A 461373-nucleotide genomic window follows, 5' to 3' on the forward strand; every position below is an offset into this window, starting at 1 on the left:
ATCCAAATTACGCGCGATAAATGCGTCTAAGTCATTCTTTTTGAATGAATTAACTGTTTCATTCGTACCTAAAATATTGACACCCAAGGAATGATTTGGGAATAATAATTCATCAAAATCGTCTTGAATGGCGTCTTCGGGTGCCTCGTAATACATGGACATTTCCTCCAAAATTACACTGCGCTCTTTCTCTATTTCCTTGGATGGGAAGGTCGAGTTAAACGTGATATCCGTGATTAATTCCAATGCCCGTTCAAAATAAGGACTTAGTACGGAAGCATGGAAGCAGATTTTTTCTTTTGTCGTATAGGCATTCAATTCACCGCCGATAACCTCCAAGCGATTGATGATCTGCATATTGTTTTTCTTTTGGGTGCCTTTAAAGGCTAAATGCTCCCAAAAATGCGCTAATCCTTGTTCATTGTCCAACTCGTCCCGACTACCTATGTCCAACATAATACCCAAATGTGATATTTCGGTATGCTGGACTTGTCGGTGAACAATCGTTATCCCATTGTTCAAAGTTGTTAACTGAATTGAATTCATAAATAATCGTTGCGCAAAAGATTTCAAAATTAACTAATTTTATGTCGAATCACGCATAAATTTTTCATGTCATCTGCCAACAAAGTACTTATTATTCAAACCGCATTTCTGGGAGATGCCATTCTAATTAGTTCTTTGTTGGAGAAAATTCGACTCGAATCTCCCGAAACATCCATTCATTTATTGGTCCGCAAGGGGAATGAATCCATTTTTCAAGCCTATCCGCACGCTAATCTTGCGCAGGTTTGGGCTTACGATAAAAAACAGAAATGGGCCTCTTGGCGATCATTACAAAAGGATTTGAGGGCAGAAAAGTTTGATCAGGTTTTTGTGGCCCAACGATTCTTTGGGATGGGTTTATTGAGCTTGTCTATTGGTGCGAAAAAGGTGATTGGATTTGATAAGAATCCCTTGTCCTGGTTCTTTACGGAACGAGTAACGCATGATTGGGGAAATGGAAAACATGAGACAGAACGCAATACAGCATTATTAAGCTCTTGGTTGGGATCTAAAGTTTATAAGCCCTTTTTGTCTCTCGCAGGTGACAATGTGGTGCCTGTTGAGAATTATATCTGCATTTCACCCGGATCCGTTTGGGAAACGAAACGGACACCTGTTCGAGTTTGGATTGATTTTATTAAGCTTTTGCCCGCATCGCAGCCTGTGGTTTTAATGGGTGCCCCGAATGAAGTTCATTTAGCTGAGGAAATCGAAAAGGCATGTCCGCAAAATACGATTGTCAATGAGGCTGGGAAACATGGATTAGTCGATGCGATTCGCATTTATCAACATAGTATGATGTCCTATGTGAATGACTCTGGGCCCATGCACATTTGTTCGGCGGTAGATACGCCTACGGTTGCTGTATTTTGTTCGACAATACCTGCCTTTGGTTTTGGTCCTTTGGCTTCTTGGAATCGGATTGTTGAGGTGAAAAATCTAGCATGCAGGCCATGTGGGGATCATGGTAAAATATCCTGTCCATTGGGACATTATGCCTGTGGAAATCAAATCACGGGAAATCAATTATTCAAATTTTACGAGGAGCTTTTAGCCGCGCGAAGCAAGTAAATACAGCACAGCCATACGAACAGCTACGCCATTTTCAACTTGATCGAGAATGATCGAATGGGGTGAATCTGCCGCATCTGAACTTAATTCAACACCCCGGTTGATGGGGCCCGGGTGCATCAAGACGATTTCTTTGGGTAATTCTTCCAACATCTGGCGCGTGATTCCAAAGAATTGGGAGTATTCTCGTAAGCTTGGGAAGTATTTGATTTGTTGGCGTTCCAACTGAATTCTCAATACATTCGCAGCATCACACCATTGTAAGGTACTTTTTACATCATGCGATACTTCAACGCCTAAAGATTGTATGTGTTTAGGAATCAGGGTGCTAGGTCCACAAAGGCGAACATTTGCACCTTGTTTTTTCAAGGCATAGATATTCGAAAGTGCCACGCGTGAATGGAGGATGTCCCCGATAATCGCGATGTTTTTTCCTGATAAATCCCCTAATTTTTCCTGCAAGGAATAGGTATCTAATAAAGCTTGAGTTGGGTGTTCGTGCGTTCCATCACCAGCGTTCACGATATTCGCTTTGATGTGCTTCGCTAAATAATGCGGAGCTCCTGGACTAGCATGTCGCATGACAATCATGTCCACTTTCATCGCGAGGATATTATTTACCGTATCTAAAAGTGTTTCTCCTTTTTTAACGGAACTACCTGAGGCAGAAAAGTTGATGGTATCGGCAGATAATCGCTTTTCGGCTAATTCAAATGATAAACGGGTACGGGTAGAGTTTTCAAAAAATACATTGGCAATCGTGACATCACGCAAGGAAGGAACCTTTTTAATCGGGCGGTTGAGAACTTCTTTGAATTCTTTAGCCGTTTTAACGATTAGGTGAATAGATTCTTCATCTAAATCTTTGATTCCTAATAAGTGTGGCGATTTCAACATATTGTTATTGGGTGATTAACCAAATTTTATCTGCTTCGTGACCTTGTTCTTTCCATTCAACGAGTACTTTTTCGGTAGGCAGTGTATTGACACTTTTACCTACGTAGTCTGCGTTAATCGGAAGATCTCGGTTATATATACGGTCAATTAAGACACATAATTCTACTTTTGCGGGTCTACCAAAGGAGTTCATCGCGTCTAAGGCAGCACGGACCATGCGGCCTGTTGCCAACACATCATCCACGAGGATAACGCGTTTGTTCTCAATTAAAAAGGAAATATCCGTTGAATTGGGTGCGATGGTATCTCGGCGACGATAATCGTCTCGGAAGAAGGTGGCATCTAAACGGCCTACTGGAAAAGAGGTGTTTAATTGTTTGCCTAATTCTGCGGCAATGCGTTCTGCGAAATAGATTCCGCGGGGCTGCAAGCCTAAAATAACTGTTTCCGTACCTTGAATTTGATTTTCAATGAGCTCTTGGCATAACCTTGAGATGGTTATTTCCAATAATGGGCTTGATAAAATCAGCTTGCGAGTCATTGTTACAAAGGTATAAAAATTACTTAAATATTGTTTCGTTTGGATCAAATAGGGGTAAGATTTGGTCTTTATCTGATACAACGGGGTTTTCTACGCCCCATGAAATGTTTAAGGTAGGATCGTTCCAGCGGATACCAGATTCTGCTTCTTTGTTCCAGAAATCGGTGCATTTGTACACAAAAATGGCATCAGTTAAGGCAACAAAGCCATGTGCAAAACCCACGGGAACGTATAGCATATTGCCTATTTCTGCGTCTAGGATGTAGGTGCCATGTTGGCCGAAGGTAGGCGAACTCTTACGCAAATCGACAACAACATCCATCACTTTACCTGTCATGCAGCGAACTAATTTTCCTTGGCCGTGCGGTTCTTTTTGGAAGTGAAGTCCACGAATAACCCCTGCTGTTGAAAAGGAATAATTGTCTTGCACGAAATTTTCTGTAATCCCATTCGCCGCAAAACGCGTTTGGTTATATGATTCGTAGAAATGACCGCGGTCATCATGAAATTTAGTGGGGATATATTCAATAATTCCGGATAGATCGTGCTGGATAAATTGCATAGAATTTAAATTCCTTTGTTTGATATTGCCTAGGAAAGGCCTTAATTTGTGCCAAAATTATCGATATTTAGGCATTAATACAAAGCCTTTTCCCAAAAGCCCATGAATTCAACCGAATTAGTTAAGCAGATAGAAAATAAGCGCTCATTTTTATGTGTGGGCTTAGATACGGATCCTAAATTAATCCCTTCTATGTTTAAAAAAGAAGTGGACCCCGTTTTTGCTTTTAACAAAGCGGTGATTGACGCAACAGCGGATTTTGCAGTGGCTTACAAGCCGAATATTGCTTTTTACGAAGCTTTTGGTCCAAAAGGCTGGGAGAGTTTGCAAAAGACGATGGACTATATTCCCAAGGACATATTTACCATTGCGGATGCGAAAAGAGGGGATATAGGGAATACGGCTTTCATGTATGCGCAGACGTTCTTTGATCCTTCTTGTGCGGGATTTAATTTTGACTCGGTTACGGTAGCTCCCTATATGGGGCATGATTCTGTGGAACCTTTTCTGCGTTTTGAAGATAAATGGGTTATACTACTGGCGCTTACCTCGAATTCAGGTAGCCATGACTTTCAAATGACAAAATCGGAAGATTACATTCCCATGTACGAGCGCGTCATGCGTTTAGCGCAAACCTGGGGTTCTCCGGAAGAAATGATGTTTGTGATCGGTGCGACACGCACTGACTTCTTGCAGAAAGCAAGAGAAATTGCGCCAGATAACTTCTTTTTGGTTCCGGGTGTGGGAGCCCAAGGAGGAAGTTTAGAAGACGTTTCCAAGTACGCCATGAACTCTAGGGTAGGCTTATTGGTCAATTCTTCCCGCGGAATTATTTATGCGGGTGATAATCCTGCTGTGGATGCGAAACGCGAAGCAAAGAAGGTTCAAGAAGAAATGGCTATGTATTTAGACGAGTATTATATCAAATAAGATGGAATTAGGCATAGGTACACCGGCATTACTTTTTTCAACGGTTTCTTTGTTGATGATTGCTTTTACGAATCGATTCATGTCGATGGCCTCGTTGATTCGTGGACTGCACGAGAAGTTCCAACAGAATCCCGATGATTCGATTTTGAAACAAATTGAAAACTTGCGATTGCGTATGAAACTGATTCAGAACATGCAGATCATTGCAATCTTGAGTCTAATTCTGAGTGTTATTTGCATGTTTTTTATCTTTTTTGAGATGCAGATGGTTGCACGCTGGTTTTTTGGCATCGCCTTATTGGGAATGAGCGTAGCATTGATGCTGAGTGCTTGGGAGATTACGATTTCGACCAAAGCGCTGGAGGTAGAGCTCTCCGACATGGAGGATATCTTGGCCAAAAAACATTAATTATTCGAATAGTATAAATTTTCCCGCTAATATTTCAAAAATTGAAATATAGTAGTATTTTTGTGTACAATATTGATTTAAAAGGGCTTACAATAAGCTTGATTATACAAATACTACTTAGGCGGATTGAATAAAGGCTCGGAATTTTTCTGAGTCTTTATTGTTTCCGCCTTTTTGTATTAAGCCTTTAAAATCAAACAAGATAAGGGAGGAAGGTTGATCGAAATCGAGAATGCTTTGCCTTGCCAGCCATATTCTTCGGTCATCACGGCACCTTTGGTAGGGTAGTCGGAACCGCCAAATTCACCCTTATCCGAATTAAATAATACCTTCCAAACGCCTGGCAACGGAACGCCGATGCGGTAATCTTCGCGTGGGGCCGGAGTTAAGTTGAGAATGACGATTAATTGTTCTTTATTGCTTTCCCCTTTACGTAAGAAGCTAATCACGGAATTGCCTTGATCATTGGATTCTAACCATTCGAAGGTTTCGTGTGAAAACTGTTTCTTGTAGAGTGCAGGTTCTTCTTTATAGAGCTGATTTAACGCCTTTATCGTTTCTTGAATCCCTTTGTGCGGTGCATATGCTGTTAAATGCCAATCGAGGCTCACGCTATGATTCCATTCTTCCCGTTGGCCAAATTCACCCCCTTGAAAGAGTAATTTAGTCCCTGGGTGGGTAAATTGTTCGGCAAATAATAAGCGCAGATTAGCAAATTGCTGCCATTCGTCACCGGGCATTTTATTTAATAAGGATTGCTTGCCATATACGACTTCATCGTGCGATAAAGGCAAACAGAAGTTCTCCGTGAAAGCGTAGATTAGCGAAAACGTAAGTTCATTCAGGTGATGCTGGCGATGGATCGGGTCTTTTTGGAAGAAACGAAGCGTATCATTCATCCAACCCATCATCCATTTTTGGCCAAAGCCTAAGCCGCCCATGAAGACGGGTTTCGTTACCCCATTGAATGAGGTAGATTCTTCTGCAATAATTTGAATATCAGGAAATTCACCATACATGTGTACGTTGAGATCTTGTAAGAAAGATATCGTGTCGAGGTTATGATTTCCGCCAAATTCGTTTGGAATCCATTCGCCGTCGTTACGTGAATAATCTAAGTAAAGCATGGAAGCCACGGCATCTACGCGTAATCCGTCGATGTGGTAGCGCTCCAACCAGAAAGCGGCGTTTGATAGTAAGAAGCTGCGTACTTCCGTTCTACCGTAATCGAAAATGTATGATTTCCAGTCGGGGTGATACCCTTTCCTTGGATCTGGATGTTCGTAAATAGGTGTACCGTCAAAATCTTTCAGACCGTGCGCATCACCGGGAAAGTGGGAGGGAACCCAGTCTAAGATAACGCCAATACCTTCTTGGTGAAAACGTTCTACGAGGCGCATAAAGCCTTGTGGATCACCAAAGCGGGAGGAAGGGGCGAAATAACCCGTGATTTGATATCCCCAAGACGGTGCATAGGGATGTTCCATGACCGGCATGAATTCCACATGGGTGAAATTCATTTCTTTGACATAGGAAACAAGTTTATCTGCGAAATCGTCGTAGGTCAAGTATTGATCATCGAGTGTTTTTTGCCAAGAACCTAAGTGGACCTCATAGACCGACATGGGAGCGTCCAGGGCATTATTGGCTTTACGGTTTTCCATCCAAGGCGCATCGTTCCATTCTTTGTAGGTAGACCAAACGATACTTGCCGTTTTAGGAGGTATCTCGCAAAAAAGACCCATGGGATCTAATTTTTCCAAATATTCGCCTGATTTGGCTTGGATGCCGTATTTGTAGGTTTCACCGTTGCGAATGCCGGGAATGAACCCTTCCCAGATTCCTGAGGCATCCCAGCGTTTCATTAACGGGTGTGAGAATTTATCCCAAAAATTAAAATTTCCGATGACGTGAACAGCTTCGGCATTGGGAGCCCAAACAGCAAAGAACGTTCCGATTTCACCTTCGTGTTCGATTTCGAAGGCGCCTAATTTTTCATAAAGGCGTGTGTGTTTGCCATTTAAGAAAAGCGCTATGTCAAAATCGGACAGCTTGGAATAGGGTTTTACATTTGCCATAAGGGGTTCAGTTTCAATGATAAGGCTAAAATAGCGAAAATAAATTAGAAAAAAATAAGCTTTTTTTGAACTAGGGGTTTGGAATTAAAAGGGAAAATCCTACCTTTGTGCCACCAAAATAAATAATGGTCCGTTCGTCTAGGGGTTAGGACACGTCCCTTTCACGGATGAAACACGGGTTCGATTCCCGTACGGACTACTTCGGTAGGCAAAAAACCACTCAGGCGAGTGGTTTTTTTGTTTTTAGGCCCTTCCATTTTATCAGTTAACTGATAATTTTATTTCATTAATTCTTTCCTTTCGGCCTTTTATTCGCTTCTGTGGTGTTTTTTTTGTTTGGGTTTTAGTTATTCGATTTTGGAATAGCTTGGTTTGATTTTTGTTTTTAGGTTTAGGCCATCGAATTAGATGTAAATGTCTGATTTCGAATAACCTAACCCTAATGAATCATGAAGTGGATAAGCAATTATGCCTGCTTTGTCTTATGTAGCTTGACATTAGCTGCCTGCTATCAAACAGAAAAAACGAAAGAAATTGAAAATATTTACCGTGATATATCGCTCTCCGATAAGACCCAATTCAAGAAAGGTATTGGGTTGATAAATACCAATCATGTAAAAAACTTAGAAGCTGAAATGCTGGATGAAGTATTTTGCTATTCGCCTAGACTGGGTGGTGGAGCCTATTTTTTCATTCCAACCGCACGTATGCAGAATTTTGGCTATGTGGATCTACAGCCTTCCGATGTCGTCGGAGGGGGAGGAGGAGGTTCTCCTGCCGACTTGTTAATGGCACAATTATCCGGACCCGTTCCCATGGTGACGATTAAAGATGTGCATAATCCCTGTTTAAGAGCTACCTTGGAGATGGTTTTACACAACACGGATATTTTGAATGAGATGTCTCAGATGTTGCATAATTTTGGATTTAGTACGAAAATTAAACTCATTTTTGAGGAATCAAGTGAGCTTTCATCAAAACGATTAGGTGAGTTTAGGAATAATCATAATAATAATTCGTATAGAATTTTATTGGATGTTACTAATTTACCACATTATTCAAAGGAAGTTATTGTCTCTTCGATCTACCATGAAGTACTTCATGCACAATTAGAATTTTTATTTAAGGAAACAGAATCCCAAGATCATGAACGGATGGCGACAGAATATTTGGAGAGAGCGGTTAATTCACTGCTAAAGCAATTCTCTAATATGAATAAAGATACTGCAAAAGCCTTAGTTTTTTCGGGTTTAAAAAACACCAAAATCTATCAAAATTTAAACCAGGAAACTAAAAATCAGATGTATGAAATTGAGTCAAATTTTAAAAATAGAAATTATGGAACCTACTGTGATTAAACGAATATTAATTGGGATAATTATTTACTTAATGACATTTGCTAGCTTGTATGGTCAAACGACCAGTGAAAGTAACAAAATGTCTCAGAGGACTTTTGCCCAGAAAAATAAATTAGATCCATTCTATTATTTTGGTAATAAAATAAAAAAAAGCAAAACTCATTGTTACGAGATTTTGGAAAATGATTTGGTAGCTGATGTTCCTGTACCTGCCGATGTATTGTGTCGAAACAATTACGGTATTTTTGCTTTTAAAATTAATAGTAGAGGTAAAATTGAAAAACTAGCATATGAAGGTGATCTTGACAGCAGTATTGTTCGGAAAATCAAATTGAATATTCGTAAAACAGAAGGTAATTACACAAGGCCTTCAAAATCAAATCAAGAATCATTTCATTGGTTTGTTTTGCCTTTTATATCTAATGGCTATCATTTAGGTTCTTTTTCTTGTGCAAATTCAATAAAGTTGGAAATTGAATTCAATTTAGAATCTAAGCGAGCAAGATCATACCTAAACATCATTGAATTTTTACCTGACTTTCCTTCATTAACAGTTTTGCACAATATGGATCATTTAAATGAAATGATTAAAACAGGTTTGCTGAAGGGTGAGCGACTATAATTTAATGTCTAATTATTCCAACAATTTTTAATTAGAAATAAAATAAGAATCGTTATAAATGGGATTTTTTTAGCGAGTTATTGATATTATGATTTATGAATTTGTATTCTAAATAATGAAACAATGGAGCCAAGGGAATTCTTTAAAATTATAATCTTCTTATTCTCGTTTTTGCCGAATTTGAACGGTCAAAAGCTGGAATATAATAGTGAAAAAGGCTTGCAAGCTTTTAAGTTTAATGATCAGAATCGAACGGCTCCTTTTAGTTATGTAGGCAAGCGCAATTCCGAATATGAAACGCATGGATTCGAAACGCTCGAATACGATTTGGCTGAAAACGTACCTATTCCTGACGATATTTTATGTCGAAGAAATATTGGAATATTTGTTTTTAAAGTAAACAATAAGAGCGAAATAGAAGAATTAATCTACAATGGCGATTTAGATACCTTGGTGGAGCAAAAAATCAAACAAAATATCCGGGAAACCACTCATATGTACAATTTACCAAGTAGTCAAACATCTGATCAATTTCATTGGTTTGTTTTCCCTTTTTCCTCTGACGGAGGAATGTTAGATTACACTAGTTGTTCCAATGCCGAAAAACTCAAAATTGAGCTTCATTATGATTTTAAATTATATTTTTTAACTCAAAATTTACGTAAAATATTACCGGAGTTTAAATCCCTGACCATCTTACAAGTCATGGGACATTTTTCCGAAATGTCTAAAAAAGGCATGTTGAAGTACGATAAAATGTGATGAAATGCTTTTTATTTTCGATTGACTTAAACTTGAACGTATTTTTTTTAAGTAATGTGTTTATGTGAAAAGGTATCGATTGGAATGATGTTTTATGAATTTTTAATCTAAATAATGAAACAATGGAGCCAAGGGAATTCTTTAAAATTATCATTTTCTTATTCTCGTTTTTGCCGAATTTGAACGGTCAAAAGCTGGAATATAATAGTGTAAAAGGCTTGCAAACTTTTAAGTTTAATGATCAGAATCGAACGGCTCCTTTTAGTTATGTAGGCAAGCGCAATTCCGAATATGAAACGCATGGATTCGAAACGCTCGAGTATGATTTGGCTGAAAACGTACCGATTCCTGACGATATTTTATGTAGAAAAAATATGGCAATATTCGTTTTTAAAGTTAACCACAAGAGCGAAATAGAAGAATTAATCTATAATGGCGATTTGGATACCTTAGTGGAGCAAAAGATCAAACAAAATATCCGAGAAACCACTCATATGTACAATTTACCAAGTAGTCAAACTTCTGAGCAATTTCATTGGTTTATCTTTCCCTTTTTTTCAGATGGGGGAATGTTGGATTATCAATCATGTCCTAATGCTGAAAAACTCAAAATTGAGTCTCATCATGAATTCGAATTGTATTTATTAACTCAAAATTTACGTAAAATATTACCGGAGTTTAAATCCCTGACCATCCTACAAGTGATGGGGCATTTTTCCGAAATGTCTAAAAAAGGCATGTTGAAGTACGATAAAATGTGATAATATGGATGATATTTTCCTTCGATTTAAACCGGTATCAATTTCTGATTCGTAAGTAACAGGATTAGGTGGATAGGTTTTGAAAGAAATTAAGTTTTGATCAAGTAATCAATCTGATTTTAAAACGGAAATTATGGAACCTGCTGCGATTAAACGAATATTAATTGGGACAATTATTTACTTAATGGCATTTGATAGCTTGTATGGCCAAACGACAAGTGTAAGTAACAAAATGTTTCAGAGAACTTTTGCCCAGAAAAATATATTAGATCCATTTTATTACTTGGGTGACAAGATTAAAAAAAGAAATACTCATTGTTACGTTATACTTGAAAACGACTTGGTCAAAAATGTTCCAATACCAGAAGGTGTTTATTGTAAAAACAATTTTGGGTTATTTGCCTATTGAGTTAACTCAAAAGGAATAATTGACCATATCGAGTATTTTGGTGATTTAGATATAATGATTGTTCAATAGATAAAATATAATATTGCCCTAACGCATGGATTGTATACGTTGCCTTCGCCCAAATCTAAAAATGTATTTCATTGGTTTCTGTTGCCTTTTTTTTCTAATGGAAAGCAATGGGATTTTTATGAATGTCAAGATGAAGAAAAGTTGAAATCTGAATTTCAGGCTAAATTTAAGCAACATAAAATCTACTTAAATTTATTAAAGATGTTGCCCCAGTTTTCAGGTATAACAATTTTGCATGATATGGATCACCTGCCAGAATTAATTACTGAGGGAAGGGTGAAGTATTAATTGAAAAATTTATCTAATAGCTAAAAATGGATCCTATTGTTATTTAACTAATATCACTTGTTAAATTGTTTGGCCTCCTGCCTTTGTGTGTTTTATTTGGACAATCTATCAGTGAAAGTATCAAATTGTTACAGAGGAGGGATATAAAGGATCTATTTTATTTATTGGTAGCAAAAATTTACAAGGGTAGTCAAACTATTATGAAACTTTGGAGCGTGTGTATTAGTACTTATTTTGCTAAGTTGATTATCCACCGAGAGTAACAAAAAAAGGAAAGGCCTCATCGGCCTTTCCTTTTTAACAAATACATCATTTGTTATTATGCTTTCGCAGCCGAAGCTCCTTTTGCAATGCTGTAAACAACTAAACCAAAACCGATCTTGTTGATTGCATCCGCAATGTTGTAAGCTAAGTCAATGTTACCTGACATACCGCTTAACAAGTTGCCTGGCAACATCATGTAACCGATTGGATAGATTGCCCAACCTACTAATGTGAACCAACGCATTACTTTGTATCCTGATTTTACGTGTTCGTTATCAGAAGCAGCAGCTAATTTAGATGCCTCACCTGCGTAGATTTCGTAAATGATCACAGCCCAACCTAATGTTGAGATGATTCCCCACATCACGTTTTGCTCAGGTACAACCGCCTCACCAATGTAACCTGCAACTAACATCACGACCGATCCAAAGATCAAACGAGAAAGCATGCCTGTTTTTGCACCTGCTGGCTTTAAGATTAAGAAATACTCAATACACATCAATGGAACCGTTAATGTCCAGTCGATGTAACGAAATTGAGTTGGAGACTCATGCGTATCTAACCAAACGCCACGCATGTAGAAATAATGTACTGCAGCAATAAAAGTGATTAATGCGGAAATCAACAAAGATGTTTTCCACTTGTCATTTACTGTACCTCTCTCAACAATGAAGAAGATGGATGCAGCTAGCATTGACATATACCCTGTGAAAAAGGTAAATCCAATGTAATCTCCGGCAGCTAACGTACCGTTTAATAAAATGTTTAATGTTTCCATAATAGAAAATGTTTAAAGTGATAAAGAAAATAGGTAATTGAAATGTGTGTTTTGTGGTAATAAATGTAAAACTCTGAAAATCAGGCAATTGTTTTGATTTGAATTAAAAAAATTTAAAAAAAAATTAAAATTATACAAAAAAGCCTATTCGGGCTTTTTGATGGTGATTTGGTGCATTAAAATAAAATGAGGCATTGTCAGGATTGATAAAAATATAAACGCATGGGCTAGCCATTTTTCTTCGCTTACAAATCCAACGTATATAGTACCCATAACCAATGCAAGGCACGTAAACGGAATGAGTCTTTTATAGAGTGTCGTAAGATTTATTTCAAGTGAAGTGGACAAAACCTTCAAGCTGTAAACTGCGTGGCAACCCGCAAAATAGCATATGAATGCAGGTAAAATAGGTAAATACGTGCCTATTAATAAGGTAATGGCCGTATGAATAAAATAGGTTTTATGATCTTTTTGATATCCTACTAGTATACAAAGGATGTAAAAACTCACAGGCAATGCATCGAATGAAATAACAACACCTAAATCGAAATTTTGTAGGATTCTTGAAACTTCCTGCGCGTGTTGTGACAAAATAAACCCTAAAATACCCGTGCCTAAGATCATAGAACGAACTAATGATAAATAATATTGAATACGGGATAAATGCAGATTTTGCTTACCACTCGTTTCCAAATCGCCAAAATGAAAGACAGAAATCGCTATGAATATTAGAAAGGAGAGAAGTGGAGAAACGTACCAAAGGCTCCCATAGAGCAGCATCACCAACAAATACTTTCCTAAAAATGAAAAGATCCCGAATGTTTTATTTGCCTGGGAGGCTAGTTTTTGTGCTAAAAGATGATCTGCTGCTCCATGTGGAATGCCCAATGTTGCCAATAATAATAAACAAAATCCCCACTCTACCTGCACTGGCATTGTTTTCCAAAGACTTATCACAAGCAAATAACCTAAGCTTAAGAATATCCCTGAATAACGAAATGCCATTTTCATCGCTTCATTGTGAATAAGTGTTTCAAAAATAAAGGTATTTGCATTTGGCTAAACAGCTTTAATTCCTCCCATATAGACGTTTTTTCGTCCAAAAATCGGAGGATGTTTACATATTTCATTTTGCTGAATAGTCGGTCCATTACCTTCGGGATAACCTGATTTTCTTCTTGAATCATGTTCAAAAGAATTGAATCATAAAACGTGTAGCGCGCTTTTGGGATTCCCTTTTGTTGGTTTACCCTATCTTTTGCATCTTGATGCATGCGGGTAAATGCATATCCCGTAGAAGGTTTTACTCGTCCAGCTGCGGTTCCAATAGGGAATATTGGGTCATTTTTTGGCTGATTGGGCATTTGAACCATGGGTATGGTACCTCGCTCTTCCCCAACAATTTGGAAGGTTTTGCCTTCGTAATTTTCTTGTATGTACTTTTTCCAAAGCATTTCGAATGCCTGTTCATCATACCCCTCAGTACTAAATACCGTTGTTTCAATAAGGGCCTTGCGAGGTGAAAAAGGTAGTATGTAATGAAAAACAGTAAATGCTGGATTAGATTGTTTTATGCTAAAGTCCATGAGGGTTACTGCCTGACTATCTAATACATCTGAGTCGAATTCAACAAATTTTCCCCAGAAATGTTGATATACACGTGGTTTCACTGATTTTGTTATCGCAGGAATTCGGGAATCGGCGACCTTTTGGGTAACGAACAGCTCTCCATTGGTAAGTTCTATTTGTGTTTGCGTATCGTCAGTGTTTAAATCTTTTACCCAACCCGTCACCCAAGTGATTTGGGAGTGATCGGGGATGTAGGTGCCAAAAAAATACTCGAAAAACCTTTCAGAAGGGATGTAGTGATATTGATGTGATCCGATTTCCTCAGTTCTAGAAACGCTTAATGAACTGCGATATCGTATTTTAGACCATGATTTTTCAATCAGAAAGGGGAAGGATGTTTGATCTTCCGTAGACCAAAAGCACCAACTTTTTTTTGAACGATCACCGGAATCAATGAGTAAAACCTTTTTATCAATATTTTCAGCTTTTTGGAGGTATTCATATAGAAGCTGAAGTCCCGAAGCGCCGGCACCAACAATAGCAAGATCATATACTGTTACCGCCTTCAATAGAAATATTTTTATAAATTATTGTAACTAAACAATGTGTTTGATGGATTGTTTTGATTTTCAGTCAGTTAATTCGAAAAGGATGCTTGACTAGCAGGACACGCCCTTTTTATTTTCATTCAATACTCGGTAACTTTACTTGCACATTAGTCTTTTTAATTTTTGTTGAAAAAATTTCTATTCGCTTTCTTGCTACTATTGTTTTGTTTTTCCCTAAGGGCCCAACAAATCAGTCGGTTACGATATGAAGACGATTTTTCTTATTTGAAATCGGATACTACTTCAAAATCTTGGGATGAAAAATTGAAATATTTACCCATACTAGGACAATCAACCCTATCAATTGGGGGAGAAATGAGGGAACATTATCAAAATTATACACATGTCAATTTTGGACAGATACCCGCTTCCTATTTAACTGAGAATCCACATCAATGGCTACATAGGTTATTAATTCACGGTGATTTACAAGTGCATCCCAAATTGCGTTTATTCGCGCAAATCAATAATACTGTCCGATTTTGGAACCCGAATCCAATCACGTCCCAAGTGGATCAGAATACCTTCAGTTTTCATCAATGGTTTGCTGATTTGAAGTTGAAAGATCAGTTGGTGTTACGTGTAGGCCGACAAGAATTGCTGTTTGGTCAAGAACGTTTTATTGCCTCTCGGGAGGGGCCTAATAATCGGCAAAGTTTTGTGGGGGCTCACATGATCCACAAACAAAAGAACATGCGAACGGATTTGTTTTATACACATCCGGTTAAATTAAATTTGGGGGCTTTTGACGATGTGAAAACAACCGAGAAGTTGGCAGGTCTACATGTTAAATACGATCGAATCCTGGAACAACTTAACCTAGATGCTTATTATTACTATTTCGAGTCAAAAGCGCGCGAATATTATTCTTCTGTGGGTGCTGAAAACAGGCACACCTTTGGCCTACATGCTTATTCCAATCCGCAGCGTTTTAATTATGATTTCGAGTTTTCAAAACAGTTGGGTCGTTTTAAATCCTTGGATATCCAAGCCTTCATGGCCGTATGGGATTTGAATGTTGCGGTTAAACCCCATCGATACATTGGTTTTAGTGGAAATTATGTTCCCGGAGATCGATCTACGAAGGATGGACAATTGAATACATTTAATACTTTGTTCGCGCGTCCTCCTTTTGGACAGACGGTCGCACTGAATATTTCCAATACCTTAAATCTAAGTCCTTATATCCGTTATCAAAAGGGCACTCAATGGCTCGTGACTGCGCGTGCCTCTTTCGTGCAACGCACAAGTACGAATGATGGTTTGTATACGCCCAATATGACGCAATTACGCCCCTTTGACCCACAGAAAATGACATCGAATGCATTGAAGGTATGCGATATCTATGCCCTCGATGTCAACTATGTTCCCACGAAACATTACTTTTTCCAGGCTGAGATTGGTTATTGCCAAGCGGGTAGTTATTTGAAAAATACCGGTGCTGGAGAAAATGTAATCTATTTCGCCATTCGCAATGCGATTAAATTTTAGTTTTTTCGCGAATACTCCACAACAATAGGTAGCAAATCGCTCCGTTCAGAATCAGTTTGGCAAATCCAAATCCGCCAAATAAGGCCTGCGATTGAGTTTCTAGTATAAATGTGATGATGGGGGAGGCTACGCAAACAAATGGCACATATTTGTCTTTGATGGCTGTTTTGGTGAATAAACCAAAGGCGAAGAGGCCCAACAAGGGGCCATAGGTATAGCCCGCTAAATTGAATACAGCTCCAATCAATTCCTGGTTGTTAAACACGTGAAACAAACCAATCACGATGAAAAATAGGACGGAAAACCCAATGTGAACGCGGTGTTTGATTTTTTCTCTTTTGGCCTCCTGAAACTTTTCAATCCGCAAGAAATCGATGCAAAATGAAGTCGTCAAGGCTGTTAGCGCTGAATCGGAACTTGCATAAGATGCTGCGATAATCCCCAATAAGAAGGTCACTGCTGCTAAGGTTCCAAAGTTGCCTCCTAAGGCTAATAATGGATATAATTCATCCGTTTTGGCAGGTATCACAATTTGATTGGCTTGTGCATAAATATATAAAAGTGCACCTAAAGCTAAGAAGAGCAAGTTGATGAACAATAACACCCAGTAAAACCAGAACATGTTTTTCTGTGCCTCACCGATGGATTTACAGGTTAAATTCTTCTGCATTAAGTCTTGATCTAATCCCGTCATCACGATGGCGATAAACACGCCAGCCAAGAAGTCTTTGCCAAAGAAATGTGGATTCTTCCAATCCCATTCAAACATGTGGGAATAAGGGCTCTTTTGGATGGTTTCAATCATTTCCCCGATACCCATGTGCATTTGTTGGCCTACCAAAACAATCGTAATGAACAAGGCAACCAATAAGAATAAGGTCTGCAAGGTATCTGTCCAAATAATCGTTTTCACGCCTCCGCGGTGTGTGTACAACCAGATAAGCGCAATCGATATGAATACCGTTAAGACAAAAGGAACGCCGATGGGTTCGAAAATGGCGATTTGAAGTACATTAACGGCTAAATACAAGCGTGCTGCGGATCCAATCGTTCGAGATAATAAGAAAAATGCCGATCCTGTTTTATAGGCCCAGAAACCGAAACGTTTCTCTAGGTAGCCATAAATGGATATCAGGTTCAGTCGGTAGTAAAGTGGCATCAAGACCAAGGCAATCGTTAAATAACCCAAGGAATGGCCTAAAATGACCTGATAATAAGTGAAATAGGTTTTACCTACCGCACCTGGAACCGAAATAAAGGTTAAACCTGAAATGGAAGTTCCAATCATTCCAAACGCTACTAGCCACCAAGGCGATTGTCGATTGGCTGTGAAAAAGTCGTTGGTATCCGCTCCCCGCGAAGTGATGTAAGAGATGACAAGTAGAAGTCCAAAATAGATGGCTAGAATTCCACCGGCTAATTGTACAGACATAGAGGTTTAACGGATTTTTAGTAGATTTGTAAGAGGTGAATTAATTCTTTCAAAAATATGGATTTCTCCCAAGATATTGATTTGATAAACGGTTTTTCTTTTGCGGAACAAGCTCAAGAACAAACGGATGTTGAGGTCTTGTTGGAAGAATCTACCTCGTTTGGTCACCAATTAGTAGTCTACAATGACGAGGTTAATTCCTTTGAATATGTGATTATTACCTTGATCGAAGTGTGTGAACACACCGCCGAGCAAGCAGAACAATGTACCTTAATGATTCATTTTAGAGGTAAATGCGGTGTTAAGTCGGGCCTTTATGAGGATTTATTAAGCATGCGCAATGAAATTTGCCGACGAGGCATTTCGGCTGAAATTGAATCTGTTGATATTTAACCTATGATGCATACGTACCCTTCTCGGATTATCGAACAGGCGGTGGAAGAAATTTCCAAATTGCCGGGTATTGGGAAGAAATCTGCTTTACGTTTGGCTTTGCATTTATTGAAGCGTCCGGAAACACAATCCTTGCAATTGGCACATGCCCTTGTTCAATTGCGAACAGAAACGAAGTTTTGCCCCAAGTGTCACATGATTTCCGATGGAGATTTATGTGGAATTTGTGCAAGCACGAAGCGGGATGAAAAGATTTTATGTGTGGTAGAGGATTTGCGGGATGTGATGGCAATTGAGAATACGGGTCAATATACCGGTTTATACCATGTTTTAGGAGGAATCATTTCGCCATTAGCAGGTGTGTCTCCCAGCGATTTGCACATCGATTCCTTGATTCAACGCATTGCATCAGGTGAATTTGATGAAGTAATTTTAGGCTTGAGTCCCACCATGGAAGGTGATACAACAGCCTTTTATTTGACAAAGAAATTGGCGGAATATTCGATAAAAATATCCACCATTGCACGAGGTATCCCGATTGGGGGTGATTTGGAATATACAGATGAGATTACGTTAGGTAGGAGTATCGTAGGTCGGGTGATTTACGAATAGTTAAAATATTCAATATGAAACGCAATACATTTTTACAATTGATGGGAGCCGGTGTGCTTTTGTCTAGTTTTCGTTCTGCACAAGGTCTGGAAAATGTGCCTTTTACACTTCCTGCTTTGCCTTATGCATTTGATGCTTTAGAGCCCCATATTGATAAATTGACCATGGAAATTCACCATGATCGCCATCACAAGGCTTATGTGGATAATTTAAACAAAGCTTTACCCGGAAATACTAAATCGATTGAGGAGCTTTTAGCTGCGGTATCATCTCAGCCCGTGGCTGTTCGTAATAATGGCGGTGGACACTGGAACCACAGTTTTTTCTGGCAATTATTGGCTCCAGCTACGGGAAAACAACCGAGTGCTGCATTATTGGCCCAAATTCAAAAGGATTTTGGCTCATTGGAAAATTTAAAGGCTGAATTCGGAAAGGCGGCAACGTCTCGCTTTGGTTCGGGATGGGCATGGTTGCTAGTTAAGGATGGTAAATTAGTTATTTCATCTACGCCAAATCAAGATAATCCCTTAATGGATGTAGCTGAAGTGAAAGGAAAGCCTATTTTGGCCTTGGACGTGTGGGAGCATGCCTATTACTTAAAGTATCAAAATAAACGTGCCGATTACATCAATGCGTTTTGGAATGTCGTGAACTGGGATTTTGTTTCCCAACAATTTATAAAATAGAGATTATGTTACTAGAGGAAATTCCATCATTGGATTTAGCTGATTTTCAGTCGGGCGACCCTGTTCGTAAACAAAAGTTTGTTCAAGAATTAGGTGCAGCATTCAATACGATTGGCTTTGTGGCGATTAAGGGCCATGGATTATCAGATGAATTTACCAAAGACTTGTATATGGGTGTAGAAACGTTTTTTCAATCTCCTGACGCGTTGAAGCAAGCCTACGAAATACCTGGAATTGCCGGCCAACGCGGTTATGTGGGAAAAGGAAAAGAGACTGCCAAAGGCTTTAAAGTCCCCGATTTAAAAGAGTTCTACCATGTCGGTCAGCCGCATCAGGCGGATGGAGATTCCGTTTGGGATGAATATCCTGCCAATGTTTTTCCTGCGGAATATCCGGAATTTGGGATGAATTCGGTGAAAGCATTTCAAACATTAGAGGCTGCAGGGAAGGCCTTGTTGGCTGCCATTGCGCTTTATTTAGAACTGCCTGAGGATTATTTTGAATCCCGCGTGAAAAATGGAAATTCTATTTTACGCGCCATTCATTATTTCCCAATAGCGGATCCTGATAGCTTGCCGGAGGGTGCAGTTCGTGCGGCTGCACATGGAGATATCAATTTGATTACTTTGTTGATGGGTGCATCAGCTGAAGGTTTAGAGGTATTGCGTATGGATGGGAAATGGATTCCAATTACCGCTTTACCTGACCAAGTAGTTGTGAATGTGGGTGATATGTTGGATCGTTTAACGAATCATAAATTAAAGTCGACCATTCACCGCGTGGTTAATCCACCGCGTGAGAAGATGGGAACCTCGCGTTATTCTATTCCCTTTTTCATGCATCCTCGCTCGGAGATGGATTTGACATGTTTGCCATCATGTGTTACAACGGAATATCCGAAATTATATACGGATATGTCGGCAGGAGCATTTTTGAATGAGCGATTAATCGAACTCGGATTAAAGAAAAAATAAATTGAAACAGCCGAAGCATCTGAATTTTTTATGGGATGTATTTGTCTTGGCTGCAACGTCTTTTGGAGGGCCACAGGTGCACTGGGCCCTTTTTTTAAAGCGTTTAGTTCACCAAAAGGCGTACTTGTCAGAAGAGGAGCTATTTGAAATTCAAGCACTTTGTTCCGTCTTACCAGGCCCCACGTCCACGCAAATGATCACGGCGATTGGATTGAAGCGTGGCGGGGCGAGTTTAGCCTATTTGACCCTTATCGTATGGATTACGCCAGCCGTATTCATCATGACGGCAGCGGCCTATGGGATGACTTATTTAACCAATCGAGCGGTATTACAATATGTTCTTCCTGTGGGTATTGGCTTGATTTTGCAAGCTGGCTGGACCATGGCGCAAAAGGTCATTCGAAGTCCCATGTACGTTTTGATCTTTTTGCTCACGCTTGGATTGGGCATTGCATTCTCGAGCCCTTACATTTTTCCTTTGGTGTTGGTTTTGGGCGGGAGTATCTCGTCGCTGAATTTTAAGGAATTTCCGCGTCAAAATAAGCATAGGATGATTATCCCTTGGGCTAATTTCAATTTGTATTGGGGTTTTTTATTAGGCCTAGCCATCCTTGGTCATTTGACGGATTATTATCCCATTCGGATGTTTGAAAATTTCTATCGAAATGGAAGTATCGTTTTTGGCGGCGGACAAGTATTAGCCCCTGTGCTTTATACCGAGTTTGTTGAATTTAAAGGTTTGATTCGTTCGGACGACTTTTTGACCGGTATGGCGCTTTCGCAATCGCTTCCTGGTCCAGTTTTTGCACTGACATCCTATTTAGGCGTTTTGTTGATGCGTGATTATGGCTTTTTAGGGGAGTTGACTGGTAGTGCAATCGGAGCGCTGGGTGTATTTTTACCTGGAACGTTCTTAATCTTTTTTGTGTATCGGATTTGGGGCCAACTGAAGCAATATCGCTTTATTCGAGCTTCTTTGGCGGGTATTCAGGCTTCATCTGTTGGTCTGACGATTGTCGCTGTCTATACGTTTATGTCGCCTTTAATCGTCAACGGCGATGGGGTTTCCATCGCCGTTGTATTGGGTTCTTTTCTATTGGCACAGTCAGGGAAATTCCCTGCTATTGCTTTATTCTCAGCGGCTTTGGTAGCCGGCTATTTTTTAGCGTAAAATATTCAATAAATATTGCCCATATCCGCTTTTGACTAAAGGCTTGGCTATGGTTTCTAATTGTTCTGCACTGATGTATCCCATGCGGTAAGCAACTTCCTCGATACAGCCGATTTTCATGCCTTGACGCTCCTCGATTACCTGAACGAATTGTCCAGCTTGCATCAAGGAGGCAAATGTGCCCGTATCTAACCACGCTGTACCGCGATTTAAGATACCGACGGATAATTTTCCGCGTTTTAAGTATTCTTTATTGACATCTGTAATCTCATATTCTCCACGTGGGGAAGGTGCGATGTTTTTGGCAATTTCAACTACATCATTATCGTAGAAATAGAGACCTGGAACCGCGTAGTTTGATTTAGGATTCGTTGGTTTTTCCTCGATGGAAATAACTTTATTCGACGCATCGAATTCTACAACACCATAACGTTCCGGATCATTGACTGAATAGGCGTATACCACACCACCATCTGGATCATTATTCGCTTGTAATAATTTACTTAGACCCGAACCATGGAAAATGTTGTCTCCTAATACTAAAGCTACCTTTTCCTTGCCAATGAATTTCTCGCCAATCACGAAAGCTTGCGCTAGGCCATTCGGCTCCGGCTGCACGGCATATTCGAATTTACATCCGATGCTAGAACCATCACCTAACAATTTTTCGAAATGTGGCAGGTCGTGTGGTGTCGAAATGATTAAGATTTCACGTATCCCGGAAAGCATCAAGATGGATAGGGGATAGTAAATCATGGGCTTATCATACACAGGCATTAATTGCTTGCTAACCGCCAAAGTCAATGGGTGTAAACGGGTGCCAGATCCTCCGGCTAAAATGATTCCTTTCATCTTATCTTCCTTGATACATGTTTGTGTAATACTTTTGGTAATCGCCTGATGTGACGTCATTGAGCCACTTTTCATTCGATAAATACCATTCGACCGTCTTCTCAAGACCTTCCGCGAACTGAAGGCTTGGTTTCCAGCCCAATTCGTTCATGATTTTATTGGCATCAATCGCATAGCGTAAATCGTGGCCTGCGCGATCAGTAACATACGTGATTAACTGTACGGATGATCCTGCTGCTCGACCTAATTTTTCATCCATAATCTTGCACAATAAGTGTACAAGGTCGATGTTTTTCCATTCATTGAATCCACCAATATTATAGGTATCACCAATTTTTCCATCGTGGAAAACGGTATCTATCGCTCTTGCATGGTCGATTACGAACAACCAATCCCGTACATTTTCTCCTTTCCCGTATACTGGGAGGGGTTTGTTGTTGATGATGTTGTGAATCATCAATGGGATTAATTTTTCTGGGAAGTGATTAGGGCCATAATTGTTTGAGCAATTCGTGATGACCGTAGGCAAGCCATAGGTTTCATGAAAAGCACGAACAAAGTGATCAGAAGACGCTTTAGAAGCCGAATAGGGCGATCTAGGGTCGTATGGTGTTGTCTCTAGAAAGAACTCTTCAGGGTTGTGTAATTCGCCATACACTTCATCAGTTGAAATGTGGTAGAATTTTTTACCCTCAAAATTTCCAGCCCAATGTTTTTTAGCCGCTTGTAGCAAATTAACAGTTCCGATGACATTTGTTTTAACAAAAGCCAATGGATCTGTAATCGAGCGATCTACATGTGATTCAGCCGCTAAATGTAAGACTCCATCGAATTTGTGTTCCGCAAATAATGCATCGATGTGGTCGGCATCCGTTATATCGGCTTTGATGAAATGATAGTTGGGTTTATCAGCAACATCTTCATTGTTTGCCAAATTGCCCGCGTAGGTTAATGCATCAAGGTTATAAATCTGGTAATCGGGGTATTTGTTGACGAATAAGCGTACAACATGTGAACCAATAAATCCAGCACCGCCGGTGATAACGAGTTTTTTCATATACTTATAAAATTGCTTCTTGCCACGCCCAAGCATCCTTTAACGATTCTTCTAGACTTCTAGTGGCTTTCCAATCCAATACTTTATTTGATTTTTCCGTCGATGCATAGACGGAAGTAATATCGCCTGCACGTCTTTCGCGGATTTCATAATTCACTTTTTTTCCGGTTGCATTTTCAAAGGCCTGAATTACTTGTAGAACAGAACTTCCTTCTCCAGAACCGATATTAAAATAATCGTAAAATGGAGCCTCATTTTGCTTAATTAGGTATGCCAAAGCTTTTACATGCGCTTCTGCCAAATCACAAACATGGATATAGTCTCGAATCGCCGTTCCATCTGGGGTAGGGTAGTCGGTCCCCCAAATTTGCAGTGGTCCTCGTAAACCTGCTACGGATTGTGTTAAATAGGGAATTAAATTCGCCGGCGGTCCTAAGGGTAATTCGCCTATTTTAGCGCTTTTATGTGCCCCGATGGGGTTGAAATAGCGTAAGGATATCGATTTTAATTGTTGGCTTGCGCGTGTACTTTCCTCGATGATTTCCTCACACATTTGTTTGGTATTACCATAGGGAGATAATGCTTTCAAAACCGGTGAATTTTCTGTCACGGGCAAGGTTTCTGGTTGGCCATAAACCGTACATGAAGAAGAGAAAACGAGGTTTTTGACGCCATAAGCTTGCATTTTCTCAAGTAGTAGGATGGTTGCCCCCACATTGTTACGGTAATATTTCAAGGGGTTTTCAACCGATTCGCCTACAGCTTTAGCAGCTGCAAAATGAATCACGCCCTCGATTTTATACTGGGTAAATACTTGGTCAAGAATCGCTGAGTCATTCATGTCGCCACGAACAATTTCAACGGGTGATTTCGTGATATCGGCTAATTGACCAATTACAGATTCGCTTGAATTCGAGAAATTGTCAACAATAATCGGGGTATAGCCATGCGCTAATAGAGCAACATAGGTATGTGATCCGATAAATCCAGCGCCTCCCGTTATTAAAATATTCATATTTAGCCTGTTCACTTGAATGCAATCACAAATTTAGTCCCATTTTTCAGCTAAAAAAAGTGAATATGGGAATAATGTTGGCTGCGTTTGGCACACGCAATAAATTGCCTATTTTTGCACATCAAAACGCAGTTATGGAAGAACCAGCAATTAAAGCAATGATTCAATTATTAGACGATTCCGATCAGGAAGTTGTTGAGATGGTTGAAGCAAAAATGCGTTCCTTAGGTCCTCAAATCATCCCGATTTTAGAAAATGAATGGGAGAATTTGAGTCTTAATCCGTTGGTTCAGAGTAAGTTGGAGAACATGATTCATGATTTCCAACTCGATTCCACGAAACAACGCTTGCTCGAATGGAAGGAGCGTGGAAGCATGGATTTATTAGAAGGGATGTGGATCGTTGCTACATACCGTTTTCCAGAGTACTCGTTGGCGCAATTGAAAGCCGACATGGATCAATTGTATTTTGAGGTTTGGCCACAGATTCGCGAGAATTTACATCCGATGGACCAATTGAAGATTATTAACGGTGTGTTGTTTGATCAATTGAAATTCGGTGCAAATACGAAGAATTTCCATGCGGCCAATAATTCCTTTCTAAACGTCGTCTTAGAGACAAAAAAGGGTAATCCGATTAGCTTGTGTGTAATTTATATGTGGATTGCGCAAAAATTAGGTCTTCCAGTTTATGGCGTTAATTTGCCAAATTTATTTGTGTTGACTTATAAGAAGGATGAGGTGCAATGTTACATCAATGTCTTTAATAAAGGGTTAATATTCAATAAGGTTGATATTGATAATTATTTAGCTCAATTGAATTTAACGCCCAATGAGGTGTATTATCAACCTTGTACGAATTTGGAAATTATTCGTCGGGTCTTGCGTAATCTCATCATGGCTTATGAAAAAGCGGGCGATGATTCGCATAAAGATGAACTAACGGATATGATCGAATCCTTGGATTAGTGATTCACGAGGGTGATGACAAATTCATCAAATTGTTCAAAGGCTATTGGGAAAGGCTCTTCGCTATTTACCTGTCCATAGAATTGTTCATCGATAAAATTCAATGCTATTTCTTGTTGGAAGGATAAACCCGGTTTTTTCCAGGCCTTGTAAATGGATTCTTTGGCCGACCACGCTAGGGTTAATTTGAGCGAATCCGCCTGCCAATTTGCTAATTCGGTTGGATTGAGAAAGCGAGGAGCGATTTTATTAACATTTCGGTCTTTCTTTTCAATGTCAATTCCTGTCATGGGTTTTTTGCTTATGCATGCAACTGCAAAAGGGTAGGAGTGGCTAATTGAAATGTGCCAAAGTGGGTGATTTAAATAAGGCCTTTGGCGATAATCTTGTTGGAGCTCCAACGATTCTAAACCCAAAGATTTCATTAATTCCCACAAACAATAGCGTGCGGCGACAGATTCCAGGTATTTGTTTGCCTGTATTTGCTTTTGTATGGGTGGCATTGACCAAGAATCCGGGAAAATTTGAAAGAATTCAGCCGTTTCATCAATTCTCCAAAGCTTGATATGAACATCAAGGTTAGGATTTGAAAGCTGTGATGAAATTTCGGGCATAAGGGTTGAATTCCTGGTAAAATTACCAATTTTGTAATTATAATTATTGTCAATGTTGAAAATAGAGCGGATAGATACATTTGGTGGGCATCGGGGGGCAGTATATGCGCTTTCGAAAGGCCCAACTTCGCATTCGTTTTTCTCAGCAGGTTCAGATGGCTGGGTAGTTCAGTGGAATTTACAGAAACCGGATCTAGGTCAAGTTGTTGCGCAAATTACGGGTTCGATTTATGCGATGGTTTTCGATGAAAACACAGGGATTTTATGGGTTGGGCAAAATTTCGAAGGCGTTCATGGCATATTAGTTGCTGATCAGACGCGTGTTTTTTCCATTCAATTACCTCAGTTGGCGATATATTCCATGGCTATCATGGATGGTCATGTCTGGGTTGGCCATCAAGATGGCTTAATAACGGTGATCGACCAACATGCACAAGCAGTTAAAAAGCGCATCAAATCTGGTGAGGCCAATATTCGATGTTTTTGCCAGCTTCCAAACGAAGAAATGGCGATCGGGTCGAGTGATGGATATATTCGAATTTTTAAAGCTGACTTTTCACTTCAAAAAGCATGGTTGGCACATTCAAACAGTGTATTTTCAATTGTCTATCAATCGGAAAGTATGATTAGTGTCGGTCGAGATGCACACATCCGAAAATGGAATTTGGATGGGGAATCATTAGCGGAAGGGGTGCCAGCACACATTTATTCGATTAACACGGTTGTTGTCAGTCCTGATGGTCAATATTTGGCCACGGGAAGTATGGATAAGACGATAAAAATTTGGGATCTGGCAAGTTTGAAATTGTTAAAGGTATTGGATTTTGCGCGTTATGGTGGGCACAAGAATTCGATTAATCGATTGATTTGGAGTACTTATCAGGACTTATTGGTTTCAGGTTCGGACGATAAAAATATTTCAGTTTGGAAAATCGATTAACAATTTTTTATAATTTTAACCTAAATGCTTTTTCATATGCAAATTCCAGAGGTATCCTTTTCGAAAAGTTTTAGAGGTTTTGATGTTCAAGAGGTGAGCGATTATGTACAATCGGTTGCGCTTTTTGAGGAAGAGATGCATCGCCAACAAGCCGTGTTGGTGGAAAAGGTACAAACCTTGGAGCAAGAGGTGAATCGTTTGCGGGAAGTCGAGACTTCGTTGTTTCGCGCCATGAAGTTAGCTGAAGAGGCTCAAAAGAATTGGCAAGAAAAAGTTGAGAAAGAGGCTGCTAAGGTATTGGAAAGTGCTAAGAAACAGGCAGAAACGGTATTGGCCGCTGCTGAAAAGGAAGCTCAAAAAGCAAAATTATTTGTTGAAAATGAGCGTAAGCAATTAATCGGCCAAGTTGAGCAAGAGGTAAAAGAACAGACGAGGGAATTGAAGCGTTTGGAGCGTATTCAAGCGGAAATTGCAGGTCAATTGGCGAATTTCGCTCGTCAAACCTTAACAAGTGTCGAAGCCTGGTCAAAACTAGAAGTAGTTAAGGAAGTTAAGGCCGAGCCAGTAAAACCGGTAGCTAAAAAAGTTGCGCCTGCTAAAAAGGTCGTTGCTAAGGCTAAATCTGAAAAGGCTGTTAAAAAACAACCTGCGAAAAAAGGCAAATATTTAGATGTAGCGACCATTGAGGATGATGGATTACCAACTTTAAATAAGGTGTTAGAGGCGTATGCAAAGACGACGGGTCCGCGTGGAAAGGTAGGAGAAATCAATTAGCATATGCAGGAATATCAGGTTGGATTGGAAGAGGTGCGATTTTTCGCTAATCATGGATTGTTTCCCGAAGAGCGAATTTTAGGAAATTGGTTTTTGTTGACTGTGCGCGTTTCGAAACAGGTTCATGGAATACAATTTGAACAGATAGAGGAGACTTTTGATTACGGCAAAATCTATACGATTTGTCAAGAGGTCATGGCTGAGCCAGTAGATTTATTAGAAACGGTGGCACAGCGAATCGCTAATAAGCTAAAGCAATCTTTTTGCGATATCATGTCCTATGAGATCCATGTATGGAAAGAACAACCCCCTTTAGGGATGTTAGGAGGTAAGTCCTGTGTGAGCTTAAAGGAAAAAATAAGCATTTAGAATCTCAAAAAAAGCGTGTAAATTCGAAGTAAATTAATAAACTATGCGTCATCAGGTTACGATCAAAGATATTGCTAAGCAGTTGAATGTATCTGTTGCAACTGTTTCGCGTGCTTTACGTGATTTACCGGATATTCATCCAGATACCAAAAAGGCCGTGTTGGATCTGGCGGCTGAGTTGGATTACCAGCCCAATGTCTTGGCTGCAAGTTTGGTAAAAAGTAAGACAAAAACGATTGGGTTGATCGTGCCTGATTTGGGCTATTACTTTTTTTCCACTGTCGTAAAGGCAATTGAATTAGAGGCCATTAAAGCAGGTTACAGTATTTTGATTACCCAAACGCAAGAATCTTTTGAGCGAGAATTAATCAATATTCAAAATTTATCTCGAAGTCAAGTTGAAGGGATCATCATCTCCCTATCTCGTGAAACGGTCAATTTAGATCATATTACCCGTTTGCAACGTCGTGGCATTCCTTTGGTTTTCTTTGATCGGGATAGCGACGAAATACATGCCTCTAAGGTCATGGTGGATAATGAGCAATCTGCCTATGAGGCGGTCAAGCATCTATTGGAAAATGGTTGTAAACGCATTGCGTTTTTGGCCGGTCCTAAGAGTGTTTCTGTTAGTAATCAACGTAGATTGGGCTATTTAAGAGCATTGCAAGAAGCTTGTATTCAGGAAGACGATTCGTTGATTATCCATTCGGATTATTTTCAAGATACGGCGACCTCACAAACGCACCAATTAATGGAAAGCGCAAATCCACCAGACGGAATTCTGGTTGTTTCTGATCGCTTAGCTTTAGGTGTATTGGTAGCTTTGCGTGAATTGAAGATTTCAGTGCCAGATCAGGTTAAAATGGTTAGTTTTAATAATGAACCGATCTGTTCGGTTGTTTCGCCTACGATTTCTTCGGTGGCGCAGCCCTTGGAAGAAATAGGTAAGTTGGCCATGAAGCTCATTTTGGATCAAATTGAAGGGCGCGCAGACGGTGCTGAGCCCGTTATCGAAGTCTTGAAAACGAATTTGGTCGTTCGCGAATCTTCTGTCAATCCTATTTAATAATTTTCAACACTTTTTCTTGTTGCTGATAAACAACCCGGAAGATATATCCTCCTGGTTGTAGTACACTCAATAATTCAGCATTGACTTGGCCAGCCTGGTTGAATTCTTTTATTAATTGACCCTGTAAATTGAATATAGTCAATTGGTCAAATGGTATTTCACGAGATTCTTGTGTACCAAGCGGCGAATTCACAGTTACATTGAATTTCTCAACCAAGCATTTTTGTGGATCACTTACTTGATAAGCGCTTGAAGTTGTTGGATTCACAGTAATGGTACTGCTGGTTTGATTCGTTGACCAATTGTACTGTCCTAACCATGAAGCTACTAAATCGGCGGTTTTGCCGTAATCGATCGTCAGATTGGTGTTTGGTTTGAGATTCAGATTTTTAAAAATGGTGAATTTATCTAATACGTCGCCATTCGTATCGAGGAATTTAGCATCGAATCGATTGTTTTCGATTTCAACATAAAAGGATCCATTGACACTTGCATTGGAGTAATACATGGCCTTATGCGGGAAGTCGCTCAACGGTTTTTTCGTTCCGCCACCTACACCATTAACGACATAAATGGTTCCATTTTGATTTGTGTTATCAAAAAGGTATGGGCATGAATTTTCCTCTCCATTGTACTTGCCTGATGAACTAGCTGGGTTGTGTAACTTCGGGTCGAAGGTATCTGAGGTGCCTGTGTGTCCTAATAATGGCTTGCTTCGTTCATATACATGACTATGTCCTGTAAGCACTAAATCGACCTTGTATTTGTCGAAAATGGGCACTAATAAATTGCGCAGGTTCACTAGAGGAATGTTGTATCGATTGTTGTAGGTGGCATCCGGATTTTTGGCGTCTGAATCATAACTACCTTTCGTATAGGGAGGGTAGTGGAAAAATACAATCGTCCAATCCTGTTTGTTTGCTTCTAAATCCTTTTTAAGCCAAGTTGATTGTTCACTTGGACCATCGAATAGTCTTTGGTTGTCTTTTCCCCAGGCATAGGAATCGAGGCAAATAAAGTGCACGTTTCCATAATCAAAGGAATAATAAGCCTCTGAGTTCGATGGAATCCCATTCATTTCACCTTTCGTTGGTAACGTGAAGTTTTGAAAATAGGGGATCATGGGGTCGTCCTGTTTTTGGGAGGTATTATCATAATCATGATTACCAACAGAAGGAAACATGCCGCTTTGTTTTAGGATGGGGCCATTTTGGTAAACTTGAAAAAAGTTTGTTTGGAAATCGATGTCTGAGGCACCCATATATACGTTATCGCCAACGGTAATATAGAGGTTGGTGTATTTGTTACCAATATACTTTTTAAAGCCTTCGTAGGAATCTAATTGTTGTTGGCCAGGAAACATATCTCCTGTACTCCAAAAACTAATTTTTGATTTGGATCCTTTGGTTGGAGCTGTTTGGAAAAAATAGGTGGAGTCTCCGAGGGTTTGAGTAGGAGTGACGATCTTGTAGTAATAACGGGTATTGCTAGTCAGTGAGTCAATGGAGATCTCATGCTCTTTCGTGGAAATGGTTTGCTTGATGGTCCGATTAAGTGAGCTTGGGGATTTGCCAATCAAGATATTCGGTTTGCTATCCACGTCTGTGCGAAAACGAAGCTGCGTTGAATTTGTTGATAGCAGCTGCAAATAGGGGCCTCGCGTGATATTTTGTGCTTTTAGGTCTTGCAATAGCAAGCACAGCATGCAGGTTAAAATGCCTAGAAAGATAAGGTTAAATGTATTTTTCAAAGTCTCCTAATTTGTTCGTTTTTCAAAGGTAAATATAGCGTTCGATAAATGATTTATTTTCTCCAGATTTACTGAATTTTTTCTTGGAAAAATAGGGAGAATTAAGGATATTTGTAACTATTGAAAAACCGCTTTGTTTTTTCGAAAAGAGAAATTTTAGCGGGCGGTTTGTTCAACGAATCAAATCATTATTTATGTCATTACACACGAATATTATCCCAATCAACATCGAAGATGAAATGAGAGGGGCGTACATTGATTATTCAATGTCGGTCATTGTATCTCGTGCCTTGCCAGATGTGCGTGACGGTTTAAAGCCGGTGCATCGTAGGGTACTTTACGGGATGGAGGAGTTAGGAGTTAGTTACAATAAATCGTACAAAAAATCGGCACGTATCGTCGGGGAGGTACTTGGTAAGTATCACCCACATGGTGACTCATCTGTTTATGATACGATGGTTCGTATGGCCCAAGATTGGTCTTTGCGTTATCCATTGGTTGATGGACAAGGTAACTTTGGTTCGGTCGATGGTGATTCGCCGGCAGCCATGCGTTATACGGAGGCACGTTTGAAGCGTATTGCGGATGAGATGCTTTCGGATTTGAACAAGGAGACGGTTGATTTTCAGCCCAACTTTGATGATTCCTTGGATGAGCCGACGGTATTGCCTGCGAAGATTCCCAATCTATTATTGAATGGTACTTCGGGTATTGCGGTAGGTATGGCGACCAATATGGCGCCACATAACTTGACAGAAGTAGTAGATGGTATTGCGGCATACATTGATAATCGAGATATCACGATTACAGAATTGATGCAATACATCAAGGCACCGGATTTCCCTACGGGAGGAACTATTTACGGTGTTCAGGGTATTAAAAATGCATTTGAGACGGGTAGAGGACGTATTGTTGTGCGTGGAAATGCAACATTTGATACGAATAAGAATGGAAAAGAGCAGATTATCGTGTCGGAGATTCCGTACATGGTTAATAAAGCATCCTTAATCAAGCAATGTGCTGATTTGGTGAACGATAAGCGTATCGAAGGTATTTCAGAGATTCGTGATGAGTCGGATCGTCAAGGTATGCGTATTGTGTTCGATTTGAAGCGTGATGCGGTTGCGAATGTCGTATTGAACAACTTGTATAAGCATTCGGCTTTACAATCTTCATTCAGTGTGAACAATGTGGCTTTGGTAAAAGGTCGCCCGATGATGTTGAATCTAAAAGATTTGATACATCATTTTGTTGAGCACCGTAACGAGGTAATTGTTCGTCGGACGAAATTTGATTTACGTGAAGCACGTAAGCGTGCGCACATATTGGAAGGCTTTATTATTGCATTGGATAATCTAGATGCGGTAATTAAGTTGATCCGTGAATCAAAAGACCCGAATGCAGCACAGGAGGGATTAATGAGTAAATTCAATTTATCTGAGATTCAAGCGAAGGCCATTTTGGAGATGCGTTTACAGCGTCTTACCGGCATGGAGCGTGAGAAGATCATGAATGAATTTGCGGAAATCATGAAATTGATTGATGATTTGGAAGACATTTTGGCGAAGCCAGAGCGTCAATTGCAGATCATTAAGGATGAATTGACGGAAATGAAGCAGCGTTATGGCGATGAGCGTCGTACGCAGATCAACATGACGGATGAAGAATTCTCGGTAGAGGATATGATTGCGGATGATGAAATGTTGATTACGGTTTCTGCGCAAGGATATATCAAGCGTACGCCGATTACAGAATATCGTGCACAGAGTAGAGGAGGAGTAGGTTCACGTGCGGTGGCAACGAAAGATGATGATTACACCGAGCATTTGTTCTCAGCGACGATGCACAACTGGTTGTTATTCTTTACGGAGCGCGGTAAGTGTTTCTGGTTACGTGTTTATGCGGTGCCAGAGGGATCGAAAAACTCGAAAGGCCGACCAATTCAAAACATGATGAATATTGAAAACGGCGATACGATTCGCGCCGTGATTAATGTGAAGTCGATTACAGATCCAGATTACATTGATAATAATTTCATTGTGATGTGTACAGAAGATGGAACGATTAAGAAGACGTCGTTAGAGGCTTATTCTCGTCCACGTCAAAACGGTATCAATGCGATTACCATTCGCGAAGGAGACCGTTTATTAGACGTCGCATTAACAAATGGTAATAATCAAATCGTTATTGCTACCAATACGGGCCGTTCGGTACGTTTTGAAGAGACACGTGTTCGTCCAATGGGCCGTACCGCTGCGGGGGTAAAAGGTATTTGGATTGATGAAAGTGTCGCGGATGAGCGTGTGATTGGTATGGTTTGTGTGTCGGATCCGGAGGTTCAACAATTATTGGTTGTGTCGGAGAAAGGCTTTGGTAAGCGTTCTGAAGTAGAAGATTATCGTTTGACAAACCGGGGTGGAAAAGGGGTTAAGGCCTTGAATATCACGGATAAGACAGGTAATTTGGTTGCGATTAAGGAAGTAAATGACAACAATGACTTGATGATCATTACGAAGGCGGGTATTTTGATCCGTACGAGTGTGGCAGAGTTACGTGTCATGGGCCGAAATACGCAAGGGGTGAAGTTGATTCGTTTGAAAAACGAGTCGGATGAAATTTCATCGGTAACCAAAATTGAGAAAGAACCTGAACCGGAAGAGGTTGAATTAGCAGAAGGAGTAGAAATCGTAGAAGGAGCTGTTCAAGAAACGGCAGCACCGGAAACAGGGGAGGAGAATTCAGCAGTAGAAGGAGTAGAGGAATCAACTGAAGAGTAATTTCATGGGCCCGTATGCGAATACGGGCTTTTTTTTAATTTAACTAAACGTATGAAAAAAGTAGTTTTAACCCTGATTACTGTGGCAATGGCTGCAGGCTCATCGTTCGCACAGGTGGACAAAGCTTTGGTCGAAGCACAAAAGAAGAGTATTTTGGAAACTGTTAAAAAGACAGATGAATCCGTAAAGAAAGCACCTACAAAGCCACGTTTATGGTTAGAGCGTGCGGTTGCTTATTTTGATTTGGCTTCATTTCCAGATTCAACGCTGGCGAATACCGATTTAGATGCATCATTTAAAGCCTTGGATTACCTGGCTGAAGCAGTGAAATTGGATACCAAAGAAGGTAAGAAAGGATCTATTGCGAAAGATGCAGAAAAGTTGTTGGATGGCCGTGAGAAGGCTTATGGTGCTTTAATGAACATGGGTGTGATTAAATACCAAGGGAAAGATTATACATCTTCTTTCCGTTATATGTCAAAAGCATCTGAAATAGCTTCGAAAGATACTGTTTCAGCGATGTATACAGGTGTGGTAGCTCAATTATGCCAAAAAGATGCGGAAGCACGTACGGCATACGAGAAATACATGAACATTGGCGGTAAGGATGTCGCGATTATTTATGGTTTGTCACAAATTTATAAAGTTGCTAAGGAAGAGGACAAAGCACTTGCTTTAATTGATAAAGGCATTGAAATTTATCCAACAAGCAAGGATTTGAAGAATGAGAAATTCAATATGTTAATTGCTTTCAATCGGATTGATCAGGCGATTTCTCAGTTGAAGGAAACTGTTTCAAAGGATCCAAAAGACGTGATGAACTTGTTTAATTTGGGTTTATTGTATGAAAATAAGACAAACACGTTAAAAGAAGAGGCAAATAAAATTGCAGATGCATCTAACAAAGTTGCTGATGCGCGTCGTAAAATTGCTTCTCACAAGGATAAGGCAGAGGTTTATATTGATGAATTGAAGCGTACGAAAGCAAAGTTAAAAACGGTTAAACCGAATCAAAAGCCTGTTATTCAGTCGCAAATCAATAAGTTAGAAGCTTCGATTGCGAAAGATAATGAAGAATTAAAGGCCTTGGAAGGGGAGAAGCTTGAGGCAGAAAAGGCAGTAGGGGATGAAGCCGCAAACAAAGCTAAAATTGCTGAATTGAATGTTAAAATTGATGCTTTGAAGCAGGAGACACCATCATTCTATGAGCGTGCATTAGCGGCTGACCCATTATATTATGATGCATTGTATCAAATGGGAGCATTTTATTTCAACGAAGGTGCAGAAATCAAGCGTGTTGTAAATGCCATGGATATGGAAACATATAAGAAAGAAGGTAAGGCTGTTGAGGAGAAATTAGCAGCGAAGTACCAACAAGCGGTTCCATTCTTTGAGCGTGCTTTGAAAGTTAAAAAAGACGAAGATTTGAAAGAAATCTTGAAACAAGTTTATCGTGAGTTGAAGATCGATAAGCAAGTGGATTAATGGTCATTAGACGTTAGACATTAGACGTTAGACCGATCAGAGCCTCAGGAATTTCCTGGGGCTTTTTTATTAGAGTGAGTTAAGAACTAAGAGTTAAGAATGAAGAGTTAAGAATGAAGAGTTAAGAATGAAGAGTTAAGAATGAAGAGTTAAGAATGAAGAGTTAAGAATGAAGAGTTAAGAATGAAGAGTTAAGAATGAAGAGTTAAGAATGTGTCAATTAGCTGCTTTTTGAGTAAATCTATACTCTATTTAACATAATATAAATTATACAACAAATTCAAGGTATTTCGAAATTAACGCTTTATGAGCTATTTGATGGTATTTTAAAACCATTGAAAATTAGACGTGAGGTATTGCGTCTCTACAATCCAACGTCCAAAGTCCAAAGTCCAACGTCTACAGTCTAACGTCCAATGTCCAATGTCTAATGTCCAATGTCTATCGTCAAACTTCCAATGTCTATTTATTAATTGGCAAATTTACCTTGAACGTCGTCCAACTGTTAATGGCTGAACTGACTGAAATTTGTCCATTGTGTAAATGAATGATTCGCTCAACCAAGGATAAACCAATGCCGTAACCTTTAGAATTTGCCGTATTTTCACCCCGAAAAAATGGTTGGAAAATGAATGGTAAATCAGCCTCAGGAATGCCTTTTCCTTCGTTTTTAATCTCTATTTCAATTTGATTTGAAACGATTGATAGACTGACTTGTGCCTGATTATTTGGGCTGAATTTGCAGGCATTTTCGATTAGGTTTTTGATGGCTGTCAACATCAATTTTTCGTCACCCTTCAACATCAGTAGCTCCTCGTCATCGGGCATGAATTGGGTATCAAAAAGTACTTTATAGGTTGAATTTAGCTTTTGAGCCAAGCTTCTTGCTTCCCAGATCACCTCATCAATTCGTATGATTTGAAATCCAGCTTGGTAGTCGGTGACGCTGATTTTATTGAGCTCCAATAAGGATTCCGTAATCGCAGCTAAATCCTGGGTGTCTTCTAATACAGATGCGATGGTTTGTTTGTAATCTGCTGTATTTCGCTCATTCAATAAACTTACTTCCAATTGAGAGGAAATTTTGGTCAATGGATTCTTTAATTCATGCGAAACATTGGCAATAAAGGTCTTTTGGAATCGAAAAGCACTTTCAATTCGTTCTAGTAGTCGGTTGATCGTGGCGACCATCTTCCCTATCTCATCCTCGGAGTCGGCGGATTCCAACCTTTGTTCTAGGCGTTTGGGAGAAAGTAAATCTACCTGTTTAATCACCTCAGAAATGGGATTAACGGCCCTTCCGGCGAAAAACCAGCCCGATATGACTACGATGAAGACAAATAAGAGAAATAAGGCAATCAGGATATTTTTTAGGTCTTTGGCATTCTCGGCTGAATATTGGTCAACTGCACCCGCAAAAACGACGATTCGACCTTCTGGCGTGACAAAAACGGTACCTAATACCTCTAAATCTTCTACACCAAAACGTACTTCCTTGCGTTTTAAGACTTCTTTTACCTTGTTGACATCTACGTGGAAGTTGATGCTGTCATTCGAGCGATAAATCCGCTCATAACACGTATCATAAGCCATGATGTTTTCACGGTACAGGATATCCCGATTCGCGCGGTCGATGATGCGTAATAATTTAGAATCTACCTGTTTCACGTTTACGAGCAATTCTGCTGCGGTGTTGGCTTTTTGACGTAGCCGACTGTAAAATTTATCTTTGTAGTTCTCTTGGGTAAACAAATAAATAATCAAATACGATACGAAAAGAATCGCAGACACCAGATAGGTAAATTGATATGTCAACCGAGAACGGATTTGCATCTTATTCCTGTCTTAAAATATAGCCCATACCAAATTGTGTATGTATGAGCTTACTTGGAAAGCCTTTATCGACTTTTTTACGCAGGTAATTCACATATACTTCGATCAAATTTGAGCTTCCTTCGTCCTCTACCTCCCAGATGTTTTCGGCGATTTCGGCTTTCGAAATAACCTTTTCTTGATTGCGTAGAAAGTATTCCATCAGTTGGAATTCTTTGGCCGTTAGATTGATTTTTTGACCGGAACGTGTGACTATTTTACTTGTTAAATCTAGTTCTAAATCGGCAAATTTAAGTACTTGTGCCTCTATCAAGGTTTGATTTGAACGTTTAATCAATGCTTTGACACGGGCCAAAAACTCTTTGAAATCAAAAGGTTTGGCTAAATAATCATCTGCACCTGCTTCAAATCCAACTAATTTATCATCGGTTGTGCTGAGTGCTGTCAACATTAAAATTGGGGTTTGAATCCCTTCGGCACGAAGCGATTTACACAATTCTAAGCCGTTCATTCCGGGAATAATGATGTCGGAAATGATCAATTGATAGGCAGTTCGTGTGGCTAATTGTTTCCCCATCAAACCATCATAGGCTACGTCAACGGTATAAAGATTCTCTTCCAAGCCTTGTTTAAGGGATTGGACCGTTTTGGGTTCGTCTTCAATTAGCAGGATTTTAATCATTTATTTAAGTAGACTTACGAGGTCCGCTGGCGAATAATTGATGGATTTTAATACTTTATTGTCCGATTTTCTATAGACCTTCCATAGGCCGTTTTCTTCCTTAATTTCAGCTTCAGTACCGTCTTTATCTTGGTAGAATTTTACGGTATATTCCGCTTCTTCCAGGCTTTGGCAGGCTTTTGACATGTTCGAACGTTGTACTTCATTGAATAGGTCAACAAAGCGCTCACCCATACCAAATTCCAATACAGCGCCGGATAATACATATTGTAAATCGCAAAGGGCATCTGCGATTTCAACTAAATCATTCGCTGCAATGGCTTCTCTCAACTCGTCTAATTCTTCGGCTAATAAGCTTACGCGCAATGCACAACGCTCAGGACTCGGAATCATTGGGTTGGGTAATATAGGTGCTCCAAACGTATTGTGGAACTCGGCAACTTGATTTAATGAATCTAATTTTTGCATAAAAACAGGTATTATGCTTAAAATTAAGCATTTAATTAGGGATTTCTATTAGGCAAATGGCTTAATGCTTAGAGAATATTTGCATCAATTTGTAAACAATTTTGCCATTTGTACACATTATCCACACTTATCCACACAAAAATGTGGATAAGTATATTTCGATTGTAACAAAATGTTCACAACTGTGGATAAGTCGTGGAAAAGTGGATAAGTGGAAAATTATCGATTACATCGGCCGACTCTCTGAAAAAGTACCATCGGTATAGAAAATCAAAACACGCTCGATACTTTTTTCTAATCGTTGCGGAATGACTGGTGTGACCGGCTCATCTTGCCGTGCAGAAACGGGTGTTTCCTTAGGTCGTCTGAGATTCGATTGTACGATCGTTGGTTCAGGTAAAATATTTTTAGGCGATTCTGAGGGCGTTGGTAAAACGGCATCAAAAAGTGAAGGAGAAGTAGATGCGACTGGAATTGCCTCTTTCGGTGAACTTGTTGTGAGCGAAGCGCCTAAGCTTCTGTCTTCAAACAATAAGTCCTCAGCACTGATCTCTGGAAAAACCCGCAGTATCTTCTGTACAACATCTAAACTCGGCTTATTACGCCCAGATAATATGTGAGAAATACTACTGCGGGGGATTCCTAGTTTATCCGCAAATTGAGAGGCGCTTAATTGCTTGCGCTTAATTAACAATTCTATCTTCTCACTTAAATTCATAATTGTGTTTTGTAAACAAATGACATTACAAAAGTAAATCAAAAATTAACAAAAACAAATTCAAGATTGGACACAATTGTAATTTACAAAAGTGAAATACAATCGTTGTGTAAAGCGATGAGTTTACTTTTGTACAATGCGCCTACTCCCTTTTTGAAGTCCTTTTTTGACATACCAAATTGTTGGTAAATGTCCTCAGCTGGACTCTTATCGTGTAACATTAATACACCATTGTTCTCTTTGATTGCAGCAAGAATACGCTCTGCTTGACTATCGATGCGAACCATTCCAACAGCTTCTAAACGTAAATCCAATTTACCATCCGGGCGAATGTTAGCAATGTATACAGATGTGGATTCGCCAAATGTTAGATTTGTAAACACTTGATTTTTGAACAGCATTCCTATTTTACAATTGTTTACCAGGCATTTGATCCCAAGATCTGTATGTTCAAAAGGTATTGCGTCAACTTTGTCTCCAATTGTAAACTCGGATCCATCTGTTAGTGGAAGAAATTTCTCAACACGCGCTGATGCGACGATACGATCCGTTTGACCATCTAAATAAATATAGACGAGGTAAGAGCGACCCACCGACATTTTTTGAAACTGTTGGCTGAATGGTACGAATAAATCTTTTGCTAGACCCCATTCCATAAATACCCCTAAGGGTGTTACGGCTTTTACCTCTAAGTAAGCAAACTGATCAATGGTTGCCTTTGGTTTAAGCGTTGTAGCAATAATGCGGTCTTCCGAGTCCCGGTAGATGAAAACATCGATGAATTGATCGATTTCATACGTTTCGGGAACATATTGTAAGGGAAGTAAGATTTCATCTTCGTAGCCATCCAGGTATAAACCGAAAGGAACTTCCTTAATAATGCGTAGGTGATTGTATTCACCAATTTTTAATTCATTTTCCATAAAAAAAACCCGGTTGTTTGAACCGGGTTATAAAGGTAAGGATAGATTTTGGTTTAGACTACCACATTGTTTTCGCGCAAGGCTTGATTCAATGAAGTTTTCAAATCTGTACTCTCTTTTCTTTTTCCTATAATGAGGGCACATGGAACTCCATAAGTGCCTGCTGGGAAGTTCTTTTGAATCGATCCTGGAATCACGACTGAGTTCTCAGGGACATATCCAATGTATTCAACAGGCTCAGGACCTGATACATCAATAATCTTAGAAGAACCTGTGATGGTAACACCAGCACCTAAAACGGCTTTTTTGCCTATGTGTGCGCCTTCTACTACGATACAACGTGATCCAATAAAAGCGCCATCTTCAATGATTACGGGAGCAGCTTGAGGGGGTTCTAACACACCACCGATTCCTACGCCACCACTTAAGTGTACATGTTTCCCGATTTGAGCACAGCTTCCTACCGTTGCCCAGGTGTCTACCATTGTTCCTTCATCGACATACGCGCCAATGTTCACATAGGATGGCATTAAGATCGTCCCTTTCGCTAAAAATGCACCATAACGTGCAACAGCAGGAGGAACAACGCGTACACCTAATTCCTTATAATTTGTCTTTAAACGCATTTTATCGTGGTATTCGAAAATACCAACCTCACTTACTTCCATTTGACGAATCGGGAAATACATCACAATTGCCTTTTTTACCCATTCGTTAACCTGCCAACTACCATCGGCTAATGGTTCAGCAGTTCTTAATTCCCCTGCATCCACTTTCGCAACTACTTCTTCGATCGCAGCAACGACTACTGGCGTATTTCTCGTTTCTGGAGCGTCCCACGCCGATAAAATGATCTGTTCTACTGAATTCATATGTTAAGTATCCAAAATTTGAAGACGCAAATTACCAATAAATAGGATTTTATTGAAGTCGAAGCGGAAATAAAAAACGGAAAATATCCGCTTTCGTGCAAATTTGGCAACAAAATAGTGTGTGAATTTAACTTAAACTTTAATTAGTTAAGTTGATGATTATCAGTTAGTTGATAATCGTAACAAAATTATATATCGTGGAAATTGTTGCTTGAAATTAGCAAAATAGACAAATGACATTCTGTCACTCCCCTGCCCCACTGGATCCGTGTGGCATTCGCTTATACAAATATGCAAAAATAACTTGAATAAAAAACGTATCCGAGTTAAAATTTGTCAAAAATACTATAATTGCCCAATCGGCTAAATAAAAATATTGCGTTTACAATTGTTGAATTGTGTATTTAAAACGATTAAATAGCGGTTTTATTACGATATTCTTGGAATTGTTCAATGAAAAAGCTATTTTTGATTTTTAATAAGGAAATCAAATTAATTCATTCAATGAAAAAAATTAAAGTTGCCATTAATGGTTTTGGTCGCATCGGTCGACTTACTTTCCGTCGTTTATTGGAAAAAGAAAATGTAGAAATTGTTGCTATCAATGATTTAACTGACAACGCTACTTTAGTGCATTTATTAAAGTACGATTCAGTTCATGGACGTTTTAACGGAACTGTTACTTCTGATGCTGATAGCATTACTGTAAATGGTCACGTAATTAAAGCTTTCGCTGAGCGTGATCCTAAGCAATTACCTTGGGGTGCTTTAGGAATTGATGTGGTATTAGAATCAACAGGTCGTTTTATCGATCAAGATGGTGCTGGCCAACACTTAACTGCTGGTGCTCGTAAAGTTATCATCTCTGCTCCTGCTAAAGGTGATATTCCTACAGTTGTATTAGGTGTTAATGATGATACATTGACTGATGATATGACAATTATCTCAAATGCTTCTTGTACAACAAACTGTTTAGCTCCAATGGCTAAAGTTTTAGATGATGCATTTGGTATTGAAAAAGGCTTCATGACAACTGTTCACGCTTACACAGCTGACCAGAACTTGCAAGATGCGCCTCACTCCGACTTACGTCGTTCTCGTGCTGCTGCTTACTCAATCATCCCTACTTCTACAGGTGCTGCGAAAGCTGTTGGTTTAGTATTGCCACACTTGAAAGGTAAATTGGACGGAAACGCAATGCGTGTTCCTACTCCAGACGGATCTGTAACAGATTTCACTGTTGTATTGAAGAAAGATGCTACTGTTGCTGAAATCAATGCTGCTTTAAAAGCTGCTGCTGATGGCCCAATGAAAGGTATCTTGGAATTTACGACGGACGAAATCGTTTCAATCGACATCATCGGAAACCAACACTCTTGTATCTTGGATTCTAAGTTGACAACTGCTATGGGTAACCTAGTGAAAGTTGTGGGTTGGTATGACAACGAATTTGGTTATTCTTCTCGCGCTGCTGATTTGATCGCACGTGTTGGATAATTTCAATGACATATGGATTAACAAAAAGAGGCTTAGGCCTCTTTTTTGTTTTGTATCCGTGCATAGTTTATTGAGTATCCTTTATCAAACCAAATTTTCTCGAAACGTGTCTTGATACCAAAATGGTCCTCGTTCCATTCGGATTCATAGAGATTTTTTGTTTCAGCCAAAATAGGCAATCCATATGCTCGAAACTGTTCCATCGAATAATCGAAAAATGGTTCAGAATCTGTTTTCAAATGGATGATGCCTTCAGGTTTTAGTAATCTCAAGTATTTCTCCAGGTAGAAAGGAAAAGTCAACCGTTTTTTCTCATCCCGATCTTTCATTCTCGGATCCGGAAAGGTAATCCAGATCTCATCGATTTCATTGGGAAGAAAAAAATCTTCGATAAACTGAATCTGAATGCGTAAGAATCCTACATTCTTTAGCCCCAAGCGTTCAGCCTCCCGACCGCCAGCGGCCAAGCGATCTCCTTTCACATCCACACCTATGAAATTCATGTTGGGGAATAATTTTCCCAATCCATTCGTGTATTCTCCCCGACCGCAACCTAATTCGACTACGAGCTTATTTGAATTTTTAAAATAAGCTTGGTTCCATTTTCCTTGACAAGCGGAAAAGAATGGCTTAGGAAATTGAATGACGCTTTCTAATCGTTCCGCCCATTCATATTTATATGTCTTCTGTCTACTCAAAACGATTCTTCTATTTCAGCTACTAAATATGTGCTGCCTGTAATTAAAATAAAATCGGATTCACTTTTGCGTGCGAATTCAATGGCCTGATTCACATTTTCCGCTAAGGTTCCTGATATTCCATGCCGACTAGCCATTTCCTGTAGTTCCTTCGCTTTTAATGCGCGTGGATTTTTAGCCTCCGTGAATAAGTAATATGCATCTTTCGGAAATAATGACAATACCCGATTGATGTCTTTGTCGGCTACCATGCCCAATATGATTGTCAAACGCTTAGGTTTGTATTGCTTCACCTGTTCCAAAATCTGAGCTATCCCAGCTTCATTATGTCCCGTATCAGCTACAATCCATGGATTTTCTTGATATACTTCCCAGCGACCTCGTAAGGAGGTATTTTTTCGGCATGCGGCAATGCCCGACTGTATTTTAGTTAATTCGAAGGGAATAATTCCTAAATCGTTCAACTGTTCACACCAAGCAATCACACCTCGGACATTATTCGCTTGATAAATTCCGCCATAAGGACTTTGAACGTGAAATTTACCCCAGGTATTTGTTTCTACCTCCAGTTGAATGCCATCTCTTGAAATTTCTGTATTAAGTAACTTGACTTCATCTGAAGCAAATCGAATGGGTGCCATTTCTTGATTGGCTTTCTCCTGAAATATGGCGGTGGTTTCCAACTGCTTTTCACTGATGCAAACGGGTGTACCGGCTTTGATAATTCCTGCTTTTTCAGCAGCAATTAGTGCGAGACTATCGCCTAATATATCTTGGTGATCAAATCCGATGTTCGTGATCAAGCATCCTAGCGGATGAATGATGTTGGTGGAATCCAATCGACCACCTAATCCTGTCTCAATGATGGCAAAATCAACTTGTTGCTCCTTGAAATATTGGAATGCCATAATAACCGTCCATTCAAAAAAACTAGGACGAATGGAAGTCAATAAAGGCTGATTTTGATCAAAAAAGTCGACAATCCATTGTTTGTCAACTTCCTGTCCATTGATTTTTATTCGTTCTGTAAATGATTTTAGATGCGGTGAGGTATATAGTCCTACTTTATAGCCATGGTCCTGCAAGATGGATGCTATAAAATGTGAACTACTCCCTTTCCCATTAGTACCCGCAATATGTAAGGACTTGAATGATTCCTGCGGATTGCCTAATTGAGCAGAAAGGCTCTCTATGTTACCTAAACCAGGTTTATATGCTTTTTTACCTTCCCGATGAAACACGGGCAATTGGGCATACAAGAAGTTGATGACTTCTTCGAAACGCGTCATAATTAGTTAGTAGGCACAATTTTAATCGTTTTGAATCCACTTGCTCCCCGACTGATACCATCACTCTTTGGATAAAAACGTGCATTCTTGATTAATTTTTTATAGCGTTCAGCTAAGGATAATTTAACGTTTGTGCGATCAATACGAATTTCGGTCACATTGCCTTTTTCGTTGATTCGAATAAAGAAGGTGATTTCACCTGTTTCCGAACCATTATCGATGCCGTTCAATGATTTGGTATCAAATGTCCAATCCTGTGCAATTTTCCCCTCTCCATTTCCTGATCCTGAACCGTTTCCATTTCCACCGCCACCAACTCCGGTACCTGTTCCTTTTCCTGTTCCTACTCCTGAGCCAGTTCCCGTACCGTTTCCGCCTGTGGTTGCGCGTGGCGAACGTTTACCCATCGTAAGATTCAAATCTACAACAGGTTCAGCTTCTTTTTCCTCCTTTGCTACGACGGGAGGAGTTTGTTTAACTGTAACAGGACTCGCCACCGTGCTTGTCATTGGAGGAACTGTATTTGCTTGTTCAGCTTCTGTTGTCTGTGTAATTTCTTGTTGGGACTGAGACTCCGGTGCGGGTGGCTCCTGTTCGAACGTGATCTCACCTGCTGAACCATCTTCCATTGTTGGAATTTTAGGCGTCGGTGATTCATTCCAAATTTGAACTTGCCAAATCAATAAAAACAACACCGTATTAATCAGCAAGGTGATTACGAATGCTTTACGTTGATTCTTTTTCTCAAAGTCTTTTTGTGAATAGCTAATGCTCATATCTTATCTTTTGTAAACCCAAATATCTAATTTCTTTTCTGTCTTCAAGCGTGTTGCCGCAGCATAACCCGCATCAAAATCCGCAACTTCACCTACACTGACGCGGTAATGCCCCTCACCTGCTTGCTTCTCAATAATTTGTACATTTTCAAAGCCTTTGGCCACAAGTTCCGCCTGGCAAGTCGCCGCTTTTGCTTCGGTTTTAAAACTTCCTGCCACTAAAAATATCCCTCCCGAAACAGGCGCTGTAATTTCTTCCTGAACTGTCGCAATAGCTTCCTTTTTAGGAACTTCAATTACAGCTATTTTAGCAGGAGCTGCTGGCTTGGTTTTCTTAATCCGAATGGTCAACGGACTAAATGAACTATTCACATAGCGTGAATTAGGCTCTGTCAAGTAATATGCCGCAATTCCACCGAAGAAAAATGCCATTAATACATACGTGTAAAATTGATTTTGACGCGTACGCTTGACTGGCGGTTGGACAGTTGGTAAATCCACTGCCGACTTCTCTACCGGGCTTTCCTGAAGTACCGGTTTCTTTTTTGCTTGACCAATTCCCACAGGCATTAAGCCATATTGATTCAAATCAAAATTGATTAGTTGATTTGGTTCAAACTGCAATCGGCCGGATTTGCTCACTTGGAATACGCCAATATTTCCAAATTGGAATTGTTTATCCGCTTTAATCTGTGCTGATAATGTTTGGCCAAATCGATGTACGGCAGCAAATGCTTGTTTTTGGCTAATCCCATTTTCTTTTGCCCAGCTCGTAGCTAATAATCCATCGTCTGATTGAAGACGTTCATTAAATGCAACCCATTTAGACTTGGGATGAATTACTTGTTCGTCATCCAATTTGAAGTCTTGTGTATTCAACACAAAACCCCCAAAATGAGGAATGATTACACAATCGTGTGTGTAAAGTAAATGCTCAATAAATGCGATCATCGGATTCATTGTTGTCATTATTAAAACGAATAGGCAACGCCTACGGTATAATTAAGTCCTTGACTCGTGTAATTCAAATAGCGTTGGTAGTTTTTGCCTAACAAGTTATTTGCGCTTACTGAAATATTGAATTTCTTCGTAATCAAGTAATTCACTTTCAAGTTTAAATCGATAATATCATCCAAGGGTTCAGCTTTTGGCGTTAAGGACTTTTCAAAGCTGTATAATCCTGAAATATAGAATAAGTCGGGCGATACTATGATTTTATCCTTGAAAGTAATTGAATTTGTAAAGGATAAACTCATCATAGGGCGATGAATCGGTTTATTGATCGTACTCAAATCTGCCTGATCATAAACGATATCTTGGTAGGTATTAAAATCATACTTCAGAATAGACAGGACCTTATCAAAAGTCTGGTAGTTTACTTGCCCTGACATATTAAACACCTTCGCAGATTTTTCCACTTTGGTATTCGCATAAATCATTTCAAAATGCGATGGGTCTGAAGTTGAATTCAAGAACATCGCTAAATTGTTGTATTCTGAATAGCCAAATTTCAATTCAAAATCGAGATTACGCTCATTTGAGCCCTTAATACCCCCATAGATGTTCGACGTTTGCGTCGTATTCTGCAAGCTTGGAGCCAAACGAGGGTCTAACCAGTTGTTTTCGCTTGTATACTGATTGTAGCTATTGAAATAGGTTTCACCACCTAAACCTGCAAATACATGCAAGAAGTCGGTTGGTTTAAAATCAACTTTCAACAAAGGGAACAAACGCGTCTTATTCATTGAAATGTTCGCATCTTTCTCATTCACGATATTTAATCCCCCTGTAACGGCTAAACGATTATTCTTGTATAGGAATGTTGGTTTAACACGGTATAACTCCCTGCGGTTATTTACGAAAGCAAACGTGTTTTCCGACATGTTCATCTCCCCTGTTAAATAGGCCGAGAAATTATCTGTTACGCGCAAAATACCTTGAAGTTTACTGTCCCAAATCCACTCTTTGCTGGTATAATTGTTTGTCAAATAAGTCAAACCCGATGTGGCGATGTAATCCCACTTGACGTCCTTTTTTGAATTTGAAATACTACCTGAGTAATTGAATTTATTGTAGGCGATTTCTAAATCCTTGATAAAGGGAACAGATGCAAAGGCTGCTTCTGGTCGGCCATAATAATTGTTTTCTGTACGCTTAAAGCTAATTTGACCATCCAAGAAATAATTACCGGTAAAGGTTTTGCTATACACTTTAGCTTCATTCTCGTTACGGCTAGAATTTCCCATGCTCACGGGACCTCTACGGTTTGCATCGTGATTGATGTAGACACCTTGGAATTGGTTTTCTTTTGGCGTGAAGCCAAAGTGACCATTTAATAAAGTATGTCCATAATTTCCGGCACCAATTTTTACTAGGTTTTTGAATTTAGGTCCGAAAGAAGAAACCAACTCATCCCCTTCTCTTGGTCCAATAACGGAAGTTGTCAATAGCGTATTGTTTGTCGCATCCCATTTGCGATCAAAAAATTCGTACTTCATTTTACGACCTTTCTGCGTATTTTCAATCTCAGTTAAAGGTTCGAAATTACGTGAAATCTGCGGTTGAAGAACAATTTTACGCTCCTTCTCCAAAATGATATCATCATTTTGAATATTACCTTCTTTCTTGTCTTGAGCAAATAAACCAGTGGATACCCCCAGCATGAGCACACTACAAATGATCAATGGATTCGTTTTCATTTGAAATTTCATATTCAATTATTTTAGGGGTAAGCTTTTTAATGTGTTTTTCGCTAATTCAATTACCTCATTATCGGTCGAATTGTCGATGACTGATTTCAAAATGGCTTTCGCCTGTGGCAAGTTTTTCATGGAAACGAAGTTGTTTGCCAATAAAATATAAGCCTTACCCATCACGGCATCAGATGCCTCAACAAATTCGTTTTTGAACTTATTGCTGATCATGTCATTTGATTCTTTGAATTTTCCTGCTTGCGTTAATTGAACGGCTAATTGGTATTGCGCTTCCGCACCGATGTCTCCCTTAGGATCCAAAACGATCGTTTTGTTTAACCATTCCGTACGCAAGTTTACAGATGCACTGTCTGAATACGCTTCCGCTAAACCTCTACTCATTTTTGCCTTTTCTTCCGTACTATATAAATTTAAAGGTTCCACTTCCGTAAATACCTTCGCAACAGAATCTAATTGTTTGCTCGCATAATATGCCTTAAAAATATTATTGAACGCATTTAACTGATTTTCAACTTCAGGATTTTTATTAGCATGCAAACGATATAAAGCAACAGCTTCTGGTGTATTGCCCGCGTTGTTTGCTAATTCTGCCGCTCGTAAAATAGCCTTGTTCACTTGAGGGTGCGCATTTTGCTCAATCACTTTTTTATAGGCTTGAAATGCTTCTGTTGAATCATTTAACTGATCTGCCGCATCTGCAATTAAGAAGTAAGCTTCAACTACATTTTCATCTGTTGGGTATTTCGCTACAAATTCCTTCAAGGCAGGAATGGCCTTGTCAAATTTCTTTCCATCATAAATACCTTTCGCTGCACTGTATTTCAAGTCCATCGATTCAGCATCCTCAACTGCATTTGTCGCGGTCTGGTAGTTTTCCAATACTTGGCCAAATTCTTCTGGTCGGCCTACTTTAATCAAGTTTTCTTGTAAACCAATCAAGGCATCTTTGGCGATTTTGTCACCTGAGAATTCATTGATGATGCGTTTGTAATCTGCTAAAGCCTGCTCAAATTGTTCGGTATTTGTGTAAGCTTGTGCACGTTTTAAAATCGCTGATGATAAAAACTCACTTTTCGTTTTTGCCTCAATGATATCTGTAAATCCAGCAATCGCTTCTTTGTAATTGTGTCCGTTAAACAAGATTAAATTCTCTTGATATAAAGCATCCTCCGCATATTTAGAATCCGGGAAGTTACTACGAACGAGTTTGAATGCTTGACGTGCTTCTGCATCACGATTCAAATAACTTAAGGTCATTCCTTTTTGATACAAAGCATAATCCTTTTCCGATTTCGCTAACTCTGCCGCTTGACTGTAATACGTTAATGCATCTTGGTATTTGCGTGAAATCAAGTAGGTATCCGCTAAGCGAATCAAAATCGTCGGATTGTTTTTCGCATTCGGTGTTGCTTTTAAACGATCCACATAGGCTCTAAATAAATTATTCGCCTTGCTGAATTCCTTCGTGTTGAAATAAGCAAATGCCAAACCTATGCGTACTTGTTGGATGAAATCCTCCGTTTGTCCTTTTCCGCCTAATAATGGGCTATAAAGTTCGATGGCATCTTCAAATTTCTTCAATTGGCTGAGTGCCTCTGCTTTCCCTAAGGTAGCTAATGACGTATATCTTGGCGATTGTGCCGTTTCAATGGATTTGTTAAATAAATCAATCGCTGTCTCGAAACGCTCGTCGTTATACGAACGAACTCCAAGATTGTAACTTAAGGTTTGATATGCTTCATTTAAACGTGCAGATCGATTACTGATGCCTTTTAAATAGTTCAAGGCAACTTCTAGGTTATTGGAATTCAAAAAGGCATCTGCAACTAATTCGGTTGCCTCTTCTGCAAATTTACTTTTCGGGAATTGCGCATTGAACGCTTGAATTTCTTGAATCGTTTCAGATGCATGTCCTAAGTCTAATTGAACTTTTGCATGATTAAACGAGGCTTCTTCCTGGATAGCAGCGCTGAAAGGCAATTTCTTAGCTACCTCAAAGGCTTCTAACGTTGCTGCTAAATTTCCTGCATTTAATTGAGCTAAGGCTAAAGTAAATGCTGCATATTGACTCAAACTATCTTTGGTGGCTAATAATCCTTTTAATTGATTCGCCGACTCGTTGAATTTCTTCGTCCGGTACAAAGAATATCCCAAACGATATTGAGCTAATGGATTGATTTTGCCATTGCTTGCACGAATTAAGACCTCGTAGCTTTTAGCTGCTTTTTCGAATTTGTCTAATTTGAATTGTACATCGGCTACTAATTGAGATAATTCATCCACACGGTAACCTGAGTTCTTTTTAGCTAAAATAGGTTCAGCATAATTCAATAAATCCGCGAATTTAGATTGATTGAAATAACATAAAGCGACCCAATTGGCAATTTCTCTACGGTATTTGCTGCTTCCTTCTGCTTTTATGAAGTCAGGCACAGCATCCGCATAACGCTTGTCATTGAATTGAATAATGGCCGCATAATACGCAGCTGAAAATGCGTATTCCTCGTCTTGTTCCGTTTTGATGTCATTAAACACGGTCAACGCATCAACATAATTTTTCAATTCGTAATAGGCAACGCCCAGACGGTATTTAGCTTCTAAATTGGTATCTGAAGAACGAGATAGGTATTTGATTGCTTTCGCATAATCCCCATTATCATAAAAGAAGGTACCGATGCCACGTAGCAACTTAACTGCCTGTGGGTGTTCCGGATTATTAGCTACAAAACGCTCAGCAAGAATTTCAGCTTCTGGCTGGCTCATGTACAAGGAACACATCGTCATGTAGTATTCGGCAAGTACCTTTTGGCCCGATTGCTCATTGCTCATCGGTTCAACACTCCCTAGGTATGCATTGAATTCCTCGCGTGCAGCGACATAATTCTTCGCATCGAAATATTCTTTTGCTTGCCGAAAGTGCAAGGTTTGGTCTTTATAAATAAAGGTTTGCTGTGCTTGCGCACAAAAACTTATGCCAGAAATGAATAGAGCCAGGATCCAGCTTGTTGATTTGTTATTTAGTCGCATTATAATTTGATTACAGCATGCACAATTAATCAAAAATACGATTTTTCTTTCAAAATATTGTTGGGCTTTTCGAAAATATTTTCAAGGTTTTAAGGCAATAAATGTCCAATTCATAAAAGATATGGCGTATTTTTTTAATTTTAAATTTTCAATTTCATCTAATAAACGATAAACCTATGTATTTAAAGAGATTAGGTCTGTTAGGCCTATTATTCCTTGGATTTAATTTGAGCGCGGCGCCGATTAAACACCTGATCCAAATGCCGAATCCCCACTCCCATTATTTTGATGTTACTTCGACATTGGACGTCAGTAAAGAACATGGGAAATTTATCGATTTGAAAATGGCGGCTTGGAATCCAGGCTCTTATTTGATTCGTGAATTTGCCAGAAATGTGGAGCAAGTTTCAGCGCAAAGTGGAAATGCCAATTTAGCTATTTCAAAAGTTTCAAAAAATACCTGGCGCGTTGCCTTACAACCGGGCATCAAAACGGTTCAAGTGCATTACCAAGTGTATGCAAACGAATTATCGGTGCGTACTTCTTTCCTTGACGATGTGCATGGGTATATTAATCCGGCAAGTGTTCTGATGTATGTAGCCAAATGGGCTAAGCAACCGCAGGAATTGAGCATTGTGCCTCATAAGGACTTCAAAAGAGTTTCTACCGCGTTGAAAAATGTGGGAGGATTCAACTACATCGCGAAGGATTTGGATGAGTTGATCGATTCGCCAATTGAAATTGGGAACCAACAAGTATGGAATTTCAAAGTCAATAAAATCCCACATCAAATCGCATTCTTTGGGCAAGCGAAAGTTGATTCCGTGAAATTCATAGCGGATGTGAAGAAAATGGCGGAAACAGCCCAAGGGGTTGTTGGCCAACATCCATGTGACCATTATGTATTTATTATTCATAACATCCAACGCGGGACAGGTGGTTTGGAGCATTTGTATTCAACGACTTGTTCGGTTTCAAGAACTTCTTATGAAACGCCTGGAGGCTACCAAGGAGTGTTGAATTTATTAGCGCATGAATATTTCCACTTATGGAATGTGAAACGCATTCGTCCGATTGCTTTAGGGCCATTCGATTATGAGCAAGAAAACTATACCCATAACCTTTGGTTTTCAGAAGGAATTACCAGCTATTATGCGGATGTAATCAACCTAAGAACTAAAATGGTTGCTCCTGAGGCTTATTTGGTTGACTTAGCGAAAGAAATTGCAGGTGTGGAAAATACGCCAGGTGCCCACATTGAATCTGCCGCGGCATCGAGTTGGGATGCTTGGATTAAATACTATCGCCCCAACGAGAATTCACGTAATTCAACGGTTTCTTATTATGACAAAGGAGCTTTATTAGGAGGTCTCTTAAACATGTGGATTATCCAAAATACAAATGGCGCAAAATGTTTGGACGATGTATTTCAATTACTCTATCAAAACTATTATTTGAAGCAAGGACGTGGATTTACCGATGCGGAATTAGAAAATGCATTTAGTTCGGTTGCTGGAACTTCTGCTACGGGATTCTTTAAAGACTACGTATATGGTGTTAAAACGCCTGATTATGCGGGTATCTTTAATGTTTTTGGCTACACATGGTCAGATTCGAATGTCGGAAAATCCGTTCCTTTCGCCGGCTTTTCTGTTGCATCAAACCGAATTACATCCATTTATAAAGGTGGACCTGCTTATGACGCGGGCCTAAATGTAGGCGACGAAATTGTACAGGTAAATCAGGCTGAATTTGCTGGATTGGATAAATGGATGGCCGATAAAAAAATAGGTGATGTAGCTAGCTTCCGCGTGAAACGTGACGGCCTAGCGCGTACGTTTGAATTAACGATTGCGCAAACACCTATGAAGGCATTTGTTATTCAATCGGTGGAAAGTCCAAATGCAACGCAGTTGGCTTTACGCAAGAAGTGGTTGAGTCTTTAATTGATTTGTTTCCCCATTTCAGCGTACATCTGCTGAAAAGTTGTTATCACAAATGTTTGAAAAGAGGAGCTGGTTGCCAGCTCCTCTATTTCTTTTTGGCCTCCTACATCCAAAACCGAGAATTTATAACTTTGCTCGAGTTGGGGCGTCTCAAATTTCAGAATGTATTTTGAATTCCATTCAAAAAGCGAGATGCGCATATTGGGATGCGGGATTTCTTTGATGAAATGCATTAATCGTGGATGATTTTAACGCTTTGAATCTGATCTCCTTCGCGTACTTGATCAATAACATCTAATCCTTCTACCACTTTTCCGAAACAAGTATGCTTGCGATCTAAGTGTGCGGTATTGTTTCTCGAGTGGCAAATAAAGAATTGAGAACCACCTGTATTCGGTCCACGGTGTGCCATCGATAAAACACCACGGTCATGGAACTGATTATTACCTGTTAATTCACATGGGATTGAATAACCTGGGCCACCTGCACCTGTTCCATCAGGACAACCACCTTGAATAACGAAATCTGCAATCACACGGTGGAACGAAAGTCCATCGTAAAATCCTTTTTCTGCCAAATCAATGAAGTTTTTCACGTGAATCGGAGTGTCTTCTGTATAAAATTCGATTTTCATTAACCCTTTGTCGGTCAACATTTCTGCGTATGCCATCTTTTTTTAATTAAATTTGAGCCACAAAGATAAATATTAAAATGAAAACGAGGTACTTCATCCTGCTATTGTCCATTCTTTTTACTGCTTGCCAATCGGATGGTGATAAACGAGAAGCAACTGATTTTTTCCTCCGCGGCAATACTAAATTCAAGGAAAAGGAATATCATGAAAGCATTAAATGGTATACCGAGGCTGTGCAAAAGCAAGCGCAATTCCCGGATGCTTACTATAACCGAGGTTTGGTTTATCAATCCCTGGAAAAAAATGAGGAAGCCTTAGCCGATTTCAGCAAAGCCGTTGAACAGGATGCCTCCTTCGCTCCCGCCCTTTTTAAGAAAACGGAAATCTTACAATCCATGGAACGAATCGATGAGGCTTTAGCTTCCGCGGAGGTTTTGGTTAAGAATTTTCCGGATTCATCGGCCAACTGGTCTTTGCAGGGCAATATTCAAATGCAAAAAAGCTTATGGAATGAGTCCTTGGCTTCTTACGATCGTGCCTTGGCTCTGGATAAGAACTCGGTGGAGACGATGATCAACCAAGGGGTTGTGTATCAGGAATTAGACCAATTGGATTTAGCGGAAAAAATGTTTCAAAAAGCTTTAGCCTCTGGAAAATTTAAAGACTTGATTTACAATAACTTAGGTTACTTGGAGATTCGTCGGATGCATTGGGATTTGGCGAGTAAATACGTGAAACAGGCATTGGAAATTGATCCAAAGAATCCCTTGTATGTGAAGAATTGGGAACGTATTCAGCAAAAATCAATGCTTGAATAATGCCATATAGGATTGTAATGCCTCCGTATTTTGTGTCGAATCTGTGAAGATCTCCAACACTTTTCCTGTGGTGCTCGGCGCAAAGAAATCGCTTAAAACGGAATCTAACTCGTTGAAATCATGTGCATTAAGATAGCTGAGGCCAGCATCTTTTGCACTATTCTCCGCGGTGTTACGTTGTTTAGTAACCATGAATTCGCCTAATTCAGCCAGGTCTTTCGCGCCATCCAGTATTTGAAATATCGCCCCTCCCGCATTATTCATCACGATGATGCGCATATTAGGTCCTACATAATTGTTCCAAAGTGCATTTCGATCATAGTGGAAGGACACATCTCCTAAAAGGGCCACCGTTAATTTGTTGGTTGATTGGCTTGCTCCCACGGCGGTACTTAAACTTCCATCGATTCCACTGGTTCCTCGGTTCGAAAATACTTCCGTTCCATGCAATTTCGCCGCAGTCCAATTGATGTAGCGAATGGCTAATGAATTGCCCACATGTATTTCGGCATCCTGCTTCGAAATTTGTTGGATGATGGCATTGTAAATGTGTAACTCGTTCCAGTTTTTCTTTTCGAAAAAAGCTTGTTGAATCGTCGGATTCCAGGTATTTAAGCTTGCATTAACTTGTAAATCCTTGGTTACTAGTTCCTCAAGAACAGACAAGGTATCTGTTTGAATGACATCTGTTAATGACTGAAATGGATCAGGTCTTTCAATGGGATTCGGGTGTACGAGGTAGGATTTTGCGGGTTTGAACTGGCGCATCATTTGTTTGATGCGTTTCGAAACAAAGGATTTCCCGAAATGTATGTGGAAATCAGCCTGTAAATTAGGCCAAAGGCTCTCATTCGCTAAAAGTAAATCATGGTTTATCTCGCAAGCCGAAGGTAAATTTGCGCTTGCATCGCCGATAATCGGTATGCCTTTTAAGGCTAACTGTTCAAAAAGTTTATTTTCTGCTTCATCGTAAGGGCGCTGTCCTACGGTAATCAAGCATTTTTGATGGGAGATTCCATCAAGTAAACCTTTCTCCCAAGTAAATACAGCATTCACGGGTTGTGAAGCTACAGGACTCGTTCGAAGGGGAAGCTCCTCTCCTTTTGCCGGATAAAAGGGTTCGGCAATTGGGATGTTCATGTGAACGGGACCTTGTGGAAAATTCAAGGCTTGTTGGACCAATTGATGTGGCTGAAAAGCCTCAAATGATTCAAAATGCTTAACATGCTTGCCGTACAAGTGGTTTTGGTAAATGGTTTGTCCATCCCATTGTCCAATCCATTCGGCAGGCCTGTCGGCCGTCAGCACGATCAAGGGTACCTCCTGAAAAAAGGCTTCGACCACCGCAGGGGCAAAATTCAATCCTGCTGAACCAGAGGTACAGCAAAGGATGACAGGTTTCTTTGATTTCAGCGCTAAACCTAAGCCAAAAAATCCTGCGGAACGCTCATCGGCAATTGAATAACAACGAAAACCACCGTGGCGTACGAGCGCCAACATAATCGGTGCATTTCTCGATCCGGGGCATATAACAGCCTCATTTACACCTTGTTGGTGTAAATCATCGATTAAATCCACAAGTCCTGCTGGGTAGGCCATAGCAAAAAAAAGCCTCATAAGAGGCTTTTAAAAATTATCCAAGATATGTTTTTAATGCTTTGCTACGTGAAGTATGACGGAGTCTGCGAATTGCTTTCTCTTTGATTTGTCTTACACGTTCACGTGTCAAATTAAATTTCTCCCCGATTTCCTCGAGTGTCATGGCATGCTCACCGTTTAATCCGAAATAAAGCGTCACGACGTCCGCTTCACGTTGGGTTAAGGTAGATAAAGCACGTTGAACCTCTCTACGCAATGAATCGTTGATCAAACCTGAATCTGGTTTGTCTTCCGAGTCATTTTCAAGGACGTCCAACAAAGAGTTTTCTTCTCCTTGTACGAATGGTGCATCCATGGATACGTGGCGACCTGAGATTTTCAAGGTATCAACAACCTCACCTGTAGAAATTTCCAATACTTCGGCTAATTCTTCAGGAGATGGCTCACGCTCAAATTTTTGTTCTAATTCCGAGAAAGTCTTTGATATTTTGTTCAAAGAACCTACACGGTTTAAGGGTAAACGAACGATACGGGATTGTTCTGCTAATGCTTGAAGGATCGATTGACGAATCCACCATACCGCATACGAGATAAATTTAAATCCACGTGTTTCATCGAAACGTTGTGCCGCCTTAATCAAACCTAAGTTTCCTTCGTTGATTAAATCGCCTAAGCTCAAACCTTGATTTTGGTATTGTTTCGCTACGGAAACAACAAAACGCAAGTTGGCCTTTGTCAAACGCTCCAAAGATAATTGATCCCCATCACGGATTTTTTGCGCGAGGATAACCTCTTCATCCGGAGTTAATAAATCGACTTTACCGATTTCCTGCAGGTATTTATCAAGTGATTGACTTTCCCTGTTGGTAATTTGTTTGCTAATTTTTAGCTGTCTCATAGGATCTTACAACAGATTGAATGGGCAAAAGGTTTCGCTTTTGCCCATTAATTGAAAATATTACTCCGCTTGTGCGGGAGCTTCTGGTTTTGGTAAAAGAACTTTGGCAGATAAACGGAATTTGCCCGTTTTCTTATCTACCTCTACTAATTTTACTTTTACTTTATCACCTTCTTTGAAAACGCCATCCATCGTATCGATGCGATCCCACGAGATTTCAGAGATGTGCAATAATCCGTCTTTTCCTGGTAGGAATTCAACGAATGCGCCAAAAGCTTGGATATTCTTCACTTTTCCTTCGTAAACTTCGCCTACTTCTGGAACTGTTACGATGTTTTTCACCATGCGAACCGCGTGAGCCATTGCTTCGCCATTCGATGAGAAGATACTTACGTATCCACCGTCTTCTTTTTCTTCAATCGTTACGGTAGCACCGGATTGTTTTTGGATATCTTGAACGACTTTACCACCTGGTCCGATTACCGCACCGATTTGGTCTTTCATGATTTTGATAACCGTTGCGCGAGGTGTTTGAGGCTTGAATTCAGCACGAACAGCCGGCATCGCTTTCTTCATCTCGTTCAAGATGTGTAAACGACCTTCTTTTGCTTGTGTTAAAGCTTCTGCCAAAACTTCGTAAGACAAACCTTGAACTTTGATGTCCATTTGGCAAGCTGTGATACCGTTTTCGGTACCTGTAACTTTGAAGTCCATATCACCTAAGTGATCTTCATCACCTAAGATATCAGATAATACGGCGTATTTACCTGTTTTTGAATCGGAGATCAATCCCATCGCGATACCTGAAACAGGCGCTTTGATTTGAACACCCGCATCCATTAATGCTAATGTACCCGCACAAACAGTTGCCATCGAAGATGAACCGTTTGATTCCAAGATATCAGAAACAACACGTAAGGTATAAGGGAATTGCTCCATTGGAGGCAATACTTTACGAATCGCACGCATGGCTAAGTTACCATGACCAACTTCACGACGTCCTACACCACGGTTAGGCTTAACCTCCCCTGTTGAGAAACCTGGGAAGTTGTAGTGCAACATGAATTTATTGTAACCTTGTGTCATCGGTTGATCGATGATTTGCTCATCCATCTTCGTTCCCAAGGTAACAGTTGTCAACGATTGTGTTTCTCCACGTGTAAATACGGATGAACCGTGTGGTGTAGGTAAATAATCTACCTCACAAGTGATTTGACGAATTTCGTTCAATTTACGACCATCTAAACGGTAACGCTCTTGCAATACCAATTGACGAGCCGCTTCTTTTTCGATATCGTGCAAATAAACTTTCGCTAAGGAAAGATTCACCAAGTGACCTTCTGGCAAGGTTGCGATGTATTCGTCAACGATTGCTTTGAAAGCAGCTTTACGCTCGTCTTTCTTTGGATTAGCTTGTTTAGCTACTGTTAGATACTTTTCGTAGTAGTTTTTCCACAATTCAGCACGCAACTCTTCGTTGTGTGATTCGTGTGAATATGTACGTTTTTCTGTTTTGCCACAAGCAATCGTTAATTCGTTCAATGCTTGGCATTGTAATTTGATTGCATCGTGTGCGATACGCAAAGCTTCTAACATTTCTGTTTCAGAAACTTCATCGCCTTCGCCTTCTACCATCAAAATGTCGTTTGCGTTAGCGGCAACGATCAATTCTAGGGAAGCGCCAACTAATTCGCTTACGCTTGGGTTAACTTTATATTCTCCGTTGATTTTCGCAACGCGAACTTCTGAAATAGGACCATTGAAAGGGATATCAGATACTGCTAAAGCAGCAGCAGCAGCTAATCCTACAAATGCATCAGGTAAAACCTCAGCATCTGCTGAGATTAAATTGATCAACACTTGTACATCTGCATGGTAATCATCTGGGAAAGTTGGACGCAATGCACGGTCAACTAAACGCGAGATAAGGATTTCGTAATCGGAAAGGCGTGCCTCTCTTTTTAAGAAAGATCCAGGAATACGTCCATTAGACGCAAATTTTTCTTGGTAATCAACTGATAAAGGAAGGAAATCTACACCTTCTTTGGCCTCTTTGTTTGCTACAACGGTAGCGAGCAGCATCATATTTCCAGACTTAATAACAACAGATCCATCCGCTTGCTTGGCTAATTTGCCAGTTTCAATTTGGACTTCCTTGCCGTCAGGCATCGAAATATGCTTTGTAATGATGTTAAATGACATACGTTTCGGAATAAATTTTCACGCAACCTTGCGTGAGTAGAATGTTTGTTTGATGAATTCAAACGGGGTAAAAAGAAATAAAACAGGGCTCCTAAATGAAAGGAACCCTGCTTGTATTTATTTACGAATACCTAATTCGGCAATGATCGCACGGTAACGTGAGATTTCAGTACGAGTTAAATAATCAAGTAAACGACGACGCTTACCTACTAATTTCAAAAGTCCTAAGCGTGTGCTGTGGTCTTTCTTGTTTTTCTTAAGGTGCTCAGTCAAATGATTGATTCTGAAAGTGAATAACGCAATTTGCGACTCAGCAGAACCAGTATCGATTTTTGACTTTGCTTTCCCTTTTGATTCGAAAATCGATTCTTTTACTTCGGGTGACAAATACATCTTTTACCAGTTTAAGATTAAAAAATTAATTCGCAAAAGTACATAGAATTGTCGGAACGCGCAAATGCTTAGCTTGAATATTTCTGCCGACGCATTTTCCACGTCTTTAGGCGCTCCCAAAGTACGCGGTAGAAGTCGGATTCAAATAAACGGGAATCGTTCAAGGCTATTTTTAGGAAATACATTCCGATGAGTGTTAAAAGCCCATTGGAGATCCAAGCGCCAATTTCCACGAGCACCTTCCCTTCTTTGGCCATTTTATCGCCTTGTTGGGTAAGTATGTACATTAAGATGAAGAATGAGACCGCTACAACAACCGGCACACCAAACCCACCCTTTTTAATGATGGCTCCTAAAGGGGCTCCAATTAGGAACATGACTAAGATGGCTAGTGAAGTAGTGAATTTCTTGTGCCATTCCAAACGTGTTGTTTTTAATTTGTCTTGGCGGGTTTCTAAAGACGTTAAATTCGTTTGGGCGAACGTTTGCATGTTTTGAACCTGTTGGATTGCAATGTCCATGGGATCTCGTGCAGTTTTCTCGGCTAAACCTTTCTTTAGGCGCCCAGCAACCCATTTGGTGTTTTTTACTACGTTGATCGATTGGTTAATTGGCTTATGGAAATACATGAAATTAGGGCCAATCGAACGGATAAAGCCTGTTTTCATGATGCGCATGGTACGGCGCAGTGAATCTTCATCCGCTTGTAACTGGATATTATTGCGCATGATTTCGTAATGGGCGAATTGGCTTTCTTCTGTCTTATGTAGATCAAAAGCGTCTAAGGACATGACGATTTTACTCTTTTTGAAATGGTGTAATGCCAAATCAGACGCATCTAAATTGCTTCCACGGTCGGCATCTTCCACATAATCCTTGCCATTAAACAACTCAAAAACGAGGTATTTCTTGTTATACATCGTGTACATCAAGCCAGAGTCGGCCAAAGTCACATGTCGGTTCCCATCATTATGTGTATGATCGTAGATGATGAGCGATTTCAATGTTTTATTGTCGGGATACTTTTTTGCTACCTTGATGGCGTAGCCAGGTAAGTCGGAGTAAAAGATCCCTTCCTTGATATTCAAGGTTGTTTTGGTGGTTTTGATATCATATAAGAGTCCCCAGCCTTTCAGGTTGGCCCAAGGCATCGCGACATTATTAAACCAAAACATGAAGCCAGATAATAATACGGCAACGATCATGATGGGCCTAAATACCCGAAAAATAGAGATTCCGGCGCTTTTTAGGGCAGTTAATTCGAAGTTCTCTCCTAATTTCCCAAAAGTCATTAAAGACGAAAGTAAAACCGAAAGTGGTAATGCCAGGGGAAGCGTGATGAGCGAGAAATAAAAGAATAGTTCGAGGTAGACGAAAATACCAAGGTCTTTGCCGAACAGGTCGGCAAAGTAGAACAAGACTAAACGTAATAAAAAGATGAATACTACGATGAGTGTTGTTAGGACAAAGGGTCCCCAAAAGGCATTTAGGACTAATTTATCTATTTTACGCATACTAACTCCCTACGATCTCTTTGAGTTTATCAGTTAAATAATCCCAAAGTTCTTGGGCGTCGTCGGCCGACTTAAACGTAGATGCTGAATCTGTAATGACCAAATACGTGGTATTACTCAGTTCACTGACATCTAACTTGAATTCCATACAAGCGCTTTGTGCGGCTTGATCGGGCTTTGTGAAGTCTAATTTGAAGCTTTTGTTCGCTTTATTGTGAACAATTGTTGCCGGATGATTTTCATTATCCCAGAAAAAATTAAAACCGAGATTCGTTTGAACCGTAACCTTGTCGGCAAACCATTGTTGAAGTCCAGAGGCCGTACTTAAATACGGATAAAGTACTTTGGGCGAGGCTTTTAGCTCATATTCAAATTCATAGCTTGAAGCTGGCATCATGCGATGGGGTTTTGATGGGAGGGCAAAATTGTCCCTATAAACAAAGGTAAACGAATTCAGATGAATCGCAAATCCAATACAAATTTAATAAGTATTCATAAAATATTTGTGACTCTTACTCCTTTCGATTACCTTTGCACCATATTTCGGCGGGGTAGCTCAGATGGTTAGAGCGTTGGATTCATAACCCAAAGGTCGGCAGTTCGATTCTGCTCCCCGCTACTAAAATGACCTTACAATTTGTGAGGTCTTTTTTTTTGGACGTTAGACATTGGACGCTAGACGTTGGATTCATATCCGTCAGCTGACGGACGGCTTTCGATTCTGCTCCCCGCTACTAAAATGACCTTACAATTTGTGAGGTCATTTTTTTGGGACTTTAGACATTGGACTTTAGACTGTAGACGTTGGACATGTGACGTTGGATTCATATCCGTCAGCCGACGGACGGCTTTCGATTCTGCTCCCCGCTACTAAAATGACCTTACAATTTGTGAGGTCTTTTTTTTGGACTTTAGACATTGGACTTTAGACTGTAGACGTTGGACATGTGACGTTGGATTCATATCCGTCAGCCGACGGACGGCTTTCGATTCTGCTCCCCGCTACAAAAAAGACTTCGAGATTTGCGAAGTCTTTTTTTTGTCCTCAGACTAAAGTCTGAGGTTATAAAAGTATTTGGCTATCCCTCAGACTAAAGTCTGAGGTTATAAAAGTATTTGGCTATCCCCCAGACTAAAGTCTGAGGTTATAAAAGTATTTGGCTATCCCCCAGACTAAAGTCTGAGGTTATAAAAGTATTTGGCTATCCCCCAGACTAAAGTCAATGGTTATACCAGGTATGGCTTTTGTTAACCCCAGACTTCAGTCTGGGGATTTCGAGGCGTAGCCTCAACTACAAATCCTGATAGGAAAGAACCTCTACCCCAAATTTTCGCAAGAAATCCACACCTTCATCAGAAGCTAATCCTTTGTAAGCAGCGTAGCTATTTAAATAGATTACCCGTTTGATTTTCATACTGTAGATAATACGCGCGCAGGATATACAAGGCGAAAGCGTTACATAAATGGTAGAACCTTCGATGGAAGCACCATTTTTGGATGCATATAAAATGGCGTTTTGTTCCGCATGCAAAGCCAAAGAACAAGATCCTTTGGAATCTTTCGGGCAGCCTCCCTCCTCGTGGAAATCTTCATCGCAATTATGCGTTCCTTGCGGCGGTCCATTGTAACCAATGGAAATGATGCGGGTATCTTTGGTCAACACAGCTCCTACCTGCGCACGCGTACAATGCGAGCGAAGCGCTAAACTCTGTGCTAAATCCATGTAGATGGAATCGAAGGAGGGTTTCATATCTTTATTAGTTAAGAGTTAAGAGTGAAGAGTTAAGAGTTTTTTCTGTATTAATTCTTAACTCTTAATTCTTAACTCTTAATTCTTAACTCTTAATTCTTAACTCTTAATTCTTAACTCTTAGTTCTTAACTCTTAGTTCTTAACTCTTAATGATGCACCCCTCCCTCACCATGCACGTGTCCGTGCGCGATTTCGTCGGCGGTAGCTTCTCTGATTTTAATGACTTTTCCAGTAAAAATTAATTCTTTTTCTGCCAAAGGGTGGTTGAAATCCATCATGACATGATCATCGCCGATGGAAACGACCATACCTTGCATACGATTTCCTTGGTCATCCGTCATTGGGATGTAATTGCCTACTTTCAAAATATCATCAGCTTTTTGGCCGTCTACTTCGAAAATTGATTTTGGTAAAGATATGATCGCATTGGGATCAATGTTCCCGTATGCATCTTCTGCTGCGATGTTGAAATTAAAGGTATCTCCTGCTTTTAGGCCAACTAAATTAGCTTCGAAGCTTTCTGGAAGGCCGCTTAAGCCGTGAATAAATACCATCGGTTCGTTTTCATCTACGATTTCAACGACATCCGGTTGGCCATTCTCATCTGGAAATGCTAATTCATACGAGATGAAAACAACGGAATTGGGTGCGATTTGCATGAAAGGGTGTTTTGATTTGAGGGATAAAGGTACGGAAAAGAGTTTAGAATTTTAGGTAAGAGTTAAGAGTGAAGAATGAAGTGGTTAGAAGTTGGCGAGATGAACTAACCTTTGAAATATATAAAACAACTCTTCACTCTTAGTTCTTAACTCTTAACTTCTATTTATCTTTGCGTCAGCCGACTAGCGACTAGCGACTAGTGACTATCACTTATGCAAAAAACAATTCAAGAAGTACTTAAAGACATCAAAGCGAAAAAATACGCGCCTATCTATGTTATACATGGAGATGAGTCGTTTTTTATCGACCAACTGGCCGATGCGTTTGAAGATCAAGTACTGACAGAATCCGAAAAGAGTTTCAATCAATTCGTGTTATTTGGTAAAGATCAAACGATGGGTTCCGTGATTTCCTATGCGCGGCGTTACCCGATGATGGCCGATAAACAGGTCATTATCGTTAAAGAAGCTAGTTTTTTAGAGGCTTTGGCGAAAGGAAAAGAAGCCAAAGGCAACGAGGACATGAAGGCCTGGGAGGATTATTGCGCGCGGCCGACGGATTCTACGCTTTTGGTATTTACGATTAAGAGTTTAGTGAACGAAAAGACCAAAATCCTTACACTCCTCGAAAAGAATGGTGTTGTCGTTTGCTCCAAAAAGGTAAAGGACGGCCAAGTGGGTTCGTGGTTGAAGGATTATTTGGCCCAACATAAGCTCGGGATTCAGGCGGCTTCTTTGGAGTTGATGGTTTCGTATGTGGGCACCGACTTGCAGCGCATGGCGCATGAAGCTGATAAATTGATTGTCAATTGTCCTGTTGGCGCTGAAATTGGTCCAGAAGAGGTAGAGAAGTATGTGGGAATCAGTCGGGAATACAATGTATTTGAATATCAAGCGGCTTTGATGCAGCGTAATGTGGCCAAAGCACAAAAAATAGCCTTTTATTTGGCTGATAATACCAAGCAAAACCCCTTGCCTATTCTATTGGCGACTTTGTTTGGGACTTTTTCTAAAGTATTGATGGTGCATGATTTGGGTTCTTTATCGGATAATGAATTAGCCAAAGAGATCGGTGTTAATCCTTATTTTGTCCGAGATTATGTCACGGCTAAGCGTAATTATCCGATTGCGAAGGTTGTGCGGATGCTGGAGGCGATTAAAAATGCCGACTTAAAATTCAAGGGCATCATCGGTTCGGCGGAATCTGACCGTGATATATTGATGGATTTGAGCTTTGAGCTCTTGCACCTTTAGTTGATTGCCGAATAATCGCTGGCTTTGATGTAACCCACTTGTCCATTCACGATGCAGGTCACCCAAATATCTTGGGTATTCCAGTAATTCACCCGATTTCCTTTCTTGAGTATCTGCATGACCGGCGCTGCAGAGGATGCATGTGCGCGTAAGTAGGCTTTATCTTTGGTAATTATTCCAAATCGTAATAAGCCAGGTAGGTTCGTGAATAAGCCCAGGAAAAGTAAGTATGCACTGAGAAAGACCAATTGTGTCCGAGGAATGCGGCTATTGCGTAGGTATTTGCGGAATAAAATGATGATTGCGTATAGTCCAAGTAGTAACAGGACACCTAAGAGATAAGGGAAAATGGAGAAATAAATCCATTCGATTTGATCGATGAGGGAAACGGAATATCCGTCGAGTTGTTGCTTCTCTCCTATTTCGGCTAAGCGATTCGCGATGGCCGGTGTATTTTGTTTAGCGTGAATGCTGGAAAGGCGATATAATTCGGAAACCCAGTCATTTTTTACTTTGGCGATGTAGGCCAATTTGAACTGAATACTTTCGAATTCGCTCGAATTTGGATTCAAGTTCTTCAGGTAAATGCGTTCGGCTTCGAGCAGTCGGTTGGATTTAAATAAAGAATCTGCCAAATGAATTTCCTTTCTATCTATTTGGCTATGAACAATTTGTGTAAAGCCCAGATAAAAAAAACAAAAAAATATAACTTTATTTAGAAGCCTTGCTTGCATAATTCGAAAAACACTACTACTTTTGCATCGCAATAAGGCAATAAAATGCTTTAAAAGCAAATGAAAGTCGGTCAGTGATCGAACTTCCCTTCGACTCCCGAGTGGGTCAATTGATATACAAGCTTCGGCTTGATGATTCCGTAGCTCAGTTGGTAGAGCAATACACTTTTAATGTATGGGTCCTGGGTTCGAATCCCAGCGGGATCACTTAAAAATTAAAAAAGCCTGCATTTATTGCAGGCTTTTTTGTTTTCAATCGCTTGGGGAAAAACTCCATGAAATTTTTAGGGTATCTTCCATTGATACGAATCATTTTTATAGTCAAAGAAAGCTCTTCGATGGCCTGCGTGGTTTAGCCACAACCAATCGATGGATTCAACCTTGATTGAAACGATGCCAAAATTCTTTTGGCCCACTTCACTTTCCAAAAGGGTAAAATTCTCTTGCTCAATATCTTCCGATAATCCGCTGGTGGATGATTCCGTAAAGCTAGAGGGACTAAATGCTGTTAGGTAACATTTTCTGCTGGATAACGTGGTTTTTTGCCATGCTTCGGAAGTAATTTCATTATTCACATGAAGGATGGCTTTTCCTTTCACGCGTAATTGAATGCGTGCGGATGCATCATAAAATAAGGCACTGATCGAATTATTTTGTTCTAATTCCGCCCATTTTCTACTTCGAATGTCTGTATGAAAGCGTAGTTCTTTTGTTGAGGGAATCGCTTTACGTAGCACAACCGTACGAATACTGACATCTCCCTGATTGATGGTCGCGACACATGGCGTATGAAAGGAGTCTCTACTTTTGGTAGCTCCTATGAATAGTCGGTCCCACGCATCTTGTTCAAGTTCTTCTAAAGTTGAATCGATGTAATTGAAGTTAATCTGTTCCGCTATTTTTGTCATCTAAGTTTAACAAATAGATACGCTAAATGTTATTTTAATATTAATATAGAATAATATTGAACGATTTTTTTCAAGCATTTAAATTGAAGTATTTTATCCGTTCGTTCGATATGTCGTATAATTGAATTGAGGTTCTAGCCTATCCCTATTTGAGTTAGCTAACTCACAAACTTATATTGTTTGAATATTATCAGTTTTCCCGAACGCAGTATTGCTTTATTCCATTAATATTGGCTTTCCTCGATTTTTGACTCGGTTTGAAGATTTCTGAGCCAAAATTTATGCTGAATTTAATTGCCTTAAAGTATATTTTAATTTACCTTGCTATGAAATGTTCGGAGGCTTATCGAATACTAATTTGGGATGGCTGGTATCCTGTCTCACAAAAAGGTTCATATGTATAGTTACGGCATTTATCAAAACCAGGATTCATCATTTTTCCGAATCACGGGAGTCAAGAATTAAGTAAAGGTTTAGCCAAAGTATTATTTAAGCAAGCAGGTATAAAATAAGCAAAACATGAAAATCGTAGCAAAAAAGATAGATGTCTGTGTCGAAAAAACAAGTACTGGGTATGCTGCATTTGTGGAATCTATGCATGTGTACACAACTGCTCAACAGATACCTGAACTGTATATGAATTTGCTTGAGGCGTTGAATTTAGCCTTAGAAGACGAGGGAAAACAAGTTACGATGGATCAAATCAAGCTAAATTTAGATTTTAAGCAGTTTTTTCAATTTTACAAAGTCATAAATGCCAATTTTCTGGCCAAACGAATTGGGATGAATCCATCACTTTTATCTCAATACGTCCGCGGGAAAAAGCATCCTTCTGCTAAACAATCCGAGAAAATTATCCGTGGGGTCCAAAGTATAGGTAAGGAATTAGCGGATATTTCATTGTTATCCTAGGTTGTTAAAATGAATTTTATCATGTTATCGTTTATCCGTTAAACCCCTATTTTTGATGTCCCAATATTCCAGGTCCTTAGGTATCGAAAAGCTCGTTGCAGTATTCAATAGTACAACAGCAACGTATAAGTTTTATTGGTTGATTTCAATAGTTGAATTGGTTGAAAAAGGACAAATGGAAATCCCTTTGACGCATTTATATGCTCGGATGATTAGTAATTCTTGGTTTACAATCAATTATTTTCATGTTTCTTTTGGAAAGGCGGATCAATTACAAGAATTAGTCAAACAGATTCTTCAGCTAGAGCCGCATTTATCGATGCATTCATCTAAAGAGGAAATTACTCAGGCTTTAGAATCCTCTCCGAATAAAAGCACACATTCCTTGTTGAAGCATTTAGGTAGGAATGTACCACATTGGTTTTTGTCGAGTTGGTTCCCCAAACAAACGCAAAAGGAAATTATTGTAAGATCCCAAAGCTTTGAACAGGACTGTTTATATGCACTGTGTCAAGTTAGAATTTCCATAAATCCCATATGGCTTGACTTTCTAAAGCAGAACGCCAAATTGATTAAAGACTTTTGTTACTGGAATTTATCACTTTACCTGCAAGCCAGAAACCCCAATGTTCCCGATATTCCCAATAAATTAATCAAGGATGCCGCTCGGAATGGGTTAAGCCAGCAGACCAATCTTTATTGGAAATTGGTTTTTCAGGAGTTAGGTTCCATTGATTGCATTTATACAGGAAAGCGATTAAGCTTCGAGAACAGGAACTATTCTATCGATCACTTTGTCCCCTATTCATTTGTTTCGCATGATTTGATTTGGAATCTGTATCCAATCGATAAGTCGGAGAATTCAAGAAAATCCAATTACCTACCAAACATTAAAACGCATTTTGATGCGTTTTACCAACTTCAAAATCAAGCGTTTGAAATTGTCAAAGTACAAAGTCCACAAAATCGATTTTTGGAAGATTATTTGCCTATTTCGCCAAGTCTTAATTCTTTACCAAAGGATGCATTACTGAATACGTTACAGCCATTAATTACGATTGCGAATAATAATGGGTTTCAATTCTATCAAGCTGTTTAATTCACCCGAAAGCCATTCACCGACGAATAGCTCGCCGATTTACTATCCATCGTTTTCACCATCCAATAATAGATTTTACCCGATTGGACGGGCACCGAAATGCTATTTGTCGTAGATTTTACTTTAGGCACATCATTCAAGGCTACTTTCGCAAAATCTTCGCCGATGTAAATCTCATAGCTCAGGGATTCTTGAGGCGTGTCGGCGTCGGTGGCTTTCCAACTAAGCTTTATTTGTCCATTTAAGGCATCAACAGATTCTCCGGAGAGCGGTGATAGCAACTGGGCGGGATTAGGCGCGGATGAGCTCTCCCCTGTTCCTGCAAAGAAAAATTTCCAGCTGGGCGATGTAGCCGTTAAAGTCGTTTTGCTCGATTTTGAAACAACCGCCCACGCATAGGTCTCCCCTGCCGTCAAACTGATTAAGGCTGGACTTGTCGCTGCCACCTTCGTCTCTGTCACATTGGTCTTTAGATTCGTAATCTTGATCTCATAACTGCTAGCGCTAGGAACCGTCGTCCAGGTAAACTGGACCTGATTCGTATTCACCGCCTCCAAACAGGTCGTATTATTCAAGGGTTTATTCAGTTCCACCGCATCAGGTGCCTTTTCTGGGGGCGCAGGTGTTACTGGGGTTGGCGCTTCTGACGGCGCCGACCCACAGGATATTAAACATAAACTTAGAACGAGGATAAGGCTATATCGTATCATTTTTTGACAATTTTGGCTTGTTGATTTACTGTGTTTCCTGTGACTTGTACCAGGTAAATTCCCGCAGATTGACCACTCAGGTCTAATTTGACCACTCGATTCGCATCAGGTTGGTGATACATCGAAATGACTTTCGAACCATTCAGATGAAATAAAGCGATCTGAACTTCGCGATCTTGACCACTGACATAGATGTTTAGGTCATTTTCGCAGGGATTAGGGAAGCAACGGATTTGCTCCGACTTGAATATTTCCTTGTAGAAATTTCCTTGACAGGCTTGATCGGTCCAGACTTTGATCAGGTTGGGACCTTTTGCCAACTCCCCTGACCAATTTGATTCATTAACCTCGTAGATCTTCTGGTTTAATTGAATGTAATATTGCTTCGCACCCGATAATTCGAGTTCCACCCGATTGCTTTCCGCACGAACGATCGATTGAACAATCAAACTTGCCGGTTCCGTGATTTGAAAATCGAAACGTTGTAAGTAGGTTTTCTGTCCCTCAATGCTAATGCTCAGTTGGTAATTTCCAATCACTAGTTTTTCCAACAATTGACTCGCACCCGCACTTGATTTCAGCGTTTGTGCAAAATTTGATGGACCCTTCACATCCAATACATAATTGTATTTCTTGTCGGTGAAATCGATTTTCATGGCTCCATTGCTCATGCCGGGACACGTTGTCGCTAACATTTGGAGCGCATAATTATTTACGGGCACACTAAACACCTCACAGCCATTGATATCCACCACAGCGCCTATCGGCGTGGCCGGGCATAAATCATTCGCATCTGCGACCCCATCCCCATCGGAATCATTGAATAATTTGATCAATTGAACCTTTGGGAATTCCTTAAATAAGACTTCATTCGTCGCTTTAGGGTCATTGCCCATCCATTGATTCAATAAAGATCCATAGACTTGTCGGAAATCGTAGTTGGCCGTCAACTCATCACTCGTTCGATAATCCAACGGAATTTTCGGATTAGCCCCTATCACGCCGCCTTTGACCGAATTTCCAAAAACGAACATCGGTGCTACGGTCCCGTGATCGGTTCCGGTACTCCCGTTCGAATGAACTGTCCGCCCAAATTCAGAGAGCGTAACCCCTACAACGCGATCTCCTAAATTTTGAGCGTCCAAGTTTTTCATGAAGGTCACGATGGCATCATTCACTTGTTTCAACAAATAAGTATGCTGGCCTTTGGTCGCATCTTGTGTATCCACCTGCTTGCTATGTGTATCAAATCCAGTCAGTTGGACCATGTAAACCCGCGTCTGCAATCCCCCTGAAATCAGCTTTTGAACAATTTTAAATTGATTACCCAAGTCATTTTCCGCAAAGGCGAAAGGTGTCGTACCGGACCGAAAAGCGGACTGGACGACAGATCCATACACCTGCGATTGTTTCCCGATTAACTGCAAATAGGCTAAACGAGAACCCTGAATCGTGCTTGGATAGGTATTCACGAAGGGATTGATCAAATTATAAAACTGATCCGGATTCGAATAGATTAAGCTGGTAAACGAATTTTGCCCTTGAAAAAGTAAACTCGATTCGCCGCCTAACTCAATGGAAAGTGGATGAGGGAAGTTCGGATTTGGGTAAGTATTTGGATACGATGGATGTTGGCTTTCCAAATAACGCGCCATCCAGCCCGAACTCTCATATTGGTCAGTATCCGTGCCCGACATCCAAATATCCGTCGACCGAAAGTGTGAAAAATTGGGTTTGGTATATCCCACGGATTGCACGACGGCAAGCCTCTTTTCGCTCAACAAGGTATTCATGCCCGCCATGGCAGGATGGAATCCTAGACTGGTTCCCGCGACCGGGAGGTATTTGTTTTCAGGGAGAATGACGCTGGGCCGAATAGTCTTTAATTGACCATATTGTTCCATGGGCATCAAGGTATTCAAGCCATCATTTCCGCCGTTGAGGCGGACGATAACCAAGATTTTACCTGCTTCGGCGGTACTGCTTAGCAGGTTTGAAAGCTCCAATTGTCCCAAACCGGGTAAAAAAGAGGGCATGGCAGCTAGATGTGCCATGTTGTGTAAAAAATTCCGTCTGTTCATTCCCTTCATTAAAATAATTGTGATTCTCCTAATTGATAAATTAAGCTCAAGCCCTTCGCCATGCGATTCTGAATCAGTGAGCTATTTTCAGCGGATGGATTTGCCACATAGGCATTCCAAAGTTCCGACCAATAGCTCAAGTTCGAATTCCCCTGCATAATTTGGCTCAGGATGAGTTGGCGATTATCCGAGCTGATGCTCATGCCAATATGCCTGTCGACAAGTTGGTCGACCAAGCCTTCCAAATCCGCCGGATTATTGAATTGGCGTAAATAGCTTGCCAAATTCGCGCGTACTTGCGCATAGGTTTTCGTGGTACCGTTGTAGTAAACGCCTTGTCCCCAATTGAAAAGTGCATCCGTAAACTGTGCCCGTTTGATGATCGTTTCTGAATTAATCCAAAATAGATCGTAGGCGGGAGCTTGGTAATACGCAGGCCAACCGGATACACTCGGTGGATCGCCGATGTTCATACCTAAACTGATCATGGCATTCTGAATTCCATTGAGTCGTTTGAATTCGTAATAGATTCCATCGCTGCCCTTGGGAAAGAGTCGGTATAGGTTGTCGAGTAATGGCAAATCAAATTCCTTGAGGAGGCCTACGACAAAATCCATGGGCGATTTGACCATGGTTTTTTGATGGATCTTATCGAAGAAGTGCTCACTGCTCAGTAGCGTCCGTAATACCGGTAGGATTTCAAATTTGGCATCTTTGAATATTTTTGCCAAAGGTGTAATGATGAGGTCTTCTGTGGTTGGATCGATGCTTGGATTTACGAAAAAACTGTATACTCGCCGACAAATGTATTTTGACATTTCATCCGTGGCGCAGATCATATCGATGGCTTCCCTAAGTTCCCCTTCGGCCCGATCAGGGTTTGAGGAACCGGTGATTTTTTTATTGCCGTAAAATTCTGAAAACTGTTTATCCCCTGTGTCGTGTATGCCAAAGTTGTTTTTGACAATGGCGCGTCCTTCGGTTGTTTTGGTCTTTTCCCAATCAAATTGCCAGCCCGTGAGAAGTCTGGCCATTTCGGCCACATCTTTTTCCGTGTATTTGGAATTTGGCCCCTTGCCTACCGTGAATAATTCTTGTAATTCCCGAGCGTAGTTTTCATCCGGCGCGTATTTGTTATTTTGATTTCCATTCAAGTAAATGAGCATGGAAGGATCAATGGTTACTTGGTAAATCAATTCCTTGAAATTGCCAAGCGATAGTTTAAAAAGGGTATCGACATAATAAAAGGCATTTTTTGAGATACCCGCATTCTGAATGGAGCTGACCAACAAATTGTTGTAGAAAAGCACCATGCGCCAATGAATGGAGGTTGACTGCTGATTAAATTGCTTGAGCATCCATGCTTTCAAGGAAACCCATCGCGCCCCACCCTGATTGACTTCGGTGGCATTTACCCAAACGGCTCCACGTGGGACGTCCCCTTTTACCTCGTCGGGATTATCGATGATATCCAGATAGTAGTCGTTGATGGGTAAATCAAAGGCCTTCTCAGGACTTAACAGCATATCAACGCAAGCCGTGAGGTTCAGGTTTTGAATTTTCGTGTAACTGGAGTGGCTATAGCCAATCAACGTTCGATTCAGGAGATGTTTCCGTTCGGCAATACCGAAATCCCCAGCATAAGGCGTTAGGCCTTTCGTGGAATTGATCGATCGATCCTTTTTGATTCCAATGGCTTCGAATTGAATATGCTCTTTTTGGAAAAGGGCCACCAAGTCCGGTTGTTTGGTTTTGTTCGTAGGAACCTGTTTGTTCATTTTATCAAATAATTTTGTTTCTTGCCGCCATGAAGCGACGCGATTTTGTTCAACATCTCTGCCCCTCGATGGCTATTTTCGCCCTAGCGAATGCCTGTGTACAAGCGAATGAACCTGTGACGGATTTGTCCGCCACTGAAATTCAGGAATTCGAACGGGTGTCCACGAAATACAACGAGGAAGGGTATTTTCAAGAAGGCAACTTGGTTTTTGTGAACCTGTCAAATCCTGATTTTTCAAAGCTAGGAAACAATCTAGCTTACGTCAATATCCTGGACGCGGGGGTGCTGCTCGTACGTACCGATGAAAAAACACTAAAAGCCTTTAGTAATTGCTGTCCACATCAAGGAATAAGGGGTGCTTGGGTCTTTGTGAATGGACGTTTTAAGTGTGAAAACCATGGGAATTCGTACAACATTACGGAGGTAAATACGGTTTCTTGCAGCTCAAACAGTATTTCGGGCGGATTGCTTCGGTTTAACGTTGTTGCCTACAAACAATTTCTGAAAATCACGAAAGTTTAGTTAGCGGTTCGTTGTGAATCCGGGTGGTCCAAATGAGTACATGCTTGTCCAAATGAGTTCAAGTAAGGGATTTCGAATAAGTTTGATGCCGAAAAGCGTTTTGGTAGTTCGGGGATTTGGTTAAATCATCAATTAAATACTAAATTGATTTCAAGTTCTAAATCTATTTTATGCCTGCATCTATACCTATCTCGGTTCATGAGAAAAAGTGGTTTTTGAAATTAATTCATGAAGTATATGGTATTCACTTGGTAGATGCTTATGCTTGCCAACAGTTTAGTGAGGCGCTTTTGAACCAATCTCGCATCTCAATTTCATACAATACCTTACGTAGACTTTTTGGTATCATTAAAGGCTCCAATCAGGCCTCTCGATTTACCTTAGATTCCATCAGCAAAAGTTTAGGCTATCCGGATTTTGCGAATTTCCAGTTGGCCGTTAACCAATTTGAAGTTGATTTTTTAAACGATGTGTTAATCTTAAACCGATTACAAATTCAACATGATGATGAGCTGATTCTACGCATCATTGGTGATTTTCAGTTGGCGACCTGGGAAGAGGTCTATCAGTTAAAATCCATTGTGGATTTATGCATTGACGTTCAAAACTTTGATTTATTGAAATCCATTTTTGAGACGAGCTTTGATCTTCACAAAGAGGAAATTGGCTGGAAATTGTATGTCGCTTTTCAATCCATCTTTGTTCAAAGTAAACAAGGGAATCAAGCCGTCATTGATTTTGTGGCTCAATTAATGCCGACCAATGAAATGGCACAGCGCATTTTATTGCAGTTATTTGTGGATGAGGATGCCTTAACAGGCTATTATGGCCGTTGGCTTCAGGCCGTTTCTGTAGACCAAGTGGAAGATATGGAGCTATTCAAGCTATTAATGCAAGTTCAACTGGCCGTTTTACAACAGCAAATTCCGCTGGCCAACGAATTATTGGATCATTGCAATGCGCTTTTGGCAGCGAAACGAATTTCTTATCATCCGATATTGAAAGGGCGATTAGCTGCATGGAATTTGATGCTGAAGGATGATCGCAAAATCTGTAATCAATTGTTTGAGGGCATGCTTACCGTCAAGGATCAATTGTTTTTTATTGTGTTTTTTTACCGCTTACAAGAGCTTTTTGGTCGGGACATCACGTTGATTGATTTGATGGAAAATTATCAGTTTGACGAATTGCGTACCACATTTACTTTCCCGGAAAAGCAGAATTTGAACGTGTTTTATTTGTTGAAGGCGCGGTATTGGCTTTTGAAAAATGATAAGACCCAAATGGCGCAGTCGTTGGCTAAATTTAATCCCGTGTATAAATATTCCTGTTTATATGCTTGGGTGGATGAACAATGGAAGTATTTATCGGCTAAGCTTTAAAGCATGTTAGGGATAATCTCGGTCTTTTTAAGCTCATGCTTCTTTGGCTTTAGCAATGCCTATTGGAAAAAGGTTGTGGCCGACCGTCCCTTTTTACCGATCATTTTCGTTCGTGGTATATATACCAGTACATTCTTTCTTATTTGTTGTATACTGGATTTCTATTTTGGTGTTTTCACACCGTGGTTGGGCATCCCGCCAAGCATGCAATTATCAAATGTAGTTATCAGTGTTTTGCTATGCTTTTTTAGCGGGTTGGGCTTGTATTTCTTTGTCAAATCGGTCAAAGAATCTCCTGTTTCCTTGGTTGTTCCATTGTCTTCCCTCAATATTTTTGGTTTAATTACTGCCGTATTTATACTAGGTGAAACTTGGAAGAACACCTTTTATTGGGCTTTAATAGCTGTTTTGATGGGGGGGTATTTCATTTATAAACACGAGTTTCGATTTACCTCTTCCCGACAGTTTTTTCAGTCACTGCTTGGTGGCTTGTTGGCGTCTTTCTTTTGGGGAGTATCCTATACCCTATTTAAATACCCAATTTCTTGGTTGGGTGTCCTGCGATTTAGTTTTTTGTTAGAGTTTTGTGTTACTACCACGGTAGGCGTTTTGTTGTGGATACAAGGAATTCGATTGGATGATGTCCCTCAAAGACCGATACGCCTTTTGGCTTTTTGTTTGATCATGGGGTCGATCTTGTTGCATGTGGCCTACCAATTTGCAAGCATTACGCAGATTGTGTTTGCAGGTAAATTTCAGTTGATTATTTCTTTGTTAGTCGGACAATTTTTATACCGAGAAAAGTTAAGTTTAAATCATTGGGTAGGGATCAGCCTATTAATTACTTCTATTTATCTGATCTATTAAACGGAACGATACCTCTTACCTCTTCACTCTTACCTCTTACCTCTTACCTCTTACCTCTTCACTCATTGAATGTATCTTTTTGATAAAAAGTGTCCACAATTCAGAAATTCATTTTTTCCCTTCAAACATTCTCTTATTTTTGTAACTCATTTTAACCTAAAAACTTATTAACGATGAAAATGAACAAATTGCTCGGCTTCGTGCTAGGTCTTTGTGCGGTCGTATCGATTGCGCTGGTATCTTTTAAATTTGCAGACAAACCTTTTGGAGGGTTAGCCCTTTATACCGTTCGTACGGACATGAGCAAAGATGCGCGTGCAACGTTAAAGGCTGTGTCAGATGCAGGTTATGTGAATATCGAATCTGCTGGATATAACAACGGAAAGTTTTACAACCTCGCTCCTGCTGATTTCAAGGCTTTATTGGATGATATGCATTTGAAACCGATTTCGGCGCACCAGGGATCGGCTACCTTGGACAATATCGACCAACAAATTGCAGATTTAAAAGCAGCAGGATTTAAGTACTTTGTGATTCCAGTTCCGCCAATGGGCTTGTTTTACTTTGATTCGGTTAACAAGAAAATGGCCATGAAAGGTGGAGCAAAGAATTTGGCTGATATCTTGAACAAATTGGGTGAGAAGTGTAACGAGGCTGGTTTGGAGTTATTGTACCACAACCATGATTTCGAATTTGTGAAAGATGCGGATGGAATTGTGACGATTGATTATTTATTGGAAAACTGCAATCCTAAATTTGTCAACTTCCAAATGGATATTTATTGGGTAACGAAAGCCGGTGCTGATCCGGTTGATTATTTCAAGCGCTATCCAGGCCGTTTCAAATTATGGCATGTGAAAGATATGGATGATCAAGGTCGTTTCGCGCCAGTAGGCAAAGGACATATCGATTTCAAACGTGTATTAGCTAATGCTAAATTAGCAGGTATGAAATACTATTACGTAGAGCAAGATGCTTGTGTGAACGAAACGCCTTTGGAGGCGATTGTTATTTCACACAAAGGCTTGGGTGAGATTGGGTTTAAATAGGAACAGATCATCATTTATAAGAAAATCCCCACGATAATTTGTGGGGATTTTTTGTTAAGAAAAAGGGGGCGAATTAAAACCCAAATCCGAATCCCCTATTTTCTACTTACACAGTTTATGCGATAGTGTCTCTTTTTCCGAAACCCACATGACTAAGACCACAATTCCATTTGTGAATTTTGGGGCTTTCACGATCTTTTGCTTGCCAATTTTCGTAGATATAGTAATTTAAAAATAACTACATTTTTGTCCTTTCAATTGAAGTAATATTACAATCACAGTCCGTAGATACAATTATGTTAAATTCGTCATCAATATTGTCGTGGGCTAAATTATATAGAGTTACACCAAATTTCCATTTTCCATTTCCTAAATAATCATCATAATCAAGCCCACCTGTTACATCCCATTTTGTATGTCTATTTTTGATTTTATTTCTTAAATTTTCAGTATTACAATTTCTAGCCCCTACGCAATCATTTTCATCTTTTATAATATTACTCTGATCTTCTTGTGAATTTAGAATTGAAGCAGAATCCCTTTGTCTTTTGGAAATAATCGTTGAAGAATCAATCCTGGAACTAGATTCATATTGTTTTTCAAATGAGCAACCTTGGAATATAATTCCTATTACTAAAAATAATAGAAAGTTTAATTTCATATATACATAATACCTTCCCTTTTTAAGAGCAAGTTTTTTTATTTAAGTTTCTAATTACTTCTAATTTGAGGTAAATATTTGATTTTCATGTAAAATGCATTTTGTAAAATTCTATTAATAGCTTTTGGCCCCCCATTCTGGAATTTTATCCAATAGATTAAACGTTCCATTTTGGAAAAACCTTCCATTATCATCTATACCTGTCTTAATAACATTAAGCATAGTGTTCGATTTCATATTCTTTACCTCAAAAGTATAAACAGATATTTTTTGATTCTTTATATCATAAATAATCGTTTCTGCAGAAACTCCAATTGAATGGGAACAAATGTAATATTTTGAGTTATAAAAAAAAGCAAAACTTAGATCTTCAAATGACCATTTAATAGAATTATTATTATACAATTTTGAAATTTTATTATCATTAATTCCAACAAGCCAAGGATCATTTGTTCCCTGAATAGTTAAAAAACAGTCTATATATTTCGACAAATTATGGAATTTTTTAAACTCCACTGTGTTCGTTATTTTCGTAGGACTTTGCTTAATACTTGAAGCGTTTAAATTAAAAAAAATACAAAATACAAAACACAAAACTGATATTTTAGAGATTTTGCGGACATTTTTATAAGATGAATAAGTTTTCATTTTTTTAAAATTTGTTATAATAAATAATAGTTTTAAAAGCTTTAGCCAGTCCAAAAATTTCATTTTTAGAAACTTGATTATCATATTTCTTGATAAAATGTATTGAACGTAAAATTTTAGCTCGGAAGAATCATCTAAAGTGGTTTAATATCTTGTGCTATAACAATTTCTTATGATTTAGAATAGATTAGCGATGTTACATAATTACTTTTTTGAGTAGAATTTTTGTTGCTTAAATAATCTACCCAAAAAGTTCCCCCTAAAATGATTAAGCTTGATATAAAAATGTATGCTTCTGTCATGTTTGTTTCCATTAAGAATTTTAAATGCGATCTGTAATTACTTTTTGAAAAAGTAGAACTCATCTCCTTTTACCAAACAGCCCGCTTCCTCTTGTCCATATTTAAAGCAATCCTTGATTTCCCAAGTGCCAGAATATCGACTTACGAATGAACAATTTGAATTGATTTCAAGACTAATTAATAATTGATTATTCTCTAGTTTGCTCCAAGTGCCATTTGTGTGACAACTAATACTATTGCCATTTAATTGATTATAGTGAACTGCACCATCGGATTGTAATTCAATGGAGTTGTTAAAGGAGTCGTGATAAAGTCCATTTGTACTTGTATTATTGAAGGAAATCTTTTTTAAACCAAGATTACTCATCATAAAATATAAACTAGATCCTATAATAAATAGTCCTCCAAAGATTATTAGGAGTTGAATAAATTTCTTTTTATAATCAACTGGCTTTCCATAATTTTCGGTTGGGTGTTGGCATTTAGGGCAAAAAACATAAGTTGTATCAATCATTGATTTACATTGTTTACACTCAATGTCAATCTTTTCTAAATCAAATACTCTTTTTAACATTCCAATCATGATTTATCCATTTAACTTTTTCATTTGAATTTAGAATCGTAGGATTATTTTAAAATTATCTCAAGTTTGAAACTTGGACATTTGTAATCCCACATTCACAATCAGTAGAAACCCTTGCAGAGTAAGAACCAGGTTTATTTCGGTCTATAAAGCTGATGCCAAAATTACCGTTTCCGAGATATTCTTCGCCAAGGATTGTTTTACCCGTATTTTCAAAGTTTAATCTTACTTTATCAATACACACGTCTGTTCCTAAGCCTGTGCAAGGAGGTTCTTGTTCATTTGATTTCGTATCAGATATCTTGTGCAAGTTAATGTTGAATATTTCTGAATAGTTTGTTTTCAAATAACTGTATATTCCAAAAATAAAAAATAGACTTACGAAAAGTATAGGAAGAAAATTATTACTTTTTGACTGAGGGCTATTTTTATTTAGACTGATATTGTTTAAGCCGCTAGTTAAACTTTCACTTGTTTGACCAGATATATTTGATTGGCTATTATCGGCCAACAAAATAGAATGTTCAAAATCTGCAGGATTGATGGCTTCTAAAGTATTATTGGAATTTCTAGGCTTTTCTGATTGAATCAATAAATAATTCAAAACATCTGCTAAGCACCAACCTCGATTACATTCATTTGCAATGAGCCAATTGTTGGTAATTTTAATTCCCTTGTTGTGAGTTTCCCTTGCAAGAATTATTATATGTTTGGGGATTGATTTGGGTGAATTATTTGGAATCGAAAATTGAAGATCCTCATTATTTAGCCATTTTATAAACAAATTTCCTTTTTCAGAAACAATATCCTGATTAGAAAGACTTGATTTTAAAAAAGTATAAAAATCTTCTCCATTCATAATTGAAATTAATTTAAGGTTGAGATTGCAATATTTGTAATTCCGCAATTACAATCCGTTGAAACCTTAGCAGAGTAAGAACCAGGTTTATTTCGGTCTATAAAGCTGATGCCAAAATTACCGTTTCCGAGATATTCTTCGCCAAGGATTGTTTTACCCGTATTTTCAAAGTTTAATCTTACTTTATCAATACACACGTCTGTTCCTAAGCCTGAGCAGGGAGTTAGTTGTTCATTGGATGCACTTTTCTCATCCCAATTTTTATACATTTCATAATAAAATGGGACTGAAGAATAAAATATAAATCCCCATAATAAAATTGCCATCATCGAAATGATAGGTTTATTGTATTCATTTGTTTTCATCATTTTTTTTTATTTTTTCGAATTCATTTTCCCAAGCATCATTCTTTTTTTCTAACTCATTTAGAATGCTTGAGATATTGCCATTTAGCTCATTCATTCGTTTTTGTTCATCGAGATAATTTTCAATACCACTTTGGATTCTAGCAGAAGTTCTTACATGCCAAACGCGAACGAATGTGTCCCAGAATCCCATTAATTATTGTTCTTTTGATAAGCTGTTAATGTTTCTTCAATCTTGACAATAAACTGTGCAATTTGATTAACATAAGGTCCCGATTTATCGAATTCAAAGTCACGATTCATTCCGCTGATCATAATTCGAACAGCAGATTTTAAAGTGGGTTCTGGAGCTTGTTGCGTTGATGCCCAATAAAAAACTGCACCACCTAAGATTATAAATATCAAAGCAGGTCCGATGGAAACAGCTATGTTTCCAATACCAGCTAATAATAGGAATCCACCTAAAATATATAAACCCGTCGGTTTTTTAGCATTTTTTTGTGCTGTCAACTCCACATTATATTTATCAATCAAATCAACAATACCGATGCCATTTATCGATCTAAGTGCGAAAGTTTCTGATGATGATAAGGTCTTGATGTAAAGCTTTTCATCTGTTAGCTTGATGCTGATTTCAGGACTTTCAAAATTACTTACTACGTTTTCCATATTTGATTTTGTTTAAATTGATATTATACACAACAGGTACAAATCTCAGGAGTTGTTCCGAATATGTCTTGAATTATTAAAACCATTGCTTCTTTCGAATGGCAAGGGCCAATCCAAGCACCGTTTCTTCCTTTTAAAGCATTTTTGATTTTCCCAGTACCATATTTACAATGTCCACAGGTATGATGATGAATCATGAGCGTATGTGTAAGTTTATTCGGGATATTATAGTAAACATAGTATCCTCGCTTTTTAGATAATATCTCATCACTAGGTATAGTTAAATCCAATTGCGAGTCAAACCTGATTATATCTTTACGTGTCATTATTTATGATCAATTTTCAAACCTATTATTTTGCTCGATGAATAAATGACCCTATTAGGTAATTCGCGCAATACACATAAATTATTTGCCTTTTGATAAGTTTACAAATTGAAGTCATTCGTAAATGAATTAATTTAAAGTTTCAACGATTCTCCTTCTTATATGCGCCATTTGGTTCTATTACTATTTCTTTTTTCTATAAGTTTTCAAGCCTTCAGTCAGATTCAATTTAAATTACCCAATGATATTCTTCATTACCGTATAGATGTCAATGATGGAACAATTTGGAAGGAAAGGATTTCTCAAAATTGGGTTGAAGTAGGTAAAATTGTATGCGATGGAATTGTAACTAGTGATTTGCCACCAAATGCTGTTATCAATTCTTTTTTAATCGATCGAAATTATATTTTAACGATACCTGGTACTGGTCAAGTTTATCAGCTCAACCAAATCAAAAATCAATTTAAGCGTTTAGATAAAACCTTTTATCGTGGCTTTAATTTTGGTGCGATTCAATTCGCTCGAAATGATACCTTGTATAGTTTAGGAGGAAATGGTTTTTGGCATGCCAATAATATTGAAACCTATTTTTCTTTCAAGTCTAAAGAATGGGAATTGAAAAATATTCCCAGTGAATTGGGGCCTAGGTTTATAAAAAGTGATTTTGGTGGATTTGATGCCAAACGTGATGTGCTGAGCATTATTGAATTTCCCGCCTTATATCACGAAGGCGATATTTCACGTCCCTATCGATATTTCGAAAAATCTTTTAAGTCTAATCAATGGGATTATAAAGGGGATATTAATATTGATTTATTAGTGAAGCTGGGATTAACCAATTTTGAATCTATCTTTCTTAATGGTAAATATATTTTTACGAAAGGACCTTTTGTCGTTATCGCTGATCCTGTACAAAATGAAATTTATCAATTGAATTATGTTCTTTCCAATCTGAATTTTTATTATGAGTTGAGCGAAAGGAATAATTGGTTATATATTTATGTGCCTGACAAGAATGAAAATAACGTTTTCCCGGCAATCAAAATCGATTCCATCTCCATCGATAAACTCAAATCCCTCAGCACTCGAAAAGGGCCATTTTACATCAAACCCTACCCTACTGATCTTATTGGCTATGGCGTCGCGGCTATGCTAATCCTGACGGCTGGAGGAATTTATGCCTATCGAAGAAGTAAGCTTCGGAAAGCCCCTGAAAGTAGCTTTGAACCCTTGGATGGTTTACCGGCCGGTGCCTCCGAATTCCTTCATGCCTGTTTGAAACATCCACAAGGACATGCCTTCAGTTCACAGCATTTTACCGATATGATGGGCTATGGGGCATACGCGTATGAAACCCAAAGGCAAGTCCGCGCGAAGTTGATCAAAGGGATCAACAGCTATTTTTGGGCGCATTATCGCATGGATGATGTCATTATCCGACAAACAGCGAATGATGATAAACGATTCTCTGTTTACCTCATCGCCGAGTCGCATTATGATACGCTTAAGAAATTACTGAACGTTTAAGTTTAACCGGGATGATATACCCGCTCGGCCGCCTTCAGCACCTCAGCCTTATCCAAGGTCATGACTTTGGTTTTCTGTGCCTGGTACATCGCCCGCTGATCCGCGAAATGCTTCGATTCTGGATGTGAACTTGCCCCAAAGGTATTAACCGTCTCAATCAAGGGTAAGCCGCCATCTTTCGGGAATTTCACAAAACCGATGTAAGCGTCCCCGCTGTTCATCTTGCGCTTCGATTCTCCGAAGGGCTCTGACATCACCGCGGCCAATACATCCGGCATTCCCGCTTGTGGCCAATCCTCCGTTCCGCGTTGTAAGCGTTGGAATTCCCCTAGCTTCACATCCAATCGGCCGTAATGCTTCAGTAAGAAATCATGCACATATTGGCATAATTGCACAGCTTCTGCCTCAGTCAACGGATCTTTGGAACCGTTTGTTCGTAGTTTAGATGCCTGGTAATAGGCGATGTTGTAATACAGTGCGCCCACGCTCTCGATATCCGTCACGTGATTCCATTGCTTGATGCCTTGAATGATTGTCGCTAAAGCAGGATAATCCGACTCTTTTAAGCTGAAAAGTAAACTTGCATCCAAACCATAGGGATACAAGATCTTCACGGGTAATTGGCGGTCAAACTTAATCCGCTTCAAATCCTCCCAAGATATCTTGTCATAGCCATCAATGAGGTCTTTGGCCCGTTGGCTCCGATTGTTATGATAGGTCTCATAGCCATCGTATTTATCAAATTTCGCCGGATTTAAGTTTTCTGCCGTTGTTGTCGCTAAGAAGGGTGAATGATTTGTATTGAACAAGTATCCACTTGCTGGATTCGTATACTGTGGCAAGGCATCCAAAGGCTTAAAGGTATCCCATAGCGTCGCTCGGGTATTGCCTGGTAGGGTCGAGGACCAATTGTATTTTTGATCCGCATTGCGATAAGGCATCTTGCCATTGGAGATGTAAAAGATGTTATCCTGCTTATCCGCATACATGATGTTGAACATCGGCAAATGATTCTGTGCCAAAGCCGCCTTGAACTCCTGGAAATTCGTCGAGCGATTCATCGCATACCATTGTTGGAGTGCCCCCGCATCCATCAACGCCGGCAATCGAAGGGAGAAATACTCCCCTTTCGGCGTTTTGACCGTAGGGCCATAGATGGAATTATAAGCCATTTTGCTGACTGTAAATGGAATTCCCTTGATGTTCAACTTGATTTTGCGCTTCTCCAATTTCAACCAAGATCCATCCACCTCATATTGTCCCGGATGGGCCTTGTCGGTATGCAGCTGATACACATCAATCTTATCCTGAAAATTCACCGTATGTGCCCAAGCCAAATTTGGCGTAACGCCATGAAAGATTAAAGGTCCACCCGGGAACAAACCGCCGAGTATGTTCCAACCTTCCTCGCTCTGTACATGGGCTTCGTAGAATGCTGTCGCTCCTTCGATTGGTTGGTGGGCATTAATCACCAACATCGGTTCTCCCGTTGCGGATTTAGTACTCTTAATCGCAAAGGCATTACTGCCTTCTCCGGTAAAGCCCGTTACATGCGGGATGGTACCATCGAGGATTTTAGGTAAGGTTTTGTCCACGCCACAGAAGATAGCCACCGAGAACATGGTCGTCGCGATGTAATCTTCTAATTGGATTGGAAAGACGTGTTTATTTAACACCTCTTGCGGATGCGCTTTGGCATAAGCTTCTAGGCCCATGAGATACCCTTGGACCAACTGGATAAAAGCCGGATCCATCGCTTTGATTTGTTGGTCTACCACCTTCCGCGTATTCAATAGGCCAAACACATAATCCACGGGTGCGCCTTTCTTCCCTAAATAGGTTCCTAATTTCCCTTTACCGGTTAGAATCAGTGTTTGAATCGTTTTGAAATCATCCTCGGAATGTGCCCAGGCTAAGCCATAAGCTACTTCAGGATCTGTAGGAGCGAAAATATGGGGAACGCCGTAGGTATCGCGGGCGATGTTGATTTGATCTTTATGAATGGTCGGAAGCTGAGCTTTTACAAAAAAAGTAAGGAACAACCCGCAAGCGAGAATCATGTGTTTCATAGGTTTTTTATTATTTTTTTCGGGTATCAATCAAGTATTGAATCTTCCAGTCATCTCCTATTTTGACCAATTGGAATGAATTCACGCCACCGTGGGAAAACTTGCCTTGGTAGTAAAACTGATAAGGAGTCCAAACGCTCGCCAAGGTTCCATCTTGATGAACTCCTTTGAATTTAATGCGTTCGTCCAGGGCGCCTTTGGGATATTTAGTCAGGCTTTTTAGAAATGCTTCAAAATCCTCCGACTTGACTTGTGTTTGGTTTTCTTTGGTTACAATGGTTTGAAAAATAACCTTGGGAGCGAAACAGGATCTGAATAAAGCCGTATCGCCCGTTTGCATGGCAATGAACATATTTCTAATGACTTGTTGGACCGCCTGTTTTTCGTGAGTTTGTTGGGCTATGGCCGTACTACCAAAGAATAACAAGGTAATGAATAGTACTTTATGCATGGATGCGATTCGATTTATCCAAAAATTAAGGAATTATCAGGCATTTCCCAATTTTGAAAATGGATTCAGCATGCCTATATTTAAAATTCATTCAAACACGAAACCTCTATGAGAGTTATATCAACCCTTTGCCTAACTGTTTTGGTAGGCTTTTCATCCATTGCACAAAAAGATAGTTTGTTCATTAAACGCATGTCGGACGAGATCATGACCAACGGAAAAGCCTATGACTTGTTATATGAATTAACAAAAAAGATTGGAGGACGTTTGGCGGGATCGCCTCAGGGCCAACAAGCTGCTGAATGGGGTAAAAGAAATATGGAGGCTCTTGGTCCGGATCGGGTATTTTTTCAATCTCATAAAATGATGAATTGGAAGCGTGGAGGTACTGATTTTGCTTCCATTGTGGGTGTGAATGGCGAATCGCGCATTCAACCTTTGGCAGTTTTGGCATTAGGAAATTCGATGGGTTCGAATGGTATGATTGAGGCGGAGGTGTTGGCGGTTGCCAACTTTGATGAATTGGAAAAACGGAAGGATGAAGTAAAGGGAAAGATTGTCTATTTCCACAGTGTATTTGACCCAACGAAGATTCAGACTTTTCGCGCTTATGGCGAAAGTGGTGTTTATCGTCGCTCTGGGGCATCTCGTGCCGCCAAATACGGTGCTGTGGGAATTATGATTCACTCGTTGAGTACGGCGCCAGATAATGCACCGCATACGGGTTCCATGGTTTATGACCCTGCATACCCGAAGATTCCAGCTGTGGCAGTAGGACCAGATGATGCCAAAATGCTGTATGCGTTAGCGAAAAAAGGAAAGGTTCAAATGCAGATGCAAACTTATGGCTATTTCTTGCCGGAATTTGAAGATCGTAATGTCGTGGCTGAAATCAAGGGATCTGAATTTCCGAATGAGTACATTACCTTGGGTGGACATTTAGATAGTTGGGATGTCAACGAAGGCGCTCATGACGACGGAGCGGGAGTCGTACATACGATGGAAGTATTACGCGTCATGAAGGCGTTGAACTATAAGCCCAAGCGTACGATTCGATTCGTGTTATTTGCTAATGAAGAGAATGGTGTACGCGGAGGCAATGAATATGCGAATCAAGCAAAATTGAATAATGAAAATCACATCATGGCGCTGGAGAGTGATGAGGGCGGATTTACCCCGCGTTCGATAGGTATGACGGCATCGAAGGAAGCATTTAAGAAATTTCAAGCATGGTCTTCACTATTAAAACCTTATGGATGTGAGGTGACCTTTGGTGGAAGTGGTACGGATATTGGCCCTTTGGCGCGCATAAATCCAGCGACTGTTATTGCAGGTTTAGTACCGGATAGCCAGCGTTATTTTGATTTACACCATGCGAAGACGGATGTATTTGAAAACGTGAATAAGCGGGAATTGCTTTTGGGAGCCGTTAATATCGCCGCGATTATCTATTTAGTTGACCAATATGGCGTTAATCCTTAATCCGATGCGTTTACTCGTTATAGGTTTATTCGTTTTTTTATGTGGCTTTACGAAGCCTTTACCGCGTGTCTTGGTGTATACCAAAAATGGCCCCGGTTATGTCCATGATAATATTCCTGCCGCCGTGGCTTGTTTCCAGGGTTTAGGCAAGTCGCATCAGATTCAGGTTGATGTTTCGGATGATCCTGCGGTGTTTGCGGAGGCGAATTTGGTAAAATACGCAGCGCTAATCTTTACGAGTACAAATAATGATGTGTTTGCTACGGATGCACAACGTTTGGCATTCCGTCGCTACATCGAAGGCGGAGGCGGGTTTGTGGGGGTGCATTCCGTAACAGGAACCGAGCGTCATTGGCCATGGTTTAAAATGATGGTTGGGGAAACCTTCTCCTGGCATGCCAAATTTCAACCCTTTCGGGTATTAAACATTGCATCATCTCATCCATCTATGAAGAATGTACCATTGAAATGGGAAAAGGAAGATGAATGTTATTTTGGGAAGGAGTTATATCCGGGCATTCAGGTGTTGATGATGCATGATTTGAGCAGTTTGGATGGAAAACAACAGGACTTGGTCAACCAACATAGCGGTTCGTTTAAGGGCTATTTTCCAGCGGTTTGGACGCAAAATTTTCAAGGGGGCCATGTCTGGGTGACAACGCTCGGGCATGATAAATCGAATTACCAGGATCCAGTATATCAAAACCACGTGTGGCAGGGCTTGAAATATATCCTCGATTCGAGTAATGGAATTGATTATTCCAAGGCGCATTCGATCAGGTTCGATGAGGGGATTCGGGTTCAATAAATTGATAAATATTTCGATTATCAGTATTAGCTAATCATTTATTGTTAGTACCAATTATCTTGATTCAAGATTAATATTTGTTTGCATTTTGCAAACTTTATTGTAGTTTTGATATGAAGATACTGTTGAGCAGAACGATTACGTATTATTCAAATGTCTATCCTGAAGCATCAAATGCACTTTCAGTTTGGTTCGATGAATTTGAGTTAACTGATTTCACTAATTTTAATGAGTTGAAACTAGTTTATCGGTCAGCGAGTATAATAGGTAATCATCGTGTTGTGTTCAATATTAAAGGGAATGCATATCGTTTAATCGTTTCATTAAATTTTAAACAAGGCGTTTGTTACATCATTTGGTTTGGGACTCACAAATTGTATGATTTAATTAATGCAGAATTAATTCCATTTGACACAAGAATAATAAATTAAGCATACTATGAAATGGAAAGTATTAAAAACATCAGAAGACTATCAAAAAGCTGCTTTACGCATGATGAAGATTTTTCATACGGAGGAAGAGGGACCTTTGCTCGATGAGCTCGAGTTGTTGATTGTATTGATTAAGGATTATGATGATCGTAATCATCCATTGACTAAGCCTGATCCGATACAAACGATCATCGTTAAAATGGAAGAAATGGGAATCAAAGCCAAGGATCTAGTTCCTTTGATAGGTTCTAAAGGGCATGTATCAGCCGTTCTTTCAGGTAAGCGTGAGATAACGTTAAAGATGGCTCAAAAATTAAGAGATTTTTTTCAATTACCTGCCGAGGTATTTTTGTAGTTCCCTATCCCCTTTTCCAATCCTGATTTAATTTGTTCCACTAAAATTTCTGGTTCCAATACTCTGATTTCCTGCGCGAAACGAATAAAGAAATTTTCCACTTCTTGGTCGATTTCCAATTTCAGTTGGATTCGTACGCTCGACTCATTTTCTGAGATAATTTCTTGGCTTGCGTGAATTGGGTATTTCTCGATGTAGTTCAACATCCAATTATCCTTATCTATTTGACAATGAATGCTTTGCGCTTGTAGACTTTTGCTCCGAAATAAGCCTAGGCAATTTTTAAAATAGTCGGCCGGCTTGAATTCCGGATGTATCCGCACGCGCGGTTGTTCTTGCACGGGTGTGATTTGAACAATTCGGTCGAGTGCGAACAATTGGAGTTTATTGATATCCGGTTTAAGTTGCGTCTCACCAGGTTCCATGGGTTGGAATAGCACATACCAACCCGTATACCAGCCGTTGTTATATTCTTTGAGTAAGACGGGCAAGCCCAGGGCTTGCTTTTGTTTGGAATGGGAAGCTAATCCTCGGTGTGTAAATGCGATGACCTTTTTGGCATAGATGTTTTCCAAAATGATTGACATGAAGTTGGCCCCTGATCGTTCTCCGTCCTTTACGAGTTCTATCGCCGACCAGGTAAGCATGTCATGGTGGCGAGCCATGCTGTTTTCCATGGCAATGGCTCGAAGTTTATTGACAAGCCCCTCGCCTGCTCCACCGCTAAATAAGTGTTTATTCTGTTCGATTGTGGAGGCGATTTGGCTTAATTCTTTATCGGATATACTCGGAAATACCGAAATATCATCTCGGATGAGGTAAAATCGATTTTGGGCACGCGAAAATTTTATTAGTTCGCCTTCGGTGTCGTGTAAAGCGGGATAACGGATTTGTAACAGTTCTTTGAGGTCCTTGAGATCTCTGCTGAATGACCTTTCCGCATAGTTTATGACATCAAAATGCTCGTTCAAATAAGCGGAAACGCTAATATGATTCACCTGAAAGGATTTTTGCAGGAGGAGGCCATTGATTTCGCGGAGGCGTTCGGAAGGATGCATCTTTTTTTGACCAATATCGTAAATTCTTTGTAAGTCGCCAAATTTTGGCGGACAATGAATCTAATTTTGGTTCAAGAAAAACAAACAGATATGAATATGAACAGCATCAAAACCCTTGCCTACAGCCTATTGATTATTTTCCTTTTCAGTTATGTGAGTGAAGGAATTTTATTGGCCTTTGAATTGAAAAAAACACGTCGGAACAATTGGATTAAAATAGCCTTGATTGGTTTGTTGTTCGTCAGTACGCTTGTGCTACTATGGGCTCCTTACCATGTGTTTGGTCAAACGCCTGCTGACGGTTTATTTACCTTGGCATTTACGTTCTACGCGGCAGTGATGGTGATTGGGGGTGGTTTGCGGGCGTTAGCACGGTAGTCCCTAAGCTGAGGCCTAGGGTTATAACCCCAGGTTTTAACCTGGGGATTTAGACGCGAAGTATCCGCGTCTTTACAGTAACTTACCTCTTACCTCTTACCTCTTACCTCTTACCTCTTACCTCTTACCTCTTCACTCTTAGTTCTTACCTCTTCACTCTTCACTCTTCACTCTTCACTCTTACCTCTTCACTCTTAGTTCTTACCTCCAACGTCTAATGTCTACAATATTGCTTTCAGCGCAAAATACAACACCGAAGGACACATCAAACACCCCAATCCCGTGTAAAATGTAGCAGTCATGGCACCATAAGGCACTAATTTAGGGTCAGTTGCGGCTAATCCCGCCGCCGTTCCACTCGTGGTTCCCATCAAACCCCCAAAAATCATGGCAGATTTGGGATTATTCAAACCAATGTAAGGCGCGATGAACGGTGTACCGATGGTCACTAAGATGGATTTAACGACTCCAGCTGCAATGCTAATGGCGATTATTTCCGAACTCGCACCCACAGCTGTTCCAGTTACAGGGCCCACAACAAAGGTACAAGCACCTGCTCCGATCGTAGCCAAACTTGCTGCATCGTGAATTCCCATCGCATATGCGATACCTACGCCTGCAACAAATGAGAAGATAACGCCCAGAAACAAGGATAATATACCTACCGAACCTGTCTTCTTAATGACGGCAAAGCTCGCGCCCATCGCCGTGGAAACAATCGCGAAGTCGCGAAACATCGGTCCGCCCATGACTTTGAAACCGCTTAAGCCCGGAATATCAGCAATACCGTTTTTCCCATCCGTTATAACACCTCCTATGTAGGCAATGACCAATCCCAAAAAGATGGCAATGGCGGAACCGGGTAGTTTTTTATTGGTCACGCGCAGCGATATCCATTCTGAGAAATACACGAGGATTCCAGTAACCAAAAACGCCATGATCAACCCATTCTTATCCAATAATTCGATAATGTATTCCATGTTAGTCGTTTGTTGATTTGGATAAAATGGGCATGAATAGTAAACAGATTGCAACGGGTAGAATACCCGCTAATAATGCCAATATGCCATTATTGAAAGCTACACGCACGTTTTGAATGGATGACATCGCGACAATCACTGGTATGTACATTTTGCTCCAAAACATGACCCCCTCACCCATTTCGACATGAAAAAGGTCGCGTTTTTCCAATTCGTTTTGTGAAATAATTAATAATAGCATGGCAAATCCCACACCTCCCACATTGTTATTGATTCCGAGGTAATGTCCAAGACTTTCTCCGATGATTTGGCCAATGATGTAACAGCCGGCCAACAAGGCTACTCCGCGTAATAACATATTATTGAATTAAATTAACAACATCTTTTTTGGTGACTTTCCCCATCGCATTACGGGGTAATTCAGGTAATACCGTATATTTTCGTGGTGTTTTGTATGCCGGCATTTGCTCGCGCATCCATGCATTTAAGGCTTTTTGATCCACTTCAGCTTTGATTACAATGGCTGCCGCAACGAGTTCACCCCATTCGTCATTAGGTAAACCTACCACTGAACAATCTGCGATTCCAGGGTATTGGCGTAATACTTCTTCGATTTCCAAAGCGGAAATTTTGTAACCTCCAGATTTAATGATATCAACCGAATTACGTCCCAGAATACGATAGCCGCCTATTTCGTCAATCGCCGCAATATCACCTGTCTTAAACCATCCATCTTCCGTGAATGATTCTGCCGTTGATTCGGGTTTATTCCAATATTCCTTAAAGACCGTTTTACCCTTGATTTGTATTTCACCTTCTTCGGATAATCGTGCTGATACACCCGGCAATGGATAGCCTACGTGTCCTGCAACCCGCGGACCATCGTAGGGATTACTCAAAGCCATCCCAATTTCGGTCATGCCATAACGCTCCAGAAGTAAATGGGTAGATATGGTCTTCCAGCGTTCCATGACTGAAACGGGCAATGCGGCAGATCCCGAAATCATCAAGCGGAGTTTTGCCAAAGCATTCGTAAGCTCTTGCTGTTGATCTTTCGCTAGTCCCTCCCAATAGGTAATCAACTTGAAATAGATTGTTGGCACTGCCATGAAGACGTTAATCTTTTGATTTTCGATTAGGCCAAAAATTTCTTTTTCGCTGAAATTAGGCATAAATGTACAGCTTGCTCCTGCCCACAATGCGCAGGAAACGACATTAACAACTCCGTGAACATGATGTAAGGGTAACACACAAACCGTAGCGTCGTTTGATGTCCACTTCCAGGCTTCGATGAGGGAAGAAATTTGTGCATTCAAATTGGCATGCGTACTAACAACGCCTTTGGGCAAATTTGTTGTGCCGCTTGTATACAAAATCATGGCTCCGCGTGCATCGTTCACTTCGGGTAGCTTTTTCGAATGCTTCGCTGTTTCGTTTTTGCCCAAAACGATGAACCGACAATTCAACTCGTTTGCCAAATCCGAAAGCATCCCTTCAAATTCTGGCGAGACAACAATAACAGATGCACCAGAATTCTCAATTGTATAGCGCAAAGATGGCAATGGATAACTTAAACAGAGTGGAACCACAATGCCGCCCGCTTGCCAAATACCCCACTGAACACGTACATAATCGAATCCTGGATTGACCATAAAGGCTACTCGCCCTTCAGCTAAATCGGCCGATTCATCCAAGAGTAGTTGAGCAAAATTGGCCGAAGCTTGATGTAATTTCGCGAATGAATATGCTTGTCCTTCCGAAATAATGGCTGTTTTATCCGCGTATGGAAGGGATTTTTGAAAAATTTGAATCATGGAAATAAGTCGCTAGTCACTAGTCGCTAGTCTTTGTTTAAATTAGTATTAATGCCACTTCTTAACTATTTAGTCGCTAGTCACTAGTCGCTAGTCTTAGTTTAAATTGTTTTTATTCTAACCTTATCACTCCTCACTCTTAACTCTTAACTCCTCTCTCTTAAATCCTCACTCTTAACTCCTCACTCTTAACTCTTAACTCTTAACTCTTAACTCTTAACTCCTCACTCTTAACTCTTCACTCTTAACTCTTCACTCTTCACTCTTCACTCTTCACTCTTCACTCTTCACTCTTCACTCTTAATTCTTAACTCTTAACTCTTAACTCTTCACTCTTAACTCTTAACTCTTCACTCTTAACTCTTCACTCTTAACTCTCTATAGTCTATCTCCTGCCATTTTTCCACCCGTGGCAACCAAACCTCCTGAACGAAGCGATTATGAATAGGATGATTCGAGTATACATCATAAGCAGCCTGATCTTCAAAATCCATACCTAAGCCATGCGTATAAGGATTGGTCGCATTGAATTCCTCCAATACCTGTAGATTCATAACGCCTGGAATTTGAGCTAGTTTTCTAGATTCTGCGATGAAATATGCCTGCTCTTCATGAGAAGTTTCCGACTTGAATTTTAAAAATACACTGTGATGTAACATATCTTTTTTGTTTATCCCCAGACTAAAGTCTGGGGTTTTGAAATATTTATAACCCCAGGCCTCAGCCCTGGGAATAAAAGCGAAGTCTCGCGCCTCTAAAGACTAGCGACTAGCGACTAGCGACTAGCGACTAGTGACTAGCGACTGATAAGATTAGCCATCAACCTCCACGCTCCCGGTACCCCCGCGGGCAATTCTCGGAAGAAAACTAATCCCGTATAGATGAATTGGCCTTTACCATAGCGACATACCGCAATGTTCCCTTTTTGTTCCGCTTCACCGGGATCCGTAAATGCTAGTGGAAATTGATAGTGCGGATCCGATGACTCTCCTAAATAGATGCTGCGCTCTTGAATCCAGTCATCAAAATCACGTTCTGTTATTTCATTCGGAGAATGAAATAAGGCATGATCTAGTAAGAATTTTGGTGCAGCTTCTTCTTTGGTAATCCGATTACGCGAAATCGTTAACGGATAAGGCCCCACAGCTACTTTTATGGGTCCCACAAAACTTGCCGTATTGTATTGAACCACATAATTGCCGCCTTGCTCAACGTATTTCATCAATTCCGAATGCGCTTGTCCTAAATAGTCCAAGGTATTGTGCGCACGAACGCCCGATAGTACCACATCATATTGTGCCAAATGACTCGCTTTCAAATCAGCCTCCTGTAAGAAATCTACCTGATAACCCATTTGTTCCAAACTCTCAGGTACCTTATCCCCCGCTCCTTTTATGTATCCAATGCGTTTACCCGTTTTCTTGAAGTCAATATGTAGCAGATTGACTGAAACAGGTGAAAAATAACGTTGAACAGGAATATGACTGTAATTGATGCTTTCCATTTGCAAGGAATCTACCCAGTTTCCTTGGGTAGTTTCATAAGCCAAACGCAAATGCCAAGGCTCTTTTCCTTCAAAATTTTGGTCTTTTTCACGCACGTTGAATACCATTGTTTTCGATGCTCCCGCATCTATCCCGTTGGGAATTTCGAGCGTTGCCAACGTTTGATCAGCCTGATTCAAGAGTTTAACGATTCCAGCACCAATTTTCCCCATCGCTTTAATGCTCACGTCTACGGATTTGGTAGCTCCGGAGCCCTTGGGCAATAAAATATTCGGATGATTGATCTGGAAGGTGCTTCGAGGGGTAACAGTAATCGGTTGGAAATATTCCCCCTTCACCGGATCAACGACAAGTTCTTGCACGGGTCTGCTTACCTGAATTTGTTCACCTTCTATCGTAAATTGCGCATGTACCAAAATAGCTGGATCGGGTGCCGCTTGACCGATTTTTGTCTGATCTTTCACGACGAAATGGCCGGTTTCTTTGGTATTTGCCAACCAATATGGCTGGGTAATCGTTTGACGAACAATCTGATTTGAGGTCCAATTCATGCGTTCGTAGGGAATGACTTGATTTTTGAATATGGTGTCTTTCTCGCCAACAGAAATACGCAGTGAACCTACGTGAATCGGACTGCGTACGATGAATTCTGTTTTAATGTTCAATGGATCGCCTTGAGCTACGGTTCCTCGATTCGTATTACCTGCAAAATGAATCCCAGCAGCTTGCGTAATCCATGCATCAATTTGCTTGATTTTCTTCGATTGCAAATAGGTGTCGTCTAATTTGTTGATTGCCCGACGAACCTGAATCATGTCTGGGATACTTAAATAGGGCTTTTCAGCTTGGTAATTTCGGATGACCAAAGAAATCATGCGTTCTATTTCGGCACCTGCTCGACTGTTTTGCCAATGATTTGACACCCCTTCATCAATGGATTTTTTCGGAGCGATTCCTGCCAAAGTCTGGAAATATTCCGTCGATTTACCATGATCCACTGCAAAGCCAAAACCCTGTGATTTATGTTGGCTCCTACTCAATGCCGCTAATTCAGCTGTACTCTGCCCGATGCTTGGCAAGAAATTCCCAATGTGTACTTTGAATTGATCTTCCGAAACGGTTGATGTCCCAGCAAAGCGAAAGGTATTCCACAATAAACGCGTCGCTTTCCAGGGTTTGATATCCCCTTTTAGCTGCTCAGGGAAGCGCTTGGGATCTGCCGCAGCTTGATATGCCTCAATCGCTAAGGCAGCGGAAGCTGAATGATGGCCATGTCCAGCGCGTGCATCCGGTGGAAAACGGGTAAATATGATATCAGGACGTAATTTCCGAATGACATAAACCAAATTTGATAGGACCAATTCTTTGTTCCAAAAGCTTAAAGCCTCGTCGGTCGACTTTGAAAATCCAAAATCGAACGCCTGAGAAAAGTATTGATTTGCACCATCAATTCTACGTGCAGCCAATAATTCCTGGGTACGAATAAGTCCTAGGGGAATTCCTTGTTCATCGCCGATGAGGTTTTGTCCCCCATCCCCCCGTGTGAAGGCAAAGTAATTGGTTTCCCAATGTTGTTCTTGGGCGAACCAGGCCAACATATGCGTGCTTTCATCATCCGGATGTGCTGCGACATGCAATACAGTTCCTGTAGATTCAATGCGTTTTAGGTTCTCCAGTAACTGAAGCCCATTTTGCGCAAATGCAAAGCATGGGGTTAATAAACAAGCGATAATTAGTTTTTTCATGCGTTTAATCCGTTTCTTGACCAGGGTTGGCGGTATGTTCTTGCTAATAAGGCAGTTGCCTCGGGATCATTTAAAACTGTTTTTGTATTGGGATCATACGAAAGCGGTCGGCCTAATTTCATTGAAACATTGGCTAAAATACAAGATGCTGTCGAAATATGTCCTTCCTGAATGTCGGCAACTGGTTTCGTTCCTTTATCGATCGCCGCTAAGAAATCCAACATATGCAAACGGGTTGCCGGAGCAGCATTCAATTCGATGCGATCTTCCGTTAAATCTTCTGGGTATTTTTCTCTTTCAAACAGACAGGAACCATGGATTTTTTGGCCTTTCGGGTCAACAGGCGTAAAATCATATTGCATGGTACTTAAGCGTAAGGTACCTTTTTCGCCATAAATCGTCAATCCCCATGGATATTCAGGATCTGGTGGAGTTCCCCATGTACGATGTTGCCATACACAATTCAAGCCATCATATTCAAATACGGCCGTTTGGGTATCAGCGATATTCGATTTCCCTTCCTTTTGTACGTAGATGCCTCCTTCTGAAGAAATGCGTTTAGGCCAACCTAAACCAAGTAACCAACGAGCTGTATCGAACATATGCACACACATATCGCCCATGATGCCATTTCCGTATTCATTAAATGTTCTCCACCAACGCGTATGGGGTAATCCGTCATAAGGACGCAAAGGTGCAGGACCTGTCCAGGTTTCATAATCAAAGAATTCAGGGACGGCTTGAACGGGTGGATTTCCATTGTTGCGCATGTGGTAATAACAATACATTTCCACGTGAGCGATTTTACCTAATAAACCCGAATCAACGATTTTGTTTTTGGCATCAATGATGTGTGGCGTTGATTTTCGTTGGGTACCCACCTGCACCGTTTTTCCATATTTTCGAGCGGCCGCAACCATCGCTTCTCCTTCTAATACATCGACAGAAATGGGTTTTTGTACATAAACATGAGCTCCTGCTTTCACCGCATCGATCATTTGCAAAGGATGCCAATGATCTGGACTACCAATTAGAACGATATCCAAAGCGTTTTCTGCCAAAAGTTTTTGGTAATCCCCATACAATCGAGGTGTTTTTCGGGATATTTGTCGGGCAGCAACCAACTTACCCGCTTCTATCAGCATGTTCCGATCCGGATCACAAAGGGCTACCACGTCGACGGGTGCCACTTGCATGAGTCGGAATAAATCACTTTTTCCATACCATCCCGCACCGATTAATCCGACGCGTAAGGGTTTCGCTGGATTAACTAAGTCAAGTCCATAGGCCCCAAATGATGATAATGCCAAACTTGCTGACGCTCCTTTCAAGAAATGCCGGCGGTTGATGTTGAATGTTTTCATAGATGTTAGGTTTTATTATTAACCCTATGCTTTAGCCTAGGGAATCCCCAGGTTAAAACCTGGGGTTAAATGTTTTATTAACTAAGAAATAGACTTTAGCCAAAGGAATCCCCTGATTAATCGTTTTATATTTTAACCTCAAGCTTTTGCCTGATGGAAAAACGCGAATTATCACGTTTCTATAATCTAATGTCCAACGTCTTTTTTATCTCACCTCTTCACTCTTCACTCTTCACTCTTCACTCTTAACTCTTAACTCTTAACTCTTCACTCTCACCTCTTACCTCTCACCTCTTCACTCTTAACTCTTCACTCTTCACTCTTCACTCTTCACTCTTAACTCTTAACTCTTCACTCTTTATTCAAAAGTATGCTCAACACTCCTTCCTTCGGAATCTCAAGTTCCCATTGTTTACCCAGTAATGAAATAGCGGTTTTAATGGGTTCCTGCGTTTCGTTTTGTAAAAGCACAGCGATTTGTTTGTCGGGACGAAGAACAGCAACGCCTATCATTCCTTTGGGTAGATTAGTTAAAGCAATCCGAATCGATCCCGTCGGAATAAACTTGGAGGCTTGTGCTACAATGTAATAGGCTTGGTTACGTATAAGTGCACCAGCCGCTTGAATCGTAATGGCTCCTTTGCATTCCGTGCAACCTCCCGGCGTATGTGGCCCCCATTGTGGGTCATTCGCCAAATTCCATTCTAATGCTGTTTTGGCATCGTTTACCAAAGATCCGATGATGACGTTTTTGATGTGCCAATTGAAATCACCAGCAAACTCACCCTTTGCTCCCGTCCATTGTTCTGTGAAATATACTTCTTTGTCGGGATGTGCCTTTCGAACAACGCCCAATGCCGAAATATCTCCATTGTACAAATGGAATGCAGACCCCGCCACATATTTTCGTGTTATGGGGTCATTTAAGATTTCAATCGGATATTCCGGTTTGTCACAATTATGATCATAAGCCAGGATTTTAGTTGTTAATCCTGCCTTCTTGAATGCCGGTCCCAAGTGATTTTTAATGAAGTCATTTTGTTGGGAGGCCAACATCAATAAACTCGGATTATTACCTGGATGCAAAGGCTCATTTTGAGGTGTCAAATAATCAAAAGGCAAACCCAATTTTTCCATGGATTTCAAGTATTTAACCAAATATTGCGCGTATACACCATAATATTGAGGTAAAAGCGAACCGCCTTTGGTGGCTTGGTTGTCCTTCATCCATGCGGGTGGAGACCATGGAGTCGCCATAAATTTGATGCTTGGGTTAATTTTTTTAATCTCCTGCATCATGGGAATCAAATCTTTTTCGGATGCTTTGAGGGAAAAATGCTCAAGCTTTTCGTCCTTTTGACCTGCTGGGATATCGTCGTAGGAGAATGTGTTCGCATCTAAATCACTGGCGCCAACGGCAATACGTAAAACGGATATACCAATGCTATTTTTCGAAGTACCAAACAGTTCTGTTAATAAGGATTTCTGTTGGTCTGGAGCCAATGCCAATATGAGTTGGGAACTGCCACCTGTCAGTGTGTAACCAAAGCCATCAATTGTTTGAAATTGTATTTTGGGGTTAATTTGAATCCCCGAATTTCCACTTGAAACGGCTGGTAATGCTTGTTCCTGCAACATTTGTTGGCTCGCAGCTCGGGACATCCAAATCTGTCCGAAACCTGAGGAATAACTAAGAACGATGGCAAGAGTGACGAGCCAAGTAAATCGTTTCATGGAATAGGTTTAAATTATTTTCAATGTATTCAAAAAAACACAAAATGTCACTTAGGGCATTCGAAATTAAGGTTGTAATAATGTCGCTAGTCACTAGTCTCTGTTGCGAAGTCCTAAGGTTTTCTTACTTTTTCACTCTTAAATCTTCATTCTTCACTCTTAACTCTTCATTCTTCATTCTTCACTCTTCACTCTTAACTCTTAACTCTTCCCTCTTCCCTCTTCCCTCTTCCCTCATTTTCATTTACTTTTTCAGCGAAGCTAAATATTCCACCACATCCCGAATCTCTCGTTTACTCATCATTGAACCCATCGGTGGCATACTCGATGGATAATTTTCACGTGATTTGATCCGTGCCGTCGCGATGCGTAAGGGTTCTGCCTCACTCGTCTTCAATTGAATTTCATTTTCTGTTTCCTGAATAACGGTCCCCGTCACTTCCTGTCCATCGGTTAACACCAAAGAAATCATGCCGTAACCAGGTGCAATTCGAGCGCTTGGCTCAATTAAGGCTTGTAAGATTTGCTCACGTGTCAAGCGACTGCCAATGCCCTTTAAAGATGGACCTACAACACCTCCATCTCCTCCTACATTGTGGCAACGAATACACTCAACGGATTGATTTCGAGTAAAAATGAGATTGCCATTTTGAATATTACCCCCATACAAGGCATCCTTGTATTCATCCGTTAACGTCCCTTTGGTTTTCAAGGCATCTAATTTGGCTACCAACATATCCGATTTAGTTGCTTCCACAGCCTCCATTAAATCCAATTTAATGCCGGCTGGTAATTTGTTATCAACCATGCGTGCAATTAAATCAGTCAATACATCTTGCGTATTTTCTACAGGCATTTTGGCAATACTTTGTAATAATTGTTGTTGCTCAGGTACGCTACCTTTCTCAAAAATAGGATTAATGATGCCCGGAAGTTGATTTTTTGATAGGACAATTTTGTCTAAAGATCCTAATGCCAAAGCACGTACATTTCGGTCATTATCTTCAATTCCTTTGGTAAGTAACAAAGGTAGATTTTGATCTTTCAATGCGATAAGCGAACTTAATTGACTCGCACGAACCTTTTGACTCGGATGATTTAGGAACAACTGAGTCTGCTCTGATTTAACATCTTGAATACCTAACTCCGAAATCAGCGTACCCGTTGCAATCAAAACTTCTGGATTTTTGCTCTTCAAAAAAATGGGAATTATACCGGCAACTTTGGCCACAACGTCTGATGATTTACGATCCAATGGCCCACGGTAGCGACCATCAACCCGATCCAATACGGATGGATTTCCCCAAGTTCCCAACGTAGCAATGCCTTCAGCACGCAAGGCGTCTGGAATATCTTGACGTTGAATATAAGCTACTAATAAATCGATTTCTTTCGCCGTGCCTACACGTAAACAAGCATTGATTGCCCGACGAATCAAAGCCTCATTTGTCCATTTGGAAACAGCTAAAGTTTGCGCTAAGGCAGGCAAGGCTTCGGGAATGGATTCATCATCGTGGATGGCTCTGGCAGCTTCCGTGACAATATATTCATCCGAGTCTTGCAAGAATTGCGCAACAGCTGGATTTTTCAATCGACGTAACACCAAAACGGCAGCTATACGCAAGGATCGATTGGAAGACGAAGCTAATGCGGCAATCGGCTCAACTTTTCCAATCCGACTTAAAGCCAAAACAGCTGCATGACGTAAATACACGTCTTGATCCTGATTTTGTTTGATTAAATCCAATAAAGGATTGACTGCTTGCTCCGCTCCCATTCTACCCAGTGCCTGCGCAGCAAAGAATTGTACACGCGGGGAAGTTGAAGTTAAGCGAGGAATAATCGCACCTGCTGCACTTGAATATTTATTATCCCCCAATACCTTAATCGCCTGTGCCTGTATTTCAAGATCTGCATCTTGAATCAAAGGCGTTAAGCTCTCATGCAAAGCGGGTTTAGTTCTTGCCAGTTGGCCAATTCCCCAAATTCCATGCACACGTGCTAATTGATTATCTTTTTGATTAATCGCTTGATTCAAAATAGTTGATTCTCCTCGGGCCACTAATTCAAACTGCGCCTTTTGTCTTACACGCATATCACCGTAATACAACAATTCACTCAGTTGGTTTACAGATGCTTTCGAATAATCCATTTGAATTAATTCCTTCGTTTTTTGACGTTCAACGGCTAAATCATTTGTTTCGGCTGTTACATCCAATTTCCAAACGCGTCCAAAGTTTTTAGCATCCCATCCATTTACCCAATCTGCCGCATAAAGTGCCCCTTCTGGACCAAATCGAATACCCGTAGGTAAAATTCCACTCACCACATCTACTTCCGAATTAAAATCGAAGGATGCTCCTTTTGGTTTTAAATCAAATGCCCAAATGTGCGAATTGTTCGCATTACCCACGAATTCAACCAAGAAAAACTTGTTTTGCCATTTCTTACCTAATGCCGTTCCTGGATTAAATACCATGCCGGTAGGGCCATTGTGGTAATTACGGATCGGTGGAATGATGTAGGCTGCTTGACCTTCCCAACGAGGTAAATACAACTTTTCATCCATCCAAACTTTGTATAAATTGTTCTTCGGATCTGTGTATTTTCCATATTGCCAGTTGGAGCGCCAACCAATATCCGCTCCCTCAACGATATGAACTAATCGCTCACTTTCTCCCTGATGATCTCCATCATTATCTGAGCTAATGATGTTTCCATAGTGATCAAAGGCAAATTCATGCGTATTACGAATTCCATAGGCAACAATTTCGAAATCGGTACCATCCGGATTGGAGCGAACTAATACGCCCGAATTGGGATTGGGTAAGTTCCGACCATCGACCGTGGTGATGTTGGCTCCAATGTCCCCAATTTGCCAATAGATTTTACCATCAGGTCCTTCAATAACACTGGACATACCATGTCCCCCAAAACCGATGTGCACGGCAAAACCGGTAGCAATCGATTTGGCATTTGTCCACAAACCTTTCTTGTTGGTATTATCTAAACGCCATAAATCAGGCCCTATCGCAACAAATGCATCTTTTTTACGAACCAATAAACCTCCCGCAACGTCCGTAACTTCTTGATTAAATTGATTTAAGATGCGTGTTCCTTGATCGGCATATCCATCGCCATTTTTATCTTCCAACTTCCATATTTCCTCTTTTTCGATTGTTAAATCATGCCAATCGTGAACGCCATCCCCATTTAAGTCGGGAAGCCACGCATTCTTTTCCGAGTTTTCAGGTGCGAACGTTTTATGTAAGAATGCTTTACGGTCTTCGACGGTTTTGAAACCAATGGATTCGGTCATCCAGTCCCGATGACCCCGAATATCAAATTCTGAAACTTTTCCTCGATTCGTGCTATTCAAATAAACAGCGCCCTGATCATCAATATCAATGGCAACAGGATCTGGAGCTAAACTGTCAGATGCCCAGCGCGTGATGGCCATGCCTGGGGTAATTTTAATCGGCAATTTCTCTTTCGCTGCTTGTGCACGTTCCGCGATTTGATCTTGATCCTCAAAAATGACTTGATACGTGGTTTTTTCTTGGGAGCTTGTACAGCCTATCGCCAATAATTGCAGTAAGCCTGCAGCTAGTAAAATCTTTTGTTTCATAGGTTTATAACTTAATTCTCTTCGTCCATCATGCTGCGACGCTGTTTCGCGGCTTGCTTGGTGGTATTAAATCGATAGTTAAAAGTAATATTTATTTGTCTTAATCTGCCCTGCATTTCCCGGTTTGTGAAAAAGGTCGTGCCATTTGTCTCCATACGCATAATACGCGAGTTGAAAACATCCAATACATTTAAACTCAACGTTCCCTTGCCCTGCATCACATCTTTTGTTGCGGATAGGTCCATCCAGGCAATTTGTCCACGCTTACCTTGTGCCGTTTTTTGAGCTGCCTCATAATTTGCCCGTACTTGTGCATCGATTCCCGCACCTAGTTTGATCCGAGATGTATGTCGAACAAACCACGAATAGGTATCGACTAAATAGTTTGCATTAATGTTACTCGCATCGATTACGGCCCGAAATCCATTAAAGCTCAAATCTGCCTTGTAATTTTTTGACACATTAAATGAGCTCGTTAATTCAATCCCCATGGATTGTTGGTCCGCAAAGTTTTGAGGCAAACTTTTCGAGAAGCCTTGTGAATCCACCGTTCTAATTTGATCGATTTTGCCGGTCGTATAACGATAGTAAACAGAGGAACTTAAACTTCCCGCATCGAAATATTTCAAATGACCCAAATCAAATGAATTCGTAAACTCAGGGTTCAAATTGGGATTACCGGAGAAAAAGTTACGATTGTCCGAGAAGGTGACAAAGGGACTTAATTCATTGTAAGTAGGTCTTCGGACCCGACGAGAATACCCTAATTGGAAGGAACTATTCGGATTGACAGCATACGTAAAGTGGGCGCTCGGGAATAGATTCGCATAATTACGCGGGTTCTTTTCTTGAGTCTGTTTTAATTTTGTCTGTATATCGGTTAATTCCCCACGAAGCCCGAATTGATATGAAAATTTGTTCTTTTTATTTCCCAAGATCAAATAGGCCGCGGATATATTTTCATTATACACGAATATATTTTGCAAACCCGGTATTACCGCAAAGCCTCCATCCGCTTGTTGCTGCGTAACGGTGTAATCGTTTGTCATGTCCCGAAAACTTGTCCGTAAGCCGGTTTCTATTTTACCATCTTTACCCAATGGATTTGTATAATCTGCTTGCAGAATCCATTGACGCTCATATTCATCATTTAGCGCCTTTTGAACCAAGGTGTTTTCTGGAAATGCCGTTCCATCTGCATATTGACTTTTCTGGGTGTACAATTGATCCGACTGCTCCCAATAATCCAAATACCGCAAGTCGGCGGAAAACTCCTTCCCTTTTTTTGCAAAGGATTTCTTAAATGTCAACGCATATTCAGCATTGGGTTCTGTCTCCTTTTCATCTTGTTGACGATAGGTATTAGAATAGATACTGCTAAGCGATTTACGATAGTCTACGTAATTAAAATCAGTAATGCGTCGAACATGGGTACTTCGAAATATATAAGACCCTGTTAAAATGGTTTTATCATTAAAAAAGTAATCGGCTCCTCCGCGGATGTTATTAACCAACCCGGTTACATTGTTTTGGCTGGTTTGTTGGAGGTAATTGGTTTGTTCTCCTGTATAAACCTCCTGGTATAAATTCCCTCTTCCGGGTGTTCTGCGGTAGAATAGCCCATAATTCAAAAAGAAATTCAATTTGTTCTTGCGGTAATTGATGATGGCAGTCCCACCAAAATTTTCCGGATATCCCAGGGTCGTTTCGATGGCTCCATTGAAGCCCTGGTTTTGATTTTTCTTCAAAACGATGTTGATAATCCCAGCCATCCCTTCTGCCTCGTAACGCGCGGAGGGGTTTGTAATGATTTCCACTTTATCAATGAGATTACCTTGTAAGGACTGTAAGCCAGATGATCCGTTGATGCCCACAAGCGTGGATGGTTTTCCGTCAATCAAAATGCGGACATTTTCACTTCCGCGTAAACTTATACCTCCTTCGCCACTCACTTGCACAGATGGTAAATTCCCTAATATTTCCGAGGCCGTGGCTCCTTTATTGGCCGCATCAGTCCCCACATTAAATACTCGTTTATCTAAAGCGAGCTCCATACTCGCTTTTTGCCCTTTGACGGTTACCTCCGCTAAGGTTTGTGTACTGGCTTTCACTTGTATTTGCCCCAATGCCGTGGATTTACTGATTTGGACTTGTTTAAGCGTTTGAGCTTCAAATCCGACACTTTCGATAATGATATCGTAAATACCTTGCGCTACTTCGATACTGAATTCTCCTTTGTCATTCGCAATAGCCCCTGTAATCAATTTTACGGGATTGGCTGTTTGAATACGAATGCTTGAAAAGGGTATTGGGCTTGTCGAGTTGGCTTCAATAACTTGACCACTTAGTTTACCTTTTGATGGGCTTTGACTTTGGCCAACCAATGAAATTGCCAAGCATAGAATGAGGTATAGATGTTTCAAAAGAATAGGTTTAAATAGACTTGCAAGTTAAAAAGACGTAAGTGAAGTTTTTATACCGATTTGTTGGTTTATGTTGGAGAATTTCCGCCTTTTGTCGAATTTGTTCCTTGAAACTCAAAAGCTGTTACCAATTTTGAAAAAAAATAGACCCATGAAAAACAAAAACCTAATTAGTTTAACCGTTGCGCTTGCCTTTGTACTATTAGCCTTGACGGGTATTTTACTCTTTGTGAAGCAAAAGGCTCACTTCATCGAAATGACACATACCATTTTTGGTTTGTTGTTTATCGGATTCGCGATATTTCATATTCTCAACAATTGGGATTCCATTAAAGCCTATTCAAAGGATCGCAAAAGCGGATCGATTAAAAAGGAATTGGTTGTCGCTTCATTGATTACCGGAATCATTTTAGTTTTATCTGTGACAGAAGTATTAGAACCTGTTGCTGAGTTTGGTCGTATTTTTGCAAGTGGTGCTAAGCGTCCCCAAACGGTGAATTTTGCAGAAAAGAAAACATTGGATTCAACCAAGGGTCACGCTGTTGTCTTGTTGCTTCAAAAAGGAAAAGAAGTTTCCATGGCAGGTGTAACTGTTGAAGTGGCTGATACGACCGGAAAGGTTTTGGAAACGCTATTAGCTGCTGACAAAGAAATGAAGGGGCCTCCCGCAAATCTATTGTTACAAACCAAAATTGCTAGCGCTGCACCTTTCGATTTAATCATAACATTTACGCATGAGGGTAAGTCGAACAAGGTTAGCCGTCGAGTTCAATCGATGAATGCCGGTGTGTTAGGTTTAGAAAAAGAAGATGGCTTAATCGAAAGAGCTTATTTAGAAATTCAATAGGTTTCCCCTATTTGTAAGTAAAGGCACGCTTCGGCGTGCTTTTTTTGTTTAGTTCAACCATAGTTTCAGGTAATTTTCTATTTTTGTTTATACCTCGTCGACGATGAAAAAACTTCTTCTACTTCTCCTTGTATCTACAAGTCTTTTTGCAACGCCCGAAATAGCACGATGGAAAGCCCAAGCCAAACGCGTGACTATTTACCGAGATTCCTTTGGGGTTCCTCATATTTATGGTAAGTCCGATGCTGATGCCGTTTTCGGTATGTTGTATGCGCAGTGTGAAGATGATTTTTCCCGTGTGGAGCGAAATTATATCGAGAAATTAGGCCGACTAGCCGAGGTAGAAGGAGAAAAACAAATTGCCAATGATTTATATCTCCGATTAATCATTGATCCGGAAGAGGCTAAAGCCGATTTTCATAAGAGTCCGACTTGGTTGAAGAAATTGTTAATTGCCTATGCAGATGGGATTAATTATTATTTACATAATCACCCGGAGGTAAAGCCTGCATTACTTACGCATTTTGAACCTTGGTATCCCTTGCTATGGACGGATGGCTCGATAGGCGCGATTTCCACGGGAGATGTAACGGAGAAAGAAGTGGCGGAGTTTTATGGACTCAATTCCTCCATCGCCTCAAATCGAGACCTTGTACAAGATGAGGATTTAACGGGTTCAAATGGCTTTGCCGTGGGAAAATCCTTGTCTAAATCGGGAAATGCATTGCTTTATATTAATCCACATGTGACTTTTTATTTCCGACCTGAGATTCATGTGAATAGTGAAACGGGTATGAATGTCTATGGAGCTGTCACCTGGGGACAGTTTTTTGTCTATCAAGGTTTTAATGAATACGGTGGTTGGATGCATACTTCTAGTCAGGTAGATGTTGCCGACATGTATCAAGAAAAAGTAGAAATGCGTGGAGCTATCCCCTATTATTTATTGGATGGTCAATGGCGTCCCATGCGCGTAAAAAAAATAAATCTACGTGTTAAAGGAGAATTAATGCCACGCGAAATCACCACCTACTTTACGCATCGAGGTGCGGTCATGGCACAGCGAAATGGACAATGGATTTCTGTTCGTTCATATAATCGATCGTTGAAAAGTTTGGAACAGAGTTGGCTTAGAACTAAAACGACCGGTTTGGAATCCTATAAACGCATCATGGCGATGCGGGCTAATACCTCGAATAATACGGTATATGCCGACAATAAAGGGAATATTGCCTATTGGCACGGAAATTTTGTTCCCATAAGAGATCCACGTAAAGATTGGGGCTTGGTGCAAGATGGGACGAAGTCGGCGAATGATTGGAAAGGTTTACACCCCGTTGAGCAAATTGTTCATATTATTAATCCTAAAACGGCATGGATTCAAAATTGCAATTCGACACCCTTTACTGTTTCCGGTTCTGCAAGTCCCATACGTGCGAATTATCCAGCCTACATGGCACCTGATGGAGAGAACTTTCGTGACAAGAATGCGGTGCGTTTATTTAGAAACGCTAAATCTATGGAGTTAGGTGATTTGATGCGATTGGGATACGACCGCCACCTAGCGGCTTTTGATGTGTTGATTCCGAGCTTACGTAAAGCTTATGCGAAAAACCCGCTGCCAGAATTGAAAGAATTGGTCGATAGCTTAGGGGCTTGGGATCGAAATGCACAAGAAAATTCCATTGCCCAGCATGTGGCGATTCGATGGGCAAATCAGTTATTGCCAACGATACCTAAAATCAGGGCATTCGGGGGCGAAACAGATCCTGTGATTAATTTTACCCAATTTGCTTTAAATGCAACTTCAGTGCAATTATTAACGGCTTTGGCGCAAGTGAAAACCAACATGGAAGCGCAATTTGGCACATGGAAAATTACTTGGGGAGCCGTTAATCGATTCCAACGAATTTCCAATCGGATTGAATTTGATGATGCAAAACCAAGCATTCCTGTGGCCTTTACTTCTTCCGCTTGGGGCCAAATGCCCTCCTATACAAGTAAACCCTACAAGGGTTCTAACAAGTGGTATGGAGTCAATGGCAATAGTTTTGTTGCAGCAGTTGAATTTGGTCCTAAGATTAAGGCTTATAGTTTATTAGCAGGTGGTCAAAGTGGCGATGTAAGTTCTCCTCATTTTTTTGATCAGGCGGAGATGTACAAGCAAGGGAATTTTAAAAATGTTCTCTTTTACAAAAATGACGTAAAAAAAGCCGCGATTCACGTGTATCATCCTTAGTCAAACTCCATGGAATTGTGTAAATTAGATCGTTATTTATTCAGATGCTAAAATCCTTATTTCCTCTTCCCGTTCATTTTGAAGCTATTTTTCACGAAGCTGCCATTGGTATCATTGTGACGAATGCTTCGTTTGATATCATCCTGTCAAATGAATACGCACACCGTTTATTTGGTTATACGGAAGTTGAATTATTGGGTCAAAACATTTCCATTTTAATTCCAAATCACCTCAAGGGAAAACACGAAGGTCATTTAGGTAAAATTAATCATAGCCCTGTTTCCCGGCCGATGGGTTTAGGACTTGATTTAAAAGCTAAACGCAAAGACGAATCCCTCTTTCCCATTGAAATTTCGTTGAGTCATTTTAAGTCGGAGGATCAAATGTATTACATCGCCTTTGTCAGTGATGTGACACTTAAACGCAAAGTGGAAATGGAATTGATTTTGCGTAATCAGGAGATTAACCAATTGAATGAATCGTTGGAAGCCGAAGTGGAGGCGCGTACACATGCCTTGCAACACACTTTGGAGCAATTGGAATTGCAAACCAAAGAACTTGAACAATCCCTTCAAAAGGAAATTGAACTAGGCGATTTAAAGACACGATTTGTTTCCATGGCTTCACATGAATTTAGAACACCGTTAACCTCAATCCTATCTTCCGCTTCGTTGATTGAAAAATACAGCGAATCGGCGGATCAGCCTAAAAGGAGCCAACATATTCAACGGATTAAATCATCTGTTGCGCATTTAACTGAAATTCTGGAAGAGTTTTTATCGGTAGGTAAATTAGAAGCTGGTAAGGTAGAAGTTCGTCCCGATAGCTTTGATGTGAAAGAATTTTTAGCTGATTTGGTGACAGAGCTGGATGGGATGCGTAGGCCAGGCCAACAAATTTCAACTGTCATCGATGGAAGTTTGTCGGATTTTGTTTCAGATACTTCGATGTTGCGTAAAGTATTGTTGAACGGCTTATCCAATGCATTAAAATTCTCGCAAAAAGAGGTGTTTTTGAAGGCTGGGATGCATGATGAAGAACTGTTTATTGAAATTATCGATCAAGGTATCGGGATCAGCGATGCAGATCAAAAGCATCTATTTGAACGGTTTTTCCGCGGAGGCAATGCAAGTGTCATTCCGGGAACAGGTTTAGGGCTTCACCTGATGGACCGCTACATGCGCCTTTTAGGTGGAGAATTGAAGCTCAGAAGCGAATTAGGATTAGGAACTACATTGACAATCACATTACCCCGATTAAGCTATGCCAACTAAAATACTCATCATTGAAGATAATGTCGATATTCGGGAGAATACGGCTGAACTATTGGAATTGTCGGGCTACCAAGTTGAAACGGCCTCCGATGGAATCGAGGGTGTTCGTTTGGCCAAAAGTATTAGGCCAGATGTGGTCATCTGCGATATTATGATGCCCAATTTGGATGGTTTTGGGGTATTGCAAGTATTCTCGAATCAACCCGAACTAGCTCGAATTCCATTCATTTTCTTGACGGCTAAAACGGATCGTGCGGATATGCGAAAAGGAATGGAAATGGGCGCTGATGATTATCTGACCAAACCTTTCCAGGAAGTAGAATTATTGAAAGCCATTGAATCACGTTTGAAAAAACAAAGGCCAGCCACTTTACCAGATTCACTAACGAATCAAACGGATTTGGCTTTAGTCGAGGAGGCGCTTACGTTCTTGGATTTTGAACACTCGGAGGCGGATAAAAAACAACAGAATTTAGCGAAAAAGGCTATTATTTATGCGGAGGGCGATTCCCCTAATCGATTATATTATCTAGTAAAAGGAAAGGTAAAAACCTATCATACGAATCGAGAAGGCAAATATTTCATCACCTCTTTTGTTAAACCGGGTGAGTTTTTTGGCTTCGTTGATATCCTTGAAAATCAGTTTTATCGGGAATCTGCGGAGGCTTTGGAAGAGGTACAAATTTTGAGTATTCCCGTACGTGACTTCAAACAAAAATTGAGTGAGAATATTCACATCGAAATTCATTTCCGGAAGGCATTAACGGGATATTTATTGAAAAATGAATCCATTCTATTCTCCATGGCCTATCAATCTCTACGGAAGCGTGTTGCGCAAGCGTTGGTTGAATTGGTGAAAACATATGGACCTGAGGAATCCGGTCCTGTTTCAATGCGTTTATCGCGAGAAGATTTAGCCTCTCGAGTGGGTACCGCAACCGAATCCGTCATTCGGACCTTAAGTGATTTTAAGAAAGAAGGTTTGATTGAGGTGAAAGGGGCCGAAATGACTATTTTAAAACCCGAAGCTTTAGCTAATCTGAAATTCTAAGAAAAAGGATGGCAGATAATCGGACTTAAGGGCGAATGCTGTAAATAAGACGATTGTGTCATTGCAATTCCCCAGGCGCCTCGGAACAACAGTAAACAAGCAATTCCCCAACCCAAATATTGAAAAACCGAGCTAAATCGAGTTATCTTATTGATTCCCCAAAGGCTTAATTTCAATGCAGGTAAGGTCGCAATTCCGAATGCGATCATACTGAGTGCTCCCAACCAAGCATTGGATTGAAGTAGAGCAATACTTAATCCGCCTAATACAAGTCCACAAGGCAATAATCCATTACTCATTCCTAAGAAAAAGTACCCAAAAGCGCCTAGTTTTTTGCCAACTTGAATAAGGAATTGCCCAACAGAACGATGTAGAAATTTAAATAGGTTGTCGCTTAATTTCTTACTTAATAACAAAAGCAATACGATACCGGCAAAGAGGTAATAGATTTGCCACCAGGTAGGAAAAAGCCAAATGGAGCCCATTTTAGCCACAAAAAAACCTAATATTCCGTACATACTTAACCTTCCCAACGTATAGATGAACATACGACCTGATTGCTTACTTCTTTGCTCGATTTGTTGCATGATGGGGCCACACATGATGGCGCAATGCCAGCTGCCCGCTAATCCGATAAAAAAAGCATAATACCAGGAGTTCATTACTTTTTAGAAATGACGATTCGGTCTTCTTGTAAATAACTTTTGCCGTCAATCGACCATCGGATGGTTCTTTTCCAAGGACCTTCTATTAAAAAATCCGTTGGGGAAGTCCAGTTTAGACCATCTTGAATTTTCCAATGGATTGTTTTGTCTCGTGATTCGTCTGAGGGACGGAAAAATTGTACACTGGCTGAATCGCATCCTGTGGGTAATTGAATTAATAGATATTGATCATTTGCGATGGTTTTAACCTGGATCTGTTGAGAAGTAGGTATCGATTGATTTTGTTGGTTAATTTTCGCTTGGTAGGCCTGTCCATCCGCATAATAGTTCTCCCCTACTAATTCGATTTTTTCATGGGACATATTGATGTAAAAATAGGCCATGAAAGCACCAAATAAGACAAAGGTTACGATAATTCCGTGACCCCAATGAAACCCTTTTTTTTGTTGAATATTACTCATCTGGTTGTATAAAGCTAGTTTTTAATGTTTCTTCTTGTCCTTGATTATTTTGAATATGTATCGGGATTTTTTCTCCCTGTGGCCATGCGCCAATCTTGGCTTTGATGAAAAATTCAGTTTTGACCTGTTTCCCTTTTTCAATTTTACCTATCCCCTTACCTATCCAAATAAGCTCAAGCGGTTTGTCGACATGCACCTGAAAGGATTGGTCCTCCATCGACTTGTTTAGAATCTCTAAATTATAAATATTGGACACCGTATGCAATTTCTCATCCACTTGGAAAGTCATGCCTGGGGTGCGTAATAAGGTTGATTCCCAATTACTTCTCGTCACCAACATAAAGGTCAAAATTCCTACAATTAATACCAATAGACTCGTATAAGCACCAATTCTCAACGTGAATTTCAATTTTGTACCGCTGTTTACCCCATTCAATGAATCATAACGAATAAGCCCTTTGGGTTTATCAACCTTCTCCATGACGGCATCACAAGCATCAATGCAGGAAGTACAGCCTATACATTCGAGTTGGTTACTTCCATTTCGAATATCGATACCGGTTGGGCAAACCCGTACACACCAGTGGCAATCAATGCAATCCCCTTTCGTTTCAGTTTTAACGGCTTTTCCTCGGGGTTCGCCTCGGACATGGTCGTATTGAACAAGAATGGAATTATTGTCCAATAAAACGCCTTGAAGACGGCCATATGGACAAACAACCATGCAAACCATTTCACGAAAACGTGCGAAAACAAAGTAGAATACGGCTGTAAAAATGAGCATCGCCGCTAATCCTTTAATATGATCAACGGGATTTCCCATGACGATTTGAAGCCATTCTTGTTTTCCGATGATGTACATCAAAAATGTATTCGATATCGCAAATGTTAATAAAAGGAAAAGCGTGTGTTTACTTCCTTTTTTTAATATTTTTTCGTTTGTCCAGGGCGATTCATTTAATCTGCGCTGGGCCTTATCATCTCCCTCGATCCAATATTCAATTTTACGGAAAAGCATTTCCATGAAGATGGTTTGAGGGCAAGCCCAACCACACCAGATACGACCAAATAAAACCGTAAAAAGGCTAATGAAAATCAAAAATGAGACTAAACCTAGGGCTACTAAATGAAAGTCTTGCGGGAAAAAGGGTACTCCCCAAAAAATGAATTTACGTTCAAGAACATTAAAAAGGAATATGGGCTGTCCTTTGTATTCAATCCAAGGGATTCCGAATAATAGTGTTAAAAGCAAATAAGAGAAATAAGTTCTAAGCTTATATAATTGGCCTATGACACGACCGGGATAAATCCAAAGTCGTTTTCCATCTTTTGTTTGGTTATAAAGATGATTTCTAAAATCATCGTTATCAATATTGAAATTTGACATAAAAAAGAAGGTCCGATTCCTCGGACCCTTTTGTTAACTAAAATGTGGAGGTTCTTCTCGGCAGGTACTCTTATGTAAGATTTTGTAAAGGGGGCAAAATCTAATGAAACCTGTTAATGCAATGATGCCTGAAACTAAGTAGACACCTAAGGCGAAATCACCTGGAATAATTTTTGAATATGCCAAAATTGATAAGACTACTGCAATTGCAATTCGGACAATACGATCCATTTTACCGACATTCTTTCTCATACGTTTATTTTTAAAGGTTTATTTAATTTCTTCCCCTTGAGGTTCTTTAGCCCCTGGAGGATTTGATCCTTGTAAGGTTAAGATAAAGGAAGCGACCTTTTGAACTTGCAAGGGATTCAGCGTTTTCTCCCAAGCAATCATCCCTTTTTCAGGAATGCCATGTTTGATGGTCTTGAACAAATCCTTGATACCACCACCATGAATCCAAAATTTATCAGTCAAGTTGGGCCCTACACCACCCTGTCCCTTATCTCCATGACAAGCTACGCAATTTGTTGAATAAATTTGAGAACCTTCGGTTAAATCTTTGGCCGCGGTAGATACGGTTACATTATCTTCATTGACGGAATTGGCAAATTGTTTCATGTAAGCCTCACGCGCTTTTTCTGCTGCAGCAACTTCGGTCTTGTATTCCCCCTCTTGAATATTACCATCCTGATAAACATGGTAATAGGCGCCGTAAATTAAGCCAAAGATGATGGTCGAATAAAACAAATACATAAACCAAGGTGGCGTCGGATTATCTAATTCCGCGATACCATCATAAGTATGCTCCATGAGTAATTCACCTTCTTGCTCCAACGGTCTCAAGCCCTTGAATTTTTCCCACCAAGACAATTCTGCCTCAACTGGCATTTTGGTGTTCTTGGTAAGTTTTTTCAAAGCTGAATTAAGTTGTAACGTGACAACCAAAATGATGATTCCTGTCAAGAAGATCAAGCTAATCAGCCATATTTCCATAAATGTTAAAGCCATAATATTCGATTTTAAAGTCTATTGTTCGATTTCTTTATTTTTCAAATGGCAGATTTTTCATGCGATCGACATGTTTCCGGTCCATCCAAAACATGTAAATTCCTACGGCTGTGAAAAATGCCATAAAGGTTATTAGCGAAAATATCATGTAGGAGTCTGCTCCTGGGATATTGGATATAAATTGCTTGAACATAGATTTATTTTTTAGCGATGTCAGTTCCTAAGCGTTGTAAGTACGCAATCAAAGCGATAATTTCTTTGTCGGCACCTACCTTGATTTTTTCTTCTGCCAAACGAGCTTGAATTTCTTTTGATTGCTTGGTTAAATCTGCCACGGCATTTTTAATTTGTGCATCATCATAAGGAACGCCCAATTTCTTCATTGCATTCAATTTATCCTGCGTTTGGGACGTATTTAAGCTTTGCTCATACAATACGCCATACGCTGGCATAATGGATCCGGGTGACATCGATTGTGGTTCACGCATGTGGTGATAATGCCACGAGTCTGGATATTTACCTCCTTCACGATGCAAATCCGGCCCCGTACGTTTCGATCCCCATAAGAATGGATGATCATATACGAATTCACCTGATTTAGAGAACTCACCATACCGTTCGGTTTCTGATCGGAATGGACGAACTAATTGCGAGTGACATCCGACACAACCCTCGCGGATGTAAATATCACGTCCTTCTAACTCCAAGGATGTGTAGGGTTGTACTGCCTCGATCGTTGGCACATTGGATTTTACCATAAATGTTGGGATTAATTCAACCAATGAACCCACTAAAATCATAATCAACGAAGCAACCAATAATTGAATGGGCTTGCGTTCAATCCAGCGATGCCAGTGAGCGCCTGCCTCAGGTTGCTCATCTACCGCTAAAGGTGCCGCTTCTGTTACCTCATTAGCTAATAGTGTTCCCTGTGCCATGGTTTTGAATAAGTTGACCGCCATGATGATGGCCCCAACTAAATACAAGGTTCCACCTACGGCACGCATCATGTGCATCGGTAATACTTGTAACGTGGTATCTAAGAAATTGCCATATTGTAATGTACCTTCAGCTGTAAATTGTTTCCACATCATCCCTTGGGTAAAACCCGAGATATACATCGGAATGGCATACAAGGCAATACCTATCGTTCCAATCCAGAAGTGTGTTTTGATTAATTTCTCTGAGTATAATGTTGTTTGGAAAATACGAGGAACCAACCAATATAACATGGCAAAGGTTAAGAAACCGTTCCAACCTAATGCGCCCACGTGCACGTGTGCTACGATCCAGTCGGTAAAGTGTGCTATCGCATTGATGTTTTTCAAACTCAACATGGGTCCTTCAAAAGTCGCCATGCCATAACTAGTAATACCTACGACCATGAATTTCAATATGGTATTTTCACGTACTTGATCCCAGGCTCCACGCAAGGTCAATAGACCGTTAATCATTCCACCCCATGAGGGTGCGATTAACATGATCGAAAATACTACACCGAGCGACTGAGCCCAATCCGGTAAACTAGAATACAACAAGTGGTGAGGTCCCGCCCAAATGTAGATAAAGATTAATGCCCAAAAGTGTAGAATCGATAAGCGATATGAATAAACTGGACGATTCGCCATTTTTGGTAAGAAGTAATACATCAATCCTAAAAAAGGTGTAGTCAAGAAAAAGGCAACCGCATTATGGCCATACCACCATTGAATTAAAGCATCCTGTACGCCTGCATACACATAGTACGATTTAAATGCCGAAATAGGTAATTGCATTGAGTTTGTCAAGTGCAATACGGCAACCGTGATAAAGGTTGCGATATAGAACCAAATGGCCACATATAAATGACGCTCTCTTCGTTTAAAGATGGTTCCAAACATATTCACACCAAACGTTACCCAAATCAAGGTAATCGCGATGTCTATCGGCCATTCTAATTCTGCATATTCATGGGACGTTGTAATCCCTAATGGCAATGTGATGGCTGCGGAGACAATGATTAATTGCCAACCCCAGAAATGAAGATTGGATAAGAAATCACTAAACATACGTGCTTTCAATAAACGCTGCAACGAGTAGTAAACTCCAGCAAATATGGCATTCCCTACAAAGGCGAAAATTACCGCATTCGTATGTAAAGGACGAATACGACCAAATGAGCCATATTGTGTGATGTTTGCCGCGGGTTCAAATAGTTGGGTGGCAATAATGACGCCCACCAACATACCTACAATCCCCCAGATGATCGTAGCAATGGCAAAGTTTCGAACCGTCTTATTATCATAAGAAAACTGTTCTAACGTGGTAGATTTTGTGCTCATAAGCGTTTATTTGTTGTTTTTGTACTCTTTTTCTTCTAATAAAATCCGCATACTTGGTGTGATTAAATCATCTTGTTGGCCTGTTTTGATGGACCATATAAATGCAATCAAAAATCCAACGGCCATCAGTAAACTCAATCCAATCATGAAATACATAATTTCCATAGATACCTTATTTAGCTTGTCAAAATTCCTAGAATTGGCCGAGTTAAATTATGACCTTAGTCATCTTTTCGTGTCGCTAAATATGATTTTAAACTTCCGCCTTTCATATTCATGCCTACATTGGCTATTAAGAGCATGCTTAATGAGTTGACGGGCATTAGGATGGCCGCGATCAAAGGTGAAAGCGTCCCTTGGACAGCATAACTCAACCCAAAAAGATTGTATACCAATGAGAGGGCAAAACTTAATTTGATGAGCTGAAGGCCAAATTTTGCGAATTTTAGAAATGCAGGTAAATGAACGAGTTGCTTCCCTTGTAAGATGGCATCACTCGATGGCGTAAAATGTAGATGATCTTCCGAAATGGCGATACCCACATGTGCTTGCTTAAGTGCCCCTGCATCATTCAATCCATCTCCCACCATGGCGACTTTCTTGCCCGATGCTTGTAATTGTTGAATGAAATTCATTTTATCCAATGGACTACATTCAAATTGATAATGTGATTCTTCGGGAAACCAATCCAACAAAGTCCCTGCGTGACTTTTCTTATCCCCAGAAAGTAGATAAACCTCATAATTTGACTGCAATGCGTGAATCATGTACTCGATTCCTGCTCTGTTTTGCCAAGGAAACTCAATATAGCCGACGGGCTCCTCCCCGATTCGAATGAATAATTGACTTTCTGAACGAATAAAATCTTGTTGTTTTTCGAGTGTATGACCCGTGAACCGTGCATGACCTACTCGAAAAGTAATATCTTCTAGTATCGCCTCGATTCCTTTTCCCGTAATTTCATGAATCGAACTCAATTGTTCCAGGACCTCAAGCTTTTGAGTGCGGTAATACTGTGTCAACTGCCTTGATAAAGGGTGCGTCGACTGATTAACCATCGTATAGATGACTCGTTCCTCCCAAGGGCTTAATTCACGAACGAATCGGAATTTGGGTAGTTCATCTTGATGCAGGGTCAATGTGCCTGTTTTGTCAAAAACGATGGCGTCAACTTGTGACATGCGTTCAAAAGCTTGGATATCCTTGATGAAGAAATTGAATTTAGCCATCCAACGGATTCCATGCCCTAAAGCAAATGGGTATGAAATGGCTAATGCACATGGACAAGCGATAACTAATACACTGACGACAGCATTTTGCCATTTGTTGGGATCATGTTGGAACCAATAAATCCCCACAACGGCCGCTAGACTTAACAAAACGACGGTGAAATAGGCCCCGACTGTATTCGCAAAATTCTCCCAATTTTCCGTTTTGTGGTTAGGGTCTTTAAAGGCTTGTTGTTCCCATAATTGGGTTAAATGGCTTTGATTTAATGCTTTCTTTATTTCAATTTCAATAAGTTCACCGTTGTGTCGGCCGCCTGCATACATCGAATTACCAGGTTCTAACGTGATGTATTCACTTTCTCCCGTAACAAAGCTGTAATCCATTTGACTCTTACCTTTTAGTAAGATCGCATCCGCTGGGATGATTTCTTGATTACGGATAATCAAGCGATCCCCTACTTCTATTTCTTCCAATGGGCATGTTTGCTCCTTTCCAAGAATTAGTTTACTGATGACTAAAGGAAAATAGGCTTTGTAATTTCGTTCAAACGATAAAAAATCAAAGGATTTTTGCTGGAACCATTTACCGATTAACAGAAAAAACAGTAAACCCGAGACGGAATCAATATATCCCGCGCCAGTATGCGAGAATACCTCGTAAACACTACGTAAATACCCAACCAATATGCCGAGTAAAATAGGTAATTCAATAGTTAGCTTTCTTAATTTGATGTGCGACCAGACATTGGAGAAATAATCCGAACCTGAATAAAATACAGCAATACTCCCTAGTGCAATATTGATGTAACCAAACAAGCTTTTTAAACTCCCAGCTTCGATTCCCAAATATTCAGGAAAACTAAATAACATCGCATTCCCTGCACAAAATCCCGCGATGCCCAACTTTAAAAACAAATGATTTTGTTGGCTAGTTCGCTTCTTTTGTTGGGCCTTCTCTTCTCCAGAATCAATCAAGGGTTCATAGCCCAAACGAGCCAATAGGCTAGCTAAATGGCCTAAATCGATTTGGTCTTCTGTGAACCAAACGGTTAATTCCTTCTTACCGAAATTCAAATTTGATTTCACTACGGCAGGCTCGATGCGCGCTAAATTTTCCAATAAATAAAGGCAAGACCGACAATGGATGGCAGGTAAATGAAAATGTACTTTGGAAACTCCTTTTGACGAAAAACTGATTAGTTGGTCTCGGAAGTGTGGATGATTTAAAAAGTCGAAATTTTGGGCAGATGGCGATTTTCCTGGATTAATGTCACATGTATAATAATCACCTAAAGCATTATCAGAAAGTAGTTTGTACACTTGTTCGCAACCATGACAACAAAATGATTTCTCATCATATCTAATTATCTCCTCCTCACAAGTTTCTCCACAATGGAAGCACTTTGTCTCAGTATTAATTATCGGTTCTCTTACGTCAATCATCTTCATGCGGTATTAAGAACAAAGTTGCTTAATACTGATTTGTGAAGATGTGACAAATCGCACGTTATAAACTGATGATTATCATAATTCTTGCCAGGTATTGCTGTTACTTTTGAGCTGTCAAAATGACGAGGCATGGAACAAATGTTGGAAACAGGAAAAAAGGTATTGGCGAGTGGTATCGAGATTAACTATCTCGCTGATGAATTTTTGTTCCGACAAGGCCAGAAAGCTGAATTCGTTTTTTACTTACAATGTGGTTCTATTTTACTTGAATGGCCGAATGAAAATAAGCGCTTGCTTATAAATAACAAGCCTATTTTCATTGGTATTGATGAAGCATTACAGGGTGGAAAATATGCATGTACGGCAATGACAACCGAGAAATCAGAATTTCTTGTCTTTGACAGAGCTTATTTTAGTCAATTGATTACAGAATTTGATCATGCAAAAGATTATATCGAATCGATGATGTTGGAGTTTACAAGCCAACTCGATTTGCAGACGATCAAAGTATAGATATAAAGTGGTAAGTTAAATGGGTATAAGCACCTGCTGGATTTTGTCTGGCAGGGCTTTTTATGTTAAGGGACTATCTTTTTCCTTTTTAAGCGTATTGTAGACTAATTTATCCATAAAACTGTTCAACCATTTGTTTAAAAACACGGTCAATTTGCCTTGAAAAGTTAAGACTAATGTTTTCTTTTTGGCTTCGTATGCTTTGCGGATTACGGAGGCTACTTCTTCTGCAGTCATCATTTTTTCTTCTTCTCGCATGCTTTCGCCTGAAATACTTCCATCGGAAGTCAAAGATGCATTTCGAATATTTGAAGCTGTAAATCCAGGACATGCCGTTAGTACATGCACACCTGTTCCAATTAATTCAGTACGCAATGCCTCAAGGAAGCCATTCATGGCAAATTTTGAAGCGGAATATCCCGTTCTTACGGGTAAGCCTCGGTAACCTGCAATCGATGAAATACCAATGATTCCTCCTTTACTCTCTTTTAAATAAGGCAATGATGCATGCGTGGCATATACCATTCCCCAAAAATTAATGTCCATGACTTGTTTGAGTACTTTTAAATCCACCGTTTCAAACATTGAACGCATGGATATGCCTGCATTATTAATCAAGATATCAATTTTACCATAACGCTGAATAACCTCTTGAACCATGGCACGGGTTTGTTCCTCCGAACTACTATCACAAACGATGGCGTGTTGTTGGATGTTCGCCGCTTGTAAATCAGCTGCTGCTTCGATTAAATTTGCTTGATTTCGGCCTGTAATGACAACTATGGCTCCTTGATTGCCAAATTCAAATGCTAAAGCTTTTCCTATTCCTGAGCTAGCGCCTGTGATGATTACAACTTGATTCTTCATGTGAATTAATTTCATCGCGAAGTTAAGGTTTTATCTTGAATTGGTTGGCTTGCCCACATAAAGCCGTATTTTTGTGCACATTTTTAGCAGCATGAGTAAGAAAAAAGAAAAGAAAGCCCCAGTGGTGTTGGAACAAATTGCCATTTTGGATTTTGCCGCCGAGGCAAAATGTATCGCCAAAGTGAATGATGAGGTGATTTTTGTACAAGGTGCAGTGGCTCCAGGCGATATTGCCGACTTGCGAATATTGAAGTCGAAGAAAAGTTTCAAGCAAGCGCAGGCGATCAATATTCAGCCGCTTTCAAAACACCGAACTGAGGTGGCTTGTAGCCATTTTGGTATTTGTGGCGGATGTAAGTGGCAACATGTTTCTTATGAAGCACAAACGGCATTTAAGGCCCAACAAGTTAAAGATAATTTGACACGTATCGCGAAGGTGAAATTGCCGGAATTCCAACCGATTCTCGGCTCTGAAGAGACTTACTATTACCGCAATAAATTGGAATTTACGTTTTCTTGTGCACGCTGGTTGACGGAAGATGAAATAGGAAAAGAAGATTTAGGATCGATGAATGCCCTCGGATTTCATGTTCCAGGTCGTTTTGATAAGATATTACCTGTGGATCATTGTTATTTGCAGCCGGATCCTTCGAATGCCATTCGTAATGGCGTACGCGATTTCGCGGATGCAAATGGCATATCTTATTACGAATTGAAAAACCAACAAGAGGGAGCTTTACGAAATTTGATCATTCGAAATACGGTTACCAACGAATGGATGGTAACAGTCCAGTTTGCTTATGCAACGGAAGAAGAGATTGAGTTGGTCATGGAGTATTTGAAAACATCATTTCCGATGATCACATCCTTGAATTATGTTGTGAATCAAAAAGGAAACGATACATTTCACGATTTAGAAGTCGTATGCTACGACGGTAAGCCGTTTATGGTTGAAACCATGGAGGATTTGAAATTCCAAATTGGCCCGAAATCATTCTTTCAAACAAATGCCAAACAAGCATTAAAGCTTTACCAGTTAGTTAGAGAATACGCTGATTTACAGGGTAATGAAATCGTTTATGATTTATATACGGGTACAGGAACAATCGGTTTGTTTTTGGCCAAACATGCAACGAAAGTAGTGGGTTTGGAATATGTTGAAATGGCTGTTGAAGATGCGCGTATCAATGCGGAATTAAACGGAATCAAGAATGCAACTTTCTTTGCCGGTGACATGAAGAAGGTATTGACCGAAGAATTTATTGCCATTCATGGGGCCCCTGATGTCATTATTACGGATCCTCCGCGTGCGGGTATGGATTTAGATGTGGTAAATCAAATTTTAGCCGTACGACCTAAGAAAATCGTTTATGTAAGTTGCAATCCTGCAACACAAGCACGTGATTTGGCATTATTGGATGTTGCCTATGATGTGGATGTCGTGCATCCTGTCGACATGTTCCCTCAAACACATCATGTGGAGAATATTGTTAGATTGAGAGTTAAGAACTAAGAGTTTAGAACTAAGAGTTAAGAACTAAGAACTAAGTGTAAGAATTAATAAATAATTGAAGCCAATTCTTCACTCTTCACTCTTAACTCTTAACTCTTCACCTAAAACGGACTATTCAACGGATCAAAATCCTGCTCCGGTGGTAAATTCATTTTACTCCCTTTAAACACGGCATCTCCTCCACCCTGTTCAAAATTGGATGTTTGGTCTCCTAGATTACTTAAATTAAAGCTTTCGCCACCTTCAGCGCCGCCAAAGGGTTGGAAATCTAAGTCACAATATTTCGTGAATTTACCGATGAACTTCAACCATACACTGTCCAATGAACCTGAACGGTTTTTTGCCATGATGATCTCTCCCATTCCGGCTAATGAATTACCATTCTCATCAGCTGTAATCTGATAGTATTCCGGACGGTAAATGAACATAACCTGATCGGCATCTTGCTCAATGGCTCCAGATTCACGAAGGTCAGATAATTGAGGTTTCTTATTTCCACCACGAGTTTCTGTGGAACGGTTCAACTGCGAAAGCGCAATGACTGGAACATCAAGTTCTTTGGCTAATTGCTTTAATGCACGGGAAATTTGCGCAATTTCTTGCTCACGGTTTCCAGAAGCACCTTTGCCGCCGTTATCTCCCGTCATTAACTGTAAGTAGTCAATGACAATTAATTTAATGTCTTTTTGAGCCTTTAAACGACGACATTTCGCTCGTAATTCAAGAATGGATAAGGCTGGGGTATCATCGACGAAGATGGGTGCTTCGTACAAACGTTTGATTTTGGTGTGTAATTGTTGCCATTCATGGGGCTCCAATTTTCCTTTACGGATCTTTTCAGCCTCAATTTCAGCTTCGGCAGAAATAATACGATTGACCAATTGCACGGCACTCATCTCAAGTGAGAATAATGCGACTGCATGGCCCCATTCAACAGCAGCGTTCCGACAAGCCGAAACGACGAAGGCCGTTTTACCCATACCTGGGCGGGCAGCAATAATGATTAATTCTTGTTTTTGCCAGCCTGATGTTAAGCGATCCAAATCCGTAAAGCCAGACGGGATACCCGTCATGCCACTTTTTTGTTGTTGCTTCTCCTCTAATTCCGCAACGGCTTTTAAGAGGATGTCAGACATACTCTCATAATTCTTACGAATATTGGATTCTGCGATCGTAAATAATTCTTGCTCCATGCGATCCAAAATTTGGAACACATCGGTAGTATCCTCATACGATAAACGTTGGATTTCAGATGACACATGAATTAGCTGGCGCTTGATGTATTGCTCAATAATAATACGCGCGTGAAATTCCACGTTCGACGTTGAACTAACCCGAGAAGTTAATTGAGCTAAATAAGCAGTTCCTCCTGCTTTTTCTAAATCTCCTGTAGATTTTAACTGGTTATTGACCGTTAATAAATCAACCGGTTGAGATTGCTGGAATAGTGCCTGAATCGCACCAAAAATTTTGGTATGCGCCTCTTTATAAAAACTATCCGGTTTTAGTAATTCAATCACATTCGCCAAAGGCTCTTTTTCGAGCATTAAAGCACCTAATAATGCTTCCTCTAAATCAACAGCCTGAGGAGGTAATTTGCCTAAACCTAAATCACTCAGCCGCTGTGGCATATTTGACCGATTTGAGCTATTAATACCTTGTTTGCCCTTGTTAAAAGTTTGCGATGTGTTATTCGAATCCATAAGTACAATTTTACAATTTTTTATCAAAAATATCACCTTGTTGGTGAGATAAAATTTCAATATTTTTCTATTTTAGTACTTTCATTCAACTTATAAAACTTGCCTACTTGTTAGAGAAAATTATTTCCTTGTCGGACATCTCCCTGATCGAATTTTTAGGGGTTTCAAATTCCAATTTTCAGCTCTTAACCGAAGCATTTCCACAGACCAAAATCATTGCTCGTGGGGATCAATTAATCATTCGTGGTTCCGATGATCAGATGGCTTTAGTGGAAGCTATTGTCAATCAATGCATTCAGCATTTGAACAAGCACAATACCTTTACGGCTGTTCACATGAAAGCTTACATTGAGGCGATGTTGAACCCGACAGGCGAGGAAATGGAGACGCCTTGGGTGGAAGATAAGGATGTTTTACTTTTTGGGAATAAAGGCATTGTGATTAAAGCCAAAACGCCTAATCAACGCAAGCTTGTTGATGCCGCTTCAACCAACGACATTGTCTTTGCCATTGGACCCGCTGGAACAGGTAAAACTTATACGGCTGTTGCATTAGCTGTTAAGGCATTAAAAAATAAAGAAGTAAAGAAAATCATCATCACAAGACCGGCAGTTGAGGCTGGAGAAAATTTAGGTTTTTTACCGGGAGATTTAAAGGAAAAAATTGACCCTTACTTACGTCCAATATACGATGCGTTGGATGATATGATTCCTGCGGAGAAATTGAAGTTTTACTTGGAAAATCGGACGATTGAAATTGCGCCATTGGCATATATGCGTGGTCGGACCCTGAATAAAGCCTTTATATTACTTGATGAAGCCCAAAATACGACTTCCATGCAGATGAAGATGTTTTTGACGCGTATGGGTATCCAATCCAAAACGATTATTACTGGGGATAAATCCCAAGTAGATTTACCCAAGAATCAAACCTCGGGTTTAGGTGAAGCGGAACGTATTTTAGGAGGCATTAACGGAATCGCATTTGTGGAGTTGGATGGTTCAGATGTCGTTCGTCACCGTTTGGTTCGTAAAATTATTGAAGCTTATGGAAAGCAAGACAAATAAGATCATTCAGGCTGATTCGGATGCACTTATAGCCGCTGTATTCGAAATACGAACAGAAGTATTTGTTCATGAACAAAAATGCTTGCCTTCAGAAGAGTTTGATGAATTGGATGCGCAGGCAATTCATTTTCTTTTGCTGGAAAATGATCATCCTGTTTCCACGGGTCGTATTCGAAAAACGGATAAAGGGATTAAAATTGAACGTATTGCTACGTTGAAGGAATCTCGTGGTAAAGGTTATGCGAGTCAAATGATTCGTCATTTAATGCAAGAAGCTCAGCAACACTTTCCTGAGCAGACATATTTCTATTTGCATGCTCAGGTGGAAGTGATGCCTTTGTATCGTTCCTTAGGTTTTGAGCCATATGGTAGAACTTTTATCGAAGCAGATATCGTTCATCAAGCCATGGAACTTCAATTAAACTAAAATCAAATGGCTATTAAAGCAATTGAGGCGGTATATCCTCCTGGTCCCGCACATTTTGTTGGGGATGGTTTCCGAGTACACAATTTTATCCCGAGTCGGCATGGTTTAGATATGCAGCGCATGACCCCATTCATCATGATGGATTATGGTTCCAAATTTCATTTCCCCCCTTCTAATACACTAAAAGGTGTAGGCGTACATCCGCATAGAGGATTTGAGACAGTAACAATTGCCTATAAAGGTCGTGTAGCGCATCATGATAGTGCTGGAGGTGGTGGCGTCATTGGTGAAGGCGATGTACAATGGATGACTGCGGCATCCGGTGTTTTGCACAAGGAATACCATGAAGAAACGTTTAGTAAAACAGGAGGCGATTTTCAGATGATTCAATTGTGGGTGAATTTACCCGCCAAAGATAAAATGTCAATGCCTAAGTATCAGGCGATTGAAAATGCGACTATTCCTAAAGTACCAGTTGACGGAGGTTTTGTGGAAGTAATCGCGGGTAATTTCCAAGGGAATCAAGGGAAAGCGAGCACATTCACTCCTGTTCATATGTTTAATGCGCATTTGACCGAAGGAGGAAAATGTGAATTCAGTTTTCCTGCCAACTACACCACGTGTTTAGTTGTTGTGGAAGGTGAGATTCGAATAAACGAATCGGAAGAGGCAGTTCCGTTAGATCATTTTGTCCTATTTGAAAACGAAGGAGAAACTTTTCACATCGAAGCGACTGAGAATTCTAAAGTGTTAATCTTAAGCGGAGAACCTATTCGTGAGCCGATAGCGTCCCATGGGCCTTTTGTGATGAATACCCGACAGGAAATCATGCAAGCCTTTCAAGATTTTGAGGATGGTAAATTTGGGGAACTCAATTGAGAAGTAAGAGTGAAGAGGTAAGAACTAAGAATTAAGAGTGAAGAGTTAAGAACTAAGAGCATAAAATACTTTTAGGGTTTTCAGTTCATTAACTAATGAAATAAAAAGAGGTAAAAGATTGGCTGTCAACAACCAAACCCTTACCTCTTCACTCTTAATTCTTAGTTCTTCACTATTAGAATGGCAAATCATCACCACTCTCCGCCGCTAATGGAGGAAAGTTATTCGCAGGTGCTGCACTTGCAGGAGCTGCGGATGGGGCTGATGGAGCCCAACCAGCATTGTCTTGCGCGGGAGCAGGTGCTGAAGCGCCAGAACGATCTAAACGATAGGCGCGAATTTCAGTATACCAGCGCTCATTGTATTCTCTTGATTCCACATTAAATTGCACTTTGACGATTTCACCTTCTTGAATAGGTGCTAAATCTTGGGTTTTATCGCCCCAAACCGACATGCAAACTTTTTTAGGATATTGATCTTGTGTCTCTAAAACAAACTCTTGTTTAATCCAGTTTGTTCCGTTTTTGCCTGTTCCTGTAACCTCAGACATTTTCTTAATAAGTTTTCCGCTTAGTTCTAAAGCCATTACTTGATAATTTTGATATGATTGAATTGTTGGCAAGTAAGTAAATATTTGGTAATTTTGCTAACCGTTTTTGGCGATGTGGTGAAATTGGTAGACACGCTACCTTGAGGTGGTAGTGCCGCTTTAGGTATGGGAGTTCGAATCTCCCCATCGTCACTTAATTTTTTGTTTAATCTGTAAATCATGTTGAAGATGAAGCCTTACAGTGTGTTACTTTACTATAACTATACTCCTATTCCTAATCCTGAGGAGTATCGTATCAAACACCACCTTTTTTGTATTGAGAACAATTTGCTCGGTCGTATTATCGTAGCCGCAGAAGGTTTAAATGGTACTGTTTCGGGTCTCAAAGCAGATTGCGATGCCTACATGCAGTGGTTAGAAAACGATCCGATTTTTGAGGGTACGGATTTTGACTTTAAAATCGAATCAAGTGATGTGCATACGTTCAACAAGCTTCATGTTCGTGTGAAAGCTGAAATTGTACACTCCGACCTTCCTGTCAATCCACGTGTTAAAACAGGAAAACATCTAAAACCAAAAGAATTCAAAGAGATGTTGAAAAACGATCCCGATGTGGTTTTGGTGGATATGCGTTCCAACTACGAACATGAATTAGGTCGTTTTAAAGGAGCCTATACCTTCGATATGGAGAACCTTCGCGATTTACCTAACCATGTTCAGGAGATTGAACATTTGAAAGGTAAGAAAGTAATTACCTATTGTACGGGTGGAATCAAGTGCGAAAAAGCATCGGCTTATTTGCTGGATCAAGGTTTTGAAAATGTCTACCAGTTACATGGAGGAATTATTAAATATGGCTTAGAAGAAGGTGGAGAAGATTTTGATGGCTCATGTTATGTATTCGATAACCGAGTGGCCACGCCAGTGAATTCAGTTAATCCGGAGGTTATTTCCAAATGTCATGTTTGTCAAGAACGTTCGGATCACATGGTTAACTGCGCCAATCCGGAATGTAATGAGCATTTAGCGATTTGTCCAAGTTGCTTAAAGGAAACGGAAGGTGCTTGTTCCAAGGAATGTAAAGAGCATCCGCGCAAGCGTCCTTACAATGAAAAAGGCTATTATTCCAAAAATTCAGTTGGTTATTCGCCTGAGTTAGGATTCAAATCCTTTGGTAGAAATGAGAAAATTGAAAAGAAAAAAATGGCTCAAAATTGAGCCATTTTTTATTTGTCAACCTCTTCCACACGGAATCGTGTGATGTCCTTAATTAATTCTAATGGCATAGGTAAATGATAAGGAAACTTAACGGCTCCCTTTGAACCTTCAAAGGCATTTAAACGCTCCTGAAATACCACCAAGGGTTTTGGCGTTGGGTAAAAGCCCAAATGATTATTCCACGCTGCAAAATGCACTAGGTTCTTTTTATACTTGAATGTAGGCATCCCGTAAGCCATCGTTTCTTCGGTACCTTCCGGCACTACCGAACGAATTGCATCTCGAACTTCACGCAAGATTTTCTGAGTAGCCTCAGGGAACGTATTGATGTAATCTTCCATATATTTAGGCTAATTGACGATGTCTAACAAATAGAAATAAAGGAAAAGCAAAGGCAAATCCAATTAAGACAGTTGCTAATAAATATAAGTAAAGGTATTTCATTTTGATGCGTATTCCTTCGACCAACATAAAAAATGTCCCCGCGATAGCACCCGTCCAAAAATCAAAAGTTAAACTTTTGGCGTAAGGATTCGACGTCCAAGTACTTTGAATAAAATTCAATACATCAAAATGTCCATTGTTTTCCTGCATGCCAATGAAAACATAGGAAACTGTGATTCCTCCTCCAACAAGGGATAGGATTAAATAAAAGTAATGTGCGTTTTTCATATAAGTTGTTTGATGTTGATTTGACGACCTCGTAATTCGACAGTATCTTCTACCCTTTTTCCCATTAATAAGGCTCCTAGAGGCGATTCCGGTGAAATGACATAAATGGTTTCTGTAGCGATCTGCATCTGCCCCATTCCAATGGCCATGTAATAGGTTTCGAAATTAGTTACGATTAATGAACCCTGCGTGATGAAATTGGTGGATTTTCCAGGATTAATGTTATTTATCTTAATCAATTGTTGTTGATAAATGTCAACACTCGCACTCAACTTATCCATCTCCCGTTGCATCATTTCTCGGCCTGTTTCGTATTTGTCTCCGGCGCTGCTCTTGGTATCTGAATCGCGCGATTCTTTGGCAAGACTTAAATCGTGTTTTGCTTGTTGAATTTGGCTTTCTAATAGCGCAATGATCTTTTGATGTATTTCTTCTTTGCTCCCGTGCATACGATGGATATGAATTCGAAAATTATCAATAATTTCGCGGATGACCTATTTCTCACCTACCGACTTAATTATAAATCCCGACGGGAGTTCCTATCATTTGGCTATTCGCCCTGATCAAGTTACAGACCAAATTATCTTGGTAGGGGATCCGGAGCGAGTACCCAAAGTATCTCAATATTTTGATCGTATTGATGTCAAAATACACAAGAGGGAGTTTGTTAGTCATTTTGGGGAACTAAATGGAAAACGAATCGGTGTGATTTCCAGCGGGATTGGTGCCGATAATGTGGAGATCGTATTGAATGAATTGGACGCATTAGTCAACATTGATTTTGATACTCGTTTGACGAAAAATTTACACAAATCGCTAAATCTGATTCGTTTAGGTACTTCTGGAAGTATTCAAGAATCTATTCCGGTAGATACATTCTTAATTTCGGAAGCGGCCATTGGATTTGACAATTTAGCTCAGTTTTATGGGTTTTTAGGTTCCAATATGTTGGATGAAGCGGCATTAGATCTTTGGGCTAAAACGATTCAATATCCCATTCCGGTCTATGGAGCAAAAGCAAGTGCTAAACTTATCAATCAATTCGAGTCCATTCCTTTACGTGGTTATACGCTCACAGCTCCTGGATTTTATGCTCCACAAGGTAGAACCGTTCGGATGAAATCGTTATTGCCCAATTTTTTAATGGATGTTTCCGCGTATGCTTTTGAGGGGAACTTGATAACCAATATTGAAATGGAAACAGCTGCATATTATGCTTTTGCTACTTCGCTAGGACATGAAATGATTTCCTTAAACGCGATATTAGCTAACCGAATCACGCATGAGTTTTCCACAAATCCCGAAGGTCAAATGCAGAAGCTTATTGAGCTGGCATTAGATTCAATTGCATAACATAATCGTCCATCACGTAGCCATTTCCTATATCTAAGACCATTTCCTTGGCTCGAAAGAAACCTAGTTTTTCATAAAATTGAACCGCGGAATTGTATTTATTGACATTCAATTCAATTTGCTCCACCCCTGCTTTCAAGGCATGTTGTTTTACGAATTCTATGATTAGGCGCCCGGTTCCCTTTGATTTCTGTTCCGGATCTAAATATATTTTATGCAATTTCATCCGTTTAGGTTCGGTTATTTCGAATGAAAAATAGCCAAGGGTCTGCTGATCTCGAATAGCCAAATAAAATTCTATGGAGGATTTAATTTGTTTCTGTAAGGTGTCTGCCGAGTACATCATATCCAGCATATACAAGGTCTGTTCTTCAGTCAAAATATGACTATAGGTTGGTCGCCAAGCTTTTTCAGCGATTTGTTGGATCACAGGAATGTCAGAAATGTCGGCTTTTAGGAATTGCATAGGCTAAATTTATGCGTTCAAATTTGTAAATTGCTTACAAATATACAATCTATGAAGCCACTTATTTTAATTGCCAACGATGATTCTATTTCTTCCAAAGGAATTCGGGTTTTAACTGAAATCATGTCGGAGATGGGTGATGTAGTCGTAATCGCACCAGATACACATCAGTCGGGCATGGGTCACGCCATCACCATGGGTGTGCCATTACGCGTTACAGAAACACATGATTTTGGTCCAAAGGTCAAGTCATATAAGTGTTCGGGTACGCCAGCTGATTGCGTGAAAATAGGGAAACATTTGATATTGAAAGACCGAAACATCGATTTAGTCGTTTCTGGGATCAATCACGGTTCTAACGCTTCTATTTCGGTTTTGTATTCTGGAACCATGTCCGCAGCCATCGAAGCAGCGATGGAAGGTATTCCAGCCATTGGATTTTCTTTGTGTGACTTTAAGTCGGACGCTGATTTTAGTCATTGCCATGATTTTATCATTAAAATTAGTCAACAAGTATTGGCGCATGGACTACCGAAAGGCTTAACACTGAACGTGAATTTTCCTGCTAAATCTGAGACCGCTCCCAAAGGAATTAAAGTGGTTAAACAAGCTGATGCGGTATATCGTGAGCGTTTTGCCGAGCGTAAAGATCCGTATGGCCAATCTTATTATTGGATGGATGGCGATATTGAGCATTTTGATAAAGGGAATAATACCGACTTGGATGCTTTGGAAGAAAATTACGTAAGTATTGTGCCTGTCAAATATGATTTAACGGATTATGACGAACTAAAGGAGATGCAATCTTGGGACCTTTAGCGCATAGGTTAATAAAGTCGTAATCGATAATATATCTTTAATTTCCCCGTTGAGCGCCATTTGTATGGCTTCTTGAACGGGGATTTTTTTTATTTGTAATTTCTCCGTGTCTTCTGGCGCTGATTCTGTAAACTCCAATCCTTCTGCTAGGTACATGATGGCTTTCTCATCCGTAACGGAGTTGGAAAGATAATTTTCCCCCAATTTCGTCCATTGAGAAGCAAGAATGCCCGTTTCTTCTTTTAATTCCCGCTTTGCTGCATCCAAAGTAGATTCATCTTGACAGCCTCCTTCGGGTAATTCCCAAGAATAAGTATCGATGGTATAGCGATATTGGCCAACGAGGTAGGTATTACCTTCGTTGTCAATGGGTAGAATGGCTATGGCTTGATTTTTAAAATGCACTTTTCCATATATGCCTGGTTCGCCATTCGGTTTGATGACATCATGATGCTCTAATCGAATCCAAGCGTTTTCGTAGGCCTTTGTGATTTGAGTTGTTTTCCAAGGGTTTGCTTCCTGTTCCATCCAACAAAAATACTATCTTTGTTAAGATTTTACGCGCATGAAACAGAGGCTTATTATTTTTTCGTTTGTATTGAGTTTGTTGATCATGGCAGCGAAGTTTTATGCCTACTATCTAAGTGGATCTACGGCCATATTAACTGATGCACTTGAATCCATTATTAATGTTGTCGCTGCGGCCTTTGCTTATTATTCCGTTTATTTGGCATCATTGCCACGTGATTTGAATCACCCGTATGGGCATGGTAAAATTGAATTTTTCGCTTCTGGTTTAGAAGGTGTACTTATTTTATTAGCTGCCGCTTATATTTTCTTACATGCGACTCAGCATCTTTTTGCTACCCCAACTTTAGAGCGCTTGGATTTAGGTATGTATATTTCCTTGGGCTCGGCATTTTTAAATGGCCTAATGGGTTTTTATTTAGTTCGATTAGGAAAAATGACACATTCGCCTGCCCTTGTTGCTGACGGTAAACATTTGACCTTAGACGCATATAATGGACTATTAATCGTGTTTGCGTTAGGCTTAACTTTTTTTACGAAATGGATTTGGGTTGACGCAGTAGCCTCGATTGTTTTTGCCTTATTGATGTGCTGGCAAGGGATTCGACTTGTACGTGAATCTGTGGCAGCCTTGATGGATGAAACGAATCCTGCTGTTTTTAATAAAGTAATCGACTGGATAACGCAACATCAAAAACCAACTTGGATCGATTTACATAATCTTCGAATTCAGCAGTATGGTGGAGATTTACACATTGATTGTCACTTGACTTTACCACGTTACTGGGATTTGGGTCGTGTTCACGATGAAATCGATGACTTTGAAGTAACCATGGGTAAGGTGTTACCTACTGAAATTGAAATATTTGTACATGTAGATCCATGCTTAGACGCCTGTTGCTCGCATTGTGAGATCACAGATTGTCCCATACGTGCTCACCAATTCTCAAATAAAATTGAATGGACGGCCAAAAACATGGCCATGAATCAAAAACACTTCAATGAAATTAAGCTGGTTTAAGGCTACCCATTCCACCATCTACCCCGATTATCTGTCCGGTAATCCACGTGTTTTCAGGAGCTAATAAAAAAGCTGTTAAGTTCGCAACATCACTTGATTCGCCTATGCGTCCTAAGGGATGGCGTTTTCCACCTGCTTCTATTTTTTCAGGACTATTTAACAATCCTGATGCCAATGGCGTATTAGTCAGTGATGGAGCAATAGCATTCACACGAATTTGTTGACTGGCTAATTCTGCAGCCAATGAACGTGTTAACCCTTCAATAGCACCTTTTGAACTAGCAATGGATGCATGAAAACCCATGCCGGTTTGAACAGCAACGGTGCTATACAACACGATAGATCCTCCCCCATTTTGCTTTAGGTTCGGTAAATACGCTTGAATCGTTTTGATCGCTCCCATAACATTGAGTTGGAAGTCGGCCTTAAAATCCTCTTGACTTAACCGGTGGAAAGGTTTTAAAACGATACTTCCTGGACTGTAAACTATGCCAGAAATGGGACCTTCAATGCTAGGTAAAGCCTCTTCGGAATTGGCATCCCAAACATGATTTTCACAGGCTGCATTAACTGTACGTGCGATATTAATCACATGATGACCTGCGGCCAATAAATTATCTGCTGTTGCAGCACCAATACCATGGCTTGCGCCTATAATTATGTAAGTTCCCAAAATAGCTTAGTTATGTAATGAATCTAAAAATTCACGCTTAGTTGAATTTTCTTGGAATTTTCCGCCATAAAATGATGTAATCGTTGATGTTGCATCGTCTTTCACGCCACGTGATGATACACAAAGGTGTTTTGCATCGATGAATACGGCAACATGTTCCGTTTTCAAAACTTTCTGAAGGTGCTTGGCAATTTGCATGGTTAAACGCTCTTGCACTTGTGGACGCTTCGCAAAATATTGTACAATACGGTTCAGTTTCGATAAGCCGATGACCTGACCTGAAGAAATGTAGGCAATGTGTGTTCTACCTACGATGGGAACAAAATGGTGCTCACAATTCGAGTAAAAACTAATGTTTTTCTCAATAAGCATTTCATTGTATTCGTATTTGTTTTCAAACAAAGCTACTTTAGGCTCGTTGGCAGGATTTAAGCCACTGAAGATTTCCTCAATATACATCTTAGCAACACGCTTGGGTGTGCCGCGCAATGAATCATCTGTTAGGTCTAAACCTAGCGTTAACATGATCTCCCGAAAATGAGATTCAATTTTGGTAATTTTTTCTGCATCAGAAAGAACAAAAGCATCCTCCCTCATCGGTGTCTCGATTGAGGTGGCTACGTGATTGTCTCCAATTTCTTCGTCGGTTAACAAGAAACGGTCAGTATCAATTAGCAGGGAATTCAACGAAATTTCTTTCTGTTTCATATAATTTAATTTTAATATCTAATTCAGTGTTTATATGTGGTCTCAACTTATTATAAATCACTAAAGCTATATTTTCGGCGGTAGGATTTAATTGAGCGAACTCGGGTACATCTAAATTTAAATTTCGATGATCAAATTTCTTACAAACTTCACGTTGTACTAAATCGGATAAAACCTTTGTATCGATGACATAACCAGTTTCGGGATTAATTGTTCCCGTAACTTGAATAATTAATTCATAATTATGTCCATGGTAATTCGGATTGTTACATAATCCGAAAATTTCTTTGTTTTTTTCATCGCTCCACGCTGCGTTGTGCAAACGGTGGGCTGCGTTAAAATGCTCTTTACGAAAGATGCTTACTTTGGGTGAGTCGCTCATTTTTTTATAATTCTTATAAATTTACAAGAGTAATTTCATTAAATTTCATTTTTAACAGCTATTTAACCTAGATAACGATAAATGAAACGGAGAAATTTTATAACCAAATCTCTTGTTTATACCTCAGGTGCCGCTCTTTTGCCGCATTTATCCAAAGCACAATATACAGAACAAACAAAAGTACGTTTAGGTTTCATCGGAGTTGGTCTTCGTGGCCAAAATCATTTGGAAATGGCTTTGTATCGAGAAGATGTGGAGGTAGTTGCCATCTGCGATATTGATCCTCATGCGATACAAATTGCGCAAAAAATGATTGCCGATAAAGGCCGTAAACCTGCAGTGGCTTATCAAAACGGAGAACATGATTTTGAAAACCTTGCGAAACGTGCTGATATCGATGGTGTTGTAATCGCTACACCTTGGGAATGGCATGTGCCCATGGCTCTCGAAGTGATGAAGCAAGGGAAATATGCGGGCGTAGAAGTTTCAGCGACTGTTACGTTGAAAGAATCTTGGGATTTGGTTAACACGTACGAGAAAACAGGATCCCATTGCATGATTTTGGAAAATGTATGTTTTCGTCGGGACGTGATGGCAACCCTCAATATGGTCCGACAAGGCATGTTTGGTACGCTTTCGCATGTTCAATGTGGATACCAGCATGATTTACGTGAGGTCAAATTTAACGATGGAAAACAAGCCTATGGTGGCGGAGTTGAATTTGGAGCTAAAGGGTTTTCTGAGGCTAAATGGCGTACGCAACATTCCATTGACCGCAATGGTGATTTATATCCCACGCATGGATTAGGACCCGTAGCCGAAATGTTGAATATTAACCGAGGTAATCAATTTGCCTATTTGACGTCCATGGCATCTCCGGCGATGGGTCTTAATCAATACATCGAAGAAAAAGGTGGTAAAGAACACCCGAATGCGAAAGTTAATTTCAAATGTGGTGATGTTGTGCAGACGATGATTAAGTGCCATAATGGCGAAACCATTTTGATTACGCACGATACTAATTTGCCTCGGCCCTATTCGTTGGGATTCCGTGTTCAAGGTACTAAGGGTATTTGGATGGAAGATAACAAGTCAATCTATTTGGAAGGTGTCTCGCCGAAAGCGCATCGTTGGGAAGATTACAAACCTTATCAAGAGAAATATGATCATCCCCTGTGGAAAGCGCATGCTACAGATGCAGAAAATGCGGGACATGGAGGAATTGATTATTTTGTATTACGTGCATTCATTGAGTCGGTAAAGGCTAAAGTTGCTCCCCCAATCGATGTATATGATGCCGCAGCGTGGTCAGCCATTTCACCGCTTTCGGAAGAATCGATTGCAAAAGGCTCCGCTCCAATTCAAATCCCAGATTTCACGCGTGGAAAATGGAAAACCAATAAACCTATTTTTGCTTTAAACGATCAATACTAAACTTATGACTAACACAAAACAATCAAACGGCCCTTTAATCATGATCGGAATACTCTTTTTTGTATTCGGATTTGTTACCTGGGTTAATTCGGTTCTCATTGCTTTTTTTAAGGATGCATTCCAATTGAATAACTTTCAATCTTTATTGGTTACCTCGGCATTTTTTATATCCTACTTTGTTATGGCCATCCCATCTTCATGGGTCTTAGCCAAAACAGGATTTAAAAATGGAATGTCATTTGGTCTTTTAGCCATGGCGGTGGGTACCTTGTTATTTATTCCTGCTGCAAAAGCTGCGAATTATCCCTTATTCTTATTGGGTTTATTCGTGATTGGAACCGGTTTGGCCTTATTGCAAACGGCTTCTAATCCCTATGTCACGATATTAGGGCCCTCTGAATCAGCAGCCCAACGGATTTCAGTGATGGGGATTTGTAATAAAGTTGCCGGTATTTTGAGTCAAGTGATTTTTGGTGGATTGCTATTATCATCTGCTGCCGGAACTACAAAATTAGAAACGGTGATTATGCCATATGGTATCATGACGGTTATTTTGGTCGCGTTAGCAGCTTGGGTGCGTTTATCTAGTCTGCCTGAAGTGGAAGCTGAAGAAACCGCTGAAGAAGCGTTAGCATCTAAATCGAGCGTTTGGGCCTATCCGAATTTAGTTTTGGGGCTAATCGCATTCTTTTTATATGTAGGTGTCGAGGTTATGGCAGGTGATACGATTATTAACTACGGCGTTTCCAAAGGATTCAGTATGGATATCGCCAAATCGTTTACGAGTTACACGCTCTATGGCATGTTGGCTGGTTATGTTGTGGGTATCTTATTTATTCCTAAATACTTAAGCCAACAAAAAGCATTAAACTATTCAGCACTATTGGGTATTTTATTTTCGATCGGAGCTGTAGCTTTAGATGGTTATTTATCTGTTCTGTGCATCGCATTATTAGGGCTTGCCAATGCATTAATGTGGCCGGCATTATGGCCTTTAGCCTTACAAGGTTTAGGTAAATTCACCAAAATTGGATCAGCCTTGATTATTATGATGATTTCAGGAGGCGCTTTGATTCCTTTGGTTTATGGTTCTATTGCTGATCAATTAGGAGATACGCAATTAGCTTATGTAATCATGATTCCATGTTATTTATTTATCCTTTTTTATGCAACAATTGGGCATAAAAAGAGTTCATGGTAATAGAAAGATAAGTTTTAAGTCAGCCCCATCTTTCCATTGGTAGATGGGGCTTTTCTTTGTATTTTTGTTTTATGACTCGACTCATTGATTCTCCTAATACTCATTTGATTGCTGATGGCAATCAGTATGCCCCATCACTTTGGTCTTATCAACGGCGCGAAACGATTCCTGTGCAAATCGGTGATTTGTATATGGGCTCTGATTTCCCGATTCGGATTCAATCCATGACGACGGTGGATACGATGGATACACAGGGGTCGATTGAACAATGCATTCGCATGATTGATGCTGGTTGCGAGTTGGTTCGTATTACGGCACCATCCGTCAAAGAAGCTCAAAATTTAGAGAATATTCGTAATGGTTTGCGTGCCCGAGGGTATCATACACCCTTGGTTGCAGATATTCATTTTACACCCAATGCGGCTGAATTAGCTGCTCGAATTGTTGAAAAAGTTCGTATCAATCCAGGTAATTATGCAGATAAGAAGCGGTTTGAAACGATTGATTATACAGATGTTTCCTATCAAGCAGAATTAGATCGTATCCGTGACAAATTTTTACCATTAGTCAAGATTTGTAAGGAATATGGTACTGCCATGCGAATTGGGACCAATCATGGCTCACTATCAGATCGTATTTTGAGTCGCTATGGTGACACGCCCTTAGGGATGGTTGAATCAGCGTTGGAGTTTTTACGCATTTGTGAAGATGAGCAATATTCCAACATCGTTCTTTCGATGAAATCTTCCAATACGCAAGTGATGGTGGAAGCTTATCGCTTGTTGAGTAAGAAATTAGCTGATGGTGGTTTTAAAGCCTATCCGATGCATTTAGGGGTAACGGAAGCGGGTGAAGGTGAAGATGGTCGAATTAAATCGGCTGTTGGGATTGGAACTTTATTGGAAGATGGATTAGGTGACACCATTCGTGTTTCCTTGACAGAAGATCCTGAGTTTGAAATACCTGTTGCGCAAGAACTCGTGCATCGTTATGAATTTAGGAGTGCACAAAGTACGCCTATAGAACCTGTTACGATTGAGAAGCCATTTGTCTCCCCCATTAACCCGTTCGCGCATGAGCGTCGGCAAACGCATGAGGTAGCTAATTTTGGAGGTCATCAAGTTCCGCGTGTCATTGCTGATTTTTCTCAAATGCCACGGATTCAAATGGATGATTTAAAGGCTATTGGTCATTTTTATCTTCCTGAGCCTGATAAATGGGCCATGAACGATTTAGGTGCAGATTATATTTTTACGGGAAAACATGCCATCGATTTCATGTTACCCAATGGCTTGAAGCAAATTGTAAATGCTGCTTTTTGGGATGGTAACGCCCATGTGTTTCCATTTTTTACGTGGGAGGAATGGTGTGATGCAGGGAATAAACATGCTGAATTAAATTTTGTATTGGTAGAAGCAGAAGATTTAACATCTATTTCTTTATCAAATCTTTCAAATGTCATTTTAGTGATCCAATCAAGCAATGTGCACCAAATGGCAGCATTACGTCGGGGTTTCTTTGCGTTAAATCAACAAAATATTCAAATACCCGTTGTCCTTAAAATGGCTTACCCCAATGTCGATGACAATCAATTGCAGCTATTTGCACCTACAGACGCGGGAGGATTATTGATTGATGGCTTTGGGGATGGAATTATGTTGTCTATGCCTTACATGCAAGATAAAAATGCTTTGTTGAATGCAACTGCTTTTGGAATCTTACAAGCGAGTCGGGTACGTATTTCTAAAACAGAATATATTTCCTGCCCTTCTTGTGGGCGTACTTTATTCGATTTGCAAGAAACGACTGCGAAGATTCGCCAAGTAACGGATCATTTAAAAGGGATTAAAATCGGTATAATGGGCTGCATCGTGAATGGTCCCGGGGAAATGGCAGATGCTGATTATGGTTACGTGGGAATAGGAAAAGATAAGATTGCCCTTTATAAAGGCCAAGAGGTGGTAAAAAAGTCGGTTCCAGCTGATTCTGCTGTGGATGAGTTGATTACTTTGATTAAAGAAAATGGTGACTGGCGTGAACCGTCAATAAACGAATAAAATTATGAGCAGATTAAAAGAGCAATTTCGAGTAGGTGAAGTTTTCACGTATTTTATTCGTGTATTCCAAAAACCAAAACCAGGCGCTGCAACGAATTTCAACATTCGTACAATGCACACGATTAACAAAATCTCAATTGTGATGTTTTTGTTTTGTGTATTGGTGATGCTTTACCGCGCTTTTCTTCGCTAATTACTTCAATCCGAATTTACACCAATTCGTCTGTGCGAATTTCAATGCAGCCTTGTCTTTTGACTTTGATTTGACGAAATCACACAGGTATTGATATTCTTTAGGGCCTGGAGCGCTTGGTAGTACATCAATTAGGCCTTCGATAACCTTAATCGCAGCCATTGCCTTTTTCTGCTTGAATAAGAGCGTGCTTTCTGCCATCCAAGTTCTTCGAATGATGGAACCTTTATCAATTTCGCATTTCGCCATTTGATCCTTCAAACGTTTCAGATCTGCACTTGTTAATTTATTGACCTGTGAGCTGGTCATCACAATTTGAAATACATTCTCATAGATCATTTTAACTAGGCCTGGATCTGCAATACGATTATATTGGGCTAAATGACTTACAAAATATTCGAATAAGGCATTGTTATTGTTCATCATGACCATTTGAATGATGTTCAAGGCACTTTGGCTTGTGTATTGATTGGTGGGCATAACCTTCACCAATTCATTCACCATTTTGATATTTGTAGCTGTATCAGCCGTTAATCGAGCGAATTGTGCGTAGTTAAGTAAGAATGCGAATCCACGATCGCCTGATTTATATTTTGTAGCAAAATTGCTCGATTGTTCCGCTGGATTAGCTGCTTTTTGAGCAATGCTATTGACATTCAATATGGTGTTCTCCCGTTCACCAAATGCCTTAGCTTGCACCAATTTCATCGTCTTAGGTTCGAAAAAAAGGAAAGTTGGCGTAGCATTAATAATCACTTTTAATTGCTGCAGGATTCGTTGGCTTTCGGGTTTGCGTATATCCAACTGATAATTAACAAAATGGGTATTATACAATGTACCTACTTGTGGCTGTGCGAATGTCCCTTTAAAGGAATTACAAACATGACAATCTGGCGCGTAAACTTCTACAAACAATAATTTGTTTTGTTGCTTGGCACTTGTAATTGCTGAATTTAAATTACTGTTTTTCAGGAAGTTAATTCTTTTTTGTGCGAATCCGCTTGAAGCAAGAAAGGATAAGATTACAATGAATTTGATTGAACGCATGTGCTTGGATTATTGGCCTTGAGAAGCCGCGGTAATTTCTTTCTTTAAATTTTGTGAGAGTTTCTTGCAAACTTGTTCTACTTCTAAGGCAAATTCGGAATCTCCTGTTGCCTGCAAGGCTGCATCTCCTACCGTCCCCATGATTTCAATGAAGAATCGCTTCATATCAAGCACTTCCATGTCTTTCGTCCACAAGGGTAAGGTCAAGGTTCCTTTGTGATAAGGATCCCATGTCGCTACTAATATGGCTTTCGTTTCCTCAATACCCTCGTTGGGGTTATCAGTTGCTGACCAAGAGATCTGTTCAGGAATGTTATTGTCGTCTAATTGTATTTTGAAATTAATTTCAGAATGTTTCATTTGCTCAGTTTGTTTTTCGATTCATCCATGTGTTTCCAAACGAATTAAATCGTATTTTCGTACAAAAGTAAGAAAACTAAATGGTTCGAGCAGAAATAATTACCATTGGCGATGAGATTCTCTACGGTCAAATCCTGGATACGAATACCCAATGGATTAGCTTAGAACTCGATAAAATTGGCATTAAAACAATCCGTAAATCATCAGTGGGCGACCAACGAGATGAGATTGTTCAAATTCTTGAAGAAGCTCAAAAACGCGCTGATATTGTTTTTATTACAGGTGGATTAGGGCCAACCAAAGATGATTTGACCAAAAAGATATTGGCAGATTTTTTCAATTGTCCCCTCGCCTATCATGCTGAAGCCTTGGCAGATGTTACGGATTTCTTCGCAAAAAGAGGCCGTGAACTTAGTGATATCAACCGTGATCAGGCTTTATTACCCACAAAATGTACAATTATTCCTAATAAACAGGGAACAGCTCCTGCCATGTGGTTTAATGAACAGAATACAATTTGGATTTCCATGCCTGGGGTACCTTTTGAAATGAAGGCAATTATGGGAACAGAGGTATTACCTCGAATAGTTACCCATTTTAAACTTCCTGTTATTGTACATCAAATCAGGAAAGTTGTTGGTATAGGTGAATCTTATTTATCGGATTTGATTCAAGATTGGGAATTACAATTACCTGCTCATTTGAAACTAGCCTATTTGCCTTCATTAGGCATCGTTAAGCTTCGGTTGACAGGTTTTGGGCAAGATAAAGTTCAATTACAACAGGACATTGATGCTGAGTTCGAAAAGGTTATGCCCTTAATAAAAGGCTTTGTATTTGGGCGTGAAAAAGACGAATTAGCTGCTGTTGTTGGTCAATTACTTGTAACCAATCAAGCCACATTAGCTGTTGCCGAGAGTTGTACGGGTGGTTATTTGGCGCATCAATTCACGCAACATTCTGGTAGTTCGGCATATTTCCAAGGAGGAATTATCAGTTATGCGAATGATGTCAAAGAACATCAATTAGGTGTTTCGAAAGCAATTTTAGAAACGGACGGAGCCGTGAGTGAGGCATGTGTGAAGGCTATGGCAGAAGGTGCAAGAAAACAGCTGGATACAACTTATGCACTAGCTACTTCAGGGATTGCGGGACCTGATGGTGGAACAGAAGAAAAGCCAGTAGGTACCATATGGATCGCATTAGCCCATCCGAATGGCGTAATTACGCGCAAATTGACACAAGGGGGCACACGTATTCAAAACATTCATTTGAGTTCATTAACAGCAATTAATTTGCTGCGAAGATATTTATTAAACGATTTGGCGGAATAATATGGCGATCACAGAAATCATTATGCCCAAAATGGGGGAAAGTATCATGGAAGCTACTGTGTTAAACTGGTTAAAACAGCCAGGTGACTACGTAGAAGCGGATGAATTTATCCTAGAGGTAGCGACCGATAAGATTGATACCGAAGTCCCTTCGCCCGTTGCAGGTTATCTAAAACAAATTTTAATACCGGTAGGTCAGGTGGCTACCATTGGCAAGGCAATTTGCGTCATTGATGCAAATGATGACGTACCTGTTGAGAAAAAATCTTTTGACGCTTCAGATGTTTTTCACCCTGAGCCTGATTTAGCAGCTTTAACTGAACTAAGTTTAGGCCAAAACTTGGATGTGAGTACTGATAAGTCTAATCCATGGGTTTCGCCGTTGATTAAGCAAATTTGCCAACAAGAGAAAGTATCCCAACGAGAATTAAGCGAAATTCGTGGCTCTGGCATGGATGGTCGGGTGACGAAAAAGGATGTATTGAATTTTATTGCCGTTCGTAATTCGAAGCGCATGGTCGCATCGGGTACCTTGAGTCAAGGTCCTGGTTTGCGTTTGCCGGGCGATGAAGTGATTGAAATGGATCGTATGCGGAAGATGATTTCTGAGCGAATGTCGGATTCCAAGCGTATTTCTCCCCATGTTACGTCATTTTTAGAGGCTGATATTACCTCTTTGGTTCAATGGCGTGAGCTTAATAAAGCTAAATTTTTAGAAAAATATAAGGAGCCGATCACGTATACGCCTCTCCTATTTATGGCTACCGCGCAAGCGATTAAGGATTTTCCGGGCATAAATATTTCAGTAGAGGGTAATTACATTGTTCAACACAAGCAAATCAATATTGGAATGGCGGTTGCTTTACCGAATGGAAATTTGATTGTGCCTGTAATTCACAATGTGGATACATTATCGCTTGTTGAATTGACCCAAAAGGTCAATGATTTGTCAAATCGCGCTCGGAAGAATAAATTGACTCCGGCTGATTTAGAAGGCGGAACCTACACGATTTCTAATATCGGAGGTTTTGGTAATTTGATGGGAACGCCCATTATTGTTCAACCTCAGGTCGCTATCATGGCATTTGGAGTGATTGAAAAGAAGCCTGCAGTAATCACCGGACCTAATGGTGAGGACCAGATAGCCATACGCCAAAAGATGTTTATTTCACATTCCTATGATCACCGTGTGGTAGATGGATCTTTAGGTGGAGGATTTATCAAACGTGTTTCAGATTACTTGGAACGTTTCCAGATTGAATTAGATCTGTAATAAAAAGGCTATCATTTCGATAGCCTTTTTATTTGATTGCTAAAACTTAGCATTTGGATCTTTTACATTGGGTCGGATAATTCGTAACCAAGTCAATAATTTAATCATGGGATAAGTTGGATCAAACTCAAACCATTTTGTCGCAAAATTTACACGATTAGGTAGTTTATGGTGGTTGTTTTGGAACAATTCACCCATCATGACAACATCAAATACCAACGAATTTCTTGAGTGATCGTGGTTATCATAATTTTGGTACCCGTATTTGTGGCCTGACCAATTGACAATCGCACCGTGTACAGGTCCCATTAAGAAATGAACAGGAAGCAAAAAGAAAAATGCCCAATGCATATCGAAATATACAAAAGCAACAATGTATAACGATGCATAAGCAACACCCCAGCCGATACGAGAAATCCATGAATCTCCAATGCGTTCGATTGTCTTTGAAACCGGGTAATCGTGTTCAAAACGCTCTTCAACCTTTTGTTTACGATTTAAAACGGCATTATAGATATCTTTTGTTTTCCACATCATGGTAAACACATTGCTGGAGAACATCGGTGAGTGAGGATCTTTAGCCGTATCTGAAAATGCATGGTGCATGCGGTGTAAAATCGCATAAGCACGTGGGCTTAAGAAAGACGAACCTTGTGATAAATAGGTTAAGAAATAGAAAAACTTCTCCCAAAACTTACTCATCAAAAACATTTTGTGAGCCGAATATCGATGTAAAAAGAAAGTCTGACTAAATAGGGATACGTACCAGTGAATAACAAATGCGGGAAGTACTAATTGCATAAAGTTTAATTAAAGTTATAAGTCACAAATTTAAACATGAAATCCTCCACTTTGTTCAATTTAAAAGAATACTTTTCTGATATTAATCACTTTTAGTTCATTCATGTAATAAATGTATTGCATGCGTTGATGCGATACACGCCGTTTCTGTACGTAATATTGCTTTTCCTAAGCTAAATGGTGTATATTTTTTATCAAATAGTAAAGAGGTTTCATCGCTTGAAAAATCCCCTTCTGGGCCCACAAAAATGGTGTAGGAATTATTCAATTTGATTTGCTTACCTAAATTCCCAACCGGTGGGTCACTGATGTGGGCAAATAACAGTTGATTCGTTGTGCTAGGTTCCATGGAATCAATCAATTGTTTCAATGGAGTTAATGGCTTTATTTGAGGAAGAAACAAATTTTTTGATTGTTTTAAAGCCGCAATCGCAATTTTCTCTAAACGAAGTAATTTCATTTCTTTCCGCTCAGAGTTTTTTGATGTAAAAAAACCGATGCTATGGATACCGAATTCGCAGCATTTTTCCACCATCCATTCCATCCGCTCCATTTGTTTCGTTGGTGCTACAAATAAGTGAATTTGAAATGCTGGTTTTTCTTGCTTTTCGAGAATTTGGAGTTTTACAAAGTTTGTCTTTTTTGAATCGATTGTATCGATAACTGCTTCATAGAGCCCTCCTACTCCATCCAATATCCGAATTTTATCACCGCTACGTAAACGCAAAACCCGACAAGCATGAAAGGACTCTTCTTCTGTTAAGAATCCAGTGCTGGTCGGGTTGGGTGCGTAAAATACATATTTACTCATGTATTATTCGGGGTCTTCGGAACGGAATGAAAAACGGGATGGATCTAATGAAAGTGTTCCGCCGTTAAAATCATTAATGAATTTCACAATGACATCATCTTCCAATGAGGGAACATACAATGCTGCCTCTAAACCAATGCCATATTCGAAATCTTCGTCTATCTCGATGTATTCATTGACTTTGATTTCATCGTTTTCTTCCAGTTCATCAATAATTTCGAGAATCATTACTTCCACTTCTTCGTCTAAGGATTCGTTCTCAACGTAAGTTTCATCCCGATTTTCGATAGGAACATATAAAGGGAAATGATGAATGGCTTCTTGTTCAGCCGCTTCGTAGATTGCGCTGGCATAATGCAATTGCAAGGTGCACAGGATAGCATCGTAAATTACTTCTTGTTTATTGAATTGGCCCACAAACTGAATATGGACCATTTCTTTCTCATTGCCCGTAGGCAAATCATCATCCTCTATAACGATAAAGGGCTTATTCGCTTGAGTGCACTGGTCTTTTAATTGTTGGATTTCCTCCTTAGAAAAACCAGGATTTGCTTGCGTTGTCATGTAAGATTATTTAATTAATAATAATTCGCGGTATTTAGGTAATGGCCACTCATCGTCGTCAATAATCAATTCGAGTTTATCAACACTGTAACGAATCTCTTCGAAATAGCCTTTTACCTTTGTGCTGTATAAAACAGCTCTTTCTTCTAAATCTTCAATGTTATTTGCCTCCTTACGAGCATCTGTCATTTCATTTTGCAACCGCACAATCGATGAAGTATACTCAGAAATTTTCTTAATCATTTCGATGGTTGGCGCATAGTATTGTGGATCTATACCAATCTCTTTTTGGCCTTTTACATTCTCCACTAATTGCGTTTGGTATTTCAATGAAGTGGAAACGATGTGGTTAATTGCCATATCTCCAATCACGCGTGATTCGATTTGAATTTTCTTAACATAGTTTTCCAATTCAATTTCATGGCGTGCATGCATCTCCTCTTTTGAGTAGATACCATGTTTGGTGAATAATTCGATTGATTCTGGACGAGCATATACTGCTAAAGCTTCTGGAGTTGTCTTTAAATTGGACAAGCCCCGACGAGCTGCTTCTTCTACCCATTCGTCGGAATAACCATTTCCTTCAAAACGGATATTTTTAGACTCTTTTACGTAGCGTTTTAACACTTCCATAATGGCCAATTCCTTCTTCACTCCTTTTTCCAAAACCTCTTCCACTTCTTTGCGGAATTTGATTAATTGGTCAGCGACAATGGTATTTAATACCGTCATTGGAGCGGCCGAGTTTGCAGATGAACCTACAGCACGGAACTCAAATTTATTACCCGTAAAGGCAAATGGAGAAGTTCTGTTGCGGTCAGTATTATCCAAAATCAACGAAGGGATTTTATTGATACCTAATTTAAGGTAAACATTATCTCCTTTTTCTAATTGGATTTCATCCAGGCCATCCATATTTTCCATGTCATCGAGTACTTGGCTCATCGTACTACCTAAAAATGCAGAAACGATGGCTGGAGGAGCTTCATTGGCTCCTAAACGATGTTCATTTCCAGCTGAAGCAATCGATGCTCGCAATAAATCGGCACGGTCATGAACCGCTTTTAATGTATTCACGAAGAACGTTAGAAAACGCAAGTTTTCTTTGGGCTTCGACGAGGGTGCTAATAAATTAATTCCTGTATCCGTTGCTAATGCCCAGTTATTGTGCTTGCCAGATCCATTGATTCCTGCGAAGGGTTTCTCATGGAAAAGGACTTTGAATTTATGTTTCGATGCTACTTTGGACATTAAATCCATCAATAGCGCATTGTGATCACAAGCTAAATTGGCCTCTTCGAAGGTTGGCGCCACTTCAAACTGTGCCGGTGCTACCTCATTATGACGTGTTCTAACCGGCATACCTAATTTAAGTGCTTCAATTTCAAAGTCAACCATAAAGGCATTCACACGGTTGGGAATGGATCCAAAATAGTGATCTTCTAATTGTTGGCCTTTTGCCGGTGCATGTCCAAAAACAGTACGGCCCGCCATAACCAAATCGGGACGTGCATTAAATAAAGCTTCGTCTACTACAAAATATTCCTGTTCTGCACCAAGGGTTGGGATTACTTTGCTTACATCCCGTGAGAAGAATTCTTTGATGACAGCCGTAGCAGCTTTATCAACTAATTCAATGGATTTCAACAAAGGTGTTTTGTAATCTAAGGCTTCACCCGTATATGATACAAATACGGAAGGAATACAAAGTGTAGCGGTTCCTGCCGCATTTTCCATAATAAAGGCAGGAGAAGATGGATCCCAGCCTGTATAGCCACGTGCCTCAAAAGTTGAACGAATCCCACCATTTGGAAATGAGGATGCATCGGGTTCTTGTTGGACTAAAGCAGATCCTTTAAATTTCTCAACAGCCTTGCCATTGCTTAAATCAATATCAAAGAAAGAGTCGTGTTTCTCTGCCGTTGTACCTGTTAAAGGTTGAAACCAGTGTGTATAGTGAGTTGCTCCTTTCGAAATAGCCCAAGATTTCATCGCTGCAGCCACTTCATCTGCCGCATCACGATCAATCTTAGACCCCGTTTGGATTGCTGTATTAATCTTTAAATATGCTTCTGGAGATAATAAAGAACGCATTACTTCATCACTAAAAGTCATGCTGCCATAATAGTCAGATACTTTTTCAGTAGGTAATTTAACTGGCGTCCCAGTCCGGGATTGAGCTAATTCTAGGGCTTTAAAGCGCGTGATTGCCATTTTTCAGTAGATTTAATTTCTTAAGTAAAAGTAGCGAATTGTAATGGTATAAAAAATGCACATTTTGGAAATTTGCGATTCAATTTTTCGTTTTTAATTTGGATTTTTTGAATTATTGCAAAATTCAGGATTGTATTTGCACGATTATTTAGTTAAAACTATTGTTTTTTACAAAAAGAGGATTATTTTTGCTATACAATTACCTAAAAAAGTATTTTTGTTACAAAATCAAGTTTAAATATCATGGCTAAATCAAAATTAGAGTACATTTGGTTGGATGGCTACAAGCCAACACAGAGTTTACGTTCTAAAACGAAGATCGAGAACAATTTCAGTGGTAAATTAGAAGACCTTGATATGTGGTCATTTGACGGTTCCTCAACACAACAAGCTGAAGGTGGATCTTCTGATTGTTTATTGAAGCCAGTTTATGTTTGCCCAGATCCAGCACGTCGTGATGGTTATTTAGTTATGTGTGAAGTGTTGAACGCGGATGGTACTCCACATGAGTCTAACGGTCGTGCAACCATTGATGATGATGATAACGATTTCTGGTTCGGTTTTGAGCAAGAGTATTTCCTTTGGGATCCAGAAACAAACAAGCCTTTAGGTTTTCCAGCAAATGGATATCCAGCACCTCAAGGACCTTACTACTGTTCAGTAGGCGCAAGCAACGCATACGGTCGTGAGATTATTGAAGAACACATGGACTTGTGTATTGACGCAGGTTTAAATATTGAAGGTATCAATGCTGAAGTAGCAGCTGGACAGTGGGAATTCCAAATGTTCGCAAAAGGTGCTAAGCAAGCAGGTGATGAAATTTGGTTAGGTCGTTATATTTTAGAGCGTTTAGGTGAGAAATATGGTGTTTCGATCAACTGGCATTGCAAGCCTTTAGGAGAATTGGATTGGAATGGTTCAGGAATGCACGCAAACTTCTCTAATACAGTTTTACGTACAGCGGGAAATAAAGAAGCTTATGACAAAATTTGTCAATCATTTGCTCCATTTGTGAAAGAACACATTGAAGTTTATGGTGCTGATAATCACATGCGTTTGACTGGAAAGCACGAAACTGCTTCGATTCATGATTTCTCTTATGGTATCTCAGATCGTGGAGCATCAATTCGTATCCCTATCGCAGCAGTAGAAAAAGGATGGAAAGGTTGGTTAGAAGATCGTCGTCCAAATTCAGCAGCAGATCCTTATAAAGTAGCAGCCCGTATCATTAAAACGGTAAAAACTGCGAAGTTGTAATTTATTTTAATCTTGCATTTATATACTTTATGATTGAAAATGGCGGGTTTTCCCGCCATTTTTGTTTTATTTTGTATCCTGAATTGCACACATGAAGAAGGTTGCCTTTTATACACTTGGTTGTAAATTGAATTTTGCAGAATCTAGCTCTATTGCGCGCTCTTTGGAGCCGATGGGTTTTGTTCGTGCCGAATTTCAAGATAATCCTGATTTGTTCGTAATTAATACGTGTAGTGTAACAGAACAGGCCGACAAAAAATGTAAAAAGGTCGTTCGTGAAGCTAAGAAAATCAATCCTTCTGCGGCTGTAGTTATTATCGGTTGTTATGCGCAACTCAAGCCTGAAGAAATTGCTGCGATTCCAGGGGTAGACTTAGTATTAGGTGCGAATGAGAAATTCAAATTACCCGAATTAATTCCTCCGTATTTAGATCGTCAAATAGCTGACTTGCCTAAGCTGATCGCTTCTGAGATTCGCTATGATCTGGACTACCATGCTTCCTATAGTGTAAATGACCGGACAAGAACCTTTTTAAAGGTGCAAGACGGTTGTGATTACCCTTGCTCCTATTGTACCATACCCTTGGCTCGTGGTCAATCGCGTTCTGATACGATTGAAAAAGTATTGGGTCTTATCGAAGAAATTGCTGCAAATGGAGTAAAGGAAATTGTTTTGACGGGAGTTAATATTGGTGACTTTGGGATCCAACAAGGTAAGCGGGTTGAAACATTTTTTGATCTAGTAAAAGCAATTGAAGCAAAATCTACGATTGAACGTTTTAGGATTTCGAGTATTGAACCTAATTTATTGACGCCTGAATTGATTGAGTTTTTAGGTAAGTCAAAGCGTTTTGTGCCACATTTTCATATCCCGCTTCAGTCGGGTTCGAATTCAGTTTTGCGACTGATGAAGCGTAGATACCAACGAGAACTTTATCAAGATCGGGTGAGTTTAATTCGGACAGTTATGCCCGATGCATGTATTGGGGTAGATGTGATTGTTGGTCATCCCGGTGAAACACCCGAATTATTTCTTGAAACGTATCAGTTTTTGAATGAATTAGATATTTCTTATTTACACGTTTTTCCTTATTCGGAACGTGCTAATACGTTTGCGGTTGATATTTTACCAAAAGTTGACGGGATGCAAAAATCAGAACGTTCGAAAATGTTGCATATACTTTCAGATAAGAAACGCAGGTTCTTCTATGAAAGTCAGCTAAATAAAACAGGCTTTGTGTTATTTGAAGAGTCGACTGAAAATGGTTTGATGGAAGGGTTTTCTGAAAATTATGTTCGGTTAGCTGTCCCTTACGATCCTTTATTGATTAATACAATCCAGCCTGTTCGCTATAAGACTATTATGGATTCCGGGGATGTGAGAGGTGAAGTGTTGTTAGTCAGTCTTTAGACATTAGTCGTTAGACGTAAGTCATCTGTCAGTTGTTAATTGTCATTTTCTTTAGTCGCGAATCACTATTCCTAATCAATAGTCGTATGGGCGAAGTATGTAGGCTTAAGATTTTTCCGCTACCTGCGTCCTATTTTTCATATTCTCTTTTTGAACTTATATCCTTAGCCGTTTAGAGGTGTAAGGAGTTACGTAATAATAGCGTTCAATCTTATTTTTGTAGTCTAGTGGCTTAAATTGAGTTGGTCACACTTAACTTTTACCTCTTACCTCTTAATTCTTACCTCTTAATTCATAGGCGTGAAGTATTTCGTCTCTACTGTCTAACCTCCAATGTCAAACGTCTAAAGTCTAATAAACAAAAAAGCCAGCAACTATAAGTCGCCGGCTTTCCGATTGAAACAAAACCACAAGAACCATTACTTGCGGCTCTGTTGTGTGAACTATTCTGCAAGCGATTCGTCGTGTTGCGAGATGTCCAATCCTAATCTTTCTTCTTCTTCGTTAACACGCAATGGGATAATTTTATCCGTAATGATTAACAAGACATAAGATAAACCGAAAGCAAATGCTGAAACAATTGCTAAGGCTAATAAGTGTTTTAAGAACAATGACGTTTCTCCGTAGAATAATCCTTGCTCAGCGACAGCTGCATTAACAGCCGAAGTAGCGAAGATACCCGTCATTAACATACCTACCATACCACCTAATCCGTGACAAGGAAATACATCTAATGTATCATCTAAGTTTGAGCTAGCTCTCCAGTGTGCAGCAATGTTAGATACAATCGCAGCAATAACACCGATGAAAATTGCGACAGGAACTGTTACGAATCCAGATGCAGGTGTGATAGCTACTAAGCCCACAACAGCACCGATACAGAAACCTAATGCAGATACTTTTTTACCACGTGTTACGTCAAATAAGATCCAAGATAAACCTGCTGCTGCCGCCGCAACGTGTGTTGTAGCGAATGCAGTCACTGCTAATCCATTTGCTCCTACAGCAGAACCTGCATTGAAACCAAACCATCCAAACCATAATAAACCAGTTCCTAATAATACATATGGAATGTTAGCCGGAGGCAAAATGTTAGACTCGATGTGAGACTTACGACGACGTAAGTATAAAGCTCCTGCTAAAGCAGCCCAACCAGCCGACATGTGAACAACCGTACCACCTGCAAAATCAAGAACTCCTAAGTTGAAAAGGAATCCGTCTGGATGCCAAGTCCAGTGTGCTAATGGTGCATAAACGACAACACAAAACAAAACCATGAATAATACGAATGCACGGAAATTGATACGTTCTGCTAAAGCTCCTGAGATAAGTGCTGGTGTGATTACCGCAAATTTCATTTGGAAAAATGCAAACAAGGCAAAAGGAATAGTGAATTTCAATTGGTCAGATGATCCTAAAGAAAGCTTGTGATCAAATACTCCGTTGAACATAAAAAATGTACGAGGGTCACCAATCCAGCCACCCAATGAATCACCGAATGCTAATGAAAAACCAAATACAATCCAAATCACAGAAATAACACCCATCGCGATGAACGATTGTAACATCGTAGAGATTACGTTTTTGTGATTAACCATTCCCCCATAGAAATAAGCTAAACCTGGTGTCATTAATAAAACTAGGCCAGAGGCCACAATCATCCAGGCTGTGTCGCCTGTGTCCAATCCTTCCGTAGGCATTGCCCCTGGAACGGATGTGGTAAATAATGCAAGTACTGCAATGGCTACTAGTACGAGTAGCGGGATCCATGTTGGTTTTTGTGAAGTCATGTTCATGCTAATTTAAGAGTGAATAATTGAGAAAAATTAAAACTTGTAAATGAAGTGTAGTCCTAAAGTTGTTTGAGATTTTTGTTCTTTTCCATCACCGTCAACGAATTGAGCCGTTTTATAAGCGTCAGAACGTAATTCTGGTTTAATTAATAAATGTCCGTCTGCTGCAGTGAACGTTGCTGTTAATGTTAAAGAACTTACATCTGTTCCTGAGCCATCTGCTGCACGAAGCGCACGAGCACCGGCAGTATTATCAAATACTTCATAACGACCACCTACGCTAAATTTATCTGTAAATGCATAGTTCGAATATAATGCAACGCCACCCCAAGTTTTGCTATCACCTACATTTCCACCACCTTGGAAATCACCTGTTTGTGATCCGTAAGCGGCATTTAATCCCAAAAGGTATTTAGGTGTGATTTGATATGAAGTTGTTAAGTCCAATAAGTTATAGCTCCCCGAATCATCTTTTCCTGATGCCAAAGGTGCTGATTCATTTGACGAGATTCCATTTACGTAAACATTCCAGCCGGCTGCCGGTGATGTAAATATTTGATAGATGAATCCTTTAGATGAATTGTTATCATTTAGATTATCCACATTGTTGACCAATCCAACCATGGCAGAAAATTTGTCGCTAAATGCATAATTCGCTTTAGCTCCGATGTGATAGAATGGACCATTGTTGAATAAATTAGAAAGTGAGTAATTGTAATTAATGGGAGCGTCGATTACCTCGTATCCAATGTGCGTTCCAAACTGACCAACTGTTAAGGTTAATTTGTCAGAAGCTTTCCAGTTAAAATATGCCTGCTTGATTGCTAGTGCTGTTGATGCCTTGCCGGCACCCAAAGGTCCAATGACGTTACCATATTGACCTAAATCTGCGTTTGGTCCAAAAGTTAAGTCAACCACAACATCTGAGTTCTTTGTTGCGTAACCAAATTTCGTCTGAACGAGACCTAAAGAGAATTGATTTGACTTTTGATCAAATGCTCTTTCATAACCTGATGCTCCAAGATTGCTACGATTCGATGGGCTGTTGAAGTTCAACATATAGTACGAATCAATGTAACCGGAGAATGAAAATTTTGGAGCTTCTGCTTCTTTTTCTTGGGAAAATCCACAAAATGCGGTTGCTGCAAAAAGCGCTGTTAGGATAGATTTCTTCATGTGCGGAATTGTTTAAAAGGTTATAAATGCTTGATTACATTTCAAAGATTGAGGAAAAATAAATACGATGCAAGTAAATTGATATATTTTTAAACCTATTTTATGTAATATTTCAAAAAAAATGCAAAATGTGGTTAAAAATTAAACCTATTTTCTTCGATTTTGCAAAAATGTTAAATAATTGCCCTTATAATCAAACTTGTGTGTTAGTTGGATTGGAAAAGTGCAATGCGAGGTAATTGTTTGGAATTGAACTTTTTTGGACAAAAAAAAGAGCCCATCAATTGATGAGCTCTTTAAATATAGGAATATGGGTTTTACGCTTCAGCGTGTAACCAGGCTTTTTTAGCTTCTAATGTTTCTTTGTCTTCTACGTGATCTGGATCTGGTACGCAGCAATCTACTGGACAAACAGCAGCACATTGTGGCTCCTCATGGAAACCGGTACATTCTGTGCATTTATCTGGAACGATGTAATAGAACTCTTCAGAAACGGGTTCAACGGGTGATTTCGCATCCATTGTAGATCCATCTTCCAACTCTACTTCTGTTAAAGCGGTTCCTCCGGCCCAAGTCCATTCTACACCACCTTCATAAATCGCTGTATTTGGGCATTCTGGTTCGCAAGCCCCGCAGTTTATACATTCGTCTGTAATGATAATTGCCATAACAAGTATTAAAAATTTTGTGCAATTTACATAAGAAGTTTTGAATAGTATATAATTTATGCAGAGTATTCTAAAATTTTAAGAACTTTGTATCTATTCGTATTACGTTAATAGCCCCTACTATATGTTGAAAGATCGATTTATATCCTTGATAGCTAATTTGCATATTTATTTTAAGGATTCATCCAACAAAGAAAAAATTGAATTATTTATAGAAAGGGCCAAGAATGAGAATGCATGGTTTTCCGATATTTTGATTCGGAATGCTATGGAAGCGATTGATAATCAATTTTTTGATCAGGCTATTTGGGACATGTTTTTTCAAAAATATCCTGTTAAGTCTAATTCCACTAAACAAGTTGGTTTAATTCTTTCTGGGAATTTGCCTGCAGTCGGAATGCACGATTTACTGATGTGTTTGGCTGCTGGTCATCACGTTGTTATAAAATTAAGTTCGCAGGATAAAGCGTTGATGCAATTGTATGTAGATGCAATCAATTTACTCGATTCCTCTTTTACTATTGATATTGTAGAAAGATTACCCAAGGTTGACGCGGTGATCGCTACGGGTTCCGACTTTTCGTCGGCGTATTTTGCCAATTATTTTGCCAAAGTCCCTCACATAATTCGTAAGAATAGAAGTTCTGTTGCCATTCTTACGGGAAATGAATCTGCGGCCGATTTTGAAGGCCTTGCTGGAGATATTTTCACTTATTATGGTTTGGGTTGTCGGAATGTGTCTACGATTGCAGTACCAGCCGATTATGATTTAATACCCTTATTTGATGTATTGACTGGGGTAGATTGGGTTTTAAACCACACAAAGTATTCCAACAATTACCAGTATCACAAAACATTACTTCTTTTAAATCAAGTGCCACATTTCGATTTAGGTAATTTAATTGTCACGGAAAATGAGGCCCTCGTATCCCCTGTTGGTGTGTTGCATGTACACAGATATGTATCTACTGAAGCTCTTAAGTTATGGTTGAACCAACACGAAGATAAGATTCAATGCCTTGTGGGAGCGAATCAAATACCTTTTGGTCAAGCACAAATGCCAGCCTTGGATGATTTTGCTGATGGGGTAAATACCTATGAATTCTTGGTTAATTTGTCGTAGACTATACTCTTGAGAATGATTGCACCCGACAAGCCAATAAATGAGCCTGTCAATACATCGAGGGGATAGTGTACGCCCAGGTATATTCTACTGTAAGAAACGATAGCTGCCCAACTAAATAGAAAGGCGCCAAGGCTTTTGTTTTTTGTTAATAAATAGAAGCATAAAGCTACTGCAAAAGCATTTGCTGCATGCGATGAGCAAAATCCATATAATCCCCCTGCCCCATTGGGTGTATGAATCCATGCTTGAAATTCTTCTACGTGGCTGGGTCTCAGTCTTTTTACGAGGGGCTTTAGTAAACTAGATGAAATTTGATCTGCCCATAAAATGGAGAAAACGATATACAATAAAGCCGCTTTGATTGCTTTTTGATTTGATTGATATATTTTCCAAATTAAAAATGCATATAATGGGATCCAAACGTATTTATTGGACATAAAAATCATGATTGAATCCATTGCATCCGTATGCGATTCATTAATCATTTTAAATAACGATTCATCCCAAGCTGGAAACATAGCTTTAAAATTTAAATACCTCTCTAACTCGAGCTAAAGTAGCCGCAGCGATGGGTTCTACCTTCTTTTCGCCTATTTCAAGTTTTTCCTCAATGAGTTTTGGGTTATTCATGTAATAATCGAATTTTTCACGTGCTTCTTTGAAATATTCGAGCATTAATCCATGTAAGGCTTGTTTAGCATGTCCATAACCATATCCTCCTGCCAGATAATTTTCACGCATTTCTGCCGTTTGTTCAGGTGTCGCAATGAGTTGGTATAATTTGAATGTTATGTCCGCATCGGGATTTTTGGGGTCTTCCAGAGGAGTTGAATCGGATTCAATTTTCTTGATTTGTTTCAGTAAATCTTTTTCCGGTAAGAAAATATCAATGTAGTTATTAAGCGATTTGCTCATTTTGTTGCCGTCAATACCCGGAATCGTCATGACCGATTCATTTATAGACGCCTCAGGAATAACAAAAATATCTTTTTCTGCCATCCGATTGAAAGTCCCGGCCATATCTCTTGTCATTTCAATATGTTGGCGTTGATCCTTGCCAACAGGTATCAACTCCGCATCATATAAAACAATATCAGCCGCTTGTAAAACGGGGTACGTAAATAGCCCAGCATTGACATTAGCCATTTGTGTGGATTTGTCTTTGAAGCTATGTGCATTCGCGAGCATTGGGTATGGAGTAACACAATTTAGGTACCACATGATCTCCGTGTGAAAGCTTGCCAATTTTGACTGTCGGTAGAAATAATTCTTTTCAGTATCAAATCCAAAGGCCAGCCAAGCTGCAGCGATTGATAATGTATTTGCGCGAATTTGTTCGCCATCCCGAAGACTCGTCAACGTATGGAGATCTGCGATAAATAAGAATGATTCGTTACCAGGCTTTTTTGAAAGTTCGATAGCGGGCATGATAGCCCCTAATATGTTCCCTAAATGAGGTTTTCCTGAAGATTGGATACCAGTTAAAATGCGCATAAATCAATTAAAAATTTTACAAAAATCACGAAATTCATTCAATTCTCCCAATATATTTTTTGTCATCAAATTGTGTCCTTAACCCATGGGCTTTCTGCTAATTTTTCGCTAATTTCGTTTACCTAAAATTTATCGATTTTACATGTCCATCTCCCCTGGTCTACTAACCTTTTTGACTGATTTGAAAGCGAATAATTCGAGAGAATGGTTTGCGGCTAATAAAGGTGTTTATGACCTTGAAAAAGGGAAATTTGATAAGTTAATCGAGCAGCTTATTCTTTCGTATAGCGAATTTGAAAACATGGTTGGGGTTGAGCGCAAGCACTGCTCCTACCGCATCTACCGAGATGTGCGTTTTTCCAAAAACAAAGATCCCTACAAGACATGGTTTTCCGCTAGTTTCTCAGAAGGAGGTCGTCGATCTGGCTTCATGGATTATTACTTACACATTGAACCCGGAGGTAAATCGTTTTTAGGAGGCGGGATGTATAACCCGACACCGGATCAGATGGCTAAATATCGCCAGGAAGTTGATTATAACGGGGGCGCATTACGTAAGATTGTCGAGTCATCGCAATTTGCTGACACGTTCGGTACTGCAGAAGGAGAAATGCTTCAAAAAGTTCCTAAGGGTTTTGATCCTTCACCGGAGGATACGCCTTATATACGTCGTAAGCAATTGTTTTATTGGAAGCATTATACGGATAAGCAGCTAATGCAAGATGATTTCATCGCGCAATTGATGACTGATTCGAAGGTGATGAAGCCATTCTTGGATTTTTTGAACACCACTTTTTTTGATAAAGAACCTTTTTAATACCATTTGATATATGCAATTCTCGCATTTACATAATCACTCGCAGTTTTCATTATTGGATGGAGCATCGAAAATATCATCGATGTTTAAAAAGGCGAAGGCTGATAACATGCCTGCCGTAGCCATTACCGATCACGGTAATATGTTTGGTGTATTTCAATTTGTTGCTGAAGCAGGTAAGCAAGGGGTTAAACCTATTGTGGGGTGTGAATTTTATTTGGTTGCCGATCGGCATAAGCAGGTTTTTACGAAAGAAGTTAAGGATAAGCGTTACCATCAATTGTTTCTGGCTAAGAATCCAGAAGGCTATCAAAATTTAGTGAAGCTTTGTTCATTAGGGTTCATGGAGGGTATGTATTCCAAATACCCGCGTATCGATAAAGAACTCGTTTTAAAATACCATAAAGGTCTTATTGCAACAACTTGTTGTTTAGGCGCGTCAGTACCTCAAGCTATTCTTCGTTCTGGCGAGGAGGAAGCAGAAAAGGAGTTTAAATGGTGGTTGGATTTATTTGGCGAGGACTATTACATTGAAGTACAGAATCATCATATCCCTGAACAACAGACAGTTAACGAGGTTTTGTTAAAGTTTGCCAAGAAGTATAATGTTAAGGTGATTGCTTCCAATGATAGCCATTATTTGGATCAAAAAGATGCCAATGCGCACGATATTCTTTTGTGTATCAATACGGGTGAAAAACAGGCCACTCCTACCTACAAAGATATTGATGACGGATCTGAGATGAAAGGCAAGCGTTTTGCTTTTTACAACGATCAATTTTATTTCAAGACAACGGAAGAAATGACCAAATTATGGTCTCATGTTCCGGAGGCTATTGATAATACGAATGAGATTGTAGGTAAAGTTGAAACCTTGAAATTGACCAAGGATGTGATGTTGCCGAATTTCCAGATACCGACGAATTTTCAATCGCAGGATGATTATTTGGAACATTTGACCATGGAGGGTGCAAAGAAGCGCTATGTTGATATAGACCAAGTGGTAGAGGAACGCATTCGCTTTGAATTATATACGATTCGGACGATGGGTTTTGCGGGTTACTTCTTGATTGTGGCTGATTTTATTCAAGCCGGCCGGGATTTGGGGGTTTATGTGGGGCCTGGTCGGGGATCTGCTGCGGGTTCGGTGGTTGCTTATTGTTTGGGGATTACCAATATTGATCCGATTAAATACAATCTCCTTTTTGAGCGTTTCTTGAATCCTGATCGGAAGTCATTACCCGATATTGATACGGACTTTGATGATGAAGGCCGACAAAAAGTTATCGACTACGTCGTAGACAAATACGGAAAGAATCAGGTTGCCCATATTGCGACCTATGGTACAATGGCCGCCAAAATGTCTATCAAAGACGTTGCACGTGTATTGGATTTACCCCTATCTGAATCTAATGCCTTAGCCAAACTGGTTCCAGAAAAGCCAAAAATTACCTTAGAGCGTATTTTCAATGCGCCTTTGAATGGAGATAAGAGTTTAGCAGATAAAGAAGGCTTAAATCCTGAAGAGATTGAGCAGGTCAAGCAATTGCGTCAGATTAAAGAATCAGGTGGCTTACCAGCAACGGTCATTGAAAATGCGTTGGTTTTGGAAGGTTCTGTTCGTGGAACAGGTATTCACGCGGCAGGTATCATCATCGCACCTTCTGATTTGACTGATATTTTGCCGGTAGCGGCTTCTAAAGATGTAGCCCTACTAATTACGCAATACGATGGATCTGTGATTGAGAATGCGGGTGTGATTAAGATGGACTTTTTGGGTTTAAAGACCCTGTCCATTTTAAAGGAGGCCGTTCGATTAATCAAGCAAAACCATGGCGTTACGATTGTCTTGGATGATTTGCCATTGGATGATAAGGCTACATTTGAATTATACCAACGAGCTGAAACGAATGGAACATTCCAATTTGAATCTCCAGGTATGCAAAAGCATTTACGTGATTTAAAGCCCGATCAATTCTCGGATTTAATTGCCATGAATGCCTTGTTCCGTCCAGGCCCAATGGTCTATATACCGAATTACATTGCGCGTAAACACGGTCGGGAAGCGATTGAATACGATTTACCAGAAATGGAAGAGTATTTGAATGATACCTATGGGATTACGGTTTACCAGGAGCAAGTGATGTTGCTTTCGCAGAAATTGGCAAATTTCTCTAAGGGAGATGCCGATGTTCTTCGTAAAGCGATGGGTAAGAAAGATAAGGCGACGATTGACAAGATGAAAGGCAAGTTCATGGAAGGTGGACAAGCAAATAATCATCCGGCCCCTAAATTGGAGAAGATTTGGACCGACTGGGAAGCTTTTGCACAATATGCCTTTAATAAGTCTCACTCGACATGTTACGGATTAGTAGCCTATCAAACGGGTTATTTAAAAGCTAATTATCCATCCGAATTCATGGCCGCGGTTCTTTCGAATTCTCTAGGGAATATTGAAAAGATTACCTTCTTCATGGATGAGTGTAAGCGTATGGGAATTCCTTTATTGGTTCCTGATGTGAATGAATCGTCTCGTTCTTTCGCGGTTAATAAAAAAGGGCATATTCGTTTTGGTCTAGGAGCTATTAAAGGCGTGGGGGAAGCTGCCGTTGATGCGATTGTAGAAGAGCGTACCAAAAATGGCGAATATAAAGATATTTATGATTTTGTTTCTCGGGTCAATGTACGTCAAGTGAACAAACGCAGTATGGAGTCGTTGGCTTTAGCGGGTGCATTTGATTGTTTCGCAGAGGTACAGCGTTCGCATTATTTTGCGATGGACGATGGCACGACGTTTATTGATAAAATTGTACGATATGCTTCTCGCATGGCAGAATTGAAGGCGGAAGCAACGCAGTCTTTATTCGGTGATTTAGGCGCTGGTACAGGCAATGATATCGCAAAGCCTCGTTTACCCGTGTCAGAGACCTGGTCGGTTATGGAGCAATTAAAGAATGAGAAAGAGGTTGTTGGGGTCTACATTTCGGGACATCCACTGGATGAATACAAGGTTGAGATTCAAAACTTCACTAATTCGACTGTTTCACAATTGGATTCCAAACCCGGTGCGGTTCAATCTGTAGCAGGAATAGTTACAAAAATGAATGTGCGGACATCTGCTAATGGAAATCAGTTCATGATATTTACCTTGGAAGATTATTCGGGTAATTATGAATTTGCGCTCTTTGGGAAAGATTACATCGAGTTTGAACGGTTTATTGGTCAGGACCGGATGTTGTTTTTACAAGGTTCTTACCAACAAAAAAACCGCTACATGGAGCAGATGGTCTTCAAGATTCAATCCATCGAATTACTTTCAGAGGTTTTGGAAGAGCGGACGAAGGAAATGAAACTTTCGCTTCACCTAAAGCACTTGACTCCGGCTTTGATGGATAATTTATACGATGTACTGGATCGAAACAAAGGGAACAAGAAATTAGTTATCGAAGTGTTTGACGAAGAGGAGAAATTGCAAATGGATTTTTTATCGCGTAAAATGCAAATTCGCATTGGAAAGACTTTAATTGCTGATTTAATTGATTTAGAAAAGGTAGGGTTTCGATTAATTTCATAAAATATTTGTCGGGAACTTATTCTTATACTTGAATTGTTATAATTTTGAATTTTAAAATAAACTAGCACATGGGAAAATATGTAGAGGCAACGGATGCCAACTTTCAAGAATTAATTAGTGGACCAACACCCGTATTAGTCGATTTCTGGGCTGAATGGTGTGGACCTTGTAAAATGATCGGGCCAATTGTAGAGGAATTAGCGGGAGATGTTGAAGGTCAGGCGGTTGTTGCAAAAATGAATGTAGATGCTAATTCAGCTGTACCTGCATCCTTGGGAATTCGTTCGATTCCTACGTTGATGGTATTTAAGAATGGCGAAATGGTTGAGCGTTTAGTAGGTGGGAATATTCCAAAATCAGTTTTGGCTGAAACCCTTTTAAAGCACGCTTAATTAGCTTTTATAGACTTTATCCATGGCTTGTAACAAAATGTTGCAAGCCATTTTTATTTCATCTAATGTGATCACCAAGGGTGGTGCAATGCGTAAGGAATTATCGCAAAAAAGAAACCAATCGGTTATTAGTCCATTGAGAATACAGGTGTCAATTACTGCTTTAACCGTTTTGAAATCTTGCATTTCCACAGCAATCATGAGGCCTACTCCCCTAAAATCTTTGATGATGGGGTGAATCAATAATTCCTTGAAAAGTTGGTGCTTTTCTTCAATCTGGTCTAACAATCGATTATTTTGAATGTAGTTTAGGGTAGCTAAAGAAGCTGCACATGAAACAGGATGTCCTCCAAACGTTGTAATGTGACCTAAAACGGGTGCATATGAAAGTGTTTGCATCAACGATTCATTTGCTAAGAAAGCTCCAATGGGCATCCCCCCTCCCATTCCTTTAGCACTAAGGAGAACATCTGGAACGATATCCATGGCTTGAAATGCCCAAAAAGTTCCTGTTCTACCAAACCCTGTCTGAATTTCATCGAGAATTAATAAGCAACCCACTTCAGTACAACGCGCGCGCAGGGCTTGAAAATAAGCCTTCGAGGCCGATCGAACACCGGCCTCCCCTCCTACGATTTCAATGAATATCGCAGCAGTTTTTATGGTTATTTGATTTAAATCATCAAGATTGCCATGTTGAATATGCCGCACGTCCGGTAATAGTGGTCGGAAGCTATTTTTGAATTGTTCGTCGCCTGCAAGTGACAAGGCACCTTGAGTTGCTCCATGGTAGGCGTTGTGACAAGCGATAATTTCCCGACGTTTTGTATATCGTTTGGCTAATTTCATGGCCCCTTCCACCGCTTCAGTACCTGAATTCGTAAAATATACTTGATTCAAGCTACTTGTATTTGTTGACTTAACTAAGGCTTCGGCTAATAATACTTGGGGACTCTGAATGTATTCACCATAGACCATAAGATGCATATATTGATCTAATTGATCTTTAATGGCCTGCACAACTTCAGGATTACGATGCCCGACATTCGAAACAGCAATACCTGAAATGAGGTCGATGTATTTCTTGTCATCAACATCTGTTAAATAGATGTGTTCCGCCGACTTAATCTCCAATGCCAAAGGGGCATCGGACGTTGGCGCCATGTGTTTCTGAAAAAGTTGTCGGTGTGTAAATCCCATATTTTCTCAAATTTACTGCCTTTTATTAAATTATCAGTTTTTAACATGGTCTATTCCTATAATCTTCGAATCTTGCAGCATGAAGCTACTGTTACTCTTATTTTTACTTCCGGTGACATTAATAGGTCAATCCCTGCAAGGAAAGGTGATTGATTCCCGGAAAGATGCTTTGGCATTTACCTCAATTTGGGTTGAAAATTCAAATCAAGGAACATTAGCCAATGAAGATGGCAACTTTGAAATTCGGTTAAAGTCGGGTAATAATAAATTGGTTTTTCGTCACGTAGGCTATGCACCTCAAGCCATTGAGTTAGATTTAGGTTTGGATGAGAAGAAACGAGATTTTGTTGTTGTCATGCACGAGCAGGCTGTATCCTTGGAGGAAGTTAATATTCGCGCATTAAAGGAGGATCCTGCCATTGGAATTATGCGACGGATGATTTCCATGGCTCCGTTTCATTTAAAAGAACTTAATGCTTATCAAGCAAAAGCGTACGTAAAAGGTGGAGGAAAGATCACCTCGATAACAAAATTGGCTGATTTGGCATTTGGAAAACAATTGGAAAAAGATGCCGGAATAAAAGTTGGACGAACCTATGTTCTTGAAGGAGTAAATCAAGTGGAATATAAACGCCCCAATCAAGTGAAGGAGAGGGTAATTTCCAATCGCAGTAATTTGCCTTTGGCCATGAAAACGGCAGATGCACCTAATTTACGTGCGACGCAGACTAATTTTTATCAAGCTAAGGTCTGGGGTGCGTTGATATCTCCTATTTCGCCACAGGCATTTCAATTCTATAACTTTGGCTTTTTAGGAAGTTTTACACAGGCTGGTAAAACGGTAAGTAAAATTCAAGTGCGACCGAAGTCATTTTCAGTTGATTTATTTGATGGGGAAATATTGGTCGTGGAGGATACGTGGAGTATATATTCCTTGCGTCTACATTTTAAAAATAGCAATGGAAATTATACTTTAAGCCAGCAGAATGCTGAATTTCAAGGTGTTTGGATGCCAGTTAGCTATGAAATGCGGGCGAATATGCAAGCATTAGGGTTGGGATTTAGTGTCAATTATGTGACACAAATTAAGTCATATCAAATTCAAGTGAACCCTGCATTTTTGGTAAAGCCGCAAATTATTGAAGAGCGCTTGGATAAATCTTTAGCCAAAGAGATAGATAGAACACCCGTGAAAGACGCTAAAAAAGCGTTAGAAGGTGAAATTACACGAAGAAAATTAAAGCGCGTATTGAAGAAAATAGCCAAAGAAGAGAAAAAAGTCGACACCTTAAGGCAGGAAGGAATTAGTAGTGTTTATGAAATGAAGGTGGATTCGCTTGCCGATAAGAAATCAGATGAATTTTGGAACGAGGCACGTGAAGTACCATTAACAGATGCGGAAATTAAAGGCTTTAAAGAGGCAGATAGTTTATACGTTTTTGAGAGGGCTAAATTGACGAAGGATTCTTTGAATTCAATACCTAAATTTAATGCAGCTCAATTGTTTTTCGGTAAACGATATAATTATGAGAAGAATGGTCTTGGAAATTCACTTACACTAGGCATGTTTGGTGGAGGGTTTACACCTGTGGATGGATTTTTCTTAAATCGTGAGTTAAGCTTTAATCATCAAATTTCAGAAACCGATTATATTCGAATAGGCGGAAATGCACGTTATGCATTTATTCGAAATGTGTTAAATGGAGATTTATCATTTGAGCGAAAATCCGCGGGAGGTCGCCAATTAGTAAATTTTAGTCTCGGATCTCAGTTGGTGAATTTTAGTTCTGCAAAAACGATGCCATTAAATCTGAACTCAAGTACGGCACTTTTTAATTCTACCAGTTATTTGCGTTTTTATGAAAAACAATTTGTTCGATTATCGTATCAGTATCAAATACGTGCTCCTTGGCAACTTTCGGGGGAATTGGAGTATCGACAAAGAAACGCTTTAGAGAATGTGGTAGAACATGGTTGGTACCAACAAGAAAAGCGATTCCTTCCTAATTATCCGGTATCATCAGAGCTAGCGGACACCCGTTTTAATCGTCATGATCAATGGAGTTTGGGAATGCGTATTGTTTGGCAACCGGGAGCATCATGGCGTTTGGTTAATCAAGTCAGACGTTTAAATCAACCAGTCAATCCTTTAAAGGTACAATTGGAGTCTCAATTCGTTTTGGGATCGAAGGGATTTTCGAAAGTAGGATTGCAAGTTGATCAGACCATCAACTTAAATCGCTTGGGAAGTTTGGCATATCAAGTTCGATATGAGGATTATTTTGTTAAGCCTCAGTATTTTATAGACTTTACTCATTTTAATGGGAATGAGATAACGATTATATCGAGTCTGCCTTTTGGTTTTAGTGCCTTGCCTATGTATCAATTTAGTACAGCAGAGCGCTCATTGGTTTTTCACGCGAAATGGAGCCCTCGTAAATTTATCTACACGCAAAGTCAGTGGTTCTATTTATATGGAATCCGAGAACACGTGCGCTTTAGTGGATTGAATAAGGGTGAAATGAATTTGAAGAATGGATATTATGAATTTGCCTATGGTCTACAAGGTATTTTTAAAGCATTTGGCTTAGAGGTAGCTAAGCCGTTAGGAAATTGGGTGCCCTCCAAGTGGAAAGTTTCGTTAACCATGCCATTTTAGTTGGAATTCTGCCTCAAATCCCCTTAATTGTGCTAAATTTTTATGAAATAATCTAAATCTTTATTTATGAATCAAATTATTTACTTAGTACCTGCTTTTGGTATAGTAGGATTGCTGTATACAGCATGGAAATTTAGTTGGGTATCGAAACAAGATGCAGGAAATGACAAGATGCAGGAACTATCAGGATACATTGCTGATGGTGCGATTGCATTTTTAAAAGCAGAATGGAAAATATTAACCTATTTTGCTATTCCTACTGCAATACTATTAGCTTGGTTAGGTACTCAAACAGGAACAGCAGAAAACCCAATTCACTCTTCACCTTTAATTGCGGTGGCTTTTTTAATCGGAGCGATTTTTTCTGCAACAGCAGGTTATATCGGGATGATTGTTGCTACGAAAGCCAATGTTCGTACTGCAGAAGCAGCTCGGACTTCCTTAGCTAAAGCTTTGAACGTTTCTTTTACAGGAGGTTCTGTTATGGGTATGGGCGTTGCTGGTTTAGCGATCTTAGGATTAGGCGGATTATTCATCGCTTTTTATCAGATTTTTGCGGAAGGAAAAGCCTTGACATCTGTCGAGATGAAAACAGCGATCGAGGTATTGGCTGGGTTCTCATTAGGAGCTGAATCAATTGCTTTATTCGCACGTGTTGGTGGTGGTATTTATACGAAAGCTGCTGACGTTGGTGCAGATTTAGTTGGAAAGGTTGAAGCTGGTATTCCAGAAGATGATGTTCGTAACCCTGCAACTATCGCGGATAACGTTGGTGATAACGTAGGTGACGTGGCAGGTATGGGTGCTGATTTATTCGGATCTTATGTTGCTACGATTCTTGCAACGATGGTTTTAGGTCAGGAAATAGCTGTAACAGATAATTACGGTGGCTTCTCCCCTGTTTTATTACCTATGTTAATTGCAGGAGTTGGTTTAATTGCTTCTTTGGTATCTACTTTCTTTGTTCGTATTTCGAAAGAAACAGATTCTGTTCAGAATGCGTTGAATTTAGGAAACTATACTTCGATTGCGATTACGTTTGTTACTTCTTACTTCTTGGTAACGAATATATTGCCTGAGAGCTTAACACTTCGTGGAACTACATTTTCAGCCATGGATGTGTTTTATGCGATTATTGTAGGATTGGTTGTAGGTACATTAATGTCAATCATCACGGAATACTACACAGCCATGGGTAAGCGTCCCGTGGATTCCATTGTTCAAAAATCAGGTACAGGCCATGCGACGAATATCATTGGTGGCTTAGCTGTAGGTATGGAATCAACTGTATTGCCAATTTTAGTATTAGCAGCTGGTATCATTGCATCTTATCATTTTGCAGGTATCTATGGTGTTTCTATTGCAGCAGCAGGTATGATGGCAACAACAGCCATGCAGTTAGCTATTGATGCGTTTGGTCCTATCGCAGATAATGCGGGTGGTATTGCTGAAATGTCTCAATTACCATCCGAAGTTCGTGATCGTACGGATAATTTGGATGCGGTTGGAAATACAACAGCGGCTACGGGTAAAGGCTTTGCGATTGCTTCGGCTGCGTTAACATCATTGGCTTTGTTTGCTGCATTTGTTGGTATTGCTGGGATTGATGCAATTGATATTTATAAGGCGGATGTATTAGCAGGTTTATTTGTCGGTGGCATGATTCCATTTATCTTCTCTGCTTTGTGTATTTCTGCTGTTGGTAAAGCTGCGATGGAAATGGTTAATGAGGTTCGTCGTCAATTCCGTGAGATTCCAGGAATTATGGAATATAAAGCTAAGCCAGAGTATGAAAAATGTGTGGCTATTTCGACAGAAGCTTCTATTCGTCAAATGATTCTTCCGGGAGCTATTGCTTTGACAGTTCCAGTGATTGTTGGTTTTACGATGGGACCTGAAGTATTGGGTGGTTTATTAGCTGGTGTAACGGTATCTGGTGTATTGATGGGTATTTTCCAATCAAACGCAGGTGGTGCTTGGGATAATGCTAAGAAATCATTTGAGAAGGGTGTATTGATTGATGGTCAAACCTTCAAGAAAGGTTCAGAGCCACACAAAGCTGCTGTAACTGGAGATACTGTAGGTGATCCATTCAAAGATACCTCAGGTCCTTCGATGAACATCTTGATTAAATTGATGTCAATCGTTTCTTTGGTTATAGCTCCTTACATTCACGTGGGTCCAAATGCTTCACATGCAAATGTGAAAGCTCCAGCACCTATCGTGAAGATGGTTGCGAAACGTTAATTGATTTTAAGCGATTCTCATCATGGAGAATCGCTTACTATAAAAAAAAAGCCATCTGTCAAATGAGACGGATGGCTTTTTTAGTTCTATCTTAATTTTGTATCATTAAAATGGTATCGAATCGTTTTTGTGCTTAGCCTGATTATCGATCTTGATAATTAATACCATAAAAAAGCCATCTGTCATTTGACGGATGGCTTTTTTAGTTCTATCAGAAATTCCTCAATGAGAATTAAGCAGTTAATTTACCTCTTAATGCTCTTGGGATATCAATTGTTGCAACTGGGTTAGAAGCTGGGTTTAAGATTTCGCAACCTTCAACTTTCAACTTGTTAACTTTTACAGTTTGACCTAAATCAAGGCCAGAGATATCAGCAGTAACAAAATCAGGAATGTTAGCTACTAAACCACGTAAAGATACTTTACGTAATTTTTGTACCATTTTACCCCCTTTGATAACGCCTGGAGAGTTACCAATGATTTTTACCGGAACGTCAATTTTGATAGGTTTTTCAGCAGTGATTTCTAAGAAATCAACGTGAAGAATCATTTCGTTTACTGGGTGATATTGAGCATCTTGCAAGATAGCACGGTGAATGTCACCTTCAATGTTCAATTCTACTTCGTAAACATCTGCAGAATATAATAACTCGCGGAACAAGATCATTGGAACAGCGAAATGCAATTGCTCTTTACCACCATATAATACACATGGAGCTAGTGCTTCTGCACGTAAATCTTTTGAACCTTTTGTACCTAGTGTAGCGCGCTTATACCCTACGATTTCTAACTTTTTCATTTTGTGTTTGTTAGTGTTTCCAGTCTTTCGCTCGAAGGCTATCCCCTGAAAACGGTTGAAATTAATATTTAATAAATAATGAACTGATAGACTCGTGATCACGGATACGTCCGATTGCCTTTGCAAATAGCTCAGCTACGGATAGTACCTTAATTTTGTCGCATGTTTGTTTCTGAGGAATGGTATCAGTCACCAATAATTCAGTTAATACTGAATTAGAAATGTTTTCATACGCTTTTCCAGATAAAACGGGGTGAGTTACCACCGCGCGAACTGAATTTGCACCCTTGTCCATTAATAATTGAGCGGCTTTGCATAAAGTACCACCTGTATCAATTAAGTCATCGACTAAGACTACATCTGCCCCTTTCACATCACCAATTAATTGCATCGAAGCAATTTCATTGGCACGTTTACGGTGCTTATCGCAAATAACCATCTCCGCATTGAAGAATTTGGCCATGTTACGTGTACGTACTACGCCTCCCACATCGGGTGAAGCGAAGACGATATTTTGTAAATTCAAAGATTTCAAATAAGGAACAAAAATGGCATTTCCTTCTAAGTGATCTACTGGAAAATCCATGAACCCTTGAATTTGACCTGCATGCAAATCAATCGTCATTAAACGATCTGCACCTGCTGCGGTCAATAAATTGCCAATTAACTTTGCTCCAATTCCTACCCGTGGACGATCTTTACGATCTTGACGAGAGTAACCAAAATAAGGGATAACGGCAGTCACATAGTGTGCTGACGCTCTTCTTGCGGCATCAATCATCAACAACAATTCCATCAAGTTATCCGCCGTAGGAAATGTAGATTGAATGATAAATACATCACAGCCGCGAACTGACTCATCAAAACTAGGTGACATTTCACCATCTGAGAATCGTAATGTGGTAACAGCTCCTAAATCCTTGCCATAATACTTAGCAATTTCCTTTGCTAGGTAATTGGATGCAGATCCGGAGAAAATTTTAACTGCGTTAATCGCTGCCATGGTAAATTTTTAAAGGGCTTAATTATAAAAATTAAGGCGCAAAATTAGACATTTTACGCCTTAAATCAAATCTATTTTACTGATGCACGAATAATGTTCAAGGCACCACCTGCTTTGAACCATTCAATTTGTTGCGCATTGTACGTGTGATTCACAGCAAAACTGTCTTTTGAACCATCTGCGTGTACCAATTCAATCGTTAATGATTTCTCTGGTGCAAATGAACCTAAGCCAACGATGTTAATGCTGTCATTCTCTTGAATCTTGTCGTAGTCTGCTTCATTTGCGAATGTTAACGCCAGCATACCTTGTTTCTTCAAGTTGGTCTCGTGAATACGTGCAAATGATTTAACTAAAACCGCACGAACACCTAAGTGACGAGGCTCCATTGCCGCATGCTCACGAGATGATCCTTCACCGTAGTTAGTATCTCCTACTACGATGGTACCAATTCCCGCCGCTTTGTAAGCACGTTGAGTTGCTGGTACTGCGCCATATTCGCCTGTCAATTGGTTCTTAACGTTGTCCGTTTTCTCATTAAAGAAATTGACTGCACCGATTAACATGTTGTTCGAGATATTATCTAAGTGACCACGGTATTTCAACCAAGGGCCTGCCATCGAGATATGATCTGTTGTACATTTTCCTTTAGCTTTGATCAATAATTTTAAGCCTGATAAGTCAGTACCTTCCCAAGCTGCAAATGGATCTAATAATTGTAGGCGATCTGAAGTTACAGAAACTTTCACTTGAACACCAGAACCATCAGCTGCCGGTGCTTGATAACCCGCATCTTCAGCTGCAAAACCTAATTTCGGTAATTCATCTCCTGAAGGAGCATCCAATTTAACTTGCTCACCTTTTTCGTTTGTCAAGGTATCTGTTAGTGGATTAAATGTTAAATCGCCGGCAATCGCTAAAGCAGTTACCATTTCGGGTGAAGCTACAAATGCAAATGTGTTTGGATTTCCATCGGCACGTTTTGCAAAGTTTCTATTGAATGAGTGAACTATGGTGTTCTTCTCCGCTTTTTCAGCTCCTGGGCGTGCCCACTGTCCAATACATGGTCCACATGCATTGGAGAATACTGTCGCACCGATTGTATCAAATGTATCGATAAATCCATCACGCTCAATCGTGTAACGAACTAATTCAGAACCTGGTGTGATTGTGAATTGTGCTTTTGTTTTTAATCCTTTCGCTGCTACTTGCTTCGCCAAAGAGGCCGCGCGCGCGATGTCTTCGTAAGATGAGTTAGTACATGAACCGATCAAACCTACTTCAATTTTGGTAGGCCAACCATTTTTCTCAGCCATTTCTTTCATTTTAGAGATAGGTGTAGCTAAATCTGGTGTGAAAGGTCCGTTCAAATAAGGTTCTAATGTATCTAAATCGATTTCGATTACTTGATCAAAATATTTCTCTGGATTTGCATATACTTCAGGATCTGCTGTCAAGTGCTCACGTACTTGGTCTGCCATGTCTGCAACATCTGCACGACCTGTCGATTTCAAATAACGAGCCATTGAATCATCGTAACCGAAAGTTGATGTCGTTGCACCAATTTCAGCACCCATGTTACAAATAGTTCCTTTACCTGTACATGACATCGAAGTAGCTCCTTCGCCGAAGTATTCAACCACACATCCTGTACCACCTTTAACCGTTAAGATTCCTGCTACTTTTAGAATTACATCTTTAGGAGCTGTCCAACCGTTTAATTTTCCTGTTAATTTAACACCGATCAACTTAGGGAATTTAAGCTCCCAAGCTAAACCAGCCATCACATCACATGCATCTGCACCACCTACGCCAATCGCGATCATACCTAATCCACCTGCATTAACTGTATGTGAGTCAGTACCAATCATCATACCTCCTGGGAAAGCATAATTCTCCAATACTACTTGGTGAATAATACCTGCGCCTGGTTTCCAGAATCCGATACCGTATTTATCTGAAACCGATGACAAGAAATCGTAAACTTCTTTATTTTTATCTACAGCTACTGCTAAATCCGTTGTTGAAGCAACTTTTGCCTCAATTAAGTGATCACAGTGGACAGTTGATGGAACAGCAACTTGCGGACGACCTGCCTGCATAAATTGCAACAAAGCCATTTGGGCTGTTGCATCTTGCATCGCAACACGGTCAGGTGCGAAATCTACATACGAGTTTCCACGTGCATAAGCTGTAGAAGGTGTTCCTTCCCATAAATGGCTGTAAAGGATTTTTTCAGTTAACGTAAGCGGCTTACCAGTTAATGCACGAGCTGCTGCGATGCGAGCCGGCATTCTTTCGTAAACAGCTTTAATCATTTCAATGTCAAAGGCCATGTTAATAATTTTTATATAAGAAATTGCTCGCAAAATTAATAGATTCGCTTGAAAATTGCCAATTTTGAAGGCTATGATTTCCAAGCATTTATATTTTATTGAAATTTGGCAATCGTTTCCCTGTTAAATAATGTTTTTGGCTCCTTTATTAGCCAATTAAGCCTATTCAATTTGAAAGTTATTCATCACTTGTTTTTCATTTGTCTCTTGTGTACATCGCAATTTGTGTGGGCACAAATGAATGATTTTCAAGCGGTTGTTGATCTTGCCATCACAAAAGCTCCCAACCATGCAGCTCAAATAAGGCACCTTCAATTTGATGTGGAAATTACCGAAAAGGGACGTTTTGACCGTTTTCCTTGTGTAGGAAAACAACGTCTTCAAAAATTGGAGGGGATTAAGATTGGTCAATGGTACGGTAAACAAACGAATTCACATGTTTATTTGGGTGCGATGAATCAAATGATTCATCATGTTAAATCTGTCCAAGGCAATCAAATTAAGTATCCGCGCCCTACCCTATTTTTCTGGTCCGATTTTTATCAAGATTTTGTTGGGACCCTATGTGTCTCCCCGCTAAACTTTCATGCAAGAAGTTATTATCAATATACGTTTAAACAAACATTTCAATTACAGGGTCAAGCAGTCTATCAATTTACGGTTACACCGAAAATGAAAACGGATCGTTTATTCACCGGTATATTGACCTTAAGCCAAGAAGGAATGTTCGTTGGCTTTGATGGAACTGTCGAATCCGATGCTATCGATTACCGCATTCATATTCAAAATCAATACAAATATGAAAGTTGGCTGCCACGCATGGCCAATTTCAACGTCAAAGGTGGCGTCTTAGGTATAACAGGCGAATATGAAATAGAGGAAAATGTGCAGGGTGAAATTCAATTTTGGCAACCTCGTGTACATGAATTTGAAAATTCGAATAAAATTAATGAGGTACTCAATATTTCAGAACGTGCATTTGATGAAACGTACGTAAGCCAATTGTTAGCCAATTTACATCAAGGTTTAATTCGGAAATGGAAACAGCGGCCTCAATCTGCCCTTCAGGCTGTTGATTCGATAATCATTGAACCCGTGCAACGAAAACAAGCCCTGCATTCGGCATTTTTTCCTGCACCTTTAGACTCATCAAGCATTGCCTATTTTGATACATTGCGAAAGAGTCCATTCCGATTAGACCAATTGATTTTTAGTAAGTCCTTTTATTTTGGTAAAAAACGGGCCGACTTTTATCCTTTTGAAATCTATTATAAATCACCTGTGTTCGATTCTAATTTTAATACCGTCGAAGGTTTTGTGTCGAATGCCGCTTTGGTTTTTCGGAAACGTTGGGCGCGTTACCATTGGTTGGAAACAGAGGTTTTAGGGCGTCGTTCGTTTGGACTAAATCGGAATACAGGTTACATCAAGTTGAGGTACAAAACGGAAAATTTTGATATTTCTGCCTCACAAGGGGATTATGTCGCACAATATAACCCTGATAATACGATATCGCCCGAGATGAATTCGTTGTCAACGTTGTTGCTGAAAAACAATCAAATGAAAATATATCGCAAACAATATTGGAATATATCCATGTTAAAGCGATTCTCATCTCGATTATTTATGAAAGCATCTGCTGAGTCAGCGTTTAGATCGCAAATGGATAATACGACAGGATATCATTGGGTTAATTTTTTAAATCGGACATTCAGTAGCAATAACCCTACAAATGATGAAAGCAACAAGGAAGGATTTGATAATCATCAAGCTTTCATTACTCAATTTACCTTGGGTTTTAGACCATTTTTGACTCAATCCTACTTGAATTCGACGCGACAAAGTGATTGGGGATCTTCGCCATTAATTCAAATCAAATACCGTGCTGGATGGCCTGAGGTTTTCGGATCTAAGGTAGATTTTCAAATGCTAGAATTTTCTTATGTTCAGAACTTAGCCCTTTCACCTTGGGTAAAATCTGGATTTATATTAAACTCAGGTACTTTTTTCGGTCGATCACCGGAATATTTTTTGGATTACAAACACTTTAATGGAGGTTTGAATTTGATTAAGACGGGTGATATGTTAGCTTCTCACCGCCTCGTTGGCTATTATCAGAATTTTACCTCAGGGGCTAATCAACGCTTGAATGTCAACCATTATGCCTATAGTACTTCGGGAACCTATTTAGAGGCTTTATCGCAATTTCAGTTTTCTAATTTGTGGCTAAAACCGATTTTAGGTACTAAGAAAGCCTATGTGAAAGAATTACTCATTGCGAATGCCGTTTATCTGCCCAAACAGAAATTGTTTTATCAAGAGTTGGGCTACGGTTTGGATGGGGTAATTAAGGTATTGCGTTTGGAGGCGATTGCCAACTTCTCCAATGGTCAATTTAATTACATTGGCTTTCGGGTAAATATCAATTCGCGTATTCGAATAGGTAATATTCCAGAATAATATAATTATTTAGATTTTTTTTAGTGCTTTCGCTTTAATTGTTAACAAATACATTTTAAGCGACTATATTTGAGGTCATTTCGAAAATTTAACCTGAAACATTTATCTGATGGCAAAAAATTTGGTCATAGTTGAGTCCCCCGCAAAAGCAAAAACGATAGAAGGTTATTTGGGTAAGGATTTTATTGTAAAATCTTCTTTCGGTCATGTGCGGGATTTACCTACCAAAGGTGATAAGGTCATCGACGTGGATAATGATTTCACGCCTACCTATGTTGTTTCCGCGGACAAGACACAGGTTATTTCGGAATTAAAGAAGTTGGCGAAATCTTGTGAAGAAGTTTGGTTAGCGACTGACGACGACCGTGAGGGAGAAGCTATTTCGTGGCATTTAAAAGAAGCCTTGAATTTAAAGGATAACACAAAGCGTATCGTATTTCGTGAAATTACGAAATCTGCCATATTAAAAGCGATTGAGCAGCCCCGTGCCATTGATATGGATTTGGTGAATGCACAGCAGGCGCGTCGGATCATGGACCGTTTGATTGGATTTGAACTTTCCCCGGTCCTTTGGTCTAAAGTACAAAAAGGTTTATCAGCGGGCCGTGTTCAATCTGTCGCTGTTCGCTTGATTGTTGAACGTGAAAAAGAAATTGAACAACATGCCAGTATCGCAACATTCAAAGTAAGTGCGCTATTTGATCTACCTGGCAAAAAGGTATTAAAGGCTGAATTGGCTAAGAATTTTGCCAAAGAGGGTGATGCTTTGGAGTTTTTGAAAAAATGTGTGGGTGCTACATTTTCGATTAAGAGTTTAGAAACTAAACCAGCAAAAAAGACCCCTGCTCCTCCTTTTACCACCTCTACCTTACAACAAGAAGCATCGCGTAAATTGGGATATGCTGTGGCCACAACCATGTCAATCGCACAGAAACTATATGAATCAGGTCGTATATCTTATATGCGTACGGATTCAACCATGTTATCACAAGAAGCACGAGATAAGGCTAAAGCTGCGATTGAATCGAATTATGGTGAGAAATTTCATCATGCTCGTCAATTTAAAACGAAATCGGATAGTGCTCAGGAGGCTCACGAAGCCATCCGTCCGACGGATTTTGGTATGTCTACCCTATCAGGTGATTCTAGAGAACGTAAGTTGTATGAATTGATTTGGAAGCGTTCAATCGCATCGCAGATGTCAGATGCTTTATTAGAAAGAACAACGGCACAAATTGAGATTTCTACGACCACAGAAGTATTGGTGGCACAAGGTGAGGTGATTGCTTTTGAAGGATTCTTAAAAGCCTACCTAGAAGGTAAAGATGACGAAGATGAGGATGAAAATAAAGATATGTTGCCTCCATTGTCTGTGGGCCAAGTGCTCCAGCTAGATGAATTGAAGGCACAGGAACGTTTTTCACGTGCCGCTCCGCGTTATACCGAGGCGAGCTTAGTGAAGGCTTTAGAGGAAAAGGGAATTGGTCGGCCGTCAACTTATGCGCCAACGATATCTACGATTATTAAGCGTGCTTATGTGGAGAAGGAAGATCGTGCAGGAAAGGAAAGAACATATCAAACTTGGACCTTAAAAGATGATGAGATTGCGGGTGTAAAGGCAACCGAAATTGTAGGTGCAGAGAAGTCAAAGTTATTCCCTACGCATATTGGTACGCTTGTCACTGATTTTCTAGTTGAAAATTTTCAAGAAGTTGTCGATTATACATTCACCGCTGAAATGGAGAATGAATTTGACCACATAGCACAGGGGAAATTGCCTTGGGTTAAGTTGATGAAGGATTTTTATGGTTCATTCCATAAAACAATCGAGGACAGTAAAAGCATTGCACGAAGTTCTGTCGGTGGTGGTCGTGAGTTAGGTGTGGATCCTGAAACAGGAAAGAAAATATCGGTTCGTTTAGGAAAATTTGGCCCATTTGTTCAATTGGGCGAGTCGGGTGAAGAGGATAAGCCGGTTTTTGCCAATTTAGCCAAGCACCATTCGATTGCAACTTTGAGTTTAGAAGATGCGATTGCCTTGTTGGCCCGACCGAAATTACCACGCGAAATCGGTATTTTGGATGATAAGCCCGTTGTGATTGGTGCCGGTAAATTAGGGCCCTATATCAAATACGATGGTAAATTCACAAGCCTTCCAGAACCCAATGATCCTTTTACGATTGAATTAGATCAGGCTGTATTGGTTATGCAGGCGGCATTAAAAGCGGCTGAATCGGCTGGATTAGGCTATTTTGAAGATCAGTTGATTGAAACGGGAAAAGGTCGTTTTGGTCCTTATGTGAAACACAATGGTAAATATATTTCGTTAGGTAAGACAGACAATTTGACTTCATTGACTCAAGAGCGTGCGATTGAATTGATTTTGGCTAAACGTAATGCTGAAGCGAATAAGATGATTAAGGAATTTCCTGAGAATGCAGCGATTAAGGTCGTCAATGGCATGTATGGACCTTATATCCAAATTGGAAAGCGGAATGTGAAAATTCCAAAGGATCAAGATCCTGCAAGTTTAACTTTGGAAGATTGTATTGCATTAGGTGATGCAGCTCCCGCTCCTAAGAAGACAACAAGAAAAAAATAAGATATGAGTCAGATTATTGATGGAAAAATGGTCGCTGAATCCATGAAAGCGTCTATTGCGAAGGAGGTTCAAGAATTAGTTGCATCAGGTAAACGTGCTCCCCATTTGGTAGCCATTCTTGTGGGCAATAACGGTGCTTCTGAAACCTATGTCGCGAATAAAGTAAAATCTTGCGAAGAATTAGGGTTCGCTTCTACCCTATTGCGTTTTGACCCATCTATTTCGGAAGCAGAATTATTACAAGCGGTCATTGATGTGAATAATAATCCAGATATGGACGGTTTAATTGTTCAATTACCTCTTCCCAATCATATTAACCCTGACCGAGTGATGGAGACGATACATCCTTCAAAGGATGTCGATGGTTTCCACCCCATCAACATTGGTCGGATGGCCAAAGGACTCCCAGCTTATATTTCTGCTACGCCGCAAGGGGTATTGGATTTATTAGCTTATTACAACATTGAGACCGCAGGAAAGCATTGTGTGGTTGTAGGACGTAGTCAAATTGTCGGATTACCTATGTCAATTTTGATGCAGCGTAACCATCCGCAAGGAAATTGTACAGTTACGTTGACGCATTCACGTACCGCTAATTTGGAGGAGATGTGCCAACAAGCCGATATTATTATTGCGGCTTTGGGTAAACCCGAATTTATCACGGCTGCATATGTGAAACCTGGTGCGGTTGTTATTGATGTGGGTTTAACGCGCGTAGAAGATGCGAGCAAGAAATCAGGATTTGCCTTGAAGGGCGATGTAGATTTTGAATCGGTATTCCCAATCTGTTCTTACATCACCCCTGTCCCTAAGGGCGTAGGACCAATGACCATTGTTTCTCTAATGAAAAACACCTTATTAGCCGCCAAAGGAGTTATTTACCCCAAAAACTAAGACGTATACAAATAGCGATGGAAAACTCCCAATGGGAGTTTTTTGTCGTATTGGTCGTTCAGGTATAATTCGCCCGATTCCGCTGTTTCAGGCACATTGAATATTCCATTGACCAAGTTTTCTACCACTAAGGTGGAGAAGCCTAAGGAATAGACGTTTGTTAACAAAATGTGTTCTTTCGGATCTAGGATTTCTTTCACAGAACGCAACATGTCGTCTATTTGCTCTTCTAATACCCATTTTTCACCGTCTGGTCCCCGGCCGTAGGCAGGTGGATCTAATAAAACCCCTTGGTAGAAATTACCTCTTCTGGCCTCTCTTTTGACAAATTTTAAGGCATCTTCTGCCATCCAACGGATAGAATCCAATTCAGAGACTTCCATGTTTTCGCGTGCCCAAGACAATACAGGTTTCACAGAGTCTACGTGTGTAACATCTGCTCCCATTTGGCGACAAACCAAACTTGCACCTCCTGTATAGGCAAATAGATTTAAAATCTTTGGTTTGGGATTACTTAATAATGGAATGTTTTTCGCTAAGAATTCCCAGTTGGAGGCTTGTTCAGGAAATAAGCCTACATGTTTAAAAGATGAAAGACTGATTTTTAATTTTAAGTCTAATTTCTCTGACTGGTATGGAATAAACCATTTGTCCGGTACCCCTTTTTTGATTTCCCAAACTCCGCGTTCTGTACTGCCCTTTTCTTTCTTAAAGTGAGCGTTTGCTTTGAGTGCCCAAAACTCCTCTGAAAGGGATTTAGACCATAAGGCTTGAGGTTCTGGTCTGCGAACGACAAACTCACCAAACTGCTCTAATTTTTCAAAACCGCCCGAGTCGATTAATTCGTAGCTTTTGCCCCAATTTTGAGGTGTTTCAATGGCGATAGATTGGTGATGATTTGACATTAAGGATTAAATTGAATTTTGTTTAAATAGAAAACGGTACGTTTCCCTTCTGATTGGTTAACAATATTTTGTGTTCCGTGCGCTAAGAAATAGGTGCTATACCAATAGGTTAAATCGGAATCTGCTGATTTCTTTACTCGATCTCCTTCTAAATTGGTTTCAATAGCCAATGTGCTTTCGACTTCTTTAGTTCCTTGTTCGCTGATGATTTTTGAAACGATTTGGTTTTCGCGGCTATAGCTTAAAATAATCTGATCCTGCTGAACAGATGTTTTAATTTTTTGAATGAGTTTTGGCTCTTTCATGTCTTGCAAGGAAACACAATGATCCCACAATAAATTTCCTTGTGCATCTAATTCTGCGATGACAGCATGCGTATAAACCCAACCGTCAAACTGCTGTTGGTTCCCATAATAATTGTACCCTCGATATCCCCATGGGCTATAATAACTTGAAAATGGCGAATATAGACCGTAGTTTCCATAACCCCATCGGTATGGATTATACATCATGCTCCAGGGAGAATAAAATCCTCCGAGTGTCGTCATTCCGGGAAATAATCCACCACCATATGGGCCAAAATTGTTGTATTTGTAGTCAGGATAAAAGGCTTCTGCCACGACGATATAGTGATCACCCTTGCGGATGATGTCATGCATCAATAAACGGTAATCCAAACGCAAGTCCTCCCCTTTTTCTTCTTTGTCTTTGATTCGTTTGGTTTGACGCTCTAATTGTTTCGGACTTAAAAATTTAAAGAAATTGTTGAATTTAGTAAAACTCGTATAGCTAGAATTAGCCACTTCACCATCTAAAAAGGATTGAAAATAGAGTCCTTGTGAACTAGGTCCCTTGGAAGAACCCACTGTGTTTTTATGGCCATATGTGCCTACTACGACTTGCAGGGAATCATTTATCTGAGTCGATTTGGCATTCATCATCGCAAATTCATCATTGGGCTTCATTAATACCTGACTGACTTGATTACCATCTTCGTCAAAGGATTTAAGGATGAGTTGGTAATCTTTGGCCTTTTTACCCACTGAATAGGTGACGTTGATTTGTTGATATGCGGTATCTAAATCCATCGATTGAATCTCAGCTTGTCCCTTCACAATGGCAGGAAGAATGCGAGTCTTCTTTTCGTTTAGATTCGTGAATAATATGACGGGTTGCGAATTAACCACGCCAGCAATAAATAAGGAGGCGTTCAAGGCTTTAAAATTAGATATTTCAATTCGGTCAACGGAAATAATTTGATACTTATCCACTTTTCCTTTCTCCGTATTTACACGAAATATGACGTAAGAATTACTCTTAAACCGACTAAATAACAGGTATAAATCGTCTCCGTCGTAGCTATGCGTTACGTAATCTTGATTCGAATCTATGTTGGCATTCGTGGACCATTCCTGTTCTAGGTTGGTCGAAAACTTACGGAGATTGAATGCTTGCTTGTTTAATTGACTTAGGAGAATGACACCTTTACTGCCGATAGGAATCGTAAAGGTTTCAACTTGATTTGATTCTTGTGGGAATTCAACACGTTTATTCGTCTGACCATTTACCTGGGAAATGGTTATAAATACGACAATAAGAATCAAAAAAGCCTTTTTCATGTTTATTCAGTTAAACTTAGAATGATGTCAAATTCTGCTTTTTGAACGGGGGTAACGGATAATCTAGATTGTTTGATTAATGCAAGCGAACTTAATCGATCGTCTGCTTTCATCGCTTTGAGCGTTACTGTTTTTGGGAATTTTTTAATTGGTTTAAGTTCTACAACAACCCATCTTGGATCTTCAGTTGTAGGGTCTTGATAAAATTCCTTGCTAACTTCTGCTAAGCCTACAATCTCCACGCCTTCGTTTGAATGGTAAAAAAACACCCAATCGCCCTTTTGCATGGCTTTCATATTATTCCGTGCTTGGTAATTACGCACCCCGTCCCAAACAGATTTCCCTTCTTTAACGAAATCATCCCAAGAATATTTGAATGGTTCAGATTTTACGAGCCAATAATTCATCATTAAGGGAATTTAGGGAATTTTGAGAAATCAGGTTTGCGTTTTTCTAGGAATGCATTTTTACCTTCTTTCGCTTCATCGGATAGATAATACAATAATGTCGCGTTACCTGCCAATTCTTGAATCCCTGCCTGACCGTCTAGTTCGGCATTGAATGCCGATTTCAACATGCGCAAAGCCAAAGGACTTTTTTCTAAGATTTTCTCGCACCATGCCACCGTTGTAGCTTCTAATTCTTCTAAAGGAACCACTTTGTTGACTAATCCCATTTGAAGTGCATCTTGTGCATCATATTGATCGCAAAGCAACCAAATCTCACGCGCTTTCTTTTGACCTACTACTCGAGCTAAATACGATGCACCGAAGCCTCCATCAAATGAACCTACATTAGGACCTGTTTGACCAAAACGAGCATTTTCTGCTGCAATGGATAAATCGCAAATGACATGTAGCACGTGTCCACCACCAATGGCCCAGCCTGCAACCATCGCTACGACGGGCTTAGGAATTGTTCTTATTTGACGTTGTAAGTCTAAGACATTTAAACGCGGCACGAAATCGTCTCCAACGTATCCACCATCGCCACGAACACTTTGGTCACCACCTGAACAAAATGCTTTTCCTCCTTCTCCTGTTAAAATGATGACACCCACAGATGTATCTTGGCGGGCTAATTCCATTGCCTCCGACATCTCTTGTACTGTCAATGGAGTAAATGCATTGTGCTTGTGCGGACGATTAATTGAGATTTTAGCAATCCCTTTATATTGTTGGAATAAAATGTCTTTGTATTCCTTAATGGTTTTCCACGGCAAATTTGACGTCATAATTTATTGATTAGATTCTTCGTTGTAAGTAACATCCCAGGTATGGTCTGCTAATAAGATTACTTTGGCTAAATAACGGCTGTATTTAAAAGAACGGCCCCATTCATGCGGCGCAACAAGCGATAGTAGGTCAGTCCCATCTTCTTTTTCATACATGTAATAAGTCTCGGAAATAATAGGTTCAAAACCCATAGCAGCATCATAGATGCGTTCCGATATTTCTTTGCGATCGGCTAATAGTTTAGCTTGCTTGGCCAAAACCTCCATTTGCTCATAGAGTTGGTTCATTTGCCGATCCGTTTGTTGGCGCATCGCTAAAATACTCCTCCCCTTTGTTTTACCCGTATCCTCCGGTTTAATGACAGCTCCTCCTGCGGTATGTGCATAAGGTAGCAAGCCCGGGTTTTGGGCAACTTTGTCTGGATTGATCGGATTTAAAAATGGCTCTTCTTTCATCTACGCAAGGTTAATTGATTAACCTTCTATTAACTCACGAAATTAGAGAATGTTTGGTTAATTTTGGAATGATTTGACGATTTATGCAGCTATTTTCTCCCCTATCGGACGATTTGTTTGAACCTTCCTCGGAATTCGAGCGAGAGGTCCTTGCATTTTGTAGCGCTTGGAAAAGCGGGCAAAGCTCTTTCTTGTTTCATTCATCGGGTTCCACGGGTGTTCCTAAGCCTATTTGGCTGGATCGTAAAGCCATGGTAGCTTCCGCTCGAACAACGGGTGAATGGTTACAATTGAAACCACAAGATGTGGCTTTGGCCTGTTTGCCGGTTAACTACATTGCCGGTGCAATGGTCATCGTTCGTGCGCTGGTACTTGATTTGAGGGTTTGCCTCGTTGAACCTTCTGCCAATCCTTTATTAGATCTTGCTCCTATTTCGATTCAATTAGCTTCTTTTGTTCCGAATCAATGGCATGCCATTCTTGCGTCTGGGCTTGAATTACCTGCTTATTTCGCTCATTCAAAAGGAATTTTACTTGGAGGGGCTGCTTTATCAGATGCGTTGATTTTACGCAGCAAAGAATTGCCGTTTCCCATTTATGAAACCTATGGAATGACAGAAACGGTTTCACATATTGCTTTTAGGGCTTTAGGTGCATCTTCATTTCAACCTTTTAGCTCTGTTAACTTGCGTGTTGATGAACGAGGATGTCTGAAAATATCTGGCTTAGTTACCGGAAATGAATGGATTCAGACGAATGATATCATCACGTTGAATTCCGATGCTACATTCGAATTAAAAGGTCGATTCGACCGTGTGATTAATTCAGCGGGTCGAAAAGTGCACCCTGAGGAATTGGAAAAATTCATTGATGCGCAGTCTGATAAACCTGATTCATTTTTTATTGAGGCATTGGATGATGAAGTATTCGGCCAACAAGTATGTCTGTTTTTTATAGGGGATTGGTCAACTCAAATGCAATCGTCAATCGGTTCCTTACTTCGGAATCATTTCGAGTCGTGGCAATTGCCCAAACAATATATTCACTTAGATGAGTTTCAATTTACATCTTCAGGCAAAATAGATAGATTGAAATCCGTAGCTTTGTATCTTAAATCCATATAAATGAAACCAGCGCGTTTAGAAAAGAAATTTCAATTGTTTTATGAGAGTCCTAATAATGTTCCTGCACCGTATCATTTAGAAGCGGCCTTTACATTTGATGGATTTTTGTCTGATAATCCACACGTAACGGTTTCTATTCAATACATTGATCGGGATGATTTTTCGCGAGAAGAATTATTAGCTGAAGGTCTGAACGTTGAAGATCATTTCGAATGGTCAGGTGATTTATCTCTAGCCTGGCGCAACCGATTAGAAACAGCTTTTTTATTATTTCAATCAGGTTCTTGTAATCCGCGCGATGAAGAACCTTTTATCACCTTGGAAGCTGCTGATACAACCACAGCTGTGCCGATTAGTTTAGAAATTGAGGATACTTTGTTGCAGGAATTTATGCAGGCGATTTTAGAGGTTGCCGGGAATGAAATGCCCTTATATTTAGGTTTTCAGTTTATGGACGCCGATGAAGAATGGGTACGCATTGAGGGAGAAATGTCATTTTTTGATTTAAAATTTACCTACCGTACAGGCGGCTCAGAAGGTCCGATTCGTTTTACAGAACAATGGCAAGAATTGCAAGAATTGATGCAAGTTTTATTTATCGGTGAATTTACTTTTGAAAAAGGTGTAGAAGATTTAAAACCAAAAACGCAATTTGCTGTTTACCCTGGCGATGGCAAATGGTATGTTGCGGGTGATACTTGGTTTAGACCTTCAGGAAATAAAGGTTATTTTGATTTAATTGAAGATAAATTACGTGAATTGTTTACCATATAAGTTGTACGCATGAATCAATCTACTGAAGAAAGAATCCAAGAGGTTCTGTTTTTGCAAAAATCCTCCTTGCTCCGATTGAAAAATTCGAGTGCCGATGAGCGTATTGAAAAATTAAGAAAGTTGCAGAAATACATGTTGGCCCACCAACAAGATCTCTTCGATGCCCTTTTTCAGGATTTTCGTAAGCCTAGTTCGGAGGTAATCATCGCGGAACTTTTAGGAGTAAAGCGTGAAATAGATCACATGATTAAACATATTAAATCATGGATGAAGCCTCAAAAAGTTTCCACTCCGCTCCTTTTATTAGGTACTCAGGGTCATATTCAATTTGAACCGAAAGGTTTGTGTTTGATTATTGCACCTTGGAATTACCCATTCAATTTGGCTATTAATCCCTTGGTCCATGCAATAGCGGCAGGAAATGCAATTATCTTGAAGCCTTCCGAAATGAGCGAACATACTTCAGCATTTATCAAGAAAATGATTAATGCATTGTACGATCCTTCCGATGTATTCTGTGTGGAAGGAGATGCGCAAATTTCCACGTTCTTACTAGCCCAGAAATTTGACCATATCTTCTTTACAGGAAGTCCTGCCATTGGTAAAGTGGTTATGGCGGCTGCCGCGAAGCATTTGACTTCAGTTACCCTTGAATTAGGTGGTAAATCACCAGCGATTGTTGGGCCAAGTGCCGATATGGATAGTATTGTTCAAAAAATTGCGTGGGGTAAGTTTTTGAATAATGGCCAGACATGTATTGCTCCTGATTATGTTTTTGTTCATGAAAAGGTTCATTTTCAGTTTTTAGCCGGATTAGAAAATGCCATTCAAGCTTTTTACAATGCAGATTCGAAAGGCATCGAAAAAAGTAATGACTATGCGCGTATCGTTAATCGGAGACATTTTGATCGCATCGTTCGTTTATTGGATGACGCCAAAGAGAAAGGTGCTAAGGTGATTTTTGGTGGAGACATGAATCCCGAAACGAATTACATTAGTCCCACGATTTTAAGTCAGTGTACGATGGACATGGCAATCATGCAAGAAGAAATTTTTGGACCTATTTTGCCTGTTCTTACTTTCCGTGCGGAGGAAGAAATTATCAACTATTTAAGTCATGAGGAGAAGCCTTTAGCGCTTTATATCTTCTCGGAGGATAAAACTTTCACGGATTACATTTTAAATAATACATCGGCGGGTTCAAGTGTTGTCAATGATTGTTTGATTCAATTTGGCCATTCATCTTTGCCTTTTGGTGGTGTTAACAATTCTGGCATCGGTCGATCCGGAGGTAAATTTGGCTTCGAAGAGTTTTCGCATGCAAAGGCTGTTATCGTACAAAAGACCAATGCTTTGCGCTTCTTTTATCCTCCCTATACCTTACGGACGAAATGGCTAATCGAGCGAGTATTGAAGTGGTTTTAAGAAATCTGCTTTTTTTATTACTTTGTTGTTTATCATTGAATGGCTGGGCGCAGTCTATTTTATTAGACCAAAATCCATTTTCATTGAAATTTTACAAGATTTCAATGAAATCTGCGCCGTTAGACCTATACTTTCCGGCAGGTTTTGATTCTGTTGCTCAGGTGACAGCTCATGAGCTTGAGGCAAGTTGGGCTAAAACTGGCTCAGGCTTTCCTAAAAATACTCGCCGATTTCCTATTCTATTACAAAATCAAGGCTTGGTCTCGAATGGCTTTGTCAGCCTTTTCGCACCACGAGCTGAGTTTTTAACCACACCGAGTCAGGACGCTGCTTTGTTGGGGACAAATGATTGGTTGCCTCTCTTGGTGAGTCATGAACTGCGACATGTGCATCAAAGTAATGCCGCTAAACAGGGTTTGGCTCGTTGGGTCCATGGTATTTTTGGAGCCTATGGGCAAGCTGTTTACAGTAATTTACTGATTCCAAATTGGCTTTGGGAGGGCGATGCAGTGGAAACAGAATCGCACTTGAATGCGATGGGTCGGTCTCAGATACCCCAATTTAAATTACCATTAAAGGCCTATTTAGCTACCTACGGAGTACCTAATTATGCCAAAATGATGGGTAAGTCTTACCAGCATTTAGTTCCTAATCATTATGTTTTTGGACAGTATTTAAGTCAACAAATGACGAAGGATTTTGGTGAAACGTTCATTCCTAGTTTATGGCAGTCGGCGCTGAATCATCCAACCTTATTTGGCTTTTCAAAACAGTTTAAAAAACGTACAGGTAAGTCAATTGACCACTACGCTACTGACGCTTTCGAAAAGTTAACGGCTCAGGATTCCGCCTCTGTGACTAAGAAACAAGGATACACACAATATTTGTACCCCAATGTCTTAGCAGATGGTCGAATCATCGCGTTGAAAAGTGGTTTTTCGGATATCAGGCAATTGGTCGAAATAAAGCAAGGAAAAGAGCGCCGACTTACCTATCTCGGCCCGATGATTGATGCTTCGATGTTAAGTGCTTCGAATGAGTTTGTTGTTTGGTCTGAGCTTGTTTATCATTCACGCTGGGGGCAAAAACAACAATCTCGTCTCGTTTTTTACTCGTTGAAAAGCGGTCAAAAAATGTTTTGGGGAGTTCATGAAAAGTGGATAAGTCCGAGTATTTCTCCTGACTCAAAATACGTTTCCTTTATTCATTTAAAGGAAAATGACCAATCTTCAATAATGGTCTATGATCGTGCGCATCGCCAGGTTATTTCAAAAATAGTAGCTAAAAGTGGTGAGCAGTTTCTTCAACCTCGCATCAATAGGGATGGTACATTAGTTTACATCGTTAAATATGCGGGTAATAAATCCGTTTGCGTTTGGGATTTTGTTCAACAGAAGGAAATTTTTCGAAAGGATTTTGGCCAACATAATATAGCACATCCGACTGTTGATGGTAATTGGATCTATATGAATTACCCCGCTGGCGATGTAGACCAGATCGCTCGAATTAATCGCTTGGATGACCGATTTGAAATTATGACGAAGGATCGTTTTGGGGCCTATTTTGGATATTCTACATCCGATTCTTTGACATATTCGGCCTACACTGCGGCAGGTCATAAGATCGTTATCGTTCCGTTGAAACCAACGTCCGTTGATTTAGCTATTCATTCACTTGAAAGTAAAAAGGATTCATTGCAGCATTCTTTACCCGTTAAATTGGTTTCGAAATGGAATTTAATCAATCCATTTACTTGGGGTCCTGTGTTAAGCTCTACAGGAAATCAATTGGAGTATAGTATCCAGTCAAGAGATGTATTTAATTCTTTGCAGGCTTCAGCGGGTATTCGATATGAAATGAATGAAAGGCATTTGAATCAATTTGCCCGTCTATCCTACCATGCATGGTTTCCAATTATCGATGTTAATTATCAATCCAGCAATCGTCAAACGCAATTATATATTGATAATAAAAAGCCTTTAGACAGTTTAAGGGTTGACCAATGGAAGCAACAAACGTGGGATGTAGGATTTCGGATTCCATTTAATTTAACGCATGGTGCATATCAGGAATTCTTACAGATTGGATCCAATATAGGCTTTCTGAATGTAAGCGGTTATGATTTGACTAAACGCTATTATTCTGAACCGTTTAATGGAAATTATAGCTTTGTGAAACATCAGGTTTATTACAGCAAATTGTTAAGTAAAAGTTTGTGGGATGTTCAAGCGCGAAAGGGATTTGTTTTTCAGGCGAATTGGAATGGTATTCCTTTCAAACAGAAGTTGCAGAATGAATTGTGGAATATCCAGGCACAAATTTATCTGCCTGGACCCTTAAAGCATGATGGATTTTTGTTGCGTTATGCATACCAACAAGAATCAGCGGGAAATTATCGCTTCGGCAGTTCTGTATATTTTCCCCGAGGGTACCTATACACTTCATTTAATCAGTTATCAACCTTGGGCATAGATTACCGTTTCCCTATTAAGAATACGGATATTCGTGTGGGGCGCATACTTTACATTAGCCGAATTAAGGGTAATGTTTTTGGTGATTTAGGTATGGGAAAGGATAATTTGGATCGAAAAGCACAATCCTTTCATGCATTCGGTGTAGATTTGTTGGCCCAATTTCATGCATTAAGATTTTCGCAAGGATTTGAATTAGGAGTTCGAGCCTTGTATGTTGCTGAAAGTAAATCTTGGGCTATTGTTCCATTGGTAATAGATATCGGATTTTGATTTATCGTCTCATATTTCTCGTAGGAATCTCTTTATTTTTTGTGGCTTGTGAAAAGGAGCAAGATACAAAGGGTGAAACGATACCTCCTGCTGCTATTTTTCAGAAATCACAGAAGCCAGAATTGATTGTGGCTTACCTGACGAATCTCTTAGAGAATCAGGATGGGGCTAATCTTTATTATTTAAGATCAAAAGCTTATTTTGACTTACGCGCCTATCAAAAAGCTGAAATTGATATTGAGAAAGCATTGAGCCAAGTACCTGGTGATGTGGATTATTTGTTGCTATCAGCGCTCATAAAAAGACAATTAGGCATGTTTTCTGAGGCAATTGAGGATGCCAAATTGGTTGAGTCGAGCGGTATTACTTCAGCCAAATTATTTCAAATTTTAGCTGACTTGCATTTTGCAATACACGAGAAAAAGCTTGGATTTTTATACATCCGTAAATTGGAAAAGGCGGGTCTACCTAAGTCGGAACGCCCATATGTGGATTTCATGAAACGGCAGTTTCGGTCAGATAGTTTAGGCGCGTATCAAGCGGTAAGATTAGTCGATATTCAACATCCTGATTTAGCGCATGCTTATTTTGCATACCAAATTGGTCGTATTTCTAACTTAAACTACCAAAAGCAAATTTTAGGTGAATTAAAGAAGTTTCCGCTTGACCCCTATCTGATGTTTTCATGGGGACAGTTTTTGGTACATATGGGTCAATATGGTCAGGCAGAGAAGGTTTTCAAGCAAAGTATTGCTTGGATGCCCCAACAAGCTTTTGTCCGTCTTTATGTAGCGCGCTATTATTTAGAACGAAATCAATACGATTTGGTTGACAATATCCTTTCTCCTATTCAATCCAGTGGCCTTTTTGCCCGGGATGTACTTTATTTAAAAGTATTGGGAACATTAAATCGAGGTCAAAAATCAAAAAGTATTTCCTTGTTGGATTCTATTCGAAAGGTGTATGCGACCGATGGTCGATTTACAATTTTGTATGACCGATTGGTTGGGAAAAAAACGGATTCAGTTAATTCGACACTTGATTCGACCCAACAAATTGTCCCATAATTTTCCGCTCTTTTCGGGTTTAAAATGAAGGTAAATTCGTACCTTCGCAAAAATTTTTTATATGATTAAGATATCTTTTCCTGACGGTCAGGTTCGTGAATTTGAAAAAGGAGTAACACCCATGGATGTTGCCTTGTCAATTTCGGAAGGTTTAGCGCGTAATGTATTGGCGGCTAAATTGAACGGTGATGTAGTCGATGCCTCTACTCCAATTGAATCAGATGCAAGTTTGCAGTTATTAACTTGGAATGATGAGGATGGGAAAAAGACATTTTGGCATTCATCTGCTCACTTGATGGCTGAGGCGATTGAGGCATTGTATCCTGGAACGAAGTTTGGTATTGGACCTGCGATTGAAAATGGATTTTATTATGATATCGATTTAGGAGGTAAAGAATTTGGTTCAGATCAATTCAAGGAAATCGAGGATAAGATGGTTGAGCTGGCTCGCCAAAAGAGCGCGTATGTGCGTAAGTCGGTATCTAAATCGGATGCGATTGCCTATTTCACGGAGAAAGATGATGAATATAAATTAGAATTGTTGGAAGGTTTATCCGACGGTTCTATTACGTTTTACAGTCAAGGGAATTTTACCGATTTATGTCGGGGACCTCACATTCCTTCGACCGGATTTATTAAATCAGTGAAGCTTTTAAGTGTCGCGGGAGCCTATTGGCGTGGCGATGAAAAGCGTAAGCAAATGACGCGTATTTATGCGATTACGTTTCCCAAAGCAAAAGAATTAGAAGAGTATTTGTTTTTATTGGAAGAGGCGAAGCGACGTGATCACCGGAAATTAGGTAAGGAATTGGAGCTTTTTGCTTTCTCGGAAAAGGTCGGCATGGGTCTGCCTTTATGGTTGCCGAAAGGAACCATTTTGCGTGAACGTTTGGAGAATTTCTTAAAGCGTGCGCAAGTTCGTGCGGGCTACTCCCCGGTTGTGACTCCACATATTGCTAGTAAAGAATTGTATGTGACTTCAGGTCACTATGCGAAATATGGCAAGGATTCTTTTCAGCCGATCCATACACCGGATGAGGGCGAAGAGTATCTGTTGAAGCCGATGAACTGCCCGCATCATTGCGAGATTTACAAGACAAAGCCACGTTCTTACAAGGATTTGCCTTTGCGTTTGGCGGAGTTTGGAACGGTTTATCGTTACGAGCAATCCGGTGAATTGCATGGGTTGACTCGTGTACGTGGATTTACACAGGATGATGCGCATATTTTCTGTCGGCCAGACCAGGTTGAAGAAGAGTTCATGAAGGTAATTGATTTGGTACTTTATGTATTCAAAGCCTTAGGTTTCAACGAATATTCCGCACAGGTTTCCTTGCGTGATCGTGAGAATCGTGAAAAATACATTGGAAACGATGAGGATTGGGATCGTGCGGAACAAGCCATTATTAAAACGGCGGAATTGAAAGGTTTGCCTACCGTTGTTGAGTATGGTGAGGCAGCATTTTATGGTCCTAAGTTAGACTTTATGGTACGCGATGCCTTAGGTCGTAAATGGCAATTAGGTACGATTCAGGTGGATTATCAATTACCTCAACGATTTGAGTTGGAGTATACAGGTTCCGACAATCAAAAACATCGTCCGGTGATGATTCACCGTGCGCCTTTTGGTTCACTGGAACGATTTGTAGCAATTTTGATTGAGAATACAGCAGGGAATTTCCCATTGTGGTTGTCTCCAGATCAATTAGCTGTTTTGCCTATCTCAGAGAAATACGAAGATTACGCGAACGAGGTGTATTTACGTTTGCAAGAGCGCGATTTACGTGGTTATGTGGATCATCGGAACGAGAAAATGGGTCGTAAGATTCGTGACGCGGAGGTTGGTAAAGTACCATTCATGATTATTGTGGGTGAGAAAGAGCAGGCTGATGGCATGGTTAGTATTCGTAAGAAAGGTGAAGGAGATTTAGGGATGATGAGTTTGGATGCCTTTATGGCATTGGCTGGTGAGGAAATAAACCAACATTCTTATTCTAATTAGAAATAACTGATTATTTAAGCGTTTGGCCAATATTTGTTTGCATTTACGCGCTTTTTAAATTAGCTTCGAAGTGATTTTTATTTAAACCAAATTATAATTTATGGCTTTACGCCCCAACAACAATTACCGAGGAAATAAGCGAGAAGAGGAACCGTATCGAATTAATCAATTGATTCGTGGTGTCGAAGAAGTTCGATTAGTAGGTGAAAACATTGAGATTGGTGTTTATCCTTTTGCGAAAGCGTTGGCAATTGCTGAGTCTCAAAACTTGGATTTGGTTGAAATTTCGCCCAAAGCAGTACCTCCTGTGTGTAAAGTTATTGATTATGCGAAGTTTAAGTATGATCAAAAGAAAAAGCAGAAGGAAATCAAAGCCAATGCGACTAAGACCGTTATTAAGGAAATTCGTTTTGGTCCTAACACGGATGAGCACGATTTTAACTTTAAGTTGAAACATGCCGTTAACTTCCTTAAAGAAGGTGCTAAGGTAAAAGCTTATGTACACTTTGTGGGTCGTACAATTGTATTCAAAGAGCGTGGCGAAATGCTATTGCTTAATTTTGCCAAAGGTTTGGAAGATGTGGGTAAGCCTGACGATATGCCTAAGTTAGAAGGTAAGCGTATGAGCATCATTTTCTCTCCTAAAGTGGCAAAGAAATAATTTTACTAATTGAGTGGAATTTCGAGGTAATATTGTTACTTTTGCATTCCAATTTTTACATTTAATAATTTAAAGAATGCCAAAAATTAAAACCAACTCTGGAGCTAAGAAACGCTTCAAAGTAACGGGAACTGGTAAGATCAAGCGTAAACATGCTTTTCACAGCCATATCCTTACTAAAAAAACAACGAAACAAAAGCGTAATTTAGTTCACGCAACTCTAGTTTCACCAGCTGATATGGATCGCGTTAACTTAATGTTAGGTCTTTAATTATCAGTTTAGTTATTGTTAAACCAGAAAGAAGGCAAAAAAAGTAATCGAGAGATTCGCCTCATTTCAAAAAACAAAAAATTATGCCAAGAAGTGTCAATCACGTAGCCTCAAGAGCTAGAAGAAAGAAAATCCTTAAGTTAGCGAAAGGATTTTACGGTCGCGGAAAAAACGTTTGGACTGTAGCAAAAAACAAAGTAGAGAAAGGTTTGCAATATGCATACCGCGATCGTAAAGTTAAGAAAAGAGATTTTCGCGGACTTTGGATTCAACGTATCAATGCTGCGGCTCGCCAAGAAGGTATGTCTTATTCAGCTTTTATGGGTAAATATAACAAGTCTGGTATGGCTTTAAACCGTAAGGTATTAGCTGATTTAGCAATGAATCACCCAGAAGCTTTTAAAGCAGTTGTCAAAAAACTTGCTTAGTTAGCAAATGAAAGTCCCGATTTATTCGGGACTTTTTTTTTATCTCCTATCTTTGTTATCAATTCGTATAACATTGGAAAAACCCATTTATTTCGATTATGCTTCCACCACACCGGTACACCCGGATGTGCTAAAAGCCATGTTGCCTTATTTCACGGAAGAATTTGGGAATGCAGGCTCTAGCCAACATTATTATGGATGGGCTGCTGACGAGGCCGTAGAATCAGCTAGAAAGAAAATCAGTTCTTATTTTGGTGTTCCTGCACGCCAACTCGTTTTTACTTCAGGCGCCACAGAATCTAATAATTTAGCCATTCAGGGATATTTGAAAGACAAACATCCTGGGCATCTGATTACTTCTTATATCGAGCATAAGGCTGTCCTTCAGATTTTTCAAACTTTGGAGGCTCAAGGTTGGGCTGTTACCTATCTGCAACCGAATGATTCGGGGTGTATTGAAGTTTCATCGGTTCAACAGGCCATTCGATCTGATACTGTTTTGATTTCTTTGATGATGGTCAACAATGAAACGGGAAATTTGACTGATTTTCAAGCCATCACTAAAATTTGTCGAGAGGCAGCTATTTGTTTTCACGCTGATGCTACCCAAGCGCTTGGGAAGCTTGACTTAGCGCATAATCCTTTTCTGCCCGATATGATCAGTTTCTCCGGGCATAAGATCTATGGTCCAAAAGGGATAGGTGGTTTGGTATTTAACTCTCCCTCTTTGATTTGTCCTTTTATGTACGGTGGTGGACAAGAACGAGGATTACGTCCAGGGACTGTGCCTGTTCAACAAGTTGTTGCTTTATCAGCTTGTTTTGATTTGTTTCCAGCCTTAATCGAGTCGATGCCTGTGATTCAAAATTACAAGGATAAAATACTTCAAAAATTACTTACAAATCATATCGTTAATTCTGCTGACAATCAGTCGGTTGCACATATATTGAGCTTGTCTTTTCCAAACTTGGATTGGGAAGAATTGTATCGGAAAATTCCGATGATTGCCGTTTCCAACGGATCTGCGTGTAATGCTAAATCTCAATTGCCTTCACACGTCATGAAAGCGCATGGCCATGCTGATTCGTTAGCATTAGCAACAATTCGGATTTCATTGAGTTATCTTACCAAAGAGTCTGACATTGATTTCTTAATTGATTATTTGAACAGTCAATTGCCTCATAGATGAAAGAATTATTAGTCATTCTGGCTCAGCTAGATACATTACTGAAGGGTGGAGAATCAATTGCGTTAGCAACAGTAGTACACGTGGATGGTTCTGCATACCGTAGGCCTGGTGCGCGTATGTTAATTGATTCTCAAGGGAATTGGTGGGGAGGAATCAGTGGAGGTTGTTTAGAAGGCGATTTGCTAAAGAAAGCCCAATTAGCGATGTTTCAACAATCCATCAAACGAATCACTTATGACACGCGCGAAGATGATCCGTTTCAATTGGGAGTTGGTTTAGGTTGTCAGGGTTTAATCGAGATTGTTATTGATCCCATACGTGCGAATATTGAACGTGTAAAAGATTCCCTAGAAAGACAAATAAATTCAGGTTTGCCAGGATTTATGCGTTCGCAATGGGTGGAGGATGTATTGCATATTTCTCAAATTGAACAATCCGTGGCTGCTTGGGATGAAGGCCAACAAGTTTTTACGGAGTATTTACCTGCTCGGACGCGTATTTGGGTTGTTGGCAATCAATTTGATGCTTCAAGCTTAATTGAATTATGCTTAAATTTAGCTTGGGAAGTGCATTGGGTTGGAAATACTTCAAAAATGCGAAAGGATCTTCAGGTTCGTGTTGCTGCCTGTTATGAATGGGATAGCGTATCAGGACTTAAATCGAGTGATTGTTTGGTCTTAATGACACACGATTTCGATCGAGATGTTCAATTCTTAAATCAATACGTTAGTCATCAAACTATTCAGTACCTGGGAATTCTAGGACCGACAAAACGATTTGAGCGTTTACAAAAACAATTAAGCTGTCAGCTAGTTTCTGATATATCAAGTCCAGTCGGTTTGGATGTCGGAGCTGAAGGACCTGAAGAAATAGCCATAGCCGTGGTAGCTGAGATTTTAGCTGTTCAAAATAACCGAGATGGACAGCGATTAAAATATAGGACAAAAACAATTCATTAAGATGAGCCAAATTAATAGCCTAAGAGAACAAATTAAACCATATCAACAAGCGCTTTATAAGCATCCAATTAATTCTTTCATTAAATCACAATCGGATTTGACATTATTTATGCAGCATCATGTTTTTGCTGTATGGGATTTTATGTCGCTTGTAAAAAAGTTGCAAGCTGAATTGACTTGTGTTTCACAGCCTTGGGTTCCTAAAGGCTCAGCCGAGGTACGATTCTTAATTAATGAGATTGTATTGGGTGAAGAATCTGATGTCGACCAACATGGTGTCATTATAAGTCATTTTGAACTGTATTTACGGGCTATGAAAGAGCTTTCGATTGAGGCCTCTCCTATCTTAGGTGAATTTTTGCAGGCTACATCCATCGAAGAAATACTACAAAAAGTAGCTGCATCATCAGTAGCCCCATCGATTAAGCAATTTTTGACATTTACATTTGAGTCTATTAAAAATCGGCCAATTGAAGAGATTGCCGCAATTTTCACTTTTGGTCGGGAGGATTTGATTCCGGGTATGTTTCAATTAATCGTTGATCAATTAAAGCAAGATGCTCCAAAGCAAGTAGAAACTTTAGTTTACTATTTAGAGCGTCACATCGAAGTTGATGGAGATCATCACAGTCAATTAGCTTATCAAATGATGGAGGAATTATGTGGAACTGATGCAGATAAATGGCAGAGGGCTACAAATGCGGCCATTGAATCGTTACAAGTACGTAAAGTATTGTGGGATGGGATTGTAACGATGTGTTAAGAGTTAAGAGGTAAGAGGTAAGAGGTAAGAGTAAAGAGTTGAGACATTTTTTTGGCGCATAAAAAAAGCCCGATCTGTTTAGGTCGGGCTTTAAATTTTAAGAGGTAATTATTTTACTTCTTCGAATGCGACATCTTCTGCCCCACCATCTGATGCTGAATCTGTGGGTTGTGCACCTTCACCACCTTCTGTAGCGCCTGCAGCGTACATTTCTTGGGAAGCAGCCGTCCAAGCAGCGTTCAATTTCTCAAGTCCAGTATCGATTGCTGCTAAATCTTGTGAAGCATGCGCAGCTTTCAATTCAGTTAGTGCTTCTTCGATAGCCGTTTTGTTACCTTCTGATAATTTCTCGCCATATTCTTTCAATTGCTTGTCAGATTGGAAAATTAAAGCATCAGCTTGGTTGATTTTCTCAACGCGCTCTTTTTCTAATTTATCAGATGCTTCATTAGCTTTCGCTTCATTACGCATTTTCTCGATATCCTCGTCAGTTAAGCCACTCGAAGCTTCGATACGAATTTTTTGCTCTTTACCAGTGCCTTTATCTTTCGCAGAAACGTTCAAGATACCATTTGCATCAATGTCAAATGTTACTTCAATTTGAGGTACACCACGTTGTGCTGGTGGCAAACCATCTAAGTGGAAGCGACCTAATGAACGGTTATCTTTCGCCATCGGGCGCTCGCCTTGAAGTACATTAAGTTCTACCGATGGTTGGTTATCCGCCGCTGTTGAGAAGGTTTCAGACTTTTTCGTAGGAATTGTTGTATTCGCCTCGATTAATTTGGTAAATACACCACCCATCGTCTCGATACCTAATGACAAAGGTGTTACGTCTAACAATAGAACATCTTTCACCTCTCCTGTTAATACTCCTCCTTGAATCGCCGCACCAATCGCAACAACCTCATCTGGATTAACTCCTTTAGAAGGCTTCTTGCCAAAGAATTTCTCAACTTCTTCTTGAATACGTGGAATACGTGTTGATCCACCTACTAAGATTACCTCATCGATATCTGCATTTGTGTAACCTGCATTTTTCATTGCACGCTTACAAGGCTCCAAGGTACGTTGGATAAGGCTGTCTGCCAATTGCTCAAACTTTGACCGTGATAATGAACGAACTAAGTGTTTTGGAATACCGTCAACAGGCATGATGTATGGCAAGTTGATTTCAGTCGATGCTCCAGAGCTCAATTCAATTTTTGCTTTCTCTGCGGCTTCTTTCAATCGTTGTAAAGCCATTGGATCTTTACGCAAATCGATATTCTCATCTGCAATAAATTCCTCGGCCAACCAGTTGATGATTACTTGGTCAAAGTCATCTCCTCCTAAGTGTGTGTCACCATCAGTTGATTTAACTTCAAATACACCATCGCCTAATTCAAGTACAGATACGTCAAACGTACCACCACCTAAATCGAATACGGCAATTTTCATGTCTTTACCACCCTTATCTACTCCATAAGCTAATGCCGCTGCTGTAGGTTCGTTGATGATACGCTTAACTTCTAAACCTGCAATTTGTCCAGCTTCTTTCGTTGCCTGACGTTCCGCGTCATTAAAATAAGCGGGAACCGTGATAACGGCTTCTGTTACTGTTTGGCCGATATAATCTTCAGCCGTTTGCTTCATTTTTGTTAAAATCTGCGCTGAGATTTCTTGAGGCGTATATAAACGATCACCGATACGTACACGTGGTGTATCGTTATTTCCTTGTTCTACTTGATACGAAATAGTCTTCAATTCTGAACTTACTTCAGAATACTTTTTCCCCATAAAACGCTTTACAGATGAAATCGTGTTTTGAGGATTTGTAATGGCTTGTCTTTTGGCAGGATCTCCCACTTTACGCTCGCCATTTTCCAAAAATGCTACAATGGATGGAGTCGTTCTTCTTCCTTCTGAATTAGCGATAACCACTGCCTCATTTCCTTCCATAACCGCCACACATGAGTTGGTGGTACCTAAGTCAATTCCAATAATTTTTCCCATGATATTTTTAATTATTTTTTCTCCCTTTTCTACAAGGATAGTGCCATACGCTAACCAACTGTCAGTTTATGACATATTGTCACTTTTAAATATAATTCGATTAATTTCGTCAGGAAATAGGGCTTTGATGTATCTTTACGATTCTAAAAGCGAACAAAATGTCAACAGCATCTGATTTTACTTGGGTCGAAGGTTCGGAGCCTCATCGCCAACGTACGCGCGAAATCATTAAGAAACATCCTGAAGTCAAAAAACTGATTGGTAAGAACCCAATGACTTTTTTGTGGATTGTGGTCTGTGTAGGTATGCAAATCGCAATTGCCTATTATTTAAAAGATGCTTCGTGGGCTTGGATTGTTGGAACAGCTTGGTTGGTCGGAGCATTTCCAACGCATACCTTATTTGTTTGTATTCATGAATCCGCGCACAACTTGATTTTCAAAAAGAATTGGATGAATGTGGCAGCTGGAATTATTGCTAATTTCCCTTCTTTGGCCCCCACTGCCATATCATTTAAAAACTACCACCTAAAGCATCATGCTTTTCAAGGGGTACATGAATTGGATGCCGACTTACCCGATTATTGGGAAGCCAAATTGATTAATAATTACTTTATCGGGAAGGTTCTTTGGTTAATGCTTTACCCCTTCTTTCAAGGTTTTCGTACGATTCGTTGTATTGAGTTAGCTGTTTTTGATCGTGGTGTAATCATGAACATTATCGCGCAGTTGGCTTTTGATTTTGCCATTGTATATTTCTGGGGCTGGCCTGCACTTGCCTACCTGGGTTTAAGTTTCTTATTTTCCGTGGGTTTACATCCACTCGGAGCTCGATGGATTCAAGAGCACTATTTAGTATTAGATAAGAATCAGGAGACATATAGTTATTATGGCACTTTGAATGGTGTCAACATGAATGTTGGTTATCACAATGAACACCACGATATGCCCTCAGTTCCATGGAATAATTTACCCAAATTAAAATCGGCGGCTCCTGAGTTTTACGATAATTTGAAATACCATACTTCTTTTGTGAAGCTTCTATTTACTTTTATCTTCTCACAAGAAATTGGTTTATATTCCCGAATTGCTCGGAAGGAACGTGCAGGTGTTCCTTTAAATGATCGGTCAACACCTGATATCGATATGGGCTAACAAAAAAGGTCAGCTGCGAGGCTGACCTTTTTTGTTTAGATAGCTTGTTTGCTATTTGCAGCTATTGTGTAAGGATTCCCTTTGACTTTCAACGTTATCGCCGTATCTGATAGGTTATCTATTTCGATTCCTTGTTTATGGATCTTGATGGCCAATTGATTAACTCTGAAATTAATTTTGAATGCATATTCGTCCCATTGTTTAGGTAAGAATGGCTCAAAGTTTAACTGGTGATCTTGAATCGTCATTCCACCAAAGCCTTTGACAATCGACATCCAAGTTCCTGCCATACTGGTAATGTGACAGCCGTCTTCTGTATCATTGTTATAATCATCAAGATCCAAACGCGCAGCACGTGTATAGAATTCATAAGACTTATCTTCTTTACCTAATTTTGCCGCTAAGATGTTGTGAACGCATGGGCTCAAGGATGACTCATGAACCGTCAAGGGTTCATAGAAGTTATAATTTCGTTCGATTTCCTCTTTTGTAAAGTCATTTTCAAAGAAATACATGCCTTGCAAGACATCCGCTTGCTTGATGTAACATGAACGTAAAATACGATCCCAAGACCAGTTTTGATTGATAGGTCTTTGGCCAGCTGGAATAGAATCTACCGGAGCAATTACCTTATCCAAAAATCCATCTTGTTGGAGATATATGCCACGTTTTTCATCACGAGGGAAATACATGTTTTGAATGATGTGATTGAATTGTTCAATTTCACTCGCTGCAAAATTGGTAATATCTAATTTTGCTTTCGCTTCACTTGGATAATTTGCTTGGATCTCATTCAAGACCTCTAGCGTATATTTCAAACACCAAACAGCAAAGTAATTTGTATAAAAATTGTTGTTGACGTTGTTCTCGTATTCATTAGGACCCGTTACTCCCAACATAACATATTTCTGCAGGTTCTCCGACCAGTTGACGCGTTGAGCCCAGAAACGAGAAATACCAATTAATACTTCCCAGCCATAATCAACAAGATGTTTGCGGTCATTGGTATAATCAACATAATCTTTGATAGCATATGCAATAGCACCATTCCGATGAATTTCTTCGAAAGTAATTTCCCACTCGTTATGGCACTCTTCCCCGTTCATTGTAACCATCGGATATAAAGCTGCTCCTTGGTTAAAGCCAAGTTTACCTGCGTTTTCAATGGCGCGATCAAGTTGTTTCCAACGATATATCAATAGGTTTTTGGAAACCTCTTGTGAGGCTGTCGACAAATAGAAAGGAATACAATAGGCTTCGGTATCCCAATAAGTAGAGCCACCGTATTTTTCACCGGTAAATCCTTTGGGGCCGATGTTTAAGCGATCGTCAGCTCCTGTATAGGTTTGATTCAATTGAAATATATTGAAACGAATACCTTGTTGGGCTGAAACATCTCCCTTAATTACAATATCATTAATTGCCCACTTGGCAGCCCAGGCAGCAGCTTGCTCAATCAGCATTTGATCAAAACCCTTTTGACTTATCTTCGCTAAGTAGTTTTGAGCTCTTGTGAGTAACTCTTTTGTTGGATGATTTTCAGAACTCAAGTTGACAGCGTACTTGAAGATAGTTAGTGTATCTCCTTCATTTGCTGCGATTTGGTAATTCAATTCGCTGTATTTTTCGCTTGTTTTTGTTTGACATGCAAGCTGTTGAGCTTGTCCATTTACCTGTAATTGAATTTGTTGGCCTGTAACAACCTCAAATCCCGTTTTCTTAGTTTTGGACCATACATGTGAAGTGTTTTCAGATGCACCCACTTGGACTTCATCCCAAAACTTTTCGTCGTAATTGGAATCTTTGTTTTTTATATCGCCATCAATGTAGGCTTTTACTTGAATCGTGTCTGAAAAGTTTAATGCTTTAATGCTGTATGAAATTACACCAGATTCATCATCTGCCATGCTATTCAATCGAATCGATTTAATTTCAAGGGATTTGCCCGAATTTAAGGAGATGCTACAGGTACGAAGGATGTATCCGTCCTTCATATTTAATTCCCGATAAAATGCATGAATTGTGCTTTGGTTTAAGTCAACGATTTCATCACCTATTTTTATTTCTAAACCATTCCAATTCGCTGCATTTAATACTTTAGCAAAATATTCTGGATAGCCGTTTTTCCACCAACCTACGCGGGTTTTGTCTGGATAATAAACTCCTGCAACATAATTTCCTTGTAATGTTTTTCCCGTATATGTTTCTTCAAATGAGCCCCTTTGCCCCATCCGGCCATTTCCCAAAGAAAATATGGATTCTGTTATTTCATTAAACTCAGGATGGAATTGATCTTCGATGATTTTCCATTCGTCTAATTTTAAGTATTGTTTCATGGGGCTATTAGGTAATTTTTTGAATCAATTACAAAAATATGATTTTGTCTCTTTTTGTAATTTCTGTGCTACGCTGTTTCTTAAAATTGTAATAATTCAGCTGCTTTTACTCCTATGAAATTTGGAATGATTTTATCGGCTAAGAATAGGGTTTCAGACTCTCCTATTCCGATTGCCTTCATGTTTCCTGCCTTAGCTGCCTCAACTCCTGCTTGGGCATCTTCAAAAACGATACATTCTTCAGGCGCTATTCCTAAACCTTCTGCTCCTTTCAGGAATACTTCTGGGTCAGGTTTGCTTTTGCTTACTTTGTTGCCATCGATAATTAAATCGAACCACGGTGTTAGTCCTGTTTTATCTAAGATGATTTCTGCATTTTTACTTGCCGATCCTAAAGCAATTTTATAGCCTAAAGCCTTTATTTGTTCTAAAAATGATAAAACGCCTGGTAAAATCTCACTTGGATTCATGTTGGAGATTAAACGTAAATAATCTTCGTTTTTTTCAATTAGCCAAACTGATTTTTCCTCCTGCGTGGCAGTATAATTGGCCCAATCTAAAATCTTATTCAGTGATTCTACGCGTGAAACGCCTTTCAGTTGCTCGTTTTGTTCTTCTGTTAATTCATAACCGAATTGCTTTCCTAAATTTTTCCATGCTTGAAAGTGATAAATCGCTGTATCAACGAGAACTCCGTCTAGGTCAAAGAGGCATGCCTTGTACATCATTTGTTTTAAAATTTAGCTTTTTCTGTATAAATTGAAGTATCAAAATTATTACATTTACAGCTGCCAAGAAAGCCTTTTTTGCTGTGCTATGGTGTTTATTTTAATATATGCGCAAATTATCTTCTATTGTAATTGCTGTACTAACACTACTTCGTGTTACCACGCCTTTGTATTCCCAATCGCCTATGTCTGTTAAAGCTACTTCAGAAAAATTCGTTGTTTACCAAATGATGTTTCACCTTTGGGGGAACAAACAAACTGAATTAGTGCGTAATGGTTCTTACCAGACCAATGGCGTAACTAAATTCAAAGATGTTTCTGATGTCGCATTAAAGGCATTAAAAAACAAAGGAATTACCCATGTTTATGCGACAGGATTATTAGAGCACGCTACCATGGAGAATTTTCCTGCCTATGGTTCACCGATCGATCATCCTTCTGTTGTAAAAGGGCGTGCAGGTTCTCCGTTTGCCATTAAAGATTATTATGACGTTAATCCCTTTTTGGCTGATGATCCAGCAAAAAGAATGGACGAGTTTAAATTGATGTTAAAACGATTTCATGCGCAGGGATTAAAGCTTGTTATTGATTTTGTACCTAATCACTTGGCTCGCCAATATTCATCGGATCAAAAACCAAAAGGCGTAATCGATTTCGGTGTCAATGATAATAAACAGGTTGCGTTTGATGTAAATAATAACTTCTATTATTTACCTGGGACCCAATTTACAGTCCCTGAAGGAGTTCATCCACCTGTCTCTGTGAATATTCCTTACATCGAAATACCTGCCAAAGTAAGTGGGAACAATGTTTTTTCCCCTCAGCCATCCATCAATGATTGGTTTGAAACGGTGAAATTAAATTATGGAATCGATTACCAAAATGGCAATCAAAATCATTTTGACCCCATTCCGAATACTTGGATTAAAATGCATGAAGTTCTCTCCTATTGGACAGACTTAGGGGTTGATGGTTTTCGTTGTGATATGGCCGAAATGGTACCGGTTGAGTTTTGGACGTATGCGATTGGTAAAATCAAAAAGCAGAATCCTAAGATTATATTTATAGCTGAGATTTACCAGCCCGACCGTTATCGCGATTATATTTTCAAAGGGGGCTTTGATTATTTATACGATAAAGTTGGTTTATACGATGGAGTTCGTCGTTTGATGCAACAAAAACCGGAAGCCACTTGTGCCGATATTACACGTGTTTGGCAGCATGAATCGGGTGATTTTGCTAATCATATGTTACGTTTCCTTGAGAATCATGATGAACATCGCTTGAATACACCTGCATTCGCTGCGAATAATTTCTGGTCGACAATCCCAGGTATGGTAATCACCGCAGGTTTGCATGATGGACCTTTAATGGTCTACATGGGACAGGAATTTGGTGAAAAAGCAAATGAGATAGAAGGATATAATGAAGCTGATGATCGTAGCTCGATGTTTGATTTTTGGCGTGTTGAGACGCATCAGCGCTGGATGAATGATGGAAAATTTGACGGAGGAGCTTTAACGGCCGAAGAAAAACAAATAGATGCATTTTATCAGGATTTGTTTAAACGAGTGGCTAATTCTGAGGCTATTTCGAAAGGCGCATTTTTCGATTTACAATATGCTCAATCGGCTAATTACCCTGCAAATAAGGTTTATTCCTTTTTAAGGTACACCAAAAATGAACGCTTACTCATTATGTGTAATTTTGATTCGCAACGTTCGCAGACGATTGATGTCGTAATTCCTACTTTGGCGAAGGATATGATGCAAATTTCACATGTGAATTTGCAATTGCAACATGCCTATATACCTCCTACCGCATCAGAAAAACCTATACTTAATGGTAATTCGGTGCTTATACCTGCAAACAGTGCTTTATTTATTAAACTCTAAACCATGAAAAGTTTTACAAAACCTAAATTATCCATTACCCAAATCATCAACATGAGTGTTGGATTCTTAGGAATTCAATTTGGCTTTGCCTTGCAAAATGGGAATGCTTCACGTATTCTTCAAAGTTTTGGGGCTGATGTAGAACAATTGTCATGGTTTTGGTTGGCAGCTCCATTAACAGGTATGATCATCCAACCCATTATTGGTTTTTATTCGGATCGTACTTGGAATTTCTTAGGACGTAGGAAACCATTCTTCTTAACGGGTGCGATTTTAGCAGCTTCTGCGCTCTTCTTTTTTCCACATGCTGGTGCTTTAGCAGGTTTTTTACCTCCTATGATTGTAGGCGCAGGGATATTGATGATGATGGATGCGTCTTTCAACGTTTCTATGGAGCCCTTTCGTGCTTTAGTCGCTGATAATTTACCTGATGAGCAAAGTACTTTAGGATTCTCTGTTCAAACATTTTTGATTGGAATCGGTGCTGTTGTAGGTTCCTGGTTACCATATATTTTTGGCGAATGGGCTGGAATAGCCAAGGACGCAGCCCCTGGTCAAATTCCAGACAATGTTGTTTATTCTTTTTATGTAGGTGGAACGGTATTCTTGTTGGCCATTATATGGACGATTGTAACAACAAAAGAATATTCGCCTTCCGAAAGAGAATCCATGGGTTTTCAAGATGAAGGCCAAGACGACACTTTGTTTTCCGTTTTCCGCTACATCAAGGAAATGCCTAATACGATGCGTCAATTAGGTTTAGTGCAATTTTTCTCATGGTTCGGTCTATTCTCGATGTGGGTATTTTCTACCCCTGCCATTGCACACCATGTGTATGGAGTAGCATCAGATGATCATAGTTCAACTACGTTTCAAGATGCTGCCAATTGGGTAGGTATCATTTTTGGTGTTTACAGTGGTGTTTCTGCTATCTATGCGGCTTTTTTACCTCAAATTGCGCGACGAATTGGAAACAAGGCGACGCATGCGTTTTCGCTTGTGGCTGGTGGTTTAGGTTTGATTTCTATTTATTTTATTTCGGATCCGACGATGTTGATCTTTAGCATGGTGGGTGTAGGTATGGCCTGGGCAAGTATTTTAGCGATGCCTTATGCGATTTTGGCTGGTTCTATTCCTTTAGCCAAAATGGGTGTTTACATGGGAATTTTCAACTTCTTTATTACCATCCCTCAAATTGTTAATGGAATCATCGGTGGGTCGATTGTAAAGTATTTGTACGGAGGCGAAGCTATTTATGCGATTGTGATGGCTGGTGTATTTTTCTTGATGGGGGCTGTCAGCGTATTATGGATCAAAGAAAAGTAATCCTGCTCCTCGGTTTATTGTTTTGTTTTTCATCAGCTTTTGGGCAAAAGCCAATATTAGTCGAGATTGGTCAGCGGTTTATCGGTAAACCCTATCGCGCCAACATGCTTTCAAATGGAAATCCAGAAGTTTTAGTTACCTCACTTGAAGCGTTTGATTGTGTAACTTTTTTGGAAAACAGTTTAGCAATTACGTATTCGAAAGGGAATGATTCATTATACTTAAAAGAACTGAAGCATGTCCGTTATGCAGATGATTCCTTACAATATGAAAAGCGATATCATTATTTTACGGATGCCATGCATGCATTGGCTTTTCCCTTGATTATTGATCAAGCTCACGTGACAAGGGTTTTCAAAGATTTTTCCTTCCTGTCAACTTACCTTCGGAAGAAGTCAGCCATTTCAGTTGATTTGAATTTGTTAGAAAACCGTGAGCGTGCTTTAGCGAAAAAGGCTTTTCAATATACATCTGTGGTTGATTTAAATTCATTAATCCCCTTAATTCAATCTGGTGATTTGGTTGCATTTGTTACGTCAAACCCGCATTTGGATTTTTTACACACCGGAATGCTTGTTCGACAAGGAAATAGGATTCGATTATTGCACGCATCTCAAGATAAAAAACAAGTAGTTCTTTCGGAGGAAAGTTTACAAGCTTACCTTAAATCACATCCTAAATTCATTGGAATTTGTGTTTTTAGGCCTATTTTTAAAGAATGAAAAAATACGACTTTAATCAGGTCATTGACCGAAAAAACACTTTCAGTTTCAAGTGGGACAATGTAAGCTATGGCGACAAAGATATGTTGCCAATGCCCGTGGCAGATATGGATTTTCCCGTAGCGGAAGAAATACTGGCAGCCATTGATCAGATAACAAAGCATGAAATATTAGGGTACTCAATTGTTCCTGAATCTTTACAAATAGCCGCGCAAAAGAAAATTGCGAATGATTACGGTTGGGAAACAGAATTAGCTTGGCAAGTATGGATTCCTGGTATTGTTCCAGGCATTACTGCTGCTTGCGCCGCCTTTTCTTCGCCTGAGGATGGTATTTTAACAGCAATTCCTGTTTATCATCCCTTTCATTTAGTCGCTGGTTGGATGGGTCACCCCTTACATACCTTTCCCATGATTGAGGAAGCGGGTCGCTGGACTTATGATTTTGTCGCATTTGAGAACGCGTTAAAAAAAGGACCTAAAGTTTTTCTATTTTGTAATCCACATAATCCAGGAGGAACTGTTTTTTCAACGGATGAAATAGCACGCATAAAGGCTCTTTGTCATCAATACGATTGTAAGATTATTTCCGATGAGATTCATGCCGATTTGATCATCGATTCGAATGTAAAGCATAGGTGTATTCAAAGTGAAATATCATTTTTTGCCACTTCTAAAGCTTATAATACGGCTGGTTTAGGTGGCGCTGTTGCTATCATTCCGGATGCTGCAACGCGTTTAGCCTTTCAAAAAAAGACCTTTGGTTTTTTTCCAATGCTTTCCCGACATAGTATTGAAGTGATGTTGGCAACGTATGCTATGCCTTCCAACTGGTTGGATTCCCTTCTACCCTATTTGAGAAGCAATCATACTTTGTTAATATCAAGAATGAATCAACTGCCTGGCATTTCGATGCTCCCACTGGAGGCTACGTATTTAGCATGGATTGGTTTTGATTCTCAGATGCACGGGGATTTTCAAAAGCGTTTATTTGATGCCGGCTTGCATGTCCTTCGGGGAGATCAATTTTTAGGAGGCGATTTTGTCCGATTGAATTTTGCATGCCCCGAGGTGCAACTTCTCAAAGCGATTGATATTATTGAAAGTGTTGTCTATGCGACTCGTTAAAGCATTTATTTTTTTGCTTTTACTAGTAACCTTAATCAGTTTACTGGTATATATACAAGATTGGGATGAAGAATCAATACCTGTGACATTACATGATCAATTTTCATTAGTTCAACAATCTGATTCAATAATTCGAAAAGTTGAATACGATTCGCTTATTGTTGACCGACCTGCACCCTTAAGCGCCTTATTTCAAGATTACGAGGCTAATGTGGAAAGCGACGCGATTACATTCAAGAAGAGTAACCAGATACTAGGTAAATATCCATTGAATAAACTGTTCATTCAACAAATAATCTTGGCAGATTTGAATGATGATGATGTGCCAGAGTGTTGGATTTTAGGGCTTAAACACAGTAAAAAGACAGAAATATTTGCTTTAACAATACAAGCAGGACATGTCAAACGGATAAATTTTCCTACCTTGAAAGGTCGCCAAGCATTTGGCTATATGGGTAAGGATTCCTTGTATTTGGATAAATCGACATTGGCCCGACAATTTGAATTTGCGAATGATCCATACTCGGATATTGAATCTGGTCGCCGGGTATGTTATTATCAGTTTGGTAAGGACCAAAGCTTTGTATTAAAAAAAACATTAGACCTATAAAAACCTATGAAACCTAATTTACGCTCCCAACAATGGTTTGGAAAAACTGGCAAGGATGGATTTATTTACCGTGCTTGGATGAAGAATCAAGGTATTCCAGATGATTATTTTCAAGGGAAACCGGTGATCGGAATTTGTAATACATGGTCTGAATTAACTCCATGTAATGCGCATTTTCGGGAATTAGCGGAGTTTGTTAAAAAAGGTATCATTGAAGCAGGCGGTTTTCCGGTAGAATTTCCTGTTATGTCTTTGGGGGAAACCTTGATTAAGCCTACCGCAATGCTTTATCGTAATCTGGCGAGTATGGATGTGGAGGAATCGATTCGGGCAAATCCGATCGATGGCGTTGTATTGATGTGTGGTTGTGATAAGACTACCCCTTCACTTGTTATGGGGGCTTGTAGCGTTGATTTACCGACCTTGGTGATTTCAGGTGGACCCATGATGAAGGGAAAGTTTAAAGGTAAGGAAATTGGAACATCTGATGTTTGGCGTTTTGCTGAAGCGTATAAGTTGGGTGAACTTTCACAAAAGGAATTTATTGAAGCAGAGGCTTGTATGGCGCGTACGCCTGGACATTGTGCGGTGATGGGAACAGCGTCCACGATGGCAACCATGGTTGAGGCGTTAGGTTTGAGTTTACCCCAAAATGCTGCTATTCCGGCTGCTGATGTGCGGAGAAAGGTTTTGGCTCAGCATTCCGGGCGTCGGATCGTTGAGATGGTGAATGAGGATTTAAAAATGTCGAAGGTTTTGACCCGACAAGCGTTTGAAAATGCGATTCGTGTGAATGCCGCTACAGGAGGATCAACCAATTTTGTTATTCACCTTTTAGCGATTGCGGGTCGAATTGGAGTGGATTTGCATTTGGATGATTTTGATAAGTTCTCTTTAAATATCCCTTTATTAGCGAATATTCAGCCTTCTGGGGCTCATTTCATGGAAGATTTATACTATGCGGGTGGTTTACCAGCTTTGATGAATCAAATGAAGGAACATTTGCACACATCAAGTATCACGGTGAACGGAAAAACGGTAGGTGAAAACATTACGGATACACCTATTTATGATTCAAGCATTATATCTACGTTTGATGAACCATTCAAACCTGATTCCGGCATAGCAGTGGTACGAGGTAATTTAGCGCCTCAAGGGGCGGTATTGAAGCCTTCTGCAGCATCTCCTGCCTTATTCAAGCATCGAGGAAAGGCGGTTGTATTTGAAAACATAGAAGATTACCACGCACGTATCGATTCGCCAGAATTGGATATTGATGAAACTTCCGTGATGGTTTTGAAAAATGTAGGTCCCAAAGGATATCCTGGCATGGCCGAAGTTGGTAATATGGGTATTCCAAAGAAGCTGCTTGAGAAAGGCGTTAAAGATATGGTTCGTATCTCTGACGGTCGCATGAGCGGTACTGGATTTGGAACGGTTGTATTGCACATATCGCCTGAGTCTGCTGCAGGTGGGCCTTTGAATTGGGTTCAGAATGGAGATTACATTTCGTTGGATGTTGAGAGTCGTTCGATTAATTGGGAAGTATCGGAAGCCGATTTAGCTGCCCGTAAGTTAGCCCAACCTTTTGTACCGCCTTCGATGCCGCGTGGTTATGTTGGCTTATTTATTGACCATGTAGAGCAAGCGGACCAAGGGGCTGATTTTGATTTCTTGAAAGGTGGATCCGGTTCGATTGTAACAAGAGATTCGCATTAATGAAAAAGTTCGTAGTCACAGGTGCAGGCCAAGGAATTGGCTTCGAATTGGTCAAACAGCTGTTGGGCCAAGGGCACTTTGTGATTTGGAATGAAATCGATTCCCTTGTTTTAGATCAAGCCAGTAAAACCTTAAATAAACTCGGTTTGAGCCAGTTTATCGGTATACAGGCTGATGCAGCATCTGAGGATTTTCTTCAAGAATTAGCTCAAGTACTCGATTCTAGTCCGGGCGTTTTAGCTGGTGTGGTATGTAATGCGGGTATTACCACCTTTGGTGACTTTTGGACCTATTCAAAAGAATCCATGGACCAGATTCTACGTGTGAATTTGGTAGGAACATTCTTTTTAATTCAAATGACTGCACGTTTCTTAAAGGAGCGAGAACTACCGGGTTCGATTGTTGTCATGTCTTCTGTAACGGGTCATCAGGCGCATCCTGATTTGGCAGCTTATGGCATGACAAAAGCTGCATTAAATCAATTGGTCAAGAATTTAGTGATTGATTTGTCTCCTTGTCAGATTCGCATTAATGCCATTTCTCCAGGGGCTACGATTACCGAGCGTACATCTCAAAATAAGGAATATCAAACGGATTGGTCAGAAATTACGCCATTAGGCAAGGCTGCTGATGTTTACGACATTGCCGCTGCTACCCTATTCTTTTTATCGGATCAAGCTAAACATATTACGGGCCAAACACTCGTTATTGATGGCGGTTGGACTTCAGTAAGTCCTGCGCCAAAGCATTAAGCCCAAGTTTTTTCTAGGAAATTCAACCAGTTTTGGTGACAGATTTTTTTGACATCATCTGTACTAAATCCGCGCTTTAGCAACAAGTCTGGTATTTTTTGTAAGTCGGCAATGGTCTCTATGTCATATGGACATTGCTCTCTCCCAAATCCCCCATCCAAATCTGTTCCCAATCCCACATGATTTGTATTTCCAGCTAATTCACAAATATGCGTTAAATGGTCTATCATGGTATTTAAGGTAACGCCCATGGATTTCGGAGTAGACTTGCCTCGTTCCCAATTCGGAACCATCATCCAGGCATCCATTGGCATGCCAATTACGGCGCCTCTTTCAATGAGTATTTTTAATTGGTCGTCGGAGAATTGCCTATTGTGATCTACAAGAGCTCTACAATTATGATGACTAGCCCAAACATGTCCATGGAAATGTTCCAAGGCTTCCTCAAAACTTTCATCACAGAGATGCGTGGCATCTAAAATGATATTCAATTCCTCCATTTTACGCAATAAATCGCGTCCCAATGTTCCCAATCCACCGCTTGCATTCGTCCCTTGGGCATAACGTCCCGGACCATAATGTGCAGGTCCTAAAGCGCGTAAACCAGATTCATGGGCTATTTCTAGGTATTCTAAGGAAACAATGGAGTCTGCGCCTTCAAGACTCAAAATATATCCAATGGTTTTTTGATCTTCCGGCCAAATAGTTAAATGATCATATAATTCTGGAAGATTCCGGATGGGACGTAGGTCTCCACTTTTTTCTAATGCCTTGTAATAGGCTAATTGGCCTTGTGTTTGAGCCCAAGCTTGTTCGGGAGAGTTCCAACCGGGAAGTGTGTTCGTTTTGTCAACATATCGCGCTATTTGGGTCGCAACGACTAATCCGATGTTTCCTTTTCGTAATTCTTCTAAGGATACCGTGGCAAGTCCTCGGTCTGGTTTATCAGTTAATTGGTGCTCGCGCGCATTAATTTCTTGAATGGATGCTCTCAAATCTCGATTCCATTCTAGGGCATTCATACTTAAATCTAAATGGGCGTCTATGATAAACATCTTATATCGTGATTTTGCGATTTCTTGCTAAAACATTCCAAACGCTTCCATCGCCAACTTGTAAATATTGATGTAAGGCAACTGTAGGGCATATGTGATAAGGGAACATTCGAATAATATCGCCAATTTGACAAGTTGAACTATCGCCTACTTCCACGATTCCATGTTCTTCACTTTGACTCATTAATTTCCAATCTGGATGATCAATGAATTGCAGTCGATTGTCGATTCCATTTTCAGGAGCTACTGATTTGTGTCCCACGTCGATTGAAATCGTATGGTCTGTTGGGATCGAAATAATTCGCCCAATCACCTGAACAGCCAATTCTAAGCTACTTTCAGGGTATAATTTGGCATAACCTGTATCAAAGAAAACAAAAGTTCCAGGGCTACAAACATAGCTTGGATTGGAATGATGCACTAAGAAACTTGGCGTCCCGCCTACGACAAGTTCCAAATCTTTGCGGACCTGCGGTAAAAGCGCATAAAAAGATTGAAAATCCTGCTCCACATGCTTTTGACGATCTTCAATATTTACATCACGAATATGTCCATCGTAAGCATGTAATCCCGATAAAATCAAATTCGGTAATTGCTCAATAAGTTGTATTAATGGCAACGAATCCGCTGGTTTAATCCCCGTCCGATTCATACCCATGTTTAAGTCGATAAATACGCGCTGATTGTTTGAAACGGCATTTAATGCATGTGCTGCTTGTTCATCATCAAGTAGACAGGCAAATGAAGTATTTGGGTATTTTTTGCCAAGCGTATTAAAGCGAGACAAAGTTGTGCCCGTCGGTTGCATGGACAAAAGCACATCAGGTGCTTCATCTAAGGCCAGTAATTCACATTCCGCAATGGTAGCAGCTTTGAATTTTGTAATGCCAGCGGCCAACAATAGTTGATTGACCTCACGCGTTTTATGCGTTTTAATATGAGGACGTAATCGAGTAGGATTGTTATCTACTTGATTAAGAACCCATTGTATGTTTTTTTTAACAATCTCAGGATTTACGAGTAATCCTGGACTTTCGATGTTGCTAAAGTTGATCATAATGCTCGGTCTAAATGAACATATCCGCCATCTACGTGTATAAGTTGGCCTGTTGTATGACTTGATTTCGAAGATAATAAAAAGGCCACCATTGCTCCTATTTCATCAGCCGTGGTCATTCGTTGGCCCAATGGAATTTTAGATTCAATTTCAGCTCGTTTTTCGTTAGGATTTTCAAGCGTTTGAATCCATTTTTCGTATAGGGGTGTAAAGCATTCCGCCACAATAACGGCATTAACTCGGATGTTGTGGGGTAATAATTCCACAGCCCATTCACGTGTTAATGCATTTCGTCCGCCATTGGCGGCTGCATATGCTGAAGTTCCACCTTGTCCCGTTTCGGCTGTTTTAGAGCCAATATTAACAATAGCACCTTTGGACTTAATTAAATAAGGAAGACAGGCTTGCGCCAATAAATAATAATGAACTAAGTTGGCATGTAAGGATTGCATGAATTTTTCATAAGTTCCATTGGCAAGTCCTACTCCATCGTTCACACCCGCATTATTGACTAATCCATCAATTCGACCGAACATATGCACGATATCAGCAACGACACGTGTACATTCATCGGGTTGTGTCAGTTCGGCAACAAAAGAAAATGCTTGCCCTCCTGTTGCTTGAATCAGCTCGATACATGCCTGATTGTCAGCTGCATTTCGACCTACGATAGCTACCATGGCAGATTCAAGTCCCAATGCCTGACTAATTCCTGCACCAATTCCTTTGGCCCCACCCGTGACAATAATTACCTTTTCTTTGAGTCCTAAATTCATGTTAGTCTAATGCGTAGAAGTTTTTACAATTTTGTTCGTTGATTTTTGCTTGTTCATTTGGACTCAAGGCACTAATACTAGATTTATACACATCTATCCATTGATCTAATTCACCCGCAACTTTTACAACAGGATAATCCGTGCCAAATAGTAAGCGATCAGGTCCAAATACCTCTAATGCTTCTTGAATTACTCCGTTGATTTGTTCAGTAGTCCAAGTTTTCCAATCGGCCTCCGTGATTAAGCCGGAAATTTTTGCAGAAACATGTTCTAACTCTTTGAATGCACCTATATCTTTTTTCCATTGCTTAACATCTCCTGATTTAATTGGAGGCTTTGCCAAATGATCCAAGACAATTTTTTGGTCTAATTGTTGGCAAAATACAATCCCAGCTTTCAGTTGGTGCGGAAGAATTAATAAATCATATGTATAATCAAATGCATCTAAGGCCTTTACTCCTCGAATGAAATCACTCCTCTTTAAAAATTCTGGGTCTTTTTCACCTTGAACAATATGTCTGAAACCTTTTAATGTTTCAAATTGAGAGAAATAAGCTAATCGGTCTTCAATATCTCCTTGTAGCAAATCGACCCATCCAACGACACCTTGTATGAAATTTGACTGTTCAGCTAAGGCTAATAAAAACAATGTTTCTTCTTCGGAGGAGGATGCTTGAACCGCTACGCAAGCATGGATTCCTTTGGATGAAAATAAGTCAACATTTGGATAGAAATCTTGTTGAATGACAGCCATATCAGCTGTTATCCACGTGTCGCGTTCGGCATCGTAATTCCAAAAGTGTTGATGCGAATCGATCATGCTTTGTATGCTACTGCGCTTTGTTTTTGTTCACCTAAATTATCCATACCCAGTGTTACCACATCACCTGCCTTTAGGTAGATCGGTGGTTTAAATCCTAAACCAACACCATGTGGTGTGCCGGTGGAAATGACATCACCGGGTAATAAGGTCATAAATTGTGAAATGTAGGATACGACTTGTGGTACATTAAATATCAATTGGTCCGTATTCGACGTTTGGAATCGCTTCCCATTTACATCCAAATACATGGAAAGATTATGTACATCGGAAATTTCATCCTTGGTGACTAAAATTGGACCTAAAGGTGCGAACGTGTCACAACCTTTTCCTTTGGACCAATTACCCCCGCGCTCCAATTGATATTCTCGTTCAGAATAATCATTGTGCAAACAATACCCAGCCACATAATCATAGGCATCAGCTTCTGAAACGTATTGTGCTTTTTTACCAATGACAATAGCTAATTCAACCTCCCAATCGGTTTTTGTTGAGCCTTTCGGAATGATGACCTCATCGAATGGGCCACAAAGGGCAGTCGTACTTTTAAAGAATAAAATAGGTTCTTGTGGGATTTCAGCACCTGTTTCTCGTGCATGATCAGCATAATTAAGTCCAACACAAATGATTTTTGATGGACGAGCGACACATGAACCGATACGCGCGGGTTCTTTGATCTCAGGTAAATCATTGGTCGCAACTATTTGCGCCAATTTAGCCAGTCCATCACCCGCGAAAAATGCTTCATTATAATCAATGACATGTTCTGAAACATCAAAATATTTACCATCAATCAATAATGCTGGTTTTTCTTTTTCAAATTCTCCTATTCTAACTAATTGCATCGACTATAATGTTTTGATGGTTTCCCACATGGTTTCCGCTAAGAATTGATTTCCTGCTTCATTTAGGTGCACACGATCCGTTGTTAAAATTCCTGAAGCCTTGTTTTCGATATTATTCTTTTCCTCGAAGCTTAAAAATGTTTTACGCAAGTCGATCAATTTACATTGATTATCCGTGGCAATTTTACGTATGATATTCGAGTAGGCATTTAAGTCTCCGTCGTTCTCATTGGTCGCATCAAACTTCTCGCCAATAACGGTAGGTGTGCATATAACTACTTGAATATTAGCTTTTTGCAGTCGGTTTATTAAAGCATTATAGAATCTTTCAAACTTGTCGGCATCCGTCCCTGTACGTGAGGATGTCTTGTGCCAAACATCATTTATACCTACATAAATAATCACGATATTGGGATTCTTTGCTAGAACATCTTCCTCGTGACGTAGGTATAAGTCATATATTTTATTTCCTCCGATCCCAGCACCGATTAGCTCATATTTACTTGCTAGACCCATGGTACCTAACATCTCAGCCATCTTTGTAATATACCCCGTTTTACCTACCCCTGCTTGGGTGATGGAATCGCCAAAAAAGACAATACGTTTTGGATTTTCAGCAGTTTTGAATGAGCTAAGGCTTAAAGCCATCAGAATAATGATACTTAAAATTTTCGTTTTCATAGGTTTTAGTTATTTAAATAAATGAATCCTCCGTCGATTGGATAATCACATCCCGTAATAAAAGATGCTTCATCCGAACATAAATATAAGGCTAAATTGGCAATTTCATTCGGTTTGGCCATACGACCTAGTGGTTGAGTTTTTGAAAGTTTCTCAAACATTTCTGCTTGGTTATCGGGATAGTTCTTGGCAATAAAGCCATCCACAAATGGAGTATGTACCCGACCAGGCGAAATACAATTGCATCGTATGCCTTGATTGATATAATCTTTTGCGACAGATTGTGTCATGGATTTGATTGCACCTTTGCTCATGGAATAGCCAAAACGATCCGGAATTCCTACCGATGCAGCCACGGAGGCCATGTTGAGAATTACCCCCGATTTTTGGGATACCATAAAGGGGATGAATGCCAACATGCAATGGTAAGCTCCCTTTACGTTTACATCGAAAATACGTTGGAAATCAGCGGGTTGGGTTTTCTCTAAATTTCCTATTTGCGGAATACCAGCATTATTGATTAAAATATCGATTGGTGAAATGCGTGTGGCGATTTGCTCAACAACTTCAAAATTGGATATATCAGCTTGGTGATACGTGATCTTAGCATGAGCATTTTCACCTGGAAGATGTAAGTCGATGACATGTACTTCCGCGCCTTGTTGCTGGAACAAGGTGGCAATGGATTCCCCTATTCCGGAACAACCACCTGTAACAACCACTTTTTTATCTTTTAAAGAGAATAGCATAATATGATTTTTAGTCGCTAGTCACTAGTCGCTAGCTGTTATATTCTTTTTTAACTCCTCACTCGCAACTCTTACCTCTTCACTCTTCACTCTTCACTCTTCACTCTTCACTCTTCACTCTTACCTCTACAGCGATACCCCTCTCCTCCAAAACATAAAATCATCTTGCCCTAAATCCATGGCTTTGGTTGTGATTTCCCCTGAAGCGAGCTGGATAATGTATTCCAATACCTCCTCGCCCATTTCTTCTACCGTTTTTTCACCACGAATAATGGGTCCACAATCAATATCGATGATTTCAGGCAGTTTTTCGGCAAGTCGCGTATTGGTTGACAATTTTACCATCGGACTAATCGGATTACCGGTTGGCGTTCCTAAGCCCGTGGTAAACAATTGAATGGTTGCCCCTGCTCCTGCCATGCCCGTTGTTGCCAATACATCATTTCCAGGTGTACAGACTAAATTTAGACCTGTCTGAGTTGCATATTGACCATATCCTAATGCATCAACAATTGGCGAAGAACCTGCTTTTTTGGCTGCTCCTGCTGATTTAATTGCATCGGTAATTAAACCATCTTTAATATTTCCTGGAGATGGATTCATGTCGAAGCCTGCGCCTACCGCCGCAGCTCTTTTTGCATATTCACGCATCATTTTACCAAAATTGTCGGCAACTTCTGCATTCACGGAACGGTTTTGCAATTCCTGCTCTACACCACAAAGTTCAGGAAATTCGGCAATCATGACTGTTCCGCCCAGTCCAACTAACAAATCAGCTGTATGGCCAATGGCTGGATTAGCTGAAATGCCTGAAAATCCATCGGAGCCCCCACATTTAACACCTAAGCGTAAAGCGGATAATGGAGCAGGTTTACGGTCAATTTTGTTGATTTCAATGAGTCCTTCAAAGGTTTTCAATACGACTTCATTCAATAAATTGTCTACGCCACTTCCTTCGTCTTGCTGCTGTTCGAAAAAGTGAATGGGTTTTGAGAAATTCGAGTCTTTTTCTTTTAGCTTCTCTTTAAATACCTCTATTTGTGAATGTTGACAACCCAAACTTAAGATGCTTATACCACCCACATTAGGATTCACACAATAACCGGCTAATAAAGTACATAGATTCATTGAGTCATCTTTATTTTCTCCGCAGCCACTTTCATGCGTCAGGAATTTGATGCCATCTACATTCGGGAATAAAGGACTTTTTGCAATAATAGCTTCTGTGGTTGATGCGCCTAAACTCAATTGTTCGCCAGATGCATATTGATTTTTTAGTCGGATGACTTGATCCGTGATGGAATCGTTTTTCTGAAAACCTAGTCCTTGTACAAAGGCATTTTTAAGTAACTCGATATTTCTGTTTTCGCAGAATACAAGGGGAATAACAAGCCAATAGTTTTGTGTTCCTACTTGTCCATCCGCACGGTGATAGCCATTAAATGTTCTATTTTGGAATTTAGTGACATCAGGACTATTCCATGTGTAATCCTTTTGTTTACCTACAAAATCTTGCGAAGCATGATGTAAGTTAAACGTGTGAATTAAACCTCCTCTGGGAATATCTTGACTCGCGTGACCCACTAACACTCCATACATGTAGGCATTTCCATCTTTAGGAATCGCTACTGTGGTAAATTTGTGTTTTGCTGCGATATCATCTTGCAAGGTGATTTCGGTATCAGCATGCTGGATGATTGTTCCCTTTTTTAGGTCCTGTAAGGCAACGAGTAGATTATCGGTAGGGTTGATTTGTAGGAAAGTACTTGACATATAATTAATTAAGGCTAAATATTCGTTTGGTTAATACCCACTTTTCGGTTGGCTTCGATCCTGGTATACGTTGTTGAAATTGATTCATTAATGTTTCCCAGTCTTGAACTGCTTCATTTTCTTCATCTGCTTTGGACTTGGCTTCAAATGAAAATGTTTCGTCTGCTATTATTTCCATGACCAGTCGATTCGCATAGCGATAAATTTCCATCTGTGTAATCCCAGACGCTCGAATACTTTGATCAATTTCGGCCGGGATTTGCTTATGATAATCTTCATATTGACGAATGGAAGTCTCCTCGTCTACCAAATCTAAGATCAATAGAAATTTATGCATGTTCTTTAATTTCGGATCCTTTAAAGGCATAAAACACGATATACGAAAAGCAAATAAGTGGTATTGCTAAGGCAACATTGGTATTGACTTTAAATAAGGATGCTGCTAATGGTGGAACTATTGCACCACCCACAATGGACATGATGATTAATGAAGATGCAAGCTTTGACCCTTCGCCTAAATTCTTACAAGACAACGCAAAAATGGTAGGAAACATGATGGATTGGCAAAAATAAACAAACATGATTGCAATGACCGCGGTGATTCCTCCCCCTACCATGGCAACGATGAGGGAAACGACAGCTCCAACGGCATAAAAGCCTAGAATTAAGCTCGATTTGAATTTACCCATTAAGAAAGTCCCAAGGAAGCGACCTATTAAGAATAAAATGAATGCAAAAGAGGCATGAAAACTTGCCATTTGTGTAGCCGACATCGAGGAGGAAATTTGATAGATCTTCTCAACGATCCACAAATTCGTATCGGGTGCATAATCCAATTTTAAATCAACAAAATTACCCCAAAGTGTTACCTGAGCTCCAACGTTTAAAAACTGCGCGATAATTCCTAAAACAAGGTGTTTATGTTTTAATAAATCGCTGATTGAAATGCTAGACTCTTTCTCTTTTTCCGACTTTAATTCAGGCATTTTGGTGATGGCAAAAAGGATTGCAACGAATGTCACAACAGCACCAACGAGTAAATAGGGCGTTTGTACAGAAGATGCATGAGCGGCACGAATAGCTTCCGATTCTGCGATCGGCATAGCTGCTAGCGCTTCTCTCGAATATTCTTTTTCAGAAAATATAAATAGCCCACCGATGACAGGGCCTAAAATAATACTCATTCCATTGAATGATTGTGCAAAATTCAAACGAAAATCTCCTTTGGCAGGATCACCTAAAACAGTAACATATAAATTTGCAGCTGTTTCTAGAAATGCAATCCCACTTGCAATCATAAATAAGGCGAGTAAAAAGAAAGAATATTCGCGAACCTCTGCCGCTGGGTAAAATAGGAATGCACCAGCTGCATATAAAATTAAGCCTAACAATATTCCTGCTTTATAACCGTATTTTCGCATGACAACGCCCGCGGGTAAAGCCATGACGAAATAGCCAAAATAAAAGGCTGTTTCAACGATATTTGCTTGCCAACGTTGTAAGTCGAGCGCCGTTTGAAATTGTTTGACAAGCGTACCATTTAAGCTATTAGCAAGACCCCAAAGAAAAAATAAACTTGTAACTAAGATTAATGGAATTGTGTAATTGTTTTTACCATTTGCTACGATACGCGTAGAATCTTGATTTGATTGAGGTAATGCCATTGGGATAAGTTTATAGGTAAAGTCAAAAGTTCGACCAATTTACCTTCTTTTGATTAAATATATCATAAAATTTGTCTAAGTTTTGATTTGGATTTCTAATCTATTAGTTTGATAAAAATATCGAGATAATCTGCTTGATTAATTGGTGAAACGCTAAACTATTTATGAAAAATATTCTTCTAAGCATTCTTCTTCTGAATATTCTTTCTTGGGATATTAATGGTCAATCGATTAAGCCTATTTACCCCATTCCGTCTTCTAAGCAATTGAACTGGCAAGCGTTGGAATACTATGGATTCGTGCATTTCAATATGAATACATTTACAAATGTTGAATGGGGAGAAGGCAAAGAAGATCCTCGCCTATTTAATCCTTCCGCCCTAGATTGTGCTCAATGGGTTCGGATAGCGAAAGCAGCAGGAATGAAGGGATTGATTTTAACAGCGAAACATCATGACGGGTTTGCCTTATATCCATCAAAATATACAGAGCATTCAGTCAAAAAATCACCTTGGAAACAAGGAAAAGGAGATGTTGTCAGAGAATTGGCAAATGCCTGCAAGAAACAGGGTTTGAAGTTAGGGATCTATTTATCCCCATGGGATCGATTTCACCCTGCATATGGAACGGAATCGTACAATCAAGTATATGCAAATATGCAAAAGGAGTTATTGACGCAATACGGACCCATTTTTGAGTTTTGGTACGATGGGGCAAATGGCGAAGGGCCTAATGGAAAGAAACAAGTGTATGATTGGAAGTTGTTTCATTCGGTGGTAAATAAGTATCAACCACAAGCGGTTCAATTCTCAGATAATGGTCCTGACATTCGTTGGGTCGGGAATGAACGTGGATATTCCTATGAAACCATGTGGTCTCCCATTAATAAGGATGAAATATATCCTGGATATCCCAAATTTGATGATTACCGAAATGGTCAAGAACAGGGAAGTCATTGGGTAGCCCCTGAGGTTGATGTAAGTTTGCGTCCAGGTTGGTATTATCACCCTGATCAAGACTCAAAAGTTAAGTCACCAGATTCCCTCATGCGTATTTATGTGGCTTCAGTAGGACGGAATGCTAATTTATTAATTAATATTCCTGTGGATACACGTGGATTAATTCATCCAAATGATTCCGCTGCTTTAATGGGCTTACGTGATCTTATGAAGGAAGGGCTTAAAAGTCGATTAATAGTATCCGATAAATTTATGGCTTCCTCTTCCGTGCATGGTCACCCTGTTCAACTTATTAAGGACGGAAGTGTGAGCAGTTTTTGGGCAGCTTTGCAAAAGGATATTCATCCAACTATTCAATGGAACACGATGGATGCTCGATTAGCAAATGCGGTTTTATTGCAGGAACCCATCGCACTAGGCCAACGAGTTAAACGATTTGTAATTACGATTACGGATGATTCAAACCAAATTGAAAAGTTGACTGGTTTTACCATCGGAAATAAGCGTATCATTCCATTCAAAGCGCGTAAAATAAAAAGCATCCAAGTGGATTTCTTGGATGCTCGAGGACAAGTACTCTTGTCAAATTTTGATGTATTGAATATTACTTCAACACGTAACGAATCGCTGTACCACTAAAAGTATAGCCGTTAGCATCTTTCGTTGTGTAAACTTGGTATTTAATGTCCATCAAAGCTGAAGCGCCTAGCTCTTCGGCTTTAGCAACCATCTTATCTAAGATTTCCTTTTTCTTATTTTGGTGATTGCCTCGATTTAACATTTTACCATTTTGCGTTTGATCGACCGACAAAGGTATTTCATCTGAAAAGGAAATAGCTTCAATCACAGCGTAACTTTGCTTGGGTTGCTCATTGCTATAAAATATATCAATCGCATATTTGAGCGGTATTTCGAAACCAAGTCCATCATGTCGCTCTATCCCACCGTCCTTGTAATTAGGACTGTAATACGTGGACGGCTGAACATGTTTAGAACAACTCATTACAGTACTCATCAGTAGGATTCCTACTGCGTACTTAGATGCTTTCTGAATCATAGATTAATACTTTATCCCAAAGTGATGCACAATCTTCAATGAATTTCAAGTGAATTGGGTGTGTTTGATACACATCATGTCCAGCTTCTTCTTCAAAAGTTGTCAATAAACAGTAATCATATGAACGATCAATGACCGGACGATCCGTTTTAGCGGGTTTTCCTACGCTGAATACATCTACTGTATCAACATCAGCAAGTGAACTTACACCTGCCTCAAATTTTTGAATATCTTCCGCAGATAATCCCTTTTTTAACCAAAAGTTAACGACGTGTACAAACATTAATTGGATAATTTAACTTGTTGAATAATTTGTTCTAATTTTTTTCCTAGGTCATCTGAACCTTCAGCAAGTGGCATTCTCACTTGACCTGACATTAATCCTTTTAACGCTAGAATTTTCTTGACACCGACTGGATTTCCTTCTTCGTATAAGAAAGGATCAATGGTCAAAAATGCAGCTAAAGACTTTTGTGCTCCTTTAAAATCCCCCGCTAGTGCGGCATGAATCATCGTTGTGAATTGATTTGGAAATGCATTGGCAATTACAGACATTACCCCTACTCCACCAATGGATATGATGGGTACCGCCTGCACATCATCACCTGAGATCAAAAGGAAATCTTCAGGTTTGTGAAAAGCTATTTCCATGCATTGTTCTATAATACATGAAGCTTCTTTGATTCCAATGATATTTTTATGCTCGCTTAGCGTTAAAACTGTTTCTGCCGACATGTTGATTCCGGTTCTTCCGGGAATATTGTACATAATAACAGGAACGGGGCAAGCATCTGCAACCGCTTGATAATGTGCAATAACGCCACGTGCACTTGGTTTATTGTAGTAAGGACAAACGGACAATATAGCGTCAATACCCGTAAAGTCCGTTGTTTTAATCTGACTGATTAAACTTTCCGTATTATTACCCCCTAGCCCATAAACTATAGGTAATTGCTTCGCATTGCTCTCCTTGATTGTGGCAACAATTTTTTTCTTTTCATCTGCAGTTGTTGTAGCAGATTCACCTGTCGTTCCTTGAACAACTAGGTAATCTACTCCACCTTGGCTAACGTGGTTAACCAATTTTTCTAATCCTTTCCAATCGATGCTACGATCAGCCAACATGGGTGTAACAAGTGCAGGAGCAACACCATGAAATTTAGGTAATGGTTGTGATTGCATACATTAGGTAAGAAGCGCTAAAAACTCTTCTTCGCTTAAAATTTGAATATTTAATTGATTTGCCTTTTCTAGTTTCGCGGGGCCCATATTGTTTCCAGCGACTAGGTAATCGAGTTTTGATGAGATACTTGATACAACTTTGCCTCCATTCGCAATGATTTTGGCCTTTAACTCATCTCGTTCAAAATTTTCAAAGACTCCCGAAATTACAAAACTTTTTCCGACTAAAGCCTGCCCTTCCAAGACTATTTCTTGTATTTCTTCAGATAATTGTACTTGAGCTGCTCTTAATTTTTCGATAAAGTTTTGGTTATCCGCTTCTTTGAAAAAATCTAGAATACTAAGCGCAATGCGATCTCCTATTTCTGGCACATTGACTAATTCATCATAAGATGCGTGGCTTAAATTTTCGATGCTATGAAAGGATTGCACTAATTTTTCAGCAATTGTAGCGCCAATATGTCGAATACCAATTCCAAAAAGTACTTGTCTAAATGGAATTTCCTTCGATTTAATGATTGATGTTAAAATATTAGCAATGGATTTGCTTTGAAATCCATCTAATCCCTCAAAGCTTGCTTCGTTTAAAGTATATAAATCAGCCGCATTGCGGATGATGCCACGCTCGACTAATAAATCAATCGTCTCTGTGCCCAGATTTTCAATATTTAAAGCTTTCCGTTGGATGAAATGTTCAATTCTTCCTTTTATCTGAGGGGGGCAATGATGATCATTAGTGCAATAATGATTCGCCTCCCCCTCATGGCGTATTAATTCGTGATCACATGCAGGACAATGCGTAGGGAATTCGAATTTTATTGCATTGGCAATTCTTTTGGCAGAATCAACACCCGTTATTTTAGGAATGATTTCTCCACCTTTCTCAATGAATACGGTATCGTTTACATGTAGATCTAATCGCTCCATTTCATTCGCATTGTGAATGGAAGCTCTTTTTATAACAGTGCCAGCTAAGTAAACTGGATTTAAATTAGCAACAGGCGTGACATTTCCTGTTCGACCTACTTGATAGGAAACACTTTCAATCCGCGTGTGCGCGATCTCAGATGGATATTTGTAGGCAATCGCCCAACGAGGTGATTTTGCCGTAAATCCTAATCTTTCTTGTTGGCCTAAATCATTGATTTTTATCACGATTCCATCCGTATTCAAGGGTAGGTCGTGTCGCTTATCTTCCCAAGCCGAAATGTATTGAATTACTTCATCAATGCTTCCACATTTCTGATAAGTAGCTGACACGGGAAATCCATTTTCTTGCATCAATTTTAATCCCTCCTCATGGGTTTGAAAGGGTATCTCATTCCCTAAATAGGCATAGACAAAACAAGCCATATTGCGTTGCGCAACAACTCTAGAATCTTGCATTTTGAAAGTTCCAGATGCTGCATTTCGCGGATTAGCTAAAGGAGCTTCGCCATTCGCTATTTTATCAGCATTTATTTTATCGAAAGAACTAATGGGCATGTATCCTTCTCCCCTTACTTCAAATGTGGCGGGGAAATCGGTAGACGTAATGGTTTGAGGAATACTCCGAATGGTTTTAACATTGTTTGTTATGTCATCCCCACGGGTTCCGTCACCCCGGGTTACTCCTTTTATGAGTTTGCCATTTTCATACCAAAAGGAAAGCGCTACACCATCGAACTTTAATTCACATACATATTCGTATGGTTCTTCACCTAAGGCTTTTTGAATTCGTTCATCAAAATCCCTTAAATCACTTTCATTGTAGGTATTACCAAGCGAAAGCATGGGGAATTGATGCGTAACCGATTGGAAGGTTTTGGTTATGCTCCCACCAACATGTTGCGTTGGGCTGTTAGGTATGGCAAATAATGGATTTTCACATTCGAGTTTTTGAAGTTCGGCAAGGAGTTTGTCGAAGGCTTCATCTGAAATTAAACTCTCATTTAATTGATAATATGCATGGTTATAGTGGTTGATTTGATCCACTAGATCTTGCATCTTTTTTTGAATATCCATAAACAATAATTTAGCGTACAAAGTTAATCCTAATCTTATCAGAAATAAACCTTAGCGAATATTTTTCATACCTTTGTAAAATGGAAAAATTAATCATCGCCCCTTCAATATTGGCAGCAGATTTTGCCAACTTAGCTCAAGAAACAAACATGTTAAATGAATCAGCTGCAGCTTGGATTCATATTGATGTCATGGACGGGGTTTTTGTTCCCAATATATCCTTTGGTTTCCCGGTGCTAGAAGCTGTGCGTAAACACACAACGAAGTTTTTGGATTGTCATTTGATGATTGAAAAGCCTGAGCGATATATTGCACAATTCGCTGCAAGTGGTGCAAATATGATAACGGTTCATGCAGAAGCTTGCCCGCATTTACATCGTACGATACAGCAAATAAAGTCGGAAGGTTGTTTGGCTGGTGTCGCAATAAATCCAGGTACTCCCGTTTCTATATTGGAAGATGTTATTGGTGATTTGGATTTGGCGTTAATCATGTCGGTAAATCCAGGTTTTGGTGGGCAGAAATTTATTTCCAATGCGATTCAAAAAACGGCAAAATTGAAAGCATTAATTGATTCAACGGGAAAAGATATCTATTTAGAAATTGATGGTGGTGTAAATCAAGTTAATGCTGGTGCACTTCATCATGCTGGAGCCAATGTTTTAGTGGCAGGTAGTTTTGTTTTTGCATCCGCAGATCCTAAAGCAACCATTCAAGAATTAGTTTCCTTGGCTTAATTATATGCGTCAATTCGCTTTAGTTATTGTATTGCTTTGTTCGCTGTTTAACTTACCAGCGCAATCTGTGCAGTGGGCATCTAAAGTGTTGACTTTTTCAAGTGAATACACGGACCCTTTATTAGGAAAAGAATACCGCGCTCTACATATACTAGGTCGACCAAGCAAGTATCCAAAATTTGCCGCCAGCCCCAGTGCCTGGCAATCCTTAACACCTGATAATCCAGGAGGGGAATTTATTATTGTGTCGTTCGATACAGCCAAGGTTATTAAGCAGGTCGCTATTTTCGAAAATTTTGGTGCGGGTTCGATTACAAGAGTTGACGCACTCGATGAGAATAATCGCTTATTTTTATTGAAAGAGTTTCCTAATGGATATGCCCTAGCAAATGGTCAGTTGACCCGCGTACGATTAGCCTCTCCTACTCCTTTTAAAGTTAAATCCATTAAGATTACACTGAACTCGATGCGGGTTCAAGGTTACTCCCAAATTGATGCGATTGCAATCTCGGATGTTGACACACCGATAGAGGATCGGATTAAGTTGGAAGTGGATCCCAATGCGTATTTGGTTAAAGAGAATTTAGGAACTGCGATTAACTCGAAGTTCAATGAGATTTGTCCAGTTGTTAGTCCTGATGGGAAAAAATTGTATTTCACCCGCTGGAAACATCCGGATAATTTGGGTGCTAATAAAAATCAAGATATTTGGGTTGCCAATTTAAATGACAAGCAACAATGGGATAAGGCTAGCTTGTTTCCATCTCCGATTAATAACGATGAAAATAATGCAGTTTGTGGAATTTCACCAAACGGTAAAACCATGTTGCTTAATAATGTATATGGCAAGGATGGTCAAATGGAAAAAGGGGTTTCGCTTTCTTTTCTATTACGAACCGGTGAATGGAGTTTTCCTAAACCGATTCGTATTCAAAATTTTAAAAATAAATCTGAGTATTCTGAGTATACATTAGCACCCAATGGGAAGGTCTTGCTCATGACAACAGAGACGAAAGATTCCTATGGAGGGAAAGATATTTATGTTTCCTTTTTAAAGGCAGACGATACCTGGACCGAACCCAAAAATATTGGTTCATCCGTAAATACAGGAGAATCAGAGAGTACGCCTTTTATAGCTCCCGATGGACAAACGATGTATTTTTCTTCTAGTGGTCATGTGGGATATGGCAACAATGATATCTTCCTAACAAGACGCTTGGACGATTCTTGGTTAAACTGGTCAGTTCCCGAAAATGTGGGGCCCGTTGTCAATACGAATCAATGGGATGGCTATTTTACGGTATCAGCCAAGGGTGATTTTGCCTATTTTAGCTCGGTCGAAAACTCCATGGGCGCCGAAGATATTTACCGCATTAAGATTCCTGATAAAGTTAAACCACAAACCTTGGTTCAAGTTTCGGGTCAGGTGATCAATCAGTTATCTAAACTTCCTGTGGCATCAAAAATTTTGGTTCGTTCACGTGCTTCGGCTGATACAATGCAAATCGATTATGATCCGTATTTAGGCGATTTTAGTTTTATGTGGCCGAGTAAAAAGCCTTTTTATTTAGAAATCAAATCAAAAGGTTTTCTTATGAAACGAGTTAATTTGGATTTTAGAGACCAAATTAGCTTCAGTGAGTCAAAACAAATTATTGGTTTGACACCACTCGAATTAAATAAACAATTTAAAGTTCCAAACCTTAACTTCGCCCAAAGTAAATCGGAAATTAGTAAAGAATCCTTTGCTTCACTTGATGAAATTGTTTCCATATTGCAAGACAATGAAGGTTTAAATGTCTTAATTGAAGGGCATACCGATAATCAAGGAGATTGGGATGAAAACTTAAAGTTATCTAATGAACGAGTTGAGCAAGTCAAGGGCTACTTAATTAAGCAAGGTATAGAGTCTTCTCGCATTCAAGCAAAAGGTTGGGGTGGTACTAAACTCTTGTCGACAAGTACCGCTGAAGAAAAAAGACGCCTGAATAGACGTGTCGAATTTAGTTTTTATGTAAAATAATGACGGGTAAAAAAGAATTGTATTTCAATCAATTAAACGGCATTCGATTTATTGCTGTTATGCTGGTATTACTCGATCATTGGTTGATTCCCATTAATCCTTTTTCATTTTTGGGGCATTTAGGCGTTGTTATTTTCTTCGTCTTAAGTGGTTTTCTGATTACCCGCATCTTGTTTGAAAATGCAGATGATTGTGGGAAGAATCATTCTTCTCCAACGGCTAAAATTATTCGTTTTATATACAGGAGATCTTTAAGGATATTTCCAATCTATTTTCTGCTCATGTTTATCGGTTTGGTATTAGGCCTATCGAATATGCGCAATTTGTGGCCTTACCTTTTCTTTTATCTACCTAATATTTATATCATGTTGAAAGGTACATGGTTAGGCATTTGGGATCACTTGTGGTCATTAGCGGTTGAAGAGCAATATTACCTTGTTTTCCCCTATTTTATATTATTACTTTCCCCCAAACGCTACCCTTGGTTATTTATAGCCATGTTGTTCATCGGAATCGGTACGCGTTTAGGTTTTTCTCTTTATGCTTCGCACGACATGAAAGAAAATAATTGGATGTGGTGGTATGTAAATCCATTTTCGGCGGTTGATTGTTTTGGCTTAGGTGGTGTTCTTGCTTATTTATATCATTATAAGCAAACGTATTTTCAATCAATTAAATTTCTGAAGTTAGGTCTACTGATATCGGTGCTATTATTCGTTGGGGTTTTAAATTTGGCCAAAATGTCCGAATTCCCACATGACAATGTTTGGTCGATTGTATTTGAACGATTTTCAGGAGCAATCGTAGCATTATTTTTCATTGCGCTTTGCATAAGAACAGATACTTGGGAGTTAAGCTCTTTCTTGCAAGGTAAGGTTATTTCTTATTTAGGTAAAATTTCCTACGGGCTTTATTTATATCATAACATTGTCATGAATTACTACCATGATCAGGGGAATACAATCTGGTATTATTTAACATCACATCTACCTGATTTTCACTTAGAATTAGTTAATTTTACAGCCTATAAGTTTTTGATTTGCCTCTCGTTATTGATTGGCATCTCAAGTTTATCCTGGTTCTTGGTCGAAAAGCCTATCAACAAATATAAAAATCGTATTTAATGCAAAATGAGTTAGATTTAGTCGTGGTTATTCCAGCTTACAATGAGGAAGCTTGCATACGCGATGTCGTACCTAATTGGATTGAAGGTATATCGAAAACAGTTTCTAAGGATCGTTTTAAATTGTTGATTATAAACGATGGTTCACGCGATAATACAGGTGCTATTTTAGATGAATTAGCAGGTGAATATCCTAATTTGATTGCTAAACATCAATTGAATGGAGGTCATGGAAATGCCATTTACAATGGCTACCAAATGGCAGTTGATATGAATCCTGATTTTGTTTTTCAAACGGACTCAGACGATCAATTTGACCCTAAAGATTTTCATAAGTTTTGGGAAAAACGGAATGAATCTAATTTTGTGTTAGGTTTCCGTGAGGTTCGCCATGATGATCCTTTCCGTTTAGTTATCACACGGATTTTGAAGTTTTCTTTGTTGTTTATCTATGGAACCTATATCCATGATGCTAATATTCCATTTCGCTTGATTCGTACGGGGTATTTAAAGAAATTATTAGCTGCATTGCCCAAGACTGTTCCATTTGCTCCTAATATCTTTTTGTCTGTTTTGGCCAAAAAAGCTGGAGAGAAATTATTTGATATACCTGTACTTCACAAAGAACGTGAAACTGGGGAGGTATCCATCCGACACATGAAGTTATTAAAGGTTTGTTGGCAAAGTTTTAAAGAACTCGCTAGATTTAGATTCGATCTAAATCGTATGGTAGAAGAGATTAAAAAATAATAAAAAAAGGCTAATTCAACTCAGAATTAGCCTTTTTTATGTACTTATAATAATACGATTAAGCTCTTGAAGATTGCTGTTAATCGAACAGCATCTAAGATTCGAGCTTCAGTGGCTCCATGGTTTTTAACCGATTGTTCGTGTGATGTGACACACATTTCACAACCATTGATGGCAGAAACTGTTAAGCTAGCTAATTCAAAGAATTCCTTCCCTAATACAGGATTCATCATGATAGACATGCGAATGCCTGCTGGTGCTGTATTGTAATACTCTTTATCAACAAAATGTTTAAAGCGATAAAAGATATTGTTCGCGTTCAATAACGAAACCAAGGCATGTATTTCCTTTATTTCGGCATCATTTGATCCTTTTTCTAAAGCTAATGCTGTTAGTGAATCAATTGTACGTTCGTGTTTTTGGTTAACTGATACAGCTAATGCCAATAACAATGCTTCTTTCTCCGACAACGTTTGTGCGCGCAAGGCATTTGAAACGTTGATTTTTAAATCTTTAATGTAACGATGATCTGCTGCATCTAATGAATCCAAAAGGGCAAAGGATTCCGTGGCAGGGATATTAATCTCCGCCAATAAGTTATCTCTAGTCTCACTCATGGTTGATTGTTTTAATAAGCCCCAGGGAATCTGGGGCTTAATGAAATATTATAATGTTGCTTCTCCAGCTTTCCAGTTACATGGGCAAAGCTCATCTGTTTGCAAAGCATCTAACACACGAAGAACCTCGTCTACGTTACGTCCTACTGATAAGTCATTTGCAGAAGCCCAACGGATGATACCATCTTGGTCAGCGATATATGTAACACGGTATGCTACCTTCTCTCCTTCTGTTAAAATTCCTAATTCTTCAGCTAAGCTCTTTGAAGTATCTGCCAACATAGGGAATTTCAAACCACGAAGATCATCGTGGTCTCTTCTCCAAGCTGCATGTACGAATTCTGAGTCCGTTGAAGCGCCAATTAATGAAGCATCACGGTCAGCGAAATCACCTGCACGACGATTGAATTCAGCAATTTCAGTTGGACATACGAAAGTAAAATCTTTCGGCCACCAAAACATTACTAACCATTTACCGTCTTTTTTGTGATCTTCAGAAGTAATTGTTGCGAATTCTTTTCCTTGCTCTAAAGAAACAACTGCTGTTTTTGAAAATGTAGGAAATTGGCTTCCTAAACCTAACATGTAATTTGCCATTTGTATAAGTGTTTTGTTTGTTCTAATAAATGATGTTGCAAATATCGCAGGTAATATAATATCAATCAAATCTATATTTTTTATATTTGTATAGATTATACTTATAGCATGACTATTACGCAATTAGAGTACATTGTTGCCTTGGCTGACCTTCAAAGTTTTTCGAAAGCCGCTGATTTTTGTTGTGTTTCACAGCCGAGTCTCAGTATGCAAGTTCAAAAACTGGAAGATGAATTAAATATGACCTTGTTTAATCGGAAAGCAAAACCGCTTGTTCCAACGTTGGAAGCTCGTGAGATTTTGGACAAAGCCAGAATTATTCTTTCTGAAAGTAAGTCGATTTTATCTTTAACGAAAGGATGGTCTACGCAAGTGACAGGTAATCTTTCTATCGGGGTAATTCCTACGATTGCTCCTTATTTGATGCCTCGGTTTTTGGCTGACTTCCAATTGAAGTATCCGGATTTAATTATTAGCGTGTCAGAAACAACCACGGATAATATTAAGCATGAAATAGCTGAAGGACGGATTGATATAGGCATCTTAGTTACTCCCTTAAATTCTAATTTAGTCGAGATTCCGCTGTATTATGAGGAGCTTTTCTTGTATTCCAATGTGTGGGAGGATGATGGTTCTAAATTGAGTGCTACTCTAGATCCTGCTAAGTTATGGTTATTAGAAGAAGGCCATTGTTTGAGTAATCAAATCAATTCTATCTGTAATCTAAATGCAGGTGCCCGAATTTCAAATTCGCTTACGTATCAAACGGGAAGTCTTGAAACAATTGTCCGTATGGCTGATTTAGGATTTGGCCAAACGATTATACCGCAAATGTTTGCCGATTATTTAGATCTGAAGTCGAAGGAAAAAGTACACCCACTGCCTAAGCCTACGCCTATTCGTGAAGTATCACTCGTACACGCTAAATCCTATTCTCGGAAAGCTATAGTGAATGCATTAAAGCTGGAAATATTAGCACATATTCCAATGCAATGGCAATCGATTGCAGACCGATCGATTATACCAATCTAGGTTGAAGTTCTTTTGTCCCCCTTAATTTTACCAGGAAATAAATACTCGCAATAAATACAAGACCTAGAATTAATATTCCCAAACGCATATTACCCGTTATTTGTATAATCAGACCAAAAATAAATGTTCCTAGTACTGTTGAAAGTCGATCGCAGGCATCGTAAAAACTAAAATAGGAACTCGTGTCTTTTTCATCGGGTGGACACATTTTAGCAAATGTTGCTCTACTATTCGATTGTATACCGCCCATCACAAAACCAATTCCGGTAGCAAGCAGGTAAAAATTAAATTGATCATGCACCGTATATGCAAAGCCACATATTGCTACCCAAACAATGACAATTGCCATAAGAGCTTGAATATTCCCAATTTTTTGAGATAATCGGGCACAAAAATAGGCTCCTGGTATTGCTACAAGTTGGATAAGTAATATGGTAATAATCAATGCATCTGTAGGTAAATGTAATTCTTCACTTCCAAAGAGTGCTCCCAAATACATGACCGTTTGGGCACCCATATTAAATAGGAAAAAACTTCCTAAAAATCCTTTCAACACTCGTATTTGCTTAACCTCTTGGTATACCTTCATGAGTTCTCGCCAACCGCCTAACCAAATATTTTCTCCTTGATGAGTTCGTTTATTTCCGTCAGGTAGATAATGAAAGGGTATTTGTGCGAAAACCAACCACCATATTCCAACACTTAGGAATGATATACGTGAAGCAAGATCACCCGCAATGTTGCCATACCACTGAGGCATCATGACCATGGTTAAGTTTTGAATTAAAAGAATCACGCTGCCAATATAGCCTAGCGTGAATCCCTTTGCACTTAATTTGTCGTAACGATCCGGGCTGGCAATTTCGGGTAGAAAGGAATTGTAGAAAACCATACTTCCACCCCAACCGATAATCGAAAATAGAAAACCAAATGTGCCAATGTAGTAATTACCCTTTTCGAAAAAGAATAAACTCATGCAGCTAAATGACCCTACATAACAGAAAAAACGCATGAAGGATTTTTTGTTCCCTTTGTAATCAGCGATTCCCGACAATAATGGCATTATGATGGCCAATAAAAGGAATGCAAAGGAAACTGTATAAGAAAACAGAACCGTATTACTTAGATGCATTCCTAAAAAATCAATCTCCTTTGCTCCTGAATCATTAACTGCAGCAAATGGGTAGTAAATAGGAAAAATGGCACTTGTTATAGTTAATGAATGTACAGAATTCGCCCAATCATAAAATGCCCATGCATTGAGTACTTTAGGGTTATTGAGTTCTACCTGTTTCATTAAAATAAACCGAGTTGTTCACCCTTATTAGCGTCTTTTGCAATGTTTTCTTCTGAATAATTCTTTATTTCAAGTGGAATATCTTCGGCTATTTCTGGCTTTGGCGTTTCTAGAATCTCATCTTCTAACGTGATCTTCTGACCAGCAGGGATAACTTCTACCTCTGAAATTTCTTGAGTTGTTGTTTCTGCTGATTCTAGCTCAATCACTGTAACTTCCTGTTCCTCTACTTCTTCCTCTGTTGCTGAAGTCTTTGCCACCTCTGACTCTGGCATAAGGGTTTCCGTATCGATGAATTTTGCGTCAGTCAATTTTGGGTAGTTTAATTTACTACCTATCGCCTTCCATCCACGTACATCAACTAATTCATCAATTGGCATCAACTCAATCTCCGACGTTTTGCCATCTGGTTTGTGTTTGATTTGAACATTGGGTGCATAGTTAATACTTGATGCGACCAACTTAGAGGCTTTGTGATCAGAGATGAATAAAAACTTCTTATCAATGGTTGATGTCTCAATTTTGAAACGCTTAATGAAATGGGTTTTATTCGACCCATCAAAATAAATAGCGGATATAATGCCATTTGGGTTGAATTTGGCTAATAAAGCTATTTCTTCCGCTGGATAGCGATTGGTTAATTCAAAGTTGGTCAACTCGTAATTCCCTGAATTGTAAATAGCTAAAATATTATCATTCGGTTCAAAATTTCCCACATGATCACCATGCTGATCTCTATTCAGTCGGCCAATGGTTGGGTCATACCAAATGTCTACCCCTCCTAATGTGGAAACGCCGGCACTTTTTTGTACAATTTTACGAACCGGATATTTGGTCAAAACATTACCAAGAGATTCGCGTCCCTTAATGGCTAGTTTTGCAAAATCATAATCGAACTGTTTGTTTTTGGCTGTACAATTCGCTGTTAGATTGATGCTGATCACCTCGGCTTCCCCGTTCTCATTCGCTGAGAAGTAAGAAATTTTCGATTTAGTATCTTGGCTTACGATTCTGTATTCCCGATCACGTGTGACTGAGGTTACTTTGAATCGTTTTACATAGGATACGCCAGTTTTACCATCAAAGTAAACGACGTTATAAACTTTACGATCGTCATTCTTTTTAAATACACTTACGTATAGAATGTCTTTCCCTACGAATACCTTCTCTTGAACTTTAGTGACCGAGCAAGTTCCATTTTGACGGAAAATGATAATATCATCGATATCAGAACAATCCATGACGAATTCGTCTTTCTTTAATCCGTATCCGATGAATCCATCCTCTCGATTGACATAAAGTTTTTGATTTGCCTGTGCGACAACCGTTGCAGTAATCGTATTGAAACTCTTGATTTCTGTTTTACGCTCTCTTCCTTTGCCGTATTTCTGCAATAAGTGCTTGAAGTAATCTATAGCATAGCGAATCAGATTGGCTAAATTATCCTCTACTTCCGCCAATTCATCTTGTAGACGCTTCATTGCCTCATCAGCCTTAAAACTATCAAACTTCGAAATACGCTTAATACGAATCTCTAATAAACGTAGGATGTCCTCCTCAACGATTTCTCGGTAGAAATCTTTCTTGTAAGGGTCTAAACCTTTATCGACCATTTCTATAACAGATTCGAAGGTTTCACACTCTTCAATAGCGCGATAGATTCGGTTTTCAATGAATATTTTTTCAAGCGAACTAAATAAAAGTCGCTCCATCAATTCATTGCGTCGTATTTCTAATTCTTGCTTTAATAATTCTACTGTCTGATCTGTACTGACACGAAGGATTTCTGCAATTCCAATGAATTGTGGTTTTTCGTCAACAATCACACAGGCATTTGGGGAAATAGACACTTCACAGTCTGTAAATGCATATAAGGCATCAATGGTCACATCTGGAGAAATTCCAGGTGCTAATTGAATTTGAATTTCAACGTCCTTGGCTGTATTATCGATTACCTTTTTAATCTTGATTTTACCTGTATCGTTGGCTTTGATAATCGAATCAATCAAAGATGTTGTCGTTGTTCCAAACGGTATCTCCTTGATTAACAGGGTTTTCTTGTCAAATTCTTCAATCTTTGCTCGAACACGTATTCTACCGCCACGTAATCCATCATTATAATTAGATACATCGACCATACCCCCCAATTGGAAGTCAGGGTTTAGAATAACTTTCTTATTGTTTAGTAAATCAATCGAAGCCAGGATAATCTCACAGAAATTATGAGGCATGATTTTGGTTGCTAAACCTACCGCAATACCTTCTACGCCCTGAGCAAGTAATAATGGAAATTTAATGGGAAGGGTAATGGGTTCCTTCTTACGTCCATCGTATGATAATTGCCAACGGGTTGTTTGATTATTGAAAACAACATCACTAGCGAATTTGGAAAGGCGAACTTCAATGTAACGAGCGGCAGCCGCACTGTCTCCCGTACGATTATCTCCCCAGTTACCTTGACAATCGAACAGTAAATCTTTTTGACCTAGATTAACTAATGCATCATTAATTGAGGCATCGCCATGCGGGTGATATTGCATGGTTTGACCAATTACGTTGGCAACTTTGTTAAAGCGGCCATCATCCATTTCTTTTAACGCATGTAAAATACGTCGCTGAACGGGTTTTAGACCATCTTCTACGGCAGGTACGGCACGCTCTAAAATAACGTATGAAGCATACTCCAAGAACCAATTTTCATACATGCCGGCTACGGCAATTTGATTCTGTAATGCCCCTTCTGTCGTTTCACTCATTGGTATTTGTTAATCTAATAGTTGAATTAATTGATACAACATAATTGCTGTGGCTCCCCATATTTCTTCTGATTCATAATAAAAGCGTGGAGCTGTTATTTGTTCTTGCATGAAAGTAAGTTCATGAAAGTCTAATGAATCTGGTTGTTTTAAAAAAGCTACAGGTATTTCAAAAATACGATTTATTTCTCTTTTATTCACGCGGTACTCAAGGTTTTTATTGATCAATACATAATAAGGCTGTATCAAAAAATTAGAAACGTGTACCCAATGTTGTGGAAGTTCTATTAAATCGTCTTCGTCTAATTGTATTCCTATCTCCTCTTCTATTTCGCGAATAGCGGTATGTCGAAGACTTAAATCTGATTGATCGACTTTTCCACCGGGGAAAGCCATCTGTGCGCTGTGATGTCCATCGTAGGTATTTCGTTTAATCAAAACGATTTTAGACTCTTGGCTGGGTTTTTGTATGACAATCGCAACTACGGCAGCTTGTTTAGCTGTTTGGAGCAAATCTCTATTATGTTTGATGGTTGATTGAAGTTCGAATAATCGTTCAAAGGGTGCATCCATGATTAAATGGCGGTTAAAATGGCTTCAGCACACCGAATACCATCTAAGGCTGCCGACATAATTCCACCGGCATAACCAGCTCCTTCTCCACAAGGGTACAATCCTTTTAGGGTTGGATGTTCCATGGTTTCCCGGTCTCTTGGAATTTTAACGGGAGATGATGTTCTACTCTCTAATCCAATAATTTGGCCCACATTGCTACTGAAATTTCGAATCTTACGATCAAAATCTTGTAAACCCAATGACAAAGGTTCCGCAATAAAATCGGGTAGGAATTCACGCATTTCTCCAGGTTGTAATCCTGGTACGTAAGAGGTATCGTGTTGTGATTGACTTGATTTGCGCTTGATGAAATCACCTGTCAATTGGGAAACGGCTTGTTGGGTCCCTCCTACCAACTGATGCGCTTTTTGTTCTAGTTGCTCTTGTAATTGCATACCCGCTAAAGGTCCATAGTCTTTATACTGCGCAAGATCTTCCGGCATAATACTTACAACAATTCCCGAATTGGCATATTTTGAATCACGACGCGATGGAGACATGCCATTGACTACCACTTGATTTTGCTCCGTAGCAGATGGGACGATAAAACCGCCTGGACACATGCAAAACGAAAATACACCTCGTTGAACACCTTTGTATTGAGTCTGTGTGACTAAACTAAAAGAAGCAGGAGGTAAATAATCGGGACGTTCTGTTAATTTATATTGGCAAGTATCAATCATCTTTTGCGTATGTTCGATTCGAACACCAATGGCAAAAGGTTTGGCTTCTATATCAATATTTTTGCTTAGTAGTAATTCGAAAATATCACGTGCAGAATGTCCTGTTGCTAATAGGATATGCTTAGATTCGAAAGATTCACCATTGGCTAATACGATCCCGCTAACTTGTTTATTTTCAATGATAAAATCTGTTACCCGCGCTTTAAAATAGATCTCTCCTCCCGCCTCGATAATGGCTTGTCGGATTCCTTCGATAATTCCTGGTAATTTGTTTGTTCCTATATGCGGATGTGCCTCGTACAAAATATTTGCATTTGCACCAAAAGCCACAAAAGTTTCTAAAACGGAATCAATATCCCCTCTTTTAGTACTTCGTGTGTATAATTTACCATCAGAATAGGTTCCTGCTCCCCCTTCACCGAAACAATAATTACTATCTGGATTGACAATATTGTGTCGATTAATCGCGGCCAAATCTCTTCTTCGATCCCGAACATTATTTCCTCGCTCGAAAATAATCGGTTTAATACCTTCTCGAATGAGTTTTAAAGCCGCAAATAGACCGGCGGGCCCACTGCCGATAACAATGGCATGCTTAGCATTTGAAGCAAGTTTGGGTAAACGCATCCGTTCCGTAAGATCAATATGAAAATCATGATCCTTTGGATAGAAACCAATTTTAATATTCGCTTTGATTTGTCTGCTTCGCGCATCGATTGATTTTTTTTCAATGCGATACTGACATGAATTTAATAACTTTGAACCTAATTCTGCGCTTAGGAAATCGTGTAACAATTCTGGTGAATTGGCAACTGCGGGATCAAGTACAAAGGATTTAAATTCGGGCATATGAATAATTTGTACAAATTTACTAATCTATTTTTAACTATTCGATGAATCATCTCCAAAACCAAGTAAGTCCTTATTTATTGCAGCATAAGAACAATCCAGTGGAATGGTATCCATGGGGTGAACTTGCATTGAATAAAGCCATCAATGAGGATAAGCCTATTATTCTGAGTATTGGTTATGCGGCTTGTCATTGGTGTCATGTCATGGAACATGAATCCTTTGAAAATTTAGAGGTTGCAGAATTGATGAATGCGAATTTCGTTTGTATCAAAGTAGATCGTGAAGAAAGACCCGACATTGATTTGATCTATATGGATGCCCTACATGCCATGGGTTTACAAGGTGGCTGGCCTCTCAATGTATTTTTAATGCCCGATCAAAAACCATTTTATGGAGGTACTTATTTTCCGAAAGCCAATTGGATGCAATTGTTGAATTCAATTCATAATGCTTTCAAGGAACATAAATCGGAACTTCAAAAATCTGCCGATGGTTTTGCCGCAAATTTACACGATACGAACTTGGGATTATACCCCCTTAATCTAGAAGAACTTAGCCCAATTATTCCTAGATCCATGGAACTAATTTCCAAAGGATTAGACCCTGTTTTTGGTGGAACACATAAATCACCCAAATTTCCCATTCCATCTCTTTCTTTATTGTTGGAGTCCATCCCTGATAAGCTTAGAAATCTTGGTCATGTAGGCGAATTAGCTGATTTGCAATTGACGAAAATGGCATTGGGTGGTATTTTCGATCAATTAGGTGGAGGTTTCTCTCGTTATTCAGTGGATTCAGAATGGTTCTGTCCCCATTTTGAAAAGATGTTGTACGATAATGCTCAATTAATCCGTGTTTATGCCTTGGCCTACCAAAGGAGCCACAATGCCTTATATCGGGAGGTATTATTGCAATCCATCGATTTTCTGAATACTGAATTAAAAGGTGATAACGGTTTATACTATACGGCTTTAGATGCTGACAGTGAAGGCGTTGAGGGCTTATTTTATGTTTGGACTTTTGATGAACTCAATCATTTATTGCCTTATGCGAAACATCAAGCATTTTATGATGCTTACAGCATTAGCAAACACGGGAATTGGGAACATGGTTATAATATTTTGTTTAAAAAGGAAGTTTACCTCAATGCTACATTTGAAAAAGAATTTGAAGTTCTCAAAATAGCGCGCAATCAACGTGTTCGTCCTGCCACGGACACAAAGCAATTATTATCCTGGAATGCTTTATTGGCGGTTGGTCTTTTAGATGCAGCAAACGTATTAGAAGATGATGCTATTTTGCAAGATGCGCTTAGGCTTGTTACTCATATTTCCCAAGTATTAACTGACTCTAAAACTAACTTATTCTTTCATCAAGCTACTTTTGCTAATCAGCCTATCATGGCATTTTTAGATGATTTAGCCGCATGGGGATTGGCATTGATGAAGTCTTATCAAGTGACGGGCAGCTCGTCGTATTTGGCCAAAGCTGAGCAATTATTTTTATACATTACTATTCATCATTCCAACCAACAGGTTTTTTATAATTTCCACTCAAGTCTCAATGATCAATTAATTGCACCAAAATTTGAGCTCGTTGATTCCGTTTGCCCATCTTCTAATTCGATGTTATGCGAATTTCTCATGTGGTTAGGCTTTTTTAATAATGATCCTGCTAAAACTATTTTGGCTAAAGATATGTTGGCCGCAGTCCTAGAACAAGCACAGGCTAATCCTATCTATTTCGCCAATTGGTTACGTATTTATTCGGAATGGATGGAGAACCCAAGGGCCATTGTGAAATATAACCCACAATCTACTTCGAAGGATCAATTAAAGGAATTAAACGCATTATGCGTGCCTGTTGAAAACCAGTCCTATAGGTTCATGGTCTGCATAGGAGACCGATGTCTCGCCCCATGTGATGATATTAACTCGTTAAAGGCGCAATTAGACGCTATTTGATTCGATCAGGATTTTCGTTGACAAATGCTCCCCAACCCTTCTGTGTTCCTTTAACCGATGAGCTGATGTTTTTATTGTGAAAATGATGGCAAATGGCGATTCCAAGTGCATCTGTTGCATCATGCAATTTGCCATCGAGTTTAATTCCGCTAATGATTTCAACCATTTTGGCTACTTGTTCTTTGGATGCGTTTCCATTACCTGTTACCGATTGTTTTACTTTTTTAGGCTCATATTCGGTGATGGGAATACCTTTTGAAAACGAGATGGACATAACCATTCCTTGAACCCGCCCTAGTTTTAGCATGGATTGTACGTTTTTTCCGAAGAAAGGTGATTCTATGGCAATTTCATCTGGCATAAATTCCTCTACAATACCCATCACACGTTCGTGAATCTTCAAGAATTTTGCTCCTTGTGTAGTGTATTTAGTAAGATTTAAAACACCATACTGTAACACATGAACTTTATCACGGGTAATTCGAATTAATCCATATCCCAAGTAACGTGTTCCAGGGTCAATCCCAAGAATTATTTTTTCTGCACCAAGGTTTGTAATTTGCGTCATATTATTCTTTATGTTCATCCATCAAATACCAAGTATTGTTCCTAACCTATTACCAAAACTGATTTGGTCAAGACCTGTTGATGAAAAATCAAATGCGGTCTATTTTACATTTGATGATGGTCCAACTCCTGAAATTACCAATTTTGTATTGGATTGTTTAACTCAATTCGAGGCGAAGGCTACTTTTTTTTGTATTGGTAAGAATGTTGTCAATAATCCGGAAATAGTAAAGTCAATTTTAGCGGAAGGTCATCAAGTGGGTAATCATACGATGAACCATGCAAATGCATGGAAATACAGCAAGGAAGATTATTGGCAAAATTACCTGGATTGTGAAGAGGTATTTCGTAAAATGAATATTAAATCTGTTGGCTTTAGGCCTCCTTATGGCCGCGTAAATTCATTCATTTATCGCGAGATATCAATAGATACGCCCATTTTTATGTGGTCATTTTTGACAGGAGATTATAACCAAGATTTATCTACTCAAGCCATTATTAAAGCAGGAATACGGCATATTAAACCAGGTTCTATACTCGTTTTTCATGACAGTGTGAAAGCCTTTCCACGATTAAAAGTTGTATTGCCAGCGTTGTTAGACTACTGTCTCCAACAAAATTTAAAGCCCGAAATATTATGATTGATACGCATGCACATCTTTATGATCCCATTTTCAAAGATGAGATCGAAATTCATGTCAGTGATATCAAAGCTGCTGGGGTTTCTGAGGTTTGGTTACCTAATTGTGATTTAGCTTCCTGGGGCCAATTGGTTGAACTTGCGAATGCTTTTCCTGAGTTTGCATTGCCTATGATCGGTCTCCATCCCACCTATGTGAAAGAGAATTATCAAATAGAACTAGCGGCGCTTGCTAAAATACTCGCTGAACAGAAGGTGTTAGCAATTGGTGAAATCGGTTTGGATTATTATTGGGACACTACCTATAAAGCAGAGCAAATTCATGCATTTGAGACCCAATGTCACTGGGCGATGGATAATAAATTGTGGATTGATGTACATTGCAGAAAGGCTTACTCGGATTTATTACTTCTTTTGAAGAAGTCTGAATACGCTAATTTAAGCGGGATTATTCATTGTTTTTCAGGCGATGCCCGTGAAGCCAAGACTTTAGTTGATTTAGGATTTATGCTCGGAATCGGTGGTGTTATTACTTATAAAAACACAACGCTGTTTAATGATATTAAAGAAATCCCTCTGACAAATATTGTTTTGGAAACGGATGCACCGTATTTAACACCGGTTCCCTACCGGGGTCAACCCAATTCACCCAAATACATTCCTTTAATTGCGCAGAAATTAGCCGACTTGTATGAAGTATCGATCGAGGAATTAATTCAAATTACGGATGCAAATGCTAATCGCCTAAAGGTTGCTTCAGGTTATTAAGTAAGGAATCCGTTTCTATTTTCCAGTTTAACATTGCTAGTTTAAGTCTTGAAGCTATATTATTCTTGGATTTCCAAAATTTATCCCAATTCCCTTGAAATGCTACTTTGCCATTTTCAATAATGCCCAATTTGTGACTCATTTTAATAATGTCTACCAAATCGTGGCTAATTAATAAACAAGGAATTTGCTTGTAGGCAATTAATTGCTGGATGATTTGTATAAATTCTATTTTTTGTTCGGTATCTAGTTGGCTAAAAGGCTCATCGAGTACGAGGTATTCAATGGGTTGACTCACAGCTTCTAATAAGGCTATTTTTTGTCTTTCTCCTCCAGATAACTGAATAATTTTGGCATTTAACAGATGCTTTATATGAAATAGATTAACATAGTGTTTAATCGTTTTTATGCGATCCTTTTCTGTTAGCCGTTGAAATAACATGTCTAGGTAGGCATCAACTGTATGGTGTGGTTTTAAATGAAGATTTTGAGGCACATACCCTGCCGCCTTAAATTGTGGTATTAATCGATCAAGTAACCCTGCATTTAATTCTTTTCCATTGATTAATATAGATGAATTCTCTGCTTTGATTAGCCCCACTACGATATGGGCAACGGTACTTTTTCCAGAACCACTTTTTCCGACAAGGGTATGAATTTCACCCGGTTTTATCTCAATTTTTACCTTTGATAGAGCAAAATGAGGATTAACTTGGTAACTTGGTATGAAAATTTTTAACATCTAAATCTATCAATATGCTTTTGTGTGGAGTCGATGTCGGCACATCGTCGATTAAAGTTAGTGTAGTTGACGCTTCAAACCAACAATTAATTTACTCAACCTCATATCCGGAAATTGAAAATGAGATTTCTAGCCCTGCTCCTGGTTTTGCCGAGCAAGATCCAGAACATTGGTGGCATTGTGTGCAACAGGCTATTTTGAAGGCAAATGCATCTCAGACCTATAAATCTACTGATATTGCTGCCATTGGTATATCATATCAAATGCACGGCCTTGTTGTTTTAGATGATCAGCATGAAGTTGTAAGGCCATCTATCATTTGGTGTGATTCGCGTGCTGTTGAAATTGGTAAGAATGCTTTTGAAGCCATTGGCCACTCTTATTGTCAAACAAATTTGTTGAATTCGCCGGGTAATTTTACTGCCTCTAAATTAGCTTGGGTAAAAGAGAATCAACCGGAACTTTATGATCGTGTTGCTCAAGTTATGCTTCCTGGAGATTTCATTGCTGGTCGATTTACTAATCAATTTACAACTACTGCTTCTGCCCTTTCTGAAGGAATATTTTATGATTTTCATGCTGATGAACTTTCAAAGCCTGTAATTGATTATTTTGGATTTGATGCTTCATTGTTCCCCAATGTACAAGATGTCTTTTCAAACCATGGGGTTATTAATTCGAAAGTAGCTGTTTCCTTAGGTTTAAATAATCAAGTTCAAATCACCTATAAGGCTGGAGATCAGCCTAATAATGCTTTTTCTTTGGGTGTTTTGCAACCTGGTGATATTGCAACCACGGCAGGTACCTCGGGTGTAGTATACGGAGTAAGTGATGAGCTCAAGTATGATAAGTTTAATCGAGTAAATTCATTTGCTCACGTAAATTATCGAAGCGAGTCAAAACGCATAGGTGTTTTAATGTGTATCAATGGTACTGGTATCTTAAATCGATGGGTAAAACAAACGGTTTGTCCAGAATTAAGCTATTCTGAAATGAATAGTTTAGCTGCATCTACTACCATTGGATCGAAAGGTTTATTATGTGTTCCTTTTGGGAATGGCGCAGAACGAATCTTTCAGAATCAACAAATTGGCGCAAGTTTTGAGCACCTTGATTTTAATCGGCATGGGCGAGCCGAAATGATTCGTTCGGCGCAAGAAGGAATCGCTTTTTCCATGGCCTATGGCATCGAAATGTTGGCTGATGCCGGAATCAAACCTACTAAACTTAAGGCAGGCTTTGCTAATATGTATTTAAGCGAAATTTTTGCGCAAACGATTGTCAATGCTTCGAATGTATCAGTTGATTTATTAGAATCTGATGGGGCTTTTGGTGCTGCTTTAGGAGCCGGCGTTGGCATTAACTATTTCAAAAATGAAGAAGATGCCGTTCGTAATATTAAGCTCATTAAAACGATTAATCCGAATCACTCAGCTTTAAGCGAAACAAAAGTGGCTTATGAAGCTTGGAAAGAATTAGTGAATAGAAAGCTCTAAAAAAGGTAAAGCCTCTCAATTGCTTGAGAGGCTTGTACCCAGAGCCGGAGTCGAACCGGCACGGGCTTGCACCCACGGGTGTTTGAGACCAGCGCGTCTACCAATTCCGCCATCTGGGCAATTGAATCAAACCAATTGGCTCAATTGCAATGCAAAAGTAGGCCTTTATTCATGATTAAGCAAGTAATCAATAAATATTTTACGGATTATTCGTAACGAAGCGCTTCCACTGGATCCATTTTTGATGCCTTAAATGCTGGGTAAATTCCTGAAAATAAGCCAACTAACACACAAATAATTATACCCACCATCATCCAAAGCCATGGAATAATAAAACTTGCATTACCTGAACTAATTCCTTGTGCAATTAAGTTTCCTATAGGTATAGCCAACACAATCCCTCCTATTCCACCTAATAAACAGATTACGATTGCCTCGATTAGAAATTGCTGAAGAATCCGTGAAGGGGTAGCTCCTAAAGACTTTCTAATGCCTATTTCACGTGTTCTTTCCGTAACAGACACCATCATGATGTTCATAAGAGCAATAGCTGCTCCTAATAAGGTAATAAAGCCAATTACAAAACCTCCCAATTGTAAGCTTGATGTAATACTTTCGAAACTTTTAGCAATAGAATCTGAACGATCTATTGAAAATGAATCCTCCATTCCGATTGGATCCATACGTACTTTACGCATAACTCCTCGTGCCTCTTCCATGAAATCGTCAATGTTAGCGACTTTAGTAGAGGATGTTGTAATATCGAAAGTTAAATTTCGACCAATTGCCATTTTGCGGCCCGTTTCGAGTGGCACCATAATGACACGATCATCACCCCCTCCCATCATATTCCCCTTTTTGGCTAGGACTCCAATGACCTTTAATTTAATCCCACTGACAATAATTTCTCGATTTAGTGGGCTTGATTTTTCGAATAATTGATCAATGACATCAACACCTAAAAAACAAACATTGATGGCATTCGTAAATTCATTGTTTGAAAAATTTCGTCCTTCAGCAATTTTGTATCCCTTTAACTCAATAAAATTATCGTCAATGCCTAATAAGCGAACATTTGGATTGGTCTTTTTACTTTCATATTTGCCTATCGCATTATTTGTTACGTTCGTTTTTAAGGAAACTTTTCCTTTTGCACTAAACATAATTTTATACCGAGATGCCTGGCGATAATCAATGTTTTTAAAACGTTTTTCACGCTGACCTTCTCTACGCACTTGCATAGCTGGTCTATTGCGGATATCAAATGAGTTAGCCCCTAGCCCAGAAAAACTATTGTCTACGGAACTTTGAATCCCATCAATGGCAGTTAATATACCAACGAGAGATGTTATCCCCAGTGAAATAATTAAGGCTGTAAGAATTGTCCGGAGTAGATTTCCTTTGATTGAACGTAAACCCTCTGCAATATTTTCTTTGATATTCATATGCTGTAATTACCTGCTGCAAGGTATCATGAAAACTTAAGGATATAAAACCAGTGGTATTCGTATTTTATCCACTAATCATTATTTGTCTATTTCAATTTACGCAAATAATAATCTTCTCCACGAACGATAATATGTTCTTTAATCGTGGTATCTGTGCCTAATCGGATGTCGGTGCCTACGGGTTTTATGACACTCCTACTAAAGAATAAATAGGTAGCTTCCTTTGGAATGGGCTGTAATCCCTTTTCAAATGGATTGATGGGAATTAGTGTACGTGTAAATCGATCACCCCATAAAGGATATTCATAATCATCATTAATCGTAGCCAATGCGACAGTTGCATCTTGCGGTACTATTTGATCAAATCGAGTATACGCGTTTGTAATATCAGGACGCGATACGGTTAGCAATTCCATTCTGGATTTTCCCCAGATAGTTGGTAAATGATGCGTAGAAACGAATGCGCTTCGACTATGAAAAAGTATCGTTGAAAATGCCGATGCAATGATTATAAGGTAGACAACTAATACTAGACTATATTTATTTTTAGCTACAAATGGCTTAAAGAATAGACTAGAAATAGGAAGTAGAAAAACAAGCGAACTAATCATATACCGACCCTTCCAAGGATCATAAGCTGCTGTATAAGCCAAAGCTCCAAAATGTAGCAAAAACGCAAGGAAGAAAAAGTAATAAAACGTCGGCCTCTTTTTTACTAATAAAATAATAATTGCAGGAATGATAATGAGTAAAAATATAGATCCATAAATCGGCGTTCCATTATAGAATTCAAATTTTCGGGTATAACTAAAGGGGACAATAGTAAATGCCGTGGAGGTTTCTAATCCCCAATTAAAAAAGGAGTCTAAATTTCTGAATTGCTGGTTGACTACTTCTTGATAATTTTCAACCCATTGAATATTTCGAAGTCCATCAAAATTAATCAAATCAAAGAAATACCTAGCAACATTCTTAGACCCGTGTAGCACTAGATTTGAAAAATTACCAGCGCGTTCTATGGACTGATGTTTTGTGGCCGTATTGGGACCAATGGGATGTCCATAATGAATTATATTGGCTATATAACCCGTAGGCATAGAAACGAATAAAAATAGTATTGAGCTAAGTATGGCGTGCTTGAGATGTTTGAGATTTATATGCTCTTTATTTATCAAACAAGCGTAGCTAATTAAAACCGCCAAACTAGGTAATGCAAATACGAAGGTAATTTTATGACTCATGGCAATTGCAAACATGAGATTTGAAATGTATATGTAATAGACCTCCTTTGTTTTTGTAAAGCGTATTAAATAATATAAACCACAAACTAAATAAGCACCCAATACAATATCGGTATCCGTTGTCGTGGATTGAATCAATAGTATCGGAGTAAATATTAAGAGCGAAGCGCTAAGCAATCGCACTTTAAAAGGTATTTGTAGTTGTTTTAAAGCCGCATAACTTCCAACAAATAGTATCCAAAACGCACTCAGGTTAGGTAACTTGAAAAAATGCTCATTGAATCCACTCATTAAAAATGGGTAAAATTGAATGGAAGAAAAGCTTTTGGGATACGTATCAATATTCCAATTTGTACCTACAAAATGTGCTGTACTATGATTTTGAACAAAATATAGAATACGATTAAGGTGCCCTGTCATACTATCCCACTCATTTGGGGGTAAGTAAAACAATAAAAAGAGTTGGCTTATGGTAATGATTGCCGCACCAAAAAATATAAATGCAAAAAGAGTTTTTTCTGTCTTCCGCTGCTGCTTATAAATTTCGTGTAATTGCTGAATGCTAGAACCAATTAATTTAAAGGAGGAAGAATGAATTTGCTCGGGTAAGTGAATGACGTTCCTGAAAAACAGGTAGAATGTATAAGAGACAAAAAATGGTAAAATAGACCAACAATACGCATTATCCCATAATTTGATTGCAGATAAAAGATAGCCACTACAAATAATACTTAGACTTTGAAAGGTAAATCCTGTAAGTAAAATCTCATCAAAATTTTTATTCGAAATTTTCGAAGCTATTCGAAAATTAAATAAAATAAAGGAGAGAAAAACGATGAACAACATATATTGAATCTATAATGTTGAGCTAATAATAGAACAAATACGTTCGATATCTACTGTACTAATTTCTGCACTCAGCGGTAAACATACGATTCTCTTCGCAATATCTTCAGCGACAGGACATGCTTGATATGTCAAATAAGGCAATTCGTTTAATGCTGGGTAAAAGTATCTTCGAGGAAATATTTGAACCGCATTAAGTGCTCTAAGAACCTTAAGTAAGGTTTCTTCGGATGAAAAAATGACAGGGAAATAACTGTAATTTCGATCATTCTCTGAATTCCAAGCGATTCTTTGTATTTCAGCAGGTAAACGTAGTTCGTACAATTCGGAAGCCAATTGACGATGAGCTTTAATTTGAGGGAAATGTTTAAGATTGATTAGACCCATAGCAGCATGAAATTCTGAATTCTTTCCATTGATTCCTGCCGCAAAGTAATCATCCCCTTTATGACCAAAACTTCTGATGCCTCTTAACTTTTCCGCAAGGTTGGAGTCTCGGGTAATCAGGGCACCACCTTCTATCGTGTGAAATATTTTAGTCGCGTGAAAACTGCAAGTTGAGATTGTACCATAATTAAAGATGGATTTTCCTTGATGCCTAACACCAAAGGCATGCGCCCCATCGTAAATTATTGGAATTTGATAATCAGCTGCCAATTGTTCTTGATCTAGTAAATCTGCACAATTACCATACACGTGAGTTGTTAATATTCCTTTAGAATCAGTCGTTAATACACGTTCAATTTGCACCCTTTCGGATGTTAAACTAATTGGAGAAATATCGGCAAAAATAGGATTACACTTTTCCCAAATAAGTGATGTAGTCGTTGCACAATAAGAAAATGGTGTAGTAATTACATCACCTGCTAATTCTAGGGCATTAATGGCTAATTGCAGCGCAATTGTTCCGTTGGAAACGTATAAAAAGTGCTCCACTTCCAAGTACTCCGCTAATTTACGCTCCAATTCAATCACCAAAGGGCCATCATTCGTTAATTGGCCGTTGGTCCATATTTCTTCCAATAAAGAAATATATTCCTTTATATCGGGCAAAAATGACTTTGTTACATGCAGCATATCTAGATTTCGCTTGTTACCTGTTTCATGACAATTGGGAAATTAGGACGAACATATCCCGGCCACTTTCCATACCATGTTGTATTTTCACGATAATCGGCAATCTCAAATTCAAATAATTCTTCAAAATTTGCCAAAACAATACTTGAATTCTTCACGACCATGATGGATAGAAAATACGAGCCATCATTTAAGAAATTACCCGGAATAGCTATATCAGTCGAAACAATTCCAGCATTATATTTACTTGGTTGATTGCCAATATTAAAGATACATTCTCCTGTGCTGGCATATAAATGTACACTTACGTTTAAATCCACATCATTTAACGTATTCCAGAATTCAAAATGCAATTTAAATGGATTATTGATTGTCCAATAATCAACATTTTCAGATAGTTCAGGCTTTATTTCCGCGTATTTTAAGCGAATTAGATCATTCCCTAAGCCTGATTGAAAATTTTCAGCCGCGTAGTACATTTTCTTCGACTGCACCTCCGACATATAGTTCTTTAGAACGACCGCAGTCTCCCCCATTTGCTTGACTGTACCTTTTTCCAAATGCAATGTTTTATTACATAGATTCGATACAGCTGTAAGGTTATGGCTTACAAATAAAATAGTCTTTTCATTGGCTGCCACCTCTTTCATTTTCCCTAATGACTTCTTTTGGAAGTCGGCATCACCAACCGCAAGCACTTCATCAACAATTAAAATTTCTGGATTAAGGTGAGCAGATATGGCAAAACCTAATCGTACATACATCCCTGAGGAATACCGCTTTACAGGCGTATCCAGAAAATTGGATATTTGAGGACCAGCAAAATCAACAATTTCATCAAACTGAGCTTTGATTTCTCTTTTGCTCATTCCTAATATGGCACCATTTAAAAAGATATTTTCACGGCCAGATAATTCTGGGTGAAAGCCTGTCCCTACCTCCAACAAACTAGCCACCTTACCTTTTACTTGTACATGACCTGAAGTGGGATTAGTAATACGACTTAAGATCTTTAATAAAGTGGATTTTCCAGCTCCATTATTTCCGATAATCCCTAATTTGTCTCCTTTATTTATTGAAAAGGAAACGTCATTAAGTGCATAATAGTCTTTTGACTTTTCCTGTTTTGTAAATAATGATTTCAGTCCATTACGTAACGAAACAGGTTCAGATAGCTGATTCAGGTTATATTTCTTTGTTATATTATTTACCTCTACAATCTTCATGTCAATATTATAAATAATCTACAAAAGAACTCTCCTTCTTAGTGAACACATAGATACCGATTAAAAATGTTATGAAACATGTACTAATCGATAGATAGATGAAATCGAAATTTAAGGTACTATATCCTGGTATTAGTAAGATACGAGCATATTCAACAAGACCTACCAATGGATTGATGAATGCGTAGACATTAAACCAATTTGATATTTGAAGTGACTTTGCTGTATAAACAATAGGACTTACAAAAAAACCATACTGAACAATTAATGGAATCATTTGTAAGAAATCACGGTATTTAACTGAATACGAACAAAAAATTAACCCTAAACCAATGCTAAATAACAATGTTAGGAAAACCGCTAAGGGTAATAGTAACATGGAAATAGGTAATGCATGCATTAAATACAAGCTTAGAATCGTGTATACGATCAAACCAATTAAGAAATCAAATAAAGAGACTGCAATGGAAGAAAATGCTATGATTAACCTTGGGAAATATACTTTGGAGACTAAATTGTTATTGGCCAAAATTGAATTGCTGACCGCTTGAAAAGTATTAGCGAACAAATTCCAAAAGATTACACCCGAGAATATTACAAGTTGAATGGGAAAGCCAGAAATATCACCAATTTTAGCTACGTTTTTGAATGCAAACAAAAATACGAGCATAGTCAATACCGGTCTAATGATAGCCCATATTATACCTAAGTACGTCTGCTTATACCGGATGGAAACATCCCTTTTTGCCAAAATGTATAAAAGTTCTCTTTCTTGAAAAATTTCAGAAAACAACTTTGTATAGTATGCCATTTAGTAATTAGTTATAATTTACTTTATACAAAAAACGAACATACGCAGCAAAACAGCCCATTATAAAGCCTAATAAGGTTCCGATGGTAATGATTTTCCCCCACTTATACGGAAGTGTTATAATGGGTAATTCAGAATCTTCAATAATCGTCAACAAAGGTGCTTCTTTAACTAATGAAAATTTAAGATTATCATAATTACGTAAAGCCTCAAAATAGAGCGATTGCAATTGAGTTGAATTCATCTGTAATCTTTCTGCGATTACACGAGCTCTTTGAAAAATGATCTGTTGATTCTGGTCATTATAATTAGCTAATTTCCCTTGCGTATAATATAAAGCAGAACGTAACGAATCTACTCGTTTATCCATAATGACTAATAGCTCCTTGGATTTTTTGGTTTTGGTATTAATGTAGTAATCTGTAATTGTCTTCAGATATAATTGTGCCCAAACATGCGTTATGGTATCATTACGTGTCTCTACGGTCAAAGTTTGAAAAGTAGATTTAGGATTGTCTAAAAATATATCCGTATTATCGTTTAAATACATTGAAATAGCATTGATGATATTTTTATCCTGAACGTCTATCGAATCGATATTACCTGTTTTAAATCTGTATTTGACGAAATCGACCGGTAAATTACTCCATTCATGATTTTCCAAATCAGATCTTTCAAGGAAAAAGTTTCCAAAAAAGTCAGTTCTATTGCCCACTTTCACCTTGGTCAAAATAGCTTTTCGATAAATATTTTTAGTCTTGAGTAACTCTTTGAAATTTTCTCCACTGAAAATAGAGTTACCTGAACTCATACCACCTAAACCTAGCGAAGACGCTAATCCAGCAAGACCATTATCCGCACTTTCACTTTCAAGTACGAACACTATTTTGGTCTTCTTGAAATTATTAGAGCTTTTATATATCTCAACACCCAAGCCCGTAATTAGGCCCACCGCAGTAAAAATGAGAATGATGCGCTTATTCCTTTTAACAAATGGAATAAACCCGATAAAACTTATTAATACATTCTCTAACGAAAACTGATCGCTTTTTTCCTCTTTCATTATACTATCTATTGCGCTGTCGCTTTAATTAATGTTATGATACCAATAATACTCGTCACAGTACCTGTTAAAACGGATACCAATGATACAATTTGTTGACTCGTATTTGCCGATTTTAATTTCTTTGGTACAATGATTTCTGAACCACGTTCAACTCTTGGATAAAAACGCATGAATAAGAAGTTCTTTGCACGTTTAACGGATCCATTTGAGTAAATCACATACACCCTTTTTCTTGCCGAGCTTGATGTATAGCCACCTGCGCTGGAAATATAACTACCTAGTGATTTCGACTCAGTGAACTTAACATTATTTGGGTATAATACTTCTCCCGTGATTTTAACTGTTTGTGGCTCACGCGGAATGTTGATAACGTCACCATTTATAATTTGAATATCATCAGGACCTCCTGGTTGTGCCAAAGCAGCCACAAGGTTAATCCCTATCGTTTCATGATTTGACTCACTAGATTCTGATGCATTATTGATTTCAATTCCCGAGTAATTATCATTGAAATCTTTAATTTGTTTCTTTTTTAACTCAGATTCTGATTCAGATAATTCTGTTTTACGAATTAATTTCGCTCCTTCCGGATAGGCTTGTTTGTTTAATCCACCTGCACGTTTTATCAAATCAGATAAACGATCATCCTTTTTCTCTAAACCATATACACCCGGAAATAATACTTGCCCCTGTAAGGTGATAAATTGCTGCAATTCATAATTAGGCGATGATCGAACAAACACCTCATCAAATGGATTCAAAACAAATTTTGAAGCACTATTATCAACAATTAAATCTTTTGAAATCGAGAATTTGTAAACCTCCGCAATTTGAGAACTTGAGTAATCTTGATTCTCGACAAATTCATTCTTTTTTCGTCTTACAACTTCAACAAATCCTGTTGATGCTGATTCACGTAAACCCCCAGCCTTAATAATTAAATCCTCCACCGTCATATTTGTTTGAAAGGGGATTGTAATTTTAACTTGGCGGTTCAATAACACATTGCTTATATTATCCGATTTTAATTTATCAGAAATTTCGCTAGAAGATTCATTTTGTGCGTTATTACCATTCTCTTGCTGCTTCGTTTTGGTATCCCCAATCGCTGTTTTTTTATCAAGATTTTCTTTTACTCCATTAATTTCTCCATGGATGGTTACCGTGTAACTTTCTCGTAATTCCGTGATCGAAAATACCGTAATTTTATCCTCTCTTTCCAGCATAACATCTTCAGCTTTTCCGCTTAATACATCAGCTAGATTTACAGACATGATACCTGGAGTGAAGTCCTTGTTTAAGCGGTTAATATTCACACGTGCCAAAAATGCATTTTCTTTAACGCCACCCGCACGTTTAATTAAATTCGATAAGGTTAGTTTGCTATCTAATGAAAAAGTACCTGGACGAAATACTTCACCTGATAAGGTTACTCGATTTTCATAGCGATTCTCTGTGATTGATTCTGCCGTAATTATATCCCCATCTGCAGGATAAAATGAATTTGCGATGGCATAATTGATATCGATTAATTTGCGCTCTGTTTTGGTTATACGTTCAACTTTTAACAAATCTTTGTAAGCGTTTTCAGTAAATCCACCAACAAAATTTTCGAATATAAAGGCTAGATTTTCAGTTGGCAAAGGCTCAAAAAATGCACTACGTTTAACACGTCCTTTAACTTCAATACGAGACTTATATAGTCCTATTTTAATGATATCTTGATCTTGCACACTGATATCCCCTTTGCTAAATCCTTGTGTAATAAAGTCGTACAAATCAAGGTGAGCAAGCACTTTATTGTGTCTAATCAATTGTACGTCGCGGAAAGTACCATTTTCTGTTGGCCCACCTGCTAAATACAATACATTCATTACACGTGCTAAAGAAGGAACTGAATATGTCCCAGGAAATTGCACCTCTCCTACGACAGATACTTGAATTGTACGGATATTTCCTAATGATACACTTGCATATAAACCATTAATATCTGTACGTCCATTGAATTTTTTCAATCCAATATATATACTTGAAAGTTTATAGATTAATCTATTTCGGGCTTCATCTATGGTCAATCCTGCAACATATACATTGCCTACTTTATTAATTTTAACATAACCATCAGCACTAACAGTAAGATTGTAATGCTCCTCTGAATAACCATTTATGTCAACAATCAACTCATCATCTGGACCTAAAATATAATTTTTAGGAGTAGCCATTTTTAAATTGGTTTCAAATGTTCCTGCTTTTTTATTGAAAATAGAAAAACCAAATATCTTATTCTGAAGCGTAATTTTGGCTTTTTTAATTGAATCCTCTTCGATTGACTGATTCGTTAAAGCATCCGACTGACGTTGGTTAACTAAACTATCTAATTCATTCTTTTGATTCGAGGTATTAATGATCTCGCGCTTGGTTACTTTTGAATTACCTATTGGCTTATTGACAGCATTGGGTTGATTCATATTGCTACCAGGCAAGTAATTTGTAGGAACCTGAAATTGAGCAAATGCGATATTAACGCTAACGAATAACAGTAAGACTGTAGCAAAATTAATTTTCTTGATCATGCAGAAATTCATTTTAAGGGATACAAAATAAGTTAAAAAAGCTCAGATTTCCTCCTTTTATTATATTTTGATAAATCAAGGTAATTTATTAATTCTTTGGTAATTTTGTTAGTAAAATAATCTTTATGACATCAGAACCCATTTATAACGACGATAGTATTCGGTCACTCGATTGGAAAGAACATATTCGATTGCGTCCCGGTATGTACATTGGTAAATTAGGCGATGGTTCATCTGTCGACGACGGTATCTATGTTTTGGTTAAGGAAATCATGGATAACTCGATTGATGAGCACATGATGGGTAATGGAAAACAAATCGATGTTAAGATTTCAGACCAAAAGGTTGAAGTTCGGGATTATGGTCGTGGTATACCTTTAGGTAAGGTGATTGATTGCGTTTCAAAAATCAACACCGGGGGTAAATATGATTCGGGTGCTTTTCAAAAATCCGTTGGTTTAAATGGTGTCGGTACTAAAGCGACCAATGCGCTATCCAATTATTTTAAGGTTCAATCTTACCGCGAAAGTCAAACGAAGTGGGCCGAATTCAGTAAGGGTGAATTAACCAATGAATCGAAAGGTTTAGAAGCTACATCGAGTAAAAGTGGAACATTTATCTGCTTTGAGCCGGACAATACGATTTTCAAGAATTATCACTTTATCCCCCAGTTCTTAGATAATTTATTCTGGAACTACGCTTTTTTAAATGCTGGTTTAACCATCAATTTTAATGGGGAAAAATATTTCTCGCAAAATGGTTTATTAGATCTTTTATCAAAAAAGACCAACGCTGAGGAAAATCGATATCCAATCATTCATTTGAAAGGCAACGATATCGAAATGGCAATTACGCACAACAATCAATATGGTGAGGAATATTATTCATTTGTGAATGGACAGAACACAACACAGGGTGGTACGCATTTAGCAGCTTTTCGCGAAGCCCTTGTTCGAACCGTTCGTGAATTCTTTAAAAAGGATTTTGATCCTTCTGATGTGCGTGCAAGTATCGTAGGCGCTATCGCGATTCGTGTTCAAGAACCTGTGTTTGAATCCCAAACAAAAACCAAATTAGGTTCTACTAATATTTCACCTGATTCCTCCTCTCCTTCCATCCGTACGTTTGTTGGTGATTTCGTTAAGACCGAATTAGATAATTACTTACATCAGAACCCAGCTGCAGCTGATGCGATGCTTAAGCGTATTCTTCAATCCGAGCGTGAAAGGAAAGATATTGCGGGAATCAAGAAGTTGGCAAATGAACGCGCCAAAAAGGCCAACCTACATAATAAGAAATTACGTGATTGCCGAGTTCATTTAACTGATGATAAATCAGAGTCGCGTCAAGAAACAATTTTGTTTATTACGGAAGGGGATTCGGCTAGTGGTAGTATAACGAAATCGAGAGATGTACAAACCCAAGCCGTATTTAGTCTACGTGGTAAGCCACTCAATAGTTTTGGCCTAACTAAGAAAATTGTATATGAAAATGAAGAGTTTAATCTTCTTCAACATGCACTTGACATCGAAGACAGTCTGGATAATTTACGTTACAACAAAATCGTTATTGCGACGGATGCCGACGTCGATGGAATGCACATTCGATTATTGATTTTGACCTTCTTTTTGCAGTTTTTTCCTGATTTAGTGCGAAATGGCCATTTATATATCCTTGAAACACCTCTTTTCCGGGTTCGCAATAAAAAAGAAACCATTTATTGTTATTCCGATGAAGAACGAAGAAATGCTATTGAAAAGTTGGGACCAAAACCCGAAATAACTCGATTTAAAGGTCTGGGTGAAATATCGCCTGAAGAATTCGGTGAATTTATCGGTGAAAACATCAAAATTGAACCCGTTATTTTGGAAAAGGATTTCACCATTCCTCAACTCTTAACTTATTACATGGGTAAAAATACACCCGAAAGACAAAAGTTTATTATTGATAACCTTGTAATCGAAAAGGATTTAGAAGAAGTATTACTAACCTAATCATTCAATAAAATAAGTTGTTCTAATTCCCGAGAGACCTTCAATAATTGAAGGTCTTTTGCTTTTATAATACCTTCTTCAGCCACAGCAGTTGCTTCTGTGTTGCGATCAGATTGGTATAGCAGTTCTGCCAAAGTATAGTATGTCGGATGATAATCAGGGAAATTCAGTTTTAGTTCATATAAAATTTCGATCGAAGAAGTAATACCTCCAGTTGAACGCTCCTCAACTGCTAATAAATAGTAGTTGAAGGGATTCTGTGGATTTTCTTTGATTTCGTTTAAAATTATTTCCCTCCTATTCATTGTCTTAATTAAAAGAATTTAGTATGCTTGCATAACAATTTGATGCCTATGAAAATATTAGTATGTATTTCCGCTGTCCCGGACACAACTTCAAAGATAAGTTTAAGTTCTAACAATTTTGTCAACATGGACGGGTTGACGTTTATAACGGGTCCTTATGAAGATTATGCACTTTCTCGTGCAATTGAATTAAAAGAAGCCAATCCTGATTCAATTGAAATTACGATATTTCATGTGGGATTAGATGATGCTGAGCCTATAATTCGTAAATGTTTAGCTTTGGGCGCTGACTCTGCAGTTCGAGTGCATGTGAAAGCCAATGACTCATTGCAAGTTGCGCATGAAATTGCTGCCTTTGTGCAAGAGAATCCAGTAGATCTAATTTTGATGGGGAAAGAATCCATTGATTATAACGCTGGCTTAGTTCATTTATATACAGCAAATATTTTAGGGTGGAATCACTACAGTCCGGTAATGAATTTAGCCGTAGAAAATGATTCATGCTTGCTTAAAGTTGAAAGTTCTGTTGGATCCGTGCAACTTTCATCTTCCCTACCCTTGGTCTTAGGCTGCCAAGAACCTATTGCGGAATGGAAAATACCATCTATGCGCGGAATTATGGCTGCTAGAACAAAGCCTATTGTGGTCCGGCAAGCAATTGCTGCTAGTTCATTTACCTATGAAAGAGATGAGGTAAATGAACAAAATCGCAAGGGTATCTTATTCCAACGCGAAAATTTAACTGAGTTAATTGATATTATTAAAAAAGAAGTTAGATCATGAAAAATATAGCGGCATTCATTGAAATAAAAGAGGGAAAAATAAGCCCACGTTCGAAACAAATTATTCATTTGATTCAAGATATTCAGCAGAAACATAACGCATCTGCAATTGTTACACTTTTTACATTTGACCAGGTTAATAAAGTTGAATTACCTGCATTGTCCAATGTAAAGCTTTATAGTCTAACAGGTACAAGTGAAACAGGTCTACTGTCGAAAGGTCAAATTGATACGATATTGGCATTAATTTCTGATGCCTCAAATGCATGTGTAATTGGGTATAAATCAAGTTTATTAGACGCTATTTTATCATCAGCGGCTATCCGATTTAACTTGAAAGTCATTCCTCAAGTGATATCGATTGATGTTGAATCCGATCAATTTGCCTTAAAACAAAGTATTTTTAGTGGTAAGGCGCTTACCTATCTGCATGTTAGTCATTCAGCTGCTTTGCAGCTTAATCCGGCATTCGAGTTTGCAAGCACTACAACAGAGACATCGGAGCAAATTAGTGAAGTGGTAACTTTAGTTCAAGATACACCTCATAAAATAGTATCTGTTGATAAAGTAGCTCAAGGTGCTAACCTAGCGGATGCAAACTTTGTCGTAGGTGCTGGTCGAGGTTTAAAAGATCCGACAAATTGGGGCATGATCGAATCGCTTGCTGATAAAATTGGGGCAGCTACCGCTTGTTCTAAACCCGTTTCGGATATTAATTGGAGGCCTCACAGTGAACATGTTGGTCAGACGGGCATTAAAATTGCTCCTCAATTATATATTGCTTGTGGGATATCAGGAGCTATTCAGCATTTAGCGGGCGTTAATGGGTCAAAAACAATTATCGTTATTAATAATGATCCCGAGGCTCCATTTTTCAAGTATGCAGATTACGGAATCGTTGGGGATGTATTTGATATAGTACCAGAGATTGTAAAAAATATATAAAATCCACCTCATAAGGCTAGAGTTTGCTTATCTTTGTATTTTATTTGAATACTTTGGAAAAGCTTATAAAATTGCAAGTAGTATCCTTGAGTCCAAGCGCGGCTGGAGCTTCTTCCTATATTTTATTTTTACAAGCAGATAATAGCAGCCACTTGGGATTTCCTATGGTAATAGGTTTAACGGAGGCACAGGCTATATCCATGTTTATGGAAGATATAAAGCCTGCAAGACCATTGACACACGATTTATTCGCAAATTTTATTCAGCAAACGGATGTGACTATTTCCTTTGTGGAAATTTCATCCTTCCAAGATGGTGTTTTCTTTGCAAAAATTCATGCGCATGCTCTTGGTGGAGACTTCATTTTAGATGCTAGGCCTTCTGATTCGATTGCATTAGGTCTTCGACTAAATGTTGAAATTCGAATAGAAGAGGCATTGCTAAGTGAAATCGCTATTCCGATGGATACTTTTCATGCCGATGCTTCGGATGATATTGAAATTATTCCAGCAACTGTTTCTGAAATTATTGCTGAATTAGAGTCTTCTTTAGCCAAAGCATTAGCTGATGAAAATTATGAAGAAGCTGCTCGATTAAGAGATCATTTAAATCAATTAACTAAATAATATGCGTTACTCGAAAGGGAGAGCTCAAGCGACCAATCAAATCATTGTTATTTCTATAGCATGTTTGTCCGTAGTAGTTTCATTGTTATTTCAGATGCTAAGCGGCGCTTACACGTGGGGCGAAAGTATTCAGGCTCAAATGAAGGTTTACGTTTACTTAGATGACTCGCTCCAAACGAATCAAATTGATTCCACTGTTTTAGTATTGAAAAATCGGAAAGAATTTATTGCTTCTTCTGCCCAATTAGTTGACAAGCAGTCGATCGCGAAAGATTTTTTGAATACGACACATGAAAATTTCGATGAACTTTTAGGTGACGTAAATCCGTTTAAAAATTTACTAATTCTTCAAACTAAACCTGAATTTCGTAATAAGGCAAGTTTTGAAAAAATTGCTACGTCTTTGCGTAGCTCTCCAGGTATCTACGAAGTTACATATCCTGAAAATTATTTGGAATTAATCATTCCTAAAATTAAGGTCATTTCTAGTGCGGCTTTAATCTTCGTATTATTAATTGCCCTAATTGTTTATTTCCAAATTAGCAACTATACAAAATTGCATATTCATGCAAATAGGACTATGATTAAGTCAATGCAATTATTGGGATCTACGAATGGATTTATTAAGAAGCCTTATTTGTTAAAATCTGTTATTCTTGGCTTATTTGGCTCACTCCTTGGCTATTTAATTACGAATGTATTTTACTTTTACATCAATAATCAAATACCCGAATTAACCTCATATATATTTAATGTTACTAATCAACTTATTATACTCGTTGGTACCATGACTATTGCAATTTTATTTAGTTTGGTAAGTACATTATTGACGTTAAACAAGTATTTAAAACTTTCAGCATCAAATTTGTATTAGCCATGAGCAAATCATTAGACAAATCCGCATTCCCATTAAATGCTAAGCGAATTAGTACTCTACTAATTGGTATCATTATTATGTTCATTGGTTTTTTTGTTATGACGTTAGACAAAGAACCTTTTGGCTTTGGTTTTTTAGGACTTACATTAGGGCCGATTTTAGTTTTAATAGGTGTCATCATTCCTGTTTTCGCTTTATTCAGTATTCGTAAATAATGATAGAATATTTAGACGCACTAATTTTAGGGGTAGTTGAAGGCTTAACAGAATTTTTACCTGTTTCATCAACAGCTCATTTAATTATAAGTGAATACCTGTTAAAGTTACCAGCAAGTAATTTCTTGAATTTTTTAACCATATTTATTCAGTTGGGAGCGATAGCAGCCGTACCATTGCTTTATTTCAAACGCTTGACCAGTTCTATTGCTATCTATCGTTTTGTAACTATTTCATTTATCCCTGCAGTTATTCTGGGTTTAGCCTTTGATGACCTATTGGAGGCTATGTTTCAAGGGTATTATTTCATCGCTTTTTCGTGGATTATTGGGGGGATTATTCTAGTTAATATTGATTTTTGGATGAGGAATACGATTTCAAGTTGCCAAGATGTTTCCCAACAATCCTACGCTCAAGCAATCAAAATAGGCTTCTATCAATGCTTAGCCATGATACCTGGAGTTTCACGATCTGGTGCAACAATTGTTGGTGCTAGATTAACAGGATTAAGTCATCAAGCTGCTATCGAATATTCATTTTTATTAGGTATACCAACCATTCTTGGTGCATGTGCGAAAAAAATACTTGATTACCGCGCAGACATACCTCAATTTATTGATTCGGATCATTTACCTATACTATTAACTTCATTTATTGTGAGTTTTATTGTAGCTATATTTACGATCCGATTTATGGTATCGATTGTTTCAAAATATGGTTTCAAATATTTTGGTTATTACCGGATTTTAGCTGGCATTCTACTTGTAATTACATTATGGTTGAACAAGTAGAAGAACGTATTGAAAATCAATTTTATTTAATTGATAAGCCGCTAACATGGACCTCATTTGATGTAGTTCGTAAGCTTAAGAATCTAGGTAGGTTCAAGAAAATTGGACACGCAGGTACGTTAGATCCATTGGCATCGGGTTTATTAATAATATGTGTTGGTAAACACACCAAAAAGATTGATTATTTCCAAAGTCTTCCCAAAACCTATACAGGAACATTAGTATTAGGTAAGACAACTCCATCTGTAGATTTAGAAACTGCCTTTGATCAAGAATATTCCATTGATCATATTACGATTGAAAAAATCAAGGAGGTAATCCAACAAAGATTATTGGGAGAAATCAAACAAATCCCGCCGATTTATTCAGCTATTAAATTAGATGGTAAACGGTTATATACGCACGCTAGGCAGGGAGTTACTGCAGACGAATTACAAATTAAAATAAGGGAAGCCATTATCTATCGTTTCGAAATAGAGACCACAAATTTCCCGGAAATTGAATTTGAGATTGAATGTTCCAAAGGAACGTATATCCGATCTATGGTTCGAGATTTAGGAGAATTTCTTGATTCTGGGGCCTACTTAAAAAAGCTCGTGCGAACTAAAATTGGCGATTATGCAGTAGATAAAGCGCAGTCAATTGAATCTTTTAATAAAGAAAATTATGCGACTTTATCAGAGTCTTAATGAGATTGATATTCAGTTAAATTCCTGCGTAATAACGGTAGGTATGTTTGATGGTTTGCATCTTGGTCATATGAGTGTGCTCAATCGTGTCAAAGAGATTAGTAAAAAGGAAAATATCCCTTCCGTCATATTAACATTTTCAAATCACCCGCAGACCTATTTTCAGCCGAACATTTCGAATGTTGTGTTGTCAAGTTTACCTGAGAAGGTAAATCAATTAAGTCAATTCGGAATAGATATCGTGATTGCGATACCTTTCGATGCATATATCGCTGGATTGAGTGCTCATGATTTTGCATCAAAAATTTTGATTGATCAATTAAACGTTAAGCACATCGTTTTTGGTTATGACAATCACTTTGGCCATAATCGGGAAGGCTCAAAAGCGTTTGTGGATGTTGAATTTCCCCATATATGTACGCATCGAGTTTCTGAATCCATTATTAATGATGAGGTAGTAAGTAGCTCCTTGATTAAAAGTAAAATTCAAAGTGGAGAAATGCAGCAGGCCTTTACACTTTTGGGCTATTATTATGAACTAAAGGGATGCGTAATTAAAGGAGACCAATTAGGTCGAACAATTGGATTTCCAACAGCAAATTTAAGGCTTGATATAGCTGATAAATTAGTACCACGACATGGCGTTTACTTAACTAAATCGACGGTTTTAGGAAAGGAATATTTTGGAATGACGAATATAGGCGTTCGACCAACAGTAACACAAAGTCAAGAATTACGAATTGAAACAAATCTGTTCAACTTTGATATGGATATCTATGGGGAAGAGATTGGTGTTGAATTTATCGAAAGACTTCGGGATGAGCAGAAATTTGACTCCTTCCCTGCCCTAGTCGCTCAATTACATCAAGATCGAATTAATGCAAATAATTTGTTAGCACAAATTCATATAGCTTCCTAAGAATTTTATCTCATCCGATTTTGAGACTAAAAGCGCATTAATTTCGGCATCTAATTTATTACCTTCCACATCAATAAAAAACCAGAATTTGAATTCGTTGGTATCCTTCTGTGGTCTGGATTCTATTTTCAATAAATTGATGTGCTTATCTTCAAAATCCTTCAATAATTTCAATAAAGTACCCGGCTTGTCATCATTTTTCAGTTTGACTGCTAAGGTAGTTTTATCCCGATTCGTCTTTTTTAAATTCTCAACTTTTGAAATGATGATGAATCGCGTCTGGTTACTGTCATTATCTTGAATATTATCAAACAAGATAGGTACTTGGTAGATTTTCGCTGCAATGTGTGAACATAATGCCGCCGTGCCTGGATTCTCTGCTGCTAATTTAGCTGCTTTCGACGTGGAGTCTACTTGTACAAAGAAATCACTTGATTTAGCAGCGAAATAGTCTTGGGTGAAGCCTTGACATTGATTGAATGCAATATCTTTAGAATAAATGCGGGTAATTGCATTTAAATCATGTTCTTTAGTAGCTAAACAAAAGTTAACAGGTATTATGATTTCGGAAATAATGAATAAGGAACGCTCATTTAATAGATCTAACGTTTCCTTCACCATTCCTTCTTGATTATTCTCAATAGGAACAATACCGTACTTAGCACGACCTGAATCAACGGAATCAAAAATTGATTTAATTGACGGCAAAGAAATATAATCGGCAACTGCACCAAATCGTGATTCAGCGGCTTGATGTGTAAAACTACCTTCAGGTCCTAAAAAACTAATGATTTCAGGTAATTCTAAATTGCGCGATACACCAAAGATCTCTAGAAAAATAGCTTCAATAGCCGATTTTCCCAATCGGCCCGTAGGCAGGCTCGATAGTCGGTCAATAATTTCTTTTTCTCTATCTGGATGATAAATTAAACTATTGTTTGCACGTTTTAAATTACCTACCTGATCTACAACATCCATACGATCAACTAGAAGCTTTAAAATAGCATCATCAATTTGGTCAATTTCATTACGTAGATCACTTAAATTCTTCATTCTTCGTTTATTAATCGCTTAATTTTCGTTTTTGGAATCCTGCGTTTCGTTAATTCTTAAGCGTTCAACTTTATTAACATCACGAAACTTAACACGGTCAACTAATGCCTTGTCAATTTTCTTTGAAAGCAAATAACTGATGACACAGTATAGCGCAAAAGCAATAACCAAATACAATAATAATTGATTGTTACTTTCTTTTCTATAATTACTCAAGTAAGTAAAAATACACACAATACTCATGTTAAATGCCAACAAAACTGCTGTGGCCGTCTTGTGCGAAAACCCAATGTCAATTAACACATGATGTAGGTGTTTTCTATCACCCTCAAATGGAGATTTACCTTCCATAATTCGGATAAAGAACATGCGCAGAGTATCAAAAACAGGTAAAATTAATATTGCCAATGCAAATAAGGGTGCATCCTTCGTTAGTAAAGGATTAACATGGTAGTTATTATTTACAACGACATATTTAATTGCAAAATAGGACAAAAGAAAACCAACAATTAAAGACCCCGTGTCCCCCATAAAGATTTTATTCTTTGTAGACCAATTATAGCGTAGAAATCCAAGCAATGAGCCCGACAATGCCATCGCTAAGGTTGATTGCGCATACATATCTAACGTATAGAATAAATATGCAAACATTAAACTAGCAAATAAACCCACGGATCCTGCTAAACCATCAATTCCATCAATTAAGTTAATTGCATTGATAAGTGAAATGAAAATAAAAATGGTGACAAACAATCCTACATTATATGATAATTGAGTTAATCCCAAAAGACCGTAAAGATTTGATATTTGTAGATTACCTAAACTAATAACAAGGATAGATGCAGCAATTTGAATTAACAACTTCTTCTTGGGTGATAGAATTAAAATATCATCTTTAATACCTAAAAAGAATAAGATGATGATGGCTGAAATTGTTAAATGTAAATCATGACCCTCTTGAGGATTATCCCATATAAAATAGGTAATTAATGTAGCTGCGAAAATAGCAACACCACCTAATGTAGGTGTTAGTTTCTTGTGTGAACTTCTAGATTTGATCTCAGCCATTAAATCTTTCAGTCTCGATATGTTTATAATAACCGGAATGGCTGTTACTGTAATAAACAAAGCCACTACAAAGGAAATAAGTAGTTGGAAATCTTTGTTAGCTAAAATTGTAATATTGTTCATATTCCTACTTTATCACTCTTTCTTTAACTTGAATATTGGCATTTAAACTATATACTTGGTATGCCTCTGTATCTCGCAAAATAATTACTCCTACACCAGTTACGCAATGTGATTTTAACGTAACCCCACCTACAATGGTTGACTTAGCTCCTATCCATACACCATCTTCAATCTCAATTGGTTTACTCATAAGATCAAAACTACGCTTTGCGTAATCATGGTTACCTGTTAATAACAAAGCACCTTGTGATATACATACATCATTGCCTATTCGAACTTCTGAAATATTATCTATCCAACACGCTTCTCCTAACCATACTTGATTACCCAACGACAATTTCCAAGGTAATTTAATTTTAACCCAGGGTTTAATGACTACTCCATGACCAACCTGAGCTCCCATCATTCGAAGCAATAATACTTTTAAGAAATTTGGGTAGGGAATATTAGTCAGGAAAAATAGGTTCGATAAAATTAACCAACAGGCATACTTTAACTTATCACCTAGGGATAAGTGTAGTTGATGTGTAAATAACGACAAATCGCTTGTTGGTTTATTCACTCGCTAACTTGTTTTTGGGAAGTATCAATAAAAATCGTATTAATATAATGTAAAATACCCAATAGGAAAAATCGAGTGGTCGGCCACCCGTAAATACAGCTACAAATAGATTGATATAAAAAAGACTAATGAAGTTTTGAAATAGATTATTCGACTTGACTCCTAAAATGATATAATAGAGTATGAAAAGATTGAAAATACAAAACAAAAGTACTCCAAGGATACCAAAATTGACAAATGCTTCAAGCGCTGGGATATCAACGTACCAAAACTTATAGCCCTTACCAAAAATAAAATCAAACCAATCTCTCGAGATAATTTTCTTGATCATATCGATATTTTGAACTCGATTTAATGCCGAGGCATCTTGCGTAGTTCCTGAATTATTAATTCCCAAACCTGTATTTAACGCGCGTAAAAGAAATTCATATGCTTGATCCGAATATCGATTAAAAGTCTCAATAATCTTGAAGGCTCTATTGAAATACTGTAAAATACCTAGAACAATGAGATAGTATAAGATGGTGATTTTACTGCTTTGAAAACCTTTAAGTACACTGTAATTCCCAAAGACAAGGTAAAAAATAATACATAAACCTACTGAGATGAAATTACCGCGGGATTGTGTAAGAATCAATACCACGAAACTGACTAATATATTAATATGCGCAACTAGATTAATTCGGATACTTTTATTCCCAATAAATTCTAAGGCCTTTTTATGAATGATTAAAAATGAGACAATCAGACCAGCTACCGCATTTCGACCAAATACAATAGGGTTACCCGAAAATTCCTCTCCCGTTCCTTTATTATACTGCACAGTTGCCCGAGCACCCAAAACATAATTTGGATTGGTCGAAATAGAATAAATTAAAGCAAAATTATTGATCAATGTTACAATCAGAATAATGACGGGAATGTAATATTGAACGTCATTGTTAACTCGGAAAATACAATAAATGAATCCAATTAATATAGCAAAATTAATTGCATCAACGATGATCGACGATTTTTGGCTATTGTAGAATATGAAATAAAAAAAGCCCAAGAAAAAGAAACTCAAGCCCGTAAAAGCCAACATTTCATTTCCACGGTAAAAAATCTTTAAGGGAATATGATTGATTAAGAGAATTAAAGCCGTGCTATAAACGACACCTGTGAATAAAGATGTTTGACCGATTCCGAGTAATTCCTTTAAAAAATAGATAAATGGTGGGGCAATCCAAATGAGTATGATGCCCAATGATACTTTCCAATTAAATAATTTATTCTCGTACAAAATAAAAATAGAATTATAATGGAAGAAGATTTGTGATTCCGTTTGGATTCGAACCAAAGACCTACTGCTTAGAAGGCAGTTGCTCTATCCAACTGAGCTACGGAACCCTAAATTAAAAAGTCAATTTAGCTAAATGTGCAAGCACTCTTAACTAAATTGACTGTGTCGGGGTGGCAGGATTCGAACCTACGACCTCTTGGTCCCAAACCAAGCGCGATACCGGGCTACGCTACACCCCGAAAAACACTGCGGAGAGAGAGGGATTCGAACCCTCGGTACCGTTTCCAGTACGCATGTTTAGCAAACATGTCCTTTCGGCCTCTCAGGCATCTCTCCTAGCATTTAAGAGAGTACAAAAATAAGATTATTATTTTAAGATGCCAAACAAACAGCTAAAAAAAACTAAAAATTATAGATCAAACGAAGAAATAGCTTTTCCAGGTAAATTTGTTTTTCCCATTAAACTTATATCAACTTGACGAGCTGCTTCTCTCCCTTCCGAGATAGCCCAGACAACTAAGGACTGACCTCTTCTGGCATCTCCAGCAGTAAAGACCTTGTCTACCAGTGTTTTATAAGTTCCATCAGCTGCTATATTTCCACGTTCATCTAATGAACCACCTTGATTTTTAAGCTCTTCAATCATATTTAAATGATCTGTATGTAAAAATCCTGCAGCAATTAATGCCAAATCACATGGAATCTCACGCACATTACTAATTTCTTGTTCCAATTTTCCATTCACATTTTTCATGGAAATATCTCCAATTACCAAAGCTTTCAACTCTCCCTTTTCATTTTTCACAAACTCTTGTAAGGAAATTGACCATAAACGCTCTGCCCCTTCCTCATGAGATGTTGAAGTGCGTAACATATTAGGCCAATTTGGCCATGGGGTATTTTCAGCTCGATCAACCGGTGGCTTAGGCATTACCTCAATTTGAGTAATTGATTTTGCTTTATGACGATTAGATGTTCCCACACAGTCGGAACCAGTGTCTCCACCTCCAATAACAACGACATGTTTTCCCGTGGCTAAAATATCCCCATAAGAATAATTTTCACCCTTATGATTCTTAACAACCTCGATACCTGATACACGTTTGTTTTGCTGAGACAAAAATTCCATAGCTGGGAAAATACCAATTGCATCGTTTCCCTTAGCTTGAATTAAGCGTGGTGTGGTAGAACCGGTAGTTAAAACGACCGCATCAAACTCTTGTTGTAATTTAGTCAATTTGATATCCTGTCCAATGGTCGTATTCGTTATAAACTCAATACCTTCTTGCTCCATGACAGCTACCCGACGATCAATTGTCGATTTGTCCAATTTAAAATCTGGAATACCAAAACGTAATAATCCACCAACGCGATCAGCACGCTCATATACCGTGACTAAATGTCCTGCTTTGTTCAATTGACTTGCGGCAGCCAAACCAGCGGGACCTGATCCAACAACAGCAACTCGCTTCCCGCTACGTTTAGCAGGTATTTGAGGCACTACCCAACCTTCTGCATATGCTTTCTCAATAATTGATTTTTCAATCATTTCAATCGCCACAGCTGGTTTATTAATACCCAATACGCAAGCAGATTCGCATGGAGCAGGACATATACGTCCTGTGAACTCAGGGAAATTATTCGTTGAAACCAAAATTTCAAATGCATACTTCCAATTTTGCTCAAACACAGCATCATTAAATTCAGGAATGATATTTCCTAATGGACACCCATTGTGACAAAATGGTGTACCACAATCCATACAGCGACTAGCTTGTGCTTCTGTTGCCTCAGGTGATGCCAATAATTCAATTTCTTTATAATCCGTAACGCGCTCTGATACAGGACGCTTTAACGCTGTTTTCCGATCAATTTCTAAAAACCCAGTTGGCTTGCCCATTTTACTATTTTTTTAAATCAATTTGAATATCTTGATAAACTCGATCTTTATCATTTAACACATCTGAGATGCTTAAATGTCTTGTTGCTAAAGCATTACGGTAATCAACTGGTAATACCTTCTTGAATAGGCTAGCCGAAGCACCAAAATTATCCAAAATCGCTTTTCCCTTAGTTGAATTCGTTAATTCAATATGCTTTTCTAAATACATCCGAACAATGGAAATATCTTCTGGAGTTAAATCAGTGATTTCCACCATTTCCCGATTTACCTTGTTGTCGAAATTATTCTTCTCATCAAGTATATAAGCTACTCCTCCCGACATACCGGCTCCAAAATTGCGACCAGTCTCTCCTAAAATTAATACAAGACCTCCTGTCATATATTCACAGCCGTGATCACCAATTCCTTCAACGACTACTTTTGCACCTGAATTACGAACACAGAAACGCTCTCCAGCCATACCTGCCAGGTAAGCTTCACCTGAGGTCGCACCATAGAAACTAACGTTTCCGACGATGCTATTATCAGCCGCATTAAATTGAGCTAATTTTGATGGATATGCAATAATGGTTGAACCACACATTCCTTTTCCGATGTAATCATTCGCATCACCTTCAATTTCAAGTTTCAAGCCTTTCACTGAAAATGCACCAAAAGATTGACCAGCCGTTCCATTAAACTTCATGTGAATTGTCCCAGCTGGTAATGCTTTCTCACCATATTTCTTGGTGATTTCATTTGAAATAATTGTACCTACCGAACGATTTACGTTGATAATTGGAAGTTCTCCATAAACAGGTTTCTGAGTATCGATGGCCGACTGTGCTAATTTAAGAATTTGCCAATCTAATTGATCTTCTAATCCATGATCTTGTTCCTCTGATTTAACTACAGCAACACCTTCCTCTCGGGATGCAGGAGTTAATATTGGAGATAAGTCTACGTGCTTAAATTTCCAATGATTTGACAAATCTGTCATCTCTAATAAATCTACACGGCCTACCATTTCTTCTAAGGTTCTGAAACCTAATTCAGCCATAATTTCACGCATATCTTGTGCTAAGAAGTGGAATAGATTAACCACATCTTCAGGTTTCCCTGTATACAATGCACGTAATTCTGGATTTTGAGTAGCAACACCTACTGGACAAGTGTTTAGATGACATTTACGCATCATGATACAACCTGCAGTAACTAGGGCCGCAGTAGCTACTCCGAACTCCTCTGCTCCTAATAAGGCAGCGATCGCAATGTCACGCCCAGTTTTAATTTGACCGTCGGTTTGAACCGTTACACGACCACGTAATTTATTTCTTACCAATGTCTGATGCGTCTCAGCTAAACCAAGTTCCCATGGCAAACCTGCATGACGAATAGAAGATAATGGAGATGCACCAGTTCCACCGTCATATCCAGCGATAAGAATATGGTCAGCATGCGCTTTAGCAACACCAGCAGCAATCGTTCCTACACCCGCTTCAGATACCAATTTAACAGATATACGTGCAGCGCGGTTTGCATTCTTTAAATCAAATATCAATTGCGCTAAGTCCTCAATCGAATAGATGTCATGATGCGGAGGTGGTGAAATTAAACCTACACCTGGCGTTGAATGACGCGTTTTTCCGATCCAATCATCTACTTTGTGACCTGGTAATTGACCTCCTTCTCCTGGCTTGGCTCCTTGGGCCATCTTAATTTGCAACTCTTTGGCATTTGTTAGGTAGTTGGCTGTTACTCCAAAACGACCAGAAGCTACTTGCTTAATCGCTGAATTCATCGAATCGCCATTGGCCATCGCCTCAAAACGAATTGGATCCTCTCCTCCTTCACCCGTATTAGATTTACCTCCAATACGATTCATGGCAATTGCTAAGGTTGTATGTGCCTCGTATGAAATAGAACCAAACGACATAGCACCTGTTGCGAAACGCTTTAATATATTTTCAATGGGCTCTACTTCATCAATCGAAATAGCTTGAGCCGATTTAAATCGCATTAAGCCACGAAGCGTAATTGCTTTCTTAGTTTGATCATCGATGATTTTTGCATACTTTTTGTACACTGCATAATCATTTGATTTCGTTGCTTGCTGCAACAAGTGAATCGTAGCTGGATTGAATAAATGCTCCTCTCCTCTTTGTTTCCATTGGTAAATACCACCAACTTCTAATTTAGGATATTCTGATTTCAATAATTCATATCCTGCATGATGCTTAACCAATGCTTCTTTAGCGATTGTATCTAAATCGATTCCTTTGATTCGACTGATTGATCCCGTAAAATATAAATCTACGACCTCCTTGCCAATACCAAGAATTTCAAAAATTTGAGCTCCTTGGTAAGATTGCAGGGTCGATATACCCATTTTAGAGAATATCTTAAGCAATTCACCATTAACAGCCTTAATGTAATTGTATTCTAACTTTTCGTAAGTCAAAGATTGATCCACCAAATTCGTCTCTTTCATCGAACGAATGGTTTCAAATGCCATATATGGGTTTACTGCAGATGCACCATAACCAATCAATGTAGCAAAATGGTGCGTTTCCCATACATCACCTGCCTCAACAATTATCCCAACTTTTGCTCTTTTTTTTGTGCGAATCAAATGATTATGTACAGCGCCCAATGCTAATAAAGACGGAATTGGAGCATGGGAAGAATCAACGCCTCTATCTGTTAATAAAATGATTGAATATCCATCATCAACTGCATCCTCTGCGTATTGGCAAATTCGCTCAAGTGCCTTTTTCAAAACGCCTTCATCCTCAGATGCACGGAAAGTCATATGAATTGATTTCGTTTGGAAATTCTCATGATCGATCCAACGAATTTTTTCAACCTCTTTATTACGCAACACAGGTTGTTGAATTTCAATCTGCTTGCAATGACTTGGGCTTTCTTCCAATAAATTTGACAATCCACCAATATCAGTTAATAACGACATGACCATACGCTCACGAATCGGATCGATAGGCGGATTGGTTACCTGAGCAAATAATTGTTTAAAATAAGAAGACAAATGTTGTGCTTTATCAGAAAGAACAGCCAATGGAGTATCTATACCCATAGAGCCCAATGCTTCCTTGCCAGTTTCAGCCATTTGAGTAAGTACAATACGAATATCTTCCGTAGAGAAACCAAATATTTGTTGGCGCGAAATTAATTCTGTAGCCTTCGGTTGGCGATATTCACTACCTGCTTCAGGTAAATCTTCTACACGAATTTTATTTTCACGTAGCCATTGTCCGTAAGGCTGCTGCTGGCAAATTGTTTCCTTTAATTCTTCATCTGGGATTATACGTCCTTGCTCCATGTCAACAACAAACATCTTGCCAGGCTGTAAACGACCTTTTGAAACAATGGTAGCTGGATCTAAATCCAATACACCCGCTTCAGATGCCATAATTACATGGTCATCTTCTGTCACCCAATAACGTGAAGGGCGTAGACCGTTTCGGTCTAGCGTCGCTCCAATCATTTTACCATCTGTAAATGAAATACTAGCTGGACCATCCCATGGCTCCATCATGGCTGCATGATATTCGTAGAATTCACGCTTATAATCTGCCATGCTGTCGTTTCCATCCCAAGCTTCTGGTATCAACATCATCATTACATGTGGTAATGATCGACCACTTAGGTATAATAACTCAATCGCATTATCTAAAATTGCCGAATCGGATTGACCTAAACTACATACGGGTAATATCATGTCAAGCTCTTCTTGCGTAAAGAACTTACTTGAAAACAATGATGATTGCGCCTGCATCCAAGAGGAATTACCTTTTACGGTGTTAATCTCCCCATTGTGAGCAATGAATCGGAATGGTTGGGCTAATTTCCATTCAGGGAATGTGTTTGTCGAGAACCTTGAGTGTACAATAGCTAAAGCAGAAGTGAAATTCTCCTCATGCAAATCCTTAAAGTAACCCGGAACTTGCATCGTAGTCAACATACCCTTGTAGATAATGGTTCTACAAGACAAAGAGGTAAAGTAAAACTTATCTTCAAGTGATGGAATCGTTTCATTCAATAAACGAGTCACATACTGTCTAAATACATATAATTTACGTTCAAAATCTATTTCTGTAGCACATGTCTCAGGTCGTTCAATGAACAATTGTTGAATAGATGGTTCAGCTTTACCTGAATCGGCTCCTTGAATATCTCCGTTATCAACAGGAACAACGCGATACCCGATAAGACGTAAACCTAACTTCTTTGCCTTACGCTCAATGACATCTTTACATTCCTTAATTAAGCCTTCATGATTTGGGAAAAATATCATCCCCACTCCATATTGTCCGGGTGAAGGAAGCGAAAAACCTAGTTTACGAGACTCCTCAAGTAGAAATTCATGAGGAATTTGAAGTAAAACCCCAGCTCCGTCACCAGAGTTGGGATCACAGCCACACGCACCGCGATGATCCATACGAATTAACATCGTAATTGAATCTTGTACAATACGGTGGGATTTAATCCCTTTCATACTGGCTACAAAACCAATTCCGCACGCATCATGTTCAAATTCTTTTCTATAAAGACCCTCGCTGGCAATGTTATTCATAATATTATATAATTATTCTAACAAAAAAATAAAATAAATGTAATTGAGAATTACCTTAATCTAAGTGAATATCCAATAGAATAAGCACATATTTCAAATTTAACTAAAAATATATTTGGCTAAAATCAAATATGACAAAATAATCTACTGAAATAAACAATATCATTTTTGAGATATAGTTATTCTGAAAATAATCCTATTTAATCTTAATAATCCTCTCCCAAATCGCTACCATCTATACCGTATTCATCTGTATTGGCGTCAGATTCATCTTCAAAATCGTTTTCTAGGTCATTTAAATAGATAGCATCAACGCCTTCTTGGTTGGTATTCATAATGGTTAAGTTCTCAATCTTGGCTTGATCTAAACGATCGACAATTTCGTCAACTTTAGAAACTACCACAAAGAGACCTAACTCATTCGTACATATTTTTGTTGCTTTTCGTATTGCAGAAACTCCAAATCCATCCATATTTTGGACTTTAGTTAAGTTCAAGATCATATTTGTGTACTCTTTCTTAAATAATAAGCGTACAGCTAGCTCTAACTCTTCATAATTTTCTTGAACTAGCTCCTCTCCTAACCATTCAATTAATGCGTAACTCTCGTTTTGTTCGAGTTGATAAATCTTTGTAGACATATTAAATAAAAGATGAAATTTGACTATAAATATCTTGAACGTAATTCGCTGATAAAGCTTCTTTGGTAAATTTGCTTCCCGTAATTTCCTCAAAAAGCAGAATGTATCTTTCCGAAATTTGATTAACAAATTCATCGGTAATCACAGGTACTGTTTGACCTTCTTTTCCTTGGAAATTGTTAGCAATTAGCCATTCGCGTACAAATTCTTTGGATAATTGCTTTTGAGGTTCGCCAGCTTCAAATAATGTTTGATATGATTCTTTATAAAAATACCGGGAAGAATCAGGCGTATGAATTTCATCCATCAGCATTATTTTACCTTCATAAAAACCGAATTCATATTTGGTGTCGACTAGAATTAAGTTTTTATCATCGGCCATTTGTTGACCACGGTCGAATAACGCATAGGTTTTCTCTTCAAGTTCTGCCATAACGGAGGGACTTACAATACCTTGATTCAATATCTCCTTGATCGAAATATCTTCATCGTGACCTTCACTTGCTTTTGTGGTAGGTGTGATGATCGGATTAGGCAGCTTTTGATTTTCTTTAAGTCCATCAGGCAGCAATACTCCACATACTTCACGCTTACCCGATTTATATTCACGCCACAAATGGCCTACTAGATAACCGCGAACAACCATTTCAATAGGAATCGGTTCGCATGCAAGTCCAAATGCCGCATTGGGTGCAGGTGAAGTTAATAACCAATTAGGAACGATATCAGACGTTGCTTTCAAAAAATGTGCAGCGATTTGATTTAATACTTGTCCTTTGTAAGGTATTTCTCGGGGAAGGACCACATCAAAAGCTGAAATGCGATTTGAAGTAATCATTAAAAGATATTTACCAAAGGAGTAAACATCTCGAACTTTTCCTTGATAAAAGGATTTTTGACCAGAAAATACGAAGGGTGATGCGGACATAAAAATTAAATTAAAATAAGTTTTTTTCTTTGCGCTTCATTAAATCAAGCAAATTCATAGCTTCATTTAGGCGTATATTGTTTGTCGAGCCTATTTGATTCATTTGGGAACTTTTATTGCTTTTCTTTGGAACTTGATAAGCTAATATTTCAAATACTTTGATCATTGAATCAGATACAATTGGCTCGGAAACAATGATTTGTTTGCAAAACGCTAAAGACTTTGCAAAATATTTCCGTTGATATAACGAAAGCGATTGTATTATATATTCATTTAATGCTTTGGGCCTATAATTCAAATCTATTGATTCTGCTTGTATCTTTAACGAGACACTACGCTTCATGCGGGCTAAATCATTATTTGTAAAAATACTTCGTTTTTCTAATTTTCTTAGACTTACATAGGCTACTCTATAGTTGCTTTCTGAAACGTACGTATTTATTGTTCCTATATTCTGATTATACCTAAAATTGCCTTCAGCATATAAAGACTGAAAAAAGAGTATAATGATATAGAAATACGTAGAAAACACAGCTAAATTTTAAGTATTCGATATTTAATTCCAATATCTAAACAGAGCAAAGATAAAATCAAAATTAATAAATATTGTCGCACAATTGGTGATAATGAGCTATTTTCCTCGCTTAAAAATTCAAATAAATTGAAATTATCTTGATTGTTTTTGTTTAAAACCCATTCATTATTTGAATATTCATAAACTTCAATTCGATTAACTGGATGAAGTGATTGGAGTGAATTGTTAAAAGACTTTTGCAAGATGTGTTTCAGTGGTCTTTCTATTGTAATTACATGTAAAAATGTTTTTTCTGAAGTCGGGGGAACAAATTGATAAAATTGACTATTTGATGGATTAAACAGGCAAATTTCAATCGACTTATATGTATTGGCAGGAACTCTTGTGATAATATTAATTTGATCATCCTCTGTCAAATTAAAATTCGGAGGATTTGAAGTTTTGATGACGAATAATGCGTGTTTGACATCTTGAGTGCCTTTATAATTTTGATTAAGCAAAGATTTTGATGTGACTAGTAACAAGGTAAAAATCAAAAATCTGATAACTATTTTGATTAATAGTAAACCCGATAACGTTAACTTTTGGGAAGCAATTTGACGATAACGTAAATACTGCAGGACAATACTTACTAAAAATAACCCAGATAAAACTAACGTGTAGTTGGTGAAAATCATTTGTTTGGCCAAGTAACAATCAAAAGTAAATTACTATTTTTACATTTCTATTACAATTAGATGGATATATACAAAAGTTCTCGTTTGGATAATCTCAAATATGAGATTAGAGGTCCTGTTTATGAAAAGGCTATCGCCCTTCAAAACCAAGGCTATAAAATCACCTCGTTAAATATTGGTAATCCCGCCGCATTTGGTTTTGAAACACCCGATGAAATTGTGCATGATATCATTGTCAATATTCGTCAAGCGCAAGGATATGTAGATTCTCGTGGTTTATTTGCAGCTCGCAAAGCAGTAATGCAATATTATCAAAATCAAGGTGTTAAAAATATCATGATTGAAGATATATACATTGGTAATGGCGTTAGTGAATTGATATCGTTGGTGTTGACTGCTTTATTAAATGCAGATGATGAAGTGCTTATCCCCTCCCCTGATTATCCGCTATGGACAACGGTTGTCGGGTTAGCAGGCGGTAAAGCAGTGCATTATTCGTGCGATGAAAATGCGGATTGGAATCCAAGTATTTCGGATATTGAATCGAAAATAACGAATAAAACAAAGGCATTAGTCATTATTAATCCCAATAATCCGACTGGTGCAGTTTATACGAAAGAGACGATTGACAACATTGTCAAATTGGCCGAAAAGCATAAGCTGCTTTTGTTTGCAGATGAAATATATGACAAGATCTTATTTGACGGAGTGGAACATCATTCAGCTGCAGGATTGAGTGATGAGATATTAATTTGTACCATGGGTGGATTATCTAAAAATTATCGTGCCGCAGGTTTTCGTGGTGGGTGGATGATTCTAACGGGTGCCAAACACAAAGCCAAAAGCTATATCGAGGGTTTGAATTTCCTATTTAGTACACGTTTATGTGCGAATGTTATTACTCAAGTGGGTATACAAACTGCTTTGGGTGGATATCAATCCATTAACGATTTGGTTTTACCCACCGGGCGCTTAGCTCGACAGATGAATTTAGCAATTGAAAAATTAAATTCAATTCCGGGTGTCACTTGTGTTAAGCCTAAAGGTGCGCTTTACTTGTTTCCTAAATTTGACTTAAATCAATTTGATTTTGAAGATGACAATCATTTTGTCATGTCCTTGTTGGAAGAGCAAAAGATTTTAGTCGTTGGAGGTCAAGGCTTTAATTATAAAGAAAAAGATCATTTCCGAATTGTCTTTCTTCCACATGTGGAGCAACTTAATGTCGCTTTAGATAAAATTGCTCTTCATTTCGATAATCACAGAATATGATTTTCCAACAATTTTCTCGCAAGCAAAAGTTATTTATATTCCTTTTTGGGATATTTTTAACAAACGCCATTATTGCTGAGATTATTGGAGTGAAAATTGTCAGCATTGAAAAGAGTCTCGGTTTTTCGCCTTTACATCTACCCACCACGTGGGGAACATTTTGGGATTTAAATCAAACTGCCGGTGCATTGAATTGGCCCATTGTATTTATTGTATCTGATATTATTAATGATTATTTCGGAAAGAAAGGTGTCAGGTTCATATCATTTACAACGGCCGGTTTTATCGCATATTCATTTATTATCATTTATGTAGCCACATTACTTGTTCCAGCTGATTTTTGGTTAGATACAAATCGGGGTGATTCGAATTTCAATATCAATGAAGCTTTTAGTCGAATATTTCGACAAGGACTAGGTATAATTACAGGCTCATTAATTGCCTTTCTTGTTAGTCAAATAGTAGATGCATTGATATTTGAGCGAATCAAAGCCAAAACAGGTGGTAAAATGATCTGGTTGCGAGCCACAGGCTCAACATTAATTTCTCAGTTAATAGATAGTTTCTTGGTCATAGGAGTAGCCTTTTATCTTTTTGGGAATTGGAGCCTAGCACAATGGTTCAATGTCTCATTAAACAACTACTTGTATAAATTCTTTGTAGCTATCTTATTTACGCCGGTTCTGTACGTAGCGCATTATTACATCGAAGCCTATCTTAAAAAGGAAGATTAACCTCGTCTAAGATTATCTAGAAAGATTGCTGTAGAGATACCAACATTTAACGATTCGGCTTCTCCATATCGCGGTATAGTGACTTTTTGGGTGATGTATGGAATATTCTCAGGTCTAATTCCATTGGATTCATTACCAAAAACCAAAAAACATTCGCCGGGGAAAATCACTTGATGAATATCATCTCCATTTAATAGAGCGCCCAATACGGGTAAATGGCTATTTGATTCAAATAGATTCTTTAAATCGACGTATTCAAATTTTACTCGGCTAAATGAACCCATAGATGCCGCAATAACTTTGGGATTAAATATATCGGTGCAATCATGCGAGAGTGCAATTTGCTTTATTCCATACCAATCGCATATTCTAATGATGGTACCCAAGTTACCAGGATCACGAATTCCATCTAATACAACCGTGATCTGTTCCTTATATTGAAGAGTAAACTGAAACGGGGACATCGAAACAACAGCAAAGCCGAAAGAATTACTAACGAGCGTCGAAAGCTTTTGAATTAGATCTTCATCTTCAATGTACAGTTCAATGGGCGAAAATGATTGTTCATATTTCGCTGCAAAATGTTCCGAAGTGACAATAAATTCTATTTGTATTGAAGATTGGATAAGTTCTAAAACAGCCTTCTCCCCTTCCACTAAAAATAATTGATTTTCTACACGCCCTTTTTTAGAATGTAGGGAATTAATTAACTTTATTTGTCTATTCGTTAGCATTCAGAAATTGTGAAAAAGGTAACTGTCGTATTTATTATTCTTCTTTGGTTCATTTGCCAAGCATGTCAACCCTTGACAACATATAGACTACCTCCTTCGACTATCAAGAACATTACAATTCAGGGTAACAAGAAAGTTTCAACGGAAGAACTAAAAACAAATATAAGTGGATTAAAAGAAAGTAATAAGTCTTTCTTGTTTATTCGATTAAATTCTTTTCTATCGCAGAAGAGACATAAAAAGGATTCCTTAGGCATAAAGCAAGCATCTATTCAATTTTTCAAAAGGAGTCCATCCCAAATTGATTCAATTGCACTAAATGCGGTTAAATCCAACATACTTACTTATTATCGTAAAAATGGATTTTTATCAAGCAGCGTAAAGCTTAGTATTTCCGGTGATACGATTTATAAATTCGTTAATTTTTCTATTAACGAAGGACCACAAAGCCTTTTTTCTTTGAATGATTCACTATTGGTAGATAACCCTTCTTTGGCCCTGTCTATGAAGGATTACATGCAATCTTACAGCCAAATTAAGTCAGAAAAGCCTTTATCTATAGACGCCATTAACCAACAAAAATCTTCCATTACCTCCTACTTTAAAAATCGAGGTTACTTTTATTTCGCACCAGAAGTTGTTGGGATATATTTAAATGATTTGAGAGATACGACTCTACAAAGGGTTGGCTTAATTTATAAAATACCTGCGACAAATTATGTCAATAACACAACAAGAAGCTATGATCGAATATTCCGATTTGGATCTATGAAAATTGACGAAGCGTCATTGACTCAGGAAGATGAAGCACAAACTTGGGTAAAAAGGTCAATAAATTCCACACAGCTTAAACGTATCATAAATTTTAAAGAAGGGGACATCTATTCATTGGAAAAAGCAAATCAAAGTCTTTTGAATATCTATGCAACCGACCAATTTAAAACAGTCAATTTGACATTTGATACCACCGCTACTAAAGTATACCCTAAAATTGAGCTAGTAAGAAATAATAAATACACCTTTTCCTCAGAATTGGGTGGTAGTATCTTCAGGGGCATTCCAGGTCCTTTTTTAACTAATTCGCTGAAAATTCGCCAGGTTTTTTCCTATTTAGATTACATAGATTTTACTGGAAGAATTGGTTTTGAAGCTCAAACTGGGTTTATAAATACCGAAACCACACGAAAGAATCTTGAATTAAACCTAAGCACAACGCTTAATCTACCTTCCCTGTTCATTCCTAGACAATTTGATACATGGAAACAAACACTTACTGCATCACAAACACAAATTGGAATAGGATACGATTACATCGATCGTCCAGAATATAACCGTACAAACATTAAGTTATTTCAACGATATAATTGGAAAAAATCCAATAATCAATATTTCCAATTGTCATTGGTTGATTTAAATCTATTAAATACCAACTATCCTAGTTCACCAACAGCAGAGGCTTTTATATCTTATTTGGAAGAACTTCGTTTAAAAGGGAATAACTTGTACCGAAGCTTTAATCCAAGTTTTGTTTCCAGTATAAATTTTCAATATAATTATCGTTCATTTTTGCCTTCAAATTTGCTTATATCGGGCAATTCGCTCCTAGTTAATTTGGAATCCGGTGGTACGACTTTGAATTTCTTGGGGAACAAAAAGTTAACATTTATTGAAGACCACTTAAATAGTAATCAAGAAATTCAATTCTATCGATACCTTCGATTTAATGTCGATTATCGAAAATATCTGCTAGTTGGTAAGCACGCGAAAAGCCAAATCGCATTTAAAGTTAATGCAGGCTTAGCCTACGCTTATGGCGCAGAGAACGGTTTTCAATTGCCATATGAAAAGAACTTCTTTATTGGAGGTCCTAGTAGCATTCGAGCGTGGAAACCGCGCAGATTGGGTCCTGGAGGCTACAATTCCACCAATAATTTAATTGAACAACCAGGAAGTATGATTATTGAGTCATCTTTAGAGTATCGTTTTCCAATCGTACAATTCTTAGGTAAGATCAATGGGGCGCTATTTATAGATGCAGGAAATATTTGGAATATCGATCATGGCCTGACGAATACAGTTGGCAATTTCAATGCAAACACATTTTTGAATGAAATAGCCGTAGGCACAGGTTTTGGAGTACGTTGGGATTTTGATTACTTCCTGCTACGTTTGGATTTGGCAACAAAAGCGATAAATCCTGCCAATGGTGCAAATGAAAAATGGGTCCTCCCCAAAACTACCTGGGGTAGTGGAGAGAACCCAATTGAATTCAATATAGGAATTGGTTATCCTTTCTAATTATGCTTTTTTACGAGCTATTGCCTTAATCGCTTTTTCAACGATGGCTTGCGCATTCAAACCATATTTTTCCATCAGATCAGCTGGCTTCCCAGACTCACCAAATGAATCATTTACACCAACAAATTCTTGTGGTGTAGGTAAATTTAAAGCCAAATATTGAGCTATTGAATCTCCTAATCCACCATTAATTTGGTGCTCTTCTGCAGATACAACACAACCCGTCTTGGCAACAGAATCATGGATTGCTTTCGTGTCTAAAGGCTTAATGGTATGGATATTAATAACTTCAGCATGAATACCCTGTTCCAATAAAATTTCAGCAGCAATAATGGCTTCCCAAACTAAATGTCCTGTAGCAAAAATACTTACATCAGTTCCTTCAATGAGGTGCAACGCCTTACCAATTTCAAATACCTGATTCTCTGGAGTAAATACAGGGACTACAGGTCTTCCAAAACGCAAGTATACAGGCCCATCATATGCTGCTGCTGCGATCGTTGCTGCTTTTGTTTGGTTATAATCACAAGGATTTATCACAACCATTCCTGGAAGCATTTTCATCAAACCAATATCCTCTAAGATTTGGTGAGTAGCTCCATCTTCTCCAAGCGTTAAGCCTGCGTGCGAACAAGCTATTTTGACATTCTTGCCAGAATACGCAACGGATTGACGTATTTGGTCATAAACACGACCTGTACCAAAGTTGGCAAACGTAGTTGCAAACGGTACATATCCACCAATGGATAATCCAGCCGCTAATCCAATCATATTTGCCTCAGCAATACCTGTTTGGAAAAAACGTTCAGGTGAATTCTTAATAAATGCTTCTAACTTTAATGAACCAATTAAATCAGCACATAAAGCAACAACTTTGGGGTTGTTAACACTCAAATATTCCATTCCAGCTCCGAAGCCTGAACGTGTATCTTTTTTTGTTTCGTAGGTAAATAATGCCATTTCTATGTATTAATAATCTCCCAATGTTTCTTCTAATTGACTTAATGCTAAAGCTAATTGCTCGTCGTTAGGCGCGACACCATGCCATTTGTGACTGTGCATCATGAAGTCTACTCCTGCACCCATTTCGGTCTTCATAATAACCATTACGGGCTTATTATTCACAAAAAGACTTTTCGCTTTTTGAATGATTCCTGTCAAAGCGGCCATGTCATTCCCATCTACACGTAATACTTGCCATCCGAAAGCTTTATATTTAGCTTCAAGATCTAAGTTATTCATCACCTTCTCGGTAGGACCGTCGATTTGCTGACCATTCTCATCGATAAAAGCGATTAAATTATTGACGTTATGGTGAGGTGCATACATGGCAGCTTCCCAAACTTGACCTTCGTTTTGCTCACCATCACCCATCAGGCAATACACCGTAGAAAGATCACCGTTTAATTTCTTCGCTTGAGCTACACCAATGGCAACACTAAGTCCCTGTCCCAATGATCCAGATGCAATACGAATACCTTCTAAATGCTCATGTGGTGTAGGATGTCCCTGTAAACGTGTATTAAGCTTACGAAAAGTAGCTAACTCAGCAACTGGAAAATAACCACGACGAGCTAAGACACTATAAAGAAGCGGAGAAATATGACCGTTTGATAAGAAGAATACATCTTCGTTCAAACCATTCATCTGAAATTCTACTTTTCCTGCGGCATCCGATTTTAAATTCATTGCGTTGAAATACAATTCAACTAATAAATCCGTACAACCTAATGATCCACCGGGGTGACCCGATTGGCACCCGTGAACCTGACGTAAAATATCCCGGCGAACCTGGGAAGCGACTTTTTGTAATTCTGTTGTTTGCATAGTAATTCGATCAGTGGATTTGTTCTGTATGATTTTTTGTATCCACCTTCGTGATAATGTCTGTAATAATTCCATTTTCGTCGAACACAAAAGTTGTCCGAGCTATGCCCATGTAGGATTTTCCATACATCGACTTTTCAACCCATACACCGAAAGCTTCCACAATTTCATGTGATTCATCCGCGATCAAGGGGAATTTTAATTGATATTTCGTAATAAATTTATCGTGTGATTTCGCTGAATCAACACTTACTCCTGCCACTTGGAATCCTTTACTTGACAAGTAGTCTAAATTCTCATTTAAATTACAAGCCTGCGCCGTACATCCTGGAGTATTGTCTTTTGGATAAAAATACAAGACTGTTTTTTTTCCGATTAGACTAAAAGCTTGACCTTTTGAATCTGTAAAATCCAGTATAGGGGCTGATTGACCGATTGTTAATTCCATCTTACTTAATTGTTAAATCAAATAATTTATTACCCTGAAGATGCCCACTTAGTACATCTCCTATCACGACAGGCCCCACCCCCGCAGGCGTACCTGTAAAAATGTAATCACCTGTTTTTAACGTAAAGTATTGAGATATATCCTCAATCAACGATGCAATGTTCCAAATCATTAAATCAGAATTACCAACTTGAACTACTTCGCCATTTTTTTGAAGTTCAAAACCAATTGGCGAAATAAAATCAGCATCACTGATTGGACGCATAGAAGATACAAATGCTGAACCATTGAATGCTTTCGCTTTTTCCCAAGGTAATCCCTTTTCTTTTAATCGAGTTTGTACATCTCGAGCCGTAAAATCAATACCTAAACCAATTGCATCCACATATTTATGGGCAAATTTTGCTTCAATATTTTTACCAACTTTACCAATTCGATAAACGAGTTCTAGTTCGTAATGTACATCTTTTGAAAAAGCAGGATAATAAAAATCCTGTGAGGAATCTAGTAAAGCAGTATCCGGTTTGATAAAAATTACGGGATCAGTTGGTCTATCATTCGATAGCTCTTTAATATGATCCACATAATTTCTACCAACACAAATGATTTTCATCCGGACCTATTTTAATACTTCTGAAACTAATTTCGCCGCATCTTTCAATAACACAGCTGAGAATACCTTCAGACCTGAATTATTAATAATTGCTGCTCCTTCTTCCGCATTTGTTCCTTGTAAACGAACAATAATAGGAATATTAATTTCTCCGATATTTTTGTAAGCTTCTACAACACCATTAGCTACACGATCACAACGAACGATACCACCAAAAATGTTGATTAAGATAGCTTTAACATTAGGATCTTGTAAAATAATACGGAAACCAGCTTCTACCGTTTTCGCGTTAGCTCCACCCCCTACATCTAAAAAGTTAGCGGGATCTCCACCAGACAATTTAATAATGTCCATCGTTGCCATCGCTAATCCAGCACCGTTTACCATACAGCCTACGTTACCGTCTAGCTTCACATAGTTCAAGTCATTCTGCGATGCTTCTACTTCTAAAGGATCTTCTTCCTCTATATCACGTAATACAGCTAAGTCTTTGTGACGATACAAAGCATTGTCATCTAAGTTAACTTTCGCATCAACAGCTAAAATTTTATCATCTGATGTTTTCAACACGGGGTTGATTTCAAACATCGAAGAATCTGTTTCAACGTAAGCACGGTAAAGCGATTGAATGAATTTAACCATTTCTTTAAACGCTTGACCACTTAAGCCCAATAAGAAAGCAACCTTACGCGCTTGAAAATCTTGCAAGCCTACACGTGGGTCAATCCATTCTTTAATGATTTTTTCTGGCGAATGTTCAGCTACCTCCTCAATATCCATTCCTCCTTCTGTTGACGCCATGATTACGTTACAAGCTCGACCACGATCCAATAAAATAGAGATATAGTATTCTTTAGGCTCTGAATCACCAGGATAATATACATCTTCACTGATCAACACCTTATTAACTTTCTTTCCCTCGGGACCCGTTTGGTGTGTAATCAACTGCATTCCAAGAATTTGGGATACACGTTCTTTTACTTCATCTAAACTCTTTGCCAACTTCACTCCTCCTCCTTTTCCGCGACCACCAGCGTGAATTTGTGCTTTTACTACAAACCAACCAGTACCTGTTTGTGCTTTTAATGCTTCAGCTGCTGAAATCGAATCTTCGATTTTGTCAATAACAATTCCTTCTTGAATTCTTACCCCGTAGCCTTTTAGAATTTCTTTTGCTTGGTATTCGTGAATATTCATTTAGTAAAAATTTTAATTTCGTGAAATTACTATTTATTTGCCAAACTTTTAAATAGTTCACGCATCTCTTTTAAATTCTCAAAAAAAGCCAATAAAATGTTAGAATTGAAAAATATTTCCAAATCCTATGGAGCACAATTGATTCTAAACAATATAAACTTGACAGTTGAGCCAAACCAATTAGTTTCCATTTTAGGACCCTCTGGTTCGGGGAAAAGTACATTACTTCAAATCATTGGTTTACTGCAAAAACCTGATAACGGTAAAATTCATTTAAATGGAGTTCATTACGATGAATTAAAAGAAAGCGATTTGGCCAACTTTCGAAATACGCAGCTCGGTTTTGTTTTTCAGTTTCACAATCTTTTAGGGGAATTTACATGTGCCGAAAACATTAAGATGCCTTTATTGATCAGAGAAAGTAAAATTACGGAAGAGCAAGAAGTTTATTACCAAGAAATAATCTGCCATCTAGGTATCGAGCCATTGATGAATAAATTCCCGAGCCAACTATCAGGTGGAGAACAACAGCGTGTTGCAGTGGCGCGCGCCCTAATTAATAAGCCTGCATTATTATTAGCAGATGAACCCACAGGAAACTTAGATAATAAAAATGCTGAAGCCTTGTATGAAATGTTTTTGCAATTGAAACAGACCTACGGCCAACAAATCATCATGGTTACGCACAACGAGGCCTTAACAAAGCAATCCGATCAAGTAATCTATTTAAATTCTGGGGTCATTCAATAGCTTTCTCTGACATAATGTCATAAATTGCATGCCAAATTAGTTATTCATTCGTCTATGCAAGCGTTAAAGGTTTTATCAACAGAGGAAAAAGAAGCATTGGATTCACCGCGTATTTCTACGGATTTTACGCAATCTGATTATTTAGGAAAGGTGTACATTGAAAGTTACGGCTGTCAAATGAACTTTGCAGATTCAGAAGTTGTCACGTCTATCTTGATAAATAAAGGCTACGGAACAACGTCAAATATATCAGAAGCAGATACCATTTTACTTAATACATGCGCGATTCGCGACAATGCTGAAAATAAAATCAGACATCGTCTTCAAGCATTTAAGGCAATAAAGGCCAAAAAACCCGATGTAACCATTGGTATTTTGGGTTGTATGGCTGAGCGATTAAAGACTAAATTAATTGAAGAAGAAAAATTAGTTGATTTAGTCGCAGGTCCTGATTCTTACCGGGATTTACCTAATCTATTAGATCAAATTGAAAACGGACAAAAAGCCATCAATGTATTTCTTTCGAAAGAAGAAACATATGGGGATATAGAACCCGTCCGTTTACATTCGAATGGCGTTGGAGCTTTTGTTAGCATCATGCGTGGATGTGATAACATGTGTTCATTCTGTGTGGTACCCTTTACAAGAGGAAGAGAACGCTCAAGAGACCTTGTATCCATTATACATGAGTGCACTACTTTATTTAATCAGGGTTATCGAGAGGTAAATTTATTGGGCCAAAATGTCGACTCATACCATTGGAATAATCCAGATTCAAATGAGACCGTAAATTTTGCTCAATTATTGGCACATACAGCTCAAATCCACCCTGATTTACGGATTCGATTCTCTACCTCACATCCGAAAGATATTACGGATGAGGTTCTTCATACTATGGCACGGTTTGAAAATATTTGCAAGAACATTCACCTTCCAGCGCAGAGTGGCAATAACAGGATTTTGGAATTAATGAATCGAACTTACACACGTGAGTGGTATTTAGATAGAATCAAATCTATTCGAGCTATTTTGGGTGAAGATTGTGGTATCTCACATGATGTCATCGCAGGTTTTTGTTCAGAAACGGAAGAGGAACATCAAGATACTCTAGCCCTGTTAACGGAAGTTCAATACGATTTTGGTTACATGTTTACCTATTCTGAGCGACCTGGTACCCCTGCAGCTAAAAAATATCCCGATGATGTACCTGATGACGTAAAATCAAGACGATTAAGTGAAATTATTGATTTACAGCGTAAACATTCGGGTATTCGAAATGAACGGTTAATTGGACGAATTGAAAAGATTCTAGTCGAAGGCAATTCGAAAAAGTCAGATAAACATCATTATGGAAAGACAGACTCCAATAAGGTTGTTGTTTTCCCTAAAGGAACCGAACAGATCGGTGAATATGTATATGTGAAAGTGCTTTCTTGTACGACAGGAACTTTAATTGGCGAATTAGTAAATTCCTAAAACGATGGAAACAAGTCATTTAACAGCTTTAAAGGCAAGGTTCGGAATTATCGGGAATGCTCCTTCCCTATTGCATGCGATTTCCATTGCAGAGCAAGTGGCTCCTACGGACATGACCGTATTGATTACAGGAGAAAGTGGATCAGGTAAAGAGTCCTTTTCAAAAATTATTCATAGTTTATCCAAGCGAAAACATGGGCAATTTATTGCGGTTAATTGCGGTGCAATACCGGAAGGAACTATTGATTCTGAATTATTTGGACATGAAAAAGGGTCATTTACGGGAGCTATAGAGGCGAGAAAGGGCTATTTTGAAGTAACTGACGGAGGTACCATCTTTTTAGATGAAATTGCTGAAATGCCTTTGGGAACGCAAGCTCGATTATTAAGGGTATTGGAAAATGGCGAATTCTATCGAGTAGGTTCATCCAAAGTGCAGCGAACGAACACTCGTGTCGTCGCGGCAACCAATCTAAACTTACAGGACGCCATTAGTCAAGGGAAATTTAGAGAAGACTTGTATTATCGTTTATGCACAGTTCCCATCTATGTTCCCCCCTTGCGTGAAAGAGGACAAGACATCGAATTGTTATTCCGGAAATTCACAACCGACTTTTCAGAATTACATCGAGTAAAACCTATTACTTTAACGAATGAAGCTAAAATACTGCTTCAGAAACAACATTTTCCAGGTAATATTCGCCAATTAAAAAATTTGGCTGAACAAATTTCCGTTTTGGAAATGGGTGATCGAATCGTCGATCAGGAAAAATTACATGAATATTTAGTTTTCAATGAACCAAAATTGAAATCAAGTGTCGTAAAATCTGATTTTTTCCAAAGTTCCGAAGGAATGAATGAGCGGGAGATTCTTTATAAAATCTTGTTTGATCTCAAGCGGGATGTGACTGAGTTAAAGAAAATACTACTCAAAGTAATCGAAACGGGGAATAGTACAGGATATGATATTTTACATGAGAATCCATCATTATTTGCTGATTTACGACCATCGGAGGATATCTCCAAAGGATTAGCACTACCGGTTCAACGCATCGAGGAACCTAGCGAACAATTGAATTATGCGAGTGAAGAACCGATTGATTTAAATTATGAAGAGGTTATCAGTCCAAGTCAGGATGTTACATTATCTTTAGAAAAACAGGAAAAAGAAATCATCATCCGCGCACTGAAAAAAAATAAAAATAAAAGAAAACATGCCGCCAAAGATTTAGGCATTTCTGAGCGTACTTTATACCGTAAAATCAAACAATATGATTTGGAAGATTTGGCATAAGTCAATAGCACTCTTTGCATTAGTTCTGTTACAAGGTTGCTACAGCTTTAAGGGAGCAAGTTTATCGGCAGATTTGAAGACAATTCAGATTAACAATATCCGTATGGAAACGGCAGGTGGTCCTTCAAACCTTGGCCTGACTGTCAATGAAAAATTAAAAGAATATTTTCAACGGAATACAACCCTTAAATTAACAAATCAAAATCCTGATTTACTTGTAGAGGGTACGATTGTAGGTTATGAACTAACACCACAGGCACCGACCACCGATGATAAAGCAGGACTTAATCGATTGACCTTGCGCGTTAATTTTATCGTGACCAATAAATTAGATGAAGAGAAAAATTTTGAACAAGAATTCTCTTTTTATCAGGATTTTCCGCAAAATCAAACATTAACGCAGGTTGAAAAAGTATTGATACCTAAATTATCGGATCAAATTATATTAGACTTATTTAATAAAATAGCAGGAGATTGGTAATGAAAATCAATAAATCCCAACAATTATGGTATTTGTTAAATCGTTTTGATCGTGAAGAATCAGAAACGAATACGCTCCTATTGAAGGATTTAGAAAATTACCCGTTCTTTTATTTACTTAATTGGAATTTTGAACAAGGACAACAGATTTTGCGAAAAACGGCTTTGCAATCTCCTATCCGTCAGCAGTTTTACCACGCTAATTTTGATGCACCGGAAATAACAAATTATAATAGTACAGTAAACAGTCAGCAGGATATCATTGAAGACTTTCTTCAAAAAATGCCCAGCTTGGCAAAAGCGAAGAAACAATCAACTAGTGATGATGTGGAGCCCGAAGTAGATTTAGCTGCTAGTACTTGGACACCTCCCGTATCAGAAACATTTGCTATCATTTTAGTTAAGCAGCAAAAATATCAACAGGCAATTGATATATATGAACAATTAATCTTGGCAAAACCTGAAAAAAGGCTTTACTTTGCAACTCGTATTTCAGAATTAAAACAAAATATAAACGAATAAATATGTTTACGCTATTAATCTCTCTTATTGTTCTTTTCTCAGTTCTATTAATTATTCTTATTTTGGTTCAAAATCCCAAAGGAGGAGGAATTAGTGGAGAGTTTGGATCTGCTGGTGCGACACAAATGTTTGGTGTACAAAAAACAGGTGATTTAGTAGAACAATTAACTTGGGGCTTCTCTATTGCTATTTTAGCCTTAGTTCTAATCACAAACTTCACAGTTTCTTCTGGTTCTGCAGATGCAACACAATCGGTGAATGTAGAAAAAGCGGCGACGAAAACAGTTCCTGCAGCTCCTGCTCCTATGGCACCGGCAACACCTGCAGCAAAATAATTAACTGACATTTTTTCAGTCTTAAATGCGTGGCATACATCTTGAGTATGTTGTCACGCATTTCTATTTTAATTAGAAATTGAAATTTTACAAATCTTAAATTTATTATAACATGTCAAAATTAACGATCAAACCCTTAGCAGATCGCGTTATTGTTGAGCCAGCTGCTGCGGAAGAAAAAACAGCTTTTGGAATCATTATTCCTGACACGGCGAAAGAAAAACCACAAAAAGGTATCATTGTTGCTGTTGGAAATGGCAAGAAAGATGAGCCCATTACAGTTAAAGTTGGGGATGAAGTTTTGTATGGTAAATATTCAGGAACCGAGATAACCATCGAAGGAAAAGATTATTTAATCATGCGTGAGTCTGACATTTTTGCAGTATTGTAATTTATTTAAACCTAAAATCAATTTAATATATCATGGCAAAGGAATTATATTTCGATAGCGAAGCGCGCGAAAAGATGAAAAGAGGGGTCGATACCCTTGCAAATGCTGTAAAAGTAACATTAGGACCTAAAGGTCGTAACGTAATTATTGATAAAAAGTTTGGTTCACCATCGATCACAAAAGATGGTGTATCTGTTGCTAAAGAAATCGAATTAGAGGACCCTGTGGAAAATATGGGGGCTCAATTAGTTAAAGAGGTAGCTTCAAAAACTGCTGACCAGGCGGGTGATGGTACAACGACAGCAACCGTTTTAACTCAAGCTATTTACACGATTGGTTCGAAGAACGTAGCAGCAGGTGCTAATCCAATGGACCTTAAAAAGGGTATTGAAAAAGCTGTAGAGGCAATTGTTGCTAATTTAAAAGGTCAATCTCGTCCTATTACAACTTCTAACGAAATTGCACAAGTTGCTACAATTTCAGCGAATAACGATTTTGAAATCGGTACGATGATCTCATCTGCCATGGATAAAGTAGGTCGCGAAGGTGTTATCACTGTAGAAGAAGCACGTGGTACTGAAACGGAAGTTAAGACCGTAGAAGGTATGCAATTCGATCGTGGATATTTATCTCCCTATTTCGTAACGAATACAGAGAAAATGGAGGTTGAATTAGAAAAACCATTCATCTTAATTTCAGAGAAGAAAGTATCTTCTATGAAAGAATTATTACCTGTATTAGAAGGAGTAGCACAAACAGGTCGTCCATTATTGATTATCTCAGAAGATGTCGATGGAGAGGCTTTAGCTACCTTGGTTGTAAATAAAATTCGCGGTGCACTTAAAGTTGCTGCCGTAAAAGCCCCAGGATTTGGTGATCGTCGTAAAGCTATGTTGGAAGACATCGCCATCTTAACTGGTGGAACGGTAATATCAGAAGATCGTGGATTTAAATTAGAAAACGCTACGATTGAATACCTAGGTCAAGCTGAGAAAATCATCATTGATAAAGATAATACAACGATCGTAAATGGTGCGGGTTCTGCTGATGATATCACAAATCGTGTGAATCAAATCAAAGCTCAAATCGAAAATACAACTTCTGATTACGATCGCGAGAAATTACAAGAACGTCTTGCTAAATTATCGGGTGGTGTTGCAATCCTTTATATTGGTGCAGCAACAGAAGTTGAAATGAAGGAAAAGAAAGACCGTGTTGACGATGCTTTACACGCTACACGTGCGGCGGTAGAAGAAGGAATTGTCGCTGGTGGTGGTGTTGCATTGATTCGTGCTATTAGTTCATTAGAAGGACTTAAAGGAGAAAACGAAGATCAAACAACAGGTATTAACATCATCCGTCAAGCAGTAGAATCTCCATTACGCACAATTGTTGCTAATGCAGGTGGCGAAGGTTCTGTTGTCATTAATGCTGTTAAAGCTGGTAAAGATGACTTCGGTTACAATGCCCGTGAAGATAAGTATGAAAATATGATTGCAGCAGGTATCATTGATCCAACAAAGGTTACGCGTTTAGCATTAGAAAATGCTGCATCTATTGCAGGATTATTATTGACAACTGAATGTGTAATTGCTGACAAGCCAGCCAATGAAGCACCTCATGCTCATGGTGCAGGTGGTGGCATGGGTGGCATGATGTAATCCAAATTTTATTTAGACAAAAAACTCCCCATATTTGGGGAGTTTTTTTATTTAATAGCCTTATGAAAAGAATCGCAATTGACATGGATGACGTGATGGCCGACACCACGTTCAAAATTATACAATACATCAACGAAAAAATCACCGGTGATTATACCTATGAGGGGCTTATGACGGCAAAGGATTCTGAGAAGAAAGCTTTTTATGATGTATACATTGCAAACAACGACTTTCTTTGGGAGCCCGGTTTTTTCGAAGACATCCCTGTCAAACCCCATGCGATTGAAGTGATACAAGCCCTTCAGGAAAAATATGAAGTATTCATCGTTTCAGCAGCAACCGAATTCCCAAATTCCATGAAAGAAAAACTTAATTGGATGGCTAAACACTTTCCTTTTATCGGTTGGCAAAATACCGTGTTTTGTGGCCACAAACATATGATTTTAGCTGATTATTTGATCGATGATCACGAGAAAAATCTAAAGACATTTACGGGAACTCCTCTCCTATTTACCGCTCCACACAACTTACATATTCAAGAATATGAACGTATGAATACTTGGTTGGACGTAAAAGCTAGATTATTGGTATGAGCCAACTTATAAAAAATAGATTTAGCATAGGAATTTTGTTTTTACTCTGCGGCTTAAACTTTGCCACGTGGGCAACGCGAATTCCTGATTTTAAGTACTTATTACACTTATCAGATGCAGAATTAGGTACCGTTTTAATGGGATTGCCGTTTGGGTCATTGGTATCTCTTCCCTTAGCTGGATGGCTTATCTCCAAGTTTAATTCTCGCATCATTTGTATTGTAGCTGTATTTCTTTACATCTTGATTATACCCATTATAAGCTACAGCATGAATTCATATATGCTATTCGTATGCTTATTCTTTTTTGGAATGGCTGGCGATATATTGAATATTGCCATGAATACCCAAGTCGTTTCATTGGAGGCCAAAATGAATAAAATAATCATGTCATCTTTTCATGCCATATTCTCCATTGGTTTGATGATTGGCGCCTTATTAGGTGGTTATATATCAAAACTTGGATATGATATTCAAGATCATTTTTATTTCATTGCCGGACTAAATTTATTAGCCATCCCTGTTTTCTATCCAAATTTGATAAAAGGAGAATCCCAATCTACCGATGACGATAAACCAAAATCATCTATTTTACACTTGGGGCGTTACCTAACCATATTAGCCTTAGTGGCATTTTGTGGGATGCTATGTGAGGGAGCTATGGCAGATTGGATTACCTTATATTTCAAAGAAGATGTTACTAGTTCATCCTATGCGACAACCATTGGATTTTCATCCTTTGCACTAGCCATGGTCATCGGACGTTTTACGGGAGACTATATATCTAGAAATTTAGGTGTCCGTACAATTTTGACATTAAATGGCTTATTAATCTCCATTGGAATGATAATAACATTATATCTGCCAATGGTTGAGTTTAAAATCTTAGGTTGTTTTTTAACTGGACTTGGAATCTCGACGATTGTACCACTTATCTATTCGCAAGCTGGAAATCAAAAAAATATCGAACCTGCCATAGCCATTGCTGGAGTATCGACCATCGCCTACATTGGCTTTTTAATTGGCCCCGTTTTGATTGGATATTTGGCAGATTTTTCCAACTTGCAAAGTTCATTATTTTTACTCGTACTATTAGGAATCGTAGCAAGTTTTGTAGCGAACAAATACATTAAATAAGTACAGAATGTTAATTCATTACAAGAAACCAGAAGGCCTACTCGCGACTTACATCGACCATTATTGGGAAAAAAAGATGGAAGATGAAAGTGATATACCTTATGAGGTCGAAACAATTTTTCCAGAAGATCAATTAGTCATTACATTTTCACTAGGTAATGACTATTATCGTGCTGTTCAAAATCCTGTAGAATTTACACCAATTTTAGGTGCCACCATTGAGGCATTACATACATTTCCCACGTATTATAAACACCAGGTTGGCAATCACATTTTTGGGATTAAGTTTAATTTAGGCGGATTGGCTTGTTTTTCCAACCTAGGTTTTAAAAATTTCAACAATGAAAATGTTCCATTAGATAAATTCTTAGGTCAAGAATCGAATGGTTGGTTAACTCAATTAAAAAATTTAAAAACATTCGAAGACCGCATAAGTCTATTTGAAGAATTATTCCTTCCCTTATTCCTACCAGAACGCGCTAAAAAATGGAAAAGGCTTCAAGAATTCGTAAAAACATTAACTTCCCAATCGGATATTAATGCTGCGCAGTATAAAACAATTACCCGAGCCTTTATCGAGTTAACGGGTATAACGCCAAAGGAGTATTTACAAATTAAACGTATCAATCAATCTTTAGCCTATTTTGCGCAAAACAAAAGTTCTAAAAATCAAGAATTAGCCGAATTATTGGGTTTTTACGATACGGCTCATTTCAATCATACCTTTAAAAAATTTACAGGTAAAACACCTCAAAGTTTCGTGTCTCAAATAGAACAAATGCAACCCAATGAATTTGTAGAAGAGTTCAAACAATACATATCTCCCGAACATTTACTCTACTATTCCTCAAAAAAGCATCAATAATATCATTTCGTCCAATAATTACAATTTAAAATCTTTAAATAATTGCTAATTTGTTTAGCAATTAGGTATAAACATGAACAAACACGTAATATTTTGGTCTATCACCGTTGGTCTTGGTGGAATGCTTTTTGGCATGGATATGACTGTCATATCAGGAGTAGAGAAAACAATCAAAGAATTATGGAACCTTGACGATTGGACGCATGGTTTTGCTATGGCAACGGCTCTTTACGGAACCGTACTCGGAGCTGCATTTGGAGGTATACCCGCTGATAAATTTGGCCGAAAGAAGACCTTGTTTTGGATCGGATTAAGTTTTTTAGTCTCATCAATCGGTGCGGCATTAGCTACTGACGTCAATAGTTTTATGATTTTTCGCTTCTTAGGAGGCTTAGGAATTGGGGCTTCATCAGTCGTAGCACCTATATATATATCCGAAATAGCGCCTGCTAAGCATCGTGGTAAATTGGTTATATCCTTTCAATTAAATATTGTTTTAGGGATACTCATAGCTTATGTATCTAACTACCTAATAAGTGGCTTAGGCGAAAATGATTGGCGTTGGATGCTCGGAATTGTAGGACTTCCTAGTTTACTTTTTTCAATTCTAATCTTATTTACCCCAGAGAGCCCTACCTTTTTATTGCTTCATCGAAATGATCAAGCCGGTGCATTAAAAGTTTTGGAATTAGTAGATCCTGACCCCAAGGGAACGATTACTCGAATATTAACGAATCAAACAAAGGTATCTACGGCGGAAAGAATCTTTACAAGTAAATATTTCAAGCCGTTATTATTAGCCTTTTTATTCTCGTTCTTCAACCAATTGTCGGGTATAAATGCTGTATTATACTATGCCCCGCGAATATTCGAAAAGGCACACCTAGACAAATCTAGTGCTTTACTTCAGTCCGCTGGGATTGGTGTTGCCAACTTGATTTTCACCCTCTTGGGATGGTATTTAATTGACCGTGTAGGACGTAAATTATTAATGTACATAGGAAGTATCGGATATATCGTGTCCTTATCCTTGATTGCCTATGCTTTTTATGCAGACTCCTTTGAATTTGTACCTCTTTATATCTTTGCTTTCATTGCAGCCCATGCAATAGGTCAAGGCTCTGTAATTTGGGTATTTATATCTGAAATATTCCCGAATTCAGTTCGTGCATCCGGTATGGCCTGGGGGTCATTGACACATTGGATATTAGCGGCTTTGATTACCAATTTTTTCCCCATCTTTACAAACATTTTAGGGGAAACGAGCATATTTACATTTTTTGCTTTCATGATGGTAGCGCAGTTGGCCTATGTCAAATTCTTGATGCCAGAAACAAAAGGAGCCACTCTTGAAGATATAGAGAGTACAATTGTTATGCATTAATAATATTAATTACCATGATAACATTCGATCCAAATAATAATAAGCCCAAATATCAACAGCTCATCGATAGTATCGTTGACGCCATTGATTCTGGTCAATTTGATCGTGGGAAACAGCTTCCCTCCATCAATGTTGTTGCCAGCGAATTTGGGATGGCTCGCATGACAGTAACCAAAGCCTATGATGAACTGCGAGAACGTGGTCTTATTACCTCGCATCATGGTAAAGGATTTTATGTGGCATCTACCGATACAAGGAGCGCGCTGAATGTATTTATTTTGATGGACGCTTTAACGCCCTACAAAGAGATATTACTTGATAATATTTTAGAGAATTTAGGAGAAGGCGTAACTCACACCCTATTTTTCCATTACCACGATATACAATTATTTGAAAATTTGATTCATGATAATGTGGGTAAATATAATCATTACATCATCCTACCCCATTTTAACAAAAGCGTTTCAGGGATATTAGCCAAAATACCAAAAGATAAATTATTGATTTTAGATATTGATGTAAAGGAATTTGGTCCAGATGCCGCCATTCTTTTTCAAGACTTTGAATCCAATATCTATAAAGGATTAACGGAATGTTTACCTAAAATCAATCGATACGATTCCCTAAATCTTGTACTTAGTAGTAAGAGTTTCCAATACACGCCAAATGGCATAATTAAAGGCTTTACGCGCTTCTGTGTGGATAACTCAATCATTCATGATATAATACCTGACCTAGAAGAGGACGTTGACATTCAAGAAAAACAAGCATATATCGTTTTTCGCGAATTTGATTTAATCAAAATGATCAACTGGTGCACCAAGAGAAATTGGAAATTTGGGAAAGAAATAGGTGTTATCTCCTATGACGATACACCGCTCAAAGAAATCATATCCGAAGGGATATCCGTTATTTCAAACGACTTTGCCTTAATGGGTAAACGTGCAGCCCAGATGATCCTAGAAAAGTCAAAGGGGCGATTCCCAAATGACTATTATTTTCTAGATCGAAATTCTTTATAACTGTAAGTTTACATTTATCCATTCTCCATCAAATGATGCATTGTATCGTTTGTAAAATTCGATTGCAGGCGTATTCCAATCCAAGACCTGCCACATCATGCCCGTACAAAGGGTACGTTTTGCTTCCTCGATACAAGCTTCAATTAATTGCTGACCTATCCCCTTGCCACGGAACACATCTTTTACATAAAGATCTTCTAGGTATAAACGTTTTCCTTTCCATGTGGAGAATCGATAATACCAAAGCGAAAATCCAGCTAATTGGTCATCGTGATAAGCCAATAAGCATGAGAAAATAGGATTATCACCAAAACCATTCTCAACATAATCTTGAACGGTAGCTGTCACTTCCTCTGGTGCTTTTTCGAATACAGCTAAGGCGTGAACGAGTTCTAGTATACTTGGAATATCTTCTTGGGTAGCTCTCCTTAATTTAATCATATTAATCGTTGGTAAATTTTCTAAGCTTATTCAATAAATTATCAAAATCTTCCGGAAACTGACTTTCAAATTGCATCCTTTCATTTGTGGTAGGATGATCAAAGCCCAGTGAATAGGCATGCAAAGCTTGTCTTGGGCAAACTTTAAACATATTGTCAACAAATTGCTTAAAATTCGTTCGTGTACTCATGAAACGAATTTTATCTCCACCGTAAGAGGAATCAGAAACGAGCGGATGCCCCATCGATTGTGCATGCGCACGAATTTGATGGGTTCGACCTGTTTCTAAATTAAATTTAACGAATGAACAGAAACCAAATGATTCAATGACCTCATAATGTGTAATTGCTAATTTTCCTTCTTCACTGTCCTCAGGTAGCATATGCATTATTTTACGATCTTTGGGATGTCGTGTAATATTACCTCGTAAGGTACCCTTTTCAACTTTGGGTACTCCCCAAAGAATGGCATAATAAGTTCTTTCAATGCTATGATCAAAGAATTGTTTTGCTAAATAAGTAATGGCAAATTCTGTTTTCGCAATGACCAATAATCCAGATGTATCCTTGTCAATTCGATGCACCAGACCAGGTCTGATATTATTATTACCGGGTAAGTTTTGGCAATAATAAAGCAATCCATTAACCAATGTTCCTGTCCAATTTCCATGCGCAGGGTGCACGACCATCCCCGGTTCTTTATTAATAATTATTAAGTCGGAATCCTCATAAACAATATTAAGAGGTAGGTTTTCCGGAATAACTTCATTATCACGCGGAGGTGTAGAAAATGACACGGAAATCTCATCAAAAGGTTTAACCTTGTAATTCGATTTAATTAGTTGGTCATTCACTTTAACCGCACCTGCCTCGATACCCGTTTGAATTTTAGAACGACTTGAATTAGCAATTTTAAGTAATAAATATTTATCTATTCTTAACAATTGTTGACCTTTGTCAACAACAAAATTATAATGCTCAAATAAATCATCTTCTGATTCAATTGGGTCTATTTCTGGGTCTATGGACATCTTACAATTTGAAAAACAAAGCTTACGTTTACCATCGGCAATCGATGAAATCCATGATGAACTCTTTGAACAGAAGCACGTACGTGTTTATGTAAAACGAGATGATTTGATTCATCCCATCATCAGCGGGAATAAGTGGCGCAAATTACGGGAATATATTCAAATAGCGCAATTTAATGGCCATAAGCATGTAATTAGTTTTGGAGGTGCCTATTCTAATCATCTCTATGCACTTGCCTATGCGGGTAAGGAATTAGGAATATCAACAACGGGAATAATTCGTGGGGATGAATTGACAGCTGAAAGCAATATTTATTTAACTCAGATGAAAAACTGGGGAATGGAGTTAATCTTTATAAATAGGGCTGACTACCAACAAAAACGTATTCCTGAAGGATTTAAAACTAGTGATTCATTGATCATAGCAGAAGGTGGTTTTGGAAATGCCGCTATAACAGGAATTAAGGAAATCGTGCATGAATTATGTGATGTAGCCTTTGATCACATCATCTGTACTGTAGGAACAGGTACAACCTATTTAGGCTTATGTGATTCGACCAGTAAAACAATTGTACACGGGATATTGACCTTGAATAATTTAACTGAAATCGAGTCAAATGCTACATTATTAAACATACCCATCCAACAATTATATTCTTCATACATCTTTGGGAAATATGCGAATCAACCTGAAGAGCTTATACAGTTTTGTGAGGTATTTAGCCATAAGCACCAACTAAAAATAGAGCCCATATACACCGGAAAGATGTTCTATGGGCTCTATGATTTAATTCAAAAAGACACTTTTAAGCCAGGAAGTAGACTATTGGCCTTACATACCGGAGGTGTAAAACCTTAACCAACAGATCCTTCAAGGGAGATGGCCAATAATTTTTGCGCTTCTACCGCAAACTCCATCGGTAATTGATTTAAAACCTCCTTCGCATAACCATTAACGATTAATGCTACCGCTGTTTCGGAAGACAAACCTCGTTGGTTACAATAGAAAATTTGATCTTCACCAATTTTGGAAGTTGTTGCTTCGTGCTCAACCGAGGAAGAGCTATTTTTAACTTCCAAATAAGGGAAAGTATGTGCACCACATTTATCCCCTAATAAAAGTGAATCACATTGTGAAAAGTTCTTCGATTTATCAGCTTTACGAGCTACTTGAACTAAGCCACGGTAAGAGTTTTGTGAAAATCCAGCCGAAATACCTTTGGATACAATTCTGGATTTAGAATGTTTTCCTAAATGAATCATCTTGGTACCTGTATCGGCTTGTTGGTAATTATTCGTCACAGCCACAGAATAGAATTCGCCAATGGAATAATCTCCTTTTAGAACGACTGAAGGATATTTCCAAGTCACAGCAGAACCCGTTTCAACTTGCGTCCAAGATAATTTCGAGTGAGCACCATCGCAGATACCACGCTTCGTCACAAAATTGAAAATTCCCCCCTTCCCTTCTTTATCACCAGGATACCAGTTTTGTACTGTACTGTATTTAACCTCTGCACCTTTATGTACAAAAATTTCCACAACAGCCGCATGCAATTGATTTTCATCACGTTGAGGAGCGGTACAACCTTCTAAATAACTCACATAGGAATCCTCGTCAGCAATAATTAAGGTACGCTCAAATTGACCTGTACCTGCTGCATTAATCCGGAAATAAGTAGACAGTTCCATTGGACATCTTACGCCTTTTGGAATATAACAGAATGAACCATCTGAGAAAACGGCAGCATTTAAAGCAGAGAAAAAATTGTCCTTCACAGGAACAACACTTCCTAAATATTTCTTAACGAGTTCAGGATGTTCTTTGATGGCTTCCGAAATCGAACAAAAAATAATACCTTTTTCTGCTAAGGTCTCTTTGTACGTAGTAGCAACAGAAACGGAATCAATTACCGCGTCAACCGCTACAGCTACCCCAGAAATTCGCTTTTGCTCATCTAAAGAAATACCCAATTTTTCAAAGGTTCTTCTTAATTCAGGATCTATTTCATCTAAAGAATTAAGCGTCTTCTTTGGTTTAGGAGCGGAATAATATTTTAAAGCTTGATAATCAGAAGGTGTGTAAGTCAAATTTGCCCAATCAGGCTCCTTTAACGTTTTCCAATGATTAAAAGCAGCTAAACGCCACTCAAACATCCACTCGGGCTCGTTCTTTTTATTTGAAATAAAACGGATAATAGACTCATCTAAACCCATAGGGGCTTCATCCGTTTCAAAATTGGACTCAAATCCATATTTGTAGTCTGAATTTGTTACCTCCAATAAGATATCATCTGGGTGCTCTGCCATCTCTATTTTATAATTTGAATACAAAATTACGAATCAAATTATAAAATAGAAGCATTTAAGTAGAATGAATCTAAATAAACTAAAATAAAGGTGTATTCCGAATTAAACTTTCTTCTAATGAGATAAAAGTTTCAGTCCGTTGGATCCCAGTAACACGTTGAATTTTATCATGTAAAACTTCACGTAAATGTTGGGTATCTCGGCAAATAATTTTAGCGAAAATGCTATAAATACCAGTCGTGTAATGAATATTAACCACTTCAGGAATTGCTTCTAATTGTTTAGCAACATCTTCATACAAGGAACTTTTATCTAAATAGATGCCCAAAAAGGCTGTAATATCCCAACCGATTTTGGAATAATCAATTAATAATTGAGCTCCTTTGACAATACCCATGGATTCCATTTTTTTCATGCGAACATGAACGGTACCACCTGAAACATCTAAGCGCTGACCAATTTCGGTATAAGGCAAATTAGCGTCTTCAACGAGTATTTCTAATATTTTGTAATCTAAAGGATCTAAATCAGTCTTCTTGTCCATTCGAAATTTTCAATAATTAGGTCAAATTTTTAAAAAATATCCAACAAATCGATATTTTTCTTCAAATATTTTGAAATAAATAAAAACATCTTTTATATTTGTCTCAAGATAATTACAAAGGTAGTTATTTTTTCACTGTAGGGTGATGAAATTGGCAGACGTGCCCTCCTGTCTCGGGGGTGGTGAGTTCAGGATAAACGCTTCATAATGGGTTGACCACTAAATCAGTTCTGTGTCGCGGCTAACTGCACCTTGGAGGTTCGAATCCTTCTCCTACAGCTTTTTAATTATTTGGTTTTTAGTTTGTTGATGAAGTGTAATGTTAAAAGCAATCTTATTTTAGGATTGCTTTTTTTATTTGAATAAAGTCTATAAATTTGATAGAATAAATATATTAATCTAACCCCTATCATTATGTCATTACATTTAGGCGATATCGCACCGGATTTTAGTGCTGACACAACACAAGGTCCAATCAATTTCCATGAATGGATCAATAATTCATGGGTTTTATTATTTAGTCATCCAGCTGACTTCACTCCTGTTTGTACAACAGAATTAGGCAAGACAGCCTTATTGGCCGGCGATTTCGCTAAACGTGGCGTGAAAGCCATTGCCATTTCCGTAGATGATTTAGAATCACATAACAAATGGGTGCCTGATATTGAGGAAATAAATAATGTAAAATTGAATTTCCCAATTATTGCAGATCCTGAGAAAAAAGTAGCCCTTCTTTACGACATGATTCACCCGAATGCATCTGAAAAAGCAACTGTTCGATCTGTATTTATTATTGGACCCGACAAGAAAATTAAATTAACATTAACATATCCTGCTTCAACAGGACGCAATTTTACAGAAATATTACGTGTAATTGATTCCTTACAGCTAACGGCAAATTATCAAGTAGCTACACCTGCGGATTGGAAAAATGGAGAGGACGTAATCATTACACCTGCTGTGTCCAATGAGGACGCTGTAACCAAGTTCCCAAAAGGTTTTACGACCATTAAACCTTATTTACGTAAAACACCACAACCGAACTTATAATAGGTTTTAATCGAATTGAAGGGGTATAAGTCTAACTTGTACCCCTTTTTTAATCCCTAAGAAAATCGTATTTTTGAGAATTAATAAGCCAACAGTATAACACATGACATTATCCACGATTGATTTTTCAAAAACACAATCCTTCCAAGCATTAAGTGAAGATCGCAATAGACTTTCAAGCATTCAATTGAAGGCACTATTTGAACAAGATTCAAACCGTCAAGAAAGATTCAGTCTCTTAGATCAAGATATATTTCTCGATTATTCAAAAAATATCATTGATGAAGCCACGTTTTCACACCTGGTTGCTTTAGCAGAAGAATGTGGCTTAAAGGATGCTATAAAAGCACAGTTCACAGGAGCTAAAATTAATCAAAATGAAAACCGCGCGGTTCTTCATACGGCATTAAGAGCTAAACCAACTACATCTATTATCGTAGATGGAGAGAATATCATTCCCGCTATCCAAGCTGTAAAGGCGCACATGAAAGACTTTACGAATCAAGTCATTTCAGGTGCATGGAAAGGTTTTACAGGGAAAACAATTACCGATGTAGTGAATATTGGTATTGGTGGATCTGATTTAGGTCCGGTTATGGTCACAGAAGGATTAAAGCCTTATAAAAATCATCTCAATATCCATTTTGTAAGTAATGTTGATGGAACTCACATTGCTGAAACTTTAAAGAAGGTTAACCCAGAAACAACCTTGTTTTTAATTGCATCTAAAACATTTACGACGCAGGAGACGATGGCGAATGCCTTTTCTGCGCGCGAATGGTTTTTAGCTACAGCTAAAGATGAAGCTGCTGTTTCCAAACATTTCGTTGCTTTATCAACTAACGCAAAGGCTGTTGATGAATTTGGAATTGACGTCGCAAATATGTTTGAATTTTGGGATTGGGTAGGTGGTCGCTATTCATTGTGGTCGGCCATCGGATTATCCATCTCATTGTCAATTGGATTTGAGAATTTCGAATTACTCTTAGCCGGGGCGAATGAAATGGATGAACATTTTGCAACTGCTCCCTTTGATAAAAACATGCCTGTCATTTTAGCATTACTAGGTATATGGTATGTTAATTTCTTTGATGCGGCGACACATGCCATCTTACCCTATGACCAATATATGCACCGATTTGCTGCCTATTTCCAACAAGGTGATATGGAATCAAATGGTAAGTCTGTTGATCGTAATGGAAAACGGGTAACCTATGCAACAGGACCTGTAATTTGGGGTGAACCTGGTACAAATGGCCAACATGCGTTTTATCAACTCATTCACCAGGGAACACAGTTAATCCCTGCTGATTTCATTGCTCCAGCTATTACGCATAACAAGATTGGAAATCACCACACTTTATTGATGTCTAATTTCTTTGCTCAAACAGAAGCATTAATGAATGGCAAAACCAAAGAAGTCGTAGAAGCTGAGCTAATTAAGGCTAGTTTGCCAGCGGATGAAATTGCTAGATTGAGCCCTTTTAAAGTATTTGAAGGGAATAAGCCAACAAACTCTATTCTAGTTAAGGAAATTAATCCAAAAACGTTAGGTGCATTGATTGCTATGTATGAGCACAAGATCTTTGTTCAGGGCGTCATTTGGAACGTGTTCTCTTATGATCAATGGGGAGTTGAATTAGGAAAGCAATTAGCAAACTCAATTCTGCCCGAATTAGCGAATAACGAAAAAATCCATTCGCATGATAGTTCTACGAATGGATTAATTAATCAATTTAAGGCTTGGCGCTAATTTTATTTAGCAGACATATATTGAATTAAATCAGAAATGGAGAGCACATGTTGTTCTCCATTTTTCATTTCTTTAACTGACACAGTTTGATCTTTAATCTCCTGATCTCCTATTACGCCCACGAACGGGATGCCTTTTTTGTCGGCAAACTCAAATGATTTCTTAATCTTAGCAATATCTGGATACACTTCGCTTGGAATATTAGCCTTACGTAATTGATTTGAGATATTAATAGCCAAAGCTTGACCCGCTTCATCAAAATAGGTTAACAATAATTTGCTCGCGCTAATTTGTATACTAGGGAATAAATCCAATTCACGCATAACATCGATAATCCGCTCGATTCCAAAAGAAATCCCTACCCCACTCATATTAGGTAATCCAAATGCTGCCGTTAGATTATCGTAGCGACCGCCACCCACAATGGAACCGAATGGAACGTCAACCGACTTGCCTTCATATATTAGTCCTGTATAATAACTTAAGCCACGCGCTAATTTGAAATCAAAAATCAAATTTGAATTATCGAAACCATTCAAATCTGCTAAACGTAAAACAGTCTGTATCTCAGCTAAACCTTCAAGTCCCAAGGTGTTATCAGCAAAGAAATCGGCCAACAACTCAATCTTAGTAGCATTGGTGCCTTCAAAATTAAAAAGCTTTTGAAGTGCATCTATTTGATTCGTTTGAAAACCATTTGCTGAAAGTTCTAATGCAACAGCATCCCAACCTATTTTATCTAATTTATCAATAGCTACAGCAAAAGCAACAAAAAGATCAGTAGCCCCTAAGCGATCTACGATACCTGCTAAAATTTTGCGGGAATTGATAATTAAGTTTGTGCGTAACTTTAGAGACTCAAAGATTGACTGGAAAAGTGCGATTAATTCAGCTTCATTGACTAAAGAATCCGATCCAATGATATCAGCGTCACACTGATAAAATTCGCGATACCTTCCTTTTTGAGGACGATCCGCACGCCATACAGGCTGAATTTGTGAGCGTCTAAATGGAAAGGCAATATCATTGCGATTCATGGCAACAAATCTTGCAAAAGGAACCGTTAAGTCATAGCGTAGCCCTTTTTCTGCGATTTGGGGAAGTAATGCCTTTGAACCTAAAGCAAGCGGATCGCCTATCACTTTACTTAAATAATCACCCGAATTAACGATTTTAAACAACAATTGATCTCCCTCATCTCCATACTTTCCAGTCAACACAGAAAGATTTTCGATCGCTGGTGTTTCTATTGTTTGGAAACCAAAAGCCTCAAAGTGTCCTTTAATAATGGAGAAAACGTAACTCCGAAGAGCCATTTCTTTGGGACCGAAATCTCTCGTGCCACGAGCGTTTGTAGGCTTTTGTAATACTTTCATAAAACAAATTTAATTATTCGAGGGATATTATTTGATATATAACCAATAATTCCTATTTTTGCAGACCAAAATTATTATCGACATGGCCGTAACTAGACTAAAAAGAAAAGACAGAAGAAATAAAGCAGTAGCTAACAATAAAGTTGAAGCTATCAAAATCTTAAAACAAAGACCTATTATTAAGTTAGTAGATGTTGAGGCTATCAAAGCTTCATTTGCTAAATAATAATTATTTCTTGAAATTAGAACCGGTATATACTACCGGTTTTTTTTTGTTCAAAAATCATTCATCTAAAATATGAAAAACACGAAAACTATTATTGCCTTATTGACTATAGGCATTGGTTTTGCTTCGCAAGCACAAGATCATCGTCATGTAGTAAGTAACCCCACAAAACCAGATGCTACGGAATTTTGGGATCCTGAAGTCCGCGTTGTAACGCCAGGTACAATTCCATCGGATGCAATTGTGTTATTTGACGGAAAGAGTTTAGCCAATTGGGAATCTATTAAAGACGGAGGCCCTGCACAATGGAAAGTTGAAGACGGAAAAATGACTGTCGTTCGAGGGGCCGGTCATATATCGACGAAACAAAAATTTACGAACTATCAATTACATATTGAATGGCAATCCCCTATCGAGCCTGAAACTTTAAAAAGCCAAGGTAAAGGAAACAGTGGTATTTTTATGCAAGGTATGTATGAAGTACAGGTTTTAAATTCATACAAAAACCGCACTTATCGCAATGGCCAAGCAGGAAGTATTTACAAACAATCTGCACCTTTAGTTAACGCGACGTCACCTATGGGCGAATGGAATATTTACGATATTATTTACACGGCACCAGTATTTACGGTCAATGGCGGTATCGAAACACCAGCTTATGTAACTGTTATTCATAATGGCGTTGTCGTACAAAATCATACAAAGATTCAAGGAACAACAGAATACATCGGTCAACCCTTAAATCCTGTTCATGGACCTGGCCCCATTAGCTTACAGGATCATGGCAATGCAGTAAGTTTCCGTAATATTTGGTTACGCGAAATGTAAGAATATAAATTATTTATCAAGGAAGGTTTTTTATTCGAGAAACCTTCCTTTTTTTTGTTGTATGAAATATATAATCAGCTGGGTACTTCGTCACATTCCAAGAAAAATTATCCAATTATTTGCCCACCGCTTACTAAAATTTTACAGCCTATTCTTAACGGGTTCTAAGGTTTATTGTCCCGTTTGTGATCATTCATTTTCTAAGTTTTTACCGTATGGGCGTTTGCAGCCAAGGGAAAATGCACTTTGTCCATCTTGTTTAAGCTTAGAACGTCATCGATTAATGCATTTGTTTCTGAAAAATGAAACTAATTTCTATACGTCTAAACCTCGCGTGCTACACGTAGCACCTGAATATTGCTTCATTGAAAGATTTGAAAACTATTTAGGAGACAATTATGTGACAGCTGATATTGAATCTCCTTTGGCAAAAGTGAAAATGGATCTGCATGACATTCCTTTTCCAGATAATTCATTCGACGTCGTATTTTGTAATCACGTATTAGAACATGTTCGAGATGATGTGCGTTGTATGCAAGAGATTCGCAGAGTGTTAAAACCTGAAGGATTTGCATTGTGCCAAAGTCCACAGCGATATGATCTTGCCACGACCTATGAAGATTCAAGTATTACAGATCCCAAAGAACGTGAAATACATTTCTTACAAGATGATCATTTACGTATTTATGGTCGGGATTTCGGCAAGCAACTTGAGAATTCAGGTTTTACTGTCATTCCAGTAAATATGATTGAAAAATTAGGAATCAACGAGAGTAATCGCATGGCTTTGCCGTTAGAAGAAATCATTTATCAGTGTAAAAAATAAGATGCGCTACCAACCCTTCCCTTCCGATTTATTTAGTAAGAACCGCAACAAATTAATTGCTGAGCTTCCGCCTAAATCTATTGTGTTAATCTGCTCCAATGACATCATGCCTACCAACGCAGATGGCAGTATGGGATTCAAACAGCAAACTGATTTATTTTATTTGTCGGGCCTTGATCAAGAAGAAACGCTTTTATTAATCTATCCTGATGCACCCGAAGCACATTTAAGGGAAATAGCTTTTGTACGTGAGACATCTGAATTAATCGCTATTTGGGAAGGACATAAATACACCAAAGAAGAAGCTAGGACCATCAGTGGAATAGAAAATATCCAATGGACTTCTAATTTTGAGGCCATCTTAAAAACCTTAGCATATTCAGCGGAAACAATCTACATGATTGACAATGAGCATATGCGAAACAGTTCGCTAGTCGAGACTCAAAACGCGCGCCTTGTTAAAGAGATTAAAGATAAATATCCACTTCATCGCATCGGAAGACTAGCTCCTATTCTGAATACCCTCCGTATGAAGAAAGAACCTGCCGAAATCAAAGCACTTCAAAAAGCCATTGACATTACTGAAGCTTCATTTAGACGTGTGTTAGCTTTCACGAAGCCAGGTGTTTGGGAGAATGAAATTGAAGCTGAATTCATACACGAATTTATCAAGTCACGTAGCGGAGGATTTGCTTATACACCCATTATCGCATCAGGTGCAAATGCATGTGTCCTACATTACATCGAAAATGAGCGTATTTGTCAAGACGGAGACTTACTTTTGTTAGATGTTGGCGCTTGTTATGGCAATTATAATGCTGATATGACTCGGACCATTCCAGTCAATGGGAAATTCAGTCCTCGCCAGAAAGAAGTTTACTTAGCCGTTCAAGCTGTATTAAACTATGCGACTGATTTAATGCGCCCAGGTATTTATTGGGTCGATTACCAAAAATCAGTTGAGCAATTCATGGAAGAACAGCTAATTAAACTAGGCTTATTTACTCGCCAAGATGTTGATAATCAAGATCCTAGCAGCCCGTTGTTCAAAAAATACTTTATGCATGGTGTCGCACATCATTTGGGCTTAGATGTTCATGACGTCTGGGATAAGTACAAACCTTTTGAGGCCGGAATGGTATTAACCTGTGAACCCGGTATTTACATTCGCGAAGAGGGAATTGGTATCCGACTTGAAAACAATTTATTGATAACAGACGGACCCGCTATTAATCTAATGGCTAATATTCCGATTGATATTGATGAAATTGAAGCATTAATGTCGAATAAAAATCAAGTGGACTAGACTTTTCGTTCTATTTTATCGAATAAATTTAAAATTTGAATAATATTTTAAGATCTATACGACTATTTACCGCTATAATAGAAAATAGCACCCTAGGCTTAGCTATATTTGTAGTTGGTTAGTTAATTGTAATTCCTAGTTTATTCATTTGAAGGAGGTTTAAATGTTATTGGGTTACATTGCTTCAAATACCCCCATTCGAGCAGCGTATCACGAACGCTTGGATGGACAAGATTATTTAGTAAAATATATACATGAAAAACATTCGTAATTTTTGCATTATCGCACACATTGATCACGGCAAGAGTACTTTGGCCGACCGATTGATTGAATTCACCAATACCGTTCAAAAACGTGATATGATGAATCAATTATTGGACGACATGGACTTAGAGCGTGAACGTGGTATAACGATTAAATCGCATGCGATTCAAATGCAATATCCAAAAGACGGAGAAGTATATACGTTTAACTTAATCGACACACCTGGACACGTAGACTTTTCTTATGAAGTTTCACGTTCCATCGCGGCCTGTGAAGGCGCATTATTAATTGTGGACGCATCACAGGGGATTGAGGCACAAACAATCTCCAATCTATACTTAGCGATTAACCATGATCTGGAAATCATTCCCGTATTAAATAAGATAGACTTACCTGGTGCAATGCCAGATGAAGTTTCTGATCAAATTATTGATTTAATCGGTTGTAAAAAGGAGGATATCATTCATGCCTCTGGAAAAGAGGGAATTGGTATTCAAGATATCTTGGATGCAGTAGTGGCTCGCGTACCAGCGCCAAAAGGTGAACCTAATGAACCATTACAAGCATTAATATTTGACTCAACCTTCAACTCCTACCGGGGAATTGAAGTTATTTTCCGTGTTTATAACGGTGAAATCAAAAAAGGAGACCGCGTTAAGTTCATGAATACGGGCAAGGAATATTTTGCAGATGAAATCGGTACCTTAGGTTTAGAACAAGAACCTAAATCAATCATTAAAACGGGTGATGTAGGCTATTTAATATCCGGTATCAAGGAAGCAAAAGAAGTTAAAGTGGGTGACACGATTTCCCACGTTGCTAATCCCTGCAAATCAGCTATTCAAGGTTTTGAGGAAGTAAAACCCATGGTCTTTGCTGGTATATATCCAGTGGAAACATCCGAATTCGAGGATTTGCGTGATGCCATGGAAAAATTGCAGCTTAATGATGCGTCCTTAGTTTGGGAACCAGAAACATCTGCAGCTTTAGGATTTGGATTCCGTTGTGGATTTTTGGGTATGTTGCACATGGAGATTGTCCAAGAGCGTCTAGAGCGTGAATTTGACATGACTGTGATTACAACAGTTCCTTCGGTAAAGTTCAAGGTATTAACAACAGCTGGTGAAACGGAATGGGTTTCAGCACCAAGTGAATTACCTGAGCCCAACTTAATTAACATCGTTGAGGAGCCTTATATCAAAGCACAAATCATTACGAAATCTGAATATACAGGTGTAATTATGAGCTTATGTATGGATAAGCGCGGAATTTTAGTAAATCAAATCTATTTAACAACGGATCGTGTAGAATTAACATTTGACATGCCATTGTCTGAAGTTGTGTTTGATTTCTTTGACCGACTCAAAACAATTTCACGCGGTTATGCATCCTTGGATTATGAATACAAAGGTTACGAACCCGGATATTTGGTCAAATTAGATATCATGTTGAATGGTGAAAAAGTTGATGCGTTATCGGCAATCGTACACCGAGACAAGGCATATGATTGGGGAAAACGTTTGTGTGAGAAATTGAGAGAGTTATTACCTCGTCAGCAATTTGAAATTGCTATTCAAGCAGCTATAGGTCAAAAAATCATCGCCCGTGAAACCGTTAAAGCTTTGCGAAAAGACGTTTTAGCGAAATGTTATGGGGGTGATATTTCCCGTAAGCGTAAATTATTAGAGAAGCAAAAGAAAGGTAAAAAACGTATGCGTCAAGTAGGTAATGTAGAAATTCCACAGGAAGCATTTATGGCCGTTTTAAAACTGGATTAATTCAAATAATTTTCAATAAAATCTTTTAAAATAAGCGTATAAAGCGTATTTTTGAAATTCAAATATAAAAGCATGGCTGAAGTAATTAGAATGCCCAAGATGAGTGACACCATGGTTGAAGGTGTTATTGCAAATTGGCTCAAAAAAGAAGGAGACGTAATTAAGTCTGGAGACATTATCGCTGAAGTTGAAACCGACAAAGCGACGATGGAATTAGAAAATTACGAGGATGGTACTTTATTATATATTGGCATTAAGGCCGGTGAAGCTGTACCTGTAGATGGAATCATCGCAGTCGTTGGAACCCCTGGCGAAGATTATTCAGCATTATTAGCTGCACCTTCAGCAGCTGCTCCTGCGGCAGCACCGGTCGCTGAAGCTCCGCAAGCTGCGGCTCCAGCACCTGCACCCGTTGCAGCAACAGCCCCAACAATCGATTTAAGTGACATTAAAGCTAAAGCCGTTCGAATGCCTAAAATGAGCGATACGATGGTTGAAGGTGTTATTGCCAAATGGTTGAAAAAAACAGGCGATGTCGTTAAGAGTGGTGATATCATAGCTGAAGTAGAAACGGATAAGGCAACGATGGAATTAGAGAACTATGAAGATGGAACTCTTTTATACATTGGAGCTAAGGAAGGTGAAGGTGTCATCGTTGATGGCATTATTGCTATCGTTGGAGAACCAGGGACAGATTTCCAACCTATATTAGCCGCTGAATCTGCTGCACCTGCAGCCGCTCCTGTGGTATCAGTAGCTGCACCTGCACCGGTTCAAGTTGCAGAGGCTCCTAAAGTTGTAGAAACGAAAGCAGCAGCTCCTGCACCTACAAAAGCTCGCATTTCAGAAGAATCCATTAAAGCATCTCCATTGGCTCGTGCTTTAGCAAAAGAAAAGGGATACAACTTAAATTGGATTCAGGGTACAGGCGAAGGTGGCCGTATTACAAAGAATGATATAGAAGATTATAACCCAAGTGCAGGTGGCGCCATGTCGACATTTGTATCGGGGGTTGAAAGCTTTGAAGATATCCCTAACAGCCAAATGCGCAAGACAATTGCGCGTCGTTTATCTGAATCTAAATTCAGTGCTCCAGAATTCTATTTAACGATGGAAATCAATATGGACAAAGCGATTGAGGCTCGTGTTAGTATGAACGAGGTATTACCTGTTAAGATTTCATTCAATGACATGGTCATCAAAGCAACGGCTTTGGCATTAACCAAGCATCCAAAAATTAATTCATATTGGATGGAGGATCGTATCCGCGTGAACAAGCATGTACATATCGGTATGGCAGTTGCTGTGGAAGATGGTCTATTGGTACCCGTGATTCGTTTTGCTAATGAAAAATCAATTGCACAGATTTCTTCTGAGGCAAAAGAATTAGGAGGTAAAGCGAAAAGCAAGCAATTACAACCGAAAGATTGGGAAGGTAATACCTTTACAGTAAGTAACTTAGGTATGTTTGGCATTGATCAATTCACCTCAATCATTAATTCACCAGAATCTTGTATATTGGCTGTAGGTGGAATTAAAGAAACGGTAGGAGTGAAAAACGGTCAATTTTATGCGACCAATATCATGAAATTAACTTTGACGTGTGACCATCGCGTTGCAGACGGAGCAGCAGGAGCAGCATTCTTGTTAACGCTAAAGCAATACCTCGAGGATCCACTTAAAATGTTCTTATAACATTTCATTTGTCAAGCCTCGAATTCATTCGGGGCTTGATTATTTTAAGCTTAAAATTCAGATGGAGTCACAAAATATTAGAATAGCAGTTCAGAAATCGGGTCGTTTAAGTGAAGAATCACTTAAACTATTCAAAGCATGCGGCATCAAATTTGAGTCGGGTGGATCTAAATTAAAGACCGTTTCCAGCAATTTTCCCATTGAATTCCTTTTCCTTCGTGACGATGATATTCCGGGTTATGTGGAAGATGGTGTTGCCGACTTAGGAGTTATTGGTGAAAATGTATTGATGGAACACATCCGTCAGGTAGATGTCGTAAAGGAATTAGGCTTTTCTAAATGTCGTTTATCGCTTGCGATTCCACGCAATGAGGAGTATTCGGGCATTGAATATTTCCAAGGCAAAAATATAGCTACCTCCTACCCTAACTTGACAAATGCATTTTTAACCAAGCAGGGAATTAAGGTTACGACACATGAAATTTCGGGTTCGGTTGAAATCGCACCAAGCATCGGTTTAGCAGAAGCTATTTGTGACATCGTATCTACGGGAGGAACTTTGTTAAGCAATGGGTTAAAGGAAGTAGCCACCGTTTTCCAAAGTCAAGCGGTATTAATTTCGAACCAACAACTAAGTAGTGAGAAACAAGCCATTCTTGCTAAGCTACTCTTTCGTATTGATTCCGTTCAACGTGGGCAAAATGCAAAATACGTTGTATTGAATGCGAAAGAGTCAGATTTAGAAAAAATTAAATCCTTATTACCGGGCATGAAGGCCCCATCTGTCATGCCATTAGCCGAGACTGGCTGGGTTTCGATCCACTCTGTGATTTCTGAAAATGATTTTTGGGACATTATTGAAGCATTACGCGAAGCGGGTGCTCAGGGGATTTTAGTGCTGCCAATTGAAAAAATGATTTTATAAGATGTATTCTATATTAAAATTTCCTGCTCAATCCACTTTCAAGCAAATAGTGACTCGTCCTTCACTGGACAGTCAATCGCTAGATACTTTAATTAAGGATGTATTTGAGCAAGTAAAATCAAGTGGTGATCAAGCGCTAAGAGATTTTACATTGAAATTTGAAAAGAAGAGCATTTCAGATCTTGCCTATACATCAGAAGAGATTTCGGAAAAAGCATCCTTAGTTCCTCAAGAACTTCAAGACGCCATTCAACTTGCCTACAACAACATTTACGCGTTTCACGAATCTCAAAAACTTGTTGAGAAGCGTATAGAAACGAGTCCCGGAGTTGTTTGTTGGCAAAAATCATCCGCCATCGAGCGCGTCGGCATCTATATCCCTGGAGGAACTGCCCCCCTATTTTCCACCATATTAATGTTGGCCATTCCTGCTCAAATAGCTGGTTGCAAGGAAGTCGTATTATGTACACCGGGAGATCATCCAGCTTTATTTTACGCGGCAAAACTATGTGGAGTGACGCAAATGTTTCGCATTGGTGGTTCACAAGCTATTGCTGCCATGGCACAAGGCACAGAAAGTGTTCCAGCTGTTTATAAAATATTTGGACCTGGAAATCAGTATGTCACTGCAGCAAAAATGTATGCTAACCGCTTAGGCGTGGCTATTGATATGCCTGCAGGACCCTCTGAGGTTGCTGTTTTCGCCGACGATTCAGCAAACCCAGCCTATATCGCATCGGATTTACTATCACAAGCAGAACATGGACATGATTCACAAGTAATACTTGTGAGTACATCGGAAACAATTCTGAATGAGTCCATCGAAGCCATAAAGTCGCAATTAGAGGAATTACCTCGTAAAGAATTTGCTCAAAGTGCATTAGAAAATTCACAATTCATTTTGTTGAAATCGAAAGAAGAAGCGATAGAATTATTAAATGAATACGGTGCCGAACATTTAATTTTAGCTTGCGAAAATCCAGAAGATTTTGCTGATTTTATCACAAATGCGGGATCCATCTTTTTAGGACATTATACGCCTGAATCAGCTGGTGATTATGCTTCAGGTACAAATCACACCCTACCTACCAATGGTTTTGCTAAGGCATATTCAGGTGTTAATTTAGATAGTTTTGTAAAAAAAATCACCTTGCAGTCAATCAGCAAAGCCGGATTAGAAAATATTGGACCTAGTATTATTCAAATGGCAGAAGCTGAATCCTTGCAGGCTCACGCTAACGCGGTAAAAATTCGATTAAGCTAATGGATTATCAAGCTTACATATTACCACATATTTGGAATTTAAAACCCTATTCATCGGCTCGCGATGAATTTAAGGGAAATGAAGGAATATTTCTTGATGCCAATGAAAATCCCATCGGTTCAGGTAACCAAATTGCAGCATGGAATCGCTATCCAGATCCTTTACAACACCAGATTAAATCGCAATTAGCTGAAATTAAAAATTGCCAAGAAAATCAAATATTCTTGGGGAATGGATCTGATGAGGCCATTGACTTATTAATGCGCATGACTTGCGCCTCAGATAAGCATAACATCATTCTTTGCCCGCCTACCTATGGGATGTATGAGGTCAGCGCATCAATAAATAACATTGCTATTCAACGCGTTAATTTAACCGCTGAATATCAATTAGACGTTCCAGCTATTCAGGCTGCTATAAATGAGCATACGCGTTTATTATTTATTTGTTCACCCAATAATCCTACCGGGAATAAAATTAACCGTAAGGATATATATACTCTATTAGAATCATTTAAAACAGGTTTTGTGATCATTGATGAGGCATATATTGATTTTTCAGATGAACCTAGTTTTATCTACGAATTAGCCAAATATCCACAGCTGATTGTTATGCAGACCTTATCCAAAGCCTATGGACTTGCGTCCTTACGTTTAGGTATGGCTTATGCGAATCCAATAATTATAAGTTTACTGAATAAGATAAAGCCTCCATACAACATTGGTGGTGCAACTCAACAAATCGTATCAAAAGCGCTTGAGGACAAACAATTTATAAAAGAAGCTATTGCCTTAATACAGTCAGAAAAGAAGCGACTTATTGCAGAATTTGAAAATATTCCACAGGTTCACCATATCCAACCTAGTCAGGCAAATTTTTTATTAGTTAAATTGCAAGATGCGCAAGCATTATTTGAGTACCTTATTCGAGAAAAAGTAATTACACGTAACCGATCAAGTGTTCCTTTGTGTGAAGATACAATTCGAATAACGATTGGTTTAGCAGCGGAAAATACAATCCTAGTGGAAAAGATTAAATCGTTTTACCTATGAAAAGCGCATATATACGAATTATATTATGTTTTGCCTTAATGCTTTCAAGTGAAGTATCGTTTGGCCAATTAAAGGATTGGGCCGCTGGATTTCGAGTGGGGGAACCTGGTGGATTTATGGCTAGAAAATACTCCGAAAATGGCGTAAATGCCATTGAAGTAAATATTGGTACTTATGGAGGCTTATGGGGCACCGACAGAAACTATCAGGATGGAACTTTTCAGAATATCGGTTTTTCAATTAATGCTTTATACTTATGGCATCATCCTACGTTGGTGAATGCTGATTTACATACGTATTATGGATTTGGGCCTCAAATTAACTCACGCGATTGGTATCCAAATAAAGTAAGTAATAATCAGGCAGATGGACGAAATCGGGTTTCTGGAATGGGCGCAACAGCTATCGGGGGGTTAGAATATTTCCCCATTGATGCTCCCAATCTTAGTTTCTTCTCTGAAATCGGCTTTTATGCTGAAATATTCCCCAGTCCATTTTTCATGAATTTACAAGGAGGATTAGGCGTTCGAGTGAATTTCTAATTAGGGGATGTAGCTCAGTTGGCTAGAGCGCTTGCATGGCATGCAAGAGGTCGTCGGTTCGAGCCCGATCTTCTCCACAAAAAAAGGACTTCATTTCGAAGTCCTTTTTTTTATAGGCGATCTTTAAATGATTCGTATCCAAAATGTTTAAATCGGTGATATTCACCATCCGACTTAATCATACCGATATCAGGCAAATTTACACCATTAAACGTAGTCGTTTTGACCATCGTGTAATGTATCATATCCTCAAAAATGATGCTATCACCTATTTCTAAGGGTTTGTCAAACGAATAATCGCCATAAAAGTCTCCCGCTAAACAAGTCATACCTCCAAAACGATAAGTTGGTTTACCAGATTCAGGTTCCGAGGAAGCAGAGCGAATACGCGGTTTATAAGGCATTTCCAACGTATCCGGCATATGTGCTGCAAATGATACATCTAGGATAGCTACGTCAATTCCAGCAGAATGAACAATATCCAATACCGTTGATTTTAAAAAACCCGTTTGCCAACCGACCGCAGAGCCTGGCTCAAGGATGATACTTAAATGCGGATATTTCGCTTTAAATGTTTTAAGCACTTGAATAAGGTGATCAACTTGATAATCAGCACGGGTGATTAAATGACCTCCACCTAAATTCAGCCATTTGGCTTGCTGTAATAAATCACCAAATTTAGCGTCAATGACAGCTAAAGTACGCTCTAGTACGTATGAATCATTTTCACAAAGGGTATGCGAATGTAAACCTTCAATACCTTCAGGCAATCGATCGCCTAAATCACTTCTTCTAATTCCTAAACGTGATCCTGCTATACAAGGATTATACATATCAGTTTCTACCTCCGCATATTCAGGATTAATACGAATCCCGCAAGAAATACCCTTGCTAGTAGCTTGAGAAGCAAATTGAGCCACCTGATTTAATGAGTTGAAAGTCATATGACTGGCATAGGACATAAACTCTTCAAATTCAGCGGGTAAATAGGCCGGTGTATAAGCATGGCATTTATTACCCATTTCTTCAAAGGCTAATCGAGCCTCATGCAAAGAACTAGCTGTAGCACCACTCAAATACTGTTTAACCGTAGGAAATACATGATAAAAAGAAAAACCTTTTAAAGCACAAATAATCTCCACTCCTGCTTCTTGTTGAACACGTTGCAAAAGTTTTAAATTATTTAGTAATAAGTTTTCTTCTAATACGTAAGCGGGAGAAGAAATTTCGGGAAATAGCTGCATCCTAGTATTCGTGAGGCAATTCGCCATTAACTTCTTCGTTCCAAGGTAATCCGTGAACATTCAATAATTCCATAAATGGATCTGGATTGAATTCTTCAACATTATAAACACCAGGTTTAAGCCATGTACCTTCACAAATAAGCGCGGCACCAATCATCGCTGGAACACCTGTTGTGTACGACACGCCTTGAGCTTGAACCTCTTTGTAACAATCTGCATGATGGCAATTGTTATACACATAGTAAGTGGCATCCTTTCCGTCTTTCACGCCTTTGATCTGACAACCAATAGACGTTTGACCTGAATAATTCTCACCTAATGTACCTGGTTCTGGCAAAACAGCCTTTAAAAATTCCAAGGGAACAATATCCAGGCCATTGAATTTAATTGGCTGAATAGATGTCATCCCTACATTCTGTAACACCTCCAAATGAGTTAAATAGGCTTGACCAAATGTCATCCAAAAACGAGCTCGCTTAATGCTAGGGAAGTTTTTCGTTAAGGACTCTAATTCCTCATGATATAACAAATAAGATTCCTTCGGCCCAATATTTGGGTAACTGATTGGCTTATGAATTGACATCGCGTCAATCTCAACCCACTGTCCATTTTCCCAATACTTACCTTTTTGTGTAATCTCACGAATATTAATCTCAGGATTAAAATTGGTAGCGAAAGCTTTACCATGATCACCTGCATTGCAATCGATGATATCCAAGTAATGCATTTCATCAAAATAGTGCTTGTTAGCGTAAGCTGTATAAACACCCGTAACGCCTGGATCAAATCCACAACCTAATAAGGCCATCAAACCTGCTTCTTTGAAGCGCTCTTGATAAGCCCATTGCCATGAATATTCGAATTTAGCTACATCCTTAGGTTCATAGTTAGCCGTATCCATGTAATGAACACCCGTCGCTAAACAAGCATCCATAATGGTTAAATCTTGATAAGGCAATGCTACATTAATCACCATGAACGGCTTTTCAGTAGTAAATAATGCGACCAAAGCTGGAACATCATCCGCATCAACTTGACGTGTTTGAATCTGTGTAGGCAGACCTATTTTCTTAGCTTCTTCAGCAATAGCATCACATTTTTTCAATGTTCTAGATGCTAAAACAACTTCTGAAAAGAAGGCAGGATTCATTGCACACTTTTTGGCAACGACATTACCTACTCCACCTGCTCCAATAATGATTACTTTTTTTCCCATGATGTATTTAAAAATGCATGCAAAAATACGCTAAGTCTACGGAGAAACAATCGTTCAATTTGAATTATTTTTATAAGGTCGCAATGATTTAACATAGGCCTTTATCCAATACTTTGATTGCAATAAGTCTTCCCTGACTCCTTTACTCGTACTAGCATGAATAAAATAGATGGCATCTGCAGATTTAATTTTTGTAACTAATCCAACATGATTAATAGTGCGCGCATTATTTGTTTTGAAAAATAACCAATCTCCTTCACGAATATCTGCTAGGTCAACCGAGGCTCCAAATAAGGCTTGTTGGGAAGTAGGACGCGGAATCAACAAATTATTATCAGCATAAACTCGGAATAAAAATCCCGAACAATCCATCCCATATTCATCAGTACCTCCATTACGATAAGGAACACCTTGATAGAGAAATGCAGTTTCAATAAGGTTATTAATTTCTTTAGCCGAATAAATCGCCTCAACCCCGTGATTAGCCGAAAATAAGTGACCTACACGTCGCGTGAGCTGACAGGATTCCAACATGAGCATTAAGATCCCAAAACTTATATATAGCCTATACTGCTTCAATGATTTGCGTTTCAATGTAAATAAGAACGGCTTTAACTGAATTGTATCCCAGTTCCACCAAATATTTTTTATATTTTTCTAACTGAGTCCGATGTTTATCCTCCGCCTTACCCGTTTTAAAATCGATAATGATTACATCATCTTGTTGTTTAATCACGCGATCGGGCCGAATAATGGTACCATCAGGACAAAGTATGTCTCTTTCTGAAAATAGTAATTCATTCGGCTGAAAAAAGGACTTTATCGCATCATTTAACATGAATGCTTCTAACAAAGACACCGTTTCTTCGTCTATTTGTTGGAAGACCTTATCCTTGTTTTGAACATAATACTCAAAATCCGGAATTTTAGACAAAATTGCGTGAACGCGATCTCCCCTATCTCGCTTAGATTGCGCACTTGTAAACAAATCATCTTTATTCGTTTGAATACGAAAATCAACTTCCGTTTGAATTTCAGTAGTCAAAGCAATTGACTTCTCTTGAATGGAAACCTCGGTATGTGCATACTTTCGGAATTGAGGAGCATTTTGCAATAAATAATAATCAACTGAATCCTTCTCAAAAATATAATCAGGAATAGTAGCACTAAAATCAGCATTTGAAAGGCAATAATCCAATACGACCTGACCTAACGATTTTTGAAAAGTTGATTTAGTCATGGCATGAGAACCCTCATTGGGCTTCGCCAATAATATATGTAAATGCTGTTTAGGGCGCGTGAACGCTACATATAACATATTCAACGAATCTAAAAATACGGAATCATATTCATTTTGTTGTTGTAATGCTAACGAATCAAAATTCTTAAGTTCTTTGGGGATTACTTTCCCATAGAAATAATTCAAGGCGCGATCTTCCTGCAAACGCAAAGCGTCATAATCTAAAGGTTTTAAATCAAACCAAATTTGCTCCGAATTGGGTTGGTGTGTCCAAGATACAAAAGGACTAATGACAACCGGATATTCCAGTCCTTTGGAACGGTGAATACTGGTAATCGTTATCGCGTTGTCGCTTTCTGGACTTGCAATACTAAAAGAAGCCTTATTCGTATCATAATAAGTTAAGAATGCCGTAAAGTCATCTGATTTTTGTAATACAAATTCATTAATGATATCCAGTAACTTAAATAGATACTCAATTTCTAGCGTATGACGAGTCAAATTGAATGTGGAAACTAAGCCATAAACCCAAGCGACTACATGTGACTCATCAGCCTGAAACACGTATCCCTTCTTTTCAAAAAAGGCTATTGCATGGCTGTAATAATTAATGTTTTTAGGATGCTTAATTTCTAATAGCTCAAAATCTAGCGACTCTTGGCATAAATCTGCAAATTGAAAAAGCAGCTCTTTGTACAAAAAATCATCATGAGCCTGAGTCTTCAAGCGCATGAACGAAATTAAGAAACCAACAACTTTGGCATAATGCACCAATAAGGAATCCGAAGAAATTACGGGAATATTACGTTCTTTCAGTTGAATCGCTAAAAATTTGGATTGCTTATTTTTACGAGTTAAAATGGCAATATCCTTATATTGAAATCCCGATTTTAATTCATGATCAATTAACTCTAAGATTCGATTCAACATCCATTCTGCTTCCAATTCAGCATGATTACCTGCCAAAGGCTTATGGTAAACCAACACATCTACTTGACCAGAAAATTTACTAGAACTTACTTGGGGCTTTTGTATTAAATCAACCCCATAGGTTGGAGAAACCAATGTAGATAGCTCCTGGTATGAAGGATTAACGGCAATCCATGCAAAGAATTCATTATTAAACTGCACAATTTCATTCGCACTACGGTAATTAGATTCAAGATTATTCAGTACCCGATTTTCTTTTAAATAATAGAAGCGTTCGAGGTCTAACGAGTTTTCTTGAAGTTTTTGTTCGATGAACAAACTGTCTTCTGATTTTAAGGATGATATTAAGCCTACTTCGCCACCACGGAATTTATAGATCGATTGTTTAGCATCACCTACAATGAGATTCTTCTTTCCTTGAGATACGGCATGTTCTAATAAGGGCATAAAATTCTGCCATTGTAAAATGGATGTATCCTGAAATTCATCAATTAAAATGTGATTGTAGCGATCCCCTAATTTTTCATAGATGAATGGAACCGGGTCATTTGCAATGATATCATAAAGTCTTTTTGAAAATTCAGAGATCGAAACGACAGAATGATCATCTTGAAATTGGTGAAGTTCTTGTGTAATCGAAGCCAATAAGGCTATTTTCTTTAAGTCCTTCTTGATTAATTTAAATAAGAAATACCGCGAAGCCTCGGAATCATATAATTCAATGAATGCTTGTCCAATAGCCGATAATTGATCAGAAACAGCAGCGACTTGCTCTTTGATTGCGTCATCCTGCGCACTGGATGTCCAAACTCCTGATGATACACCTGAACGCAAGTAGGATAATTTATGCTCCTCAAATTCACCCAAACCCACAATTTTATTAAAATAACCAGCACAGGAATTCTTACCATGGGCCAACATATCTCCTTCAATATGTGCGTCTGCAAGCACTTGAAGAAATTGATTCGCAAGCTGAATTAACGCGTTGTTAATTTCAGCCATGGCTAATTCTACTTGTCTTTCTATCTGAAGAAAATCTGAAATTCGTAAAGGATCCATATCCTTTTTGATTTTGTAATAATCCTCGTTCAAGCAAATCTTCAAGAAATCATGTAGATTTTGTCGCAATAAATTCCAACTGCGGCCTTCCCCAACCTCTGATTTCGCAAAATCAATAATCAAATTTGTAATAACAGGATCACCTTGTTGGTTGACCTTATCAAGTAATTGGTCAATCAGCTGATCCATAAGTTGATTCGAATCCAGCAATACTTCAAATTGACTAGGAAGATTGAGCTCTTCGATAAAACTAGAACTTAAGCGCTGAACAAATGCATCAATTGTCATGACAGAGAACAGACCATAATCCTGCAAAATCTGCTGCTGAGCGATTTGAGCACGTTTGATAAGTTCAGCATCTGAAATAACAATATTCGCTAGCTGATAATCCCGTTGAATATTACTGATAATCCCTCGATAGGTAGCTTCCTCCTCGTTTGACAATGTTTCTACTGCTGCAATACCGGATAAAAATTCGATGATACGCGAGCGCATTTCTTCAGCAGCTTTGGTAGTAAAGGTTACCGCCAAAATCCTGCGGAAATACCCCCTACTTTCGTAAGCTTGCAATGCCAACTTGATATACTCAACAGTAAGCGTATAGGTTTTGCCAGAACCAGCAGAGGCGGAATAAAGTTGGAGGGACATAAAAACTTAAAAAAACTATCTACAATGCAAGATAAAATAAAAATAGGATTAATTCGATGTGGTTTAAATTCGTATCTTTGTTTCCCGTAACCAATAAACAAAACAAAAGAATGTCTGGCAAGGGGAATAATAAAAAAGCGAAGTACATTTTTGTTACGGGCGGAGTAACAAGTTCATTAGGAAAAGGCATCATAGCCTCTTCATTAGCCAAATTATTACAAGCAAGAGGGCTGACTTGCACCATTCAAAAATTCGATCCATATATTAACATTGACCCAGGCACATTAAATCCATATGAGCATGGTGAGTGTTACGTAACCAATGATGGAGCAGAAACTGATTTGGATTTAGGACATTATGAGCGTTTCTTGAACACCCCTACAAGTCAAGCGAATAATATTACAACAGGGCGTGTCTACCACAATGTTATTACAAAAGAACGTAAAGGCGATTATTTAGGTAAAACGGTACAAGTAGTTCCCCATATCACGGATGAAATCAAACGTAATATTTTGATTTTAGGCGAAACAGGGAAGTTTGACATTGTTATTACAGAAATTGGTGGTTGTGTAGGTGATATTGAATCATTGCCATTTATTGAGGCAGCTCGCCAACTAAAGTGGGATTTGGGCGAAAAGAATACCTTGTTTATTCATCTAACGCTAATACCTTATTTAGCTTCTGCTGGTGAATTAAAAACGAAACCAACACAACACTCTGTAAAACAATTATCAGAGTCTGGAATTCAACCCGATATTCTAGTTTGCCGGACAGAACATCCACTTCCTCAAGAAATGAAGAAGAAAATCGGATTATTCTGTAACGTATCAGAGCAAGATGTAATCGAAGCACGTGATGCAGAGACTATTTATGATGTACCTATGTTAATGAAGGAAGAACGTCTGGATAGCCGTGTTCTTTATAAATTAGATATATACAATGATAAAGACTCTAATCTAAGCGCTTGGTCGAACTTTTTGACCAAATTAAAAAATCCAAAGTTTGAAATAACAGTAGGACTTGTAGGAAAATATGTTGAATTGAAGGATTCTTATAAATCCATTGCAGAAGCATTCATCCACGCAGGTGTTGCTAATGAAATTAAGGTAAATGTTAAATGGATCTCATCGGAAACGGCAGAAGATAACATCGAGGAATCTTTAGCTGGATTAGATGGAATTCTTGTTGCTCCGGGTTTCGGAGAGCGCGGTATTCAAGGCAAAATTAATGCAGTTAAATATGCACGTGAAAACAATATTCCATTCTTAGGTATTTGCTTAGGTATGCAATGTGCCGTAATCGAATTTGCTCGTAATGTAGTAGGATTAGAAAATGCACATTCCTTTGAAATGAATCCCGAAACTCCATACCCTGTCATTGATTTGATGCATTCTCAAAAAGATGTATCTGAAAAAGGAGGTACTATGCGTTTAGGAGCTTATCCTTGCAAAATTGAAAAAGGAACTAATGCCTTTAAAATTTATGGCAAATCACTTATTCAAGAACGCCACAGACATCGTTATGAATTTAACAATGAGTATTTAAATCAATTTAACGTGGCAGGAATGGTAACCTCGGGAATTAATCCAGATACCAATTTAGTTGAAATCGTAGAATTGCCGAATCACCCATTTTTTGTAGGTGTTCAATTTCACCCAGAATATAAGTCAACCGTAGAGGCGCCTTCGCCCCTATTTGTTCAATTTATTAAAGCAGCATACCAACATGCTGTTCCATTCATCAAAAACTCAAAGTAGTTTATTAACTTATTATGGATAAGAATTCAATCTCAGGTATTGTACTCATCATGGCCATGTTACTTGGCTATCAATATTTCTTTGCACCCAAAGAACCTGTACAAACAAACAGTGAAGTTGTGACCGCTAAACAAGTTAGTCCTGCAGCAAAATCAACGAAAGCAGCAGCGTTAACCGTTGTAGCAGATTCTAGCATTCAGGTCAAAGAACAATTGTACACACTTGAAAACGAAAACTTGCGTATTACGCTTTCCAATTATGGGGGTAAATTAGTTTCCGTTCAATTGAAAAACTACAAGAGTTATAAAACTTACACAGCGAATAAGAAAGATGGCATCGTATTATTTGATGCTCAAAAAGACTTATTTGATGTAGAAATTCCTACGAATGGTAAGAAGTTAGTTTTAGGGAAATTGGTATATCAAGCACTTGAATCTAAAAACCAGGTGAGCTTTACCAGTACATTGCCAAATGGTAAAAACATCATTCAGACCTATCAATTACCAGAAACAGGGTTCGAGTTGGCCTATACAATCGGTGCAAAAGCAATAGCACCTGAATTAAGCGGAAACGAATACTTTATTCATTGGAAAGAAAATGTAACCCAAACGGAAAAAGATGCCCAAGAGGAACGCAAAGCGACGATTAATTATTTGTTAACTGAAGACGAGGAATTTGATTACCTCAGCGAAAATCCAACATCGGTAACAAATGAAAATCTAAGTCAATCTATTCAATGGGTATCCTTCAAAAAGAAATACTTCTTGGCAGGTTTAGTTCCACAAGGTACTATGTTTACAAAGGCCAATTTAACGGCAACCCCCAACGTAACAGATACTGTTGCCATTAAAACATTGGATGCTCAATTAGTTGCACCAATGGGTGATTTAAGTACGGGAAAATCAGGATTCAAATTTTACTTTGGGCCAAACGATTATTCAATTGTCAAGAACATCGCTCCTTCATTCGGCAAGAATGTTAAATTGAGTTATGATTTCTTATTGCCAATAACGAAGTACATTTTCGTTCCATTATTTGACTTTTTAGAAAGTATCATCTTCAATTATGGACTGCTAATCATCGTTTTGGTACTAATTATTAAAACAGCATTGCTGCCTTTGACATATAAATCATATGTCTCCATGGCTAAAACACGTATTTTGGCTCCAGAGATCGCAGCAATCAAAGAGAAAATTGGTGATGATCCAGCGCGAGTACAACAAGAAACGATGAAGTTGTATGGAGAAGTTGGCGTTAATCCGCTAAGTGGTTGTATTCCAGTATTGGCAACCATGCCTGTGTTAATGGCGGTATTTATGTTGTTCCCGAACTTGATCAACCTACGTCAGGAATCATTCCTTTGGGCAGAAGATTTATCTACGTATGATTCTATTTTGAATTTACCGTTTAATATCCCTTTCTATGGTTCTCACATCAGTTTGTTCTGTTTATTGATGACGGTTTCTCAACTGGCATATGGATATTACAATAATCAAATTACACCGGATCAACCTGGTCAGCCTATCAACATGAAAATGATGGCTTATGTTACCCCTGTTATCTTCATGTTTGTAATGAACTCCTTCCCTGCGGGGTTAAGTTTCTACTATTTCATTTCCAATTTAGTTACGATTGGCCAACAGTTGGCAATCCGCAAATTTGTTAATGAAGATAAAATCAAGGCCTTGTTGGATGCGAACCGTGCCAAAATTAAAGCTGGTGGAGGTGCTAAAAAATCACGTTTTTCAACTTACCTTCAAACGCAATTGAAGACGATGGAAGAGCAACAAAAGGCAGCAGCAGATCAAAAAAAAGGTAAGAAAAAATAATGGGAACATTAAGTAATACATATTTTGAAAAAGCTAAAACCCTAATTCCAGGTGGGGTTAATTCACCGGTTAGAGCTTTCAAATCTGTAGGAGGAAACCCGGTATTTATTCAATCAGCCAAAGGCGCCTATTTAAAAGATGTCGATGGAAACGAATACATTGATTTAATAGGTTCTTGGGGTCCTATGTTATTTGGTCAAGCGCACCCTGTTATTGAGAATGCTGTTCGAGAAGCATTATCCGATGGGTTTTCATTTGGTGCACCAAGTTTAAAAGAGGTACTTATTGCGGAAAAAATCGTTTCGATGATTCCGTCATTTGAAAAAGTTCGTTTAGTTAATTCCGGTACGGAGGCAACGATGGCAGCCATTCGCCTAGCTCGTGCCTATACGAAACGTGATAAAATCATCAAATTCGAAGGTTGCTACCATGGACATGGTGATTCCTTTTTAATCGCTGCTGGTTCAGGTGTAGCCACATTAGGAACACCTGACAGTCCGGGAGTAACTGAGTCTACAGCACGAGATACACTTACCGCTGTTTTTAATGATTTGAATTCATTGAGCAATCTGTTCGATGCAAATCCAGGGGCTGTGGCTGCTGTTATCGTTGAACCAGTAGTCGGGAATATGGGCTTAGTGATTCCAGCCGATGGATACTTGGCAGGTTTACGTAGCTTATGTGATCAGCATGGCGCCTTACTCATCTTTGATGAAGTGATGACAGGTTTCCGTCAATCAGCGAGTGGATATCAAGGTGTGTGTGGCGTACAACCGGATTTAACCACCTTGGGTAAAATTATCGGAGGTGGTTTACCCGTAGGCGCATATGGCGGCAAAGGCAAAATCATGGATATGATTGCACCCGCTGGTCCTGTTTATCAAGCAGGTACTTTGAGTGGAAATCCATTAGCTACAACAGCAGGCCTTGCCATGTTAAACCTAATTACAAACGACCTGGCCGTGTATGAACGCTTAGCAAGCAAAGGCGAATCCATTAAAAATGGAATTCGTCAACAATTGAATAGCTTAGGTAAAAAGTATACAATCAACCAGTTGGGTTCTATGTTTACACTTTTCTTCACAGATGTAGCTGTAAACAATTTCAATGATGCTAAAACAGCTGATTTAAATCTATTTGGCCAATATTTCCAAGGAATGCTTCGTCGGGGAGTTTACCTACCACCTTCACAATTCGAATCATGGTTTATTTCAGATGCCATCGGTGATGATGAAATCGCGAAGATTTTGGCAGCTAGTGAAGCTACATTAACTGAAATGTTTTCATAAACATGCAATTTAGCGTAATTATTCCGGTCTATAATCGCCCCCAAGAACTGGACGAATTATTGGCATGTTTAACAAAACAAAGCTATACCAATTTCGAAGTCATCATTATTGAGGACGGCTCACAACTCGATTCAAAAAGCATCGTTGATCAGTATCAAAAACAATTATCAATTTCCTATTATGTTAAGGAAAATGGTGGACAAGGCTTTGCCCGCAATTATGCCTTTGAAAGAGCTAAAGGCGACTTCTTTGTCATATTAGATTCAGATGCGTTAATTGAATCCAATTATTTGCAAGCCGTATTTACTGGTATACAACGTGATAAACTTGATTTATTTGGTGGTCCGGATCAGGACCATCCTTCGTTTACTGCCGTCCAAAAGGCCATCAGCTTTGCCATGACCAGTTTGTTTACAACGGGAGGAATACGAGGAAAGGCTAAGAATGTAGGAGGCCAATTTCATCCACGGAGTTTCAACATGGGCATCTCACGTGAAGTTTGGGAGAAAACTCAAGGTTTTAAAATTACACGCATGGGAGAAGATATCGAATTCAGCATTCGTTGTATTTCTCTTGGATTTAAATCAGGCTTACTACCTGAAGCATTTATCTACCATAAACGTCGGACAAGCTTCAAACAATTTTATAAGCAAATCCATTTTTTTGGTCGGGCACGAATCAATATTTCACGATTCTATCCCGCAGAGCTAAAATGGGTTCACTTCTTCCCTGCCTGTTACTTTATCTATTTTTGGAATACACTCTTGTTGAATATCCTTTTGCCCACTTTAGGCAACTTCATGTTTATGGGACTCTCGCTTTATTGGTTAGCCATTTTACTCGATGCGTTTACAAAAACAAAAAGCCTAAAAGTGAGTCTTTTAGGCTTAATTGCGGCCAACATTCAGTTATTGGCTTACGGTCAAGGATTCATTGAAGAAGGAATCAAAAAAATTACCAGTACTTCGCAGGAATAAGGTAATTCTGAACATAATCATTCACACCCGCTTCCAAGGAATAAAAAGGCTTATCGTAGCCAATGGATATCAATTTATTCATATTTGCTTCGGTAAAGTATTGATATTTATCACGTATATCTTCTGGCGTATCGATGTAAGCAATATCGGTATCCTTCCCCATGGCAACAAAAGTTGATCTCCCCAAATCGTTAAATGAGCGTGCCATTCCTGTTCCAAGGTTATAAATACCTGAATTTTTACGATGCTCCATCAAAAAGATACAAACAGACACTAAATCTTTTACATAGATAAAATCACGCATTTGTTCGCCGTCTGCAAAATCTGGCCGATGTGATTTAAATAATTTCAAACTACCCGTCGAATTAATTTGATTGTATGCATGATAGACAACAGATGCCATACGATTTTTATGGTATTCGTTGGGGCCATAAACATTAAAGAATTTCAAACCTGCCCAATAAAATGGTTTCTTTTCTTGAGCCAAAGCCCAGATATCAAATTCATTTTTTGAAACGCCATAAGGATTTAATGGACTCAATTTAGGAATCATCACTTCATTATCATCATAACCCAATTCCCCTAATCCATATGTAGCTGCAGATGAAGCGTAAACCAATGGGATTTGATAATCGATACATTTATTCCAAAGCATTTTCGAATAAGCTACATTCAACTCATCAAAGATCACAGTATTAAACTCTGTTGTATCCGTTCGGGCGCCAATGTGAAAACAAAATTCCACTTCACGGTAATTTGCATCCATCCATGCAGCTAAATCGGTCCGTTCAACACGTTCCATTATCTTTTTGCCAACTAAGTTTTTGTTCTTTTCTGGAAATGAAAAATCATCAACTGCAATAATATAGTTGAAATTCAATTCATTCAATTGAGCGATCAAACAACTACCAATAAAACCAGCTGCACCCGTTACAATAATCATAATAAAGCTATTTAAGCAACAAATTTACGCATATTCTGAATAGCTTTTGTACCTTTGTGAAATAATTGGATTGTCTGCTACTGTTTTCCCAGACGTCCTTCACGCAAACTGAAAACAATGGTCTACGTAATCCGTAAGGAACATTTCAACGCCGCTCACCGGCTCTTCAATCCAGCTTGGACAGAAGAAAAAAATCAAGAAGTATTTGGCTTGTGCGCAAATAATAATTGGCATGGTCACAATTTTGAGTTAATTGTCACGGTAAAAGGTATTCCGGATATCGATACTGGATTTGTCTTTGATTTAAAGACCTTAGGGGATTTAGTTAAAAAAGAAATTATTGATAAAGTTGACCATAAGAACCTCAACTTAGATGTTGATTTCATGGAGGGTAAATTAGCCAGTTGCGAGATACTCATTATGGAATTTTGGAAGATATTAGCGCCCAAAATTTTAGAAAATTCTAATACAGCTACCTTGCATAAATTGCATTTAATCGAAACAAATAAAAATTCTGTCGAATATTACGGAGAACAATAGATGAAATACTTTATTCTAGCTGGGGAAAAATCAGGCGATTTACATGGATCAAATTTGATTCGTGAGATCGTGAAGATTGACCCACAAGCAGAAATAAAGGCCTGGGGTGGAGACGGCATGCAAGAGGCAGGAGCGGAAATCCTTATTCATCACAAGGAATTAGCCATCATGGGGCTATTAGGCGTATTGCAAAATATTCAACGACTCAAAGGTTTATTTACGAAGTTTGGAAGTCAAATCGAAGCATTCCAACCCGATACCATCATTTTTATTGATTATGGCGGCTTCAACTTGAAAGCAGCACGCATCGCTAAAATCAAAGGATTCCATACGCAATTCTACATTGCTCCTAAAGTGTGGGCATGGAATAAAGGGCGTATTGAGGACATCAAAAAATGGATAGATGAACTATATGTTATTTTTCCATTTGAATTAAATTTATTCAAAGAAAAGGGCATTCGTACCCATTATGTGGGTAATCCGCTTCAAGATGCGGTTAGCGAATTTTCTCCTGCTCCCAACTTCGTATCGGACGAAAAGATCAAACAACCCTATATCGCGCTACTTGCAGGTAGTAGAAAGCAAGAAATAAAAAGTGCACTGCCAGTATTTGCTCAATTAGCCGTTGAAAACCCTGAGGTCAATTTTATCGTAGCTGGAATTTCAGAGTGGAAAGAATTATATACCAACTACCCAATCCGGGTATTATATGACCAAACCTACGATATTTTGAGTCACGCGCATGCAGCCGTTGTCACTTCAGGAACAGCAACACTTGAAACGGCTTTGTTTAAAATACCTCAAATCGTGGTGTATAAAACCGATTGGTTATTTTATTCCTTGGCCAAATTGCTGGTTAAAATAAAATTCATCTCACTCGTCAACATCATATTAGACAAATTAGCTGTACCCGAGTTAATTCAAGTTCATTTTACAAGCCAACATATTCAATTAAAATTGCATAAACTCATGCAGGAAAACAGTACTGAAAGACAAGAGCAATTAGCCGACTACCAAAAATTAGCGGAGCTCATCGGTCCAGCGGGTGCATCGAATGAGACCGCTAATTTAATTGTTCAAGCGGCTCAATCAGCCAAGTAATTCTTTATCCACGTTTTTTGAACACCTGGAATTGTTGAATAGTATTGAGCAATAACTTTTTTATCTACCTCAAAATCACCTGTTGGATAAAACGGATCACGAATTTTAATTTCTTTATTTACATAATCAAATCCAATCATCATAATCGGGACATTTGCTTGAACAGCAATGTGGTAAAAACCCGTCTTTAGTTTATCCACATCTTTACGGGTACCTTCTGGAGCAAGAACAGCGTGAAATGTTTCCTTGCTATTGTATATATCTACAATTGAGCCGACCAAATTCGTATTCTTCGAACGATCCACCGGGTAACCTCCTAACCAAGAAAACACACCACCAAAAAATCCATCAAAAAGCTCTTTCTTGCCCCAATATAAAATTGGTAATTTCAATAAAGAGCGCGCACCTAATCCAACAGGAAAATCTTTCCATGTAGCATGCGGGCAAACAATAACGACCGTTTTGTCTAAATCTCTTGGAATATTACCTACAAGTTTCCAACCGGCAGCTTTGAATAAAAAATCGAAAATAGGGCTTGAAATTAACATAAAGTATTAATGTGTTGTTGAATTTGGTGTAAGGAATTATTAGGATCAATTAAAATAGCTTCCCAACCAAAATTAATTGCTGATTCTATATTATGCACATTATCATCAAAAAAAACAACCTGATGGTCTTGTAATTGATTCTCAACGACAACTTGGTGATAAATAGAAACATCAGGTTTTACGACCCCCATCTGAAATGAAAGATGGACTTTCGTAAAAGCATCAAAAATATGGTAATTCGGGAAGTTCGGTTGAAGAAATAAATTCGAATGAATATTACTCGTATTACTTAGCAAGTATATTGGAAACCTTGATTTCAAATCCTTAATATATTGGCAGAGATTTTCATCAAAACGCAATAGTAAGGAATTAAATGCCGAATGAAATTGTTCAGAAGTACAAACTAATTGGAGTCGATTTACCAAGAACGCTTCAAATTCCCTATCCGTCTGAAGACCCGCTTCATAAGCAGACCATAAAGCTTCATTCAACGTAATCTGCTTGATTTCAGCAGCATTATATTGCGTTGATAGTAAAGCAAAAGCCTCATACGTTTTATCTAAATCAATAGGCAACAGTACATTCCCTAAATCAAAGACGAGCGCATGAGGCCTCTTCATAACCTATTCAACAACAACGCCCATTCGACCGAATTTCTCGATACGAGCCATGATGCGTTCTTGTGGATCTATTTTAGCTAATTTAGCAAGCTCTTCTTTAACAACCGCTTTCACTCTAGCAGCAGCTGAATCTGGGTCTAAATGAGCGCCTCCCAAAGGTTCTGGAATTATTCCATCAATTAGGCCATTCGATAACATGTCCTCAGCCGTTAGCTTCAATGCTTCAGCTGCTTGTTCTTTGTAATTCCAGCTTCGCCATAAAATAGACGAACATGATTCAGGAGATATAACAGAATACCATGTATTCTCCATCATGAGTACTTTATCTCCGACAGCAATACCCAAAGCACCACCAGAAGCTCCTTCACCTATAATAATACAGATAACAGGCACCTTTAACATAAACATATCGCGGATATTGCGTGCAATAGCTTCACCCTGCCCTCTTTCTTCCGCCTCTAAACCAGGAAAAGCACCCGGCGTATCGATCAAACATACGATAGGCTTATTGAATTTCTCTGCCATTTTCATCAGGCGAAGTGCCTTACGATAACCTTCCGGATTCGGCATACCAAAATTACGCATTTGACGCTGTTTGGTATTACGTCCTTTTTGTTGGCCTATGAACAAGACCGAATACTCGTCATCAATATTACCGAAACCACCCACCATCGCCTTATCATCAGCAACATTACGATCTCCGTGTATTTCAATAAACTCGGTGCACATCTTTTCGATGTAATCAAAGGTATAAGGACGATCGGGATGACGTGATAATTGAACACGTTGCCAACGAGTCAAATTAGCAAAGGTTTCCTTTTTCAATTCTAAAATTTTATCTGTTAGTGATGCCACAGCACCGGAAACGTCTACATTATTTTCTAATGCCAATTTGCGCATCTCGATCAACTTATCCTCTAACTCCGCGATCGGCTTTTCAAATTCTAATAATGTTCTCATGCTGATTATAAAATTACAAATGCAAAATTAAAGATTAAAGTGTAAATGTTTCAGCCTTATCAGGTAAAATAACATCTGAAAACCCTAATCGTCTTATTTCCTCTCTAAATTCTAACATACTTTCTTCTTCGCCATGTGACAAAAACACGGTTTTCAATTTTTCCGGTTTTTGATTGGCCACAAACTTTAGCAAACCTTTTTGGTCGGCATGCCCTGAAAACACATCAATTTTACGAATCTGTGCATTAACACGGTATTCACGATCTTTCACACGTATCAAATCAGTACCCTCCATGAGTTGGCGCCCTAATGTGCCTTCCGCCGAATAGCCAATTAATAGAATTGTCGCGTAACTATTGGAAATATTATCTGCGATGTGTTGTTCTACTCGACCACCCGATATCATTCCTGAAGAAGAAATAATGATACATGGTTCATGGTAATTCCGAATCGCACGAGACTCTTTTTCAGTTTGCAAGAAAATCAAATTTTCTACGTCAAATAAATCATCGTACTCTTTTTGGAATACGCGCGCTTCCGGATTTAAATAGGCTATATTTTTTGCATAAATACGCGTCGAGCTTTTACCCATTGGGCTATCCGTAAATACACGAATTGCTGGAAATCCTCTTTCTTCAATCAAGCGATTCAAGGTATACAATACCGCTTGCGTTCGACCCACGGAAAATGCTGGGATAACTAAACGACCTGGCTTATCGATACACGTTTCCTTAATGATTTTGGCTAATGCATCAATAGGCTCCAATTTATCTTCATGCACCCGATTTCCATATGTACTTTCACATACCAAATAATCACATGCAGGCATTGGATTAGGATCAATGTGTAGCGGGTAATCAAAACGACCTATATCACCACTGAATCCTAATGTCTTTACTTCATCGCCTTCCGTAATTGAGAAATAGAGATGAGCCGCACCGAGTAAATGACCAGCTGGAATAAAAGTAAGCTCTAGACCTGGTTTGATGACAAATTTTCGGTTGAATTGAAGCGTTACAAAATTGCCTAAAGAGTCCTCAACGTCCTTTTGCAAATACAAATCACCGCGACGCAATAAACGGTCCATTTGCTTATGTTTCTTTTTACTTTCACCTTGTGCAGCACGCAACTTACGTAAGTGTAAACTAGCAGAATCCATTAATAAAAGCGCGGCTAATTCTGCTGTAGGTGGCGTACAAAGTACTTGCCCCTCATAACCTTCTCGGTAAAGCATCGGAATATTACCCGAGTGATCAATGTGCGCATGCGTTAACACCACCAAATTAATCAAAGTCGGGTCGAAAGGAAAGAAAGGCGCGGGTTCATAGGGAACATCAAAATCGATGGATCGCTCCATATCGGTTCCACAATCAATCAAAATTTTATAGCCATCTTCGAGCTCCAACAAATACATAGAACCTGTAACTTGTTTGGCTGCTCCGAGAAATTGTAACTTCATAATTTAAAAGAAAATAGGGCCACGAATGGCCCCAATGCACTGCAAAAATACAAGTATTTTCTTGAATTACGAATTATTTAACTTCACGAGCAAATTTGGCTTGTGCGGCATCTAACTCTGATTTAGATAAATCACGGTCGGCAATAATGGTTCGATAACGAAAGGTAATTGACTCACCTTTTGACAAAGTATAGTTTAAAGATGCTTTACCATTACTGAATACACTAAGGCCCAGTGGATTAACAGCAAATAAGCCATAACCTCTAGCATGCCAATAACTCGGATAGGTAATATTGGATGGGTGATCTAAGATCGTAACATTGATCGCATGACCATCCATTTTACCCGTTAGGTTCATCCATTTAGCACGAGTACTCCAAACGGCTTCTCCTTCTACTCCCTCACTGCTATGATAATTACCCGTAACACCCGTATTATCCATGACAGGAACTTTGGTTTCTACCCCGTGTGCATCAGTAAACACATCAGGCTTATTAGACGGAATTTCTAATTGGCGCGCCACACGAAGCGCAAACATCCCATCTTTCACATCTTTAAAGGTAACAACATCACTGACAGCTGTTAAGGTTGTTATTCGATCAATGATGCGCAAATCTTTAGTACCCGAAAACACAAAGGTTGTCGCTTCATCTAAAACCCGCTTCCCTTTCCCATCTTCATCAATCCAAGCTGCCGTAACAGCTAAAGTTCCTTTAGCGCCTTCAACCACCTTGCTAATACGTTCATGGCGGATGGTACCCATTTTATGCGACTTAAGTGATTCAACAATGCTATTCGAATTATTCCAATAGTCATATCCATTCACGTCTTCATAATTTAACCACATGCCCACATGATGCGGATGATCTACGCGCTCTCCGGCACGTGGGGTAATGGGAAAACCACGTGTAATGGTTGTGCCTCCGGCAGATAAAATAGGAAACAATACAGCCTTCTTTAATTGGCTTTCACCAGGAAAGAAATAAGACGTAAAATACTTCCCTCCTACCAAAACATCCACTTTATCCGATTTCTTGACAAAGGATACTTTCTCCTGCGCAAAGGAAGAAAACACAAATAGCGAGCAAATGAAAAATAGTAAACGTTTCATACAAATTGGTTTAAAGTAAAATTCCGGAGAAAAATTCTCCGGAATTATTACAAAATAACGAAATCAAATTATATCTAGTAACCTGAGTTTTGAGGGAATCCTCCATTTTCAGATAAATCAACTTGTTTTTGAGGAATTGGACGAACATAGTGTCTGTCAGCCACATTGGCAGCAGCATCTGAGTTATACAACTTCACACGCTCTACTAAATTACCCCAACGCTTCAAGTCCATCCAACGCGTTTGCTCACCTGCCAACTCACGTGCACGTTCTTCCATAATCAAATTCATGTCGACAGACGTTACTTTCATATCCTCCGCTTTTCCAGCAGCTGCGGCACGAACACGTACGGCATTGATTGCTGCAACTGCTTCAGCCTGTTTACCTAACTTAACTGAGGCTTCAGCTAACATGAGGTATGTATCGGCTAAACGATGTACAAAAAAGTCACGGCTACCATTTTCGTATGTCATATCTGGACGAAGTGGATCGAAGAATTTCTTCAATGTAGGGAACAAAGCAAAGTTGTATAAACTTGGAACCAACACTTGGTATTTCTTTTTCGCACGCTCAGCTAATGGCATTTCATATCCAGGAATGAAAATAGTTGTATCACCTGCTTTATAAGTTACAGTTGATTTAGATCCATCGAACGTCGTGTTGTATGTACCTGGCTTGTTAGACAACCAAGTATCTTTAAACGTTTTGCTGTAACGCGTATCATTCACTCGATCAGCAAAAACAGTATTCAACAAATATGGAGTAGGTTTCAATCGCTTAAATGGACGACCATTCACAACGTCACGTTGCATACCTGGCTGCACATCATATTGCATACCGAAATACAAGTGAAGCTTATTTCCTTGGTTATCAACAAAACCATTTGTCAATGGATCTGAAGTATATTGTACCGCAAAAATTACTTCGTCATTCACTTGATTTGCTTGATCAAAAACAGAAGCAAAATCTGACAACAATTTAAAGCCGTAGTTATTAATTACATTATTACATAGCGTTGCAGCGTTTGCATAATCAGATGCTTCAGCAAATTTAGATGATGCACGTGTCAAATATACTTTCGCTAATAAGTTCTCTGCTGCGGCTTTGGTTGCACGACCGTAATCAGAAGAAGCTTTTTTGTTCTCCAATGCAGGAATTGCCGCTAATAAATCAGCCTCAATTTGCTTGTAAACCGCTTGTTCCGTAGCACGTGTAGCTGTTTTCGTTGGACCCGTTGTTTCTTTCAAACGTAAATCCAAAGGTCCAAATTGTTGAACTAATACAAAGTAGTAATGTGCACGCAAATACTTCATCTCAGCAACCCGTTGTGCCTTGACTGCCTCTGTAATACCTGTTACTGAAGGTGCACGGTCAATAACAGCATTAATTGTATTGATACCTTTGTAGGTTTCATCCCACAATTCAGCCAAAATAACAACCGAGGAAGTTAATTGAGAATCATAAAAGTGAAAACCTTTGTATGAACCATCCGCACCGGCAGAATAAATATCTGTACCGTATTCTGACATAGTTAGTCCACGCTCCGTTGCATAAAATGAACGAAGTGGCGTGTATGCTGCATTCGTCGCCGCTATAAAACCTGGCGTTGTAGCGATGTAGTCATTACTAATGGAAGATATAACATTCTCCTTTAATAAATCACTACAAGAGGCAGTGCCTAGCATAATCGCTGAGGCCAAACCTAGAGTTTTAAGTGAATTTTTGATATATAAACTTTTCATTATTTCGGAGATTAAAATTTAATATTTAAACCAAATGTAGAAACTTGAGTCGCTGGTGTTACGTTGTTATCAACGTTTCCATTTGAAGTTTCTGGATCCACACCATTTTCTTTGCTACGATATTTCGAGAAGATAAATGGTTGCTGAATTGACGCATATACACGCAAAGAAGATAAACCTAACTTCTGTGCAGTCTTCGCTGGGAAGGTATATCCTACGTTGATATTACGAACCTTAATGAAAGAACCATCAAAATACATAATTGCTGTATTGTAAGCAGGGAACTCTTGATTAAAGTTAGGACGTGGATAATATGCATTAGGATTGTTTGGAGTCCAGTAATCCACTTTGATTTGGTTGTAACGACCTTGTAGGTAGTTCGAGTTTTGGTGGAATCTAGATACAATCTTTTGTCCTTGACGTGTGAAGATGAAGAATGACAAATCAAACCCTTTGTAAGAGAAACGATTCGTGATTCCACCTGTCCATGTAGGAACATCTGAACCTAATAAAACACGGTCATCAGCTGTAATTTTACCATCGCCATTTGAATCAGCAACTTTGATTTGACCTACTGAGAAACCTTTCGCTTTTGCATCGGCCGCTTCAGCAGTTTGCCAAATACCTTCATACTTATAATCATAATATGAATTCAATGGCTTACCAATAAACCAACGATTACCTACGTCATCTTTAGCTCCATTGTATAAGGAAACAATTTCTTCCGTATTCTTATAGAATGTAAAATCAGTTGACCATTTGAATCCATTTTCAGCATCTACGTTAACAGTAGATAATGATAATTCAATACCTGTATTCTTTGTCTCACCTACGTTACGTGTAACAGCAGCAAAACCTGTTGAAGTTGGTAATTGATCCGACAACAACAAATCCGTTGTATTCGTTTGGTAGTATTCTACTGAACCTGAAACCTTTCCTCTCCATAAGCTAAAGTCAGCTCCAATGTTCTTTGAAGTTGAAGTTTCCCACTTCAAATCCGCATTACCGATTGTATTAGGACGGTAACCGTAAGCTGCATTGTTATTCCAAGCATATGAAGTTCTTCCTTCTAAACCTTGCGTTTGATATGGTGAAAGACCTTGGTTACCTACTTGCGCCATCGATGCACGTAATTTCAATTCATCGATAAACGTTAAACGCTTCATGAAGTTTTCTTGGTGTAAATTCCAACCCAAGGCTACCCCTGGGAAATTACCCCATTTCGTATTTTCACCGAAACGAGACGAACCGTCACGACGAGCAGTTACTGTCAATAAATATTTACCCTTATAGTCATAGTTAATACGTGCCATGTAAGAAGCAATTGTCCATTGAATCAAATTAGAACCAATTCCTTGAATTGAAGAAGCATTACCTAAGTTAAAAAATGCTTGAGTTTCTACAGGAACACCTAATACACTTTGCGTAAACTGCTCATAATTATCACGTTGCATAGACTGCAATGCTGTGATTCCTATGTTATGATCTTTAATTTGCTTGTTGTACGTTAAGATATTCTCAATCGTATAATTGAAACCAAAACGATTATCTGTCGTAGCTGTTGGGTTACCACCTTTAATCGCATTTGTTAGAGCTCCGTTAAATTGACCATTACGAGAGATTGTAAAATCTGGGCCAAAGTTTACACGGTATTTCAACCCTTTAGCTAATTGTAATTCAGCATAAACACTATTAAAAATACGGTATTTACGCGTCTCATCAATCTTAGCACCTTTAACAATCTCATTCAATGGATTTGTTAACAAGGCATCATCCGTTTGTTGGAAAATCAAATTACCTGAATCATCAAAAGCACGAGCTAATGGGTTTTGAGATAACAAGAAACCATATGGGTTTAAGTTGGCACCATTCGTTACACCATACATACCATATGATGAGATACCTACTTTCAATGCTTTGTTTACCTGATGATCAACATTCACACGCAATGAATAACGTGTAAAATCCAATCCTTCAATAATACCCTTATCTTGGAAATAACCTCCATTAATTGAGAATTGCGTTTTTTCATTTCCACCTTGAACACCAATTGCGTGATTTTGTTGGAAACCTTTTCTTACCATTAGGTCTTGATAATCAGTCGTACGACCTTTCGCAATACCATCTAATTCAATCGCAGTAAATAATTTAGAATCTGCATAAGCATCCATGACACCTGTAGGAACCAAATTACCATTTGCATCTTTATAAGTACCAATGGTACGACGAGATTCACGCTTCATTTCAGCATACTCAGCACCTGTGAACAAGTTGATTTTATCCAAAGTTTGTGTTGAACCTACATATGTATCATATGAGATGACCGTTTTACCATCTTTCGAACCACGCTTCGTTGTAATCAATACAACACCATTCGCACCACGAGCACCATAAATAGCGGTTGCAGTCGCATCTTTCAAAATTTCCATAGAAGCAACATCGTTCGGGTTCATATCTTCGTAACCACTTGATAAAGGAATACCATCCACTACATATAATGGATCATTTCCTGCATTAAATGAACGACGACCACGAATTAATACCTTGGGTACCGTACCTGGCTTAGAACCTGATTGAGCTACGTCAACACCGGCAACACGACCTTGCATCGCTTGACCCAAGTTGGTAATCGGCATTTCCGTAATTTGCTTTGAAGTTACAGAAGAAATGGCACCTGTTAATTGGCTTTTCTTTTGCGTTCCGTAACCTACAACGACAACTTCAGTTAAAGCTTTCGTATCCGTAGCTAAAGCTACATTGATTTGGGATTTGTTTCCCACACTAACATCCTGCGAATTGAAACCCACTGAAGAGAATGTTAAAACAGATGAACCTGAAACTGTAATTTTGTAATTACCGTCGGCATCTGATGAAGTACCCTTAGCAGTACCCTTAATCGAAATACTAGCCCCTGGAATTCCTGATCCATCATCAGAGGCAGTTACTCGTCCAGTAACCGTTCGGTCCTGAGCAAGCATTTGAATTCCCATTAGCACAAAAAACATGCTAAAAAGAACCTTGGAAAGTAATTGTTTTCTCATAGGTTAGAAAAATTTTAGTTTATGGTTTGCAAAGTAAAATTAATCTTAGCCCACAATGCTTCGCATTCATCGTGACTAAGCTGGTTTTGTTTATTTACTGTTTCACTCTGAAACAACCAGTTCTTCCGAGCAAATTTTGTTAAAAACAGCCTCCATAAACGTTTACGGTGATAATTACGTCTAATTAATCTGTCTCTTATGTCTTTTGGCATCAATGCTATTCTTGCTTTAACCCTATAAAGCAGTACACAACATCGATATACTCAAATAAAAATCAACATTGTCCAATTTTATGCTACCGCTCGCGCACTAGTCAGTCCATCTTTCATGACACGAAGCGCACCAAATATTAAATTATATACGGATTGAGGGTTAATTTTCATCGAATCAGAAATCTGATCAGTATCCATATTCTGAAAGAAGCGCAAGGAAATTGCTTCTCTTTGACGTTTACTCAACAAATTCAAACAAAGAGCTAATTGCTTATTGGTGCGAATTTCTTCTTCATATTTAATTAAAATAGCCTCTTGCGAATGATCGGCCTCCATGTAATCCAACATGTAGTTACTATGATGTACATGGTTTTTTAATTGACTTTCCATGTGGCGTATAAGTTTACGCTTAATAGAGGCCATCAAATAATACTTAACACTTGTCGTTGGTCCAATCGTCGCATGATTACGCCACAGTTCAACAAACAAATCATGTAAACAATCCTTAATTAACTCCTTATCCGATGTAACACCCATCGAATATGAATATAAAGGCTGAACAAAATGCTGGTATAATTCAGTAAAAGCGCGCTGATCACCCGCACGGAATTTGTCCCAAACAGCTACCTCATCAATAATCACTTTTTTACTCATCATCATGGATTTGTACTTTTCTTTTAACTTGAGTTACATTGACAAATGAATGAACACTCACCTCCTCTAATATAAACAAGCGCAATATTAAAATTCAATGATTTTATTTAATTTTTTTCCGTAAACGATTACGGAAACGATTACATTTTATATTTTTTAAAAATGTCGACTAAAATCCGTTTAAAAATTGTGCAACTTTGAAAAATTTAAAGAAATCAAGTAATTGTATTATTAGCACAATCCCAATATGAGTAAGAAATTAAATACGACAGATGCCACACTATTAGTCATGGGTTCGATGATTGGATCTGGAATATTTTTGGTGAGTTCAGAAGTAGGACGTTCGCTGACCTCTCCTATCTGGTGGATTGGTACCTGGATTCTAACGAGCTTTCTAACGGTTACTGGTGCCTATGCCTACGGAAAACTCTCGAGTAAATTCCCTGCCACAGGTGGGCAATACATCTATTTAAAAGAAGCCTACAATCCATTAACTGGATTTCTCTTTGGATGGACTACCTTTTTAGTCATTCAAACGGGTACGATAGCAGCGGTCGCAGTTGCATTCGCAAGATATACAGGCTTTATTTGGCCCGATTACATTAATGATGTTCCCATGATTGGGAACTATATAACATCCCAACAAATTTTGGCGGCTATATTAATCGTCATATTGACGGGTGCTAATTTAAAGGGCATTTCATTCGCAGCAATCATTCAAAATGTGTTTACCGTTACTAAAATCGGTGCCATCGTACTTATTATCATCATTGGTCTATTCGTCGGAATACAAAACGAATGGATCCATTTCAATAATTTCTTTGTAGAAGGAAATACGTTGAACCCATTGACAAATAAGTTGGAGTATGTTTCCACCACTACCCTATTAAGTATTTTTGGCGCGGCCATGATCGGGCCCTTGTTTTCATCATCAGCTTGGAACAATGTAACCTTTGCCAGTCAAGATTTCGAACACCCACAGAAAACAATAGCGAAAGGCTTGGTTTACGGTTCAGCTTTGGTTTGTGCCTTATACTTATTGACAAATATCGCTTACTTGGCCATATTACCCTTGCAAGGTGATCCTAACGGAACAACAAGTTATTTAAGAGGAATTATGTTTGCTAGTCAAGACCGGTTAGGATCTGCAGCACTTCAAACGGTTTTAGGGAATATAGGAGCCCTTGTTATGGCTATTTTGATCATGATATCCACCTTTGGGTGTAATAATGGAATTATTTTAGCCGGTGGACGCCTATTCGAGGCAATGGCGCATGATAAACTATTTTTCAAAAAGGCTGCAGAAGTAAACCAAAATAATGCGCCTGCTTATTCCCTAATCATACAAGGCATTTGGTCTATTTTACTCTGCTTCTCAGGATCCTATAATAGCTTACTAGATTTTACGGTTTTCGCTATTTTGTTGTTTTATTTCTTGACCGTATTAGCCGTATTTAATCAACGGATTATGCAAGAAAAATTAGCATTTAAAGATCAACTCTTATTTGCAACTTACATAATCTTACTACTATTGATTTCGATTAATCTCTTATATACGAAAACGGTACCGTCTTCGATTGGATTAGGAATCGTATTAGCAGGTATTCCCTTCTATTACGTAATGAAAAAAAGAGAAATCAATTAGAGCGTTTTAAACCAAGTTGCTAAGCGGTCAAACCAATATTCATCAGTCGTTTTATTGACTAGGCCAAATCCATGACCTCCTTTGGCCATAATATGTAAATCAACTAAAACTTTGTTGTTAGCTAAAGCGGCTGCATAATTTAATGAATTCGCCACAGAAACTGCACCATCATCGGATGCGTGTACCAAAAAAGCTCGCGGAGTATTAGCATTTACTTGCTCTTCATTCGAAAATAAGTGGAGCAATTCTTCTGATTTATTCTTTCCTAATAAACTACTAACAGATCCTTGGTGACTGTATGCGCGGAAACTAACTACAGGATAAATAAGTAATTGGAAATCGGGTCGTAAATTTTGACCATCATTCATTTTTGTATAATCAATCGAATGATGTGTAGCTGCACTTGCGGCTAAATGCCCACCTGCTGAAAAACCCATCACGCCTATCTTCGTTGAATCAACATTCCAAACATTCGCTTGTTGGCGCGCCACCCGAATAGCTTGTTGGGCATCTTGCATAGGCGCATATTGTTTTTCTACTTGACGCGTACTATCAGGTAACCGATAATGAACGACCATGGCATGTACACCAATCTCATTCAATTTACGTGCAATATCACTCCCCTCGTGCGAAGCAGCTAAAATCCGATAACCTCCTCCTGGAAAAATGATCACCATGGGTTTCTTCGCATTTCCACTTTCTGGAGCCAAATAAAGTGTATAAACAGGGTTCGATACATTCGAAATACGCAATATACCTCCTGTTGTGGCAGAACTTTCCACATTCGGACCAGCAATGTAATTGGGTATTTCACCCGGATATAGGGCTTGCGGTGCTTGCGCTTGTGCAGAAAGCAATGTTATCATAAGGCCAAAAGTCAACAAATATTTCATCATGTAATCGATTTTTGTTTTTCAGTCGTTATTAACACGACAGCAAATAGAATCAAGAAGCTTGCCAGAAGCAATCCAATACTTAAAGGCTCATCTAGAATTAAATTACCTAAAATTAACGCAATAACAGGATTAACGTAGGTATATGTAGCAACTAACGTGGCGTCACAAGCTTTCGACAAATAGCCAAATAAAGAAAAACCCAACATACTACCAATTAAGGCTAAATAGAGAAATACCGACCAAGCTTTGAAAGGCAAAGCGGCTATCTTTATTAATTCAAAATCTCCGTGAAAGTAACTAATCAGCGAAACAATAAAGGCTCCAAAGAGCATTTGAATCGCACAAACCTGCGTAAAATGATACGTATTAGCTGAAGTGACTTGTATGCGAAATACACCTATATTCCAACCAATGACGGCAATGGACAAATACAATATGCCCATTAGATAACCTTGTTCTTGACCTGAAATCGCGAGTGTTTTTTGAGAGGCTAATGCAATAATACCTAAAAGGCCAATTCCGGTAGCAAGCATCTTTCGAATACTCGGTTTGCGACCATCGATCCAAAAGAATAAAACCAATAAAGATGGCCCTAAAGCCATGAAAACCGAAGAGAAACCCGATGGGACAATTCGGCCTGCTAATGACATAAAACCGTTCCCAAGGGCAATTAGCAATATCCCCGCTTGCAAATGAACGCGCCAATGTTTGGCTGACATCCGTTTCCAATGTCCACCTGCGATTGACCACATGAGTAAAAGAAGACCAGCCGTATAATTTCGAGAAAATGTAATTACCAAGGGTGGCAAATAATCCAATAATATACGCACGCTAAGGAAAGTAGATCCCCAAATCAGATACAATAAGCCTAAGGAAATCATCACGCGCGGTGATATGGATGCTTGTTTAGTCATGTAATAAATCAGGTCTCCGTTCCATCGTTCGTTTCACAGCTTGTTCATGCCGCCAAGCTTCGATTAATTTATCATTACCAGAGCGAAGAATCTCGGGAACATCCATGCCATCAAATGAGGCAGGCCTTGTATAGACGGGAGGTGCTAATAAACCATCTTGAAAAGAATCCGTTAAAGCTGAACTTTCATCACCTATTGCACCCGGGATTAACCGAATGATCGCATCCGCTGTAACAGCAGCAGCTAATTCTCCTCCCGATAAGACATAATCCCCGATTGAAATCTCTTTGGTAACGTATTTCTCCCGAACACGTTCATCTATTCCTTTGTAATGCCCACAAATAAAAATCATGTTTTGACAAAGACTGAGTTGATTCGCTAGTCCTTGTTTCAAAACAATCCCATCCGGCGAGAAGAATATGACCTCTTCATAAGTTCGTTCCGACATTAATTGGTCCAAACAACGCGTCAAAGGCTCTATCGCAATAACCATCCCTGCTCCTCCTCCAAATGGATAATCGTCAATTTGCTTATGTTTCTTCGTTGAGAAGTCATGTAAATCATGCAATACGACTTCCACAAGTCCAGCATTAGCCGCACGCTTGCAAATCGAATATTCAAAGAAACTCGACATCAAGTTGGGTACTACCGAAATTATATCAATCCGCATCATAAGACTCATTCATATATACATCCAAAAGGCCATCAGGCAAATGGGTCGTAATTACTTTATTTTGTTTGTCAACCTTGGGGACAATTTCATCTGTTAAAGGAATAAGCACCTCTACTCCTAGATAAATCATAATGATCACATCTTGGGCTCCAGTCGAATAGACTTCCTTTACTGTACCTAAAGCCCCCAATACCTGATCATTTACTTGATAGTCCACAATTTCATGGTAATAAAATTGGTTATCTTTCAATTTAGGCAACATAGCTACAGGGAGAAACAACTTAGATCCTACCATTTCCTTCGCAGCATCCAAAGAATCAATTCCCTCCAGATTCATCAGATTTAGATTTTCACGAATCTGCAAATCTTCTATAAAAAAGGGAACCATTTCATTTCCTTGTTGGACAAATACCGCATCCAAATCTTCATATTCATACGGATCGTCAACATCCATAAACACGTGAAATGCTCCTTTTAATCCATGTGGCTTTGCGAGGTAGCCAAATTCAAAATATTCTGTCTTTGCCATAGGTACAAAAAAAAATCATACAAACTTGATAAACAAATCTGTATGATTCTTTAAAATTAATAAAAATTATTCAGCAGCAGCTTCTTCGCTAGCTTCAGCAGCCGGAGCTTCTTCAACTGCAGGAGCTTCCTCAGCAGCTGGTGCTTCTTCTACTGCTGGAGTTTCCTCAACTGCAGGAGCTTCAGCTACTACTTCTTCCACTTCTACACCTGTTGCTTCTTCTTCAGCCTCGTTGATTGCTTCTACAACACTTGCAACGATAGCCTCGTCAGCAACTTTGTTTTTAGCAGCGATAACTTCTGCACGAGCAGATGATACTTTCGCTTCAGCTTCTAAACGAGATGCCTTAGATTTTGCTTTTGATTGAGCTAATTTAGTATTGCTTGCTTCTACTTGCTTCGCTTTTTCTACTTTCCAAGCTTCAAATTTAGCATCCGCTTGCTCTTGTGTCAACGCACCTTTCAATACACCTACTTGTAAGTGTTTTGCATACAAAATACCTTTTGAAGAAAGTACTGTACGCGCTGTATCAGTTGGTTGAGCACCATTTAATACCCATTGAATCGCTTGTTTTTCATTCAAAACGATTGTTGCTGGATTGGTGTTAGGATTGTATGTTCCGATTTTCTCTACGAATTTACCGTCACGAGGTGCACGAGCATCTGCAACAACAACATCGAACATTGCTAACTTCTTGCGTCCACGACGCGCTAATCTAATTTTAACAGCCATTATATATGGGTTTGTGAAGGATCTCGTCCCTCGATTAATAAAAATGTCTGCAAAAATAGGAATTAAATCCTACAATACAAACAGGAAAAATGAGAAAATAAACCGATAAGCCGAATTCTGTAAGCATTTGCATGCCCTCTTATCATTTATCTTGACGAATACTCACGCATTCGCTCGAGCAATCTACCCACTGACATCGGGCGAGCAACCCTTTTGTCTTGCGACAGTCAGCCTATTTGATCTTGCAACCCGTGAGGTTTACCTATGCCTAACTTGTCACCAAATTAGCGGTGGGCTCTTACCCCACCTTTTCACCCTTACCCCGAAAGGCGGTAATTTTCTGTGGCACTGGCTGTAGAACCTTACGATCCCCCTTCCTGTTAAGAAGCACGGCGCTCTGTGTTGTTCGGACTTTCCTCTTTAAAAAGCGATAAGATGGTTTATTTTCTCAGGACAAAAGTACGACTATTTTCTTAGCTCCCAATTTCCACGAATTTCACCCGCGACTCCTAAGCCCTTGGGCGTATAAGTAACTTGCAGTATTCGTACGTCTCCTTTGGATAAAGCCAACCCCCAAGTATTTTGATTTAACAATTTTAACGCGTCTACACTTGACCACTTGTAGGCATTAATCGCCTTAAATACTTTACGCTTGATATGCCCCCGAATAAAAAATGGAACTCCACTGACCGACATATCTTTCAATTGAACTCCCACGGTATTCGAATCCAACTGGACAGGTGTCAAGGTGAGCATAGCTTCGGAACGTTCCGCGCCAAAACCTTTTAACACGACATGTAAACCCAACGAATCGCCTTGAATCCGCAATTGCTCCGTTTTAAGCTTCATGGATTGCGCTAATATAGCCGTTAACTTATCATATGATAGCTCAACTTGAAAAGGTAGAGCTTGATTTTGGTATTTCATTTCAAGCCAACGATTTGTTTGACGAGTTAAGGTATCACCTACATGTAAGGCAGTTCGAACCACCAATTTACCAGCCAGGCCAACGGAATTAAACTGCAATGCGTGTACATCAACATCCGCAGCACGTAGAGCAATAGCACCTAGAGGACTTTGGTAATTCATATTGACCCGATTCAATAAATTCACTAAGGAATTTGGGCTTAAGGACTGATTTAATTGAGCTAACACTTGATCTTGCATGCTTGGCAAATGCCTTTGTACTAATGGATCTACAACGCCTTGGACTTGAACAGGAAATCCCATCAGCCGAATTTCGGGTTTAGAAATCCACTGATAATTTATCCGAAACTGATCAATCTGATGATGATTAATATCCTGCCAATTCCACTGAAAATCAACCATTAAATTGCTTTTCGCTTGAATTAATCCGGTATTTATTCCTGCAACATTGGGTCTAGCTTCTACTTTGACAGGTACATAAAACCCAATCTTTCCACCTGCCTCTACTTGAATGCGCGGAGTTTGCAAGAGCGCTAATTGCAAGGGAAAATCAACACCTGTATGATTTTTTGAATCAAAAATAATTTTACCTGCACTAAAATTTAGATAAGAAAACAAACTATCATAGCGCATCGAAAAGTCGACAGCTAAGGTTTGCGGCCGAATTGGAGTCAGATCCATTTGAAAATGACTTTCAGTACCCCTTACAGGCAAATTATTCCGACAAGCAGTCGCAATAAGCAAGACGAGAAAAATGATAAAATAACGCATAAATAAAAAGCCTCAATCATGCCAAAGCAAAATTGAGGCTAGCTAATAAAATGATAAAATCTACGTTAACAAACCACCATTCACTTGAATGGTTTGACCCGTTACATACGATGATAAATAAGATCCTAAAAACAAACAAACATTTGCCACTTCAGAAGCCTCTCCACCACGTTTCAGCGGGATTGACTTTTTCCACTCTTCTACCGTAGCTTCATTTAATTCTCCCGTCATTTCCGTTTCAATAAAACCTGGAGCAATCGAATTACAACGAATATTACGAGACCCTAACTCCAAAGCGACTGATTTCGTAAAACCAATGATACCTGCTTTGGATGCTGCATAATTTGCTTGACCCGCGTTACCTTTCAAACCTACAATCGAAGTCATATTGACGATAGAACCTGATTTAGCTTTCATCATAGGCTTAATAACTGCCTTAGTTAAGTTAAATACCGATTTCAAATTGACACGAATTACATCATCCCATTGCTCCTCCGTCATACGCATTAATAAACCATCCATTGTAATACCTGCATTATTAATCAGTACGTCAATTTGACCGAAATCAGCTACCACTGCATTAACTAATTCCTCAGCGGCCTCAAACATCGAAGCATCTGAGCGATATCCTTTGGCTTTAACCCCATAGGCTTCCAATTCCTTTACCAAAGCCTCTCCTTTTTCTACCGATGACAAATACGTAAAAGCAACATGAGCTCCAGCTTCTGCAAATTTATTTGCGATAGCCCGACCAATTCCGCGCGATGCTCCTGTGACTAAAACGACTTTTCCTTGTACTAATTGCATGTAATAAATGGTTAATGTGTATTATTTCTTCTTTCTTGTTAATGTCAAAACCTCAGCCTCAGCAACATAATCAGCCTCAATGACTTCTCCTTCGGCTAACTCTCCTTTCAAAATTTCTTCCGCCAATGGATCTTCCAAATACTTTTGAATCGCACGGTTCAACGGTCTTGCGCCATATTGCGGATCATATCCTTTATCAGCAATGAAATCTTTTGCCTTTTCCGTTAATTCAACAGCAAAACCTAAATTAGCCAGGCGTGTCATCAACTTCACCAAGAGTAAATCAATGATTTTATGTAAATCCGAACGCTCCAATGAATTAAATACGATGATATCATCCAAACGGTTGATAAATTCCGGAGCAAACGCTTTCTTCAATGCATTCTGAATCGTTGTTTTCGCCTGTTCCTCCATGTTGTCTACGCGAGACTTTGTAGAAAAACCAATACCTGATCCAAAATCTTTTAAATCACGTGCTCCTATATTCGAAGTCATGATGATTATCGTATTACGGAAATCCACACGTCTACCTAAACCATCTGTCAAAATACCATCATCCAATACTTGCAACAATAAATTGAATACATCTGGATGGGCTTTTTCAATTTCATCCAACAAGACGACTGAATAGGGCTTCCGACGAACCTTTTCGGTCAATTGGCCACCTTCTTCATAACCTACATATCCTGGAGGCGCTCCAACCAAACGAGATACACTGAATTTCTCCATGTACTCACTCATATCAATACGCACCAACGAATCTTCTTTATCAAACAAATAAGTAGCCAACACTTTAGCCATTTCCGTTTTACCTACACCCGTTGGGCCCAAGAAAATAAATGAACCAATCGGCTTATTAGGATCTTTTAATCCTACACGTGTCCGTTGAATAGCCTTTACTAATTTCTTCACCGCATCACCTTGACCAATCACATGTTTGGTCAATTCTTGCTCCATTTGAAGTAATTTCTCTCCTTCTTTAGCTGCTACTCGATTTACAGGAATACCCGTCATTTGCGCAATCACTTCCGCTACATGCTCTTCAGTAACCGTAAATTTCTGTTTCTTCGATTCTTCTTCCCAATTGGTTTTAGCCAATTCTAATTGATCAATTAATTTCTTCTCACGATCACGCAATTGAGCAGCCTCTTCATACTTCTGAGACTTAACCACCTGATTCTTCTCCTGTTTCACTACCTCGATTTGATTCTCTAGGGCAACGATATCTGCTGGAACTTGAATATTGGAAATATGTACACGAGCACCCACCTCATCCATGACATCAATTGCCTTGTCAGGCAAGAAACGATCTGAAATATAGCGATCCGATAATTTAACCGCCGATTTGATTGAATCTTGCGTATAAATCACATGGTGATGCTCCTCGTATTTATCTTTAATGTTATTTAAAATTTCAACCGTTTCGTCTACCGTTGTCGCATCGACCATCACCGTTTGGAATCGACGTGCCAAAGCGCCATCTTTTTCGATGTACTGACGGTATTCATCCAAGGTTGTCGCACCGATAACCTGTATATCGCCACGCGCTAAGGCAGGCTTAAACATATTCGACGCATCTAAAGATCCTGAAGCACCACCAGCACCCACAATCGTATGAAGTTCATCTATGAATAAAATTACATCCGTAGATTTCTCTAATTCATTCATCACGGCTTTCATACGCTCCTCGAATTGACCACGGTATTTAGTACCTGCAACCAACGAAGCGATGTCCAATGTAACAACACGCTTTCCAAATAGAACACGTGATACCTTCTTTTGAATGATACGGAGTGCTAAACCTTCTGCAATCGCTGTTTTACCAACACCAGGCTCACCGATTAAGATAGGATTATTCTTTTTGCGACGAGAAAGAATCTGCGCGACACGCTCAATTTCTTTTTCACGCCCAACAATAGGATCTAATTTTCCTTGCTCGGCAATCTTCGTTAAGTCACGTCCGAAATTATCTAATACAGGCGTTTTGCTTTTTTCACCTGCTTTGGCAGTGGATGAGCTACTTGAACCTCCTTGAGATCCCTGATTAGACCCACCAAAAAGGCGACTATCATCATCTGAATCATCCGTATCCGAACTAGCTTTAGGTAAGTTGTCCTGTGAATTACTTGATTGGAATTCAACCATCTCCTTGATTAAATCATAATGGACTTGGTATTTTTCTAAAATCTGCGTAGCTACATTGTCTTCATCACGCAAAATTGCCATCAATAAATGCTCCGTACCAACCAAATTGGTTTTAAAATACTTCGCCTCTAAATAGGTTAAGCGCAATACTTTCTCCGCCTGCTTTGTCAGGGGAATATTCAGCATGCTTTGCTTATCGAAACTTGAACGGCTTGTAGAAGCCGTTGAATGTTCAATGCTTTGGCGCAACTGATCCAACGAAACGCCAGATTTATGTAACAATTCAATCCCAGGTCCTTCACCATCACGAATGATACCCAACATTAAATGTTCCGTACCAATGTAATCGTGCCCTAATCGCAAGGCCTCTTCCCGAGCCAGTGCAATTACTTCTTTCACCTTATTTGAAAACTTAGCCTCCATATTTCCCTAATTAATATTAATCAAAACGCACCTAAGCCTTTATTTGTTCAAACTCTTTTGTAAAATTTCACAGGATTCAATTCCGTAATTCATTATTAAATCTAAAACAGACAAATTTGGAACAAATTCCGTGCCAAAACATTGCCTATACGCAACAGGAATATAAATATTGCGCGCTGAAAATTCTTTTTTTGAATCAATCACATTCCAATAAGAATGATCAGCAGCATCATTAAATGATTCAGTGAAGCTGAACTGAGGTTTCTTTTGCAAAAAACGCGCAATTGTATTTAAAAATTGAATATTTAAATCTACTAAAAATTTACTTTTTTTCGCAAATATCTGATCGATAAATGGCTCAACATGTTCAAAAAATGGAGCCTTGCCGTAAGCCGCCTGAATGGCACCTTTATGTTTACGCATCCAATCTTGTGAATAGTCAATTTGAACATCCTTTGTCAATTGCTTACCTGAAGTACCCTGAATAATCGGAATACTCAACAATTCCACACCATTAGCCCCTAAAATATAGCTTCGGTTCCGGTAGGTTTGTTTGGGAAAATTTTCAAAAACCTCAAATTCAATCTGGGATTCAGTAAAAATCAACGCGCAATATTCTAAAGAAGGTAAATACTGAATATCAATGTGCATTCAAAAAATAAGTGGATATTTGCAAAAATAGCAGATATAAGCGATTAACTCGACAAATTAGCCATGATGTTTTTTTACAAGCTTTTGGGCCGTATGCCTCTTTCCATTTTGTACACACTTGCAACAGGTGTAAAATGGGTATTTTATTACATCATTGCGTATCGTAAAGAGGTTATCTCAAAAAACATCTCAAACTCATTTCCCCAGCTCAACCCCAAGCAAATCAAGGCCTTAAGCCTTCAATTTTATGGGTATTTAACGGACCAACTTGTCGAATTTTTTTATGGGGTATCCATTAGCGAGAAAGAAATGCTTGATCGAGTTCAAATGGTTAATGAGCATTACATCTCCGACTACCTGCAAGCAGGAACGCCAGTCGTGTTAGTGGCAGGTCACCAAGGCAATTGGGAATGGGCGATTCACCGACTTGCCTTATCAAATAATTTATATGATGTTGTCTATCAAAAACTAAACAATCCGGCATTCAATCAATTCACGATGGATGTAAGAAGTCGCTTCCCAGGTGTTACTTTGTTGGAAAAACGGGAATCCATTTTGGCCACACGTGAAAGAAAAGATATTGCCAGGGGAATTTGTTTGGCAGCAGATCAGGCTCCTCAAAAACCTGAATCAGCCTATTGGACAAAATTTTTAAATCAAGATACTGCCTTCTTTACGGGCATGGAACGATTTGCGAGAGATTATAATTACCCCGTCGTATTTGTTGAATTAATCCGGAAAGAAAGAGGTAAATACATCATGAGTTTCGAACCCATCGCTAACCCCGATTACACAGATTTACCGAAGGGTGAAATTATTGAACGATTCGCACGCCGATTAGAAAAATCGATCATTCAATATCCTGAACAATATTTGTGGTCACATCGCCGCTGGAAGCACACAAAACCTGATGTTTTGTCGTTAAAATGGTAATTATTCGAAATCAGCTACATCACCCGCACCCACACGAATAATTTCAATGCTATCCTCGAGTACATCCAAAACAGAGGATGGAAAATGTCCGCCGTATCCCCCATCAAGTACGAGATCTACTTGGTTTTCATAGCGATCAAATATCAAACTTGGATCTGTATATTCCTCAACGGCTAAGCCCTCTTGAGGCAATGTAGTAGTCAACAAGGGATGCCCCAATTGTGATACAATATCCAAAATGGGTTGAAAATCTGGAATACGAATACCGACCGTTTTCTTCCCTTGGACTAACACCGAAGGCACTTTAGAACTTGCAGGCAAAACAAATGTGTAAGGCCCTGGCAAGTATCGCTTTAATATTTTGAAGGCAAAATCACTCACTTTGGCAAAATTCGCAATCGAACTAAGGTCGGCACAAATGAAACTAAACCGATTTTTAGTGGGCTTAATCTGTTTGATTTCACAAATACGATTCACAGCTTGTTGGCTCTGAATGGAACATCCAATCGCATACATGGTATCCGTTGGATAAATAATTACCCCTCCTTTTTCAAGAACTTTCACGACATAATCAATTAATTCCTGCGAATTATTTCGATCATACACTTTTCGGATTTCTGCTGACATCTTAAAAATTCAAAAAGAAATCAGAGCCTTGTTGCTCTTCCTCTAACTCCTCAATTTTAACTTGATCAATACTCGCATTGATTTCAAAACCAACAATGAGAATTAATCCTACAAAATACAACCAAACCATCAAGGCAATTAAGGAACCGATGGAACCATAAATTTTATGGTAACTAGCAAAATTGACTAAATAATAAGAGAAAACATTGGAAATAAGAATCATCATGACGGAAGCTGTGATGCAACCCGCATTAAAAAACTTCCAACGCTTATGAATCGCTGGAGCATAGAAATAAATCAAGGAAATCGTAAAAAAGAAGACGGAAAATATGACGAAATAGGTTAACACCTTCGTTAAATAGAAGGTGAAATTATATTCTAAAATGCCTTCTTTTGCCAAATATTTCACAACAAAATTCCCCAAAATGAAAACCATGAACGAAGTAATTAAAACGAATGTCAATAGAAAGTTTAAGCCAACTGCCACCAAACGCTCTTTAATGAATCCACGATTTTCACTTGTTTTATAAGTCAAATTAAAGGAACGCATTAAAGCTAGAATCCCACTGGTACTCGCGTAGAGCGCAAAAAAGAAACCAAAAGAAAGAACTCCTCCCCTTTTCTTATTTACAATCTCCGTAATCAATTCTGTTAAATCACTTTGGAGATATTTAGGAACCGTAGCTTTGATGAAACTGATAATCTTAAAGTCCAAATGCTCCACAGGTAAATAAGGAAGCAAAGAAAAAAGAAAGATGATGGTGGGAAATACAGCTAAGGTAAAATTGTACGCCACCGCTGCTGCACGTACATCAATATCAAATTGAAAGATCTTTTGATACAAAATAGAAATGATGCGAACGAGCACATAATGCTCCTCGTATTCACGCCAAATCTGTTTTATTTCGTTTAATAAACTCTTCCTCATGCTTGATAATAAGGTTGTAAGGCATTCATGATAAAATCAGGTGCCTTAATGACTTTTTTGGCATTCAAATCCCAAAAAACGAGTGTTGTGCTACCCTCATTAATTACAACACCAGCTTCATTTTTAATCTGATATGAAAACACAATTTTCCGAGTTGGCAACGAATCCACATGACAAATGATGGTTAATTCATCATCATATAATCCTGGAGCAAGAAATTTAGTGTAATGTTCAGCTACAGGTAAACCAATCCCGTTATCTTCCAACGATTTATAACTAACCCCTAAACTACGTAGGGTTTCCACACGGGCAATTTCATATAAACGCGCATAATTCCCATAATATACATAACCCATCTGATCAGTATCTGCATAACAAACTCGGTACTTAACTGCGTGTGAATACATCTTATTGAATTTTACGAGCATCTAATGCCGCTTGATATTTAGCTGCATTAATCAAATGTTCAGGATAGGTTTTGGCAAAATTGTGAAAACCTGAAAAATCTTCTTTCGCACAGAAATACATGTATTCATGCTTCTCCAAATGTAAGACTTTATCGATCACATCCACCGGTGGAATCGAAATAGGTCCAGGAGGCAAACCCGTATTCCGATACGTATTATAAGTGGATTTGATTGCCGTATATTTTCCTGTCACGCGCTTGATGCTAAAGTCTTTCCATGCAAAAACGATTGTTGGGTCAGCTTGGAGTGGCATTCCGGTACGAAAACGATTCCAGTAAACTCCCGCAATACGAGCTTGCTCAGCGGACTCTTTACTTTCTCCATAGACAATCGATGCCAAAATACCTGCTTGTGTGGGTGTCATTCCCAAGGCAGAAGCTTCATTAATACGTTTCTGGTTCCAAAAGCGTTTATTTGCTTTCTGCATTTTCTTCATAAAGTCCTCAAAAGAACTAGTCCAAAATACCTCATAGGTATCAGGTATAAATAAGCATGCAATGGTTTCAGGACTATAGCCGTATTGCTCCGTAATTGCACTAGAATCCAACATTTTCATAATGTAAGTAGAATCGTAAGGCAATTGTTTGCCCAATTTAGCTGCTATATCTTCTTTCAACCGAAAGTTATTGATCGTAATCCGCAAAGCATCTTGTCGGCCATTGCGCATTTTACGCAACAACTCCCAATTCCCAGTTTCGGGACCTACCACATACCGACCTGGTTTAACTTTTTCAGCCACACCCAAGGCTTTCGCCAAAAAACGAAAACTTAGCTTATCTCGAACAACATCGTTCTTATCTAAACTATCCAACACTTGATTAAAATCCGCGCCTTTCGGAATCAAAATAGCATAAGAATCGCCTTTCACATTAAAGTTTGGCGTTTTAAATATCTGCCAAACGTAATAGGAGAACATCGCTGTTACCAACGAAAACACGAGGATAAAAATCTTGATTTTTTTATTCGAAACCATCTTAAGCAATTTTAAAATCTATAGAAAAACGGCTAGCTAAGCCTTTTAAATCAGCAATGACAGGATCTAACAAAGGAATTCCGTCTTGCATTCGAATCATCTCTAATTCACGTTCGGGATCTCCCGGAATAATTACTTTCTTACCTTCAACCGCATCAGCAGCTCGGAATCGTCTAATCCACTTATCCATGTCATCCTTAAATGCGTCGGCTGGCCGGAAAGCATCTATGCGCATCGCACCTAAAAAGTGTCCTGTACCATTCCCAACGGTTTCTCCGGCTTGCATAAAGCCAGCCGTTGCGAACGGAGGAACCCAAGGACCAAAATTCGCCCCCGATAAAACTCCTGATAAAATATCGACAATTGCGCCGAGCGCATAACCTTTGTGTGAACCGTGCTCACGATCGCCACCTAAAGGCAATAAAGCACCTCCATTTTTGATGGCAAACGCATCATTGCAAGGATTTCCGTCTTTATCTTGTACCCAACCTGATGGAGTATCTAATCCCTTCCGTTGTAATATCTCTAGTTTACCATAAGCCACTGCCGTAGAGGCGAAATCAGCCAAAAACGCGGGTTCTTCATTGGCAGGTATTCCTACCGCAATGGGATTCGTACCCAATAATTTCTCACGTGAAAACGTAGGGGTAACTAAAGGTGCTGCATGCGTCATGGCCCAACCAATCATATCTTTCTCCACAGCCTTCATTGCATGATAACCCGCAATCCCAAAATGATTAGAATTTTGGACAGCAACCCAACCCGTACCAGCCACCGCAGCTTTTTCAGTGGCAATTTCCATCGCTTTGGGAGCCACAACAAGACCTAATCCTCTGTCGCCGTCCACCAATGCCGTAGATGGGCTTTCGTGTAAAATACGAATTTGAGGCTTTGGGTTGAGGCGACCATTGTCATATAATCGAACATAACCTGCTAAGCGTGCTACGCCATGGGAATCAATTCCACGAGCGTCCGCGGAAACTAAAACATGCGCCGCCAAATCCGCATCTTGCGCTGGGCAACCGATGGATTCAAAAACGGAACTGACAAATGCTTTGAGTTGTTGATAGTCTGCTTGCATAACAAAATTTAATAACAAAGATAAAAATAAGAATTGGGAAAAAATTACCAATTTTGTTCAAAATTCATCAACAAATGGAAATCAATCAATGGTTAAACTCAGCTTGGTTCTGGGTAGGAATTGTTTTATTCATAGTCATCATTCGTGACATATTCATTCAAAAGAGTCACACCATCACACATAACTTTCCCGTCGTAGGTCATATTCGTTATTGGCTCGAACAAATCGGACCGGAATTGCGGCAATACATCGTTGCCAATAATCGGGAGGAGTTGCCATTCAACCGACAAGAACGCTCTTGGATTTATGCCTCGTCCAAAAATGAGAATAACCTACAAGGTTTTGGGACAGATCAGGACTTTAATTCTCCCGGCTATATTTTCATTAAGAATGCCATGATGGGATATAATCCTCCTGTGAATCATCCAAGTAAAAAGAATCCTGGAGTTTTACCTGCGACAAAGGTTATCGGACTATTCCACAATCGAAAAAGACCTTTTCGTCCTTACTCGGTGATCAACATTTCAGGTATGAGTTACGGTTCACTATCGGCCAAAGCGGTTGAATCGTTAAATAAAGGTGCTCAATTAGCGGGTTGTTATCACAATACCGGAGAAGGATCTTTATCACCCTATCATCAATTTGGGGCTGATGTTATTTTGAATATTGGTACGGCCTATTTCGGTGTTCGAGAATTGGATGGCACATTTTCCATGGATAAGTTGAAACAAAAAGTTGACGAAAACCCTCAGCTTCGTGCCATCGAATTAAAACTATCACAGGGTGCCAAACCTGGTAAAGGAGGCATGTTGCCGGCTTCCAAAATCAATCAAGAAATCGCCGACATACGTCACATCCCTATGGGAAAAGATGCTATATCGCCTGCATTTCATGCGCAATTCAGTAATATCCCTGAGATGGTGGATTTTATTGAATCCATGGCGACAGAAACAGGATTGCCCGTGGGTGTAAAATCCGCGATTGGTAAATTAGAACAATGGGAAGAATTGGCTGCCTACATGGCAAAAACAGGCAAGGGACCCGATTTTATCACCATTGATGGCGGTGAAGGCGGAACAGGTGCCGCACCGCATGCCTTCGCGGACCACGTTTCTATGCCATTCACGTTTGCCTTTGCTAAAGTATATCAAATCTTCCAACGGCATGATTTAACAGATAAAATCTTTTTCATTGCCTCTGGTAAATTAGGCTTCCCTGAAAAAGCTTTACTTGCTTTTGCCATGGGCGCTGATTCGATTAATATTGCTCGAGAAGCCATGATGTCCATTGGTTGTATTCAAGCTCAAAAATGCCACACAAATCATTGTCCAACGGGCATTGCGACGTCCAATAAATGGCTCCAAGCGGGTATTGATGTAACATTAAAAAGTGAGCGCTATTATCGCTACCATTATACATTGGTCAAAGAAATTGCAGAAATCACCCATGCCTGTGGTTATGAACATCCCTGCCAAATGACGATGGATGACATCGAGCTTTCCATGGGGGACAACAACCGAACCATGACTTTATCCAAAGCCTATGGATATCACAAAACTGCGATAGCTTATGAATATTTTAATGAGCTCATCGACTGTCCGCATTTAGGTGGAGCAAATGCACGAAATCGTTTGAGCAGATAGACCTGTGGATTAAAGATAAACGATTATCTTTGCACCCATGTTATCAATATCCAATCTCAATTTCTATTTCGGTAGTCGGGCCCTGTATGAAGGTGCCAATCTTCACATCAAACCTAAAGCTAAAATCGGCCTTATTGGCGCGAATGGAACAGGTAAATCTACATTACTGCGCTTAATTTCGGGTGAATACACACCCGATGGTGGCAATATCTCCAAATCAGGGGACTGTACCATCGGTTTTTTGAATCAAGATCTACTCTCCTACCAAACGGATGATAGTATCCTGGAGGTTGCGATGCAGGCATTTAGCCGACAATTAGAATTACAAAAAGAGATCGACCAGGTGCTTCATAAGATGGAAACAAATTATGAAGACAAGGATGTGGATCTATTAGCTAAATTTCAGGAGGAATTCGAACGATTAGATGGATATACCATTCAATCTAAAACAGAAGAAATCTTAGAAGGTTTAGGCTTTACGACGGGCGATTTAAATCGCCCATTACGCCTATTCTCGGGGGGATGGCGCATGCGGGTAATGCTTGCCAAATTACTTTTACAAAAACCCTCATTGCTTTTACTTGATGAGCCGACCAACCACTTGGACTTACCGTCCATCGAATGGGTTGAAAATTATATTCATGATTACGAGGGTGCTATCGTCGTTGTATCGCACGATCGTTATTTCTTAGATCGCACGATTGATCATATCGCAGAAGTATCCGGTGCTAAAATCACCTTATACCCAGGAAACTATTCGTATTACACGGAGGAAAAATCCTTGCGAAATGAAATTCAAAAGGGCGCTTTTGAAAACCAACAATCGCAAATTCGTCAAACAGAACGCTTTATTGAGCGTTTCAAGGCGAAAGCTTCTAAATCCCGTCAAGTACAATCGCGTGTGAAAGCATTGGAAAAAATCGATATCATTGATGATGTGATTGACGAAAAAGCGAAGGTGAATTTTAAATTCAACTTTGGCACCGAACCTGGTCGTTTCATTTTGTTCTTGGAGAATATTTCGAAAGCATATGGTGAAAAGGTTATTTTAAAAAGCACTTCAGCAACCATTAACCGAGGCGATAAGATTGCATTAATTGGTGCGAATGGTAAAGGTAAATCGACCTTATTACGTGTCATTTCAGGAACAGAAGAAATCGAAGGTGAGCGTAGAACGGGACACAATGTCATTGAATCGTTCTTTGCCCAACATCAATTAGAGAGTTTGAATGTAGAAAATACCTTAATAGACGAATTGAAAGCGACAGGTACGACCAAGACCGAAATGGAATTGCGTAGTGTATTGGGTTGTTTCTTATTCTCTGGTGAGGAAGTATTCAAAAAGATTAAAGTTTTGTCAGGAGGTGAAAAATCTCGGGTGGCATTGGCGAAGGTATTGATATCGGAGGCCAACTTCCTTTTACTCGATGAGCCTACCAATCACTTGGATATGCAATCGGTGAATATCTTAATTCAAGCGCTGCAACAATACGAAGGAACTTATGTGGTCGTATCGCACGACCGTTATTTTGTATCAAACATTGCAAATAAGATTTGGTACATCGAAGACCATGAAATAAAGGAATATCCAGGTTCTTTTGATGAATATGAGACATGGATGGCTAGCAGACCCGTGGATCAAACGGCAGCAAAAGCCATTGCATCGAAGCCTAAACCTGAATTAGCACCCGTAGAGCACAAACCTGTTAATCAGAATACGGAAAAGGCTATCGAGAAGTTGGAAAAACAAATCATGGAATTCGAACAAGAAATTAAGCAAATTGAAAACGAGATGGCAACTGTAGCAGCGGCTTCTAAATTTGATGAACTTAAGGCCTTAGAAACTAAACGCCATGCAGTACAGGTTAAATTAGAAGCAACAACTGCCGAATGGGAGTTATTAATTAGCTAATATGCGCGCCCTAATCCTCGTTTTACTGCTAACAGCACAAATAAGTGTATTAGGGCAATTGCAAAACCGTACAATTGAAAAGCAAATTAAGAGTGTCCATTTAAGCCAATTAATGGCGCATGAGACGATACAGGCACAACCTAGCCTTGATATCGGTAGTCAGGGCAATTGGCACTTAACCTTCGATGATTTATCTTTACAAAATCGAAATGCAATCTACCTCAAGGTGATTCATTGCCAATCGGATTGGAAAGCATCTTCCCTCTCCGACATCGAGTTTCTACAGGATTTCAATGATATTCCGGTACGTGATTCACAGGCATCCATGGGAACCAAAGTACCCTATCGCCATTATCAAATCGCCTTACCACGCGTTAAATTAGCGGGTAATTATGTTGTCATGATATATAATCGGGCTAAGCGAGATACCATCCTAACGCAGCGATTCTGTGTTTATAACCAAGAATTAACGGTCGCTGGGTCTGTTCGATTTGGTCGGACCAATGCACTTCGTGCCAGCCACCAAAACCTTGAATTAAGGTTGAAATACCCAGGCAATTTACTGATTAATGCAGCAGAAGATTTAAAGATCTATGTGAAACAAAATGAATTGCTCGGAAACCAATTGCCTAAAATGCCCTTGGGAATAATTAATCCGATGGAGCAATCTATTCATTTTCCGTCTTATGAAAACGAACAGGCAATTGCTGGAGGAAATGAATATCGATTAATCGACCTTCGCAGTACGCAGCAAAAATTAAGTTACATCGATCATTGGGAAGTCAAAGAATCTGAGACACAATTAGTAAGCATGCTAGAAAGCCCACAGGGAAACTATACCTATGTGCAACGAAATGACAGCAATGGAGCTTATGTTCTTGAAAATTACGAGAATCCAAGCAATCCTCTTTATGCCGATTATGTACGCTGTACTTTTCGACTAAAAGCACCCAAACAAAATGAAACAATTTACGTGTGTGGTGCCTTTAACCAATTTCAGCACTTACCTGAGAATATAATGCAGTACAATGATTCTTTGGGTATCTATGAAGCAAGTATTCAATTAAAACAGGGGATTTACAATTACCGATTTGAAACAAAAAACCCTTCTAATTACTTAGAAGGGAATTATGCTCAAACCGAAAATAGTTATGAAATCTTTGTTTATCTCCGAAAACCCGGCAAACGCTATGATGAATTAATCGGGTATCAAAAGCTCAATTCAATCCATTAGACGTTAAATCTAAAGTGCATGATGTCTCCATCATGTACGATGTAATCTTTACCTTCCACGCTTAACTTACCTGCCTCTTTACAAGCAGCTTCACTTTTGTAGGTTTGGTAGTCGGCAAATTTAATTACCTCCGCACGAATAAATCCGCGTTCAAAATCCGTGTGAATAACTCCAGCAGCTTGAGGAGCTTTCCAACCCTTTTGAATGGTCCAAGCACGCACTTCTTGAACACCAGCTGTAAAGTAAGTAATCAAATTAAGCAAGGCATACGAACTACGAATCAATTTACTCAAACCCGATTCCGTTAAGCCATATTCGTCGAGGAACATTTGACGTTCTTCTAGATCTTCAATTTCTGAAATTTGTGCTTCTAAAGCTGCGCAAACTACAATAACCTCTGCTTGTTCTGCTGCAACATTCGCACGAAGCGTATCGACAAAAGCATTACCGCCAGCAGTTAAAGAAGCCTCATCGACATTGGCCACATAAATAACAGGCTTATCGGTCAATAAACATAAATCACCGATAGCCACTTCACGTAAATCAGCATCCATCACAACCGTACGAGCTGATTTCCCTTCTTCCAGGGTAGCTTTAAACTGTTGCAAAGCAGCAAACTCTTGTTTTGCTTTGGCATCGCCATTTTTTGCAGCGCGTTCTGTTTTTTGAATTTTCTTATCGATTGATTCCAAATCCTTCAATTGCAATTCCATATCGATAATTTCCTTATCTGAGATAGGATTCACACGACCTTCTACGTGAATGATATTCTCATCCTCGAAACAACGTACGACATGAATAATGGCATCTACTTCCCGAATATTGGCTAAGAATTTATTACCTAAGCCTGCTCCTTGTGAAGCACCTTTCACCAAACCTGCGATATCCGTAAATTCAATAACAGTTGGCAAAATACGATTCGGTTTAACGAATTCAGCTAAAACATTTAAGCGATCATCTGGCACCGTAACGATACCCACATTAGGTTCAATCGTACAGAAAGGGTAATTAGCCGCTTCAGCCTTGTTTGATGATATTGCACTAAATAAAGTTGATTTTCCTACATTAGGTAAGCCAACAATTCCACAAGTTAATCCCATATATAAATTTAATAATTTGCAAAAATACGGCTAAAAATGAAAAAAGCCTCCGATTTCTCAGAGGCTTTTAAAAAATATTCAAATAAGTTATTCCCATTTAAGGTCTGTGCTACCAAATTCGTCTTCGTCACGATTAAACTGAGCAAAATCAACATCTGGCATCAATTCTGTTTTCACATGATTAACAGCTTCATTTAATCCTTCTACAAACTTGTCAAAGTCTTCTTTGTACAGGAACATTTTATGTTTTTCATAAACAAAACCATCTTCTTTTTGATGGCGGCGGCTTTCGGTAATTGTAATGTAGTAATCTTGTGAACGTGTCGATTTTACATCAAAAAAATAAGTTCTTTTACCTGCTCGGATTCGTTTGGAAAACAATTCTTCTCTATCTCTTTCTTCCACTGTTAAAGTAAGTTAGGTTTGACAATGTGTAAATCTACTATTATTTCTTATTCACTCAAAAATATTGGAATGTTTTTCAATCCCTCGTTCAAGAAATAATTGCATTATTTTGGCAATATTTTTAAATCCGACAATAAAAGTCAAACTTTGAGCCTAATTACGTTAACTAATCATGCGTATCATACTGTTCATTTTCCTTTTAATCTGCGCTCTGAGCCCGTTCCACGGGATTTCTCAGGAGTTAGGTGATGAGAGTTATGGCATCGCATCCTTCTATTCCAATTCATTTTATAACAAACGAACGGCAAACCAGGAATTGTTACGTAAGACGGAATATACTGCGGCACATCGTTTATTCCCGTTTAACACCTTAGTCGAGGTAACAAACATCTACAACAAGAAGAGTGTAGTTGTGCGCATTAATGACCGCGGCCCCTATAAAAGAGGCAGAATCATTGACCTAACAGAAGCTGCAGCCAAGAAGATCAATGTTCGAAAAGTAGGTTTAGCAAAAGTGAAGATTAAAATCATCGGCTTTGAAAATGAGCTCATGCTCATCCCCTATCACCAATTGGAACTAGAAACCACACCCAAATTCAGCAAAAAATTCTATCAAAAAACACGGCTTAAGTACAAGAAAAAATATCGTATTAAGAAGACAATCAAGCACAAGCGCTACCTGAAGAAAGGGAAAAAGCCTAGAAGCAAAATGAAAATTCAGCGCTAATTATTTCCGTTTGCTTTCATAAAACTTCAAGAAATCTTGAATCTTGTCTACTGGAATACGTTTTCCGATAATGTTTTTTGACTTATCCAAAATGTACACAACTGGAGTAGCGTAAGCATCATAAGTCTTTTGAAAATCGGTGTAGTATTCTTCTTTCCCAGTCTTCGCATTGATGTGAATATCAATACCATTCTTCCAATGTTGAATCTTAAATTCTTCAATGAATTTCTTCCACATGACCTTATCGCGTACTAAACAAGCAGCCAATACAGCAATATTTTTAGCTTTAAAATAAGCATCTTGTTTAAGTAATTTCGGTGTTTCTTCCTTGCAATGGCTACAATCAGGGTCATAAATAAACAAAATTGTATAGTTGGCCTGTATAGCTGAGGTTGTCAATAACTTACCTGCAGGATCCGTTAAAAACATTTCCGGAATACGTTTTCCAATCAGCAAAGGTTTAATAATCGCGATACGTTCTTTCATCTTGCGAATCGTCGTTGTATCCCACAATTGTGGCTCACCGATGTAGTATTTCTCCGCCAAATGAACAAAGGCCCCATCTGTACCCACGATGTTATGATTTTCATAGGTACTAGCAATCTTATAGACCACATACTTACGCATGGCCTGATTCTTGATCCCATGAAGTAATACGTCGGCATCTTTCGAAATAGAATCGGACTCTTGAACAACTAAATCTTCAAAATACTTATCAATCTTCTTTTGTAAAAATGGAGTTCTAATAAATCGTTCATCATTTAAATCCACATAGTCAAAATAATGTTTCTTGTAATAGGTAAACTGATACTTATACAAATCGCTACTATCCTTGGATGTTTTTACGGGTTTTGTATATGCGGGAATTTCAGGCTCTAAACTAGCTTGAATGAGTTTAGACACAAATAAATTAGCATGATCCTTTATCCATTTCTGCTGGATGACAGCCATCTCTGTCCGAATTTGCTCAGGCTTCTTCTTTGTTTGCAAAGAAAGATAGGCCGAAGTCATATCACGCTGAAAAGCATAAAATGCTTCATTCTCAGGGCTCTGAAGCACCTTCATTTGACCGACAACATCTGAAGTATCCGTTTCAAATGAAAATTTCGCGTTACCTAACACCAAGTCAAAATACTTATTCTTGTTGAATGACACCAAATACAAACCTTCGTCTAGGGTCTCATTCCCTTCGAAAACAAAATGCCCAGAACTATCCACCTGAGCTGTATCCTTGATGACTTGTTGGCTTGAGCCAAAATAATGAGCTAAATAAACCTCTGTATTTTGAAGACCTTTAATTTTTCCTTTGATTTGAAAAGCAGGATTCTGTGCCTGAGCACAATGCATAACAGCTAAAAGAAGCAATACGAATGAGAGGACTTTCATAAAATTTAGGCTAATTTTAATAATCATAATTTCAAAAATACAATGTTTTTCACGCTATCTAAAATTATTGATTTTATACTTTTACCAATTAGCTGGATAATTGCTTTGGCGTGCGTTGCATACTTTGCCAAAAATACAAAATGGAAGAAGGCCGCCGCATTAGGTCTATTAGGAATTCTTCTAATCGCCTCCAATAGCCTTTTTGTCAATACCTTATTTTCAGCTTATGAAATGCCTCAAACGGAAGTGAAAGGTCATTATCCCGTAGCGATTATATTAGGGGGAGGAATGATTCGAGCAAATCAAGAAGATCCTACTCGCATGAATGTCGGTGAAAGCGCAGATCGCTTTTTGCAGCCGGCACTCCTGTATAAACAAGGAAAAGTTGACAGGATACTCATTACGGGTGGAAACACGTCCATTGGAAATCTTAAAATAGATCATAGCAATGAGACGGCACAAGTTAAACGACTTTTAGTAGCTTTGGGTATACCGCATGAAAAAATAATCACCGAAACCCAAGCAAGAAATACGCATGAAAATGCGAAGTTTTCCAAACGCATGCTTGATTCTTTACATCTTCAAGGCCCCATCCTTTTAGTCACATCCGCGTTCCATATGCGACGGGCTTCTGCATGTTTTACGAAAGAGGGTTTGCATTGCATTCCATTCGTGGTTGATAGCAAAAAAAAGGACACCGAATTAGGTGTCCTTGAATGCATTATTCCTTCCGAAAAAGAATTGTATAAGTTGTCTTATCTGTTGCGCGAAATATTCGGATTCCTCATATATCGCATTGTAGGATATGCCTAGGTAGATAAAATCTCCACCATACGTATCAAATCCTCTGACACAGGTTTCTTTTTCGTAATGGTATCATGGAAAGGCGTATATACCAATTGGTTATTAATTACCCCAGCCATCACATTTTTCTCACCACGTAACAAACCTTCTAACGCGCCTAAACCTAGACGAGAAGCTAAAATACGGTCATATGCGGTAGGAATACCTCCACGTTGGATATGACCTAAAGTCGTTACTCGAATGTCAATTTTACTTCCCATTTTTTCACGAATTTTATTCGCAACCACTTGGGCATTTCCCTCTTCGTCTCCTTCCGCTACGACGACGATTGAAGAGGACTTTTGCTTCGCAAATCCATTATTCAAAATCGTCACAATCTCATCTACGGGGGTTAAATTCTCGGGAATCATCAAAGCTTCAGCTCCACCTGCAATACCGCATTGAACCGCGATATAGCCCGAATCTCGTCCCATTACTTCGATGAAAAATACACGATCATGTGAATCAGCAGTATCTCGAATTTTATCGATGGCATCCAATGCCGTATTTACGGCTGTATCGAATCCAATTGTATAGTCTGTTCCGTACAAATCATTATCAATTGTACCTGGCGCACCTACCGTTGGGATTTTAAACTCATTAAAGAAGATTTCAGCTCCAGTAAAGGTACCATTACCCCCAATCGCCACTAAACCTTCAATGCCTAATTCTTGTAATTTATCGTAGGCTTTTTGACGGCCTTCTGATGTCATAAATTCTTTCGAACGGGCCGATTTTAAAATCGTACCCCCACGTTGGATAATGTTACTTACGGACTGTGAATTCAAAGGAATAATATCCCCTTTGATCATTCCATTATAACCGCGAATAATTCCATAAACTTCTACTCCATGGTATGCAGCACCACGAACAATGGCACGAATACACGCATTCATTCCGGGAGCGTCACCACCTGAGGTAAATACAGCTATTTTCTTCATCAATCTATTTTTTAATACATGTTACCATGAAAATCTACCAAAAATACGATTTTAATCGTTTAATCAATCAAAAAAGCCTAGATTTTGAATCGATTTTTTATAAAATTCATCTCTAAAGTTTTGTAATTTGCAGGAATTAAAAAATGATTAATATGCCCAATACAGCTAACGAATTCTTATATAGTTATTTAAACAATGCCTCTCCTACTGGCTTTGAATCTTCAGGCCAACAAATTTGGTTGGACTACCTAAAACCCTACATTGACGAAAAAATCATCGATACTTATGGCACAGCTGTAGGTGTTATCAATCCAGGACAGCCTTACAAAGTGGTCATCGAAGCACATGCGGATGAAATTTCATGGTTTGTCAATTACATTGATGATAATGGTTATTTATTTCTTCGTCGGAATGGTGGCTCTGATGCCTTGATCGCACCATCTATGCGTGCCAACATACATACGAAAGAAAAAATTGTCAAAGGTATTTTTGGTTGGCCAGCTATTCACGTGCGTGATTTAGCCAAAGATAAAGCACCTTCCATCGATGATATTTTTATTGATTGTGGCGCTGCGAACAAAAAGGAAGTTGAAGAAATGGGCATTCACGTAGGTACCGTGGTTACTTTCGAAGATGGCTTGACAGAACTTAACCAGAAATATCTTGTTGGCCGAGCGTTGGATAACCGCATCGGAGGATACATGATTGCGCAAGTGGCACGAAAATTAAAAGAAAACAAAATCACGTTACCTTTCACACTATATGTTGTCAATTCCGTTCAAGAGGAAATTGGGTTACGTGGAGCGGAAATGATTGTTCGCCGATTAAAACCAGATTTGGCCTTTATTACTGACGTGACGCATGACACCCAATCGCCGATGTACAACAAGAAAACACAAGGCGATATGTCTTGTGGAAAAGGTCCTGTCATTTGTTATGGTCCGGCGGTTCAAAACAATGTTCGCGATTTCATCATTGATGTGGCCAAAGAAAACAACATCGATTTCCAACGTCAGGCGGTTTCTCGCTCGACAGGTACCGATACGGATTCATTCGCCTACGCTACAGAAGGCGTTGCATCTGCCTTGATTTCACTCCCTTTGAAATACATGCACACAACGGTGGAAACAATTGCCAAAAGCGATATGGAAGCCGTGATTGAATTGATTTATCAATCTTTGTTGAAAGTCAAAGGAAATGAGGATTGGAGGTATTTTAGTTAGACGGTGGTCGTTGGACGTTGGACATTGGACACGAAGTGTCGCGACTCTACAGTTAATACTATGCAACGACTAGCGACTAATGACTAGCGACTAACGTCTAATGTCCAGCGTCTATCAGACGCGAGGTATCGCTTCACTACAAAAAATCCATCCAATGTCTAAAGTCCAAGAACTAATGTCTAAAGTCCAATGACTAGCGACTAATGACTAGCGACTAGATATTTATAAAATGCATTCGCATTTTATAAATATCTAGCAAAAAACTCCCAAGTTCGTAACATCTGATCAATCCGCTGACGGTTATTCCCCGCACGCGTAATCTCATGTGAAGCACCTGGATGACGAACGTATTCCACTTCACGACCCATTTGTTTCAAACTCTTGTAGAGCATCTCACTCTGAATAACACCCGTGCGCAAGTCATTTTCACCATGGAAAATAATCAATGGCGTCTTAATATTGGCCACGTACGTCAAAGGAGATTCTCTATCTAAAACCGCTCTGGTAGCCTTTTCCCAAGGATAACCACCAAAATAATTCGGAACTAAACGCCATGCATTTCCTTCCCCGAAGAAAGTCGACAATTCATAAACACCTCGTTGGGACGCAGCCACCTTAAATCGATTCGTATGCCCAACAATCCAAGCAACTAAATAACCTGCATAAGAGCCACCGGTAACCGCTAATTTGGTTGTATCGGCCCACCCTTCTTTGATGGCTAAATCTGTCACGCGCATGACATCCGCCATCGGACCTGCTCCCCAATCTTTCACGTTACTCGCCATAAAAGGTGTTCCATATCCACCGCTTCCGCGTGGGTTACAATAAACAATGCCATATCCTCTCGCAGCATAGTATTGAAATTCATGCCACATGCTTGCTTCACCCGTTCCCCACATCGCAGTAGGACCTCCATGAATCTCTACAACCAAAGGATACTTTTTCCCCTCCTGATAACCAATCGGCTTCATCACCCAATAATCAACCGTTTGACCTAATTTGTTAATAAACTGGTGTTTCACTGCTTTGGCTAATTGTTTATCCTTTAACCAAATGGAATTAAAATCAGTCAAACGTGATTCTTTCCCATTGGCTAGCATATACAATTCCGAAGGGTTTTCGATCGATGTTTTGGCATAAATGAATTGATCTCCTACCACATCAAAGCCCAAAACACCCTCTATGGTAGATGTCAAGGTTGTAAACTTCTTCGTAGCCAAGGTATATTCCACAATCGGGACAGCACCCTGATCTTGTGGAGTGAGATACAATTTCGCATCATCCGCCGACCATTTTACTTGCGTAATCACACGATCCAAAGTAACATCTTGAATCACACCCGAAGCCAAATTCATCACTTTTAAAACTGGATTCGATACTCCGGTTGATTTTGATTCAAAAAAAGCAACTTGGTCACCTTTATTATTGATACTTAAATTAGAATAACGATAACCCGCTTTCATCAATACCGATTTATAGGTCTTCGAAATTGCGTCAAAACGAACAATTTGGCTTTCTAACACCTTGTCAGGGTGTGTTAAACTATCAGCAGGCAAAATCACTAAAAAGGTATTCGCATCCAATTGCTCCCAATCGGACCAACGATGCAAGGGATTATTGAGCGCAACAGCTTTAGCCCCCGCTTCCAAATTCAACGAATATATAGTCGACAATTGGATCTCACCCGAAGTTGTCATTTCCTCTTGAAACTGTAAACGGTTAATCACCTTAGCCTTCTTGTCTTTTTCGTTTTGCGCTAAATAAGCACGAACCTCCTCGATCGTTCCGTTCGGGTTTGCTTTCGCTTTAGAAACAAAAGACGAATTAGCAAGCTTTGGTTTTTCTAAAGACCACGCAGGAATCAAATGTCGGGGATTTGCTATTGAATCCACATAAAAGTCTTTTAATGATATACCCGAGGTATAATACAAACGGCCATCATGCTTGGAAATCACAGGATTTTGAATGGACACCTTCGAATTTGTAAGTGCCAATGCCTCACCACCTGCCAGACTTAATTGAAAAACCTGCGCTTTATTACCCAGGTCACGCGTGAACAAAATTGATTTTCCATCTACCGACCAATTTGCCCCGCTAATCGAATAGCGACCCGAAGTCATGGCACGTGAGGACTTGGATGCAACATCCCCCACATATAAATGGGTTTGATAAACAAAATCACCTTTGGTATCCGGATCATCTTCGACCGAAGTAACCGTATAAAAAAACTTTTGTCCGTCTGGGGAGAAACTAGGTTTACCCACCGACTTGATTTTCAATAAATCTGTGACCTGAATGTTATTTTGGGCGAATGCGCCAAATGAGACAAATAGAATAAATAAGAATAAACGCATGGTAAAAAAATAAGGCCTGCGAAATATGTCGCAAGCCTTAAAATTATGAAATAAAAAATGAATTGATTAAATCAATTTCAGTATTTCTTCTCCGATTGCATCCGTTCCTAAAATCATTGACTTGTCGGTAGTTTCATCCGCGATATCACCCGTGCGGAAACCTTTCTTCAACACCTGATCAACCGCGTTAATAACGACTTCTGACTCAGCCTTCATACCAAACGAAATATCCAATAATAATGCAACCGATAAAACAGAAGCCATCGGATTTGCTAAACCTTTTCCTGTAATATCATGTGCAGAACCGTGAATAGGCTCATAAACACCTGTTCCATCTCCGATAGAAGCAGAAGCCAACATACCCATCGAACCTGCAATTTGAGAAGCTTCATCCGTTAAGATATCACCAAATAAATTCGCAGTTACCACAACGTCAAAACGCTTTGGATCTTTAATCAACAACATCGCAGTTGCATCTACGAATTGGTATTCAACCGTTACATCGGGGTATTCCAAAGCCAATTTCTGAATCTCTTCACGCCATAAACGTGATGATTCCAACACGTTCGCTTTGTCTACTGAAACCAAATGTTTCTTACGTGTGCGAGCGGCTTCAAAAGCCTTACGTCCAATACGCTCTACTTCGTAACGGCTATATTCTGCCACATCATAGGCTGTATCACCATTGTTTTTACGACCTTTTTCGCCAAAATAGATATCCCCCGTTAATTCACGGAAGAATAAAATATCAGCGCCCTTCAAGATTTCTGGCTTGATGCTCGATGCCGACAATAATTCATCAAACAATTTGATCGGCCGTAAATTCGCATAAAGCCCTAATTCTTTACGCATTTTCAATAAGCCTTGCTCAGGACGAACTTTTGCAGAAGGATCATTGTCATATTTAGGATGTCCTACCGCGCCGAAAAGCACAGCATCGGAAGCCTTCATCTTTTCTAATGTTTCAGCTGGAAGTGCATCACCCGTTGCTTCAATTGCTACGTGACCAATTAACGCCTCATCATACGTAAAATCATGGCCAAATTTCGCCGCAATTTTCTCTAATACTTTTTTACCTACTTCGGTTACTTCTTGTCCAATTCCATCACCTGGAACAATTAGGATATGTTTTTTTGCCATGATATGTTTATTAAATCAAATTCAACATTTTTTGTGTCGCCTTAATTGCGGACACCGTTTGGTCGCTATCCAAACCTCGTGTGATTAATTCTTTCCCTCCAAATGACCAGGTAATGATTGTTTCACAAAGTGCGTCAGACTCTCCTCCTGGTGGAATTCGTACAGCATAGTCCGTCAACTGCGCTAACTTTTGACCATTCTTTTCAAAAATGATAGCTAACGCATGCATGAACGCGTCATACTGACCATCACCTTGCGCATGTTCTTCAAAAATCTCTCCATCAACGGAAATTTTTAAGGTCACAGAAGGACGCAAGTCTTTGGAATGTGTTAATACATAATTCAACACCTGTACACGCTCCTCAATCGCATCGGAATCCAATACATCTGAAATGATGTAAGGCAAGTCATTCTGGGTAACGACCTCCTTGCGATCACCTAATTCAATGATTCGTTGGGTTACTTTCTTTAAGTCAGTATCAGACAATTGGATACCTAAAGCAGCTAAATTATTCTCAATATTGGCCTTTCCGGATGTTTTACCTAACGCATATTTGCGCTCACGACCAAAACGCTCTGGCATCAACTCATTGAAATACAAATTATTCTTTTTGTCTCCATCGGCGTGAATACCAGCCGTTTGGGTAAATACGTTTTCCCCCACAACCGGTTTGTTGACCGGAATTCGGAAACCGGAAAAGGTCTCTACCAACTTGCTCACAGAATAGAGTGACTTTTCGCAAACGGAAGTCTTGACATCTTTTTGGTAGTCATTTAATACGGCAATAACAGAAGCCAAAGGAGCATTACCAGCTCTTTCGCCCATGCCATTCACGGTTAAGTGTAAGCCATGAATTCCGTTACGAACTGCTTCCAACGCATTCGCTGTCCCTAAATCATAGTCATTATGGGCATGAAAATCGAAATGTGTTGTTGGGTAGCGAGAAACTAATTCCTTGATATAATCAGCGGTTTCCCAATGCGTCAAAACCCCTAAGGTGTCTGGCAGCAAAATGCGCTTAACAGGTAATTGTGTGATAAAATCAAGGTATTGCAACACATAATCCTTCGAATTACGCATTCCATTACTCCAATCTTCCAAGTAGACATTAACCGATAAACCTTTCGCATTTGCCAACTCAATCGTCGCCTGAATCTCAGTAAAATGCTGTTCAGGTGTTTTCTTGAGCTGATGCTGCAAATGATTCAAAGAACCTTTGGTCAATAAATTCATGACTTTGGCACCGGCATCCAACATCCATTGAACGGATGTACCGCCATCGACAAAAGTCAAGACCTCTACCCTGTCTAGGAAACCGGCTTTTGCAGCCCAAGATGTAATCTTTTTGACCGCCTGAAATTCTCCTTCAGATACACGCGCAGATGCTACTTCAATGCGATCAACTTTTAATTCAGTCAAAAGCAATTGGGCAATCGTCAACTTTTCAGAAGCAGAAAAGGATACCCCACTGGTCTGTTCACCATCCCGGAGGGTTGTATCCATAATTTCAATGTGGCGCATGAATCCTATCGATTAGTGGCAAATTCAGCGATTTCAGATTTCATCGCTTGTAAGTAATCGATGTCATCAAAACCGTTCAATAAATTATGCTTTTTGTAGCCATTAATGGCAAATGATTCAGAAGCACCTGTTGCAACAATGGTAATACTTTGCGCTTGTAAATCAACAACCAATTCCGTTTTAGGATCTTTTTCAATTGCTGTAAAGATCTCATGCAAAAACTCAGGAGAAACCTGAACAGGTAAAATACCTACGTTTATGGCATTTCCACGGAAAATATCCGCAAAGAAAGAAGAAACCACGCAACGGAAACCGTAATCGTAAATCGCCCACGCAGCATGCTCACGTGATGAACCTGAACCAAAGTTCTTTCCGCCTACCAAAATCTTACCTGAATAGGTTGGATTATTCAAGACGAAATCTTGTTTCGGTTGGTCGTTCTTATCGTAACGCCAATCTCTAAATAAATTATCACCAAAACCCTTGCGTTCTGTCGCTTTTAAAAAACGTGCAGGGATGATTTGGTCTGTATCTACGTTCTCGATAGGCATCGGAACGGCTGAACTTTTCAAAACACTAAAACTATCGTAAGCCATCTTGCTCTAATTTAAATCTTATAAAAACGCTCTTGGGTCTGTTACAACCCCTGTAATTGCAGCAGCCGCAGCTACCAAAGGACTCGCTAATAAGGTACGAGAACCCGGACCTTGACGTCCTTCGAAGTTACGATTCGATGTACTCACCGCATATTTACCTGCAGGAATCTTATCATCGTTCATCGCTAAACATGCCGAACATCCCGGTTGGCGCAATACAAATCCCGCCTCCGTCAAAATATCCAAAATACCTTCTTCTTTAATCTGTGCTTCTACGATGTGAGAACCTGGAACTACCCACGCCGTTACATGATCCGCCTTTTTACGTCCTTTAACGATCGAAGCAAATGCTCTGAAATCTTCAATACGACCGTTGGTACATGAACCAATAAACACATAATCTACTTGCTTACCTATCATCGCATCATCTTCCGCAAAACCCATGTAATCCAAAGACTTCTCATAGGTTGCAACACCCCCTTCTACATCAGCTGCTTTCGGAATGTGTTTTGAAATACCCATACCCATACCTGGATTCGTTCCGTAGGTAATCATCGGCTCAATATCAGCTGCAGCAAAATTGATTTCTTCATCAAATGAAGCACCCGCATCTGTTTTCAAGGTTTTCCAATACGCTAATTGCGTATCCCAATCAGCACCTTTAGGTGCCAAAGGACGACCTTGGATGTAATCAAATGTCGTTTGGTCTGGAGCAATCATACCCCCACGCGCACCCATTTCGATACTCAGGTTACAAACCGTCATACGACCTTCCATGCTCATGTTTTCAAAAACATCGCCCGCATATTCTACGAAATAACCCGTAGCACCTGAAGTTGATAATTTTGAAATAATATACAAAGCCACATCTTTTGGCGTAACTCCTTTACCTAATTGACCATTCACATTAATGCGCATCTTCTTAGGTTTAGGCTGCATAATGCATTGAGAAGACAAAACCATCTCAACTTCCGAAGTACCAATACCAAAAGCAATGGCACCAAAAGCACCGTGCGTCGAAGTATGTGAATCACCGCAAACAATGGTAAAACCTGGCAAGGTAATTCCATTTTCAGGTCCTACGACGTGTACAATACCGTTTTTAGGATCTCCTAAACCCCAATGTAAAATACCGTATTTCGCTGAGTTGGTGGCCAATTGTTGCAATTGATTTGCCGACAAAGGATCTTCCACCGGTAGATGTTGGTTGATTGTAGGCGTATTGTGATCCGCCGTCGCAAACGTACGTTCCGGATACATCACCCCAATTCCACGCTGCTCCAAACCTAAAAAGGCTACTGGGCTAGTTACTTCATGGATAAAGTGGCGATCGATAAAGAATACATCCGGACCATCTTCGATTTTCCGAACCACGTGGGAATCCCATACTTTATCAAATAAGGTTGTTGGAGAATTGCTCATTCGTATAATTTTAATTTTTAAGCGCTTTCAATATAATTAAGCTACAAAAATGTCGATTTTTTTGCAATTATGCAAAGGAATATAGGCGTCAAATTGGAAATACACCAAATAAAATTTGGTAAATACCAAAGTTTACAAGGAAGATCGCTGTATAAATGAAAAAGGGTTTTCAATCCTGTTGCGGGCATTGCTTTTCACCAAATCCGCAGCTAATGCGCCCATTTTGACAAAATCCGTGGAGATCGTCGAAATCCCATCAAACAACAAGCGCTTGATCGGTGTCTCATTGTATGAAATTAAGCCCACATCCTTACCCAAAAGCAATCCATGCTCCTTGATCTGATCCAAAATCGCAATCAAATCATCTTCCATAACCGTAATATAGGCCGTCCCCTTCTCCGGTTGAGCTTGTTGGGATACACGAAAATCAAAAGCATAGTCCCGACAAAAATGCTCGAAACCTTTCACGATATCTTTGGGGTAATAACTCGAATCCGGAAAAACGAGTTGGAGCACCTGGTATTTTGCCAACGCATCTTTGGCCTGCACGAGGGTTTGATAAATATCCTTTTCGAAATTCTCATAAACTGCACCATAAGAACCTTGAATTCCAGGCAATAATTTGTCTACCAGGATGAGTTTTTCCTTAGGCAACGTGTTGATGAAATCCACCGCAATGGAATCACCTTCCATGAAATGCGGAATGATGACAATATGAGAATAGTCTAATTCACGTTTTGTGATGATACGCTTAAAAAGGTTGAAGTCGTTATTGTAAATATAAAAATCAATTCCTGCCGTATCGCCCATGGAGGCCACAAAGGAATCGTAAATGATTTTTTTGTGTACAGATAACTTATTGAACAACAAGAAGATACGAAAATTTGCCGGGACGCTGCCGGCGCTAATGAAAAATCCCTTCCCGCGCACAGATTCCACGATCCCTAACGACTTCAAATAATTATATCCTTTCTCGACCGTAATGCGGGAGATATAATGCTCAAAACTTAGTTCATTGATCGAGGGTAAGACGTCTCCCTGTTTAATTTTTCCAACTTGAATACCTTCAATAATGGAATTGGCCAACTGCCTATACTTCGGCGTGGAGGAGAATTCATCAATATGTATTAGCTGAATCAACTTATTCTGTAATTGAATTGCCTAATCCTACGATTAAGACTGAAACTAGAATTACAACTATACCCGTAATCACGGTTCGCATTGTTTGTTTTGACACGCCCTTCCATTCCTTGAAATAGATTCCCCAGAAATTGGAAGTTAAAATAATGGTTGCCATGTGTAGGATCCACGAACTCGCCCCATTCCCTAATTTACTCTCCCCCATTCCGTAAAAAAAGAATTGTAAGAACCAGGTTGTACCCGCCACAGCGGCAAACGTGTAATTCATTCGCAAAGGAGCTGAAGCATTTGCATAATCTCCAAAAGACTTATTCTTGAAATTCAAATACATGCAATAGACAAAGTTGGTGAGAAAACCACCCCAAAGCACCACGATAAAAATGACATTATTCTGAAACAGTGGATCACAACCGTTGGCAACCGCAGCTCCCGCCATGTCTTTCCCAGCCTCGATACCAAAATTAAAACAGGCACTACAAAGCCCCGAAATCGTCGCAACGACTAAACCTTTAGTCAAACTAAATTCCTTAATCGTTTCCTGTTTTTGCTCTTGCGACAATTCATTCTCCTTCATCATCCCAGCCTTGCCACACAAATAGATTCCAAACACACAGACCAGAATACCCAACAAAACAACTTGGCCTCCCGTGCTACCTACAATATGCGAAATCGTATCACCCGATACGCCTGCAAATTCGCGGTAGATTGGAGGAACCAATGCACCGAAAATACTGCACAAACTCAAGGCAATGGACATACCTAAAGACATGCCCAAAAAACGCATCGCTAAACCAAAGGTCAATCCCCCAATTCCCCACAATATTCCAAACGTGAACGTCCAGAAAAAAACATCCGAATCCACTTGTTGGATTATACCCATGAAATCAGGAATCGTTAAATAAGCCGCTATGATGGGTACGATTAACCAGGAGAAAACGCCCCCCACTAACCAAGCGCTTTCCCAAGACCAAACATGAATCTTACGATACGGAATGTAAAAGGAACCCGAGGCAAAGCCCCCAAGCGAATGAAAGAATAATCCTAAAAGAGCACCCATGTATTAATTGTTTATAATTTTCAAAGTCAAAAGGTTTCCAATATTACCCAAATAATTAATAGATTGAAGTCGAATTTAGTTTAATTAAATGCACCAACTATGCTTAACCTACCTAGGAAAGTTAAATTAATCATTAGTTTTTCCATATTGTGTGGATTCACAGGATTTCAAAACGATGAACAAGTAGACTGGCCGGAGTATTTAGGTGGCCCCGACCGCAATCATTATTCCCCGCTGACACAAATAAATGCAAGCAATGCCAAAGACTTGCAAGTAGCATGGACCTATGCCCTCCCCGATTCCGGTCAAATGCAAGCAAATCCCATCACGGTGAATGGTAAACTTTATAGTGTCAGCGCATCCGTGCAAGCCTTCGCATTGGATGCGGCGACGGGCAAAGAAATTTGGCGCTTTGGGGATCCGTTGAAAAATTGGGCGAGCACATCCCGCGGATTGAGTTATGCGGATGAGCGCATATTATATACAGCAGGACCTAATCTTTGGGCTTTAGATGCCAAAACAGGGAAGCCAATCGAAACGTTTGGAGATCAAGGGAAGGTGGATTTGCATACGGGCTTGCCCGAAATCGCGAAAGACAAGTTCATTATTTCAAATACACCCGGAACCATCGTCGGGGATTTAATCGTCATGCCGCTTCGATTGTCGGAGGGGGCCGATGCCGCACCGGGTGACATTCGTGCCTTCAATATTTATACGGGTAAATTAGTTTGGAGCTTTCATACCATCCCATATCCGGGCGAAAAAGGCTATTCAACATTTCCGAAAGATGCCCATCAAAATACGTACACGGGCGCGGCGAACAACTGGGCCGGTATGGCTGTAGACCGAAAACGAGGCATTATTTATGTACCTACGGGATCGGCGGGATATGATTTTTGGGGAGGAAATCGAAAAGGACAAAATTTATATGCGAATTGCCTTTTGGCATTAGATGCTAAAACGGGAAAACTTATATGGCATTTTCAAACCACGCACCATGACATTTGGGATCGGGATTTACCAGCACCACCTAACTTGATTACGGTAACGCGCAAAAGAAAACGCATAGATGCCGTGGCTCAAATCACCAAGCAGGGATTCGTCTTCATCTTCGACCGAGTGACGGGCAAGCCCCTATTCCCGATTCAGGAACGAAAGGTCAATACAACTGCCTTACTAGGTGAACAAGCTTGGAAGACCCAACCATTTCCTTTGCTACCGAAACCCTATGCTAGGTTATCGAATGAAATTCAAGCGAGCGACTTAAGTCCCTATGCCAAAAACAAAAAAGACCTGATGAACCAACTTGCCAACCTAAAACGTGGTTGGTACGATGCTCCCAGCGAACAGGGTACCTTGATCCTACCCGGATTTGATGGAGGTGGCGAATGGGGAGGCGCGGGAGCCGACCCTGAAAAGGGAATCCTATACATAAATAGTAATGAAATGGGTTGGATTCAGAAGATGGTGAAAAACAAACAGGCTAAGCAGATGACCGGCGAGGGATTATACCAACAGTACTGCGCGAATTGCCATGGGTCAGACAGGAAAGGTAATCCTGCATCTGGCTATCCGAGTCTATTCGGCATTGAGAAAAAACGTGAATCGAAATTCATCGTACAAATGATCAAACAAGGCAAGGGTATGATGCCGGGATTCGGCCATATTACGTCAGAAGGCCAACAAGCGATTGCATCCTACATCCAAGGACTAGCGCCTAAGGAAGTCTTAGCTCAAAATTCCCAAACTTTGATTCCTTACCAAATGTCGGGCTACAACAAATTCCTTGACCAAGACGGACTTCCGGCCTTAAGCACGCCTTGGGGAACACTAAATGCCATCGATATGAATACGGGTAAATATTTATGGAAGATACCATTTGGCCAAGAACCGGAACTCGTTAAACAAGGTGTCACCGATACAGGTGGAGAAAATTACGGTGGTCCCATCATTACGAAAAGTGGCTTACTTATCATAGCCGCAACCAAAGACGCCACCTTACGTATTTATCAAACATCCACAGGAAATCTCCTAGCTTCTCATCGATTACCATTCGCATCTTTTGCAACCCCGTCAACGTATATGGTAAATGGTAAGCAATACATTGTTGTCACTTGTGGCGGAACGAAGTTGGGGACAGCTAAAGGCAATGTGGTGGTAGCTTTTTCAGTAAAAAGTGAAGAATGAAGAGTGAAGAGTGAAGTGGTAGCCTCTTTGGCAAACCTTTCAGGATTGCCAAAGTTTGAGATGCGAAGCATCGATTGGACATTAGACTTTGGACGTTGGACGGTGGACCTTAGCCTCTTTGGCAAACCTAACTGGATTGCCAAAGGAAAACAAAAGCGCGAAGCATCGATTTCTTATGGATTAGATTAATCCTTAGAATTAATCGATCGAATTACTCGGCGCTAAAAGCGCCTCAAACTTTGGCAAAGCAGGTGGCTTTGCCAAAGGAAAACAAAAGCGCGAAGCATCGATTTCTTATGGGTTAGATTAATCCTAAGAATTAATAGATCGAATTACTCGGCGCGAAAAGCGCCTCAAACTTTGGCAAAGCGCGAAGCTTTGCCAAAGAAAAACAAAGGCGCGAAGCATTGCCAAAGGAAAACAAAAGCGCGAAGCATCGATTTCTTATGGGTTAGATTAATCCTAAGAATTAATAGATTGAATTACTCGGCGCGAAAAGCGCCTCAAACTTTGGCAAAGCGCAAAGCTTTGCCAAAGAAAAAACTAGACGCGAAGTATCGCGTCTCAACAATCATCATCACAAGCCTCTAATGAACAAATTTGTCCTGATTTCGAAAAGTAGGACATACCCAACCCCAAAATAAATATCCCTTGATTATACTATGTTAATTTTGAATTATGGAAAAATCCCATGCAATCAAGATTACCTTACGATGATTAAAAAGATATACCTTTTAGCGTTTTTGGTCTTTGCAGGCCAACAAATTCAGGCACAACATTGGAAATGGACGGTAGGTTTAAACAGCACCGACTACCAATACAAGAGTTCAACCGGCGAAGCCATTGACTTCATCAAACCGCTCGGCGGGATGCATGCCTCCTTTCGTTACAACAAAGAGCTGATCGATACGACGGACCTGATTTCGAAGTTCTCGAAGACCGCCATCTTCTTTGGTAACCACCAGAAACTTGCGAAAATCGCCAGCTTGTTCCGCTATGAACTGGGTGTCAACATCAATCAATTCAACGCGACAGGCGACGACAAAAATTTCATTGTAAATTATCAAACAAACTTTGTAGGACTGCATGCGGCATTCGGTCCCGAGGTGAAAGTGTACAAAGGTTTCTCCATTGCCCTGCAAGGAAACCTAGGCGCACAGAAATTATTCAGTGGTGTTCAAACATTAATCAGCAACAACAATAATGCAAATTATGATTTGGCTGACAATGAAAATTTCAGCCCCATACATGTGATGCTCGGATATAATTTGGAAATCCATAAAATACTTACCGACAAAACTTCCGTCTTTGTCTCCTATCAAAAAAGTAGCACTTTCCACGGATGGACCGCGGGAAAACCGAGTTTAAATTTTGCACCAACAAGCTTAAGTATCGGCCTTAAAATCTCCAAATTCTAAGGTTCACAAACAATTAGTTCTTTAAATACCATCCCAAAAAGGGTTTTAAAACGATGAAAAAATTAATCTTATTAATTGTTCTCACATTCAGTCTATTCAATGCATTTGCACAAAAGAAAGGACTAAACTACCAAGCTGTCATCCTTGACCCCAAAACCATCGAGGTTCCCGGTGTCGCCGTAACAGGACAACCGCTTTCCAATGGAAAAGTCTGGGTACGTTTCACCTTGAAAACGTCGGCCGGCGTGGATTACGAAGAGATCCAACAAACGACAACCGATGAATTCGGACTCATCTCATTAACCGTGGGAACAGGTGCTTCCACGGCTTCCAACAGCAGTAATGCGACAGGAACAAGCAAATTCAGCAGTTTTGATACCGTCGTTTGGGACGCGGAATTAAAATCATTAGTTGTTGCCGTTAATTTTGACGGAGGCTCAAAGTTCACCGAGGTAAGTAATCAAAAACTAAACTTCACCCCTTACGCGCTTTATGCGGAGTCGGTGGATTACAAAAACGTACGCGACTCCCCTAAAAACCTAAGCCAATTCAACAATGATACTGGCTATTTGGTACCGAAAGATTTAGATCCTTTGAAGTCCAATATCGCGGCAAATACCCAAGCAATTGCCGATAATCAATTGGTTAACGACGGAAAATTCATCGTGGTCAACCAAACGATTGAATCCCTAGACAAACAAGTTAAGTCGGACATCAAAAACATCAACAATACGTTAAACGATCACGATAACCGAATCAACACAACCAATAATCAATTAACCAACACCGCAAACAACCTAAATTCACAAATTGGCTCTGTTCGTAATTTAACAGAAGCAACGGCGAATACAGTTAATAATTTAGGTACCACTTATGAGTCGGCTGGAAATAAATCTTCCGCAACCGACTTAGGCGGAGGTAACCCTTCCGATGTATTATTCCCGACCCAACGTGCTGCAAAAACCTACGTAGACAATGCCGTGAGCATTGCTGTGGCATCAGGAGCGCCCGATGCAACGACGTTAGCATCTGGAAAAGTACAATTAACGGGTGATTTGGGCGGTACGGCAACCAACCCAACCGTACCCGGTTTAGCTACCAAAGAAAGTGTATCAAACAAATCCACAAACGTTTCTGCCGATGCAGGGTCTGACACCAAATATCCATCCGTAAGAGCCATCAAAACCTATGTGGATCAAGCCACACAAGGAATCGCCTTGCAAGCTGCCGTAGATGCAAAAGCAGATAAAAATTCACCAACATTCACCGGAACGCCATCGATGCCATCCGGTACTACCGCGGTCACGCAAAGTCCAGGTAATAACTCGACTGCCATCGCAACGACATCTTTCGTACAAGGTGCAATTGCTTCCGCTACGATTGTTGACGCAGATGCCAACACCAAAGGTAAGATCCAATTAACAGGTGATTTAGGCGGAACAGCCGGCTCACCTACGGTACCCGCTTTGGCAAACAAAGAAGATGTAAGTAATAAATCGACTTCTACATCGCTTGGAAACAGCAACAGCCTCTATCCTACGCAAAACGCAGTCAAGATTTACGTAGATAACCAAGTGGCCGCTGCAACCATCGCAGATGCAGATGCCAATACCAAGGGTAAACTACAATTAGCCGGTGATTTGACCGGTACAGCCGCAGCTCCTGCCATCGCGGCAAGCGCCGTAACCAGTGCGAAAATTGCCGACGGAACGATTGTGACAGCCGATATCGCTGATAATGCTATCACAACGGCTAAGATTACAGATGCCAACGTAACGGATGCAAAAATCGCAACTGTTTCAGGATCCAAAGTAACTGGAAACATCACAGGAAATGCAACCAATGTAACCGGAACCGTTGCCATTGCAAATGGCGGTACGGGAGCAACTACAGCAGCTGCAGCCTTATCGAATCTGGGTGCTCAATCCGAAGCCAATCTAAGTACAGATGTTAGCGCAGATGCAGCTTCTATTACAAAATACCCAGCCGTTAAAACAATCAAAGATTACGTTGATAACTCTGTTGCCGCAGCGACCATCGCCGATGCAACGACAAGTTTAAAAGGAAAGATTCAATTAGGCGGTGATTTGGCAGGAACAGGAACCAGTGCAGCAGCACCCGTAATTACGAATGATGCCATTACAACGGTTAAAATTTTAGACGCCAATGTAACCACAGCTAAATTAGCCGCAAATGCTGTGACAACCACGAAAATCACAGATGCCAACGTGACCACTGCGAAGATTGCGGATTTAAATGTTACCACAGGAAAATTAGCTAATGATGCGGTAACGACGGTTAAAATTACGGATGCCAATATTACTACTGCCAAAATCGCGGATGCCAATGTAACCACTGCGAAGATTGCGGATTTGAATGTTACCACCGGAAAATTAGCCGATGATGCGGTAACATCAATCAAAATCACAGATTCCAATGTAACAACCGCAAAATTGGCACCTAATGCCATCACGACGGCGAAAGTTGCCGACGGTGCCATTACCAATGCTAAAATTGCGGATGCAACCATCTTAAATGCCAAATTTGGCGAAGCGGTTAGCATTGCCAATGGGGGTACAGGTGCAACGACAGCAGCAGCAGCTCTTACAGCTTTAGGCGCTCAATCGACCGCAAATTTAAGTACGAACTTAACGACGGATGCCGCATCATTGACAAAATACCCAGCAGCCAAAACGGTCAAAGACTATGTAGACGCAAGCGTCGTAGCAGCAACACCCGATGCAACAACATCAGTGAAAGGAAAAGTGCAATTGGGCGGTGACTTAGCTGGTACAGGAACGACTGCCGCTGCTCCCGTTATTACGAATGATGCCATTACAACGGTTAAGATTTTAGATGCCAATGTAACGACAGCGAAGTTGGCCGCCAACGCCGTAACAACCGCGAAAATCACAGACGCTAATGTAACTACGATCAAGATTGCAGATGCCAATGTAACAACAGCAAAATTAGCCGATTTAAATGTTACAACCGGAAAATTAGCCGATGATGCGGTAACTACCATTAAAATCACGGATGCCAATGTAACAACAGCTAAAATTGCCGATTTAAATATTACCACGGGGAAACTTGCAGATGATGCAGTTACAACGATTAAAATTACGGATGCTAATGTAACAACAGCAAAATTAGCCGCTGCCAGCGTAACAACAGCTAAACTAGCCGATGCCTCTATTACCAATGCCAAAATTGGAGAAACCATCACCATCGCGAATGGTGGTACAGGCGCCACAACAGCCGCAGCTGCATTAACAGCTTTGGGAGCGCAATCAGTGGCCAACTTAAGTACAAACATGACGACGGATGCTGCATCATTAACAAAATACCCTGCCGTTAAAACGGTAAAAGATTACGTAGATGCAAGTGTTGTTGCAGCAACGCCTGATGCAACTGCATCCGTAAAAGGTAAAATACAATTAGGAGGTGATTTAGCAGGAACAAGTTCAAGTGCTGCAGCTCCAATTATTTCAGATGACGCTATTACGACCGTAAAAATCATCAACGATGCTGTTACCTCTTCGAAAATTGCGAATGGAACCATCGTGAATGCAGACATCAATGCATCCGCTGCGATTGCTGATACAAAATTAGCAACCATCGCTACATCAGGAAAAGTAAGCAACTCGGCGACAACCGCAACGGATGCGAATACAGCCTCAGCGATTGTAACGCGTGATGCCAATGGCGATTTTGCTGCTGGGAACATCACAGCAAGCCTAACAGGTTTGGCGAGCAAAGCTACGAATATCAACGGTGGAACCTTAGGAGCACTTCCTTATCAATCTGCTGCCAACACAACTTCGCTTTTAACAGGAAGCACTTCAGCAACCAAACAATTTTTAACCCAAACCGGAACCGGTTCTGTTTCCGCAGCACCTGCATGGGCAGGCGTTGTCATTGCCGATGTGACAGATTTAGGAACAGGCGTAGGTGGATTCTTAGGAACAGCAACCAGTGCAAACCTAGCAACAGCCGTGACGAATGAAACAGGTTCAGGTGCTTTGGTATTTGCTACCTCTCCTACTTTAGTAACACCTACTTTAGGTGTCGCTTCAGCAACTAGTGTAGGCTTTGCTGGATCTACATCCGGAACAGCAACGCTTGCAGCTCCAGCAGTAGCCGGAACAACGACGATTACTTTACCTGGGGCATCAGGAACTTTAGCGACTTTGGCAGGAACAGAAACCTTGACCAATAAAACATTAACGAGTCCAACCTTCACAGCACCGGCATTAGGCACACCCGCTTCTGGGGTATTAACGAACGCCACGGGTTTACCATTAACAACAGGCGTAACGGGAACCTTGCCTATCGCGAATGGCGGTACAGGCTCAACAACGGCTGCAGATGCCTTGACAGCTTTAGGTGCGCAATCAACAGCCAACTTAAGTACAAACGTTACAACAGATGCCGCATCATTAACAAAATACCCAGCGGTTAAGACAATCAAAGATTACGTGGACGCAAGTGTTACGTCAGGTGCTCCCGATGCGACAACATCCGTGAAAGGAAAAGTTCAACTAGCAGGTGATTTAGCAGGAACAGGTACCACAGCGGCAGCACCCATCATTTCAGATGATGCAATCACAACAGTCAAAATTGCAGCAAGTGCAGTAACAAGTGCTAAAATCGCCGATGCAACAATTGTCAATGCCGACATTAGCACAACTGCTGCGATTGTAGATACAAAATTAGCAACCATCGCAACAGCCGGTAAGGTCAGCAATTCAGCTACGACTGCAGATGATGCGAATACAGCCTCAGCAATTGTTGCACGTGATGCAAGTGGTAATTTTGCAGCTGGAACCATTACTGCCAATTTAACGGGCTTAGCATCTAAAGCAACGAACATTAATGGTGGAGCTTTGGGTTCGATTCCATACCAAAGCGCCGCTAATACCACATCCCTATTAGCTGGTAACACTTCAGCAACTAAAAAATTCCTAACACAAACCGGTGACGGCACTGCAACGGCAGCTCCTGTTTGGGCAGGTGTGGCAGTATCCGATATCACAGGAACTTTACCCGTAGCCAATGGAGGAACAGGTGTAACAACGGCGGCAGCCAACCTTGTTTTCGCTGGACCTACTTCGGGCGCAACCGCATCAGCGCCAAGTTTCCGTTCACTGGTAGCTGCTGATTTACCAGCAGGATCTACCAACTACGTGATCAACGGAACGACCCAACAAGCCAGCACTGATTTTAACATCAGCGGATCAGGGACCATTGGAACAACCTTAGCCGTTACGGGAAATACGACGATCGGAGGAACAGCAACCATTACAGGTGCGACTACCCTATCCGCTTTAACCGCTTCCAAAGGTGTGTTCACGGATGCTTCGAAACGTTTGACAAGCACGGGTACTTTAGGAACAGACCAAGGAGGAACCGGCATGACATCTTTCAATAGTGGCGGAGCCATGTATGCAACCAGCACATCCGCATTGGCGACAGGAACTTTACCTACAAGTGCCGGTGGAACAGGATTAACAACTTATACAAGTGGTGGTGCTTTATATACGACAAGTACAACGGCCATTACATCGGGAACCTTGCCTGTGAGTGCCGGGGGTACTGGTTCAACGACCCAAAACTTTGTGGATCTAACAACCGCACAAACAATCGCAGGTGCCAAAACCTTTTCTTCTACGATCGTTGGCTCGATATCAGGAAACGCAGCGACGGTAACGAATGGCGTTTACACCACAGATAAAATCAGTGTATTAGCAGCAACAACATCGGCCGAATTAGCGGGTGTTATCTCGAATGAAACCGGTACAGGTGCTTTGGTGTTTGCGACCTCCCCTACGTTAGTAACACCAACAATCGGAGTAGCCACAGCGACCACGGTTAGTTATGCAGGTTCAACTTCGGGAACAGCAACCTTAGCAGCTCCAGCAGTAGCGGGAACGACAACGATTACTTTACCAGGAGCAACGGGAACTTTGGCAACGTTGGCAGGTACAGAGACGTTGACAAATAAGACCTTAACTTCGCCTACCTTCATAGCACCGGTTTTGGGAACACCTGCCTCAGGAACCTTGACCAATGCGACGGGCTTGCCATTGTCAACCGGGGTAACAGGAACCTTACCACTCGCAAATGGTGGTACGGGCCAAACCACAAAAGCTGCGGCATTTGATGCTTTGTCTCCGATGACAACGGCAGGTGATATCATCTACGGAGGAACATCGGGAACAGGTACACGTTTGGCGAAAGGAACGGATGGCCAATTCTTGACTTTAGTTAGTGGGTCTCCTGCTTGGTCTACGTCGAGTGCGGTGACAAGTGTGGGAGCTATTTCAGCCTCATCCACGGCAAATGGAGCAAGTATTACATCAAATGTTTTAAACTTAGCACCTGCGGATGGGACAAATGGAGGAGTCGTAACGACAGCAACTCAAACCTTCGCTGGAGCTAAGACATTTAACTCAGATTTGACAGTTAATGGGATTACGATAGGTAAAGGAACAGGTCAATTAGCTACTAATACAGTTGTTGGAAATGCGGCACTAAATGCCATTACTACAGGAACCGGGAATACGGCTTTCGGCGCAAATGCATTAAAAGCAGCAACCACGGGGGTCGATAATGTAGCAATCGGAAAAGACGCATTACTTGCTAATACAACTGGATCAAACAATATAGGTATTGGTGTCGTATCTGGAGCAAATAATACGACGGGCGGATATAATGTCTCGATTGGTAAAGAATCATTACAGCGAAATTTATCAGGAAATGTCAACGTAGCAGTGGGCCCTGCCGCTATTGATTACGTTACTACGGGAGACAACAATACCGTTTTAGGTGGATTTGCAGGCCGTTACTATGGATCAGGGAATACGAACAATTTAACTACCATGAACAATAGCATTTTAATCGGCTACAATACAAGACCTTCAGCGAATAGTAGCAGCAATGAAATTGTTATAGGTACAGACGCTATTGGATCTGGTAATAATACGACCACAATTGGTAATGCAAATACGACTAGCACGAAAATTTTAGGAGCTCTCAACATACCCAATACCACGGCATCTACATCTACCACTACAGGAGCATTAATCATTTCTGGTGGCGTTGGTATCGCGAAAGAATTAAATATTGGAGCAACGACAACTTCTACCTCAACAACTACTGGGTCTATTGTTACCGCAGGTGGCGTAGGTATTGCAGGAACCATGTTTGTAGGAGGAGATGTCGATGTCACATCCACTACTGCTGCCACATCGACTACGACGGGTGCATTAGTCGTTACAGGTGGAGCGGGAATTGGAGGAGCAGCCTACATTGGAGGTACTTTAAGTATTGCAGGCGGAACACCGGGTGCAGGTAAAGTTTTGGTATCCGATGCAAATGGTTTGGCGTCTTGGTCTAATAATGTAGGTGGCGGTGTATTAAATAAGACAGCAAATTATACGATATTAACTACTGACAATGCGAATGTTTTGGTATACTCTGGATCCACTGCCTCACAAACAATTACTTTACCCAGTGCGGTAACTGTAGGCGCTGGCCGAGAAATCACAATTAAAAACATTGCAAGTGTTTCAGTTTCGGTAGGGTCTGCTGGAGGTTATGTCATATCAGATAGTACCACAACTACAGCAAGTACGTTGTCAATCGGTATTGAACCTTCCAACAACTGGATAAAGGCTATTTCAAATGGCACCAACTGGATTATTTTACGTGCATTGTTCTAAAATCGAATTAATTTAAAATGAAAACAAGATTCAAAATAGGTTTATTCGCTTTAGTCGCTGTCCTTTCCCAAACAGGAAAATTGGTTGCCCAAACGGGTATCGGAACCACGGTACCGAAAACAAAACTCCATGTTAAAGACAATGGAGGAGCCTTTCGCATTGAGGGAACAGACCATGTATTCATGGAATTATATCCGCAAGGTGCAACTACCCGTTATGCGTATTTCGGCTACCCGGGAGCTAGTTCAACTCAACTAACCTTCATGAACTTGTTTTCCACAGGTAACATTGCCTGGGGGACCAACAATGTGAACCGCATGTTTTTAACTTCGGATGGGAAATTAAGCATCGGGAATTCTACAGCAGCAACAACGCTCAGCGTGGGTACAAGTGATGGATTACTTCCGGGAGAAATTACGCTATTCCCGACTACAGCAGCCTATGAAGGCGGTCAAATAATTTTCAAAAAATCGTTGACAGGGTCCACAGCGGATTGGATCATGGATCAATATGGCTCAACAGCTTCCGATGCCCGTTTACGTATTTTTAATACGAGTGAACTCAACGGTTTAATCATCAAAGAAAATGGATTCATTGGGATGGGCAACTCCGCTCCTACCGTTCGATTGCAGGTAACGGGTGACATTATCGCCAACTCCATCGCGGGTTCATCGGATGCGCGCTTTAAAACGAATATCGCTTCCATCCAAAATCCATTGCAAAAAGTCTTGGCCTTGCGGGGTGTAAATTTCAACTGGAATACGGCCGCTTTTCCCCAACGCATGTTCTCGGACAAAATGACTTTGGGATTCATCGCACAAGAGGTAGAAAAAGTCTTACCGGAAATCGTTCAGACGGAAAATACAGCCGAAGGATTTAAATCCGTACAATACGATAAAGTTGTCGCCCTACTCGTAGAAGCGATGAAGGAACAACAGAAACAAATCAATCAACTAAAAAGAGAAGTAAAGAAACTGAAGCGTCAGGCACGATAAGATGAAAAGATTATTGGTCCTTTTCTTGTTAATTTATTCAAGTGCCTCTTTCGGGCAAAAGATCACTACGCCTGCTACGCAATCCATCGAAGCAGGAACAACGGTCAATGTCAGTGATTTTGTGGTGAATTGGGCCAACAATACGGAATCATTACTGATCAGTCTCAGTTTAGAATACCAAAGTACAGCCACTTTTAGTTTACCTACAACCACAGGTTTGACCCGAAACTACGGGTATAACAGTTGGACCGGAATCAATACCCTAGTCTTTTACGGAACCCGAGATAATGTCAATGCCGCCCTTGCAGCGATGACAGTCACCATGGGAAGTGTCAAAACCGCTGTAAAAATTAATATTGAAGTTTCTCCGTTTGATGTCAGCTATGTTTACAATCCGGTAAACAAGCATTATTACAAATATGTGGCTAGCTCGCAGATTACTTATACGAATGCAAGGGCAGGTGCATCGAGTAATACGTTTTTGGGTAAAACGGGGTATTTGGTCACCATCACCTCGCAATCCGAACAAGATTTCGTGAATAATAATATCGTAGGTAGTAACATTTGGATTGCCATTACAGATGAAGCGACTACGACCGATGGCACCTGGAAATTAGATGGGGGTCCGGAATTAGGAACCATAATCAAAACGCAAAATGGACCCACTGCTGGCAATATTGACGGACAATATAATAATTGGTGTACAGGTGAGCCCAATGGTGCGAATCACAGTGAGGACTATGCCGTAGCCAAATGGAACGGGGGAACTTGTTGGAACGATTTATCAAACACCAATACAGGTGCAGTGGCTGGATATATCGTAGAAGTCAGTGCCGATTTCCCATCGGGTTCCACGTATTTCACTGGCGTGTATTCTACCTATGTTGTACACAACAATGATTTGGCTTACACATTAGCAACGGCTTCGAGTAGAACCCTATCTTCGAGTAACATTTCGAACTTACCCAATATTTATGGAGGATTGATCATCAATGATGGAAATACCATTACCATGAATAGTTCGAGTACCTTAAACACCAACAAAGTTGTTTTCAACGGGACTGGGAAAATGATCTTAACAGATAATACGAGCAAATGGACTCCGGGAGCTTCCAATCTAACAAATACCTTTGTTCACAGTCCGTCAACCAACTCCACTCCTTCTTATTGGTCGGTGACAAGTTCTTGGAATAACTCAACCGGATCAACTGGAGTGGGAGATTCCTTTTATGAAAATGCACCCTATTCAGGTGGTGTAGCCTTGCATTTTACACCTTATCTGAATTCCCCACAAGGCTGGTCGGCGCAATTCAATAACACCAGCCAATACCTAACCTTGAACTACCCCGTTCCCGTCTATATGACAGGAATCGTTACCCAAGGACGAGCCTATAATGGCGGGCAATGGGTTAAATCTGCCAACGTAGATGTCAGTTTAGATGGATCAACTTGGACAAATGTATTAAGCAATGTGGCTTTAAATACCAATTCCACAGATGCCGTCACAATATTATTTCCTTCGGTTGTCTATGCCAAATATGTACGTTTAAACCCAACAGATTGGACAAATCACATCACCATGCGCATGGGGGTCATCATCAAATCAAATCCTTTGGTAGCAGATGGATTAGTCCTGCAGCTGGATGCTGGAAACTTGGCCTCCTATAAGGGAACAGGGACTACCTGGACCGATTTGTCGGGCAATGGTTATCATAGTACGTTAACTAATGGACCAACCTATAATATCGCCAATAAAGGCTTTTTGACATTTGATGGCGTGGATGATTATGCGAATGGTGTGGCGATACCTTCAACCAGTGGAAATAATTCGCGTACGGTGATGGTTTGGTATAAGTCAACCGCGAATCGAAATACCGCACTTTTGGACAAAGGGGAAGTAACAGATGATAAAGCGGAGCAATTATTTTTAGTTTATACCAACGGTGCTGGCCTCGATGCAGGTAACTCTCCACCGGTAAACAATGGAGGAATAGCTGTATGTTTTTGGGGGAACGATTTGATTTATCCCATCGCCGCTACAACCCTATTCGATGGCAATTGGCATTTTGTGGCCTATACCTACGACAATTCGAATACATCCGTTCGAATCTGCTTCGATGGTAATTTTGCCTCGTCTGTTTACCATTGGAATACAAGTGCTTGGTCTACAAAAACCACAAAACCTTTTGTGTTACCACGCGTACAAAACACAACGAATAACCCCTATTTGATTGGTCAATCACGCGGTGCTTTTTGGGGAAAAGGTGGATTGTATAGCAATGCAAACATACCTTCCGTCCAGATTTATAACCGTGCGTTAACCGAGGCTGAAATTCTGAATAACTTTAATGCAACAAGATCACGCTATGGTAGATAAACACATCCTTCTTTATCTTTTGCTATTCATCGGCTTTGCGGCACGTGCCCAAACGGGTATCGGCACCACTGCGCCCGTGAATAAATTCCAGGTGGAAGCTACCGCGGCGGATCCGGCCAATAGCGGTTCAGCGGCTAATGGCAACTTACGTTTGGGCGGACTTTCCGTTTCGCATGTATTAGACTTTGGCTTGAGCAGTACATCAACCTTTGCTTGGATTCAAGCACGAAATAAGACCTATGGGACAAATTATATTTTGGCTTTAAATCCGTTGGGGGGTAATGTGGGGATCGGTACTTCTTCGCCTACGGCTAAATTGAATCTTGTGGGCGGTGGTATTCGGATACATGATGGCTTTAGTAATTCAACGGCCCGACCAGCCATAAACACGAGTACAATCGGGGCATATGAAATCCGAGGAGTAGGTTCAGGAAGTGGTACCACGCAAGCAGATGGCTCAGATGATGGATTTTTACGGCTTTCCGCAGGAGGCGGAACAAATTCTACCACACAGTCATCAATCGAATTATCCGGTTACTCGAATGTGGCCGACATGAGTAATAACATCGTATTTAAAACGGCAGGAGCTGAACGCATGCGTTTGGATATTAATGGAAATTTGTCGGGATCAACGACGAATACGCTATCGGGATTCGGGGCACAAATCAATAGCATTTCAGCTGGGTATACGTTGGCTGCGACAGATAATTCCGAAGTTATCCAATCCAATGCAGCCTCAGCGATTACGGTGACCATTCCGGCGGGATTGCCTACAGGCTTCAACTGCATGGTCTTGCAATACGGAGCGGGTCAAATTACCTTTAGTCCCGCATCCGGCGTGACCATCATCAACCGAAACAGCTATAACAAGACCATTGGCCAGTATGCCTTGGCAACGGTATTGCACATCGGCTCAAACGTGGTCATTATTTCAGGAGAATTAAGTAATTAATATATGCGGTCGTTTGTATTCTTCTTCTTGGTTTCCTTATCGTTACAGGCGCAATTCTTTGCCCCTGTATATCCAAATTCGGTGGCGAAGAATAACTTGATTGTCGACTATGATTTTCAAAATCCGACATCCTATGCGGGAACAGGAACCAGCGTGGCGAGTACAACAGCTAAAAATATACCCGCAACATTGGGTGGGTCCCCTACGTTCCATGCTGACCCTGGTTATGTACATTTTAAAGCGGCAAGCGCGAACTATTTATTAATAGGTGATTTAAGAACCTTTTATCCACCGGTTACCTCATCAACCCGTTCGGGGGTATTTACCTTAAGTCTTTGGTTCAACCCAACCTTAGCGAATGGAAATGTAGTTACAGATTTAAATTCGACTAGTATTAATGGAGGGTATCATACGACTGACATTGAGATGGTTGGAGGAGTCTTGAAGTTTTCCGTTTGGCCCAAACCGAGTATCATCACATCAGGAACTATCACTTTAAACACTTGGCATCACGTGGTTTTAGTCTATACGGGAACCAAGCTGAATGCCTATGTTGACAATACCTTGGTGGGCTCTGCGACCTACACCCGAGATGGGCCCGCCATGGGATCATTAACATCAGGGCAATATTTTGGCATTGGTGCAGCTGATGGGACCAACATGGGTTCTGGCGCTTATGGAAGTTTCTTACTAGGTGATGTAAAATTTTATGCAAGTGCCTTGTCGGCAGGAGATGTCAGTAACCTTTACCTCTCGGAAGAACCCAATTACGATTTACTATTCATGGTGGACGGATCTAAAAATATTGCCACGTATCCAGATTTAGCGGGTTTGGCTACGACGTCAACAAACCGAGCTGGAGTTTCCTACAATGTTGCTGCAGGAGGGTCCTTGTATTTTAATGGAACAACGACTGGCTATACGGATTTTACCTTTCCATTAAACGGCGCCACAACCATCACGGTAGAGATGTGGGTCTATCCCACCGCATTTTCAGGTGGAATGTTTTTTGGATTTTACAATTACGACATCTATACATATAATAATGCTATTGGCTTTAACACAGCTGCCGGTGATGTCTATGGGCTAACGGCCACTCAAACGAGTGGCTGTTTAAATACATGGAAACATTATGTTTTCGTCATGAAAGAGGGATCTGTGACAAACAATAAAATTTATTTGAACGGGGTAAATCAATCACTTTCACAAATATTGGGGACTCCAAATATTGCGAACGCTTCATTTACAAATGGAGTGGGTAGAATTGGATCATGGGGAATAAATACAAATTATATACAACCTATGTACGTGACTAAATTTAAAGTGTATGATCGAGAATTAACACAGGCTGAAATAACGGCAAAATTCAATAAGGACAAGGCGAGACATGGACTTTAAGCTATCGAACATCCTGGTTTTACATACATTTGCAGGCTTTAGAAAGGCGATGTTTTTTCTGAGCTTGTTGGCCTATACCCCTGCCCTTTTCCCACAAAGCACCACCAATAGCGCGAGTTCTAACACCTTTACAAACACAGCCACTTGGACTAGTCCCAGCGATTTAACGGGAACGGCTACCATTTTAGATGGTCAAACGGTCACGATTCCGGCCAACATCAATCAAGTATATTCCAATAAAATCATTTTCTCAGGTACCGGAAAATTGGCTTTAGCAGGTACTACGAGTAAATGGGTTCCTGCGACCAATCGAAACGGCAACCCACCTTATGAATCATTTAGCTTCGCTACAAATTGGTCGGCATCCAGCAGTTGGGGAAACGTTACATTTGGGACAAATTTATATATACCCTGGATTGATTCGGGTACGAGCTGGTCGGCAGGAAGTGCACTAAATTACACGGATTACCTACAATATGACCTCAAAAGTCCGCGTTGGATACAAGGCATTATTTCACAAGGTCGGGCGGATTACGCGCAATGGGTCACATCGGCCAAAGTGCAAGTAAGTACGGATAATGTAAATTGGGCGACAGCGTCAGAAGGCCTTACATTGAATTCGGATCAACACACCAAAGTATATGCAAATTTCCCCAATGTGATGTTTGGGCGTTACGTGCGTGTTACTCCCATGGCCGTATATGGTCATCCTTCCATGCGTTTAGGTATCTTATTACGTGATGATGTGATGAAATCCTGCAACGAAATTAAAACAAACTTCCCGAATGCGACTTCGGGTGTTTATGTCATTGACCCGGATGGAGCAGGAGCAACAGCAGCAACTTCTTGTTATTGTGATATGGACACGGATGGTGGCGGGTGGACTTTGGTATTGAATTATTTACATGCAGCCAATACAAACCCCGCTTTGGTATATAAAACAAGTACTTTACCCTTATTAGGTTCCACGGTATTAGGTACCGATGAATCCACATCTGCTACCGCATGGGGACATACAACCCCTGCTTACCTGAATAAATTCACATTTTCAGAATTTCGCTTTTATGGAGCAACCTCAGCGCATGGACGAATAATACATTTTAAAACATCTCATAGCGGAACCCTCACCTATTTCAAAACGGGTAATGGAAGCATGATTGGCATTGCAAGTATTTATACACCCTTATCGAGTCATTCGGCTTATTTACCAGGAAGCACGGGTCATTACTTCAGTAATCAATTGAATGATGCAATGACAAACTTTCCTATCTATTTGAACGGCACATATCATTGGGGTATTCGAGGAAGTGGAAGCCGCTGGGAGGTAGATGACTATCCCAATAACTCGGCCTATAGTACCCATCATCAAATTTGGATTAGATAACATGAATAAAATAGTCTTCTTCTTGTTGATTTCTTTTGCTGCGCTTTCCCAAACGGGTATTGGTACCACGACACCTAATGCATCCGCGAAGTTGGAGGTATATGCCACCGACAAAGGTTTCTTACCTCCGCGCGTGGCATTAAGCGCAACGAACGCAACAAGTCCCATTACTAGTCCGGCGAATGGATTGTTGGTTTACAATACCGCCACAGCAGGCACATCGCCCAATAACGTTACACCGGGTTTTTATTTTTACAATGGATCTTCCTGGGTGAAATTAATAGGCGCTTCGGATAATGCAGCCAATGTAACGGGAACGGTGGCTGTTGCGAATGGAGGAACCGGAACCACAACAGGTTCGATTACAGGAACAGGTGCGTTAACCTTTACCGCTGGAGGAAGCAATCAAAATGTCACGCTAAGTCCGAGTGGATCTGGTTATACGATTTTGAATAACAGTATTGGTATAGGTACCACCACTCCTATTGATCGTTTGGATGTGCGAAGTGCGATGAGTGTCAATGAAATCAAATTTAGAGGAACAGATGGAGGTGACGATTCAGATCCATATCGTTTAAGAAAATTTAAAATAGGGAATTCAAACGAATTACAACTCCATTTGAACGACGATACGGATGAACGATTTACAATCTATGGGAATTCATGTTTGTATGGTGGATGTGCCGAATATAGCCCCACGTTATATCACTATTTTCGTTCAGATGGAGATGTGTATCATGCTGGAAAAGTAGGAATTGGTACGACCTCTCCGCTTGTTCCATTGCATGTAACTTCTTCCGTGAACCAGTATGTCAATGTTTATGGCTATTTAAACCAAAATCAAGCGCAAGGGGCTTATACAGCTAATACCTATGTTGCGTATTCCATTCAAGCCGATCAGCGTATTCGTGCTCCTGAATTCAATGCCATATCCGATGTTCGAATCAAGAAGGGGATTGCTATGCTTCATTCTGGTAAGCAATTATCAGACCTAAATAGACTCAAGGTTGTGAATTATGCCTACGTTGACCAACTAGCCAATGGGACGAAGCAAAAAACGGGTTTTATTGCGCAAGAAGTAGAAAAGGTTAATCCACAATTTGTCAATCAATCGACAGATTTTATTCCTTCCGTTTTTGCTTTGGCAAAATCAACATCCGTTGAAAATGAAAAGTTGAAAATTACCACCGAAAAACCGCATGGTTTTGCCAAAGGTGATGAAGTGAAATTTTTTGTCGAAGGAAAAAAAGAGGTGATTAAAACAATTGAGTCTGTAGATGATTCGCAAAATTTCATTGTCAAAGGATGGAATGAACCAACAATTAATCTCTTCATCTATGGCAAGAAAGTAAGTGATTTTCGCGCCATCGATTTTGATCAAATTACCGCTTTGAGTGTAGCAGCTATTCAAGAATTAAGTAAACAAGTGGATCAACTGAAGCTTGAAAACGAAAAATTGAATAAAAAAACACAAGTTAAACAGGCTAACTTAGAGAAGCGATTACGCCTTTTAGAGTCTAAATTGAAATGAAACGATTAATTCTATTTTTCTTATTGGTTTCTTCAGGGTTATATGCCCAAACGGGGATTGGAACCTCATCACCGAATGCATCCGCGAAGTTGGATGTATCCGCGACGGACCGTGGATTCTTACCCCCACGTGTGGCTTTAACCGCGGCGAATGTATTCACTCCGATCACGGGAACATCCTCCGCTGCGGCAGGCTTGTTGGTCTATAATACCCAAACCGCTGGCAGCATTCCCAATAACGTGGTCCCAGGCTATTATTATTGGAACGGTTCCGCATGGGTACAAATCGCTGGAGGATTAGTTATCGATAATTCAAAGTCGGCAAGTTTCACCTTAACAACTGCTGATAACAATAAATTATTCATCATCAACTCGGCGAGTACCGTGACCGTCACGGTCCCTACCCTAACCATTGGCTTTAACTGCCAATTTATTCAAACGGGTGCGGGTGTCATTAGTTTATTGGCATCAGGAACAACACTCAATTCCGCCAACGGATTAACTTCCCGCACGACCAATAGTGTAATCGGTTTGGTGATGAATAGTACGACAACGGGTTATGTCTTTGGTGATACAATCTTTTAATGAAGGTAGAAAAGAACATATTGTTACTATTGCTGCTGTTCAGTTGGCAGTTATGCGCTCAAAACCTCGGCGTCAGTGCGGCGCTAAAAAGACCCGTCATTAGCAATATTAATACGTTTACCTATACCGGAGCGATCCAACAATTCATCGTTCCTAATCGGGTCACAAGCATCCAAATCAATGCCATAGGTGCCAAAGGAGGCACGGGCTTGGGTGGGATGGTTGGCGGTGCGGGCGCCAATATCACAACAACTTTGAACGTGACACCTGGCCAAATTCTTTATGTGGTCGTAGGTGGTTTTCCGGGTCAATCAGCTACAGCTAAATATGGCTTTGCTGGCAATGGAGGTGTGGCTGACAATACAGCTGGCAATGGCGCCGCTGGAGGAGGTTTGTCGGGCGTATTTTCATCTTCAAACCCATCCAACACCAATGCCTATATCGTCGCGGGCGGAGGAGGTGGCGGAGCCGGAACAGGAGGAACAACAGGCTACACGGGTGGTTCTGCCTTAAATGCTAATGTTGGAAATGCAGGCAATGGTGCTGGAGGACTTGGCTATCCGATGAGTGGACGCTACCAATTTGGATATGGGGCTACGACAACTACAGTCGGTGTAGGAGGAATCGCATATGATAATAATCCGGGGAATAATGGAGGGGATGGAGGAAACTTAACGGGCGGTGTTGGAGGTACAGGGACCATATGGCAAGGTGCCGGCGGAGGTGGTGGTGGTTTTTACGGGGGTGGTGGTGGCGCCGGAGGTGGTTCTGCAAACGGCGGAGGTGGAGGCGGTTCTTCGAAATCAAGCACGGGATTTAATACATTTGGCACACCAAATACCACAGGAGATGGAAGCGTTACCATTACTTGCCTATCCAATTCAAGTTTGTTTTTGCACCTGGATGCTGGCAATCCTTTGAGTTATTCAGGTTCAGGTACGACTTGGAATGATCTATCAGGCAATGGTTCACATGTCACATTAACCTCCACAACCTACAATGCAGCAAATGGAGGATCTATTGGTTTTAATGGGACTTCTAGTTATGCGAATTTCAATGCGAATATAGGAAGCACAAATGTGATCACCGTGGAGATGTGGGTGAAAACAAATTCATTGAATACACCAACTGGGGCCATGTATTTCGGGTTTAACAAATATGATGTATGGACCAAGAGTGCCCATATAGGATTCAATACTTCTGGTGGGGATATTTACGGCTTATCAGATACTAGGGTTACTAATTTAGGAATCGAAGGGGCATGGAAACATCTAGTTTTCGTTATGAATTCTGGGACTACGAGCAACAATAAAATATATGTAAATTCGATTAACCAAACTTCATTGACGCAAGTCTTATCAGGATTCACAGCGGCAAATGCTAATTTCAATTCGGGAGCTGGAAGAATATCGGGATGGCGGAATGACGCTGCTTGGCTCATGAATTTAAATGTAGCCAGTTTTAAAATCTACAATCGCGAATTGACTGAACAAGAAATCACGAATAATTTCAATTCCACCAAACAACGTTTTTATCCAGATAACTCGGGACTTAGCCCGGAAACGGCATCAACGAGTGCATACCAAATTAAACAAGATTATCCGAATTCTGTTGATGGTTTTTATTGGATTAAGCATGCAAGCATCAATGGTGGCGTTCCGATTAAAATTTATGCAGACATGACGACCGACGGAGGCGGTTGGACCTTGATTTTAAAAAATTCTTCTTATGGAGGATGGTCTTTGGCTAATGCCATTGACCTGAATGCAACAAATCCTTTTACGAAGAATACGGATATAGTTACGAATTCCACAGCGAATTATTCCATAATCAAGTGGGCTGATTACATCAAGAAAAGTTCGAGCGGTTTTCAATACATGATCGATGCATATGCTCGAAACAGTTATGGGGGAATTTGGACGGCTAATGCGGCCTATAGCTTTATTAGTACGAGTAATGCAAATACAAATATTACTTTAAATGCTAATTATGGTGGCTGGACGTATAATTCCGCTAATGATGGGATTTCTCAACGCATGCCATGGCACGGCTATGTAGGTGCCAATACGGGATTTTTGGGGCTTTCCAGTGGGTCAGGAAATTGGTGGGGAACGCTGGTTGCTAACAACCAGTATTATGCCCCAGCACCTTGGATTGGAACAATAGGAGGAACCGGCGCTTCTCCCGGAATTATTTGGTATTGGGTTAGATAACAAAAAACATGAAAAAGTTTATTTTATTATTCTTGATTTCGTTACGTGTTATTGCCCAAACGGGTATCGGCACATCGACACCAGACGCCTCAGCGAAGTTGGAGGTTTCTGCGACCAACAAAGGATTTCTTCCACCACGCGTGGCATTATCTGCAACGAATTCCGCGAGTCCTATCACGAGTCCGGCGAATGGTTTGATGGTATTTAACACAGCTACGGCTGGGGCAAGTCCATTCAATGTGCTACCGGGTTATTATTATTGGGATGGCACCGGTGGAAAATGGGTAAGCTTATCGACTACCGTGGGTAATGTACAAAATCAAGCAATTTTTAGATCCACGTCAAATACAGCACTCAATTCCGCCGTAAGCTCATGGAATTCAAGATTCAATAATATAGCCGCGGGGGATTTAACGATTAATGCTAATACAAGCTTTGCTTTAGCAAATGGGATATATAAAATAGAATGGGCCCTTCCCTATCAATCGAGTAGCACCTATAACATTATCCAACTACAAGAAAACATGTCGGGTACATGGAATGCCTTATTGAATGATGCGGGATATTCCACACTCGGAAACGGCGGAAATACCGACTGGGGCGGTGGAACATTTGCTGCAGATATTGTTGACTGTTCATCAAGTACAAGAATGTTTCGATTTTTCAATTTAGATGTATATCGACAGCTCTATTATGGTGCTACTGTAATCATCACCAAATTAAATCCATCCATCACCACATCGACAACAGCCGATAATTTGGGAAACCATACAGCCACGTCAAATATTCAATTGAATGGAAAGTACTTATCAGGAGATGGCGGAAACGAAGGAATAAGTGTTGATAACACGGGCAAAGTAGGTTTGGGTACAACTAGCCCATCTACCGCATTGCATATTCAAAATGGAAATAGTTTGGGAGCAGGCGACCCAGCAACGAATACGGTGCCAAGTATCTATTTATTCAACTCAAATAACGCCTCTAACACAGCTCACTCCATCATGGGCATTCGAACGAGTGGTGATGGGGGTGGAAATCCCTATTTATCTTTTGACATTTCAGGTGTAAGGGGGTATTCTTTGGGGATCGACAATGCGGATGGAGATAAATTTAAAATTCATAATAACTGGAATTTTAACAATACAAGCACACCCGTTTTAACAATTAGCTCCGATGCTCGTTTGGGTATCGGGACTTCCTCTCCTGTTAGAAAAATGCACCTTCAATCCGCGGATGATGTTTCACTTTATATTGAGAGCACAACTGCCGATAATAATGGAATGGTTATATTAAATGGAAACACGGGATCCAATTGGGCCAATAATTACCATGAGTTTATGATGTTTCAAAAACAAGGGACAAATATAGGAAATATACAAGGCACCAATGGTGGCACTCAAGTTGCCTATAATACATCCTCCGATTATCGCCTCAAAACAGATTTCAGAAACTACAATGGTCTTGCTTTGGTCAATCAAATTAAGACCTATGATTATGCGTGGAAAGTAAATAATACCCGCATGTTTGGGGTAAAAGCGCACGAATTACAAGAAGTAATTCCATACATGGTTTCGGGAGAAAAGGATGCAGTCGACGAAAAGGGAAGAATTAAACCACAATCTGTGGATTACTCAAAATTAACCCCCATTCTCGTTAAAGCCATTCAAGAACAAGATGTTAAAATCCAGCTGTTGGAAAAAGAAAAAGATGCCCTCGAACTTAGAATTCGTAAATTAGAGGAATTGATTCAAAGTAAAGAAAAATAAGGAAACTAATGTGCAAGAAAATTCTTATTCTGTTAATTTTAATGAGCTATAATTTGCTGGCCCAAACGGGTATCGGCACAACGAGTCCAGACGCCTCTGCCAAGTTAGACGTTTCAGCAACCAATAAGGGTTTTCTCCCACCTCGAATTAGTTTAACGGGTACGTTGGATGTTAGTACTATTGTAAATCCAGCAACAGGCCTTGTTATCTATAATACAAGTACGGCCGGAACGACGCCCAATAATGTCTTACCCGGCTATTATTTTTGGGATGGAAGTAAATGGAATGGCTTGGTAAGCCAAAGCTCTCTCAATGCCTTTAGTGGCTATAACCCTAATTATGCACAATCGAATGCAAGTTCAGTTACCAAAAGTGCTGTCGGAGATATTGTCGTAAGCCAAAGTATTACTACCTCCGGTCGACCTATTCAAATCATCGCAACAGGAGATGCTAATCCATCTACATCTGGCGCTTGGGTTCAACTTCAAATTTATCGTGATGGAGTAGCCTTGGGCAAAAAAGTTCAAGCGGAAAGTTCATTAAACAATGAAAATGTACCATTTTGCTTAAACTTCATCGATACTCCCACAGCAGGTACATATACCTACACCGTACGTATTGCTGCTATCGGTGGCGGAAGTTTCAATTTTGGAGAAAGCGATGGAAATCATATTACATTAGTGGAATTAGGCGCTTGGAGTGCAGGTACAATGCCCATCGCTAAAGGTGGAACCGGGAGTAGTTCTTTTAGTAATGGTTCGCTCGTATTTAGTAATGGTTCGACACTAACACAGGACAACAGCAATTTATATTTTGATGATTCAAACAATCGTTTAGGTATAGGAACCACGTCCCCAAACCAAAGTTTAGATGTCAATGGAAACGCGCAAGTTCGAGGAAAAATCACTCATACAGATGCATCTGGTAGTGTTGCGTTAAAAGCAAGCGCATTTGTCAATGCAGGTGTGGCAGTCACTTTAGATGATATTCAAATTCAATTTTCGACTGGCGGTTCAAGAAGTTTACAAGTAAGAACAACGGGAAATAGTTTTTCCGGAGAGGTATCTGCATATACTACTTACAGTAGCAATGCTTTTACTCACTTTGCCGATGTAACGCAAACGATTAATTCAACATTTGCTTATTTGGGAGCCTCATGGGGATTTGCCACTGATGGAGATCTTGCCGTTTACTACCTACGAGACTCTACAAACCTTCGTTTTTATCGTATCACCTTAATGGTAGGTCCTGGTTATGTAAATAATTTCATTTCGATTGAGAAACTAATTTAGAGTGAAGAGTGAAGAGTGAAGAGTGAAGAGTTAGAAATTCGATATGGGACGATGGAAGAATTTATAACCTTGAAGAAATAGACGTGAAGTAATGCGTCTCTACATTCCAAAGCCATTTGTTTCAAAGCTAATAACCCTAGGCTTTAGCCTAGGGAACCCCAGACTAAAGTCTGGGGCTATGAAACAAAACATATAATTATTTCATTTCATAAAACGTATGCTTCACCACCCCATCCACCTTCGCACCATCCGAAACGAATAATCGCTTATTTACCCACGCATAACGTGCATCATTTGATTCAAAGCGCGAGAATGTCCGCATGTAGACACCATCGCGTAAGCCCTGATTCGTTAAATAAATCAAAGCGCCATCGTCGGTTTTCAAGGTATAACGCGTATCGATGTCCACAACGCCATCAGGTCGGATATTTTGCCAGTCACCACCTCCTTCGAGGATGGTACCATTCAGCTCGGCCGACCAGAACTTCCCTCCCATCACGCGCACAATTCTTCGGTTGCCTAAATCTTGTACTTCGCCCAAAACAATTTCAGTTTCAATAAACAATTTCAATTCCATCAGGCTTTCGCATTTAAGGTTTCTACATCAAATCCAGCAACTTTCTTGTAATGCGCCATCACCTCCGCTAATTCAGTATAGGGGACTTCACCTGCCTGAAAACCCTTTGGAAAACGTTCCTCCATCAAATCCATGATAAAGTCAGGTCCTTTTTGGCGATTCTGCAAGACTACTTGAGCCGTTGCAGGGACACGTTCAGCATCGTAAGCCTTCAATGCCTCGATCGCATCAGCATGATTTTGCAAGGCTAAAGCCAACGCATCCGCATCCAAAATGGCTTGTGAAGCCCCATTTGAACCAATTGGGTACATCGGATGAGCGGCATCACCCAACAAAGTCACCCGACCGAATGACCAACGAGGCAAGGGATTGCGGTCCGACATCGGGAATTCAAAGATTCCTCCGCTCGTCTTTTCAATCATTTCTGGGACATCAATCCAATCGAATTTCCAAGATTTATATAAATCCAATAATTCCTCCTTACCCACCGTTCGGTTCCAATCGCGCACCGTTATCTCCTTTCCTGAAGCTTGACGCAAATTCGCAACCCAGTTGATGAGTTGGTTCCCCTCCGCATCTAATTCCGTTGAAATCGGATAAATCACCATCTTTTGTTGCATCGAACCAATCATCGCCATGGATGCACCCGTTAAATAAGGCTTCAAACGCGCGGTTCCACGGTATAATACATTGCCAGAAAATACCACACCACCCTCCTCAGGATACAGTTTTTTACGCACATTGGAATGTATTCCATCCGCACCGATCAGTATATCGCCAAACTCCTCGGCGATCATTTCACCCGTTTCTTTATGGATAAAGCTTGCTTTGACCTGGTCACCCAATTCTTGAAAAACTTGCAAATGGGCATTGGGAATCAATTTATCCGTTCCTAATACACGCATGGCTTCTTCCCACAATAATACCTGAAAATGCCCGCGGTGAATGGAGAATTGAGGCCAGCGGTAACCGGCGTGTTTTCCTCGGGGCTCCGACCAGAAAAATTGGCCTTGTCGGTTGGCATAAACCAACTCCTCCGTAGGAACAGCAATTTTCGCAATCTTATCCTGCAGCCCTATATTTGTCAGCACGCGTACGCTATGCGGCAACAAATTAATGCCAACACCCAGCGGCGTCACTTCTTTAACCGATTCGAATACTTTTACATCGTGGCCATCCTGATGTAGCCGCATTGCAGTCACCAAACCACCTATTCCTCCTCCTGCAATAATAATTTTCATAGACTCGGCTTAAAATTTTTCATTAATTGTACGAGGTGTTGGACGCTTTCCATCGCCATTCCATTATACATCGAGGCACGAAATCCACCTACGGTAGGAAAACCTTTGATTCCCACGACATCATTTTGAGAACAATATTCCAAAAATTGGCTTTCCACTTCGGGCGAAATTGCTCGAAAACATGCATTCAAGACAGAGCGATCCTCTTTCACTGCAATCCCTTCAAACAGCGGATTACGGTCAATTTCATCGTATAATAAAGAAGACTTGGCAACGCTTTGGTTTTGCATTTCGCGTAAACCACCTTGCGCTTTTATCCAACGCAACATTAACAGCGCCACATAAACAGGATAAGTAGGCACGGTATAATATAACGATTGATTTTGAATATGTGTTTGATAGTCCCAAATTGTAGGAACCTTGCGATCGCTATTAACAGGCAAAACCTTGGTATTGACCAATACACAGGTAATTCCAGCAATACCAAAGTTCTTTTGCGCTGAAGCGAAGATGATTCCAAACCGATCTACATCCAGTGGTTTGCTCAAGAAATCTGATGTCATGTCCGCGACTAACGGAATATCCACTTGTGGGTATTCATGGTATTGAATCCCTTCGATCGTTTCGTTGGAAACCACATGCAGGTATTTGGCATCCGCCGGCAAGTTCCATGCTTTGGGAATTCGATCATAGTGGGTCGCTGAAGCAGATTCCAAGACATGCACTTGGGCTAATTCGCGTGCGGCATCAATGGATCGAAGGGCCCAAAAACCCGTATCCACAATTGCCATCGAATCATTCAAACCAAGTAAATTCATGGGAGCCACGGCTAATTGCGTACTTGCACCGCCGGGCAACCAGAGTACTTCAAAATAATCAGGTAGTTGATATAATTCACGTACGAGCGAAGTCGCCTCTTCGATGACTTGAACAAATTCGGGAGCACGATGGCTTATTTCAGCGATACTTAAACCCGAATGATTAAAATCGACTAATGCATCGGCAGCTTGTTGGAATACCTCTTGGGGTAGCGTCGCGGGACCCGGACTAAAATTATGTTTACGCATAACACGAAAATAGGAAAATATCACTAAACTGCGTAGGAATTGACCAAAATCAGTAAAAAAGCATGAGCCTTACTTCAAAAATCAAACGTTTCTGGAAATCAGTCGGACCAGGATTAGTGACAGGCGCAAGCGACGACGATCCATCAGGAATTGCTACCTATTCACAAGCAGGAGCACAATTTGGTTTGATGACCCTTTGGACGACCATCATTACGATACCCTTGATGGCGGCGATCCAACAAATGTGCGCTCGAATTGGAATTGTCACCTCCCAAGGACTTACGGGCACCTTGAAAAAGCACTATTCAAAACCTATCTTGTATGTCATGTTGTTGTTTAGCACACCGGCGATTATCATGAACATTGGGGCAGATATTGCTGGGATGGGCGCGGTTGGCAATTTACTTTTCCCAAAAATTGAGTCGAGTTATTTTAGCGTTATGTTTACGATCATTTTAATGGATTTAATTATCTATTTACCCTATCAAAAAATTGCACAGACATTAAAATATCTGTGTATCGTCATGCTCGTTTATTTCATTGTCCCATTTCTATATAAGCAAGATTTGGTACAAATATTAAGTGCTACATTCATTCCTAAAATCGAATTCACCAAAGAGTATTTGGCGATATTGGTTGGGATATTAGGCACAACCATTTCCCCTTATTTATTCTTTTGGCAAGCATCTGTCGAGGTCGAAGAAATGCAACATAAGAAAAAGCATTTAATGGTGAACAAACGCTTGATTCATGCGATGGAACAGGATGTTGATTTCGGGATGGGCTTCTCGGGATTTGTGATGTATTTCATCATATTAACTACAGGAACGGTTTTATATAGTGCAGGAATTCATCAAATCGATACGGTGGAACAAGCTGCGATGGCATTGAAACCATTGGCAGGGGATTTAGCCTATATATTATTTGCTGTTGGTGTAATCGGTACGGGTTTAATTGCAATCCCCGTTCTTAGCGGTGCGCTTTCCTATATTTATACCGAAACCTTCGGTTGGGAACAAGGCCTCGACAAGAAATTCCATGAGGCCAAAGGCTTTTATGTCATCATCATGATTTCCTTATTGCTTGGTTTATCCATGAATTACATCGGAATCTCTCCTATTCAAGCATTAATTTATACAGCAATCCTTTATGGTGTAACCGCACCCGTATTAATCGGAATCATCCTGCATATTTCAAACAACCAAGAAATCATGGGTGAATATACGAATACCCGCTATTTGAATATGATGGGGGGAATTGCGCTGGTAATTATGACTGTGGCCGCTGTGGCGCTGGGGGTGCTTTATTATTAAATAGACGTTGGACTTTAGACATTAGACTGGGTACTCTTTGGCAAACCTTTTAGGATTGCCAAAGTTTGAGCCGCCCAACGTGCGGCGATTGATCCTATGCTACATAGCCGCATTAGCATTTAAATACCATTTTATAGTGGCACGATTTTCTTTGGCAAACCTTTTAGGATTGTCAAAGTTTGAGCCGCACAACGTGCTGCGATTGATCCTATGCGACATAGCCGCATTCGCATTTAAATTCCATAACCGAAAATCAAATTGATTATCAGTTTTTTATGCTAAATATCAAACACTACTAGCTAATTTGTCAAAAATCAAATATAAAAAATATAAATCCAAAGTTTCACTTAAGTGAAACTTTAAAGCCTTAACTTTGACATGTTTAAAATCAGACAAGTAATAATTTATAAGAACTACTTTGAAGATTTTTTTCTTGCACAAAAAAGTAAGGTTCAAGATAAAATCATGTGGACGCTCAAGTTAATTGAATCACATGAACAAATTGCCGCCAATTATATAAAACACATTAAGGGGACAAAGGGACTATATGAAATTCGAATAAAGTATGGAACAGATATCTTTCGAATTTTCTGTTTTTTTGATGAGGGCTATTTAATCATACTTATGAATGGATTTCAAAAAAAATCACAAAAAACTCCTCAAAAGGAGATTGATAAAGCAATAAAAATAATGCGAGCGTATGAAAGCGAAAACTAACACGACGACTTTAGATCAATTTGTAACCAAACATTACGGAACTACAGGTACATCCCAAAGAGATAAACTAAACCAAGGATATGAAAATTTCAAAATGGGGATTTTATTGCGGGATGCGAGGAAAAAAGCAGGTCTTACGCAAGATGAATTAGCAAAAAGAGCTGGGACAACTAAATCTTACATTTCTAAACTAGAAAATGATGTCAAGGAGGTTCGCTTATCTACCTTGCAAAATATTGTTGAATTAGGCTTAGGTGGAAAAGTTGAATTATCGATTAAACTTTAATCCATGCTATTGTATTGACGCGATAAATAACGTCTTAGCTTCATACTCGGCACGTGCCTTCCCTAGGCTGAAGCCTAGGGTTATTAATGACCCATGGCTTTCGTCGGAGGAATCGGCGCAAAAGGCGCCTCAAACTTTGGCAATCCTGAAAGGTTTGCCAAAGAATCCACCGTCTACCGTCTAACGTCCAAAAAAAACACCCACCTTTTCAGATGAGTGTCTTCGTGGACCAGCATGGGCTCGAACCATGGACCCCCTGATTATGAGTCAGATGCTCTAACCAACTGAGCTACAAGTCCCCATTAGATTGAACTAATGTGATGCAAAATTAATTAATTATTGCTTTCGAACTAATTTGGAGTGAATATTTTCTAAATTTAAGGCCTGAAAAAACGCTAGCTCGTTGCCCATGTTTCCTACCAAAATCATCAATGATCCGATTTACGGATTTATCAAAATCAATAACCCTTTCATTCTCAAACTGATCGACCATCCGTTTGTACAACGTTTGAAGCGGATCAAACAATTGGGCTTAGCTGAATTTGTCTACCCAGGCGCACATCACACGCGCTTTCACCACGCATTAGGTGCCATGCATTTGATGGACGAAGCGTTAAATAACTTAAAAGCAAAAGGCTATTCAATCTCGGATGCCGAAATGGAGGCAGCTGAAATTGCCATCTTATTACACGACATCGGACATGGCCCCTTTTCCCATGTATTGGAATATACCCTGTTGAATCATGTGCACCACGAAGAGATCTCAAACCTCATCATGGAGAAACTGAATCAGCATTTCGAGGGCCGCTTGAGTTTAGCTATAACGATGTTTGATGATTCCTATCCGAGAAAGTTTTTTCACCAATTAATCTCAAGCCAACTGGACGTTGACCGTTTGGATTACCTCTCCCGCGATTCGTTTTACACCGGTGTACGCGAAGGCTTTATTGGTTCAGAACGCCTATTAAGTATGTTGGACCTCCAAGACGAGAATTTGGTCATGGAGGAAAAAGGAATTTACTCGATAGAGAATTTCTTGATGGCTCGTCGACTGATGTATTGGCAAGTGTATTTACATAAAACAGCCATTGCGGCAGAAACTATGTTGATTCAGATTCTTAGACGTGCCAAAGAACTTATTAATCAAGGAAAACCACTAAGCTGCTCCAAAGCGCTGATGCTTTTCTTAAGCAAAGAATATACCTGGGAAGAATTCACCGCCGACCCCAAACTGCTCGTTGCCTTTACCGACCTAGATGATCATGACGTTTGGGCTGCTATCAAAACCTGGAAAGATTCGGATGACAAGATCTTATCGTTATTGTGTTCGCACTTTTTGAGCAGAAAATTGTTTACCTGTAAATTAGGAAGCCAACCCCTTCCCAAATCAAAGCGCACGGAAATTTCAGAAGAAATCAAATCTAGGCTTCAGATTACCGACGAAGAATTATCTTACTTTGTCATTGAAGGCTCTACCAGTAATTCCGCTTATGTTCAAGGTGATAACACAATCAAAATCGTCGATAAACTAGGTCATGTGGTCGAGTTAACCGAAGCATCTGACCTTCCAACGATACAAGCTCTGAGTAAGATTGTGAAAAAATACTATTTTTGTTGCCCAAAGAGCGTATATTTGCAAGGTGAATTGAACGCCTAATACATTCTAAATTCCACATACCCTATATGAAGTTTACCGTTGACCAAATAGCGACCATGATTCAAGGAGCAGTAGAAGGCGACGGGACCCAACACATCACGGGTTTTGATAAAATAGAAGAAGGCAAATCAGGAAGTATTTCTTTCCTTTCCAATCCCAAATACGAATCTTATTTATACGATACCGAAGCAACTGCCGTGATTGTAGCAGCTGATTTGGACCTAAAATCACCCGTAAAATCGACACTGATTCGCGTAAAAGAACCCTATGTGGCTTTTACTATCTTGTTACAAAAGTACCAAGAGATGACAGCCAAAAGAGAGACGGGTATACAGGTAACAGCGCATGTAGCAGGTGGAATAAATGTAGGTAAAGACCTATTTGTAGGTCATTTAGCCTTCATTGATGCAAATTCAAGCATCGGAAATTACACGAGTATTTATAACCATGTTAGCATTGGGAAAAATGTGCAAATTGGCGACAATTGCATTATTTATCCGGGTGTGGTTATTTATAACGATACGGTTATTGGAAACAATGTCATCATTCATGCGAATGCAGTCATTGGCGCAGATGGATTTGGACATGCACCACAAGCAGATGGAACCTACAAAGCTATTCCTCAGCTTGGAAATGTCGTTATAGAAGATGATGTGAGCATCGGTGCGAATGCCACGATCGATCGGGCAACCATGGGATCTACCCTCATTCGTAAAGGAGTTAAATTAGATAATTTAGTACAAATAGCCCACAATGTGGAGATTGGCGCAAATACCGCCATTGCTGCACAAACGGGCATTTCAGGTTCTACAAAGATTGGAGAAAATTGTTTAATCGGAGGCCAAGTAGGCATCGCTGGACACATAAGCATCGCACCAAAAACAATCATCACGGGGCAATCGGGTGTAACCAAATCGATTAAAACACCTGGTCAAACGATGGGTGGATTTCCTGCAACCAATAATGTAGATAATTTAAAACGTAGCGCGTTAATTCGACAATTACCGGAGCTATTCGAAAAGATTAATAAAATTAAATAAGCGTATCCCCTCTTATGAATAATAAGCAACATACAATTTCAAAGTCTGTCACGCTATCCGGAGTCGGTTTGCACACAGGCGTTGTAGCCAATATGACGTTTTTACCAGCAGCGGCGAACCATGGTATCAAATTCCAACGAATTGATTTACCAGGCCAACCAATTGCTGATGCAGATGTGGATTACGTTGTCGATACATCTCGCGGAACCACAATTGAACACAACGGAGCACGAATTAATACGGTTGAACACGTTTTGGCGGCTTTAGTTGGCCTAGAAATTGACAATATCTTAATCCAATTAGACGGACCAGAACCACCCATCATGGATGGCTCTTCGATCAAATTTGTGGAAGCCTTAAAAGATGCAGAACCTGTCGAACAAGAAGCGCACCGTAAATTCTTTGAATTACCTGAAGAAGTTCGATTTAAAGATTTGGAAAAAGGGATTGAACTAGCAGCATTGCCACTAAACGATTACCGCATCGCGGTAATGGTGGATTATAATTCTAAATTTCTTTCAAGCCAACATGCCAACTTATCGCATGTCTCTCAATTTGAAAAGGACTTCTCGATGTGTAGAACTTTCTGTTTTGTGCATGAATTAGAAGCATTACATAAAGCTGGCTTAATCAAAGGCGGTGACTTAAATAATGCCATTGTAATTGCCGACAGAGATTATACAGAAGCTGAATTAGCCAATATATCCGAAGTATTAGGTAAACCCAAAGTGTCCATTTCGAAAGAAGCTGGCATTATGAACAATACAAGCCTACATTATTCCAATGAAATGGCTCGACATAAATTATTGGATGTGATGGGCGATTTGGCCTTAGTAGGTAGACCGATCAAAGCACAAATTTTAGCATCTCGACCAGGACATGCGTCCAACGTAGAGTTAGCTAAAAAGATCAAAAAATTAATGTTAGAAGCGGAGAAAAATAATGTTCCGGTTTACGACCCCAAACAGCCTCCTATCTTCTCACATGAGCGTATTTACGAATTATTGCCACACCGCTATCCATTTCAAATGATTGATAAAATCATTTACTTAGATGACAATAGCGTTGTAGGTGTTAAAAATGTCACCATGAACGAAAATTATTTCATGGGCCATTTTCCAAACAATCCTGTCATGCCTGGCGTTATGCAAGTAGAAGCCATGGCTCAAACAGGGGGTATTTTGGTTTTAAGTTCTGTACCAGATCCTGAAAACTATTGGCCTTACTTAGTCGGCATCGAAAATTGCCGCTTCCGTAAAAGTGTCATCCCAGGTGATACAGTTGTTTTTAAATGTGAATTAACCGCACCTATTCGTCGGGGAATTGCCAAAATGATCGGCAAGGCATATGTAGCAGGACAAGTTGTCTGTGAAGCTGAAATGACGGCTAGTTTAGTTAGAAAATCTTAGGTATTTGATCATGAGTCAACCACTTTCTGTTATTAACCCCAATGCTAAAATCGGAGAAAATGTCCAGATTGATCCTTTTAGTGTCATTCATGATGATGTAGAAATCGGTGAAGGAACTTGGATTGGATCAAATGTGACCATTTATCCCGGTGCAAGAATCGGTAAAAATGTACGCATCTTTCCTGGTGCTGTAGTTTCTGCCGTTCCTCAAGATTTAAAATTTGGTGGCGAAATTACCACAGCAGAAATTGGTGACAATACAACCATACGCGAATGTGTAACAATCAATCGCGGTACGTCCGACAAACAAAAAACGGTCATTGGTAAAAATTGCTTAATCATGGCGTATGTGCACGTTGCGCACGATTGCATCGTTGGCGACAACTGCATCCTAGCAAATGCCGTTCAAATGGCAGGACACGTAACAGTCGGAGACTTTGCCATCATCGGCGGATCATCAGCGATACATCAATTTGCATCCATTGGCCGACATGTCATGATTTCGGGTGGTTCATTAGTGCGCAAGGATGTCCCTCCTTTCACAAAGGCGGGTCGGGAACCTCTAAGCTATGCAGGTATCAATTCCGTGGGCTTACGCCGTCGCGAATTCAATGATGCACAGGTGGCTGAAATTCAAGATATCTACCGTTATGTGTATTTAAAAGGCCTAAATAACCAACAAGCCTTGAATCAAATCGAAGCCAATATTCCTAAATCCGCCCACCGCGATGAAATCGTTGATTTTATCCGCAACTCGGAACGCGGAATTATGAAAGGATAATTCCACCATGAAGATCATTGCCACAGGTATTCATAAAAAATTCCGCCAGGAATGGGTCTTCAAAGCATTAAACTACACGTTTGAGTCAGGAAAATCCTATGCCATCGTCGGTCAAAACGGTGCAGGGAAATCAACCCTCTTAAAAACCTTAGCACAATACAGCCTGCCAAACAAAGGAACTGTCGAGTTCGAAGGTGTCAGTGAAAACGTCAACAAGCAAATCAGTTTTGCAGCCCCTTATTCCGAATTAATCGAAGAATTCACACTGCCTGAATTATTAAGCTTCCTCATTGAAATAGATTTTCTAGACGCCCGCTGGGATTTCAATGCCTTTACGAGCTTCATCAACTTACGTCCATCTGAAACTAAATACATCAAGAACTTCTCTTCTGGCATGCGCCAAAAAGTAAAGTTAGGCGTGGCTTTAGCAGCTGATCGTCCAATACTATGTTTGGATGAACCTACCTCCAATCTGGATGAAGCAGCTAAAAACTGGTTTTACAAAGCTTTGGAAAGCCAACGACATAAGTTGATCCTGATCGCATCCAACGAAAAAGCCGAAATAGATTTGTGTACGGATAGCCTGGCGATTGCCGACTACAAGGTTTAAGCGAATTTAAGATCTAAGCGTAAGCGAATCAAGCCGCTCAGAAGCAATCCCAATCCGAGAAAATACAGGACGCTACTGCCATCAATAACCCCCTTACTCATTTGTTGGTAATGTGCATAAACCGACCATGTTTCCAAGGCAGGAATTTCTTGCATGCCTTGCCAACAAATAAAATTAAAAACTAGTCCAATGACAAAGGCTAACGATTGTTTGGATACAAGCACTGAGGCTAAGGTCGATAGACAAATAAATACGCTACAAAGCAACACTAATCCCACATAAGAACCAATGATTAGCGATGCATCAAAATTACCTGAGGGACTGCCCAATTGTCCGATGGAATAAACAAAAACAGCTGTTGGTATCAAGATGATGATAACCAGTATCAGCGTAGCAAACAACTTCCCCAGTACAATCGAATTCAACGAAATGGGTAAAGTACGTAACAAATCAAAAGTGCGCATTTCAAATTCCTCGGCGAAAGATCGCATGGAAATAGCCGGAATAAAAAACAGGAAGAACCACGGACTTAAATCAAAGAATACCTGCATTTCAGCAAAGCCATAATCTAATATATTGCCGTCCAACCACCATAAATAAATACCCATCAAGACATAAAAAGCCGTCATAATTCCTAAACCTAAAAAGGAACTAAAAAACTGACTCAACTCTTTCCGGATAATGGCTAGCATACTTACTCGTCGAACATTGGTTTTTCACGTTTCATGATACCTGAAACAATAAGACCCAAAACGAACATAAATAATACCGTAACAAACACGATTGTAATAAACTGAACACCAGGCCCTAACATCATATTCGTGATTTTCTCGGCATCCTGGATCTGACTTTCAGATAAACCTTGGTCTTCCAATCGTTGGCGAGCCAAATCCATTTGCTTTTGGATAACAGCATCATCAATGAAATTGATGTAGATGTAATTAAAACCACCGGCTACGATACCCCACAAACCACCTAATAGTGTAGAGCTTCCTAAGCCTTCCCCATAAGATAAAAAGCCACCTTGTTGCTCGCGAACTTCTTTTAAGGCTAAAAACAAAACTGTTACATTGATAACAAAAGTAACCAAGAAGGAAACCCACCCAAGTGTTTCCGAAAAGTCCTCGGCCAAACCCGAATACTGGGTAACAACAGATACAAGGAAGCTCAATAAGCCTCCAATGATACCCCACTTAATTAATAGTAAACTTTTCGAAGTAGTCGTCGTTTCCATAACTTATTGTTTATAATAAAGTGAAATTAACAAATTTGGCAAGAATGCCAGAAAGAGTTTTTGGCTAAATTCATCACGTGCAATACTAAAAGCATTGATTCCTTGAATGCCTTGCATCAATTGAAAGTAATATTCTTTTCCCTCCTGCTTGATGATCACATCCTTATATTGCCCCAGTTCATGTACGCTTAACCGGATATAATCCTGCAAAACTTCTAAACCGGTAGCAGATTCATAAAAATAATACAATGAGAAAGCGCCAACCAGCGCCGTAATCAAAACAAATATGTATTGATACAAAAACAATTTAAGAAAATGTACAGATGCCCCTCGGTTTGATCCAACCCAATTTTTGGCTAAATACACTTGAGCCAACAAAACAATCACAAACGAAGGCGCCTTCTTACCTGCTAAGGGAATAATGTCATTGATTGTAAGCACATAACCATATACCCCCATCAAAACGACACAAATAAGGCTAACCACTATCACTCGGGGAAATTTTCCTACTAATTCTCTCATCTTATCCTTGATACAAAATTTGATCTCCCTTAATCACGTAGGTAATTTGCGTAGTAAATGTCTCGCCAATGAAACATGAATTCTTCGATTTACCTACGATATCTGTTAGTTGGTAAACGTGATTAACTCCCGACTCAAATACAATCCCTTGAACTTGACTTCCTACTTCGACAACAGGCAATGAAATCCCTGCTAACGAGGCCGGCTTGTGTGTGATAAAATCCAAGCTGTTTTTCAATTTGCGCTTTTCGGCTGCATCAACAAAGGCCACCAATAAAGTTTCTAGCCCGATGGTTCCGAAATCCGCATGATCAAATTCCAAGGCTTTTGATTCAAATTCCACGGGATGGTGATCCGAAACAACGGCATCAATGACACCAGTTTCCAAGCCCTTCCACAAGGCTTCTAAATCAGCATGCGCCCTAAATGGAGGAAATACTTTTTTATTTGTATCGAAATCTGCGATCGCATCTTCCGTAAAAATCAACTGGTGTACAGCAACATCAGCAGTCACTGGCAAACCTTCCGCTTTAGCAGCCTGAATGAGTTCCACTCCTGCAGCTGTAGAAATACAAGCAAAATGGAGTCTAAAATCAGCATTTGCCAAGCCAAAAGCATTCGCACGCACATAACGCAACAAATCCAAATCTCGTTGGATACTCATACTTTCACTTAAGACCGGAATTCCTTTCAAACCTAATAAGGTACTTTGTAAACCTTCGTGAATTTGACCGTAAAGCGATAATGCTTCCGTATCTGGCCGACAAACAATCGTTACAGGCAAGGTTTGTAGATATTGAAGACTTTTGGCCATCAAATCAACTGCCTGCAAAGAACCCGCACCATGACCGAACCAAACTGCACCGGCACGGTGTAAATCAAACAAATCCGTAAAATTCTCTCCTTTGTTATCCAAGCTCAAGGGAGCCATGGGATGAAACGTAATTTGGCCCGACTTCTGACGAATAAAGCGAATCGAATCTGCTTGTTGAGGCACCGGAGAGCCTGTTGGCAATAAAAGCATATCCAATACGCCACCCTTCAGCGCTGCCCGACTTAAACTTTCCCAATCCTCCCGATGTTCACCACCGGGTAAGGTATTGTGGACGCGTAGGTCAACAAGACTAGGAGACCATTGTAACTGATTTCCGGCGATCACAACATCTGCCTTATCTTGAATGGAAGCGGCTATTTGAATCCATTGACCATTTTCGGCCAATAAATCGACCGTCTTTCCATGAAAGCTAGAACGAGAGTCTGATACTAAAACTGATTTAAGTAAAATCCGCATGTTTTATATAAGCTAAAAAAAAACCCTGAAATCAGGGTTTTAAAATCAATGTCCAACAAATGCTTGATAGGTAGCTACATCCATCAATTGATCAATGTCGCCTAAATCACTTGGTTTCATTTTCACAACCCAACCCTCTCCAAATGGATCCGAGTTAACTAATTCTGGGCTGTTATTTAAATTCGTATTAAACTCGATAACTTCTCCTGCAACCGGTAAGAATAAATCAGAAACCGTTTTCACAGCTTCAACCGTTCCAAATACCGCATCTTGTGCAATGCTCTTCCCGATCGTTTCCACCTCTACAAAGATAATATCACCTAGTTCGCTTTGTGCAAAGTCAGTAATACCTACAATTGCCACATCACCCTCAACCTTAATCCATTCGTGTTCTTTCGTGTACTTTAAATCTGCTGGGAAATTCATATGTTCGTATTTTTTTGCTTGCAAAGGTCACGAAAATCGGGCTTGATTGCAAAAATTTTAAAATAATTATTCTAAACTATATCGGATTTGAAAACCTCCTGCTACGGTCGAACGATAGAATGAATTGGAAACCAAAGGGTTATTCATCATTTTATCGAAATATGCAGTAACTGATAATTTATCACTCACCGAATAACTAATCTGAGGCCTAAATTGGAAATTCACGAAGCCTTGTGTTACGACCGTCTCCGCATCCAACTTTCGCTGCAAGGTCCGCGTATCTCGAATGGTTAAATTCATATTGAAACGAAGGTCATTAGGCAAACGCACCAATCGACCATTTATCTTAAAAGGAATCAACATATTGGCTTTGGTAAATCCAACCGCAAAGGTTAAATCCTTATTCGCCACCTCAGCCACTTGGGAGTTGGCTAAATTCAATCCAACGGAACGATCTTGGTTATATTCAAAACGCAAGGAAACCCTACTCTTTGTAATAGCATTAACCCCCACTAAAGGCGAAAAGCGTTCTGTAAATGATATTGTACTCATCACATAAACCGGTATCAATGTGCGTGTTTCAGGATCAAATCGAGAAGATAATGGATACAAAAGACTGTTCAAGGTAAGATTTTGAAAGTCATTCGCTAATTGACCATATTCCAACGATGACACAAAATTACCCACGCTATACGTACTTGAATACATATGTGTAATCGTAAACGAACTAAATTTCTTCGTAATACCCGGGAACAAATTCAGGCCATTATAGTCCACTTTCCAGTTGGGCAATGGTAAATTATAAAAAGGCGAAAACTTGACATCATTCGCAGAAACACCTGAATAAGCGGCAAAGAAAGATGGAATCAACACATCTTGCGAATTCTTGTTATACATGCCCTCTGCGACCTTCGTACGATTCAAACGTGTCATGAGCACTTCTCGATTCGAACGAAATATTTCGAACACATTCGTCGGATCTTTAAATGCTGTCATAAAGGACAAAAAGGACATCGAATAATTTCCTGAACGCAAAGGACTCTGACTCTTAAATGGTCCACCTAATTCCGCAGGACGGAAAAACTCCTGATAATTATCTCCTTTATTATAATTCCCCTCAACCTGAATACGTAAATCTTTGTTCGGCTCTAATTGCGTTGAATAACTGAATTTCTGTTGACGCAATTGGGTAAACGGCACATTCTGAACGATACTCTTCGACAACCAGCCATTCTCCGCAGCCGTGAAACGAATTTGATCACTTTGCCCCCCACTAACAAAATCCAATCCAGGTGCACCCCAATTCCCATTCATGCCCAATTTACCTGGTGATGGATTAAATCCAGGCAAGGTTGTGGACTCGTTTATTGAATAGTTAACCTGAATTCCGCGAAGTGTTAAAAGCAATCGGGCTACCGACTTCAATGCATTCTTAGGCGGAATGATGATATCCTCATCATCTCCTGGATTTCGCGCTACGTCCTTCGTGCTAGGATTACTTGAATTCACCCAACGTAAAGCACGAATCCTGTTGTACAAGGATACAAAGTCAACTTTACCATTAATGGAACGCTCCCGGGTATTCTTAATAATATTACCAAAAGGAATATCCAAAGAGTCCTTGATATTAAATGAATTGGCAAAGTAATTATACCCAATGCGATGCGTATAATCCGCATTCATCCAATCCGTCAAAGGCAATTTCTGCAGCGGCAAGCGCCATATCAATCCGGCTTGTTGGTCGAACTCCTTTGCTCTACCCAAGGCACGTATATTGAAAATGACCGAATCACGCTTTGCTTGGGTATCTAAATCCCCAAATGGCTCATCGATAATGGAATTAACATTGGCTGAATAGTTGACAATCATACTCTTAGTCAAATTCCAATTGAAGGCATACTGCCGATTCAAGAACCAATATTTCTCAAATTGCGGAGCAACTCCTTCGGTCGTTAATTGTTGGTTTCGCAATTGCGTCTTCACAAAACTCCGATCCATCTCGGCACGCATCGTAATCGAAGAAGGAATAATATTCACATTTAAATCACGCAAAAGAGCCAACCACTGCGAATTAGATTTCATCTTCGTAAATGGCTCCCAGTAGTTTGCTGACGAGGTATAGCTATATAAAATACTTCCTCGTTGACTTAATTGTCGGTAAGTTTCCGTCAATGTATTCGTTCGAATCATTTCGGAATAGGCATAGCTAAACGTAAAATTCGACAAGTCCCAGACATAGGCATGCTTCGCTAACGAAGATCGAATCTTGCGGACATTGGTAAAATTAAACCCTTGTCGTTCCGTATTATCTTCTACTAATTTCAAATAATCCGCACGCTTAGCCTGTGTATTAAATTTACTTACCGCATCGGCTAAGAAGATATCGGGATCTAATGGATCAAATTGAGGAGCGACGTTTCGTCGGTCATAGGACACATAAAAAGGAATCTTAAAGCCCCATTTCTGCGGTAAAAACTTATCCAAATTCAAATTGGCCGTAATGCCATATTCCTTCGTATTATCGCGTGATCGATCCGAAATCTTTGATTGAACTCCACCAAAGCCATAGTTTTTGAAACTACCATTCATGGTAATTTGGCCTAAATCAGCCAATTTAATTCCCATCTTACCTAAGGCAGCTGCACCCGAAGTTTGATCAAAACCTGAAGCTCTCAACTCATTTACCCATACGCAGAAGGACTTATTTTGACCGTCTTTTGCCGTATTTCGAACACCTATCATCAAAATCATCGATGCACTCTGATCCGGGCGGCCCATCACAGTCACGCGATAGGTTTTCCCTGTAGAAGAAAGCATATTCAAGGTAAAACGATCATTCAAGAATTTGCCTTGTCGGTCCCGTTCAATTTTTGCTTGCTTCAATAAGTCAAATTCAATATCAAATTCATTGTCTTGAGGCCAAATTTCAATATCTAAACTTTGGCCTTTTTGCGTTTGACGTAATCCCGTTTGTTCAACTTCGTAATAGTTGTCCGTCAAGTCAGTTCCTATACGCATAAAAGCAGAAACCTGCCCATCCACCTGATCGGGGCTCTGCATCGAAACAAACATGCGTAGACGCTTGTAATTAATGAAATCAAATGCCGAATTCTTAAACACACCACGCGCATCGCCCGGACGTAAATTATCCACGCATAAACTCATCGATTGTTCATTCAATCGTGCGTTATTAATCGTTGTCACGTCTTGATCCCGAACAAATCCCGGAGGCACAACATAGGGAATCGTATTCGCACCTTTGGTTGCCGGGCCATTTTCCTCGATGTTTACGGAAGATATCCGGAACTTCGCATCATAGGTCTCCGGAATTTCCTGTCCATTGCGTTGATCCAAATCCCCGATAAACTTGCGGTAAGAATAACCGGATAATTGTAATTGCGCAAAACGTAAAACCACAGGATCTTGGAATTGACTCAATAACATTCGGAAGAAACGAATCGATTTGAAACTCGAAATTTCACCTGCCGGAGTCGTATAATTACGTTTGTCTTTGATCGGGATTCGGAATAAATACCAATCCACTCCCCCATCATTGACTTTATCAACAACAAATCCTTGGCCAACCGCTAATCCGCCCGGCTTCAAGTCGACCTCATATTGAAAATACGCCTCAACCTCATTAACGGTATTATCATTATTTAAATCCTCGCGGTCTGGCATCATGGAATTCGCCTCCGTCACATTCGAATTACTCGGGTTATCCGTCGTAGGCGAATTGTTTTCAATCCCCATGTAATTCTTGTAACGCTCAATCATACTGCCGGTAGTATTATAATTACTACTCAAATAATGCACGAAGTCATCACCCGCAGGGTCAGCTTGTATCGCGGCAATCGCCTTCGAATCGCTTACACGCGTTTTGGTTTGCGCTAGATATTCCGCAAAATAGGTAGCTTCTGAAATCGAACTATTCTCATTGACCTGATTAGGTAAACCGTCCAATCCAATATCTTGTTGGCCTCGTCCCCCTTGATTATCAAAGGCATTAATCACAAATTGACGTTTTGGCGCTAAGCCCCAATTCGTTTTCTCAACATTCTGCGAACCTCCCGAAACAATCTTTTCACCTGCCGGAATGCCATTCTCAAAGTTGGAGAAACCATCCGGAATAAAATCTTCCGACACATCTCCCAAATGGAAAATCAATTTACCCCCTGTCGTATTATTCTTATTAAATACACCATCACGAATTTTCCCAGACTCTCCGGAAACAAATGGATCCATCAACCAAAACTCAATCTGCTCCACATTCGCATTGTCGAAATCGGTATCTGATGTTATCGCACGCGTTATCGCTCCAAAATTATTCTTCGGATTGGCTAATAAGCCTTGTGATGTCAAATTCGGATTAAAGTTATAAATACCGCGTTCTGATGGGAAATAAGCAACATCCAAAACGCCCAGCGGTAAATTGGTGATGTTATTCGCGAAATCTTTATTGGGGAACAAGCCCTTTGGCGTTACAACCCGCTCATAGGCATAGGTATTCACCGTGGCTGGATCAAGTCCAGGAACATCGATCGAGAATCCACCTTGTCCATAGAGACTGGCATCCACGTTATATGCTGAAATTTTCGCCCGACGGAAATTTGAACTCAAGTCCCGTGGATTCGCTACCACAAAATCCTTTGGCGTTGACGCAGGACGCCATAAGGTCGGTTGCGAACTTAAGTTAAATACGACGCGTGCCGACTCAAAATCATCGATAAACGCGTTCCCCTGCACACGATCATTGACATTCGGAATTAACTTGGCAAATTCACCTTGAAAATCAATGACTGATGTTTCCTTCGTGGAAATAATGGGCAATGCATCAATCATCCGAGTTAATGCATTTGATTTCTTCAAAATACTCGCATCAAACCCAATCAAAGTATTATTAACGGGTTCATTCCCAATCGAAACACGACGTAAAAAAGCCGGTGGTGTTTCACTCATGCTCTGCACCGTTGCCCCTAAATGTACATCTTGACCTAAATTATAATCCAAACGTGTCCCCAATAAGGTTCTCACCTGATTGGTAAATAAATCAGGCTTTTCGTAACATACTTTTAACTCTCTCCCCGACTGAAATACGCCTTCATTTAGAATCTTCACTTTCCCCGACTGCCCTTCTACAATGTAGTCGGAACCCGCAACCAAAGATTGACCTCCCGCTGATACAGTCACCGACTTCGCTTCTACGCCAAATGGCAAGGAAATATCACCACCGACACCCGCCTGAAAATTACCTTTGATAAAAAACTTATTCTTTGAGGCTTGTTGGAGTGCATCCGTCTGCGTCAATCGATACAACTTATCAAAGACATATTTCTCGACCAAATTTGACTCTGATGCAGTGAATTGCTTTTTCAAGCTAGAACCAAAAGGCTCTAGGACAGGGAAAATAATCTTTCCATTTTTGGAATCGATCGTAATATCCTCGATGTAATCAAAATTACCATCAGGCTGAGGATCACCCGCAAAATTCAATTTATCTAATCCCAATACCTTCACCAAAGGAATGTCTTTGACCTTCTCACCTTCGATCAAGTTCGAATTATCTATGCCCGTTGCATCGTCCTTGTAAATCAAACGTAACTGAAAATTCTGCTTACTTAATCCATTCGAATTCAACGAGTAGATATTCTTCATCATCAAATCCCACATGGGGTGTTGCAGGTGGTTCCGAATTGTAGAAGACTTCAACATCTTCAAGATCAATACCTCGTTATCTTGTCGGGCCTGGTAATCTTCCGTCAACTCCCCTACTTTATATTTCCGACCATTAAACGTGTATTCATACGCTACAGCTAACACTTCGTCATTCCGAAGCGGAGCAACTAAAGATATATAACCGAGTTGTGAATTGAACTTAAATTCACGTTCATTTAGACGTTTGGCACCTTTCAACATATCAAAATCAGTCCCACGTTGTAAGGCATAGGCAGATTCTAGTTGATAAGATGCTTGATCCGACTTACGAATTTGTGCATCCGCTGTTAACTTGGCATACAAGCCATTATTTTTGTTATCAACAGTTTGACCAGCGACAATGGGTTGCAAAACAGCTTTATCCCGACTGTATGGATTTGATTCCCCTAAATCGGCTAAGGCGACCAAATTTCGTAAGGTTTCCGTGCTTTGCGTACGATTGGTTACATAAACTTCAACACGTGTAATCGTGATTCCACTCGTAATAACAGGCAGGTTCTGCAAAGAACGCTCGTAATTATTTCGAAAAAAGGTCGATAAAAAGAAGTGCCGATTTTCATCGTATTGATCTGCACGCAATTCAAATGAACGTCCCTGAGAACCACCTTTCATCGTGATACAATCCTGCTTAGAACGTTGTTGTGCTGCGACAACTGTCACATCCAAATTACCAAAACGCAATAATGTCTTAAGACCAAACAAATTCTGAACACCTGGAATCAATTGCGAATTCAATGTCCATGAGGTATTACCGGCTTCAATGTTTTGCAAAATATCTTCTTCCTGCGTTTTCCAATTCAACTTTAATTGATTTTGGAAATTGAAACTTGCCTTCGTATCAAAGTTGGCATTCAAATTCAATTTATCACCAATCTTACCTTGGAAGTTGATCTGTGCCTGTTCGTTGAAAAACAAATTACCTACATAGCGCAATTGAACCGGAATGGCAGGATTATCTACATATTGACCTTGGTAACCGATGTCCAACAATAAACTACCATTGGGTTTAAAATACACTTCGGAACCACCGAAAATTCGATCTATCGCAGGAGGCAATTCAATCTTAGGGAATAAACCGCGAGATTGAACACTACTAGAACCATCGAGACTCTTGGAATAAGCATTCCAAAAACTGCGATTGACCAAACTATTTTGCTGAAGACTATAATCTGAAAAGCTCTTACTATGAATAGGACTCAATGAAAAATCACCCAACAAACGTTCCTGAAATACATTTTCACCGACTATCCGTGTAGTCGATTTAACCTGTGGAATCGCATAAATGGCAAAGGGTGATTTTTGTTTTTGGGTAATCAAAGTCGATTTCTTGACTTGGTACCGTGGCTTTTTTCCACTTTTTTCAAGAACCTTCGTAGAATCTAATTCTTGCCCAACCATGTTCACAGACCCACCAAACACCAATAAGCTCGCAAAAGCTAATGGAAAGGTTCGATGAAAAAGTCGGGGCAAAAACATGCAGAAAGGGTTAAAAATAACTTAACGTAAAGCCAGTTTAATTAATTGTTCTACATTCGAATCTGGATTTGCCTTTAGCAATTGATCCAAATTCTTCTCTGCAGCAACCCGTGGAATTCCAAGTGTCACTAAAGCGGCCAAGGCTTCTTGCTTAATGCCAAATGAAGCATCATGAGATGCCGCACCTGCCTCAACAAACAAGGTATCCTTTTTGCATTTATCCTTCAATTCCAAGATAACCCGTTGGGCCGTCTTCGAACCAATTCCCTTAATGGATTGAATTAAACCGATGTTTTCATTCATAATCGCGGAACGAATCTCACTCGAAGAAAACGAAGAAAGCATCACCAAAGCCGTACTTAAGCCAACACCCGAAACGGATACTAAATCCAAAAACAAGTATTTTTCATCCATGGAATGAAATCCCACCAAGGTATGAGAATCTTCTTTGATCTGAAGATGCGTAAATAACTGAACGTTTTCGTTGCCGTCTTTCAAGGCATCATACGTTTGCAACGAGATTTTCACCTCATAACCTACGCCTTGCACATCAATGATGACATGTGTGCGATCCTTATGTGCTAATTTACCTTTTAAATATGCGATCATGTTATGAAATTCGTAAACGCATACCAGGACGTAAAGTCGTCGAAGCACGCATTCGATTTAGTTTTTTCAATTTTGTTATGGTCAAACCCTGATAACGTTCGGCGATGTCGGAAAGTGTATCACCTGAACGAACTTTATGATACCGAATCTTAGCTTTCCTTACTTTTACTTGAACGACAGGTGCTTCCTCATCGACAGTGGAATCGCCAGGCGTTTGCATGACCTTCTCACGAATCCGTGCGAAATAAAGCAATTGCTTACCACGATTTATCCGATTCGTTCTGAGTTGATTTAAATGTTTTAACTCCAAAACACTCACGTGTAAAATACGAGCGACATCATAAAGCGATTGACCTCGCTTAACCTTGTAACGGCGCTTAACCAATTTATCAACATATAATGAAGCAAGGCTATCGGTTTGCTTCTGATTAACAAAGGAAGCCGAATCTAAAATGGCTTTTCGGTTGGACTTAAAATATTCAAAACGGGAACTTGGAATATAAACAACGACAGTTTTGTTGTCATTGGGAATCGTAGCACCAATTAAATGGGGATTGATAAACTGAAATGTGTCCACATGAATCGAAGCAAATTGCTTTAATCGGTTCAAGTTCAAATACCCTTTCACCTGGATCGTATCGAATGGAATCTTTTTCACCCATTTTTCCGCATGAATGGCATGGTCAGCATGATAGTTCATCATGTAATCCATCGCGATGAATTGGGGAACATAAGCACGGGTTTGCTTGGGTAGACAATTATAAATACCCCAAAAATCACTACGACCACATTTACGAATCGCACGTTTAACATTTCCTGGACCCGTATTATAGGCCGCTAATGCTAAATGCCAATCACCAAAAATGCGGTATAACTGCTTCAAATACTTACAAGCTGCCTCCGTAGCTTTTTCTGGATCGAATCGTTCATCTACAACGCCATCAACACGTAAACCGAAATCTCCTCGTGCAGTATAAGGCATAAATTGCCACAATCCACCAGCACCTTTATTACTTAAGGCCCGCGGCTCTAATCCGGATTCAATTAAGGATAAATACTTCAACTCATCAGGAAGATTGTATTGCTTTAGGTATTTCTCGTATAAGGGAAAATAGAGGTCCCGCTTCTCCAACATCCGTTGGGTAAACTCCGCTTTCCGAAAAGCAAAATATTCGACGAACTGATGCGTTTGAAAATTATAGTTTAAGGGAATTTGATTTTGAAGTCCCTTCAATCGGCTTGACACGATCGAAGGATCAATCATAAATGCCGTAGGTAAACCTTGTTCCACTAAGGCCAAAGAATCAATGGCAGCTAAATCATCCGCTGGGAAATAGTTCTTTCCCGCAGTATTCTCTTGAGCTGGTGGCAAAGCAGCTGTAATCTGCCCCCTAACAGGGAGAGCAAATACCAACAAAGCCACAAAACACAAAAGTCTGTTTAACATCTATTCAAATTGCTTAGCAAATTCAATCAATCCTTGTTCATCATATGCCTTTCCTGTAATCTGAAAGCCCATAGGCAAAGCTTCTGCATCAACTCCCATTGGAACAGAAATGGCGGGTAGACCCGTGATGTTCGCTTGCACCGTGAACAAATCACCCAAATACATTTGAAGTGGGTCTAAAGTCTTTTCCCCTAACTTATAAGCCGTAGATGAAGTCGTAGGTGAAATAATGAAATCACTTTCCGCTAAAATCTCCAAAGTTCTTTCTTGAATCAAACGACGAACTTGTTGCGCCTTCGTATAATAAGCATCGTAATAGTCGGCACTTAATACAAAAGTCCCCAACATTATCCGACGCTTCACCTCTTCACCAAAAGCTTCATCACGTGTTTTCTTGTACAAGTCCATTAAATCCTTTGCATCCGCTGACCGATGCCCAAATTTAACACCGTCAAAACGTGCCAAATTTGAACTCGCTTCTGCGGTAGTTAACACATAATAGGTGGGTAATAATTGCTCGATAAAAGCAAAATCTACAGAAACTACTTCGTATCCAGCTGCTTTCAATTTAGCTACTTGAGCAAAAAATGCCTCCCGAATCTCAGGCTGCAAACTTGGATGTTCTACAATCTCTTTGATATAGGCCACCTGCTTCTTGCTTGAAAAATCCGTTGAAAAATCATCTACAACCGTACTATCATAGCCATCTTTTCCTTCGATTGTTTTCAGAACAATCGCTAAATCCGATAAATGATGTGCCATCGGCCCAATCGTATCAAATGATGATGCGTATGCGATAAGCCCCCAACGAGAAACACGACCATAAGTAGGTTTCAAGCCCATAATTCCACAAAAAGCAGCTGGCATCCGAATGGAACCACCTGTATCTGTACCTAAGGAGACTTGACACATGCCTGCTTGAACTGCAACGGCCGAACCGCCTGAACTCCCACCCGCAACATGCGCAGGATTGGCAAAATTTAATACCGGACCAAAAGAAGAATTCTCATTCGTTGATCCCATCCCAAACTCATCACAATTTTGTCGGCCAATGATAATCGCATCGGCGTCCAACAACCGTTGGACAGCGGTCGCGGAAAACGTGGATTGAAAACCATGTAAGATTTGGCTACCCGCCTGGCTCGGATGATCTGCATAGCAAAGTAAATCTTTGATACCCACGATCAAACCCGCTAAGGGTCCTGCATTGCCTTGTTTAATTTTGGCATCAATCTCCACCGCTCGTGCTAATGACTCTTCGTCATAAACAGTTAAAAATGCATTTAATTGGGCATTATATGCTGCTATCTGATCTAAATGACCTTGCACAATCTCCACACACGTACGCTTGCCAACCAATAAATCTCGACGTATTTCCGAGTAGGCAACAGGGGCTAAATTCATCAAAAAATGGGATTCTTTTTAAACACAAAAGCATAGTTGGCTTTCGCCAACTATGCATTGAAAACAAAAACGGGAAGACTATTTCTTCGTTTCGTCTAATTCTTTGTTGATCTGATCTTTTACTTCATTCTTCGCGTCTTGGAACTCACGAATTCCTTTTCCAAGTCCACGCATTAATTCAGGTAACTTCTTGCCACCGAAAAACAACAAGATCGCTAAGCCAATTAATAATAATTCACCGCCACCTAAACCATTCAAAAACAATAATATACTTGAGATGTTCATTGTAGTCTAATTTTTAATTTTGTAAATATATTCAATAGTCAGTAATAATCCTTATTCAGGCGTTAAACATTCGCATGTTTTTCAAATTCATCTAATTCATTTTTTATCGATTTCCCAACCCATAAAACAACCGCTAAATCATCCGTAAACCCCACAAAAGGCAAGACATCTGGAATGAAATCAAAGGGTGAAATAAAATAAACTAAAACAGCCACCATTTTCACTAACGTAATAGCAGGCAATTTCTTGTATGTCCCAGCGATATAGGCTTTAATTAGTTCACTAAACAAAACAATGTAATGGTTTAATAATTTAACCACCGAAATATTGCTCGTTGCGGCTAGCTCCTGAACCTTCACAAGCGCCTTCTGAAGTAGGCCTAGCATACCTAATTTATCATGCATGAAAACAGCTTCCGCTTTTTCCATGGCTTTCTGAAAATAATGTGACGAAATAATCCGATCGATAAAGCTTTTCTCTGTTCCCATTTTCACTAATTAATCCTTAAATATACTAAAATGCTTCTAAAATCAAGTCGGGTCTATCCTTTATAATATTGATTTTAAAAAGAACGTCGATAATTGCCGATTATGTCTTATTTTTGCAGCGATTTTAGTATAATCTTTCCTAAAAATAAAAACAATGAAAATCACCGTAGTAGGAGCAGGTGCCGTAGGTGCAACTTGTGCTGACAACATCGCTAGAAAAGAATTAGCCGATGAATTAGTATTATTAGATATCAAAGAAGGAATTGCTGAAGGCAAAACCCTTGATATGTTTCAAACGGCCTCTTTGTTAGGTTTTGATACGAAATTAGTAGGTTCAACAAACGATTATTCAAAAACAGCAAATTCAGATGTTGTCGTAATTACTTCAGGTCTTCCTCGTAAGCCTGGTATGACACGTGAAGAATTAATCGGCGTGAATGCGGGTATCGTGAAGAGTGTTATTGAAAACATTCTTAAATTCTCTAAAAACCCAATCATTGTTATCATTTCTAACCCAATGGATACAATGACTTACCTTGCGAAATCAGTTGCTGGTTTAGACAAGCACCGCATTATCGGTATGGGTGGCACTTTGGATTCAGCACGTTTCAAGTGCTACTTAGCTAAAGCAATGGATGTATCAATCAATGATATCCACGGAACGGTTATCGGTGGTCACGGAGATACAACGATGATTCCATTAAAGCGTTTAGCAACTTACAATGGTGTTCCAGTAAGCCAATTCTTGGATGCAGATACTTTAGACAAAGTAGCAGCTGACACAATGGTCGGTGGTGCAACCTTAACAGGTTTATTGGGTACTTCAGCTTGGTATGCTCCAGGTGCTGCAGGTGCTGCATTAGTTGAGGCAATTGTACGTGATGAGAAAAAGATCATGTCTTGCTGTGTATCCCTTGATGGAGAATATGGTCAATCTGATATTTGCCTAGGCGTACCCGTGGTATTAGGTAAAAACGGATGGGAGAAAATCGTTGATTATAAATTAACAGAAGATGAGCAAGCAGCCTTTAACAAGTCTGCGGATGCTGTTCGCAATATGAACTCGGTATTAGAAACCTTGTCTCTGTAATTGTAAATTACTAAAAAGCCTCTCCTATTTGTTTAGGAGAGGCTTTTTTCATGCCCTATAAATCGTTTATTTTGAACGAATGGCCGTCACTGGATCCATCTTCGCGGCCACCCATGCCGGAATAATTCCGGATAACACACCGATGAAACTTGATATAAATAAGCCCTTAATAACATTTCCAGCCGTCAAACTCAAAGGAAGTGCTTCTTGTGGAATCAAGGTTATTAAGACGACTAATCCAATTCCAACGACCCCTCCAATCAAACTCAAAAATATAGCCTCAAATAAGAACTGCCACAAAATCACATAATTCTTCGCGCCTAAGGATTTCTGAATACCAATGATATTCGTCCGTTCCTTCACAGAGACAAACATGATGTTTGCGATACCAAAACCACCTACCAACAACGAAAATCCGGCAATCAGAGCTCCAGCAATATTCAAAGCCGCAAAAATTCCATCGAAAAACGCTTGAAGACCATCTAAACGATTCACAGAGAAATTATCTTCTTGCTTCGGTTTAATTGATCGTAAACTACGCATCATGCCCGTAATCTCCCCTTCCAAAGCAGCTTGTCCATCATCCGACTTAAATGCTTTAATCGCAATATCTGGTGCAGGTTTATCTTTTTGAAAGACCGCCGCAAAAGTTGTGTAGGGAATAATCACTTTTTCATCGGGAGTACCTCCAAAATTCAACATATCCTCCCCTTTCTTTTCAATGACTCCAATAACCAAAAATTTAATGCCATTGACTTTGATAATCTCTCCTACAGCAGACCGACCATCCACTAGAGTTTCTGCAACTTTGGCACCTATAATACAGACAAACAATCCGTTATCTGATTCAATGGGAAGAAAGTAGCGTCCATCTTGAATGGGCGTACTCGTAATTTGATTGTACTCATACGACGCCCCCGTCATATTGGCATCGATACTATTACTACCTCTAGAAACATTCGCGGTCCGACCGCCATCCATGATCGCAATGGCTTCTGCGTTTTCTAAATGCTCCTTCAAGTATTTAAATTCCGTGTACTTCATCTCCGGACGATTCAAATACTTCCACCAAGGGTAATTATTCTGCATCAACCATGGCCATTTTCCTACATATAATACGCCAGAACCTGCAAAGGAATCAATCTCCTTACGAATCTTGTTATTCAATGAATCCACAGCTGTAAAAACAGCTACGATGGCAAAAATACCCACACTTACACCTAATAAGGACAAGGTAGTACGCATCACATTAGATCGCAATGCCTGATAGGCAAACAAAAAACTCTCGTAAACTTGGCGTAAAAAGAACATAGATTTCAGTTTGAATTCAAATTTACAATTAATAACGAAAGGAATTCGTTCATTCGGATGAAATGCACATCAGAAACTTTGAGTGGTTATATGTTGGTAAGATTGGATTTCGTAATTTTAAAATTCAATTCGTAGATACATGCACTGGAGTAAGCGGGACATCGAGCAATTAAAAATTCATTTCGAAGGAGAACTCTTTTTCAATGATTCGCAAACCAGTCGGCTGACCAAAAAATTGTACGCCACCGATGCATCCGTCTATGAGGTGGAACCCACAGCCGTGGCGATTCCGATGCATGCAAAAGACATGAAACGTCTTATTCAATTTGCAGCTACACACAAGACTAACATCATTCCCAGAGGTGCAGGTACTTCCCTAGCAGGCCAAGTTGTAGGTGATGGTATTGTCTTGGAGATTTCTGCTCAAATGGCCAAAATCATCCAATTAAACAAAAAAGAACAATCCGTTTGGGTAGAACCCGGCATAATACGAGATGATTTAAATAAGCATTTAGCGGCTGCCGACTTGTTTTTTGGTCCTGAAACCTCAACAGCTAACCGCGCGTTGATTGGTGGTATGATCGGAAACAATTCCTGTGGACTGCATTCGATTGTTTGGGGAACGACACGTGACCATTTAATGGAAACGAGAGCTTGGTTATCCGATGGAACCGAAATTCATACAGAACCCTTGAGTCTAGATGCTTTTTATAAGAAAACAGCGCTCAACAACCTGGAAGGGAAAATTTACCGAGAATTACATCGAATCCTCAATAACCCTGAGATTCAATTATTGATTAAAAACGCTTTTCCAAAAGCTGAAATCAAACGTCGGAACACCGGTTATGCACTCGATGCACTTATCGAAATGCAACCTTTTAACCCGAACGGAAAACCATTTAATCTTTCCGCTTTATTCGCAGGGTCCGAAGGCACCTTAGCCGTCGTTCATGCAGCCAAATTAAACCTATTAAACAAACCCGAACCGTTTGTGGGTTTACTTTGTTTGCATTGCACTAGCTTACAGGATTCATTAAAAGCGAATATTCTCGCCTTAGATTCCCACCCAACCGCATCCGAATTAGTGGATGATTTTATTCTTTCTTTTACGGAGAATCATCCCAACTTTAAAGATGACCGAAGCTTTATCGAAGGGAAACCTGCCGCCATATTGATGGTCGAATTCCGATCAGATAGCCAGGCTACATTAGATGGAAAAATCAATCAATGCATCGCATCGATTCAAGAAGCTAACCTAGCGTATGCATTCCCAGTCTTGTACGGCGATGAAATCAGCAAAGGTTGGGACATTCGAAAAGCTGGTTTAGGTCTTATCCGTAACCAAACCGGGCTTAAACAACCCGTTAACCTGATCGAAGACTGTGCCGTTGCTCCGATTGATTTACCTGCCTATGTGGCTGATATTCAAGCATTACTTGCTAAAAATAATGTTCAAGCGGCCTATTACGCGCATGCGGGAGCAGGCGAATTACACATTGAACCCTTTTTGGACATCCACAGCACGGAAGGCAAAACATTATTCCGTTCCTTATTAACGGAAACGGTCGAAATACTTAAGAAATACAAAGGCTCATTGAGTGGAGAACATGGAGATGGCCGACTAAGAGGTGAATTTATACCTCAAATTATGGGGGATGCTATTTACCAATTGTTCGTGGAAATCAAACAATTATTTGACCCTAACAACATTCTCAATCCAGGTAAAATAGTTCACTCACCTCCCATGGATGAGGCATTTCGAAAGAAAGAAACAAAAATTCCACAAGCGTATTATTTTCATTACCTAGAAACAGGAAGTCCATTAGGACTCGCTGAAAAATGCTCAGGATCAGGCGATTGCAAAAAAACGGCATTGACAGGTGGAACGATGTGCCCGAGTTTCATGGCGAGCCAAAAAGAAAAAGATAGTACTCGAGGAAGAGCTAATATTTTACGCCAACTTATCACGGAAAGTGGTTCAGAGGCCTATTCGAATCCGGAATTACTGGAAGTATTAGATCTATGTCTTTCTTGCAAAGGTTGCCAAACGGAATGTCCATCTGGGGTAGATATGGCCAAGTTGAAGGCAGAAACGCTCCAACAGCATTATGACAAACAAGGAACTCCTTGGCGGACACAGATGGTCGGGCACTTCCCTAGCCTTCAAAAATTGGCAAGCTATGTGGCCCCTCTATATAATTTACTCATCAACTTTCCGGGAAGCTCTATTCTACTGAAAAGTGCCATGGGCTTCTCATGGAATCGAAGCATTCCAGAAGTTCATTTTACTAGCCTAGAATCGTGGCATAAAGCGCACAGCAAGCGTATAAACCAAGAAACATTTCCCAAGGGTTTTGTGTATGTATTTGCGGACGAATTCACCAACTACAATGAGGTAGCATTGGGGAAAAAGACAATATTACTGCTAAATGAACTAGGATACGGAGTCAAAATACCCAATCAAATCATCAGTGGTAGAACCTACATATCCAAAGGCATGCTTGCCTTTGCGAAGAAATTAGCGAACACCAATGTCGAGATACTGAAAGGCCTGATTTCAAAGGAACATCCTTTTATCGGGATTGAACCTAGTGCTATTTTAAGTTTCCGCGATGAAATTCCTCATTTAGTGGAGGAATCATTACGTCAGGATGCTATGCAGCTAAAGGAAAATTGCCTTCTCATCGATGAATTTCTATTACAAGAAATAAAAGCTAAACATATTACAGCAGATCAATTCACGGATAAACCGGAAAAAATCGTGTTGCACGGACACTGCCATCAAAAATCGATTGCGGGCATCAGTAGCACACGACAAGTATTGAACTTTCCAACAAATTATGAGGTTGAACTCTTACCAACAGGCTGTTGTGGTATGGCGGGATCATTTGGTTATGATAAAAAACATTATAATTTATCACAGCAAATCGCCAAATTAGTCCTCTACCCTCGCCTATTGGCCACAAAAAGTAAAACCATCATCGCCATGAACGGAACATCTTGTCGGCACCAAATCAAAGACGGAATCGATAAAGAAGGATTTCATACTGCCGAAATTATGTACAAAGCACTCGCACAAAAGCAATTCAAATTATGATCCAATACAACATATCCATCTTTGTCGAAAACAAAATCGAAGAGCAAGCCATCAAGGCACTTACAAAACATATCGTTCCAGAATTAAATGCATGGGATTTTGTTGAGCAGGCACACGTATTTGAAATTAGCTCCCACCAAGAACCCGACTCGAAGGGCTTTTCCGTGCAATGCTTAATTCCGCAATCTGAAGAAGTAAGAAAAGAAGCGATTGAAAACCTAATATCTAATTTCTTTTTAGCCGAATTCCCGAATCAGTTCGTTTATTTCCCTAGCCAGTTGAGAAGACTTTAGGCCCAGCGAATGGGCTCGATTCCTTTGGAGATCAAGAAATCATTGGTTTGCGAAAAAGGTTTGGTACCAAACCAACCACCCCGATTCGCTGCTAAAGGAGAAGGGTGCGCCGATTTAATCACCGCATGCTTTGATTCATCAATCATCGAAGCGAAATGCTGGGCATGATTTCCCCACAATAAAAAAACCAAAGGTTTTACTTGTGAATTCAAAGCCTCAAGAACGGCTTTTGTAAAAATAGGCCAATGATAAGAAGCATGCGAGCCGGCCTCTCCAGCGCGAACAGTTAATGACGTATTTAGGAGTAAAATACCCTGACGAGCCCAATCCGATAAATCACCCGAGGAACGTATCAGCCCGAGGTCATTGAATAACTCTTTGTAAATATTCTTCAGTGAAGGCGGCAAGGGAATCGAATTCGGGACAGAAAAGCTTAAGCCATGCGCCTGCCCTATCCCATGATAAGGATCCTGACCGAGTAAAACGACCCGGGTCTGCTCAAAAGAACAGCCATTAAAAGCATCGAACAATTGATTCAAAGGAGGATAAACTTCTTCAACCTGATAAGCATGAAGGACTTTTTCAGAAAGACGATCAAATTTTTCCGATTCCAGCGTAGATTTCAAGACCGTTTTCCAATCATTCTGCAGTAAATCCTGTAATTTTAGTACTTCATTTGCCATAGCAATCAACCCATGTCGCTTTATAATACACCTGAAATATCGATTGAAGTCATTGTCCACCATATACCTGATATGGAAATTCAAAAACCGTATCAATACTTCTTCAGTTACCAAATTACAATCTTAAATCGGTCCACACAACCCGTCCAACTCGTAAGTCGATATTGGCATATACTCGATGGAGGCTTGCATGAAGAAACGGTGAAAGGATTAGGGGTTGTAGGCCAACAACCCATCTTAGAACCCAATACATCATTTACATATTCGTCTGGCTGTCCTTTGATGTCGGAATTCGGCAAAATGAGTGGCCATTATACCTTCTTGAATTTAGCTACGCAAGAAACTTTTCAGGTAGAAATCCCTGCCTTTTCCCTCACGACGACTTTTGCTCAGAACTAATGTTTAAACGATTCGCATTTAACTGGAAGGCACAAACAGCACATGGCTTGCACTCACCTTTCGTATTTGACATATATACGCAAGTAATTGACCCGATTTACCAGCAGAATCCCGTAAATATCCAGGAATCCATCATTCACGGCCTAGGTAAACATTTAAAATTAGCCGCCGGAAAAATACATGTTGTTGATTTCGCTAAACTCAACGAGACTGATTTACAAGCCATAAGCGATTTATTGGATGATCAGGACAATCTACTCATTTGCCTGAATATTCGCCATTCTGAAGAATCCTTACAAAATTGGGCCTTCATTGCTGCAAAAACACAAGCCATTCATTGCATCGAATTATTCGAAATGGGAATCATTTCATTAAAACGCATTGCACCCAAACAGCACTTCTTTTTAAAGAAGTCATAAAAAAAGGGAGATGACCATTGGCCATCCCCCTCAAAAAAAAAAAAAAATACGATTAAACCGGCTTAGCGATTTCTACAAGTACTCGCTTCCCTTTGATTTGCGCGCCAACCATCTTATCGATTACTTGGTTTGCATATTCTTTCGGTACATCTACGTACGTGTGTTTATTCTCAATTTGAATTTGGCCTAACACATTTCCTGGAATTCCTGTCTCACCTGCAAAGGCTCCAACGATATTCGAAGGGGAAATTTTTTCATTAAATCCAATATTCACAAACATACGAACCATGTTTTCGTCTGTTTTGTAAGGTTTTCCTTCACGATCCACACGAGGACCACGTGGGCCACGGTCACGATCACGATCTCCACCACGTTCGAAACGACCACCACGATCTCCTCCACCGCGTGAATCACGGTCAAAACGACCACCACCACGGCGCTCTCCACCACCACGCGAATCACGATCACGGTATCCACCGCCACGCTCCTCACGACCATACTTACGAGATTGACGCTCTAATTCTCCTTCAAGATTCTCGTCACCAAACTCATTCTTCTGGATACCCATGTTCATTTTAACCAAAGCAGCAACGATTTGCTCCGTAGAGAATCCTGCATGCTGTAGGTTTTCCAATGAATCAGAGAATACCTCTAAATCACCTTCGTTGATCGTAGCAGCCACACGTTCAATGAACATGCCTTTCTTGATACCAACAACATCTGTAAACGATGGAATTACACCTTTGTCAATTTTAACTTTGGTGTAGTTCATGATCTCACGCAAACGATTCCGCTCAGAACCTACAACCAAGGTAAATGCCTTACCGAATTTACCAGCACGACCTGTACGACCGATACGGTGTACATAATATTCTTCATCCAAAGGGATATCGTAATTGATTACCGCATCCACATTGTCTACGTCCAAACCACGAGCCGCCACATCCGTAGCAACCAAAATATTTACATTTCCATTACGGAAACGATTCATTACTTGCGTACGTTGGCTTTGGCGCAAATCACCATGTAAACCTTCTGCTGCATAACCACGAGAAACCAATTCTTCTACAACTTCATCCACGCGTTTCTTCTGATTACAGAAGATCAACATCAATTTCAATGCGTAAAAATCGATCAAACGCGTAGTAACCTCCATCTTCGCACGTCCTTTTACATCGAAATACAATTGTTCGATGTTCACGTTCGTGATTTCATTTTTAACGACCTTCACTAATTTCGGCTCAGTCAAATAACGACTTGTCAAAGCCATGATTGGCTTAGACATCGTTGCTGAGAATAAAACAGTCTGACGCTCGTTTGGCATTTCTTGCAAGATACTTTCGATATCCTCACGGAATCCCATATCCAACATCTCATCAGCCTCATCCAATACGATCATGGATGCTTGTTGTAACTTTAATGCACGACGCTCAATTAAATCAATCACACGACCCGGAGTACCCACAACGATGTTGGCACCTGCCTTCAATGACTTAATTTGACGATCGATTGAATCACCACCATAAACAGTAGTCACCCAAACACCCTTCGTGAACTTAGAAAGCTTCTTCATTTCTTCCGAAACTTGAACCGCTAACTCACGCGTAGGACATAAAATAATAGCTTGTACGAATTTCTCGAACGGTACGATATGTTCGATCATTGGAATACCAAAAGCAGCAGTTTTACCTGTACCTGTTTGGGCTTGTCCGATGACATCGCGACCTTCTAAAACGTAGGGAATAGCTTCTGATTGAATGGGGGAAGCAAACTCAAAACCCATTTCTTTTACTGCTTCTTGGATACCTTCCGACAAAGGAAGACTATCAAAGCGAATTTTTTCACTCATGATTGTTATGTTTAATTATGATGCCCTCACACATCCGTAATCAAACCTAATAGCCCTTTGTAGTTAATCAATAGGGATTTACAATCACTTGTAATCGATTTATGCGGATGCATTTGTACTAATATGCCACAAAAGTAGGCATACTAACAATAGAAAGCAAACGAATTGGATTATTTTAATAAAGGCTTCTTAGAAAGAGCAAAAATAACACCGTTTTCATCCGACGTTTTGACCTCAATACGAGCAGGCGAAAGCCCCTCACCCACTAAGCGATTCTTGATCACAAAACCTCGCTTCAAGGATGTTCGTTCATCTTTTCCCGAATTAACCAAAATTTTAAGCGATGTTTCTTTATAACGATTCAAGCCTTCAGCCATACGCTTAAAAACATAGTCGACTGGCTTGTCCAATAAATCTGTTTGCGCATCAAAAATCAATTCATTCGCGGCCAACTCGATCGGTTCTGTCTGAGTAGAGTCCGATAAATATTGATGCAATCCCACAATAACAGATGTTTTAGGTACATCAAAAGAAGTCCCTTTGGGCCAAATTAAACTCGTCAATGAATCAGCACGCAATTTCGTCGAATCCAATACCGCACGCGTCAAACTATCATTCAATTTACTTAAGCTATCAATGGGAATAATTTCCTCCGTCTCAGCAATTGTTTCCTCAGCTTCTGTGGATCGAAACGCTGTGTACCAAATGACACCACCCCCTAGAACCAAAATAATAAGCATGTAAACAAACGTATTGACCGTCAAATTCTGCAACAAACCACCTTCACTCAAGGGTTCTTGTTCATCCGAATAGGTCAACAACGCTCCAGTATCTACCCTTAAAATATCTGATAAAAGTAAAATCTCCGAAACACCTAACTGAATTCTAGCAGGACAAAGCACATAAAACTGTTGCTTTAAACCTAAATAATAATCTCCATAAGCTTTCCAATCTTTCAAAGCCGCATATTCTTCCTGCTTTAAACGAAAGCCATACAAACCAAAAAACAAGGTCAAGCCTTTTAAAATAGCTGAACTCTTAGCCCCCATCTCGCGTGACAATAGCATCGCAATCGCACTCTTTTTATCAGGGATCAAAATACCCATCATACCCTCTCCATACCGCAAGATGGCATCTTCATCGTATTTTTGATCAGTTTCTGCTAAGAATGCCTCGATATCAGCGATTGGCGCCGACTTCTGTAAAATAAAATTATACAGCGCATTGAAACGAATACGATTTCGAACAAGCTTCAATAAACCTCCCAAAATAATCGCCTCCCAAACTGGATACAACTCCTCCACTTTTTCGACAGGCTCATTGAGATAGTCCGAAAGCCGATTTAAAATGACCGACTTTTCTTCTCCACTAATTACGTAAAACGATTGATTCATAGGATGCAAAATTACAAGGACTGAACGGATTTCATACAATAACTATCCGCTTATTTTTTAATTATTAACGTGGCATTCATTACCTTTGTTTTATGAAAAAAGTATTGTTTATTGACCGGGATGGAACGATTATTCACGAACCCATCACAGACCAACAAGTTGACAGCTACGAGAAATTAGCATTTCTTCCGAATGCCATTTCTAATTTGAAGAAAATCACCCAGGAATTAGATTTCGAATTGGTGATGGTAACGAATCAAGATGGCCTAGGAACAAGCGCATTTCCAGAGGAGACTTTTTGGCCTGCACACAATAAAATGCTTGAAATCTTAGCGAGCGAAGGCATCGAATTCACGGGTATTCACATCGATCGCAGTTTTCCTGCTGATAATTTACCTACGCGAAAGCCTGGTATCGGAATGCTAGGTGAATACCTAACGGGCAACTATGATTTAGCGAATTCATTCGTACTAGGTGATCGAGAAACGGATGTACAGCTAGCTAAAAACCTTGGGGCAAAGGGCATTTACATCAGTGAACAAACAATTTCTCCAGCGCTAATCGACAGCCTTGCGTTAACTTGCACGGGCTGGGATGCTATTTATCAATTCCTGAAGTTGCCCGCGCGCAGCGTAAGTCACCAGCGCAATACACACGAGACTAAAATTCAAATAGAGCTAAATCTAGATGGAAGCGGAAAGGCTGCCAATCAAACGGGTTTAGGCTTTTTTGACCATATGCTGGATCAAATCGCCAAACACGCAAATGTTGATTTAGCCGTGACCGTTCAAGGTGATTTACACATTGACGAACACCATACCATCGAAGATACCGGAATTGCTTTAGGGGAAGCATTTACACTCGCACTGGGTGATAAGCGCGGAATCAATCGCTATGGCTTCTTATTACCGATGGATGAATGCCTCGCACAAGTGGCTTTGGACTTTTCAGGACGTAATTGGTTGGTTTGGGAAGCAAGCTTTAAGCGTGAGATGATTGGTGAAATGCCGACGGAAATGTTCTCCCACTTCTTCAAGTCATTCTCAGATGCAGCAAAATGCAATTTGAATATTCAAGCAAGTGGCGAAAACGAACACCACAAAATCGAAGCTATATTCAAGGCTTTTGCCAAAACCATTCGCATGGCCGTAGAAAGAGATATAAAAAATTTAAATTCTTTACCGAGTACCAAAGGATTACTCTAAACAAATTGTTAATTTTGCACAAATAATTAAATACTATGGGATATTCAGGAGCAGCATTCTTTATCATTTTGTTCGCGATTTCAATCGTTGTAGGAGCAAAACTTCAAAAGATTTACAAAGAAAGAGGAAAATAATCCCTCTTTCTTTTTTTTACATCCAGCCCTCATCTGCAAAACTCACATAAGTACTCGCACTAATAATGAGGTGATCCGCAACGAGCATGTCTACGCTCTTTGCAGCAGCAAGCATTCGATTTGTTAATTGTTTATCAGCTTCACTAGGCTGTAAATGTCCCGACGGGTGATTATGCGCTAAGATTAAGCTACTGGCTTGTAAATGAATCGCCGACTTAAGTATCAACTTGATATCGACGACTGTGCCAGCAATTCCTCCCCGACTAATACATTCCTTTTTGATCATACGAGCGGCGCGATTCAAGTATATTACCCAAAACTCTTCGTGGACTAAATCAGCTAAATGTGATTTTAGCAAATCATAGGCATCAGCCGATTGTCTTATTCGGTCTACTGTCGCATTAGCTTGGTAATCCATTCTTCTTCGGCCCAATTCCATGGCTGCGACTAATACAGCCGCCTTCGCTACACCGATGCCTTTGATTTTTCGGAATTCAGGCAAGCCCCATCGACCCAAGGTAGCTAGATCACCATCCACTTGTCGAATCATTTCACGTGCCAAATCCAAAGCAGAATAATCCCGAATTCCAGTACCGATCAGAATAGCTAAAATCTCCTCTAATCGAAGAATTTCGCGCCCCTTTGTAAATAGTATCTCCCGCGGGCGATCCTCTGCCAATAAATCTTGTATTTTCTGATAGGTCATGTACGAATGTAATGCCTATAAACAAGAAAACCCCGCACGAAGCGAGGTTTATCAAGTACCTGATAATAAGGGATTAAGCTGCGATTTTGTTCGCTAACTTCGCTAATTTCGATTTCTGATTAGCTGCCTTATTTTTATGAATGATGTTTTTCTTTGCTAATTTATCCAACGCAGAAGATACTTGTTTGAACAAGTCAGATACAATTGCCTTGTCAGTAGTCAATCTCAATTTCTTGATTAACGTACGAGTAGATTTGTGTTGGTAACGATTGCGCAAACGCTTTGATTCATTTGCCCGAATACGCTTTAGTGCTGATTTATGATTTGCCATCTTTAAAAAAATTCTCTTTTCTGTAAAATTGAATTGCAAAAGTAAGCAAAAGGTTTAGAATTTACAATACACCACAAAAAAATACCTGATGAAATATTTCCTCTGCTGCTTATTTGTTTGCCAACAAGCTTATGCTCATTTACCTTGGGGATTCTACGCCCACAAAAAAATCAATAAACAGGCAATTTTCACCCTTCCTCCTCCCCTCATAAATCTTTATAAGAGACACATAAACGCGATAGAACGTTTTGCCGTATTACCCGATCAGCGACGTCATAGTCTAGATCAAGAAGCGGCCCGTCATTACATTGACTTAGATCGCTACCCAAAAGAACAGATTAAATATATGACTTGGGAAAATGCATTAAATTATTATTCAGAAGATTCGCTTCAAAAACACGGGATTGTACCCTGGAACATACTTACCTATTACAAGCAACTTAAATATGCATTTACGGTTAGAGACACAATCCGAATCATCAAACTATCGGCAGAACTTGGTCATTATGTGGCAGATGCGCATGTTCCGCTGCATACAACTTCCAATTATGATGGCCAACAAACCAACCAAGTAGGGATTCACAGTTTCTGGGAATCAAAAATACCGGAACAAATCCAAGAGCAATTAGATGATTGGACAGGTCCAGCGGAATACATTCCAAATGTCCTACGAGATGCTTGGGATTGGATATTTGAATCGCATAGTTTATTGGCCCACGTATTTCAAGGTGAGCGATTAATCAACGAACGAATGTCTGATTCGAAAAAATACAAGCATGGACAGAAAGGTATGAACTTAGAAAAATTGTACTCTGAACAATACATCAATGCCTACCACAAACAACTTGATAATCAGGTAGAAAAGCGTTACCGAGAATCCGTCAAACACATCGGAAACCTTTGGTATTCCGCATGGCTTGAAGCAGGTGAGCCCGATTTCAAATAATTTTATGCAATTTTGCAACATGAATGCATCGAAATTTGTCCAATTAAAGCACGGGAAGGACGCCCCGGTCAAACGATTTCACCCTTGGGTCTTCTCTGGAGCAATCGTAAAACAAAGCCCAAACCTGCAAGATGGTGATTGGGTAAATGTTTATAGTAGTCGGGAAGAATTCCTAGGTACCGGACATTTCCATCATGGAAGCATAGCTGTCAAGATCATTTCATTTCAAGAAATCACATCTAAAGCTACGTTTTGGGAAAACCGCATTCAAAATGCATGGGATTTACGTAGCCTACTTCCCTTAAAAGACACGAACGCCTTCCGATTAATCCATGGAGAAGGTGATGGATGTCCAGGCCTCATCATGGACTTGTACAAGGACGTACTCGTATTTCAAGCCCATACGATCGGAATGCACCGTGACCGTGACGAGATTGTCGAAGCGGTTAAAAATGTATTAGGCAAAAAAATCAAAGCGATTTACGATAAAAGCAGGGAAACCCTACCGACCGAATATGCCCAATCTTGTACCAATGCATTCGTATTTGGCGAAGTAAAAGTTCCCTATACCGTTAAGGAAAATGGTATTTCCTTTTCGATTAACTGGATTACCGGACAGAAAACAGGCTTCTTCATCGACCAAAGAGAAAACCGAGCCTTATTAGCTCAATATGCGAAAGGCAAGTCAGTATTAAATACCTTTTGTTATTCGGGAGGATTCTCGCTCTATGCGTTGAAAGCTGGAGCCTCTTCGGTCATTTCGTTAGATGCATCCGCCAAGGCGATAGATTTAGTCAATGCGAACATCGATTTGAATAAGATGCAAGCGCTCAATCATCAAGCCATTGTAGGTGAAACACTCCCTTATTTAAAAGCGAATGAGGATGAATTTGATATCATTGTATTAGATCCACCTGCATTTGCCAAATCGATGAATGCTAAACACAAAGCACTTCAAGGATATCAAAAAATCAATGAATTAGCCTTGCGTAAAATCAAGAAAAATGGGCTGTTATTTACCTATTCTTGTTCACAAGTTATCACGCGAGATTTGTTCTATAACATGCTCGTGGCGGCAGGTATCGCGGTAGGTCGGGAAATTCAAGTTATTCACCAAATGACTCAATCGCCAGATCATCCTATCAACTTATTCCATCCGGAGAGTAATTACCTGAAAGGATTCGTATTGAAAGTATTATAACAAAAAAGGCAGCTCGAACTGGACTGCCCCAATAAGTGTCTAACTTTTTGGGGGCAGTCCAAAAGCTGCCTTTTTTTATTAATCAACGAATCGGAAGATTCGATTCCAACGGATTTTATCGAGCGAGAACAAGGGTTTGTTCGGATCAATCGACATCCAAACAAATACTGCTTTCCCTACGATATGGTCAGCAGGTACAAATCCCCAAAAACGAGAATCCGCTGAGTTATGCCGATTATCTCCCATCATAAAATAATAATCTTGTTTAAAGGTATAGGAAGTCATGGCTTGACCGTTCTTCACTAATTTATCCCCAGCTAAAACGATATCTGAATTCCCTTCATATTTGATAATAGCCTCCTGGTACAATTTGACATTCTTCCGATCTAATTGAACAGTCAATCCTTTAGCAGGAACTTTCAATGGACCATAAAAATCTCGATTCCATTTAAAATCAACCGTATCGTGCGGAAACATATCAATATACGTCAAACCCTTCGGATCCTTAAATGCATCCAAATCAAACGATTTAGCCCAAGGCAAGGAATTAATTTCATCGATATGCTTCTTCGATGTATTTAATTTGTAACCAGCTAATTGATTCGTAGAATCTGCTAAAGGCAACCAATCGGCTGAATCATAACTAGCATCAGGTGAATTACGAATTCCGTATTCAGCAAAAAAAGCATCATCTAAGTTTTCTTTCGTCTTCATAAAGACAGGATGCTGCATCTTTTCAGGATTCTCCATCGCCTTGTTATTGACAAATACTTGTTGGTCTCTTACCTCCAAAACATCACCCGGCGTAGCCACACAACGCTTCACATAAAACGTACGTAAATCCAAAGGTGAATCTCCATCTTCTTCGAAATTAGGCACATTGAACACGACAGCATCTCCTTGCTTCACCTTTGAAAATCCAGGTAAACGGTAGGTAGGCAATTGTACCCATGATAAATAAGATGGTAAATTCGTAAACCAAATCTTTTGATGTGTCAATGGTAGTTGCAAAGGAGTTTTAGGCGTACGAACCCCGTAATGCATCTTGCTTACAAATAAAAAGTCTCCTACCATCAATGAACTTTCCATCGAGGGAGTAGGAATGGTATAGGCCTCAAATAAGAAAAAACGGATTAATGTCGCTGCGACTACGGCAAATACGACTGAATCCAACCATTCTCTGAATGGTGATTTTTGCTTAGGCTTGTTATTTTCAGTTGGTTTCATGAATTCTTGTGTAAATATTTATCGATTAATTCTTGTGAGGGTTTGTAAATATAAGGATGAGGAAACCCATTTTCTATGAATGTAGGGTCCTCCATATTGGTGTAACGAAAATGACACGACCATCGAATATCATCATTCGTAATGACTCCCGACTCGTGAACTAGTAAAGTTGAAAAAATGGCTACATCACCCAATTTCATAGATTTTTGAACACGTGGAAAAGATGACCGATCAAAATCAACTTCAGCAAATCCGTATTCAATACGATCTGTTAAGGGGCCAAGTTTATGGGATCCAGGATAAAAAACCACAGGTCCGTGCGCAATGTCAAGATCCATTAATGGCAACCAAACTACAACAGAGTCATCGGATGCCAACATCGACGTCCAATCTTGATGTAAGGGTGTCTTATAAAAATGCTCAGATTTGGCTAAGGAAGGATGATTGAAAAACAAAACAGGGCGCGTACACATCAAGGGATGAGAAAGACCTAAATCCTTCAATAAGGCCATCAAATCAGGATTAACAGCTAATTGATAGAGCTCAATCAAACCACTTTGAATCATTTTTCCACAAGCAATGAATTCTTCTAAATGATGCACAAAAAGACTTTGCATTTGCGTCAAATAATCTCCTTGAATCCCAAACCGCTTAAACTGAATTTCAAAAATTGCCTTAGCAGCTTGTTGTATTTGACCAATTAATTGAGGATCAAAAAAGCCTGGCAATATGATTAAGCCTTGTTCTTGTAATTCCTTTTTTAAAGCTAAACGATCCATGTTACTTAATTTAATAAATCATCCATGCCCAACACACCTTTCTTGTCTTTTACCCATTCCGCCGCAATAACAGCACCTAAAGCAAAGCCTTCCCGACTGAATGCTTCATGCGTTATCTCAATTTGATCAACTTTCGAAATGTATTTAACAGTATGAGTTCCTGGAATAATAGATTCTCTTTGTGACCAAATAGCAACTTCATTCGCTGCCGGAATCTCATTATTAACCCATTTTGTTTTGGCTGGATAGGCATCGATAATTCCTTCAGCAATCGTAATAGCCGTTCCTGAGGGAGAATCCTTTTTCTCTAAATGATGAATTTCATTCGTATAAATGTCATATTCCGGATGACCAGCCATCAACGTGGCTAGGGTTTTATTCAATTTAAAGAATAAATTAACTCCAATGGAATAGTTTGACGCATAAAAGAAAGTTGATTGATGCTTAGCTGTGGCTGCCTCTACTTGCGCTTTTTGCTCTAGCCAACCTGTCGTACCGCAAACCACAGGTATTTGCTTCTCAATACATGTCATGATATTTCCAAAAGCTGATGCTGGATTTGAAAACTCAATCGCAACATCGACATCCTGTTTACTTAATTGGCTTAAAGCGGCTTGATTATCTACATCAATGCGCGCAACGATTTGATGGCCCCGACCGATCGCCAAGCGCTCGATCTCTTTTCCCATTTTTCCGTAACCAATTAATACAATTTTCATAAACTTCATTTTTTAAAATTAAACGATAAGCTCAAACCTGACACCATACCTTGTGATAAAGGGTCCATTTCCATGATTGGCTTAACACGAAGACTTAAATCATCAGAGACATCAAAGGTTTTTAAATGTGCACTAACATTCGCATCTACAACATTCAAAGCCCATGCTAAGACCATTCCGATATACGTATAATCGCGATTACGTCGAAAGCCATCATTGATTCGCTTCAATTGATTTACATCTAAATCGCGCGTAACTCCATCCTCATAAGGTACGGCTACCGTTGCAGGTGGGACATAGGTAGGATCATCAGCATGCAAGGAAACGACGTAATAATAGCCTCTGTATTTCGTGTATCGTACCTGATTATAATTTGCAATCATTCCCAAGGTTACAAAGGCTCCTGCAACCAAAGGTAATTTCCAATATTGACGATTATACAATTGACCCCAACCAGGAATCATTAAAGATTTCAACGTTGCTTGTCGGGGAATAATTTTATAAGGCATTTTAACAACCTTGACCGAATCATTCTTTTGTAGCCGCAATGAATCCAACGGTGCAGAAAACCCAACACTTGAAACCATTATCAAACAAAAAAAGCACATCAATCGAATACGCATAGCTTACGAACGAATAGCCTCTAGCACTTTTAATAATTCCTCTTTCGACTTGAACGTAATCTTCATCTCTCCCTTACCTGCTTCATTCATTTTTAAAGAAACAGGGGCTTGAAAGAAATCAGTCAATGAACGCTGCCATTGCGCAAGTTCATTCGTATTTACTTTCCCTTCTCCACCCGTTGGCGTATCGACAGCAGGTGTCGCTGATTGACGAACCGCGTCTTCTAGTCGGCGCACAGACCATTCTTCCGAAATTGTCTTGAGAAATAATTGCTGTTGGACTTCAATATTCTCTACCGAAATCAAACAACGTGCATGTCCCATGGATATTTTATTATCCCGAATCGCGACCTGAATGTGCGGTGGCAATTTCAACAAACGCATGTAGTTTGTAACCGTTGACCGGTTTTTACCTACGCGAGCTCCCAAATCTTCTTGACGCAAATCACATTCCTCCATCAAACGTTTGTAGGAAAGGGCAATCTCAATCGCATTTAAATTTTCACGCTGAATGTTCTCAATCAACGCCATTTCGATCATTTGTTGATCATCAGCTGTACGAACATATGCTGGAATACGGGTTAAACCCGCAATCTTCGAAGCTTGTAAGCGTCGCTCTCCTGAAATCAATTGAAATTTCCGAGGGGCCACTTTACGAACAGTAATAGGCTGAATAATCCCTTGTACCCGAATGGATTCAGCTAAATCTTGTAATGCAGATTGCTCAAAGTGCTCACGTGGTTGATAGGGATTTGTTTCAATAAATTCCAAAGGAATCTCCTCCATTAAATTTACGCCATCTAGGCCACCTAGACTATCCGCACCTTGACGCGCAGAGCTTTGGAGATTCTCAGAATCCTCCAATAAAGCGCCCAAACCTCTACCTAATCCGATACGCTTCTTATTTGCTTCTTGCTTACTGCTCATGTAATGTTAAATCAAATGGTTTGTAATAGGCCATTTTTTAGGATAATCTCCTTGGCTAAATTCAGGTAACTAATGGCTCCCTTACTATCTGCATCATGCAGGATAGCTGGAATACCATAACTCGGCGATTCCGATAATCGAATATTTCGTGGAATAATGGTTTCAAAAACCATATTTTTAAAATGCGAATTCACTTCGTTAACGACCTGATTTGATAAACGTAAACGTAAATCATACATCGTCAACAATATTCCTTCAATGACTAATCCTGGATTCAATCGGGATTGAATAATCTTAATCGTATTCAACAATTTACCCAAGCCTTCCAACGCATAATACTCGCATTGTACCGGGATAATGACCGAATCTGCTGCAGTTAAGCTATTAATCGTAATCAAGCCAAGCGATGGAGAACAGTCCATGATAATGAAATCATACTGATCTTTAATCCCCGCTAACGCCTCTTTCATCTTTCCTTCACGATTCGTTAAATTAATCATCTCAATCTCAGCACCTACCAAATCGATATGCGAGGGAATAATATCCAAAAAAGGCACCTCTGTGGCTAGGATACTTTCTGAAACGGTAGCAATACCTACCATACATTCATATATACTCCGGCTCACTTCTTTGGGATTAAATCCAAGTCCTGAAGTTGAATTTGCCTGAGGATCCGCATCAATCAAAAGTGTCTTAAATTCCAATGCCGCCAAACTTGCAGCTAGATTTATAGCCGTCGTTGTTTTTCCAACACCACCCTTTTGATTTGCAATTGCGATAATCTTACCCATGAATGATTTGAATTAATTTTTCGTTAACGAATTGAACCAACAATATTACGAAAAAGGTTTCACATCTTTTTTCAAAATTGGCCCAACTAGCGCTGAAATTTTATCATTCAAGTTTTGCTTGATTTAAACAAAGATATTTTATCTTGCCCACCGATTATCAACAACCTATACATGACACAAAATTCGACCGCTCACCCCAAAGGACTTTATGTACTTTACTCCACAGAAATGTGGGAAAGATTTAATTTCTATGGCATGCGCGCCATTCTATCTCTTTTCTTAGTCAATGCTTTGGCATTTAAACAAAACGAGGCGTCCATTTTATATGGAGGGTTTCTAGGATTAAGCTACCTCATGCCTATGTTGGGCGGATATGTATCTGACCGCTATTTAGGCAATCGAAATTGCATTATTTTAGGTGGCCTCGTAATGTCAATTGGGCAGCTCTTTTTATTTGGTTCAGCAAGTACATTTTTAGACAACTTTCCTTTAGCCAATTCACTTATGTGGATTGGATTATTGTTTTTAATCATTGGAAATGGCTTTTTCAAGCCCAATATATCCTCAATGGTAGGTTCCCTATACCCTAAAGGGGATAATCGTTTGGATTCTGCATTTACCATTTTCTACATGGGAATCAATACGGGCGCCTTCCTTGGAATGCTTATTTGTCCGCTCGTTGGTGACATTAAGGTTGATGGCGTTCGAAACGTAGAAGCCTTCAAATGGGGCTTTTTGGCTGCTGGATCAGCCATGTTATTTGGAACCATTTTATTTTACTTCCTCAAAAACAAATACATTATCTCTCCTACAGGTGAGGCCGTTGGGCTGAAACCCGTGTTCAATCAAACACAAACTGTTTCGGACGAATCTGAAAAAGCCGAATTTTCAACGAATTCAATCTTGACAACGCTTGCATTATTTGTCGTACTCGTATTTGGAATCCATTTCTATATCGTTACCGCTGAAGCAAATCTGATAAAAGACTGGATTTACCCCATTATTTATGCATCAGGCATCAGTTTGGCCTTTTTGATCATGACAGATAAGACATTGACCAAAATAGAACGCGATCGTATTTGGGTTATGTACATCATCGCATTTTTTGTTATGTTTTTCTGGGCTGCATTCGAACAAGCAGGATCATCCTTAACTTTTATCGCAGACCAACAAACAGATTTGCATTTTTTAGGCATTGAATTACCTCCTAGTTCGGTACAAAATGCGAATTCCATTTTTATCATTTTATTGGCCTTGCCCTTTAGTTGGCTTTGGGTTAAACTTCAAAACGTAGGTTTTGAGCCAAATTCACCAACCAAACAATCTTTTGGCTTATTGTTACTTGCCATTGGATATTTCATTATTGCATCACAAGTGAAGGATTTAGGAAGTAATAAATTGGGCGTTGGCTGGTTCTTTGTTATGTATTTATTTCATACCATGGGCGAGCTTTGCTTATCTCCCATCGGTTTATCCCTTGTTTCAAAACTTGCCCCTAAGCGCTTCTCATCCCTATTAATGGGTGTTTGGTTTATTGCAAACGCTGCAGGTTATGCCTTAGCTGGAACGCTGGGAGCCTTATTGCCGCCAACGGAAGTTGTTGCTGGTGTTGCCTTACCGAGTTTTTTAGGCTTTGAAATCCACAACCTATATGAATTCTTTATGGTATTTGTGAGTTTGGCGGGCTTAGCTGCCATTTTATTATACATCTTAGCTTCTGGACCTTTAAAACGAATGATGCACGGCATCAAATAAAAATTATGCACGGACCTGACCACCATTTACACGAACAACATTTAAAAAGTTCCGATTTTATCACCGACATGGTAATTGGGATGTCTGATGGACTGACTGTCCCATTTGCGCTTGCCGCTGGTTTATCTGGTGCGGTTGACTCCGCAGCCATCGTGACTGCCGCTGGAATCGCTGAAATTGTCGCAGGTTCAATTGCGATGGGCCTAGGAGGTTACTTAGCGGGTCAAACCGAACAGGAACATTATGAAGCTGAATTAAAGCGAGAATACGAAGAAGTAGAACGTGTACCCGAAAGAGAAAAAGAGGAAATCAGAGAAGTCTTTGAAGATTACGGCTTAAGTCCTGAAGCTCAGGAAATTGTGGTAGAAGCTATTTCCAAAGACAAGGACAAATGGGTAGATTTTATGATGCGCTTTGAATTAGGACTTGAAAGGCCTCATCCGAATCGTGCTCGCAATTCCGCGTTGACCATTGGTATATCATACATTATCGGAGGATTTATTCCGCTTCTCCCCTATTTTTATGTAGAACAACCCGTTGATGGATTGAAATATTCCGCAGCCGTGACCGTGTTAGCATTATTGATTTTTGGTTATTTCAAAAGTAAAATAACGGGGCAAAATCCAATTATAGGATCGTTAAAAGTAACTTCAATTGGTGCAGCAGCGGCAACCGCTGCCTATTTAGTCGCTAAATTATTTCAATAACCCAAAGCGGTATCATCACCCCTTGAATCAGCACCTCCTTGATATTTTCCATCAGGGAGGACTAATATTCCTTCCACAAGTCCAATATTACCAGACGGTGTTAACACGTAGCCTTTAGATTTTAATCGGCCCATTTGTGCTTCATCAAATCGTTTTTCCTCATAGCGGGTTAAATCAGGTAACCATTGATGGTGGAACCTTGGATATTCTACAGCCGCTTGCATGTTCATTCCAAAAACTAAACTGTTCAACATCACCTGAAATACACTTGTGATGATTGTAGATCCACCCGGGGTTCCAACAACCATTTTCAATTTATTACCCTCTGTTACAATGGTAGGTGTCATACTTGACAACATCCGCTTACGTGGTTGAATTTCATTCGCTTTCGTACCCACGAGTCCATACAAATTAGGAACACCGGCTTTGGCACTAAAGTCATCCATTTCGTCATTTAATAAGAAACCGCCACCACCAACAAACACCTTACTTCCATAGGAATTATTTAAGGTAGTCGTAATAGACACGGCATTACCAGCATGATCAACGATGGAATAGTGCGTTGTTTCAGGACTTTCATAGCCCGGGAAATCACCTGCAGCAACATCTGAACTCTTCGACGCTTGATTAAAGTTCATCGTACTCATACGCTTTGCGAGATATGACGCATCCAACAATTGTGCGAGCGGTACGTTAACAAAATCAGGATCACCTAACCACTTGGCCCGATCAGCATAAACGCGGCGTTCTGCTTCAATCATCAGTTGAATGGTTGAATCCGATTTCGCTCCCCAGGTTGCTATGGGGAAATTTTTGAGCATACTAAACAATTGACCAATAGCTAAACCACCGCTTGAGGGAGGTGGCATCCCGATGATTGAATACTGCTTATATTGACTAACTAAAGGTTTACGCCAAATCGCACGGTAAGATTTCAAATCTTGATGTGTAATTAATCCGCCTTGTCGCTCCATTTCTTTGACCAAAAGATTGGCTGTTTCACCCTCGTAAAATCCTTTTGCCTTTTTTTCTCGAATTCTTTCTAAGGTAGTAGCTAAATCCGTCTGAACAAATAATTCACCCGTTGCCCATTGGGAACTATCTGCTTTCACCATATAGGCTCCTCCTGGGTTATAACGCATGAAATCTGTCCGATTCCGATTAAGTCCTCGCGCTTCTTTCTCCGTCAAAATCACCCCGTGACGTGCAAGATCTATGGAAGGCTGAACTAAATCTGCCCAAGAAAGCTTGCCAAAACGTTTGTGCATCGCTTGCATTCCCGCGACCGCCCCAGGAACTCCTACGGAATGGATTCCCAATAAACTCTTCCCAGGTATCACTTGACCCGTCGAATCTAAGTACATGTCACGTGAACCTGACAATGGTGCTACTTCCCGATAATCCAAAGTAAACGACTTTCCTTTGGCAGATCGATAAACCAAAAAACCTCCTCCACCAATATTTCCGGCTGCGGGATGACAAACGGCTAAGGCAAAATTCACTGCCACCGCTGCATCAATGGCATTTCCTCCTTTTTTTAATATCTCAAGTCCAATGTTACTTGCCGCTGGATGAGTCGTTACAACCATACCTTGGGAAGCCTCAACGAGCGGTTTAATTGTAGCTTGACTAAACGATGAAGATGAAAAAAGAAAGAAAAAGAAAAATAATATTCGATTCATGTGAAATTGCATTATGGATGAAATGGCATTTTAAAAAAGCATTAGCGAATTAAAGTAATAATTTCATCAAAACCTCAATTCATTAACATTGTGATAATAAAAATTTAAATTTACCTTTGTCTTACGTATTAAGTATTTACAAACCTTAAAGCAATTAAAGTGGATATTTTCGAGAAAGTTGTCAAAAACATGGGACCCATTGGAGCCCATGCCCATTATTCCCACCATTATTTCTCATTTCCTAAGTTGACCGGTGAATTAGGTCCTCGCATGACCTTCATGGGCAAAGAAATGTTAAACTGGTCGTTGAACAACTATTTAGGATTAGCCAATCATCCAGAGGTTCGTAAAGCAGATGCAGATGCTGCAGCAAAATACGGTTTAGCCTACCCAATGGGGGCTCGTATGATGTCAGGCAATACAGATGAGCACGAAGAATTTGAAAGACAATTAGCAGAATTTGTAGGCAAAGAAGATTCATTTCTTTTGAATTATGGCTACCAAGGTGTCATGTCAATCATTGAATGTATGGTTGATCACCGGGATATCATCGTATATGATGCCGAGTCACATGCATGCTTAATTGATGGCATTCGTTTACATAAAGCAAAAATGGGAGACTACTACAAGTTTAACCACAATGACATGGATTCATTGCGCAAGAACTTGGAGCGTGCCACAAAGCGAACACAAGAAACAGGTGGTGGCATTTTGGTAATCACAGAAGGTGTTTTTGGTATGTCAGGAAAGGTAGGTTCACTGGATAAGATTGTCGAGATGAAAAAAGACTTCAATTTCCGACTATTGGTTGATGATGCACATGGATTTGGTACGATGGGTGCCAATGGTCGTGGGGTTGGTGAGCATTTAAATTGCACAGAAGGGATCGATTTATATTTCTCAACCTTCGCCAAATCAATGGCAGCGATTGGTGCATTTGTCGCAGCACCAAAAGATATTATCATGTATTTAAAATACAATATGCGTTCTCAAACCTATGCAAAAGCATTACCGATGCCATTTGTAATCGGGGGAATGAAACGCTTAGAATTAATAAAGAAGCATCCGGAATTACGTGAGCAACTTTGGGCGAATGTAAGAGCGCTTCAAAAAGGATTAATTGAAAAAGGATTTGATATTGGCGAAACTACGTCACCCGTAACTCCCGTTTTCTTACATGGCGAATATGATATTAATGCCGTAACAAAGCTCGTTCGTGATTTACGTGAAAATATGGGTATTTTCTGCAGTATTGTTGTTTATCCCGTTGTACCTAAAGGTCAAATCATGTTACGTATCATTCCTACGTCTTCCCACACACTCGAAGATATCGAATATACATGTACGTGTTTTGCTGAAGTTCAAAATCGTTTAAAATCGGGCTATTACAGAGATTAGAATTGATTAAAAGGTATATTTTATCTTTTTTTTCACTTTTTAAACTTTTTTTTGTCTTTTTTATGCAGAATAATTTGCGGGCTATGCAAATTTTACTAAATTTCGTCTTATAAGCGCTTCAAACAGCGAATAAAGACAATCTAACTTTTTTTACAACCTAAAAATTCAAATTATTATGAGCAGATTTGCACAAGTAAAAGACCTAATTTTATCATTAGAAGGTGATTTCGAAAAATTCTACGACAAAGGAAACCAGGCAGCTGGAACTCGCGTTAGAGGTGGTCTTCAACAATTGAAAACTTTGGCTCAAGAAATCCGTACTGAAGTTCAAGAGAAAAAGAATGCAGCGAAATAATTGCAGATTTCTAAGCAATAAAAAAAAGCCCGACATCGGGCTTTTTTTTATGTTCAATACTTTCTAAAAAAGATCGGCATGCATCACAGATGCAATACCATCTACCATGATTTTACCTCGTTCCATTTCAAAAACCTGCGTTTTGATTTCAGCTGTATGTTTAACATTATTAACTGTTGCAACTTCAAACTTAACTTGATACGTTTGCCCTACGTATAAAGGGCGCTTAAACTCCGAAATCTGCTTTAGATAAACACTTCCAGAACCTGGAAATTCCATACCCATCACACGCGAAAACACACTCGCAATTAACGCTCCATGAATTATTGGTTTCTTAAAAGGGGTCTTGGCAGCAAATGCCTCATCCCAATGCAATGGATTAAAATCTCCTGATATTTTACAGAAATCATTTACCTGATCCTGCGTGAATGAAAATTCAATTTCGTAACAATCTCCTACTTTGATCATATTCTTATCTATTATTTAAAAAATGGCGGTAAATTGCACAAAAATCACTGCATGGTTTATTTTATATACAATCCAAACGCTGGAAACAAAAGTAATAGATATCGACAAAATTTGATAAATACACTTAAAAAGATTCCGAATTCACAGCTATTACTTACGGAATACCCCAATCATGCAGAGGAAATAATCAAGTCCATCATTCCATCAAATCCCTTCAAAATCATTGCGATCGGTGGAGATGGCACAATCAACGAAATAGGTAATGCGCTGAAGGGAACAGACATTCCCATGGGCATCATCCCCTTAGGGTCTGGCAATGGATTAGCCAGGCACCTCAATATACCCATGAAGACCAAAAAAGCACTTGAAATCGCACTTCATGGGCATGCCGACTTTATTGATGTATTAGGCTGGAACAAACGAGCATTTTTCTGCACAGCAGGAATTGGATTTGATGCCACAGTTGCTGCAATATTTCACGCAGGCAATGGCAGAGGTCTATTGAATTACATTAAAGCTAGCTTACAAGCTTTTCTTACCTATAAACCCATCGAAATTAAAGTAGGCTCCCAACCTAAACAAAACTACTTTTCTGTAACGATTGCCAATGCAAATCAGTTTGGAAATAACGCATACATATCGCCCATTTCAAATTTGCAAGATGCTCTTTTTGAAATAGTTAAAATAAAAAATGGCAATTTATGGCAAAAAGCCCAACTTGGAATTAGCCTATTTTCAAAACAGATTCACCAACATTCATTGGTCGAAGTATTGCAAGCAAAATCGATCCAACTCCAATGCGCTCAAGGCATAAATTATCATGTCGATGGAGAAAGCTTACAAACACAAACAGACCGAATTGAAATAGAACTACTCCCTGAAAAGCTTTTAGTCGTCCATCCTTAAATATTAAGGCAATATCCGTACAAAATACTGAATATAAGGCACTTAACGCATAATTGATATTTAAAAATTTAAATAGAATAATTTCAAATACGATTTTTATTCAAAATAATTTAGATTTTTTTTATTTGACTTTTTCAAGTAGAAAGCCCTTAGAATAGCTGTATTGTTGAACAATTTTTAGGTCCAAATTTTACTGCGACTATTTTAGAAGAAATAAATAATTTCGAATTTGCAACACCCCCGAATTTTACTATTTTTGTCTCCCCGCTCAATAAAAACTTTTTAGTTTTTAGTAGTACCCAACCATTAGGAATAAAATTTATAAACAGGTATAGCCATTCTAATATGGAATAGCTATACGAAAGAAATTATTGACCCCAAAAAATAATAACGCGTACAAATTAGATGCATAACGAGGTAAAAGAATTGTGGAACAAATGTTTGGAAATCATCCGGGGGGATATTTCTGAGCAACAATTTACTACCTGGTTTAGCCCAATTGTACCGCTTCGATTTGCCAATAATACGTTAACTATTCAAGTGCCATCTCAATTTTTCTATGAGTGGTTAGAAGAAAACTTCGTTGGCACATTACGAAAAGCCATTGACCAAACCGTTGGGAAACGTGGCATGTTGGAATATTCGATTGTTGTCGACAGAGGTGATCGCAAAAATCCGCCATTGACCTTCAACTTGCCTCCTATTAATCAACAGGGCCAGCATACAAACCCGTATCGCAACGAAGTAGCTCCACAGGTTCAAGTTCAAAGCAATCCATTTCAGTTTAAAGATTTAGATTCCTTGGAATTAGACTCCTATTTGATTCCAAAATATACGTTTGAAAAGTTTATCGAAGGTGATTGCAACCGATTAGGTCGCGCTGCGGGTATGGCCGTTGCCAACAAGCCTGGATTAACCTCTTTCAACCCGCTAATGATTTATGGGGGCGTTGGATTAGGTAAAACACACTTAATTCAAGCGATTGGAAATGAAATCAAAAATCAATTTCCCGACAAGTTTGTCTTGTACGTATCTACTGAGAAGTTTACGAATCAGTTTGTAAATGCTATTCGAAATAACTCGATTGAAACATTCACCAACTTCTATTTGCAGGTTGATGTTTTAATCATTGATGATGTACAATTCCTTTCTGGTAAAGAAAAAACGCAGGAAACGTTCTTTAATATCTTCAATCATTTACATCAATCAGGAAAGCAAATCATTTTATCTTCGGATCGTGCACCTCGAGATTTAGCGGGCATGGAAGATCGTCTACTCAGTCGATTCAAATGGGGCTTAACAGCTGATTTACAGCAACCCGATTTTGAAACGAGAATTGCCATTATTCAAAAGAAATTACAAGATGATGGTATTCAAATCAATTTTGATGTATTAGAATATTTAGCTCACTCCATTCAAACAAACGTACGTGAATTAGAAGGAGTCATTATTTCCTTAATGGCACAAGCATCTCTTACACGTAAGGAAATTGATTTAGAACTAGCTAAATCAACGCTTAAAAGCATCGTAAATGATCAAGAGAAAGAACTGAGCGTTGATAACATCTTAGAAGCTATTACAACACATTTCGATGTGGACATGGAATTATTAACAGGTAAATGCCGTAAAAAAGAAACGGTATTTCCTCGACAAGTAGCCATGTATATGCTAAAGGAACTAACAAACCTTCCATTAAAGTCAATTGGTTACCATTTCGGAGGGCGTGATCATAGTACCGTTATTCATGCGGTTCAATCCATCTCAGAAGCCATGGAAACTGACAAATCCGTTGAAAAAACAGTACGTAAATTGTTTAATCGATTCAATATCGCTTTAAACTAAAAAAAGAGGCCTGAGCCTCTTTTTTTATGCCATTACAAATACAGGATTACTCTGCAGCAACTGCATCCTTATCCAACAAAGCAGATTCATCTCCTTTTACCTTTTCCTTAATCTTCGCCTCAATCTCCTCCATTAATTCTGGATTATCTTTGATTAAGTCTTTCACCGCATCACGGCCTTGTCCCAGACGATTTCCATTGTATGAGAACCAAGAGCCAGACTTATCAATAACACCCAAATCAACACCTAAATCCAAGATTTCTCCTGCCTTCGAAATACCTTCTCCGTACATGATATCAAATTCAACCACTTTAAATGGAGGCGCTAATTTATTCTTCACAACCTTCACACGTGTGCGGTTACCTGTGATCGAATCAGCAGATTCTTTAATTTGACCCGCCCGACGAATATCTAAACGAACCGAAGCATAAAACTTCAACGCGTTACCACCCGTTGTCGTTTCAGGACTTCCGAACATTACACCAATCTTATCACGTAATTGGTTAATAAAAATACAGCAACATCCCGTTTTGTTAATGGTACCTGTCAATTTACGTAAAGCCTGCGACATCAAACGAGCTTGTAAACCCATTTTCGAATCTCCCATTTCACCTTCAATCTCAGCCTTCGGTACTAATGCCGCCACCGAGTCAATTACGATAATATCAATCGCACCTGAACTAATTAGGTGCTCCGCAATTTCCAACGCCTGCTCACCGTTATCCGGTTGGGAAATCAATAAATTCTCACAATCAATTCCCAATTTCTCAGCATATGAACGATCAAATGCATGCTCCGCATCGACAAAAGCAGCTATACCGCCTGCTTTCTGTGCTTCTGCAATACAATGCAACGTCAATGTCGTTTTTCCAGAAGACTCTGGTCCGTAAATCTCAACAACACGACCACGTGGCACCCCACCGATTCCTAAAGCCATATCCAAGCCCAAAGAACCCGTAGAAATAACTGGCACATCCATTACTTTACTATCTGATAAGCGCATAACAGTACCTTTACCATATGCCTTATCTAATTTTTCCAACGTAGTCTGAAGCGCCTTTAATTTCTCAGCTGCTAAGCCTTGAGCACCATCCGATTGTTTTGCCATGTTATATTTATTGATAATTTTGATTAATCTAATTATGTCTAAATTTACCCTTCGATAAATCCTAACAAAAATAGTTAATTGACATTAAACTTTAATCAAATTAGTTGATAATCTCAAACAAGATTTGACACTAAAATTTAATACATTTAAATACAAAATCATTGTCTACTCGCCCATTGAAAACATCTCAAAAATTCCTGTCCTCTATTATATTAATTTATGGAATAATTTTGTCACTGAACTTTCAAACTAAAGGACAAGAACTACCTGTATTTCAAGGGAACGAACAACTAAATTACCGTATACATTTAGGCTTTATTGAGGCTGCAACAGCAACAGTTAAGACAAGTAACACAATCACGAACATCAATAACCACGCTTGCCGGAAAGTAGAAATTCTGGGCCAAACTGTCACTTGGCTTAAATATTTCTCTCCTGTGGAGGATTATTGGTCAGCCTACCTAGACGTAAATACGCTGATGCCAATTAAAACAGAAATGCGAAAAAGAGAGGGACGTTACAAAAAACAAGAAAACGTATATTTTGCACAAGAGACAGGTCAGGCCAAAATTCACTCACCCCAAAATACACCCAACGATAAACTTATCAATATTAGCCCGTCAACACTCGACTTGATTGGAGGTTATTTTTATTTACGCAACAAGGAATTAGCTTCGATGAATATCGGTGAAAAACTCAGCGCAAAAGTCCTTGTTGATGGCAGTATTTATGAAATTTGGTTCATATTCAAAGGATTTGAAACAGTCAATGGTGATTTAGGGCCCGTCAAATGCATTCGTACATCGCTCGTACTCCCAAAAAACAACCTGTTTAAAGATGATGATGCCATCCGATTATGGATCAGCCGCGATAAATATCAAATACCATTTAAAATGGAGGTGAACCTTAAAATAGGTTTTCTATCCATCGATTTGGCCGATTACAAAATCCAAGGCAAAAAGATTTACTAACGCCCCAACGCTTTTTTATAAGCCACTAATACTCTTTCACGCGCAAATTCATGATTAACTATCGGCTGAGGGTATGACAATTCTTGAAACTCGGGCACCCATTTACGAATATAAGCCAACTCCTTATCAAATTTTTGGGTTTGTAATGTTGGATTAAACACTCGAAAATAGGGAGCTGCATCACATCCACATCCTGCCGCCCATTGCCACCCGCCATTATTAGCTGCTAAATCAAAATCAAGCAATTTTTCAGCAAAGTAAGACTCACCCCAGCGCCAATCGATTAATAAATGCTTAACAAGAAAACTCGCGACAATCATACGAACTCGGTTATGCATGAAACCTGTCGAATTTAATTCTCGCATACCCGCATCTACGATTGGGTAACCCGTTTGTCCTTCGCACCAGGCTTTAAATTCAACTTCATTATTTCGCCACTCCATCCGATCATATTCCTTGCGGAAAGCATGGCCATCCGAAACATGAGGAAAATGAAACAATATATTAAAATAAAAATCGCGCCAAATCAATTCATTCAACCAGGTTTCCGATACCCCAATCGCTTGTTTAACCAACGAACGAATAGAAACTGTTCCAAAACGCAAATGGACCGACAAACGAGAAGTTGCTCCTTTCGCTGGAAAATCACGATTTGCTTGGTACCCTTGAATAATTTCCATGGACACTGAATTTCCTGGAAATAATAAACCTGTGTTTGCAAAACCTAAACTTCCCAAACTAGGTAACTCTTCTGTGAATTTTACATAATTCTGCAGGGTTTCAGATGGGTATACTTGAATGGCGTGTTGGGCCAGCCGCTCCTTCCACTTGCGTGAATAAGGCGTAAAAACCGTGTAAGGTGTATTTTGACCGCTTAATACTTCATTCTTCTCGAAAATAACTTGGTCCTTGTAGGTAGAAAATCCTATTCCACGCTGATTAGCCCATGATTGAATGGAACCATCACGAATACCCGCATATTTTTCGTAATCGTGGTTGCAATAAATGGCTTGAATATCATATTGACCAGCTAACTGTTCATAGGCTTCCCGTGGCGACGCGTGAATTACCTTCAAAGAAGAACCTTGTTCAAGCAATCTCTTTTGAATAGCGTGAAGAGCCGACAAAATAAATTCGACACGTGCGTCTTGCGTTGAATTCAGTTTTAAAAGAATGTTCGGATCAAAAATGAAAATCGGCAAAACGGGAAATTCTCCCTTCAGCGCTTCGTATAATCCGTGGTTATCTTCAATTCGCAGATCGCGTCTAAACCAAAATATTGATATTTTTTGCTTCACTTTTCGTTGTTTAGAATGCTAACAAGCCACAAAGTTAATTGTTTAAAAAATATGTCTTGACAAGCCCCCCTTGAAAAGTGTATATTTGTAAATCCAATTATTCTGCCAATTGCGAAAAACCATTTGGTAGCATTTAACATAAACCCATCCGAATGAAATTATCTGAATTCAGATTCGATTTGCCACAAAACTTAATCGCTTTAAATCCAACCGAAAACCGTGAAGATGCACGTATGATGGTTGTGAATCGTAAAGAAAAAACGATTGAACATAAGAAATTTACTGATATCGTCGATTACTTTGGCGATGGTGACGTATTAGTTACCAATAACACGAAAGTATTCCCAGCACGTCTTTATGGAAATAAAGAAAAAACGGGCGCTCAAATTGAAGTATTCTTGCTTCGTGAATTAAACCGTGAGCATCGTCTTTGGGATGTCTTGGTGGATCCAGCACGTAAAATTCGTGTCGGCAACAAATTGTATTTTGGCGATTCTGACTTGGTAGCAGAGGTTATTGACAATACCACCTCTCGTGGACGGACAATTCGCTTTCTTTATGATGGCGATCATGATGCCTTGATGCAAGCCATCCATGAATTAGGTGAAACTCCCCTACCCGATGAAATTCGATTAAAACGTGCGGCAACTGAAGATGACCGTGAGCGTTTTCAAACAATCTATGCGGAGCATGTAGGCGCCGTAGCAGCACCAACAGCCGGACTTCACTTTTCAAAAATTGTGATGAAGCGCATGGAA

At 39.4% G+C, this 461373-nt stretch carries 410 protein-coding genes, 10 tRNA genes, 1 other RNA gene and 1 pseudogene (2 of these 422 cut by a window edge); 193 read left to right on the forward strand and 229 right to left on the reverse strand.

Annotated features, from left to right (window positions below):
• Positions 1 to 546, reverse strand: partial view of a M16 family metallopeptidase gene (locus PQG45_RS02740; protein WP_315576517.1) — the 5' end (the start) only. The gene continues 684 nt to the left of window position 1, outside the view; 546 of the gene's 1230 nt are visible here — the first part of the coding sequence; it begins with the start codon at positions 544 to 546; its stop codon lies off the left edge, out of view.
• Positions 547 to 612: 66 nt separating this feature from the next.
• On the opposite strand from PQG45_RS02740, the gene PQG45_RS02745 reads away from it, so the two are divergent.
• Positions 613 to 1617, forward strand: coding sequence for a glycosyltransferase family 9 protein (locus tag PQG45_RS02745; protein WP_315576516.1), 1005 nt, complete (start codon positions 613 to 615; stop codon positions 1615 to 1617).
• Here PQG45_RS02745 and PQG45_RS02750 read toward each other — a convergent pair.
• The 3 genes from PQG45_RS02750 to rfbC are packed head-to-tail and all read right to left on the reverse strand — an operon-like array spanning position 1597 to position 3617.
• Positions 1597 to 2514 carry an aspartate carbamoyltransferase catalytic subunit gene (locus tag PQG45_RS02750; protein ID WP_315576515.1) on the reverse strand — a complete coding sequence of 306 codons (918 nt, stop codon included), beginning with the start codon at positions 2512 to 2514 and terminating at the stop codon, positions 1597 to 1599. The two genes, PQG45_RS02745 and PQG45_RS02750, sit on opposite strands and share 21 nt — an antisense overlap.
• Before the next feature lie 4 nt (positions 2515 to 2518).
• Positions 2519 to 3055, reverse strand: a complete 537-nt coding sequence (pyrR, locus tag PQG45_RS02755; protein ID WP_315576513.1) for a bifunctional pyr operon transcriptional regulator/uracil phosphoribosyltransferase PyrR — start codon at positions 3053 to 3055, stop codon at positions 2519 to 2521.
• Between the two features lie 19 nt (positions 3056 to 3074).
• Complete coding sequence (gene rfbC, locus PQG45_RS02760; RefSeq protein ID WP_315576512.1) at positions 3075 to 3617, reverse strand: dTDP-4-dehydrorhamnose 3,5-epimerase; 543 nt, start codon at positions 3615 to 3617, stop codon at positions 3075 to 3077.
• Positions 3618 to 3719: 102 nt separating this feature from the next.
• On the opposite strand from rfbC, the gene pyrF reads away from it, so the two are divergent.
• On the forward strand, positions 3720 to 4547 hold the full coding sequence (gene pyrF / locus PQG45_RS02765; protein ID WP_315576510.1) for an orotidine-5'-phosphate decarboxylase: 828 nt from the start codon (positions 3720 to 3722) through the stop codon (positions 4545 to 4547).
• Between the two features lies 1 nt (position 4548).
• On the forward strand, positions 4549 to 4956 hold the full coding sequence (locus PQG45_RS02770) for a DUF2721 domain-containing protein (protein ID WP_315576508.1): 408 nt from the start codon (positions 4549 to 4551) through the stop codon (positions 4954 to 4956).
• A 179-nt stretch (positions 4957 to 5135) separates the two neighbouring features.
• Here the strand turns inward: PQG45_RS02770 and glgB are convergent, their stop codons facing one another.
• Complete coding sequence (gene glgB / locus PQG45_RS02775; protein ID WP_316070251.1) at positions 5136 to 7034, reverse strand: 1,4-alpha-glucan branching protein GlgB; 1899 nt, start codon at positions 7032 to 7034, stop codon at positions 5136 to 5138.
• A gap of 127 nt (positions 7035 to 7161) precedes the next feature.
• Between glgB and PQG45_RS02780 the strand changes: the two genes are divergently transcribed.
• From PQG45_RS02780 to PQG45_RS02805, 6 genes are all read left to right on the forward strand, one after another.
• A tRNA-Glu gene (locus tag PQG45_RS02780) sits at positions 7162 to 7233 on the forward strand.
• Positions 7234 to 7483: 250 nt separating this feature from the next.
• Positions 7484 to 8392, forward strand: a complete 909-nt coding sequence (locus tag PQG45_RS02785) for a hypothetical protein (RefSeq protein WP_316070252.1) — start codon at positions 7484 to 7486, stop codon at positions 8390 to 8392.
• Positions 8340 to 9014, forward strand: coding sequence for a hypothetical protein (locus PQG45_RS02790; RefSeq protein ID WP_316070253.1), 675 nt, complete (start codon positions 8340 to 8342; stop codon positions 9012 to 9014). The genes PQG45_RS02785 and PQG45_RS02790 overlap by 53 nt, the downstream gene beginning before the upstream one ends.
• Before the next feature lie 123 nt (positions 9015 to 9137).
• A complete protein-coding gene (locus PQG45_RS02795; protein WP_316070254.1) occupies positions 9138 to 9776 on the forward strand; it encodes a hypothetical protein in 639 nt (212 codons plus the stop codon).
• 122 nt (positions 9777 to 9898) lie between these two features.
• Complete coding sequence (locus tag PQG45_RS02800) at positions 9899 to 10537, forward strand: hypothetical protein (protein ID WP_315576498.1); 639 nt, start codon at positions 9899 to 9901, stop codon at positions 10535 to 10537.
• 133 nt (positions 10538 to 10670) lie between these two features.
• Positions 10671 to 10946 carry a hypothetical protein gene (locus tag PQG45_RS02805; RefSeq protein WP_316070255.1) on the forward strand — a complete coding sequence of 92 codons (276 nt, stop codon included), beginning with the start codon at positions 10671 to 10673 and terminating at the stop codon, positions 10944 to 10946.
• 676 nt (positions 10947 to 11622) lie between these two features.
• Here PQG45_RS02805 and PQG45_RS02810 read toward each other — a convergent pair.
• The 3 genes from PQG45_RS02810 to PQG45_RS02820 form a co-directional block, all read right to left on the reverse strand.
• Positions 11623 to 12345 (reverse strand): bacteriorhodopsin-like, encoded by a 723-nt coding sequence (locus PQG45_RS02810; RefSeq protein WP_315576494.1) that lies wholly within the window; start codon positions 12343 to 12345, stop codon positions 11623 to 11625.
• 144 nt (positions 12346 to 12489) lie between these two features.
• Positions 12490 to 13356: a Brp/Blh family beta-carotene 15,15'-dioxygenase gene (locus PQG45_RS02815; protein ID WP_316070256.1), complete on the reverse strand. Its 867-nt coding sequence runs from the start codon at positions 13354 to 13356 to the stop codon at positions 12490 to 12492.
• The gene (locus tag PQG45_RS02820) at positions 13353 to 14483 is read right to left on the reverse strand and encodes a lycopene cyclase family protein (protein WP_315576490.1); all 1131 of its coding nucleotides are present in this window, start codon (positions 14481 to 14483) and stop codon (positions 13353 to 13355) included. Before PQG45_RS02820 ends, PQG45_RS02815 begins: the two co-directional genes overlap by 4 nt.
• Before the next feature lie 303 nt (positions 14484 to 14786).
• On the opposite strand from PQG45_RS02820, the gene PQG45_RS02825 reads away from it, so the two are divergent.
• Complete coding sequence (locus PQG45_RS02825) at positions 14787 to 16013, forward strand: alginate export family protein (protein WP_316070257.1); 1227 nt, start codon at positions 14787 to 14789, stop codon at positions 16011 to 16013.
• Here PQG45_RS02825 and PQG45_RS02830 read toward each other — a convergent pair.
• Positions 16003 to 17445, reverse strand: a complete 1443-nt coding sequence (locus tag PQG45_RS02830) for a sodium:solute symporter (RefSeq protein ID WP_315576486.1) — start codon at positions 17443 to 17445, stop codon at positions 16003 to 16005. The genes PQG45_RS02825 and PQG45_RS02830 overlap by 11 nt on opposite strands.
• Positions 17446 to 17502: 57 nt before the next feature.
• Here PQG45_RS02830 and PQG45_RS02835 point away from each other — a divergent pair, with 57 nt between their 5' ends.
• From PQG45_RS02835 to PQG45_RS02855, 5 genes are read left to right on the forward strand one after another with little or no spacing between them, the layout of a single operon-like run.
• Complete coding sequence (locus PQG45_RS02835; RefSeq protein ID WP_315576484.1) at positions 17503 to 17838, forward strand: ATP-dependent Clp protease adaptor ClpS; 336 nt, start codon at positions 17503 to 17505, stop codon at positions 17836 to 17838.
• 3 nt (positions 17839 to 17841) lie between these two features.
• Positions 17842 to 18450 carry a recombination mediator RecR gene (recR, locus tag PQG45_RS02840; RefSeq protein WP_315576482.1) on the forward strand — a complete coding sequence of 203 codons (609 nt, stop codon included), beginning with the start codon at positions 17842 to 17844 and terminating at the stop codon, positions 18448 to 18450.
• 14 nt (positions 18451 to 18464) lie between these two features.
• Entirely contained in the window at positions 18465 to 19136 is a 672-nt protein-coding gene (locus PQG45_RS02845; protein ID WP_315576480.1) for a superoxide dismutase, read from the forward strand.
• A 5-nt stretch (positions 19137 to 19141) separates the two neighbouring features.
• Positions 19142 to 20110: an isopenicillin N synthase family dioxygenase gene (locus PQG45_RS02850; protein ID WP_316070258.1), complete on the forward strand. Its 969-nt coding sequence runs from the start codon at positions 19142 to 19144 to the stop codon at positions 20108 to 20110.
• A gap of 1 nt (position 20111) precedes the next feature.
• On the forward strand, positions 20112 to 21281 hold the full coding sequence (locus PQG45_RS02855; RefSeq protein ID WP_315576476.1) for a chromate transporter: 1170 nt from the start codon (positions 20112 to 20114) through the stop codon (positions 21279 to 21281).
• On the opposite strand, the gene rfbA is transcribed toward PQG45_RS02855, so the two are convergent.
• The 3 genes from rfbA to galE are packed head-to-tail and all read right to left on the reverse strand — an operon-like array spanning position 21273 to position 24205.
• Positions 21273 to 22133: a glucose-1-phosphate thymidylyltransferase RfbA gene (rfbA, locus tag PQG45_RS02860; protein ID WP_315576752.1), complete on the reverse strand. Its 861-nt coding sequence runs from the start codon at positions 22131 to 22133 to the stop codon at positions 21273 to 21275. The two genes, PQG45_RS02855 and rfbA, sit on opposite strands and share 9 nt — an antisense overlap.
• Position 22134: 1 nt before the next feature.
• Positions 22135 to 23190: a dTDP-glucose 4,6-dehydratase gene (rfbB, locus tag PQG45_RS02865; RefSeq protein WP_315576474.1), complete on the reverse strand. Its 1056-nt coding sequence runs from the start codon at positions 23188 to 23190 to the stop codon at positions 22135 to 22137.
• Between the two features lie 4 nt (positions 23191 to 23194).
• A complete protein-coding gene (gene galE, locus PQG45_RS02870; protein ID WP_315576472.1) occupies positions 23195 to 24205 on the reverse strand; it encodes a UDP-glucose 4-epimerase GalE in 1011 nt (336 codons plus the stop codon).
• A gap of 65 nt (positions 24206 to 24270) precedes the next feature.
• Here galE and PQG45_RS02875 point away from each other — a divergent pair, with 65 nt between their 5' ends.
• Positions 24271 to 25173, forward strand: a complete 903-nt coding sequence (locus PQG45_RS02875; RefSeq protein WP_315576470.1) for a transglutaminase-like domain-containing protein — start codon at positions 24271 to 24273, stop codon at positions 25171 to 25173.
• Here the strand turns inward: PQG45_RS02875 and PQG45_RS02880 are convergent.
• Positions 25170 to 25787 (reverse strand): 4'-phosphopantetheinyl transferase family protein, encoded by a 618-nt coding sequence (locus PQG45_RS02880; RefSeq protein ID WP_315576468.1) that lies wholly within the window; start codon positions 25785 to 25787, stop codon positions 25170 to 25172. The genes PQG45_RS02875 and PQG45_RS02880 overlap by 4 nt on opposite strands.
• Positions 25788 to 25839: 52 nt before the next feature.
• On the opposite strand from PQG45_RS02880, the gene PQG45_RS02885 reads away from it, so the two are divergent.
• Genes PQG45_RS02885 through PQG45_RS02900 form a run of 4 tightly spaced genes read left to right on the forward strand, consistent with a single transcriptional unit; the run spans position 25840 to position 28936 of the window.
• Positions 25840 to 26727 carry a WD40 repeat domain-containing protein gene (locus tag PQG45_RS02885; protein ID WP_315576466.1) on the forward strand — a complete coding sequence of 296 codons (888 nt, stop codon included), beginning with the start codon at positions 25840 to 25842 and terminating at the stop codon, positions 26725 to 26727.
• A gap of 36 nt (positions 26728 to 26763) precedes the next feature.
• Positions 26764 to 27501 carry a DivIVA domain-containing protein gene (locus PQG45_RS02890; RefSeq protein ID WP_315576464.1) on the forward strand — a complete coding sequence of 246 codons (738 nt, stop codon included), beginning with the start codon at positions 26764 to 26766 and terminating at the stop codon, positions 27499 to 27501.
• A 3-nt stretch (positions 27502 to 27504) separates the two neighbouring features.
• Complete coding sequence (folB, locus tag PQG45_RS02895; RefSeq protein WP_315576462.1) at positions 27505 to 27870, forward strand: dihydroneopterin aldolase; 366 nt, start codon at positions 27505 to 27507, stop codon at positions 27868 to 27870.
• A 43-nt stretch (positions 27871 to 27913) separates the two neighbouring features.
• On the forward strand, positions 27914 to 28936 hold the full coding sequence (locus tag PQG45_RS02900) for a LacI family DNA-binding transcriptional regulator (RefSeq protein WP_315576460.1): 1023 nt from the start codon (positions 27914 to 27916) through the stop codon (positions 28934 to 28936).
• Here the strand turns inward: PQG45_RS02900 and PQG45_RS02905 are convergent.
• Positions 28929 to 30644 carry a metallophosphoesterase gene (locus PQG45_RS02905; RefSeq protein ID WP_315576455.1) on the reverse strand — a complete coding sequence of 572 codons (1716 nt, stop codon included), beginning with the start codon at positions 30642 to 30644 and terminating at the stop codon, positions 28929 to 28931. The genes PQG45_RS02900 and PQG45_RS02905 overlap by 8 nt on opposite strands.
• A gap of 239 nt (positions 30645 to 30883) precedes the next feature.
• Between PQG45_RS02905 and gyrA the strand changes: the two genes are divergently transcribed.
• The gene (gene gyrA, locus PQG45_RS02910; protein ID WP_315576453.1) at positions 30884 to 33466 is read left to right on the forward strand and encodes a DNA gyrase subunit A; all 2583 of its coding nucleotides are present in this window, start codon (positions 30884 to 30886) and stop codon (positions 33464 to 33466) included.
• A 51-nt stretch (positions 33467 to 33517) separates the two neighbouring features.
• Positions 33518 to 34951, forward strand: coding sequence for a hypothetical protein (locus PQG45_RS02915; protein ID WP_316070259.1), 1434 nt, complete (start codon positions 33518 to 33520; stop codon positions 34949 to 34951).
• 462 nt (positions 34952 to 35413) lie between these two features.
• On the opposite strand, the gene PQG45_RS02920 is transcribed toward PQG45_RS02915, so the two are convergent.
• The 6 genes from PQG45_RS02920 to PQG45_RS02945 form a co-directional block, all read right to left on the reverse strand.
• Positions 35414 to 36784, reverse strand: coding sequence for a HAMP domain-containing sensor histidine kinase (locus tag PQG45_RS02920; protein WP_316070260.1), 1371 nt, complete (start codon positions 36782 to 36784; stop codon positions 35414 to 35416).
• 1 nt (position 36785) lies between these two features.
• On the reverse strand, positions 36786 to 37463 hold the full coding sequence (locus PQG45_RS02925; protein WP_315576750.1) for a response regulator transcription factor: 678 nt from the start codon (positions 37461 to 37463) through the stop codon (positions 36786 to 36788).
• Between the two features lie 3 nt (positions 37464 to 37466).
• A complete protein-coding gene (locus PQG45_RS02930; protein WP_315576447.1) occupies positions 37467 to 37934 on the reverse strand; it encodes a nucleoside triphosphate pyrophosphohydrolase family protein in 468 nt (155 codons plus the stop codon).
• Between the two features lie 226 nt (positions 37935 to 38160).
• A complete protein-coding gene (locus PQG45_RS02935; protein WP_316070261.1) occupies positions 38161 to 38652 on the reverse strand; it encodes a helix-turn-helix transcriptional regulator in 492 nt (163 codons plus the stop codon).
• Positions 38653 to 38735: 83 nt separating this feature from the next.
• Complete coding sequence (locus tag PQG45_RS02940) at positions 38736 to 39575, reverse strand: CvfB family protein (RefSeq protein ID WP_315576443.1); 840 nt, start codon at positions 39573 to 39575, stop codon at positions 38736 to 38738.
• Between the two features lie 53 nt (positions 39576 to 39628).
• Positions 39629 to 40447, reverse strand: coding sequence for a 2,3,4,5-tetrahydropyridine-2,6-dicarboxylate N-succinyltransferase (locus PQG45_RS02945; RefSeq protein ID WP_315576442.1), 819 nt, complete (start codon positions 40445 to 40447; stop codon positions 39629 to 39631).
• 504 nt (positions 40448 to 40951) lie between these two features.
• On the opposite strand from PQG45_RS02945, the gene gap reads away from it, so the two are divergent.
• On the forward strand, positions 40952 to 41944 hold the full coding sequence (gene gap, locus PQG45_RS02950) for a type I glyceraldehyde-3-phosphate dehydrogenase (RefSeq protein WP_315576440.1): 993 nt from the start codon (positions 40952 to 40954) through the stop codon (positions 41942 to 41944).
• Positions 41945 to 41976: 32 nt separating this feature from the next.
• On the opposite strand, the gene trmB is transcribed toward gap, so the two are convergent.
• Genes trmB through PQG45_RS02980 form a run of 6 tightly spaced genes read right to left on the reverse strand, consistent with a single transcriptional unit; the run spans position 41977 to position 50448 of the window.
• Entirely contained in the window at positions 41977 to 42642 is a 666-nt protein-coding gene (gene trmB / locus PQG45_RS02955) for a tRNA (guanosine(46)-N7)-methyltransferase TrmB (protein ID WP_316070262.1), read from the reverse strand.
• The gene (locus PQG45_RS02960; RefSeq protein WP_315576437.1) at positions 42639 to 43931 is read right to left on the reverse strand and encodes a bifunctional folylpolyglutamate synthase/dihydrofolate synthase; all 1293 of its coding nucleotides are present in this window, start codon (positions 43929 to 43931) and stop codon (positions 42639 to 42641) included. The genes trmB and PQG45_RS02960 overlap by 4 nt, the downstream gene beginning before the upstream one ends.
• A 2-nt stretch (positions 43932 to 43933) precedes the next feature.
• Positions 43934 to 44707, reverse strand: a complete 774-nt coding sequence (locus tag PQG45_RS02965) for a hypothetical protein (RefSeq protein ID WP_315576434.1) — start codon at positions 44705 to 44707, stop codon at positions 43934 to 43936.
• A gap of 3 nt (positions 44708 to 44710) precedes the next feature.
• A complete protein-coding gene (locus PQG45_RS02970; RefSeq protein WP_315576432.1) occupies positions 44711 to 45667 on the reverse strand; it encodes an HU domain-containing protein in 957 nt (318 codons plus the stop codon).
• 11 nt (positions 45668 to 45678) lie between these two features.
• Positions 45679 to 47418, reverse strand: a complete 1740-nt coding sequence (locus PQG45_RS02975) for a hypothetical protein (protein ID WP_315576431.1) — start codon at positions 47416 to 47418, stop codon at positions 45679 to 45681.
• A gap of 6 nt (positions 47419 to 47424) precedes the next feature.
• Positions 47425 to 50448: a tetratricopeptide repeat protein gene (locus tag PQG45_RS02980; RefSeq protein WP_315576429.1), complete on the reverse strand. Its 3024-nt coding sequence runs from the start codon at positions 50446 to 50448 to the stop codon at positions 47425 to 47427.
• Positions 50449 to 50624: 176 nt separating this feature from the next.
• Here PQG45_RS02980 and PQG45_RS02985 point away from each other — a divergent pair, with 176 nt between their 5' ends.
• Positions 50625 to 52394, forward strand: coding sequence for a M61 family metallopeptidase (locus PQG45_RS02985; RefSeq protein WP_315576427.1), 1770 nt, complete (start codon positions 50625 to 50627; stop codon positions 52392 to 52394).
• On the opposite strand, the gene PQG45_RS02990 is transcribed toward PQG45_RS02985, so the two are convergent.
• Positions 52391 to 52627: a hypothetical protein gene (locus PQG45_RS02990; protein WP_315576426.1), complete on the reverse strand. Its 237-nt coding sequence runs from the start codon at positions 52625 to 52627 to the stop codon at positions 52391 to 52393. The two genes, PQG45_RS02985 and PQG45_RS02990, sit on opposite strands and share 4 nt — an antisense overlap.
• On the reverse strand, positions 52627 to 53064 hold the full coding sequence (locus PQG45_RS02995) for a peptidylprolyl isomerase (RefSeq protein WP_315576424.1): 438 nt from the start codon (positions 53062 to 53064) through the stop codon (positions 52627 to 52629). The genes PQG45_RS02990 and PQG45_RS02995 overlap by 1 nt, the downstream gene beginning before the upstream one ends.
• Before the next feature lie 41 nt (positions 53065 to 53105).
• Here PQG45_RS02995 and PQG45_RS03000 point away from each other — a divergent pair, with 41 nt between their 5' ends.
• Positions 53106 to 53846, forward strand: coding sequence for a tetratricopeptide repeat protein (locus PQG45_RS03000; protein WP_315576422.1), 741 nt, complete (start codon positions 53106 to 53108; stop codon positions 53844 to 53846).
• Here PQG45_RS03000 and menD read toward each other — a convergent pair.
• The 6 genes from menD to PQG45_RS03030 form a co-directional block, all read right to left on the reverse strand.
• Positions 53832 to 55463 carry a 2-succinyl-5-enolpyruvyl-6-hydroxy-3-cyclohexene-1-carboxylic-acid synthase gene (gene menD, locus PQG45_RS03005; RefSeq protein ID WP_315576420.1) on the reverse strand — a complete coding sequence of 544 codons (1632 nt, stop codon included), beginning with the start codon at positions 55461 to 55463 and terminating at the stop codon, positions 53832 to 53834. The two genes, PQG45_RS03000 and menD, sit on opposite strands and share 15 nt — an antisense overlap.
• A 16-nt stretch (positions 55464 to 55479) precedes the next feature.
• Positions 55480 to 56343 (reverse strand): sigma-70 family RNA polymerase sigma factor, encoded by an 864-nt coding sequence (locus tag PQG45_RS03010; protein ID WP_109323139.1) that lies wholly within the window; start codon positions 56341 to 56343, stop codon positions 55480 to 55482.
• A 60-nt stretch (positions 56344 to 56403) separates the two neighbouring features.
• Positions 56404 to 58545 carry a polyribonucleotide nucleotidyltransferase gene (gene pnp / locus PQG45_RS03015; RefSeq protein WP_315576414.1) on the reverse strand — a complete coding sequence of 714 codons (2142 nt, stop codon included), beginning with the start codon at positions 58543 to 58545 and terminating at the stop codon, positions 56404 to 56406.
• Positions 58546 to 58662: 117 nt separating this feature from the next.
• A complete protein-coding gene (rpsO, locus tag PQG45_RS03020) occupies positions 58663 to 58938 on the reverse strand; it encodes a 30S ribosomal protein S15 (RefSeq protein WP_315576412.1) in 276 nt (91 codons plus the stop codon).
• 68 nt (positions 58939 to 59006) lie between these two features.
• On the reverse strand, positions 59007 to 60452 hold the full coding sequence (locus tag PQG45_RS03025) for an LptF/LptG family permease (protein ID WP_315576410.1): 1446 nt from the start codon (positions 60450 to 60452) through the stop codon (positions 59007 to 59009).
• Between the two features lies 1 nt (position 60453).
• On the reverse strand, positions 60454 to 60849 hold the full coding sequence (locus PQG45_RS03030) for an START-like domain-containing protein (RefSeq protein ID WP_315576408.1): 396 nt from the start codon (positions 60847 to 60849) through the stop codon (positions 60454 to 60456).
• 148 nt (positions 60850 to 60997) lie between these two features.
• On the opposite strand from PQG45_RS03030, the gene PQG45_RS03035 reads away from it, so the two are divergent.
• Positions 60998 to 61071 (forward strand) — tRNA-Met (locus tag PQG45_RS03035).
• Between the two features lie 673 nt (positions 61072 to 61744).
• Here PQG45_RS03035 and PQG45_RS03040 read toward each other — a convergent pair.
• Together PQG45_RS03040 and PQG45_RS03045 are read right to left on the reverse strand one after the other, a co-directional pair.
• Positions 61745 to 62203 (reverse strand): deoxycytidylate deaminase, encoded by a 459-nt coding sequence (locus PQG45_RS03040; protein WP_315576406.1) that lies wholly within the window; start codon positions 62201 to 62203, stop codon positions 61745 to 61747.
• Positions 62204 to 62351: 148 nt separating this feature from the next.
• Positions 62352 to 62864 (reverse strand): FKBP-type peptidyl-prolyl cis-trans isomerase, encoded by a 513-nt coding sequence (locus tag PQG45_RS03045; RefSeq protein WP_315576405.1) that lies wholly within the window; start codon positions 62862 to 62864, stop codon positions 62352 to 62354.
• Positions 62865 to 63077: 213 nt separating this feature from the next.
• On the opposite strand from PQG45_RS03045, the gene holA reads away from it, so the two are divergent.
• Positions 63078 to 64118, forward strand: a complete 1041-nt coding sequence (holA, locus tag PQG45_RS03050; protein ID WP_315576403.1) for a DNA polymerase III subunit delta — start codon at positions 63078 to 63080, stop codon at positions 64116 to 64118.
• On the opposite strand, the gene PQG45_RS03055 is transcribed toward holA, so the two are convergent.
• The gene (locus PQG45_RS03055; RefSeq protein WP_315576401.1) at positions 64115 to 64753 is read right to left on the reverse strand and encodes a hypothetical protein; all 639 of its coding nucleotides are present in this window, start codon (positions 64751 to 64753) and stop codon (positions 64115 to 64117) included. The genes holA and PQG45_RS03055 overlap by 4 nt on opposite strands.
• Positions 64754 to 64986: 233 nt before the next feature.
• Between PQG45_RS03055 and PQG45_RS03060 the strand changes: the two genes are divergently transcribed.
• A tRNA-Lys gene (locus tag PQG45_RS03060) sits at positions 64987 to 65059 on the forward strand.
• Positions 65060 to 65136: 77 nt separating this feature from the next.
• Here PQG45_RS03060 and PQG45_RS03065 read toward each other — a convergent pair.
• The gene (locus PQG45_RS03065; RefSeq protein WP_316070263.1) at positions 65137 to 65760 is read right to left on the reverse strand and encodes a pyridoxamine 5'-phosphate oxidase family protein; all 624 of its coding nucleotides are present in this window, start codon (positions 65758 to 65760) and stop codon (positions 65137 to 65139) included.
• Positions 65761 to 66179: 419 nt separating this feature from the next.
• Between PQG45_RS03065 and PQG45_RS11795 the strand changes: the two are divergent.
• The 3 genes and pseudogenes from PQG45_RS11795 to PQG45_RS03075 all read left to right on the forward strand — a co-directional run.
• Positions 66180 to 66272: pseudogene (locus PQG45_RS11795) on the forward strand (hypothetical protein); the annotation flags it as partial.
• Positions 66273 to 66279: 7 nt separating this feature from the next.
• The gene (locus PQG45_RS03070; RefSeq protein WP_315576398.1) at positions 66280 to 66672 is read left to right on the forward strand and encodes a helix-turn-helix domain-containing protein; all 393 of its coding nucleotides are present in this window, start codon (positions 66280 to 66282) and stop codon (positions 66670 to 66672) included.
• A 55-nt stretch (positions 66673 to 66727) separates the two neighbouring features.
• Positions 66728 to 67771, forward strand: a complete 1044-nt coding sequence (locus tag PQG45_RS03075) for an HNH endonuclease domain-containing protein (protein WP_316070264.1) — start codon at positions 66728 to 66730, stop codon at positions 67769 to 67771.
• On the opposite strand, the gene PQG45_RS03080 is transcribed toward PQG45_RS03075, so the two are convergent.
• The 3 genes from PQG45_RS03080 to PQG45_RS03090 are packed head-to-tail and all read right to left on the reverse strand — an operon-like array spanning position 67768 to position 72340.
• Complete coding sequence (locus PQG45_RS03080) at positions 67768 to 68481, reverse strand: hypothetical protein (protein WP_315576394.1); 714 nt, start codon at positions 68479 to 68481, stop codon at positions 67768 to 67770. The two genes, PQG45_RS03075 and PQG45_RS03080, sit on opposite strands and share 4 nt — an antisense overlap.
• A complete protein-coding gene (locus PQG45_RS03085) occupies positions 68478 to 70535 on the reverse strand; it encodes a DUF1501 domain-containing protein (RefSeq protein WP_315576392.1) in 2058 nt (685 codons plus the stop codon). Before PQG45_RS03085 ends, PQG45_RS03080 begins: the two co-directional genes overlap by 4 nt.
• 35 nt (positions 70536 to 70570) lie before the next feature.
• Positions 70571 to 72340, reverse strand: a complete 1770-nt coding sequence (locus tag PQG45_RS03090; RefSeq protein ID WP_316070265.1) for a DUF1800 domain-containing protein — start codon at positions 72338 to 72340, stop codon at positions 70571 to 70573.
• A gap of 29 nt (positions 72341 to 72369) precedes the next feature.
• Between PQG45_RS03090 and PQG45_RS03095 the strand changes: the two genes are divergently transcribed.
• The 4 genes from PQG45_RS03095 to PQG45_RS03110 all read left to right on the forward strand — a co-directional run bounded on the left by PQG45_RS03095 (position 72370) and on the right by PQG45_RS03110 (position 76162).
• Entirely contained in the window at positions 72370 to 72864 is a 495-nt protein-coding gene (locus tag PQG45_RS03095; RefSeq protein WP_315576388.1) for a Rieske 2Fe-2S domain-containing protein, read from the forward strand.
• A gap of 170 nt (positions 72865 to 73034) precedes the next feature.
• Positions 73035 to 74246 carry a hypothetical protein gene (locus tag PQG45_RS03100; RefSeq protein WP_316070266.1) on the forward strand — a complete coding sequence of 404 codons (1212 nt, stop codon included), beginning with the start codon at positions 73035 to 73037 and terminating at the stop codon, positions 74244 to 74246.
• Positions 74247 to 74249: 3 nt separating this feature from the next.
• On the forward strand, positions 74250 to 75113 hold the full coding sequence (locus tag PQG45_RS03105; protein ID WP_315576384.1) for a DMT family transporter: 864 nt from the start codon (positions 74250 to 74252) through the stop codon (positions 75111 to 75113).
• A 173-nt stretch (positions 75114 to 75286) separates the two neighbouring features.
• Positions 75287 to 76162 (forward strand): sugar phosphate isomerase/epimerase family protein, encoded by an 876-nt coding sequence (locus tag PQG45_RS03110; RefSeq protein ID WP_316070267.1) that lies wholly within the window; start codon positions 75287 to 75289, stop codon positions 76160 to 76162.
• A gap of 238 nt (positions 76163 to 76400) precedes the next feature.
• Here PQG45_RS03110 and PQG45_RS03115 read toward each other — a convergent pair whose 3' ends face one another.
• From PQG45_RS03115 to PQG45_RS03150, 8 genes are all read right to left on the reverse strand, one after another.
• Positions 76401 to 76823: a hypothetical protein gene (locus PQG45_RS03115; protein WP_316070268.1), complete on the reverse strand. Its 423-nt coding sequence runs from the start codon at positions 76821 to 76823 to the stop codon at positions 76401 to 76403.
• 114 nt (positions 76824 to 76937) lie between these two features.
• Positions 76938 to 77471, reverse strand: coding sequence for a hypothetical protein (locus PQG45_RS03120; RefSeq protein ID WP_316070269.1), 534 nt, complete (start codon positions 77469 to 77471; stop codon positions 76938 to 76940).
• Between the two features lie 339 nt (positions 77472 to 77810).
• On the reverse strand, positions 77811 to 78356 hold the full coding sequence (locus tag PQG45_RS03125) for a hypothetical protein (RefSeq protein ID WP_316070270.1): 546 nt from the start codon (positions 78354 to 78356) through the stop codon (positions 77811 to 77813).
• Positions 78357 to 78411: 55 nt separating this feature from the next.
• Complete coding sequence (locus PQG45_RS03130; RefSeq protein WP_316070271.1) at positions 78412 to 79215, reverse strand: hypothetical protein; 804 nt, start codon at positions 79213 to 79215, stop codon at positions 78412 to 78414.
• A gap of 8 nt (positions 79216 to 79223) precedes the next feature.
• Positions 79224 to 79583 carry a hypothetical protein gene (locus PQG45_RS03135; protein ID WP_316070272.1) on the reverse strand — a complete coding sequence of 120 codons (360 nt, stop codon included), beginning with the start codon at positions 79581 to 79583 and terminating at the stop codon, positions 79224 to 79226.
• Complete coding sequence (locus PQG45_RS03140) at positions 79567 to 79773, reverse strand: hypothetical protein (RefSeq protein WP_316070273.1); 207 nt, start codon at positions 79771 to 79773, stop codon at positions 79567 to 79569. Before PQG45_RS03140 ends, PQG45_RS03135 begins: the two co-directional genes overlap by 17 nt.
• A complete protein-coding gene (locus tag PQG45_RS03145) occupies positions 79773 to 80249 on the reverse strand; it encodes a hypothetical protein (protein ID WP_316070274.1) in 477 nt (158 codons plus the stop codon). The genes PQG45_RS03140 and PQG45_RS03145 overlap by 1 nt, the downstream gene beginning before the upstream one ends.
• 23 nt (positions 80250 to 80272) lie before the next feature.
• Positions 80273 to 80575 (reverse strand): hypothetical protein, encoded by a 303-nt coding sequence (locus PQG45_RS03150; protein ID WP_316070275.1) that lies wholly within the window; start codon positions 80573 to 80575, stop codon positions 80273 to 80275.
• A gap of 162 nt (positions 80576 to 80737) precedes the next feature.
• Here PQG45_RS03150 and PQG45_RS03155 point away from each other — a divergent pair, with 162 nt between their 5' ends.
• Complete coding sequence (locus tag PQG45_RS03155; protein ID WP_316070276.1) at positions 80738 to 82102, forward strand: hypothetical protein; 1365 nt, start codon at positions 80738 to 80740, stop codon at positions 82100 to 82102.
• A 2-nt stretch (positions 82103 to 82104) separates the two neighbouring features.
• Here PQG45_RS03155 and PQG45_RS03160 read toward each other — a convergent pair whose 3' ends face one another.
• Both PQG45_RS03160 and PQG45_RS03165 read right to left on the reverse strand, forming a co-directional pair.
• Positions 82105 to 84171, reverse strand: coding sequence for a penicillin acylase family protein (locus tag PQG45_RS03160; protein WP_315576363.1), 2067 nt, complete (start codon positions 84169 to 84171; stop codon positions 82105 to 82107).
• Between the two features lie 10 nt (positions 84172 to 84181).
• The gene (locus tag PQG45_RS03165; protein ID WP_315576361.1) at positions 84182 to 84622 is read right to left on the reverse strand and encodes a nuclear transport factor 2 family protein; all 441 of its coding nucleotides are present in this window, start codon (positions 84620 to 84622) and stop codon (positions 84182 to 84184) included.
• A 108-nt stretch (positions 84623 to 84730) separates the two neighbouring features.
• On the opposite strand from PQG45_RS03165, the gene PQG45_RS03170 reads away from it, so the two are divergent.
• The 4 genes from PQG45_RS03170 to PQG45_RS03185 all read left to right on the forward strand — a co-directional run bounded on the left by PQG45_RS03170 (position 84731) and on the right by PQG45_RS03185 (position 87698).
• Positions 84731 to 86104: a M20/M25/M40 family metallo-hydrolase gene (locus PQG45_RS03170; RefSeq protein ID WP_315576359.1), complete on the forward strand. Its 1374-nt coding sequence runs from the start codon at positions 84731 to 84733 to the stop codon at positions 86102 to 86104.
• Positions 86088 to 86912, forward strand: a complete 825-nt coding sequence (locus PQG45_RS03175) for a ThuA domain-containing protein (RefSeq protein WP_315576357.1) — start codon at positions 86088 to 86090, stop codon at positions 86910 to 86912. Before PQG45_RS03170 ends, PQG45_RS03175 begins: the two co-directional genes overlap by 17 nt.
• 113 nt (positions 86913 to 87025) lie before the next feature.
• The gene (locus tag PQG45_RS03180) at positions 87026 to 87343 is read left to right on the forward strand and encodes a type II toxin-antitoxin system HigB family toxin (protein ID WP_315576355.1); all 318 of its coding nucleotides are present in this window, start codon (positions 87026 to 87028) and stop codon (positions 87341 to 87343) included.
• Positions 87344 to 87350: 7 nt separating this feature from the next.
• Positions 87351 to 87698 carry a helix-turn-helix domain-containing protein gene (locus PQG45_RS03185; RefSeq protein ID WP_315576353.1) on the forward strand — a complete coding sequence of 116 codons (348 nt, stop codon included), beginning with the start codon at positions 87351 to 87353 and terminating at the stop codon, positions 87696 to 87698.
• Here PQG45_RS03185 and PQG45_RS03190 read toward each other — a convergent pair.
• A complete protein-coding gene (locus tag PQG45_RS03190) occupies positions 87671 to 88756 on the reverse strand; it encodes a helix-turn-helix transcriptional regulator (RefSeq protein ID WP_315576351.1) in 1086 nt (361 codons plus the stop codon). The genes PQG45_RS03185 and PQG45_RS03190 overlap by 28 nt on opposite strands.
• A gap of 54 nt (positions 88757 to 88810) precedes the next feature.
• Here PQG45_RS03190 and PQG45_RS03195 point away from each other — a divergent pair, with 54 nt between their 5' ends.
• Positions 88811 to 89134 carry a hypothetical protein gene (locus PQG45_RS03195; RefSeq protein ID WP_315576349.1) on the forward strand — a complete coding sequence of 108 codons (324 nt, stop codon included), beginning with the start codon at positions 88811 to 88813 and terminating at the stop codon, positions 89132 to 89134.
• A 221-nt stretch (positions 89135 to 89355) separates the two neighbouring features.
• On the opposite strand, the gene madM is transcribed toward PQG45_RS03195, so the two are convergent.
• The 9 genes from madM to PQG45_RS03240 form a co-directional block, all read right to left on the reverse strand.
• Positions 89356 to 90114 (reverse strand): malonate transporter subunit MadM, encoded by a 759-nt coding sequence (madM, locus tag PQG45_RS03200; RefSeq protein WP_315576347.1) that lies wholly within the window; start codon positions 90112 to 90114, stop codon positions 89356 to 89358.
• Between the two features lies 1 nt (position 90115).
• Positions 90116 to 90472, reverse strand: a complete 357-nt coding sequence (gene madL, locus PQG45_RS03205; protein ID WP_315576346.1) for a malonate transporter subunit MadL — start codon at positions 90470 to 90472, stop codon at positions 90116 to 90118.
• A gap of 1 nt (position 90473) precedes the next feature.
• A complete protein-coding gene (locus PQG45_RS03210) occupies positions 90474 to 91928 on the reverse strand; it encodes an acyl-CoA synthetase (RefSeq protein ID WP_315576344.1) in 1455 nt (484 codons plus the stop codon).
• Positions 91929 to 92284: 356 nt separating this feature from the next.
• Positions 92285 to 92587 carry a Dabb family protein gene (locus tag PQG45_RS03215; protein ID WP_315576342.1) on the reverse strand — a complete coding sequence of 101 codons (303 nt, stop codon included), beginning with the start codon at positions 92585 to 92587 and terminating at the stop codon, positions 92285 to 92287.
• A 137-nt stretch (positions 92588 to 92724) separates the two neighbouring features.
• Positions 92725 to 95178 carry a PIG-L family deacetylase gene (locus PQG45_RS03220; protein WP_316070277.1) on the reverse strand — a complete coding sequence of 818 codons (2454 nt, stop codon included), beginning with the start codon at positions 95176 to 95178 and terminating at the stop codon, positions 92725 to 92727.
• The gene (locus tag PQG45_RS03225; RefSeq protein WP_316070278.1) at positions 95175 to 96542 is read right to left on the reverse strand and encodes a Gfo/Idh/MocA family protein; all 1368 of its coding nucleotides are present in this window, start codon (positions 96540 to 96542) and stop codon (positions 95175 to 95177) included. The genes PQG45_RS03220 and PQG45_RS03225 overlap by 4 nt, the downstream gene beginning before the upstream one ends.
• 351 nt (positions 96543 to 96893) lie before the next feature.
• Complete coding sequence (locus tag PQG45_RS03230) at positions 96894 to 98276, reverse strand: glycoside hydrolase family 30 protein (RefSeq protein ID WP_315576336.1); 1383 nt, start codon at positions 98274 to 98276, stop codon at positions 96894 to 96896.
• Positions 98277 to 98520: 244 nt separating this feature from the next.
• A complete protein-coding gene (locus tag PQG45_RS03235; RefSeq protein WP_316070279.1) occupies positions 98521 to 101904 on the reverse strand; it encodes a HEAT repeat domain-containing protein in 3384 nt (1127 codons plus the stop codon).
• Between the two features lie 11 nt (positions 101905 to 101915).
• Positions 101916 to 104327 carry a TonB-dependent receptor domain-containing protein gene (locus tag PQG45_RS03240; RefSeq protein ID WP_316070280.1) on the reverse strand — a complete coding sequence of 804 codons (2412 nt, stop codon included), beginning with the start codon at positions 104325 to 104327 and terminating at the stop codon, positions 101916 to 101918.
• A gap of 151 nt (positions 104328 to 104478) precedes the next feature.
• Here PQG45_RS03240 and PQG45_RS03245 point away from each other — a divergent pair, with 151 nt between their 5' ends.
• From PQG45_RS03245 to PQG45_RS03260, 4 genes are all read left to right on the forward strand, one after another.
• Positions 104479 to 105174 carry a DUF4405 domain-containing protein gene (locus PQG45_RS03245; protein WP_316070281.1) on the forward strand — a complete coding sequence of 232 codons (696 nt, stop codon included), beginning with the start codon at positions 104479 to 104481 and terminating at the stop codon, positions 105172 to 105174.
• A 103-nt stretch (positions 105175 to 105277) separates the two neighbouring features.
• Positions 105278 to 107413 carry a penicillin acylase family protein gene (locus tag PQG45_RS03250; protein ID WP_316070282.1) on the forward strand — a complete coding sequence of 712 codons (2136 nt, stop codon included), beginning with the start codon at positions 105278 to 105280 and terminating at the stop codon, positions 107411 to 107413.
• A 44-nt stretch (positions 107414 to 107457) separates the two neighbouring features.
• Positions 107458 to 108687, forward strand: coding sequence for a PAS domain-containing sensor histidine kinase (locus PQG45_RS03255; protein ID WP_315576328.1), 1230 nt, complete (start codon positions 107458 to 107460; stop codon positions 108685 to 108687).
• Positions 108677 to 109738, forward strand: coding sequence for a response regulator (locus tag PQG45_RS03260; RefSeq protein ID WP_315576326.1), 1062 nt, complete (start codon positions 108677 to 108679; stop codon positions 109736 to 109738). The genes PQG45_RS03255 and PQG45_RS03260 overlap by 11 nt, the downstream gene beginning before the upstream one ends.
• Here the strand turns inward: PQG45_RS03260 and PQG45_RS03265 are convergent.
• From PQG45_RS03265 to PQG45_RS03300, 9 genes are read right to left on the reverse strand one after another with little or no spacing between them, the layout of a single operon-like run.
• Positions 109735 to 110400 (reverse strand): sulfite exporter TauE/SafE family protein, encoded by a 666-nt coding sequence (locus PQG45_RS03265; protein ID WP_315576324.1) that lies wholly within the window; start codon positions 110398 to 110400, stop codon positions 109735 to 109737. The two genes, PQG45_RS03260 and PQG45_RS03265, sit on opposite strands and share 4 nt — an antisense overlap.
• Positions 110400 to 110864 carry a FixH family protein gene (locus PQG45_RS03270; protein ID WP_315576322.1) on the reverse strand — a complete coding sequence of 155 codons (465 nt, stop codon included), beginning with the start codon at positions 110862 to 110864 and terminating at the stop codon, positions 110400 to 110402. The genes PQG45_RS03265 and PQG45_RS03270 overlap by 1 nt, the downstream gene beginning before the upstream one ends.
• Positions 110857 to 112251, reverse strand: coding sequence for a cytochrome c oxidase accessory protein CcoG (gene ccoG / locus PQG45_RS03275; RefSeq protein ID WP_315576320.1), 1395 nt, complete (start codon positions 112249 to 112251; stop codon positions 110857 to 110859). The genes PQG45_RS03270 and ccoG overlap by 8 nt, the downstream gene beginning before the upstream one ends.
• A gap of 33 nt (positions 112252 to 112284) precedes the next feature.
• Positions 112285 to 112503: a YgaP family membrane protein gene (locus PQG45_RS11800; RefSeq protein ID WP_315576318.1), complete on the reverse strand. Its 219-nt coding sequence runs from the start codon at positions 112501 to 112503 to the stop codon at positions 112285 to 112287.
• A gap of 18 nt (positions 112504 to 112521) precedes the next feature.
• Positions 112522 to 113259, reverse strand: coding sequence for a cbb3-type cytochrome c oxidase N-terminal domain-containing protein (locus tag PQG45_RS03280; protein ID WP_316070283.1), 738 nt, complete (start codon positions 113257 to 113259; stop codon positions 112522 to 112524).
• A gap of 34 nt (positions 113260 to 113293) precedes the next feature.
• The gene (locus PQG45_RS03285; RefSeq protein ID WP_315576314.1) at positions 113294 to 113452 is read right to left on the reverse strand and encodes a hypothetical protein; all 159 of its coding nucleotides are present in this window, start codon (positions 113450 to 113452) and stop codon (positions 113294 to 113296) included.
• Positions 113453 to 113456: 4 nt separating this feature from the next.
• Positions 113457 to 115580 (reverse strand): cytochrome-c oxidase, cbb3-type subunit I, encoded by a 2124-nt coding sequence (gene ccoN / locus PQG45_RS03290; RefSeq protein WP_316070284.1) that lies wholly within the window; start codon positions 115578 to 115580, stop codon positions 113457 to 113459.
• A gap of 6 nt (positions 115581 to 115586) precedes the next feature.
• Entirely contained in the window at positions 115587 to 115745 is a 159-nt protein-coding gene (ccoS, locus tag PQG45_RS03295) for a cbb3-type cytochrome oxidase assembly protein CcoS (protein WP_315576310.1), read from the reverse strand.
• Positions 115746 to 115801: 56 nt separating this feature from the next.
• Complete coding sequence (locus tag PQG45_RS03300; RefSeq protein WP_316070285.1) at positions 115802 to 118258, reverse strand: heavy metal translocating P-type ATPase; 2457 nt, start codon at positions 118256 to 118258, stop codon at positions 115802 to 115804.
• Between the two features lie 129 nt (positions 118259 to 118387).
• On the opposite strand from PQG45_RS03300, the gene PQG45_RS03305 reads away from it, so the two are divergent.
• Positions 118388 to 118771, forward strand: coding sequence for a cyclic nucleotide-binding domain-containing protein (locus tag PQG45_RS03305; protein ID WP_315576306.1), 384 nt, complete (start codon positions 118388 to 118390; stop codon positions 118769 to 118771).
• Between the two features lie 60 nt (positions 118772 to 118831).
• On the opposite strand, the gene PQG45_RS03310 is transcribed toward PQG45_RS03305, so the two are convergent.
• Positions 118832 to 119638 (reverse strand): SDR family oxidoreductase, encoded by an 807-nt coding sequence (locus tag PQG45_RS03310; protein WP_315576304.1) that lies wholly within the window; start codon positions 119636 to 119638, stop codon positions 118832 to 118834.
• A gap of 91 nt (positions 119639 to 119729) precedes the next feature.
• Here PQG45_RS03310 and rlmD point away from each other — a divergent pair, with 91 nt between their 5' ends.
• On the forward strand, positions 119730 to 121151 hold the full coding sequence (rlmD, locus tag PQG45_RS03315) for a 23S rRNA (uracil(1939)-C(5))-methyltransferase RlmD (RefSeq protein WP_315576302.1): 1422 nt from the start codon (positions 119730 to 119732) through the stop codon (positions 121149 to 121151).
• A gap of 101 nt (positions 121152 to 121252) precedes the next feature.
• Here rlmD and dnaB read toward each other — a convergent pair whose 3' ends face one another.
• Positions 121253 to 122782 (reverse strand): replicative DNA helicase, encoded by a 1530-nt coding sequence (gene dnaB, locus PQG45_RS03320; RefSeq protein WP_315576748.1) that lies wholly within the window; start codon positions 122780 to 122782, stop codon positions 121253 to 121255.
• A gap of 179 nt (positions 122783 to 122961) precedes the next feature.
• Here dnaB and PQG45_RS03325 point away from each other — a divergent pair, with 179 nt between their 5' ends.
• The 3 genes from PQG45_RS03325 to PQG45_RS03335 are packed head-to-tail and all read left to right on the forward strand — an operon-like array spanning position 122962 to position 125227.
• Positions 122962 to 123921 (forward strand): PhoH family protein, encoded by a 960-nt coding sequence (locus tag PQG45_RS03325; protein WP_315576301.1) that lies wholly within the window; start codon positions 122962 to 122964, stop codon positions 123919 to 123921.
• Positions 123902 to 124348, forward strand: coding sequence for a GNAT family N-acetyltransferase (locus PQG45_RS03330; RefSeq protein WP_316070286.1), 447 nt, complete (start codon positions 123902 to 123904; stop codon positions 124346 to 124348). The genes PQG45_RS03325 and PQG45_RS03330 overlap by 20 nt, the downstream gene beginning before the upstream one ends.
• A 6-nt stretch (positions 124349 to 124354) precedes the next feature.
• Positions 124355 to 125227 (forward strand): pirin family protein, encoded by an 873-nt coding sequence (locus tag PQG45_RS03335; protein WP_316070287.1) that lies wholly within the window; start codon positions 124355 to 124357, stop codon positions 125225 to 125227.
• A gap of 175 nt (positions 125228 to 125402) precedes the next feature.
• Here PQG45_RS03335 and PQG45_RS03340 read toward each other — a convergent pair whose 3' ends face one another.
• Positions 125403 to 125813, reverse strand: coding sequence for a DUF3127 domain-containing protein (locus PQG45_RS03340; RefSeq protein WP_315576295.1), 411 nt, complete (start codon positions 125811 to 125813; stop codon positions 125403 to 125405).
• Between the two features lie 72 nt (positions 125814 to 125885).
• Here PQG45_RS03340 and PQG45_RS03345 point away from each other — a divergent pair.
• Together PQG45_RS03345 and trhO are read left to right on the forward strand one after the other, a co-directional pair.
• Positions 125886 to 125969 (forward strand) — tRNA-Leu (locus tag PQG45_RS03345).
• 36 nt (positions 125970 to 126005) lie between these two features.
• The gene (gene trhO, locus PQG45_RS03350; RefSeq protein ID WP_315576746.1) at positions 126006 to 126995 is read left to right on the forward strand and encodes an oxygen-dependent tRNA uridine(34) hydroxylase TrhO; all 990 of its coding nucleotides are present in this window, start codon (positions 126006 to 126008) and stop codon (positions 126993 to 126995) included.
• Between the two features lie 8 nt (positions 126996 to 127003).
• Here the strand turns inward: trhO and PQG45_RS03355 are convergent, their stop codons facing one another.
• Genes PQG45_RS03355 through PQG45_RS03365 form a run of 3 tightly spaced genes read right to left on the reverse strand, consistent with a single transcriptional unit; the run spans position 127004 to position 128116 of the window.
• On the reverse strand, positions 127004 to 127336 hold the full coding sequence (locus tag PQG45_RS03355) for an iron chaperone (RefSeq protein WP_315576293.1): 333 nt from the start codon (positions 127334 to 127336) through the stop codon (positions 127004 to 127006).
• A 4-nt stretch (positions 127337 to 127340) separates the two neighbouring features.
• A complete protein-coding gene (locus tag PQG45_RS03360; protein ID WP_315576291.1) occupies positions 127341 to 127667 on the reverse strand; it encodes a DUF2834 domain-containing protein in 327 nt (108 codons plus the stop codon).
• Positions 127664 to 128116, reverse strand: coding sequence for a hypothetical protein (locus PQG45_RS03365; protein WP_315576290.1), 453 nt, complete (start codon positions 128114 to 128116; stop codon positions 127664 to 127666). Before PQG45_RS03365 ends, PQG45_RS03360 begins: the two co-directional genes overlap by 4 nt.
• A 40-nt stretch (positions 128117 to 128156) precedes the next feature.
• On the opposite strand from PQG45_RS03365, the gene PQG45_RS03370 reads away from it, so the two are divergent.
• The gene (locus PQG45_RS03370; RefSeq protein ID WP_315576288.1) at positions 128157 to 129020 is read left to right on the forward strand and encodes a nucleoside phosphorylase; all 864 of its coding nucleotides are present in this window, start codon (positions 128157 to 128159) and stop codon (positions 129018 to 129020) included.
• On the opposite strand, the gene PQG45_RS03375 is transcribed toward PQG45_RS03370, so the two are convergent.
• Positions 128989 to 129486, reverse strand: a complete 498-nt coding sequence (locus tag PQG45_RS03375; RefSeq protein ID WP_315576286.1) for a GNAT family N-acetyltransferase — start codon at positions 129484 to 129486, stop codon at positions 128989 to 128991. The two genes, PQG45_RS03370 and PQG45_RS03375, sit on opposite strands and share 32 nt — an antisense overlap.
• Before the next feature lie 51 nt (positions 129487 to 129537).
• Here PQG45_RS03375 and surE point away from each other — a divergent pair, with 51 nt between their 5' ends.
• Positions 129538 to 130305: a 5'/3'-nucleotidase SurE gene (surE, locus tag PQG45_RS03380; RefSeq protein ID WP_315576284.1), complete on the forward strand. Its 768-nt coding sequence runs from the start codon at positions 129538 to 129540 to the stop codon at positions 130303 to 130305.
• On the opposite strand, the gene PQG45_RS03385 is transcribed toward surE, so the two are convergent.
• Positions 130276 to 130833 carry an NUDIX hydrolase gene (locus PQG45_RS03385; RefSeq protein ID WP_315576282.1) on the reverse strand — a complete coding sequence of 186 codons (558 nt, stop codon included), beginning with the start codon at positions 130831 to 130833 and terminating at the stop codon, positions 130276 to 130278. The genes surE and PQG45_RS03385 overlap by 30 nt on opposite strands.
• 37 nt (positions 130834 to 130870) lie before the next feature.
• Between PQG45_RS03385 and PQG45_RS03390 the strand changes: the two genes are divergently transcribed.
• The gene (locus PQG45_RS03390) at positions 130871 to 131854 is read left to right on the forward strand and encodes a cation diffusion facilitator family transporter (RefSeq protein ID WP_315576281.1); all 984 of its coding nucleotides are present in this window, start codon (positions 130871 to 130873) and stop codon (positions 131852 to 131854) included.
• Here the strand turns inward: PQG45_RS03390 and PQG45_RS03395 are convergent.
• The 3 genes from PQG45_RS03395 to PQG45_RS03405 are packed head-to-tail and all read right to left on the reverse strand — an operon-like array spanning position 131841 to position 133617.
• Complete coding sequence (locus PQG45_RS03395) at positions 131841 to 132527, reverse strand: SDR family NAD(P)-dependent oxidoreductase (protein ID WP_315576279.1); 687 nt, start codon at positions 132525 to 132527, stop codon at positions 131841 to 131843. The genes PQG45_RS03390 and PQG45_RS03395 overlap by 14 nt on opposite strands.
• 6 nt (positions 132528 to 132533) lie before the next feature.
• On the reverse strand, positions 132534 to 133235 hold the full coding sequence (folE, locus tag PQG45_RS03400) for a GTP cyclohydrolase I FolE (RefSeq protein ID WP_315576277.1): 702 nt from the start codon (positions 133233 to 133235) through the stop codon (positions 132534 to 132536).
• Positions 133195 to 133617, reverse strand: a complete 423-nt coding sequence (locus tag PQG45_RS03405; protein ID WP_315576276.1) for a 6-pyruvoyl trahydropterin synthase family protein — start codon at positions 133615 to 133617, stop codon at positions 133195 to 133197. The genes folE and PQG45_RS03405 overlap by 41 nt, the downstream gene beginning before the upstream one ends.
• An 81-nt stretch (positions 133618 to 133698) precedes the next feature.
• On the opposite strand from PQG45_RS03405, the gene PQG45_RS03410 reads away from it, so the two are divergent.
• The 4 genes from PQG45_RS03410 (at position 133699) to PQG45_RS03425 (ending at position 138502) form a co-directional block, all read left to right on the forward strand.
• The gene (locus PQG45_RS03410) at positions 133699 to 135051 is read left to right on the forward strand and encodes a Gfo/Idh/MocA family protein (RefSeq protein WP_315576274.1); all 1353 of its coding nucleotides are present in this window, start codon (positions 133699 to 133701) and stop codon (positions 135049 to 135051) included.
• A 4-nt stretch (positions 135052 to 135055) separates the two neighbouring features.
• Positions 135056 to 136252: a sugar MFS transporter gene (locus tag PQG45_RS03415; RefSeq protein ID WP_390825724.1), complete on the forward strand. Its 1197-nt coding sequence runs from the start codon at positions 135056 to 135058 to the stop codon at positions 136250 to 136252.
• Positions 136253 to 136323: 71 nt separating this feature from the next.
• Positions 136324 to 138309: a (E)-4-hydroxy-3-methylbut-2-enyl-diphosphate synthase gene (gene ispG / locus PQG45_RS03420; protein WP_315576270.1), complete on the forward strand. Its 1986-nt coding sequence runs from the start codon at positions 136324 to 136326 to the stop codon at positions 138307 to 138309.
• Positions 138310 to 138313: 4 nt separating this feature from the next.
• A complete protein-coding gene (locus tag PQG45_RS03425; protein ID WP_315576268.1) occupies positions 138314 to 138502 on the forward strand; it encodes a DUF6728 family protein in 189 nt (62 codons plus the stop codon).
• On the opposite strand, the gene PQG45_RS03430 is transcribed toward PQG45_RS03425, so the two are convergent.
• Positions 138503 to 139549 (reverse strand): thioredoxin family protein, encoded by a 1047-nt coding sequence (locus tag PQG45_RS03430; RefSeq protein ID WP_315576266.1) that lies wholly within the window; start codon positions 139547 to 139549, stop codon positions 138503 to 138505.
• Positions 139550 to 139558: 9 nt separating this feature from the next.
• Entirely contained in the window at positions 139559 to 139909 is a 351-nt protein-coding gene (gldC, locus tag PQG45_RS03435; protein ID WP_315576264.1) for a gliding motility protein GldC, read from the reverse strand.
• A gap of 80 nt (positions 139910 to 139989) precedes the next feature.
• Between gldC and PQG45_RS03440 the strand changes: the two genes are divergently transcribed.
• Both PQG45_RS03440 and PQG45_RS03445 read left to right on the forward strand, forming a co-directional pair.
• Positions 139990 to 141243, forward strand: coding sequence for a competence/damage-inducible protein A (locus PQG45_RS03440; RefSeq protein WP_315576262.1), 1254 nt, complete (start codon positions 139990 to 139992; stop codon positions 141241 to 141243).
• Between the two features lies 1 nt (position 141244).
• Complete coding sequence (locus PQG45_RS03445; protein WP_315576261.1) at positions 141245 to 142516, forward strand: dihydrolipoamide acetyltransferase family protein; 1272 nt, start codon at positions 141245 to 141247, stop codon at positions 142514 to 142516.
• A gap of 39 nt (positions 142517 to 142555) precedes the next feature.
• Here PQG45_RS03445 and PQG45_RS03450 read toward each other — a convergent pair whose 3' ends face one another.
• From PQG45_RS03450 to PQG45_RS03465, 4 genes are all read right to left on the reverse strand, one after another.
• The gene (locus tag PQG45_RS03450; RefSeq protein WP_315576259.1) at positions 142556 to 143317 is read right to left on the reverse strand and encodes an acyl-CoA desaturase; all 762 of its coding nucleotides are present in this window, start codon (positions 143315 to 143317) and stop codon (positions 142556 to 142558) included.
• Positions 143318 to 143414: 97 nt separating this feature from the next.
• The gene (locus tag PQG45_RS03455; RefSeq protein ID WP_315576258.1) at positions 143415 to 144128 is read right to left on the reverse strand and encodes an RsmE family RNA methyltransferase; all 714 of its coding nucleotides are present in this window, start codon (positions 144126 to 144128) and stop codon (positions 143415 to 143417) included.
• 3 nt (positions 144129 to 144131) lie between these two features.
• On the reverse strand, positions 144132 to 144692 hold the full coding sequence (locus tag PQG45_RS03460) for a hypothetical protein (protein ID WP_315576256.1): 561 nt from the start codon (positions 144690 to 144692) through the stop codon (positions 144132 to 144134).
• A 6-nt stretch (positions 144693 to 144698) separates the two neighbouring features.
• On the reverse strand, positions 144699 to 146906 hold the full coding sequence (locus PQG45_RS03465) for a glutamine synthetase III family protein (RefSeq protein ID WP_315576255.1): 2208 nt from the start codon (positions 146904 to 146906) through the stop codon (positions 144699 to 144701).
• A gap of 243 nt (positions 146907 to 147149) precedes the next feature.
• Here PQG45_RS03465 and PQG45_RS03470 point away from each other — a divergent pair, with 243 nt between their 5' ends.
• Complete coding sequence (locus PQG45_RS03470; RefSeq protein WP_315576253.1) at positions 147150 to 148163, forward strand: glutamine synthetase beta-grasp domain-containing protein; 1014 nt, start codon at positions 147150 to 147152, stop codon at positions 148161 to 148163.
• A 91-nt stretch (positions 148164 to 148254) separates the two neighbouring features.
• Complete coding sequence (gene mtaB / locus PQG45_RS03475) at positions 148255 to 149574, forward strand: tRNA (N(6)-L-threonylcarbamoyladenosine(37)-C(2))-methylthiotransferase MtaB (RefSeq protein ID WP_316070288.1); 1320 nt, start codon at positions 148255 to 148257, stop codon at positions 149572 to 149574.
• Between the two features lie 443 nt (positions 149575 to 150017).
• Here the strand turns inward: mtaB and PQG45_RS03480 are convergent, their stop codons facing one another.
• The 3 genes from PQG45_RS03480 to PQG45_RS03490 all read right to left on the reverse strand — a co-directional run bounded on the left by PQG45_RS03480 (position 150018) and on the right by PQG45_RS03490 (position 153211).
• The gene (locus PQG45_RS03480; protein WP_315576250.1) at positions 150018 to 151364 is read right to left on the reverse strand and encodes an ammonium transporter; all 1347 of its coding nucleotides are present in this window, start codon (positions 151362 to 151364) and stop codon (positions 150018 to 150020) included.
• Between the two features lie 36 nt (positions 151365 to 151400).
• Complete coding sequence (locus PQG45_RS03485) at positions 151401 to 152543, reverse strand: outer membrane beta-barrel protein (protein ID WP_315576249.1); 1143 nt, start codon at positions 152541 to 152543, stop codon at positions 151401 to 151403.
• A 317-nt stretch (positions 152544 to 152860) separates the two neighbouring features.
• Positions 152861 to 153211: a 4Fe-4S dicluster domain-containing protein gene (locus PQG45_RS03490; RefSeq protein WP_316070289.1), complete on the reverse strand. Its 351-nt coding sequence runs from the start codon at positions 153209 to 153211 to the stop codon at positions 152861 to 152863.
• Positions 153212 to 153335: 124 nt separating this feature from the next.
• Here PQG45_RS03490 and PQG45_RS03495 point away from each other — a divergent pair, with 124 nt between their 5' ends.
• On the forward strand, positions 153336 to 154334 hold the full coding sequence (locus tag PQG45_RS03495; RefSeq protein ID WP_316070290.1) for an acyl-CoA reductase: 999 nt from the start codon (positions 153336 to 153338) through the stop codon (positions 154332 to 154334).
• On the opposite strand, the gene PQG45_RS03500 is transcribed toward PQG45_RS03495, so the two are convergent.
• On the reverse strand, positions 154307 to 154855 hold the full coding sequence (locus PQG45_RS03500; protein WP_316070291.1) for a phosphatase PAP2 family protein: 549 nt from the start codon (positions 154853 to 154855) through the stop codon (positions 154307 to 154309). The genes PQG45_RS03495 and PQG45_RS03500 overlap by 28 nt on opposite strands.
• A gap of 4 nt (positions 154856 to 154859) precedes the next feature.
• On the reverse strand, positions 154860 to 155831 hold the full coding sequence (gene trpS / locus PQG45_RS03505) for a tryptophan--tRNA ligase (RefSeq protein WP_316070292.1): 972 nt from the start codon (positions 155829 to 155831) through the stop codon (positions 154860 to 154862).
• A gap of 142 nt (positions 155832 to 155973) precedes the next feature.
• Here trpS and PQG45_RS03510 point away from each other — a divergent pair, with 142 nt between their 5' ends.
• The 3 genes from PQG45_RS03510 to trxA all read left to right on the forward strand — a co-directional run bounded on the left by PQG45_RS03510 (position 155974) and on the right by trxA (position 160614).
• Positions 155974 to 156648, forward strand: a complete 675-nt coding sequence (locus PQG45_RS03510) for a DUF2461 domain-containing protein (protein WP_316070293.1) — start codon at positions 155974 to 155976, stop codon at positions 156646 to 156648.
• 13 nt (positions 156649 to 156661) lie between these two features.
• Positions 156662 to 160222, forward strand: a complete 3561-nt coding sequence (dnaE, locus tag PQG45_RS03515; protein WP_316070294.1) for a DNA polymerase III subunit alpha — start codon at positions 156662 to 156664, stop codon at positions 160220 to 160222.
• Between the two features lie 68 nt (positions 160223 to 160290).
• Complete coding sequence (gene trxA / locus PQG45_RS03520) at positions 160291 to 160614, forward strand: thioredoxin (protein ID WP_315576240.1); 324 nt, start codon at positions 160291 to 160293, stop codon at positions 160612 to 160614.
• On the opposite strand, the gene PQG45_RS03525 is transcribed toward trxA, so the two are convergent.
• Positions 160615 to 161814, reverse strand: coding sequence for an aspartate aminotransferase family protein (locus PQG45_RS03525; RefSeq protein WP_316070295.1), 1200 nt, complete (start codon positions 161812 to 161814; stop codon positions 160615 to 160617).
• 79 nt (positions 161815 to 161893) lie between these two features.
• Between PQG45_RS03525 and PQG45_RS03530 the strand changes: the two genes are divergently transcribed.
• Positions 161894 to 164473 (forward strand): DUF5686 and carboxypeptidase regulatory-like domain-containing protein, encoded by a 2580-nt coding sequence (locus PQG45_RS03530; protein ID WP_315576236.1) that lies wholly within the window; start codon positions 161894 to 161896, stop codon positions 164471 to 164473.
• Between the two features lie 66 nt (positions 164474 to 164539).
• Positions 164540 to 166720, forward strand: coding sequence for a sodium-translocating pyrophosphatase (locus PQG45_RS03535; protein WP_315576234.1), 2181 nt, complete (start codon positions 164540 to 164542; stop codon positions 166718 to 166720).
• Positions 166721 to 166952: 232 nt separating this feature from the next.
• Here the strand turns inward: PQG45_RS03535 and PQG45_RS03540 are convergent, their stop codons facing one another.
• The 3 genes from PQG45_RS03540 to PQG45_RS03550 form a co-directional block, all read right to left on the reverse strand.
• A complete protein-coding gene (locus PQG45_RS03540; protein WP_315576232.1) occupies positions 166953 to 167519 on the reverse strand; it encodes a 50S ribosomal protein L25/general stress protein Ctc in 567 nt (188 codons plus the stop codon).
• Positions 167520 to 167580: 61 nt separating this feature from the next.
• On the reverse strand, positions 167581 to 168522 hold the full coding sequence (locus PQG45_RS03545) for a ribose-phosphate pyrophosphokinase (RefSeq protein WP_315576231.1): 942 nt from the start codon (positions 168520 to 168522) through the stop codon (positions 167581 to 167583).
• 71 nt (positions 168523 to 168593) lie between these two features.
• Entirely contained in the window at positions 168594 to 170858 is a 2265-nt protein-coding gene (locus tag PQG45_RS03550; RefSeq protein WP_315576229.1) for an aconitate hydratase, read from the reverse strand.
• Between the two features lie 171 nt (positions 170859 to 171029).
• Here PQG45_RS03550 and PQG45_RS03555 point away from each other — a divergent pair, with 171 nt between their 5' ends.
• The 3 genes from PQG45_RS03555 to PQG45_RS03565 all read left to right on the forward strand — a co-directional run bounded on the left by PQG45_RS03555 (position 171030) and on the right by PQG45_RS03565 (position 176814).
• The gene (locus PQG45_RS03555; protein WP_316070296.1) at positions 171030 to 173318 is read left to right on the forward strand and encodes a DUF5686 family protein; all 2289 of its coding nucleotides are present in this window, start codon (positions 171030 to 171032) and stop codon (positions 173316 to 173318) included.
• Positions 173319 to 173427: 109 nt separating this feature from the next.
• A complete protein-coding gene (topA, locus tag PQG45_RS03560; RefSeq protein WP_315576226.1) occupies positions 173428 to 175920 on the forward strand; it encodes a type I DNA topoisomerase in 2493 nt (830 codons plus the stop codon).
• Between the two features lie 3 nt (positions 175921 to 175923).
• A complete protein-coding gene (locus tag PQG45_RS03565; RefSeq protein WP_316070297.1) occupies positions 175924 to 176814 on the forward strand; it encodes a bifunctional 5,10-methylenetetrahydrofolate dehydrogenase/5,10-methenyltetrahydrofolate cyclohydrolase in 891 nt (296 codons plus the stop codon).
• Here PQG45_RS03565 and PQG45_RS03570 read toward each other — a convergent pair.
• Genes PQG45_RS03570 through PQG45_RS03590 form a run of 5 tightly spaced genes read right to left on the reverse strand, consistent with a single transcriptional unit; the run spans position 176811 to position 181028 of the window.
• Positions 176811 to 177719 (reverse strand): class I SAM-dependent methyltransferase, encoded by a 909-nt coding sequence (locus PQG45_RS03570; RefSeq protein WP_315576223.1) that lies wholly within the window; start codon positions 177717 to 177719, stop codon positions 176811 to 176813. The genes PQG45_RS03565 and PQG45_RS03570 overlap by 4 nt on opposite strands.
• A complete protein-coding gene (locus PQG45_RS03575) occupies positions 177719 to 179338 on the reverse strand; it encodes a hypothetical protein (RefSeq protein WP_316070298.1) in 1620 nt (539 codons plus the stop codon). The genes PQG45_RS03570 and PQG45_RS03575 overlap by 1 nt, the downstream gene beginning before the upstream one ends.
• Positions 179339 to 179340: 2 nt before the next feature.
• Positions 179341 to 179745: an EVE domain-containing protein gene (locus PQG45_RS03580; RefSeq protein ID WP_315576220.1), complete on the reverse strand. Its 405-nt coding sequence runs from the start codon at positions 179743 to 179745 to the stop codon at positions 179341 to 179343.
• 2 nt (positions 179746 to 179747) lie between these two features.
• Positions 179748 to 180572: a 1,4-dihydroxy-2-naphthoyl-CoA synthase gene (gene menB, locus PQG45_RS03585; protein WP_316070299.1), complete on the reverse strand. Its 825-nt coding sequence runs from the start codon at positions 180570 to 180572 to the stop codon at positions 179748 to 179750.
• Positions 180573 to 180575: 3 nt separating this feature from the next.
• Positions 180576 to 181028 carry a DUF2452 domain-containing protein gene (locus tag PQG45_RS03590; protein ID WP_315576216.1) on the reverse strand — a complete coding sequence of 151 codons (453 nt, stop codon included), beginning with the start codon at positions 181026 to 181028 and terminating at the stop codon, positions 180576 to 180578.
• 83 nt (positions 181029 to 181111) lie between these two features.
• On the opposite strand from PQG45_RS03590, the gene PQG45_RS03595 reads away from it, so the two are divergent.
• The 12 genes from PQG45_RS03595 to PQG45_RS03650 all read left to right on the forward strand — a co-directional run bounded on the left by PQG45_RS03595 (position 181112) and on the right by PQG45_RS03650 (position 194435).
• Positions 181112 to 182152 carry an AMP-binding protein gene (locus PQG45_RS03595; protein WP_316070300.1) on the forward strand — a complete coding sequence of 347 codons (1041 nt, stop codon included), beginning with the start codon at positions 181112 to 181114 and terminating at the stop codon, positions 182150 to 182152.
• Positions 182153 to 182926, forward strand: coding sequence for a hypothetical protein (locus tag PQG45_RS03600; protein ID WP_315576212.1), 774 nt, complete (start codon positions 182153 to 182155; stop codon positions 182924 to 182926).
• Between the two features lie 9 nt (positions 182927 to 182935).
• Entirely contained in the window at positions 182936 to 184351 is a 1416-nt protein-coding gene (locus PQG45_RS03605) for an aldehyde dehydrogenase family protein (protein WP_315576211.1), read from the forward strand.
• A 104-nt stretch (positions 184352 to 184455) separates the two neighbouring features.
• Positions 184456 to 187095 (forward strand): hypothetical protein, encoded by a 2640-nt coding sequence (locus tag PQG45_RS03610; protein ID WP_316070301.1) that lies wholly within the window; start codon positions 184456 to 184458, stop codon positions 187093 to 187095.
• Positions 187092 to 188162, forward strand: coding sequence for a tetratricopeptide repeat protein (locus PQG45_RS03615; RefSeq protein WP_316070302.1), 1071 nt, complete (start codon positions 187092 to 187094; stop codon positions 188160 to 188162). The genes PQG45_RS03610 and PQG45_RS03615 overlap by 4 nt, the downstream gene beginning before the upstream one ends.
• Positions 188163 to 188223: 61 nt before the next feature.
• On the forward strand, positions 188224 to 190164 hold the full coding sequence (gene thrS / locus PQG45_RS03620; RefSeq protein ID WP_315576205.1) for a threonine--tRNA ligase: 1941 nt from the start codon (positions 188224 to 188226) through the stop codon (positions 190162 to 190164).
• Between the two features lie 100 nt (positions 190165 to 190264).
• Complete coding sequence (infC, locus tag PQG45_RS03625; RefSeq protein WP_315576203.1) at positions 190265 to 190825, forward strand: translation initiation factor IF-3; 561 nt, start codon at positions 190265 to 190267, stop codon at positions 190823 to 190825.
• A 76-nt stretch (positions 190826 to 190901) separates the two neighbouring features.
• Positions 190902 to 191096, forward strand: coding sequence for a 50S ribosomal protein L35 (gene rpmI / locus PQG45_RS03630; protein WP_315576202.1), 195 nt, complete (start codon positions 190902 to 190904; stop codon positions 191094 to 191096).
• A gap of 83 nt (positions 191097 to 191179) precedes the next feature.
• The gene (gene rplT, locus PQG45_RS03635; protein ID WP_315576201.1) at positions 191180 to 191524 is read left to right on the forward strand and encodes a 50S ribosomal protein L20; all 345 of its coding nucleotides are present in this window, start codon (positions 191180 to 191182) and stop codon (positions 191522 to 191524) included.
• A gap of 73 nt (positions 191525 to 191597) precedes the next feature.
• On the forward strand, positions 191598 to 192713 hold the full coding sequence (locus PQG45_RS03640) for a cysteine desulfurase family protein (RefSeq protein ID WP_316070303.1): 1116 nt from the start codon (positions 191598 to 191600) through the stop codon (positions 192711 to 192713).
• Positions 192710 to 193672 (forward strand): XdhC family protein, encoded by a 963-nt coding sequence (locus PQG45_RS03645; protein WP_316070304.1) that lies wholly within the window; start codon positions 192710 to 192712, stop codon positions 193670 to 193672. The genes PQG45_RS03640 and PQG45_RS03645 overlap by 4 nt, the downstream gene beginning before the upstream one ends.
• A gap of 1 nt (position 193673) precedes the next feature.
• Positions 193674 to 194435, forward strand: coding sequence for a DUF3050 domain-containing protein (locus PQG45_RS03650; protein ID WP_316070305.1), 762 nt, complete (start codon positions 193674 to 193676; stop codon positions 194433 to 194435).
• A gap of 108 nt (positions 194436 to 194543) precedes the next feature.
• Here PQG45_RS03650 and dnaK read toward each other — a convergent pair whose 3' ends face one another.
• On the reverse strand, positions 194544 to 196430 hold the full coding sequence (dnaK, locus tag PQG45_RS03655) for a molecular chaperone DnaK (RefSeq protein ID WP_316070306.1): 1887 nt from the start codon (positions 196428 to 196430) through the stop codon (positions 194544 to 194546).
• 158 nt (positions 196431 to 196588) lie between these two features.
• On the opposite strand from dnaK, the gene PQG45_RS03660 reads away from it, so the two are divergent.
• Positions 196589 to 197584 carry a fatty acid desaturase gene (locus tag PQG45_RS03660; RefSeq protein ID WP_316070307.1) on the forward strand — a complete coding sequence of 332 codons (996 nt, stop codon included), beginning with the start codon at positions 196589 to 196591 and terminating at the stop codon, positions 197582 to 197584.
• A gap of 35 nt (positions 197585 to 197619) precedes the next feature.
• Here the strand turns inward: PQG45_RS03660 and PQG45_RS03665 are convergent, their stop codons facing one another.
• Both PQG45_RS03665 and pgmB read right to left on the reverse strand, forming a co-directional pair.
• Positions 197620 to 199920: a family 65 glycosyl hydrolase domain-containing protein gene (locus PQG45_RS03665; protein ID WP_316070308.1), complete on the reverse strand. Its 2301-nt coding sequence runs from the start codon at positions 199918 to 199920 to the stop codon at positions 197620 to 197622.
• An 80-nt stretch (positions 199921 to 200000) separates the two neighbouring features.
• Positions 200001 to 200648, reverse strand: coding sequence for a beta-phosphoglucomutase (gene pgmB / locus PQG45_RS03670; RefSeq protein ID WP_315575671.1), 648 nt, complete (start codon positions 200646 to 200648; stop codon positions 200001 to 200003).
• Between the two features lie 107 nt (positions 200649 to 200755).
• On the opposite strand from pgmB, the gene PQG45_RS03675 reads away from it, so the two are divergent.
• Genes PQG45_RS03675 through PQG45_RS03705 form a run of 7 tightly spaced genes read left to right on the forward strand, consistent with a single transcriptional unit; the run spans position 200756 to position 208799 of the window.
• Positions 200756 to 202543 (forward strand): alpha-amylase family protein, encoded by a 1788-nt coding sequence (locus PQG45_RS03675; RefSeq protein ID WP_315575669.1) that lies wholly within the window; start codon positions 200756 to 200758, stop codon positions 202541 to 202543.
• A 3-nt stretch (positions 202544 to 202546) separates the two neighbouring features.
• A complete protein-coding gene (locus PQG45_RS03680) occupies positions 202547 to 203869 on the forward strand; it encodes an MFS transporter (protein ID WP_315575668.1) in 1323 nt (440 codons plus the stop codon).
• On the forward strand, positions 203851 to 204591 hold the full coding sequence (locus PQG45_RS03685; RefSeq protein ID WP_315575666.1) for an N-acetylmuramoyl-L-alanine amidase-like domain-containing protein: 741 nt from the start codon (positions 203851 to 203853) through the stop codon (positions 204589 to 204591). The genes PQG45_RS03680 and PQG45_RS03685 overlap by 19 nt, the downstream gene beginning before the upstream one ends.
• Positions 204588 to 205718 (forward strand): MalY/PatB family protein, encoded by a 1131-nt coding sequence (locus PQG45_RS03690; protein ID WP_316070309.1) that lies wholly within the window; start codon positions 204588 to 204590, stop codon positions 205716 to 205718. The genes PQG45_RS03685 and PQG45_RS03690 overlap by 4 nt, the downstream gene beginning before the upstream one ends.
• A 13-nt stretch (positions 205719 to 205731) precedes the next feature.
• The gene (locus PQG45_RS03695; protein ID WP_315575663.1) at positions 205732 to 206328 is read left to right on the forward strand and encodes a hypothetical protein; all 597 of its coding nucleotides are present in this window, start codon (positions 205732 to 205734) and stop codon (positions 206326 to 206328) included.
• A 6-nt stretch (positions 206329 to 206334) separates the two neighbouring features.
• Positions 206335 to 208047: an IlvD/Edd family dehydratase gene (locus tag PQG45_RS03700; protein WP_315575661.1), complete on the forward strand. Its 1713-nt coding sequence runs from the start codon at positions 206335 to 206337 to the stop codon at positions 208045 to 208047.
• Positions 208047 to 208799 (forward strand): SDR family NAD(P)-dependent oxidoreductase, encoded by a 753-nt coding sequence (locus PQG45_RS03705; protein WP_316070310.1) that lies wholly within the window; start codon positions 208047 to 208049, stop codon positions 208797 to 208799. The genes PQG45_RS03700 and PQG45_RS03705 overlap by 1 nt, the downstream gene beginning before the upstream one ends.
• Here PQG45_RS03705 and PQG45_RS03710 read toward each other — a convergent pair.
• The 10 genes from PQG45_RS03710 to fucP all read right to left on the reverse strand — a co-directional run bounded on the left by PQG45_RS03710 (position 208796) and on the right by fucP (position 218219).
• Positions 208796 to 209854, reverse strand: coding sequence for a dipeptidase (locus PQG45_RS03710; protein ID WP_316070311.1), 1059 nt, complete (start codon positions 209852 to 209854; stop codon positions 208796 to 208798). The genes PQG45_RS03705 and PQG45_RS03710 overlap by 4 nt on opposite strands.
• Position 209855: 1 nt before the next feature.
• On the reverse strand, positions 209856 to 210911 hold the full coding sequence (locus PQG45_RS03715; protein ID WP_316070312.1) for an alanine racemase: 1056 nt from the start codon (positions 210909 to 210911) through the stop codon (positions 209856 to 209858).
• A complete protein-coding gene (locus PQG45_RS03720; RefSeq protein WP_316070313.1) occupies positions 210908 to 211687 on the reverse strand; it encodes an SDR family oxidoreductase in 780 nt (259 codons plus the stop codon). The genes PQG45_RS03715 and PQG45_RS03720 overlap by 4 nt, the downstream gene beginning before the upstream one ends.
• Before the next feature lies 1 nt (position 211688).
• The gene (locus PQG45_RS03725; RefSeq protein ID WP_316070314.1) at positions 211689 to 212507 is read right to left on the reverse strand and encodes an amidohydrolase family protein; all 819 of its coding nucleotides are present in this window, start codon (positions 212505 to 212507) and stop codon (positions 211689 to 211691) included.
• Positions 212504 to 213352: a fumarylacetoacetate hydrolase family protein gene (locus PQG45_RS03730; protein WP_316070315.1), complete on the reverse strand. Its 849-nt coding sequence runs from the start codon at positions 213350 to 213352 to the stop codon at positions 212504 to 212506. The genes PQG45_RS03725 and PQG45_RS03730 overlap by 4 nt, the downstream gene beginning before the upstream one ends.
• 3 nt (positions 213353 to 213355) lie before the next feature.
• On the reverse strand, positions 213356 to 214033 hold the full coding sequence (locus PQG45_RS03735) for an SGNH/GDSL hydrolase family protein (protein WP_315575648.1): 678 nt from the start codon (positions 214031 to 214033) through the stop codon (positions 213356 to 213358).
• Between the two features lie 5 nt (positions 214034 to 214038).
• Positions 214039 to 214782, reverse strand: coding sequence for an SDR family NAD(P)-dependent oxidoreductase (locus PQG45_RS03740; RefSeq protein ID WP_315575646.1), 744 nt, complete (start codon positions 214780 to 214782; stop codon positions 214039 to 214041).
• Positions 214783 to 214908: 126 nt separating this feature from the next.
• Positions 214909 to 216555, reverse strand: a complete 1647-nt coding sequence (locus tag PQG45_RS03745; RefSeq protein ID WP_315575644.1) for a UxaA family hydrolase — start codon at positions 216553 to 216555, stop codon at positions 214909 to 214911.
• 4 nt (positions 216556 to 216559) lie between these two features.
• The gene (locus PQG45_RS03750) at positions 216560 to 216892 is read right to left on the reverse strand and encodes an L-rhamnose mutarotase (RefSeq protein ID WP_315575642.1); all 333 of its coding nucleotides are present in this window, start codon (positions 216890 to 216892) and stop codon (positions 216560 to 216562) included.
• Positions 216885 to 218219 carry an L-fucose:H+ symporter permease gene (gene fucP, locus PQG45_RS03755; RefSeq protein ID WP_315575640.1) on the reverse strand — a complete coding sequence of 445 codons (1335 nt, stop codon included), beginning with the start codon at positions 218217 to 218219 and terminating at the stop codon, positions 216885 to 216887. The genes PQG45_RS03750 and fucP overlap by 8 nt, the downstream gene beginning before the upstream one ends.
• A gap of 164 nt (positions 218220 to 218383) precedes the next feature.
• Between fucP and PQG45_RS03760 the strand changes: the two genes are divergently transcribed.
• Positions 218384 to 219817, forward strand: coding sequence for an alpha-L-fucosidase (locus tag PQG45_RS03760; protein WP_316070316.1), 1434 nt, complete (start codon positions 218384 to 218386; stop codon positions 219815 to 219817).
• Here the strand turns inward: PQG45_RS03760 and PQG45_RS03765 are convergent.
• From PQG45_RS03765 to ligA, 4 genes are read right to left on the reverse strand one after another with little or no spacing between them, the layout of a single operon-like run.
• A complete protein-coding gene (locus tag PQG45_RS03765) occupies positions 219783 to 220235 on the reverse strand; it encodes a hypothetical protein (protein ID WP_316070317.1) in 453 nt (150 codons plus the stop codon). The genes PQG45_RS03760 and PQG45_RS03765 overlap by 35 nt on opposite strands.
• On the reverse strand, positions 220216 to 220518 hold the full coding sequence (locus PQG45_RS03770) for a Dabb family protein (protein WP_316070318.1): 303 nt from the start codon (positions 220516 to 220518) through the stop codon (positions 220216 to 220218). The genes PQG45_RS03765 and PQG45_RS03770 overlap by 20 nt, the downstream gene beginning before the upstream one ends.
• Positions 220518 to 221417, reverse strand: a complete 900-nt coding sequence (dapA, locus tag PQG45_RS03775; protein ID WP_315575634.1) for a 4-hydroxy-tetrahydrodipicolinate synthase — start codon at positions 221415 to 221417, stop codon at positions 220518 to 220520. The genes PQG45_RS03770 and dapA overlap by 1 nt, the downstream gene beginning before the upstream one ends.
• Positions 221418 to 221420: 3 nt before the next feature.
• Entirely contained in the window at positions 221421 to 223421 is a 2001-nt protein-coding gene (ligA, locus tag PQG45_RS03780) for an NAD-dependent DNA ligase LigA (protein WP_316070319.1), read from the reverse strand.
• 80 nt (positions 223422 to 223501) lie between these two features.
• On the opposite strand from ligA, the gene rpe reads away from it, so the two are divergent.
• Genes rpe through PQG45_RS03800 form a run of 4 tightly spaced genes read left to right on the forward strand, consistent with a single transcriptional unit; the run spans position 223502 to position 228054 of the window.
• A complete protein-coding gene (gene rpe, locus PQG45_RS03785; protein WP_315575630.1) occupies positions 223502 to 224158 on the forward strand; it encodes a ribulose-phosphate 3-epimerase in 657 nt (218 codons plus the stop codon).
• 4 nt (positions 224159 to 224162) lie between these two features.
• The gene (locus tag PQG45_RS03790; protein WP_316070320.1) at positions 224163 to 226181 is read left to right on the forward strand and encodes an OmpA family protein; all 2019 of its coding nucleotides are present in this window, start codon (positions 224163 to 224165) and stop codon (positions 226179 to 226181) included.
• Complete coding sequence (locus PQG45_RS03795; RefSeq protein WP_316070321.1) at positions 226181 to 227305, forward strand: acyltransferase family protein; 1125 nt, start codon at positions 226181 to 226183, stop codon at positions 227303 to 227305. The genes PQG45_RS03790 and PQG45_RS03795 overlap by 1 nt, the downstream gene beginning before the upstream one ends.
• On the forward strand, positions 227305 to 228054 hold the full coding sequence (locus PQG45_RS03800; RefSeq protein ID WP_315575625.1) for a glycosyltransferase family 2 protein: 750 nt from the start codon (positions 227305 to 227307) through the stop codon (positions 228052 to 228054). The genes PQG45_RS03795 and PQG45_RS03800 overlap by 1 nt, the downstream gene beginning before the upstream one ends.
• A gap of 44 nt (positions 228055 to 228098) precedes the next feature.
• Here the strand turns inward: PQG45_RS03800 and PQG45_RS03805 are convergent, their stop codons facing one another.
• Positions 228099 to 228671, reverse strand: a complete 573-nt coding sequence (locus PQG45_RS03805; protein ID WP_316070322.1) for a carboxymuconolactone decarboxylase family protein — start codon at positions 228669 to 228671, stop codon at positions 228099 to 228101.
• 48 nt (positions 228672 to 228719) lie between these two features.
• A complete protein-coding gene (locus PQG45_RS03810; RefSeq protein WP_316070323.1) occupies positions 228720 to 229268 on the reverse strand; it encodes a peroxiredoxin in 549 nt (182 codons plus the stop codon).
• 108 nt (positions 229269 to 229376) lie between these two features.
• On the opposite strand from PQG45_RS03810, the gene PQG45_RS03815 reads away from it, so the two are divergent.
• Positions 229377 to 230300 (forward strand): hydrogen peroxide-inducible genes activator, encoded by a 924-nt coding sequence (locus PQG45_RS03815; RefSeq protein WP_316070324.1) that lies wholly within the window; start codon positions 229377 to 229379, stop codon positions 230298 to 230300.
• On the opposite strand, the gene PQG45_RS03820 is transcribed toward PQG45_RS03815, so the two are convergent.
• Genes PQG45_RS03820 through PQG45_RS03835 form a run of 4 tightly spaced genes read right to left on the reverse strand, consistent with a single transcriptional unit; the run spans position 230287 to position 236500 of the window.
• The gene (locus tag PQG45_RS03820; protein WP_316070325.1) at positions 230287 to 231597 is read right to left on the reverse strand and encodes an MFS transporter; all 1311 of its coding nucleotides are present in this window, start codon (positions 231595 to 231597) and stop codon (positions 230287 to 230289) included. The genes PQG45_RS03815 and PQG45_RS03820 overlap by 14 nt on opposite strands.
• Positions 231597 to 234353: a DNA gyrase/topoisomerase IV subunit A gene (locus PQG45_RS03825; protein ID WP_315575616.1), complete on the reverse strand. Its 2757-nt coding sequence runs from the start codon at positions 234351 to 234353 to the stop codon at positions 231597 to 231599. Before PQG45_RS03825 ends, PQG45_RS03820 begins: the two co-directional genes overlap by 1 nt.
• A gap of 9 nt (positions 234354 to 234362) precedes the next feature.
• Complete coding sequence (locus tag PQG45_RS03830) at positions 234363 to 234926, reverse strand: NUDIX hydrolase (RefSeq protein WP_316070326.1); 564 nt, start codon at positions 234924 to 234926, stop codon at positions 234363 to 234365.
• 2 nt (positions 234927 to 234928) lie between these two features.
• Positions 234929 to 236500, reverse strand: coding sequence for an NAD(P)/FAD-dependent oxidoreductase (locus PQG45_RS03835; protein ID WP_315575613.1), 1572 nt, complete (start codon positions 236498 to 236500; stop codon positions 234929 to 234931).
• Positions 236501 to 236544: 44 nt separating this feature from the next.
• On the opposite strand from PQG45_RS03835, the gene PQG45_RS03840 reads away from it, so the two are divergent.
• On the forward strand, positions 236545 to 238467 hold the full coding sequence (locus PQG45_RS03840) for a thioredoxin domain-containing protein (protein ID WP_316070327.1): 1923 nt from the start codon (positions 236545 to 236547) through the stop codon (positions 238465 to 238467).
• Here the strand turns inward: PQG45_RS03840 and ruvC are convergent.
• On the reverse strand, positions 238460 to 239035 hold the full coding sequence (gene ruvC / locus PQG45_RS03845; RefSeq protein WP_315575609.1) for a crossover junction endodeoxyribonuclease RuvC: 576 nt from the start codon (positions 239033 to 239035) through the stop codon (positions 238460 to 238462). The genes PQG45_RS03840 and ruvC overlap by 8 nt on opposite strands.
• Before the next feature lie 10 nt (positions 239036 to 239045).
• Here ruvC and PQG45_RS03850 point away from each other — a divergent pair, with 10 nt between their 5' ends.
• Both PQG45_RS03850 and PQG45_RS03855 read left to right on the forward strand, forming a co-directional pair.
• Positions 239046 to 239675, forward strand: a complete 630-nt coding sequence (locus PQG45_RS03850; RefSeq protein WP_316070328.1) for a polysaccharide deacetylase family protein — start codon at positions 239046 to 239048, stop codon at positions 239673 to 239675.
• Positions 239672 to 240442 carry a TatD family hydrolase gene (locus PQG45_RS03855; protein WP_315575606.1) on the forward strand — a complete coding sequence of 257 codons (771 nt, stop codon included), beginning with the start codon at positions 239672 to 239674 and terminating at the stop codon, positions 240440 to 240442. Before PQG45_RS03850 ends, PQG45_RS03855 begins: the two co-directional genes overlap by 4 nt.
• Here the strand turns inward: PQG45_RS03855 and PQG45_RS03860 are convergent.
• On the reverse strand, positions 240411 to 241184 hold the full coding sequence (locus PQG45_RS03860; protein WP_316070329.1) for an ATP-binding cassette domain-containing protein: 774 nt from the start codon (positions 241182 to 241184) through the stop codon (positions 240411 to 240413). The two genes, PQG45_RS03855 and PQG45_RS03860, sit on opposite strands and share 32 nt — an antisense overlap.
• Before the next feature lie 14 nt (positions 241185 to 241198).
• On the opposite strand from PQG45_RS03860, the gene PQG45_RS03865 reads away from it, so the two are divergent.
• Entirely contained in the window at positions 241199 to 242680 is a 1482-nt protein-coding gene (locus PQG45_RS03865) for a xylulokinase (RefSeq protein ID WP_316070330.1), read from the forward strand.
• Positions 242681 to 242715: 35 nt separating this feature from the next.
• Here the strand turns inward: PQG45_RS03865 and PQG45_RS03870 are convergent.
• The 8 genes from PQG45_RS03870 to PQG45_RS03905 all read right to left on the reverse strand — a co-directional run bounded on the left by PQG45_RS03870 (position 242716) and on the right by PQG45_RS03905 (position 252968).
• Positions 242716 to 242799 (reverse strand) — tRNA-Leu (locus PQG45_RS03870).
• An 87-nt stretch (positions 242800 to 242886) separates the two neighbouring features.
• Complete coding sequence (locus PQG45_RS03875) at positions 242887 to 244125, reverse strand: ABC transporter permease (protein WP_315575600.1); 1239 nt, start codon at positions 244123 to 244125, stop codon at positions 242887 to 242889.
• An 89-nt stretch (positions 244126 to 244214) separates the two neighbouring features.
• On the reverse strand, positions 244215 to 246215 hold the full coding sequence (locus PQG45_RS03880; RefSeq protein ID WP_315575599.1) for an ArnT family glycosyltransferase: 2001 nt from the start codon (positions 246213 to 246215) through the stop codon (positions 244215 to 244217).
• A 9-nt stretch (positions 246216 to 246224) separates the two neighbouring features.
• Positions 246225 to 247292, reverse strand: a complete 1068-nt coding sequence (locus PQG45_RS03885; protein WP_315575597.1) for a DegT/DnrJ/EryC1/StrS family aminotransferase — start codon at positions 247290 to 247292, stop codon at positions 246225 to 246227.
• A gap of 2 nt (positions 247293 to 247294) precedes the next feature.
• Positions 247295 to 248518: an ABC transporter ATP-binding protein gene (locus PQG45_RS03890; protein WP_315575595.1), complete on the reverse strand. Its 1224-nt coding sequence runs from the start codon at positions 248516 to 248518 to the stop codon at positions 247295 to 247297.
• A 7-nt stretch (positions 248519 to 248525) separates the two neighbouring features.
• Entirely contained in the window at positions 248526 to 249329 is an 804-nt protein-coding gene (locus PQG45_RS03895) for an ABC transporter permease (protein ID WP_315575593.1), read from the reverse strand.
• Between the two features lie 7 nt (positions 249330 to 249336).
• The gene (locus tag PQG45_RS03900) at positions 249337 to 250392 is read right to left on the reverse strand and encodes a hypothetical protein (protein ID WP_315575591.1); all 1056 of its coding nucleotides are present in this window, start codon (positions 250390 to 250392) and stop codon (positions 249337 to 249339) included.
• A gap of 8 nt (positions 250393 to 250400) precedes the next feature.
• Positions 250401 to 252968 carry a polysaccharide biosynthesis/export family protein gene (locus PQG45_RS03905; RefSeq protein ID WP_315575590.1) on the reverse strand — a complete coding sequence of 856 codons (2568 nt, stop codon included), beginning with the start codon at positions 252966 to 252968 and terminating at the stop codon, positions 250401 to 250403.
• 125 nt (positions 252969 to 253093) lie between these two features.
• Between PQG45_RS03905 and PQG45_RS03910 the strand changes: the two genes are divergently transcribed.
• On the forward strand, positions 253094 to 254962 hold the full coding sequence (locus tag PQG45_RS03910) for a DNA topoisomerase IV subunit B (RefSeq protein WP_315575588.1): 1869 nt from the start codon (positions 253094 to 253096) through the stop codon (positions 254960 to 254962).
• Here the strand turns inward: PQG45_RS03910 and PQG45_RS03915 are convergent.
• Positions 254959 to 255267 (reverse strand): hypothetical protein, encoded by a 309-nt coding sequence (locus PQG45_RS03915; protein ID WP_315575587.1) that lies wholly within the window; start codon positions 255265 to 255267, stop codon positions 254959 to 254961. The genes PQG45_RS03910 and PQG45_RS03915 overlap by 4 nt on opposite strands.
• A gap of 48 nt (positions 255268 to 255315) precedes the next feature.
• Here PQG45_RS03915 and PQG45_RS03920 point away from each other — a divergent pair, with 48 nt between their 5' ends.
• Genes PQG45_RS03920 through PQG45_RS03955 form a run of 8 tightly spaced genes read left to right on the forward strand, consistent with a single transcriptional unit; the run spans position 255316 to position 261111 of the window.
• Positions 255316 to 256050, forward strand: coding sequence for an electron transfer flavoprotein subunit beta/FixA family protein (locus PQG45_RS03920; RefSeq protein WP_315575586.1), 735 nt, complete (start codon positions 255316 to 255318; stop codon positions 256048 to 256050).
• Positions 256047 to 256994, forward strand: coding sequence for an electron transfer flavoprotein subunit alpha/FixB family protein (locus tag PQG45_RS03925; RefSeq protein ID WP_315575584.1), 948 nt, complete (start codon positions 256047 to 256049; stop codon positions 256992 to 256994). The genes PQG45_RS03920 and PQG45_RS03925 overlap by 4 nt, the downstream gene beginning before the upstream one ends.
• A 53-nt stretch (positions 256995 to 257047) precedes the next feature.
• The gene (locus tag PQG45_RS03930) at positions 257048 to 257620 is read left to right on the forward strand and encodes a bifunctional nuclease family protein (RefSeq protein WP_316070331.1); all 573 of its coding nucleotides are present in this window, start codon (positions 257048 to 257050) and stop codon (positions 257618 to 257620) included.
• 1 nt (position 257621) lies between these two features.
• Positions 257622 to 258494, forward strand: coding sequence for a cell division protein FtsX (locus tag PQG45_RS03935; protein ID WP_315575580.1), 873 nt, complete (start codon positions 257622 to 257624; stop codon positions 258492 to 258494).
• A 2-nt stretch (positions 258495 to 258496) separates the two neighbouring features.
• Entirely contained in the window at positions 258497 to 258712 is a 216-nt protein-coding gene (locus tag PQG45_RS03940) for a DUF3098 domain-containing protein (RefSeq protein ID WP_315575578.1), read from the forward strand.
• Complete coding sequence (locus PQG45_RS03945) at positions 258712 to 259503, forward strand: undecaprenyl-diphosphate phosphatase (protein ID WP_315575577.1); 792 nt, start codon at positions 258712 to 258714, stop codon at positions 259501 to 259503. The genes PQG45_RS03940 and PQG45_RS03945 overlap by 1 nt, the downstream gene beginning before the upstream one ends.
• Positions 259488 to 260192: a tRNA pseudouridine(55) synthase TruB gene (gene truB / locus PQG45_RS03950; RefSeq protein WP_315575575.1), complete on the forward strand. Its 705-nt coding sequence runs from the start codon at positions 259488 to 259490 to the stop codon at positions 260190 to 260192. Before PQG45_RS03945 ends, truB begins: the two co-directional genes overlap by 16 nt.
• Positions 260170 to 261111: a bifunctional riboflavin kinase/FAD synthetase gene (locus PQG45_RS03955; protein ID WP_315575573.1), complete on the forward strand. Its 942-nt coding sequence runs from the start codon at positions 260170 to 260172 to the stop codon at positions 261109 to 261111. The genes truB and PQG45_RS03955 overlap by 23 nt, the downstream gene beginning before the upstream one ends.
• Here PQG45_RS03955 and pheA read toward each other — a convergent pair.
• The 13 genes from pheA to PQG45_RS04020 all read right to left on the reverse strand — a co-directional run bounded on the left by pheA (position 261085) and on the right by PQG45_RS04020 (position 274456).
• Positions 261085 to 262164 (reverse strand): chorismate mutase, encoded by a 1080-nt coding sequence (gene pheA, locus PQG45_RS03960; RefSeq protein ID WP_315575572.1) that lies wholly within the window; start codon positions 262162 to 262164, stop codon positions 261085 to 261087. The two genes, PQG45_RS03955 and pheA, sit on opposite strands and share 27 nt — an antisense overlap.
• Positions 262165 to 262182: 18 nt before the next feature.
• The gene (locus PQG45_RS03965; RefSeq protein WP_315575570.1) at positions 262183 to 263355 is read right to left on the reverse strand and encodes a glycosyltransferase family 4 protein; all 1173 of its coding nucleotides are present in this window, start codon (positions 263353 to 263355) and stop codon (positions 262183 to 262185) included.
• Positions 263356 to 263359: 4 nt separating this feature from the next.
• Complete coding sequence (locus PQG45_RS03970) at positions 263360 to 263917, reverse strand: colanic acid biosynthesis acetyltransferase WcaF (RefSeq protein WP_315575569.1); 558 nt, start codon at positions 263915 to 263917, stop codon at positions 263360 to 263362.
• On the reverse strand, positions 263910 to 265256 hold the full coding sequence (locus PQG45_RS03975; RefSeq protein ID WP_315575567.1) for a hypothetical protein: 1347 nt from the start codon (positions 265254 to 265256) through the stop codon (positions 263910 to 263912). The genes PQG45_RS03970 and PQG45_RS03975 overlap by 8 nt, the downstream gene beginning before the upstream one ends.
• Positions 265233 to 265306, reverse strand: a tRNA-Arg gene (locus PQG45_RS03980). The genes PQG45_RS03975 and PQG45_RS03980 overlap by 24 nt, the downstream gene beginning before the upstream one ends.
• Before the next feature lie 58 nt (positions 265307 to 265364).
• Positions 265365 to 265438: transfer RNA gene (locus tag PQG45_RS03985), tRNA-Pro, on the reverse strand.
• A 10-nt stretch (positions 265439 to 265448) separates the two neighbouring features.
• Positions 265449 to 265535: transfer RNA gene (locus tag PQG45_RS03990), tRNA-Ser, on the reverse strand.
• 73 nt (positions 265536 to 265608) lie between these two features.
• Entirely contained in the window at positions 265609 to 267099 is a 1491-nt protein-coding gene (locus PQG45_RS03995; RefSeq protein WP_315575565.1) for a glutamate synthase subunit beta, read from the reverse strand.
• A 4-nt stretch (positions 267100 to 267103) separates the two neighbouring features.
• A complete protein-coding gene (gene gltB / locus PQG45_RS04000) occupies positions 267104 to 271675 on the reverse strand; it encodes a glutamate synthase large subunit (RefSeq protein WP_316070332.1) in 4572 nt (1523 codons plus the stop codon).
• 206 nt (positions 271676 to 271881) lie between these two features.
• Positions 271882 to 272316: an STAS domain-containing protein gene (locus tag PQG45_RS04005; protein ID WP_315575562.1), complete on the reverse strand. Its 435-nt coding sequence runs from the start codon at positions 272314 to 272316 to the stop codon at positions 271882 to 271884.
• A gap of 1 nt (position 272317) precedes the next feature.
• Positions 272318 to 273244 carry a phosphoribosylaminoimidazolesuccinocarboxamide synthase gene (locus PQG45_RS04010; RefSeq protein ID WP_315575561.1) on the reverse strand — a complete coding sequence of 309 codons (927 nt, stop codon included), beginning with the start codon at positions 273242 to 273244 and terminating at the stop codon, positions 272318 to 272320.
• A gap of 10 nt (positions 273245 to 273254) precedes the next feature.
• The gene (locus PQG45_RS04015) at positions 273255 to 273587 is read right to left on the reverse strand and encodes a hypothetical protein (RefSeq protein WP_315575559.1); all 333 of its coding nucleotides are present in this window, start codon (positions 273585 to 273587) and stop codon (positions 273255 to 273257) included.
• A 191-nt stretch (positions 273588 to 273778) separates the two neighbouring features.
• Complete coding sequence (locus PQG45_RS04020; RefSeq protein ID WP_316070333.1) at positions 273779 to 274456, reverse strand: hypothetical protein; 678 nt, start codon at positions 274454 to 274456, stop codon at positions 273779 to 273781.
• Between the two features lie 60 nt (positions 274457 to 274516).
• Here PQG45_RS04020 and PQG45_RS04025 point away from each other — a divergent pair, with 60 nt between their 5' ends.
• A complete protein-coding gene (locus tag PQG45_RS04025) occupies positions 274517 to 275728 on the forward strand; it encodes a pyridoxal phosphate-dependent aminotransferase (protein ID WP_315575555.1) in 1212 nt (403 codons plus the stop codon).
• Complete coding sequence (locus PQG45_RS04030) at positions 275725 to 276462, forward strand: queuosine precursor transporter (RefSeq protein WP_315575553.1); 738 nt, start codon at positions 275725 to 275727, stop codon at positions 276460 to 276462. Before PQG45_RS04025 ends, PQG45_RS04030 begins: the two co-directional genes overlap by 4 nt.
• Here the strand turns inward: PQG45_RS04030 and PQG45_RS04035 are convergent.
• On the reverse strand, positions 276459 to 277196 hold the full coding sequence (locus tag PQG45_RS04035; protein WP_315575551.1) for a TrmH family RNA methyltransferase: 738 nt from the start codon (positions 277194 to 277196) through the stop codon (positions 276459 to 276461). The two genes, PQG45_RS04030 and PQG45_RS04035, sit on opposite strands and share 4 nt — an antisense overlap.
• Positions 277197 to 277205: 9 nt before the next feature.
• Here PQG45_RS04035 and tamL point away from each other — a divergent pair, with 9 nt between their 5' ends.
• The gene (gene tamL / locus PQG45_RS04040; protein WP_315575550.1) at positions 277206 to 279494 is read left to right on the forward strand and encodes a translocation and assembly module lipoprotein TamL; all 2289 of its coding nucleotides are present in this window, start codon (positions 277206 to 277208) and stop codon (positions 279492 to 279494) included.
• Here tamL and PQG45_RS04045 read toward each other — a convergent pair whose 3' ends face one another.
• From PQG45_RS04045 to sucC, 5 genes are read right to left on the reverse strand one after another with little or no spacing between them, the layout of a single operon-like run.
• Complete coding sequence (locus PQG45_RS04045; protein ID WP_315575548.1) at positions 279495 to 280454, reverse strand: transketolase family protein; 960 nt, start codon at positions 280452 to 280454, stop codon at positions 279495 to 279497.
• Positions 280455 to 280463: 9 nt separating this feature from the next.
• Positions 280464 to 281321, reverse strand: coding sequence for a transketolase (locus tag PQG45_RS04050; protein WP_315575547.1), 858 nt, complete (start codon positions 281319 to 281321; stop codon positions 280464 to 280466).
• 10 nt (positions 281322 to 281331) lie between these two features.
• Entirely contained in the window at positions 281332 to 281769 is a 438-nt protein-coding gene (locus tag PQG45_RS04055; RefSeq protein ID WP_315575545.1) for a peroxiredoxin, read from the reverse strand.
• A 1-nt stretch (position 281770) separates the two neighbouring features.
• Positions 281771 to 282382 (reverse strand): fumarylacetoacetate hydrolase family protein, encoded by a 612-nt coding sequence (locus PQG45_RS04060; protein WP_315575544.1) that lies wholly within the window; start codon positions 282380 to 282382, stop codon positions 281771 to 281773.
• A 6-nt stretch (positions 282383 to 282388) separates the two neighbouring features.
• Complete coding sequence (gene sucC / locus PQG45_RS04065; protein WP_315575542.1) at positions 282389 to 283579, reverse strand: ADP-forming succinate--CoA ligase subunit beta; 1191 nt, start codon at positions 283577 to 283579, stop codon at positions 282389 to 282391.
• 96 nt (positions 283580 to 283675) lie between these two features.
• Here sucC and PQG45_RS04070 point away from each other — a divergent pair, with 96 nt between their 5' ends.
• The 13 genes from PQG45_RS04070 to PQG45_RS04130 all read left to right on the forward strand — a co-directional run bounded on the left by PQG45_RS04070 (position 283676) and on the right by PQG45_RS04130 (position 295488).
• Positions 283676 to 284329 carry an ABC transporter ATP-binding protein gene (locus tag PQG45_RS04070; protein WP_315575540.1) on the forward strand — a complete coding sequence of 218 codons (654 nt, stop codon included), beginning with the start codon at positions 283676 to 283678 and terminating at the stop codon, positions 284327 to 284329.
• Between the two features lie 54 nt (positions 284330 to 284383).
• Entirely contained in the window at positions 284384 to 285805 is a 1422-nt protein-coding gene (miaB, locus tag PQG45_RS04075; RefSeq protein WP_315575538.1) for a tRNA (N6-isopentenyl adenosine(37)-C2)-methylthiotransferase MiaB, read from the forward strand.
• Positions 285806 to 285809: 4 nt separating this feature from the next.
• On the forward strand, positions 285810 to 287099 hold the full coding sequence (locus PQG45_RS04080) for a sigma-54 interaction domain-containing protein (RefSeq protein ID WP_316070334.1): 1290 nt from the start codon (positions 285810 to 285812) through the stop codon (positions 287097 to 287099).
• A complete protein-coding gene (locus tag PQG45_RS04085; RefSeq protein ID WP_315575534.1) occupies positions 287077 to 287580 on the forward strand; it encodes an LptE family protein in 504 nt (167 codons plus the stop codon). Before PQG45_RS04080 ends, PQG45_RS04085 begins: the two co-directional genes overlap by 23 nt.
• The gene (locus PQG45_RS04090; protein WP_316070335.1) at positions 287580 to 288101 is read left to right on the forward strand and encodes a hypothetical protein; all 522 of its coding nucleotides are present in this window, start codon (positions 287580 to 287582) and stop codon (positions 288099 to 288101) included. The genes PQG45_RS04085 and PQG45_RS04090 overlap by 1 nt, the downstream gene beginning before the upstream one ends.
• Before the next feature lie 2 nt (positions 288102 to 288103).
• Entirely contained in the window at positions 288104 to 288436 is a 333-nt protein-coding gene (gene secG, locus PQG45_RS04095) for a preprotein translocase subunit SecG (RefSeq protein ID WP_315575530.1), read from the forward strand.
• Between the two features lie 112 nt (positions 288437 to 288548).
• Positions 288549 to 288827: a co-chaperone GroES gene (locus PQG45_RS04100; protein ID WP_315575528.1), complete on the forward strand. Its 279-nt coding sequence runs from the start codon at positions 288549 to 288551 to the stop codon at positions 288825 to 288827.
• 32 nt (positions 288828 to 288859) lie between these two features.
• A complete protein-coding gene (gene groL, locus PQG45_RS04105; protein WP_315575526.1) occupies positions 288860 to 290488 on the forward strand; it encodes a chaperonin GroEL in 1629 nt (542 codons plus the stop codon).
• A 62-nt stretch (positions 290489 to 290550) separates the two neighbouring features.
• Positions 290551 to 291081 (forward strand): 5' nucleotidase, NT5C type, encoded by a 531-nt coding sequence (locus tag PQG45_RS04110; RefSeq protein WP_315575525.1) that lies wholly within the window; start codon positions 290551 to 290553, stop codon positions 291079 to 291081.
• Positions 291078 to 292217, forward strand: coding sequence for an MFS transporter (locus PQG45_RS04115; protein ID WP_315575523.1), 1140 nt, complete (start codon positions 291078 to 291080; stop codon positions 292215 to 292217). Before PQG45_RS04110 ends, PQG45_RS04115 begins: the two co-directional genes overlap by 4 nt.
• A gap of 7 nt (positions 292218 to 292224) precedes the next feature.
• Entirely contained in the window at positions 292225 to 293082 is an 858-nt protein-coding gene (locus PQG45_RS04120) for a helix-turn-helix domain-containing protein (protein WP_315575521.1), read from the forward strand.
• Between the two features lie 67 nt (positions 293083 to 293149).
• Positions 293150 to 294466: a sugar porter family MFS transporter gene (locus tag PQG45_RS04125; RefSeq protein WP_390825598.1), complete on the forward strand. Its 1317-nt coding sequence runs from the start codon at positions 293150 to 293152 to the stop codon at positions 294464 to 294466.
• Between the two features lie 14 nt (positions 294467 to 294480).
• The gene (locus PQG45_RS04130; protein ID WP_315575518.1) at positions 294481 to 295488 is read left to right on the forward strand and encodes a GntR family transcriptional regulator; all 1008 of its coding nucleotides are present in this window, start codon (positions 294481 to 294483) and stop codon (positions 295486 to 295488) included.
• Here PQG45_RS04130 and PQG45_RS04135 read toward each other — a convergent pair.
• Entirely contained in the window at positions 295483 to 295929 is a 447-nt protein-coding gene (locus PQG45_RS04135) for a GNAT family N-acetyltransferase (protein WP_315575516.1), read from the reverse strand. The two genes, PQG45_RS04130 and PQG45_RS04135, sit on opposite strands and share 6 nt — an antisense overlap.
• Position 295930: 1 nt before the next feature.
• Complete coding sequence (locus tag PQG45_RS04140) at positions 295931 to 296959, reverse strand: RluA family pseudouridine synthase (protein ID WP_315575514.1); 1029 nt, start codon at positions 296957 to 296959, stop codon at positions 295931 to 295933.
• On the opposite strand from PQG45_RS04140, the gene PQG45_RS04145 reads away from it, so the two are divergent.
• Positions 296952 to 297818 carry a 1-aminocyclopropane-1-carboxylate deaminase/D-cysteine desulfhydrase gene (locus tag PQG45_RS04145; RefSeq protein WP_316070336.1) on the forward strand — a complete coding sequence of 289 codons (867 nt, stop codon included), beginning with the start codon at positions 296952 to 296954 and terminating at the stop codon, positions 297816 to 297818. The two genes, PQG45_RS04140 and PQG45_RS04145, sit on opposite strands and share 8 nt — an antisense overlap.
• On the opposite strand, the gene sufB is transcribed toward PQG45_RS04145, so the two are convergent.
• Both sufB and PQG45_RS04155 read right to left on the reverse strand, forming a co-directional pair.
• On the reverse strand, positions 297815 to 299269 hold the full coding sequence (gene sufB / locus PQG45_RS04150; RefSeq protein ID WP_315575510.1) for a Fe-S cluster assembly protein SufB: 1455 nt from the start codon (positions 299267 to 299269) through the stop codon (positions 297815 to 297817). The genes PQG45_RS04145 and sufB overlap by 4 nt on opposite strands.
• Positions 299270 to 299348: 79 nt before the next feature.
• Complete coding sequence (locus PQG45_RS04155) at positions 299349 to 299813, reverse strand: Lrp/AsnC ligand binding domain-containing protein (RefSeq protein ID WP_315575509.1); 465 nt, start codon at positions 299811 to 299813, stop codon at positions 299349 to 299351.
• A 414-nt stretch (positions 299814 to 300227) separates the two neighbouring features.
• On the opposite strand from PQG45_RS04155, the gene PQG45_RS04160 reads away from it, so the two are divergent.
• Together PQG45_RS04160 and pgi are read left to right on the forward strand one after the other, a co-directional pair.
• Positions 300228 to 300863, forward strand: coding sequence for a peroxiredoxin (locus PQG45_RS04160; protein ID WP_315575507.1), 636 nt, complete (start codon positions 300228 to 300230; stop codon positions 300861 to 300863).
• 103 nt (positions 300864 to 300966) lie between these two features.
• Complete coding sequence (gene pgi / locus PQG45_RS04165; RefSeq protein ID WP_315575505.1) at positions 300967 to 302616, forward strand: glucose-6-phosphate isomerase; 1650 nt, start codon at positions 300967 to 300969, stop codon at positions 302614 to 302616.
• A 2-nt stretch (positions 302617 to 302618) separates the two neighbouring features.
• Here pgi and hisS read toward each other — a convergent pair whose 3' ends face one another.
• Positions 302619 to 303992 carry a histidine--tRNA ligase gene (hisS, locus tag PQG45_RS04170; protein WP_315575504.1) on the reverse strand — a complete coding sequence of 458 codons (1374 nt, stop codon included), beginning with the start codon at positions 303990 to 303992 and terminating at the stop codon, positions 302619 to 302621.
• A gap of 82 nt (positions 303993 to 304074) precedes the next feature.
• Here hisS and PQG45_RS04175 point away from each other — a divergent pair, with 82 nt between their 5' ends.
• From PQG45_RS04175 to PQG45_RS04225, 11 genes are all read left to right on the forward strand, one after another.
• A complete protein-coding gene (locus PQG45_RS04175; RefSeq protein WP_315575503.1) occupies positions 304075 to 304218 on the forward strand; it encodes a hypothetical protein in 144 nt (47 codons plus the stop codon).
• Between the two features lie 72 nt (positions 304219 to 304290).
• On the forward strand, positions 304291 to 305046 hold the full coding sequence (locus PQG45_RS04180) for a 3-keto-disaccharide hydrolase (protein WP_315575502.1): 756 nt from the start codon (positions 304291 to 304293) through the stop codon (positions 305044 to 305046).
• A gap of 61 nt (positions 305047 to 305107) precedes the next feature.
• Positions 305108 to 305872 carry a class I SAM-dependent methyltransferase gene (locus tag PQG45_RS04185; RefSeq protein ID WP_315575501.1) on the forward strand — a complete coding sequence of 255 codons (765 nt, stop codon included), beginning with the start codon at positions 305108 to 305110 and terminating at the stop codon, positions 305870 to 305872.
• A 1-nt stretch (position 305873) separates the two neighbouring features.
• Positions 305874 to 307178 carry an aminopeptidase P family protein gene (locus PQG45_RS04190; protein WP_315575499.1) on the forward strand — a complete coding sequence of 435 codons (1305 nt, stop codon included), beginning with the start codon at positions 305874 to 305876 and terminating at the stop codon, positions 307176 to 307178.
• Between the two features lie 254 nt (positions 307179 to 307432).
• Positions 307433 to 309220, forward strand: coding sequence for a translation elongation factor 4 (gene lepA / locus PQG45_RS04195; RefSeq protein WP_315575497.1), 1788 nt, complete (start codon positions 307433 to 307435; stop codon positions 309218 to 309220).
• 72 nt (positions 309221 to 309292) lie between these two features.
• On the forward strand, positions 309293 to 310915 hold the full coding sequence (locus PQG45_RS04200; RefSeq protein WP_315575495.1) for a 2-oxo acid dehydrogenase subunit E2: 1623 nt from the start codon (positions 309293 to 309295) through the stop codon (positions 310913 to 310915).
• A gap of 61 nt (positions 310916 to 310976) precedes the next feature.
• A complete protein-coding gene (gene hisG, locus PQG45_RS04205; protein WP_315575493.1) occupies positions 310977 to 311840 on the forward strand; it encodes an ATP phosphoribosyltransferase in 864 nt (287 codons plus the stop codon).
• Between the two features lies 1 nt (position 311841).
• Positions 311842 to 313104 (forward strand): histidinol dehydrogenase, encoded by a 1263-nt coding sequence (hisD, locus tag PQG45_RS04210; protein ID WP_315575492.1) that lies wholly within the window; start codon positions 311842 to 311844, stop codon positions 313102 to 313104.
• The gene (gene hisC, locus PQG45_RS04215; protein WP_315575491.1) at positions 313104 to 314156 is read left to right on the forward strand and encodes a histidinol-phosphate transaminase; all 1053 of its coding nucleotides are present in this window, start codon (positions 313104 to 313106) and stop codon (positions 314154 to 314156) included. The genes hisD and hisC overlap by 1 nt, the downstream gene beginning before the upstream one ends.
• Entirely contained in the window at positions 314153 to 314698 is a 546-nt protein-coding gene (locus PQG45_RS04220; protein WP_315575490.1) for a hypothetical protein, read from the forward strand. Before hisC ends, PQG45_RS04220 begins: the two co-directional genes overlap by 4 nt.
• A 3-nt stretch (positions 314699 to 314701) precedes the next feature.
• Positions 314702 to 314775, forward strand: a tRNA-Ala gene (locus PQG45_RS04225).
• A gap of 33 nt (positions 314776 to 314808) precedes the next feature.
• Here the strand turns inward: PQG45_RS04225 and nspC are convergent.
• The 4 genes from nspC to PQG45_RS04245 are packed head-to-tail and all read right to left on the reverse strand — an operon-like array spanning position 314809 to position 321035.
• Positions 314809 to 315942, reverse strand: a complete 1134-nt coding sequence (nspC, locus tag PQG45_RS04230) for a carboxynorspermidine decarboxylase (RefSeq protein ID WP_315575488.1) — start codon at positions 315940 to 315942, stop codon at positions 314809 to 314811.
• Between the two features lies 1 nt (position 315943).
• On the reverse strand, positions 315944 to 317158 hold the full coding sequence (locus PQG45_RS04235; RefSeq protein ID WP_315575487.1) for a saccharopine dehydrogenase family protein: 1215 nt from the start codon (positions 317156 to 317158) through the stop codon (positions 315944 to 315946).
• Between the two features lie 54 nt (positions 317159 to 317212).
• Positions 317213 to 317692 (reverse strand): C40 family peptidase, encoded by a 480-nt coding sequence (locus PQG45_RS04240; protein WP_315575485.1) that lies wholly within the window; start codon positions 317690 to 317692, stop codon positions 317213 to 317215.
• 31 nt (positions 317693 to 317723) lie between these two features.
• Complete coding sequence (locus PQG45_RS04245) at positions 317724 to 321035, reverse strand: UvrD-helicase domain-containing protein (RefSeq protein WP_315575484.1); 3312 nt, start codon at positions 321033 to 321035, stop codon at positions 317724 to 317726.
• A gap of 110 nt (positions 321036 to 321145) precedes the next feature.
• Between PQG45_RS04245 and PQG45_RS04250 the strand changes: the two genes are divergently transcribed.
• The 4 genes from PQG45_RS04250 to PQG45_RS04265 are packed head-to-tail and all read left to right on the forward strand — an operon-like array spanning position 321146 to position 326887.
• Complete coding sequence (locus PQG45_RS04250) at positions 321146 to 322792, forward strand: CTP synthase (RefSeq protein WP_315575681.1); 1647 nt, start codon at positions 321146 to 321148, stop codon at positions 322790 to 322792.
• A gap of 14 nt (positions 322793 to 322806) precedes the next feature.
• Positions 322807 to 324621, forward strand: a complete 1815-nt coding sequence (yidC, locus tag PQG45_RS04255) for a membrane protein insertase YidC (RefSeq protein ID WP_315575482.1) — start codon at positions 322807 to 322809, stop codon at positions 324619 to 324621.
• Entirely contained in the window at positions 324621 to 325910 is a 1290-nt protein-coding gene (gene hemL, locus PQG45_RS04260) for a glutamate-1-semialdehyde 2,1-aminomutase (RefSeq protein WP_315575481.1), read from the forward strand. The genes yidC and hemL overlap by 1 nt, the downstream gene beginning before the upstream one ends.
• Positions 325911 to 325912: 2 nt before the next feature.
• Positions 325913 to 326887 carry a glycosyltransferase gene (locus PQG45_RS04265; protein WP_316070337.1) on the forward strand — a complete coding sequence of 325 codons (975 nt, stop codon included), beginning with the start codon at positions 325913 to 325915 and terminating at the stop codon, positions 326885 to 326887.
• Here PQG45_RS04265 and rfaD read toward each other — a convergent pair.
• Entirely contained in the window at positions 326865 to 327830 is a 966-nt protein-coding gene (rfaD, locus tag PQG45_RS04270; protein ID WP_316070338.1) for an ADP-glyceromanno-heptose 6-epimerase, read from the reverse strand. The two genes, PQG45_RS04265 and rfaD, sit on opposite strands and share 23 nt — an antisense overlap.
• 117 nt (positions 327831 to 327947) lie before the next feature.
• Between rfaD and PQG45_RS04275 the strand changes: the two genes are divergently transcribed.
• Positions 327948 to 328370, forward strand: coding sequence for a 6-pyruvoyl trahydropterin synthase family protein (locus PQG45_RS04275; protein ID WP_315575475.1), 423 nt, complete (start codon positions 327948 to 327950; stop codon positions 328368 to 328370).
• Positions 328371 to 329471: a lipid-A-disaccharide synthase gene (gene lpxB / locus PQG45_RS04280; RefSeq protein WP_316070339.1), complete on the forward strand. Its 1101-nt coding sequence runs from the start codon at positions 328371 to 328373 to the stop codon at positions 329469 to 329471. It begins immediately after the preceding gene.
• Here lpxB and PQG45_RS04285 read toward each other — a convergent pair.
• From PQG45_RS04285 to PQG45_RS04320, 8 genes are all read right to left on the reverse strand, one after another.
• Complete coding sequence (locus PQG45_RS04285) at positions 329456 to 330019, reverse strand: 1-acyl-sn-glycerol-3-phosphate acyltransferase (protein WP_316070340.1); 564 nt, start codon at positions 330017 to 330019, stop codon at positions 329456 to 329458. The two genes, lpxB and PQG45_RS04285, sit on opposite strands and share 16 nt — an antisense overlap.
• Entirely contained in the window at positions 330013 to 330639 is a 627-nt protein-coding gene (locus PQG45_RS04290; protein ID WP_316070341.1) for an HAD family hydrolase, read from the reverse strand. Before PQG45_RS04290 ends, PQG45_RS04285 begins: the two co-directional genes overlap by 7 nt.
• A 3-nt stretch (positions 330640 to 330642) precedes the next feature.
• Entirely contained in the window at positions 330643 to 331599 is a 957-nt protein-coding gene (locus tag PQG45_RS04295) for an acetyl-CoA carboxylase carboxyltransferase subunit alpha (RefSeq protein WP_315575469.1), read from the reverse strand.
• A 34-nt stretch (positions 331600 to 331633) separates the two neighbouring features.
• Positions 331634 to 333058: an MBL fold metallo-hydrolase gene (locus tag PQG45_RS04300; RefSeq protein ID WP_315575468.1), complete on the reverse strand. Its 1425-nt coding sequence runs from the start codon at positions 333056 to 333058 to the stop codon at positions 331634 to 331636.
• Positions 333059 to 333131: 73 nt separating this feature from the next.
• A complete protein-coding gene (locus tag PQG45_RS04305; RefSeq protein ID WP_315575466.1) occupies positions 333132 to 334169 on the reverse strand; it encodes a DUF6807 domain-containing protein in 1038 nt (345 codons plus the stop codon).
• 74 nt (positions 334170 to 334243) lie between these two features.
• Entirely contained in the window at positions 334244 to 335911 is a 1668-nt protein-coding gene (locus tag PQG45_RS04310) for a RagB/SusD family nutrient uptake outer membrane protein (protein ID WP_315575464.1), read from the reverse strand.
• A gap of 11 nt (positions 335912 to 335922) precedes the next feature.
• Entirely contained in the window at positions 335923 to 338916 is a 2994-nt protein-coding gene (locus tag PQG45_RS04315; RefSeq protein WP_315575680.1) for a SusC/RagA family TonB-linked outer membrane protein, read from the reverse strand.
• Positions 338917 to 339242: 326 nt separating this feature from the next.
• On the reverse strand, positions 339243 to 339824 hold the full coding sequence (locus tag PQG45_RS04320; RefSeq protein WP_315575462.1) for an RNA polymerase sigma factor: 582 nt from the start codon (positions 339822 to 339824) through the stop codon (positions 339243 to 339245).
• A gap of 241 nt (positions 339825 to 340065) precedes the next feature.
• Here PQG45_RS04320 and PQG45_RS04325 point away from each other — a divergent pair, with 241 nt between their 5' ends.
• Positions 340066 to 341463: an APC family permease gene (locus PQG45_RS04325; protein WP_315575460.1), complete on the forward strand. Its 1398-nt coding sequence runs from the start codon at positions 340066 to 340068 to the stop codon at positions 341461 to 341463.
• Here PQG45_RS04325 and PQG45_RS04330 read toward each other — a convergent pair.
• The 10 genes from PQG45_RS04330 to PQG45_RS04375 form a co-directional block, all read right to left on the reverse strand.
• Positions 341460 to 342359 (reverse strand): alpha/beta hydrolase, encoded by a 900-nt coding sequence (locus PQG45_RS04330; RefSeq protein ID WP_315575459.1) that lies wholly within the window; start codon positions 342357 to 342359, stop codon positions 341460 to 341462. The two genes, PQG45_RS04325 and PQG45_RS04330, sit on opposite strands and share 4 nt — an antisense overlap.
• Positions 342356 to 343273, reverse strand: coding sequence for an EamA family transporter (locus PQG45_RS04335; protein WP_315575457.1), 918 nt, complete (start codon positions 343271 to 343273; stop codon positions 342356 to 342358). The genes PQG45_RS04330 and PQG45_RS04335 overlap by 4 nt, the downstream gene beginning before the upstream one ends.
• A complete protein-coding gene (gene trmD / locus PQG45_RS04340) occupies positions 343266 to 343943 on the reverse strand; it encodes a tRNA (guanosine(37)-N1)-methyltransferase TrmD (RefSeq protein WP_315575678.1) in 678 nt (225 codons plus the stop codon). Before trmD ends, PQG45_RS04335 begins: the two co-directional genes overlap by 8 nt.
• Positions 343933 to 344475, reverse strand: a complete 543-nt coding sequence (gene rimM / locus PQG45_RS04345; protein ID WP_316070342.1) for a ribosome maturation factor RimM — start codon at positions 344473 to 344475, stop codon at positions 343933 to 343935. Before rimM ends, trmD begins: the two co-directional genes overlap by 11 nt.
• Positions 344476 to 344541: 66 nt before the next feature.
• Positions 344542 to 345207 (reverse strand): 30S ribosomal protein S16, encoded by a 666-nt coding sequence (locus tag PQG45_RS04350; protein ID WP_315575454.1) that lies wholly within the window; start codon positions 345205 to 345207, stop codon positions 344542 to 344544.
• 90 nt (positions 345208 to 345297) lie between these two features.
• An RNA gene (gene rnpB, locus PQG45_RS04355) (RNase P RNA component class A) lies at positions 345298 to 345654 on the reverse strand.
• Positions 345655 to 345672: 18 nt separating this feature from the next.
• Positions 345673 to 346905 carry a DUF4403 family protein gene (locus PQG45_RS04360; protein WP_315575452.1) on the reverse strand — a complete coding sequence of 411 codons (1233 nt, stop codon included), beginning with the start codon at positions 346903 to 346905 and terminating at the stop codon, positions 345673 to 345675.
• Positions 346906 to 346965: 60 nt separating this feature from the next.
• Positions 346966 to 347712: a 3-oxoacyl-[acyl-carrier-protein] reductase gene (fabG, locus tag PQG45_RS04365; RefSeq protein ID WP_315575450.1), complete on the reverse strand. Its 747-nt coding sequence runs from the start codon at positions 347710 to 347712 to the stop codon at positions 346966 to 346968.
• Positions 347713 to 347733: 21 nt separating this feature from the next.
• Positions 347734 to 350280: an ATP-dependent Clp protease ATP-binding subunit gene (locus PQG45_RS04370; RefSeq protein ID WP_316070343.1), complete on the reverse strand. Its 2547-nt coding sequence runs from the start codon at positions 350278 to 350280 to the stop codon at positions 347734 to 347736.
• 39 nt (positions 350281 to 350319) lie between these two features.
• Positions 350320 to 350931: a WbqC family protein gene (locus PQG45_RS04375; protein ID WP_315575446.1), complete on the reverse strand. Its 612-nt coding sequence runs from the start codon at positions 350929 to 350931 to the stop codon at positions 350320 to 350322.
• A gap of 63 nt (positions 350932 to 350994) precedes the next feature.
• Between PQG45_RS04375 and PQG45_RS04380 the strand changes: the two genes are divergently transcribed.
• Complete coding sequence (locus PQG45_RS04380; protein ID WP_315575445.1) at positions 350995 to 351864, forward strand: lysophospholipid acyltransferase family protein; 870 nt, start codon at positions 350995 to 350997, stop codon at positions 351862 to 351864.
• Here PQG45_RS04380 and PQG45_RS04385 read toward each other — a convergent pair whose 3' ends face one another.
• Genes PQG45_RS04385 through PQG45_RS04405 form a run of 5 tightly spaced genes read right to left on the reverse strand, consistent with a single transcriptional unit; the run spans position 351865 to position 355940 of the window.
• Positions 351865 to 352491: an L-threonylcarbamoyladenylate synthase gene (locus tag PQG45_RS04385; RefSeq protein ID WP_315575444.1), complete on the reverse strand. Its 627-nt coding sequence runs from the start codon at positions 352489 to 352491 to the stop codon at positions 351865 to 351867.
• 1 nt (position 352492) lies between these two features.
• On the reverse strand, positions 352493 to 353419 hold the full coding sequence (locus PQG45_RS04390) for a YihY/virulence factor BrkB family protein (RefSeq protein WP_315575442.1): 927 nt from the start codon (positions 353417 to 353419) through the stop codon (positions 352493 to 352495).
• Positions 353416 to 353826, reverse strand: a complete 411-nt coding sequence (locus PQG45_RS04395; RefSeq protein WP_315575440.1) for an acyl-CoA thioesterase — start codon at positions 353824 to 353826, stop codon at positions 353416 to 353418. Before PQG45_RS04395 ends, PQG45_RS04390 begins: the two co-directional genes overlap by 4 nt.
• A 1-nt stretch (position 353827) precedes the next feature.
• The gene (mltG, locus tag PQG45_RS04400; protein WP_315575439.1) at positions 353828 to 354859 is read right to left on the reverse strand and encodes an endolytic transglycosylase MltG; all 1032 of its coding nucleotides are present in this window, start codon (positions 354857 to 354859) and stop codon (positions 353828 to 353830) included.
• A 1-nt stretch (position 354860) separates the two neighbouring features.
• On the reverse strand, positions 354861 to 355940 hold the full coding sequence (locus tag PQG45_RS04405; RefSeq protein ID WP_315575437.1) for an Ldh family oxidoreductase: 1080 nt from the start codon (positions 355938 to 355940) through the stop codon (positions 354861 to 354863).
• Between the two features lie 74 nt (positions 355941 to 356014).
• Between PQG45_RS04405 and PQG45_RS04410 the strand changes: the two genes are divergently transcribed.
• From PQG45_RS04410 to PQG45_RS04420, 3 genes are read left to right on the forward strand one after another with little or no spacing between them, the layout of a single operon-like run.
• Complete coding sequence (locus PQG45_RS04410) at positions 356015 to 357583, forward strand: FMN-binding glutamate synthase family protein (protein ID WP_315575435.1); 1569 nt, start codon at positions 356015 to 356017, stop codon at positions 357581 to 357583.
• A 37-nt stretch (positions 357584 to 357620) separates the two neighbouring features.
• Positions 357621 to 359495 carry an ABC-F family ATP-binding cassette domain-containing protein gene (locus PQG45_RS04415; protein WP_315575433.1) on the forward strand — a complete coding sequence of 625 codons (1875 nt, stop codon included), beginning with the start codon at positions 357621 to 357623 and terminating at the stop codon, positions 359493 to 359495.
• A 1-nt stretch (position 359496) separates the two neighbouring features.
• On the forward strand, positions 359497 to 360729 hold the full coding sequence (locus tag PQG45_RS04420; protein ID WP_315575431.1) for a type IX secretion system plug protein: 1233 nt from the start codon (positions 359497 to 359499) through the stop codon (positions 360727 to 360729).
• Here the strand turns inward: PQG45_RS04420 and ychF are convergent.
• Both ychF and PQG45_RS04430 read right to left on the reverse strand, forming a co-directional pair.
• A complete protein-coding gene (ychF, locus tag PQG45_RS04425; protein WP_315575429.1) occupies positions 360726 to 361829 on the reverse strand; it encodes a redox-regulated ATPase YchF in 1104 nt (367 codons plus the stop codon). The two genes, PQG45_RS04420 and ychF, sit on opposite strands and share 4 nt — an antisense overlap.
• A gap of 87 nt (positions 361830 to 361916) precedes the next feature.
• Positions 361917 to 362234 carry a DUF3276 family protein gene (locus PQG45_RS04430; RefSeq protein ID WP_315575427.1) on the reverse strand — a complete coding sequence of 106 codons (318 nt, stop codon included), beginning with the start codon at positions 362232 to 362234 and terminating at the stop codon, positions 361917 to 361919.
• 172 nt (positions 362235 to 362406) lie between these two features.
• Between PQG45_RS04430 and PQG45_RS04435 the strand changes: the two genes are divergently transcribed.
• Positions 362407 to 362961 carry a septal ring lytic transglycosylase RlpA family protein gene (locus PQG45_RS04435; RefSeq protein WP_315575425.1) on the forward strand — a complete coding sequence of 185 codons (555 nt, stop codon included), beginning with the start codon at positions 362407 to 362409 and terminating at the stop codon, positions 362959 to 362961.
• On the opposite strand, the gene PQG45_RS04440 is transcribed toward PQG45_RS04435, so the two are convergent.
• Positions 362962 to 364347, reverse strand: coding sequence for a DUF4369 domain-containing protein (locus PQG45_RS04440; RefSeq protein WP_315575424.1), 1386 nt, complete (start codon positions 364345 to 364347; stop codon positions 362962 to 362964). It abuts the gene before it with no gap.
• A gap of 105 nt (positions 364348 to 364452) precedes the next feature.
• On the opposite strand from PQG45_RS04440, the gene PQG45_RS04445 reads away from it, so the two are divergent.
• On the forward strand, positions 364453 to 365160 hold the full coding sequence (locus PQG45_RS04445) for a YdcF family protein (protein WP_315575422.1): 708 nt from the start codon (positions 364453 to 364455) through the stop codon (positions 365158 to 365160).
• On the opposite strand, the gene pfkA is transcribed toward PQG45_RS04445, so the two are convergent.
• Positions 365157 to 366131 carry a 6-phosphofructokinase gene (pfkA, locus tag PQG45_RS04450; protein ID WP_315575420.1) on the reverse strand — a complete coding sequence of 325 codons (975 nt, stop codon included), beginning with the start codon at positions 366129 to 366131 and terminating at the stop codon, positions 365157 to 365159. The two genes, PQG45_RS04445 and pfkA, sit on opposite strands and share 4 nt — an antisense overlap.
• 152 nt (positions 366132 to 366283) lie before the next feature.
• Here pfkA and PQG45_RS04455 point away from each other — a divergent pair, with 152 nt between their 5' ends.
• Positions 366284 to 367354: a M42 family metallopeptidase gene (locus PQG45_RS04455; RefSeq protein ID WP_315575418.1), complete on the forward strand. Its 1071-nt coding sequence runs from the start codon at positions 366284 to 366286 to the stop codon at positions 367352 to 367354.
• Positions 367355 to 367596: 242 nt separating this feature from the next.
• Here the strand turns inward: PQG45_RS04455 and PQG45_RS04460 are convergent, their stop codons facing one another.
• The 7 genes from PQG45_RS04460 to rhaT all read right to left on the reverse strand — a co-directional run bounded on the left by PQG45_RS04460 (position 367597) and on the right by rhaT (position 376585).
• Entirely contained in the window at positions 367597 to 369708 is a 2112-nt protein-coding gene (locus tag PQG45_RS04460; RefSeq protein ID WP_315575417.1) for a S9 family peptidase, read from the reverse strand.
• Between the two features lie 66 nt (positions 369709 to 369774).
• A complete protein-coding gene (gene leuB / locus PQG45_RS04465) occupies positions 369775 to 370848 on the reverse strand; it encodes a 3-isopropylmalate dehydrogenase (RefSeq protein WP_315575415.1) in 1074 nt (357 codons plus the stop codon).
• Between the two features lie 10 nt (positions 370849 to 370858).
• The gene (locus PQG45_RS04470) at positions 370859 to 372370 is read right to left on the reverse strand and encodes an alpha-isopropylmalate synthase regulatory domain-containing protein (RefSeq protein WP_315575413.1); all 1512 of its coding nucleotides are present in this window, start codon (positions 372368 to 372370) and stop codon (positions 370859 to 370861) included.
• A gap of 5 nt (positions 372371 to 372375) precedes the next feature.
• Positions 372376 to 372966, reverse strand: a complete 591-nt coding sequence (gene leuD / locus PQG45_RS04475; RefSeq protein ID WP_315575411.1) for a 3-isopropylmalate dehydratase small subunit — start codon at positions 372964 to 372966, stop codon at positions 372376 to 372378.
• A gap of 18 nt (positions 372967 to 372984) precedes the next feature.
• A complete protein-coding gene (leuC, locus tag PQG45_RS04480) occupies positions 372985 to 374388 on the reverse strand; it encodes a 3-isopropylmalate dehydratase large subunit (protein WP_315575409.1) in 1404 nt (467 codons plus the stop codon).
• 132 nt (positions 374389 to 374520) lie between these two features.
• Positions 374521 to 375528: a GntR family transcriptional regulator gene (locus PQG45_RS04485; RefSeq protein WP_315575407.1), complete on the reverse strand. Its 1008-nt coding sequence runs from the start codon at positions 375526 to 375528 to the stop codon at positions 374521 to 374523.
• 1 nt (position 375529) lies between these two features.
• Positions 375530 to 376585 carry an L-rhamnose/proton symporter RhaT gene (gene rhaT / locus PQG45_RS04490; protein ID WP_315575406.1) on the reverse strand — a complete coding sequence of 352 codons (1056 nt, stop codon included), beginning with the start codon at positions 376583 to 376585 and terminating at the stop codon, positions 375530 to 375532.
• Between the two features lie 99 nt (positions 376586 to 376684).
• Here rhaT and PQG45_RS04495 point away from each other — a divergent pair, with 99 nt between their 5' ends.
• The 14 genes from PQG45_RS04495 to PQG45_RS04560 all read left to right on the forward strand — a co-directional run bounded on the left by PQG45_RS04495 (position 376685) and on the right by PQG45_RS04560 (position 402406).
• Positions 376685 to 378772 carry an outer membrane protein assembly factor BamB family protein gene (locus tag PQG45_RS04495; protein WP_315575404.1) on the forward strand — a complete coding sequence of 696 codons (2088 nt, stop codon included), beginning with the start codon at positions 376685 to 376687 and terminating at the stop codon, positions 378770 to 378772.
• 3 nt (positions 378773 to 378775) lie between these two features.
• Complete coding sequence (locus PQG45_RS04500) at positions 378776 to 378961, forward strand: hypothetical protein (protein ID WP_315575403.1); 186 nt, start codon at positions 378776 to 378778, stop codon at positions 378959 to 378961.
• A gap of 524 nt (positions 378962 to 379485) precedes the next feature.
• On the forward strand, positions 379486 to 380190 hold the full coding sequence (locus PQG45_RS04505) for a hypothetical protein (protein WP_315575401.1): 705 nt from the start codon (positions 379486 to 379488) through the stop codon (positions 380188 to 380190).
• 53 nt (positions 380191 to 380243) lie between these two features.
• The gene (locus tag PQG45_RS04510) at positions 380244 to 387914 is read left to right on the forward strand and encodes a hypothetical protein (protein WP_316070344.1); all 7671 of its coding nucleotides are present in this window, start codon (positions 380244 to 380246) and stop codon (positions 387912 to 387914) included.
• 17 nt (positions 387915 to 387931) lie between these two features.
• Entirely contained in the window at positions 387932 to 388909 is a 978-nt protein-coding gene (locus tag PQG45_RS04515) for a tail fiber domain-containing protein (RefSeq protein WP_315575397.1), read from the forward strand.
• A 1-nt stretch (position 388910) separates the two neighbouring features.
• On the forward strand, positions 388911 to 391286 hold the full coding sequence (locus PQG45_RS04520; RefSeq protein ID WP_316070345.1) for a discoidin domain-containing protein: 2376 nt from the start codon (positions 388911 to 388913) through the stop codon (positions 391284 to 391286).
• Positions 391258 to 392238, forward strand: a complete 981-nt coding sequence (locus tag PQG45_RS04525; RefSeq protein WP_316070346.1) for a hypothetical protein — start codon at positions 391258 to 391260, stop codon at positions 392236 to 392238. Before PQG45_RS04520 ends, PQG45_RS04525 begins: the two co-directional genes overlap by 29 nt.
• Before the next feature lie 3 nt (positions 392239 to 392241).
• Complete coding sequence (locus tag PQG45_RS04530) at positions 392242 to 393636, forward strand: LamG-like jellyroll fold domain-containing protein (RefSeq protein WP_316070347.1); 1395 nt, start codon at positions 392242 to 392244, stop codon at positions 393634 to 393636.
• Positions 393626 to 395020 carry a fibrinogen-like YCDxxxxGGGW domain-containing protein gene (locus tag PQG45_RS04535; protein WP_315575390.1) on the forward strand — a complete coding sequence of 465 codons (1395 nt, stop codon included), beginning with the start codon at positions 393626 to 393628 and terminating at the stop codon, positions 395018 to 395020. Before PQG45_RS04530 ends, PQG45_RS04535 begins: the two co-directional genes overlap by 11 nt.
• Before the next feature lies 1 nt (position 395021).
• Positions 395022 to 396551 (forward strand): tail fiber domain-containing protein, encoded by a 1530-nt coding sequence (locus PQG45_RS04540; RefSeq protein ID WP_315575388.1) that lies wholly within the window; start codon positions 395022 to 395024, stop codon positions 396549 to 396551.
• Positions 396548 to 397135 (forward strand): hypothetical protein, encoded by a 588-nt coding sequence (locus PQG45_RS04545; RefSeq protein ID WP_316070348.1) that lies wholly within the window; start codon positions 396548 to 396550, stop codon positions 397133 to 397135. Before PQG45_RS04540 ends, PQG45_RS04545 begins: the two co-directional genes overlap by 4 nt.
• The gene (locus PQG45_RS04550; RefSeq protein ID WP_316070349.1) at positions 397135 to 399348 is read left to right on the forward strand and encodes a fibrinogen-like YCDxxxxGGGW domain-containing protein; all 2214 of its coding nucleotides are present in this window, start codon (positions 397135 to 397137) and stop codon (positions 399346 to 399348) included. The genes PQG45_RS04545 and PQG45_RS04550 overlap by 1 nt, the downstream gene beginning before the upstream one ends.
• An 8-nt stretch (positions 399349 to 399356) precedes the next feature.
• The gene (locus PQG45_RS04555; protein ID WP_315575385.1) at positions 399357 to 401114 is read left to right on the forward strand and encodes a tail fiber domain-containing protein; all 1758 of its coding nucleotides are present in this window, start codon (positions 399357 to 399359) and stop codon (positions 401112 to 401114) included.
• A gap of 41 nt (positions 401115 to 401155) precedes the next feature.
• On the forward strand, positions 401156 to 402406 hold the full coding sequence (locus PQG45_RS04560) for a hypothetical protein (protein WP_315575384.1): 1251 nt from the start codon (positions 401156 to 401158) through the stop codon (positions 402404 to 402406).
• 196 nt (positions 402407 to 402602) lie between these two features.
• Here the strand turns inward: PQG45_RS04560 and PQG45_RS04565 are convergent, their stop codons facing one another.
• The 3 genes from PQG45_RS04565 to serC are packed head-to-tail and all read right to left on the reverse strand — an operon-like array spanning position 402603 to position 405291.
• Positions 402603 to 402983 (reverse strand): DUF3237 domain-containing protein, encoded by a 381-nt coding sequence (locus PQG45_RS04565; RefSeq protein ID WP_315575383.1) that lies wholly within the window; start codon positions 402981 to 402983, stop codon positions 402603 to 402605.
• Entirely contained in the window at positions 402983 to 404224 is a 1242-nt protein-coding gene (locus PQG45_RS04570) for a flavin-dependent oxidoreductase (RefSeq protein WP_315575382.1), read from the reverse strand. Before PQG45_RS04570 ends, PQG45_RS04565 begins: the two co-directional genes overlap by 1 nt.
• A complete protein-coding gene (serC, locus tag PQG45_RS04575; RefSeq protein ID WP_316070350.1) occupies positions 404221 to 405291 on the reverse strand; it encodes a 3-phosphoserine/phosphohydroxythreonine transaminase in 1071 nt (356 codons plus the stop codon). Before serC ends, PQG45_RS04570 begins: the two co-directional genes overlap by 4 nt.
• Before the next feature lie 62 nt (positions 405292 to 405353).
• On the opposite strand from serC, the gene PQG45_RS04580 reads away from it, so the two are divergent.
• The 3 genes from PQG45_RS04580 to PQG45_RS04590 all read left to right on the forward strand — a co-directional run bounded on the left by PQG45_RS04580 (position 405354) and on the right by PQG45_RS04590 (position 407607).
• A complete protein-coding gene (locus tag PQG45_RS04580; RefSeq protein WP_315575380.1) occupies positions 405354 to 406604 on the forward strand; it encodes an NRAMP family divalent metal transporter in 1251 nt (416 codons plus the stop codon).
• 378 nt (positions 406605 to 406982) lie between these two features.
• Positions 406983 to 407321: a type II toxin-antitoxin system RelE/ParE family toxin gene (locus PQG45_RS04585; RefSeq protein WP_315575379.1), complete on the forward strand. Its 339-nt coding sequence runs from the start codon at positions 406983 to 406985 to the stop codon at positions 407319 to 407321.
• The gene (locus PQG45_RS04590) at positions 407305 to 407607 is read left to right on the forward strand and encodes a helix-turn-helix domain-containing protein (RefSeq protein ID WP_315575377.1); all 303 of its coding nucleotides are present in this window, start codon (positions 407305 to 407307) and stop codon (positions 407605 to 407607) included. The genes PQG45_RS04585 and PQG45_RS04590 overlap by 17 nt, the downstream gene beginning before the upstream one ends.
• Positions 407608 to 407832: 225 nt before the next feature.
• Here the strand turns inward: PQG45_RS04590 and PQG45_RS04595 are convergent.
• Positions 407833 to 407906 (reverse strand) — tRNA-Ile (locus tag PQG45_RS04595).
• A 110-nt stretch (positions 407907 to 408016) separates the two neighbouring features.
• Here PQG45_RS04595 and PQG45_RS04600 point away from each other — a divergent pair.
• From PQG45_RS04600 to PQG45_RS04620, 5 genes are read left to right on the forward strand one after another with little or no spacing between them, the layout of a single operon-like run.
• On the forward strand, positions 408017 to 409264 hold the full coding sequence (locus PQG45_RS04600) for an HD domain-containing protein (protein WP_316070351.1): 1248 nt from the start codon (positions 408017 to 408019) through the stop codon (positions 409262 to 409264).
• Positions 409265 to 409290: 26 nt separating this feature from the next.
• Positions 409291 to 410304 (forward strand): UDP-3-O-(3-hydroxymyristoyl)glucosamine N-acyltransferase, encoded by a 1014-nt coding sequence (lpxD, locus tag PQG45_RS04605; protein ID WP_315575374.1) that lies wholly within the window; start codon positions 409291 to 409293, stop codon positions 410302 to 410304.
• 14 nt (positions 410305 to 410318) lie between these two features.
• Entirely contained in the window at positions 410319 to 411713 is a 1395-nt protein-coding gene (locus PQG45_RS04610) for a bifunctional UDP-3-O-[3-hydroxymyristoyl] N-acetylglucosamine deacetylase/3-hydroxyacyl-ACP dehydratase (RefSeq protein WP_315575373.1), read from the forward strand.
• Positions 411714 to 411723: 10 nt separating this feature from the next.
• Positions 411724 to 412494, forward strand: a complete 771-nt coding sequence (lpxA, locus tag PQG45_RS04615) for an acyl-ACP--UDP-N-acetylglucosamine O-acyltransferase (protein ID WP_316070352.1) — start codon at positions 411724 to 411726, stop codon at positions 412492 to 412494.
• A gap of 7 nt (positions 412495 to 412501) precedes the next feature.
• On the forward strand, positions 412502 to 413104 hold the full coding sequence (locus PQG45_RS04620; protein ID WP_316070353.1) for an ABC transporter ATP-binding protein: 603 nt from the start codon (positions 412502 to 412504) through the stop codon (positions 413102 to 413104).
• Here PQG45_RS04620 and PQG45_RS04625 read toward each other — a convergent pair.
• The 11 genes from PQG45_RS04625 to PQG45_RS04675 form a co-directional block, all read right to left on the reverse strand.
• The gene (locus PQG45_RS04625; RefSeq protein ID WP_315575368.1) at positions 413101 to 413796 is read right to left on the reverse strand and encodes an ABC transporter permease; all 696 of its coding nucleotides are present in this window, start codon (positions 413794 to 413796) and stop codon (positions 413101 to 413103) included. The two genes, PQG45_RS04620 and PQG45_RS04625, sit on opposite strands and share 4 nt — an antisense overlap.
• Before the next feature lie 2 nt (positions 413797 to 413798).
• Positions 413799 to 414338 (reverse strand): DUF4199 domain-containing protein, encoded by a 540-nt coding sequence (locus PQG45_RS04630; protein WP_316070354.1) that lies wholly within the window; start codon positions 414336 to 414338, stop codon positions 413799 to 413801.
• 3 nt (positions 414339 to 414341) lie between these two features.
• On the reverse strand, positions 414342 to 414860 hold the full coding sequence (locus PQG45_RS04635; protein WP_316070355.1) for a hypothetical protein: 519 nt from the start codon (positions 414858 to 414860) through the stop codon (positions 414342 to 414344).
• A gap of 1 nt (position 414861) precedes the next feature.
• The gene (locus PQG45_RS04640) at positions 414862 to 416151 is read right to left on the reverse strand and encodes a dihydroorotase (protein ID WP_316070356.1); all 1290 of its coding nucleotides are present in this window, start codon (positions 416149 to 416151) and stop codon (positions 414862 to 414864) included.
• Positions 416152 to 416196: 45 nt separating this feature from the next.
• Entirely contained in the window at positions 416197 to 416577 is a 381-nt protein-coding gene (gene gcvH, locus PQG45_RS04645) for a glycine cleavage system protein GcvH (RefSeq protein WP_315575361.1), read from the reverse strand.
• 66 nt (positions 416578 to 416643) lie between these two features.
• Positions 416644 to 423768 carry a T9SS outer membrane translocon Sov/SprA gene (gene sov, locus PQG45_RS04650; protein ID WP_316070357.1) on the reverse strand — a complete coding sequence of 2375 codons (7125 nt, stop codon included), beginning with the start codon at positions 423766 to 423768 and terminating at the stop codon, positions 416644 to 416646.
• A gap of 21 nt (positions 423769 to 423789) precedes the next feature.
• On the reverse strand, positions 423790 to 424377 hold the full coding sequence (ruvA, locus tag PQG45_RS04655; RefSeq protein WP_316070358.1) for a Holliday junction branch migration protein RuvA: 588 nt from the start codon (positions 424375 to 424377) through the stop codon (positions 423790 to 423792).
• Between the two features lies 1 nt (position 424378).
• Positions 424379 to 425824 carry a lytic transglycosylase domain-containing protein gene (locus PQG45_RS04660; protein ID WP_316070359.1) on the reverse strand — a complete coding sequence of 482 codons (1446 nt, stop codon included), beginning with the start codon at positions 425822 to 425824 and terminating at the stop codon, positions 424379 to 424381.
• Entirely contained in the window at positions 425825 to 427228 is a 1404-nt protein-coding gene (gene gatA / locus PQG45_RS04665) for an Asp-tRNA(Asn)/Glu-tRNA(Gln) amidotransferase subunit GatA (protein ID WP_316070360.1), read from the reverse strand. It lies immediately after the preceding gene.
• A 78-nt stretch (positions 427229 to 427306) separates the two neighbouring features.
• Positions 427307 to 427513, reverse strand: a complete 207-nt coding sequence (locus tag PQG45_RS04670) for a Sec-independent protein translocase subunit TatA/TatB (RefSeq protein WP_315575355.1) — start codon at positions 427511 to 427513, stop codon at positions 427307 to 427309.
• Positions 427514 to 427575: 62 nt separating this feature from the next.
• Positions 427576 to 428001, reverse strand: a complete 426-nt coding sequence (locus PQG45_RS04675; RefSeq protein WP_315575354.1) for a YkvA family protein — start codon at positions 427999 to 428001, stop codon at positions 427576 to 427578.
• 154 nt (positions 428002 to 428155) lie between these two features.
• Between PQG45_RS04675 and mdh the strand changes: the two genes are divergently transcribed.
• Positions 428156 to 429091, forward strand: coding sequence for a malate dehydrogenase (mdh, locus tag PQG45_RS04680; RefSeq protein ID WP_316070361.1), 936 nt, complete (start codon positions 428156 to 428158; stop codon positions 429089 to 429091).
• Positions 429092 to 429157: 66 nt separating this feature from the next.
• Here mdh and PQG45_RS04685 read toward each other — a convergent pair whose 3' ends face one another.
• A complete protein-coding gene (locus PQG45_RS04685; protein ID WP_315575351.1) occupies positions 429158 to 430402 on the reverse strand; it encodes an ABC transporter permease in 1245 nt (414 codons plus the stop codon).
• A gap of 139 nt (positions 430403 to 430541) precedes the next feature.
• Between PQG45_RS04685 and PQG45_RS04690 the strand changes: the two genes are divergently transcribed.
• Together PQG45_RS04690 and PQG45_RS04695 are read left to right on the forward strand one after the other, a co-directional pair.
• Positions 430542 to 433499, forward strand: coding sequence for an FAD-binding and (Fe-S)-binding domain-containing protein (locus PQG45_RS04690; protein WP_316070362.1), 2958 nt, complete (start codon positions 430542 to 430544; stop codon positions 433497 to 433499).
• Positions 433496 to 433792 (forward strand): DUF4286 family protein, encoded by a 297-nt coding sequence (locus PQG45_RS04695; protein WP_315575347.1) that lies wholly within the window; start codon positions 433496 to 433498, stop codon positions 433790 to 433792. Before PQG45_RS04690 ends, PQG45_RS04695 begins: the two co-directional genes overlap by 4 nt.
• Here PQG45_RS04695 and PQG45_RS04700 read toward each other — a convergent pair.
• Positions 433789 to 434475: a uracil-DNA glycosylase gene (locus PQG45_RS04700; protein WP_315575345.1), complete on the reverse strand. Its 687-nt coding sequence runs from the start codon at positions 434473 to 434475 to the stop codon at positions 433789 to 433791. The two genes, PQG45_RS04695 and PQG45_RS04700, sit on opposite strands and share 4 nt — an antisense overlap.
• Positions 434476 to 434487: 12 nt before the next feature.
• Here PQG45_RS04700 and apaG point away from each other — a divergent pair, with 12 nt between their 5' ends.
• On the forward strand, positions 434488 to 434874 hold the full coding sequence (apaG, locus tag PQG45_RS04705; RefSeq protein ID WP_315575343.1) for a Co2+/Mg2+ efflux protein ApaG: 387 nt from the start codon (positions 434488 to 434490) through the stop codon (positions 434872 to 434874).
• Complete coding sequence (locus tag PQG45_RS04710; RefSeq protein ID WP_315575341.1) at positions 434874 to 435293, forward strand: hypothetical protein; 420 nt, start codon at positions 434874 to 434876, stop codon at positions 435291 to 435293. The genes apaG and PQG45_RS04710 overlap by 1 nt, the downstream gene beginning before the upstream one ends.
• A 52-nt stretch (positions 435294 to 435345) precedes the next feature.
• Here PQG45_RS04710 and PQG45_RS04715 read toward each other — a convergent pair whose 3' ends face one another.
• A complete protein-coding gene (locus PQG45_RS04715) occupies positions 435346 to 437142 on the reverse strand; it encodes a DEAD/DEAH box helicase (protein WP_315575339.1) in 1797 nt (598 codons plus the stop codon).
• 170 nt (positions 437143 to 437312) lie between these two features.
• Positions 437313 to 438536, reverse strand: coding sequence for a hypothetical protein (locus PQG45_RS04720; RefSeq protein ID WP_315575336.1), 1224 nt, complete (start codon positions 438534 to 438536; stop codon positions 437313 to 437315).
• A 92-nt stretch (positions 438537 to 438628) separates the two neighbouring features.
• On the opposite strand from PQG45_RS04720, the gene hisB reads away from it, so the two are divergent.
• On the forward strand, positions 438629 to 439741 hold the full coding sequence (gene hisB, locus PQG45_RS04725) for a bifunctional histidinol-phosphatase/imidazoleglycerol-phosphate dehydratase HisB (protein WP_315575335.1): 1113 nt from the start codon (positions 438629 to 438631) through the stop codon (positions 439739 to 439741).
• A gap of 150 nt (positions 439742 to 439891) precedes the next feature.
• Here the strand turns inward: hisB and radC are convergent, their stop codons facing one another.
• Both radC and rpsT read right to left on the reverse strand, forming a co-directional pair.
• A complete protein-coding gene (gene radC / locus PQG45_RS04730; RefSeq protein WP_315575333.1) occupies positions 439892 to 440581 on the reverse strand; it encodes a RadC family protein in 690 nt (229 codons plus the stop codon).
• Positions 440582 to 440654: 73 nt separating this feature from the next.
• The gene (rpsT, locus tag PQG45_RS04735; protein ID WP_315575331.1) at positions 440655 to 440912 is read right to left on the reverse strand and encodes a 30S ribosomal protein S20; all 258 of its coding nucleotides are present in this window, start codon (positions 440910 to 440912) and stop codon (positions 440655 to 440657) included.
• A gap of 88 nt (positions 440913 to 441000) precedes the next feature.
• Here rpsT and PQG45_RS04740 point away from each other — a divergent pair, with 88 nt between their 5' ends.
• Both PQG45_RS04740 and PQG45_RS04745 read left to right on the forward strand, forming a co-directional pair.
• Positions 441001 to 441858, forward strand: coding sequence for a zinc dependent phospholipase C family protein (locus PQG45_RS04740; RefSeq protein ID WP_315575329.1), 858 nt, complete (start codon positions 441001 to 441003; stop codon positions 441856 to 441858).
• A gap of 19 nt (positions 441859 to 441877) precedes the next feature.
• A complete protein-coding gene (locus tag PQG45_RS04745; protein WP_315575327.1) occupies positions 441878 to 443059 on the forward strand; it encodes a class I SAM-dependent rRNA methyltransferase in 1182 nt (393 codons plus the stop codon).
• A gap of 78 nt (positions 443060 to 443137) precedes the next feature.
• Here the strand turns inward: PQG45_RS04745 and lepB are convergent, their stop codons facing one another.
• The 6 genes from lepB to PQG45_RS04775 are packed head-to-tail and all read right to left on the reverse strand — an operon-like array spanning position 443138 to position 448125.
• Positions 443138 to 444286: a signal peptidase I gene (gene lepB, locus PQG45_RS04750; protein WP_315575325.1), complete on the reverse strand. Its 1149-nt coding sequence runs from the start codon at positions 444284 to 444286 to the stop codon at positions 443138 to 443140.
• Complete coding sequence (locus PQG45_RS04755; RefSeq protein WP_316070363.1) at positions 444283 to 445065, reverse strand: phytanoyl-CoA dioxygenase family protein; 783 nt, start codon at positions 445063 to 445065, stop codon at positions 444283 to 444285. The genes lepB and PQG45_RS04755 overlap by 4 nt, the downstream gene beginning before the upstream one ends.
• Positions 445066 to 445070: 5 nt before the next feature.
• Positions 445071 to 445784 carry a 4-hydroxy-tetrahydrodipicolinate reductase gene (gene dapB / locus PQG45_RS04760; protein WP_316070364.1) on the reverse strand — a complete coding sequence of 238 codons (714 nt, stop codon included), beginning with the start codon at positions 445782 to 445784 and terminating at the stop codon, positions 445071 to 445073.
• 5 nt (positions 445785 to 445789) lie between these two features.
• The gene (locus tag PQG45_RS04765; protein WP_316070365.1) at positions 445790 to 446371 is read right to left on the reverse strand and encodes a DUF5683 domain-containing protein; all 582 of its coding nucleotides are present in this window, start codon (positions 446369 to 446371) and stop codon (positions 445790 to 445792) included.
• A gap of 39 nt (positions 446372 to 446410) precedes the next feature.
• The gene (locus PQG45_RS04770) at positions 446411 to 447334 is read right to left on the reverse strand and encodes a ParB/RepB/Spo0J family partition protein (protein ID WP_315575320.1); all 924 of its coding nucleotides are present in this window, start codon (positions 447332 to 447334) and stop codon (positions 446411 to 446413) included.
• 11 nt (positions 447335 to 447345) lie between these two features.
• On the reverse strand, positions 447346 to 448125 hold the full coding sequence (locus PQG45_RS04775; protein ID WP_315575319.1) for a ParA family protein: 780 nt from the start codon (positions 448123 to 448125) through the stop codon (positions 447346 to 447348).
• A gap of 171 nt (positions 448126 to 448296) precedes the next feature.
• Here PQG45_RS04775 and PQG45_RS04780 point away from each other — a divergent pair, with 171 nt between their 5' ends.
• Together PQG45_RS04780 and PQG45_RS04785 are read left to right on the forward strand one after the other, a co-directional pair.
• The gene (locus PQG45_RS04780; RefSeq protein WP_316070366.1) at positions 448297 to 449880 is read left to right on the forward strand and encodes a peptide MFS transporter; all 1584 of its coding nucleotides are present in this window, start codon (positions 448297 to 448299) and stop codon (positions 449878 to 449880) included.
• A gap of 5 nt (positions 449881 to 449885) precedes the next feature.
• A complete protein-coding gene (locus PQG45_RS04785) occupies positions 449886 to 450587 on the forward strand; it encodes a VIT1/CCC1 transporter family protein (protein WP_315575315.1) in 702 nt (233 codons plus the stop codon).
• On the opposite strand, the gene ggt is transcribed toward PQG45_RS04785, so the two are convergent.
• On the reverse strand, positions 450581 to 452269 hold the full coding sequence (gene ggt / locus PQG45_RS04790) for a gamma-glutamyltransferase (RefSeq protein WP_316070367.1): 1689 nt from the start codon (positions 452267 to 452269) through the stop codon (positions 450581 to 450583). The genes PQG45_RS04785 and ggt overlap by 7 nt on opposite strands.
• A 159-nt stretch (positions 452270 to 452428) precedes the next feature.
• On the opposite strand from ggt, the gene PQG45_RS04795 reads away from it, so the two are divergent.
• Both PQG45_RS04795 and PQG45_RS04800 read left to right on the forward strand, forming a co-directional pair.
• The gene (locus tag PQG45_RS04795; protein WP_316070368.1) at positions 452429 to 453667 is read left to right on the forward strand and encodes an aminotransferase class I/II-fold pyridoxal phosphate-dependent enzyme; all 1239 of its coding nucleotides are present in this window, start codon (positions 452429 to 452431) and stop codon (positions 453665 to 453667) included.
• Between the two features lie 175 nt (positions 453668 to 453842).
• The gene (locus tag PQG45_RS04800; protein ID WP_315575309.1) at positions 453843 to 454022 is read left to right on the forward strand and encodes a histone H1; all 180 of its coding nucleotides are present in this window, start codon (positions 453843 to 453845) and stop codon (positions 454020 to 454022) included.
• A gap of 63 nt (positions 454023 to 454085) precedes the next feature.
• Here the strand turns inward: PQG45_RS04800 and PQG45_RS04805 are convergent, their stop codons facing one another.
• The gene (locus PQG45_RS04805) at positions 454086 to 454490 is read right to left on the reverse strand and encodes a MaoC family dehydratase (RefSeq protein ID WP_315575307.1); all 405 of its coding nucleotides are present in this window, start codon (positions 454488 to 454490) and stop codon (positions 454086 to 454088) included.
• 51 nt (positions 454491 to 454541) lie between these two features.
• Here PQG45_RS04805 and PQG45_RS04810 point away from each other — a divergent pair, with 51 nt between their 5' ends.
• Together PQG45_RS04810 and dnaA are read left to right on the forward strand one after the other, a co-directional pair.
• Complete coding sequence (locus tag PQG45_RS04810) at positions 454542 to 455396, forward strand: diacylglycerol/lipid kinase family protein (RefSeq protein ID WP_315575305.1); 855 nt, start codon at positions 454542 to 454544, stop codon at positions 455394 to 455396.
• 405 nt (positions 455397 to 455801) lie between these two features.
• A complete protein-coding gene (gene dnaA / locus PQG45_RS04815; protein WP_315575303.1) occupies positions 455802 to 457238 on the forward strand; it encodes a chromosomal replication initiator protein DnaA in 1437 nt (478 codons plus the stop codon).
• Between the two features lie 46 nt (positions 457239 to 457284).
• On the opposite strand, the gene recA is transcribed toward dnaA, so the two are convergent.
• Positions 457285 to 458346 (reverse strand): recombinase RecA, encoded by a 1062-nt coding sequence (recA, locus tag PQG45_RS04820; RefSeq protein WP_315575302.1) that lies wholly within the window; start codon positions 458344 to 458346, stop codon positions 457285 to 457287.
• 230 nt (positions 458347 to 458576) lie between these two features.
• Here recA and PQG45_RS04825 point away from each other — a divergent pair, with 230 nt between their 5' ends.
• Entirely contained in the window at positions 458577 to 459317 is a 741-nt protein-coding gene (locus tag PQG45_RS04825; protein ID WP_315575300.1) for a DUF3108 domain-containing protein, read from the forward strand.
• On the opposite strand, the gene PQG45_RS04830 is transcribed toward PQG45_RS04825, so the two are convergent.
• The gene (locus PQG45_RS04830) at positions 459314 to 460615 is read right to left on the reverse strand and encodes a cryptochrome/photolyase family protein (protein ID WP_315575298.1); all 1302 of its coding nucleotides are present in this window, start codon (positions 460613 to 460615) and stop codon (positions 459314 to 459316) included. The two genes, PQG45_RS04825 and PQG45_RS04830, sit on opposite strands and share 4 nt — an antisense overlap.
• A gap of 152 nt (positions 460616 to 460767) precedes the next feature.
• Here PQG45_RS04830 and queA point away from each other — a divergent pair, with 152 nt between their 5' ends.
• Positions 460768 to 461373, forward strand: partial view of a tRNA preQ1(34) S-adenosylmethionine ribosyltransferase-isomerase QueA gene (queA, locus tag PQG45_RS04835; protein WP_315575296.1) — the 5' portion only. 447 nt of this gene lie beyond the right edge of the window; only the first 606 of its 1053 coding nucleotides appear in the window; the start codon lies at positions 460768 to 460770; the stop codon falls past the right edge of the window.

Source organism: Aquirufa regiilacus (genome assembly GCF_032470275.1).
GTDB classification, from domain to species: domain Bacteria; phylum Bacteroidota; class Bacteroidia; order Cytophagales; family Spirosomataceae; genus Aquirufa; species Aquirufa regiilacus.

Bases quoted from the DNA above. Each gene is read 5' to 3' on its own strand.
- PQG45_RS02745 (WP_315576516.1), top strand. From the start codon at position 613: ATGTCATCTGCCAACAAAGTACTTATTATTCAAACCGCATTTCTGGGA.
- PQG45_RS02750 (WP_315576515.1), bottom strand. From the start codon at position 2,514: ATGTTGAAATCGCCACACTTATTAGGAATCAAAGATTTAGATGAAGAA.
- pyrR (WP_315576513.1), bottom strand. From the start codon at position 3,055: ATGACTCGCAAGCTGATTTTATCAAGCCCATTATTGGAAATAACCATC.
- rfbC (WP_315576512.1), bottom strand. From the start codon at position 3,617: ATGCAATTTATCCAGCACGATCTATCCGGAATTATTGAATATATCCCC.
- pyrF (WP_315576510.1), top strand. From the start codon at position 3,720: ATGAATTCAACCGAATTAGTTAAGCAGATAGAAAATAAGCGCTCATTT.
- PQG45_RS02770 (WP_315576508.1), top strand. From the start codon at position 4,549: ATGGAATTAGGCATAGGTACACCGGCATTACTTTTTTCAACGGTTTCT.
- glgB (WP_316070251.1), bottom strand. From the start codon at position 7,034: ATGGCAAATGTAAAACCCTATTCCAAGCTGTCCGATTTTGACATAGCG.
- PQG45_RS02785 (WP_316070252.1), top strand. From the start codon at position 7,484: ATGAAGTGGATAAGCAATTATGCCTGCTTTGTCTTATGTAGCTTGACA.
- PQG45_RS02790 (WP_316070253.1), top strand. From the start codon at position 8,340: ATGAAATTGAGTCAAATTTTAAAAATAGAAATTATGGAACCTACTGTG.
- PQG45_RS02795 (WP_316070254.1), top strand. From the start codon at position 9,138: ATGGAGCCAAGGGAATTCTTTAAAATTATAATCTTCTTATTCTCGTTT.
- PQG45_RS02800 (WP_315576498.1), top strand. From the start codon at position 9,899: ATGGAGCCAAGGGAATTCTTTAAAATTATCATTTTCTTATTCTCGTTT.
- PQG45_RS02805 (WP_316070255.1), top strand. From the start codon at position 10,671: ATGGAACCTGCTGCGATTAAACGAATATTAATTGGGACAATTATTTAC.
- PQG45_RS02810 (WP_315576494.1), bottom strand. From the start codon at position 12,345: ATGGAAACATTAAACATTTTATTAAACGGTACGTTAGCTGCCGGAGAT.
- PQG45_RS02815 (WP_316070256.1), bottom strand. From the start codon at position 13,356: ATGAAAATGGCATTTCGTTATTCAGGGATATTCTTAAGCTTAGGTTAT.
- PQG45_RS02830 (WP_315576486.1), bottom strand. From the start codon at position 17,445: ATGTCTGTACAATTAGCCGGTGGAATTCTAGCCATCTATTTTGGACTT.
- PQG45_RS02835 (WP_315576484.1), top strand. From the start codon at position 17,503: ATGGATTTCTCCCAAGATATTGATTTGATAAACGGTTTTTCTTTTGCG.
- recR (WP_315576482.1), top strand. From the start codon at position 17,842: ATGATGCATACGTACCCTTCTCGGATTATCGAACAGGCGGTGGAAGAA.
- PQG45_RS02845 (WP_315576480.1), top strand. From the start codon at position 18,465: ATGAAACGCAATACATTTTTACAATTGATGGGAGCCGGTGTGCTTTTG.
- PQG45_RS02850 (WP_316070258.1), top strand. From the start codon at position 19,142: ATGTTACTAGAGGAAATTCCATCATTGGATTTAGCTGATTTTCAGTCG.
- rfbA (WP_315576752.1), bottom strand. From the start codon at position 22,133: ATGAAAGGAATCATTTTAGCCGGAGGATCTGGCACCCGTTTACACCCA.
- rfbB (WP_315576474.1), bottom strand. From the start codon at position 23,190: ATGAAAAAACTCGTTATCACCGGCGGTGCTGGATTTATTGGTTCACAT.
- galE (WP_315576472.1), bottom strand. From the start codon at position 24,205: ATGAATATTTTAATAACGGGAGGCGCTGGATTTATCGGATCACATACC.
- PQG45_RS02875 (WP_315576470.1), top strand. From the start codon at position 24,271: ATGGGAATAATGTTGGCTGCGTTTGGCACACGCAATAAATTGCCTATT.
- PQG45_RS02880 (WP_315576468.1), bottom strand. From the start codon at position 25,787: ATGCCCGAAATTTCATCACAGCTTTCAAATCCTAACCTTGATGTTCAT.
- PQG45_RS02885 (WP_315576466.1), top strand. From the start codon at position 25,840: ATGTTGAAAATAGAGCGGATAGATACATTTGGTGGGCATCGGGGGGCA.
- PQG45_RS02890 (WP_315576464.1), top strand. From the start codon at position 26,764: ATGCAAATTCCAGAGGTATCCTTTTCGAAAAGTTTTAGAGGTTTTGAT.
- folB (WP_315576462.1), top strand. From the start codon at position 27,505: ATGCAGGAATATCAGGTTGGATTGGAAGAGGTGCGATTTTTCGCTAAT.
- PQG45_RS02900 (WP_315576460.1), top strand. From the start codon at position 27,914: ATGCGTCATCAGGTTACGATCAAAGATATTGCTAAGCAGTTGAATGTA.
- PQG45_RS02905 (WP_315576455.1), bottom strand. From the start codon at position 30,644: ATGCTGTGCTTGCTATTGCAAGACCTAAAAGCACAAAATATCACGCGA.
- gyrA (WP_315576453.1), top strand. From the start codon at position 30,884: ATGTCATTACACACGAATATTATCCCAATCAACATCGAAGATGAAATG.
- PQG45_RS02915 (WP_316070259.1), top strand. From the start codon at position 33,518: ATGAAAAAAGTAGTTTTAACCCTGATTACTGTGGCAATGGCTGCAGGC.
- PQG45_RS02920 (WP_316070260.1), bottom strand. From the start codon at position 36,784: ATGCAAATCCGTTCTCGGTTGACATATCAATTTACCTATCTGGTGTCT.
- PQG45_RS02930 (WP_315576447.1), bottom strand. From the start codon at position 37,934: ATGCAAAAATTAGATTCATTAAATCAAGTTGCCGAGTTCCACAATACG.
- PQG45_RS02935 (WP_316070261.1), bottom strand. From the start codon at position 38,652: ATGAATTTAAGTGAGAAGATAGAATTGTTAATTAAGCGCAAGCAATTA.
- PQG45_RS02940 (WP_315576443.1), bottom strand. From the start codon at position 39,575: ATGGAAAATGAATTAAAAATTGGTGAATACAATCACCTACGCATTATT.
- PQG45_RS02945 (WP_315576442.1), bottom strand. From the start codon at position 40,447: ATGAATTCAGTAGAACAGATCATTTTATCGGCGTGGGACGCTCCAGAA.
- gap (WP_315576440.1), top strand. From the start codon at position 40,952: ATGAAAAAAATTAAAGTTGCCATTAATGGTTTTGGTCGCATCGGTCGA.
- PQG45_RS02960 (WP_315576437.1), bottom strand. From the start codon at position 43,931: ATGACGCGTTTCGAAGAAGTCATCAACTTCTTGTATGCCCAATTGCCC.
- PQG45_RS02965 (WP_315576434.1), bottom strand. From the start codon at position 44,707: ATGAGCATTAGCTATTCACAAAAAGACTTTGAGAAAAAGAATCAACGT.
- PQG45_RS02970 (WP_315576432.1), bottom strand. From the start codon at position 45,667: ATGAATCCGATGATCGCATTTATTGAGCATTTACTTTACACACACGAT.
- PQG45_RS02975 (WP_315576431.1), bottom strand. From the start codon at position 47,418: ATGAAATTTCAAATGAAAACGAATCCATTGATCATTTGTAGTGTGCTC.
- PQG45_RS02980 (WP_315576429.1), bottom strand. From the start codon at position 50,448: ATGCGACTAAATAACAAATCAACAAGCTGGATCCTGGCTCTATTCATT.
- PQG45_RS02985 (WP_315576427.1), top strand. From the start codon at position 50,625: ATGTATTTAAAGAGATTAGGTCTGTTAGGCCTATTATTCCTTGGATTT.
- PQG45_RS02990 (WP_315576426.1), bottom strand. From the start codon at position 52,627: ATGCATTTCATCAAAGAAATCCCGCATCCCAATATGCGCATCTCGCTT.
- PQG45_RS02995 (WP_315576424.1), bottom strand. From the start codon at position 53,064: ATGGCATACGCAGAAATGTTGACCGACAAAGGGTTAATGAAAATCGAA.
- PQG45_RS03000 (WP_315576422.1), top strand. From the start codon at position 53,106: ATGAAAACGAGGTACTTCATCCTGCTATTGTCCATTCTTTTTACTGCT.
- menD (WP_315576420.1), bottom strand. From the start codon at position 55,463: ATGAGGCTTTTTTTTGCTATGGCCTACCCAGCAGGACTTGTGGATTTA.
- PQG45_RS03010 (WP_109323139.1), bottom strand. From the start codon at position 56,343: ATGAGACAGCTAAAAATTAGCAAACAAATTACCAACAGGGAAAGTCAA.
- pnp (WP_315576414.1), bottom strand. From the start codon at position 58,545: ATGTCATTTAACATCATTACAAAGCATATTTCGATGCCTGACGGCAAG.
- rpsO (WP_315576412.1), bottom strand. From the start codon at position 58,938: ATGTATTTGTCACCCGAAGTAAAAGAATCGATTTTCGAATCAAAAGGG.
- PQG45_RS03025 (WP_315576410.1), bottom strand. From the start codon at position 60,452: ATGCGTAAAATAGATAAATTAGTCCTAAATGCCTTTTGGGGACCCTTT.
- PQG45_RS03030 (WP_315576408.1), bottom strand. From the start codon at position 60,849: ATGATGCCAGCTTCAAGCTATGAATTTGAATATGAGCTAAAAGCCTCG.
- PQG45_RS03040 (WP_315576406.1), bottom strand. From the start codon at position 62,203: ATGAAACCCTCCTTCGATTCCATCTACATGGATTTAGCACAGAGTTTA.
- PQG45_RS03045 (WP_315576405.1), bottom strand. From the start codon at position 62,864: ATGCAAATCGCACCCAATTCCGTTGTTTTCATCTCGTATGAATTAGCA.
- holA (WP_315576403.1), top strand. From the start codon at position 63,078: ATGCAAAAAACAATTCAAGAAGTACTTAAAGACATCAAAGCGAAAAAA.
- PQG45_RS03065 (WP_316070263.1), bottom strand. From the start codon at position 65,760: ATGACAAAAATAGCGGAACAGATTAACTTCAATTACATCGATTCAACT.
- PQG45_RS03070 (WP_315576398.1), top strand. From the start codon at position 66,280: ATGAAAATCGTAGCAAAAAAGATAGATGTCTGTGTCGAAAAAACAAGT.
- PQG45_RS03075 (WP_316070264.1), top strand. From the start codon at position 66,728: ATGTCCCAATATTCCAGGTCCTTAGGTATCGAAAAGCTCGTTGCAGTA.
- PQG45_RS03080 (WP_315576394.1), bottom strand. From the start codon at position 68,481: ATGATACGATATAGCCTTATCCTCGTTCTAAGTTTATGTTTAATATCC.
- PQG45_RS03085 (WP_315576392.1), bottom strand. From the start codon at position 70,535: ATGGCACATCTAGCTGCCATGCCCTCTTTTTTACCCGGTTTGGGACAA.
- PQG45_RS03090 (WP_316070265.1), bottom strand. From the start codon at position 72,340: ATGAACAAACAGGTTCCTACGAACAAAACCAAACAACCGGACTTGGTG.
- PQG45_RS03095 (WP_315576388.1), top strand. From the start codon at position 72,370: ATGAAGCGACGCGATTTTGTTCAACATCTCTGCCCCTCGATGGCTATT.
- PQG45_RS03100 (WP_316070266.1), top strand. From the start codon at position 73,035: ATGCCTGCATCTATACCTATCTCGGTTCATGAGAAAAAGTGGTTTTTG.
- PQG45_RS03105 (WP_315576384.1), top strand. From the start codon at position 74,250: ATGTTAGGGATAATCTCGGTCTTTTTAAGCTCATGCTTCTTTGGCTTT.
- PQG45_RS03110 (WP_316070267.1), top strand. From the start codon at position 75,287: ATGAAAATGAACAAATTGCTCGGCTTCGTGCTAGGTCTTTGTGCGGTC.
- PQG45_RS03115 (WP_316070268.1), bottom strand. From the start codon at position 76,823: ATGAAATTAAACTTTCTATTATTTTTAGTAATAGGAATTATATTCCAA.
- PQG45_RS03120 (WP_316070269.1), bottom strand. From the start codon at position 77,471: ATGAAAACTTATTCATCTTATAAAAATGTCCGCAAAATCTCTAAAATA.
- PQG45_RS03125 (WP_316070270.1), bottom strand. From the start codon at position 78,356: ATGATTGGAATGTTAAAAAGAGTATTTGATTTAGAAAAGATTGACATT.
- PQG45_RS03130 (WP_316070271.1), bottom strand. From the start codon at position 79,215: ATGAATGGAGAAGATTTTTATACTTTTTTAAAATCAAGTCTTTCTAAT.
- PQG45_RS03135 (WP_316070272.1), bottom strand. From the start codon at position 79,583: ATGATGAAAACAAATGAATACAATAAACCTATCATTTCGATGATGGCA.
- PQG45_RS03140 (WP_316070273.1), bottom strand. From the start codon at position 79,773: ATGGGATTCTGGGACACATTCGTTCGCGTTTGGCATGTAAGAACTTCT.
- PQG45_RS03145 (WP_316070274.1), bottom strand. From the start codon at position 80,249: ATGGAAAACGTAGTAAGTAATTTTGAAAGTCCTGAAATCAGCATCAAG.
- PQG45_RS03150 (WP_316070275.1), bottom strand. From the start codon at position 80,575: ATGACACGTAAAGATATAATCAGGTTTGACTCGCAATTGGATTTAACT.
- PQG45_RS03155 (WP_316070276.1), top strand. From the start codon at position 80,738: ATGCGCCATTTGGTTCTATTACTATTTCTTTTTTCTATAAGTTTTCAA.
- PQG45_RS03160 (WP_315576363.1), bottom strand. From the start codon at position 84,171: ATGAAACACATGATTCTCGCTTGCGGGTTGTTCCTTACTTTTTTTGTA.
- PQG45_RS03165 (WP_315576361.1), bottom strand. From the start codon at position 84,622: ATGCATAAAGTACTATTCATTACCTTGTTATTCTTTGGTAGTACGGCC.
- PQG45_RS03170 (WP_315576359.1), top strand. From the start codon at position 84,731: ATGAGAGTTATATCAACCCTTTGCCTAACTGTTTTGGTAGGCTTTTCA.
- PQG45_RS03175 (WP_315576357.1), top strand. From the start codon at position 86,088: ATGGCGTTAATCCTTAATCCGATGCGTTTACTCGTTATAGGTTTATTC.
- PQG45_RS03180 (WP_315576355.1), top strand. From the start codon at position 87,026: ATGAAGATACTGTTGAGCAGAACGATTACGTATTATTCAAATGTCTAT.
- PQG45_RS03185 (WP_315576353.1), top strand. From the start codon at position 87,351: ATGAAATGGAAAGTATTAAAAACATCAGAAGACTATCAAAAAGCTGCT.
- PQG45_RS03190 (WP_315576351.1), bottom strand. From the start codon at position 88,756: ATGCATCCTTCCGAACGCCTCCGCGAAATCAATGGCCTCCTCCTGCAA.
- PQG45_RS03195 (WP_315576349.1), top strand. From the start codon at position 88,811: ATGAATCTAATTTTGGTTCAAGAAAAACAAACAGATATGAATATGAAC.
- madM (WP_315576347.1), bottom strand. From the start codon at position 90,114: ATGGAATACATTATCGAATTATTGGATAAGAATGGGTTGATCATGGCG.
- madL (WP_315576346.1), bottom strand. From the start codon at position 90,472: ATGTTATTACGCGGAGTAGCCTTGTTGGCCGGCTGTTACATCATTGGC.
- PQG45_RS03210 (WP_315576344.1), bottom strand. From the start codon at position 91,928: ATGATTCAAATTTTTCAAAAATCCCTTCCATACGCGGATAAAACAGCC.
- PQG45_RS03215 (WP_315576342.1), bottom strand. From the start codon at position 92,587: ATGTTACATCACAGTGTATTTTTAAAATTCAAGTCGGAAACTTCTCAT.
- PQG45_RS03220 (WP_316070277.1), bottom strand. From the start codon at position 95,178: ATGAAAAAACTAATTATCGCTTGTTTATTAACCCCATGCTTTGCATTT.
- PQG45_RS03225 (WP_316070278.1), bottom strand. From the start codon at position 96,542: ATGAAAACATTCAACATCAACCGCCGGCATTTCTTGAAAGGAGCGTCA.
- PQG45_RS03230 (WP_315576336.1), bottom strand. From the start codon at position 98,276: ATGAAACGATTTACTTGGCTCGTCACTCTTGCCATCGTTCTTAGTTAT.
- PQG45_RS03235 (WP_316070279.1), bottom strand. From the start codon at position 101,904: ATGAAACAAAAGATTTTACTAGCTGCAGGCTTACTGCAATTATTGGCG.
- PQG45_RS03245 (WP_316070281.1), top strand. From the start codon at position 104,479: ATGAAAAACAAAAACCTAATTAGTTTAACCGTTGCGCTTGCCTTTGTA.
- PQG45_RS03250 (WP_316070282.1), top strand. From the start codon at position 105,278: ATGAAAAAACTTCTTCTACTTCTCCTTGTATCTACAAGTCTTTTTGCA.
- PQG45_RS03255 (WP_315576328.1), top strand. From the start codon at position 107,458: ATGCTAAAATCCTTATTTCCTCTTCCCGTTCATTTTGAAGCTATTTTT.
- PQG45_RS03260 (WP_315576326.1), top strand. From the start codon at position 108,677: ATGCCAACTAAAATACTCATCATTGAAGATAATGTCGATATTCGGGAG.
- PQG45_RS03265 (WP_315576324.1), bottom strand. From the start codon at position 110,400: ATGAACTCCTGGTATTATGCTTTTTTTATCGGATTAGCGGGCAGCTGG.
- PQG45_RS03270 (WP_315576322.1), bottom strand. From the start codon at position 110,864: ATGAGTAATATTCAACAAAAAAAAGGGTTTCATTGGGGTCACGGAATT.
- ccoG (WP_315576320.1), bottom strand. From the start codon at position 112,251: ATGTCAAATTTCAATATTGATAACGATGATTTTAGAAATCATCTTTAT.
- PQG45_RS11800 (WP_315576318.1), bottom strand. From the start codon at position 112,503: ATGAGAAAGAATGTCGGTAAAATGGATCGTATTGTCCGAATTGCAATT.
- PQG45_RS03280 (WP_316070283.1), bottom strand. From the start codon at position 113,259: ATGGCTTTAACATTTATGGAAATATGGCTGATTAGCTTGATCTTCTTG.
- PQG45_RS03285 (WP_315576314.1), bottom strand. From the start codon at position 113,452: ATGTTCAAGCAATTTATATCCAATATCCCAGGAGCAGACTCCTACATG.
- ccoN (WP_316070284.1), bottom strand. From the start codon at position 115,580: ATGAGCACAAAATCTACCACGTTAGAACAGTTTTCTTATGATAATAAG.
- ccoS (WP_315576310.1), bottom strand. From the start codon at position 115,745: ATGGAAATTATGTATTTCATGATTGGATTGAGTTTACTGATGGCCGTT.
- PQG45_RS03300 (WP_316070285.1), bottom strand. From the start codon at position 118,258: ATGAAGATGATTGACGTAAGAGAACCGATAATTAATACTGAGACAAAG.
- PQG45_RS03305 (WP_315576306.1), top strand. From the start codon at position 118,388: ATGGAACAAATGTTGGAAACAGGAAAAAAGGTATTGGCGAGTGGTATC.
- PQG45_RS03310 (WP_315576304.1), bottom strand. From the start codon at position 119,638: ATGAAGAATCAAGTTGTAATCATCACAGGCGCTAGCTCAGGAATAGGA.
- rlmD (WP_315576302.1), top strand. From the start codon at position 119,730: ATGAGTAAGAAAAAAGAAAAGAAAGCCCCAGTGGTGTTGGAACAAATT.
- dnaB (WP_315576748.1), bottom strand. From the start codon at position 122,782: ATGCCACAGCGGCTGAGTGATTTAGGTTTAGGCAAATTACCTCCTCAG.
- PQG45_RS03330 (WP_316070286.1), top strand. From the start codon at position 123,902: ATGGAAAGCAAGACAAATAAGATCATTCAGGCTGATTCGGATGCACTT.
- PQG45_RS03335 (WP_316070287.1), top strand. From the start codon at position 124,355: ATGGCTATTAAAGCAATTGAGGCGGTATATCCTCCTGGTCCCGCACAT.
- PQG45_RS03340 (WP_315576295.1), bottom strand. From the start codon at position 125,813: ATGGCTTTAGAACTAAGCGGAAAACTTATTAAGAAAATGTCTGAGGTT.
- trhO (WP_315576746.1), top strand. From the start codon at position 126,006: ATGAAGCCTTACAGTGTGTTACTTTACTATAACTATACTCCTATTCCT.
- PQG45_RS03355 (WP_315576293.1), bottom strand. From the start codon at position 127,336: ATGGAAGATTACATCAATACGTTCCCTGAGGCTACTCAGAAAATCTTG.
- PQG45_RS03360 (WP_315576291.1), bottom strand. From the start codon at position 127,667: ATGAAAAACGCACATTACTTTTATTTAATCCTATCCCTTGTTGGAGGA.
- PQG45_RS03365 (WP_315576290.1), bottom strand. From the start codon at position 128,116: ATGCACGGGAGCAAAGAAGAAATACATCAAAAGATCATTGCGCTATTA.
- PQG45_RS03370 (WP_315576288.1), top strand. From the start codon at position 128,157: ATGACCTATTTCTCACCTACCGACTTAATTATAAATCCCGACGGGAGT.
- PQG45_RS03375 (WP_315576286.1), bottom strand. From the start codon at position 129,486: ATGCAATTCCTAAAAGCCGACATTTCTGACATTCCTGTGATCCAACAA.
- surE (WP_315576284.1), top strand. From the start codon at position 129,538: ATGAAGCCACTTATTTTAATTGCCAACGATGATTCTATTTCTTCCAAA.
- PQG45_RS03385 (WP_315576282.1), bottom strand. From the start codon at position 130,833: ATGGAACAGGAAGCAAACCCTTGGAAAACAACTCAAATCACAAAGGCC.
- PQG45_RS03390 (WP_315576281.1), top strand. From the start codon at position 130,871: ATGAAACAGAGGCTTATTATTTTTTCGTTTGTATTGAGTTTGTTGATC.
- folE (WP_315576277.1), bottom strand. From the start codon at position 133,235: ATGAAACAGAAAGAAATTTCGTTGAATTCCCTGCTAATTGATACTGAC.
- PQG45_RS03405 (WP_315576276.1), bottom strand. From the start codon at position 133,617: ATGAGCGACTCACCCAAAGTAAGCATCTTTCGTAAAGAGCATTTTAAC.
- PQG45_RS03410 (WP_315576274.1), top strand. From the start codon at position 133,699: ATGAAACGGAGAAATTTTATAACCAAATCTCTTGTTTATACCTCAGGT.
- PQG45_RS03415 (WP_390825724.1), top strand. From the start codon at position 135,056: ATGACTAACACAAAACAATCAAACGGCCCTTTAATCATGATCGGAATA.
- ispG (WP_315576270.1), top strand. From the start codon at position 136,324: ATGACTCGACTCATTGATTCTCCTAATACTCATTTGATTGCTGATGGC.
- PQG45_RS03425 (WP_315576268.1), top strand. From the start codon at position 138,314: ATGAGCAGATTAAAAGAGCAATTTCGAGTAGGTGAAGTTTTCACGTAT.
- PQG45_RS03430 (WP_315576266.1), bottom strand. From the start codon at position 139,549: ATGCGTTCAATCAAATTCATTGTAATCTTATCCTTTCTTGCTTCAAGC.
- gldC (WP_315576264.1), bottom strand. From the start codon at position 139,909: ATGAAACATTCTGAAATTAATTTCAAAATACAATTAGACGACAATAAC.
- PQG45_RS03440 (WP_315576262.1), top strand. From the start codon at position 139,990: ATGGTTCGAGCAGAAATAATTACCATTGGCGATGAGATTCTCTACGGT.
- PQG45_RS03445 (WP_315576261.1), top strand. From the start codon at position 141,245: ATGGCGATCACAGAAATCATTATGCCCAAAATGGGGGAAAGTATCATG.
- PQG45_RS03450 (WP_315576259.1), bottom strand. From the start codon at position 143,317: ATGCAATTAGTACTTCCCGCATTTGTTATTCACTGGTACGTATCCCTA.
- PQG45_RS03455 (WP_315576258.1), bottom strand. From the start codon at position 144,128: ATGAGTAAATATGTATTTTACGCACCCAACCCGACCAGCACTGGATTC.
- PQG45_RS03460 (WP_315576256.1), bottom strand. From the start codon at position 144,692: ATGACAACGCAAGCAAATCCTGGTTTTTCTAAGGAGGAAATCCAACAA.
- PQG45_RS03465 (WP_315576255.1), bottom strand. From the start codon at position 146,906: ATGGCAATCACGCGCTTTAAAGCCCTAGAATTAGCTCAATCCCGGACT.
- PQG45_RS03470 (WP_315576253.1), top strand. From the start codon at position 147,150: ATGGCTAAATCAAAATTAGAGTACATTTGGTTGGATGGCTACAAGCCA.
- mtaB (WP_316070288.1), top strand. From the start codon at position 148,255: ATGAAGAAGGTTGCCTTTTATACACTTGGTTGTAAATTGAATTTTGCA.
- PQG45_RS03480 (WP_315576250.1), bottom strand. From the start codon at position 151,364: ATGACTTCACAAAAACCAACATGGATCCCGCTACTCGTACTAGTAGCC.
- PQG45_RS03485 (WP_315576249.1), bottom strand. From the start codon at position 152,543: ATGAAGAAATCTATCCTAACAGCGCTTTTTGCAGCAACCGCATTTTGT.
- PQG45_RS03490 (WP_316070289.1), bottom strand. From the start codon at position 153,211: ATGGCAATTATCATTACAGACGAATGTATAAACTGCGGGGCTTGCGAA.
- PQG45_RS03495 (WP_316070290.1), top strand. From the start codon at position 153,336: ATGTTGAAAGATCGATTTATATCCTTGATAGCTAATTTGCATATTTAT.
- PQG45_RS03500 (WP_316070291.1), bottom strand. From the start codon at position 154,855: ATGTTTCCAGCTTGGGATGAATCGTTATTTAAAATGATTAATGAATCG.
- trpS (WP_316070292.1), bottom strand. From the start codon at position 155,831: ATGCGCATTTTAACTGGTATCCAATCTTCAGGAAAACCTCATTTAGGG.
- PQG45_RS03510 (WP_316070293.1), top strand. From the start codon at position 155,974: ATGTCCATCTCCCCTGGTCTACTAACCTTTTTGACTGATTTGAAAGCG.
- dnaE (WP_316070294.1), top strand. From the start codon at position 156,662: ATGCAATTCTCGCATTTACATAATCACTCGCAGTTTTCATTATTGGAT.
- trxA (WP_315576240.1), top strand. From the start codon at position 160,291: ATGGGAAAATATGTAGAGGCAACGGATGCCAACTTTCAAGAATTAATT.
- PQG45_RS03525 (WP_316070295.1), bottom strand. From the start codon at position 161,814: ATGGGATTTACACACCGACAACTTTTTCAGAAACACATGGCGCCAACG.
- PQG45_RS03530 (WP_315576236.1), top strand. From the start codon at position 161,894: ATGAAGCTACTGTTACTCTTATTTTTACTTCCGGTGACATTAATAGGT.
- PQG45_RS03535 (WP_315576234.1), top strand. From the start codon at position 164,540: ATGAATCAAATTATTTACTTAGTACCTGCTTTTGGTATAGTAGGATTG.
- PQG45_RS03540 (WP_315576232.1), bottom strand. From the start codon at position 167,519: ATGAAAAAGTTAGAAATCGTAGGGTATAAGCGCGCTACACTAGGTACA.
- PQG45_RS03545 (WP_315576231.1), bottom strand. From the start codon at position 168,522: ATGGCAGCGATTAACGCAGTTAAAATTTTCTCCGGATCTGCATCCAAT.
- PQG45_RS03550 (WP_315576229.1), bottom strand. From the start codon at position 170,858: ATGGCCTTTGACATTGAAATGATTAAAGCTGTTTACGAAAGAATGCCG.
- topA (WP_315576226.1), top strand. From the start codon at position 173,428: ATGGCAAAAAATTTGGTCATAGTTGAGTCCCCCGCAAAAGCAAAAACG.
- PQG45_RS03565 (WP_316070297.1), top strand. From the start codon at position 175,924: ATGAGTCAGATTATTGATGGAAAAATGGTCGCTGAATCCATGAAAGCG.
- PQG45_RS03570 (WP_315576223.1), bottom strand. From the start codon at position 177,719: ATGTCAAATCATCACCAATCTATCGCCATTGAAACACCTCAAAATTGG.
- PQG45_RS03575 (WP_316070298.1), bottom strand. From the start codon at position 179,338: ATGAAAAAGGCTTTTTTGATTCTTATTGTCGTATTTATAACCATTTCC.
- PQG45_RS03580 (WP_315576220.1), bottom strand. From the start codon at position 179,745: ATGAATTATTGGCTCGTAAAATCTGAACCATTCAAATATTCTTGGGAT.
- menB (WP_316070299.1), bottom strand. From the start codon at position 180,572: ATGACGTCAAATTTGCCGTGGAAAACCATTAAGGAATACAAAGACATT.
- PQG45_RS03590 (WP_315576216.1), bottom strand. From the start codon at position 181,028: ATGAAAGAAGAGCCATTTTTAAATCCGATCAATCCAGACAAAGTTGCC.
- PQG45_RS03595 (WP_316070300.1), top strand. From the start codon at position 181,112: ATGCAGCTATTTTCTCCCCTATCGGACGATTTGTTTGAACCTTCCTCG.
- PQG45_RS03600 (WP_315576212.1), top strand. From the start codon at position 182,153: ATGAAACCAGCGCGTTTAGAAAAGAAATTTCAATTGTTTTATGAGAGT.
- PQG45_RS03605 (WP_315576211.1), top strand. From the start codon at position 182,936: ATGAATCAATCTACTGAAGAAAGAATCCAAGAGGTTCTGTTTTTGCAA.
- PQG45_RS03610 (WP_316070301.1), top strand. From the start codon at position 184,456: ATGAAATCTGCGCCGTTAGACCTATACTTTCCGGCAGGTTTTGATTCT.
- thrS (WP_315576205.1), top strand. From the start codon at position 188,224: ATGATTAAGATATCTTTTCCTGACGGTCAGGTTCGTGAATTTGAAAAA.
- infC (WP_315576203.1), top strand. From the start codon at position 190,265: ATGGCTTTACGCCCCAACAACAATTACCGAGGAAATAAGCGAGAAGAG.
- rpmI (WP_315576202.1), top strand. From the start codon at position 190,902: ATGCCAAAAATTAAAACCAACTCTGGAGCTAAGAAACGCTTCAAAGTA.
- rplT (WP_315576201.1), top strand. From the start codon at position 191,180: ATGCCAAGAAGTGTCAATCACGTAGCCTCAAGAGCTAGAAGAAAGAAA.
- PQG45_RS03645 (WP_316070304.1), top strand. From the start codon at position 192,710: ATGAAAGAATTATTAGTCATTCTGGCTCAGCTAGATACATTACTGAAG.
- PQG45_RS03650 (WP_316070305.1), top strand. From the start codon at position 193,674: ATGAGCCAAATTAATAGCCTAAGAGAACAAATTAAACCATATCAACAA.
- dnaK (WP_316070306.1), bottom strand. From the start codon at position 196,430: ATGGGAAAAATTATTGGAATTGACTTAGGTACCACCAACTCATGTGTG.
- PQG45_RS03660 (WP_316070307.1), top strand. From the start codon at position 196,589: ATGTCAACAGCATCTGATTTTACTTGGGTCGAAGGTTCGGAGCCTCAT.
- PQG45_RS03665 (WP_316070308.1), bottom strand. From the start codon at position 199,920: ATGAAACAATACTTAAAATTAGACGAATGGAAAATCATCGAAGATCAA.
- pgmB (WP_315575671.1), bottom strand. From the start codon at position 200,648: ATGATGTACAAGGCATGCCTCTTTGACCTAGACGGAGTTCTCGTTGAT.
- PQG45_RS03675 (WP_315575669.1), top strand. From the start codon at position 200,756: ATGCGCAAATTATCTTCTATTGTAATTGCTGTACTAACACTACTTCGT.
- PQG45_RS03680 (WP_315575668.1), top strand. From the start codon at position 202,547: ATGAAAAGTTTTACAAAACCTAAATTATCCATTACCCAAATCATCAAC.
- PQG45_RS03685 (WP_315575666.1), top strand. From the start codon at position 203,851: ATGGATCAAAGAAAAGTAATCCTGCTCCTCGGTTTATTGTTTTGTTTT.
- PQG45_RS03690 (WP_316070309.1), top strand. From the start codon at position 204,588: ATGAAAAAATACGACTTTAATCAGGTCATTGACCGAAAAAACACTTTC.
- PQG45_RS03700 (WP_315575661.1), top strand. From the start codon at position 206,335: ATGAAACCTAATTTACGCTCCCAACAATGGTTTGGAAAAACTGGCAAG.
- PQG45_RS03705 (WP_316070310.1), top strand. From the start codon at position 208,047: ATGAAAAAGTTCGTAGTCACAGGTGCAGGCCAAGGAATTGGCTTCGAA.
- PQG45_RS03710 (WP_316070311.1), bottom strand. From the start codon at position 209,854: ATGTTTATCATAGACGCCCATTTAGATTTAAGTATGAATGCCCTAGAA.
- PQG45_RS03715 (WP_316070312.1), bottom strand. From the start codon at position 210,911: ATGATCAACTTTAGCAACATCGAAAGTCCAGGATTACTCGTAAATCCT.
- PQG45_RS03720 (WP_316070313.1), bottom strand. From the start codon at position 211,687: ATGAATTTAGGACTCAAAGAAAAGGTAATTATTGTCACGGGTGGGGCC.
- PQG45_RS03725 (WP_316070314.1), bottom strand. From the start codon at position 212,507: ATGATCGATTCGCATCAACACTTTTGGAATTACGATGCCGAACGCGAC.
- PQG45_RS03730 (WP_316070315.1), bottom strand. From the start codon at position 213,352: ATGCAATTAGTTAGAATAGGAGAATTTGAAAAAGAAAAACCAGCATTA.
- PQG45_RS03735 (WP_315575648.1), bottom strand. From the start codon at position 214,033: ATGAAAACGAAAATTTTAAGTATCATTATTCTGATGGCTTTAAGCCTT.
- PQG45_RS03740 (WP_315575646.1), bottom strand. From the start codon at position 214,782: ATGCTATTCTCTTTAAAAGATAAAAAAGTGGTTGTTACAGGTGGTTGT.
- PQG45_RS03745 (WP_315575644.1), bottom strand. From the start codon at position 216,555: ATGTCAAGTACTTTCCTACAAATCAACCCTACCGATAATCTACTCGTT.
- PQG45_RS03750 (WP_315575642.1), bottom strand. From the start codon at position 216,892: ATGCATAAATTTCTATTGATCTTAGATTTGGTAGACGAGGAGACTTCC.
- fucP (WP_315575640.1), bottom strand. From the start codon at position 218,219: ATGGCATTACCTCAATCAAATCAAGATTCTACGCGTATCGTAGCAAAT.
- PQG45_RS03760 (WP_316070316.1), top strand. From the start codon at position 218,384: ATGAAAAATATTCTTCTAAGCATTCTTCTTCTGAATATTCTTTCTTGG.
- PQG45_RS03765 (WP_316070317.1), bottom strand. From the start codon at position 220,235: ATGATTCAGAAAGCATCTAAGTACGCAGTAGGAATCCTACTGATGAGT.
- PQG45_RS03770 (WP_316070318.1), bottom strand. From the start codon at position 220,518: ATGTTTGTACACGTCGTTAACTTTTGGTTAAAAAAGGGATTATCTGCG.
- dapA (WP_315575634.1), bottom strand. From the start codon at position 221,417: ATGCAATCACAACCATTACCTAAATTTCATGGTGTTGCTCCTGCACTT.
- ligA (WP_316070319.1), bottom strand. From the start codon at position 223,421: ATGGATATTCAAAAAAAGATGCAAGATCTAGTGGATCAAATCAACCAC.
- rpe (WP_315575630.1), top strand. From the start codon at position 223,502: ATGGAAAAATTAATCATCGCCCCTTCAATATTGGCAGCAGATTTTGCC.
- PQG45_RS03790 (WP_316070320.1), top strand. From the start codon at position 224,163: ATGCGTCAATTCGCTTTAGTTATTGTATTGCTTTGTTCGCTGTTTAAC.
- PQG45_RS03795 (WP_316070321.1), top strand. From the start codon at position 226,181: ATGACGGGTAAAAAAGAATTGTATTTCAATCAATTAAACGGCATTCGA.
- PQG45_RS03800 (WP_315575625.1), top strand. From the start codon at position 227,305: ATGCAAAATGAGTTAGATTTAGTCGTGGTTATTCCAGCTTACAATGAG.
- PQG45_RS03805 (WP_316070322.1), bottom strand. From the start codon at position 228,671: ATGAGTGAGACTAGAGATAACTTATTGGCGGAGATTAATATCCCTGCC.
- PQG45_RS03810 (WP_316070323.1), bottom strand. From the start codon at position 229,268: ATGGCAAATTACATGTTAGGTTTAGGAAGCCAATTTCCTACATTTTCA.
- PQG45_RS03815 (WP_316070324.1), top strand. From the start codon at position 229,377: ATGACTATTACGCAATTAGAGTACATTGTTGCCTTGGCTGACCTTCAA.
- PQG45_RS03820 (WP_316070325.1), bottom strand. From the start codon at position 231,597: ATGAAACAGGTAGAACTCAATAACCCTAAAGTACTCAATGCATGGGCA.
- PQG45_RS03825 (WP_315575616.1), bottom strand. From the start codon at position 234,353: ATGAGTGAAACGACAGAAGGGGCATTACAGAATCAAATTGCCGTAGCC.
- PQG45_RS03830 (WP_316070326.1), bottom strand. From the start codon at position 234,926: ATGGATGCACCCTTTGAACGATTATTCGAACTTCAATCAACCATCAAA.
- PQG45_RS03835 (WP_315575613.1), bottom strand. From the start codon at position 236,500: ATGCCCGAATTTAAATCCTTTGTACTTGATCCCGCAGTTGCCAATTCA.
- PQG45_RS03840 (WP_316070327.1), top strand. From the start codon at position 236,545: ATGAATCATCTCCAAAACCAAGTAAGTCCTTATTTATTGCAGCATAAG.
- ruvC (WP_315575609.1), bottom strand. From the start codon at position 239,035: ATGACGCAAATTACAAACCTTGGTGCAGAAAAAATAATTCTTGGGATT.
- PQG45_RS03850 (WP_316070328.1), top strand. From the start codon at position 239,046: ATGTTCATCCATCAAATACCAAGTATTGTTCCTAACCTATTACCAAAA.
- PQG45_RS03855 (WP_315575606.1), top strand. From the start codon at position 239,672: ATGATTGATACGCATGCACATCTTTATGATCCCATTTTCAAAGATGAG.
- PQG45_RS03860 (WP_316070329.1), bottom strand. From the start codon at position 241,184: ATGTTAAAAATTTTCATACCAAGTTACCAAGTTAATCCTCATTTTGCT.
- PQG45_RS03865 (WP_316070330.1), top strand. From the start codon at position 241,199: ATGCTTTTGTGTGGAGTCGATGTCGGCACATCGTCGATTAAAGTTAGT.
- PQG45_RS03875 (WP_315575600.1), bottom strand. From the start codon at position 244,125: ATGAATATCAAAGAAAATATTGCAGAGGGTTTACGTTCAATCAAAGGA.
- PQG45_RS03880 (WP_315575599.1), bottom strand. From the start codon at position 246,215: ATGTTGTTCATCGTTTTTCTCTCCTTTATTTTATTTAATTTTCGAATA.
- PQG45_RS03885 (WP_315575597.1), bottom strand. From the start codon at position 247,292: ATGCTGCATGTAACAAAGTCATTTTTGCCCGATATAAAGGAATATATT.
- PQG45_RS03890 (WP_315575595.1), bottom strand. From the start codon at position 248,518: ATGAAGATTGTAGAGGTAAATAATATAACAAAGAAATATAACCTGAAT.
- PQG45_RS03895 (WP_315575593.1), bottom strand. From the start codon at position 249,329: ATGGCATACTATACAAAGTTGTTTTCTGAAATTTTTCAAGAAAGAGAA.
- PQG45_RS03900 (WP_315575591.1), bottom strand. From the start codon at position 250,392: ATGAAAGAGGAAAAAAGCGATCAGTTTTCGTTAGAGAATGTATTAATA.
- PQG45_RS03905 (WP_315575590.1), bottom strand. From the start codon at position 252,968: ATGATCAAGAAAATTAATTTTGCTACAGTCTTACTGTTATTCGTTAGC.
- PQG45_RS03910 (WP_315575588.1), top strand. From the start codon at position 253,094: ATGACATCAGAACCCATTTATAACGACGATAGTATTCGGTCACTCGAT.
- PQG45_RS03915 (WP_315575587.1), bottom strand. From the start codon at position 255,267: ATGAATAGGAGGGAAATAATTTTAAACGAAATCAAAGAAAATCCACAG.
- PQG45_RS03920 (WP_315575586.1), top strand. From the start codon at position 255,316: ATGAAAATATTAGTATGTATTTCCGCTGTCCCGGACACAACTTCAAAG.
- PQG45_RS03925 (WP_315575584.1), top strand. From the start codon at position 256,047: ATGAAAAATATAGCGGCATTCATTGAAATAAAAGAGGGAAAAATAAGC.
- PQG45_RS03935 (WP_315575580.1), top strand. From the start codon at position 257,622: ATGCGTTACTCGAAAGGGAGAGCTCAAGCGACCAATCAAATCATTGTT.
- PQG45_RS03940 (WP_315575578.1), top strand. From the start codon at position 258,497: ATGAGCAAATCATTAGACAAATCCGCATTCCCATTAAATGCTAAGCGA.
- PQG45_RS03945 (WP_315575577.1), top strand. From the start codon at position 258,712: ATGATAGAATATTTAGACGCACTAATTTTAGGGGTAGTTGAAGGCTTA.
- truB (WP_315575575.1), top strand. From the start codon at position 259,488: ATGGTTGAACAAGTAGAAGAACGTATTGAAAATCAATTTTATTTAATT.
- PQG45_RS03955 (WP_315575573.1), top strand. From the start codon at position 260,170: ATGCGACTTTATCAGAGTCTTAATGAGATTGATATTCAGTTAAATTCC.
- pheA (WP_315575572.1), bottom strand. From the start codon at position 262,164: ATGAAGAATTTAAGTGATCTACGTAATGAAATTGACCAAATTGATGAT.
- PQG45_RS03965 (WP_315575570.1), bottom strand. From the start codon at position 263,355: ATGAACAATATTACAATTTTAGCTAACAAAGATTTCCAACTACTTATT.
- PQG45_RS03995 (WP_315575565.1), bottom strand. From the start codon at position 267,099: ATGGGCAAGCCAACTGGGTTTTTAGAAATTGATCGGAAAACAGCGTTA.
- gltB (WP_316070332.1), bottom strand. From the start codon at position 271,675: ATGAATAACATTGCCAGCGAGGGTCTTTATAGAAAAGAATTTGAACAT.
- PQG45_RS04005 (WP_315575562.1), bottom strand. From the start codon at position 272,316: ATGTCTACAAAGATTTATCAACTCGAACAAAACGAGAGTTACGCATTA.
- PQG45_RS04010 (WP_315575561.1), bottom strand. From the start codon at position 273,244: ATGTCCGCATCACCCTTCGTATTTTCTGGTCAAAAATCCTTTTATCAA.
- PQG45_RS04015 (WP_315575559.1), bottom strand. From the start codon at position 273,587: ATGAAGCGTAGTGTCTCGTTAAAGATACAAGCAGAATCAATAGATTTG.
- PQG45_RS04020 (WP_316070333.1), bottom strand. From the start codon at position 274,456: ATGATTTTCACCAACTACACGTTAGTTTTATCTGGGTTATTTTTAGTA.
- PQG45_RS04025 (WP_315575555.1), top strand. From the start codon at position 274,517: ATGGATATATACAAAAGTTCTCGTTTGGATAATCTCAAATATGAGATT.
- PQG45_RS04030 (WP_315575553.1), top strand. From the start codon at position 275,725: ATGATTTTCCAACAATTTTCTCGCAAGCAAAAGTTATTTATATTCCTT.
- PQG45_RS04035 (WP_315575551.1), bottom strand. From the start codon at position 277,196: ATGCTAACGAATAGACAAATAAAGTTAATTAATTCCCTACATTCTAAA.
- PQG45_RS04045 (WP_315575548.1), bottom strand. From the start codon at position 280,454: ATGGCATTATTTACCTACGAAACAAAAAAAGATACACGTTCAGGCTTC.
- PQG45_RS04050 (WP_315575547.1), bottom strand. From the start codon at position 281,321: ATGCAAACAACAGAATTACAAAAAGTCGCTTCCCAGGTTCGCCGGGAT.
- PQG45_RS04055 (WP_315575545.1), bottom strand. From the start codon at position 281,769: ATGGAATTAACAATCGGTCAATCAGCCCCTATACTGGATTTTACAGAT.
- PQG45_RS04060 (WP_315575544.1), bottom strand. From the start codon at position 282,382: ATGAAAATCATTTGTGTTGGTAGAAATTATGTGGATCATATTAAAGAG.
- sucC (WP_315575542.1), bottom strand. From the start codon at position 283,579: ATGAATATTCACGAATACCAAGCAAAAGAAATTCTAAAAGGCTACGGG.
- PQG45_RS04070 (WP_315575540.1), top strand. From the start codon at position 283,676: ATGTTAGAATTGAAAAATATTTCCAAATCCTATGGAGCACAATTGATT.
- miaB (WP_315575538.1), top strand. From the start codon at position 284,384: ATGCAAGCGTTAAAGGTTTTATCAACAGAGGAAAAAGAAGCATTGGAT.
- PQG45_RS04080 (WP_316070334.1), top strand. From the start codon at position 285,810: ATGGAAACAAGTCATTTAACAGCTTTAAAGGCAAGGTTCGGAATTATC.
- PQG45_RS04085 (WP_315575534.1), top strand. From the start codon at position 287,077: ATGATTTGGAAGATTTGGCATAAGTCAATAGCACTCTTTGCATTAGTT.
- PQG45_RS04090 (WP_316070335.1), top strand. From the start codon at position 287,580: ATGAAAATCAATAAATCCCAACAATTATGGTATTTGTTAAATCGTTTT.
- secG (WP_315575530.1), top strand. From the start codon at position 288,104: ATGTTTACGCTATTAATCTCTCTTATTGTTCTTTTCTCAGTTCTATTA.
- PQG45_RS04100 (WP_315575528.1), top strand. From the start codon at position 288,549: ATGTCAAAATTAACGATCAAACCCTTAGCAGATCGCGTTATTGTTGAG.
- groL (WP_315575526.1), top strand. From the start codon at position 288,860: ATGGCAAAGGAATTATATTTCGATAGCGAAGCGCGCGAAAAGATGAAA.
- PQG45_RS04110 (WP_315575525.1), top strand. From the start codon at position 290,551: ATGAAAAGAATCGCAATTGACATGGATGACGTGATGGCCGACACCACG.
- PQG45_RS04115 (WP_315575523.1), top strand. From the start codon at position 291,078: ATGAGCCAACTTATAAAAAATAGATTTAGCATAGGAATTTTGTTTTTA.
- PQG45_RS04120 (WP_315575521.1), top strand. From the start codon at position 292,225: ATGTTAATTCATTACAAGAAACCAGAAGGCCTACTCGCGACTTACATC.
- PQG45_RS04130 (WP_315575518.1), top strand. From the start codon at position 294,481: ATGATAACATTCGATCCAAATAATAATAAGCCCAAATATCAACAGCTC.
- PQG45_RS04135 (WP_315575516.1), bottom strand. From the start codon at position 295,929: ATGATTAAATTAAGGAGAGCTACCCAAGAAGATATTCCAAGTATACTA.
- PQG45_RS04145 (WP_316070336.1), top strand. From the start codon at position 296,952: ATGGACATCTTACAATTTGAAAAACAAAGCTTACGTTTACCATCGGCA.
- PQG45_RS04140 (WP_315575514.1), bottom strand. From the start codon at position 296,959: ATGTCCATAGACCCAGAAATAGACCCAATTGAATCAGAAGATGATTTA.
- sufB (WP_315575510.1), bottom strand. From the start codon at position 299,269: ATGGCAGAGCACCCAGATGATATCTTATTGGAGGTAACAAATTCAGAC.
- PQG45_RS04155 (WP_315575509.1), bottom strand. From the start codon at position 299,813: ATGGACAAGAAGACTGATTTAGATCCTTTAGATTACAAAATATTAGAA.
- PQG45_RS04160 (WP_315575507.1), top strand. From the start codon at position 300,228: ATGTCATTACATTTAGGCGATATCGCACCGGATTTTAGTGCTGACACA.
- pgi (WP_315575505.1), top strand. From the start codon at position 300,967: ATGACATTATCCACGATTGATTTTTCAAAAACACAATCCTTCCAAGCA.
- hisS (WP_315575504.1), bottom strand. From the start codon at position 303,992: ATGAAAGTATTACAAAAGCCTACAAACGCTCGTGGCACGAGAGATTTC.
- PQG45_RS04175 (WP_315575503.1), top strand. From the start codon at position 304,075: ATGGCCGTAACTAGACTAAAAAGAAAAGACAGAAGAAATAAAGCAGTA.
- PQG45_RS04180 (WP_315575502.1), top strand. From the start codon at position 304,291: ATGAAAAACACGAAAACTATTATTGCCTTATTGACTATAGGCATTGGT.
- PQG45_RS04185 (WP_315575501.1), top strand. From the start codon at position 305,108: ATGAAATATATAATCAGCTGGGTACTTCGTCACATTCCAAGAAAAATT.
- PQG45_RS04190 (WP_315575499.1), top strand. From the start codon at position 305,874: ATGCGCTACCAACCCTTCCCTTCCGATTTATTTAGTAAGAACCGCAAC.
- lepA (WP_315575497.1), top strand. From the start codon at position 307,433: ATGAAAAACATTCGTAATTTTTGCATTATCGCACACATTGATCACGGC.
- PQG45_RS04200 (WP_315575495.1), top strand. From the start codon at position 309,293: ATGGCTGAAGTAATTAGAATGCCCAAGATGAGTGACACCATGGTTGAA.
- hisG (WP_315575493.1), top strand. From the start codon at position 310,977: ATGGAGTCACAAAATATTAGAATAGCAGTTCAGAAATCGGGTCGTTTA.
- hisD (WP_315575492.1), top strand. From the start codon at position 311,842: ATGTATTCTATATTAAAATTTCCTGCTCAATCCACTTTCAAGCAAATA.
- hisC (WP_315575491.1), top strand. From the start codon at position 313,104: ATGGATTATCAAGCTTACATATTACCACATATTTGGAATTTAAAACCC.
- PQG45_RS04220 (WP_315575490.1), top strand. From the start codon at position 314,153: ATGAAAAGCGCATATATACGAATTATATTATGTTTTGCCTTAATGCTT.
- nspC (WP_315575488.1), bottom strand. From the start codon at position 315,942: ATGCAGCTATTTCCCGAAATTTCTTCTCCCGCTTACGTATTAGAAGAA.
- PQG45_RS04235 (WP_315575487.1), bottom strand. From the start codon at position 317,158: ATGGGAAAAAAAGTAATCATTATTGGAGCAGGTGGAGTAGGTAATGTC.
- PQG45_RS04240 (WP_315575485.1), bottom strand. From the start codon at position 317,692: ATGTTGGAATCCTGTCAGCTCACGCGACGTGTAGGTCACTTATTTTCG.
- PQG45_RS04245 (WP_315575484.1), bottom strand. From the start codon at position 321,035: ATGTCCCTCCAACTTTATTCCGCCTCTGCTGGTTCTGGCAAAACCTAT.
- PQG45_RS04250 (WP_315575681.1), top strand. From the start codon at position 321,146: ATGTCTGGCAAGGGGAATAATAAAAAAGCGAAGTACATTTTTGTTACG.
- yidC (WP_315575482.1), top strand. From the start codon at position 322,807: ATGGATAAGAATTCAATCTCAGGTATTGTACTCATCATGGCCATGTTA.
- hemL (WP_315575481.1), top strand. From the start codon at position 324,621: ATGGGAACATTAAGTAATACATATTTTGAAAAAGCTAAAACCCTAATT.
- PQG45_RS04265 (WP_316070337.1), top strand. From the start codon at position 325,913: ATGCAATTTAGCGTAATTATTCCGGTCTATAATCGCCCCCAAGAACTG.
- rfaD (WP_316070338.1), bottom strand. From the start codon at position 327,830: ATGATTATTGTAACGGGTGCAGCTGGTTTTATTGGTAGTTGTTTGATC.
- PQG45_RS04275 (WP_315575475.1), top strand. From the start codon at position 327,948: ATGGTCTACGTAATCCGTAAGGAACATTTCAACGCCGCTCACCGGCTC.
- lpxB (WP_316070339.1), top strand. From the start codon at position 328,371: ATGAAATACTTTATTCTAGCTGGGGAAAAATCAGGCGATTTACATGGA.
- PQG45_RS04285 (WP_316070340.1), bottom strand. From the start codon at position 330,019: ATGTTAATTTCAAGCCCTATTTTCGATTTTTTATTCAAAGCTGCCGGT.
- PQG45_RS04290 (WP_316070341.1), bottom strand. From the start codon at position 330,639: ATGAAGAGGCCTCATGCGCTCGTCTTTGATTTAGGGAATGTACTGTTG.
- PQG45_RS04295 (WP_315575469.1), bottom strand. From the start codon at position 331,599: ATGAGAACATTATTAGAATTTGAAAAGCCGATCGCGGAGTTAGAGGAT.
- PQG45_RS04300 (WP_315575468.1), bottom strand. From the start codon at position 333,058: ATGAAGTTACAATTTCTCGGAGCAGCCAAACAAGTTACAGGTTCTATG.
- PQG45_RS04305 (WP_315575466.1), bottom strand. From the start codon at position 334,169: ATGAAACGTTTACTATTTTTCATTTGCTCGCTATTTGTGTTTTCTTCC.
- PQG45_RS04310 (WP_315575464.1), bottom strand. From the start codon at position 335,911: ATGAAAAGTTTATATATCAAAAATTCACTTAAAACTCTAGGTTTGGCC.
- PQG45_RS04315 (WP_315575680.1), bottom strand. From the start codon at position 338,916: ATGTTTTTTGTGCTAATGGGAATTCAAATGCTTGCTCAGGACCGAACG.
- PQG45_RS04320 (WP_315575462.1), bottom strand. From the start codon at position 339,824: ATGATGATGAGTAAAAAAGTGATTATTGATGAGGTAGCTGTTTGGGAC.
- PQG45_RS04325 (WP_315575460.1), top strand. From the start codon at position 340,066: ATGAGTAAGAAATTAAATACGACAGATGCCACACTATTAGTCATGGGT.
- PQG45_RS04330 (WP_315575459.1), bottom strand. From the start codon at position 342,359: ATGATGAAATATTTGTTGACTTTTGGCCTTATGATAACATTGCTTTCT.
- PQG45_RS04335 (WP_315575457.1), bottom strand. From the start codon at position 343,273: ATGACTAAACAAGCATCCATATCACCGCGCGTGATGATTTCCTTAGGC.
- trmD (WP_315575678.1), bottom strand. From the start codon at position 343,943: ATGCGGATTGATATAATTTCGGTAGTACCCAACTTGATGTCGAGTTTC.
- rimM (WP_316070342.1), bottom strand. From the start codon at position 344,475: ATGGCAAAGACAGAATATTTTGAATTTGGCTACCTCGCAAAGCCACAT.
- PQG45_RS04350 (WP_315575454.1), bottom strand. From the start codon at position 345,207: ATGGCTGTTAAAATTAGATTAGCGCGTCGTGGACGCAAGAAGTTAGCA.
- PQG45_RS04360 (WP_315575452.1), bottom strand. From the start codon at position 346,905: ATGCGTTATTTTATCATTTTTCTCGTCTTGCTTATTGCGACTGCTTGT.
- fabG (WP_315575450.1), bottom strand. From the start codon at position 347,712: ATGCAATTAGTACAAGGAAAAGTCGTTTTAGTCACAGGAGCATCGCGC.
- PQG45_RS04370 (WP_316070343.1), bottom strand. From the start codon at position 350,280: ATGGAGGCTAAGTTTTCAAATAAGGTGAAAGAAGTAATTGCACTGGCT.
- PQG45_RS04375 (WP_315575446.1), bottom strand. From the start codon at position 350,931: ATGCACATTGATATTCAGTATTTACCTTCTTTAGAATATTGCGCGTTG.
- PQG45_RS04380 (WP_315575445.1), top strand. From the start codon at position 350,995: ATGATGTTTTTTTACAAGCTTTTGGGCCGTATGCCTCTTTCCATTTTG.
- PQG45_RS04385 (WP_315575444.1), bottom strand. From the start codon at position 352,491: ATGTCAGCAGAAATCCGAAAAGTGTATGATCGAAATAATTCGCAGGAA.
- PQG45_RS04390 (WP_315575442.1), bottom strand. From the start codon at position 353,419: ATGAGGAAGAGTTTATTAAACGAAATAAAACAGATTTGGCGTGAATAC.
- PQG45_RS04395 (WP_315575440.1), bottom strand. From the start codon at position 353,826: ATGTATTCACACGCAGTTAAGTACCGAGTTTGTTATGCAGATACTGAT.
- mltG (WP_315575439.1), bottom strand. From the start codon at position 354,859: ATGGTTTCGAATAAAAAAATCAAGATTTTTATCCTCGTGTTTTCGTTG.
- PQG45_RS04405 (WP_315575437.1), bottom strand. From the start codon at position 355,940: ATGCAAGCAGACTATCAACAACTCAAAGCATTTGTCAGTTCCGTTTTT.
- PQG45_RS04410 (WP_315575435.1), top strand. From the start codon at position 356,015: ATGGAAATCAATCAATGGTTAAACTCAGCTTGGTTCTGGGTAGGAATT.
- PQG45_RS04415 (WP_315575433.1), top strand. From the start codon at position 357,621: ATGTTATCAATATCCAATCTCAATTTCTATTTCGGTAGTCGGGCCCTG.
- PQG45_RS04420 (WP_315575431.1), top strand. From the start codon at position 359,497: ATGCGCGCCCTAATCCTCGTTTTACTGCTAACAGCACAAATAAGTGTA.
- ychF (WP_315575429.1), bottom strand. From the start codon at position 361,829: ATGGGATTAACTTGTGGAATTGTTGGCTTACCTAATGTAGGAAAATCA.
- PQG45_RS04435 (WP_315575425.1), top strand. From the start codon at position 362,407: ATGCGTATCATACTGTTCATTTTCCTTTTAATCTGCGCTCTGAGCCCG.
- PQG45_RS04440 (WP_315575424.1), bottom strand. From the start codon at position 364,347: ATGAAAGTCCTCTCATTCGTATTGCTTCTTTTAGCTGTTATGCATTGT.
- pfkA (WP_315575420.1), bottom strand. From the start codon at position 366,131: ATGAAGAAAATAGCTGTATTTACCTCAGGTGGTGACGCTCCCGGAATG.
- PQG45_RS04455 (WP_315575418.1), top strand. From the start codon at position 366,284: ATGCCCAATACAGCTAACGAATTCTTATATAGTTATTTAAACAATGCC.
- PQG45_RS04460 (WP_315575417.1), bottom strand. From the start codon at position 369,708: ATGCGTTTATTCTTATTTATTCTATTTGTCTCATTTGGCGCATTCGCC.
- leuB (WP_315575415.1), bottom strand. From the start codon at position 370,848: ATGGCAAAAAAACATATCCTAATTGTTCCAGGTGATGGAATTGGACAA.
- PQG45_RS04470 (WP_315575413.1), bottom strand. From the start codon at position 372,370: ATGCGCCACATTGAAATTATGGATACAACCCTCCGGGATGGTGAACAG.
- leuD (WP_315575411.1), bottom strand. From the start codon at position 372,966: ATGGCTTACGATAGTTTTAGTGTTTTGAAAAGTTCAGCCGTTCCGATG.
- leuC (WP_315575409.1), bottom strand. From the start codon at position 374,388: ATGAGCAATTCTCCAACAACCTTATTTGATAAAGTATGGGATTCCCAC.
- rhaT (WP_315575406.1), bottom strand. From the start codon at position 376,585: ATGGGTGCTCTTTTAGGATTATTCTTTCATTCGCTTGGGGGCTTTGCC.
- PQG45_RS04495 (WP_315575404.1), top strand. From the start codon at position 376,685: ATGCTTAACCTACCTAGGAAAGTTAAATTAATCATTAGTTTTTCCATA.
- PQG45_RS04505 (WP_315575401.1), top strand. From the start codon at position 379,486: ATGATTAAAAAGATATACCTTTTAGCGTTTTTGGTCTTTGCAGGCCAA.
- PQG45_RS04510 (WP_316070344.1), top strand. From the start codon at position 380,244: ATGAAAAAATTAATCTTATTAATTGTTCTCACATTCAGTCTATTCAAT.
- PQG45_RS04515 (WP_315575397.1), top strand. From the start codon at position 387,932: ATGAAAACAAGATTCAAAATAGGTTTATTCGCTTTAGTCGCTGTCCTT.
- PQG45_RS04520 (WP_316070345.1), top strand. From the start codon at position 388,911: ATGAAAAGATTATTGGTCCTTTTCTTGTTAATTTATTCAAGTGCCTCT.
- PQG45_RS04525 (WP_316070346.1), top strand. From the start codon at position 391,258: ATGCAACAAGATCACGCTATGGTAGATAAACACATCCTTCTTTATCTT.
- PQG45_RS04530 (WP_316070347.1), top strand. From the start codon at position 392,242: ATGCGGTCGTTTGTATTCTTCTTCTTGGTTTCCTTATCGTTACAGGCG.
- PQG45_RS04535 (WP_315575390.1), top strand. From the start codon at position 393,626: ATGGACTTTAAGCTATCGAACATCCTGGTTTTACATACATTTGCAGGC.
- PQG45_RS04540 (WP_315575388.1), top strand. From the start codon at position 395,022: ATGAATAAAATAGTCTTCTTCTTGTTGATTTCTTTTGCTGCGCTTTCC.
- PQG45_RS04545 (WP_316070348.1), top strand. From the start codon at position 396,548: ATGAAACGATTAATTCTATTTTTCTTATTGGTTTCTTCAGGGTTATAT.
- PQG45_RS04550 (WP_316070349.1), top strand. From the start codon at position 397,135: ATGAAGGTAGAAAAGAACATATTGTTACTATTGCTGCTGTTCAGTTGG.
- PQG45_RS04555 (WP_315575385.1), top strand. From the start codon at position 399,357: ATGAAAAAGTTTATTTTATTATTCTTGATTTCGTTACGTGTTATTGCC.
- PQG45_RS04560 (WP_315575384.1), top strand. From the start codon at position 401,156: ATGAGCTATAATTTGCTGGCCCAAACGGGTATCGGCACAACGAGTCCA.
- PQG45_RS04565 (WP_315575383.1), bottom strand. From the start codon at position 402,983: ATGGAATTGAAATTGTTTATTGAAACTGAAATTGTTTTGGGCGAAGTA.
- PQG45_RS04570 (WP_315575382.1), bottom strand. From the start codon at position 404,224: ATGAAAATTATTATTGCAGGAGGAGGAATAGGTGGTTTGGTGACTGCA.
- serC (WP_316070350.1), bottom strand. From the start codon at position 405,291: ATGCGTAAACATAATTTTAGTCCGGGTCCCGCGACGCTACCCCAAGAG.
- PQG45_RS04580 (WP_315575380.1), top strand. From the start codon at position 405,354: ATGAGCCTTACTTCAAAAATCAAACGTTTCTGGAAATCAGTCGGACCA.
- PQG45_RS04585 (WP_315575379.1), top strand. From the start codon at position 406,983: ATGTTTAAAATCAGACAAGTAATAATTTATAAGAACTACTTTGAAGAT.
- PQG45_RS04590 (WP_315575377.1), top strand. From the start codon at position 407,305: ATGAAAGCGAAAACTAACACGACGACTTTAGATCAATTTGTAACCAAA.
- PQG45_RS04600 (WP_316070351.1), top strand. From the start codon at position 408,017: ATGTTTCCTACCAAAATCATCAATGATCCGATTTACGGATTTATCAAA.
- lpxD (WP_315575374.1), top strand. From the start codon at position 409,291: ATGAAGTTTACCGTTGACCAAATAGCGACCATGATTCAAGGAGCAGTA.
- PQG45_RS04610 (WP_315575373.1), top strand. From the start codon at position 410,319: ATGAATAATAAGCAACATACAATTTCAAAGTCTGTCACGCTATCCGGA.
- lpxA (WP_316070352.1), top strand. From the start codon at position 411,724: ATGAGTCAACCACTTTCTGTTATTAACCCCAATGCTAAAATCGGAGAA.
- PQG45_RS04620 (WP_316070353.1), top strand. From the start codon at position 412,502: ATGAAGATCATTGCCACAGGTATTCATAAAAAATTCCGCCAGGAATGG.
- PQG45_RS04625 (WP_315575368.1), bottom strand. From the start codon at position 413,796: ATGCTAGCCATTATCCGGAAAGAGTTGAGTCAGTTTTTTAGTTCCTTT.
- PQG45_RS04630 (WP_316070354.1), bottom strand. From the start codon at position 414,338: ATGGAAACGACGACTACTTCGAAAAGTTTACTATTAATTAAGTGGGGT.
- PQG45_RS04635 (WP_316070355.1), bottom strand. From the start codon at position 414,860: ATGAGAGAATTAGTAGGAAAATTTCCCCGAGTGATAGTGGTTAGCCTT.
- PQG45_RS04640 (WP_316070356.1), bottom strand. From the start codon at position 416,151: ATGCGGATTTTACTTAAATCAGTTTTAGTATCAGACTCTCGTTCTAGC.
- gcvH (WP_315575361.1), bottom strand. From the start codon at position 416,577: ATGAATTTCCCAGCAGATTTAAAGTACACGAAAGAACACGAATGGATT.
- sov (WP_316070357.1), bottom strand. From the start codon at position 423,768: ATGTTTTTGCCCCGACTTTTTCATCGAACCTTTCCATTAGCTTTTGCG.
- ruvA (WP_316070358.1), bottom strand. From the start codon at position 424,377: ATGATCGCATATTTAAAAGGTAAATTAGCACATAAGGATCGCACACAT.
- PQG45_RS04660 (WP_316070359.1), bottom strand. From the start codon at position 425,824: ATGTTAAACAGACTTTTGTGTTTTGTGGCTTTGTTGGTATTTGCTCTC.
- gatA (WP_316070360.1), bottom strand. From the start codon at position 427,228: ATGAATTTAGCCCCTGTTGCCTACTCGGAAATACGTCGAGATTTATTG.
- PQG45_RS04670 (WP_315575355.1), bottom strand. From the start codon at position 427,513: ATGAACATCTCAAGTATATTATTGTTTTTGAATGGTTTAGGTGGCGGT.
- PQG45_RS04675 (WP_315575354.1), bottom strand. From the start codon at position 428,001: ATGGGAACAGAGAAAAGCTTTATCGATCGGATTATTTCGTCACATTAT.
- mdh (WP_316070361.1), top strand. From the start codon at position 428,156: ATGAAAATCACCGTAGTAGGAGCAGGTGCCGTAGGTGCAACTTGTGCT.
- PQG45_RS04685 (WP_315575351.1), bottom strand. From the start codon at position 430,402: ATGTTCTTTTTACGCCAAGTTTACGAGAGTTTTTTGTTTGCCTATCAG.
- PQG45_RS04690 (WP_316070362.1), top strand. From the start codon at position 430,542: ATGCACTGGAGTAAGCGGGACATCGAGCAATTAAAAATTCATTTCGAA.
- PQG45_RS04695 (WP_315575347.1), top strand. From the start codon at position 433,496: ATGATCCAATACAACATATCCATCTTTGTCGAAAACAAAATCGAAGAG.
- PQG45_RS04700 (WP_315575345.1), bottom strand. From the start codon at position 434,475: ATGGCAAATGAAGTACTAAAATTACAGGATTTACTGCAGAATGATTGG.
- apaG (WP_315575343.1), top strand. From the start codon at position 434,488: ATGTCGCTTTATAATACACCTGAAATATCGATTGAAGTCATTGTCCAC.
- PQG45_RS04710 (WP_315575341.1), top strand. From the start codon at position 434,874: ATGTTTAAACGATTCGCATTTAACTGGAAGGCACAAACAGCACATGGC.
- PQG45_RS04715 (WP_315575339.1), bottom strand. From the start codon at position 437,142: ATGAGTGAAAAAATTCGCTTTGATAGTCTTCCTTTGTCGGAAGGTATC.
- PQG45_RS04720 (WP_315575336.1), bottom strand. From the start codon at position 438,536: ATGAATCAATCGTTTTACGTAATTAGTGGAGAAGAAAAGTCGGTCATT.
- hisB (WP_315575335.1), top strand. From the start codon at position 438,629: ATGAAAAAAGTATTGTTTATTGACCGGGATGGAACGATTATTCACGAA.
- radC (WP_315575333.1), bottom strand. From the start codon at position 440,581: ATGACCTATCAGAAAATACAAGATTTATTGGCAGAGGATCGCCCGCGG.
- rpsT (WP_315575331.1), bottom strand. From the start codon at position 440,912: ATGGCAAATCATAAATCAGCACTAAAGCGTATTCGGGCAAATGAATCA.
- PQG45_RS04740 (WP_315575329.1), top strand. From the start codon at position 441,001: ATGAAATATTTCCTCTGCTGCTTATTTGTTTGCCAACAAGCTTATGCT.
- PQG45_RS04745 (WP_315575327.1), top strand. From the start codon at position 441,878: ATGAATGCATCGAAATTTGTCCAATTAAAGCACGGGAAGGACGCCCCG.
- lepB (WP_315575325.1), bottom strand. From the start codon at position 444,286: ATGAAACCAACTGAAAATAACAAGCCTAAGCAAAAATCACCATTCAGA.
- PQG45_RS04755 (WP_316070363.1), bottom strand. From the start codon at position 445,065: ATGGATCGTTTAGCTTTAAAAAAGGAATTACAAGAACAAGGCTTAATC.
- dapB (WP_316070364.1), bottom strand. From the start codon at position 445,784: ATGAAAATTGTATTAATTGGTTACGGAAAAATGGGAAAAGAGATCGAG.
- PQG45_RS04765 (WP_316070365.1), bottom strand. From the start codon at position 446,371: ATGGTTTCAAGTGTTGGGTTTTCTGCACCGTTGGATTCATTGCGGCTA.
- PQG45_RS04770 (WP_315575320.1), bottom strand. From the start codon at position 447,334: ATGAGCAGTAAGCAAGAAGCAAATAAGAAGCGTATCGGATTAGGTAGA.
- PQG45_RS04775 (WP_315575319.1), bottom strand. From the start codon at position 448,125: ATGGGTAAGATTATCGCAATTGCAAATCAAAAGGGTGGTGTTGGAAAA.
- PQG45_RS04780 (WP_316070366.1), top strand. From the start codon at position 448,297: ATGACACAAAATTCGACCGCTCACCCCAAAGGACTTTATGTACTTTAC.
- PQG45_RS04785 (WP_315575315.1), top strand. From the start codon at position 449,886: ATGCACGGACCTGACCACCATTTACACGAACAACATTTAAAAAGTTCC.
- ggt (WP_316070367.1), bottom strand. From the start codon at position 452,269: ATGAATCGAATATTATTTTTCTTTTTCTTTCTTTTTTCATCTTCATCG.
- PQG45_RS04800 (WP_315575309.1), top strand. From the start codon at position 453,843: ATGAGCAGATTTGCACAAGTAAAAGACCTAATTTTATCATTAGAAGGT.
- PQG45_RS04805 (WP_315575307.1), bottom strand. From the start codon at position 454,490: ATGATCAAAGTAGGAGATTGTTACGAAATTGAATTTTCATTCACGCAG.
- PQG45_RS04810 (WP_315575305.1), top strand. From the start codon at position 454,542: ATGGTTTATTTTATATACAATCCAAACGCTGGAAACAAAAGTAATAGA.
- dnaA (WP_315575303.1), top strand. From the start codon at position 455,802: ATGCATAACGAGGTAAAAGAATTGTGGAACAAATGTTTGGAAATCATC.
- recA (WP_315575302.1), bottom strand. From the start codon at position 458,346: ATGGCAAAACAATCGGATGGTGCTCAAGGCTTAGCAGCTGAGAAATTA.